At 62.2% G+C, this 461,373-nt stretch carries 376 protein-coding genes, 5 tRNA genes, 3 rRNA genes and 5 pseudogenes (2 of these 389 cut by a window edge); 250 read left to right on the plus strand and 139 right to left on the minus strand.

Features of this window, described 5'->3' with window-relative positions:
- Positions 1-348 carry the final stretch of an L-threonine 3-dehydrogenase gene (gene tdh, locus FA94_RS35100; protein ID WP_035560633.1) on the plus strand. It extends 684 nt beyond the left edge of the window, so 348 of the gene's 1,032 nt are visible here — the last part of the coding sequence; its start codon lies beyond the left edge, outside the window; its stop codon occupies positions 346-348.
- A 43-nt stretch (positions 349-391) separates the two neighbouring features.
- On the opposite strand, the gene FA94_RS35105 is transcribed toward tdh, so the two are convergent.
- Positions 392-1,054: a YceI family protein gene (locus FA94_RS35105; RefSeq protein WP_035560636.1), complete on the minus strand. Its 663-nt coding sequence runs from the start codon at positions 1,052-1,054 to the stop codon at positions 392-394.
- 108 nt (positions 1,055-1,162) lie between these two features.
- Here FA94_RS35105 and FA94_RS35110 point away from each other — a divergent pair, with 108 nt between their 5' ends.
- From FA94_RS35110 to FA94_RS35170, 13 genes are all read left to right on the plus strand, one after another.
- Complete coding sequence (locus tag FA94_RS35110) at positions 1,163-1,855, plus strand: TetR/AcrR family transcriptional regulator (protein WP_035560639.1); 693 nt, start codon at positions 1,163-1,165, stop codon at positions 1,853-1,855.
- A gap of 18 nt (positions 1,856-1,873) precedes the next feature.
- Complete coding sequence (locus tag FA94_RS35115; RefSeq protein WP_035560642.1) at positions 1,874-2,353, plus strand: nuclear transport factor 2 family protein; 480 nt, start codon at positions 1,874-1,876, stop codon at positions 2,351-2,353.
- A gap of 214 nt (positions 2,354-2,567) precedes the next feature.
- A complete protein-coding gene (locus FA94_RS35120; RefSeq protein ID WP_035560646.1) occupies positions 2,568-3,086 on the plus strand; it encodes a hypothetical protein in 519 nt (172 codons plus the stop codon).
- A 589-nt stretch (positions 3,087-3,675) separates the two neighbouring features.
- The gene (locus FA94_RS35125; protein WP_156126774.1) at positions 3,676-12,147 is read left to right on the plus strand and encodes a non-ribosomal peptide synthetase; all 8,472 of its coding nucleotides are present in this window, start codon (positions 3,676-3,678) and stop codon (positions 12,145-12,147) included.
- 769 nt (positions 12,148-12,916) lie between these two features.
- Positions 12,917-13,612, plus strand: coding sequence for a DNA alkylation repair protein (locus FA94_RS35130; protein ID WP_035560653.1), 696 nt, complete (start codon positions 12,917-12,919; stop codon positions 13,610-13,612).
- A 158-nt stretch (positions 13,613-13,770) separates the two neighbouring features.
- On the plus strand, positions 13,771-14,694 hold the full coding sequence (locus FA94_RS35135) for a DNA/RNA non-specific endonuclease (RefSeq protein ID WP_035560657.1): 924 nt from the start codon (positions 13,771-13,773) through the stop codon (positions 14,692-14,694).
- A gap of 254 nt (positions 14,695-14,948) precedes the next feature.
- Positions 14,949-17,339, plus strand: a complete 2,391-nt coding sequence (locus tag FA94_RS35140) for an ATP-binding protein (protein ID WP_035560660.1) — start codon at positions 14,949-14,951, stop codon at positions 17,337-17,339.
- Positions 17,340-17,383: 44 nt separating this feature from the next.
- Positions 17,384-18,121: a methyl-accepting chemotaxis protein gene (locus FA94_RS35145; protein ID WP_035560662.1), complete on the plus strand. Its 738-nt coding sequence runs from the start codon at positions 17,384-17,386 to the stop codon at positions 18,119-18,121.
- Complete coding sequence (locus tag FA94_RS35150; RefSeq protein ID WP_035560665.1) at positions 18,118-18,657, plus strand: hypothetical protein; 540 nt, start codon at positions 18,118-18,120, stop codon at positions 18,655-18,657. The genes FA94_RS35145 and FA94_RS35150 overlap by 4 nt, the downstream gene beginning before the upstream one ends.
- 37 nt (positions 18,658-18,694) lie before the next feature.
- Entirely contained in the window at positions 18,695-19,666 is a 972-nt protein-coding gene (locus tag FA94_RS35155; RefSeq protein ID WP_035560668.1) for a chemotaxis protein CheX, read from the plus strand.
- Positions 19,667-19,686: 20 nt separating this feature from the next.
- Complete coding sequence (locus FA94_RS35160; protein ID WP_035560669.1) at positions 19,687-20,052, plus strand: response regulator; 366 nt, start codon at positions 19,687-19,689, stop codon at positions 20,050-20,052.
- 313 nt (positions 20,053-20,365) lie between these two features.
- Positions 20,366-21,241 (plus strand): class II glutamine amidotransferase, encoded by an 876-nt coding sequence (locus FA94_RS35165; RefSeq protein WP_035560672.1) that lies wholly within the window; start codon positions 20,366-20,368, stop codon positions 21,239-21,241.
- A 156-nt stretch (positions 21,242-21,397) separates the two neighbouring features.
- Positions 21,398-22,564, plus strand: a complete 1,167-nt coding sequence (locus FA94_RS35170; protein WP_035560675.1) for a porin — start codon at positions 21,398-21,400, stop codon at positions 22,562-22,564.
- Positions 22,565-22,685: 121 nt separating this feature from the next.
- On the opposite strand, the gene FA94_RS35175 is transcribed toward FA94_RS35170, so the two are convergent.
- Positions 22,686-23,651 (minus strand): LysR family transcriptional regulator, encoded by a 966-nt coding sequence (locus FA94_RS35175; protein WP_408306612.1) that lies wholly within the window; start codon positions 23,649-23,651, stop codon positions 22,686-22,688.
- A gap of 236 nt (positions 23,652-23,887) precedes the next feature.
- Between FA94_RS35175 and FA94_RS35180 the strand changes: the two genes are divergently transcribed.
- The 6 genes from FA94_RS35180 to FA94_RS35205 all read left to right on the plus strand — a co-directional run bounded on the left by FA94_RS35180 (position 23,888) and on the right by FA94_RS35205 (position 31,331).
- Entirely contained in the window at positions 23,888-25,234 is a 1,347-nt protein-coding gene (locus tag FA94_RS35180; protein WP_035560682.1) for an MFS transporter, read from the plus strand.
- Between the two features lie 10 nt (positions 25,235-25,244).
- Positions 25,245-26,024 (plus strand): SDR family NAD(P)-dependent oxidoreductase, encoded by a 780-nt coding sequence (locus FA94_RS35185; RefSeq protein ID WP_035560685.1) that lies wholly within the window; start codon positions 25,245-25,247, stop codon positions 26,022-26,024.
- Between the two features lie 65 nt (positions 26,025-26,089).
- Positions 26,090-27,817, plus strand: a complete 1,728-nt coding sequence (gene ilvD, locus FA94_RS35190) for a dihydroxy-acid dehydratase (protein WP_035560687.1) — start codon at positions 26,090-26,092, stop codon at positions 27,815-27,817.
- Positions 27,814-28,722, plus strand: coding sequence for an NAD(P)-dependent oxidoreductase (locus FA94_RS35195; protein WP_035560688.1), 909 nt, complete (start codon positions 27,814-27,816; stop codon positions 28,720-28,722). The genes ilvD and FA94_RS35195 overlap by 4 nt, the downstream gene beginning before the upstream one ends.
- A gap of 82 nt (positions 28,723-28,804) precedes the next feature.
- Positions 28,805-30,118: an MFS transporter gene (locus tag FA94_RS35200; protein ID WP_035560691.1), complete on the plus strand. Its 1,314-nt coding sequence runs from the start codon at positions 28,805-28,807 to the stop codon at positions 30,116-30,118.
- A gap of 466 nt (positions 30,119-30,584) precedes the next feature.
- Positions 30,585-31,331 carry a winged helix-turn-helix domain-containing protein gene (locus FA94_RS35205; RefSeq protein ID WP_035560694.1) on the plus strand — a complete coding sequence of 249 codons (747 nt, stop codon included), beginning with the start codon at positions 30,585-30,587 and terminating at the stop codon, positions 31,329-31,331.
- Positions 31,332-31,416: 85 nt separating this feature from the next.
- Here the strand turns inward: FA94_RS35205 and FA94_RS35210 are convergent, their stop codons facing one another.
- Positions 31,417-32,175 carry an SDR family oxidoreductase gene (locus tag FA94_RS35210; RefSeq protein WP_035560697.1) on the minus strand — a complete coding sequence of 253 codons (759 nt, stop codon included), beginning with the start codon at positions 32,173-32,175 and terminating at the stop codon, positions 31,417-31,419.
- Positions 32,176-32,277: 102 nt separating this feature from the next.
- Positions 32,278-33,240 carry a GlxA family transcriptional regulator gene (locus FA94_RS35215; protein ID WP_035560699.1) on the minus strand — a complete coding sequence of 321 codons (963 nt, stop codon included), beginning with the start codon at positions 33,238-33,240 and terminating at the stop codon, positions 32,278-32,280.
- 224 nt (positions 33,241-33,464) lie between these two features.
- Here FA94_RS35215 and FA94_RS35220 point away from each other — a divergent pair, with 224 nt between their 5' ends.
- The 5 genes from FA94_RS35220 to FA94_RS35240 all read left to right on the plus strand — a co-directional run bounded on the left by FA94_RS35220 (position 33,465) and on the right by FA94_RS35240 (position 38,599).
- Complete coding sequence (locus FA94_RS35220) at positions 33,465-34,427, plus strand: LysR family transcriptional regulator (protein WP_035560702.1); 963 nt, start codon at positions 33,465-33,467, stop codon at positions 34,425-34,427.
- A gap of 111 nt (positions 34,428-34,538) precedes the next feature.
- Positions 34,539-35,732: a CaiB/BaiF CoA transferase family protein gene (locus tag FA94_RS35225; protein ID WP_035560705.1), complete on the plus strand. Its 1,194-nt coding sequence runs from the start codon at positions 34,539-34,541 to the stop codon at positions 35,730-35,732.
- Complete coding sequence (locus tag FA94_RS35230) at positions 35,729-36,670, plus strand: hydroxymethylglutaryl-CoA lyase (protein WP_035560708.1); 942 nt, start codon at positions 35,729-35,731, stop codon at positions 36,668-36,670. The genes FA94_RS35225 and FA94_RS35230 overlap by 4 nt, the downstream gene beginning before the upstream one ends.
- Before the next feature lie 59 nt (positions 36,671-36,729).
- The gene (locus FA94_RS35235; RefSeq protein WP_035560711.1) at positions 36,730-38,061 is read left to right on the plus strand and encodes an MFS transporter; all 1,332 of its coding nucleotides are present in this window, start codon (positions 36,730-36,732) and stop codon (positions 38,059-38,061) included.
- Between the two features lie 244 nt (positions 38,062-38,305).
- Positions 38,306-38,599 (plus strand): hypothetical protein, encoded by a 294-nt coding sequence (locus FA94_RS35240; RefSeq protein ID WP_035560715.1) that lies wholly within the window; start codon positions 38,306-38,308, stop codon positions 38,597-38,599.
- 55 nt (positions 38,600-38,654) lie between these two features.
- On the opposite strand, the gene FA94_RS35245 is transcribed toward FA94_RS35240, so the two are convergent.
- Complete coding sequence (locus tag FA94_RS35245; protein WP_035560718.1) at positions 38,655-40,241, minus strand: Na+/H+ antiporter; 1,587 nt, start codon at positions 40,239-40,241, stop codon at positions 38,655-38,657.
- 405 nt (positions 40,242-40,646) lie between these two features.
- Between FA94_RS35245 and FA94_RS39695 the strand changes: the two genes are divergently transcribed.
- The 3 genes from FA94_RS39695 to FA94_RS35260 are packed head-to-tail and all read left to right on the plus strand — an operon-like array spanning position 40,647 to position 42,756.
- Positions 40,647-41,363: a DUF6531 domain-containing protein gene (locus FA94_RS39695; protein ID WP_231585102.1), complete on the plus strand. Its 717-nt coding sequence runs from the start codon at positions 40,647-40,649 to the stop codon at positions 41,361-41,363.
- Entirely contained in the window at positions 41,348-42,238 is an 891-nt protein-coding gene (locus FA94_RS39700) for a hypothetical protein (protein ID WP_035560724.1), read from the plus strand. The genes FA94_RS39695 and FA94_RS39700 overlap by 16 nt, the downstream gene beginning before the upstream one ends.
- Positions 42,235-42,756 (plus strand): hypothetical protein, encoded by a 522-nt coding sequence (locus FA94_RS35260; protein WP_035560728.1) that lies wholly within the window; start codon positions 42,235-42,237, stop codon positions 42,754-42,756. Before FA94_RS39700 ends, FA94_RS35260 begins: the two co-directional genes overlap by 4 nt.
- Before the next feature lie 376 nt (positions 42,757-43,132).
- On the opposite strand, the gene FA94_RS35265 is transcribed toward FA94_RS35260, so the two are convergent.
- Complete coding sequence (locus FA94_RS35265; RefSeq protein WP_035560730.1) at positions 43,133-43,858, minus strand: GntR family transcriptional regulator; 726 nt, start codon at positions 43,856-43,858, stop codon at positions 43,133-43,135.
- A gap of 161 nt (positions 43,859-44,019) precedes the next feature.
- Between FA94_RS35265 and FA94_RS35270 the strand changes: the two genes are divergently transcribed.
- The 4 genes from FA94_RS35270 (at position 44,020) to FA94_RS35285 (ending at position 50,632) form a co-directional block, all read left to right on the plus strand.
- The gene (locus tag FA94_RS35270; protein WP_035560733.1) at positions 44,020-45,240 is read left to right on the plus strand and encodes a pyridoxal-phosphate-dependent aminotransferase family protein; all 1,221 of its coding nucleotides are present in this window, start codon (positions 44,020-44,022) and stop codon (positions 45,238-45,240) included.
- Between the two features lie 259 nt (positions 45,241-45,499).
- Positions 45,500-46,786 carry an MFS transporter gene (locus tag FA94_RS35275; RefSeq protein ID WP_035560736.1) on the plus strand — a complete coding sequence of 429 codons (1,287 nt, stop codon included), beginning with the start codon at positions 45,500-45,502 and terminating at the stop codon, positions 46,784-46,786.
- Between the two features lie 47 nt (positions 46,787-46,833).
- Positions 46,834-47,583 carry a 2-keto-4-pentenoate hydratase gene (locus tag FA94_RS35280; RefSeq protein ID WP_035560739.1) on the plus strand — a complete coding sequence of 250 codons (750 nt, stop codon included), beginning with the start codon at positions 46,834-46,836 and terminating at the stop codon, positions 47,581-47,583.
- Between the two features lie 28 nt (positions 47,584-47,611).
- A complete protein-coding gene (locus tag FA94_RS35285; RefSeq protein ID WP_035560743.1) occupies positions 47,612-50,632 on the plus strand; it encodes an FAD-binding and (Fe-S)-binding domain-containing protein in 3,021 nt (1,006 codons plus the stop codon).
- Positions 50,633-50,676: 44 nt separating this feature from the next.
- On the opposite strand, the gene FA94_RS35290 is transcribed toward FA94_RS35285, so the two are convergent.
- Positions 50,677-51,594, minus strand: a complete 918-nt coding sequence (locus tag FA94_RS35290) for an AraC family transcriptional regulator (RefSeq protein WP_035560746.1) — start codon at positions 51,592-51,594, stop codon at positions 50,677-50,679.
- 156 nt (positions 51,595-51,750) lie between these two features.
- On the opposite strand from FA94_RS35290, the gene FA94_RS35295 reads away from it, so the two are divergent.
- Positions 51,751-52,650, plus strand: a complete 900-nt coding sequence (locus tag FA94_RS35295) for a DMT family transporter (protein ID WP_035560749.1) — start codon at positions 51,751-51,753, stop codon at positions 52,648-52,650.
- 27 nt (positions 52,651-52,677) lie between these two features.
- On the opposite strand, the gene FA94_RS35300 is transcribed toward FA94_RS35295, so the two are convergent.
- Entirely contained in the window at positions 52,678-53,595 is a 918-nt protein-coding gene (locus tag FA94_RS35300; RefSeq protein ID WP_035560752.1) for a LysR substrate-binding domain-containing protein, read from the minus strand.
- A 154-nt stretch (positions 53,596-53,749) separates the two neighbouring features.
- Here FA94_RS35300 and FA94_RS35305 point away from each other — a divergent pair, with 154 nt between their 5' ends.
- The 7 genes from FA94_RS35305 to FA94_RS35335 all read left to right on the plus strand — a co-directional run bounded on the left by FA94_RS35305 (position 53,750) and on the right by FA94_RS35335 (position 61,499).
- Positions 53,750-55,078 (plus strand): MFS transporter, encoded by a 1,329-nt coding sequence (locus tag FA94_RS35305; protein WP_035560754.1) that lies wholly within the window; start codon positions 53,750-53,752, stop codon positions 55,076-55,078.
- Between the two features lie 42 nt (positions 55,079-55,120).
- The gene (locus FA94_RS35310; protein ID WP_035560757.1) at positions 55,121-56,380 is read left to right on the plus strand and encodes a CaiB/BaiF CoA transferase family protein; all 1,260 of its coding nucleotides are present in this window, start codon (positions 55,121-55,123) and stop codon (positions 56,378-56,380) included.
- Positions 56,377-57,177 carry a methylmalonyl-CoA decarboxylase gene (gene scpB, locus FA94_RS35315; RefSeq protein ID WP_035560760.1) on the plus strand — a complete coding sequence of 267 codons (801 nt, stop codon included), beginning with the start codon at positions 56,377-56,379 and terminating at the stop codon, positions 57,175-57,177. Before FA94_RS35310 ends, scpB begins: the two co-directional genes overlap by 4 nt.
- A gap of 829 nt (positions 57,178-58,006) precedes the next feature.
- Positions 58,007-58,723: an ABC transporter permease gene (locus tag FA94_RS35320; protein ID WP_035560763.1), complete on the plus strand. Its 717-nt coding sequence runs from the start codon at positions 58,007-58,009 to the stop codon at positions 58,721-58,723.
- The gene (locus tag FA94_RS35325; protein ID WP_051981090.1) at positions 58,720-59,631 is read left to right on the plus strand and encodes a glycine betaine ABC transporter substrate-binding protein; all 912 of its coding nucleotides are present in this window, start codon (positions 58,720-58,722) and stop codon (positions 59,629-59,631) included. Before FA94_RS35320 ends, FA94_RS35325 begins: the two co-directional genes overlap by 4 nt.
- Positions 59,632-59,646: 15 nt before the next feature.
- The gene (locus FA94_RS35330; protein ID WP_035560766.1) at positions 59,647-60,300 is read left to right on the plus strand and encodes an ABC transporter permease; all 654 of its coding nucleotides are present in this window, start codon (positions 59,647-59,649) and stop codon (positions 60,298-60,300) included.
- Positions 60,297-61,499 (plus strand): osmoprotectant ABC transporter ATP-binding protein OsmV, encoded by a 1,203-nt coding sequence (locus FA94_RS35335; protein WP_035560771.1) that lies wholly within the window; start codon positions 60,297-60,299, stop codon positions 61,497-61,499. The genes FA94_RS35330 and FA94_RS35335 overlap by 4 nt, the downstream gene beginning before the upstream one ends.
- Before the next feature lie 117 nt (positions 61,500-61,616).
- Here the strand turns inward: FA94_RS35335 and FA94_RS35340 are convergent, their stop codons facing one another.
- Together FA94_RS35340 and FA94_RS35345 are read right to left on the minus strand one after the other, a co-directional pair.
- Positions 61,617-62,612 (minus strand): LysR family transcriptional regulator, encoded by a 996-nt coding sequence (locus FA94_RS35340; protein ID WP_081936299.1) that lies wholly within the window; start codon positions 62,610-62,612, stop codon positions 61,617-61,619.
- Positions 62,609-64,042, minus strand: coding sequence for an MFS transporter (locus FA94_RS35345; RefSeq protein ID WP_035560774.1), 1,434 nt, complete (start codon positions 64,040-64,042; stop codon positions 62,609-62,611). The genes FA94_RS35340 and FA94_RS35345 overlap by 4 nt, the downstream gene beginning before the upstream one ends.
- Before the next feature lie 86 nt (positions 64,043-64,128).
- Between FA94_RS35345 and FA94_RS35350 the strand changes: the two genes are divergently transcribed.
- Positions 64,129-64,794: a helix-turn-helix transcriptional regulator gene (locus FA94_RS35350; RefSeq protein ID WP_408306659.1), complete on the plus strand. Its 666-nt coding sequence runs from the start codon at positions 64,129-64,131 to the stop codon at positions 64,792-64,794.
- A gap of 128 nt (positions 64,795-64,922) precedes the next feature.
- Positions 64,923-65,180 (plus strand): hypothetical protein, encoded by a 258-nt coding sequence (locus FA94_RS35355; RefSeq protein WP_035560779.1) that lies wholly within the window; start codon positions 64,923-64,925, stop codon positions 65,178-65,180.
- An 88-nt stretch (positions 65,181-65,268) separates the two neighbouring features.
- Here the strand turns inward: FA94_RS35355 and FA94_RS35360 are convergent, their stop codons facing one another.
- The 5 genes from FA94_RS35360 to FA94_RS35380 all read right to left on the minus strand — a co-directional run bounded on the left by FA94_RS35360 (position 65,269) and on the right by FA94_RS35380 (position 72,215).
- Entirely contained in the window at positions 65,269-66,492 is a 1,224-nt protein-coding gene (locus FA94_RS35360; protein ID WP_035560782.1) for a winged helix-turn-helix domain-containing protein, read from the minus strand.
- Between the two features lie 116 nt (positions 66,493-66,608).
- Positions 66,609-68,339, minus strand: a complete 1,731-nt coding sequence (locus tag FA94_RS35365; RefSeq protein ID WP_035560785.1) for an FAD-dependent oxidoreductase — start codon at positions 68,337-68,339, stop codon at positions 66,609-66,611.
- Positions 68,340-68,427: 88 nt separating this feature from the next.
- On the minus strand, positions 68,428-69,420 hold the full coding sequence (locus FA94_RS35370; RefSeq protein ID WP_035560788.1) for a DedA family protein/thiosulfate sulfurtransferase GlpE: 993 nt from the start codon (positions 69,418-69,420) through the stop codon (positions 68,428-68,430).
- Positions 69,421-69,786: 366 nt separating this feature from the next.
- Positions 69,787-70,038 carry a hypothetical protein gene (locus FA94_RS35375; protein ID WP_035560791.1) on the minus strand — a complete coding sequence of 84 codons (252 nt, stop codon included), beginning with the start codon at positions 70,036-70,038 and terminating at the stop codon, positions 69,787-69,789.
- Positions 70,039-70,538: 500 nt separating this feature from the next.
- The gene (locus FA94_RS35380) at positions 70,539-72,215 is read right to left on the minus strand and encodes a methyl-accepting chemotaxis protein (RefSeq protein WP_035560794.1); all 1,677 of its coding nucleotides are present in this window, start codon (positions 72,213-72,215) and stop codon (positions 70,539-70,541) included.
- A gap of 299 nt (positions 72,216-72,514) precedes the next feature.
- Here FA94_RS35380 and FA94_RS35385 point away from each other — a divergent pair, with 299 nt between their 5' ends.
- The 4 genes from FA94_RS35385 (at position 72,515) to FA94_RS39960 (ending at position 78,347) form a co-directional block, all read left to right on the plus strand.
- Positions 72,515-74,503 (plus strand): sensor histidine kinase, encoded by a 1,989-nt coding sequence (locus FA94_RS35385; RefSeq protein WP_051981094.1) that lies wholly within the window; start codon positions 72,515-72,517, stop codon positions 74,501-74,503.
- Positions 74,504-74,977: 474 nt separating this feature from the next.
- Entirely contained in the window at positions 74,978-76,723 is a 1,746-nt protein-coding gene (locus FA94_RS35390; protein ID WP_081936300.1) for an ATP-binding protein, read from the plus strand.
- A 116-nt stretch (positions 76,724-76,839) separates the two neighbouring features.
- Positions 76,840-78,054, plus strand: a complete 1,215-nt coding sequence (locus FA94_RS38380) for a TniQ family protein (protein ID WP_081936301.1) — start codon at positions 76,840-76,842, stop codon at positions 78,052-78,054.
- A 2-nt stretch (positions 78,055-78,056) separates the two neighbouring features.
- The gene (locus FA94_RS39960) at positions 78,057-78,347 is read left to right on the plus strand and encodes a DUF3732 domain-containing protein (protein WP_081936302.1); all 291 of its coding nucleotides are present in this window, start codon (positions 78,057-78,059) and stop codon (positions 78,345-78,347) included.
- 138 nt (positions 78,348-78,485) lie between these two features.
- On the opposite strand, the gene FA94_RS35405 is transcribed toward FA94_RS39960, so the two are convergent.
- The 6 genes from FA94_RS35405 to FA94_RS35430 form a co-directional block, all read right to left on the minus strand.
- Positions 78,486-79,484, minus strand: a complete 999-nt coding sequence (locus FA94_RS35405; RefSeq protein ID WP_035560805.1) for a PoNe immunity protein domain-containing protein — start codon at positions 79,482-79,484, stop codon at positions 78,486-78,488.
- Between the two features lie 11 nt (positions 79,485-79,495).
- Positions 79,496-81,004 (minus strand): hypothetical protein, encoded by a 1,509-nt coding sequence (locus FA94_RS35410; RefSeq protein ID WP_035560807.1) that lies wholly within the window; start codon positions 81,002-81,004, stop codon positions 79,496-79,498.
- Positions 81,001-83,835 (minus strand): type VI secretion system Vgr family protein, encoded by a 2,835-nt coding sequence (locus FA94_RS35415; protein ID WP_035560810.1) that lies wholly within the window; start codon positions 83,833-83,835, stop codon positions 81,001-81,003. Before FA94_RS35415 ends, FA94_RS35410 begins: the two co-directional genes overlap by 4 nt.
- A 1,360-nt stretch (positions 83,836-85,195) precedes the next feature.
- Complete coding sequence (locus tag FA94_RS38970) at positions 85,196-86,014, minus strand: hypothetical protein (RefSeq protein ID WP_156126775.1); 819 nt, start codon at positions 86,012-86,014, stop codon at positions 85,196-85,198.
- Between the two features lie 409 nt (positions 86,015-86,423).
- Positions 86,424-86,675, minus strand: coding sequence for a BPSL0761 family protein (locus FA94_RS39965; RefSeq protein WP_035560815.1), 252 nt, complete (start codon positions 86,673-86,675; stop codon positions 86,424-86,426).
- Between the two features lie 480 nt (positions 86,676-87,155).
- Positions 87,156-87,761: an HAD domain-containing protein gene (locus FA94_RS35430; RefSeq protein WP_156126776.1), complete on the minus strand. Its 606-nt coding sequence runs from the start codon at positions 87,759-87,761 to the stop codon at positions 87,156-87,158.
- 371 nt (positions 87,762-88,132) lie between these two features.
- Here FA94_RS35430 and FA94_RS35435 point away from each other — a divergent pair, with 371 nt between their 5' ends.
- The 7 genes from FA94_RS35435 (at position 88,133) to FA94_RS35460 (ending at position 96,235) form a co-directional block, all read left to right on the plus strand.
- Positions 88,133-88,609: a helix-turn-helix domain-containing protein gene (locus FA94_RS35435; RefSeq protein ID WP_035560818.1), complete on the plus strand. Its 477-nt coding sequence runs from the start codon at positions 88,133-88,135 to the stop codon at positions 88,607-88,609.
- A gap of 539 nt (positions 88,610-89,148) precedes the next feature.
- A complete protein-coding gene (locus FA94_RS35440) occupies positions 89,149-90,129 on the plus strand; it encodes a hypothetical protein (protein WP_156126777.1) in 981 nt (326 codons plus the stop codon).
- A gap of 13 nt (positions 90,130-90,142) precedes the next feature.
- Complete coding sequence (locus tag FA94_RS38975; protein ID WP_156126778.1) at positions 90,143-90,304, plus strand: hypothetical protein; 162 nt, start codon at positions 90,143-90,145, stop codon at positions 90,302-90,304.
- Between the two features lie 357 nt (positions 90,305-90,661).
- The gene (locus FA94_RS35445; protein ID WP_035560824.1) at positions 90,662-92,173 is read left to right on the plus strand and encodes a hypothetical protein; all 1,512 of its coding nucleotides are present in this window, start codon (positions 90,662-90,664) and stop codon (positions 92,171-92,173) included.
- Positions 92,174-92,519: 346 nt separating this feature from the next.
- Entirely contained in the window at positions 92,520-94,127 is a 1,608-nt protein-coding gene (locus tag FA94_RS38980; RefSeq protein WP_156126779.1) for a hypothetical protein, read from the plus strand.
- Between the two features lie 133 nt (positions 94,128-94,260).
- A complete protein-coding gene (locus FA94_RS35455) occupies positions 94,261-94,467 on the plus strand; it encodes a YodC family protein (protein WP_035560827.1) in 207 nt (68 codons plus the stop codon).
- 253 nt (positions 94,468-94,720) lie between these two features.
- Positions 94,721-96,235, plus strand: a complete 1,515-nt coding sequence (locus FA94_RS35460; protein WP_081936303.1) for an ATP-binding protein — start codon at positions 94,721-94,723, stop codon at positions 96,233-96,235.
- Positions 96,236-96,327: 92 nt separating this feature from the next.
- Here FA94_RS35460 and FA94_RS35465 read toward each other — a convergent pair whose 3' ends face one another.
- Complete coding sequence (locus FA94_RS35465) at positions 96,328-96,759, minus strand: RidA family protein (protein ID WP_035560829.1); 432 nt, start codon at positions 96,757-96,759, stop codon at positions 96,328-96,330.
- Positions 96,760-96,869: 110 nt separating this feature from the next.
- The gene (locus tag FA94_RS35470; RefSeq protein ID WP_035560832.1) at positions 96,870-98,270 is read right to left on the minus strand and encodes a GntP family permease; all 1,401 of its coding nucleotides are present in this window, start codon (positions 98,268-98,270) and stop codon (positions 96,870-96,872) included.
- Between the two features lie 313 nt (positions 98,271-98,583).
- On the opposite strand from FA94_RS35470, the gene FA94_RS35475 reads away from it, so the two are divergent.
- From FA94_RS35475 to FA94_RS35535, 13 genes are all read left to right on the plus strand, one after another.
- Positions 98,584-100,059 (plus strand): sigma-54 interaction domain-containing protein, encoded by a 1,476-nt coding sequence (locus FA94_RS35475; RefSeq protein ID WP_035560835.1) that lies wholly within the window; start codon positions 98,584-98,586, stop codon positions 100,057-100,059.
- Between the two features lie 87 nt (positions 100,060-100,146).
- Positions 100,147-100,407 carry a hypothetical protein gene (locus FA94_RS35480; protein WP_035560837.1) on the plus strand — a complete coding sequence of 87 codons (261 nt, stop codon included), beginning with the start codon at positions 100,147-100,149 and terminating at the stop codon, positions 100,405-100,407.
- A 542-nt stretch (positions 100,408-100,949) separates the two neighbouring features.
- Entirely contained in the window at positions 100,950-101,153 is a 204-nt protein-coding gene (locus tag FA94_RS35485) for a hypothetical protein (RefSeq protein ID WP_035560839.1), read from the plus strand.
- Between the two features lie 235 nt (positions 101,154-101,388).
- On the plus strand, positions 101,389-102,588 hold the full coding sequence (locus FA94_RS35490) for a serine hydrolase domain-containing protein (RefSeq protein ID WP_035560842.1): 1,200 nt from the start codon (positions 101,389-101,391) through the stop codon (positions 102,586-102,588).
- Positions 102,589-102,749: 161 nt separating this feature from the next.
- On the plus strand, positions 102,750-103,040 hold the full coding sequence (locus FA94_RS35495; protein ID WP_035560845.1) for an H-NS histone family protein: 291 nt from the start codon (positions 102,750-102,752) through the stop codon (positions 103,038-103,040).
- Between the two features lie 586 nt (positions 103,041-103,626).
- Positions 103,627-104,151, plus strand: coding sequence for a formaldehyde-activating enzyme (gene fae / locus FA94_RS35500; protein WP_035560848.1), 525 nt, complete (start codon positions 103,627-103,629; stop codon positions 104,149-104,151).
- A gap of 50 nt (positions 104,152-104,201) precedes the next feature.
- On the plus strand, positions 104,202-105,239 hold the full coding sequence (locus FA94_RS35505; RefSeq protein WP_035560851.1) for an aldo/keto reductase: 1,038 nt from the start codon (positions 104,202-104,204) through the stop codon (positions 105,237-105,239).
- A complete protein-coding gene (locus FA94_RS35510) occupies positions 105,236-106,675 on the plus strand; it encodes an NAD-dependent succinate-semialdehyde dehydrogenase (RefSeq protein ID WP_035560853.1) in 1,440 nt (479 codons plus the stop codon). Before FA94_RS35505 ends, FA94_RS35510 begins: the two co-directional genes overlap by 4 nt.
- A 95-nt stretch (positions 106,676-106,770) precedes the next feature.
- Positions 106,771-108,153: an MFS transporter gene (locus tag FA94_RS35515; RefSeq protein WP_035560856.1), complete on the plus strand. Its 1,383-nt coding sequence runs from the start codon at positions 106,771-106,773 to the stop codon at positions 108,151-108,153.
- A gap of 292 nt (positions 108,154-108,445) precedes the next feature.
- A complete protein-coding gene (locus FA94_RS35520; protein ID WP_035560859.1) occupies positions 108,446-109,003 on the plus strand; it encodes a fimbrial protein in 558 nt (185 codons plus the stop codon).
- A 78-nt stretch (positions 109,004-109,081) separates the two neighbouring features.
- Positions 109,082-109,825, plus strand: a complete 744-nt coding sequence (locus FA94_RS35525) for a fimbria/pilus periplasmic chaperone (RefSeq protein ID WP_035560862.1) — start codon at positions 109,082-109,084, stop codon at positions 109,823-109,825.
- A 130-nt stretch (positions 109,826-109,955) separates the two neighbouring features.
- Positions 109,956-112,574, plus strand: coding sequence for a fimbria/pilus outer membrane usher protein (locus tag FA94_RS35530; protein ID WP_051981104.1), 2,619 nt, complete (start codon positions 109,956-109,958; stop codon positions 112,572-112,574).
- Positions 112,575-112,841: 267 nt separating this feature from the next.
- The gene (locus FA94_RS35535) at positions 112,842-114,443 is read left to right on the plus strand and encodes a peptide chain release factor 3 (protein ID WP_035560865.1); all 1,602 of its coding nucleotides are present in this window, start codon (positions 112,842-112,844) and stop codon (positions 114,441-114,443) included.
- A gap of 104 nt (positions 114,444-114,547) precedes the next feature.
- On the opposite strand, the gene FA94_RS38385 is transcribed toward FA94_RS35535, so the two are convergent.
- Positions 114,548-115,519: a fimbrial protein gene (locus tag FA94_RS38385; protein ID WP_081936304.1), complete on the minus strand. Its 972-nt coding sequence runs from the start codon at positions 115,517-115,519 to the stop codon at positions 114,548-114,550.
- Between the two features lie 224 nt (positions 115,520-115,743).
- Positions 115,744-116,613 carry a LysR family transcriptional regulator gene (locus tag FA94_RS35545; RefSeq protein WP_035560871.1) on the minus strand — a complete coding sequence of 290 codons (870 nt, stop codon included), beginning with the start codon at positions 116,611-116,613 and terminating at the stop codon, positions 115,744-115,746.
- A gap of 367 nt (positions 116,614-116,980) precedes the next feature.
- Between FA94_RS35545 and FA94_RS35550 the strand changes: the two genes are divergently transcribed.
- Positions 116,981-119,410: a bifunctional acetate--CoA ligase family protein/GNAT family N-acetyltransferase gene (locus FA94_RS35550; RefSeq protein WP_035560874.1), complete on the plus strand. Its 2,430-nt coding sequence runs from the start codon at positions 116,981-116,983 to the stop codon at positions 119,408-119,410.
- 55 nt (positions 119,411-119,465) lie between these two features.
- Here FA94_RS35550 and FA94_RS35555 read toward each other — a convergent pair whose 3' ends face one another.
- On the minus strand, positions 119,466-120,011 hold the full coding sequence (locus FA94_RS35555; protein WP_035560877.1) for a hypothetical protein: 546 nt from the start codon (positions 120,009-120,011) through the stop codon (positions 119,466-119,468).
- A gap of 142 nt (positions 120,012-120,153) precedes the next feature.
- Entirely contained in the window at positions 120,154-120,942 is a 789-nt protein-coding gene (locus FA94_RS35560) for an IclR family transcriptional regulator (protein WP_035560879.1), read from the minus strand.
- Between the two features lie 312 nt (positions 120,943-121,254).
- Here FA94_RS35560 and FA94_RS35565 point away from each other — a divergent pair, with 312 nt between their 5' ends.
- From FA94_RS35565 to FA94_RS35605, 9 genes are all read left to right on the plus strand, one after another.
- Positions 121,255-122,301 (plus strand): sugar ABC transporter substrate-binding protein, encoded by a 1,047-nt coding sequence (locus FA94_RS35565; RefSeq protein WP_035560882.1) that lies wholly within the window; start codon positions 121,255-121,257, stop codon positions 122,299-122,301.
- Between the two features lie 8 nt (positions 122,302-122,309).
- Positions 122,310-123,830 carry a sugar ABC transporter ATP-binding protein gene (locus FA94_RS35570; RefSeq protein WP_156126780.1) on the plus strand — a complete coding sequence of 507 codons (1,521 nt, stop codon included), beginning with the start codon at positions 122,310-122,312 and terminating at the stop codon, positions 123,828-123,830.
- Positions 123,820-124,875: an ABC transporter permease gene (locus FA94_RS35575; RefSeq protein WP_035560888.1), complete on the plus strand. Its 1,056-nt coding sequence runs from the start codon at positions 123,820-123,822 to the stop codon at positions 124,873-124,875. Before FA94_RS35570 ends, FA94_RS35575 begins: the two co-directional genes overlap by 11 nt.
- A 25-nt stretch (positions 124,876-124,900) precedes the next feature.
- A complete protein-coding gene (locus FA94_RS35580; RefSeq protein ID WP_035560891.1) occupies positions 124,901-125,227 on the plus strand; it encodes a UxaA family hydrolase in 327 nt (108 codons plus the stop codon).
- A gap of 42 nt (positions 125,228-125,269) precedes the next feature.
- On the plus strand, positions 125,270-126,580 hold the full coding sequence (locus FA94_RS35585; RefSeq protein ID WP_051981107.1) for a UxaA family hydrolase: 1,311 nt from the start codon (positions 125,270-125,272) through the stop codon (positions 126,578-126,580).
- Positions 126,581-126,714: 134 nt separating this feature from the next.
- A complete protein-coding gene (locus FA94_RS35590; protein ID WP_035560896.1) occupies positions 126,715-127,755 on the plus strand; it encodes an aldo/keto reductase in 1,041 nt (346 codons plus the stop codon).
- Positions 127,756-127,762: 7 nt separating this feature from the next.
- Positions 127,763-128,593: an amidohydrolase family protein gene (locus FA94_RS35595; RefSeq protein ID WP_035560899.1), complete on the plus strand. Its 831-nt coding sequence runs from the start codon at positions 127,763-127,765 to the stop codon at positions 128,591-128,593.
- A 45-nt stretch (positions 128,594-128,638) separates the two neighbouring features.
- Positions 128,639-129,382, plus strand: a complete 744-nt coding sequence (locus FA94_RS35600; protein WP_035560902.1) for an SDR family oxidoreductase — start codon at positions 128,639-128,641, stop codon at positions 129,380-129,382.
- Positions 129,383-129,433: 51 nt separating this feature from the next.
- Positions 129,434-130,282: an ureidoglycolate lyase gene (locus FA94_RS35605; protein ID WP_035560905.1), complete on the plus strand. Its 849-nt coding sequence runs from the start codon at positions 129,434-129,436 to the stop codon at positions 130,280-130,282.
- Between the two features lie 145 nt (positions 130,283-130,427).
- Here FA94_RS35605 and FA94_RS35610 read toward each other — a convergent pair whose 3' ends face one another.
- Positions 130,428-130,862: a PaaI family thioesterase gene (locus FA94_RS35610; RefSeq protein ID WP_035560908.1), complete on the minus strand. Its 435-nt coding sequence runs from the start codon at positions 130,860-130,862 to the stop codon at positions 130,428-130,430.
- A 268-nt stretch (positions 130,863-131,130) separates the two neighbouring features.
- Here FA94_RS35610 and FA94_RS35615 point away from each other — a divergent pair, with 268 nt between their 5' ends.
- Positions 131,131-132,753 (plus strand): methyl-accepting chemotaxis protein, encoded by a 1,623-nt coding sequence (locus tag FA94_RS35615; protein ID WP_035560911.1) that lies wholly within the window; start codon positions 131,131-131,133, stop codon positions 132,751-132,753.
- 121 nt (positions 132,754-132,874) lie between these two features.
- Here the strand turns inward: FA94_RS35615 and FA94_RS35620 are convergent, their stop codons facing one another.
- Positions 132,875-133,078: a cold-shock protein gene (locus tag FA94_RS35620; RefSeq protein WP_007178724.1), complete on the minus strand. Its 204-nt coding sequence runs from the start codon at positions 133,076-133,078 to the stop codon at positions 132,875-132,877.
- Positions 133,079-133,296: 218 nt separating this feature from the next.
- Here FA94_RS35620 and FA94_RS38390 point away from each other — a divergent pair, with 218 nt between their 5' ends.
- Complete coding sequence (locus FA94_RS38390; protein ID WP_081936305.1) at positions 133,297-133,572, plus strand: hypothetical protein; 276 nt, start codon at positions 133,297-133,299, stop codon at positions 133,570-133,572.
- A 53-nt stretch (positions 133,573-133,625) separates the two neighbouring features.
- Here the strand turns inward: FA94_RS38390 and FA94_RS35625 are convergent, their stop codons facing one another.
- Entirely contained in the window at positions 133,626-134,735 is a 1,110-nt protein-coding gene (locus FA94_RS35625; protein ID WP_035560914.1) for an AGE family epimerase/isomerase, read from the minus strand.
- A 308-nt stretch (positions 134,736-135,043) separates the two neighbouring features.
- Between FA94_RS35625 and FA94_RS35630 the strand changes: the two genes are divergently transcribed.
- The 5 genes from FA94_RS35630 to FA94_RS35645 all read left to right on the plus strand — a co-directional run bounded on the left by FA94_RS35630 (position 135,044) and on the right by FA94_RS35645 (position 139,653).
- Positions 135,044-135,730, plus strand: coding sequence for an MgtC/SapB family protein (locus FA94_RS35630; RefSeq protein ID WP_035560916.1), 687 nt, complete (start codon positions 135,044-135,046; stop codon positions 135,728-135,730).
- Between the two features lie 132 nt (positions 135,731-135,862).
- Complete coding sequence (locus tag FA94_RS35635; RefSeq protein WP_035564019.1) at positions 135,863-137,386, plus strand: hypothetical protein; 1,524 nt, start codon at positions 135,863-135,865, stop codon at positions 137,384-137,386.
- A gap of 278 nt (positions 137,387-137,664) precedes the next feature.
- Positions 137,665-137,823 (plus strand): hypothetical protein, encoded by a 159-nt coding sequence (locus tag FA94_RS39305; protein ID WP_167444630.1) that lies wholly within the window; start codon positions 137,665-137,667, stop codon positions 137,821-137,823.
- A 437-nt stretch (positions 137,824-138,260) separates the two neighbouring features.
- Positions 138,261-138,563, plus strand: a complete 303-nt coding sequence (locus tag FA94_RS35640; RefSeq protein WP_035560919.1) for a hypothetical protein — start codon at positions 138,261-138,263, stop codon at positions 138,561-138,563.
- Between the two features lie 178 nt (positions 138,564-138,741).
- Positions 138,742-139,653, plus strand: a complete 912-nt coding sequence (locus FA94_RS35645) for a 3-hydroxyacyl-CoA dehydrogenase family protein (RefSeq protein WP_176060997.1) — start codon at positions 138,742-138,744, stop codon at positions 139,651-139,653.
- Positions 139,654-139,809: 156 nt separating this feature from the next.
- Here FA94_RS35645 and FA94_RS35650 read toward each other — a convergent pair whose 3' ends face one another.
- Both FA94_RS35650 and FA94_RS35655 read right to left on the minus strand, forming a co-directional pair.
- On the minus strand, positions 139,810-141,153 hold the full coding sequence (locus FA94_RS35650; RefSeq protein WP_197070315.1) for a type II toxin-antitoxin system HipA family toxin: 1,344 nt from the start codon (positions 141,151-141,153) through the stop codon (positions 139,810-139,812).
- Complete coding sequence (locus FA94_RS35655; RefSeq protein ID WP_035560925.1) at positions 141,153-141,482, minus strand: helix-turn-helix transcriptional regulator; 330 nt, start codon at positions 141,480-141,482, stop codon at positions 141,153-141,155. The genes FA94_RS35650 and FA94_RS35655 overlap by 1 nt, the downstream gene beginning before the upstream one ends.
- Positions 141,483-141,708: 226 nt before the next feature.
- On the opposite strand from FA94_RS35655, the gene FA94_RS35660 reads away from it, so the two are divergent.
- The gene (locus FA94_RS35660; RefSeq protein ID WP_035560928.1) at positions 141,709-142,320 is read left to right on the plus strand and encodes a flavin reductase family protein; all 612 of its coding nucleotides are present in this window, start codon (positions 141,709-141,711) and stop codon (positions 142,318-142,320) included.
- 190 nt (positions 142,321-142,510) lie between these two features.
- Positions 142,511-142,945, plus strand: a complete 435-nt coding sequence (locus FA94_RS35665; RefSeq protein ID WP_035560930.1) for a cupin domain-containing protein — start codon at positions 142,511-142,513, stop codon at positions 142,943-142,945.
- 22 nt (positions 142,946-142,967) lie between these two features.
- On the opposite strand, the gene FA94_RS35670 is transcribed toward FA94_RS35665, so the two are convergent.
- Positions 142,968-144,353 (minus strand): polyhydroxyalkanoate depolymerase, encoded by a 1,386-nt coding sequence (locus FA94_RS35670; RefSeq protein WP_035560932.1) that lies wholly within the window; start codon positions 144,351-144,353, stop codon positions 142,968-142,970.
- A 219-nt stretch (positions 144,354-144,572) separates the two neighbouring features.
- On the opposite strand from FA94_RS35670, the gene FA94_RS35675 reads away from it, so the two are divergent.
- On the plus strand, positions 144,573-145,226 hold the full coding sequence (locus tag FA94_RS35675) for a glutathione S-transferase family protein (RefSeq protein ID WP_035560933.1): 654 nt from the start codon (positions 144,573-144,575) through the stop codon (positions 145,224-145,226).
- A 13-nt stretch (positions 145,227-145,239) separates the two neighbouring features.
- Here the strand turns inward: FA94_RS35675 and FA94_RS35680 are convergent, their stop codons facing one another.
- The 3 genes from FA94_RS35680 to FA94_RS35690 all read right to left on the minus strand — a co-directional run bounded on the left by FA94_RS35680 (position 145,240) and on the right by FA94_RS35690 (position 150,768).
- Positions 145,240-147,213: a methyl-accepting chemotaxis protein gene (locus FA94_RS35680; RefSeq protein WP_035560936.1), complete on the minus strand. Its 1,974-nt coding sequence runs from the start codon at positions 147,211-147,213 to the stop codon at positions 145,240-145,242.
- Between the two features lie 165 nt (positions 147,214-147,378).
- Complete coding sequence (locus tag FA94_RS35685) at positions 147,379-150,018, minus strand: heavy metal translocating P-type ATPase (protein ID WP_035560939.1); 2,640 nt, start codon at positions 150,016-150,018, stop codon at positions 147,379-147,381.
- Between the two features lie 108 nt (positions 150,019-150,126).
- The gene (locus FA94_RS35690) at positions 150,127-150,768 is read right to left on the minus strand and encodes an FMN-binding negative transcriptional regulator (protein WP_035560944.1); all 642 of its coding nucleotides are present in this window, start codon (positions 150,766-150,768) and stop codon (positions 150,127-150,129) included.
- 289 nt (positions 150,769-151,057) lie between these two features.
- Here FA94_RS35690 and FA94_RS35695 point away from each other — a divergent pair, with 289 nt between their 5' ends.
- Both FA94_RS35695 and FA94_RS35700 read left to right on the plus strand, forming a co-directional pair.
- Entirely contained in the window at positions 151,058-152,476 is a 1,419-nt protein-coding gene (locus FA94_RS35695; RefSeq protein WP_035560947.1) for a DUF1254 domain-containing protein, read from the plus strand.
- A gap of 214 nt (positions 152,477-152,690) precedes the next feature.
- Positions 152,691-156,485, plus strand: a complete 3,795-nt coding sequence (locus FA94_RS35700; protein ID WP_035560949.1) for a DUF748 domain-containing protein — start codon at positions 152,691-152,693, stop codon at positions 156,483-156,485.
- A gap of 80 nt (positions 156,486-156,565) precedes the next feature.
- Here the strand turns inward: FA94_RS35700 and pdxR are convergent, their stop codons facing one another.
- Positions 156,566-158,119, minus strand: coding sequence for a MocR-like pyridoxine biosynthesis transcription factor PdxR (gene pdxR, locus FA94_RS35705; RefSeq protein ID WP_035560952.1), 1,554 nt, complete (start codon positions 158,117-158,119; stop codon positions 156,566-156,568).
- A 130-nt stretch (positions 158,120-158,249) separates the two neighbouring features.
- On the opposite strand from pdxR, the gene FA94_RS35710 reads away from it, so the two are divergent.
- From FA94_RS35710 to FA94_RS35745, 8 genes are all read left to right on the plus strand, one after another.
- Positions 158,250-159,359: an ABC transporter ATP-binding protein gene (locus FA94_RS35710; RefSeq protein WP_035560954.1), complete on the plus strand. Its 1,110-nt coding sequence runs from the start codon at positions 158,250-158,252 to the stop codon at positions 159,357-159,359.
- 137 nt (positions 159,360-159,496) lie between these two features.
- A complete protein-coding gene (locus FA94_RS35715; protein WP_035560957.1) occupies positions 159,497-160,546 on the plus strand; it encodes an ABC transporter substrate-binding protein in 1,050 nt (349 codons plus the stop codon).
- Between the two features lie 114 nt (positions 160,547-160,660).
- Positions 160,661-161,938: an ABC transporter permease gene (locus tag FA94_RS35720; RefSeq protein ID WP_035564025.1), complete on the plus strand. Its 1,278-nt coding sequence runs from the start codon at positions 160,661-160,663 to the stop codon at positions 161,936-161,938.
- Between the two features lie 15 nt (positions 161,939-161,953).
- The gene (locus FA94_RS35725; RefSeq protein ID WP_035560960.1) at positions 161,954-162,793 is read left to right on the plus strand and encodes an ABC transporter permease; all 840 of its coding nucleotides are present in this window, start codon (positions 161,954-161,956) and stop codon (positions 162,791-162,793) included.
- Positions 162,794-162,947: 154 nt separating this feature from the next.
- Positions 162,948-164,006, plus strand: coding sequence for an OmpA family protein (locus FA94_RS35730; RefSeq protein WP_035560964.1), 1,059 nt, complete (start codon positions 162,948-162,950; stop codon positions 164,004-164,006).
- Between the two features lie 236 nt (positions 164,007-164,242).
- Entirely contained in the window at positions 164,243-164,878 is a 636-nt protein-coding gene (locus FA94_RS35735) for a response regulator transcription factor (RefSeq protein WP_035560966.1), read from the plus strand.
- 224 nt (positions 164,879-165,102) lie between these two features.
- Positions 165,103-165,771, plus strand: coding sequence for a hypothetical protein (locus FA94_RS35740; protein ID WP_156126781.1), 669 nt, complete (start codon positions 165,103-165,105; stop codon positions 165,769-165,771).
- A gap of 80 nt (positions 165,772-165,851) precedes the next feature.
- Positions 165,852-166,838: a hypothetical protein gene (locus FA94_RS35745; protein ID WP_231585103.1), complete on the plus strand. Its 987-nt coding sequence runs from the start codon at positions 165,852-165,854 to the stop codon at positions 166,836-166,838.
- Positions 166,839-166,978: 140 nt separating this feature from the next.
- Here the strand turns inward: FA94_RS35745 and acnA are convergent, their stop codons facing one another.
- The 6 genes from acnA to FA94_RS35775 all read right to left on the minus strand — a co-directional run bounded on the left by acnA (position 166,979) and on the right by FA94_RS35775 (position 175,397).
- Positions 166,979-169,696 (minus strand): aconitate hydratase AcnA, encoded by a 2,718-nt coding sequence (gene acnA / locus FA94_RS35750; protein WP_035560970.1) that lies wholly within the window; start codon positions 169,694-169,696, stop codon positions 166,979-166,981.
- A 48-nt stretch (positions 169,697-169,744) separates the two neighbouring features.
- Positions 169,745-171,196 carry a bifunctional 2-methylcitrate dehydratase/aconitate hydratase gene (locus tag FA94_RS35755; protein WP_035560971.1) on the minus strand — a complete coding sequence of 484 codons (1,452 nt, stop codon included), beginning with the start codon at positions 171,194-171,196 and terminating at the stop codon, positions 169,745-169,747.
- A 25-nt stretch (positions 171,197-171,221) separates the two neighbouring features.
- Positions 171,222-171,731 (minus strand): hypothetical protein, encoded by a 510-nt coding sequence (locus FA94_RS35760; protein WP_035560972.1) that lies wholly within the window; start codon positions 171,729-171,731, stop codon positions 171,222-171,224.
- A gap of 108 nt (positions 171,732-171,839) precedes the next feature.
- Positions 171,840-173,027, minus strand: coding sequence for a bifunctional 2-methylcitrate synthase/citrate synthase (prpC, locus tag FA94_RS35765; protein WP_035560974.1), 1,188 nt, complete (start codon positions 173,025-173,027; stop codon positions 171,840-171,842).
- A 160-nt stretch (positions 173,028-173,187) separates the two neighbouring features.
- Entirely contained in the window at positions 173,188-174,204 is a 1,017-nt protein-coding gene (locus tag FA94_RS35770; RefSeq protein WP_035560976.1) for an HpcH/HpaI aldolase/citrate lyase family protein, read from the minus strand.
- Between the two features lie 209 nt (positions 174,205-174,413).
- Complete coding sequence (locus FA94_RS35775) at positions 174,414-175,397, minus strand: malate dehydrogenase (RefSeq protein ID WP_035560978.1); 984 nt, start codon at positions 175,395-175,397, stop codon at positions 174,414-174,416.
- Positions 175,398-175,901: 504 nt separating this feature from the next.
- On the opposite strand from FA94_RS35775, the gene FA94_RS35780 reads away from it, so the two are divergent.
- The 10 genes from FA94_RS35780 (at position 175,902) to FA94_RS38395 (ending at position 185,292) form a co-directional block, all read left to right on the plus strand.
- The gene (locus tag FA94_RS35780; protein WP_035560980.1) at positions 175,902-176,702 is read left to right on the plus strand and encodes a GntR family transcriptional regulator; all 801 of its coding nucleotides are present in this window, start codon (positions 175,902-175,904) and stop codon (positions 176,700-176,702) included.
- 156 nt (positions 176,703-176,858) lie between these two features.
- Positions 176,859-177,275, plus strand: a complete 417-nt coding sequence (sdhC, locus tag FA94_RS35785; protein WP_035560982.1) for a succinate dehydrogenase, cytochrome b556 subunit — start codon at positions 176,859-176,861, stop codon at positions 177,273-177,275.
- 4 nt (positions 177,276-177,279) lie between these two features.
- Entirely contained in the window at positions 177,280-177,648 is a 369-nt protein-coding gene (sdhD, locus tag FA94_RS35790) for a succinate dehydrogenase, hydrophobic membrane anchor protein (protein ID WP_035560984.1), read from the plus strand.
- A gap of 4 nt (positions 177,649-177,652) precedes the next feature.
- Positions 177,653-179,428, plus strand: coding sequence for a succinate dehydrogenase flavoprotein subunit (sdhA, locus tag FA94_RS35795; protein WP_035560987.1), 1,776 nt, complete (start codon positions 177,653-177,655; stop codon positions 179,426-179,428).
- 24 nt (positions 179,429-179,452) lie between these two features.
- Positions 179,453-180,157: a succinate dehydrogenase iron-sulfur subunit gene (locus FA94_RS35800; protein ID WP_035560990.1), complete on the plus strand. Its 705-nt coding sequence runs from the start codon at positions 179,453-179,455 to the stop codon at positions 180,155-180,157.
- 4 nt (positions 180,158-180,161) lie between these two features.
- On the plus strand, positions 180,162-180,437 hold the full coding sequence (locus FA94_RS35805; protein ID WP_035564031.1) for an FAD assembly factor SdhE: 276 nt from the start codon (positions 180,162-180,164) through the stop codon (positions 180,435-180,437).
- A gap of 72 nt (positions 180,438-180,509) precedes the next feature.
- Positions 180,510-181,811 (plus strand): citrate synthase, encoded by a 1,302-nt coding sequence (gltA, locus tag FA94_RS35810; protein ID WP_035560993.1) that lies wholly within the window; start codon positions 180,510-180,512, stop codon positions 181,809-181,811.
- Positions 181,812-182,069: 258 nt separating this feature from the next.
- Positions 182,070-182,777: a hypothetical protein gene (locus FA94_RS38985; RefSeq protein WP_156126782.1), complete on the plus strand. Its 708-nt coding sequence runs from the start codon at positions 182,070-182,072 to the stop codon at positions 182,775-182,777.
- A gap of 50 nt (positions 182,778-182,827) precedes the next feature.
- Positions 182,828-183,457 (plus strand): hypothetical protein, encoded by a 630-nt coding sequence (locus FA94_RS35815; RefSeq protein ID WP_035560996.1) that lies wholly within the window; start codon positions 182,828-182,830, stop codon positions 183,455-183,457.
- Between the two features lie 32 nt (positions 183,458-183,489).
- Positions 183,490-185,292 carry an enterotoxin A family protein gene (locus FA94_RS38395; RefSeq protein ID WP_197070276.1) on the plus strand — a complete coding sequence of 601 codons (1,803 nt, stop codon included), beginning with the start codon at positions 183,490-183,492 and terminating at the stop codon, positions 185,290-185,292.
- 22 nt (positions 185,293-185,314) lie between these two features.
- On the opposite strand, the gene FA94_RS35820 is transcribed toward FA94_RS38395, so the two are convergent.
- A complete protein-coding gene (locus FA94_RS35820) occupies positions 185,315-186,409 on the minus strand; it encodes a helix-turn-helix domain-containing protein (protein WP_035564033.1) in 1,095 nt (364 codons plus the stop codon).
- A gap of 153 nt (positions 186,410-186,562) precedes the next feature.
- Between FA94_RS35820 and FA94_RS35825 the strand changes: the two genes are divergently transcribed.
- The 18 genes from FA94_RS35825 to FA94_RS35910 all read left to right on the plus strand — a co-directional run bounded on the left by FA94_RS35825 (position 186,563) and on the right by FA94_RS35910 (position 207,460).
- The gene (locus FA94_RS35825) at positions 186,563-187,813 is read left to right on the plus strand and encodes a DUF1479 domain-containing protein (protein ID WP_035560999.1); all 1,251 of its coding nucleotides are present in this window, start codon (positions 186,563-186,565) and stop codon (positions 187,811-187,813) included.
- Between the two features lie 174 nt (positions 187,814-187,987).
- Positions 187,988-189,397 (plus strand): 3-isopropylmalate dehydratase large subunit, encoded by a 1,410-nt coding sequence (gene leuC, locus FA94_RS35830; protein ID WP_035561001.1) that lies wholly within the window; start codon positions 187,988-187,990, stop codon positions 189,395-189,397.
- A gap of 8 nt (positions 189,398-189,405) precedes the next feature.
- Complete coding sequence (locus FA94_RS35835) at positions 189,406-189,561, plus strand: entericidin A/B family lipoprotein (RefSeq protein WP_035561004.1); 156 nt, start codon at positions 189,406-189,408, stop codon at positions 189,559-189,561.
- A gap of 86 nt (positions 189,562-189,647) precedes the next feature.
- Positions 189,648-190,301, plus strand: coding sequence for a 3-isopropylmalate dehydratase small subunit (gene leuD, locus FA94_RS35840; RefSeq protein WP_035561007.1), 654 nt, complete (start codon positions 189,648-189,650; stop codon positions 190,299-190,301).
- A gap of 43 nt (positions 190,302-190,344) precedes the next feature.
- Entirely contained in the window at positions 190,345-191,412 is a 1,068-nt protein-coding gene (leuB, locus tag FA94_RS35845) for a 3-isopropylmalate dehydrogenase (RefSeq protein ID WP_035561011.1), read from the plus strand.
- 364 nt (positions 191,413-191,776) lie between these two features.
- Entirely contained in the window at positions 191,777-192,898 is a 1,122-nt protein-coding gene (gene asd, locus FA94_RS35850; RefSeq protein ID WP_035561014.1) for an aspartate-semialdehyde dehydrogenase, read from the plus strand.
- Positions 192,899-193,037: 139 nt separating this feature from the next.
- Complete coding sequence (locus tag FA94_RS35855) at positions 193,038-195,776, plus strand: motility hub landmark protein FimV (RefSeq protein ID WP_035561016.1); 2,739 nt, start codon at positions 193,038-193,040, stop codon at positions 195,774-195,776.
- Positions 195,773-196,585: a tRNA pseudouridine(38-40) synthase TruA gene (gene truA / locus FA94_RS35860; protein WP_035561019.1), complete on the plus strand. Its 813-nt coding sequence runs from the start codon at positions 195,773-195,775 to the stop codon at positions 196,583-196,585. The genes FA94_RS35855 and truA overlap by 4 nt, the downstream gene beginning before the upstream one ends.
- Positions 196,582-197,295 carry a phosphoribosylanthranilate isomerase gene (locus FA94_RS35865; RefSeq protein ID WP_035561022.1) on the plus strand — a complete coding sequence of 238 codons (714 nt, stop codon included), beginning with the start codon at positions 196,582-196,584 and terminating at the stop codon, positions 197,293-197,295. The genes truA and FA94_RS35865 overlap by 4 nt, the downstream gene beginning before the upstream one ends.
- A gap of 60 nt (positions 197,296-197,355) precedes the next feature.
- On the plus strand, positions 197,356-198,549 hold the full coding sequence (gene trpB / locus FA94_RS35870) for a tryptophan synthase subunit beta (protein ID WP_035561023.1): 1,194 nt from the start codon (positions 197,356-197,358) through the stop codon (positions 198,547-198,549).
- Between the two features lie 11 nt (positions 198,550-198,560).
- Positions 198,561-199,475, plus strand: coding sequence for a DNA-methyltransferase (locus FA94_RS35875; protein ID WP_035561026.1), 915 nt, complete (start codon positions 198,561-198,563; stop codon positions 199,473-199,475).
- Positions 199,476-199,544: 69 nt separating this feature from the next.
- Positions 199,545-200,357 (plus strand): tryptophan synthase subunit alpha, encoded by an 813-nt coding sequence (trpA, locus tag FA94_RS35880; protein WP_035561029.1) that lies wholly within the window; start codon positions 199,545-199,547, stop codon positions 200,355-200,357.
- A gap of 80 nt (positions 200,358-200,437) precedes the next feature.
- Positions 200,438-201,310 carry an acetyl-CoA carboxylase, carboxyltransferase subunit beta gene (gene accD, locus FA94_RS35885; RefSeq protein WP_035561032.1) on the plus strand — a complete coding sequence of 291 codons (873 nt, stop codon included), beginning with the start codon at positions 200,438-200,440 and terminating at the stop codon, positions 201,308-201,310.
- A gap of 173 nt (positions 201,311-201,483) precedes the next feature.
- Positions 201,484-202,794: a bifunctional tetrahydrofolate synthase/dihydrofolate synthase gene (folC, locus tag FA94_RS35890; protein WP_035561034.1), complete on the plus strand. Its 1,311-nt coding sequence runs from the start codon at positions 201,484-201,486 to the stop codon at positions 202,792-202,794.
- Positions 202,795-202,823: 29 nt separating this feature from the next.
- Positions 202,824-203,759 (plus strand): SPOR domain-containing protein, encoded by a 936-nt coding sequence (locus FA94_RS35895; RefSeq protein WP_035561037.1) that lies wholly within the window; start codon positions 202,824-202,826, stop codon positions 203,757-203,759.
- A 7-nt stretch (positions 203,760-203,766) separates the two neighbouring features.
- The gene (locus FA94_RS35900) at positions 203,767-204,261 is read left to right on the plus strand and encodes a CvpA family protein (protein ID WP_035561040.1); all 495 of its coding nucleotides are present in this window, start codon (positions 203,767-203,769) and stop codon (positions 204,259-204,261) included.
- A 132-nt stretch (positions 204,262-204,393) separates the two neighbouring features.
- Positions 204,394-205,944, plus strand: coding sequence for an amidophosphoribosyltransferase (purF, locus tag FA94_RS35905; RefSeq protein WP_035561042.1), 1,551 nt, complete (start codon positions 204,394-204,396; stop codon positions 205,942-205,944).
- Positions 205,945-206,269: 325 nt separating this feature from the next.
- Positions 206,270-207,460 carry an O-succinylhomoserine sulfhydrylase gene (locus tag FA94_RS35910; protein WP_035564035.1) on the plus strand — a complete coding sequence of 397 codons (1,191 nt, stop codon included), beginning with the start codon at positions 206,270-206,272 and terminating at the stop codon, positions 207,458-207,460.
- A gap of 58 nt (positions 207,461-207,518) precedes the next feature.
- Here the strand turns inward: FA94_RS35910 and FA94_RS35915 are convergent, their stop codons facing one another.
- Both FA94_RS35915 and FA94_RS35920 read right to left on the minus strand, forming a co-directional pair.
- Positions 207,519-208,298 (minus strand): AraC family transcriptional regulator, encoded by a 780-nt coding sequence (locus FA94_RS35915; protein ID WP_035561045.1) that lies wholly within the window; start codon positions 208,296-208,298, stop codon positions 207,519-207,521.
- A 52-nt stretch (positions 208,299-208,350) separates the two neighbouring features.
- Positions 208,351-208,692: an FKBP-type peptidyl-prolyl cis-trans isomerase gene (locus FA94_RS35920; RefSeq protein ID WP_035561048.1), complete on the minus strand. Its 342-nt coding sequence runs from the start codon at positions 208,690-208,692 to the stop codon at positions 208,351-208,353.
- A 188-nt stretch (positions 208,693-208,880) separates the two neighbouring features.
- Between FA94_RS35920 and FA94_RS35925 the strand changes: the two genes are divergently transcribed.
- From FA94_RS35925 to FA94_RS35935, 3 genes are all read left to right on the plus strand, one after another.
- A complete protein-coding gene (locus FA94_RS35925) occupies positions 208,881-209,687 on the plus strand; it encodes a sensor histidine kinase (protein WP_035561051.1) in 807 nt (268 codons plus the stop codon).
- A gap of 113 nt (positions 209,688-209,800) precedes the next feature.
- Positions 209,801-211,147 (plus strand): hemolysin family protein, encoded by a 1,347-nt coding sequence (locus FA94_RS35930; protein ID WP_035564037.1) that lies wholly within the window; start codon positions 209,801-209,803, stop codon positions 211,145-211,147.
- Between the two features lie 78 nt (positions 211,148-211,225).
- Complete coding sequence (locus FA94_RS35935) at positions 211,226-211,948, plus strand: sulfite exporter TauE/SafE family protein (protein WP_035561053.1); 723 nt, start codon at positions 211,226-211,228, stop codon at positions 211,946-211,948.
- A 10-nt stretch (positions 211,949-211,958) separates the two neighbouring features.
- On the opposite strand, the gene FA94_RS38400 is transcribed toward FA94_RS35935, so the two are convergent.
- Both FA94_RS38400 and FA94_RS37505 read right to left on the minus strand, forming a co-directional pair.
- A complete protein-coding gene (locus FA94_RS38400; RefSeq protein WP_081936307.1) occupies positions 211,959-213,425 on the minus strand; it encodes a dipeptidase in 1,467 nt (488 codons plus the stop codon).
- A 35-nt stretch (positions 213,426-213,460) separates the two neighbouring features.
- Complete coding sequence (locus tag FA94_RS37505; protein ID WP_197070277.1) at positions 213,461-214,096, minus strand: TetR/AcrR family transcriptional regulator; 636 nt, start codon at positions 214,094-214,096, stop codon at positions 213,461-213,463.
- Between the two features lie 160 nt (positions 214,097-214,256).
- On the opposite strand from FA94_RS37505, the gene FA94_RS35950 reads away from it, so the two are divergent.
- Positions 214,257-214,709 carry a nuclear transport factor 2 family protein gene (locus FA94_RS35950; RefSeq protein WP_035561056.1) on the plus strand — a complete coding sequence of 151 codons (453 nt, stop codon included), beginning with the start codon at positions 214,257-214,259 and terminating at the stop codon, positions 214,707-214,709.
- A 115-nt stretch (positions 214,710-214,824) separates the two neighbouring features.
- Here FA94_RS35950 and treY read toward each other — a convergent pair whose 3' ends face one another.
- The 8 genes from treY to FA94_RS35990 all read right to left on the minus strand — a co-directional run bounded on the left by treY (position 214,825) and on the right by FA94_RS35990 (position 234,510).
- On the minus strand, positions 214,825-217,695 hold the full coding sequence (treY, locus tag FA94_RS35955; RefSeq protein WP_035561058.1) for a malto-oligosyltrehalose synthase: 2,871 nt from the start codon (positions 217,693-217,695) through the stop codon (positions 214,825-214,827).
- Entirely contained in the window at positions 217,692-219,920 is a 2,229-nt protein-coding gene (gene malQ, locus FA94_RS35960; RefSeq protein WP_035561061.1) for a 4-alpha-glucanotransferase, read from the minus strand. The genes treY and malQ overlap by 4 nt, the downstream gene beginning before the upstream one ends.
- Positions 219,917-221,842, minus strand: a complete 1,926-nt coding sequence (gene treZ / locus FA94_RS35965) for a malto-oligosyltrehalose trehalohydrolase (RefSeq protein ID WP_035561063.1) — start codon at positions 221,840-221,842, stop codon at positions 219,917-219,919. Before treZ ends, malQ begins: the two co-directional genes overlap by 4 nt.
- A gap of 119 nt (positions 221,843-221,961) precedes the next feature.
- Positions 221,962-224,181, minus strand: a complete 2,220-nt coding sequence (gene glgX, locus FA94_RS35970) for a glycogen debranching protein GlgX (protein WP_035561066.1) — start codon at positions 224,179-224,181, stop codon at positions 221,962-221,964.
- A gap of 100 nt (positions 224,182-224,281) precedes the next feature.
- Positions 224,282-226,492: a 1,4-alpha-glucan branching protein GlgB gene (gene glgB / locus FA94_RS35975; protein WP_035561069.1), complete on the minus strand. Its 2,211-nt coding sequence runs from the start codon at positions 226,490-226,492 to the stop codon at positions 224,282-224,284.
- Positions 226,485-229,949 (minus strand): maltose alpha-D-glucosyltransferase, encoded by a 3,465-nt coding sequence (treS, locus tag FA94_RS35980; RefSeq protein WP_035561072.1) that lies wholly within the window; start codon positions 229,947-229,949, stop codon positions 226,485-226,487. The genes glgB and treS overlap by 8 nt, the downstream gene beginning before the upstream one ends.
- Positions 229,946-233,398 (minus strand): maltotransferase domain-containing protein, encoded by a 3,453-nt coding sequence (locus FA94_RS35985; RefSeq protein WP_063771816.1) that lies wholly within the window; start codon positions 233,396-233,398, stop codon positions 229,946-229,948. The genes treS and FA94_RS35985 overlap by 4 nt, the downstream gene beginning before the upstream one ends.
- Before the next feature lie 449 nt (positions 233,399-233,847).
- Entirely contained in the window at positions 233,848-234,510 is a 663-nt protein-coding gene (locus FA94_RS35990) for a DUF1345 domain-containing protein (RefSeq protein WP_035561076.1), read from the minus strand.
- A 279-nt stretch (positions 234,511-234,789) separates the two neighbouring features.
- Between FA94_RS35990 and FA94_RS35995 the strand changes: the two genes are divergently transcribed.
- The 4 genes from FA94_RS35995 to FA94_RS36010 all read left to right on the plus strand — a co-directional run bounded on the left by FA94_RS35995 (position 234,790) and on the right by FA94_RS36010 (position 239,400).
- A complete protein-coding gene (locus FA94_RS35995; RefSeq protein WP_035561078.1) occupies positions 234,790-235,407 on the plus strand; it encodes a sugar dehydrogenase complex small subunit in 618 nt (205 codons plus the stop codon).
- A gap of 39 nt (positions 235,408-235,446) precedes the next feature.
- The gene (locus FA94_RS36000) at positions 235,447-237,048 is read left to right on the plus strand and encodes a GMC family oxidoreductase (RefSeq protein WP_035561081.1); all 1,602 of its coding nucleotides are present in this window, start codon (positions 235,447-235,449) and stop codon (positions 237,046-237,048) included.
- A 20-nt stretch (positions 237,049-237,068) separates the two neighbouring features.
- On the plus strand, positions 237,069-238,517 hold the full coding sequence (locus FA94_RS36005; RefSeq protein ID WP_035561086.1) for a c-type cytochrome: 1,449 nt from the start codon (positions 237,069-237,071) through the stop codon (positions 238,515-238,517).
- Positions 238,518-238,662: 145 nt separating this feature from the next.
- A complete protein-coding gene (locus FA94_RS36010; RefSeq protein ID WP_035561088.1) occupies positions 238,663-239,400 on the plus strand; it encodes a metallophosphoesterase in 738 nt (245 codons plus the stop codon).
- 74 nt (positions 239,401-239,474) lie between these two features.
- Here FA94_RS36010 and FA94_RS36015 read toward each other — a convergent pair whose 3' ends face one another.
- Both FA94_RS36015 and FA94_RS36020 read right to left on the minus strand, forming a co-directional pair.
- On the minus strand, positions 239,475-240,176 hold the full coding sequence (locus FA94_RS36015; protein WP_035561091.1) for an RES family NAD+ phosphorylase: 702 nt from the start codon (positions 240,174-240,176) through the stop codon (positions 239,475-239,477).
- The gene (locus FA94_RS36020) at positions 240,173-240,610 is read right to left on the minus strand and encodes an MbcA/ParS/Xre antitoxin family protein (protein WP_035561093.1); all 438 of its coding nucleotides are present in this window, start codon (positions 240,608-240,610) and stop codon (positions 240,173-240,175) included. The genes FA94_RS36015 and FA94_RS36020 overlap by 4 nt, the downstream gene beginning before the upstream one ends.
- A gap of 113 nt (positions 240,611-240,723) precedes the next feature.
- On the opposite strand from FA94_RS36020, the gene FA94_RS36025 reads away from it, so the two are divergent.
- Positions 240,724-241,410, plus strand: coding sequence for a hypothetical protein (locus tag FA94_RS36025; RefSeq protein ID WP_035561096.1), 687 nt, complete (start codon positions 240,724-240,726; stop codon positions 241,408-241,410).
- Between the two features lie 8 nt (positions 241,411-241,418).
- Here the strand turns inward: FA94_RS36025 and FA94_RS36030 are convergent, their stop codons facing one another.
- Both FA94_RS36030 and FA94_RS36035 read right to left on the minus strand, forming a co-directional pair.
- Complete coding sequence (locus FA94_RS36030) at positions 241,419-242,342, minus strand: HTH-type transcriptional regulator ArgP (RefSeq protein ID WP_051981117.1); 924 nt, start codon at positions 242,340-242,342, stop codon at positions 241,419-241,421.
- Between the two features lie 85 nt (positions 242,343-242,427).
- A complete protein-coding gene (locus tag FA94_RS36035) occupies positions 242,428-243,279 on the minus strand; it encodes a LysR family transcriptional regulator (protein ID WP_035561098.1) in 852 nt (283 codons plus the stop codon).
- Between the two features lie 100 nt (positions 243,280-243,379).
- On the opposite strand from FA94_RS36035, the gene FA94_RS36040 reads away from it, so the two are divergent.
- Entirely contained in the window at positions 243,380-243,763 is a 384-nt protein-coding gene (locus FA94_RS36040) for a tautomerase family protein (protein ID WP_035561100.1), read from the plus strand.
- Between the two features lie 140 nt (positions 243,764-243,903).
- On the opposite strand, the gene FA94_RS36045 is transcribed toward FA94_RS36040, so the two are convergent.
- Positions 243,904-244,698, minus strand: coding sequence for an SDR family NAD(P)-dependent oxidoreductase (locus FA94_RS36045; RefSeq protein WP_035561103.1), 795 nt, complete (start codon positions 244,696-244,698; stop codon positions 243,904-243,906).
- Positions 244,699-244,916: 218 nt separating this feature from the next.
- On the opposite strand from FA94_RS36045, the gene FA94_RS36050 reads away from it, so the two are divergent.
- Positions 244,917-245,753 carry a TOBE domain-containing protein gene (locus FA94_RS36050; protein WP_035561106.1) on the plus strand — a complete coding sequence of 279 codons (837 nt, stop codon included), beginning with the start codon at positions 244,917-244,919 and terminating at the stop codon, positions 245,751-245,753.
- 33 nt (positions 245,754-245,786) lie between these two features.
- On the opposite strand, the gene FA94_RS36055 is transcribed toward FA94_RS36050, so the two are convergent.
- The 4 genes from FA94_RS36055 to FA94_RS36070 form a co-directional block, all read right to left on the minus strand.
- A complete protein-coding gene (locus FA94_RS36055) occupies positions 245,787-246,488 on the minus strand; it encodes a sulfate/molybdate ABC transporter ATP-binding protein (protein WP_035561109.1) in 702 nt (233 codons plus the stop codon).
- A 1-nt stretch (position 246,489) separates the two neighbouring features.
- Positions 246,490-247,164: a molybdate ABC transporter permease subunit gene (gene modB, locus FA94_RS36060; protein WP_035561113.1), complete on the minus strand. Its 675-nt coding sequence runs from the start codon at positions 247,162-247,164 to the stop codon at positions 246,490-246,492.
- A gap of 30 nt (positions 247,165-247,194) precedes the next feature.
- Entirely contained in the window at positions 247,195-247,968 is a 774-nt protein-coding gene (gene modA / locus FA94_RS36065; RefSeq protein WP_035561115.1) for a molybdate ABC transporter substrate-binding protein, read from the minus strand.
- 138 nt (positions 247,969-248,106) lie between these two features.
- Positions 248,107-248,808, minus strand: a complete 702-nt coding sequence (locus tag FA94_RS36070) for a phosphatase PAP2 family protein (protein WP_035561117.1) — start codon at positions 248,806-248,808, stop codon at positions 248,107-248,109.
- Positions 248,809-249,174: 366 nt separating this feature from the next.
- On the opposite strand from FA94_RS36070, the gene FA94_RS36075 reads away from it, so the two are divergent.
- Positions 249,175-250,368, plus strand: a complete 1,194-nt coding sequence (locus FA94_RS36075; RefSeq protein WP_035561119.1) for an extracellular catalytic domain type 1 short-chain-length polyhydroxyalkanoate depolymerase — start codon at positions 249,175-249,177, stop codon at positions 250,366-250,368.
- Positions 250,369-250,474: 106 nt separating this feature from the next.
- A complete protein-coding gene (locus FA94_RS38405) occupies positions 250,475-250,651 on the plus strand; it encodes a DUF3563 family protein (protein ID WP_081936309.1) in 177 nt (58 codons plus the stop codon).
- 97 nt (positions 250,652-250,748) lie between these two features.
- Here the strand turns inward: FA94_RS38405 and FA94_RS36080 are convergent, their stop codons facing one another.
- The 7 genes from FA94_RS36080 to FA94_RS36110 all read right to left on the minus strand — a co-directional run bounded on the left by FA94_RS36080 (position 250,749) and on the right by FA94_RS36110 (position 256,691).
- Positions 250,749-251,207 (minus strand): TspO/MBR family protein, encoded by a 459-nt coding sequence (locus tag FA94_RS36080; RefSeq protein ID WP_035561122.1) that lies wholly within the window; start codon positions 251,205-251,207, stop codon positions 250,749-250,751.
- A gap of 57 nt (positions 251,208-251,264) precedes the next feature.
- Positions 251,265-252,764: a cryptochrome/photolyase family protein gene (locus tag FA94_RS36085; RefSeq protein ID WP_035561124.1), complete on the minus strand. Its 1,500-nt coding sequence runs from the start codon at positions 252,762-252,764 to the stop codon at positions 251,265-251,267.
- Positions 252,765-252,998: 234 nt separating this feature from the next.
- Positions 252,999-253,418 (minus strand): organic hydroperoxide resistance protein, encoded by a 420-nt coding sequence (locus FA94_RS36090; protein WP_035561127.1) that lies wholly within the window; start codon positions 253,416-253,418, stop codon positions 252,999-253,001.
- Between the two features lie 169 nt (positions 253,419-253,587).
- The gene (locus tag FA94_RS36095; RefSeq protein ID WP_035561131.1) at positions 253,588-254,040 is read right to left on the minus strand and encodes a MarR family winged helix-turn-helix transcriptional regulator; all 453 of its coding nucleotides are present in this window, start codon (positions 254,038-254,040) and stop codon (positions 253,588-253,590) included.
- Between the two features lie 160 nt (positions 254,041-254,200).
- Positions 254,201-255,007, minus strand: coding sequence for a BPSS1780 family membrane protein (locus FA94_RS36100; protein WP_035561134.1), 807 nt, complete (start codon positions 255,005-255,007; stop codon positions 254,201-254,203).
- Positions 254,998-255,993 carry a homoserine kinase gene (locus tag FA94_RS36105; RefSeq protein WP_035561137.1) on the minus strand — a complete coding sequence of 332 codons (996 nt, stop codon included), beginning with the start codon at positions 255,991-255,993 and terminating at the stop codon, positions 254,998-255,000. The genes FA94_RS36100 and FA94_RS36105 overlap by 10 nt, the downstream gene beginning before the upstream one ends.
- A 302-nt stretch (positions 255,994-256,295) precedes the next feature.
- Positions 256,296-256,691: a hypothetical protein gene (locus tag FA94_RS36110; RefSeq protein ID WP_035561139.1), complete on the minus strand. Its 396-nt coding sequence runs from the start codon at positions 256,689-256,691 to the stop codon at positions 256,296-256,298.
- 200 nt (positions 256,692-256,891) lie between these two features.
- On the opposite strand from FA94_RS36110, the gene FA94_RS36115 reads away from it, so the two are divergent.
- Complete coding sequence (locus tag FA94_RS36115; protein ID WP_035564047.1) at positions 256,892-258,418, plus strand: AMP nucleosidase; 1,527 nt, start codon at positions 256,892-256,894, stop codon at positions 258,416-258,418.
- Between the two features lie 34 nt (positions 258,419-258,452).
- Here the strand turns inward: FA94_RS36115 and FA94_RS36120 are convergent, their stop codons facing one another.
- Together FA94_RS36120 and FA94_RS36125 are read right to left on the minus strand one after the other, a co-directional pair.
- Positions 258,453-258,983, minus strand: a complete 531-nt coding sequence (locus tag FA94_RS36120; RefSeq protein WP_035561141.1) for a chromate transporter — start codon at positions 258,981-258,983, stop codon at positions 258,453-258,455.
- A pseudogene (locus FA94_RS36125) lies at positions 258,980-259,548 on the minus strand (chromate transporter). Before FA94_RS36125 ends, FA94_RS36120 begins: the two are co-directional and overlap by 4 nt.
- A 97-nt stretch (positions 259,549-259,645) precedes the next feature.
- On the opposite strand from FA94_RS36125, the gene FA94_RS36130 reads away from it, so the two are divergent.
- Complete coding sequence (locus FA94_RS36130) at positions 259,646-260,563, plus strand: transcriptional regulator GcvA (RefSeq protein WP_035561144.1); 918 nt, start codon at positions 259,646-259,648, stop codon at positions 260,561-260,563.
- A gap of 91 nt (positions 260,564-260,654) precedes the next feature.
- Here the strand turns inward: FA94_RS36130 and FA94_RS36135 are convergent, their stop codons facing one another.
- Complete coding sequence (locus tag FA94_RS36135; protein ID WP_035561148.1) at positions 260,655-261,398, minus strand: LOG family protein; 744 nt, start codon at positions 261,396-261,398, stop codon at positions 260,655-260,657.
- Position 261,399: 1 nt separating this feature from the next.
- Between FA94_RS36135 and polA the strand changes: the two genes are divergently transcribed.
- From polA to FA94_RS36150, 3 genes are all read left to right on the plus strand, one after another.
- Positions 261,400-264,141, plus strand: a complete 2,742-nt coding sequence (gene polA, locus FA94_RS36140) for a DNA polymerase I (protein WP_035561159.1) — start codon at positions 261,400-261,402, stop codon at positions 264,139-264,141.
- 155 nt (positions 264,142-264,296) lie between these two features.
- Positions 264,297-265,646 carry an NAD(P)/FAD-dependent oxidoreductase gene (locus FA94_RS36145; protein ID WP_035561161.1) on the plus strand — a complete coding sequence of 450 codons (1,350 nt, stop codon included), beginning with the start codon at positions 264,297-264,299 and terminating at the stop codon, positions 265,644-265,646.
- A gap of 158 nt (positions 265,647-265,804) precedes the next feature.
- Complete coding sequence (locus FA94_RS36150) at positions 265,805-266,677, plus strand: dienelactone hydrolase family protein (protein ID WP_035561163.1); 873 nt, start codon at positions 265,805-265,807, stop codon at positions 266,675-266,677.
- A gap of 100 nt (positions 266,678-266,777) precedes the next feature.
- On the opposite strand, the gene FA94_RS36155 is transcribed toward FA94_RS36150, so the two are convergent.
- On the minus strand, positions 266,778-267,647 hold the full coding sequence (locus FA94_RS36155; protein ID WP_035561164.1) for a sulfurtransferase: 870 nt from the start codon (positions 267,645-267,647) through the stop codon (positions 266,778-266,780).
- A gap of 192 nt (positions 267,648-267,839) precedes the next feature.
- Positions 267,840-268,946: an aromatic ring-hydroxylating oxygenase subunit alpha gene (locus FA94_RS36160; protein WP_035561168.1), complete on the minus strand. Its 1,107-nt coding sequence runs from the start codon at positions 268,944-268,946 to the stop codon at positions 267,840-267,842.
- Between the two features lie 308 nt (positions 268,947-269,254).
- On the opposite strand from FA94_RS36160, the gene FA94_RS36165 reads away from it, so the two are divergent.
- The 4 genes from FA94_RS36165 to folE2 all read left to right on the plus strand — a co-directional run bounded on the left by FA94_RS36165 (position 269,255) and on the right by folE2 (position 273,504).
- Positions 269,255-269,563, plus strand: a complete 309-nt coding sequence (locus FA94_RS36165; RefSeq protein ID WP_035561172.1) for an exodeoxyribonuclease VII small subunit — start codon at positions 269,255-269,257, stop codon at positions 269,561-269,563.
- Positions 269,560-270,441 (plus strand): polyprenyl synthetase family protein, encoded by an 882-nt coding sequence (locus FA94_RS36170; RefSeq protein WP_035561174.1) that lies wholly within the window; start codon positions 269,560-269,562, stop codon positions 270,439-270,441. Before FA94_RS36165 ends, FA94_RS36170 begins: the two co-directional genes overlap by 4 nt.
- Positions 270,442-270,526: 85 nt before the next feature.
- Positions 270,527-272,434 carry a 1-deoxy-D-xylulose-5-phosphate synthase gene (gene dxs / locus FA94_RS36175; protein WP_035561177.1) on the plus strand — a complete coding sequence of 636 codons (1,908 nt, stop codon included), beginning with the start codon at positions 270,527-270,529 and terminating at the stop codon, positions 272,432-272,434.
- 263 nt (positions 272,435-272,697) lie between these two features.
- The gene (gene folE2 / locus FA94_RS36180) at positions 272,698-273,504 is read left to right on the plus strand and encodes a GTP cyclohydrolase FolE2 (protein ID WP_035561179.1); all 807 of its coding nucleotides are present in this window, start codon (positions 272,698-272,700) and stop codon (positions 273,502-273,504) included.
- 90 nt (positions 273,505-273,594) lie between these two features.
- On the opposite strand, the gene tsaD is transcribed toward folE2, so the two are convergent.
- Positions 273,595-274,623, minus strand: a complete 1,029-nt coding sequence (tsaD, locus tag FA94_RS36185) for a tRNA (adenosine(37)-N6)-threonylcarbamoyltransferase complex transferase subunit TsaD (protein ID WP_035561182.1) — start codon at positions 274,621-274,623, stop codon at positions 273,595-273,597.
- Between the two features lie 156 nt (positions 274,624-274,779).
- Here tsaD and FA94_RS36190 point away from each other — a divergent pair, with 156 nt between their 5' ends.
- The 4 genes and pseudogenes from FA94_RS36190 to dnaG all read left to right on the plus strand — a co-directional run bounded on the left by FA94_RS36190 (position 274,780) and on the right by dnaG (position 278,890).
- The gene (locus FA94_RS36190) at positions 274,780-275,997 is read left to right on the plus strand and encodes a BaiN/RdsA family NAD(P)/FAD-dependent oxidoreductase (protein WP_035561185.1); all 1,218 of its coding nucleotides are present in this window, start codon (positions 274,780-274,782) and stop codon (positions 275,995-275,997) included.
- A gap of 68 nt (positions 275,998-276,065) precedes the next feature.
- Positions 276,066-276,271: pseudogene (gene rpsU, locus FA94_RS36195) on the plus strand (30S ribosomal protein S21).
- 224 nt (positions 276,272-276,495) lie between these two features.
- Positions 276,496-276,942 carry a GatB/YqeY domain-containing protein gene (locus tag FA94_RS36200; RefSeq protein WP_035561192.1) on the plus strand — a complete coding sequence of 149 codons (447 nt, stop codon included), beginning with the start codon at positions 276,496-276,498 and terminating at the stop codon, positions 276,940-276,942.
- 82 nt (positions 276,943-277,024) lie between these two features.
- Entirely contained in the window at positions 277,025-278,890 is a 1,866-nt protein-coding gene (gene dnaG, locus FA94_RS36205) for a DNA primase (protein ID WP_035561195.1), read from the plus strand.
- Here dnaG and FA94_RS40045 read toward each other — a convergent pair.
- A complete protein-coding gene (locus FA94_RS40045; RefSeq protein ID WP_502690846.1) occupies positions 278,887-279,195 on the minus strand; it encodes a hypothetical protein in 309 nt (102 codons plus the stop codon). The genes dnaG and FA94_RS40045 overlap by 4 nt on opposite strands.
- On the opposite strand from FA94_RS40045, the gene rpoD (FA94_RS36210) reads away from it, so the two are divergent.
- The 4 genes from rpoD (FA94_RS36210) to FA94_RS36225 all read left to right on the plus strand — a co-directional run bounded on the left by rpoD (FA94_RS36210) (position 279,176) and on the right by FA94_RS36225 (position 284,233).
- Complete coding sequence (gene rpoD, locus FA94_RS36210) at positions 279,176-281,383, plus strand: RNA polymerase sigma factor RpoD (protein WP_408305756.1); 2,208 nt, start codon at positions 279,176-279,178, stop codon at positions 281,381-281,383. The two genes, FA94_RS40045 and rpoD (FA94_RS36210), sit on opposite strands and share 20 nt — an antisense overlap.
- A gap of 153 nt (positions 281,384-281,536) precedes the next feature.
- Positions 281,537-281,624 (plus strand) — tRNA-Ile (locus tag FA94_RS36215).
- A gap of 305 nt (positions 281,625-281,929) precedes the next feature.
- Complete coding sequence (locus FA94_RS36220; RefSeq protein ID WP_035561200.1) at positions 281,930-282,136, plus strand: hypothetical protein; 207 nt, start codon at positions 281,930-281,932, stop codon at positions 282,134-282,136.
- A gap of 963 nt (positions 282,137-283,099) precedes the next feature.
- Positions 283,100-284,233, plus strand: coding sequence for a porin (locus FA94_RS36225; protein ID WP_035561201.1), 1,134 nt, complete (start codon positions 283,100-283,102; stop codon positions 284,231-284,233).
- Between the two features lie 158 nt (positions 284,234-284,391).
- Here FA94_RS36225 and FA94_RS36230 read toward each other — a convergent pair whose 3' ends face one another.
- Positions 284,392-285,474: a porin gene (locus FA94_RS36230; RefSeq protein WP_051981119.1), complete on the minus strand. Its 1,083-nt coding sequence runs from the start codon at positions 285,472-285,474 to the stop codon at positions 284,392-284,394.
- Between the two features lie 329 nt (positions 285,475-285,803).
- Between FA94_RS36230 and FA94_RS36235 the strand changes: the two genes are divergently transcribed.
- Positions 285,804-286,154, plus strand: a complete 351-nt coding sequence (locus FA94_RS36235; protein WP_035564050.1) for a transposase — start codon at positions 285,804-285,806, stop codon at positions 286,152-286,154.
- Between the two features lie 123 nt (positions 286,155-286,277).
- On the opposite strand, the gene FA94_RS36240 is transcribed toward FA94_RS36235, so the two are convergent.
- Both FA94_RS36240 and FA94_RS36245 read right to left on the minus strand, forming a co-directional pair.
- Positions 286,278-287,837, minus strand: coding sequence for a methyl-accepting chemotaxis protein (locus tag FA94_RS36240; RefSeq protein WP_035561207.1), 1,560 nt, complete (start codon positions 287,835-287,837; stop codon positions 286,278-286,280).
- Positions 287,838-288,028: 191 nt separating this feature from the next.
- Positions 288,029-288,775 (minus strand): Crp/Fnr family transcriptional regulator, encoded by a 747-nt coding sequence (locus FA94_RS36245; protein ID WP_035561209.1) that lies wholly within the window; start codon positions 288,773-288,775, stop codon positions 288,029-288,031.
- Positions 288,776-288,933: 158 nt separating this feature from the next.
- On the opposite strand from FA94_RS36245, the gene FA94_RS36250 reads away from it, so the two are divergent.
- A complete protein-coding gene (locus FA94_RS36250) occupies positions 288,934-290,565 on the plus strand; it encodes an acyl-CoA synthetase (RefSeq protein WP_035561212.1) in 1,632 nt (543 codons plus the stop codon).
- Between the two features lie 28 nt (positions 290,566-290,593).
- Here FA94_RS36250 and FA94_RS36255 read toward each other — a convergent pair whose 3' ends face one another.
- From FA94_RS36255 to FA94_RS36265, 3 genes are all read right to left on the minus strand, one after another.
- Positions 290,594-290,818 (minus strand): hypothetical protein, encoded by a 225-nt coding sequence (locus FA94_RS36255; protein ID WP_035561215.1) that lies wholly within the window; start codon positions 290,816-290,818, stop codon positions 290,594-290,596.
- Between the two features lie 289 nt (positions 290,819-291,107).
- Positions 291,108-291,311, minus strand: coding sequence for a cold-shock protein (locus tag FA94_RS36260; protein WP_006047703.1), 204 nt, complete (start codon positions 291,309-291,311; stop codon positions 291,108-291,110).
- Positions 291,312-291,608: 297 nt separating this feature from the next.
- Positions 291,609-292,244 carry a LysE family translocator gene (locus tag FA94_RS36265; protein ID WP_035561219.1) on the minus strand — a complete coding sequence of 212 codons (636 nt, stop codon included), beginning with the start codon at positions 292,242-292,244 and terminating at the stop codon, positions 291,609-291,611.
- A gap of 496 nt (positions 292,245-292,740) precedes the next feature.
- On the opposite strand from FA94_RS36265, the gene FA94_RS36270 reads away from it, so the two are divergent.
- Positions 292,741-293,004: an H-NS family nucleoid-associated regulatory protein gene (locus tag FA94_RS36270; protein ID WP_035561222.1), complete on the plus strand. Its 264-nt coding sequence runs from the start codon at positions 292,741-292,743 to the stop codon at positions 293,002-293,004.
- Between the two features lie 220 nt (positions 293,005-293,224).
- Complete coding sequence (locus FA94_RS36275) at positions 293,225-294,463, plus strand: serine hydrolase (protein ID WP_035561225.1); 1,239 nt, start codon at positions 293,225-293,227, stop codon at positions 294,461-294,463.
- A gap of 167 nt (positions 294,464-294,630) precedes the next feature.
- On the opposite strand, the gene pcaG is transcribed toward FA94_RS36275, so the two are convergent.
- Both pcaG and pcaH read right to left on the minus strand, forming a co-directional pair.
- Positions 294,631-295,218: a protocatechuate 3,4-dioxygenase subunit alpha gene (pcaG, locus tag FA94_RS36280; RefSeq protein ID WP_035561228.1), complete on the minus strand. Its 588-nt coding sequence runs from the start codon at positions 295,216-295,218 to the stop codon at positions 294,631-294,633.
- Between the two features lie 3 nt (positions 295,219-295,221).
- On the minus strand, positions 295,222-295,926 hold the full coding sequence (gene pcaH, locus FA94_RS36285) for a protocatechuate 3,4-dioxygenase subunit beta (RefSeq protein WP_035561231.1): 705 nt from the start codon (positions 295,924-295,926) through the stop codon (positions 295,222-295,224).
- 108 nt (positions 295,927-296,034) lie between these two features.
- Between pcaH and pcaQ the strand changes: the two genes are divergently transcribed.
- Complete coding sequence (pcaQ, locus tag FA94_RS36290; protein WP_035561235.1) at positions 296,035-297,036, plus strand: pca operon transcription factor PcaQ; 1,002 nt, start codon at positions 296,035-296,037, stop codon at positions 297,034-297,036.
- A 286-nt stretch (positions 297,037-297,322) separates the two neighbouring features.
- Entirely contained in the window at positions 297,323-298,459 is a 1,137-nt protein-coding gene (locus FA94_RS36295; protein WP_035561240.1) for a 4-hydroxyphenylpyruvate dioxygenase family protein, read from the plus strand.
- A gap of 92 nt (positions 298,460-298,551) precedes the next feature.
- Here the strand turns inward: FA94_RS36295 and FA94_RS36300 are convergent, their stop codons facing one another.
- The gene (locus FA94_RS36300; RefSeq protein WP_035561242.1) at positions 298,552-299,496 is read right to left on the minus strand and encodes a LysR substrate-binding domain-containing protein; all 945 of its coding nucleotides are present in this window, start codon (positions 299,494-299,496) and stop codon (positions 298,552-298,554) included.
- 175 nt (positions 299,497-299,671) lie between these two features.
- On the opposite strand from FA94_RS36300, the gene FA94_RS36305 reads away from it, so the two are divergent.
- Together FA94_RS36305 and FA94_RS36310 are read left to right on the plus strand one after the other, a co-directional pair.
- A complete protein-coding gene (locus FA94_RS36305; protein ID WP_035561245.1) occupies positions 299,672-300,709 on the plus strand; it encodes a DUF1338 domain-containing protein in 1,038 nt (345 codons plus the stop codon).
- A 51-nt stretch (positions 300,710-300,760) separates the two neighbouring features.
- A complete protein-coding gene (locus FA94_RS36310; protein WP_051981121.1) occupies positions 300,761-303,817 on the plus strand; it encodes an FAD-binding and (Fe-S)-binding domain-containing protein in 3,057 nt (1,018 codons plus the stop codon).
- A 33-nt stretch (positions 303,818-303,850) separates the two neighbouring features.
- Here FA94_RS36310 and FA94_RS36315 read toward each other — a convergent pair whose 3' ends face one another.
- On the minus strand, positions 303,851-304,483 hold the full coding sequence (locus FA94_RS36315; protein ID WP_035561248.1) for a helix-turn-helix domain-containing protein: 633 nt from the start codon (positions 304,481-304,483) through the stop codon (positions 303,851-303,853).
- A gap of 532 nt (positions 304,484-305,015) precedes the next feature.
- Here FA94_RS36315 and FA94_RS36320 point away from each other — a divergent pair.
- Positions 305,016-305,465 carry a hypothetical protein gene (locus FA94_RS36320; RefSeq protein ID WP_035561250.1) on the plus strand — a complete coding sequence of 150 codons (450 nt, stop codon included), beginning with the start codon at positions 305,016-305,018 and terminating at the stop codon, positions 305,463-305,465.
- 64 nt (positions 305,466-305,529) lie between these two features.
- Here FA94_RS36320 and FA94_RS36325 read toward each other — a convergent pair whose 3' ends face one another.
- Both FA94_RS36325 and FA94_RS36330 read right to left on the minus strand, forming a co-directional pair.
- Positions 305,530-306,108, minus strand: a complete 579-nt coding sequence (locus tag FA94_RS36325; RefSeq protein ID WP_051981123.1) for a GNAT family N-acetyltransferase — start codon at positions 306,106-306,108, stop codon at positions 305,530-305,532.
- Positions 306,109-306,220: 112 nt separating this feature from the next.
- Positions 306,221-306,865: a glutathione S-transferase C-terminal domain-containing protein gene (locus FA94_RS36330; protein WP_035561253.1), complete on the minus strand. Its 645-nt coding sequence runs from the start codon at positions 306,863-306,865 to the stop codon at positions 306,221-306,223.
- Between the two features lie 72 nt (positions 306,866-306,937).
- Here FA94_RS36330 and FA94_RS36335 point away from each other — a divergent pair, with 72 nt between their 5' ends.
- A complete protein-coding gene (locus FA94_RS36335; RefSeq protein ID WP_081936311.1) occupies positions 306,938-307,672 on the plus strand; it encodes a TetR/AcrR family transcriptional regulator in 735 nt (244 codons plus the stop codon).
- Positions 307,673-307,738: 66 nt separating this feature from the next.
- Positions 307,739-308,443 (plus strand): hypothetical protein, encoded by a 705-nt coding sequence (locus FA94_RS36340; protein WP_051981125.1) that lies wholly within the window; start codon positions 307,739-307,741, stop codon positions 308,441-308,443.
- Positions 308,444-308,452: 9 nt separating this feature from the next.
- Here the strand turns inward: FA94_RS36340 and FA94_RS36345 are convergent, their stop codons facing one another.
- Positions 308,453-309,130 (minus strand): DJ-1/PfpI family protein, encoded by a 678-nt coding sequence (locus tag FA94_RS36345; RefSeq protein WP_035561259.1) that lies wholly within the window; start codon positions 309,128-309,130, stop codon positions 308,453-308,455.
- 132 nt (positions 309,131-309,262) lie between these two features.
- Between FA94_RS36345 and FA94_RS36350 the strand changes: the two genes are divergently transcribed.
- Positions 309,263-310,258, plus strand: a complete 996-nt coding sequence (locus FA94_RS36350; RefSeq protein ID WP_035561262.1) for a GlxA family transcriptional regulator — start codon at positions 309,263-309,265, stop codon at positions 310,256-310,258.
- Between the two features lie 115 nt (positions 310,259-310,373).
- Positions 310,374-311,678 carry a hypothetical protein gene (locus FA94_RS36355; RefSeq protein ID WP_156126783.1) on the plus strand — a complete coding sequence of 435 codons (1,305 nt, stop codon included), beginning with the start codon at positions 310,374-310,376 and terminating at the stop codon, positions 311,676-311,678.
- A 70-nt stretch (positions 311,679-311,748) separates the two neighbouring features.
- Here the strand turns inward: FA94_RS36355 and FA94_RS36360 are convergent, their stop codons facing one another.
- The 5 genes from FA94_RS36360 to FA94_RS36380 form a co-directional block, all read right to left on the minus strand.
- Positions 311,749-312,234: a cupin domain-containing protein gene (locus tag FA94_RS36360; RefSeq protein WP_231585105.1), complete on the minus strand. Its 486-nt coding sequence runs from the start codon at positions 312,232-312,234 to the stop codon at positions 311,749-311,751.
- Between the two features lie 10 nt (positions 312,235-312,244).
- Complete coding sequence (locus FA94_RS36365) at positions 312,245-313,300, minus strand: polyamine ABC transporter substrate-binding protein (protein ID WP_231585164.1); 1,056 nt, start codon at positions 313,298-313,300, stop codon at positions 312,245-312,247.
- Positions 313,301-314,055: 755 nt separating this feature from the next.
- Positions 314,056-314,370, minus strand: coding sequence for a DUF4148 domain-containing protein (locus FA94_RS36370; protein ID WP_035561272.1), 315 nt, complete (start codon positions 314,368-314,370; stop codon positions 314,056-314,058).
- 171 nt (positions 314,371-314,541) lie between these two features.
- Positions 314,542-315,615, minus strand: coding sequence for an aldose epimerase family protein (locus FA94_RS36375; RefSeq protein ID WP_035561275.1), 1,074 nt, complete (start codon positions 315,613-315,615; stop codon positions 314,542-314,544).
- Positions 315,616-315,648: 33 nt separating this feature from the next.
- Complete coding sequence (locus FA94_RS36380; RefSeq protein WP_035561277.1) at positions 315,649-316,878, minus strand: XylR family transcriptional regulator; 1,230 nt, start codon at positions 316,876-316,878, stop codon at positions 315,649-315,651.
- 273 nt (positions 316,879-317,151) lie between these two features.
- Between FA94_RS36380 and xylA the strand changes: the two genes are divergently transcribed.
- From xylA to FA94_RS36415, 7 genes are all read left to right on the plus strand, one after another.
- Positions 317,152-318,474: a xylose isomerase gene (xylA, locus tag FA94_RS36385; RefSeq protein ID WP_035561280.1), complete on the plus strand. Its 1,323-nt coding sequence runs from the start codon at positions 317,152-317,154 to the stop codon at positions 318,472-318,474.
- A 168-nt stretch (positions 318,475-318,642) separates the two neighbouring features.
- A complete protein-coding gene (xylF, locus tag FA94_RS36390; protein ID WP_035561282.1) occupies positions 318,643-319,671 on the plus strand; it encodes a D-xylose ABC transporter substrate-binding protein in 1,029 nt (342 codons plus the stop codon).
- Between the two features lie 79 nt (positions 319,672-319,750).
- Positions 319,751-321,310, plus strand: a complete 1,560-nt coding sequence (xylG, locus tag FA94_RS36395; protein ID WP_035561285.1) for a D-xylose ABC transporter ATP-binding protein — start codon at positions 319,751-319,753, stop codon at positions 321,308-321,310.
- A complete protein-coding gene (locus FA94_RS36400; protein ID WP_035561288.1) occupies positions 321,307-322,506 on the plus strand; it encodes a sugar ABC transporter permease in 1,200 nt (399 codons plus the stop codon). The genes xylG and FA94_RS36400 overlap by 4 nt, the downstream gene beginning before the upstream one ends.
- Before the next feature lie 1,163 nt (positions 322,507-323,669).
- Positions 323,670-326,414, plus strand: a complete 2,745-nt coding sequence (locus FA94_RS36405; RefSeq protein ID WP_035561291.1) for a TonB-dependent receptor — start codon at positions 323,670-323,672, stop codon at positions 326,412-326,414.
- A gap of 285 nt (positions 326,415-326,699) precedes the next feature.
- On the plus strand, positions 326,700-328,970 hold the full coding sequence (locus FA94_RS36410; RefSeq protein ID WP_035561294.1) for a xanthine dehydrogenase family protein molybdopterin-binding subunit: 2,271 nt from the start codon (positions 326,700-326,702) through the stop codon (positions 328,968-328,970).
- Between the two features lie 50 nt (positions 328,971-329,020).
- Entirely contained in the window at positions 329,021-329,482 is a 462-nt protein-coding gene (locus FA94_RS36415) for a (2Fe-2S)-binding protein (protein WP_035561297.1), read from the plus strand.
- A 241-nt stretch (positions 329,483-329,723) separates the two neighbouring features.
- On the opposite strand, the gene FA94_RS36420 is transcribed toward FA94_RS36415, so the two are convergent.
- Both FA94_RS36420 and FA94_RS36425 read right to left on the minus strand, forming a co-directional pair.
- Positions 329,724-331,391, minus strand: coding sequence for an FAD-dependent oxidoreductase (locus tag FA94_RS36420; RefSeq protein ID WP_081936313.1), 1,668 nt, complete (start codon positions 331,389-331,391; stop codon positions 329,724-329,726).
- Positions 331,391-332,905: a polyamine aminopropyltransferase gene (locus FA94_RS36425; protein ID WP_081936395.1), complete on the minus strand. Its 1,515-nt coding sequence runs from the start codon at positions 332,903-332,905 to the stop codon at positions 331,391-331,393. Before FA94_RS36425 ends, FA94_RS36420 begins: the two co-directional genes overlap by 1 nt.
- Positions 332,906-332,991: 86 nt before the next feature.
- On the opposite strand from FA94_RS36425, the gene FA94_RS36430 reads away from it, so the two are divergent.
- The 5 genes from FA94_RS36430 (at position 332,992) to speD (ending at position 336,582) form a co-directional block, all read left to right on the plus strand.
- Positions 332,992-333,378 (plus strand): DUF350 domain-containing protein, encoded by a 387-nt coding sequence (locus tag FA94_RS36430; protein ID WP_035561303.1) that lies wholly within the window; start codon positions 332,992-332,994, stop codon positions 333,376-333,378.
- Positions 333,379-333,443: 65 nt separating this feature from the next.
- Positions 333,444-334,451 carry an SPFH domain-containing protein gene (locus FA94_RS36435; protein ID WP_035561306.1) on the plus strand — a complete coding sequence of 336 codons (1,008 nt, stop codon included), beginning with the start codon at positions 333,444-333,446 and terminating at the stop codon, positions 334,449-334,451.
- 9 nt (positions 334,452-334,460) lie between these two features.
- Entirely contained in the window at positions 334,461-336,008 is a 1,548-nt protein-coding gene (locus tag FA94_RS36440; protein ID WP_035561309.1) for a DUF4178 domain-containing protein, read from the plus strand.
- Positions 336,005-336,154, plus strand: coding sequence for a hypothetical protein (locus FA94_RS39310; RefSeq protein ID WP_176061102.1), 150 nt, complete (start codon positions 336,005-336,007; stop codon positions 336,152-336,154). Before FA94_RS36440 ends, FA94_RS39310 begins: the two co-directional genes overlap by 4 nt.
- Before the next feature lie 14 nt (positions 336,155-336,168).
- On the plus strand, positions 336,169-336,582 hold the full coding sequence (gene speD, locus FA94_RS36445; protein ID WP_286166120.1) for an adenosylmethionine decarboxylase: 414 nt from the start codon (positions 336,169-336,171) through the stop codon (positions 336,580-336,582).
- Between the two features lie 12 nt (positions 336,583-336,594).
- On the opposite strand, the pseudogene FA94_RS36450 reads toward speD, so the two are convergent.
- Positions 336,595-338,099 (minus strand): annotated as a pseudogene (locus tag FA94_RS36450) (HD domain-containing phosphohydrolase).
- A 138-nt stretch (positions 338,100-338,237) separates the two neighbouring features.
- Here FA94_RS36450 and FA94_RS36455 point away from each other — a divergent pair.
- Positions 338,238-339,026: an alpha/beta fold hydrolase gene (locus tag FA94_RS36455; RefSeq protein WP_035561313.1), complete on the plus strand. Its 789-nt coding sequence runs from the start codon at positions 338,238-338,240 to the stop codon at positions 339,024-339,026.
- A gap of 113 nt (positions 339,027-339,139) precedes the next feature.
- On the opposite strand, the gene FA94_RS36460 is transcribed toward FA94_RS36455, so the two are convergent.
- The 8 genes from FA94_RS36460 to FA94_RS36495 all read right to left on the minus strand — a co-directional run bounded on the left by FA94_RS36460 (position 339,140) and on the right by FA94_RS36495 (position 348,903).
- Complete coding sequence (locus FA94_RS36460; protein ID WP_035561315.1) at positions 339,140-340,660, minus strand: efflux transporter outer membrane subunit; 1,521 nt, start codon at positions 340,658-340,660, stop codon at positions 339,140-339,142.
- The gene (locus FA94_RS36465) at positions 340,657-341,694 is read right to left on the minus strand and encodes an efflux RND transporter periplasmic adaptor subunit (protein WP_035561319.1); all 1,038 of its coding nucleotides are present in this window, start codon (positions 341,692-341,694) and stop codon (positions 340,657-340,659) included. The genes FA94_RS36460 and FA94_RS36465 overlap by 4 nt, the downstream gene beginning before the upstream one ends.
- Positions 341,691-341,900, minus strand: coding sequence for a DUF1656 domain-containing protein (locus FA94_RS36470; protein WP_035561322.1), 210 nt, complete (start codon positions 341,898-341,900; stop codon positions 341,691-341,693). Before FA94_RS36470 ends, FA94_RS36465 begins: the two co-directional genes overlap by 4 nt.
- 46 nt (positions 341,901-341,946) lie before the next feature.
- Complete coding sequence (locus FA94_RS36475; RefSeq protein WP_035561325.1) at positions 341,947-344,049, minus strand: FUSC family protein; 2,103 nt, start codon at positions 344,047-344,049, stop codon at positions 341,947-341,949.
- Between the two features lie 6 nt (positions 344,050-344,055).
- Positions 344,056-344,574: a MarR family winged helix-turn-helix transcriptional regulator gene (locus tag FA94_RS36480; protein ID WP_051981130.1), complete on the minus strand. Its 519-nt coding sequence runs from the start codon at positions 344,572-344,574 to the stop codon at positions 344,056-344,058.
- A 126-nt stretch (positions 344,575-344,700) separates the two neighbouring features.
- On the minus strand, positions 344,701-346,359 hold the full coding sequence (locus tag FA94_RS36485) for a response regulator (RefSeq protein WP_035561327.1): 1,659 nt from the start codon (positions 346,357-346,359) through the stop codon (positions 344,701-344,703).
- 7 nt (positions 346,360-346,366) lie between these two features.
- Positions 346,367-347,881: an ATPase domain-containing protein gene (locus FA94_RS36490; RefSeq protein WP_035561329.1), complete on the minus strand. Its 1,515-nt coding sequence runs from the start codon at positions 347,879-347,881 to the stop codon at positions 346,367-346,369.
- A gap of 113 nt (positions 347,882-347,994) precedes the next feature.
- Positions 347,995-348,903: a LysR family transcriptional regulator gene (locus tag FA94_RS36495; protein ID WP_035561332.1), complete on the minus strand. Its 909-nt coding sequence runs from the start codon at positions 348,901-348,903 to the stop codon at positions 347,995-347,997.
- 200 nt (positions 348,904-349,103) lie between these two features.
- Here FA94_RS36495 and FA94_RS36500 point away from each other — a divergent pair, with 200 nt between their 5' ends.
- The 5 genes from FA94_RS36500 to FA94_RS36520 all read left to right on the plus strand — a co-directional run bounded on the left by FA94_RS36500 (position 349,104) and on the right by FA94_RS36520 (position 354,253).
- Positions 349,104-350,153, plus strand: a complete 1,050-nt coding sequence (locus FA94_RS36500; RefSeq protein WP_035561335.1) for a porin — start codon at positions 349,104-349,106, stop codon at positions 350,151-350,153.
- 82 nt (positions 350,154-350,235) lie between these two features.
- A complete protein-coding gene (locus tag FA94_RS36505; protein ID WP_051981132.1) occupies positions 350,236-351,312 on the plus strand; it encodes a hypothetical protein in 1,077 nt (358 codons plus the stop codon).
- Positions 351,309-352,667 carry an MFS transporter gene (locus tag FA94_RS36510; protein ID WP_035561339.1) on the plus strand — a complete coding sequence of 453 codons (1,359 nt, stop codon included), beginning with the start codon at positions 351,309-351,311 and terminating at the stop codon, positions 352,665-352,667. Before FA94_RS36505 ends, FA94_RS36510 begins: the two co-directional genes overlap by 4 nt.
- Positions 352,668-352,687: 20 nt before the next feature.
- Positions 352,688-353,704, plus strand: a complete 1,017-nt coding sequence (locus FA94_RS36515) for an alpha/beta fold hydrolase (RefSeq protein WP_035561342.1) — start codon at positions 352,688-352,690, stop codon at positions 353,702-353,704.
- A 93-nt stretch (positions 353,705-353,797) separates the two neighbouring features.
- Positions 353,798-354,253 carry a hypothetical protein gene (locus FA94_RS36520; RefSeq protein ID WP_035561345.1) on the plus strand — a complete coding sequence of 152 codons (456 nt, stop codon included), beginning with the start codon at positions 353,798-353,800 and terminating at the stop codon, positions 354,251-354,253.
- A 47-nt stretch (positions 354,254-354,300) separates the two neighbouring features.
- Here the strand turns inward: FA94_RS36520 and FA94_RS36525 are convergent, their stop codons facing one another.
- Complete coding sequence (locus FA94_RS36525; protein ID WP_035561347.1) at positions 354,301-354,903, minus strand: histidine phosphatase family protein; 603 nt, start codon at positions 354,901-354,903, stop codon at positions 354,301-354,303.
- Positions 354,904-355,154: 251 nt separating this feature from the next.
- Between FA94_RS36525 and FA94_RS36530 the strand changes: the two genes are divergently transcribed.
- The 10 genes from FA94_RS36530 to FA94_RS36575 all read left to right on the plus strand — a co-directional run bounded on the left by FA94_RS36530 (position 355,155) and on the right by FA94_RS36575 (position 361,580).
- Positions 355,155-355,376 carry a CbtB domain-containing protein gene (locus FA94_RS36530; RefSeq protein ID WP_035561350.1) on the plus strand — a complete coding sequence of 74 codons (222 nt, stop codon included), beginning with the start codon at positions 355,155-355,157 and terminating at the stop codon, positions 355,374-355,376.
- A gap of 13 nt (positions 355,377-355,389) precedes the next feature.
- On the plus strand, positions 355,390-356,121 hold the full coding sequence (locus FA94_RS36535) for a CbtA family protein (RefSeq protein ID WP_035561353.1): 732 nt from the start codon (positions 355,390-355,392) through the stop codon (positions 356,119-356,121).
- A gap of 68 nt (positions 356,122-356,189) precedes the next feature.
- Positions 356,190-356,351, plus strand: coding sequence for a hypothetical protein (locus tag FA94_RS38990; RefSeq protein ID WP_156126784.1), 162 nt, complete (start codon positions 356,190-356,192; stop codon positions 356,349-356,351).
- Between the two features lie 128 nt (positions 356,352-356,479).
- Entirely contained in the window at positions 356,480-357,871 is a 1,392-nt protein-coding gene (locus tag FA94_RS39705) for a DUF6531 domain-containing protein (protein WP_035561356.1), read from the plus strand.
- Complete coding sequence (locus FA94_RS39710; RefSeq protein ID WP_035561359.1) at positions 357,838-358,908, plus strand: hypothetical protein; 1,071 nt, start codon at positions 357,838-357,840, stop codon at positions 358,906-358,908. Before FA94_RS39705 ends, FA94_RS39710 begins: the two co-directional genes overlap by 34 nt.
- Positions 358,909-358,928: 20 nt before the next feature.
- A complete protein-coding gene (locus tag FA94_RS36550; protein WP_156126785.1) occupies positions 358,929-359,354 on the plus strand; it encodes a hypothetical protein in 426 nt (141 codons plus the stop codon).
- Between the two features lie 105 nt (positions 359,355-359,459).
- A complete protein-coding gene (locus FA94_RS38995; protein ID WP_156126786.1) occupies positions 359,460-359,900 on the plus strand; it encodes a hypothetical protein in 441 nt (146 codons plus the stop codon).
- A 180-nt stretch (positions 359,901-360,080) separates the two neighbouring features.
- A complete protein-coding gene (locus FA94_RS36560; protein WP_197070278.1) occupies positions 360,081-360,503 on the plus strand; it encodes a hypothetical protein in 423 nt (140 codons plus the stop codon).
- Positions 360,504-361,030: 527 nt separating this feature from the next.
- Positions 361,031-361,321 (plus strand): hypothetical protein, encoded by a 291-nt coding sequence (locus tag FA94_RS36570; RefSeq protein WP_035564067.1) that lies wholly within the window; start codon positions 361,031-361,033, stop codon positions 361,319-361,321.
- Positions 361,314-361,580, plus strand: a complete 267-nt coding sequence (locus FA94_RS36575) for a hypothetical protein (RefSeq protein ID WP_035561376.1) — start codon at positions 361,314-361,316, stop codon at positions 361,578-361,580. The genes FA94_RS36570 and FA94_RS36575 overlap by 8 nt, the downstream gene beginning before the upstream one ends.
- A 189-nt stretch (positions 361,581-361,769) precedes the next feature.
- Here FA94_RS36575 and FA94_RS36580 read toward each other — a convergent pair whose 3' ends face one another.
- Both FA94_RS36580 and FA94_RS36585 read right to left on the minus strand, forming a co-directional pair.
- Entirely contained in the window at positions 361,770-363,731 is a 1,962-nt protein-coding gene (locus tag FA94_RS36580; RefSeq protein WP_035561379.1) for an FUSC family protein, read from the minus strand.
- 279 nt (positions 363,732-364,010) lie between these two features.
- Complete coding sequence (locus FA94_RS36585; protein WP_035561382.1) at positions 364,011-364,742, minus strand: 2OG-Fe(II) oxygenase; 732 nt, start codon at positions 364,740-364,742, stop codon at positions 364,011-364,013.
- A gap of 172 nt (positions 364,743-364,914) precedes the next feature.
- On the opposite strand from FA94_RS36585, the gene FA94_RS36590 reads away from it, so the two are divergent.
- The 12 genes from FA94_RS36590 to FA94_RS36645 all read left to right on the plus strand — a co-directional run bounded on the left by FA94_RS36590 (position 364,915) and on the right by FA94_RS36645 (position 383,659).
- Positions 364,915-365,763, plus strand: a complete 849-nt coding sequence (locus tag FA94_RS36590; protein WP_035561385.1) for an HTD2 family dehydratase — start codon at positions 364,915-364,917, stop codon at positions 365,761-365,763.
- Between the two features lie 252 nt (positions 365,764-366,015).
- The gene (amaB, locus tag FA94_RS36595) at positions 366,016-367,515 is read left to right on the plus strand and encodes an L-piperidine-6-carboxylate dehydrogenase (RefSeq protein ID WP_035561388.1); all 1,500 of its coding nucleotides are present in this window, start codon (positions 366,016-366,018) and stop codon (positions 367,513-367,515) included.
- Positions 367,516-367,665: 150 nt separating this feature from the next.
- A complete protein-coding gene (locus FA94_RS36600) occupies positions 367,666-368,838 on the plus strand; it encodes an NAD(P)/FAD-dependent oxidoreductase (protein WP_035561391.1) in 1,173 nt (390 codons plus the stop codon).
- A 174-nt stretch (positions 368,839-369,012) separates the two neighbouring features.
- A complete protein-coding gene (locus tag FA94_RS36605) occupies positions 369,013-370,209 on the plus strand; it encodes an aminotransferase-like domain-containing protein (RefSeq protein WP_035561393.1) in 1,197 nt (398 codons plus the stop codon).
- Positions 370,210-370,572: 363 nt separating this feature from the next.
- A complete protein-coding gene (locus FA94_RS36610; RefSeq protein WP_035561395.1) occupies positions 370,573-372,363 on the plus strand; it encodes a DUF2138 domain-containing protein in 1,791 nt (596 codons plus the stop codon).
- Positions 372,364-373,071 carry a DUF1175 domain-containing protein gene (locus FA94_RS36615; protein ID WP_035561397.1) on the plus strand — a complete coding sequence of 236 codons (708 nt, stop codon included), beginning with the start codon at positions 372,364-372,366 and terminating at the stop codon, positions 373,069-373,071.
- Positions 373,068-377,879 carry an alpha-2-macroglobulin family protein gene (locus FA94_RS36620; protein ID WP_081936314.1) on the plus strand — a complete coding sequence of 1,604 codons (4,812 nt, stop codon included), beginning with the start codon at positions 373,068-373,070 and terminating at the stop codon, positions 377,877-377,879. The genes FA94_RS36615 and FA94_RS36620 overlap by 4 nt, the downstream gene beginning before the upstream one ends.
- A 13-nt stretch (positions 377,880-377,892) precedes the next feature.
- Complete coding sequence (locus FA94_RS36625; RefSeq protein WP_035561399.1) at positions 377,893-379,674, plus strand: DUF2300 domain-containing protein; 1,782 nt, start codon at positions 377,893-377,895, stop codon at positions 379,672-379,674.
- Between the two features lie 62 nt (positions 379,675-379,736).
- Positions 379,737-380,588 (plus strand): YfaP family protein, encoded by an 852-nt coding sequence (locus tag FA94_RS36630; protein WP_081936315.1) that lies wholly within the window; start codon positions 379,737-379,739, stop codon positions 380,586-380,588.
- Positions 380,589-380,610: 22 nt separating this feature from the next.
- Positions 380,611-381,408 (plus strand): YfaP family protein, encoded by a 798-nt coding sequence (locus tag FA94_RS36635; protein ID WP_035564076.1) that lies wholly within the window; start codon positions 380,611-380,613, stop codon positions 381,406-381,408.
- A gap of 75 nt (positions 381,409-381,483) precedes the next feature.
- Positions 381,484-382,590 carry a YjgN family protein gene (locus tag FA94_RS36640; protein WP_035561401.1) on the plus strand — a complete coding sequence of 369 codons (1,107 nt, stop codon included), beginning with the start codon at positions 381,484-381,486 and terminating at the stop codon, positions 382,588-382,590.
- A gap of 10 nt (positions 382,591-382,600) precedes the next feature.
- Positions 382,601-383,659: a M48 family metallopeptidase gene (locus tag FA94_RS36645; protein WP_035561403.1), complete on the plus strand. Its 1,059-nt coding sequence runs from the start codon at positions 382,601-382,603 to the stop codon at positions 383,657-383,659.
- A 286-nt stretch (positions 383,660-383,945) separates the two neighbouring features.
- Here FA94_RS36645 and FA94_RS36650 read toward each other — a convergent pair whose 3' ends face one another.
- A complete protein-coding gene (locus FA94_RS36650) occupies positions 383,946-384,452 on the minus strand; it encodes a PRC-barrel domain-containing protein (protein ID WP_051981133.1) in 507 nt (168 codons plus the stop codon).
- Positions 384,453-384,870: 418 nt separating this feature from the next.
- Here FA94_RS36650 and FA94_RS36655 point away from each other — a divergent pair, with 418 nt between their 5' ends.
- Complete coding sequence (locus FA94_RS36655) at positions 384,871-385,251, plus strand: hypothetical protein (protein WP_035561405.1); 381 nt, start codon at positions 384,871-384,873, stop codon at positions 385,249-385,251.
- Positions 385,252-385,365: 114 nt separating this feature from the next.
- Here FA94_RS36655 and rpoD (FA94_RS36660) read toward each other — a convergent pair whose 3' ends face one another.
- Entirely contained in the window at positions 385,366-387,360 is a 1,995-nt protein-coding gene (rpoD, locus tag FA94_RS36660; RefSeq protein WP_035561408.1) for an RNA polymerase sigma factor RpoD, read from the minus strand.
- Positions 387,361-388,154: 794 nt separating this feature from the next.
- On the opposite strand from rpoD (FA94_RS36660), the gene FA94_RS36665 reads away from it, so the two are divergent.
- The 5 genes from FA94_RS36665 (at position 388,155) to rrf (ending at position 393,478) form a co-directional block, all read left to right on the plus strand.
- Positions 388,155-389,685, plus strand: a 16S ribosomal RNA gene (locus FA94_RS36665).
- A 65-nt stretch (positions 389,686-389,750) separates the two neighbouring features.
- A tRNA-Ile gene (locus tag FA94_RS36670) sits at positions 389,751-389,827 on the plus strand.
- A 58-nt stretch (positions 389,828-389,885) separates the two neighbouring features.
- Positions 389,886-389,961: transfer RNA gene (locus FA94_RS36675), tRNA-Ala, on the plus strand.
- Between the two features lie 323 nt (positions 389,962-390,284).
- Positions 390,285-393,165, plus strand: a 23S ribosomal RNA gene (locus FA94_RS36680).
- Between the two features lie 199 nt (positions 393,166-393,364).
- Positions 393,365-393,478 (plus strand): 5S ribosomal RNA (gene rrf / locus FA94_RS36685).
- Together the 16S, 23S and 5S rRNA genes with 2 tRNA genes alongside form the textbook arrangement of a ribosomal RNA operon.
- Before the next feature lie 290 nt (positions 393,479-393,768).
- Here rrf and FA94_RS36690 read toward each other — a convergent pair.
- Together FA94_RS36690 and FA94_RS36695 are read right to left on the minus strand one after the other, a co-directional pair.
- Positions 393,769-394,233, minus strand: coding sequence for a hypothetical protein (locus tag FA94_RS36690; RefSeq protein ID WP_035561410.1), 465 nt, complete (start codon positions 394,231-394,233; stop codon positions 393,769-393,771).
- A gap of 1,061 nt (positions 394,234-395,294) precedes the next feature.
- On the minus strand, positions 395,295-396,140 hold the full coding sequence (locus FA94_RS36695) for a FadR/GntR family transcriptional regulator (RefSeq protein ID WP_035561413.1): 846 nt from the start codon (positions 396,138-396,140) through the stop codon (positions 395,295-395,297).
- Between the two features lie 285 nt (positions 396,141-396,425).
- Between FA94_RS36695 and FA94_RS36700 the strand changes: the two genes are divergently transcribed.
- The 9 genes from FA94_RS36700 to dhaK all read left to right on the plus strand — a co-directional run bounded on the left by FA94_RS36700 (position 396,426) and on the right by dhaK (position 406,068).
- Complete coding sequence (locus tag FA94_RS36700) at positions 396,426-397,634, plus strand: ABC transporter substrate-binding protein (protein WP_035561418.1); 1,209 nt, start codon at positions 396,426-396,428, stop codon at positions 397,632-397,634.
- Between the two features lie 77 nt (positions 397,635-397,711).
- On the plus strand, positions 397,712-398,572 hold the full coding sequence (locus FA94_RS36705; RefSeq protein ID WP_035561421.1) for a branched-chain amino acid ABC transporter permease: 861 nt from the start codon (positions 397,712-397,714) through the stop codon (positions 398,570-398,572).
- The gene (locus FA94_RS36710) at positions 398,569-399,648 is read left to right on the plus strand and encodes a branched-chain amino acid ABC transporter permease (RefSeq protein WP_035561424.1); all 1,080 of its coding nucleotides are present in this window, start codon (positions 398,569-398,571) and stop codon (positions 399,646-399,648) included. Before FA94_RS36705 ends, FA94_RS36710 begins: the two co-directional genes overlap by 4 nt.
- Complete coding sequence (locus FA94_RS36715; RefSeq protein WP_035561427.1) at positions 399,645-400,412, plus strand: ABC transporter ATP-binding protein; 768 nt, start codon at positions 399,645-399,647, stop codon at positions 400,410-400,412. Before FA94_RS36710 ends, FA94_RS36715 begins: the two co-directional genes overlap by 4 nt.
- A complete protein-coding gene (locus FA94_RS36720) occupies positions 400,409-401,110 on the plus strand; it encodes an ABC transporter ATP-binding protein (protein WP_035561430.1) in 702 nt (233 codons plus the stop codon). Before FA94_RS36715 ends, FA94_RS36720 begins: the two co-directional genes overlap by 4 nt.
- A 33-nt stretch (positions 401,111-401,143) precedes the next feature.
- Complete coding sequence (locus tag FA94_RS36725) at positions 401,144-402,436, plus strand: Zn-dependent hydrolase (RefSeq protein ID WP_035561432.1); 1,293 nt, start codon at positions 401,144-401,146, stop codon at positions 402,434-402,436.
- A complete protein-coding gene (locus FA94_RS36730) occupies positions 402,433-403,923 on the plus strand; it encodes a M81 family metallopeptidase (protein WP_035561435.1) in 1,491 nt (496 codons plus the stop codon). The genes FA94_RS36725 and FA94_RS36730 overlap by 4 nt, the downstream gene beginning before the upstream one ends.
- 79 nt (positions 403,924-404,002) lie before the next feature.
- Positions 404,003-404,079, plus strand: a tRNA-Val gene (locus FA94_RS36735).
- 261 nt (positions 404,080-404,340) lie between these two features.
- A complete protein-coding gene (dhaK, locus tag FA94_RS36740) occupies positions 404,341-406,068 on the plus strand; it encodes a dihydroxyacetone kinase subunit DhaK (RefSeq protein WP_035561438.1) in 1,728 nt (575 codons plus the stop codon).
- Here the strand turns inward: dhaK and FA94_RS36745 are convergent.
- The 7 genes from FA94_RS36745 to FA94_RS36775 all read right to left on the minus strand — a co-directional run bounded on the left by FA94_RS36745 (position 406,059) and on the right by FA94_RS36775 (position 411,662).
- A complete protein-coding gene (locus FA94_RS36745) occupies positions 406,059-406,358 on the minus strand; it encodes a YciI family protein (RefSeq protein ID WP_035561440.1) in 300 nt (99 codons plus the stop codon). The two genes, dhaK and FA94_RS36745, sit on opposite strands and share 10 nt — an antisense overlap.
- Before the next feature lie 12 nt (positions 406,359-406,370).
- A complete protein-coding gene (catC, locus tag FA94_RS36750) occupies positions 406,371-406,655 on the minus strand; it encodes a muconolactone Delta-isomerase (RefSeq protein WP_035561442.1) in 285 nt (94 codons plus the stop codon).
- 48 nt (positions 406,656-406,703) lie between these two features.
- A complete protein-coding gene (locus tag FA94_RS36755) occupies positions 406,704-408,032 on the minus strand; it encodes a short-chain fatty acid transporter (protein ID WP_035561445.1) in 1,329 nt (442 codons plus the stop codon).
- Positions 408,033-408,101: 69 nt separating this feature from the next.
- Complete coding sequence (locus FA94_RS36760) at positions 408,102-409,061, minus strand: 3-hydroxyacyl-CoA dehydrogenase (RefSeq protein WP_051981135.1); 960 nt, start codon at positions 409,059-409,061, stop codon at positions 408,102-408,104.
- A gap of 2 nt (positions 409,062-409,063) precedes the next feature.
- Entirely contained in the window at positions 409,064-409,765 is a 702-nt protein-coding gene (locus tag FA94_RS36765; RefSeq protein WP_035561452.1) for an SDR family oxidoreductase, read from the minus strand.
- A gap of 40 nt (positions 409,766-409,805) precedes the next feature.
- A complete protein-coding gene (locus tag FA94_RS36770; protein WP_035561455.1) occupies positions 409,806-410,858 on the minus strand; it encodes a cyclase family protein in 1,053 nt (350 codons plus the stop codon).
- 60 nt (positions 410,859-410,918) lie between these two features.
- Positions 410,919-411,662, minus strand: a complete 744-nt coding sequence (locus FA94_RS36775) for an IclR family transcriptional regulator (protein ID WP_035561458.1) — start codon at positions 411,660-411,662, stop codon at positions 410,919-410,921.
- Positions 411,663-411,923: 261 nt separating this feature from the next.
- Between FA94_RS36775 and FA94_RS36780 the strand changes: the two genes are divergently transcribed.
- A complete protein-coding gene (locus tag FA94_RS36780) occupies positions 411,924-413,246 on the plus strand; it encodes an MFS transporter (RefSeq protein ID WP_035561461.1) in 1,323 nt (440 codons plus the stop codon).
- A 57-nt stretch (positions 413,247-413,303) separates the two neighbouring features.
- Here the strand turns inward: FA94_RS36780 and FA94_RS39840 are convergent, their stop codons facing one another.
- The 4 genes from FA94_RS39840 to selD all read right to left on the minus strand — a co-directional run bounded on the left by FA94_RS39840 (position 413,304) and on the right by selD (position 416,859).
- On the minus strand, positions 413,304-413,438 hold the full coding sequence (locus tag FA94_RS39840; protein ID WP_035561465.1) for a hypothetical protein: 135 nt from the start codon (positions 413,436-413,438) through the stop codon (positions 413,304-413,306).
- A 3-nt stretch (positions 413,439-413,441) separates the two neighbouring features.
- On the minus strand, positions 413,442-414,497 hold the full coding sequence (locus tag FA94_RS36790; protein WP_035561468.1) for a permease: 1,056 nt from the start codon (positions 414,495-414,497) through the stop codon (positions 413,442-413,444).
- A 40-nt stretch (positions 414,498-414,537) separates the two neighbouring features.
- Positions 414,538-415,605 (minus strand): tRNA 2-selenouridine(34) synthase MnmH, encoded by a 1,068-nt coding sequence (gene mnmH / locus FA94_RS36795; protein ID WP_035561471.1) that lies wholly within the window; start codon positions 415,603-415,605, stop codon positions 414,538-414,540.
- 189 nt (positions 415,606-415,794) lie between these two features.
- Positions 415,795-416,859: a selenide, water dikinase SelD gene (gene selD / locus FA94_RS36800; RefSeq protein WP_035561474.1), complete on the minus strand. Its 1,065-nt coding sequence runs from the start codon at positions 416,857-416,859 to the stop codon at positions 415,795-415,797.
- A 207-nt stretch (positions 416,860-417,066) separates the two neighbouring features.
- Between selD and fdnG the strand changes: the two genes are divergently transcribed.
- The 7 genes from fdnG to FA94_RS36840 all read left to right on the plus strand — a co-directional run bounded on the left by fdnG (position 417,067) and on the right by FA94_RS36840 (position 426,336).
- The gene (gene fdnG / locus FA94_RS36810; RefSeq protein WP_156126789.1) at positions 417,067-420,135 is read left to right on the plus strand and encodes a formate dehydrogenase-N subunit alpha; all 3,069 of its coding nucleotides are present in this window, start codon (positions 417,067-417,069) and stop codon (positions 420,133-420,135) included.
- Between the two features lie 9 nt (positions 420,136-420,144).
- Entirely contained in the window at positions 420,145-421,077 is a 933-nt protein-coding gene (fdxH, locus tag FA94_RS36815) for a formate dehydrogenase subunit beta (protein WP_035561482.1), read from the plus strand.
- Positions 421,064-421,726: a formate dehydrogenase subunit gamma gene (locus tag FA94_RS36820; protein ID WP_035561486.1), complete on the plus strand. Its 663-nt coding sequence runs from the start codon at positions 421,064-421,066 to the stop codon at positions 421,724-421,726. Before fdxH ends, FA94_RS36820 begins: the two co-directional genes overlap by 14 nt.
- Before the next feature lie 94 nt (positions 421,727-421,820).
- Positions 421,821-422,816 (plus strand): formate dehydrogenase accessory protein FdhE, encoded by a 996-nt coding sequence (gene fdhE / locus FA94_RS36825; RefSeq protein ID WP_035561489.1) that lies wholly within the window; start codon positions 421,821-421,823, stop codon positions 422,814-422,816.
- Positions 422,817-422,839: 23 nt separating this feature from the next.
- Entirely contained in the window at positions 422,840-424,270 is a 1,431-nt protein-coding gene (gene selA, locus FA94_RS36830) for an L-seryl-tRNA(Sec) selenium transferase (RefSeq protein WP_035561492.1), read from the plus strand.
- Positions 424,267-426,186: a selenocysteine-specific translation elongation factor gene (gene selB, locus FA94_RS36835; RefSeq protein ID WP_035561495.1), complete on the plus strand. Its 1,920-nt coding sequence runs from the start codon at positions 424,267-424,269 to the stop codon at positions 426,184-426,186. The genes selA and selB overlap by 4 nt, the downstream gene beginning before the upstream one ends.
- Before the next feature lie 54 nt (positions 426,187-426,240).
- Positions 426,241-426,336: transfer RNA gene (locus FA94_RS36840), tRNA-Sec, on the plus strand.
- Positions 426,337-426,548: 212 nt separating this feature from the next.
- Here the strand turns inward: FA94_RS36840 and FA94_RS38430 are convergent.
- Positions 426,549-426,878 (minus strand): LacI family DNA-binding transcriptional regulator, encoded by a 330-nt coding sequence (locus FA94_RS38430; protein ID WP_081936318.1) that lies wholly within the window; start codon positions 426,876-426,878, stop codon positions 426,549-426,551.
- Positions 426,879-426,944: 66 nt separating this feature from the next.
- Complete coding sequence (locus FA94_RS39000) at positions 426,945-427,172, minus strand: hypothetical protein (RefSeq protein ID WP_156126790.1); 228 nt, start codon at positions 427,170-427,172, stop codon at positions 426,945-426,947.
- A gap of 35 nt (positions 427,173-427,207) precedes the next feature.
- Here FA94_RS39000 and poxB point away from each other — a divergent pair, with 35 nt between their 5' ends.
- The 7 genes from poxB (at position 427,208) to FA94_RS36875 (ending at position 436,193) form a co-directional block, all read left to right on the plus strand.
- Positions 427,208-428,929 (plus strand): ubiquinone-dependent pyruvate dehydrogenase, encoded by a 1,722-nt coding sequence (gene poxB / locus FA94_RS36850; RefSeq protein WP_035561501.1) that lies wholly within the window; start codon positions 427,208-427,210, stop codon positions 428,927-428,929.
- A 76-nt stretch (positions 428,930-429,005) separates the two neighbouring features.
- Entirely contained in the window at positions 429,006-429,323 is a 318-nt protein-coding gene (locus tag FA94_RS38435) for a YtcA family lipoprotein (RefSeq protein ID WP_081936319.1), read from the plus strand.
- A 25-nt stretch (positions 429,324-429,348) separates the two neighbouring features.
- Positions 429,349-430,440: a multidrug transporter subunit MdtN gene (gene mdtN, locus FA94_RS36855; RefSeq protein ID WP_035561504.1), complete on the plus strand. Its 1,092-nt coding sequence runs from the start codon at positions 429,349-429,351 to the stop codon at positions 430,438-430,440.
- Between the two features lie 5 nt (positions 430,441-430,445).
- Positions 430,446-432,602 (plus strand): FUSC family protein, encoded by a 2,157-nt coding sequence (locus FA94_RS36860; RefSeq protein WP_063771851.1) that lies wholly within the window; start codon positions 430,446-430,448, stop codon positions 432,600-432,602.
- Between the two features lie 4 nt (positions 432,603-432,606).
- A complete protein-coding gene (locus tag FA94_RS36865; RefSeq protein WP_353611447.1) occupies positions 432,607-434,151 on the plus strand; it encodes an MdtP family multidrug efflux transporter outer membrane subunit in 1,545 nt (514 codons plus the stop codon).
- Positions 434,152-435,624, plus strand: a complete 1,473-nt coding sequence (locus tag FA94_RS36870; RefSeq protein ID WP_035561507.1) for a mechanosensitive ion channel domain-containing protein — start codon at positions 434,152-434,154, stop codon at positions 435,622-435,624.
- Between the two features lie 170 nt (positions 435,625-435,794).
- A complete protein-coding gene (locus FA94_RS36875; protein ID WP_035561510.1) occupies positions 435,795-436,193 on the plus strand; it encodes a Ros/MucR family transcriptional regulator in 399 nt (132 codons plus the stop codon).
- A gap of 167 nt (positions 436,194-436,360) precedes the next feature.
- Here the strand turns inward: FA94_RS36875 and FA94_RS39715 are convergent, their stop codons facing one another.
- Positions 436,361-436,984, minus strand: coding sequence for a hypothetical protein (locus FA94_RS39715; protein ID WP_231585168.1), 624 nt, complete (start codon positions 436,982-436,984; stop codon positions 436,361-436,363).
- Here FA94_RS39715 and FA94_RS36885 point away from each other — a divergent pair.
- The 4 genes from FA94_RS36885 (at position 436,916) to FA94_RS36900 (ending at position 441,831) form a co-directional block, all read left to right on the plus strand.
- Positions 436,916-437,989 carry a helix-turn-helix transcriptional regulator gene (locus FA94_RS36885; protein ID WP_231585165.1) on the plus strand — a complete coding sequence of 358 codons (1,074 nt, stop codon included), beginning with the start codon at positions 436,916-436,918 and terminating at the stop codon, positions 437,987-437,989. The two genes, FA94_RS39715 and FA94_RS36885, sit on opposite strands and share 69 nt — an antisense overlap.
- Positions 437,990-438,239: 250 nt before the next feature.
- The gene (locus FA94_RS36890) at positions 438,240-439,628 is read left to right on the plus strand and encodes a cytochrome ubiquinol oxidase subunit I (protein WP_035561519.1); all 1,389 of its coding nucleotides are present in this window, start codon (positions 438,240-438,242) and stop codon (positions 439,626-439,628) included.
- 4 nt (positions 439,629-439,632) lie between these two features.
- The gene (cydB, locus tag FA94_RS36895) at positions 439,633-440,640 is read left to right on the plus strand and encodes a cytochrome d ubiquinol oxidase subunit II (protein WP_035561522.1); all 1,008 of its coding nucleotides are present in this window, start codon (positions 439,633-439,635) and stop codon (positions 440,638-440,640) included.
- Between the two features lie 192 nt (positions 440,641-440,832).
- Entirely contained in the window at positions 440,833-441,831 is a 999-nt protein-coding gene (locus FA94_RS36900) for a catalase family protein (RefSeq protein WP_156126791.1), read from the plus strand.
- Between the two features lie 51 nt (positions 441,832-441,882).
- Here the strand turns inward: FA94_RS36900 and FA94_RS36905 are convergent, their stop codons facing one another.
- Entirely contained in the window at positions 441,883-443,535 is a 1,653-nt protein-coding gene (locus FA94_RS36905) for an ATP-binding protein (RefSeq protein WP_156126792.1), read from the minus strand.
- Between the two features lie 315 nt (positions 443,536-443,850).
- Between FA94_RS36905 and FA94_RS36910 the strand changes: the two genes are divergently transcribed.
- Positions 443,851-444,777, plus strand: a complete 927-nt coding sequence (locus FA94_RS36910) for a LysR family transcriptional regulator (protein WP_347880830.1) — start codon at positions 443,851-443,853, stop codon at positions 444,775-444,777.
- A 124-nt stretch (positions 444,778-444,901) separates the two neighbouring features.
- On the opposite strand, the gene FA94_RS36915 is transcribed toward FA94_RS36910, so the two are convergent.
- Positions 444,902-446,611 (minus strand): thiamine pyrophosphate-dependent enzyme, encoded by a 1,710-nt coding sequence (locus FA94_RS36915; protein ID WP_035561524.1) that lies wholly within the window; start codon positions 446,609-446,611, stop codon positions 444,902-444,904.
- A gap of 424 nt (positions 446,612-447,035) precedes the next feature.
- Here FA94_RS36915 and FA94_RS36920 point away from each other — a divergent pair, with 424 nt between their 5' ends.
- Together FA94_RS36920 and FA94_RS36925 are read left to right on the plus strand one after the other, a co-directional pair.
- Complete coding sequence (locus FA94_RS36920; RefSeq protein ID WP_035561527.1) at positions 447,036-447,836, plus strand: acetoacetate decarboxylase family protein; 801 nt, start codon at positions 447,036-447,038, stop codon at positions 447,834-447,836.
- A gap of 148 nt (positions 447,837-447,984) precedes the next feature.
- The gene (locus FA94_RS36925; protein WP_035561531.1) at positions 447,985-451,089 is read left to right on the plus strand and encodes an ATP-binding protein; all 3,105 of its coding nucleotides are present in this window, start codon (positions 447,985-447,987) and stop codon (positions 451,087-451,089) included.
- 268 nt (positions 451,090-451,357) lie between these two features.
- Here FA94_RS36925 and FA94_RS36930 read toward each other — a convergent pair whose 3' ends face one another.
- From FA94_RS36930 to FA94_RS36945, 4 genes are read right to left on the minus strand one after another with little or no spacing between them, the layout of a single operon-like run.
- Positions 451,358-452,908 (minus strand): acetolactate synthase large subunit, encoded by a 1,551-nt coding sequence (locus FA94_RS36930; RefSeq protein ID WP_035561534.1) that lies wholly within the window; start codon positions 452,906-452,908, stop codon positions 451,358-451,360.
- Positions 452,905-453,270, minus strand: a complete 366-nt coding sequence (locus tag FA94_RS39320) for a hypothetical protein (protein WP_035561537.1) — start codon at positions 453,268-453,270, stop codon at positions 452,905-452,907. Before FA94_RS39320 ends, FA94_RS36930 begins: the two co-directional genes overlap by 4 nt.
- An 18-nt stretch (positions 453,271-453,288) precedes the next feature.
- Positions 453,289-453,675, minus strand: coding sequence for a DUF3331 domain-containing protein (locus FA94_RS36940; RefSeq protein ID WP_231585106.1), 387 nt, complete (start codon positions 453,673-453,675; stop codon positions 453,289-453,291).
- Positions 453,676-453,686: 11 nt separating this feature from the next.
- Entirely contained in the window at positions 453,687-454,220 is a 534-nt protein-coding gene (locus FA94_RS36945) for a response regulator transcription factor (RefSeq protein ID WP_051981150.1), read from the minus strand.
- Between the two features lie 975 nt (positions 454,221-455,195).
- Between FA94_RS36945 and FA94_RS36950 the strand changes: the two are divergent.
- A pseudogene (locus FA94_RS36950) lies at positions 455,196-455,936 on the plus strand (PDDEXK nuclease domain-containing protein); the annotation flags it as partial.
- A 381-nt stretch (positions 455,937-456,317) separates the two neighbouring features.
- Here FA94_RS36950 and FA94_RS36955 read toward each other — a convergent pair.
- On the minus strand, positions 456,318-456,632 hold the full coding sequence (locus FA94_RS36955) for a hypothetical protein (RefSeq protein WP_035561540.1): 315 nt from the start codon (positions 456,630-456,632) through the stop codon (positions 456,318-456,320).
- An 82-nt stretch (positions 456,633-456,714) separates the two neighbouring features.
- Here FA94_RS36955 and FA94_RS39850 point away from each other — a divergent pair.
- The 4 genes and pseudogenes from FA94_RS39850 to FA94_RS38440 all read left to right on the plus strand — a co-directional run bounded on the left by FA94_RS39850 (position 456,715) and on the right by FA94_RS38440 (position 458,399).
- Positions 456,715-457,164: pseudogene (locus tag FA94_RS39850) on the plus strand (porin).
- Positions 457,165-457,270: 106 nt separating this feature from the next.
- Positions 457,271-457,738 (plus strand): hypothetical protein, encoded by a 468-nt coding sequence (locus FA94_RS36965; protein ID WP_051981153.1) that lies wholly within the window; start codon positions 457,271-457,273, stop codon positions 457,736-457,738.
- Positions 457,731-458,108, plus strand: coding sequence for a LysM peptidoglycan-binding domain-containing protein (locus FA94_RS36970; RefSeq protein ID WP_035561546.1), 378 nt, complete (start codon positions 457,731-457,733; stop codon positions 458,106-458,108). Before FA94_RS36965 ends, FA94_RS36970 begins: the two co-directional genes overlap by 8 nt.
- A 129-nt stretch (positions 458,109-458,237) precedes the next feature.
- Entirely contained in the window at positions 458,238-458,399 is a 162-nt protein-coding gene (locus FA94_RS38440) for an ATP-binding cassette domain-containing protein (protein WP_408307192.1), read from the plus strand.
- A gap of 52 nt (positions 458,400-458,451) precedes the next feature.
- On the opposite strand, the gene FA94_RS36980 is transcribed toward FA94_RS38440, so the two are convergent.
- Positions 458,452-459,039 (minus strand): TetR/AcrR family transcriptional regulator, encoded by a 588-nt coding sequence (locus FA94_RS36980; RefSeq protein WP_035561551.1) that lies wholly within the window; start codon positions 459,037-459,039, stop codon positions 458,452-458,454.
- Positions 459,040-459,152: 113 nt separating this feature from the next.
- The gene (locus tag FA94_RS36985; protein ID WP_035561556.1) at positions 459,153-459,899 is read right to left on the minus strand and encodes an SDR family oxidoreductase; all 747 of its coding nucleotides are present in this window, start codon (positions 459,897-459,899) and stop codon (positions 459,153-459,155) included.
- Positions 459,900-460,209: 310 nt separating this feature from the next.
- Between FA94_RS36985 and FA94_RS36990 the strand changes: the two genes are divergently transcribed.
- Positions 460,210-460,824: a 2-hydroxychromene-2-carboxylate isomerase gene (locus FA94_RS36990; protein ID WP_035561559.1), complete on the plus strand. Its 615-nt coding sequence runs from the start codon at positions 460,210-460,212 to the stop codon at positions 460,822-460,824.
- 70 nt (positions 460,825-460,894) lie between these two features.
- On the opposite strand, the gene FA94_RS36995 is transcribed toward FA94_RS36990, so the two are convergent.
- Positions 460,895-461,373, minus strand: the 3' portion of a protein-coding gene (locus tag FA94_RS36995; RefSeq protein WP_035561563.1) for an NAD(P)-dependent oxidoreductase. 400 nt of this gene lie beyond the right edge of the window; the window shows 479 of its 879 coding nt (coding positions 401-879); its start codon lies off the right edge, out of view; the stop codon is at positions 460,895-460,897.

A 461,373-nucleotide genomic window follows, 5' to 3' on the forward strand; every position in this document is an offset into this window, starting at 1 on the left:
ATGGCCGAAGGTTTCGACGTCGGCCTCGAAATGTCCGGCGTGCCGAGCGCGTTCACCAGCATGCTCGAAGCGATGAACCACGGCGGCAAGATTGCGTTGCTCGGCATTCCGCCGGCGCAGACCGCGATCGACTGGACGCAGGTGATCTTCAAAGGCCTCGAAATCAAGGGCATTTATGGCCGCGAGATGTTCGAGACCTGGTACAAGATGGTCGCGATGTTGCAGAGCGGGTTGGATCTGTCGCCGATCCTGACGCACCATTTCAAAGTGGACGACTATCAGGAAGCGTTTGCCACGATGCTTTCAGGCGAGAGCGGCAAGGTGATTCTCGATTGGACGGCTGCTTGAACTAACGCAACAGCAACACAACACTAAAACGCCCGCAGCGCGCTCACCCGCCTGCGGGCGTTTTCACGAACTCCGCCTGAATGCGCACATGAATGTCGTCGCCGACGGCCGGATACCACGTCGCCAAACCGAATTTCGCGCGGCTGAAATGCCCCTCCGCTGAAAAACCCAGCGTGTCCTGTTTCGTCAGCGGATCGGGGGCGAAGCCGTTGAACGTGACGTCGAGCGTGACCGGTTGCGTCACGCCGTGAATTGTCAGATCGCCCGTCAATGTGCCGCGCGATTCACCCGTGCGCTCAAAACGCGTGCTCACGAAGCGAATCTCCGGATAACGCTCAACGTCGAGCAGGCTGGCGCTTTTCACCATCTTGTCCAGCAGTGGCACGTTCGTATCGATGCTCGCGGCGTCGATCGTGATCGACGCCGTGCTCTTATCCAGACCACCTTCGTTCCAGTCGAGTTGCCCCTTCTTGCGATCGAAGCGGATCTGAAAGCGCGTGTACTTGAAATGATCGATGTCGAAAGTCACGCTGGTGTGGTTCGGGTCGACCTCGTAACGACCGACCGGCACGCGGGCCTCGTTCTGGCTGACCGAATGCGTGAGTACCTGAATCGGCGTGCAGGCCGCCGCGCCTAGCAGCGTTGCGCTGAGCAAGCCTCGCATTAAGGCGCGCGCAAGGCCGGCGCGGGCAGTTGATGAGCTCATGTCGTTCGTTCCGGTTGACCGATCATGAGCAAGATAGCAGGTCGCGTCCTTCATCCGCAAAACACATCAACACTTGACGAAGGAGAATGATCGTTCTACTCTTCGCACATGGCTAACGACACTCAAACAGAATCAGAATCAGAATCGCCGATGCCCGGCAGCGCGCGCGAGCGGCTGCTCGAAGCGGCCGAGGCGTTGATCTACGCCGGCGGCATCCATGCCACCGGTGTGGACGCGATCGTCAAGCAGTCCGGCACCGCACGCAAAAGTTTCTACACACACTTCGAATCGAAGGATGCGTTGGTGGCGGCCGCACTCGAACGGCGTGATGAACGCTGGATGAACGGGTTTATCGCCGGCACGCAGCAACGCGGCAAGACGGCTCGAAAACGTCTGCTCGGCATGTTCGACGTGTTGCGCGAATGGTTTGAGTCGGCGGATTTTCATGGCTGCGCGTTCCTGAACGCGGCCGGCGAAATTGCCTCGGCGGACGATCCGATCCGGATCGTCGCGCGTGAACATAAGGAACGCCTGCTCGCTTTCGTGCGAACGCAGTGCGACGAGTTCGCGGCGGAGTCGGGCATGGAGGGCCGCCGTGCCGCGCGCCTGTCGCGTCAGTGGCTGGTGCTGCTCGATGGCGCGATTGCCGTGGCACTGGTGAGCGGCGAGTCCGATGTGGCACTCGACGCACAGGCCGTGGCGCACACCGTATTGGAAGCGGAGTCCGCCAGCGAGGCCGACGCGTCTTCGAGCAAGAGCAAACCGAACAAACGACCGCCATCCCGGCGCACCGCAACCTGACTGAAGTGAGGAAACATCATGGCCGATCCAACCGAAACCCGTCCGCCGCTGCCACCGTTCACACGCGAAACCGCGATCCAGAAAGTGCGTGCCGCTGAAGACGGCTGGAACACCCGCGACCCGGAACGCGTGTCGCTCGCGTACACCGCCGATAGCATCTGGCGCAACCGCGCCGAGTTTACGAACGGCCGCGCGGAGATTGTCGGCTTGTTGCGTCGCAAATGGGCGAAGGAACTCGACTACCGTCTGATCAAGGAACTCTGGGCATTTACCGATAACCGTATCGCCGTCCGCTTTGCCTACGAATGGCATGACGATTCGAACAACTGGTTCCGCTCCTACGGCAATGAGAATTGGGAGTTTGACGAGCATGGCTTGATGGCGCGCCGTCACGCGAGCATCAACGACATGCCGATCCGCGAAGCCGACCGGTTGTATCACTGGCCGCTCGGGCGTCGTCCGGACGACCATGCGAGTTTGTCCGACCTCGGTCTTTAAGCGCTTCTTCGAAAAAGCCGCCTCGTCTTCACGGCTCTGCCATCGGTTCTCCGTTATTGTTCTGCTTCCAGGTTGCGGGGCACGACTTGTGCCCGCGCGTCCGAGCGTGTCCTCCACATCGCCCGTGCGGGTTGAGGTACAGTGCGCGACGGGCGGCAAGCACGACTATCCAGAACATAGATGACGCCGGCGCTCGACCGGTGACGGAGAAGACATGTATTTTCGGCAGATCAGAAAGACCATCCGACATACCGCGGTTGCACTCGTCGCGAGTCTGGCCGCGGCCTCCGCGGCGCATGCGGGAAGCTGGTGCGACGGCGGCGTATGGGTCGACGCGATGCTCGGCTCGTATCACATCGATCCCGATCCCGGCACTCACTTCGAGCAATTCAACCCAGGCCTTGGCGTCGAATGCTGGTTGAACAATCAATGGGCGCTGACGGCGGGCGGCTTTCGCAACTCGTTGCGCCGGCCTTCCTACTATGGCGGCGGTGTCTGGGCGCCGGAGTTCGCGCACTGGGGCATCGTGCGGCTCGCGGCAATGGGCGGGATCATCTCCGGCTATAACTACGGCAACTGGGGGCTGGGTCGCGACCATACGATCGGGCCGGTGCTCGCGCCGATCGTGATGGTCGAGTACAAACGCGTGGGCGCGAACTTCATCGTGATTCCGCCGATCCCGTCGGATCACCTGCCGTTTACGATCGGGTTTCAGGTGAAGGTTAAGTTCTGATTGATCCGCCGCTGGATTCGTCCGGCGCAATGCCTGACTGACCGGCAACATCATCTCCGTCCCATGCAGCGGAACGCGTCAGATCGACTGGCGCCTTCGTCCTGTCATTGCCGCAAGCCGCTTCGATTCGCCTCCCAATCTGGGGAGTTACGGTCGCCCTCTCAATCCACGACACTCAAGACCTCGTACAGAGTGGCCGGATATCTCCAGTCTGGGCTATCGACATAGTGGGTGTGCGGCCGTATTGAACGCAGTGCTCGACATCGCGCGCCATCTCGTCGTGAAGCCGTTCAAGCCTTTCCTTCCGTCGATGTGAATGGACTCGCAGGAGGGGATGCGGCGTACTCGTTAAATCCCGGTATTCAAATCGATAAAAAATCGCATTTGAAACATTGTGCCGCAGCGCTTTCGGCCGGCACATGGCGGTGCGAATTCAAAGAGGAGTAACGCTCGAGGCGTGGAGCGGCAAACGCACGCATTAATCGTCACGGACCTCGTGAACTTGCGGGCTATTTCCGGAAAGCCGGCATCGGTCGATAACGCGTCGTTGTTTCAGTAGCCATCCCCTTTCCAGAAGGAAATCGCTGTTGTGAACAGATCCAGTCACACCGAATTGCAAGCATTGACCGCACCCCAACTTGAGATGTGGTTTGCGCAACAACTCGCTCCGGAAAACCCTCGATTCGACGTTTGTTTTTATCTGGAGATTCATGGGCCGGTCGATACCGTTGTCTTCGGGCAGGCTTTACAGCAATTCCTTTCTGAAGCCGAGGCGCTGCACCTACGTTTCGTCGATACGGCTGGCGGCCCGATGCGGAAACTCATCGGGCCGCCCCTGTTGTCATTCGATTGTGTCGATCTGTCCGGCGACGCCGCTCCGTTCCAGGCGGCGCTTCACGCAATGCGGGTCGACGCCTCGACTGTTTTCGACCTCGCCGAAGGACCACTCTTCAAGTACGCCCTGTTCAAGCTGGATAGCCAGCATTTTCTCTGGTATCAGCGCTACCACCACATTGCACTCGACGGCGCCAGCATTCCGCTTGCGACGCACCGGGTCGGAGCGATCTATTCGGCGTTAATGCGGGAGCGTCCGATTGCGGCGGCGAACTTTGCGACGCTCGACGTGTTGCTGCAGAACGATGCCGCGTACCGGCGCTCTGCCCGCTACGCAAGTGATCGCGGCTATTGGCGTGATTACGTCGCTGAATTGGCCGGCGCAACGACGATGACAGGCGGCCCGCCTGATACGGGCGGTCTGTTCCGGCGACGTTCGATCGAGTTGTCGCAGTCTTTGACGGCGGCGCTGGCGGCCGCTGAAACACCGTTCTGCAAATGGCCACAGTTATTCACCGCGATCGTGGCCGCCTACATGTTGCGAATGGCTAATCTTGGGAGCGGTGTTTTCGACTTCCCGATTGCCGCGCGGGCGAAGGACACGCGCGCAACGCCCGGGATGTTCGCCAACGTGGTGCCGCTGAAGGTGTCGATGTCGACTGACGACACACTGGCCACGCTGACCCAGCGTGTCGATAGCGAGATATTCAGACACCTGAAGCACCAGTATTTCCGTGGCAAGGACATCCGGCACATGCTGGGCGCAGCCGCGGCGCCGATTTTCGGCCCTCGGATCAATATCGTCCCGCTCGACGATTCGTGGCGTTTCGACGGCTATCCGGCCACATTGCATGCGCTGTCGAACGGCCTCGTCAACGATTTCGCGGTGACGGTAATGGGGCGGCCGGGCTCTCCCGGCTTCGTGTTGCATGTCGACGCCAATACGAATCTGTATGACGACGCCAGCGTCGCGGCGCATGGTCGACGATTGCGGCAATTCATCGAGAGCGTGCTCGCCGATCCGCAACAACCCCTCAGCCGCATCGGTCTGCTCGGGCACGATGAAAGGCGTCTTCTGCTCGACACCTGGAATGCCACATCGCGGCCCTATCCGGACCAGCTTTGCATTCATCAACTCGTCCAGCGCCAGGCTGACCGTCATCCCGATGCCGTTGCGATCAGAGTCGGCAACGAGTCGCTCAGCTATGCCACCCTCGACGCACACGCCAACCAGCTAGCCCGTCACCTGCTCGACCTGGGCGTCGCGCCCGAGACCCGCGTTGCCCTTTGCGCGCAGCGCACGCCCGCGCTCGTTGTTGCGATGCTCGCCATTGTCAAAGCCGGCGGTGCGTACGTCCCACTGGATCCCGTCTCTCCCGGATCGCGCCTCGTCCACATCGTCCAAGACGCCGCGCCTGCAATGCTGATTGCCGACCGGGCCGGATGTTCCGCCTTCGGCGACCTATTGCCCAGCACGCTCCCGCTCATCAATCTCGACGCCGAAACGCCCTGCTGGGCCGAGCAGTCGAAGTCCCCGCTCAGGTTGGATGGCCGTGAAGCCACCGGGCTCGCCTACGTGATCTATACCTCGGGTTCCACCGGTCTGCCGAAGGGAGTCATGGTCGAGCATCGGCAGCTCGTCAATCTGGTCTGCTGGCATATTGGGCGCTTCGGTCTGCGGCCCGGATGCGCCAGCACCGCCACGGCGGGCCTGGCCTTCGACGCCACCGCCTGGGAGATCTGGCCTGTTCTCGCCAGCGGCGCCACCTTGCTGCTGCCGCCGCCGGGCCTGGCCGATCCTGCCGCGATGCTCCACTGGTGGCGGGATCAACCGGTCGATACCGCGTTCCTCGTTACGCCGCTGGCACTGCTCGCGATCGACGCCGGTCTGCCTCGCAGGCTGCGCCGCTTGCTGGTCGGTGGCGACCGCCTTGCGCAGCGTCCCGCCGCGCTGCCCGAGGCCGTCGAACTGGTCAACAACTACGGCCCCACCGAAACGACCGTGGTCGCCACATCGGGCATTGTCAGCTCGGGCGACACCGTGCCGACCATCGGCAAGCCGATCGCGAACACCCGCATCTATCTGCTGGATGCACAGTACGAACCGGTGCCACTGGGGGCCGTGGGTGAGCTATACATCGGTGGCGCGGGCGTGGCGCGCGGCTATCTGAACCAGCCGGAATTAACCGCGCAACGCTTCCTGCGCGATCCGTTCGCCGGTGCGCCCGACGCCCGGATGTACCGCACCGGCGATCTCGCCCGCTATCTGCCGGACGGCAACCTGGTGTTCCTTGGGCGCAATGACGAGCAGATGAAGATCCGGGGTTTCCGGATCGAACCGGGCGAGATCGAGGTCCAGCTTGCGACTCATCCCGAGGTGCGGGAGGCGGTCGTGCTCGCGCGGGTCGATCAACCCGGCGAAGCGCGCCTCGTCGGCTACGTCACGCTGCACGATGGCGCGACAGCCGGCACCGGACTGCCGGGCGTGCTGCGTGCCCACCTCGAGCGCCGGCTGCCGGACTACATGGTCCCTTCCGCCTTCGTTCACCTCGAGCGCTTGCCGCTCACGCCGAACGGCAAGCTCGACCGCAAGGCGCTGCCTGCGCCGCTGGACGACGCGTTCAGCCTGGAGCAGTACGCCGCGCCGCAAGGCGAGATCGAAACCATGCTGGCCACTCTCTGGCAGGCATTCCTCGGCATTGAACGTGTCGGCCGGCACGACAACTTCTTTGCGCTGGGCGGGCACTCCATTCTCGCGGCACGTCTGGTGGCGCGTCTCGGCGCGGCGTTCGACAAGGAATTACCTTTGCGCTGCGTCTTCGATGGCCCGACCATCGCGCAGCTTGCGGCCGCCGCGGCCGCGAGTTCCGCGTCGGTGAGCCGCGCGCCCATCGTGGCGGTGGATCGTCACGGCGAGCTACCACTCTCGTTTGCCGAAGAGCGGGCGGTGGCGCTCGAAACGTCGTCGACGAGCACCGGGATTCTCAATTCTTCGTGCATCTTCCGGTTGTCTGGCAGGCTACGTCGTGACTGGCTTGAGCAGGCAATAGCATCGGTTGTCGCACGGCATGAAATTCTTCGCACCCGCTACGCTGCGGATCCAGACAGCGGCGCATTCTGCCCGGTGATCGACGCGCCGACGAACTTCCGGCTGGCTATCCGGCCGGTCGACGCGCTCGAACCGGACGGTCTGCGCGCCGCGCAGACGGAGGCCGCCGTGATGCCCGACTGTTTCCGCGGGCCGCTATTTCGCGCGACGTTGTTCGTCGAACAGGACGTAGACGGCGAACACGGCGAACACGTCGACCGCGCGCTTCTCGTGATCGGCGTCCATCACATCGCGATCGATGCGATCTCGTGGACGATTGTCTGGCGCGACATCGCGCGCGCCTATCAGGCTCTGCGTGCTGGCCATCTGCCGAATCATGCGCCCGAGCCGATCCAGTACCGCGACTACGCGGCCTGGCAACGACGACAATTGAGCACGGAACGGCTGGCGCAACTGCGGCGGCACTGGCGCGACAAGCTGACCGGCGCGCCGGTCTGCCTGAACCTGCCGTTCGACCGCGCGCGTCCTGCCGTCGTGACGGACCGCGCCGGGCGAATCGGTCTTGAGCTACCGGCCGAGCTGAGCCGAAGCGTCCGCCGAACCGCGTCGTCGTTGCGGCTGACACCGTTCGTCGTGCTCGAGACCCTGCTGGCGATTCTGTGCAGCCGCCTCGCGCACAGCCGCGACGTCGTGATCGGCACCGTGACCGAGGGCCGCAACGCACTCTCTACCGAGAACGTCGTGGGGCTGTTCGTCAATACGATCCCGCTGCGCCATACGATCCAACCGTCCGCTTCGATCCAGAGCCATTTGCTGCGAGCGTCGGAGGAACTGCTGATTGCGCTGGAGCACGACGCACTTCCTTTCCCGGAGATCGTCTCCGCCGTCAATCCGGTGCGGCTGGCTTCTCACGATCCGCTGTTTCAGGTGTTCTGCCAGTTACAGCCGGGCGCTGGCGAAACCGAGGCGACGCTCGCGGGCGTGTCGGTCGACGCAGTGCCACGCGAGAATCCCGGCCGCGGCGCGGATCTCGCCATCGTGTTCCAGCACGCGGACGATGTCTTGAAAGCGGAAGTCGCCTACAGCGTCGATCTGTTCGATCACGCGAGCGTGGAAGCCATCGTCGCGCTCTATCTGACGTTGATTTCACAGGCGATGCGCGATCCGGCGGCATCGGTCGATCGGCTCTGGGATGCGTGCGTCGCATTGACCCGCGCGTCTGCGCACCGTGTGGCGCTGAACAGGCTGATCGACCGCCCGCCGTCCGCCACGGGTGCATGGTATGGACTGTCGCCGGCCCAGCAGGCTGTCTGGATGCAGGAACAGGCGTCGCCGCCGGGCTCGTCGTATTTCTCGCTGGCGGTGATGCGCTGCGCACCCAAGGTCGACCGCGGCCGGCTGGAAGCCTCTGCGCGCGGGCTGATCACGCAAATCCAATCGCTCCGGCTGGAATGGACCGATAGCGGATTGCAGCGGGAGACCCCGGTGCCCACCACCCGCTTTGCGAGCTTCGCCGACAGGGCGGCACTCGCGCCGGATGCGCAATTGCAGGCGGTGTACGACTGGCACCATGAACTGAACGACCGGCGTGGCGATCAATCGAGCGACATCGCGGTGTTTCACTGGTCCGATTGCGCCGTGGTCGCGCTCCGCTCACACCATATGCTGAACGACGGGTGGTCCGCACTGCGCGCATTCGAGCGCGTCGCGAAGAACTATGGACAACTCGAACGCGATCCTGCGCATGCATTCGAACCGGATCGCGGATTTCTCGACACGCTGACACTGGAGCGCGGCTACCTGGATTCGCCCGAACATGCGCGTGACGCGGCGTTCTGGCAGAGCGCCTGCCGCGCCTTCGAGCGCCCGGCGCTGGTGACGTTACTGGCCGACCGGCCGTATGCGACGCATGCGCCACGTCGCATCGCGTCGCTGCGCCGGCCACTGCCGGCGACGCTGCAAGTCGCGCTGGCGCGGGCCGCGGATACCTTGTCGCTGACGCTGTCGGAATGCCTGACTGCATTGACCGCGCTGTACCTTGCCCGCGTCGGCGGCGAAAACGAGGTCGCGTTCGGCGTGCCGCTTCTGAATCGGCCCCGGGAAGCGCTCGATATTCCTGGTCAGTTCGCCAAGGTGATGGTGGTTGGCGCATCGTTCGATCCCGCCGCCGATACGCTAGCGGATGCAATCCAGCGCGTCTGCCGCGCGCACCGGAAAGTGCTGCGGCACGGCCGCTATCCGCTCAGCGAACTGGTGCGGCGCCATGGGTTCGATCCGCGCCACGCCGAGGTCAGCATCAACACGTTGTTTCTGCGGCGAAGCGTCGAGGTTGCCGGGGCGCCGACCCAGGTACGATGGCTGAGCGGGCCAGAAAGCGGCCTGTCGTTTCTCTACACGCAGTTCGGCCGCGCCGCGCCGATCGATCTTGAACTGCGCTTCAACGACGCGCTGTTCGACACCGCGACGATCTCGCATCACGCGAACCGGCTAATGCACTATCTCGGCAACGCGTGCGCCGGCCTGATGTTCCCCGTCGGTGACATCGCACTTTTAGCGGCGGACGAGCGCCGGCTGTTACTCCAGACATGGAACGCGACGGAAGCCCCTTATCCTGACGAGCTATGCCTGCACCGGTTGTTCGAGCAACTGGTCGAGTTCACCCCGGATGTCACTGCGCTCGTAGGCGACGATGCGACGCTCAGCTACGCAGCGCTCAATGCACGTGCCAACCAGCTCGCGCACCAGCTGATCGCGCAAGGCGTGCGGCCCGATAGCCGCGTCGCGATCTGTGTTGAGCGCGGCGTGATGATGATCGTCGGCCTGCTCGCGATCCTGAAGGCCGGCGGAGCTTATGTGCCGCTCGACCCGGACTATCCGCGCGAACGGATCGGGCACATCCTCGCCAACGCCGAGCCGACGCTGCTGTTGATCGACCGCGCGGGCCGGCGCGCGCTCGACGATCTGCTGCCGCCCGCCGTTGCGCACATCGATCTCGATGCGTCGCAGCCCGCCTGGTCGGCTCGCCCCGACACCGATCCGGTCGTGCCGGGTCTCACCTCGCGCCATCTGGCCTACGTGATCTATACCTCGGGTTCCACCGGTCTGCCGAAGGGAGTCATGGTCGAGCATCGGCAGCTCGTCAATCTGGTCTGCTGGCATATCGGGCGCTTCGGTCTGCGGCCCGGATGCGCCAGCACCGCCACGGCGGGCCTGGCCTTCGACGCCACCGCCTGGGAGATCTGGCCTGTTCTCGCCAGCGGCGCCACCTTGCTGCTGCCGCCGCCGGGCCTGGCCGCCGATCCTGCCGCGATGCTCCACTGGTGGCGCGATCAACCGGTCGATACCGCGTTCCTCGTTACGCCGCTGGCACTGCTCGCGATCGACGCCGGTCTGCCTCGCAGTCTGCGCCGCTTGCTGATCGGTGGCGACCGCCTTGCGCAGCGTCCCGCCGCACTGTCCGAGTCGGTCGAACTGGTCAACAACTACGGCCCCACCGAAACGACCGTGGTCGCCACATCGGGCATTGTCAGCTCGGGCGACACCGTGCCGACCATCGGCAAGCCGATCGCGAACACCCGCATCTATCTGCTGGATGCACAGTACGAACCGGTGCCGCTGGGGGCCGTGGGCGAGCTATACATCGGTGGCGCGGGCGTGGCGCGGGGCTATCTGAACCAGCCGGAATTAACCGCGCAACGCTTCCTGCGCGATCCGTTCGCCGGTGCGCCCGACGCCCGGATATACCGCACCGGCGATCTCGCCCGCTATCTGCCCGATGGCAACCTGGTGTTCCTTGGGCGCAATGACGAGCAGGTGAAGATCCGGGGTTTCCGGATCGAACCCGGGGAGATCGAGGTCCAGCTTGCGACTCATCCCGAGGTGCGGGAGGCGGTCGTGCTCGCGCGGGTCGATCAACCCGGCGAAGCGCGCCTCGTCGGCTACGTCACGCTGCACGATGGCGCGACAGCCGACGCCGGACTGCCGGGCGTGCTGCGTGCCCACCTCGAGCGCCGGCTGCCGGACTACATGGTCCCTTCCGCCTTCGTTCACCTCGAGCGCTTGCCGCTCACGCCGAACGGCAAGCTCGACCGCAAGGCGCTACCTGCGCCGCTGGACGACGCGTTCAGCCTGGAGCAGTACGCCGCGCCGCAAGGTGAGATCGAAACCATGCTGGCCACTCTCTGGCAGGCATTCCTCGGCATTGAACGTGTCGGCCGGCACGACAACTTCTTTGCGCTCGGCGGGCACTCGCTGATGGCCGCTCGTCTGCTGAACCAGGTGCGCGTGACATTCGGTAGGGACGTCTCGCTGGGTGCGTTATTCGAGGCGCCGTCCATCGCCCTGTTCGCTGAAAGACTCGAGGCCCACGCAGTCCCACGGCAAGATTTTGGGGCGCTGAATGTTCTGCTGCCGTTGCGCACCCAAGGACAGCATCCACCGTTGTTCTGCATCCACCCAGGCGGCGGGTTCGGCTGGCCTTATGCGGGATTGCTGCGCTTTCTACCCGATCGTCCGCTATATGCGCTGCAGGCGCGCAGGTTAAGCGAGCCGACTCGCCGCTTCGACACGATCGAAACGATTGCTGCTGACTATCTCGAACAGATCCGCTCGGTGCAGCCCACTGGCCCTTACCGCCTGTTGGGTTGGTCGCTCGGTTGTCACATCGCGCATGCGGTCGCCACCTTGCTGCAGCATCAGAATGAGCGGGTCGAGCAACTCATCATGTTCGACAGCTATCCGATCCCTCCCGCAGTCGAGATGCCTCTCCCGCCGACCGACCTGCAAATCGCGAAGGTGCTGTTTCAGTCGCTGTCCGATACACCGTGGGAGGATGCTGACATGCCGTCGTCGCCCGATGCGATCCGGCAACAGCTCAGTCGCGGAAGGGAGAGTGTCCACGGGCTGGGTGACGAAGTCTTCAATGCGATCTTCGACGAGTTAAAGGCCACGCCGGCGCTGATCTGCCAGTTCAGACCGGGCGTATTCGACGGCGATTTGCTGTTCTTCCGTGCCACCCGCACCGAACCGGACAATGCCTTGCTGGGCGAGTCAACCGCGTGGCAACCGTACATCGGTGGACATATCGTGACCCACGACATTGCGTGTCTGCACGAGAAGATGTTGCACCCGGAAGCCCTGGCGCTAATCGGCCCGCTAGTGGCCGCCGCGCTGCGATAGGGTCGATCGTCGAGACAACGGTGAGGAATTCCAGGAGACGAGGCCGCTGCCGTCAATGGTGAGGAATTCCAGGAGACGAGGCCGCTGCGTCAACGGTGAGGAATTCCAGGAGGTGAGGCCGCTGCCGTCAATGGTGAGGAATTCCAGGAGGTGAGGTCACTGCCATTAACGGTGAGAATTTCCAGGAGGCGACGCCAGTGGGATCAGAGGTGAGCTGTTCCAGGAGATCGTGCGCAGGTCGCTGATCGGTGAGTCGATGCGAGAACGGAACAGCACCTATGACGTCTGGAAAAGCCTCCGAAGGTGGGGCGTTCCAGGAGATCGACTGCAAAGGTGAGCGATTCCAGGAGGTGAGAAAGTGTCGTGTCGAATCCGCACCGTCGATATGGTGAGGATTTCCAGGGAGTACTTTGGCGACGTGCAGAACGACTTGCCGGGGCGATTGCGCAGACAACCGTCAGCTAAAAACGCCAAAGGTGAGGATATTCGGGAGCGGTCGAGGTGAGAATATCGCTACCTGTCCCCGCACTTTAAATTCAAAGGTGAGGGAATTCGGGAGCCTGGATCGGTGCCCGCATCCGCCGGTTTTCCGTCACGCCTGACGTTGGTTTACTGGGAAACTAATGTTCGCTTCGGCTCACTTCGAAACCTGTACGCTCGCATCAGCGCCCTGCAGAAAAGACAGCGTCACCCTACCCGCCTGCAAAAAAACCGGCTGGCGCGAATCGAAACTCGTCCCCGAACTCGTTTATGTGGAACGCTTCCCCCAATGACGCCCAAGACTTTCGCCAAAGAGATCAAGGCCGCGCTCGCACCGCACGCCGACGCGCAGCGCGCGCCCGCCATGCGCGCCTACATGCGCGATCAGTTCGACTTTATCGGTGTGCCCACCCCGCTGCGGCGGCAAGCGGTGCTGCCGGTGTTCAAGCGGCTGGAGGTGGAGAACGCCGAGCATTTGTTGGCTTGCGCGAACGCCGTGTGGACGATGCCGGCACGCGAATACCAGTACATTGCGACCGACCTGCTGGCGCGCAAGTGGAAGACGCTGGCAGTAGCAGACATCGCGCATCTGCTGGAGATCGTGCAGCGCGCTTGCTGGTGGGATTGCGTCGACCCGCTCGCGGGCGTGGTCGGCGACGTGCTGAAGGCGGCGCGAACGCACACGCCGCAAGCCCAGGCCACCATGGATACGGCGCTTCAACATGACTCGCTGTGGGTGCGACGTGTGGCGATGATTCATCAGCTCGGCTGGCGCGATCACACTGACGAAACGCGTCTGTTCGGCTATGCACGCTCACTGGCCAACGAAAGCGATTTCTTTATCCGCAAAGCGATCGGCTGGGCGTTGCGGGATTACGCTTGGCACGCGCCTCAAGCGGTGAGCGGTTTTCTATCGGCTTCCGGCGACATCATGTCGCCGCTCACCGTGCGAGAAGCGTCGAAGCATTTGCCGCCGATCCGCTAACCATCGCAATCGTTTATCTCGCGCCGGAGCAACTAGCACCTGTGCGATTGCGTCGCCTGACTCACATCAATCTGCAGGGAAGTAATCGCCGCCTCGTCGCCCTCGACCATTGATGATGGGTACTCAGATCGACCCGTACCTCATCAAGGAGTCCGACGATGCCCGTCACGCTTACCCGGAAAGCCACCCTCGCCGACAAGGTTCGCCTCGGCCGGAACCTGTCGGATTCGCTCGACAAGGCGGGCAGGGAACCCACTACATCGCCCGACGAATTGAGCGGGCGTCATGGCTACAACGCCGACTTCCTGGCAGGCTGGCGCATCGCCTTCCCCCAACCCGCCGGCGACATTCGCCCGCTTCGCCGGGGAGGGCCGGGCGCCGAACTCAGGTATCAAAACTTCTCGGTGATCATGTCGGCCTCGCGACGGCTTCCGCTCATTACCGCGGTCAATATCGACGGTGCGCATTCGCGGCAAGTGCCGCGCACCGACGTGTGGTGTTTCGACGGACGGCTCGACAAAGACGATCAATGGGGAGACGCGCTTTACGACGGCAATGCACTGGACCGAGGTCACATGGTGCGTCGAGAAGACCCTGTCTGGGGCACGCCGGAGGAAGCGCGCACGGCTAATGCCGACACGTTCCATTTCACGAACTGTTGCCCGCAAATGGCGAGTGTCAATCAGAAGGTCTGGCTGGGACTCGAAGACTACGTTTTGCGGCACGCCAGGGTGGATCGGATGCGCGTGTCGGTCTTCACCGGCCCGTACTTCGGCGCGAACGATCTGGCCTATCGCGATGCGCTGATTCCGAAAGCGTTCTGGAAAGTCGTCGCGATCGTGACCGAAGACGGCCGTCCTTCCGCGACCGCCTATAAGGTCGATCAGGTGCAGGCGCTCGAGCACCTCAGGTTTGTCTACGCCGGGTATAAGACGTTCCAGATCAGCATCCGCAATGTGATGCAAAGCACGCATATCGATTTCAGCGCGCTCATTCCCTACGACGGGTTTTCTCAACATGAAGTAGCGCAAGGAACCGAACTGGTCGAGCTACTCGATTCCTTCGAAAGCATTCGAGTCTAAAGACGCCGGGCGCTATGCGCGCAGCTTGTATCAGCGGTGACAGCAGAAAAATTGGCCGATAAAGATTAACGGCTTTTCATTCGAAAACTTTAGCGATTTATTTACGGATTTTTATACGCGCCAGAACAGTGTAGTCATCGCTTAGTAACAAACCTCGGCAATACTCGGCAGCGCTGCAAGTGAGACCATATTTCGTACAAAACGCGCTGCTCCGATCGAGGGTTGACGCGAAGGCCAGACCCCGGGGGGTTCAAATGACTATCCGTCATCGCATCACGCTATTGGTTGTTTTGATGTTCGTCGCCTTGTCGGCGATCGGCGGCTACGCCGTTTATCAGACGCGCGGCAGCGCGGCCGAAGTACGCAAGGTAACGGAAGGTGTGGTGCCCAGCGCGCTCGCCTCCGCCGACCTCGTCTCGCAAGTCAAGGACGTGCAACTGGCCACGATGACGCTGGTCTACGCGCCCGATGCCAACATGGTGACGCAGGCGCAGGACGAGCTGAAGAAGAAAAAAGCCTCGCTGCAACAGGCGCTCGCCTTGCAGGCTAAAGACGCCGCGAGCCACGCGCAGCAAGGTCTCGTTTCGCAGGCCAACGACAGCCTCGAGAACTATTTCTCCGCGATTACCGAAACGGCGAAGATGAAGGCCGACGGCAAGAACGAACTCGCCCAGGCCTATCTGTTCGCCAACGTCGCGCAATACCGCGACGAACTCGAAGGCATTGTCGAGACCTTGCGCGTCGAGAAGAATCGCCAGAAAGACGACGCGATCACGGCGTTGAACGCCACGCTGTCGACCACCACCACGGCGATTGCCATCGTCACCGGCATCGCGATCATTCTGCTGACGTCGATCGGTTCGCTGCTGTACCGCCAGATCACACGCCCGCTGAGCCGCATGCAGGCCATGATGAGCGAGATCGCGTCGAGCCAGGACTTCACGCGCCGTGTGCCGGTGGGTCGACTCGACGAGATCGGTCATTCGATCGTCGCGTTCAACGGCATGATCGAGAAGATTCAGGAAAGCTCGGCGCAACTGAAGCAGAAAACCGCCGACATTCAGGCGATGTTGCAGAACATGCAGCAAGGTATTCTGACCGTGGTCGACGGCGCGGTGATCCACTCGGAGTACTCCGCGTATCTGGAAGACATCTTCGAAACGAAGGACATTGCCGGCCGCGACCTGATGGACCTCGTATTCGCCGACACCGATCTCGGTTCGGACGCGCTCTCGCAAGTCGACGCCGCCACGCACGCGTGCCTTGGCGAAGACTGCATGAACTTCGTGTTCAATCAGCATCTGCTGCTCGGCGAGATTTCGAAGCGCATGCCCGACGGCCGCGCGAAAATCCTCGACCTGAGCTGGTCGGCGATTACCGACGAAAACGACGTGATCGTGCGCTTGATGCTGTGCGTGCGCGACGTCACCGAATTGCGCAAGCTCGCGGCGGAAGCCAGCGAACAGCGTCGCCGTCTCGACATGATCGGCGAGATTCTCGCGGTCAGCGAAGAGAAGTTCCATCACTTCATCGAAAGTTCGGCCGGCTTTGTCAGCGAAAACGAGCGCATTATCCGCAAGCATTCGGAAGCGGATCACGCGGCAATCGCCGAACTGTTCCGCAACATGCACACCATCAAGGGCAATGCGCGCACGTATAACCTGCAGCATCTGACCAACGTCGTCCACGAAACCGAGCAGAGCTATCACGAACTGCGCCAGCCGGACGCGGACCGCCCGTGGGATCAGGATCACCTGATGCAGGAACTGACGCGCGTGCGCGAAGCGATCGAAAGCTACGCGAAGATCAACGAACATAGCCTCGGCCGCAAGGGTAAGGGGCCGGCCAACGAAGCGGGCAACGCCGGCCGTTTCGTGATGGTCGAGAAAGACGACATTCAACGCACGCTGAGCATGCTGGATCAGACCAACGCCGGCGAACTGCACGAACTGCAATCCATGCGCGACGCGATGCGCCGCACGCTGCGGGCGCTGGGCAGCGAGAGCGTGGCCGACGCGTTGTCGGGCGTGCTGGATTCGCTGCCGTCGCTCGCAAGCGAATTGGGCAAGCCGGCGCCGGACGTGCGGATCGACGACAACGGCTACCGTCTGCGCGGTCAGGCGGGCGGCACGCTGAACGACGTGTTCATGCATCTGCTGCGCAATTCGATGGACCACGGCATTGAAACCGCCGACGTGCGCGGCGCGCACGGCAAGACGCCGGCCGGTACGATCGATATCGAAGTGGGCGTGGACAGCGGCGCATTGCAGATCACGCTGAGCGACGACGGCCGCGGCCTCGCGCTCGAACGGATTCGCGGTATCGCGGCGGAACGCGGCTGGATCAACGGCGACGAAACGCTCAGCGACGAAGCGATTGCCGACTTCATTTTCCGGCCGGGCTTCTCGACCGCGGAAACGGTCACGGAAGTGTCGGGCCGCGGTGTCGGCATGGACGCGGTGCGTGCTTTCCTCAAGCGCGAGCACGGCAGCATCGAACTGCGTTTCACCGACGATCACAAGGGCGCGGCATTCCGTCAGTTTCAGACGATCGTCTGCCTGCCGGACAGCTTCGCGGTGGATACGCTCGGCGTGAACGCGCGCGGTGAAACCGGCGAGCTGCAACTCGACGCGATGGCGGACTGAGCGCGGGTCGATGCGCGTCGCGATGAACTTCGCAAGGAATGGTTGTGATTCAACAGTATGGTTTAGCGGCAGCAGCAGCCGGCAGCGCGATCACCGCGCTGCTGGCGTTTGCCCTCCACAAGCTGCATAGCGCGAAGCTGGCTGCACGTTTGCGTGCCGAAGCGGAAGCCCGGATCAACACGCTGATGGCCGAGAAGGTCGACCATGGCGACGTGCTGCGTCAACGCGAGCAAGCCGAGCAGGAACTGCTCGCGCTGACCGAGCAGTTGCGCGACGAGCTGCGGCAGCAATCGGCCAGCGCCGACGAACTGCGCGCAACGCTCGACGCCCTCACCGGCGACAAGGACCAGTGGACCCAGCAGGCTCAGCGGATCGCCGGCGAAGCCGCGCGTCTGAAGGGGCTGGGCGCGACCTTCGAGCGCTGGCACGAGCAGATGATTTCGCTGATGACGCAGAACCACGACATGCACGCGAAGAACCAGGAGCTGTCGTCGATCGTGCGGCATGTGGTGATCGTGTCGCTGAACGCGTCGATCGAAGCGGCGCGCGCGGGCCCGGCGGGCCGCGGTTTCGCGGTGGTGGCCAGCGAAGTGCGCGCACTCGCGGCGCGCTCCGAAGAGTTGTCGAAGAGCTATCGCGACAGTCTGCATCGCAACGACCTGACCACCACGTCCACGTTCCAGGACATTCAGGCGGGCGGCAAGATGATCTCGGCGTCGCTGGCGAGCGTCGAGTCGCTCGCCAATCAGTTTTACGCGAAGCTGCATCAGGTGCCGGCGTGATTTCCGACCACGCCAAAGACAGCTTCGAACGCATTTTTCGCAAGGCGGCGCAGGCGCGCTTGCCGCTGGATTCGAGCGACCTGTTCGAGATCGTACCGATCGACGACGCGAGCGCCGGCACGACCAAAGACACGCAGGTGGTCGTGCTGACCATTTCGTCGATCGTGTACCGGCTGTTGCTGATTCTCCATTTCGACGAGAACGACAGCGCGCGCCAGTACTACCTGAAAGAGGCCGACGAGCGCTCATTCAAGGAAGTCTTTCTGGAAATCTGCAATCTCTGCTGCGGGGCGATGAATCAGGAATTGCTGAATCACTTTCCCGATCTCGGCATGTCGACGCCGTATGTGCTGAACGCGCGTTGCCTGCCGCATTTGCATGAATTGAAGCCGGGGCTGCTGTCGTCGTATGCGATCACGCTTAACGGCGACGTGCGCCTCGCCGCGACGGTGTGCGTGTGCGCGCATGCACCGATCGACTTCGTTGCGGACACCAGCGCGATTGAAGAAACCAGCGGCGAGCTGGAATTGTTTTAACGACCCGGCGATTCGCCGCAGTGAGCAGGAACGCGACATGAACATGAACAAGCCGGTCAGCAAGGTGCTGGTGCTAGACGACTCGCCGCTGCACAAGGAAGCGCTGAAGCAGTTTTGCGACGAGAACAATCTGGTCGGCGTGAAAGTCGGCAAGAACCGGTTGCAGTCGGTGCTGCGCTCGAATATCGATCTGGGCGCGGTGCTATTCGCCGAGAGCTATGGCGGCTCGCTCGAAGCCAGCGCCGAGATCGCGATCCGGATCAACGCGGTGCGGCCCGAGTTGCCGATCATCATGCGGCGCGATAGCGAGGCCAGTGTGGACAGCCTGCCCGAGAGTCTGCGCCGTGTGATCTGCGCCGCCTATGTCGGGCACGACATGGCGCCGCTGCGCCAGGTGATCGACGAATACATTTTCAGCCTGGACTATCCGAACGCGTTGGTGCGCGGTATCGCCGACATGACGCAGGCGATTCTCGGCGACGTGTTCAAGGACCTCGTCATTACGTGCGACACGCCGTATATCGTGCGCGACCGCATTATCTTCGGCGAAGTGTTCAGCCTGATTCCGCTGGAAAGCGCGTGGTGCCGCGGCTACATGATGATGCAAGCCGAAGAGGCGCCGATCCTCGACCTGCTCGATCGTTACCGGATGGTCGACCACGCGCCGGACGGCGAAGCGGACTTCCGCGATCTGAACGGCGTGCTCGGCGAGGTGACGAACCTGATCTGGGGTTCGTTCAAGAACCGCTATGTCGGCGACGCGGACGCCTGGCAGCGCAGCCAGGTGCAGGTGCCGCTGCTGGTGAATCACAAGCACCGGTACATCTCGTTCGGCAGCGGCAATCCGCAACTGTGCTTCATGTATTGGCTGAAGGACCCGCAGTCGGGTCGCTCGGTCAAGCTGCATCAACGTTTTGTGTTCAGCCTGAGCTGGTCGCCGGAAGACTTCAAGGAAGTCACGGACGACGTCGGCGCGATGGTCGAAGCGGGCGAACTGGATCTGTTCTGATTGTTGTCATAGGAAAAATCATGTCGAAAATTCTGGTGGTGGATGACTCGAGCACGGTGCGTGACGAAGTGGCCGGCTTTCTGAAAAAGAACGGCCTGGACGTCGATACGGCCGTGGACGGCAAGGACGGCCTCGCCAAGCTGAAGGCCAGCCCCGGCATCAAGCTGGTGATCAGCGACGTCAACATGCCGAACATGGACGGTCTGACGATGGTCGAAAAGATTCGCGGCGAGCTGGCGAACACGAGCGTCAACGTGATCATGCTGACGACGGAAAGCAGCCCGGCCATGAAGGAGCGTGGTAAGGCGGCGGGCGTCAAAGGCTGGATCGTCAAGCCGTTCAAGGGCGACGCGGTGCTGGAAACGTTCCGCAAGCTGGCAAGCTGAAGTCGGTAAGAGCGGCGGTAAAAGCTCGGCCAATGCCGTGAGATTGGCCAAAGGTGAGGTTTTTCGGGAGCCGCTCGCCCGTGATTTGCAAAGCACGATTCGCTATAACGGCGGCGGTTGAAACACGCTAGTCTCCCAATGACTGTGAACGACCCGGGATGACGAGTGATGGCCGCGATAACTTCAGGCAGTGCTGGCGCCGTAATGGCGGATGCCGTCGGCTTGTTCGTGCCTGGGTCTCTTCTGCGTATGCCGGTGTTTATGCCTGTGCCTGTGCGTTGGCTGGCGCAGGCCGCTTAAGGCGAGGCCGGACATGTGCCAACTGCTCGCCCTTAGCTGCGCCGAACCCACCGACGTCAGTTTCTCGCTGACAGGTTTCGCCGCGCGCGGTGGTCTCACGGATCATCACGTCGACGGCTGGGGCGTCGCGTTCTACGAAGACCGCGCGTGCCGCGTGTTCGTCGACGAAAAGCCGGCGTATCAGTCGCCGGTCGCGGCCTTTCTGAAAAGCTATCCGATCAAGTCACGCAATGTCGTCGCGCATATTCGCAAGGCGACGCAGGGTGGCGCGCGCGTCGAGAACTGCCATCCGTTCATGCGCGAGTTGCGCGGCCAGCAATGGGTGTTCGCGCATAACGGCGACTTGCGGCCGCTCGGTGAACCGGAGCCCGGTCCGTATGCGCCGGTCGGCACGACCGATAGCGAAGCCGCGTTCTGCTTCATCATGAATCGCCTGTACGCGCATTTCGCCGCGAACACGAACGCAAGCGCGGACGCAAACGTCGACGACATCGACGACATCGACGCCGTATTCAACGTCATCGAACAGGCGACGCGCACGCTGAACACCTTCGGCATTTTCAACTTCGTGTTGTCGAACGGCCAGGCGCAATTCGCCTATTGCTCGACGCGGCTCTCGTACGTGATTCGCCATTGGCCGTTTTCGCGCGCACGTCTGGTCGACGGCGATCTGAGCGTGGATTTTGCCGAGCGCGGCACGCCGGCCGATCGCACCGCGGTGATCGCCACCACGCCGCTGACCGACGAAGCGTGGACCGCGTGCCAGCCGGGCGATCTGCTGATGTTCCGCAGCGGCGCGCTGTTGCGCCGCGCCCACGTCGCCGTTCCCGCCGACGTGCTCGCCACGTCGAAATACGCGCTCTCCGAGCAGTCCGCCGTACCGGCGTGACGTCACATCGAAACGGGATTAGCGCGGCCGAAATCAAGGCCGCGCCACTGTCGCTTTCATATTCTTCGAAGATTTAGTTAGTTTGCCGACGCCCGCTCGTCTCGTATCGTTTCGCCAGTTTTAAACAAATACAACATCGATACGGGAACACGAATCATGAAGCGTCTTTCTCTCCTCGCATTGCCCGCCGGTCTCCTTCTGGCAGCCGGCGCTCAGGCGCAAAGCAGCGTCACGCTGTACGGTATCGCCGATGCCGGCATCGCTTACGTCCACAACGCACAAGGTGCGAACGGCCAGAATCAGTCGTCGCTGGTGAAGTTCAGTAGCGGCAACGTCTCCGGCAGCCGCTGGGGCCTCAAGGGCACCGAAGACCTGGGCGGCGGTCTCGCCGCGGTATTCCAGATCGAGAACGGCTACAACCTCGGCACGGGCACGCTGGGTCAGGGCAGCCGCGAATTCGGCCGCAAGTCGGTGGTCGGTCTGTCGAGCAGCACGTGGGGCACGGTCACGCTGGGACGCCAATACGATCCGATCGTCGATCTGGTTCAAGGCCTCACGGAAGACAACTACTTCGGCGGCACCTTCGCCTCGCCGGGTGACCTCGATAACTACGACAACAGCCTGCGCGTGAGCAACTCGGTCAAGTACGTGAGCCCGCTGTTCGCCGGCTTCCAGGTCGAGGCACTGTATGGCGTGGGCGGCGTGGCCGGCGCAAGCGGCAACGGTCAGACCTACAGCTTCGGCGCGGCCTATGCGAACGGTCCGCTGTCGCTGGGCGCCGGTTACTTCTATGCCAACGGCGGCAATACGACGACGGGCAACGTGCGGACGTGGACCAGCAGCTCCGACACGCTGTTCAACACGGTCATCAACTCGGGCTTTGCGAGCGCGAAGTCGATTCAGATCGTGCGGGTGGGTGGACAGTACGTGATCGGCGCGGCAACGGTCGGTCTTGCGTATTCGAACACGCAGTACGCGACCGACGCGTTCTCCGCGTACCACAGCACGGCGAAGTTCAACAACGGCTCGGTGTTCTTCAACTATCAGATCACGCCGGCGTTGCGCACGGGTGTCGGCTACAACTACACGTCGCTGACGGGTCCAAGCTCGGCGCATTACAACCAGGTCAACCTCGGTGCGGATTACGCGCTGTCCAAGCGCACCGATCTGTATGCGCTGGCGGGCTACCAGAAGGCGAGCGGCAACACGTTGAATGCGAGCGGCAAGGTGGTGAACGCACAGGCGTCGATCGGCAGTTTCGGTGTCAACTCGGGGACCAACAGCCAGGAGTTGGCGGTGATCGGCATCCGTCACAAGTTCTGATTGTTTGCATGAACGCACCGGCCGTCGTGATGGCGGCCGGGCTGCCGAATGTCTTCATCGCGGTCAAAGGTGAGGATATTCGGGAGCCGACGCGCGTCGGGCTATCCGTGAGTCCATCACGTCATTCCGCCTCACCTGTCAGCAATTCCGACGACGATTCCCGCAAGCAGTCGCTGAACAGATCCGCTGCCGGCGCCGACGTATCCGCGCGCCACACCAGCACCACTTCACCCAGCGGTTCGAGGGGCGCGAGCGGCAGCACGCGCATCCGTCCACGGCTCACGTGATGACGCGCGACCGAGAGCGGCAGGATCGACACGAAGTCGCCGCGAATCAGCAGCGATAGATTCAACGTTAGCGAACTGGATTCGAGCGCGCCGCGATCGAGCGCGATGCCCTGCGCGGCGAGCGCTTCGACGAGCGTCGCAAAGGCCGGCGAGCCGCGCAACGGCGTGATCCAGCGCAGCGGGCGCAGGTCGTTCCAGCTCACCGGCAGGTCGACCTTGCCGAGCGGATGGCTCGCGCCCACCACGAACACGAACGGCTCGCGATGCAGCGTCTGCTGGCTCAGCACGTCCTGATTGTCGGCGATGCGATTGCGTCCTAAGGCGAGATCGAGCTCGCCTTCGTCGAGCATTTTGACCAGCTTGTCGAGCGTCGTTTCGACGAACGACAGGGTCGCGGTCGGCGCACGCCGCATGAATAGTTCGACCGCGTGTGCGATCAGCGGCTGCGGAATTGTCGTGACGGCGCCGAAGCGTACGTGACCGGCCGTACCCGTGGTCAACGCGCTGACGTCGCGGCGCGCCAGTTCGATATGCCGCAGAATCTCGCGCCCGCGCGCGGCCATCACCTTGCCGATGCCGGTCAGCTCGACCGCATTGCCCACGCGCCTCGCGACGGGCACGCCGAGCGCTTCCTCGATTTCGCCGATCTGCTTCGAGATGGCCGGTTGCGTCACGTGAAACGCGGCCGCCACGCGCGTGACCTGACCGAGGTCGGCGAGACTCACCAGTATGCGCAGATGCGGCAGTTTCAGACCGCTGCGAAAGAAGCGGTCGATTGCGTCGTTTTCAGGGGTTGCCACCCAGATTGCCTCATGAACATAACTAAACGGTAATAACCCGCGCCGAAACGGTGATTTGCAGCGCGGTGCGCAACCCGGCTACGCTTCACTATCGGCGGGACGGTTGGGCGTGAAACGGGTGAGACGAGCATAGCAGCTACGCGTCGGCCACCTGACTCAGGGTATAACCGGAGTCGCTTCATGCACCGCACGCCGCGACCACAGCGCGCCACCAAGCGTGCGGAAGGAGACATTGCATGAGCACCCCCCTTTACGGCGGCGCCGCGCGGCCCGCCTTGCCAACAGAAACCGGCGGAACCGGCGAACCCGTCGAATCCGCGGAACGCGCGGCGCTCTATCGCAAGCTCGCGTGGCGCATCGTGCCGTTTCTGTTTCTCGCGTTCATCGTCGCGTATATCGATCGTGTGAACGTCAGCTTCGCTAAATTGCAGATGCTCACCGATCTCTCGTTAAGCGAGACCGTGTATGGCGCGGGCGCGGGCATTTTCTTCCTCGGCTATTTCATCTTCGAAGTGCCGAGCAATCTGATCCTGCATCGCGTCGGCGCGCGGCTCTGGATCGCGCGAATCATGGTGACGTGGTCGATCGTGTCGTGTCTGACGATGTTCGCGAGCGGCGCCACCTCGTTCTATGTGCTGCGCTTCCTGCTCGGCGTGGCCGAAGCCGGTTTCTTTCCGGGCATCGTGCTGTATCTGTCCACCTGGTTCCCGTCGAACCGGCGCTCGCAGATCATTGCGCTCTTCATGGCGGCGATTCCGGTGTCGGGTGCGATTGGCGGTCCGGTGTCGGGCTGGATCATGCAGCACCTTGCGGGCGTGCAGGGATTGGCCGGCTGGAAGTGGCTGTTCCTGATAGAAGGGATCGCCTCGCTCGTGGTCGGCGTCGTGGCGTTCTTCGTGCTGCACGACCGTATCGAGTCGGTGAGCTGGCTCTCCAAAGACGAGAAAGCGCTTCTTGCGCGCGATCTCGACGCCGATGCGCAGACCCGTGCGCATCAAACGGTGCGCGGCGCGTTTACCAATCCGAAAGTGTGGCTGCTCGGGCTGTTGTACTTCTGCATTGCGATGGGCAACTACGGCCTCGTGTTCTGGCTACCGACGATGATCCGCGCCAGCGGCGTCGTCAGCGTGGCGAACATCGGCCTGTTGTCGGCGGTGCCGTCGCTGATCAGCGCGGTCGCGATGATCCTGATCGCGCGTCACGCCGATCAACACGACGAGCGGCGCATCCACGTCGCGGTGTGCGCGGTGCTCGGCGCGGCCGGCATGCTGGCGTCGGTGCTGCTCGGCCAGCACGTGTGGCTTTCCATGGTGGCGCTGGTGGTCGCGGCCATCGGCATCAATTCGATTGCGCCGGTGTTCTGGGGCATTCCGACCGCGCTGATGGGCGGCGTGGGCGCGGCGGCGGCGATCGCGGTGATCAACTGCACCGGCAATCTGGCGGGTTTCGTGAGCCCGTATGTGATTGGATTTCTGAAAGACGCGACCGGCACCTTGCTGCCCGGCATGATCGTGCTCGCCTGCGCGCTGGTGCTGGCTGCGGTGATCGTGCTGGCCATGCCGGCCACGCGCAGGACAGCATGAGGAGAGCAGGATGACGCATCAGGTTTGTATGGTCACGGGTGCCGCGACCGGTATCGGCGCGGCGACCGCGCTGCGCTTCGCGGGCGCCGGCTGGGCGGTGGCGCTCGGCAATTTCGACGACAGTACGCGTGAAGCGGCCTTGGCCGTCGAAGCACAATGCCGGCGGCTCGGCGCCGAGACGCTGATCTTCGACGCCGACGTCGGCTCCGACGCTGCGTGTGTGAAGGCCGTGAATAAGGTGGCGAAGCAATGGCAGCGTATCGACGCGCTGATCAACTGCGCGGGGACGACGCGCTTTATCCCGCACGGCGATCTCGCTTCCGTCGACGATATGGAGTTCGAGCGGGTGTATCGCGTGAACCTGATCGGCATGTTTCAGATGACGCGCGCCGCGGTGCCCGTGCTGCGTGAATCGTCGACACCGTCGCACAGCAGTTCGGTGATCAATATCTCGTCGCTGGCCTCGTTGAACGGCACGGGGTCTTCCATCGCCTATGCGGCTTCGAAGGGCGCCGTCAACACGCTGACGCTCTCGTTGGCCCGCAATCTGGCGCCGCATATTCGCGTGAATGCGCTGGCCCCAGGCATGGTGGACGACGGCTTGCCGCGCCGCGTGCTCGGTGAAGCGGCGTACGCGAAAATTGTCGACAGCATGACCGAGGTCGCACCGCTCAAGCGCGTGTCGCAGCCCGGCGAGATCGCGGACCTTGCGTGGTTCATCGCCGCGCATGCGCCGGCGATGACCGGCCAGGTGATCGCCGCGGAGAACGGCTTGCTGTTGAACGGTTGAAGCGACGACGCCACTCGCCCAACGCACCGCCCAACGCACCGCCCCATACATGCACAGGACCCACCATGAGCAATCTCCACAAACACCGCTCGCGTACCGTGACCGAAGGCATCACGCGCACGCCGCATCGCGCGTTCCTGCGCGCGACCGGCATGGACGACGCCGCAATCGATAAACCGTTCGTCGCGATCGTCGATACGTTCGGCGAAAACACACCGTGCTCGATGTCGCTCGCGGCGGTCTCCGACAACGTGCGGCTCGGCGTGGCGGCGGGCGGCGGCGTGCCGATTCGCGGCTCGGCGATTTCGGTGTCGGACGGGACGTCGATGAATCACTCCGGCATGCGCTTTAGCCTTGTGTCGCGCGAGATCATTGCGGACAGCGTCGAGGTGTTCGTGCGCGCGCATTGCTATGACGCGTTCGTCGGCGTGGCCGGTTGCGACAAGACGCTGCCCGGCATTTTGATGGGCATGGTGCGGGTGAACGTGCCGGGTGTGTTTCTGTTCGGCGGCGCGATGTTGCCGGGCATTGCGCCGGACGGCACACAGGCCACGATCCTGACCGCGATCGAAGCCGTCGGCGCCGCGCAACGCGGCGACATGTCGCTCGAGACGCTACGCGGTATTGAAAAGCGCTGCACGCCGGGCGCGGGTTCGTGTCCTGGCCAGTTCACCGCGAACACGATGGCGATGGTGGCCGAAACGCTCGGTCTCGCGCCGCTCGGTTCGGCAATGGTCCCGGCCGTGTATAGCGAGCGCATTGCGATTGCGCGCCGCGCCGGCGAAACGGTGATGAACATGCTGAAGCACGGCGGTCCGCTGCCGCGCGATCTGGTCACGCGTAAGAGTCTGGAGAACGCGTGCGCCGCGGTCGCGGCGACCGGCGGCTCGACCAACGCCGCGCTGCATATTCCGGCGATCGCGCATGAGGCGGGCATCCGCTTCACGCTCGACGACGTCTCCGAGGTGCTCGCGCGCACGCCGTTGATCGGCGATCTCCAGCCGGGCGGGCAGTATCTGGCGCTCGATCTCTACCACGTGGGCGGCGTGCCGGCTGTGTTGAATGCGTTGCTTGCCGGCGGTTATCTGCACGGCGATACGCTGACGCAAACCGGCGAAACGCTCGAAGTCGCGTTGCAAGCGTTCGCGGGTCCGGATGGTCGCGTCGTGCGCGCGCATAACGAGCCGTTGAGTGAGAACGCGGGGCTGGTTGTCCTGCGCGGCAACCTCGCGCCTGATGGTGCCTGTCTGAAGACCGCGGGGTTGAAGTCGCTGGTCTTCAGCGGCACCGCGCGCGTGTTCGAAACCGAAGAAGCGTGCATGTCGGTCGTCTCGAAGCGCACCTATCAGGAAGGCGACGTCCTGGTGATCCGCAACGAAGGGCCGAAGGGCGGTCCCGGCATGCGCGAGATGCTCAGCGTGACGGCAGCCCTCTACGGGCAAGGCATGGGCGAGAAAGTCGCGTTGCTGACCGACGGTCGTTTTTCCGGCGCGACACGCGGCATGTGTATCGGCTATGTCGGACCGGAGGCCGCGGCGGGCGGCCCGATTCGTTTGCTGAAAGACGGCGACCGGATTCATATCGATGCCCACAAGGGCACGCTCGACGTCGAGCTGAGCGAAGCGGAACTCGCGCGCCGTGGCGCGGAGGCGGTGCCGTTCACGCGGGGGCGTCTGGGCGGTGTGCTGGAGAAATACGAAGCGCTGGTGCGGCCGGCGAATCTCGGCGCGGTGACCCATTCGGGCGCGGTCGAGTGGCCGTATGAGGCGTCGATCGGCGAGGAGGAGGCATGAGTCATGGCGATTTGCCTGCGACGCCGCGCGTCGGCTTCTGCGGAATCGGCAAGATGGGCGAGCCGATGGCCTGGCGGCTGCTTGCGGCCGGCCATGCGTTGCGGGTGTGGAACCGTTCGTCGGCGAAGTTGGCGCAGCTTGAGGCGCATGGCGCGGTAGTCGATGAATCGCCCAGGCAGTTGGCCGCGCACAGCGACGTCGTGATGCTGTGCCTCGGCGACGCCGACGCTGTCGAAGACGTCGTGTTCGGCGCTGAAGGACTCGCGCGGGCGGTCAACGCGCCGCGCTTTCTGATCGACCACTCGACCCTCGCACCCAGGCAGGCGCGCCACTTCGCGCAGCGCTGGCATGAGATGAGCGGCGGTGCGTGGATCGACGCGCCCGTGTCGGGCGGCACGGCAGGCGCCGCGGCGGGCACGCTCGCGATCTTCTGCGGTGGCGGCGCGCCGGAGATCGCTGCGGTCGAACCGCTGTTGCGTGCTTATGCGTCGCGTGTGACGCGCATGGGCGCGAGCGGTGCCGGACAAGCGACCAAACTCGCCAATCAGGCGATCGTCGTGACGACCATTGCGGGGATTGCCGAAGCCTGCGTGCTCGCACAACGCACGGGTATCGACGCCGCGTCGATGCCCGCCGCGTTGGGCGGCGGTTGGGCCGATTCGGTGCTGCTGCAAACCTTGCTGCCGCGCATGCTCACGCCGCCGTCGAATCCGTCGGGCACGATCAGGACCATGTTGAAGGATCTCGACGCGGTCGCCGAGTTGGCGCGCGAGTCGCATGCGCCGCTGCGGGCAGTCGGCGAAGTGCGCAAGCTATTGCAGGAAGCCATGGAGCAAGGACTCGGCGACGAGGACATTTCGCAGATCGTCCGCGTTCTGCTCAAGCAGTCCATGGGAGAAGGGTGAGCGGGCGCGGGTCGAAAAAATAACTCAACGCCAAAGCGGCGAACAGGGCGGCACGCCCTGCAAAGCTGCCCAGGAGACAAGCATGTCCAGTTTTGAATCGTCCAGTCTGTCGCACGATATGCCGGTGCGGCTCACGCGCTCGCAGTGGCGCATGATCCTGCTCGCGAGTCTCGGCGGCGCGCTTGAGTTCTACGATTTCGTCGTCTACGGCATCTTCGCGCAGTTCATCGGCCGCGCTTTTTTTCCGATGCAGAACCCGATCGTCGGCTTGATGCTGTCGTTCGCGGTGTTTGCAATCGGCTATCTGGCACGGCCCGTCGGCGGCATCGTGCTCAGCTATTTCGGCGACCGGTACGGACGCCGGCGCGTGTTCATCGTGTCGGTGATCGTCGTGTCGATGTGCACGATCGGCATGGGTATCGTGCCGACTTACGCGACCTGGGGCATCGGCGCCACCCTGCTGATGATCCTGCTGCGACTGGTGCAGGGCTTCTGTCTGGGCGGCGAGCTGCCTGGCTCGATCACCTATGTGGTCGAAACGGTGCCGCGGCGCGCGGGCTTTGTCTGCGGCGTCGTGTTTTTCTGCGTGAATTCCGGCGTGCTGCTGGCGGCGGCCGTCAATCTGTCGGTGCATAGCCTGCTCACCGGCGACGATGTCGCAGCCTACGGTTGGCGCATCGCGTTTCTGTTCGGCGGCGCGATCGGCCTGTTGAGTTTCTGGCTGCGTCGCAAGCTCGAAGAAACCCCTGCGTTTGCAGAGATGAAGCATCTGGCGGCCAAACATCCGCTGTCGGAACTGTTGCGTGAGCATTGGCAGCCGGTGCTGCTCGGCATCGGCACGACGGCGGTGGTGGCCGCGTTCAACGGCTTGCTGTTCGCGCACATGCCAGCCTATCTCGACCGGGTGCTGCACTACGATCCGCGGCGCGTGGCGATCGGCCAGAACGTCGGGCTTGCGGTGGTGTCGACGGGCATTCTGTTGTCCGGCTGGCTCGGCGATAAATTGCCGAGGCGCTATGTGCTGCGCGTGGGCTCGTTGCTGCTGATGGTGTTGAGCTACCCCTTCTATCTCGCGGCAAGCCGCCATAGTGTCGACGTCGTGCTGCTGCTCGCGCTGGCGGGCGTGGCCGCGTGCCTCGCCAACGGAACGTTCGCCTGCATCATCGCCGACATGTTCCCGACGCGCGTGCGGTTCAGCGGCGTCGCGTTAACCTTCAACATCAGCTTCACAGTGTTTAGCGGCACGGCGCCGTTGATCGCGACGTGGCTGATTTCGTCGACGGGCAACGTCGTCGCGCCCGCGTATTTCATGGCGGCATGCGCGGCGCTCTCGCTGGCCGCAAGCTTTGGATTGAAAGCGGTGAGCGGCAAGATCGAACCGCGCTCACCGGCCTGACAAGGCGCGGCCCCACTTTCGTCAGGTCCACTGCCGTCGTGGTTTCTTACCTGGGTATGCAAATTACCCCAGCACCGCTAAAGGTGAGGGTTTGCGGGAGTAGTCGGTTTGACACCTCCCGCGCCACGCCCAGCATGCCTTTGCGCCCTGCCCCTAAGCTCGAAAGGTGAGGGTTTTCGGGAGTTGGGCAAACCGCACCTTGCGCCTAACCCCGACCGCTCCGAATCAAAGGTGAGTATTTGCGGGAGCGTGTCCCGCCCGTCGGTGCGCGGCACGCGCGCAATCCCATATCACGTTCCAGATTGAAAGAGTTGGAAAGAAATTGCCAACCTTGGGGGCTGTTCCGCGTTTTGAGATGAGCCGCATACAGGGAAGATGGCGACGCGGACGACAAAGTCTGCGGCTTCGCTATACCTGCAAGCCGGACCCTGTCTCTGAAAAACGATCGTCTCCTGGAATCAGTTGGATGAGTCAGCATATTCTTTTCGTTGGCGCCGATGCCGGCTTGACAGCCGTGGTAGGCGCATCGTTGCGCGGGCAAGGCTGCGGGGTGTCCGCACGTCCACCGGTCGTCGGTCTCAAGCACGTGGTCGAGATGGAGCGGCCGGCGTTGCTGGTGCTCGACATCTCCGCGCCGCATGGCGATGGGTTGGCGGTGTTGCGCGACCTGCGCCTGAGCGGTAACGACGTGCCGGTGATTCTGCTGTCGGCGGGCAGCAAGGCGATCGATCGGGTGATCGGTCTCGAACTGGGCGCCGACGATTTCATGAGCAAGCCCGCCGATCCCGCCGAACTGCTCGCCCGCATCCGCGTGCTACTAAGACGGCGCGGCGCGCTCGCGCCAGGCGCGCCGGAAACGCGGCCGCCTTATCGCTTCGGCCGCTGCGAGCTGAACTTCTCCGCGCGCGAGTTGCATCGCGATAACGAGCGCTTCGCGCTGCGTAGTTCCGAGTTCGCGTTGCTGAAAATCTTCGTCAATCACGCGATGACCGTGCTCACACGCGTGCAGCTCAACGAGCAGCTACGCGGCAGTAGTGTGGTGCATCAAGGGCGCAGTCTCGATGTGTCGATCTGGCGATTGCGTCGGCTGATCGAGATGGATCCTTCCGAACCGCGTTACGTGCAGACGGTGTGGGGACGCGGCTATGTGTTCGTGCCGCACGGCGAGATCGGTGCGGCCGAGCGCGGCGCAATGGTCGCGCCCGGCGTGTGACGCGTGTATCTGGCCCGCGATCTGGCGTTAGCGGCGCCCGAATCCGCTCAAAGGTGAGTGTTTTCGGGAGCGCTGACGGCGCGCGTTAAACCGGCTTCGCGATCTCGCGAATGTCGGCCACCGGCGTTTCGCCGAAGCTGTCGCCGAGTGCGTAATCCAGCAACTGGGTCGCGCACTGTTCCGGCGTGGCAAGCTGACCGTTGCGCTTGAGGTCTTCGAATTTTTCGCGCAGCGGGAACTGCTCGGTGCCGCTGCCGCGAATCTCCGCCTGCATATTCGTATCGATCACGCCCGGCGCCAGGCTGCAGATGCGCAACGCGCGATTCGCGTCGAGCGCGACGGCGCGCGCGTGATGATCGAGTGCGGCCTTGGTCGCGCAGTAGATGCTCCAGCCAGGATACGCATTGCGTGCCGCGCCGCTCGAGATATGGACGATGCGCCGGTCGGCGGCGTCGGGGCTGGCGGCGGCGAGCGCGCTCGCCAGCATCAACGGCGTGGCGACGTTCAGGCTCACTGCGGTGGCAATCGCCGCGGGGTCCTGTCCTTCGATCGGTCCGATGGGCTGCACCATGCCCGCGTTGTTGATCAGCAGCACCGTTTGCGCGCCCTTGAGAAACGCATGCAGCGCGTCGGTCGCGATCCATTGCGCGACGCGCGCGGGGTCGTCCAACGTCAATTCGATTTCTTCGAGCTGCGTGGGAAAGCGCGCCTTGAGCGTGGCATGACGCGAGCGGGACAGGCCCAGCACCGCGACGTCGCGCGCGAGCAGTTGCTCGGCGAGCGCGGCGCCCAGACCGCGCGTGTGGCCGGTGACGATCGCGCGAATCGGAGAAGAGGGAGTCATGTCGTTCCTTGAGATCGGTGGCTTGGGGAGGCGGCTATTTTCTCACGCGGGTTTCATGCGTGCTGAGCGGCGCGGCTTCGGCGCCGGGTTCGACCGAGGCGCTCAACTGGAACGGAAGCGCTCGCGATACTGCATCGGCGTCGCGCCGATTCGTTTGGTGAAGACGATCCGCATCCGGTCGGCCGTGCCGAAACCGCAGTCGTAGGCGATCGCCTTCAGCGCCACGCCGCTGCTTTCGAGCAGTTTGCGCGCCGCATCCACACGTGCACGTTCGACGAATTCGTGCGGTGTCACCTGCGTCTCCTGTACGAACACGCGCGCGAAGTTTCGTGCGCTCATGCCCGCGACATCCGCCAGTTGCTTCACCGTGAAGCTCTCGCGAATCCGCTCCATGACGTGCGCCTGGACCTTGGCGACCGGCGAGGTTTCGTCGGCCGGCGCGGTGAGATACGGACTGAATTGCGACTGGCCGCCCTGGCGCTGGGCGAACACGACCAGACGTTTGGCGACGGCCAGCGCGGTGTGCGGACCATGATCTTCGGCGACCAACGCGAGCGACAGATCGATGCCGGCCGTTACGCCTGCGGACGTGACGAGCGGTCCATCGCGCAGATAGATGCGATCGAGGTCGACGCGCGCCTTCGGAAACTGCGCCGCCAGTTGCGCGGCGTGCTGCCAGTGCGTGGTGACGTTGCATTCGTCGAGCAAGCCGGCATGGCCTAGCGCGAATGCGCCGGTGCAGATCGAGCCGTAACGGTCGCATTGCGCGGCGACAGTCGTCAGCCATTCCAGCAAGCGTTCATCTAGCGCCTCGCTGTCCGGCAGCGCCGGGCCGCCAGCGATCAACGCCAGATCGAACGGGCGGCGCGCTTTGCCGAAGGTTGTATCGGCAACGAGCGTCATGCCGTTGGACGCGCGCAGCGGCGCCGCCTCGGCACTGATCAGCTTGACCTCGTAGCGCGCGGCCGGCGCAATGAAGCGGTTGGCTTCGGAAAACACGTCGACGGGTCCGGCGACGTCGAGCGCCTGGACGCCGGGAAAGATCGCGATCGCGACGGTAGACATCGAAAGACTTCCTTTGACGATGGACGGCATCCGCTAGTCGCGGCGGTCAGCGCTGTGCGGTGGGCACTGCGCGTGTGGCAGAGTGTAATTCGACTGATGCCCCGAGGTCACGCGCAGGCACGCACACGCGCATCCGCGTGGCGCGTGTTTCAGGAGGGACATCGCACCTGTTTCCGCATCTGGCGTCAGAATAGCCGGATCGCACAACCACGCGGCGCCCCGTTATGGCCATCAAAAATCTTCTGCGAAGGCTCGACCTCACCACGCTCCACCTCTTTCTCGCGGTCTACGAGGAAGGCACGCTCACGCGCGCGGCCGAGCGGGAAGCGATCGCCGTCTCGGCCGCCAGCAAGCGTCTGCTCGAACTGGAACAGACGATCGGCGCGACGCTGTTTCAACGCAACGCGCGCGGCATGACGCTGACGCCGGCGGGTGAAACGCTGCTGCACCACGCGCGTCGCGTGATGCGCGACATCGAGAATATCGGCATCGAACTGGCCGGGCATGCAAGCGGCGTGCGCGGTTATGTGCGGATGATGGCCAACCTGTCGGCGATCGTCGAATTTCTGCCTGAAGACTTGCGCGCGTTCCAGTTGCAGCATGAGCGCGTCAAACTCGACCTGGAAGAGCGGCCGAGCGGCGGCGTGGTCGAAGCCGTCGACGACAGCCTCGCGGATCTCGGCATCTGTTCCGGCGAGGCCGATACGCGCGATCTGCACGTCGCGCACTATCGGCACGACTCGCTGATCCTCGTGATGCGCGACGATCATCCGCTGGCGGGACGCGCCAGTGTGGCCTTCGCCGAAACGCTGGACGGCGATCACGTCGGCCTGCACGCCGCGAGTTCGATCAACGCGCGCACCCATCTGGCCGCGCGTCAGGCGGGCAAGGCGTTGCGGCTGCGCATCCACGTGCCGGGCTTCGACGCGGTCTGCCGCATGGTGCAAGCGGGCATGGGCGTGGGCGTTTTGCCGCTCAAGGTGTATCAACTGATGGGCCGCCCGCTCGGTCTGATCGGCGCGCCGCTCGAAGACGACTGGTCCGAACGCAGCCTGATCCTGGTGGTGCGCGACGTCGAGGCGTTGTCGCCGGTGAGCCGCCTGCTGTTCGACCATCTGCGTTCGGTCGAAGCCGCCGAGGCTTCGACTAGCCAGTCCCCCCCCAACACCCCGCCAGCCGCCGTCTGACGCCGAGCGTTCGCCGTTCGCGAACGGTCGTTGGCGAATTGCGGTTGGACGCCGCCGTCGCGCCGCTTCTAAGCTCTCTTCCAATACGAAACCCGCTTGGGAGACAGCAACATGGGTGGACCTCTTCAGGGTATCCGCGTCGTCGAGATCGGAACCCTCATCGCCGCGCCGTTCGCCGCGCGCCTCATGGCGGAATTCGGCGCCGACGTCATCAAGATCGAAGCGCCCGACACCGGCGACCCACTTCGCAAATGGCGCAAGCTGCACGAGGGCACCTCGCTCTGGTGGTATCTGCAGTCGCGCAACAAAAAGTCGATCTGCGTGAATCTGAAGTCGGCTGACGGTGTCGAGATCGTCAAACGGCTCGCCGCCGACGCCGACGTCGTGATCGAAAACCTCCGCCCCGGCGCGCTCGAAAAGCTCGGCCTCGGCTGGGACGTGCTGCACGCAATCAACCCAAAACTGACGATGGTCCGCATTTCCGGCTACGGCCAGTCCGGTCCTTATCGCGACCGGCCGGGCTTCGGCGCGATCGGCGAAGCGATGGGCGGCATTCGCTACACGACCGGCGAAGTGGACGGCGCGCCGGCGCGCGTTGGCGTCAGTCTTGGCGATTCGCTCGCTTCGCTGCACGGCGTGATCGGCGCGTTGATGTCGCTGCTGCGCGTGAAGACGGGGCAAGGCGAAGGTCAGGTGGTGGATGTGTCGCTGGTCGAGAGTGTGTTCAATCTGATGGAAAGCCTCGTGCCCGAATACGATCTGCTCGGACACGTGCGCGAGCGCAGCGGTGGCGCGTTGCCGGGCATTGCGCCGTCGAACACTTATCGCACGGAAGACGAAGGCTATGTGGTGATCGCCGGCAACAGCGATCCGATTTTCAAGCGCCTGATGCAATTGATCGGCCGCGCCGATCTCGCCGACGATCCCGCTCTGGCACATAACGACGGCCGCGCGAAACACAGCGCGATGCTCGATCAGGTCATCACCGCGTGGACCTCGTGCCACGCCACCGAGGACGTGCTGGCCGCGCTCGAACGTGCCGAAGTGCCGGCGGGCCGCATCTATTCCGTGGCAGACATCGTCGCCGATCCGCACTACCAGGCGCGCGAGATGTTGTTGCCGGCGCAACTACCCGGCGGTGTCACGGTGAAGATGCCGGGGATCGTGCCGAAGCTGTCGGATACGCCCGGCGAAGTGCGCTGGCAAGGGCCGGCGCTCGGCGAGCATACCGGCAGCGTCCTGAATCAGCTTGGATTCAGCAACGAAGATATCGCGCGTTTGCGCGGCGAAGGAGTCGTGCAATGAGTGCCATCCCATTCGACACGCTGATCGTGCAGGAAGTGGCGCCGCGCGACGGCTTGCAGATCGAGCCCACCTGGGTCGAGACCGCCGACAAGATCGCGTTGATCGACGCGCTGTCCACCACGGGCTTCACGCGTATCGAAGCGGGTTCGTTCGTCTCGCCGAAAGCGATTCCGGCGTTGCGCGACGGCGAGGCCGTGTTCCAGCAGATCGCGCGGCAGCCCGGCGTGATCTACGTCGCGCTGGTGCCGAATCTGAAGGGCGCCGAACGCGCGCTGGCTTCGCGCGCCGACGAGTTGAACCTGGTGATGTCGGCGAGTCAGACGCACAACCGCGCCAATATGCGCATGAGTTGCGAATCGTCGCTCGCGGCGTTCGGCGACATCGTGCGGCAGGTGAAGGGCTCGGGCGTGTTGCTGAATGCGTCGGTGGCGACGGCGTTCGGTTGTCCGTTCGAAGGCAAGATCGACGAAGACCGCGTGATCGCGATTGTCGACGCGTATCGCGAGATGGGCATCGAAGGCGTCACGCTGGCGGATACGACCGGGATGGCGAATCCACGCCAGGTGGCGCGGATCGTCACGCGCGTCCTCGAGCGTTTGCCGGCCGCCGCGCTCACGCTGCACTTTCACAACACACGTGGTCTCGGTCTCGCCAATGTGCTGGCGGCATACGAAGCCGGCGCGCGCCGCTTCGACGCCGCGTTAGGCGGCCTGGGCGGCTGTCCGTTCGCGCCGGGCGCGTCCGGCAATATCTGCACGGAAGATCTCGTGAACCTGTGCGACGAAATGGGCATTCCCACCGGGATCGATCTGGAGAAGTTGCTGACCTTGTCGCGCGGATTGCCTGCGTTGCTCGGCCACGATATGCCGGGACAACTGGCAAAGGCCGGCCGCAATCGCGACCTGCATCCCGTGCCGGACTACGTTCTACACATCTGATATTCCCTAACCGACTACACGACCGGACGGCATCGCTGAATCCGGCATTGGAGACACGCATGAGCGACCTGGGCGCAGTGGCTGCCGGCAGCCGTGAGCACAACGCGGACGACGCCGCGGCGATCATCCGCAAAGTGGCCTGGCGGCTGATGCCGCTGATCATGATCTGCTATCTGTTTGCGTTCTTCGACCGCATCAATATCAGTTTCGCGAAGTTCCAGTTGCAAAGCGATCTCGGTTTGTCCGACACCGCGTACGGTCTCGGTGCGAGTCTGTTCGTGATCGGCTATGTGCTGTTCGAAGTGCCGAGCAATCTGTTTCTGTACAAGGTCGGCGCACGGCGCTGGATCGCGCGGATCATGATCTCGTGGGGCCTCGCGACGGCCGCGATGGTGTTCGTCAATAACGAATGGCAGTTCTACGGACTGCGGTTTGTGATCGGCGCGATGGAAGCGGGTTTTGCGCCGGGCGTGCTGTATTACCTGACGCTGTGGTTTCCGCCGAGTCATCGCGGGCGCATTACGTCGATGCTGTTTCTGGCGTCCGCGTTTTCGGGTCTGGTCGGCGCGCCGTTGGCGGGTCTGGTGATCGGGCATATGAACGGCGTGCTCGGTATGCCGGGCTGGCACTGGTTGTTTCTGCTCGGCGGCTTGCCGTGCATCGTGCTGGGGTATCTCGTGTTGAAGGTGCTGAAAGACCGGATCGACGACGCCGACTGGCTGTCGTCGACGGAGAAGTCTTTTCTGACGGCGCAGATCGCGCAGCAAAGCCGTCATCCCGAGACCGGACATTCTTTTCTCGGTGCGATCAGAACGCCGGGCTTTCTGACGCTGGGTCTGGTCTATTTCCTGATTCAGGTGGCGTCGTACGGATTGAACTTCTGGGCGCCGCATTTGATTCGCGTGGCGGGGACCCACAACCCCACCGTGATTGGCTTGCTGACGGCGGTGCCCTATGTGTGCGGCGCCATCTGCATGGTGGTCGTCGGACGCCTGTCCGATACGAGCGGCGAGCGGCGCAAGTTCGTTTGCGGCTTGCTGGTGATGTCGGCGATCGGCTTTTTTGCGGCGGGGTACTTCGATAAGCAGACCGCTTTGCTGGTCGTTGCGTTGGCGGTGATGGGCGCGGGGGTGGTGGCGTCGATCCCGGCGTTCTGGGCGCTGCCGCCCAAGCTCGTGACCGGCGCCGGCGCGGCCGGCGGGATCGCGCTGATCAATACGCTCGGACAGCTTGGCGGCATCGTGAGTCCGGTGATGGTGGGACGAGTGCGGGATCTGACCGGCAGCACGACGCCGGCGCTCTACGTGATCGGTGCAATGAGTCTGGTTTGCGCGCTGATCGTGTTGTACGGCTTGCCGGAGTCGTTGCGACAGAAGGATGCCGCGAGATGAGCGGCATCGCGTAGCTGAAGCATCCTTCGAATAATTTTTTGCGAGGTACGTCATTTCCAGTCAGCGGCGGCGACTAAGTCCACGAAACATCCGGACGATCGTACATGGCGGCCAGCCCCGGATGTTGCATTGCCGGGTACGGCATGGGCAGTGGATCGACCGCTGCCCGGTACGTCCAGGCGTTTGAACGTCGCTGCGTGGCCCGCTATCGAAGCGCGGTCACCGGCCTGAAACTGGAGATGACATGAAATCGATCCGAGCCGCCATGATGTGCTGCCTGTTGCCGCTTGCGTTTGCCGCGGGTTCCGCGCAGGCGCAGGGAATCGGGCACGCCGGCATGTATCTGATGCCGCCGAACTACAGCATGATGATGGACAAGCTGACGCCTGAGCAGCGCACGCAAGCCATCGGCATTCAGCAAAAAATGATGCAGATGGAAATGGAGTATCAGGACAACGTGGCCCAGATGGAAATGAAGCACACCCACGACATGATGCAGATGCAAAGCCAATTGCTCGACATCTTCAAGGGTCACTGAACGTCGACGCAGTGCTTCCGGGGCGCGCGCGGTGAAGGTGCCGCGCGCGCAACCGTCATCCTTTGCCGTGTGTCGCGGCAATTTCCTGCAGATCCAGATCGTGTTCCAGAACGCTCAGGAGTTCGTCGTGAATCAAACCCGTGCGGTGCAAGCGTAGCAATTCGACGCGCGCTGCGGCGACCGCGGCCAGTACCACGTCGTAGTGCGCAGCGCGGACGCCCGACGGATAAGCCGCTTCGCTTTGATACGCCTCGGTCATGCTCGCACGATAGGTGTACTGCTCCAGCAGCCGTGGATGAATCACGCTGCCATCCGCCCCATGCGCGAGCGGTAGAACCGCGGCGAGTTGCGCCGCTTCGAGCCTGGCCCAAGCTTGCGGTTCGCTCAGATGGCGGGCGTTCTGCTCGTCCGCGTGATCCGGATTGATCCAGTGAATCAGCGGTCCGATCGTCGTGCCTTGACCTAACACCGTCACGAGAATGACCGCGAAGGACGCGACCAGAATCAGATCGCGGCCGGGCATGGCTTCGGGCAGCGACAGCGCGATAGCCAGCGTGACCACGCCCCGCATGCCGGCCCAGCTGGTGACGGTGGCCGAACGCCAGTCGGGCGTGCCGCCTTCGCGCCGTGCCCACTTGCAGATCCGCGCCTTCAACCATTCCGTCGTGAAGACCCACGCGAAGCGCGACAGCACGACCGCCGCCAGCACCGCGCCGACCGCCGGCGCCAGCGCGGCGAGCGTGTCGCCGACGCCGCCCAGCCGCGCGATCACGCCGCGCAGCGAGAGGCCGATCAGAATGAAGACCAGCGCTTCCATCAGAAAGATCACGACCTGCCAGAAGGCCGTGCCGCGCATCCGGACGGCGGCCGAGAAGACCTCGTGCTGATACCAGCCGAGCATCATCCCGCAACTCACGGTCGCGATGACACCGGACACGCCCAGCATGTCGCCGGCGATGTAGCTGATCCATGGCGAGAGTATCGATGCGGTGATGATCAGGTAGCCGTCGTCGAGAAGCCGCAGCAGCCTGACGACGACCAAGCCGATCACCACGCCGACGGCGACGCCGCCAAGCGCCAGCACGGCGAAGTGCCCCGCCGCTTCTTGCGCGCTGAACGCGCCGGTCAATGCGGCGGTTACGGCAATGCGGAATAGCACGATGCCGGCGGCGTCGTTGAGGAGGCTTTCGCCTTCGAGCAGCACCATCAGGCGGCGCGGCAGCGCGACGCGTTCCAGCACGGCTTTCGCGGCGACGGCGTCGGGCGGCGAGACGACCGCGCCCAGCGCGAAGCAGGCGCCCCATGGCAACGCGGGCACGACCCAATGCACCACCAGGCCCACTACGAGCGTGGTGAAGGCGACTGCGCCGATTGCGAGCAGCAGGATGCCGCCGAGGTTGCGTTTGAACTCGTCCCACACCGAGAAGTACGCGCCATCCATGAGAAGCGGCGGCAGGAACACGATCAGGATGAGTTCGGGATCGAGATTGAAGGTCGGCAGCCCGGGCACGAAGGCCATCGCGGCGCCGCCGACCAGCAGCGCGGCGGCGGGCGGGAGACGCAGCCGCTTGGCGAGCAGTTCGAGACCGATGATCGCGACGAGCGACAGCAGGACGAGTTTGAAGCCCATGACGGAAGACATGCGCGGCCTCGGTAGATGGCGGGGAGTTACTTTTTATCACAGGGGCGGGCGGATCCCGTTGCCTGTGGGCGAGCGGTGGGGGATTGGTTTGTTGCTTCAATGACTTGGGTGGGATGTGCTCAGGTTGTCCACAGGCTTATGGACAAAATGTGGGGATAAGGTTGGGGGAGGCAGAAGCGGCGCACGGTGCGTCGACAAGATGTGTCTGTACGACGAAGAGGATGGGTATTTCGTCAGGGGATGACAGGCCGATGAGTGATTTCCTGGGGCCGATGTAGGCGCCGCGGGAGGCGCTCGGTCATAGATGAAATGACAGCAAGGGTTGGAGAATTTTCGGGGTTTTTCGTCGCTCGGTTCCTTATCGCGTGCTTGTTCTTCGAGCAAGTACAACGGATGAGGACGACGGTGAAAAACGATAGCGTGACTGAGAGGCCGGTCGGCATAGTGGTTCGACTGCTTGCCGCATTCATGTTGCTAACGGTGGCCTTCGGCGCGAATGCCTTCGACTGTCTCACGCCTTACGCGCAGTCCGGTGCGACGCCGGGATCGAAGACGTGCCGTCTCGATGTAGTGAGCAACACGCCCGGCGGGATGGGCAACTATGCGTGCATCAACGACCTCGCACTGATTGACCAATGGTGCGCGGCGCCGAAGGCAAACGAGCCGGAGGCCAGTTGTCCGATTGCTGATCCGGTGTATCCGGGTAATGGCGCTGTCACGCTAACAGAGGCCGATTTCGTCAGCGGTGACGATCTGCCGATGCAGTTCACGCGGACTTATCGGTCGAAGTCGTTGAGCGCTTCGTCTGCGGCGATGGGGCCGGTGTGGTTTCACAGCTGGCAACGCGGTCTGGGATTGACCAACGCGAATAGCGGCAGTTCGTCGACGGTGCTTGCTTATCGTGAGAACGGCGAACCGGTCACGTTCAAATGGGCGAGTGGCAGTTGGCGTTCGGCCGGCTTCACGGGGCTCGCGCTTGCACAGAATGGATCGGGCTGGACGCTAACCGACCTTCGCTCCGAGACCGTCGAATCGTATTCGTTCAGCAACTGGCGGACGGCAAGGTCGCGGGTCAATGGAGAGTCACGCGCGATGCGACCGGGAACGTGTTTGCGATCGTGATCCAGCAGAGGATTCCGGACGCGACCGAGATGATCATGCGGGACGCCGCACACCGCGTTCTGAATGGCTACAACCCGACGGGTGATTTCTATCTGCATTACGACCGACGCGGACGCATTGATCTCTTCAAGTTCAGTGAGTACGCGAGTGCGGCGAATGGCGGTGTTCGACGGGTATTCAAGGCCCGGTGGGGTTACTCGCCGGATGGTCAGGTTGTTTCGCGAGTTGGGACGGTTGCAAGGAATGGCAGCGTTCTCAATCTGAATGACGGTACGGACATTCCGATCAGTAGCGATGAGACTGACCAGTGGATCGATAACTACAACTATGGCGATTCGCCGGTTGGGCCGCCTGCGAATCTGCAGGGCGTGCGGCAGATGCTGCGGGCTGGAGGTTTTGCGGGGACGGGGACGGTTTGCGGCGATTGCCATTTCTCCGCGGGATTGATCGACGGGGCGGCGCGTGGGATTGCGTTTGTCTGGCGGCTCGCGCAGAACCCGGCGGTTAGATACGGGATCGGACAGGGTGCGAGGAAGGCGGCGGAGAACTGGGAGCGCATCAAGGCGTTGTGCAAGCCCGCCGCGGAGACGGAGGTCGATGGGATTCCGCCGGGCAGGATTACGTCGGAATACGTTGATATTACGGTGGGCTTCAGCAGGCGCAACATTAAGACGGATGTTGGCAAAGCTGAGTTTGAGGCAAACCTTGTCGAGAGCGGCTATGTACAGACGTTGAGTAAAGATGGTAAGGCAGACATCTTCACTAAGGGGGAGAGCCAGTACACTGTCCGCGATAATTCCACATCCGGCTATATCACCGCAGACGTGAAACGTAGTGGTTCAAACATAGCGAAAATCAGACTGGGGGGACAGTGAGTAAAAGTGAATACCTGACCGACCATGCAACCTTCGACCGTTTGCGGAGACAGGCCGACGAGGGCAAGAGGCTGGTTGCCGACGCGGTCCGGGACGGTACCGCGCTTTACTTTGACTCGTCCGATATTTGCACATTTCAGTATCACGCTTTCTTGCGGTCGCTTGTCGCGAAGACCGGCGAGACCGCGTTCGCGGCACTCGTGTTGCGACCCGCGCCGGAAGAATATTTCTACCACCACTTTGCAAAATATTCTGCGTTGATCTTCCTGCCGGAACATTCGGATCAGGATTTTGTGGCATCGCTCAATGCTGATCCGGGTGGGAGCCTGGCGGACGCGTTCGATGCTAACTCTGAGCGGTATGCCATTTTTCCACTCCGTGGAAAGTGGGCGATTTACGCGGACCGACAACAGGAGCTAGCTGCAATGGCAGGACCGCGTGATGTCCTCGCGTTTACGCGCCTGCATTATCCGTTCGCGGTCCTTGAGGAGAGTCCCGGGTTTGCAATTGTGGACTAGGTCGCTGGGCATCGCAGATCACCAAGGGCCAACCGACGCATCGATTTGCACAAGCGTATTTGCGTCAATGGCTTGGCGCTGTTTCAAGGGTGTTGTCCACAGCCTTGCCAACAAATTCTGTGGACAACTGGAGGATGATGTTCGGAGTCTTGGACAAGATACCCGCGAGGCGCCTATTTGAGCGTCGTCGAGCCTGCAATGACGCGTGATGCTTACGCATGAGCCGCGAGGCGATATCTCTGCCGCATCAACCACTTGCCTGCGATGTCAGAACCTTATCCACAGCCTTGCGAACAATTTACGTGGAAAAGTTTCAAGTCCAGCGCAAGCGCCAGCGCACCCCACCAACGCCGACCCCCAACACCGCTTCACCGCCCTAAGCCTTAAACGTCGAAGCCGACACATCTTCCCGCGACTGCACCTGCAAAACCGCATCCCGCTTATCAAGCAAGTGCTGCCGAAGAATCGCGCTGAGCTTCTTGCCGTCGCGTGCTTCAAGCGCCTTCAGCATCTCGTCATGGTCGTGAATCGCGCTATCCCACTTCGGGATCTGGAAATTCGACCGGAACCGGAGCGCCTGCAAACGACGATTCACCGCGACATAAGTCTGTCGCAGCGCTGAATTTCTGGCCGCCTCATTGATCTTGTCGTGAATCGCCTGATTGCGGCTGTAGTACCCGGCCAGATCGTTTTGCGTGCGGCACGCGAGCATCGCGTAATGCAGCGCCTTGATCTCGGCCAGCTCGGCCGCCGTCATGCGCTCCGCCGCCAGCTCGCCGGAAAACGCTTCGAGACCGCTCATCAATTCGAAGGTCTCGCGCAACTCCGCTTCCGACATCTTCGATACCGAGGCGCCCCGGTTCGGCTCGATCTCGATCAAGCCCTCCGCCGCCAGCACCTTCAGCGCCTCGCGCAACGGCGTGCGCGAAATCCCGAGCGTCTCGCACAACTCGCGCTCATTCAGTTTCTTGCCCGGCTCGAGCACCCCTTCGACGATAAACCGGCGAATGTGCTCAACCACCGTGTCGTGCAAACGCTGCCGCTCGACCTTCGGCATCAGCGGGGAAGCGCCCACACCCGCATCGAAATCCGAATTTTGCATACAAAAGCCCTCACATCGTGTTACGTCGGATTTTATCGGAAGCGCGCCGATTAGTTAAGAGCGGGGGTAAACACCGGTCCGAAAAGGCAATTTTCGCCTTGGGGGCGTCACGGATCGTCTGATATAGTTTTTTGCATGCAAAATTCAATCGGAGGAGCCCAATGCTCAAATTAGACTTTCACCCCGCTGGCCGTCACTTTCTGCAGATCCCGGGTCCGAGCCCGGTGCCCGACCGTATCCTCCGGGCGATGAGCTACCCGACCATCGATCACCGCGGCCCCGAATTCGGTGAACTAGGTCTGCAGGTGCTCGAGGGCATCAAGAAGATCTTCAAGACGCAGCAACCCGTGGTGATTTACCCGGCGTCGGGCACGGGCGCCTGGGAAGCGGCGCTGTCCAACACGTTGAGCCCCGGCGACCACGTGCTGATGTTCGAAACCGGCCACTTCGCGACGCTGTGGAAAAAGATGGCCGAAAGCCTCGGCCTGAAGCCGGAGTTTCTCGGGCTGCCGGGTATCGAAGGCTGGCGACGCGGGGTTCAGCCGCAGATGATCGAAGAGCGTCTGCGCGCCGACACCCAGCACACCATCAAGGCGGTGTGCGTGGTGCACAACGAAACGTCGACGGGCGTCACGTCGGATATCGCCGCGGTGCGCCGCGCGATCGATGCCGCGGGTCACCCGGCGCTGCTGCTGGTCGACACGATCTCGGGCCTCGCGTGCGCCGATTACCGTCACGACGAATGGGGCGTCGACGTCACCGTGTCCGGTTCGCAAAAGGGGTTGATGCTGCCGCCGGGCATCAGCTTCAACGCGATTTCGCCGAAAGCGATCGCCGCCAGCAAGCAGGCGAAGCTGCCGCGCAGCTTCTGGGACTGGGCCGACATCGTCGAGATGAACAAGACGGGCTACTGGCCGTACACGCCGAACACGAACCTGCTTTACGGGCTCTCCGAAGCGCTCGACATGATTCTCGGCGAAGGGCTCGACAACGTGTTCGCCCGTCACGAGCGTCTCGCCGAAGCGACCCGTCGCGCGGTGCGTGCGTGGGGCCTGGAGATTCAGTGCGCCGATCCGTCGGTGTATAGCCCGGTGCTGACCGGCGTGATGATGCCCGACGGCATCGATGCCGATGTGGTGCGCAAGGTTATCTACGAACGCTTCGACATGTCGCTCGGCACGGGTCTCGGCAAGATGAAAGGCCGCATGTTCCGCATCGGCCATCTGGGCGACTGCAACGATCTGATGTTGCTGGCCACGTTGGCCGGCTGCGAGATGGGTCTGCGGCTCGCGGGCGTACCGCTCAAGGAGAGCGGCCTGCCTGCCGCTATGGAGTGGTTGAGCCAGCCGACGAAGGCGTCGGGTTTGAAGGCGGCAGCCTAACCCGCCCCAGACGCGCGGCCGCCCTGCTATTCGCCCAGCGGCCGCGCAGAAAAAAGCAACAAGCAAGCAACAGGCAATCGACAACACCAGCACCAGGCAACTCGCAGCCAGGGAAGGCGGGAGCACTTCCCTCACCAAGCCGCGCTGAGACGCGGCCCGAACAACATGCGATGGCCCCGCCTCAGCCTATGCCGCTGACGGGCAACGACGCAGCGCGCCATTTCAGGCGTGCCGTCGACACATGCAATGGAGAGAGACGATGAAGCGGTTTCGTGTGACCAGTGCGAGCAGTATCGTTCTAGTGATGCTATGCATCATGTACTTCATCACCTACCTCGACCGCGTGAACGTCAGCACGGCGGCTGCGGGTTTCGGCAAGGAATTCAACCTTTCGCATACGGAAGTCGGCCTCGTGTTCTCGGCCTTCGCGTATCCGTATCTGATCTTTCAAATTATCGGCGGGTGGGTCAGCGATCGTTTCGGCGCGAAACGCACGCTGCTGTTTTGCGGCGCCGTGTGGGGCGTCGCGACTTTGCTGACCGGCTTTGCCGGCGGTCTGGTCTCGCTGCTGGCCGCGCGCGTGCTGCTCGGTTTCGGTGAAGGCGCAACCTTTCCCGCCGCAACGTCCGCCATGGCGCGTTGGGTCGCGAAAGAGAAACGCGGCTTCGCGCAAGGCATCACGCATGCGGCGTCGCGGATCGGCAATGCGGTGGCGCCCGGCCTGATCGTGCTCGTGATGGCAACGTGGGGCTGGCGTGAATCGTTCTATATCTGCGGTGTGTTCAGCCTGTTGTGGGTCGCCGTGTGGGCCTTCACGTTCACCGAGCATCCGAAAGATCATCCGCGTATCACGACCGAAGAACTCGACATTCTGCCCGCGCCGAAGCCGAAAGCCGCCAGCGTGCCGTGGGGCAAACTGTTCCGCCGCATGTGGCCGGTCACGATCGTGTACTTCTGCTACGGCTGGACCTTGTGGCTGTTCCTGAGCTGGATTCCGCAGTACTTCCTGCATAGCTATCACCTGCAATTGTCGAAGTCGGCGATCTTCGCTTCGGTGGTGTTTTTCGCCGGTGTGCTCGGCGACACGCTCGGCGGCATCGTGACCGACTGGATTTTCGCGCGCACAGGTAGCCTGAAGCGCGCCCGTAGCTGGATGGTGTCGGTCTGCATGTTCTTCTGCCTGCTCTCGCTGATCCCGCTGATGTTCACGCACGACCTGTATCTGTCGATGGCTTGTCTCGCGTCCGGCTTCTTCTTCGCCGAAATGACGATCGGTCCGATGTGGGCGATCCCGATGGACATCGCCCCGGAATTCTCCGGCACCGCGAGCGGCATGATGAACACCGGCTCGGCACTGGCCGCGATCATCTCGCCGGTGGCGGGCGGTTTTCTGATCGACTACTTCGGAAGCTGGGAGTTGCCGTTCGTCGGCAGCATGCTGTTGATGGCGATCGGCGTGGTGCTCGCGTTCCGCATGCAGCCCGAGAGCAAATTCGCAGTCAATCCGGCGGACAACGGGCAGGTGCCCACCCGTCTGGGCGCGTAACCAGCCGACGACACGACGCCGTTCTCTCTCCTCGCTTCAAGCACGCTATGACGACATCACTTAGCCGGCGTCTTGCCGACGCACGCCGGAACCACACCACGCTCGACGCGCTGTCGCCAGAGCTTATTCCCGCCGACGCCGATGCGGCCTACGCGATCCAGCACGAGATGCTGGACGCAAGCGGCGCACGGATCGGCGGCTGGAAGATCGGCGCGAAGTCGGATAGCGGTCCGATCCAGGGCGCGCCGCTGCCCGCCGTCGATATGCATGCCGACGGCGCGCGGCTGGCGCGTGCGGATTTCACGCCGTTGGGCCTCGAACTGGAAGTGGCGTTTCGCTTCGGTCGTCGCTTCGACGCTTCAACTACGCCGTATAGCGAAGCGGAAGTGCGTGCGGGCATCGGCTCGATCGGCGCGACCATCGAAATCGTGTCGAGCCGCTACGCGGCGTGGCCCGACGTCGACAAGCTCGCGCAACTCGCGGACCTGCAGAACAACGGCGCGTTGCTCGTCGGCGAGTTCACGCCGTATCGCGAGGACTTTCCGTTCGTGGCGCCGTCGCTGCGGTTCAGTTTCGACGGTCACGACGTGGTTCAGACAACACCCGCCAACCCCGCCGGCGATCCGCGGCGTCTGCTGACGTGGCTCGTCAATCATGCGACGTCGCGTGGTATTGCCGTGACGCCGGACATGGTCATCACCGCCGGCTCCTACACCGGTATGTTTTTTCCGCAGAACGCGGGCACCGCGAGCGGACGCATTGAAGGCCTCGCGCCGGTCAGCCTGACGCTGTACTAGCTAGCCCGTTTTTCCAAAGGCAGACGATATGACGAACCCCACCTCCGCTTTGCTCGTCAAGCCGATTCATCTGGTGCCCTCCGCCGCACGCCTGACGACGCCGCTCGCGCAGCACCTGCGCAAGTCGTTGCGCGGCGACGTGTTGTTCGACCTGGCGAGCCGCGGCCGTTACGCAACCGATGCGTCGATCTACCAGATCACGCCGATCGGCGTGGTCGTGCCGCGCGATCAGGACGATCTGCGCATCGCGCTGGAAATCGCCCGTAGCGAGAAAGTGCCGCTGCTCGCGCGCGGCGCGGGGACGAGCCAATGCGGCCAGACCGTCGGCGATGCGCTCGTGATCGACACGACCAAGTGGCTCAACAACATTGTCGATTTCGATGCCGACGCGCGCACGGTCACCGTCGAACCGGGCGTCGTGCTGGACCATCTGAATGCGTGGCTCAAGCCGCACGGTCTATGGTTTCCGGTCGACGTCTCGACGGCCGCGCAATGCACGATCGGCGGCATGGCCGGCAATAACTCGTGCGGCTCGCGCTCGATCGAATACGGCAACATGGTGCACAACGTCGAGGCGATCGACGCGATTCTCGCCGACGGCGCCGAAGCGCATTTCGCGTCGTTGCGCGACGCACCACAAGGCGCGCGCTTGCAGCAGATACTCGACGGCGTGACGCGGATCGCCCAGCGCGAACGCAACGAAATCGTCGCGCAGGTGCCGAAGGTATTGCGCCGCGTGGCGGGCTACAACATCGATCTGTTCGATTGCCAGAACCCGCGCGCCTATACCGACGACGGTTTCGCGAACCTCGCGCATCTGCTGGTCGGCTCGGAAGGCACGCTCGCGTTCAGCCGGCAGTTGACGCTCAAGCTCGTGCCGCTGCCCGTGCATAAGATGCTCGGCGTGGTTAACTTTCCGACGTTCTGGCAGGCCATGGACCTGACCCAGCACATCGTCAAGCTGAAGCCGGTGGCGGTGGAACTGGTCGATCGCACCATGATCGATCTGGCGATGAGCAACCCCGCATTCCAGCCGGTGATCGGCAAGGCGCTGGTCGGCGAGCCGCAGGCGATCCTGCTGGTGGAATTCGCGGGCGAGGATCGCGACGCGCAACGCGCGTCGCTCAAACAGCTCACGGAACTGATGGCCGATCTGGGCTTGCCCGATTCGGTCGTGGAGATGCCGGACGCGAACGAGCAGAAAGCGCTGTGGGAGGTCCGCAAAGCCGGGCTGAACATCATGATGAGCATGAAGGGCGACGGCAAGCCGGTGTCGTTCATCGAAGATTGCGCGGTGCCGCTCGAGCATCTGGCCGAGTACACGAGCCGTTTGACGGAAGTGTTTCATCGTTACGGCACGGAGGGCACCTGGTACGCGCACGCGAGCGTCGGCACGCTACACGTGCGGCCGATTCTCGACATGCGGCGCGACGGCGCGGTGAAAATGCGCGCGATCGCCGAAGAAGCGGCGGCGCTGGTGCGCGAATACAAAGGCGCCTATTCGGGCGAACACGGCGACGGTCTGTGCCGCGGCGAATGGGTGGCGTGGCAATACGGACCGCGTCTTAACCAGGCGTTCAGCGAGATCAAGACGCTGTTCGATCCGGAGAACCGCTTCAATCCCGACAAGATCGTGCGTCCGCCGAAGATGGACGACACGCGCAATTTTCGCTTTGCGCCTGGCTACCAGGAACAGCGGATCGATACCGCGCTCGACTGGTCGGCGTGGAATGTCGAACGCGATCCGCTCACGGGGCAGGAGACCTCGCCGGGCACCGGCAACGATCTGTCCGGCGGTCTCGCGAAAGCCGTGGAGATGTGCAACAACAACGGCCATTGTCGCAAGTTCGACGCGGGCACCATGTGCCCGAGTTATCGCGTGACGAAAGACGAACAGCACGTCACGCGTGGACGCGCGAACACCTTGCGTCTCGCGATTTCGGGGCAACTCGGCGAAGCGGGTTTGGCGAGCGACGAGGTCAAGGACACACTCGATCTCTGCGTGTCGTGCAAGGGCTGCAAGCGCGATTGCCCGACCGGCGTCGACATGGCGAAGTTCAAGATCGAAGCGCGGGCGGCGCGCGTCAAACGGCACGGGCTCCGACTGCGCGACAAGCTGGTCGCGTTCATGCCGCACTATGCCGGAGCGGCGAGCCGCATGCCGGGTTTGATGGCCTTGGCCGACAACGTGCCGGTGCTATCGGCGTGGTTCAAGCGCGCTGTGGGTTTTGCGCCCGAGCGGAGTTTGCCGCGCTTCAGGAAATCGTTTCTGTCGAACGCAGTGGCGGCCAAACCGCCCCAAGGCGGCGCGTTGAAAGAGGTGCTGTTGTTCGTCGATACGTTCAACAACAACATGGAGCCGGACAACGCGCGCGCCGCGCAGCAAGTGCTGGAAGCCGCCGGCTACACGGTGCATTTCAATATGCGCCAGGGCGAACGACCGGTGTGTTGCGGCCGCACCTTCCTTGCGGCGGGTCTGGTCGATCAGGCGAAGCAGGAAGCGCGGCGCATGCTCGATCTGTTCAAGCCGTTCGTGGAGCGGGGCGTGCCGATTGTCGGTCTGGAGCCGTCGTGTTTGCTGTCGTTGCGCGACGAGTTTCTGCACTACGGTTTCGGCGAAGAGGCGCGGCAGTTGTCGAAGCAGGCGTTTCTATTCGAAGAGTTTCTGGTGCGCGAGGAAAAGGCCGGGCGTTTGCAACTCGCGTTGAAGCCGTTGGCCACGTCGCAGGCGCTGGTGCATGGCCACTGCCATCAGAAGGCTTTCGACGCGTTCACGCCGGTGCAAACCGTGCTGAAGTGGATTCCCGAGCTGAAGGTATCGACGGTGGAATCGTCGTGCTGCGGGATGGCGGGCAGCTTCGGCTATGAAGTCGAGCACTACGCGACCTCGCTGGCCATGGCGGAATTGTCGTTGCTGCCGGCGGTGCGCAAGATCGACGCCAATACGGTGATGGTCGCCGACGGCACGAGCTGCCGTCATCAGATCCACGACGGCGCGGGCGTCGACGCGATCCATGTGGCGCGCGTGCTGGCAATGGCGTTGAAATAACGCTGAAGCTAACGCTAGATCGAGGAGGCAAGCCGCCTCGCGTTTCAGGCGGCGACAGCCAGCCGATACGCGGACGGCGCCACGCCGACGCTCTCGCGAAAGCGATGGCTGAAATGGCTGGCGTTCGCGTAGCCGCATTGTTCGGCGACTTGCGCGAGCGGCAGCGCGGTGGTGCGCAGCAGCGTGCGGGCGCGTTCGAGCCGCTGTTGCGCAATCCATGCGGCGGGCGGCAAACCGAACGAAGTCCGGAACATCCGCGCGAGATGGAATTCGGAAAGCGCCGCGACGCCGGCGAGTTCGCCGAGCGTGAGCGTCTGCGCGAGATGACTTTCGATGTAGTCGCGCAAGCGCCGGCGAGTCGCCACCGACAAACCGCCTTTAAGCGCCGTGTCGGTACGACGCACGCCTTGCGCACGCAGCAGCAGACTCAGCACCTGATGCGCGGTTTCGTTGGTGCGCAGCAGGCCGTCGGGGTCTTGCCAGTCTTCATTGGCGAGTGCCTGACACAGACTGGCGATACGCGCGTCTTCGAAATAGGTGCGGTCGGCGAGCGTCAGTTCGCGCGGCTCGCGATCGAGCTCCTGAACGGCGCGCTGCGTGAAGTGTTCCGGCAGGAAATACAGATGCATGAAGTGCATGTGGCCACGCACCCACCAACGCGATTCGTGATCGCCGGGCAGCGTGCAGAGCCGCGACGGCGCGCCGTAATGCCCCGGCATTTTCTGCCGCTCGGTGCGGTAGCCGCCATCCAGATAGCAGGACAACGTGTGATGGCCGGGCTGGTCGTAGACGGTCTCGGCCTCTTTCGTTTCGCGTGTCCAGATGGCGACGGCGAGCCGGTCGCCGAGCCACGCGAAGCGATCCAGATTGGCGTTGGAGCTGCCCAGCGTGTGACACACCGATTGAAGGCCGAACGGCGTTTCGATGGGATTCAACTCGGCGGCGGGCGGTCTGGCGTTCACGGAACAGGCGGAATACTTCTAAAAGCGGGCTGAGCGCCAGTATACGGGGATGCTTGCGCCGCCGCCGACCACCACGAAAAAGTGCGCAATCCTGGACAAGTGCGGCGCGCCGCGCAGGGGCATAGTCGGGCTTCCGACATTGCTGCAGGCTTGACCATGAATCTGGCGCTTTATGCCGCTACCGTATTGATCTGGGGCACCACCTGGATCGCCATCAAATGGCAACTGGGATCGGTGCCGCCGCCGGTTTCGATCGCGTGGCGTTTCTGGATTGCCGCGCTGGTGCTGTTCGCGTTGCTCCGCATCATGCGCCGGCCGATCTGGCCGCCGCGCGCCGCGTGGCGATTCCTCGTCGCGCAAGGGCTGGCGCTGTTCTGCGTCAACTTTCTGTGCTTCTACTACGCCGAACAGGTCGTGCCGAGCGGGCTCGTGGCCGTGGTGTTTTCCACCGCGCCGCTGTTGAACTCGATCAATGGCCGCCTGTTCATGGGCCGGCCGCTGCAACCCACGGCGATTGCGGGGGCGATGCTGGGGCTCGTCGGCATCGTGTGTCTGTTCGTTCAGCAGATGGCGGGGCACCTCGGCGATCACACCGCCTGGTTGGGACTCGGTATCGCGTTCCTCGGCACCGTGTGTTTTTCCGCCGGCAATCTGCTGTCGAGCCGCATGCAATCGATGGGTCTGCATCCGTTCGCCACCAATAGCTGGGCGATGATGATCGGCGCCGGTGTGTTGACCGTGGGCAGCGCGCTGGGCGGCTTGTCGTTTGCCGTCGACCCGTCCGTGCGTTATCTCGGCGCACTCGGTTATCTGGCGATCTTCGGCTCCGTGATCGGCTTTACCGCTTATCTGATGCTCGTTGGCCGCATGGGCCCCGAACGGGCGGCCTACTGCACGGTGTTGTTTCCGATCGTGGCGCTGGCGGTGTCGACGGTATTCGAGGGCTACCAATGGTCCGCGCTCGCCGTGGTCGGACTGCTGCTCGTGGTGGCCGGCAATCTGGTGGCGTTCGATCTGACGCGGCGCGTCTTCATGCGACGGGCGCGCGCTTCCTGAGCGCAGTGTTTCACAGATGGCGGCGAATTAATCCGCCGCCGCCCACTCCGGCCGTCTTCCCAACGTGTCGAACACTTCGAGGATCGTCGCCTTGACCTTCTGCACGGCGTTGCTCAACAACGCCGTGTCGTGCCAGCACAGCGACAGGTCGCGCGAAAACAGCCGGTGATCCACCTTGGCGAGCTTCAATTTGTGTTCGTCGAGTTCGACGTGTGCCGCGGTCCACGGCAGGATCGTGACGCCGAGCCTGGCCATGACCGCCGCGAACAGCAGCGCGGTCGAACTGGCCTCGAACAGAATCTCGCACGGTTGGCCGGCCTCGCGCAGCGCCCACTCCACGCGGCTGCGTATCGTATTCGGTGCGCTCGGCAGGATCAGCGGCATGCGCGCCAGTTCCGTGATCGGCACGGGCTCGTCCGGCATCTGAAATTCCGGCCACGCGATCAGATATAGCGCCTCGCTGAGCAGCTTTTGCGACGCGACGCCGCGTGTTTCGACCGCATCGACCACCACCGCCAATTCCACCCGTCCGCCGCCGATCAGGTTGGCGAGGTCCGCGCTGGGCGCTTCGATCAATTCCAGCGCGATGCCCGGATAGCGGTCGCGAATCGTTCGCGCGAGCGGAATCGCGACCATGCGCGCCGTGCTCGACGGCATCGCCACCGATACCTTGCCTTGCGGTAGCTCGGCGTCCTGACGCAGCAGTTCGCGGGTGCTGTCGGCTTGCCGCAGCAATTCGATCGCGTGGCGATAGAGCGTCTGCCCCGCCGCGGTCGGCGCGACGCCTTGCACGCTGCGTTCGAGCAGCTGCATGCCGAGATCGGCTTCGAGGTTGCGCATCTGCTGGCTGATCGCCGGCTGCGCGATATGCAGCGCCTCGCCGGCACGCGTGACGTTGCCGCATTCCACCACCTTGACGAAATACCTTAGCTGCCGCAGATCCATGCGCGTCGCTCGCTCCCTCATGCCATAAGAAAATCCTATCGAACAAGAGAAATATCATATTTTTCGATTATCGGATGCATTCTTATACTCGAACCACAAAAAACCGAAGCGTGTCCGTCCCCATGGCGCGATGCCGCTTCAAACGGAGACGAGCATGTCCAAAGTGATCCCTGCATCGACGCCGGCGCTCAAGCCTCGGCGTACGCCCCTAAGCCGCGAGCAGATCGGCGGTTTCTGGGCCGTTTACTCGGGATGGGTGCTGGATGGCGTGGATTCCGTCATCTACGCGCTGGTCCTGATCCCGGCGCTGACCGAATTGCTGCCCGTCTCGGGCATTGCCGCTACGCCGGGCAACCTCGGCATGTATGGCTCGATTCTGTTCGCGCTGTTTCTGATCGGCTGGGGGCTGTCGTTCATCTGGGGGCCACTCGCCGACCGCTTCGGACGCGTCAAGACACTCGCCGCGAGCATCCTCATTTATTCGGTATTCACCGGCGCGGCTGCGTTCGCACACAACGTCTGGGAACTGGCCGCGTTCCGGCTGATTGCCGGCATCGGCGTGGGCGGCGAATGGGCGTTGGCCGGCACCTATGTGGCCGAGAGCTGGCCGGAGGATCGCCGCAAGATGGGCGCGGGGTATCTGCAGACCGGTTACTACGTGGGCTTCTTTCTCGCCGCGTTGCTGAACTACACGGTCGGCGCGACGTACGGCTGGCGCGCGATGTTTCTGTGTGGTCTCGCGCCCGCGTTGCTCGCGATTTTCACGGTGCTCAGGGTCAAGGAGCCGGGACAGTGGCGCAAGGCCGCGCACGGTGTCGGTCAGACGAGCGCGCCGTCGATGCCGGTTCGCCGTCCGCTGCTGGAGATTTTCGCGCCGGCGTATCTGCGTCGAACGCTGACCAGCGCGAGTCTGGTGGGCGTTGCGATCATCGGGCTGTGGGCGGGCTCGGTCTACGAGGCGAGCGCCGTCGTGACGCTCGCGACGCGTGCCGGCATCGACCGGATCGGCGCGGTGCATCTCGCGTCGATTGGCGCGGCGGTGCTGGCGGTGGGGACGATCCTCGGTTGTCTGGTAGCGCCGTGGCTCGCCGAACGAGTTGGACGACGGCTCGCGCTTGGCGCGTATTTCGTCGGCATGGCGGTGTCGATCGTGTTCGCGTTCGGCTGGGTCTTCTATCTGCCGAATGGTCTCAACCTGTTCATGGGCTCGTTGCTGTTCCTCGGATTTTTCGGCGGCAACTTCGCGATCTTCTCGCTGTGGCTACCCGAGCAATACCCGACGCGGATTCGCGCCACGGCGTTCGCGTTCAACGCGTCGGTGGGTCGCCTGCTCGGCGCGGGCGTCAACTTCCTGCTGGCCGCCGCGATTCACTGGCAAGGCTCGCTCGGTTTGCCGATCGCGTGGACTGCGGCGGCCTTCGTGATCGGTTTGTTGATCTTGCCGTTCGCGGTTGAAACGCGTCATCAGACGTTGCCGGAATAGCGCATTCGTTTAACTGTCATCGTCGATTAGCTGGAGAACTGGATGCAAGCATTACAAGGAATCAAGGTCGTCGAATTGAGCCGCGCGTTGTCGGGGCCGTTCTGCTCGATGGTGCTGGCCGATCTCGGCGCGGACGTGATCAAGGTCGAGCCTGGCCCGAGCGGCGACATGAGCCGTACGTGGGGACCGTTCGATCGTGGCGTGAGCACCTACTATCTGTCCTGCAACCGCAACAAGCGCGGCGTGTGCATCGACTTCCGGCAGCCGGAAGGGCTGGCCGCGATTCATCGGCTGATCGACGGTGCCGACGTGGTGATCGAGAACTTCAAGCCTGGCACCATCGAGAGCATGGGGTTGGGATACGACGTGCTGAGCGCGCGTAATCCGCGCCTCGTGATGGGCAGCATCAACGCGTTCGGCGCGGATGGCCCGATGAGTAGCTGGCCCGGTTTCGATCAGATCGCGCAGGGCTATTCCGGCCTGATGAGCCTGACCGGTTTCGCCGATGGCGACCCGACGCGCACCGGCACCGCCATCGGCGACTTGAGCTCCGGCATGTGGCTCGCGATGGCGATTCTGTCTGCGCTGCTGGAACGAGAACGAACCGGTCGCGGCCAGCACGTGAGCACGTCGTTGCTGGCGAGTCTGGTGGGATTGCTGAGTGTTCATGGCCAGCGTTATTTGAGTCTCGGCGACATTCCACGCCGAACCGGCAACGCCCATTCGGTGATCGCGCCATATGGCGTATTCGAAACCGCCGATGGCCCGTTGAACCTCGCGCCGATCACCTCCGACATGTGGCTGCGTCTGTGCCAACTGCTCGACCTGCCCGCACTGCCGGACGACGCGCGATTCGCGACGAACGAAGCGCGCGTCGCGCATCGCGACGAATTGAAGTCGATGCTGGAAGCGCGCCTGAAGACGCGTGGCAAACGCGAGTGGACGGAGCTGTTCATTGGCGCGGGTTTACCGGCCGGCCCGATCAACACGTTGGACGAAGTGTTCGCCGACCCGCAGGTCCAGCATTGCGGGCTGGTTGAAACGCTTGAGCACCCGACGCTCGGTGTGTTGCGCCAGGTGGTGACACCCGTGACGAGTTCCACCGAGGCAGGCGAACTGGCGAAGCACACGAGCCGCCACGCACCGCCGGCGTTGGGCGAGCATACCGTCGACGTATTGCGCGAAGCCGGTTTCGACACGGCCGCGATCGACGCGCTGCTCGCTACCAAAACCGTGCATCAAACCGGCGACTATTATTCGCAGCAGAGGGCATTGGAACGCGCTGCGGGGGTGACGCAATGAGCACGACGGAAGCGGGAGCATTTTCGGTGACGACCGACATAGTGGACGAGCGAATCGCCCGCCTGAAGTTCAGTTATCCGACACGAAGAAACGCGCTCAGCGCGGGGCTGTTGGAGGAGATGGACGCGAGGCTAGTCGACCTGGCCGCGCAGCGAATCCCGGTGGTGATCTTAGGCACGGACGTTGGCCAGGACGTCTGGAGCGCGGGTCACGACTTGGGCGAATTGGCGCACGACCGCGACCCGATTGCCTATGGCAAGCCGCTTGAGAAGGTTTTGCGTCGCGTGCGAGCGTACCCGGGCGTGGTGATCGCGATGGTTTCGGGTTCCGCGTGGGGCGGCGCGGTGGATTTGGCGATGAGTTGCGACATGGTGATTGCCGACGGGAGTGCGCGTTTTGCGATGACGCCGGCGAACATAGGATTGCCGTACACGACGAGTGGATTGCTGCGTTTTTTCAACAACGTGCCGATTCACGTATTGAAGGAAATGTTCTTCACGGCACAGCCGCTCGACGCTATGCGAGCGGAGCGATTTGGCGTGATCAACCGCTTGGTAGACGGCGACAAACTGGAGTCGACGGCACTTGAAATAGCGCGCGGCATAGCGACCAAAGCGCCGTTAGCGATTCAGGCGGTGAAGGAGCAATTGCGAATCCTTGAAGACATGCAGCCGATGCCAGTTCAGGCGATGGAGCAGATCGCGGAGTTGCGTCGACGGGCGTGTGATAGCACGGATTTCAGCGAGGGGCTGGCAGCGTTTTCGGAGAGACGCGCACCGGTGTTTGAGGGGAAGTGAGGGCGCAGGTGAGACTTTTCGGGAGCGAGTAGAGCAACCAGATGTGAAGCGGTGAGCTTTTACGGGAGCACGCCGTCAGGAGAGACCCGGCAAGTTTCGACAAAAGACAATGACGACGGTTGCTAGAAAGACCGGACGGCGCGCGAAGCGCTGCTGGAAGAATGACTGCCTTGTCACGAACGCGGAGTGCGCGAGAGCACGGATTCCAGATGAGCCACTACCGTGGCTGTGCGGGGGCCCCACTTAAGAGTTAGCGGTGTGAGCCGCTTTCTTTTGCCTACTTTGCTTTGCGGCAGGCAAAGAAAAGTAGGTGCCGCCCCGCACAGGGGCAACGCTTGCAGACCACGAACAAACCAAGGAAAGGCCAACGGTTTGCAAAGAGCGTATGGATTAACCACATGGGTAGACGCGACGACGCAATCGAGTCTATAATCCCCACACCCTAACCGAGAAATGGCAGTAGCTTAAGCAAAGTTAGAAGTTTTTACCTGCAAACTAGCAGAAAATAGCACGCACGCAATTGCCGGATAAAACCCTGGCACTCACCCGGGGACCCCAACCCCACCAGGAAAAAACCTGCCCAACCGGGCAACAAAAATCCTGATCGAAGGATCTGGCACCAGTATTGCTACCAAGCTAACTGGCATCAGCCACCGAGAGCGAAAAAACCCGCCCTCGCGCCGGAGGCACCAAACAAAAACCTCCCGGCACCCTCGGTTCACCTCGCGGCCCCAAGCCTCGTCCCGAACTTCCATTCGCAGCGTCAACCACGACGCCTGTGCAGCGTGGCGCATTCCCGCACGCTGCTCGAACAAGGAGGCGCATCTTCATGATCGAACGTCCTGCCAGACTGATTGGCAGTCTTGTCGCCATCGGCATTGTCATCGCGTTGTTATGCCGCGCGATCGACCCCAACGCACTGCACCAGTACGCCCCCGACCTCGTCTACTACACGAAACGGCACCTACTGCTAGTCGGCTATTCAATGGCGCTGGCGCTGCTAGTCGGCATCCCGTCCGGAATACTGCTAAGCCGTCCCGCTTTCGCGCGCCACGCCGAACGCTTCATGCAGATCTTCAACATCGGCAACACGATCCCATCGTTAGCCGTGCTGGCGATCGCACTCGGCATCTTCGGCATCGGCGACATTCCCGCGCTGGTCGCGCTATTTCTCGCGTCGTTGCTGCCGATTACACGCAACGCCTACGAAGGCATGAAAAACGTCTCCCCCGCGCTGCGTGAAGCCGCGCGCGGCCTCGGCATGACAGGCTGGCAGTCGCTGTTGCGCGTCGAGTTGCCGAACGCGATGCCGATCATCATCGGCGGCGTGCGGACGGCGCTTGCGATCAACGTCGGCAGCGCACCGCTCGCGTATCTGATCGGCGCGGACAGCCTCGGCACGCTGATTTTCCCCGGCATTTATCTGAACAATCAGCAACAGCTTCTACTCGGCGCAGCGGCCACGGCGATTCTCGCGTTGGTGCTGGACGGCATTGTCTCGGCCGGCAGCCGCTATCTGCTTGCACGACGCGGGGTGACGGCATGATCGCTTTGTTCAAACGCGGCACGGCGCGAACCAGCCGCCTGATCGCCGCCAGCGTCATCCTGTTCACGAGCCTGCACGTAAGCGCAGCCACCCTGGTTCTCGGTGGAAAAAATTTCACTGAGCAATACGTTCTTACCGAGATCACCTCGCAGTACCTGCGCTCGAAGGGCTATACGATCGACGCACGCACCGGCCTCGGCAGCACGTTGCTGCGCAGCGCGCAGGAGAACGGCCAGGTCGACATCACGTGGGAATACACCGGCACGGCGGCGATCGTCTACAACAAGATCACCGAGAAGCTCGATCCGAAGACCATGTACGAACGCGTGAAAGCGCTCGACGCGAAACGCGGTCTCGTGTGGCTCGACTGCTCGCCGCTGAATAACACGTACGCGCTCGGCTTGCCGCAGCAGGTGGCGCAGCAAACCGGCATCCGCACGATCTCGCAACTCGCCGCGAAGCTCGCGGCCGAGCCGAACAAGAAGCACGTGTTCGCGATGGATGCCGAGTTCGCCAATCGTCCAGACGGTTTGAAGCCGCTCGAAGCCGCGTACGACATGCATTTCAGCCGCGCGGAAACCCGTCAGATGGATCCGGGCCTCGTCTACACCGCGTTGCATAACAACCAGGTGCCGATCGGTCTGATCTACACGACGGATGGCCGCGTGAAGGGCTTCAATATCGTGCCGCTCGAAGACGACCGCCACTACTTCCCCGCGTACAACGCGACGCCGGTGGTGCGCAAGACGACGCTCGACCAGAACCCGCAACTCGCGACGCAGCTCAACGCGCTCTCCGACGCACTGAACAACGACACCATGCTGGAGATGAACAAGCAGGTCGACATCGACGGCAAGTCGGTGCGTGAAGTCGCGGCGGAATTTCTGCGCACGCACAAGCTGCCCTGAGCGGAGACCTTTGATATGACTGTATTCGACTATCTATCGGCCAACTGGCCTGAATTGCTGCAGCTCACTGCGCAGCACGTGTGGCTCGTTGGCATTGCCGTGGGTTGCGCGATCGTGGTCGGCGTGCCGCTCGGCATCCTGATCAATCGTCACGAGTGGCTCGCTGCGCCGTTGCTGAGCGTCGCCACCGTGGTGCTGACCTTGCCGTCGATCGCGCTGTTCGGCCTGATGATTCCGGTGTTCTCGCGCTTCGGCCAGGGCATCGGCGCGGTGCCGGCGATCACCGCCGTGTTCCTCTATTCGCTGCTGCCGATCATGCGCAACACCTACCTCGCGCTGCGCAACGTCGACGCCGGCATCAAGGAAGCGGGCATCGGCATCGGCATGACCGTTTGGCAGCGGCTGCGGCTCGTCGATTTGCCGCTTGCCGTGCCGGTGATTCTCGGCGGCGTACGCACGGCCGTGGTGATGAACATCGGCGTGATGACGATCGCCGCGGTGATCGGCGCGGGCGGCCTCGGCACGCTGATCATCCGCGCGATCGGCCAAAGCAACATGATGAAACTGTTGGTGGGCGCGGTGCTCGTGAGCTTGCTCGCGATCGTCGCCGACTTGCTGCTGCAGGCGTTGCAACGCCTGCTGACACCGAAGGGAGTGCAAAAGACATGATCGAACTCGATAAACTGACCAAGACGTTTACGCAGAAGGACGGCCAGCAGGTCAAGGCCGTCGACTCGGTCAGCCTCACGGTGGGCGAAGGCGAAATCTGCGTCTTTCTCGGCCCGTCGGGATGCGGCAAGACCACCACGCTCAAGATGATCAACCGTCTGATTGCGCCGACGTCGGGCCGCGTGCTGATCAACGGCGAGGACACCTCGGGCCTGAACGAAGTCGAACTGCGCCGGCATATCGGCTATGTGATCCAGCAGATCGGCCTGTTCCCGAACATGACGATCGAAGAGAACATCACGGTCGTGCCGCGTCTGCTCGGCTGGGACAAGAAGCGTTGTCGCGAACGCGCCACCGAGTTGATGTCGATGGTGGCGCTCGATCCGAAGCAGTATCTGAAGCGCTATCCGCGTGAACTGTCGGGCGGGCAGCAGCAGCGTATCGGCGTGATTCGCGCATTGGCCGCCGATCCGCCGGTGCTGTTGATGGACGAGCCGTTCGGCGCGGTCGATCCGATCAATCGCGAATCGATCCAGAACGAGTTCTTCCAGATGCAACGTCAGTTGAACAAGACGGTGATCATGGTGAGCCACGACATCGATGAAGCGATCAAGCTCGGCGATCGTGTCGCCGTGTTCCGGCGCGGTCAGCTGGTGCAATACGATCATCCGGATACGTTGCTGGCGCATCCGCACGATGAGTTCGTCGGCGCGTTCGTGGGGCAGGACAGCACGTTGAAGCGTCTGTTGCTGGTGAAAGCCGGCGACGCCGCGACGCAACCGGAAACCGCGCGCGCCGAGTTGCCGATTGCCAGCGCGTTCCAGATGATGGACGACAGCGACAGCCGCTATCTGACTATCGTCGACGATCAGCAGCAGGCGCTCGGCTACGTGACGCGTCGTGCGGCGCGCGCGGGGCAGGGCGTGTGCGGCGATCATCTGACGGCGTTCAAGGCGACGGTCCATGCGGACGAGCATCTGCGCATCGTGCTGTCGAAGATGTACCAGTTCAATTCGTCGTGGATGCCGGTGCTGGATGCGGACGGTCGTTATGTCGGCGAAGTCACACAAGACTCGATCGCGGATTATCTGAGCTCGGGGCGCTCGCGTCGGCAGACGGGGCAGCCGGCGATCGTGTCGCCGGCGGTGGCCGCGGCGGAAGCGGCTGCAGGGTATGCGGTGACGGGGGCGCAGGGTTAAAGCCGGGAGCCCGGTCAGTTGCTCGACATCTGGTTCGTCGCCCACGCCGATCTCTACAGGATCGCGTGGGCGTCGCGCCGATTTCTGTCACAGCGCCCAAGCACTCAACCCCAAAAATTAACCCACCACCCTCTCGCATTGCCCACCCTGCGTCGAATCAACCACCGGCCACGGCGGCGAATCAACCAACCGCGTCGCAACCGTCCTAACCACGCCCGGCGCCTTTTCAAACACTTCCGCAAGCCAGTCGACAAACGCACGCACGCGCGGCGAAATCTGCCGGCTTTTCACATACGTCACCGACACCGCCACCGGCGCAGGTCTGCACTTAGGCAAGACTTCGATCAGCTGACCCGAGGCGAGATACGGCGCAGCGGTCGCGCGTCCCGGCTGAATCAACCCCAAGCCTTCGAGCCCGCACGTGAGATAGGTGTGCTCGTCGTCCACCTGAATGAAGCCGCTCACTTTCGCCTTGCTCGCGCGCGCCGCCACGCAGAAATCGAAGTCCATGCGCCGACCGGATTGGGCCGACAACCAGTTCACCGCGACATGGCTCGACAGATCGTCGAGATGACGCGGCTCGCCGAAGCGCGCCAGATACGCCGGGCTTGCACAGGTCACGCGATCGAGCCAGCCGAGGCGACGCACGAGCAGACGTGAATCCGGCAAGTCGCCCAACTCGATACTGCAATCCACGCTCTCGCCGGTCAGATCCAGCGCGCGATGATTCACGCCAAGCGCCAGTTCCACATGCGGATGCAGCGCATGAAACGAGGCCAGTTCGGGCACCACGACCGACGCCGCAATCACACCCGGCATCGCCACGCGCAACCGGCCTCGCAAGTTTTCCGGCTGGTTGAATAAACCCGACTCGACCTCTTCGATCGCCGCGAGAATCTGCGCGCAGCGTTCGTAGTACGCGGCGCCTTCGGTGGTCAGCGTGACCTTGCGGGTCGTGCGCACCAACAGTTGCACGCCGAGCAGCGACTCGAGCGCCTGCACGGTCGTGGTCGCGGTGGCGCGCGGAATTTCGAGCGATTCGGCAGCGCGCGTGAAGCTGCTCGTATCGACGATGCGCACGAAAATGCGCATGGCTTGCACGCGATCTATCACGATGCTTCTCCAGTTAAATGCGGCTCGGGACGCTGACGCGTCAGACCGACCGCGAGCAGCGGCGCGACGGCAAAGATGGCGAACAGCCACACGGCAGTGTGCTGAGCGCCAGGCAGCGGGGCTAATGTCGTGAGTCCCGCGCCGTTCGCGACGAGCCCCGCGAGCGCCGAGCCGACCGCCATCGCGAAGAGTTGAATCGTGGTGATCGACAGCGACGCGAGGTTTTCCTCGCCGGGCCGCGCGGCGGTGAACACGCGTGTCAGCAGATGCGGCCAGCCGATGCCCACGCCGAGTCCAACGCTCGTCAGCGCCGCGCACAGCGCCAGGGTTCCGCCGGTGCTGTCGAACAGGTCGGGCATCGGCATCAGCCAGGCGAGCGCGCCGAGTCCCAGCGCCTCGACGAGCGGCCCCGCGCGGCTCATGCGCTGCGCGACCGAAGGGGAATGTCCGGCGCTGAACATCGAACCGACCGACCAGCCCGCCGCCATCAACGCGGTTAGATAACCGGCCGCGAGCGGCGAGCGGCCGTGAATCGTCTGCAGGAAATACGGCACGAAGATCTCGCAAGTCACGCCGATGCCGAGCAGGCTCATGCATGCATAAATGCTGCCGATGCGCGTACGAATCGAGTACGAACCGCTCGGCAGCAGACGCGGGGTGTCGTCGTGACGTTCGAGTCTTGCGAGCAGCCACACGAGCCCAAGACCCGCGATCACGCCGAGCGCATTCCACACCATCTGCTCAGTCAATGCAGCGAGCGAAATCACTAGCACGGACGCGCCGAGCAACGTGGCCTTGAGCAAAGGAATCGGCGCGGCGGCTGCGCTCGACGCGCGCTTACCGTCCACCTCGCGATGCACGATCACGGCGAGCAACAGGACGGCCGGCAACAGCACCCAGAACGCGAGACGCCAATCGCCGAGTTGCGCGAAGACGCCGCCGAGCGCCGGCCCGCACAACGTGGCGACGCCCCACATGCCTGACACCAGACCCATCGCGCGAGGCCATAGACGCTCCTCGAACACGACGCGAATCAGCGCATAGCTGAGCGCGAGCAGAACCCCGCCGCCGAGCCCTTGCAGCGTGCGGCCGGCGAGCATCCACGGCATGGACGGCGCGCTCGCGCAGACCACGGTGCCCAGCGTGAAGACGGCCAGCGCGCTGAAATACGCGGAACGTGCGCCGAGTACGGCAAGCAGACGCATCGACAGCACCGACCCCAGGATCGATGCGACGACGAACAGCGTGGTGTTCCACGCATACAGTTCGAGCCCGCCGATGTCATGCACGACCGACGGCAGAATCGTCGTCGCGACATGCACGTTGGTGGCATGCAGCGCGACGCCGCCTGCGAGTCCCAAGGCCCGCCAACCATTACTCCCGGTGAGCAGATCGCTCCATGCCGGCGCGTTCGATTGCGGATTTTTCATATCGTGGACAGCCGTTCGTGGTTGACTTATTATGCAAGGATTGACTTGGATAATAATGTGGCCCGATGAGATATGCAAATGAAAGCTTGGATAATTCGCCTGGCGCTGCGGCCACTGTGACGAACGCGGCGCCGGTGGATCGCATCCTCAATCTGTTGAAGACGCAGGGGCCGTTGTCTACTGCGTCGATTGCAGGCGAGCTCGGCATTACCGTCGAGGCGGCGCGTCAGCAGATTCAGAAGCTGCTGGGTGGCGGGCTGATCGAAGGGCGTCAGGCGTCGCAGGCGGGACCGGGGCGGCCGAGTCAAAGCTGGGCGCTGACCGAGGTGGGCCACGCGCGCTTTCCGGATACGCATCCGCAATTGACGGTGCAATTGCTCGGTTCGATTCGCCAGTTGTTCGGCGAAGCCGGGCTCGACAAGCTGATCGATCAGCGTTCGGTCGAAACGCGCGCGAATTATCTGGCGGCGTTGAAGCCCATGAAAGGACTCAAGGCGCGACTCACGAAGCTGGCGGAAATTCGCAGCGCCGAAGGCTACATGGCCGAGTTGCAGAAAGACGGACGCGACTGGCTGCTGCTTGAAAACCACTGCCCGATCTGCGCGGCGGCGCGGACTTGCCAGGGCTTCTGTCGTGCCGAGTTGCAGCTCTTCGCGGAGATCGTCGGCGAGGAGGGCGTGATTGCACGCGAGGAGCATGTGCTGGCCGGCGCGCGGCGATGTGCGTATCGCATTACGCCGGGCAGGCAATGAGCTAGATCGGGTTCGCCCCGATCACGAATAGACGCGAACGCGCGATCGGTATATAACAAGGTGCAAGGATGGCTTGTTCACCGAGGCATCAACAAACAGTTACCCGTCAACAGGAGCGAAGTTTCATCATGACGCAAGACGTTTCGCCAAAGCCGCCCATGGGCGATCGGCCCGACCTGGAACACCTCGACGCAGCGCTCAGTCACGTGGATCAGCAGGTCTCTTCCGGCAGCATTGCATCGGGCGCCGCGAAAGGCATTCTGTATAGCCTGATCGAAACGCTCGGCGCGTTTGTCGGCGATCCGGATCTGCCGGAACACGCGCGTTCGGGTTACGAAGGGCTGCTGGAAACCGCGCGCGAATTACGCGCCAGGCTGGATCACTGAAACGAACGCGTCGCTGGATCTCGGCGACTCATCGGCCCACGAAAAAAGGCGCACTGTAAAAAACAGTGCGCCTTTTTTTCTGCTCTCGTCACGCTTCCACGCTATCGCCGACGTCTAACGCCGCAAGCCATTCCGGCGGCGCCGACGTGAACGCCAATTGCGGCGTGCCATGCCACTCCGCGCAACGTTGCAACGCACGGCGCAGATCGCCGGCAAGCCGGGCGCTCAATCGCACGCCGGGTTCGATATGCAGCGACTTCAGTTCGAACACACCCTGGGTACGGTGCGCTTTCGCATCCACGCGGCCGACCAGACGGCCACGGCTCAGCAGCGGCAACACGAAATAGCCGTATTTGCGCTTCGCCGCCGGCGTATAGCACTCGATCGCGTAGTCGAAATCGAATAGCGCAGCGGCGCGCTTGCGGTCCCACACCACCGGATCGAACGGCGACAGCACGGTCGTCACGGTCGACGCGAGCTTGCCGTTTGCCGCGTCGTCAAGCATCGCCGCGTAGTCGCGATGAACGAACGTGTCCTGTTTCCAGCCTTCCACTTGCACCGGAATCAGCTCGCCCTGATCGGCGAGCGCATGCAGTTCGTCGCGATACGGGCGGCGCGGCAGACGGTAGTAATCGGCGACCCAATCGGCGCGCGCGATGCCCAGCGCGCGGCAGGTGCGGCGTAACACCTGGTCGGTGACCGTGTGGGCGGGCGGCAGATCGCGGGCGTCGTCCCAGTCGGGCAGCACGCGTTCGGTCAGATCGTAGACGCGGTGAAAATTGCGCCGCTCGGCCACCATCAACTGCCCGATCGCGAACAGCACTTCCAGGTGGCGTTTCTCCGGTTTCCAGTCCCACCAGCCGTTGCCCTTGCCGGCTTCACGCGCGAAATCCGCGGAACGTACCGGACCCGTCGCGCGGATGTGCGTGAGCAGCGCGTCGATCGCCTTGCGATGTTTTTTGTGCCACTCGGCCGCGTATTTCCAGCCCATTCCGCTCGGATCGAGCATGCGATGGCGCAGCAGGCCGTAGTCTTCGGTCGGCACGAAACAGGCCTCATGCGACCAGTATTCGAACAGCTTGCCTTCGGCGAGATGCTCGTCGAGCCATTGTTGCGGATAGGTGCCGAGCCGGCTGAACAACACGAGATAAGGGCTGCGCGCGACCACGTGGATCGTGTCGATCTGCAATTGCGCCATGCGGCGAATCGTGTCGAGCACGTCGGCTTTGACGGCCTTGCGGCGCGGCGGGGTCAGCAGGCCTTGTGCGGCCAGATGCAGCGTACGGACGGTGGAGAGCGGCAGAGTCTTCACGCGGGCGTCGATCAGTGAGTGACTGCGAAGAGAACGGACGCGAGGTCCGGCCAGGATCAGCAGTCACTACTGTAGCGTGAATACGGCAGACGAATCGGCGCGAGCGGCAGTGCTCCTCAAGCGCCCAACGCGACCGCTTCCTCCGCCGAAGCGGCCAGCAGTTGATGAATCTGCGCGACCACCGCCGCGCCTTCGCCAACCGCCGCCGCGACCCGCTTGGTCGATCCGGCGCGGGCATCGCCGATCGCATACACGCCTTCGACTGTGGTGGCGAGATCGCAGACGGATGCTCCGTCGATGTTGGTGCCGGTGAGCACGAAGCCCTTCTCGTCGAGTTCCACGCCGCAGGTGCGCAGCCAGTCGGTATTCGGATCCGCGCCGGTGAAGAGGAACAGATGCCGCGTGTCGAAGTGATCGGTGCCGTCGGGTAAAGGCTTTTTCAGGCCGACGCGCGCGAGACCGCTGTCGTCCGCATCGAGCTGCCCGATTTCCGAATGCGGATGCACGAACACGTTCGGCAGCGAGCGAATACGGTCGATCAGATAGCGCGACATGGTCGCCTCAAAGCCGCTGCGCCGGATCAGCACGTGGACCTTGGCCGCGTGCGTCGCCAGATAGACGATCGCCTGGCCGGCCGAATTGCCGCCGCCCACCAGCACGATTTCCTGGCGCTTGCACAGCTTGGCTTCGACCGGCGACGCCCAGTAGTACACGCCGCGCCCATCGAAGCGATCGAGGCCCTCCAGCGCCGGCCGCCGGTACACCGCGCCGCTGGCAATCACGATGGTGCGCGAGGTGATATGGCCGCCGCACTTGAGCTCCAGCCGATACGGCGATTCCGCGCAGTTCAGCGCCTTCACGTTGACCGGAATCGCGACGTGCGCGCCGAATTTCTGCGCCTGCACGAACGCGCGTCCCGCCAGCGCCTGCCCGGAAATCCCGGTCGGAAAACCGAGGTAGTTTTCGATCCGCGAGCTCGCGCCCGCCTGGCCGCCGGGCGCCCGGCTGTCGAGCACGATCACGGAGAGACCTTCGGAGGCCGCGTACACCGCGGTCGCGAGGCCAGCGGGCCCAGCGCCGACGATCGCCACGTCGTACACATGCGAGTCGTCGAGATCGGGCAGCAAGCCGAGGCAGGTGGCCAGTTCCGGCATGCTCGGATGACGCAGCACCGAGCCGTCCGGGCAGATCACCAGCGGCATGTCTTCTTTCTGCGCGGCGAATTGCTCGATCAGACGCAGCGCGTCTTCATCGCGTTCGTCGATCACCGAATGAGGATGGCCGTTGCGCGACAGGAAACCCTGCAACATGACGAGCCGCGCGTCGCTGCTGTTGCCGATCAGAATCGGCCCGCCCGCGCCCTTTTCGATCAGCGACACGCGCCGCAAAATCAGCGCGCGCATGATGCGCTCGCCCAGTTCGGCTTCGGCGACGATCAGCGCGCGCAACTGGTCCGGCGGAATCAGCAGCGCTTGCACCGGGCTGAGCGCCATGCCGTTGACCAGCGCCGGCCGGCCCGACAATTGACCGACTTCCGCCAGAAAATGCCCGGCGCCATGATCGGCGATCACCACTTCGCGGCCAATGCCGTCGCGCTGATACACCTTCACGCGCCCTTCCAGCACCACGAACATGCCCGGACCGGTGCGGCCGGTTTCGAACAGCAGCTCACCGGCTTCCCAGTTGCCGATCTCGCCGAAGCGGCGCAGGCGTTCGATTTCCGCGCCGGTCAGCGAGGGAAACATCTGGTGCATGCGCGTCGCCAGATTCGAAAACGGCGCGTCGGCGACGATCGCCTGCGGTTGTCCTTCAGTTTCTTGAGTCGAAACGTCTTGAGTCGAAAGCATTGAACCGCTCCTTCGGTGTTCATTGATAGATCGAACGGAGGCGAGCGGCGCGGCGCGCCCACGGCGCCTGGACGGATGCGCTGCCGCGCTACACGGCCTTCGGCGCGATGTCGTCGACCGTGATCTCGGGCGGCGGCGTGTCGGGCAGCGCCTCGACCGGCTTACCCGAGTCGCGCCAGGCTTCCATGCCGCCGCGCAACGGCAGCACGTCGGAAAAGCCGGCCTCGTTCAATTGTTTGGCCATCCATGCAGCCGAAATCTCGTTCGGGCAGGAACAGTAAATCACCAGCTTCTGATCGCGCGGATACGTGGCGACGATCTCGTCGAGTTGCCGTTCGTCCGCGAATTGCGAACCCGGAATCACGAACGGATCGAGCTTGCGCTTCTCTTGCGAACGGATGTCGAACATGACCGGTGTTTGGCCCGCCGCGACGAGCTTGGCCAGCTCATCGACCTCTATACGTGCGGACGCAAGCTTGGAAATCAACTGGCGACGGCGAATCCACCGGTAAGCCGCGTACAGCAACAGCAGCCCCACGGCCACCAGCGCGGCCGTGCGGCCGAGGCGCCCGGCCATGGCGAACAGCATGTCGATCTGCTTCGCGAACAACGCGCCGATGATCAGGCCCGTGCCCGACCACAGCGCGGCGCCGATGCTGTCGTAGGTGAGAAACGTGCGGTAGCGCGTGCCCATTGCGCCGGCCATTGGAATCGACACGATCGACAGGCCCGGCACGAATTTGGCCACCGCCAGCACGCGCACGCCCCAGCGACCGAAAAAGCGTTCGGTCTTTTTCACGCAGGTATCACGCGACAGCGACAGGCGGCAGATCGTTTTCAGCGTGTTGCCGCCGTACATACGCCCGGCGAGATACCAGACGCTGTCGCCGATCAGCGTGGCGAAGATCGACAGAATCAGAACCGGCGCCAATTGCGTCCCCACCGAACCCGGGTGCATGGCCGCCATGGCTCCGAACAGAACGAGCGACGGCATCGCCGGAACCGGCAGCCCGATGGAGGCGGCCAGCACGTTGACGAAGACGAGCGCCGGCCCATATTGCTCGACGAGATCATGTAGCATCGGCTTACATCCGCAGCCCTTTCGGGAGCGGCGCAGGTAGGGAAAGCAAAGGAGAATGCAAGGATTATGGACGTATTTTCAAGACGTGCAAACGTCAGGAAACGATGTCCTTAAATTCGTAGTTGAAAGCGGAGCGGTGATGCGCCGAAAGCTTGAAAGCGCGAATCGCCAATGCGCTGTGAACCATCTGGAAAGGGGTATCGCGCGCTCGCGTGCTTCACGCAGATACGGAAATAATGCCCGATTAACGTGAGCTGCCGTCACGCTCGAATTACATTACCGGAAAGCTTGGCCAACTTGCCATTGCGACAGGCGACAAACAACACGCGGCAGGGCGTTTTACCGCCGCTGCCGCGTGCTTGAACTTCATTGACGATGATTGTGCTGTTCGCCCGGCAGTTCGGCACCGTGCGCGCGGATCGCGGCAATCAGTTCGGCCGGCGTGATTTCGTAGCGCACTTCGCGGTGTATGCCTGGCTTGCGCTCGTCGACTTCGACCAGAAGAATGCCTTTGCCGTCTTCGGTCGATTCGAGGCGCAGCGAGCGGAGTTCGCGCGCCGTTGCGTCGTCGTATTCGGTGAGCAGGGCCATTGACCCGGAGGACCCGGTAGTGCGCATCGAAGTTGTCCTTGTTCCGTTGTGTTGATGAACCATTGTACGGGCAGGATAGCGTGCCGTCTGTCACGCCATTTCACGCCTCGCCGTTTTACCCGCCCATCTGCCAGCTTACCCGGACACCGCCGCGCGCGTTGCCTGGTGCGGCTCGCCGGGCAGTGCGTGTTGCGACGCACAGCTTGCGCAACCAGTTTAACGCGACTCTTCACTACGACGGCTGCATTTTTCGTGCCCCTGGACGGTGCAATCGTTCTCCCTCGCTGTCACGCGGGTGACGTGCGCGCCGGTTATACGGGCGGCTCCCGTATCTCCTCACCGTTCGCGATGGTTGCGCCACGGAAAGGTCGGGGCGCATCGCCAAAAAAATAGCCCGTCCATAAATGGACGGGCTGCTAAACGCCGTTGTTACTCGGGTCAGCCGGCCCGTGCAACTAGTTGGGCGCTGACGAACACATCGTGCCCCTTCAATAGTGGGCTGTCGAGGTGGGAGTAACGCCGATCTATCAGAACAATGTCGCTTCTTCCTGCGCAGCGTTGCGCTTCGGTGCGGGCGTCGAAGCAGTCGCCGCGTCCTGCGTGCGTGGCTGATGGCCGGGCGTCGCGGCGCGTTGCGCGGGCGTGGCTTCGGCGACGGTGAAGAGCCGCACGGCTTCATCCAGCACGTCGGCCTGTTCGGCGAGACGTTGTGCGGTGGCCGCCGCCTGCTCGACGAGCGCGGCGTTCTGCTGGGTCGCGCCGTCCAGATGCGAGACCGCCTGATTGACCTGGCGAATTCCTTCCGCCTGTTCGCTGCTCGCATTCGCGACTTCGACGATGATCGACGACACGCGGCTCACCGCCTCATCAATCACTCGCATCTGCGAGGTCGTGCGGGCAACGAGCTCAGTGCCCACGGCGACTTCGCTGGCGCTCGCCTCGACCACGGATTTGATTTCCTTCGACGACGCCGCGCAGCGCTGCGCCAGCATCCGCACTTCGCCCGCGACGACCGCGAACGAGCGGCCCGATTCGCCGGCGCGCGCCGCTTCGACGGCGGCATTCAGCGCGAGGATGTTGGTCTGGAACGCGATGCCGTCGATCACGCCGGTAATGTCCGCAATCCGTCGCGACGCCGCCGTGATGCCGGCCATGGTCTGCTCGACCTGGCCCGCGATCTGGCCGCCGACCGCAGCCGCCGCCTGGGCGTCCTTGGCGAGATCGAGCGCGCGCACGCTGGCGTCGGCGTTCGCTTGCACGGTGGTGGTCAGTTCTTCCATGGTGGCCGCGGTCTCTTCGAGCGAAGCCGCCTGCAATTCCGTGCGACGCGCGAGATCGACATTGCCGCTGGAGATTTCGCGCGCGTTGTCGAGCATGCCGGTGATTTGTGCGCGCACGTCGAAGACGATCGCCGCGAGATTCGCCTTCAGTTGATTCAAGGCCTGCAGCACGTCGCCGAGATCGTCGTGGCGCGCGATCTCCAGATCGGCGGTCAGGTCGCCCGCGGCGAGACGCGTCGCGAAGCCCGACATGTCGCGGATCGGCGTGGCGAGCTGGTGCGTCAGCACTTGCCACAACATCACGCTGAGCGCGGCGGTGACGCCGAACGCAATCCAGAACGGCACGGGCGGCACGCCTTGCCATGCAGCGAAACCGGTCGCCAGCAGCGCGAGCGGCGTCAGCGCATAGCCGATCGCCGCGCGCGTCGCGACCGGCAGACGCATCAGCGCCTGAATCCGGCCGAGCACGCCGGTGCGTACCACCACGCCGCGGCGCAGCTTCAGGCCGCGCGACTCGCCCGCGTTCATGCGGGCGTAGAGCGCGTCGGCGTCGCGCACGGCTTCGCGTTCCGGTTTCACGCGCACGCTCAGATAGCCGACGATCGCCCCTTTCTCGACCACCGGCGTGACGTTGGCATGGACCCAGTAATGGTCGCCGTTCTTGCGGCGGTTCTTGACGAGCGCGGTCCAGGGACGGCCGTCGCGAACGGTCGTCCACAGATCGGCGAACGCCTCGCGCGGCATGTCCGGATGGCGGATCAGGTTATGCGGCTGGCCGATCAGTTCTTCGCGGGTGAAACCCGAGACGGCGATAAAAGCCGGATTGCAGTACTGGATACGGCCGGTCAGATCGGTCGCGGAAACCAGCATTTGCGACGAAGGGAATTCGTACTCGTGCCCGGTAACAGGCTGATTGTTGCGCATGGCGTTCCTTGCTCGTGCTACCCGCAGACAGGTTGCGGTGCTTACGTGGTTGCAAGGTTTAACGGCAATTTAACGGGTTTCCTTGAGGGTTTTCCCAGTAAACCGCTCAGGTTTATGCCACCTGCAGCCGTTATTGCAGGGTTGTTCATGCATTTCGCGTAGCTGTCGATACTGTCGGACGAATGTGGCGAGCTGCTGCAAAAGCGCTACACTTCGGCCGTATAAGGCTTGCAAAACCCTGTGTCCGCCTCGTTATCGTGGCGGCCTGCCGGCTTGATTCACGCTACCTAAGCGAGTCGATGCAGAAGATCCTCGATCGTACTCAGGCGTCTCTGGCGCACGCGTTTGCTTCGCTCGAGAAAAGCGCGAAGCGTCAACAACGGGTGTACCTGGCGACGATCGCCTCGCTGATGCTGATCGTGGTCGTCTTCGCGCTCGCCCTCGCGGTGATCGGCGCGAGCAAACAACTGGACTACCTGCATACCTACGCCGCGCAGAATGCGGCGGAGTTTTCGCTGGTGCTGCATCGCGAGGAATCGTTTCTGCGCCGCACCGAGTTCACGCTCGATTTCTACCAGACCACCCCCAACGTATTGCGCGTACCTGATGCGGTCGAAGACTCGATCCGCCAGACGGGCGTGGCGCGCGGCGATGTCGAGCGGATCAACGCCGGCTTCGACGTGCTGACCGGCGAGGCGACGCGAGCCGCGTGGGGCGACGAACTGGGCACGAAACTCTGGCGCCTTTACGAAGCCGCGCAATCGACGCTGGTCACGCAGCAGGCGTTCGAACTTCGTCAACGCGCGGTGTTGCTCGGGCTGAGCGAAGACTACGCCGCGATTTTGCCTTCCGTCGTTCAGCTGTCCGCGAACGGTTCACCCGCTACGCCGCCGTTGCAAGCGGCGGCCGTGGGCACGTTGCGCGCGACCCTCCTGCACGAACTCCAGACGCGGACCGGCAAGCGGCTGCCGGGCAAGGGCGAGCGGGTCTGGCTGGGTCCGTATCGCGACCCGCTGCAAGGCATACCGGTGATCTCGGTGGTCAGTGCCTACTATGATGCGGACGGCAAGCCGGTCACGCTGATCGCGATCAGCATCCCGGTCGAGACGCTGCCGGCGCGGCTGAAGTGGCCCAACCGCGAAGGCGCGATGCTGTTGACGATGGCGGATTACCGCCTGATCGTGTCCTCGCCGCCGCTCGACGCACAGCGTGTGGCCATGCTGCAGGGCGTCGTGGCGCACACGCCGCCCGACACCAACCGCTATACCCGCGACGGGGTTATTTTCTACGAGCCGCTGACGCCCGGCTTCGGCGCGCTGGTCGGCTATGTGACGTGGCGCGGGCTGGCTTCGGCGCTTGGCTGGCAACTGGCGGTGCTCGCCGTACTCACACTGCTGATCTTGCTGGCAATCGCGCTGACCGCTCGTTTCTGGGGCTTGCGACTGTTGCGCGTCAGCTTTGTCGAGACATCGCGCGCATTGGAAAGCGAGACCATCAATCACATTCTGGTCAGCGCGACGCCGATCGGTCTGTGCATCGTCCGGCAGAGCGATCATTCGATTCTGACCGCGAATGCGTTGGCCAGAGAACTGCTGCATATCGAACCGGGCGGCGAGCGCTTGCCGTCGCATATCGTCGACGAGTTTCACGCGCCGGCGCCGGATACGCCCTCTGCCAACGCGTTTGCGGAAATCGCCGCGTTCGTCGTGCCGGCCTTGCCCACGCAGGCCGCGCAGGCCGCGCAAACGCCGCCGTTGCCGGCCGCGCATCCGGACGATCGCGCCGCCGCGCCCGGCCGGTTCCTCCAGGTCACGTATGCGCTGGCCCGCTACGACGAGCAGGACGTGCTGTTCTGCGCGATTCTCGATGTCACCGCGCAATATGAGCTCGAACAGCAATTGCGGCTCGCGCAGCAGACCTCGGAAAACATGATGCGGGCGCGCTCGAATTTCTTCGCGTCGATGAGCCACGAAATCCGTACGCCGTTGAATGCGCTGCTCGGCAATCTCGAACTCTTCGCGCGGACGCCGGGACTCGACGCCCATACCCAGCGACTCGCGACACTGGGCGTGGCGGCTAATGCGTTGCGTGGCATCGTCAACGACATCCTCGATTTTTCGAAGATCGATGCCGGCGAGATGCGGCTCGCCGCCGAGTTGTTCCGGCCCGTGGACGACCTCGAAAACATCGCGCTTTCCTATGCGCCGATGAAGGCGGACCGGCCGATCCGCTTCTACTCGCATCTGTCGCCAACCCTCGACCAGCCGCTGCGCGGCGATCGCACGTGAACTGACTAAAAACTCTCTGCAAAAACCATTCAAAGTCTATGCAAAAACTTCCTCAAAGACCAATATCCTCGCGGGTTTGATGCGCTATCGATTTGTCGAGCAAGGTGTCAAATTTTCGCTAAAGATTTGATGTTCCGATGTGGTCAATGTAAGAAATACTCAACGCAAAAAAGTCCCGAAAAGCCGGTGCCGACGTGCTTTGCCCGTCAAAAAGCAAACCAGTGTGTGTTTCTCAATCTCATGTGCTAACATCTTGGTCGAGGTCTATTGACTTCTGTTTGCCGCCGGGACCCACCCGGCAAACGGGTTGGCTGCTCGTTTAAACGGAAGGTGCGCAGTAACTATCGTTGTAACCCGTCACAGCCGCTACCAAACTCCCCCTGACCTCATCGGGCAACTCGTCCGAGCACATTCATTTCTTTCGACTTGTGGATATCGCCGCAGCTTCACTGCGTTCGCGTTATTGGGGATTCAATGCACCAGCAAAATTTTAAGGACCTTCCGTCTGCGGGAGACGCTGACCACGCTCGCACTTCAAGCGCGCTCTCGTCGCTCCAGAGCAACAGTTTTGAATCGATATCCTCCACCGATGTCGTCCATCAAAGCTCAGCACCTGACGCCGGTACCTTTATCGAGAATGGCTGCATCTTTAAGTGGGCGACATACCGACCGGAGGTAGGACCGTTTTCGGGCAACCCATTCGTCGAAGCGTTGCCTCCATTGATTGATAGCGAGGCCACTTGGAAAGTGCTTCGTCATTTGCCAAAAATGCGCAATCGCGAATTTTTCGCATCACAACTCCATCACCGCATCGAGGCTCTTCACGACATTGAGGATATTTTCGTCCCCACTGACAACCACGCGGAAGAGTTGTCGTCGGTGATGACATTGGTTCGGCGCGGATACAAATACCGAAACCCAACCGCGCCTGAGGTAATGGCACATATCTATAGAATCGCGCAGTGCACCGAACACGAGTGGAGAACCGGGTCGGCACAAAGGATGCTGCAGGCCCGCAGTCCCTCGGGAGGCGCTGCTATGGGTCGTCTGCTTTTCGGACCCACCGGCGCGGGAAAAACAACGCTTGTAAATCGGATTACACGTTACATCGGAACGATACCGCTTGTGCATACACACATCGGGGGACGCAAAACGAAGGTCGTGCAACTGCCGTTCATCTCCGTCCAATGTGAGCAGGCGTCCGACCTTAAGGCAATGGTCCGAAAAATACTGGAAAAGTTTGACGCTGTACTCGGAACCGACTATGCCCGGCTGACGCGCAGCGCTCAAACTCCTCTTTGGGCGCATTTGTCCCAACTCTACCGAGCAGCGACGTCAAACTATCTTGGGTTGTTGGTTGTTGACGACCTACAGCGTCTGAAAGCATTTGACGAAAGAACCGAGGCGACACTCCAAGCGTTCTCCACGTTCATGCAGGCTACTGGCATTCCGATTCTTAGCGTCGCCACAAATGGAGTCGAGTCGCTCCTCACCTCGCACATGCAAGAGGGGCGCAAGTTAGCCGCGCGCGGGCATCGCGAATTGTCGCTGCTTCCACTTGGCGCCGAATTTCACAAGCTTTGTTTGATGATGTGGGAATACAGGGTGAGCCACTCGAAACTGCAGATGCCCGCGTTTTTTCCCTTGGCGATTCATCACCACACGCAAGGCTTCCTACATGCTGTCTGTTTGCTCATTAGCAACGTTTTTGAGCTGATGGCGAAATTGAGCGACGAAGCCGAGATGTCGGCTGCGATGATTGATACATGTGCGGCCACCCTCATTGGATACAACCCTTCAATCAGCATCCTGCGCGAAATGGCCGCAGGTAAGAATCCAACTCAGGAACAGTACAAGCGATTTGAACATTTATTGCCGTATCGGCGAGAGAAGATTCAAGCGCTCCACGAAGCGCAGGAACTGCAGAGACTTGAGGAGCAACGGGCTGCCGGAGCTGCCCAACGGAAGGCAAAAGCCGAGGCTGCGCTCGCGAAAGTAAAAGAAGATGCAGATGCAAAAGCCAAAGGCGGCCCCGGAACTGCGAACAAGCCGAAAAAAAATATCGCTCAGAAGCACCCCCTATCGGGACCGAAGCAGAGAAAAAAAGATGTAGCACCTAAAGAAGCGCGAAAAAAGAGGGCGACGTCGAATACGACCGAATCATATTCGTACGAAGCGGCAGTCAAACGGGGGCTCGTGCGAGAGTCACTCGACGACTGAGCTGGTCGACTTCCGCTCGGCGTCGAGATTTCAGCACCCGTTTAAGCAGGTGTTCGAGGCGTCCTTCAAAGTTGACCACGAGCGACCTTCAATGTTGAATTTCTCCCGTTATAAAAATGGCCAGACAACCTCGCAAAGTAACCATTCTGAATCTTCCGCCATTTCTCCCAGGCGAAACGATTCTTGGACACTTCATTCGTATCTGCATCGAGAACTGTGTGCTGCCGCTTGATGCAGGTCGAGCGCTTTTCGGGCGTAGCATCATCACCTACCCCTGGACTTTATCCAGAGGACTAGAGCACTTTTTTGAGAAAACCGGGGGGATTCTCGGCGATTCGCAATCTATCATCGAAAATCAAACTATCTTCCCCGTAATCGCCCCTTTTCTCCCGGAGCAGCATCGGAATCGATGCATAACAGACATGAGGACTGTACCCGAGGGTAGAAGCTCAAACAACGTTTGGCGCGGAAAAACGCGCGAAGAGATGAAGTGGTGCTTCCAGTGCATCGAAGAAGATACGCGGTGCTTCGGTCACTCATATTGGCATCGAGAACATCAGTTCGCTCTAGCCACCAGATGTCTGAAACACAAGACACAGTTGTACACCGTTTGCGGAGAATGTTCGGGCTTCCTGCACAAAAGCGTCAAAACCAAGCTGCCAACGGTGGAATGCACTTGCGGAAAACCAGCAAAGCGTTATCACATCCCGGGAGCCGACGACCTTGAGGGTACTTTATCTGAGCGGATTCATGAGGTTTTTCACAATCTTCTTGCAGACCCTGTATCCGAACGTGAGTACCCCTTCATCGCGGCTGCAATGCAGGAGCGCGCGATTGAGATGGGATTGATGAACGACAAAGGGCTTCAGATGGCGGAGATGAAGCAGCACATCGATAGCCTCAACGCCCCGAATTTCTTTCGTACGTTCGCTTGGCGTCGAGAGCGTCGCTTTACCGCTATCCGCCGCCACCTTTACCACGGAACCCTCTCTCCTGAGCTGGAATTTAACGTAATCATGATATCCGTGCTGTTCGAAACGGCAGAAAATTTCCGCGATACTGTCAGGCGAAAGTCTGAAGCGTCACAGCTTTCTATCAACCTTTGGGAAAAAGTCGATGGTTGGGGCCGGGAAACGGCTGAGCTTGATACTCGCCCTAACATTCATATTGGCGCGAAAAAAGTAAGAAGCGTCCAAGCTCAAGAGCGTGACATCCGTTCTAGTGAAATAATCCAGAGAAATTACGAAAGAGAAATGCTTTCTTCGGAAAAACCGAGACGGTTGACGTATCTCATCCCTCGCGCGAGCATCTCCCTGTCTTCAATTTTCTAGTCATAGACCAGCCAAGTCAGGTTTATTTTCCGAGTGCGGCTACTGGAGCGAATCAACTCGATGCCAACAAGGCAGGATTGGCTGAGCTGCGCCGGAGTCGCGATGCGGACTTTTTGGCAACGAAGCGAATCTTCGAGACTCTGTCTGAAGGGCTGCATGCAACCGACCATAAGTGCCAAATCATCGTGCTGGAACATGCAGACGACACCATTTGGGGAACAGTGCCCAACACAGTCGAAGTCGCCAACTGGAAGGCTCGTGATGCCGGTCTAATCCCGACGTCGTGGAAGTAAGCTTCCGGAGTTCAATTTTGATACACGTCACATATCGGCGCGGTCGGCAAATCCTTGAAGGGACGTGTATCTTCACCGAAGAACGCTCGTACGGGGACAAGCGCTACATCGTGCAGCACTGCAACGACTGACCGATTTTTAGGCCTTGCGTTCGAATTCCCAGAGAGCGGATTGCTGACGGTATATCCCGTTTTTGTCCGGCGCGAAGATGTCTGGCATACGTTCCCCTTCGGTCACCATCACGCCAGGGACATTGTGTCCAAATGCTTTCCAGATGCCGGTTTCAGGGCACGTTTGCCCGGTGCGTACAGCCAGCGCCCCTGCGTCAGGCGAAACAGGCGGTATCGACGTGCGGTTTCCGCCCTCGCGCGCAAAATCGACCAGGTCTTTCGGGTAGACGATGTGGTGGCGAAGGGACGTGTCGTCCAGTTCGCGCAAGTACGCAACGGCCGCAGCCTCAATTGCCCAATAACCAAAATAGGCTCCGCCGCGTTCCGATAAGTCGAGGTGCGCGTCATGCCAAGGAACCTCCTTCATCGACGCATACCACTGCTCAAGATATGCGTTGAGGTCAGCGAGGCTCTCTTCGTCGGTATCCCCGTAAATACTGTTGATGCAATCCCTGTATGACTCGTGATACCACTGGTCGACGTCTACCCGCCCTTCCAAGCCATAAGCAAGCAGGTCTTCATACAGCGCATCCTGTGCCCGAAAGATACCGTCTTCAAGCGCGGCAATGCGTGGCAGCAGGTCGCGTCGATGGAGCAGGTGGCATAGGCCAATCAATTGCATCGCCCTTTCGTAATCGGCAAGTTCGTTGAGGAGAAACGCGGGCCACTGCCCGTCTTCGCGCGCGATGCGCTGGAGCACCGCGTACTCTTCGTAAGTCGCGACTACACTTTCCAGCTCGGGAGGCATGGACTCGATGGGCTCGCCAGCCGTGTAGCGGAGCAGCATGAGCTCAAATTGCTCCTTCGCGCGCCACGACGCCGCTATCGCCCGCTTTGTCTCTTCCGTACCATTGGCCGGGAGCGTGTGCTTCCACTCCTCGATTGATTTGATGTGGAAATCCGAGAGCCATTTGAAATACTGCTCGCTGATAAAGCGTTGTCGTTTGCGAGTCGAAAAATCTGCCATTGGTTGTGTTCCTATAACGCTTTATGCAACGACGTTTCTTTACGCCTCACTGCTTCCGCCACTTCCAATTCACGATAGTGATGCGTTGGCGGAATATCGTGTTCACCATGGTCCTGCTCCTTGCCGGTAAGCAACGCTTCTTCGTGCTTCACCGCACATGGCAGGTAAAAGGGGACATAGACGATATGTCGGGCATATCCGCCTTTCAGAATATGTATTGCCAGGCCGGTACCAACTGCTCCTTCCAGGTTCTGTGAAATCCAGTCTTCACTCATCTGGGCAACCTTTTTACCTACAGGCCTGCTTGCTGTGTTCGCCGGCGCGTTGGCCGGCGTGGTGGTTCCAGTCTTGACTGGTCCGTTGCCGCCCTTCTTCTTCCCCCCTGAAACAGGGGGCGGCGCAACGCCAGCAGCATCCACCGGCGGCTCAAGCAACTCGTCCGCTCTAGGGCGCACTGCGTCCTTGATGCGTGACGCCAGGCCAAGCTTCGGCGTCATATTCCGCTTTCCTTCCGGGTCCTTCATCGGCTTGTCGACCTTCGACGACTTCGCCTCCACGATAGCAAACGGCTTCCCTTCGTTCGTTCCCGGGTTCGCGCGCCAGACGCCATCAATACCGTGACCTCGTGGCCGCAAATCGAACAGCTTGTTCAGCTTGCCGTGGTCATTCAGCTTCCCCGGCACCTCAGCGCCCGGCTCATGCGACCATTTGCCGAGCAGCCCCTGGTCGTGCGCGTCCCACCCCTTTCCCCAACCAAGCGTCTCATAGCAATAATAGTCGGCGATGTGCTCGCCGAGGATGCCGGTGATTCCGTTTGTGATGTCGGCCACCGCGAGCTTTGCATTCACGACACCCGGACTCGACGATGCAGACGGCCGGTTGTGCCCCTCTTCGGCCTCGACACCCACCTTGCCCGGCTTCTCCGTTTCTTTACGGCGCTCGAGCGTCGTCTCTGCCGACGAGTTCGGCTGCTTTTTCTTCCAGTGAAGGAGCTTGCGCTCCAGAAACTGCGTCAGCCAGTACGGAAGGTTAGTCTCCACCCACACAAGCGCCTGCCTGAACGTAGCCTGCGCGGCGACCGGCATTTCCTTGAACAACCATGACTTCTCGATGTGCTCACGGGCACCAGTCAGCACGGTCTTGAGACCCGACGCGTCGAACAGCTTGTCGACCAGTTCCTCGGGGCTCGTGTGGACCCCTGCACGCTGCAGAACCAGCCGAAGGATGTCGAAGAGGAGCGGACCGTAGATGTCGGACTTGTGATTGACGAGACGGAACGTGCGCTTCACGCCGGCGCCAACTACCGGCACCCATCCGACCACGGCAAACACGAGGTCAATGCCTGCCTCGACTTTGACCATCTCGTCGGTACTGTCCCGACAGTTCCACACCGTCCAGACACTCTCGCTAGTGTCGTACACGTTCTGTGCGACGTAGAAAAGCGGGAACGCATTCGAAGCCATCGACAGGCCAATCTGCTCAACCGCGTCCTCAATCGCCTGTTGGTCGTTATCGCTCATTGCACGTCCGGCCGGCCAGAGAAACGGTTAAAAAGACTTGCGAGATTGTCGTGAGTGATTCCGTCATGACCCGCTGCGTGGAGTTCCTTCAGAACGTCGTCCGGCGCAAGGTCCGTTGCCGCTGGAAGCGGTGCCCGGGTGAAGGGACGTGCATCTTCACCGAAGAATGCTTTCACGGGACCAGGCGGTACATCGTGCAGCACCGCATAGCCATTCGCATCGAGCTTGCCGGACATCACCCCGCCGTTTTCGAACATCACCTTGTACGGCGCATTCGGCACAGGCTTCAGCGAATCGTCGGCGAGATTCAGTTCAAGCTTGTTGTGCAGGTCCCCCTTCGGCAACACCGGGAGGTCATAGTTACCCTGCGTAGGGCCATTGAACGAATGCTGGCTGCCTTTGACGTCAATTTTTCCAGGGGCGTGAATTTCGATGTTTCCGCCTGAGATGCGGATATAAGCACCGCCCGAAGTCAGCAGGATGTCCTGCTTCGCCGCCATTTCGATTTTCTCGGTCGCGGACAACAGCTTGACCGTTTTCTGCGTGGTCAACTCAACATTGTCATCATGGGCCCGAATCTCGACCTTGCCCTTTGCGGCAAAGAACTTCATTCCGGCATTCTGCGCAAAGAGACTGATGCTCTGCGCGACGCTCGCGATGAGCGACTTGCCGGTCGCAATATGGGCACTCTGGCCGCTCACGATATTCAATTGCTCGTCAGCGGCGATGTGGGCGGTTTGCTGCGTTGACAGCCCGATGCCGGTTGGACTGGCGAATAGCATGACGGGTTGCTTGAACGCATTCGCATTACCGCTGCCGCCACCTGCTGTCCGACCGCCCGACGTCGCACCTGAGACGCTGTCTTGCGTGGCCTTGGAAAATGTCTGCAGTGCATCGTGCCCATCCTTCAGGCTCGCAGCCTGATGCGTGGCACTGGCGTTCGACAACGCGTCGAGCACGCTATCTGCATTAGCGAGCTGTTGTTGCGCCTGCTGCACTTCGAGCTGCTGGACCGCACTTCCTGTGGCGGGGTAAGTCGAGACATACAGTCCTTTCCCAGCCCTGATGGCGCCGTAAGCATCGGACTTCAGGTCGAAGCCGCTGCCAAGATAGTTGCCTCGGGTGTTGCCCGTCTGCTCGATGAGATAGCCCAGATGCAAACACGCGTTGGTGCTCGACGAATACAGGCGGACGCGATTCTGACCGGTCGCATCGTCCATTACCATCTCGTTAAAACCGCTGCCCTGGTATTCTTTCGACCGGTAGCCTGAGAGCAGCCCATTTGAGTGCCATTGCGGCCTTGTCGCACCGTTGTATACGCGACCCGTCACAATCGGGCGGTCGCAGTCGCCCCCGACCCAGTCAATGATGACCTCTTCGCCAATGCGCGGAGTATGAACAGCACCGTATCCGCCACCGGTGTCTGAATAGGCTGCCCGCACCCAGCATGATGCTTTCTCGTCGCCATCGTTCAGCCGGTCCCAGTGCATTCGCACCTTGATGCGATTGAGCACGTCGGTGTAGACCTCCTCATTTGCCGGCCCGACCACGGTCGCCGTCTGCAGGTACATGGCAGGTCTGTGGTGCTCGAGGGGACTGTGAAACGGCACGGCGCGGCGCTGAGCTTCGATTTCGACCAGAAAGAATCCTTCGCTGCCGTCGGCATGAGGCACGACGTGCATCGTACCTGTCACGGCGTGCGCGGCGCGCTTCGCCCCAAGCTCGTGCTTTAGGCTATGCGGAAAATCCGGCGCGCGGCTGGACACCGGAAGATTGTTCTCGATGAACCAGGCCGTATCGATAATCGCGAACTGCCGGTCCTCCTCGCTACCCCGGTCGTGCTCCGGATGGTCGACCAGTTCGAACCAGCGGCCGGCATCCATCCGCCGCACCGCACCGACGCCGTAGAAACGCTTCGCGCGCGATTCCCATTCTTCCATGCGGACTTTGGAGAGCTGGTCGCCACGCTGCTGCTCGCCATATGTGTATGCGCCGGTGTATTCATACACCTCCGCCTGCTGGGGCAGGTTGCCCTGACTGTCCAGCGTGGGAACGCTCGTCCCCTTTGGATTGCCGGTAGTTGGTGGTGACTTGTAATCGAACGTACGGGTCGTCAGCGTCGTACTCTGCAGGGTGCGCGTGCCGCTCCACTGCACCAACGCGTCAGCCTCGCTGCCTGTGCCTGCACGATAGAACGACACGGTCTGCGGCGATAACGCCGGCAGCGAAACCACGCTGTCCGTGATGACAAGCCTATGAGACTTGCCATCCGTCGCCTGTTCGAAATAGCCGTACAACCCCTCGGCCTCCGTCAGACGATGAACGAAATTCCAGTCATCTTCGTACTGGACACAAAAGGAGCGCGAAGCAAGCCGCGCTTGCAGGTCAAAGCGAAAAGCGCCTTGCGCCTGCGGATGCATATTGAATACATCGGTCAGAATCTCGTCGACCGGTTTATCCTGCCAGATTCGCGCATCTTTACGGAAACGCAGGAAATGCATCCATGACGCAAATACAATTTGATAGCTGGTCAGGCCACTCTCTGAGCCCAGACGGCGTGCTGTATGGACATATCCGTGATGCGGCAAATAAGATGCATCACTCTGCTGGACCCATAAAGTGACGGGCTGCGCAATCAGCTTCTTGAGTTCAATACCATTGGATGTTGAAACGATATCGACTGTGAACTCGTATTGACGACCGAGCCGCGAGCGGGCCACAACACGCTGCGGCAACAATACATTGTTGCCAAGCGGGGTGTCCAGCTTCAAAAGCCGGTTCTGCTGAACCAGCCTGCCAGATATTGCTTTGATTATGTCCTGCGCGCCCATACCGCCTCATCTTATGGATTTACAGCGCAGACGCGCTCCGCACGATTTTACAAAACATCAGATGAAATTCACAGCGTCAAAATGTTAAACATCATGGCAGGCGACATTCGTTATCCGGAGAGACTGCCAGTCATGAATTTAACGACACCTTCCATCATTTTTCTGTCACGAAATAAATTTCGAGATTGCCGGTTTCATATAAAAAGCGCGCTAAGAGCTTGGACCCTTCGTTCTATGCAACATGAATAGAAGGCAGTCGAACTGGAACGCGTCCGAAGTACAGACTGCCGGGGAAAACGCGATTCGATATTGAACCGGTTCGTGCGGGGCGTAGTCGTGTCGCTGGAAAGATAATCACCGCAACGTCGCACGGTGCCGTGTCGGAACTCAGGCGACATCTCTCCTTCGTCTTTGATTGCGGCAAGCTCGCTGTAAAAATCTTACGGACAACGGCTACGACGTCATCACCATCATTCATAGGAATTGGTGCATGCTTGATGCGCGGGACGTTGCCGACAACAAGCCATGCAATCGCGCAACGCCAAGTCGCGTTCGCATCAAAGCGAGTGGCCGGGCGCCCATATTCGAACACAAACACCGTCAGAGTGTCGCACCCGGGTAGGGGATAGTCGCGGTACAGGTCGCACGCATTCGCGTGTGAATGGATACCGCCTGCAAGTACTAGAACGTCAACGCCGTCAGCGAGCGCAATCGGTTCACTGCGGCCGGCCCGGAGCGATGAACTCGTGATGCAGGTCCGAGGCTATTTGCAAGCGCATTTGCTCTGCCTATTAAGTCACAAATCTTACGGCGGGCCCGCTCTACATACACCCTGTCTAGTCGTAGCCAGCTATTACCTTCGCGAGCCGTCGAGCAGTGTAAGTTGCTGATTTGAAAGAATTGGCCGTATAAACCTCAAATTTTCGATTTACACGGCCAATTGGGGCCAAATCATCATCTGCTCAGCGTAGAGGTAGTCCCTCTAGCTCCGCGCCGTAAAGACCCATGCGCCGCGTTGCTTCCATCATCCTATCTAGCCCCGCCCGTTGCCGGACCTTGCTCCCTTCTTCATATGCTAGCAAGGCCGCCATTGAGAACCACCGACGGCCATCTCGCGTGCGCCGTATTGCCACCAACTTGCCGTCCGGGCCAGACCATCAAAACACTCGCGCGACACACGCAATACGAGCGCCGCTTCGTCGCTAGATAAGTATGTGGAGCCAAACGTAACGCGGCCCCGCGCACGCTTCATCTTGCGCCCTTTCATCTGACTTCCCGTTAGTCGACGTTGCTGAGTCTCGCGTCGTTGCATAGACGTGGCGCACACGTACCGCATCAAATCTACGCGGCAAATCGATGCTCATAGTAGGGCCGGTCGGCGCGTATGCGTATTGTCATCCGCATGTCGCAAAATTTTCCGGACAACGGTAACGACGTCATCACCTTTGTCGACGCGTACCTGCATCAGGTCAACCCTAGGAGAGTTGCTGGTAACCACCCCAGTATGTGCCAGCCCCCTGACAACAATCACGTCGAGCCTCGCCTCAATCATCTCGTCAGGTTTCCCTGCAGTGCTTCGGGAAACGAAAACGGTCGCAGTCTTAGCTTGACAATATGGACCGTCTGGTCGCAAATATTCTCCCCCTTGGAGTGCCTCAAGTGCTCGACGCCATACGCATTTGCGAGGGTCAATCTCGGTTACGCCGGTGCAAACAATAGGCAACTCAATCCCATGAGCGAATTCACCCGCACATATTTTCACGATAGTCCGGGAATATTCTGATGCCCAGCCTCTGGCAACAATCAGCAATTCCCGATAGCTGTCGTCGTTTGCCAGAGCCTGCAGCGGTGTAATGGCGCCCAGCGCGCCATTTGCAGAGGTCAGAAAGTGGAAGCGTGAGTTCGGTGGAGCAGGCCATAGAATTCGACTCACGTACGCCAGTCGGCGCACATTGTGTTCGGCGGCGACGTGCAACCTGGGGTAGTAAGCCTTTCCATCAACTTCAATGAAAAACACACTGCCGCTCGCGTTCAGACGCGCCAGTTGATTTGACGTGACTCCCCGCTGTCGACGAAATTCATCCTCGGGCAGGAGTTCGCCGTCGCGTATCATCTGTCGACGCGCTTGCAGTGCATCGCGCAGCATTTTTTCCAACCAGTGCGGTGTCGCGTTACGCATGATAAGGCGTGTCCTATCTCGCTGCTACGACGTAAATCTGTGATTCGTTGGGCCAGCGGACAGGACGACCATCCGTTCGCTTACATACACTACGTTTGCATAACCTTCTTCGCGAAGCTCCGGCTCGTCGGGATATCGAACTTCATATGCACGGCCCGCATAGCAGCCCCGCTGGTACGTCCACGCGGAGGTGCGTATATACACTTCCCGCACCTCATCGGATTCGTCGCTCTCTGCATATCTGTCGATAAACAAGACGATGCCGCCTGGGTCAGCATCGCGCACCATTGCAACCAGTTCGCGCTCCCTCATTGCCCTTCCAGTTCGATTATCACCATTTCGCAACGCAGCCCGACACCTCATTTGACGCCGAAAGTCTGTCTCGGCTGATTGTTGCGGTGTCAAGCGTTCAGCATGGCCACTCGAGCCAGCGCCCACCTTTCGCAATTAGCTCAATTTCGCCCCGGTCAGCATAGTGCCTGAGCGCGGTCACTGCCTTATCACGGAACGTCGGTAGTTGTTCCGGCGACTCGGCTAACGACAGCTCAATCAATAAATCGCGAGCACGCAACAGTGCGCGAGTTCTTTCCTCAGCCGTGGTCAATTCGCTCTCCTCGGATACGTCCGCCGCACCGTTCTCCCTCGCGTCGCGAAGGACCAAATGCCAAATCGCTGCTACAAACTATCGACGGAACATCGCTCAGTCGTCTTGAGGCGGCTCATCAATCGCTAGTGCTTGCCGCCAGTCAGGCACAAGGTCTGGAGTGACGTCTTTCCACCTCTTTATTTCCCAAATCCTCACCACCCGAGACCACACATATTCACCATCTCTATCATGGCCAGCGCGTCCGACAAGCTGGTAAGTGCTTCCGGTAGCAGTGGACCCAGTGCGGGTGACCGGGTCAAACACGCGAATAGGAGTGCTAACTCGACCGTCGTTGTTAACGATATCGAAGCCCACAAAATGCCGTTCACCCGTGTCGTCTCGTTCGCGAATAGACCATCTTTCGAGCACGACATGACAAGGGGCTAAGAAGTAAAGCGACATGAACGCTCCTGGTTGCGCGACACACTGATGACTTTCGACGGGTCGAACTTGGGATGGCGAGTTCGTGACGCAAATCCAACGTAAGCTGAAACTTCACCTCATTGCCTCCTCGCTCACGAGATAGCGGAGCTTGCGCTGAAACGCCACATCATCGCCAGCACGAATGGGTGATATGTATTTCCGCGCGCGTTTCAAGTCGCGGCTGCCGACTGTGGCCCGCAGCATGTCATCTTCTGTAAGCGGATTTGTCGCTTGCTCGCCTAACAAACGCAGATGCTCGAGAAGACTCACTTGAGCTTCTTCGTCAAACCCTTGTTCGATGCCGACGTCGATGCGCCTGGTTTCCGTCAGGTAAGTAAACTCAAAGTCCGGTGAGGCAATGACGATAAATGGTTCGGCGCGGCCCGACATGAAATCGAGCACTGCCGATTCTTTCGTGCTTCCCAGCGTTCTGACTACATTGACGATGCGTCGCCCGAATTCACGCGAAGAGCGCAACTCCTCGAGGTCATAGTAAAAGGGCCAATCGTTCGCTATGACAATCACAGCCCCGGAATATGATTCGAGCGTTCGCGCAAGCAGTAGTGCATCGGTTTCAAGCGTGCGAGTTGCTTGCGGCGCGCCGTCTCGCGTGGCGAGCGATGGGTGCCGACGCATTGGCGGTAAAACACCACCCACGCAGAAAAAAACGAAGACCATGCTCCCTCCGGGCTGTGCCGACTACCACGGGCTAATCCGCCGTACCTGTCAGCAAGGTTGTCTATTTAACGTGTGCGGCTACGGCACGCTCCAACTGTCCCTGCTTCACGACCCTCTCGACACCTATCGTTTTTCACGTCCGCCAAGGCAAACGGCCGCCCGCCCAACGTACGACAGACGTGACTTTTCAATTGCCGACCTGGCCGACAAGTAAGCGTTATCAATCTTTCGGAGGCGGCGGCCGCATACAATCGCTACGTTAGACAGCAAGGGCACGGATTGAGACTATTGTATCTTTATATGAGTGATACTTTCAAGCGTGCTTTTTCGAAGTAGTAGAAAAGAAATGTGAGGCAGGCCAAAGTTCGAGCATGCCAACACTCGACGAAGCAGTCGCGCTCGGACTTTCCGAGAGACTTCAGAAAATTCGAAAACGCAAAGGCCTATCGCAAGACCAACTGGCCGCGAAGGCGTCGGTATCCCGGCCCAATCTTGCCGCGCTGGAGCAAAAGCGCCGCGCTAACCTGCGCCTGACTACGTTGGTCCGCTTTGCTCAGGAACTGGACGTCGATGTTTTGGATTTCCTGTCTGACCGCCCGGAGGACGAGCAGCGTCCCGAAAAACCGGAGCCGCTTGCGCGTGTCATTGCCAACGTAAAAATCTTTCGTGCAGCGCAAGGGCTCAGCCAAGAATCGCTGTCAGTTAGAGCGAACAGGTTTCGCACGTACGTCGGACGGCTAGAAAACGGGGCGGCAAATCCCATGGTGGTGGACTTGCAGGACCTCGCCAATGTGCTCGGCGTTGCCATTCCCGAGTTGCTTCGCCCCGCTTCTCCGGAGACCCGCTAAGAACTTTTGTTCGTTTTGTCTTCACTCCAAGGCGGAAGCTGTCTCACGGTTGCCGCGTCACAATCGACAAGAATCAAGCATGTCGCAATTCACATGGCACCTAGTCGCGAATTCTAGCGAGATAAAAGCATTAATCGAAGCGAACGTCCCGCGATACCTTCCCGACAGAATTCTGACTTGGCATGACCGGCTATCGACAGATATTCGCTCCATAATGCTAGAAAGGCCCTGCCCGGATGAGGACTTGGCCGAAGCTACGTAGCTCCGGAATCGCTATCAGACAGCAAGCACCTCGAGTGCGTGCGAATTCACTTCTTCGCCGATGGTGTCGATTATGATATTGAATCTGGACGGTTCTCTACATCCGAGGAAGAAGTCGCTGCACGGTATCGCGGGTTCACTACCTTGCGACCCCTGACCGAATTCGCCGCAGGTAGCACGGTTATCGACCCACGCGCGCTTGGTGTACACGGGTATCTGAACGTCGCATCCCACCAAATAAGAGTCAACGGTCTTTCACTACAAGTCGCTGGCTTTGCTTGGATGAACCAGTTACCAATGGTGGCTACGTGTGCGTACAAGGGAGCTGGTCGATTTTTCGCCACTGTCATGCCGTGGGCTGGAGCGACAGGATTTTGAGCCTGAGGGAAATCAACGACACAGTGTTGAGATTATCGCCCGATTCCGCGCCATCGTACGATGGCATGAACCTCCATGCCGCTGCAAAAGCGCTCGAAACTGTCATTCCAAGTTGCAGACTTACGTGGATACAGGACGACGATGAGGCGACGTTCCTTGACACTCTCGTAGCAAATGTAGATTCTGGGTTTCCGATATTGGCCGAAGTCCGCGAGAGAGAACATGCAGTCGCCGTGGTCGGATACAAACTAGCCTCCGAACGCGCGATGCCGAGCTTAACCGAAAGGGTAACCTTGCGCGGCGTTATCACCGGTCTCTACGTATCAGACGACCATCATTTCCCGTATCGCTACGTCCCCTGCATCGTTTCAGAAACTGAGAAAAACGGCACCCGGCAATATCAGGTTCAACACATACGCGGTTTCGCGACGGTCTTTCCCCGAAAAAATGTCATCGACTTCGACCGCGCGAAGACCGTGCTGTCCAAGCTTGTTGTCCAATACGGGCCGTCACTTTGGACGCCGCCACGCAACGAGTCCGTCACACGCATCTTTGCCAGGTCTTGGGAAGTAATGAAGCGCCACGTGTGCTCGTCAGTCAATGGACTTCAAGTCGAGGAGCAGGAGAGGCTCAACGTCATAAGCTGGCCGCCGCACGTCTGGGTCGCCGAGATATCAAATCCGAAAAACGCTCTTGGCGGCGTAGCGGCAACATTCATCAGCGCCGCAGGAACTTACGACGTAAGTTTTTCGCTCTGCTTCAGCAGTCACTCAGTCATTGTAAATAGCGCTGGCGTAAACTTTATCCTCGGTCGCAATGGTCTCGGTAAGCCTCATACAACGGTCCTGACTGCGGTAACTACACTAACCGCATACAGCTAACCGGAGACAAAAAATGGAACCCGAAAACGCCTCAGAGAACGTTCTCGACGAAAGAAATATGCGGGCGTTTTTTGAGGAACTCGAGCGCCTGCGCCACCAGTTGGTGGCGCAGCAGAAGGCTGACGAGAAAGCAGCGGAAGAGCATGGGTTGCACTCTCCAAAAATGTGGCGGTAGGCGGCGTTTGAGGGGCGCCGAGACTATCCGATGAGTTCGGGGCGCGACAGTCTCGACAAGTCCACCGCAACCGGCCTCCCGGCGCTGGCTATACGGGTTAGCGTCGTCTCACGACGCGCTCCGCGCAAGTACGAAAATTCTGCCTACTTGACGAACGTGAATGTTTTTGCGTATTCTAAAAAACAGGTAGGGACTCCCTGCCCGGGTAAGTTGGCACCCGTCACGCGCACGCAACGCACCAGGCAAAGCCAGACCGCCTCACCCCCCCACATTGAGTGTTGACTCCTGAACCAGGAGGGCGCTCAGGTAACGCGTGCCGCCTGACCATGCAAGCCCTCCATTGGTCAAGGACGTCTCATGTCTGACTTCGCCATCCCCTCTCTGGCCGAACAGGCCGCTATCCTCCACGCGTTTGTGGGTCGTTCCAGCTTTTCCTCTGACTCGGCACGTGCAATCGTCGAAGCGCTCGTTGACGTGCACGAGGCCCAGCTGACTTCAGCGCTTCGTCAGCGATTGCAGCTGCAACGGGTCAAGCTTGGTCACATGCAGGCTTCACAGGTCGCCGCGCAGCTCCGTGGACGTCGCGGCATGAATGACCGCCAGCAAACTCTTGCGTTCGGCGTTCAGTTCGCAGCGGTCGGTCAAGAAGGTGTGCAAGGGCAGTGTGTTGAATTCGCCGACGCCGCCCATGCTTTCTTGAACGGGGTAGCGACGTTTGCGTCGCAGCTTCATCAACCTTTTACCGCCACGCTGACGCGCAATCACCGGGCGGTGATGTGCACTTTCGGTGAAGTAATGCAGCCTGGCTACGCCATCGCACTGCTGATGCTCTCCGACGAAAGCCGTGTGTCCGAATGGATTGAGGAAATGCCGACCTTTCTCGAGGCATTGCGCCGCACTGTTGAAGAGGCGGGAAGCCCAGGCATCCTCGTTGGTTATGCGTGCGCGCGGTACGGGAATGTCGGCCACAAAAACAGCGGCGAACTCGAGATATGGCGCGGTGGTTTGCGCGTCGCCGTCGGACACGAACTTGAGGCGTACTCCGCGCTGCTCGAACGTTGGACGCCTGAGCAGGTGGGACAGGCCGTAGCGGATGGCTCAGCGATTCGGATTGGAGAAGAGTCGCTGCCAATCGTCTATGCGTTACGCGAGACCGAGCCGCTCCTTCGCGTTACCAACTACATTTCCCAGCATCCCGTGACCGAATCGCTGCTGAAGCGTGCTCAACGCTTTGCAAGGCGTGACCTCATGCATTCTCTGGTGAAGCCGGCTGCCACAATTCGCTACCCTGCCGGGAGCGGATTGCCCGAATCCGTGGTGCTCAATGAAGATGCATTGGACCGTGTGCTAGCCGAGAGGGGGATGTCTAGGGCTGGCCTAGCCGAAAAACTCGAGGTTGAGGAAGGAGAGCTGGAGTGGCGTGTGCCCATCGGGCTGTTCATCAAGGTCGCGACCTTCCTGGAGGTTGCCGACTACAACGAACTGGTCGGACGTATTCCGCAGAACGCATGGGTCGATGCGCAGTCTTCCGAGGTCCTCCAGGGACTACTGGACGCAACAGATGTCGTGAGCTTCGCACTGTCTTCCACGCTCGCCCCTGAGGACCGTGAGACGGTCGAGCAGGCCACAGAGGACCTCACGGCTGCACGTTGGACGCAACAACAGAATCGGGCGGGTGGTATTGAGGGTCTGGATGGCGCAATTCACTCCGTTGATGCCGAGGAGTTTCTGGCTCAACTGCAACATGTCGACTGCCTCGTACGCGCAGGTGTGAAGCCGTTCTTTACGCCGGTGCCCGACTATGAGGTTCCAGCCATCGGTAAGCGCCTCGTCATCGCCGTGCTTCCAACAACGCGTGTCGCTACGTAGTATTGCTGCAGACGGCCGTCTGCGATAGGCGGCCGCTTAACCACCGTGACTACTGTCGTATGCAATGAAAATGAGACTGCCGATTCGACCCGGCAGCCTCAAGCCGAATGGAACACTAGCCGGCTGTTGACTTCAACGGCAGTTTTCGCAACAACAATCGACTGAAACCCATCGCGGCGAGAACTCAGTGACGATGTGAAAAACGCTGCTCTATGCTTTGCAGCGACACGCCCGCTGGTGTCTTTCAGGAAATCAGTGACTCTGGCGACGGCTGCGTCTATTGGGCGGAAAAAACAAGTATTGAGCAGGCCACCTGAAAAGTGGCTAACGACGGGGACTCTGTGTCATGAACCAAGTGAGCGATTCAGCATCGGCGGCGGATACATCTGCGAGGCCCTTGCCGGCGTCTACAAACGCGGGCATTTTTGACATCTCCGAAGCGGACGGGGTGAACGCCTCCGAGCGGCTCTTGATGCGGCTCTGTCGACGGTCATTTCTTAGTCTTTGGTCATTCGCGAACCTGCATACCGACGAAGACATGCGTGACGGCCGTGGCAGCGCGAAGGAATTCGCTGATGTCCTGGTGGTATTCGGCAACGATGTCATTATCTTCTCTGATAAGCATGTCCCGTTTCAGGACGACAAGCCACTCGACGTCGCTTGGAAGCGCTGGTATAGACGTGCGGTGGACGCGTCTGTTCGACAGCTTTATGGTGCAATGAACTGGCTGAAGCGCTATCCAGAAAGAATCTTTCTCGACAGCAAATGTCAACGTCCGCTCCCAGTCTCGATACCTGGCATCGAAAACGCAAGATTTCATCTGATAGCGGTTACCCGTGGAAGCTTCGATGCGTGTAGCCGATATTTCCACGGAAGTCGCGGTACGCTGCAAGTTCGAACGGATGTTCATGGTCAGGACCACGGTGATAACCCATTCACAGTTGGCTTGGTGACGCCCGGGAAAACATTCGTTCATGTACTCGACGAGTTCGCGCTCGAGGTCGTGCTTCGTGAGATGGATACAGCATCGGATTTCATCTCTTACCTATGCGACCGGGAAACCTTCCTTACCTCGAATATACGCGTCGTCGCCGCTGGGGAGGAACAGCTAGTCGCCTCATATCTGCAAAATGGGAACGAGCTTGGGCGGGGCTTTCTACCTCCCTCGGCGAAGGGCAAATCACTGGATATAGCTATTTTCGATGAGTCTCACTTCGACGGGCTCATTCGACGACCTGAGTACATCGCAAAAAAGCGACTCGACCGACCCAGCTACGAATGGGATAGGTTAATCGAACAGTTCATTCAGCTCGGAGACCCAGCGCTTGTCGCGCCGCCGGGCCACACACAGGATAATCGCGAAACGGAAGAGGCTCTTCGTGTAATCGCGAGCGAATCTCGTTTCCAGAGGCGCATCCTTATAGATGTCATTCGAGGACTGCTCCTTAGGGCGCGAGAAGAAGATGGGCGCGCAGCACGTCTTTTCACGACCGAGCAAAACCCCGAACGTGTATATGTATTTCTGTCTGTGCCCAAGCGAGGTCACGAAACCTACGAGGAGTATCGACGCTACCGTATGGCGGTACTGCATGCCTACTGCAGGTGCGCCAAATTGAAGTGCCCTGACGGCAAACTCTTCATCGGCATTGCGTTCGACCATCCGAACAAAGACTATCCCGGTTCATCAGAAGACCTGTTTGTCTACGAGTGCATTGACCTCGATGACGAGACCCGTACGGAGCTAGAGCATTTCCGTGCGGAACTCGGAATTCTTGCGGATAGCTCAGAATTGAAGCGCATGCGGGCATCTGAATATCCCTATTTTGCAACGCCAAGTCGTGACTTGCAGAGCGCTGTGGCAGACCACGCTCGGCAACGCCAGGAGAAGAAGAAGAGGAACCGTGCAAAGGCGGCAAAGGCATCCCGCAGCATAAATCGGAAGCGAGGTAGGTGATATCGACTCGTCTCAGCGTAATTGGACGATGCTGCCCCTTCCAACAGACTTCCGGAAAGCTATCTGCTAGGTCAGTAACTGAGTTGCTACACGAGAAGTAGCACTCACTCAACCTTGTTCGGAGAAATGTTTCATGGCATCTGCAAAACTGGTCGTCGGAGACGTGGTCAAGCTCAAATCGGGCGGCCCGTGGCTCACTGTGACGGAAGATAAATTTAAAGCTGGCTCGAAGACCGTTGCTTGTAGCTGGTTTTCCGGCGACGACCTTCGTACGGAGGTTTTCCTTCGCGAAGCCCTAGAGTCGAAAAACTCGCCGGAGGCCGCGCCGTCTGTTGCGTAACTTGAGCACACAAGAGCTATCTGCAGGAGCTTACGACCTCACAGCTTCTGCGATGTCACTAAGTCGCGAGTTCTGTGGTCGAAGTTGCTGCTAAAACTGGGCGAGCAAACGCACGGGGCATCCCGCAAAAAATGCGAAAAGTACCAGCCGATTCAATCTGTTACGTGATTCAAATACGGCACGATTTTCCTGCAAAATTGCGATTTCTTTTTGGAGTAAATTTGCAGCGAATATTTAGAACGTTCACACGCGTATCGCGCAGATCGTGAACAACCTGCTGAGCAATGCATTCAAGTTCACGTCGTGCGGCAAGATCACGTTGAGTGGGGAGATCAACGACGACCCGCAGGGCAACCCCGTTCTCATCTGCCGGGTCGTTGATTCGGGGATCGGCATGGATCAGGCGCTGGTGGCGCGCGTTTTCAATCCGTTCGTGCAAGGCGAGGCGAGCACGTCGAGCCGCTACGGCGGCACGGGCCTCGGGCTATCGATCTGCGCGCGGCTGTGCGAGTTGATGGGCGGCCATATTTCGGTCGAAAGCGTGGCGGGCGTCGGTAGCGCATTCAGTGTCGCGATTCCGCTCGCGCTGCCGTCGGAAGAGCCGCGCGCGGGCGTCGAGCCGCCGCGCCGTGGCCATGCGCTGGTGTTGTGTCAGGAGCGCGAGTCGGGACAATTGCTTGAAACCGGCTTGCAACGGAAGGGCTGGAGCGTGCATACCGAAACGTCGATGCGCGGCGCGCAAGTGTGGCTGCGAGTGAATCGTCCGGATGTGCTGGTGGTGACCGGCGAATACGATCTCGACGCGGTGGCTGAATTGCGTGAGGCGCAGGCAATTGGGACGGTGTGGATCACGTATAGCGGGCCGCATACGCCGGCTTCGCGCGGCGACGGTATCTTCGAAGTCAGCGAATTCAGCCGCAAGGCGGTGCTGTCCGCGATCGATCTCGCGACTGGCGCCGTAAATGCGCGCGACGCCGCTGCGGCGCATCCCGTCGAGCCCGACGTCGCGTTGCCTCAGCACGTTCCTGCCGCGTTGCAGGGGCTGAGCGTACTGGTCGCTGAAGACAATCCGTTGATTCAAAGCCTGATCGTCGAGCAACTCACCACGCTGGGTTGTTTGCCGACCATCGCCGGGGACGGTCGGCAAGCGCTGGCAGCGGTTCATCAGGCTCGCTTCGACGTGCTGCTGAGCGACATTCATATGCCGGTGATGGACGGATACGCGTTGCTGGCGCGCGTGCGCAACTCGCATCCGGATCTGCCGGTGCTGGCGTTCAGCGCCGTGACCGACACACAGGACGACGCCGCGTGGCGCGAGCGCGGCTTCGCGGGGCATGTCGCCAAACCGGCGTCATTGGGTGAGCTGGAGGCGGCGTTGCTGGAGGTCGCGTCCGCGCGTCCGCAAGGAGTCGAGGAGCCGGCGGCGGAGACTGGCGCGGTCGGTGCGCCGCTGTCTTCCCTCAGTACCCTTAGTGCGGACGATAAAGCGCGCTACAACGCCATGCTCAGAACGCATCTGCAGAGCGAACTGCCGAGGCTGATGGCGATGGTCGAAGGAGAGGATCGGGAGGCGCTGGGCGGCTGGGCGCATAGCGCCGGCGGCGCGCTCCTGATCGTGCAGGAGGCGGTCTTCGCGCAGCAATGCCGCGAGCTGCAGCAGCTATGCCGCGGCAGCGAACGGTGGACGATCGAAATGGACGAGCGCGCCATCTCGTTGCACGACGAGTTGATCGACCACTTCGGCCTGGATGAACAGTCGATGCATTGAAATGGCGGCTGGCGTGGTGATGCGATGCGTTGGCCTGCGTTGGCCTGCATCGCTCCGCGTGCTTGTCTGCCGCGCGGCCTGCCCGCTGCGATTCAGCCCGGCCCCGGCCCCGGCCCCGGCCCCGGCCCCGGCCGTCTGGCGATGAAATCGATCTCGACCAGCGCGTCGCGCGCAAGCGCGGTGACGCCGATGCAGGTTCGGGCCGGCAGCGCCGTCGCGGGAAAGTAGGCACGGTAGACGGCGTTCATCGACGCATAGTCGCGCTTGAACTCGGTCAGAAAGATGCGCGCGGCGACGACGTGTTGCAGGCCGATGCCCGTACCTTGCAAAACCAGCACCAGGTTGTCCATGACGCGCTGCGTTTGCGCGACGACGCCCTCGGGTAAGGGCGCGTTGTCGTCGGTGGGCGAGGTCGGCATCTGGCCGGTCACGAAGACCCAGCCGTCGGCTTCGGTCGCGTGAGAGAAAGGGCCGACCGGCGTGGGTGCGGTCGGGATCATCCAGAAGGTAGGGGCGGAGGTCATGGGCGAGGCGGCGGTTCCGGTTGTCGACACGCTACGCTAACCGAACAAAACGTTATGCGCCGATCAAGTCGAGTCGGCCGCCGTTGCCCACGACAGGAAAGCCTTCTCCCTCAAACCAGGCCAGTCGCGTAATACACGCCAATCACGAAGAACACCGCCATCGTCTTGATCACCGTCACCGCGAAAATGTCGCGATACGACTGACGGTGCGTCAAACCCGTCACTGCCAGTAGCGTAATCACCGCGCCGTTATGCGGCAGCGTGTCCATGCCGCCGCTCGCCATGGCGACGACCCGGTGCAGCACTTCCATCGGAATATGCGCGGCCTCCGCGCCTTTGATGAACGTGTCCGACATGGCCGCCAGCGCGATGCTCATGCCGCCCGATGCCGATCCCGTGATACCCGCCAGCGAGCTCACCGACACGGCGGCATTGACGAGCGGATTAGGAATGCTCTTCAGCGCGTTGCTGACCACCAGAAAGCCCGGCAACGCGGCGATCACGCCACCAAAGCCATATTCCGACGCGGTATTCAACGAAGCCAGTAACGCGCCCGCCACCGCAGCCTTGGTGCCGATCGCAAAACGCTCGCGCACACGGCCGAACGCCGTGATCACGACCATGACGATACCAAGCAGCAGCGCGCCTTCCACGGCCCAGATCGCGACCACGCTCTTGATCGTCGTGGTGACCGGTGCATGGATGCCCGGCAGAATGTCCGGTGCCACCGTGTAAGTCGCGCCGTACCAGTTCGGAATCCAGCGGGTCAGCAGAAAGTTCGCAACGCCCACCAGCACCAGCGGCGCCACGGCCAGCAGCGGATGCGGCAGTTGTTTCGATTCGACGCGTTCCGGCTCGTTGACGAGATTCGTGCCGTAGCCTTCGCCGGTAGCCATTGCCGCGCGACGGCGCCATTCCAGATACGTCAGGCCGACCACGATGATGAACAGCGAACCGATCACGCCGAGCGCGGGCGCGGCCCACGAAGTCGTCTTGAAGAATGTGGTCGGGATGATGTTCTGGATCTGCGGCGTACCGGGCAGCGAGTCCATGGTGAACGAGAACGCGCCGAGCGCAATGGCGCCGGGCATCAAGCGCTTCGGAATATTGCTTTGACGGTACAACTCGGCGGCGAACGGATAGACCGCGAACACCACCACGAACAGCGACACGCCGCCGTAGGTGAGCAGCGCACATACCGCGACGATCACCGCATTGGCGCGCGAGCGGCCGATATAGCGAATGGCCGCGGCCACGATCGACTCCGAGAAACCGGACAGCTCGATCACCTTGCCGAACACGGCGCCGAGCAGAAAAACCGGGAAGTAGAGCTTCACGAAGCCGACCATCTTCTCCATGAAGATGCCGGTGAAGACCGGCGCGACCGCGGACGGATCGGTCAGCAGCACGGCGCCGAGCGCGGCGATCGGCGCAAACAATATGACGCTGTAGCCGCGATACGCGGCAAACATCAGGAACGCCAATGCGGCGAGGACGATGACAAAGGACATTGAGTCTCCAAAGCTTGGTTGTTCTACGTGGTCGCCGTCCCGACGACGCGACGGCACGGCCGCCCGCAAGCGCAGGTTCCGTGCCATCCGCGGCATAACGGCTAGCCCATTGATTTCGCAGGCCGAAGTTCGAAACGTGATGCGGCGGATTGTACCCAAACGTCTCTAAATCGGGACGCAATTCAGCAGAAGATACGTCAAACCGAGGTTAAACCCCTATCTGGCAGGCTTGCTGGCGATCTCTTCGATGAGATATGCTTGTCTACGAAACGAGACAAGCATAATTAGAACGATAGCCGGAGACAGCGACAACATGATGAACGACTGGGCGGGCCTTCCTGCCACGTACGGCGACGTACTTCGCCGGGCGATGGACTCGCTTTTCCGCACCTTCGAAAATTTCAGCGAAGGCACGTTCATCGTCGACGCCGAGGCGCGCGTCGTCTGGATCAACAAGCGCTACGCGGCGCGGTTCGGTTTCTCGGACCCGCAGCAGGCGATTGGCCGCGATTGCGAAGCGGTGATTCCCAATAGCCTGATGCGCGAGGTCGTGAAGACCGGCAAACCGATTCTGCTCGATATTCTGGAAACGGACCGCGAGCCGCTCGTCGTCACGCGTTTACCGCTCAAGGACGACGCCGGGAACACGGTCGGCGCCGTGGGTTTTGCGCTGTTCGACGAGTTGAAGGCGCTGACGCCGCTCTTTTCTCACTACTCGCGCGTGCAGCAGGAATTGATCGCGACGCGTCAATCGCTGGCGCAGGCGCGGCGCGCCAAATATACGTTCGGCAGTTTTGTCGGCACCAGCGCGGCCAGTCTCGAGGTGAAACGCCAGGCGCGTCGCGCGGCGCAACTCGAGTCGCCGGTGCTGTTGCTCGGTGAAACCGGCACCGGCAAGGAGTTGCTCGCGCATGCCATTCATGGCGGCTCGGCGCGCGCGAATCAGCCGCTCGTCACGGTCAACGTCGCGGCGATTCCCGATACCTTGCTCGAGGTCGAGTTCTTCGGCGCCGCGCCGGGCGCGTACACCGGCGCGGACCGTAAAGGGCGGGTCGGCAAGTTCGAACTGGCGAACGGCGGCACGCTGTTTCTCGATGAAATCGGCGATATGCCGTTGCCCTTGCAGGGCAAGCTGCTTCGCGTGTTGCAGGACAAGGAGTTCGAACCGCTGGGCTCGAACCGGATTGTTCGCGCCGACGTGCGGATCATCGCCGCGACGTCGGCCGACTTGCCCGCCCAGGTCGCGGCGGGACGCTTTCGCGCCGACCTGTTCTACCGGCTGAACGTGCTGACGATCCAGGCGCCGCCGTTGCGCGAACGCGCGTCCGACATCGAAGCGTTGGCCTACGCGATGCTCGAGGATCTGTCGACGCAAGCGCGCGGCAGCAATCACTTCGAATTGCAGGACGACGCGTTGCGGCTGCTGTGTTCCTATGGATGGCCGGGCAATGTGCGCGAGTTGCGCAATACGCTGGAGCGGGCCGTGATGCTGTCCGATAGCGAGCGGATCGATGCGCGGGCGCTCGCGCCGTTGATCGGCATGGCGCACGGCGTCGGGGTGGGCGTGGGCACGGCCGTCGGCGCGGCTTCAGCCACTCACGCGTCAGGGACGCCAGCCGGTGTCCCTGAACCCGCGTCATGGAGCGACGCGATGGCGGCGTTCGAGAAGCGCTTTCTGAGCGATGCGTTGCGTGCCAACGGTGGGCGCGTGATCGACACGGCCGCGCAAATCGGCATGGGCCGCGCCACGCTCTACAAGAAGATCGCGGCGTACGGTATCGACGCGTAACGAAACCCGCTCATATCGGGCGACGCAGCGTAATAGTCGCGTGGCACAATCGCGTGATCGAAAAACAAGACGTGATCGGGGTTTCAAATGAAACGCAGTCTCTCCTTCTTTGCGCGCCGGGCCTGCGCCATCGCGGCAGTCGGCGCCGTCGCCGTGTTGAGCGGTTGCAGCAGCAGCGCGCCGCTGTTCTTGCCGGACGGCCGCGCCACTACGCTGGTTCAATGTCCGGCCGGCTCCGACTCTTGCGCGCAGCAAGCCAACGCAAGCTGCGGCGGCGCGTTCGACGTGGTGCGCCAGTCCAGCGACAACGGCACGCTTAGCCTGATCTACGCCTGCCGCCCCAAATGACGTAGCGCCAGCGCAAAGCTGGCGCGGTCCGATCGATCCGTTGCCCGGATGCTCCGTTTGCCGACGTTCCACGAAGGCGGAGCCTCTGTCTCACAGCTTTCATTTTCGCTCGTCACACTCAACCGGCCGGGGAGTCAATTTCTCGGCATCTCGGCACCTCTGCATTAAATGCATGGTGGTCGGTAATGTTCAATCCGCGACAGGTAATCGTTTCTGCGGTCAATAATCATACGAAAACGTTAAACGCCATTTTTTCTGATTATTTTTCTTTCCACTATCGTCGTGTAATTGCAAACACCTATTTTCTCGTCTATGAACCGAGTCGGTGCGGCACCTAACGGAACGCGAAGTTTGTCGGCAGTACGCTTTTCCGTGCGCTTTGTTATTAACGCGCTACGCAGATTTTGCTGTTTTTTCTAATCACGCCGGAGTGAGTACAGAATAATTTTCCGTCAGGGTTAAGGTGGTAAGACATCAGCGGCACGCTTTATGCTTTGATGGTTGCTTCGAAATGAGTTCAATGAGTATTCCGGGGAAAAGCAATGGATCATCACCAACTCGAAAAAGATATTGAGCATCTTGAGCACGTCATCTCACACATCTCCGCCGAAGACCGCATTCCGCTGTCCTACTGGCGTGGCCGCATCGATTCGGTGTCCGGCGCGGTGCGCATGCCCGCCCAGGCCAGCCGCGTCAAACGTCTCAATGCCGTGCTCTCGGAGCTCGAGCAGCGGCAAAAAGTCTGACGCGTCACCACAGTGGACGAACGGTGTGTCACCCCCAAATCGGGTAACGTTTTCTGAAAAACGCGGTAACGGTCATTATTTCCGAATCAGTCGACGCGTTATCTTTTACCCGACTTGCGTCATGTCCGGCGTTACGATTGCACGGGTTTTCCTGTGTCGATCGTCGACGGTCGGACGACGCACGGGCGGGTGAAACATAAATGGGCGAATGCGTCCCCACTGATTCAGGATAAACATGCAACCAGCAGGACTTTCAGCGACGCGACTGACGGCGCTGACGAATGCCATGCAAGGCTACGTGGAACGCGGCGAAGTGGCGGGCGTCGTGTCGATGGTTTGGCGGCGTGGTGAAATCGGTTATTTCGAGCCATTGGGCTGGCGCGATGAAGCCGCGCAATTGCCAATGGAACGCGACACGTTATTTCGCATTGCGTCGATGACCAAGCCGGTCACAAGCGCCGCGATTCTGATGCTGATCGAAGAAGACCGCCTCGCGCTGGACACACCGATCTCGCTGTGGCTGCCCGAACTCGGCGCACCGCGCGTATTGCGCGATCTCGCCGGCCCGCTCGACGAAACCGATCCGGCCAAGGCGCCGCTCACCGTGCTCGATCTGTTGACGCATCGCGCCGGCTTCGCCTATCACTTCACCGCGACCGGGCCGCTGGCGGAAGCTTATGCAGCTGCGTTCAACGGCTTCGAAGCGCACGGCGACGCCAGCGCGTGGCTGACCCGCATCGCGGCCTTGCCGTTGATGTTCCAGCCGGGCTCGCGCTGGCACTACGGCATCGCGACGGATGTCCTCGGCGTGCTGATCGAGCGTGTGAGCGGCATGTCGCTCGGCGAGTTCTTTCGCACGCGGATTTTCGAGCCGCTCGGCATGCGCGACACCGCGTTCTGGGTGCCCGACTCGCAGCTCGCCCGACTGGCGACCGCCTATAGCGTCGAGCCGGGCACGCGGCAGCGCGTGGTCGAAGATCATCCGTCGGCAAGCCGTTGGGCGAATCCTGGACGTTTCCAGAGCGGTGGCGGCGGTCTCGTGTCGACGGCCGCCGATTATCTGCAGTTCGCGCAACTACTGCTCGGCCGCGGACGAGTCGGCGCGACGCGCTTGCTGTCGCATCGCTCGGTCGATCTGATGCGCTCGAACTTTCTCACGCGCGACCAGCGCCGCGTGCCCGCGTTCGGCCATGTGTTGTGGGCGGGGCAGGGGTTCGGGCTGGGCTTGTCGATCGTCGACGATCCGGCGCAGCAATTGCCGCTCGGCTATCGCTCGCTCGGCTCGTTCGGCTGGCCGGGCGCGTATGGCACGAGCTGGTTTGCCGATCCCGTGGAAGACCTGATCGGCCTGATGCTGATTCAGCGGCGCGGGATCGAACCGTTCCCAATGGCACTCGACTTCGAACGCCGCGTGTACGATGCGATTGACGATTGAATACGGCGGGTGCGCTCGCCAAGCCGTCAGCCCGGAAGCCTCCCTGAGCGGCCTCCCTAAGCGGGCCTCCCTATCCGGCACTTTATTCGTCTGATAGTGTCCCCGAGGGGACTTCCTCAGGGGCGTCCTGCAGTTCGTCCACCCGAAACGGAGCATCCGCCATGGCCACGTACAAGCAGTTGACTGCCCAGCTCGAAAAACTCCACAAGGAAGTTGCCGTGGCCCGCGAGAAGGAAATTGCGCAGGCCATCGTCGACATCAAGCAGCAAATCGCCGACTACGATCTGACCGCCGAAGAGCTCGGTTTTTCGAGCAAGCGTGTGCCGGGACGTAAAACGACATCGGTCGCCAAATATCGCAACCCGAAAACCGGCGAGACCTGGAGTGGCCGTGGCCGTTCTCCGGGCTGGCTGGCGGGCAAGAATCGCGAGCGCTTTCTGATCGAAAGCTGACGCCTGGCGTGCCGTGGCGCGTGCAGGGACAGCGCATCGCGCTGTCTGAAGTGATGTCGCGCGCGGTTTTTTCCGCACCGCTGGGCCGGTCCCGAAAACACTCACCTTTGACCTCGACCCGCACCGCGGACCCCGGCATTTTCCGCATGATGCATGTCGAGTTGCGTTGTTTCGGTGGGCCTGGTTTTGTCGGTTGGCGCACCTTCCAACCTGCTTGCGGCCACGCTCCCGAACTTGCCGCCAATCCTGTCGAAACCCACGCCAGCCTTGGCTGACGGGCGTTACCAGGCGATCCGAAGAATCGGTTTCCGCCGGGTTCAGCGCGGTTCGTCTCTCTTTTCAGCTTCGTGTTGCCAGTGCGTGAGCGTCGTCTCGCGCGATCACCTTTCACGGTGATTCGGGCTTCACCGTCGCAGGTCCCGAAAACACTCACCTTTGCGTTCGCCTCCGGCTGCCGCCCTTCATCGTGCTCCGCACAAACCCGGAGTTGAGTTCGCCTCATACCCCGCATCAAAACTCATCGTTACAGGGGCGAGGTTGCCGAACAGCACAATCGGTCATCTCTTTACCCCCCAACGGAATGACCATGAGCGTATCGACGGACACACAACTCTTTATCGGCGAAGGATTCGAGGGCCCGGGCGTCAACCTCGCTCACATCAACGTGCTGGTCGGCCCGCGCAACGGTCCGGCAGGACAGGCCTTCGCCACCGCATTGGCGACGCCTTCGGCGGGCCACGCGCCGTTCGTCGTGATCGTGCGTCCGGGCGTGCCGACCAAACCTCTGACGCTGTATGTGAACAAGGCGCAGATCGGCAGCGACTTCCACGGCAACGCGACATGGGGTGCTTCGCAAGCGGGCATCGCGAAGGCGGTTGCCGAGTCGCTGGAAAACGGCACGCTGCCGCCCGAAGCGGAAAACGATTGGGTGGTGGTGTCGGCGAACTGGGTCAACCCGAGCACCGACGATCTCGACGCCGTTTTCGAGAACAACTACCGCGCGTGCAAGAACGCAATCCTCGCCGCGATGAAGGGCCTGCCGCATCGCGATGAAGTTTTCGCCGCGGCGCGCGAAGTGTCGAATCCGCTTTACACGCCCAAACAACGTTGATCGTGTGGCGCGCCTCGTAGCGCAGCCTCGTACGACAGGAGACAAGCATCATGGAATACATTCGCCTCGGCCATTCCGGCCTCAAGGTTTCGCGCTTGTGCCTCGGCACGATGAACATGGGCACGCCGCAATGGAAGCCCTGGATTTTCGACGAAGCGCAAAGCGAGCCGATCGTTCGTCACGCGCTCGAAGCGGGCGTGAACTTCATCGACCTGGCAGATTTCTATTCGACCGGCGTCGGCGAAGAAGTGGTGGGCCGCATTCTGAAACGGATCGCGCGTCGCGAGGAAATCGTCGTGACGACCAAAGTCGGCTATGACATGGGCGTGTATCAGAACGCCGGCGGCCATTCGCGCAAGCACATCATGGACGGCATCGACGGTTCATTGACACGCCTCGGCATGGACTACGTCGATCTCTACATGCTGCATTTCTTCGACGTCAACACGCCGGTCGAGGAAAGCATGAGCGCGATGAACGATATCGTGCGCGCCGGCAAGGCTCGCTATATCGGCGTGTCGACCATGTACACGTGGCAGTTCGCGAAGATCATGCAGGTCTGCGAGCGCAACGGCTGGCACAAGCCGATCAACATGCAATTGCAGTTGAATCTGGCGTATCGCGAGGAAGAGCGCGAAATGATTCCGTATTGCCAGGATCAGGGCGTCGGCGTGTCGGTGTTCAGTCCGCTGGCGCGCGGGCTGCTGACCTGCGATCCGAACTCGACACGCAATCAGACCGACTTCTTCACCGCGCAGATGTATGGCGACGACGCTTCGCGCGAGATCGCCGCATCGGTGGCGCGGGTGGCCGCACGGCGTGGCGTGTCCGCCGCGCAAATCGCGCAGGCGTGGGTGCTGAATCATCACGGCGTCGCGAGCATGCTGGTCGGCGCGGATACGCCGGCGCAGTTCGATAGCGCCGTGGCCGCACTCGGCACCACGCTCTCGGCGGATGAGCTGTTCGAACTCGAACGCAATTACACGCCGTGCGACCTGATCAACGATTACACCTCGGGACGGCGTATCGCGCGTGAGCCTCGGCTCGCGCAAGGTACGTTCGTCGAGAATCTGGAGAAGGCGGCATGAACGAATTTCTGCGCACGGCGCATTACATTGGCGGCGAGTGGTACGAGAGTACCAGCACCTATGCCGTGCTGAATCCCGCGACCGGCGAGGTCGTCGCTCAGGTCGCGAAAGGCGGTGCGGAAGAAGCTGCGCAGGCGATTGCCGCGGCCGAGCGTGCGTTTCCCGCGTGGCGTGCATTGACCGCCAAAGAGCGCAGCGCGCGCGTCAAAAGCTGGGGCGAGTTGATGCTCAAAAATCGCGACGCGCTCGCCGAACTGCTGACGCTCGAGCAGGGCAAACCGCTCGCCGAAGCGCGCGGTGAAGTCGGCTACGCGGCCAGCTTCTTCGAATGGTTCGCGGAAGAAGCCAAGCGCGCCTATGGCGACGTGATCCCGAGTCCCAATCCGAACGCGAAGATCATCGTCACGCGCGAACCGGTGGGCGTGGTCGCGGCCATCACGCCGTGGAATTTCCCGCTTGCGATGATTACGCGCAAGGCAGGTCCCGCACTGGCGGCCGGTTGCACGATGGTGCTCAAGCCGTCGGAGGAAACGCCGTTGTCCGCGTTGGCGCTCGCGGTGCTGGCGCAGAAAGCCGGCATTCCGCCGGGCGTGTTCAACGTCGTTTCCGGCGACGCGGTGGCGATCGGTGGCGCGCTCACCGAATCCGACGTGGTGCGCAAGCTCTCATTCACCGGCTCGACGCGCGTCGGCAAACTGCTCGCGAAGCAGTCGGCGGATACGCTGAAGAAGCTGTCGCTCGAACTCGGCGGCAACGCGCCGTTCATCGTATTCGACGACGCCGATCTCGACGCCGCCGTGCAAGGCGCGATGGCGTCGAAATTCCGTAACACCGGGCAGACCTGCGTGTGCGTGAATCGCTTCTACGTGCAGGACGGCATTTACGACGCGTTCACGCAGGCGCTGACGAACGCGGTGCGCAAGATGCGCGTCGGGAACGCGTTGCAAGGCGAGGTCGAACAAGGTCCGCTGATCAATCAGGCGGCGTTGAGGAAGGTCGAAACGCACGTCGCCGATGCGTTGCAAAAGGGCGCGAAGATTTTGACCGGCGGCAAACCGCATGCGCTCGGCGGCACGTTCTACGAGCCGACCGTTCTCGCCGACGCCTCCAGCGCGATGCTGATCGCCGCCGAAGAAACCTTCGGTCCGGTAGCGGCGTGCTTCCGCTTCAAGACTGAAGAAGAAGCCATCCACGCGGCCAACGACACACCGTTCGGCCTGTCGGCGTATTTCTATACGCGCGACCTGGCGCGGGCGTGGCGCGTCGGCGAAGCGCTGGAAAGCGGCATGGTCGGCATCAACGAGGGGATTCTGTCGACGGAAGTCGCGCCGTTCGGTGGCGTCAAACAATCGGGCCTCGGCCGCGAAGGTTCGAAGTACGGGCTCGAGGAATACACCGAGCTGAAATACATGATGATGGGCGGCCTAGGGCGCTGAGCGGCAAATCTGCGCGTCTCGCCACGCGCCTGCCGGAAAAATGTCGCGGAAAACACGCGGCGTGACCGGTCATTCATAAACACGAAGGAGACAGCGTGAGCAATCAGGATATCCAGACGGCCACTCTCGGCCTTGCCCCTACCTTGCCGGCCGCGCCGACCCCCGCGCGCGGCCCCATTTCGCTCGACGACGTTCCGCTGAACGCCTTTCACGTCAAGATCGCCGGTTTGACGTTCGGCGCGCATTTCACGGAAGGATTCGCGCTCGGCACGATCGGCTACGCGCTGGCCGCGATGAATCGCCAGATGCCGCTCGACGCGTTCTGGATGGGCATGATCGGTAGCTCCGCGCTGATGGGGATTTTCTTCGGCAGCCTGGTATTCGGCTGGTTGTCGGACCGGCTCGGGCGCCAGAAAATTTTCCTGCTGAGTTTCCTGATCATCACCGCGGCCGCGTTTGCACAGTTCTACGTGCGCTCGCCGGCCGAATTGTGTTTGCTGCGCGTGCTGATCGGCTTCGGCATGGGCGGCGATTTCGCGGTGGGGCATGCGATTCTCGCGGAATTCTCGCCGCGCAAACATCGGGGCACCTTGCTCGGCTCATTCAGTGTGGTGTGGACGATCGGCTATGTGGTGGCGAACGTGCTCGGCATGCATTACGCCGACGCATCGCCCGATGCCTGGCGGTGGTTGCTTGCCTCCGCGGGGGTTCCCGCGCTGATCGTGCTGGTGTTGCGCTTGGGCACGCCTGAATCGCCGCGCTGGTTGCATGGCAAAGGCCGCGTCGCGGAAGCCCGCGCGGTGCTGCTCAAGCATTTCGGCGCCCACGTCACGCTCGACGGCGGCCACGACGAACACGGTCAGACGACTGGCGGCTTCGCGCGTCTGTTCAGAAAAGACCTGATTCGCCGGACGATTTTCAATTGCGCGTTTTTTGTGTGCCTCGTCATTCCATATTTCGCGATCTATACATTCCTGCCGACCATCCTGAAAGCGATCCATTTGAACAACGACTCGAGCGCGGATTTTCTGCTGAACGGATTTCTCGTGCTCGGTGCGCTGATCGGTATCTGGCTGACGATCAAATTGCCGCGCCGGGTGTTCCTGATTGGATCGTTCGCGGTGACGTGTTTGTCGCTGATCGCGCTGAGCGTGCTGCCGGAGTCGGCGACGATGGGCATGATCGTCGCGTTCGCGATCTTTACGCTGACGATGTCGGCGTTCTCCAATCTCGTCGGTGTGTTTCCACCGGAATGCTTTCCCACCGAGGTGCGCGCCTGCGGCGTGGGCCTCGCGATCGCTTGCAGCCGGCTGGGGTCGGCAGTCGGCACATTTTTGCTGCCGCTGGGCATCGTCCACCTGGGTTTTCACGCGACGATGACCGTGTTGGCGACGGTCCTGCTGATCGGCATGGTGGTGTCGATCGCGTGGGCGCCTGAGACGAAACATCTCACGCTGAACGAAGCTAGCGGCGCTTAACTCGCAGCAACGCTGAAAAAAAACCCGCCGCATCGGTAACGATGCAGCGGGTTTTTTATTTGTGGCTCGAATTCTGGCCCGAACATCCGATTCGGGCTTTTTTATCGTCGAGATTTTAGGAGAAATCTTATTTTTTCCCTTATCGAAAAACATATCAGCGAAATGCCTCAAATCCCGCGCCTTACCTATCCCAATTAATAAGAATCGTCCTAGATATTTAAGCGGCGCGAAATTTTAATATTTCTTTGCGCCTGAACGACAGGCCACTTCTTAACTCACCGGAGTAGCAAACATGAAAGCAACCCTTCCCGCCATCGCGATCGCAACCAGCAGTCTGTTGGGGCTCGCATCGTTCAGCGCGCAGGCCGCGGACGGCACGATCACCATTACCGGCACGGTGTCGGATACCACGTGCTCGATCAACGGCAAGGCATCGGGCACCTCGGCTGACAAGTCGATCACGTTGCCGTCTGTGTCGGCTGGTTCGCTGTCGACGGCGGGCAACGTTGCCGGTACGTCGAGCCCGAGCGACGTCGTGCTGACCCTGAGCGGCTGCACGGGCACCGCCACGAAGGCGATCTCCCGCTTCGAAAATGGTCCTACCGTCGACCAGACCAGCGGTTACCTCAACAACTCCGGAACGGCGACGAAAGTGCAAGTGCGTTTGCTGAACGCGCAGATGCAACCGATCAACATCACGACGAACGCGAACAACGACATCTCGACGAACGCGGCGACGATCAGCACTGGTGGCGCGAGCCTGAAGTATTTCGCGCAGTACTACGCAACGGGTAAGGCGACTGCCGGCACCGTCAGCACGTCGGTTCAATACACGATGCAGTATCAGTAAGCGAAGGCCAAAGGCGTTCGTTGACGCGAACGCCTTTTTTGACGGCTATTTTCGAGATTATTTGTTAAAGGTGATGTGATGAAGTTGCTCGGAAAAATGACGATGGGAATCGGTTTGGCCTGCGCGCTGCTCGCGGTTAGCGCACAGGCCAGCGTGACGATCGGTGGCACGCGCGTGGTGTATCCGCTGGAGCAACGCGAAGTCACGGTCAAGCTGGAAAACGACAGCCGCGGCCCGTCGCTGGTTCAGGTATGGATGGACGACGGCAATCCGGACGCAAAACCCGGTGAAATCAAGGTGCCGTTTGTGATCACGCCGCCGATCTTCCGCATGGATCCGAAGAAAGCGCAGACGCTGCGCGTGATGTATAGCGGCGAAGCGGTGCCGCAGGATCGCGAATCGATCTATTGGCTCAACGTACTCGACATTCCGCCGAAGGCCGACAGTGCGCCGGACGTCAACTCGCTGCAACTGGCGTATCGCACGCGTATCAAGGTCTTCGTGCGTCCGGCCAGGTTGCCGGGCAATCCCGAGGACGCCCCGGCGCAGTTGACCTGGAAGATCGCCACGTCGCCGGATGGCAAAAGCCAGGCGATCAGCGTCACGAATCCGACGCCGTACTACGTGTCGTTCAGCGAAGTCGATGTGGAAAGCAACGGGCATGTCTTCAAGAACGAACAGGGCGGCATGGTTGCGCCGCGCGCATCGGTGGTTCTGCCGATCGCAAAGATGAATGCTGTTGGCGCAGGCGCCAAGGTTCACTACACCGCAATCAACGACTACGGCGGCGCGCTCGACGGCGACGCGTCGCTCGGCCAATAGGCCGCAGCAGTTTGCCGGCCGGGCGGCCGCCTCCGTCCGAATTCAACCTTTTTCAAGCACGGCGTGCGTTGCATCCGCAACGCACTGGGACAACGCACGTCTGTTGCGGATATTGGAAGTCAGTCAGAACATGAAACGCTCACCGGATCATCAGTCGCAAGTTCGCGCCAGTGCGGTCACGGGTCCATTCGGCCTGAGCCCCGTCGCTACCGTCGTTATGTCGGTTTTTGCGGCGTTGGGCGGGGTCCCGTCGACGAGCGTGCAGGCATCTGAAACCAATGACGCGGACGCGGCCGTCCAGTTCGATACGACGTTTCTGCGGACCGATTCGACTCAGGGCATGGACCTCGCGCGATTCGCACGCGGCAATACGGTGTCGGCAGGCGTGTATTCGGTCGACATCTGGGTCAACGATATTCGGGTGGCGCGTCAGGACCTGCGCTTTGTCGCGGCCCGTGAAGGACAGAGCGCTCGCGCTTGCTTGAGCCGTCAAATGCTGGAAACGCTGGGTGTCGATTTTGCCAAGGTCGGCGTGAATCAGGATGCGAAGGCCGCCGACGAATGCGTCGATCTCGCGGCACTCGTGCCGGAGTCGTCGGTTGACTTTGATTTTTCGGAGCAGAAGTTGACCCTGAGCGTGCCGCAGAAATACATGCGTAACGCCGCGCGCGGCTACGTGCCGCCTGACATGTGGCAAACCGGCGTCAATGCGGGCTTCGTCAGCTACAACGCGAATACGTACCACACCGCCGGCTCGGGCATGGATTCGACGCAGAGCTATCTCGGTCTGAATGCCGGCGTGAACATTGGCGCCTGGCATGTGCGTCATCAATCTTCCGTCTCGCAGCAAAGTGGCCAGGCCACGCGTTTCGACAACATCGCGACCTACGTGCAGCACGACGTTGCCGCGCTGAAATCGCAGGTGACGCTGGGCGAGGGCTACACCACGGGCGATGTATTCGACAGCGTGCAGTTTCGCGGCGTGCAGATCGCCACCGACGATCGCATGTTGCCCGAATCGCTGCGTGGCTATGCACCGGACGTGCGCGGCACGGCGGAAACGAATGCGCGCGTGTCGATCCGGCAGAACGGCCAGGTGATCTATGAAACGAGCGTGTCGCCTGGCCCGTTCGAAATCAATGACCTGTATGCGACCGGTTATGGCGGCAACCTCGACGTGACGGTGACCGAGGCCGACGGTCGCACGAAGAGTTTCACCGTACCGTATGCGGCGGTTGCGCAGTCTTTGCGGCCGGGTACGACGCGTTTCTCGGTGACGGCCGGCCAGTTGCGCAACGCGACACTCGACACGAAGCCGAACTTTGCGCAGTTCACCCTGCAACGCGGCCTGACGAACTCGGTGACGGCGTATGGCGGCGGCGTCGCGGCAAACGGTTATGTGGCGGCCGATATCGGCGCGGCCCTTAACACGAAGTTCGGCGCATTTTCGGCGGACGTGACTGCAGCGCAGACGCAGGTGCCGAACCAGAGCAGCCAGCGCGGCGCAAGCTTGCGTATCGGCTACAGCAAGTTCATCGATCCGACCAACACGAACATTTCGGTGGCGGCTTATCGATATTCGACAGCGGGTTTCATGAATTTGTCGGATGCCTCGTCGGTGCGCGACCTCGCCACGCACGGCGGCGATATTAATTCGGTTTATCGGCAGCGCAACCGCTTTCAGCTCACCATGAACCAGAGCTTCAAGAACTACGGCACGGTGTTCCTGAGCGCATCGGCGCAGCAATACTGGAATCACGACGGCAGCGACACGTTCTATCAGGCTGGCTACACGAACAGCTACAAATACGGGACCTACAGCGTGACCGCCGGACGCACACGCAGCGCCAACGGCTCGATGTCGAACCAGTACATGGTCAGCACCACCATTCCGCTTGGCCACAGCCAGCATGCGCCGTTGCTGTCGACCAATCTGTCGAGCGGGTCGGGCAGCACGAATCTGCAGGCCAACGTCAGCGGCTCGCTGGGCGATGCCAACCAGTATTCGTATAACGCGTACGGCACGTATGGCAGCGGTAACGGCAGCAGCTCCGCCAATGCCGGCGCGAGCGGCACATACCGCGCGCCGTATGCGCAGATGACGGCGTCCGTGAGTTCGGGTTCACAGTCGAGCCAGGTGTCGGCGGGTATCAATGGTTCGGTCGTCTTGCATCCGGGCGGCGTGACGCTGTCGCAGACCGTGGGCGACACCTTCGGCATCGTCGAAGCGCCGGGTGCCGCGGGTGCGAATGTGACCAGCGCGCCGGGCGTCAAGCTCGATCGCCGTGGTTACGCAGTAGTGCCGTATCTCACGCCGTACGGCATGAATACCGTCGATATCGACCCGAAGGGCACGTCGACGGATGTCGAGTTCGAATCGACGTCGGAGCAGGCCGTGCCGCGCCTTGGGTCGGTTGTGATGCTCAAGTACAAGACCGTGACCGGCCGCGCCGCGCTGATTCGCGCGCCGCAACTGGGCGACAAGGCACTGCCGTTCGGCGCCGATGTGGTGGATGGCAAGGGGCGCACCGTGGGCGTGGTGGCGCAGGACAGCCGGATTTTCGCGCGTGGCCTCGACGATAAGGGTGCGCTGTTTGTGAAATGGGGCGCGGCAGCGTCGGAAGCGTGCCGGATCGAGTACGTGTTGCCGAAGAAGACGGGTCAGGCGGCCACCGCTTATACGTCGGTGGAAGCGCACTGTATTTCCGACGTGCAAACGAGTCAGCGCGCTGCAATTTCCGCCGACTAGCCGGCAGCGCGCACTTGGCGCGGCACGTCCTTTCCCTCCTTCCGCCCCCATGACGTGTATCATTCGTTCCCTGCGCTGTTCTGCGCTGGCGATTCCCGGATTGTCGAACGCTCGTTCGTGACCTGTTTCCGACGCGCTCGGGTTGCCACTGTGACGCGGGCCCCGGCCCAACTCCCGCAGCTCGACGCCGCCGCGCAAGGCGTGGCACGCCGGTAGCCACAAGCCGCCGGCAACCGCCCGAACCCCTATCCGTGACCGCCAGACCCGATGTCAGTCTCCGAACTCAAACGCCGCCGCACGTTCGCGGTCATTTCCCACCCGGACGCGGGTAAAACCACGCTCACCGAAAAACTGCTGCTGTTCTCGGGCGCGATTCAGATCGCCGGCACCGTGAAGGGCCGTAAGAGCAACCGCTACGCGACGTCCGATTGGATGGAAATCGAAAAGCAGCGGGGCATTTCGGTGGCCAGTTCGGTGATGCAGTTCGAGTACGGCGATGCCGTCATCAACCTGCTCGACACGCCGGGCCACGAAGACTTCTCCGAAGATACCTACCGCGTGTTGACCGCGGTCGATGCCGCCGTGATGGTGATTGACGGTGCGAACGGTGTCGAAGCGCAAACGCTGAAGCTGCTCGAAGTCTGCCGCAGCCGCAAGACGCCGATCGTCACCTTCATCAACAAGCTCGACCGCGAAGTGCGCGAGCCGCTCGAACTGCTCGACGAAATCGAGCAGCATCTGGGTGTGGCCGCCGTGCCGTTCACCTGGCCGATCGGCATGGGCAAGGAATTCCAGGGCGTCTACGACATCCAGCGCGATCAGGTCCGTTTGTTCCGCGCGGGACAGGACAAGGCGGGCGGCGAGGTTGAAACGCTGCAGGCGCTGAGCAACGAAGAAGGCGAACGCCGCTTCGGCCATAGCTGGGTCAAGGCGAAAGAAGAAATCGACCTGATCACCGGCGCATCGCCTGATTTCGACCGCGAGAAGTTTCTCGCCGGTCAGCAGTCGCCGGTACTGTTCGGCTCGGCGATCAACAACTTTGGCGTGAAGGAAATTCTCGACGCGCTGGTCGATCTGGCGCCGCCGCCGTCCATGCGCATGACGGTGCAGCGTCCGGTGCTGCCGGACGAGCCGAAGTTCACCGGCGTCGTGTTCAAGGTGCAGGCGAACATGGATCTGGCGCACCGCGACCGCGTGGCGTTTATCCGCGTGTGTTCGGGTCACTTCGAACGCGGCATGGCCGTGAAGGTGACGCGCACCAACAAGACGTTCCGCGCCAACAACGTGGTGACGTTCCTGTCGCAACGTCGTGAGACGGTGAGCGAGGCGTATCCGGGCGACATCATCGGTATTCCGAATCACGGCACGCTGAGTCTCGGCGATACGTTGACCGAAGGCGAAATGCTGCAATTCGTCGGCCTGCCGTTCTTCGCGCCGGAAATTTTCCAGACGGTGGAAGTGGTCGATCCGATGCGCGCCAAGCAGCTCGGCGAGGCGCTGAAGCAGCTCGGCGAGGAAGGCGCGATTCAGGTGTTCCGTCCGGAAGTCGGCGGCTTGATGATTCTCGGCGCGGTCGGGCAACTGCAGTTCGAAGTGGTGGCGCATCGCTTGTCGACCGAATACAAGGTCGATGTGCGGATGGCGCCGGCGCGCTACCGGATGTCACGCTGGGTGACCTGCGACGACGCCGCCGAATTGCGTCGCTTCACCGATTCGTACGCGGCGCGGATCGCCCTCGACGCGTCGGATGCGCCGACGTATCTGGCGTCGCACGTGTCGGAGATTGAAGTTGCGCAGAAGGCGTGGCCGAAGATCGTGTTCAACGAGTTGCGCGAGCATTCGGGCGCGCCGTTCAAGAAGACGATGTAAATCTATTGAAGTTAGTGCCCGGTTTCGGCTCGTGCCGGCGCCTCACCGCAAAGCAAAAGGCCCCGTCTTCTTGACGGGGCCTTTTGCTTTATTGGCTAATGTGACTATTGATAGGTCATCGTGAATATAGCCGCGGCATTGACGGTGCCTGGCGCCACGGATGCGGCACCCAAACGATAGTACTGCGCGAAAAACTGGAACGATGCATTGCCTGTGGTGCCGGAAGTCAATTGGAGTGGGCTATCCAACTTAATTGCCGAATGAGAGGCATTGAGCAATTGCACGCCTATGCCAGTCGCCGTGCCGTTCGACGCGATGACGTTCGGCAGGCTTGATGAGCCGGACGCTGACGAAAAGGTGACGGCAACTGAGACGCCAGCCTGGCAGCTTAGACCGATCGAGAACGGCGCATTTGCTGCCGTAGAACCTGCGGCTGGGAATGCGGACGCGCTCACGGGACGTAGCGCGACGGTTTGGGTGGCTGTATCGGCCGTGACCGAACAAGTGACGGGACGAATCGCGCCTGTCGTAAGGGTGAGTCTGTTCGAGCCATTGTTGAGCGGGATATTGGTGTTCAGGACACCACTGACGTACTGCGCCGACGTGATTGTGCCGCCAGTAATGCTGCCGGTCTTCACCAGTTCAACGGTGCCGGAGACATTGAAACTCCCATTGGAGGTGGTATTACCTAACGACGAATCGGCACCACAGGTCCCTGACGGATTGAGCGCGACTCCCTGGCTGTTTCGCATGCGCATACCCACTCCGGTTAGCCCTGTCGTGAAGACCCCGGGCATCCCCGGCACCGGTGTTTGGCCGGAGGCGCAGACAACGACCGGTATGTTGAATGTTGTAGAACTCGTGCATTGCCCTGACAGCGTGAAACTCTTAACGGTGCCTGGGATCGTATCGCCAGCGACAAGCGAATTGGACACGGCCACAGTCCCATAAGTAAAGGTTGCCGGCAGGCCGGTGGTGGGGCAATCCGCGTGAGCACTGGCGGTCCAGCCAAGCGCAAAAATGGCAAGCACAATAAAGCGCGCGGTGGCGCGTGTTCTACTTGCAAGAGAGAGCATCTTCGGTACCTACAGATCGGGGCTGTTGTGCGAGAAGACTTGCCCTCGTGCCTCACGTCGTGACCGATACGCGCGACAACTTTGGTCCTTGATGCCCTCTCGGCCTCACCACGGCGAGTGCCGTGACTACCCAGAATTTTGGTCCGTCCGCATCTCAAACTAAATCGGAGCATTCTTAGGTTTTTGAGAAATCGCCGCAAATATCGTGCGGAATTCTGGCCCCTTCACCCCACCTTCAACCCCTCTTCCCGCATCCACCCCGCAAACGCCTGCACATGCTCAAGCTCCGCATGACGTTGCGCCACATCTAACCAATACCCAAACGGCCCCGCCACTTCGATATCGGAAAACTGCGCGAGACTTCCATCCGCGAGTTCTTCGACGATCATGTTCCGATCGACGATCGCCAAACCCGCGCCTTTGCGCGCGGCACGAATCGCCTGTTCCAACGTCGAGAACTCGATACCGTTTTCCGCGTAATGCGCGGGCAAACCGGCCATGGCCAGCCAGTTCGGCCACAGATCCAACCGGGCATCGTTATGCAGCACATGCAGCGCGGGCATCTGTTCGAGCAGTTGATCGAGCGGTTGTCCCAGCAGGCGCGGCGCGCCGACCAGCACGTGACGCTCGATCATCAGCAATTCGGAATGGGCGTCGGGCAGCGCATGGCGGCCGAAGCGGATGTTGCAATGACAGTCGTTGGTCGGATCGGTACGGATCGACAGTTCCACGTCAGGCAGTTCCACCGCGAGCGACCCGAGCCGCGGCGAAAACCATTGCGTCGCGAACGTGGGCGGCACGGCGACCACCAGGCGGCGCCGTCCCTTCGCCGCGGTAATCTGCCGGAAACCACGCTCGATGGTGTCGAACGCTTCGGACAGGCACGGCAGGAACTGCAACCCGGCCGGCGTCAACCGAATGCCCTTGTGATCGCGCTCGAACAGTTTCGCGCCCAGCGATTCCTCGAGCAGTTTGATCTGCCGGCTCACCGCGCCTTGCGTCACGCACAGTGCCGTCGCCGCGCGATTGAAGCTCATATGGCGGGCCGTTTCTTCGAAGAAGCGCAACGCGATCAACGAGGGCAAGCGTCGCATACATCACCTTCTATTTCTTTAGTCATGCGGTGCGGGCGGGTCAGGGTGCGAGCCGCACTGCGGAATGGATGGCCGTACTGCGTACTGACCGCGCGTTGTCTCCCACGCGCCGCGCGAGCCGTGATCGGCTAGCGTCTTTTTTCAGGCGATGCCGCTTGGCATCGCTTGGGATTGTCGCATTGGCGCTGGATATTGTGCTTGGGGCGTCGGAAAAAATTCCGTGGCATGAAGATGAACATCAAGCGGAAACCGCAACTTGTCACGCGAGCGCTCGCGAAGCACCGCGCAAGCGCCCGACTTCGCCTATCCTGACGAAACGCGCGTCCGGCGATCAGGCCGCCGCGCCTTCCCACTCTACGGAGCGCCCGTGACCGTCCGCAACCTTGACGCCTTATTCCGACCCAAATCCGTCGCCGTGATCGGCGCTTCCGAGCGGCCGGGCAGCACCGGCGCGATGGTGTGGGCGCGCGTGCTGGAAGGCGGCTTCGACGGTCCGCTGTGGCCGGTCAATCCGAATCACGCGACCTTGGGCGGCCACAAGGTGATCGGCGACGTCGGCGATCTGCCGCAGGCGCCGAGCGTCGCGGTGATCTGCACGCCGCCGGCCACGTGGCCCGGCATCATCCACAAACTCGGCGGGCTGGGCACGCGGGCGGCGATTATCGTCGGCGAGGCGCGCAGCGATGACGACCGGCTCGCGTTGCGCCACGCGCTTTCGGCTGCGCGGCCGCATCTGCTGCGGATCGTCGGACCTGGCAGCCTCGGCGTGGTGTCGCCGGCGCTGCGTGCGCATCTTGGCGCGCCGTCGTGCACGGTCAAGGCGGGCGGCGTCGCGTGGGTCTCGCAGTCGAACGCGCTGACCAATGCCGTGCTCGGCTGGGCGCATGCGCGAGGGCTCGGGTTTTCGCACGCGGTCGCGCTGGGCGGCGAGGCCGATGTGGATGCGGGCGACGTCCTCGATTATCTGGCGAGCGATCCCGGCACGCGCGCCATTCTGCTCGAACTCGACAGTGTGCGGGCGGCACGCAAGTTCATGTCGGCGGCGCGCGCGGCGGCGCGCAACAAGCCGGTGCTGGCGTTGCGTTCAGGACGCGCCGATCCCGCCGATGCGCTCTACACGGCCGCGTTTCGCCGGGCCGGCATGGTGCGCGTCGACGCGCTCGACGATCTGCTCGACGAAATCGAAACGCTCGGCGTGGGCCGCGTCGCGGCAGGCGCGACGGCGACGCTGATCACCAGCGACCGGGGCCTCGCCACGCTCGCTTGCGACGCCTTCGCGGCCGCCGGCGACACGCTCGCGCCGTGGCCCGACGAAGCGTCGGAGGCGCTGCGCCAGGTGTTGCCGCACGCGGTGGGCGGCAACCCGCTGCAACTGGGCGACGACGCCCGGCCGGAGCACTTCGGCACCGCGCTCAAGTTGCTCGCGGACCATCGCAGCACCGGCACGGCATTCGTCGTGCATGCATCGACGCATGGCGCGCCGGTCGGCGAAGTCGCGCAGGCGCTGATCGCAAGCCAGCGGTTCGCGTACCGTGGCTTGCTGGCGTGCTTCTTCGGCGGCGTGGATGCCGCCACGCGCGACGCCTTGCACGCGCAGGGCATTCCGGTTCATACGACGCCGCAGCGGCTCGCCCGCGCCTTCGCTCGTCTGATCGATTACCGGATGGGACGCGAATTGCTGATGCAGACACCGGAAGGTTTGCCGGCGCAGATTCCGGCGGCGATCGACGCCGCGCAGGCGCAAGCGCGCGCGGCGCTGACGGCCGGTGAGCGCCAACTCACCGGCGCGGCGGCGATGACCTTTCTCCGGCGTTTCGGCTTGCGGGTCGAGGCGCAACCCGATTTCGCCGAAAGCGACGCCGCACCGTCCACGCGGCCCGTCGTCGACATTGCCGTTGAACTTCACGACGACGACAACTTCGGCCCGGTCTTCCGCTTCGTCGCGCCGTCGGTGGATGGCGTATCCGAAGCGCTGCGCGTCTACGGCCTGCCACCGCTGAATCCGATGCTGGCGCGCGACATCGTCACACGTTCGCGCTATGCGCGGCTGGTGTCGCCCGAGCCGGCGCTGGCCGCGTTGACGGCGCTTTCGCAGGCAGTGTGCGACGTCAAGGAAATCGTGGGTCTGGCATTGACGCTGCGGGTTTTCAAGGAACACGTGGTGGTCGTCAACCCCACGCTAAGCATTGCCACCACGCGCAGCCGGCTCGCGATCGTGCCGTATCCGCGCCGCTTCGAAGAGACGCTCGACTGGCAAGGTTTGCAGGTGACGGTGCGGCCGATCCGTCCCGAAGACGAGGCCGCGCATCATGACTTCGTCGAAGCGATGACGCCGGAAGATTTGCGCCTGCGGTTTTTCGGCGCAGTGGGCAGTTTCGACCACTCGCAACTCGCGCGCATGACGCAGATCGACTATGACCGCGAGATGGCGCTGATCGCTACCGTCACGAGCGACGAAGGTTTCACACGCACGCTCGGCGTGGTGCGTGCGGTGGCCGATCCCGACAACGAAACGGCTGAATTCGCGGTAGCGGTGCGCTCGGACCAGAAAGGCCGGCGGCTCGGTCAGTTGCTGATGGACCGTATCATCAAATACGCGCGGGCGCGCGGTACTCACTGGCTGGTGGGCGAGGCGTTGCGGGAAAACGGTCCGATGATCGCGCTCGCCAAAGCCTGCGGTTTCACCGTCACGCCGACGGAAGACCCGAGCGTGGTCGGCTTCCGCATGGCGCTAGACGAAGTGGCCGACGCGACCGAAGCGACCAACGTCACCGCCAAGTCGGCGCAAAAAAAATAGCGTCGAGTGAGACTTGCACAGCCTCACTCGACGCTAAATCCACGACACAACCTGCTTAAGCCGGCAGCTTGGCCACGGCCTCATCGACCTGCGCACGCGTCACCGACAACTCTTCCAGCCACGCATCCGCATACACGGCGCCGGTCTCGCGCTCCAGACGCGCAATCGTCGCCGCGCAACGGTTCGCATCCTTCAGCGTGGCGATGAACGACTTCACCGATTCACCGGCCTTGAACGCGTCGAACAGGGGCACGCGAATATCGTCCGGCAGCGTACGGTTGGTCCACTGATATGGCTTGCCGTTGAACGTGAACTGCGGCGGCAGCACGCGTTCCTTCTTGGCGGCCGGAATCAGACCGAACATGCGCGCGGCGTCGCCGATCTGCTCGGCCGAAAACAGCTCGTCCGGGCTGATGTCGAATTGCTGAATAAACGTCTCGATGCTTTGCATCGCCGCAGCGCGGTCGTCGCGGCGCTTTTGCGCATGCGCGACGATGTCGCGCAGTTCGTCGGCTTCTTCGGGCGTGATCGTGAAGCTCGACTGCTTCTGCTGGAGTTCGGAAAAACGCTGGAATTCGGAATCGGTCAGAAGTTTCGCCATTGCTTATCGATGCGCGCGCATGAGCGAACCCATGCGGCTTAAATTTGAGAGGGTCGCCATTCTAAACCATGTGCGCGAGCGACCGATTTTCGACGAAGTTTCGACGCGGCACGGTTCGACGACGCCCTCTCCGGACGTCGCGCTAGCCGACGTCCTCGCGAAACATCGACAACGCTTGCACCGTCTCGCGTAGCAGTGTGGTCGCGGCTTCCAGCGTCGGCGCGACGTATTCGTCGATACGTCGCAGGTACGGGCAGGTGAGCACCGCGATCGCCTGGCCAGCCGGCCCCTGGATCGGAAACGTGACGTCGGTCACGCCGAAGGTCTGCTGGCTGTCCTTCTGCGAGAAGCCGGCCGTGCGAATCCGCTCGCAGGCCTGTTCGAGCGCGTCGCGATCAATCGTGACCTCGCCCTTCACGCGGGTGTGTTCGGCCAGCATCTGCTGACGCTGTTCGATGCTTTGAAACGCGAGCATTACGCGTCCTGAACCGGTGTCGATCAAGCCGACCCGCGAGCCGAGCCGCACCGACATGCCCCACGTGCCGGGTCCATCCACCTGGGCGATCACCAGCAGATTGCCGCGGTCGTACACCACGAGGTGACACGATTGTTCGGCAGCATCGGCGAAGCGCTGCATCAGCGGCAAGGCTTCGGCGATCAGACGGTTCATCGGCGGATGACGGTGTGCGAGTGCATACAGCTTCAGGCTCAGCGAATAGCGATCGCCGGCGGCCGAGCGCACCACGTACTGGCGCGCAACCAGACGTTCGAGCATCCGGTACATCTCGCTGGCATTGCGTCCCAGCGACTTGGTGATTTCGGCGCGCGTCAGTCCGTCTTTCTGCTCGGCGAGCAATTCCAGAATATCGAGGCCCTTGTCGAGCGCGGGGGCGCGGTATCGGTCGGCGTCGTCTTTGTCGTCTGCGTCCATGGTGAGCGAGGTTCCGTGGCTTTTTCTCATTATCTGGCGCGTGAGTGTAAGTGCGTGGTGAATCTCTAGCGAGCGGACCGATGTCCAGGGAAAACACGGGGGCATGCTGCAGTGCACTTTCCTTGACTTCGAAAAGTCCGTATATGAATAATACGTTCATTGGTGAATAGACGCACACCAATACACGATAAGAAAGCGCAGGACGAAGTGCCGGCCGCCAAGGTCCGGTCCACGCCGTTCCCACAACGCAGTGCCTTGGGGCTGGCGTCAGTGCACACGCACTAACTCCGTGCTCCGACATAGGAGACAACCATGTCGTTCGCCAAAGGGCCGCACGCGGTCCGCCGTTCGTTCCGCAGTTCGCTCTTCGCCATAGCCGCCGCGGCGTGCATCGCCAGCCTCGGCGCTGCCGGTACAGCCCAGGCCGATACCGGCAAGATCGGCCTCGATCTGCCGCTGCTCACGTCGCCGTTCTGGCAGTCGTACAACAACTATCTGCCCAAGTACGCGAAGGACTCGGGCCTCGATATCCTCGCGCCGGTCAACTCGAACGGCGATCCCGCGCAGCAGATCACCGACATGAACAACCTGCTGAACCTCGGTGCGAAGGGCATCGTGGTCGGCCCGCTGGATTCGGCGGCGATCAGCCGCGCGCTCGACGCCGCTGCGGCGAAAAACGTCCCCGTAGTGGCCGTGGACGTCGCGCCGACGCAAGGCAAAGTCGCGATGGTGGTGCGCGCCGACAATCGCGCGTATGGCGAGAAGGCGTGCAAATACATCGGCGATCACGTGAAGTCGGGCAAGGTCGTGCAGATCATGGGCGATCTGGCGTCGGTGAATGGGCGCGACCGGTCGGAAGCATTCCGCTCGTGCATGAAGGGCTATCCGGGCCTGACGGTGCTGGAAATTCCGGCGGCCTGGAAGGGCGACGTGGCGGCCACCGCGCTCGACAGTCTGCTGACCGCGAATCCCGACGTGAAGGGGATCTACATGCAAGCGGGCGGCGTGTATCTGTCGCCGACGCTGCAAACACTGCGCCGCAAACAGATGCTGTTTCCCGTGGGCGATCCGAAGCACGTCGTGATCGTCAGCAACGACGGCATCCCGCAGGAGTTTGATGCGATCCGCCGCGGCGACATCGACGCGACCGTGTCCCAGCCCGCCGATTCGTACGCGAAATACGGCCTGTTCTATATCAAGGCCGCGTTGGCGGGACAAACCTTCAAGCCGGGACCGACCGATCACGGCAGCAACATCATCCAGTTGGCGCCGGGGATTCTCGAAGACCAACTGCCCGCGCCGCTCGTGACGAAGGCGAATGTCGACGATAAAGCCTTGTGGGGCAATACCGTCAAATGAGCGGTCACATGAGCGAGCCGACAGCCTCCGTGCCGGTGGTCGAAGCGTTTGGCGTCACCAAACGCTACGGCTCGACGGCCGCGCTGAACGACGTGAGCATTCGCGTGATGCCTGGCGAGTCGCATGCACTCGTCGGGCGCAACGGCGCGGGGAAATCGACACTGGTGTCGATTCTCACCGGCCTGCGCAAGCCCGATACCGGCGAGGTACGTTTCGGCGGCGCGGCGGCGCCGTCGATTGCGGATCGCGACGCGTGGCGTGAACGCGTGGCCTGCGTCTATCAGCATTCGACGATCATCCGCGATCTGAGCGTCGCGGAGAATCTGTTCATCAACCGGCAGCCGTCGCGCGGCGGTGTGATCGACTGGCGCGCGATGCATCGCGACGCGCGCGAACTGCTCGACCACTGGAAGATCGACGTGCGCGAAGATGCGCGCGCCGGCGATCTAAGCGTGGAAGCGCGGCAACTGGTGGAAATCGCACGCGCACTGTCGTACGGCGCACGTTTCATCATTCTCGACGAACCGACCGCGCAGCTCGACGGCGACGAAATCAAGCGCCTGTTCCGGCGTATCAGCGAATTGCAGCGCGAAGGCGTGACCTTCCTGTTCATCTCTCACCATCTGCAAGAGGTGTACGAGATTTGCCAGGCCGTGACGGTGCTGCGCGACGCGCGGCATATCGTCAGCGCGCCGGTGTCCGCGTTGCCGCGCGAACAGTTGATCGAAGCGATGACGGGCGAACGCGGCGGCCTCGCCGTCGCCGATGCGGCCGCGCGCGACGCGTTGCCCGCCGATACGGCAATTGCATTGCAAGTCAAAGACCTTGCCGGTTCCGATTACGACAAGGTGTCGTTCACCGTGAAGCGCGGCGAAGTGGTCGGCCTGACCGGCGCGACGAGCAGCGGCCGCACGAGCGTCGCCGAAGCGATTGCCGGTTTGCGCGCGGCCAAACGCGGCACGATCAGCGTCGACGGCGCGGTCTTGCCGCCCGGCGATGTGCCCGCTGCGCTCGCGCATGGCATCGGCTGCGTGCCGAAGGATCGCCATCACGAAGGCCTGGTGTTGACGCAATCGGTTGCGGAAAACGCGTCGATGACGATCGCGCGTCTGCTCGGCAAATTCGGCATCGCGCCGCCCGCGAAGAAGAACGCGTTCGGCCAGAAAATGATCGACGCGCTCGGCATCGTCGCGCAAGGTCCGGAGCACATCGTGTCTGGGCTATCCGGCGGCAATCAGCAGAAAGTGGTGATGGCGCGCGCGCTTGCCACCAACCCGAACGTGCTCGTGCTGATCGACCCCACCGCGGGCGTCGACGTCAAATCGAAAGAAGCGTTGCTCTCCGTCGTGGATCGCGTGCGCGAAGAGGGCAAGGCCGTGCTGGTCGTGTCCGGCGAACTCGACGATCTGCGTACCTGTGACCGTGTGCTGGTCATGTTCCGTGGCCGTGTCGCGGCCGAATTTCCCGCGGGTTGGCAGGACCACGACCTGATCGCATCCGTTGAAGGAGTCAGTCTCCATGAAGAATAGTGTGCCCAGTCCCGCATTCAGCACCGCGCCAGCCTCAGGGTCGACGCAGGCTGTTGCCGCCGCGACGCGCGGCAAACGCGCGCGCGCCGAACTCGCGCGGCTGCGTGAACTGGCCTTGCTGCCCGCGCTCGCGTTGCTGCTCGTGATCGGCGCGTTCGTCAGCCCCAGCTTTCTGACGAAGGCGAATCTGATCAGCGTGCTGGGCGCGTCGGCGGCGCTCGCGCTGGTGGTGCTCGCGGAATCGTTGATCGTGTTGACCGGCAAATTCGATCTGTCGCTCGAGTCGACCGTGGGGATCGCGCCCGCCGTCGGCGCAATGCTGGTGATGCCGGCCGCGTCCGCGGGCTTCGGCACGCAGTGGCCGGCGGCAGTCGGCCTGCTCGCCATCGTAGCGGTGGGCGCGGTGATTGGCTTGATCAACGGCTTCCTGGTGGTGCGCTTGCGGCTGAATGCCTTCATCGTCACGCTGGCCATGCTGATCGTGCTGCGCGGCATGCTGGTCGGTGCGACCAAAGGCGGCACGCTGTTCGATATGCCGCCGTCGTTCTTCTCGCTCGCCACCACCATCGTGTTCGGCTTGCCGTTGTCCGTCTGGCTCGCGGCGGTGGCCTTCGCGATCGCCGCGTTCGTGTTGCGCTATCACCGGTTGGGCCGTGCGTTGTACGCGATCGGCGGCAATCCGGAGGCGGCGCGCGCGGCGGGGATTCGCGTGGAGCGCATCACGTGGGGCGTATTCGTGCTCGGCAGTATGCTGGCCTCGGTAGGCGGCTTGATCGTGACCGGCTACGTCGGCGCGATCAACGCGAACCAGGGCAACGGCATGATCTTCACCGTGTTCGCTGCGGCGGTGATCGGCGGTATTTCACTCGACGGCGGCAAGGGCACGATGTTCGGCGCGCTCACCGGCGTGCTGCTGCTCGGCGTCGTGCAGAACCTGCTGACGCTCGCGCAGGTGCCGTCGTTCTGGATTCAGGCCATTTACGGCGCGATCATTCTGGGCTCGCTGATGGTGGCGCGGCTCGCTAGCGGCGAAGGTCAGAACTGATGCGCACGTTATCCGGAGAACTCATTTGACCCGCCAACCCGTGCAAACCGATCCTCGTCTGATCCTGCTCAGTCCCGCCGACAACTGCCTGATCGCGGCGGCGCGTCTCGACGCAGGCACGCCGGTCGAAATAGAAGGCGAACGCGTGACGCTCGCCAAAACCATTGAACTCGGTCACAAGGTCGCACGTCATCCCCTCGCGAAAGACGACAAGGTGCTGCGCTACGGCGCGGTGATCGGTCACGTGACGGACGCGGTGGCGCGTGGCGCGCATCTGCATACGCACAACCTCGAAAGCGATTATCTGCCGACCTATACGCACGACGCGGGCCACGAGTTCGTCCATCACTGAAACGGGCACAACGACGTGGCCTTGCGCCGCGCTGGAACGATCATGACTGACATTTCCGTAGCACCTGCCGGCGCGCCGCCAATGCTGCAAGGCTATCCGCGCAATGACGGCCGTAAAGGCATCCGCAACGTGGTTGCGGTAGCGTATCTGGTTGAATGCGCGCATCACGTGGCGCGTGAAATCGTCACGCAGTTCCGCGAGCCGCTCGACGCATTCGACGATCCTTCCGCCGAGCGCGAACCGCCGGTGCATCTGATCGGCTTTCCCGGCTGCTATCCAAATAGTTACGCCGAGACGATGCTCGAACGGTTGACCACGCATCCGAACGTGGGCGCCGTGCTGTTCGTGTCGCTCGGGTGCGAGAGCATGAACAAGCATTATCTGGTGGACGCGGTGCGCGCAAGCGGCCGTCCGGTCGAAGTGCTGACGATCCAGGAAAAGGGCGGCACGCGCAGCACGATTCAATATGGCGTCGACTGGATTCGCGGCGTGCGCGAACAACTCGCCGCGCAACCGAAAGTGCCGATGGCGCTGAGCGAACTGGTGATCGGCACGATTTGCGGCGGCTCGGACGGCACCAGCGGCATCACCGCGAACCCGGCGGTAGGCCGCGCGTTCGATCATCTGATCGATGCGGGCGCAACCTGTATCTTCGAAGAAACCGGCGAACTGGTGGGCTGCGAATTTCATATGAAGACGCGCGCGGCGCGGCCGGAACTCGGCGATGAAATCGTGGCTTGCGTGGCAAAGGCGGCGCGCTATTACTCGATACTCGGCCATGGCAGTTTCGCGGTCGGCAATGCGGACGGCGGCCTCACCACACAGGAAGAGAAGTCGCTCGGCGCGTACGCGAAAAGCGGCGCGTCGCCGATTGTCGGCATTATCAAACCCGGCGATATTCCGCCGACCGGCGGCCTCTATCTGCTCGACGTGGTGCCGGACGGCGAGCCGCGCTTCGGCTTTCCCAACATTAGCGACAACGCGGAAATCGGCGAGCTGATCGCGTGCGGTGCGCATGTGATTCTGTTCACTACCGGGCGCGGCTCGGTGGTCGGCTCGGCCATCTCGCCGGTGATCAAGGTGTGCGCGAATCCCGCAACCTATCGCAATCTCGCGGGCGACATGGACGTCGACGCGGGCCGGATTCTCGAAGGCCGCGGCACGCTCGACGAAGTGGGCCGCGAAGTGTTCGAGCAAACGGTCGCGGTGTCGCGCGGCACGGCGTCGAAATCGGAGACGCTCGGGCACCAGGAGTTCATCCTGACTTACAAGACGTTCGAGCCGGTTGGGCCGGCGTGCTTGCCGTCGGGCGCCGCGCCGGCGCATCGGGTCGTCGCGATCGAATCACACTGAGCTTCCGGCAAGCCGCCATGCGCCGCGTTACACCGCGCGGCGCATGGGGCTTTGTCACTCGTAGCCGGCCAGGCAAGCTGCGGGCAAATCTCGCCCGCCCATGTTAAAACGTAAAAAAACAGGAGACGCGCTCCATGACGGCAACGATCGGTTCGAAGATCGGGCAGCGGCGCCGCATCGGTCGCGGTGCGCTGCAAGTGAGTGGATTGGGACTCGGCACGGCGCCGCTCGGCGGCCTTTACCGCGATCTATCCGACGAAGAAGCCCACGCCACCATTGCTGCCGCGTGGGACGCCGGCGTGCGCTATTTCGACACCGCACCGCACTACGGCAACACGAAGGCCGAGCATCGTCTGGGTGACGTGTTGCGCCGCTATCCACGCAGCGAATACGTGTTGTCGACCAAGGTCGGGCGCCGCTTCGTGCCGCGCACCACGCCGTTCGACGACAAGGAAGGCTGGCAAAACCCGCTACCCTTCGAAGCGATTTACGACTACACCTACGACGGTATTCTGCGGTCGTTCGAAGATAGCCAGCAGCGTCTCGGCATCGTCGAGATCGATATGCTGCTGGTGCACGACATTGGCCGCATGACGCATGGCGACAATCATCCGCATTACTGGCGGCAATTGACTGAAGGCGGCGGCTTCCGCGCGTTGGACACGCTGCGCTCGTCGGGCGCGATCAAGGCCGTCGGGCTCGGCGTCAACGAAGGCGCGGTAATACTCGATGCGATGGCCGAGTTCGATATCGATTGCGCGCTGCTCGCGGGCCGTTATACGCTGCTTGAGCAGACCACACTCGACGACCTGTTGCCGGCATGTGAAACGCGCGGCGTCAGCATCCTGTTAGGCGGCGCGTTCAACTCGGGCATTCTGGCGCGCGGCGTCGAGGGCGATCTGAAATTCAACTACGGCACAGCGCCGCGCGAAGTGATCGAGCGCGTCGCGCGGCTGGAAGCCGTGTGCCGCGCCCATGGCGTGCCGCTTGCTGCCGCAGCCTTGCAGTTTCCGTATGCGCACCCGGCGGTCGCCACTGTGTTGACCGGCGCGCGCAGTGCCGACGAATTGCGCGAGAACGTCGCGTCGTTCGGGCAGCCGATTCCCGCCGCGTTGTGGTCCGCGTTGCGCGGCGAAGGCTTGCTCGACAGCCGCGCGCCCGCGCCCGAGGACTAATCTGACAATGGCAATCGATGCCCACCAGCACTATTGGGACCCCGCTCGCGGCGACTACGAGTGGCTGACGCCGGAACTGAAGCTGTTGTACCGGCCGTTCGGACCGGCGGATCTCAAACCGTTGCGCCAACGCGCGGGCATCGAGCGAACGGTGGTGGTGCAGGCCGCGCCGACCATCGACGAAACACGCTATTTGCTGGACGTCGCGCGGCATGAGCCGTCCATTGCCGGTGTGGTCGGCTGGGTGCCCTTGCTATTGCCCACCGCGCCGGCGCTGATCGGGGCGCTCGCGCACGAGCCGAAGTTCAAAGGCGTGCGGCCGATGCTGCAGGATTTGCCGGACGACACGTGGATCGCGAATCCCGATCTCGCCCCGGCGATCGAAGCACTGATTGCGCACGACCTGACGTTCGACGCGTTGATTTACGCCCGCCATGTCGAGCATTTCGACACCTTCGCGACGCGTTTTCCCGCGCTGCGCATCGTGGTCGATCATGGCGCGAAGCCGCCGATCCGCTACGGCCGCGCGGGCTTCGCAGGTTGGGCTGAAGCGATCACGCGGCTGGCGGCATTGCCGAACGTGCACTGCAAGCTGTCGGGCCTCGTCACCGAAGCGTCGCTTGGGTGGACGGAAGACACGCTGCGGCCCTATGTCGAGCATCTGCTGAAGTCGTTCGGCCCGGCGCGCCTGATGTGGGGCAGCGACTGGCCGGTGCTCGATCTGAACGGCGATTATTTGCTGTGGCATTCGGTGGCGACCACCTTGCTCGCGTCGTTGAGCGACGACGAACGCGAAGCGGTGTTCGGCGGCAATGCCACGGCGTTTTACCGGTTGTGAACTGACGCAGCGAAACGAGACAAGCCCATTCAACTGGAGTCGTAGATGACACAAAGACTGGCTGGCAAGACGGCCCTGATTACCGCGGCGGGACAAGGCATCGGCCTCGCGACCGCCGAACTCTTCGCACGCGAAGGCGCACGCGTGATCGCGACGGATATCCGCATCGACGGGCTCGCCGGCAAGCCGGTCGAGGCACGCCGGCTCGACGTGCTCGACTGCGCGGCGATCAAGGCACTGGCCGCCGAACTCGGCCCGATCGACGTGCTGTTCAACTGTGCGGGCTTCGTGCATGCGGGCAATATTCTCGACTGCAGCGAAGAGGATTGGGACTTCGCGTTCGACCTCAACGCCAAAGCCATGTACCGGATGATCCGTGCGTTCCTGCCGGCCATGCTGGAGAAAGGCGGCGGGTCGATCATCAATATGTCGTCGGCGGCGTCGAGCGTGAAGGGCGTGCCGAACCGCTTTGCGTACAGCGCGTCGAAGGCGGCGGTGATCGGTTTGACCAAGTCGGTCGCTGCGGACTTCATCACACGTGGTGTACGCTGTAACGCGATTTGCCCGGGCACGGTGGCTTCGCCGTCGCTCGAACAGCGAATCGTCGCGCAGGCCCAGGCGCAGGGCGCGACGCTGGACGCCGTGCAGGCCGCCTTCGTCGCGCGTCAGCCAATGGGCCGCATCGGCAAGCCGGAAGAAATCGCCGCGTTGGCGCTGTATCTGGCGTCCGACGAATCGTCGTTCACCACGGGCCACGCGCACGTGATCGACGGCGGCTGGTCGAACTGACACGCACGGATTGACGAACCGAACACCCTTGAACGATAGGAAAGTGCAACGATGAAACTGCTTCGTTATGGGCCGAAAGGCCAGGAAAAGCCGGGCTTGCTCGACGCGCAAGGCAAGATTCGCGATCTGTCCGGCGTGGTTGCCGATATCGACGGCGCGGCGTTGACCGATGAAGGTCTCGCAAAACTGCGCGCGCTCGATCCGGCTTCGCTGCCGGTGGTGGAAGGCAATCCGCGCATGGGGCCGTGCGTCGGCAAGATCGGCAAGTTCATCTGCATCGGGCTGAATTACGCGGATCACGCGGCGGAATCGAATCTGCCGGTGCCGGCCGAGCCGGTCATCTTCAACAAGTGGACGAGCGCGATCAGCGGTCCGGACGACGACGTCGAGATTCCGCGCGGTTCGAAGAAGACCGATTGGGAAGTGGAACTGGGCGTGGTGATCGGCCAGGCGGCGAAATACGTCGACGAAGCCAACGCGCTCGACTACGTCGCCGGTTATTGCGTGATCAACGACGTGTCGGAACGCGAATGGCAGATCGAACGCGGCGGCACGTGGGACAAGGGCAAGGGCTTCGACACGTTCGGCCCGATCGGTCCGTGGGTCGTCACGCGCGACGAAGTGGCCGATCCGCAGAATCTGAGCCTGTGGCTCGAGGTGGACGGTCACCGTTATCAGAACGGCAGCACGAAGACGATGGTGTTCGGCGTCGCCAAGCTGGTTTCGTACGTGTCGCAGTGCATGAGCCTGCAACCGGGCGACGTGATCTCGACCGGTACGCCGCCGGGCGTCGGCATGGGCGTGAAGCCGAATCCGGTGTATCTGAAGCCGGGGCAGACGATTCGCCTGGGTATCGAAGGTCTCGGCGAGCAGACGCAGAAGACTTACGCGGCGGAGTAAGTCGCGCGGGTTTTGGGGCCGCGCTGCGGGCACGACTCAAAGCGCGACCGGCAGTGTAACCAGAAAGTACAAAGGCCGTTCCGGCGTCAAACCGGAACGGCCTTTGTTTTTGTTTTTGTCATCTTGGCGCGGAGGGCCGGTGTTCTTACGCCGCCGGCTCGTGCTCGCCCGACTCGCCGATGCGGTTGATCGTGCCCTGCGCCACGGCGACCAGCTTCTCGCGGTCGCCGTCCATCACATAGATGTTGCATTGGCAGGTCGCCTGGGAGCGCCCCGCGAACACCACCTTGGCCCGCGCGATCAGCGTGCCGTTCATCACCGGACGCAGATAGTTGATCTTGAACTCGCCGGTGACCACCCTCGGCCCCAGCGACAGCGCGCCGGCAAACGTCAGCGCGTTATCGGCAAGGTAGCTGATGACCCCGCCATGCACGAAGCCGTGCTGTTGCCGCAATTCGTCGCGGATCGGCAGGCACAGCGTCAGCTCGTTGCTGGCGGTGTGCATCAACTCGGCGCCAAGGAGCATGCTGAACGGCTGGGCATGCAGCGCGCCGCGCGCCCGGTCGAGGAGGTCGGTCATCGTGATTCCTTGGGGCGAGGCCCGCAGTGAGATCCGCACGGGAGTGCGCTGTGCAGTCCCTACCCACTCTAGGAAGCGCTGATGTGTCACGTCAAGGTGAATCGGAAAGATATGCGCGGCATTGTTGTGCAAAATGACCGGAATTGCGAAGTTGGACGATGAAAAGGGGTGGTAAGACGATCTTTGCCGACATTGATCTCAAGCAAAGCTCAGCCTTGCCGTTAACCCTGACGTAACTCCCGTCATTCTTTGCTTTCAGGTGTCCACGATGTTCAGCAAGATCAAGGTCGCATCCGGCCTGTTGTGTGTTCTGGCCGCGTTCTGCGGTTTTCAGCTGGTTACGGTGGGATTGGGGTTCTGGTCGCTCACGCGTACTCATGACGACGTCGGCGATTTGTCGAATATCGCGTTGAAGCAGGTCGACGCGGTCAATGAAACGACCCAGCATCTGATGGATGCGCGAATCAACCTGTCGCGCGCCGGTACGCGCATGGTGCGCGGCGGCGGCGAGCCGGCCGACATCGTGCAGCACGCCCGCGAACAGCTCACGGTCGCCGATCAGTCTTTCGCCGCTTTCATGAGCGCCGAAAAGACCAGCGACGAGAACAGCGCGCGCGCCGCCGCGCTCGCCGACCGGTATAAAAAGCTCCACGACGCGCTCGCGGAGCTCGTGCAGTTCCTCGATGGCAACAACATTCAGGCGTTCCTCGATCAGCCGACCCAGTCGTTCCAGGACGCTTACCTCGTCGAGTCGCATAACTTCGTGCAATTCGGCAATGCCGCCAGCCGTGCATCGCTCGATTCGATCGACACGCGCATGGCCATGTTTCGCGGCGTGAGCATCGCGATTCTGGTGCTGCTGGTGGTCGGCACCGCCGCCGTCTATGCGGCGCTGCGCCGGGGCGTGGTGGCGCCGCTGGAAGAAGCGGGCCGTCACTTCGACCGTATTGCGCTGGGTCGCCTCGACCAGCCGATCGCGTCGCGCGGCACCAACGAAATCGGCCGTCTGTTCTCGGGCCTCGCGAAGATGCAGGCGAGCGTCGCGCGCACCGTGCAGACCGTGCGCGAATCCGCCGACTCGATTCACCTCGGCGCCGACGAAATCGCGACCGGCAACGCCGATCTGTCGGCGCGCACTGAAAACCAGGCCGCCTCGCTGGAAGAAACCGCGTCGAGCATGGAAGAGCTGACGGCTACGGTTCGCCAGAATGCCGATCACGCCCGCGAAGCGAACTCGCTGGCCGAAACCGCGCTGGAGGCGACCTCGCGCGGCAGCGAAGTGGTCAACCAGGTGGTCGACAAGATGCGCGGCATTGCGCAGAGCTCGGACAAGATCGCGGAAATCATTTCGGTGATCGACGGCATTGCGTTCCAGACCAACATCCTCGCGCTGAATGCGGCCGTGGAAGCGGCGCGCGCGGGCGAGCAGGGCCGTGGTTTTGCGGTGGTGGCCGGCGAAGTGCGTGGCCTCGCTCAGCGCAGCGCGCAGTCGGCGAAGGAAATCAAGACGCTGATCAGCGAATCGGTCGCCGAGATTCAGGGCGGGTCGACGCTGGTCGAGCATGCCGGCGAGGCAATGAGCAACGTGTCCGCGTCGATCTCGCGTGTTACGCAGATGATGGCGGAAATCAGTGCGTCGTCGCTCGAGCAGAGCACGGGGATTGAGCAGGTCAACCAGGCGGTCGTGCAGATGGATGAGATGACGCAGCAGAACGCGGCGCTGGTCGAACAGGCTGCGGCAGCAGCAGCTTCGCTGCATCAGCAGACGCAGCAATTGAAGCAGGCCGTTTCTGTGTTCGAAATTTCGGAAACTGTGTTGCGCACGCAACATTTCGACGACGTGCGCGGGCAAACCGGCGGAATGGCGTTGTCTGGCATGCGCGCAATTTAAGCGTCGCAGCGCTCAGAAGCGCTTAAAAAGAAAGCATCAGACAAAAGAAAATGGCCCGCCGAAGCGGGCCATTTTGCATCAGACGCAAGCGCCTAAGGGTGCCTCAAGTACCTGAAGGTACTTAGGCCGGCTGGATGTTCGCAGCCTGCTTGCCCTTCGGGCCTTGCTTAACTTCAAACGTCACTTTCTGGTTTTCCTGCAGGGACTTGAAGCCGCTGCCTTGAACTTCCGAAAAGTGAGCAAACAGGTCTTCGCCGCCGTCGTCCGGCGTGATGAAGCCAAAGCCCTTTGCATCGTTAAACCACTTCACAGTACCTGTTGCCATTTTTGATCCAATAAATGTTGTGTGTTGCATTCGCGACCGCTATTTCTCAACGTGAGATCGAGCGCGAAGTACGAGTTGTATCACGTCTTTATGATGGACGCCAATCAACCAGTATTCGGGTATTCCCCCGCTCGGGCCCTTTTGAGGCCTGAAAAGCATTTTTAAGAGGGCTCCGCCCGGTAGGGTAAACTGTTTGTATTACTCTTCCAGGAAAAACATTGACACATTATTTGCAGGAAGAACTTACGTCGTTCTGGAGTCGTTTGACCCCCTATCTGGCGATATTGGAGTCTAAATCCCCTCAAGAAGACGCTCCGGACCCGATCGGTCGCATCACCGTGGATGCCGAAGACCGTCAGGCTTTCGCCCTCCACACGACTGATAAAAAGCCGCTCGGCGACACGTCGGATACCCCCACCGGACACAGCGCAACTTATATGCGTTTCAAATCAGCCGACAGCGGCTGGGGTCCTTGGGAACGCGAAGAGTATTGATCGACCGGGCGGTCGGCTCATGGGCCGATGCCCGGCAAGACGCTAACCGCCGCTCAGGCCGGCAACGCGTCGTAGGCGGTGGCGAGGTGGTAGGGCGTGGTCGACGGCATGTCGGCGCGCGCCACGTCGCCAGCCGCCGTTTTGCACTCGAACCAGCCTTGCGGACGCAGAAAGCGTTGCTGGAACAGCGTGATTTGCCGTGGCAGCGCGGCGCGCACCGCCGGGTCATCGTGACTCGCGAGCGCACGCAGATATTCCGTTTGAGCCCAGATCCGTTGGGTGGCGTCCTTGATGCCGCCGGTTTCGTCGAGCGAGGCGCACACGCCGCCGGTTTCCTCGTCCACACCGTTTTGCTGCGCAAACGCGAACGCGCGCGGCAACGCTTCGGCAAGACTCGAACCTTCGAACAGCCCTCCCGCCTGCTTGACCAGCCAGAACCATTCGAACTGGTGGCCGGGTTCCAGACGGTTGTCTGCCGTGCCGATCGGCAATTCGGCGACGCAACCGGTGGGCTCGTGCACGAAGTGCCGCGCGATCCCGCCGGCGAGGCGTCGCAATGCGGCGTCGAACGCGTTGTCACGGGTTGCTTCGCGGGCGGCGAGCCAGGCTTCGGTCAAATGCATCAGCGGATTCTGGATCGGCGTGCCCGTCACGCTTGCGAAGTCGGCGGTGAGCGCGGCGTTGAACAGATCGCCCTCAGCGGCGAAGTTCGACTGGATCAGCGCCGACGTGCGATGCACGGCTTCCAGCGCGTCACGATTGCCCGAACGTCGGCCGAATTCGGCGCAGGCGAACACGACGAACGCGTGCGTGTACAGGTCTTTGGTCGTGTCGAGCGGCGCGCCTTGCGCGTCGACGCTGTAGAACCATCCACCGTGGCGCGTGTCCTGAAAGGTGTGCATCAGCGAGTCGAACAGCACTTGCGCATGAGCCGCGTCGCCGGCTTGCGAGAACACGAACAGTTGTCGCGCGCATGCCATTGCCCGGTAGCGTTCGGCGGGCATGGGCTGGTGATGCTCGGCGCTGACCGCTTCGTACGGCAGTTTCAGCGCGGTGTTGAAACCCGCTCCGCGCCACAGGGGCAGCACCACGCTTGTGAAGTGATCGCGTAGCGCGGTGGCGAGGGCGCTCGTCGAAGCGGCGGAAGGGTTCATGCTCTGCATAGTCGTTCGGTTGGTCAAACACGGTATGTCGAAGCGTCTGCGGACTCCGGCCACTGTCTGGAATGCGCCGCAGTGCGACGCACTGCGGCGGCGTGGCGGCCGGCAAACCGGCGGGTGAGCGCGGATGCTACCCGGTTTCCTGATCTGCGGTTCGAAATCGGCATGGCCTCGGTCGACGCGCTCCACTCCGTTCCGCACGACGGCGGCCGCCGCAACGTGCGGCTTAGGATAAAGCAAACGGGTCGCGTTTGGCACTGCGACCCAGGAGCTGACATCACTCCAAATATTTCCGATAAGGAGGAAAAATCATGTTGGGGAATCTCGAACTCATCTTGCGTCTGGTGCTCGCCGCTGCGCTCGGCAGCGTGATCGGCTTTGAGCGTGAACGGCTTTCATGGGCCGCCGGGCTGCGTACGCACATGCTGGTCTGCGTCGGGTCGACGCTCATCATGATCGTGTCGGCCTATGGGTTTGCCGAAGTGCTCACTGGCGATCACGTCGTACTCGATCCTTCGCGGATGGCCGCTCAGGTGGTGTCGGGCATTGGCTTTCTCGGCGCGGGCTCGATCCTGTTGCGCGGCGAGATCGTGCGCGGGTTGACCACGGCGGCGAGCTTGTGGTCGGTCGCGGCGATCGGGTTGGCGGTCGGCGGCGGGCTGTACACGGCGTCGATCGCGGCGACCATCATCATTCTGATCATCCTCGCGGGCATCAAGCCGCTCGAGCGCCGTTTCATCACGGTCAAACAACGGCGCCAACTGACGATGATCGTCGAGCGCGGCGCCATGACGTTCCATTCGCTGCACGACGAACTGGGCGCCGCGAGCCCGCGCGTCAAGCAGTTCGTGATGCAGCAAAGCGACGACGCGCCCGAGTGCGACGAGGTCATGATCACGCTGCATCGGGTGTCGAATGTGGAATACGAGGCGATCTGCGCGCGCTTGCGTCAACTGCATGGCGTCAAGCAGTTCCGGCAGGACGAGGCATCGTCTTAAAAAGCCGAAAATCGTCGGCGAATGGCTTCGGCTGGGGCGGGCGGCCATGCGACAATGCGGTCTCAAAAATTCCAACGGCATTGACGAGCGGTGCTCGGCGCCCGCTTTCCGGCGACGACCGCTTTTTTCTCTATGGCAGATTCCGTAGCATCCACGCAGTCCCGGCCTTCGCGCGCCGCTTCGAAGAAGCGACGCCAGGCCACCGTCTCGACCGAAACCGAAAACAAGCTGGCGCGCGCCGCGCGCTCGGCACAACGGCTCGCGCAACTGAGCGATGCCGCCCGCGACGACAGCACGCTTGACCTGTTCCCCGACGATCCCACCCGCGCGACGCTGGAAGCGATGAATATCGACGTCCGGCAAGGCACGCTGCATGGTTTCGAATTACCCGATGTGGTGTTGGCCGCGGTCGGCGTGATCGATGCCGGCGACGGCGCGCTGCCGGACGCGCGGTCGGCGCGTCGTGCGCCGCGCGCCGCGAAGGCCGACGAGCCGACGCCGGTCAACGCGGTGTTGAGCGGGCTGGATATGGAGCCTTGGGACGCGGCGAGTTCGTCGGCGGCTGATCTGGCGTTCGGGGACGTGACGCCGAAGGAGCGGACTGCCGCGGATGAGACGTTGGCGACGTCGACATCGACATCGTCGCGCGATACGGCGACGCCGCTGACGCCTGCGATGGCGGCGGCGACGGTGGCGCGCAGCGTGACCGCGCTGCGCCAGGCGAGTGCGACGGGTGCCACGTCGATGGATGATTCGGCGACGGCATCGACCTCTGGTGGCGTGAAGACGCCGCCGCGATTCGCTGCGACGTTTGCCAAGGCGACGACGGCTTCGCGGGACGTGGAACGTGCGGCGGGTGTGGCCGCTGATGCGAATACTCGCGCCGCGAGCGCAGCTTCCGATGCGACCATGCGCGCGAGCGACGGCGTCGCGGCAGATGCGAACACGGGCGTGGTTGCAGGCACGGACATCGGCGCCACTGCCGGCGCGAACACGGGCAAAACCACCGACACGAATGCCGCCGCGACCATCGGCGCGAACGAGTCGAACGAGTCGAACGAGCCAAGCGATCGACTCACACCACAATCGGTTGCAGCGTCCGCCGGGCCGAAACCAGGCGTCAATCCGTCGCTGACCGTCGCTGGCTCCGCCAACGCCGCGTTCGCCGAGCCCTGGCGGGAAGCGCGCCGCGCCGAAGCTGCCGCAGCTGCGCTGCGCGCCGCGCCGGAGCTCGATCGCGCACGAGCGACCGCCTTCGCCGATACCGTCGATGCGCTATACGGCGTGATCGCCGATCAGCGCCGCGCGGCAAGCGATCACTCGCGTCGCATGAAATGGCTGCTGCCGATCGTGGTGGGCGCCTTGCTGGTGACTGTGGCCATCGGCATTACGCAGACTTTGCTGTTGATGCGCCTCACGCGCGAAACCACCGCCCAACAGCATCGCATCGAACAGTTGATGCAGAACCAGCAGGCGGCCATGACCAGCCTGCTCGATACGCACATGGCGATGGCCGACGCAGCTGCGGCGAATGCCAATGCCGCCGCTGCGGCCGCGTCCACCACGCCTCAGCAAGCTGCCGCTACACCGCCGCACAGCAAGCGTGCTGCGCGCGCGCAGCACGCGCACAAGCCGAAAGCCTCCAACTCGCACTGAAACTGAGACTGAGACTGAACGAACACCGCGCCGCGCCAACGTTTCATTGGTCGCGGCGCGGGCCGTTTCGACAGCTTGGTCTGGATTTGCGTCTGCTCTTTCCCCCAAATCTCAAAAAAAGGGACGTTGTCATGATGCGACGCACCATGCCGATCAGATAGGTGACAACGCACCACACCCGAAAAAATGCTGCATCGCACTAGATTTTGCATAGGGAAAACCCTATAATCATTCTTAAGGGAAAACCCTAGTCAACGCAGCATCAACCGGGAGTCGCCATGAGCTTCATTTTTGCTTTGTTCCAAAAGGTCAGCGACCTCTTCGCGTCGCCCCATCTGCCGCTGGATTCGGACTACTCGTACGAAGCGCGCAGCCGCGAAGCGGACCGCGTGCGCCGTGCACAGTCCACGTTGTTCGGCGTCAAGCTGAGCGACTAAGAGAATCAGGTCGTACCAGCCTGAGCGTGGATTACCGCGCGCGGGCGCGCACTTCGAGTGCGCTGCATCTTTAGAGCCACTGTTCGCGAAACGCGTACCGTGGCTTTTGTTTTTTGGAGCGACGCCGCAGCGGCTTGCCCGCGTCACCGAATATTTCTGCGCCGAAATGAATGTAACGGGGGCTGACAGTCTGCTGACGCGTCGCCTGCACGATTCGTCGCGCATGGCTTTGCAGGTGGGAGTCCCACGCGAAATCGCGACCCTTTCATCGGTCCCTTTCATTGAAATGTGCGCTTACAAGTCCTCACGTCTTCATGCGGTTTGCGCCGCTAAAGTTGGTCTCAAGCGTACGGCGTCTGGTTGGAGCCTGAAACCTCAGGTCGCGGTTGACCGCACACGGACGCTGGCTTGATACCAAACTTTGATGGGAGGTCACTATGAAAACCTTTAACAAGACATCGCGTTCGATTATTGCGACTCTTCTGGCCGGCGGCGCATTGCTGGCAGCCGGCAGCGCTTTTGCGCAGGAGCGGGTCGTGGTCGAGGGCGGCCCGGGCCCGGTGGTCTACGGTCAGCCGCACATGATGCCGGTGGGCGTGTCGATCAACATCGGCTGGCACGGCGATCGTTACTACGACGGCCATCGTTACTGGGCGCACGACGACTGGATGCGTCATCATCCGCACGACTTCGATCCGCATCACCACGACGACCATCGTCCGCCGCCCCCGCGTTATTAATGCGCTAGCAACGGGCGCGTGACAGCGCCGCAGACGCGGCGCGAAATCGACAAAGCCGTTCCTTCCTCGCGGAAGACCGGCTTTGTTGCGTTCGGGGCGGCGAACGGACGCGCTGCGCTGCGCTATGCTTCAAAGCTTTCATCGACGGTAGCGGGAGAGCGGCGTGGAGAAGGACGTGATGAAGGCAGTGATAGGCGTAGTCGGCACGGGATTGATGGGCGTCGGTATTGCGACGCAAAGCGCGTTGCATGGACACAGGACGATCGTTCACGACGTCGATCCGGCGCGTCTCGCGAGCGTGGCGCCGAAAGCGGAAGCGGTGCTCGACGAACTGATCGACGCCGGGCGTATCGATTCGGCCGCTAAACAGGCGGCGCTCGCGCGCATCGAGACGCATGCGCAACTCGACGTGATGGCATCGGCGCAATTCGTGATCGAGGCCATTCCCGAGGTGCTCGAACTGAAGCATCGGCTGTATGCGGCGCTGGCTCCTTTGCTGGCAAGCGACGCGATTCTTGCGAGCAACACGAGCGGTTTTCCGCCCGATCAACTGGTCGCGCCATTGCGGGCGAAAGAGCGCTTTCTGATCGCGCATTTCTGGAATCCGCCGCACATGATTCCGTTGGTCGAAGTCGTGCCGGGCACCGCGACCGCGCCGGACGTGACGCAGCAGACCGCCGCGTTGATGAGCGCGATCGGCATGGAGCCCGTGGTGCTGGCGAAGGCGATTCCCGGTTTCGTCGGCAATCGCTTGCAGTTCGCGGTGTTGCGCGAGGCGTTGAATATCGTCCGTTCAGGCGCGGCCACGGCGGATGTGGTCGATCGCGTGATGAAGGCGTCGCTCGGCCGACGTTGGGGAATCGTCGGGCCACTGGAGGGCGCGGACATGGGTGGGCTCGACACGTTCCTCGATATCGCCTCGCATCTGATGCCGGAGCTGGCCAAAGACGAAGACGTGCTGGATCTGCTGCGGCAACAGGTGGACGCCGGCCGAGTCGGTGTGCGCAGCGGCGCGGGGTTTTATGAGTGGGACGAGGCGCATTTGGCGCACGTTAAGGCGGGGCGCAAGCGGTTGATTAGCCGCGGGTAGTGCCGCGGTAAATGGTCGGCGGGTGGGTGGCGTCGCCGACCACGACGACGTAACGGACCTCAATGGAAATTTGACTGCGGTGGAAGCCAGGTATGGCGTCTCGTTTCCGCTCTCCGATTGCAAAGTTGACAATCGAGGGTGGAACAAGCTTCGCAACTACCGAGCCCCCGCCGCCCGCAACCTGTCCCGCTGCTTTCCAATCCCCTTCAGAATCGATTCCGCCAGTCCGCCCGGAAAGTCCGGGGGCACTTGCGCGTTCACCGCACTGATCGCCCCATCAGTCGCATCAACCACTTCCTCGATGATCTCCTGCGCAGCCACTCTCCCCAACCCAACTTGCCGAGCCTGCTCAATCCAATGCCGATGTTGAATCCGGTCGATCAGATAGTGATTTGTGCTGCCACGAACCGCCATTGCCATCTTGGCCTTCTGACGGGCAATCTGATTCCTTCCCGAACCGATGATCGGATGCGCGGAAAGGACATCGTAAAGCGGCGTGGACCGATACCGCCCTCCCGGCAAATGAAAAATGCTGAAGTTCTTCGCGTGCCCGTCGGTCGCCGCGAGTAGCCAGAACACCAGTTGAGTCTTGAAGAATTGCAGCCGATCCTGATCCGCATTCTCTGAACCGAGCAATACGTCCATGATCTCGGCGATGCCAGGGCCGCCATCGGCCTGATACTTCAGATGCGACGGTCGCCCGGTAGCCTGGCACATGTCCTCCTGCGGAAGACGAACGATCCAGCGAGCGTCGCTCGACAGTCTTCGATCAAAGCGTTCGACGACGAGTGCTTTCTGATCCTCGAATGTCGCCACCTCGCAATTCGCCACAGGCAGTCCATAAGCCGCGACGATTCTGGCGCACAACCACTCGTTCTCAATCGATGTGCGCATGTCCGCTTGCATATTCCCAACCAGCCCGAGCGGGAGCTTGAAGATATGCGTGGTCGGCGTGCTACCTGTCGGATAGATCCATTCCCCGTCACGGCGAAGCAATGCGGTTTTCTCCTGTGCGCCTGCAATCGATAAGCGCAGATCCGCACCATCATCGTATTGGCCGAGTGGGGCCGCAGCGGTTGCATTGCGCAAAAGCTGTGCGATCTCCGGTTCGGAGAGCGGCGCGCCGGAAATGTTGTAGAGATCGGTGGGTCTTTCGTCCGCGGGCAGTAACTGGATTGCGCCGACGCAATCGCGGCCAAGCGCGACCAGCAGATCGAACGCATTCGTGCTGCCTGTACGGTGTCGCTGAGCTAGCCGCCGCCGAATGGCGTCGCTATCGGGGAGCAGATTGTCGAAGAAGGCGCTCACCAGGTTGCCCCGATAAGGCTGATTGCCGGGCGTGAATGGCATCGACAAAGACAGCGGTCGCCCTTGTTCATCGCTGATCCACGTGTCGAAATAACTCAAACGCTCCCCGTCACGCGCTTTTTCCCAATAGCCGACGGGGATACCGTTCATCCAGATGTCGAGTCGTTGCGTCTGAGCGCGCCGCGCCATGATTACCAGTTTTCCTTTTTCTTTTTGGCCGTGACTGGCCGTACCTTCTTGACCGCAGGGGCGGACCGTTGACGTTTCGGTGTGGCAACCGACGCAGATTCGCCGCTCGCTGCGGCTAACGTTTGACTCAGCCGCAGATCGACATTGAGCAGACGCATGACCTTAAAAATGCGTTCAACGCTGGCCGCGGCAGGATTGGCCTCCAGTTGCGCGTAGCTTTGCTGGGTGATGCCTAATAGGTCCGCGACCGCCGCTTGAGTGAGTCCCGCGGACTTGCGAAAGCCCTGCAAGATGGGCCGGAGCTGAGCTAGCGTTTTGATAGCGTAATCCATGGGATTATCTTCGATCTCATACAGGCTTTAAACTGTATCACACAAATACAGCTTTAAAGCTGTTATTAATATAAACAGTCTATAGGCTGTATTTTTATTTAACAGCCCATAGACTGTTAAATGCAAGGCGCCAGCAGGGCTGCTCGCCCGCGCCGCTCCCAGCAGCCTCAAAGACTCTGCGGTATAAATACCCCTCCGCGCCCCCGCAAAACCTCCAGCCCAACCCATGTCCCACTACTTCTACAACCCTGCCACCGGCCACGGCCTCCCGCACGACCCGTTCAAAGCCATCGTCGCGCCGCGCCTGATCGGCTGGATCGCTTCACGCGACACAGAAGGCACCCTGAACCTCGCCCCGTACAGCTTCTTCGGCGCGTTCGCCACCTTCCCGCCGATCATCGGTTTCTGCAGCGAAGGCCGCAAAGACAGCATCGCCAACATCGAAGCCACCGGCGAATTCGTCTGGAACCTCGCGAGCAAACCGCTCGCCGAACAGATGAACCGCTCATCCGCTCCGGTCGCGCCGCATATCGACGAGTTCGAACTCGCTGGGCTCACTGCCGCGCCGGGCCGCAATGTGAGCGTGCCGCACGTCGCCGAATCGCCGGCCGCGCTCGAATGCAAGTTGCTGCAAGTGGTGCGTCTGCATACGCTCGACGGCACGCCGATGGACAACTATCTGTCGCTCGGCCAGGTGGTCGGTGTCCACATCAACGAGGCTTATCTGAAAGACGGTCTGTTCGACACGCACGCCGCGCAGCCGATCATGCGCGCGGGCTATCGCGCGGACTACGCGGAAATCGGCGACATGTTCCAGATGTTCCGCCCGACCGCATAAAACCGCCAAAGCGTTTTCACGCAGACCGCGCCGCGCAGCACATCGAAAGTCAAAAGCAAAAAGCGCGGCGCTCACCCCATCGCCTCAACCCAACGCAAACCCATCCGCGCAAACTGGCCCGCTTGATGCTTGCAACCGACGCTCCAACGCGTCGTTTTCAACTGCCGGCTCACTCTCCAGGAGCGCGATCATGTCCACCGAATTCGCCACGCAGTTCAGCCACATCCGTCCGCAAGACACGTCCTACGAGGATCAGGGTCTTCGCGACTTTTTTCTCTACCGAGATTTAGGCATTGCACAGGCGACCGGCGGCAAGGTCCTCGCGCAACTCGTCAAGGCGAATCACGCACCAGAGCAAGGCACCGGCTGGCACCGTCATGAGGCCGATTTCCACATTGTGATCATGCTGAAGGGCTGGGCGCGCTTCATGTACGGTGACAAGGAGACGCTCGTCGCCGCCGGCGATTGCGTGCATCAGGCGCCGGGGATCGTCCACTATCTGTTCGATTACTCGGAGGATATGGAGTACATCGAGATCGTGTCGCCGGCGGATTTCAAATCGATCGACGCCGACGGTCCGTGCGAGGTGCCGGCCGTCAAGCCATGGAAGAGCGTCGCGGCTTAAGCCGCGACGTTTTAGCTTTAAGTTAAGCCGAGCCGCCGCCGCCCACGCGGCCGGCCGCCACCGACACATCCACCACCGCCGCCGCAACCGGCGCCGCCGCCGTCACCTCGGCCGCTGTGGCCGCCGGCACTGACACCGGCTGAATCGTTCGCGCCTTCGAACTCACCAGCACCGCGCGCGGCTCGTTGTCGTAAATCACGGCCCGCACGCGCGGATAAATCTGCCGCTCCCAGCGATGCCCGTTGAACACGCCGTAATGCCCCACGCCGGTCTGCACATGATGCGTCTTCAGATAAGGCCGTAACTTGTCGCACATATCCTGCGCGGCGAGCGTTTGCCCGACCGCGCAGATATCGTCCTTTTCCCCCTCAACGGTCAGCAACGCGGTGCGACGAATCTTCGACGGCTCCACGAGACGTCCCGCCACCTCGAGCTCATGCAACGGCAACGCATGCCGCTGAAAAACCGTATCGACGGTCTCCAGATAGAAATCGGCGGTGAGGTCCATCGTCGCGAAATACTCTTCGTAGAAGGTGTGAATCGTGTCGGCCTTCGTTGGATCGCCTTTCGCGCGCTCGTAATACATCGTCTCGAACGAGTCGAGATGACGGCCGAGGTTCATCGACATGAACGCGGTCAACTGCATGAAGCCCGGATACACGCGCCGCTGCGCGCCCGCGAAACCGAACGGCACCGCGCTGATCAGGTTCTTCTCGAACCATTCGAGCGGTTTGCTTTTGGCCAGCTCGTTGACGCGCGTCGGGTTGATGCGCGTATCGAGCGGACCGGCCATCAGCGTCATGCTGGCCGGCTGCGCGGGATGATCGTCGGCGGCCATCAGCGCGACCGCCGACAGCGCGGCAACGGTCGGCTGGCACACCGCCAGCAGATGCGCGCCGGGGCCGATCGTCTCCGTAAAGTCGATCACGTGCTGCACGTATTCGTCGAAGCCGAAGCGGCCTTCGCTCAGCGGCACATCGCGCGGGTTGTGCCAGTCGGTGATATAGACGTCGTGTTCTGCCAGCATGGTGCGCACGGTGCCGCGCAACAGCGTCGCGAAGTGGCCCGACATCGGCGCGATCACCAGCACGCGCGGTTGCGGCGTCGAGAGCGTGGTGTCCTTGCGGAAATGCAGCAGCGAACAGAACGGCGTGTGCGCGGCAACCTCTTCGACGATCGCCACCGGTTTGCCTTCCGTCACCACACTGTCAATGCCGAACGGCGGCCGCACGGGAGTCAGCCCGGCTAGCGTCACCAACTCGCAGGCCGCTCGCATCGAACGTCCGTGCGGCGTTTCACCGAACGCGGGCCATGCGTCGAGCGAATGACTCATCAGGGCCGCGCTATGCCGCATCGGCAGCATCATGTCGGCGAAGGCCTGGTATGTGGGATATGCGAACAGGTTCATAACCTTCGCACGAGTGCTGAAGAGGATGGAACCCACATAGAGGCAAGTCATGTGCCAATCATGCAAGCGCACACGTGCAACCGCCGCTGCACATTGGCATAGCATTTGCGCTGTTCAGGGCAACGGGCCGAAATTGCCGCGCTTTGGTGCGCGCGCGCACGGCAACGTGCATACAGCGCGTCAAGCGCCAGCCGAACGCGTCATCTGGAGGAGAATCGTATGGCGAATACCACGCTCACCATCAGCAGCAAGAACTATTCGTCGTGGTCGTTGCGCGGCTGGCTGCTGACGCGCTTCAGCGGTCTGCCGTTCGACGAGATCGTGATGCCGATCGACGACCCCGCGGCGCGCGCCGAATTGCTGCTGCTGTCGCCGTCGATTCTGGTGCCGTGCCTCGTTCACGACGGCATCAAGGTGTGGGACACACTGGCTATCGCGGAGTATCTGAACGAGTTGAAACCGGAAGCGGCGTTGTTGCCGAAAGACATTCGCGCGCGTGCACATTGCCGTTCGATTTGCGGCGAGATGCATTCGGGTTTCGGTTCGCTGCGCTCGGCGCTGCCGATGAACCTGAAAGCGCATTTTCCGGGCTTCAAGGTGTGGGCGCGCGCGCAGTCGGATATCGACCGGATCGTGACGATCTGGAGCGACTGCCTGAAGCAGTATGGCGGCCCGTTTCTGTTCGGCGAGCGCAGCGCGGCGGACGCGATGTACGCGCCCGTCGTGACGCGCTTCGTGACCTACGACGTCAAGCTCGATCCGGAGATCGTCGACTACGGGCAGCGGATCATGGCGCTGCCCGAGATGCAGGCGTGGATTGCCGACGCGCAGCAGGAAGTGGAAGAGATCGACGAACTGGACGTCGAGTTTTAACGACCGCTAGTGCTCAATCGCGTCCGCTTTCCAGCTTGAACACACTCACCACCTGCGCAAGCCGCGCGGCCTGATCGCGCAATTCGGCCGCCGCGAGTTCCGCTTCGCCGACGATCGTCGCATTCTGCTGGGTCGCCTCGCCGATCTGCGTCACGGCGAGATTGACCTGCTCGATGCCACCCGATTGCTCGCGCGACGCGACGCTGATTTCGCCCATGATCGCGCGCACCTGGCCGACTTGTTGGACGATGCCCTGCATCGTCGAGCTGGCTTCCTCGGCGATCTTGAACCCGCCGCGCACGGTCGCCGATGAAGTCGCAATCAAACTCTCGATCTCCTTCACCGAGGCCGCGCTGCGTTGCGCCAGCGCGCGCACTTCCGACGCCACCACCGCGAAGCCCTTGCCGTGTTCGCCCGCCCGCGCGGCTTCCACGGCGGCGTTCAACGCGAGGATATTGGTCTGGAACGCGATGCCTTCGATCACCGTGGTGATTTCGGCGATTTTCTGCGACGAGCGGCTGATCTCGCCCATAGTCGACACCACGCGTTCCACGGCGCGGCCGCCTTCGAGCGCCGCCTCGGCCGCGCGCGTAACGAGCGTGTTGGCTTGCGCCGCGTGGTCGGCGTTCTGCTGCACGGTCGACGTGATCTGCTCCATGCTGGCCGCCGTTTCTTCGAGGCTGCTCGCCTGGGTGGCGATCCGCGCGGCGATATTGCCGCTGCCGGTGGCGATCTTTTCCGTGCCCTGCGACATACCTGCCGACGCGTTGCGTACTTGCGAAACGATGCGCGCGAGCCCTTCGCCGATGCCGTCGATCGATTGCATCAGACGGCCGATTTCGTCGGCGCGGGCGTTGCCGCCCTGGGCTACGCGCACACTCAGATCGCCTGAGGCGAAGCGTTCGGACGCTTTGGCCGCTTCGGCGAGCGGACGGCTCACCATGCGCCGCACCGCGATCAGGAAGACCACCGCGAACGCGCCGACCAGCACGAAGCCGAGCGCCAGGAACGTGTTGCGGGTCGCGGTGACGTCGGCCATCACTTCGTCACGCGGCGCGACGCCGCCGACCAGCCATTGCCATTCCGGCACCGTGACGAACGAGACGAACTTGTCGCGTGCGTCGCGCTCGCCGAGCGTGGCGTCGGCCGAACGGTACTCGAGCTGGCCTTCCTTCATGTCGAGCATCTGCTGATACGGCGCGTTCGCGTTGTCCGCGCTCTGGCCGGCCGCGGCCGGATGCACGATCAGTTTGCCGCGATCCGCGCCCTTCGACGCGTTCAGCACGAAGTAGTAACCGCTGTCGCCGATCTTCAGGTTGCGGATATCGTCTTCGACCGACTGGATCTGTTTGTCCACGTTCACGCCCACGAACAACGCGCCGATCACGCGGCCGGTTGCGTCGGTGATCGGCCGGTATTGCGTGATCAAACGTTTGCCGAACAGCGCGGCGAGTCCCGTATAGGACTTGTTCGCCAGGATCAGCGCATACGCCGGCGCTTTGCGGTCGAGCAACGTGCCGATGGCGCGCGAACCGTCCTGTTTCTTCAGCGACGTCGTCACGCGTACGAAGTCGTCGCCGCTGCGTGCGAACACGGTGGCCACGGCGCCGCTGCGTTCGAGAAACTGGTCGGGGATCGTGAAGTCCATGTTGAGGACCTTGTCGCCGGCCTTGATGGTCGGGGTCGCGACGCCGCCAATGTCGATTTTCTGGGTGTCGTCGAGCGTATAGCCGGGTGGCAGGAAGCTCGCGAACAGCGACATCGAGCGGTCGACTTCGGCCGACAGCGCCTTGTCGAACAGCGTGATCATCGCGGCGATCGAGCGGTCCCGATCGGCGATACGGTCGAGCACCTGATCGCTGACCTGTTTGCCGGCCGTGCGGGTGAGCGCCCAGGTGAAGGCGGCGAATATCAGCGCCACCAGTACGCACGAGAGAACGGCAAGCCGGGCGCCGACGCTGGCGCGGCGCAAAGAGAGGAATTCCATTGACGATTACGCAGTGAGGAGGACAAGCGAAAGCGCGGGCCCTGCCTAAGCGGGGTCCGCGCGTTGATGTCAGGGTTAACGGCAATGCCGTCCGCTTTCTTTAGGGTTTTTGAAAGCTTTGCGTAATCGATGAGGTGTCCGAGGGACGACCGGCGCGTTTTGCGGTCAGCGTCCCGCAGATCCCGCAGATCCAGGTGCACCGCGCCAGGTGCGCAGCAACAGCGCGTTAGTAACAACGCTGACGCTCGAAAACGCCATCGCCGCGCCGGCCAGCATCGGGTTCAGCAAGCCGAACGCGGCCAGCGGAACCCCGATCAGGTTGTAGACGAACGCCCAGAACAGGTTCTGCTGGATCTTGCGCCAGGTCTTGCGCGAAATGTCGATCGCGTCGGCCACCAGCGCCGGATCGCCGCGCATCAGCGTGATGCCGGCCGCGTGCATGGCGACGTCGGTGCCGGTCGCCATGGCGATGCCGATGTCGGCGGCGGCCAGCGCGGGGGCGTCGTTGATGCCGTCGCCCGCCATCGCCACGATGCCGGCACTGCGGATTTTCAGGTCGCGGATCACGCGGGCTTTGTCGTCGGGCAGGACTTCGGCGTGGAATTCGTCGATGCCCAGCGCTTTGGCGACACTGGCGGCACTGCCACGGTTGTCGCCCGTTACAAGCACGCTTTTGATGCCCATCCCGGCCAGCCGCTCGATGGCCGCGCGCGCCGTCGGTTTGACGGTGTCGCCGAAAGCGATCAGGGCGAGCGCCGCGGGCGCCTGCTCGTCGCGCTGCATCAGCCAGGAGACCGTGTTGCCGGCGGCTTCGAGTTCATGGGCGCGTTCCGTCAACGCCGGCGGTAACGCGATGCCGAGTTCGGTGAGCCAGCGCGTGCTGCCCAGCGCCAAGGTGCGGCCGTCGACATCCGCTTCGACGCCACGACCCGCCACGGCGCTCGCGGCGCTCGCCGTTATTGCCGTACTTGCTGTACTTGCGTTGGGTCGGCTTGCCGACACCGCCTCATACGCCTTGATCACCGCCCGCGCCAGCGGGTGATCGCTATGCCGCTGCACCGCTGCGGCCAGCGCTAACGCTTCGTCATGGCCGATCTCGCCGATCGGCTCGAACGCCGTCACCGATGGTTGGCCTAGCGTCAGCGTGCCGGTTTTATCGAACGCGACGATCGTCACGCGATGCGCGGTTTCCAGCGCTTCGGCGTCTTTGATCAGCACGCCGTGCCGCGCGGCGACGCCGGTGCCGGCCATGATGGCGGCCGGCGTAGCGAGCCCCAGCGCGCACGGGCAGGCGATCACCAGCACGGCGACCGCGTTCAGGATGGCGGTCTCGCCGCCCGCGCCCGCGATCAGCCAGCCCACCAGCGTGAGCGCGGCAATCGCCAGAATCGCCGGCACGAAGATTTCGCTGACCCGGTCCACCAGCCGCTGGATCGGCGCTTTTTCGGCCTGCGCGCTTTCCACCAAGCGGATGATTCGCGCGAGCGTGGTTTCCGCGCCGATCGCGGTGGTGGTCACGGCAATCGCGCCTTCGCCGTTGATCGAGCCGGCGGTGACTTTGTCGGCGGCCTGTTTCGGTACCGGCAGGCTTTCGCCCGTAATCAGCGATTCGTCGATGTGCGTGCGGCCTTCGAGCACCGCGCCGTCCACCGGCACGCGTTCGCCGGGACGCACGATCACGACCGTGCCGACCCGCACTTGCGCGAGCGGCACCTCGCGCTCGTCGGCGCCGACGCGAATGCGCGCGCGATCGGGGCGCAGGGCGTTGAGCGCGCGGATCGCGTCCGTGGTCTGGCGCTTGGCGCGTGCTTCGAGCCACTTGCCGAAGCGCACCAGCGTAATCACGACCGCCGACGCTTCGAAATACAGATGCATCATGTCGCCCGGATGCGTTGCCAGTTCGTAGACGCTGATGCCATACGCGGCCGATGTGCCGAGCGCCACCAGCAAATCCATATTGCCCGCGCCGGCGCGCACGGCGCGAAAGGCGGCGCGATAGAAGCGCGCGCCGAACACGAATTGCACGATCGACGCGAGCGCGAACTGCAGCCACGGCGACAGCATGGCTTGCACGCCGAACCATTCGGCGACCATTGGCACGACGAGCGGCAGGGTCAGCACGGCGGAAACGAGGACGGCGGCCAGTTCTCGGCGGCTTTGGTCGCGTTTGCGGTCGGCGGCGGTGGTGGAGGCGGCAGGGGCTGCGTGATGGCCGTGATCGCCGTAATCCAGACTGCCAGCCTGGCCTGCCTCGGCTGCAAAAGACGGCGCTTCCGGCGGCGCGATCAAGGTGGCCTCGTAGCCGGCTTTCTTGACGGCCGCGATCAGTGCCTCCGCGGCTGGGTCGGACTCAGCGCCGCTCAGGCCGACGGTGGCCGTTTCGGTGGCCAGATTCACCGACGCGCCCGTCACGCCCGCCACCTTCGCCAGTGCTTTCTCGACCCGCATTGCGCAGGAAGCGCAGGTCATGCCGCCGATCGCCAGTTCCGTGGCTTGCGGCGGCCGAGTGACCAACGCGGCGTCCGAGGGCGCGGCATCCTCGGACGGCACCAGCGTCGCTTCGTAGCCCGCTTTGCGCACGGCATTGGCGAGCGTGTCGGGTTCGACGCTGGCGTCGCTCTCGATACGCGCTTTTTCCGTGGCGAGATTCACGGACGCGCGCGTGACGCCCGGCACTTTGGCCAGCGCCTTCTCGACACGCGTGGCGCATGACGCGCACGTCATCCCGCCAATGTCGAGTTCGGCGGTTCGGGCTGGAAAGACGGCGGTGTCCGTGGGGCGCTGCGGATTGGCGAGTTCGGTCATGGTAGGCAAGGCTCATGGCGGCAGGGGGCCGCGTAATGAACCCAGTATCTTCCTTCCCATGATGGGAAGGTCAAGGACGGTTTGCGCGGTGCGGCCGAAAGTCGCCGCTCAAAACGCCGGCGGTGCATCCAGCATGGCTTGCCCGACTGCCTGCTGTTCATCGCTGGAACGCGCCAGCAGCGTTTCGGCCGCGCCGCGGCGGTCGGCGGCGGCCTTGTTCTGGCCGAGTTTCCATTTGCCGACCAGCCGCGTCACTTCGATTTCGATCCCGACGATCGCGCCGAGCATCTGCGCGATAAAGTCGGCGGGCGCGTCGCCCATCTTCCACGGCACCGGCTCGCCGGCTTCCATCTTGCGCGTCAGACGCGCGACCAGACCGCGGACGAACGTTTCGTCGTCGCGTACGACGATCCGGCCGTGCGCATGCACGACCATGTAGTTGTAAGTCGGCACCTGCCGATGCGCGTCGTGCTTGCTCGGATACCAGTTCGGCGAAATATAGGCCGTCGGCCCCTGGAAAATGACGAGCGCGTCGGGATGGCTGGCCACTTCCTGCCAGACCGGATTGGCCCGGGCGACATGCGCCCGCAGGATGGCGCCGCCAGCGGGAGCGACGTCCAGTTCGAACGGCACATGATTCGCATCGAGCCCATTGGGCCCGTTCGTAATCAGCGCGCCGAGCGGCTGCTCGCCAATCAGGCGATGCAGCACCTCGGGTCGGTTCTCTTCGAAATGCGCGGGCATGTACATAAACCACTCCGGATCCACATGGGCGAAAACACCGCCAGACTTCGACACGTGCGACCCGGCAGACAGCGTAAAACAGGCCGAATTTGACGCAATCGCACATGGCGTGTGCATGACAACGCGCTATTCATACCTTTGCGCTTGCCTGGTGAGCAAGGATACGATACAACCCGGTGTTGTCGGCATCGCGCACGGCGGACTGGCTGCGCGGGGTTTGGGGAGACCCCGCCAAAGCAGATCTCGCTGCGCGCCGACGTCTCCCTTAGGACCGCACGTTCCGCCACCTGAACGAATGATAAAAAATCGCCGAGAACTGTTTTCGCTTCACTGGACCTGCGCATCGTTCGCAGGCCTCGCATTTCTGGCCGGTTGCGCGTCGCCGCCTGCCGCAACGCAGAAACCCACGGGCTGGATCAAGGACGAAGTCGCCGACTCGTACGTATTCGGCTACCCGCTGGTGCTGATGGGCGTCGCGCGCGACGCGGCGGTCGGCACCGATCCGGGCCAGGCGCCGCTCAATACGCTGCGCCACGCGCAGGCGTTGCCGCCGGTCGGCGCATCGAACCCGCCGCAGCCGAGCCTCGACACGCTCGACTCGACCGGCTGGCTGGACGTCGGCAGCGAGCCGGTGATCGTTTCGCTGCCCGATTCGCATGGCCGTTACGTCGACGCCCGCGTGCTGGACATGTGGACCAACGTCGTCTGGTCGACCAGTGCGCAATTCACCACCCGCGCGGCCGGCATCAAATCGCAAACGATTGCCTTTGTCGGCCCAGGTTGGCAGGGCGATCTGCCCAAGGGCGTGAAGCGCGTCGACGTGCCGACCCGCAACGCGTGGGTGAGCGTGCGGATTCAGTCGAACGGCACGCGCGACCTGACGGCGGTCCGCAAGTTGCAGCGCGCCATTCGCGTCGCGCCGCTTAGCGTCTATGTGGGCGACACACGCACGGCGACCATTACGCCGCCGCGCAGCAATGCCGCCGACGCGGCCGCGAGCGCATCCGGCACGCCGGCCGCGCAAGTCGCCGCGCTCGACGCCAACGGCTTTTTCACGCGACTCGCGCAAGCCTTGCCCGACAATCCGCCGACTCCGGCCGATCCGCATGCGCTGAAATTCCTCACCGACCTGGGCGTCACGCCGGGCGAGCCGGTCAAGCTGCCGAAGGCGGCCGATGCGATTGCCGCCGGCCTCACCGAAGGTCATGAGCGGGTTGTCACGGCGCCGAGCAATCTCCTGAACGGCAACGGCTGGAACTGGTTCGGCGACGGCGTCGGCAATTACGGTCCCGACTACGCGTTGCGCGCTTATGCCGCGTCCATGCAACCGGGCATCGGCACGAAAGACGACGAAGTGCGCGCGGTCGTCACGCAAGACAGCGACGGCCACGCGCTGAACGGCGCCAATCGCTACGTGATTCACTTTGCGCCGAACCAGTTGCCGCCGGTGCGCGGTTTCTGGTCGATCACCGCCTACACAAAAGACGGTGCGTTGGGTGAAAGCGCGCCGGCCCGTCTGGCGGTCGGTGATCGTAACGGCGCACGCCGCAATCGCGACGGTTCGCTCGACGTGACCGTCTCGTCGGCGCGTAGCAAGAGCGGCAACTGGTTGCCGGCGCCGCGCGCCGATCTGCAACTGGTGCTGCGTTTGTATGCGCCGAAGCCGCAAGCCACCGACGGTAGCTGGCAACCGCCGGCGGTCGTGCGTCAGTGAAATGCGTCGCTGATATGACAGTCGCGCGCGCTTGATGCATCGATTAATTTATGCCCGCCGTTTTACAACGGCGGGCATAAACTTTTAATAGCGTCAGCGATTGTGTAAGCCCCGGCTTACATTTCTATCCCATCCCTGATTCACGACTTATACTGCCGCTTGCGGGATTTTCGTTTTCGCGGCGGGCTTGCCGCCGCACTACCCAAGACCGAGCATGGCAAGCCTCAACAAAGCATCATTAGCCTCCTCCATGCAGACCGTGCGCGACGTCGCGCAGTCGCGCCGTACCCGGCGTGTCCTGACCGGTCTGCTGATCTTCGTCGTATTGTTCGGTCTGCTGGGCTTCTTCGCGGCGCCGCCGCTGATTCGCCATATCGCCGAGCAACAACTCAGCAAGCAGCTCGATCGTCCGGCCACCATCGGCCGGATTGCGCTGAATCCCTATACGCTGCGACTCGAAGCCGACCGCGTGCATATCGGCGATAAAGACGGCGCGGGTGATTTCGTCGATATTTCGCGGCTTATCGTGCAGGCGTCGTGGAGTTCGCTGTTTCGCGCGGCGCCGATCGTCGACGAAGTGCAACTCGATTCGCCGCGTTTTCATATTGTTCGTTATGACGCGCAGCGTTTCAATTTCACCGACCTGATCGAGAAGTTCTCGAAACAGCCGGCCAAACCCGACAGCAAGCCGACGCTGTTCTCCGTGTCGAACATTCGCCTCGAAAACGGCCAGATCACGTTCGACGACAAGCTGCTCGGCGTGACTCATGTGATCGATCAATGGAAGCTCGGCATTCCGTTTATCGCCACGTTGCCTTCGAAAACCGACATCTTCGTCGAGCCGTTGCTGCGCGCGCGGATCGACGGTAGTCCGCTGGCGATCGACGGCAAGACCAAGCCGTTCGCCACGTCGCGTGAATCGGAAGTGTCGCTGCGCTTCGACGGGCTCGATGTGCCGCGGCTCATGTCGTATGTGCCGACCAAACTGCCGGTGATCGTGCAGTCCGGCAAGCTGTCCACCGACCTCAAGCTCAACTTCGTGATCTCGAACGACGCGCCTTCGCTGCGCGTAGCCGGCACCGTCGATATGAACGACGTGGACGTGCGGGATCAAAGCAAGGCGCCGTTCTTCGCGGCCCACGCCGTGCATGTGGCCGCCGCGACACTCGAGCCGTTGAAGAGCCTCTATCACTTCGACGAGATCCGCATCGACGCGCCGAGCGCCGATCTGGCGCGCGATAGAGACGGCGTGTTGAGTGTCGAGCGCATGTTCGCGCCGGCGCCGGCGGCGTCTGGCACGGCCGCTGCGTCCGCACCGGCGATGGCATCGGCTGCTGCATCGGCGGCCAGAACTGCTAGCGCACCGGCCGCCGCATCTGGCGCCGCCGCGACGGAAACGGCTGCGGCTCCGCCGCTGGATCTGGCGATCAAACGCTTCGTGCTGAATGACGGCACCGTGAATGTTCACGACGAAGCGGCTTCGCGGCCCGTCGACGTCGGTCTGCAAAAACTGGCTGTGACGCTGACCGATTTCTCGACACTCGCCACCGCGCCGGCGCATTACACGCTGAATACCGATTTCAAGGACGGCGCCGGTTCGCTCGGCGCGGCAGGCGCGTTCGGCCTCGTCGCGAAGACCGCGAGCGCGAAGCTCGATCTCAAGTCGCTGAAGCTGCCGCTGCTGCAGCCCTATATCGACACCGCAACCGCCGCGCAAGTGACCGACGGCGCGCTGTCCGCCACGGTGAATATCGGCGCGAACTGGTCGAAGGAGCCGGTCGCTGTGATGGTCGCCGACACGCAGCTCGATCTGCAATCGCTGAAGCTGGCGGCGCGCGGCAGCAAGCAGCCGCTCATCGTGCTCGCGCAGGCGCACGTGACGGTCAAGCAGGTGGATGTGGCGGCACGCACCGCCGACATCACGAGCGTCGAGACGACCGGCCTCTCGGTCGACGCGCAACGCCTGAAAGACGGCAGCATCAATCTCACGTCGCTGGCCGGTCCGCATGAAGTCGAGCAGCAGCGCACGGCGATTCACGCGGTCAAGAAGGCGCAGGCGCAAGGGCCCGCGTGGCACTACAAGATCGGCGAACTGAACCTGAAAGACGCGACCGCCAATTTCACCGACAACACCACGCCGCAACCGGTGCGCCTGAGCATCACGCCATTGCAACTCAAGGTGCAGCAGATCAGCGACGACCTGAGCCGTCCGCTGCCGATCGACCTACAGGCCACGCTGAACAAGAGAGGCACGCTCGGCGTGAAGGGCGACGTCACGGCCACGCCGCTCAAGGTCGCGGTCAAGGTGAACGCGAACCGGCTCGACGCGGCGGCGTTCGAACCGTACTTCGGCAGCAAGCTCAATGCGGTGATCGCGAGCGCGTTGCTCAACGCGAACGGCGAACTGGCGCTGAGCCAGACGAAGTCGTTGAAGGCGAACTATCACGGCGACATGGCGCTGGTCGACGTGCGGATGCTCGACAAGGCGACCTCCGACCCGTTCGCGGGCTGGGGCTCGCTCGCGCTGACCAACCTCAAAGCCGATTACGACGAGCGCGGCACGGAAGTGGACGCGGGCAAAGTCACGTTCACGAAGTTCTACGGACGCGTGCTGCTCGACGCGCAAGGCAAGCTCAACCTCAAGGATGTGGTCGCGCATGAAAGCGGCGCGCCCCAGTCGCTGACGCGCGACGAGAGCGGCGCCGAACCGGTGCCGCTGACACCGCAAGCGCCTGCGGTGGCGGCAGCACCGGCGCCGGTTTCGTCGACTACACCCGCCACACCCGCTACCGTGACGGCCGCTACGCCGCCGCAGAGCCCCGTCAAGCTGCACTTCGGTCAACTGGTGCTGCAGCAAGGCCGCGTGACCTATACGGACAATTTCATCAAGCCGAATTTCACGGCGAATCTGGTCGGCATTACAGGCACGATCGGCGCGTTCGGCACACAATCCACGACGGCCGCGCCGGTCGACGTCGCCGCAAAACTGGCGGCCAACGGTCCGCTATCGATTCGCGGGACGGTCAATCCGCTGATCGAGAAACCGGCGCTCGATCTGACGGCGAGCGCGCACGATATCGAGCTGACCAACCTCACGCCATATTCGGCGAAATATGCCGGCTATCCGATCACCAAGGGCAAGCTGAACGTCGATCTGCACTACCAGCTCGCTAACGATCAGTTGAACGCGAACAATCACCTGTTCATCGATCAGCTCACGTTCGGCGACCACGTGCAGAACGATACGGCGACCAAGTTGCCGGTGCGTCTCGCGATCTCGCTGCTGAAGAATTCGCGCGGTGAAATCGACGTGAACCTGCCAGTCTCGGGCTCGTTGTCGAATCCGGAGTTCAGCATTGGCGGCCTGATCTGGCATGCGGTGCTCAATCTGCTGCAGAAGGCGGTGACCGCGCCGTTCTCGCTGATCGCCAACGCGTTCGGCGGCAGCGGCGAGGAATTGGGCTATGTCGAATTCGAGCCGGGCTCCGCGAAACTCACGGACGCCGACAACAAGAAGCTCGACACGATCGTCAAGGCACTGGCCGACAAGACGTCGATCAAGATGGACCTGATCGGCCGCGTCGACCCGGCTGTCGACGAACCCGCGTTGCGCACGCAATACGTGGACCGTCTGGTCAAGCAGCAGAAGATCAAGGACGTGGTGGGCAATGGTGAGAGCGTCGATCTGTCGACGGTCACGGTCGATCCAAAGGATTACGACAAGTATTTGACCCAGGCCTACAAGTCCGCCGACTTCAAGAAGCCGCGCAATTTTGTCGGCCTGACCAAGAGCCTGCCGAACGATGAAATGAAGAGCGCGATTGCCGCCAACGCGCCGATCGACGACGCCAGCCTGCGTCAGCTCGCGCAGCAGCGGGCGCAGAGCGTGCAGCAGTATCTGGACGGCAAGATCGACAGCAGCCGCGTGTTTATCGTTGCGCCGAAGCTGAACGCCGACGGTATCAAGGACAAAGGCGCGACCACACGGGTCGACTTTGGCTTGAAGTAACGTTATCGGGGCGGCGAACGTGGCGTGCAGCACGGGCGCGTGAAGCTACGTGAAGCCGCGCAAAACCACGCGCCGCGCAATCAGGCGGCGCGCGTCGGCTTCTTCAACGCGGTCTGCTCGATCACGCGCGCGAGTGTGTCGAACGCGGGGCCGATCTTCTCGTTCGGCACGCACGCGTAGCCCAGCAGCAAACCGCGCCGCGCGGGCGTATCGCTGCTGTAGTAGCTCGCGAGCGGACGCACGATCACGCCGGCATCGTAAGCGGCGGCGGTCACCGCGCGATCGTTCGCGTGATCCGGCAAACCGAGCACCAGATGCAGACCGGCCTCGTCGCCCATGACCGGCAGTTCGCTGCCGAAACGCGCGGTGATCGCGTCGATCAGAATCTGCCTCCGCTCGCCGTACAACGCACGCATGCGCCGAACGTGCGACGTGAGATGGCCGTCCATGATGAAGTCTGTCATCACCGCCTGCTGCATCAACTGCCCCTCGCGGTACAACTCCGCGACGCCGGTCCGGAACGTCTCCACCAGATGCTCCGGCGCGATCATGTAGCCGATCCGCAAGCCGGGAAACAGCATCTTCCCGAGGCTGCCCACGTAGATCACCTGCCCGGCCTCGTCGAGTCCTTGCAGCGACGCGAGCGGCCGGCTGCCGTAGCGGAACTCGCTGTCGTAGTCGTCCTCGATGATCCAGACGTTGTGCTGACGCGCGTATTCGAGCAGCGTGCGGCGGCGCGCGAGGCTCATCACCATACCGAGCGGATATTGATGCGATGGTGTGACGAGCGCGAGACGCGGCGGCTGTTGCAGATCCTGTTCGCGCGGATTCAGACCTTCGGCGTCCACGGGCACCGGCACCAGCGTGATCCCCGACGATTGCAGCACGCTGCGCGCCCCCCAATAACACGGCTCCTCGACCCACGCGCGATCGCCGACGTCGGTCAATAAACGCACCGCCAGATCGATCGATTGGTGAATACCCGTGGTGATGATGATCTGATCGGGCGTGCAATTCACCGAGCGCGCCACGCGCAGGTAGTCGGACAGCGCACGCCGCAATGGCCGATAACCGCCGCCCGGTGCGTAGGTGAGCAGATCGGGATTAGCCTCTTTCCATAACCTGGCCTGCAAGCGGCTCCACGTACGCGCCGGAAACTCCGCGACGTCGGGCACGCCCGGCATGAATGCACCCCATTGCTTGGCGGATACGCCGGCTTTGTCGATCAGCCGACGCCCCCGCGTCGACAGGTCGCCGAGATCGCGTTTGGGCGGCGGTGGCGGCGGCTCCGCAGCGGGGCTCGCTTGCGTGTCGACACTGATGACCACCACGGGCTGCTTGCGCGCATTCATCGCGGCTGTGTCCGGCCTCGTGTCCGCGACGTAGGTGCCGCTGCCGGTGGTCGAGATCACGTAGCCTTCGGCGGTCAACTGATCGTAGACGTGCAGCACCGTATTGCGTGCAATGCCGAGGTCTTCGGCGAGCGTGCGTGAGCTCGGCAGCTTGGCGCCGGGCGGCAACTGGCCGGTGAGAATGGCCTGCTGCATCAGTCGCAAGGTCTGTCTGTAGACCGGTTCGGCGGCCGTGCGGTCGAGCCTCGCGGCGAGCCAATCCGACAAGATCACGGTGTCCAAGTGGTTCTATCCGGAATAATGAAATGGTTCCATATTGTAGAACCGTAACGGTCTATAGTGAGCCACGCAATTGACACAATCCCGCTGTTTTGCAGGGGGAGCCAGATGGATCGCAGAGGAGACTGGAGCGATGAAAACCGATGACGTGATCGTCAGCTTTCGCGGCGTGCGCAAGACCTACGACGGCGAAACGCTGGTCGTCAAACAGCTCGATCTGGACATCTATCAGGGCGAATTCCTGACGTTGCTCGGGCCGTCGGGTTCGGGCAAAACCACTTGCCTGATGATGCTGGCGGGTTTCGAATTTCCCACCGGCGGCGAGATCTGGCTCGACGGCACGTTGCTCAATACGGTGCCGCCGCACAAGCGCAACATCGGCATGGTGTTTCAGAACTACGCGCTGTTTCCGCACCTCACAGTCGAGCAGAATGTGGCGTATCCGTTGACCGTGCGCAAGGTTTCGGCGCAGGAGCGTGCGGAGCGCACGCATAACGCGCTGAAAATGGTACGCATGGAGAGCTTCGCGAAGCGTTATCCGGCGCAGTTGTCGGGCGGCCAGCAACAACGTATCGCGCTCGCCCGCGCCCTGGTGTTCGAGCCGAAGCTCGTGCTGATGGACGAACCGCTCGGCGCGCTGGACAAACAGTTGCGCGAACACATGCAGTACGAACTCAAGTCATTGCACGAGAAGCTCGGCGTCACCTTCGTGTACGTCACGCACGATCAGGGTGAAGCGCTGACCATGTCCGATCGCGTCGCCGTGTTCGATAAAGGCATCGTGCAACAACTCGATACCGTGGACCGTCTGTACGAATCGCCGTGCAACGAGTTCGTCGCCAACTTTATCGGCGACAGCAACAAGCTGCGCGGCACGATCGCGAATGTCGACGGCGAGTTCTGCGAGTTTCATCTGAGCGACGGTACGCGTCTCACCGGCCGCAATATCGGCGGGGCGCGGGCGGGCACGTCGGCCGTGGCGTGCATTCGGCCTGAGCGCATGAAGCTGGCCAATCGCGCCGTGAACGGCGAGCGGCGCGCCGGCGCCAATGCGCTCAGCGGCGAAGCGCGCGGGCTGATCTATTTCGGCGACCACGTGCGGATGCGCTGCGGTCTGCCGCAGCAGGACGAGTGCTTCGTCAAGGTGCCGCTCGGCACGGCAGCGCTCGATACCTTTGCACCCGGCGCGCCGGTCGCGTTGGAATTCGCGCCGGAGCATCTGCGGGTTTTCGCCGAAGCATAAACAGGTTGAGCGTATTGGTTGCAGTGAACACGCCGGACGTGCAACGCGCCCGACGTGGGTAAGTCTTTTCAGCAGCACATAACAAAACCGCGTCGTACATAGATTTGAAGCACATCACCCAAGGAGAGCAACACACCATGAGCAAGATCGTGAAATCGCGCTGCGCCATCGCTGTCGGTGCTGTCGCGCTCGCGCTGGGCGCCGCGCAAGTCAATGCCGCCGAACTGACGGTCGTTAATTTCGGCGGCGCGAATGGCGACGCGCAGAAAGCGGCATTCAACCAGCCGTTCGAAACGCAGACCAGCAATAAAGTGACCGCCGTCGAATACAACGGCGAGCAGGCCAAAGTGAAGGCCATGGTCGAAGCCAAGCACGTGAATTGGGACGTGGTGGAAGTCGAATCGGGCGACATTGGCCGCGGCTGCGATGAAGGTCTGTACGAAAAGCTCGACTGGTCGAAGCTCGGCAAGAAGTCGGATCTGATTCCTGAAGCGCCGCAAACGTGCGGCGTCGGCTTTTTCGTGTGGTCGACGGCGCTCGCGTATAACGCCGACAAGCTGAAAACGGCGCCGACCGGCTGGGCCGACTTCTGGGACGTGAAGAAATTCCCGGGCAAACGGGCTATGCGCAAGGGCGCGCGCTACAACCTCGAATTCGCGCTAATGGCCGACGGCGTGGCGCCGAAAGACGTCTACAAGGTTCTCGCCACGAAGGAAGGCCAGGACCGCGCATTCAAGAAGCTCGACGAGCTGAAACCGAATATTCAATGGTGGGAAGCGGGCGCACAGCCGCCGCAATTCCTCGTGGCGGGCGACGTGGTGATGTCCACCGCGTACAACGGCCGGATCGACGCCGCGCAACGCGAAGGCAAGAACCTCAAGGTGGTCTGGAACGGCAGCATTTACGACCTCGACTATTGGGCGATTCCGAAGGGCACGCCGAACAAGGCGCTGGCCGAGAAGTACATCGCCTATTCGATCTCGTCGAAGCCGCAACAGGACTACGCGCATAACATCGCCTACGGTCCGGTGAATGTGACGGCAATCAAGGCGCTCGACGCGAAGACGCTCGCCAATCTGCCGAACTCGCCGGCCAACGGCAAGAACGCCGTGCTGCAGAACCTCGCGTTCTGGACCGACCATGGCGATGAACTGGAGCAGCGCTTCTCGTCGTGGGCTTCGAAGTAAGCGGTTGGGTTTGAGAAGGCGCGGTTCGATCGATAGTGAGCCGCGCCGTATCGATGCAATGAAACATTCGCGCTTATCCGATGGATGCGCGCGAACGTTCAGATGGAGACGGGTGTGACTACGATGACGATCGCCGCCGATTCGACGCCTGAAGCAAGTGGCCGACTCAAGCGTGAACTGAAGGCCGCGGAATCGAAAAAACGGGCCATGGCCTTGCTGTTGATCGCGCCGCTCGCCATTTTTCTGCTGTTGATTTTCGTCGTGCCGATCGGCGCGCTGTTGACGCGCGCGGCGCAGAATCCGGAAGTGGTCGGCGCGCTGCCGCATACGCTGAATGCGCTGAGCGCCTGGGACCGCAAGACGCCGCCGCCGGACGCCGCTTATGCCGCGCTAGCTACCGACCTCACCGCAGTCGCCGACGGCGACGGCATGGGCGCGCTCGCACGCCGCCTCAACGTGGAGATTCCCGGTTATCGCTCGCTGGTTGCAAAGTCCGCGCGCGCCATGCCGTTCGTCGACGACAACAACAAGCCGCTGCAACTGACGCCCGCGCAGGTTCACGCCAAATTCGTCGAACTGGACGAACGCTGGAACGACGTCACTTACTGGCAAGCCATCGCCAAGAACTCGGGCGTGTATTCGGCGTTCTACCTGCTCGCTTCGCTGGATCATAAACAGGACGCGTTCGGTCACATCATACCGACCGATCCCGATCAGCAGATCTACCTCACCGTGTTCGGCCGCACCTTCGTGATCGGCGCGGTCGTCACGTTCTTCGCGTTGTTGCTCGGCTATCCGCTCGCGTACTGGATTTCGACGCTGTCCGAGCGGCGCGCGAATCTGGTGATGATCCTCGTGCTGATTCCGTTCTGGACTTCGATCCTCGTGCGCGTGGCCGCATGGATCGTGATTCTGCAAGGCGAAGGGCTGGTGAATAAAGCGCTGATCGCGAGCGGCCTGATTCACGATCCGCTCGCGCTGCTGTTCAACCGCACCGGCGTCTACATTTCGATGACGCACATTCTGTTGCCGTTCATGATTTTGCCGCTGTACAGCGTGATGAAATCGATCCCGCCCACGTATCAGCGCGCCGCGGTGTCGCTCGGCAGCCATCCGTTCGCCGCGTTCTGGCGCGTCTATGTGCCGCAGACCTATCCGGGCATCGGCGCGGGCGCCTTGCTGGTGTTCATTCTCGCGATCGGCTACTACATCACGCCAGCTTTGCTCGGCGGCCCGGGCGATCAGATGGTCAGCTACTACGTCGCGTACTTCACCAACGTCACGATCAACTGGGGCATGGCGTGTGCGCTCGGCGGTCTGCTGCTCGCCGCGACGCTCGTGCTGTACGTGATCTATGGACGCTTCACGCGTTCGTCATTGAGCCTTGGCTGAACGGAGTCAATTGCGATGAAACTTGCCAAGCCTTTGTTCGCACCGCATACGTCGATGGTGGAGCGCGTGTGGTATTTCGCGCTGCGCGCACTGGCCGTGCTGACGCTGCTGTATCTCATTCTGCCGGTGCTGGCGATCGTACCGCTGTCGTTTTCGTCGAGCACGTTTCTGGTGTATCCGATCCCGGGCTGGTCGCTGCGCTGGTATCAGAACCTGCTCGCCTCCGATGAATGGCGCACGGCCGCCAAAAACAGTTTCATCGTGGCGCCGTCGGCAACAATCGTCGCGACGGTGCTCGGCACGCTGGCGGCGATCGGCTTGACCAAAGCGAACTTCCGCGGCAAAGGGCTGCTAATGGCGATCCTGATCTCGCCGATGATCGTGCCGGTGGTGGTGGTCGGCGTCGGCATGTATCTGTTCTTTGCGCCGCTTGGGTTGGCCAATACGTATATCGGGTTGATTCTCGCGCACGCGTCGCTCGGCGTGCCCTTCGTCGTCACGACGGTCGCGGCCACGCTGCAGGGGTTCAATTACAACCTGGTGCGCGCCAGTTTGTCGCTGGGTGCGAATCCGGTCAAAACGTTCTTTCGCATTACGTTGCCGGTGATCGCACCGGGCGTTATCTCGGGTGCGCTGTTCGCGTTCGCGACATCGTTCGATGAAGTGGTCGTCACGCTGTTCCTTGCCGGCGCGGATCAGACTACGCTGCCGCGCCAGATGTTCACCGGCATCCGCGAGAACATCAGCCCGACCATTGCGGCGCTCGCAACGATTCTGATCGTGTTCTCCACGGGCCTACTGTTGGCGCTCGAATGGTTGCGAGGCCGCAATGCCGCGCGCGCGGTCAAGGCCTGAGGTTCATGATCGAGACTGCGACGTTGGATATTTAAGGTTCCTTACATTCTGCAAAGTTCCGAACCGTTTCTAAGATTGTTCCCATTCCCCGTGTGTCTGCGTCTGTTCATACTCTGAGCCCTCTTCAGCAAGATGCGCTCGACGCAGACAGTCAATGAAACTCCAGCTAACCCTGCTTGTCTGCGTGCTGACCTTAACGGGCTGCGCGGACCGTGCTGCGCGTGAGCGGCTAGGTATCGAAGACGCCTCCGTGTTGAGAACAGGCATTGGCGCCACGCAGGACGAACCTGCGGGCGCGGCCAACTCGCAATGGGTGAATGCTTACGCGCCGATCGCGAACAGCCGCGCTGCGATGACGTCGTTACAGGAACGCCTCGATCGCGCGCCCGGTAGCCGCAACGACTATTTTCGAGCGAAGGCGCAATGCTGGCTGGACGCTGCCCAGCAGGCGCGACAAGCGCATGACCAATGGGGCTTCGTCGAGGAGGCGATCGGCCAGGCCGCGACGATCACGGTCGGCGTTGAGCGCGGCACACCGTTATCGGCTGCGAATGCCGCGTTGCGCACTGTGTCCACGGTACGTCCTGATCTGTGGGGGATCGTCAACGCAATCAAGGCAGATCCCGCCCTCGCTCAATGTCCGCCAGCGCAGCCGCCGCTTGCCTGCGCCGAAGTCGAACTGATGCAGGCGGGGCATGACGCATGGATACGAAGTTTCGCCGATGCCGAGAAGCACTTGCCTGACGTCAAAGACAAGCTGCGCAAATCGGCCGAAACAGCGATGCAATGCAAGCAGGCCATGTCGGCATCGGTGCCCGTGTCGGCGTTGCCGGTAAAAGCGCCGCAAACAATGACGCTGCGGGCGGACTCGCTGTTCCGTTTCAACGACGCCTCGATATTGCCGGCTGGACAGCGCCAACTCGATGACGTGGTGAGCGCGCTAAAAAACGCGCCTGCCGTTCACGCCTTGCAGGTCACCGGCTATGCGGACCGTCTTGGCGGCGCGGCCCGCAATCAGTGGTTGTCGACGCAACGTGCGCAAACCGTCGAGCAGTATTTGCGCGCGCGTAGCGTGACATTGCCGATTACCGCGCGAGGTCGAGGCAGTGCGAATCAGCGGGTTGAATGCCATCAGAGCAGGCAGGACGCTTTGGTGCGATGTCTCGCACCGAACCGTCGTGTCGAGATAGAGCTGGTGGGCGCGGCGGCTTAGCGGGTTCTTCTGTCGAGCGTGTCTCTGTGCGAAACGGAGCCACTAACCTGAAACGCGGCACATTCTCGTCGCCATGCGACAACCGCCACTAGCGTGCAGGGGTGCGGCAGTACTTGCCGGTCCTCTGTCTTCCATGCTCGGAACGAGCGAAAGCGCCGCACGAATTAATGCATCGTCAGACCAGATGGCGTCGACGATTTGTGCGGCAAAGGATTTTTTAAAAAGGAAAGTAAACCATGTCAACTATTCTGGTTATCGATGATCATCCGGCATTCCGGATGGTTATCAAAATGCAACTCATGCAATTACTCGGTATCGAAGAAGTCATCGAAGCCGACAATGGACAAACCGCTGTCGAGCTTGCCCGGCAATACACGCCGAAACTCGCCATATTGGACCTCGACATTCCGCGCATCAGCGGGCTCGATGTGATCCCGCGTCTGAAGCTTGCGCATCCGGCGATTCGTGTGCTGGTTTTGTCTGGACACGACCCCGCCATTTTTGCGCCGCGCGCGATGCGCTCCGGCGTCCACGGCTTCGTAGGCAAGTCGCAGGAAATGAAGGAGATCTTGCGCGGCGTGGAGGCGGTATTAGCGGGCTACACGGTCTTCCCGGTGACCGCCAACGGCGCCGGCATCGCGCCTGCCGTCGGCATGGGTGGCGAGGAAGACAGGATCGGTCTGCTGTCGGACAAGGAACTGGTGATTCTTCAAATGCTCGCAAAGGGTCTGTCGAATAAAGCGATCGGCGACGCGCTATTTATGAGCGACAAAACCGTCAGCACGTACAAGAGCCGCATTCAGGAAAAACTTGGGCTCTCATCATTGGCGGCACTCATCGAGTTCGCTTCGTTGCACAGACTGATCGATTGAGTTTCGCCGCTATGAATAAGATTAGCCCGTCGCATTCTTCTGCGGGTGTGCATTGTCGTACGCGGTGCCTGGTTCGCCATGTTTCTGCTGGTCATGCTTGCCCTGTTGGGTTGACTTCGATCCGTCTCGCGTCGGTATTGGGGTGTTTTTGTGCATTTGCATTGCTGTGGGCGCTGTCAATGCGCGCGAACGCGCTACCGTTGAGCGACAGCAGGGCGAACGCCGTGCAGATCGATATTTCACGGCCGGGCGCGCACGGTGCGGCAGGTCAGCAATCGTGGATATTGATGCTCGTGGCGCCAGTTGTTGCCGCCCTCGCCGGCGCCTGTCTATTCCGGATCGCGCAGCGGCGTGCTGCTCAGAAGGCAAAAAATGCTGCCCATAAACGGAGTACCCATCGAGAACTAGCGGCGCCGCGCGGCCGTGCGAGCTTGAGCGCGTCGTTTGCCGTCGAGTCATGGTGCGAGGAGTCGAGATCGGCTTACGCCGGTCCGCAAGCGCAAGTTCCTTCCACTGGGGAGGTCGAGGCGGACATCGCCGGGAACGCGTCTTTCGAGCCATTCGAAGCACGCTATCTTCAGGCGCTGTCCGAAGAGGGCATCGATCTCCAGACGTTTCTGGCCGGTTGGCGCGATGCAATGGACGAAGACCTCGCCCATCTCAATGCGTTGCGTCGCGACGGCGAGTTCGACCGTTTGCGCGGCGTGCTGCATCGGTTGAGCGGGGCGGTTGGACTCGTCGGCGCGTGCAGCCTGATGGAAGCGTTGCGGCACACGAGTGCCGCGCCACCGGCGCATAACGCTGGTTCCATCGACGTGCTGACAACCCGCGTAAGGACTTTGGTCATGCAACTTGACACTGCGGCCCACACCTATCGGAGCACCCCGCGATGACTCGACCATGGGCCTTGATTCAAGGCGATCTTGCGTTGCCGAATGCGCGACTGCTCAGCGGCCTGCCGGCGCCTTTCGGTTTGAAACCGCAGCCGGTGCGGACCGGCGCGCAGCAAGAACCGCTGTCCGCAGTGCGCGACGAGACGCAACAGGCCAATCGGCGCGGGGTGCAGGCCCGAGTGCCTGCAACACCGCGGGATCCCGTTACGCCGGGGTCAAAGTTTGTTTTTTTCTACAAGTTGCCGCCGCAGCGCGAATATTCGGATCGTTTCGACGCTCAGTTGGCCGAAGCGCGGCGTTACCTTGAAATGGGCAAGGCGCGACCGCGTTCGTCGCGCTCGGACCATGTAGTCGGAGCGGCCATTTTTCTGAGCTGCAGCATTGCGCTGGCCTGGCTGCTGTCGACCTGTGCAACGCGCGACGCCAACAAGACAACGTCCGTAGCGGTGACGCGTCCAGTCGTGCCATTGCAGGGCGGCCCAGGCGTGGCTTTGCCAAAAGCGCACGCCGAAGCTCGTTCGGCGGACGCGCTCACGGACCGTTCGCAAACGCTGGGCTCTGAGGTGTCTACAGCGCTCGATGCAAGCCGGCATCAAACGGGCAACGCGTCGCCTGCCACCGATACGGCGCCGAAAATCGCGTTCAAAGCCGAGCCAACGCAAATGTCGCCCCGCGCCGAGTCGCATTTGGCCACGCGAGGTTCTCGCCGCAATCCCGAAACGACGCTCGCCGCCGCCAAACCTGCCGGGCGTGTCGCTATGGCGCGCCTGACTCAGGCGCAGGTCGAAGCGCGTGTTGCTCTGATCCGTGTCACTTCTTCGGCCACCAAGCCGTCCCTATCGCATCAGACCGAATGGACCGCGCAGGCCTCGTCTACCCACGACACGGCTGAGCGCGCCGCGTTACTCGATTGGGCGGCGCGACAGCGGCGCGCGAGCGTCACGCTGCGTGCCACAGTGCCCGCGCCCGGCGAAACCGAGATCGAGACCGACTGGAATGCCCGCATGACGCAGCGAAGGATCACCGATAACCCCGCCGCCTTCCAGGTCAACCGAGGCCAACCGTAAGGGCGCGCCGAAAAAAGCGCGCAAAAAAAAGCCCGACCAACGGTCGGGCTTCTAAAGTCGGCTGCGTCCTTCCACAGAACGCAGCCCCTGCAAAACAGCATGGCTGTTTGCGTTGCCGCTAACTCAGCTAAACAGGCAGCTTAAGCAGCCAGCAGCGAACGCAGCACGAACGGCAGAATCCCGCCGTGCTTGTAGTAGTCGACTTCGATCGGCGTGTCGATACGCAGCAGCACCTGAACGCGCTTTTCCTTGCCGTCCTTGCCACGAATCACCAGCGTCACTTCCTGTTGCGGCTTGAAGTCCGAACCCAGGCCTTCGATGTCGTACGTTTCTTCGCCGGTAATACCGAGCGATTGCACGCTATCCGAGCCCTTGAACTGCAGCGGCAGAACGCCCATGCCGACCAGGTTCGAACGGTGAATCCGTTCGAAGCTGCGTGCGACCACGGCCTTCACGCCCAGCAGTTGCGTACCCTTCGCAGCCCAGTCACGCGACGAGCCCGTGCCGTACTCTTCGCCCGCGAACACGATGGTCGGCGTGCCGGCGTCGATGTACTTCATCGCTGCGTCGTAGATCGATTCCTGTTCGCCGCTCGGCTGGTGAATCGTCAGGCCGCCTTCCACGCGCGTGCCGTCTGCCTTCGCCGGGATCAGCAGGTTCTTGATCCGGACGTTCGCGAACGTACCGCGCATCATCACGTCGTGGTTGCCGCGGCGCGAGCCGTAGCTGTTGAAGTCGGCTTTCTGCACGCCGTTTGCCTTCAGCCACTTGCCTGCCGGCGAGTCTTCCTTGATCGAGCCAGCCGGGCTGATGTGGTCGGTCGTGACCGAGTCACCGAAGATGCCCAGTGCGCGTGCGTTCGTGACTGCGGCGATGCTGTCGGCCGGCGTCATCGAGAAGTCCTTGCCGAAGAACGGCGGCTCAGCGATGTAGGTCGACTTCGGCCAGTCGTAGACTTGACCTTCTTCGCCTTCGATCTTGCTCCACAGGTCGCCCTTCTTGGTCAGCGACGCGTAGTTCTTGCGGAACGCGTCGGCGTCGAGTGCGAACTTGAGCAGCTCGTTGACTTCTTCGCTGGTCGGCCAGATGTCGCCCAGGTAGATGTCCTTGCCGCCCTTGCCCTTACCGACCGGTTCCGTCATCAGGTCGCGCGTGATGTTGCCGGCGATCGCGTAAGCGACGACCAGCGGCGGCGAGGCCAGGAAGTTCGCGCGGATGTTCGGGTGAATCCGCGCTTCGAAGTTACGGTTGCCCGACAGCACCGCAGCCGCGACGATGTCGTTCTTCGTGATCGCTTCGTTCAGTTCCGGCGTCAGGTCGCCCGCGTTACCGATACAGGTCGTGCAACCGTAAGCGGCCAGCGTGAAGCCCAGCTTGTCGAGGTACTTCAGCAGATCGGTCTTCGTCAGGTACTCGGTGACGATACGCGATCCCGGTGCGAGCGACGTCTTGATGTGCGGCGCGACCGTCAGGCCGGCTTCCACCGCCTTCTTCGCCAGCAGGCCGGCGGCCAGCAGCACGCTCGGGTTCGACGTGTTCGTGCACGACGTAATCGCCGCGATCAGGATGTCGCCGTTCTTCACGTCGACGCCGTTGGTCGTGGTGTATTGCGCGTCCAGATCGGCTTCCTTCTTCGCGAAGCCGTTTTCTGCCACCGGCTTCGAGAACAGGTCGCTGAAGGTCGACTTCACGTGACCGATTTCGATACGGTCTTGCGGGCGCTTCGGACCTGCCAGCGACGGCGTGACCGTGCCGAGATCCAGCGTGACGACCTTGGTGTAGTCGATCTGGCCAGCCTTCGGAATACCGAACAGGCCTTGTGCCTTGAAGTAGTTTTCGAAGGCCGAGATTTCCGCGTCCGTGCGGCCCGTGCCCTTGAAGTAGTCGATGGTTTTTTCGTCGACCGGGAAGAAGCCCATGGTTGCGCCGTATTCCGGCGCCATGTTGCCGATCGTTGCACGATCCGGCAGCGACAGCGACTTCGTGCCTTCGCCAAAGAACTCGACGAACTTGCCGACCACTTTCTCTTTACGCAGCAGTTCGGTCACGGTCAGGACCAGATCGGTCGCCGTCAGACCTTCGCGCAGCTTGCCCTTCAGTTCGACGCCAACCACGTCAGGCGTCAGGAAGTACACCGGCTGGCCGAGCATGCCGGCTTCCGCTTCGATACCGCCCACGCCCCAGCCCACCACGCCGATACCGTTGATCATCGTGGTGTGGCTGTCGGTGCCGACCAGCGAATCCGGGTAGTACACCGTATCCGTGCCTTCAGCCTTCTTGTGCACGCCGCGTGCGAGGTATTCCAGGTTCACCTGGTGGACGATACCGACGCCCGGCGGCACGACCTTGAACGTGTCGAATGCCTGCATGCCCCACTTCATGAACTGGTAGCGCTCGTTATTGCGCTGGAATTCCAGTTTCATGTTCAGATCGAGCGCGTTCTTTTCGCGGAAGTGATCGATCTGCACCGAGTGATCGACGACCAGATCGACCGGGACCAGCGGTTCGATCGACTTCGGATCCTTGCCCATGTGCTTGGCGACACCGCGCATGGCAGCGATGTCGGCGAGCAGCGGCACGCCGGTAAAGTCTTGCAGCACCACGCGCGACACGACGAACGGGATTTCGTCGACGCGCGATGCGGTCGGCTTCCAGTTGGCCAGTTGCGTGATGTGTTCTTCGGCGATCTTCTTGCCGTCGTAGTTACGCAGCACCGATTCCAGCACGATTCGGATCGAAACCGGCAGGCGGTCGATCTTGATGTTCAGTGCCTTGCCGAGTTGCGGCAGGGAGTAGAACTTGCCTTTGCCGGAACCGCTGTCGAATTCCTTGAGCGTTTTGTGGAGGTTGTGGGCCATGGTGTTTTCCTTGGTTTGATCGCGGAACTACAGTACTTATTAACTTGACTAGATGACGTACAGATCGACGTACTCATTGACCGGCATGGCTTCGAGCCGTGCCTGATCCAGCGACACGTCGAGAATCGCCAGTTGTTGCCTGACCGGAAAGCGGCGCGCGAGGTTGGTCTTGAACTTCTCGACCAGCAACGGAATCCCGTCTTCGCGACGACGCTTATGACCGATCGGGTATTCGACTACGACTTCGTCGAATGACGACCCATCGTTGAATTCGATCGTCAGTGCATTGGCGATCGAACGCTTCTCCGGATCGTGGTAATCCTTCGTGAACTGCGCGTCTTCGACACAAGCCATTCTGGCGCGCAGCACATCGATTCGCGCGTCCTGCGCGATCGAATCTTCATAGTCCGCGGCCGTCAGGCGGCCGTGGATCAGCGGCACGGCGATCATGTACTGAATGCAATGATCGCGGTCGGCCGGGTTATTCAGTGGGCCCTTCTTGTCGATGATGCGCAACGCGGCTTCATGCGTGCGAATCGTGATCCGGCTGATGTCTTCAATGCGTTTGCCGTGCGCCACCAGTTGCGCATGCAACGTCATCGCCGCTTCCACCGCGGTCTGCGCATGGAATTCTGCCGGAAAAGAAATCTTGAAGAGCACGTTTTCCATCACGTACGACGCGTACGGCCGTTGGAACCTGAACGCGTTGCCTTTGAACAGGACGTCGTAGAAGCCCCACGTCGGCGCCGTCAGCACCGACGGATAGCCCATCTCGCCGGTCCTCGCGATCAGCGCGAGGCGCACCGCGCGCGACGTCGCGTCGCCGGCGGCCCACGATTTGCGCGAGCCCGTATTCGGCGCATGTCGGTAAGTGCGCAGCGCCTGTCCATCGACCAGCGCCAGCGACACCGCATTGATCAGCTCGTCGCGCGAGAGGCCGAGCAGTTGCCCGACTACCGCCGTGGACGCCAGCTTGACCAGCAGGACATGATCGAGCCCGACCTTGTTGAAGGAGTTTTCGAGCGCGATACAGCCTTGAATTTCGTGCGCCTTGATCATCGCGATCAACACGTCTTTCATCGGCAGCGGCGGCTTGCCCGCTGCGATGGCGCTGCGCGACAGCCAGTCGGCCGTGGCCAGAATGCCGCCGAGGTTATCCGACGGATGACCCCATTCGGCGGCTAGCCAGGTGTCGTTGAAGTCCAGCCAGCGGATCATGGCGCCGATGTTGAAGGCGGCCTGAACCGGGTCCAGCTGGAACGACGTGCCCGGCACCTTTGCGCCGTTGGGGACGACCGTGCCCGGCACGATCGGTCCCATCAGCTTGGTGCAGGCCGGGTAGGTCAACGCCTCGAGTCCGCAGCCGAGCGTGTCGATCAGACAGTGACGCGCGGTTTCCAGCGCGAGCGCGCTGTCGATCGGATAGTCCAGAACGTAATCGACAATATCAACCAGGACCTGGTCCGGGTTGGGTCGCACGTTGGAAATCGGAGCGGACATCGGGGAGCGTTCCTGACGACGATATTTAGTTCGAGTTGTTGATCGCGTTCGATTGCGTCGGCGCCGGTGCGCCCTGGATCATGGCTGCCGTCTTGCATTCGTCGGCCAGACGCGAGCTGTCCTTATCCGAGAACAGCATGGCCTTCGTCGGGATCACGACCAGATCCATACCCGATGCGGCGTCGTGGAAACGGTCTGCGCCCGTGGTGGTCGCTTCGCGCGGCAGGTTGTAGTTCTTGTTCGCCCAGTGAACCGTGACGATCTGGTCACGCTTCATGTCGCCCTTCAGTTCGAAAGCCAGGCCTTCGTTGCACGACCACTTTTCCGCGCCGTCCGGTACCGGATCGACCTTCGCTTCCTTGGCCGGATTGACCTTGCGCTTGATCAGGCGTTTCGGTTGCGGGCGCTTTGCCACGGCCTTCGTGGCGGGCTTCGCGGTCGTGGTGGTCGTCGTTTGCGCGGCGGCGTCAGTCGCGACGGTCAGCATCGTCGTGGACAGTGCGCCAATCACGGCGGCGATCATCAGCTTTTTCATGGAGAAAACCTTTCTATCTAATTTCATTCAGTTGAACAGTGCGCGGGCTGCCGGTCCAGGCGACCGCGTCGGTGGAACTGCACGCGCCTTAAAAACGCACAGCGGCCGCTATTTTCTCCTATTTAGCGGCAGGTACTTCAAATTCTCCGGACCGGTGTAATTCGCGCTCGGGCGGATGATCTTGTTATCGATCCGCTGCTCGATGATGTGCGCGCTCCAGCCGGCCGTACGGGCGATCACGAACAGCGGCGTGAACATCGCCGTCGGCACGCCCATCATGTGATACGACACCGCGCTGAACCAGTCGAGATTCGGGAACATCTTCTTCGCTTCCCACATGACCGATTCGAGCCGCTCGGCGATGCTGAACAGCTTGTTGTTGCCCGCTTCTTTCGAGAGCTTTTTCGCGATTTCCTTGATGACCTTGTTGCGCGGGTCCGAAATCGTGTACACCGGGTGGCCGAAACCGATCACCACTTCCTTGTTTTCCACGCGACGGCGGATGTCCGCTTCGGCTTCGTCCGGCGTCTGATAGCGCGACTGGATTTCGAACGCGACTTCGTTGGCGCCACCGTGTTTCGGGCCGCGCAGCGCGCCGATCGCGCCGGTGATCGCCGAATAGATGTCGGAACCCGTGCCCGCGATCACGCGGCCGGTAAAGGTCGACGCGTTGAATTCGTGCTCGGCGTACAGGTTCAGCGACACATGCATCGCGTCGACCCACGACTTCGACGGCTCCACGCCATGCAGCAGATGCAGGAAATGGCCGCCGATCGAATCGTCGTCGGTTTCCACTTCGATGCGCTTGCCGTTGTGCGAGTAGTGATACCAGTAGAGCAGCATCGAACCGAGCGAGGCCATCAGCTTATCGGCGATGTCGCGTGCGCCCGGCAGGCTGTGATCGTCCTTCTCCGGCAGCACGGTGCCGAGCACCGAGACGCCGGTGCGCATCACGTCCATCGGGTGGGCGGCGGCCGGAATCCATTCGAGCGCGGCTTTCACGTTCGCGGGCAGGCCGCGCATGCCTTTGAGTTTCGCTTTGTAAGCGGTCAGTTCGGCCTGGGTCGGCAGCTTTTCGTGGACCAGCAGATAGGCGATCTCTTCGAATTCGCACGCGCCGGCAATGTCGAGAATGTCGTAGCCGCGGTAATGCAGGTCGTTGCCGGTCTTGCCGACCGTGCACAGGGCGGTGTTGCCCGCCGTCACGCCCGACAGCGCAACGGATTTCTTCGGCTTGAAGCCGCTCTTGGGTTCGTCGCCGCTTTGTGCACCGGCGTTTTGCGTTGTCTCGCTCATCTCCCGCAATCTCCTTTGTGCCTGCTCGTTGCTTCAGGTTGAACCGCGTGTTCGACGTGTGCTGCGTGCTGCCTGATCTGATCTTGCGAGCCGCTTGCCCGGCGCCACATGCCAGCGTGGTTCCGCGACGCGAGGCCGACGGTATGACGTGGCGTCAAGCTCATGATGCGGCGTGCGCGTTAGCGCCCACTTCCGCGAAGAGCGGCGCGGCGTCTTGTGCGATCGCGCGGCCCGTGGCTCGCGCATGGCGCAGCACCGACCAGTAGTAGCGGTAGCTGGCGCGATCGTGCAGCGTGTCGTGATGGCGCGTCGGCCCCCACTGGGCGGACTGCGCGGCGAGCAGGATCTCGGTGGCCGTGGCGATTTCTTCGTCGCGCGGGGCGAACGCGGCGACGATCGCCTCGATCTGCGCCGGATGGATGCTCCACATGCGCGTGTAGCCGAATTCGTTGCGAGCGCGCGCGGCGTCGTTCGCCACCACGCTCATATCGCGCACTTCCGTACTGACGTTATGCGACGGCACCTTGCCGTAAGCGTGACACGCGGCCGATATCTCCAGCTTGGCGCGCCGCACCAGCGGATGATCGAACTGACCGGGCGAGCGCATCGCGGTATCGGGAATCGCGCCGTTGTGCGCGGACACGAAATCCATCAGGCCGAAGCTCAGGGCTTCGACGCCCGGCAGCGCGGCCAGATCGAACACGCGCGTGAGCGCGCCGTGCGTCTCGACCAGCAATTGCACCGGCACCGGTTGCGCGATGCCCAGCTCGCGGCGCATCGCCTCGATGTACGCGACCATTTCGGCGGCGTCGGCGACGTGACGGATCTTGGGCAGCGTGATGTAAGCAGGCGCTCGCTTCGCGGCCCGCAGAATGAGACGGACGTCGTCGCGCCAGTGCGCGTGATCGAAGTCGTGAATCCGCACGCCGACGCGGCCAAAGTGGTCATGCTCGCTGCCCAGCAGCGACGCGACCAGCTCCGCGTGTTCCGCTTCGCGACCCACCTGAGCGCCGTCTTCGCAATCGAGCGTGATGTCGAACACCGGCCCGAGTTGCTGCTGCAACGCGAGCGATTTCAGCATCAGCTTTTCGCTGCCGGCGTAGTGATCGCAGGCAGGCAGCACAGCGGGCGGCACTTCGCCGTCAAACAGCACTTCGGCGGGTGTGAGGGCGCGCATCTTCGGCGTCAGGAGCGTGGGAAATGTTGAGAGAAAGCTGATTCGGACGCGCTCTGCTCGCTGTACAGCTTGTCATGCCGTGAAGCAGCGGCGCAAAACGCGTTCGAATCAGGTGCGAACCGCCGTGTCGGCATCATCATTCGCACGTAAAAAACCGGAACCCGCCGCGGTGTTACTACGGAGGAGTTCCGGCTCATCTGCATGGGCGCTTAGCCGAGCAGGTGTTGAACGCCTTCGCGCTCTTCCAGCAGTTCGTTCAGCGTGCCGTCCATCTTCTCGCGCGAGAACGCGTCGATTTCCAGGCCTTCCACACGCTTGTATTCGCCGTTTTCGCACGTAACCGGCACACCGTAGACAATGTCTTCCGGAATGCCGTACGAACCGTCCGACGGGATACCCATGGTGACCCACTTGCCGTTCGTGCCGAGCACCCAGTCACGCACGTGGTCGATCGCAGCGTTAGCCGCCGACGCTGCCGACGACAGGCCGCGCGCTTCGATGATCGCCGCGCCGCGCTTGCCGACGGTCGGGATGAACGTGTTGCGGTTCCATTCTTCGTCGTTGATCAGCTTGGTCAGGTCTTGACCTTCTGCCGTTGCAACGCGGAAGTCCGGGTACATGGTCGGCGAGTGATTGCCCCACACGGCCAGCTTTTCGATCGACGCGACCGGCTTGCCCGACTTGGCGGCCAGTTGCGACAGCGCGCGGTTGTGGTCCAGGCGCAGCATGGCGGTGAAGTTCTTCTTCGGCAGATCCGGCGCCGACTTCATGGCGATGTAGGCGTTCGTGTTGGCCGGGTTGCCGACCACCAGCACCTTCACGTCGCGGCTCGCGACTTCGTTCAGCGCCTTGCCCTGAACCGTGAAGATTTCAGCGTTAGCCGACAGCAGGTCTTTACGCTCCATGCCTTTCGAACGCGGGCGGGCGCCGACCAGCAGGGCCACGTCTGCATCCTTGAATGCGACCTTCGGGTCGTCCGTGATCACGACGCCCGACAGCAGCGGGAATGCGCAATCATCCAGTTCCATCACGACGCCTTTGACGGCGCCTTGCGCTTGCGGCAGGTCGAGCAGTTGCAGGACAACCGGTTGGTCCTTGCCGAGCAGGTCGCCATTGGCGATGCGGAACAGCAGGGAGTAAGCGATTTGACCTGCGGCGCCGGTGACGGCAACGCGCTTTGCGGGCTTAGCCATTGAGAAATCTCCAGGACGATGCGTTAGACGCTAGGGAAAACGCCATTCTATATGTGCGTTCAGCGAAGCGTTGTGAAACACGGCGGAATTCACTGTTCGCGGACGACCTCGTAATCGTGACGAGGCCGGGTGGCGCGCTGCGACAAGACCGCCATGCCGGAAACCTGACTCTGTTACACCGAGCGGGGGAGCGGAATAATGAGGCGCCGAGTAGCCGCTGCACGGTGCGGGCTCCTGCAAACAGCGCGTTTCGGCAAGCGTCTGACCAACGAATGGCGGGCGGATCGAAACCTGAACTGCGAGGGAACAGCATGGTGCAGAGTGGCTGCCGGTGCGTCGCGGCGCTGCCTTCAGCAGCCTCCGAAAAACCCGCAAACCCTTGCTCGACAAGGAGTGTAGGAGTCGTCAGACACAAAGTCAACATTATCTTATGTCTTATATAAGACATATCTGTTGCGGGGAAAACCCTAGACGCGGCCTAGGCCTTTATGATGAAATGCGCGCATGAATTCGAACCCGGCGAACACAACGAATCCGAGCGGCCAGGCGGCCGCGGGCGAAGGTGTGCCCGCTGCCGTTCCCGCCACGTCGCCGACTTTCAGCCCCTTGTATCAGCAGATCAAGGGCTTGATTACGCAGAGCCTGGAAAGCGGCGAATGGAAGCCGGGCGAGATCATTCCTAGTGAAGTCGAATTGGCGGCCAGATACAAGGTCAGTCAGGGCACGGTGCGCAAGGCGATCGACGAACTTGCCGCGGACAACCTGCTGGTCCGTCGCCAGGGCAAAGGTACGTTTGTTGCAACGCACAACGAAGACCGCGCCCAGTTTCGCTTCCTCAGATTACTGGCCGATGACGGCGCGGAGCATCCGCACGTCAGCCGCCTGCTGGAGTGCCGGCGTTTGCGCGCTTCGGCGGACATCGCGCGGCAACTCGATCTCAAGCCCGCCGATCCGGTGGTGTTGATCAAACGTCTGCTGCAGTTCGACGGCGAAGTCACCGTGCTCGACGAAATCTGGCTGCCCGGTGCGGTGTTTCGCGGCCTCACGCTCGAACGGCTGTCGGAGTATAAAGGTCCCCTCTACGCGATGTTCGAGACGGAATTCGGCACGCGCATGATCCGCGCCACGGAGAAGATCCGTGCGGTGGCGGCGGAACCCGCCGTGGCCGATCTGCTGAATGTGCCCGCCGGTTTTCCGCTGCTATCGGTCGAGCGCGTGTCCTATACATATGGTGACCGGCCGGTTGAGGTACGCCGTGGTTGGTATGTCACAACCGGGTATTACTATCAGAACGATCTAAGCTGAACAGGCTGGAAAAAGGCGCGGCGTCCCACACCCGCGCCTGTTTGAAGGCGTCTTTATCGCGTGTGCTGTAACGGACCTGTCGTGGTTTTCGCTGCAGCGCGATATAAAAAGGCGCTAAAATTGCGGATTAGTGTGACTACATAGTAGGGGTCTAGCATGGCTGAAGCCGTAAAAAAACCGAGGCCGGAATTCCGGAACATCGGTATCGGGCAGATTTTGACGGCATACCGTCTCCCGCTAGCGGGGCGAGTGTCGATCTTGCACCGCTTGAGCGGTGGTCTGCTTTTTGTTTTTCTTCCGTTCCTGCTGTACCTCTTTGATCAGAGCCTGACGTCCGAACTCAGTTTCGATGTCTTCAAGGGCTTCCTCTCCAACATCATCGTCAAGCTCATCACGCTCGTTCTCGCGTGGGCCTTCCTGTTCCATTTCTGCGCGGGTGTGCGTCACCTGATCATGGACACGAGCCACGGCCTCACGACCAAAGAGAAGGGCAAGCAAACCTCCATCGTCGTACTGGTCGTTTCGTCGCTCCTGACGATTGTCTTCGCGCTCAAACTCTTCGGAGCATTCTAAAAAAATGGCAAGTAATAACCGAATTGGTCCGAAGCGTCTCGTCGTCGGCGCGCATTACGGTCTGCGCGACTGGCTCGCGCAACGCATCACCGCTGCCATCATGGCGGTCTATACGGTCATCCTGCTCGCCTGGTTCTTCGGCGCGCACGATTTCTCGTACGACGGCTGGGCGTCGATCTTCGCGACGCAATGGATGAAGCTCGCCACGTTTGTCACGCTGCTCTCGCTGTTCTATCACGCGTGGGTTGGTATCCGCGACATCTGGATGGACTATGTGAAGCCCGTTGGCACGCGCCTGCTGCTTCAAGCGCTGACGATCGTCTGGCTGCTCGCGTGTGCGGGCTACGCTGCGCAGATTCTCTGGAGAGTGTAAAAGAATGGCTGCAATCAAGAATTCTCTGCCGCGTCGCCGTTTCGACGTGGTTATCGTCGGTGCAGGCGGCTCGGGAATGCGCGCCTCGCTGCAACTCGCGCGCGCCGGTCTGTCGGTTTGCGTGCTGTCCAAAGTGTTCCCGACGCGTTCGCACACGGTGGCTGCTCAAGGCGGCATCGGCGCTTCGCTCGGCAACATGAGCGAAGACAACTGGCACTATCACTTCTACGACACGATCAAGGGTTCCGACTGGCTCGGCGACCAGGACGCGATCGAGTTCATGTGCCGCGAAGCACCGAACGCTGTCTACGAACTCGAACATTTCGGCATGCCGTTCGACCGTAACGCCGACGGCACGATTTACCAACGCCCGTTCGGCGGCCACACCGCGAACTACGGCGAAAAGCCGGTGCAACGCGCTTGCGCGGCCGCCGACCGTACCGGTCACGCGCTGCTGCACACGCTGTATCAGAAGAACGTCGAAGCCAAGACGCAGTTCTTCGTCGAATGGATGGCGCTGGATCTGATCCGCGACGCCGAAGGCGACGTGCTCGGCGTGACCGCGCTGGAAATGGAAACCGGCGACGTCTACATTCTCGAAGGCAAGACCACGCTGTTCGCTACGGGCGGCGCGGGCCGGATTTTCGCGGCTTCCACGAACGCGTTCATCAACACGGGTGACGGCCTGGGCATGGCCGCGCGTTCGGGCATCGCACTGCAAGACATGGAATTCTGGCAATTCCACCCGACCGGCGTGGCCGGCGCGGGCGTGCTGATTACCGAAGGCGTGCGCGGCGAAGGCGGCATTCTGCGTAACTCGAACGGCGAGCGTTTCATGGAACGCTACGCACCGACGCTGAAGGATCTGGCGCCGCGTGACTTCGTGTCGCGTTCGATGGACCAGGAAATCAAGGAAGGCCGCGGCGTGGGTCCGAACAAGGACCACGTGCTGCTCGACCTGTCGCACATCGGCGCCGAGACGATCATGAAGCGTCTGCCGTCGATCCGCGAAATCGCAATGAAGTTCGCGAACGTCGATTGTATTAAAGAGCCGATCCCGGTCGTGCCGACCATCCACTATCAGATGGGTGGCATTCCTACGAATATTCACGGCCAGGTCGTGGGTACGTCGAAGGGCGCGGAAGATCCGGTCAACGGTTTCTACGCCGTGGGCGAATGCTCGTGCGTGTCGGTGCACGGTGCGAACCGTCTCGGCACGAACTCGCTGCTCGACCTGGTGGTGTTCGGTCGCGCGGCCGGCAACCACATCGTCAAGCACGTGAAGGAAATCAAGGAGCACAAGCCGCTGCCGGCCGACGCTGCCGATTTCGCGCTGTCGCGTCTGGCCAAGCTGGATAGCTCGTCGTCGGGTGAGTACGCGCAATCGGTCGCGAACGACATTCGCGGCACGATGCAGAAGCACGCTGGCGTGTTCCGTACGTCGGCTCTGCTGTCGGAAGGTGTGGAGCGCATTCGCGAAGTGGCTGAACGCGTCGACAACATCCATCTGAAGGACAAGTCGAAGGTGTTCAACACGGCGCGTATCGAAGCGCTGGAAGTGGCGAACCTGATCGAAGTGGCCCGCGCCACGATGGTTTCCGCCGACGCTCGCAAAGAAAGCCGTGGCGCGCACGCGCAGAACGACTTCGAACATCGCGACGACGAAAACTGGCTGCGCCATACGCTGTGGTTCAGCGAAGGCGATCGCCTCGACTACAAGCCGGTTCACATGCAACCGCTGACGGTCGAATCGGTCCCGCCGAAAGCGCGGACCTTCTAAGGCACAAGCTAAAGGAATTCAGAAATGGCAAAGCGTACATTTGAAATTTATCGCTACGACCCGGACAAGGACGCAGCGCCGCGCATGCAGTCGTACGAGATCGAAATCGACTCGCACGAACGCATGCTGCTCGACGCGCTCCTGAAGCTCAAGGAAGTCGACGAGACGTTGTCGTTCCGCCGTTCGTGCCGTGAAGGCGTGTGCGGTTCGGACGCAATGAACATCAACGGCAAGAACGGTCTGGCTTGTCTGACGAACCTGAACGATCTGCCGCAAAAGATCGTGCTGCGTCCGCTGCCGGGTCTGCCGGTGGTGCGCGACCTGATCTGCGACTTCACGCAGTTCTTCAACCAGTACCACTCGATCAAGCCGTACCTGATCAACGACACGCCGCCGCCGGAAAAGGAACGTCTGCAGTCGCCGGAAGAGCGCGACGAGCTCGACGGCCTGTACGAATGTATTCTGTGCGCTAGCTGCTCGACGTCGTGCCCGAGCTTCTGGTGGAATCCGGACAAGTTCGTCGGCCCGGCTGGCCTGTTGCAAGCCTATCGTTTCATCGCGGACAGCCGCGACGAAGCAACGGGCGAGCGCCTCGACAACCTGGAAGATCCGTACCGTCTGTTCCGTTGCCATACCATCATGAATTGCGTCGACGTGTGCCCGAAGGGCCTGAACCCGACCAAGGCGATTGGCAAGATCAAGGAATTGATGGTGCGTCGCGCTGTCTAGGATGATGAACCCAGAAACACCGCATCAGTCCGACCCTCTTCGCCGCGCGCGCCTTCGCTGGCGCGCGCGGCGCGGCCTGCTGGAAAACGATCTGATCTTTGAACGTTTTTTCGGCCGATATGAGCATGACCTCAGTGATGCCGACGTGGGCGCCCTTACGCGCCTGCTCGAGCTGAGCGATAACGACCTGATGGACTTGCTGCTGGCTCGCAAGGAACCGGAAGGCGACCTCGCGGACCCGGATGTGATCCGGGTGCTGGAGCTGCTGCGCAACGCTTGAGCGCCGCTAGTCCGTTGTTCCAGGCGTGCAATTATCGAAACCCTGTTTCCATACTTCGATTGAGGATGTGCTATGACCCCGTCAGATGTTAAAGCCACGCTATCGTTCAGCGACAATTCGCCGAGCGTTGAAATGCCGATTTACAAGGGCACTCTCGGCCCGGACGTGATCGACATCCGCAAGCTGTACGGCCAGACCGGCAAGTTCACGTACGACCCGGGCTTCATGTCGACGGCGGCTTGCAATTCGGCGATCACCTACATCGACGGCGACAAGGGCGAGCTCCTGTATCGCGGCTACCCGATCGACAACCTCGCGCAAAACGCGGACTTCCTCGAAACCTGCTATCTGCTGCTGAAAGGCGAACTGCCGAACGAACAGCAGAAAGAAGAGTTCGTGAACACCGTCACGAAGCACACGATGGTGCACGAGCAAATGCACTTCTTCTTCCGTGGCTTCCGTCGCGACGCACACCCGATGGCGATTCTGGTCGCGGCTGTCGGCGCGCTGTCGGCGTTCTATCACGACTCGCTCGACATCAACAATCCGCGTCACCGTGAAGTGTCGGCCATTCGCATGATCGCGAAGCTGCCGACGCTGGTCGCGATGGCGTACAAGTACAGCATCGGCCAGCCGTTTGCGTACCCGAAGAACGACCTGTCGTACAGCGCGAACTTCATGCACATGATGTTCTCGAACCCGTGCGAAGAGTACCAGGTCAACGACGTGCTGGTGCGCGCGCTCGACCGTATCCTGATTCTGCACGCGGATCACGAACAGAATGCGTCGACCTCGACCGTGCGTCTCGCCGGTTCGTCGGGCGCGAACCCGTTCGCGTGTATCGCGGCGGGTATCGCCTGTCTGTGGGGCCCGGCGCACGGTGGTGCGAACGAAGCCGCACTGAACATGCTGGAAGAAATCGGCTCGGTCGACAACATTCCTGAGTTCATCAAGCAGGTGAAGGACAAGAACTCGGGCGTGAAGCTGATGGGCTTCGGTCACCGCGTGTACAAGAATTACGATCCGCGTGCGAAGCTGATGCGCGAAACCTGCCACGAAGTGCTGGAAGAGCTGGGCCTGCACGACGACCCGCTGTTCAAGCTGGCCATGGCGCTGGAAAAGATCGCACTGGAAGACGAATACTTCGTGTCGCGCAAGCTGTACCCGAACGTCGACTTCTACTCGGGCATCGTGCAACGCGCGCTGGGCATCCCGACGTCCATGTTCACGTGTATCTTCGCGATGGCACGTACGGTGGGCTGGATTGCGCAGTGGAACGAAATGATCGCCGATCCGGAACAGAAGATTGGCCGTCCGCGTCAACTGTTTGTTGGCGATACGGAACGCGAAGCCAAGCCGATCACGCAACGTTGATCGACTGGTTTTAGCAGGATCGAAGCCCCGGCAATTGCCGGGGCTTTTTTGTTTGTGCGTCGGAAAAGACGCGTTTTTATTTGCCTGCGGTGCAATGCCTCAGGATGGTCCCGTTATTCAACGACTCGTTGAAACCGCGCTCTTCGCGCTTCCCGTAAAGAAGCATCTCCGGAACATGATGAAAATGTCATCGGCAGATCACGGGAAAGTAGACGGGACGTACGTACTATCAATTCACGAACCGACCTCGAGGCCGGAATGAGTTGGCAAGCCGGACTTAATCGGTTTCTGACGCGTCGTGACCTGAGGCGAGCAATTGCCTGCACCAAGGAGGGCAAGATGACGACAAAAGAAAAGTTCGGATTCGCAACCATACTCAATGCGGCCCTATGCGTTCTTCTTTTCTTGATGGTTGCGCGGAATGCGAGAGCGGAAGCGCCTACCCTTAGTACGATTATCGATTTTTCGGAATATTTTGCGAAAAAGTATGATTTATCTTACTACGACGGAAATGCATGGATTCCGTTGAGAAATTCGGCAACCACGGTGTCTTCAAGGCCGCGCTTCTCGTTCGAACAATCTCCGCCTCACGTATCTTCATACAAGTATGCAATTTACGTGAAGGAAAAGAATAATACGAACGCGGACTTTTATTTATTTATTTCGACAAACAAAGACCCGTGCATCGTGCAGATGGCAAGGTCCGGCAACCTGGCAGGCGAAGTGTTAGGGGTTGTCTACAACGTGACGACCCAATATACGGACCTCTCGATCGGTCATGTTTTCAATTCCAATGTTTCGACGTCTTATTCTGTTTGCAGTCGCGATAATACGCTTGCGGTACGGTTTTTCGATCCACTGACTAGCGGTGTACCGATTGCAATAGGATCGTACGCGAATATGAATGAGCGGATTTCAGAAACCTATATTTTTTTAAACACCGAGGGCATCCTGTATCCACGATAGTGGTCTGATTCAATGCCAACCAGAATTGAACGTTCATTGAGGAGGGCAAGGTGAGGCTGAGACGAAAGCTGAGATTCGCGGCTGCAACACTTGTGATTCTGTCAGTGCTCGGTTTCGCGACGTCGCCGATTGCAATTGCCGCGAACGGACCCGTGCTTTACATAAACGTCAGTTTCACGCCGATCTTTGCGCAGCGATACGGGCTATCTTATTACAAGGATAGCAACTGGTCTTCATTGGCGAATTCAGGGGGCACAGTACAACTGAATCCGCGCTTTTCGTTCGAGAAACCGATCCCGGAGAAATCCATCTACAAATATGCGATTAGTCTGGCCGACAAGAATAACTCGAATATCGACCTCTATCTGTTTATTTCCACCAGCAAGAAGCCCTGCATCGTCCAGAAAACAACCGCCAGTCAATTGAATGACAGTACGTTAGGATTTTATTGCGATGTGGTCGCGCAATACGTCAATTTATCGATTGAGAGAAATTTTAATTCAAATGTTTCGGTTAGCTATTCCGTTTGTAGCCGTGAAAATTCGCTTTCTCTGAGATTTTTCGACCCGATCGCCGGCGGGATACCGATCGGCATAGGATCTTATGTGATGGGCGAGCCGGACGAGCGGGTTTCTGAAACCTATATTATTTTCAATACAGAAGGAATCCTGTATCCCTAATGCTTCAGGGGCGACTCAAAATAGGTGGATATATGAGGATATCGGCGAGCGTTGGCGCTTTATGCGTGCTGCTATTTTGTGCAATCGGAAATGTCGTTGCGCAGCCAGCGCAAATACCGGATCTGGTTTATCGGGCTGACACGCGCACGCCAAACGAAGTAAGACGCGCAGGCGGATTCGTTGCGAGGGGCGTCGACACATCGCGTCCCGGAACGATTGCCAACATGAGTCTCTTCAATCACGCAACCGGACATGCCGGGCCGGACAATGACTATTCAGGTTACGTTGCCACGAGCAGTGATTTTATTCGGGCTTACCGCTGGTTGTGGGACCACGGGGGAGGTTTTCGGACCGGTTATGTCTACACGATCCGGCCGACGGCCAATTTCATCGACGTCAACGCCAGTCTTGGAAGGTTTCTAGACCCTGTGCTGCGTGCGGAGAATGAATGGGCCGCAATGGGACGAATCCATTGGTATCAGGTTGTCGGTTGGCGGTCCGCGGCCGAAGCTCCTTCCACGCCGATGACACCCAATCCTCAATACAATCCCAATCATATTGCTTTCACGTTACCGCCCCCAGGATCGCAACCGCAGCTTGCCCATTTCCCCGTGGGGCATGCAGCGTGGAATGAAATACCGTGGACGGAATACACCAGTTGCGGAAGGCTATCCACACCCGCTGCGCGGGAAGCTGCAAGATCCGCGGCGGATCAATGTATCCCGTTCGAAAATGGAGCAATGGACCACGATTACTACACGGGATATCTGGCGGCTTTAAGTTCGACCGCCTGTGGCGGCCCATGCCTGGAAGGGGAGCGCAGCGCAAATCAGGAAGCGGATTTTTACGCGACGGTGAATATTATTGTGGATGGTGCGGGGCACGGATACTGTAACGGAAGTTGGGAGGAGATGCCGGAGAGCATCGCGGACATCTATAAAGAATCGCTATGCACGCGCATGGACGTGGGCGACAAATTTCGCACCCGTGGAGGCTACTTGCTAAAAAGTGCCGATTCAAGCTGCATGATTATATATAACCGGGATACGGAGTTAACCAACGGCGAAATATGCACAACCTCGAAGCATCCGATACACATGACAAATAGCCCGGTTCCCGGATGTCCCACCGGCTATCAACTCGTGACGGCAGAAGACATTGAGAAAGATTCGAGTATCTGTTCGACGCATCTCGAGTTGCATTCCTTTGCCAGACTTGCCGGAAAAAACGTAGTGTCGGGAAGCGAGAACGTACCCTGTGTAATAACAAAAAGCACTAACCAAACCGAAACGTCTTTATGCAAGAAAATCTCTCGCGTAACGTCTGAAGTGGTGGTTTCCTCTGAATCGCCACAAGGCTCGGCGTGCTGGGGAAATTATTCGCCGGTCAACGTGAGGCAGGCAATGGCGCATCAATCGGAGTTGTGCTCCATGCTGTCTCATTCGGCGGGCGGCGTTAGAGAAATCGGCCTGGCTGACGGCTGGTTCAGCACGGTGACCTGCAATGTTTGGCACGGAACGCTTCAGCGAAAACCGGCGCTCACGTTTTGCAATAACGGTATCGGTCAAGGGAACAAGTTTCTTTCAACCACTAAAGTGGCGAAAGGTGGAGAAACCTGTCCCGCCGGGTTCGAATTAATGCCGGAATGGGAACTGCTGGCAGATCCCCGCATCTGCTGGGAAGCTTTGCCGCCCGGATCGACGGCACGTCTGGCTAACGCCGCCTCCGTGACGGTGCCGGGTCCTAACGAAACTAATCAGAGGTGCACGACAAAAGAGTCCGACCCGTCAACGTTGACAATGGCCGTCTGCAAAGCGGTTCGGCCTGTTCACTAGACGATCCACCCGCAACCTGACCTCATTGACGAGGCATGCGCTGCGATCGACGTCCTGATCGCTCCAGCGAAGTGGGGCGCGTGTCCAGCTCAGCCGAGGTGGCATCTATTGGCGCATGCCCGTGTGCTTCGAAGAATTGCCGATAAGCACTGGGCGTCGTGCCGCGCGACGCAAGAAATTGCCGGTTGAAATGGGCGAGGCTTGGAAATCCCGCTTTCGTTGCGATCAATGAGATCGGCCACGCCGTGGCGGTTAATTGCCGCGCGGCGTAACCAATGCGCAGCCGGTTCAGATATCGTCCGACGCTTTCGCCCACATGCCGCACGAAGTACCGATGCAACGAGCGCTCCGAGAGGTTTGCCACGGAACACAGTTCGGCGATCCGCAGCGGTTCGTGAAACCGCCGGTCCAACAGATCGAGCACCCGATTCAGGCGCTCCGCTTCTGATGCACTGCCGCCGGGCGCGACAGCGGGCGTGAGGCTGGAACGTTGCCCGCTTGACGCGAGCGGAGGTGGTTGCGTTGTTTGCGCCCCGTCCATCGGCCATTGCCCCTGATTCGACCGCGCACCGCGAACGCTCGAAGGCTGCGCCGCCTGTCGATGTATCACGGGTGACGCCAGCGGCTCGGCCTCCGCATCCGAGAGGTCAGCCAGCACCTCCAGCACCGCGCCGAGCCGCACACGCGGCGACTGATCGTCCAACAACGCATCCATGCGGCCGCGCATCAGGGCGGCGGCTTCGCTCGCGAATCGCAGCCCTGGCGCGCCACGCCTGAGCAGCGTGCGCAATGCCGCGAACTCCGGGCAGCAATCGGCGATACGCCGCACCCAATCGCCACTGAACCAGATCACGATCGCCACCTGCGGCTCGCGCGGGTCGATCGGTTCGACGGAGGCCCACGTGTGTGGCATATCCGGCGGCACCAGCACGAGATCGTCGCCGTCATATTCGGCGCTGTGATCGCCGATAAAGCGGCGGCCACGGCTATTCATGGTCAGCGTCAGTTCGTATTCCGGGTGGTGATGCCATTCGAACGGAATCTGCGCGAGTTGGCGATGATAAACGCGCACAGAACAGCCGTCGGGAATGGTGACGCGTTCGTATTGAGGTTTCACGTGACGCAACCTGGCCGCGAGAGGGAAAACACGGCGAATGTCCAAATTGTATCGATACTTGGCCGGATAAGATGCATGCGGGCTGGTAAAGGTCCTTAATCTGGCAGCGAGTCAACACACAAAAACCGATCCAGCGATTCAAGGAGACACGCCATGCCGCTCGTTATCGACAATCTTCCCGAGGCGATTCGCGCCACGAAACGCGCTTTGCGCGCCGCGTTGCCCAACTACAAGCAGGTGTTCAACGAAGTGGAAGGTGCGATCCGTCAGCAGGTCGACGCCATTCGACGCGACTGCGAGCAGGGGCGCGAAGCGATTCCGGTGTTCGACTATGCGTCGATCGTTTCCGGCGACGTCGATCCGCGCACGATCGCCAGTATCAAGACCCGCGGCGCCTGCGTGGTGCGGCGCGTGTTCGACCCGCAGCAAGCGGGCGACTGGAACGACGAAATCGCCGATTACGTTGAGCGCAACAACCTCGACGGCAAACTCGCGCATCGCGCCGAAGACAAATACTTCGGCAACCTGTCCTCCAGCAAGCCGCAGATTTACGGCGTGTACTGGTCGAAGCCGCAAACGGCCGCGCGGCAGTCCGAACAACTGACTCACACGCGGGTGTTTCTGAACCGCCTGTGGACCTCGGAAAGCGAGGGCAAGACCCACTTCGACCCTGAGCGAGTGCCGGTCTACGCGGACCGGATTCGCCGTCGCCCGCCGGGATCGGAATCGCTGGGTTTGTCGCCGCACGTCGACGGCGGGTCGGTCGAGCGCTGGCTCGATCCGAATTTTCAAAAGGTCTACCGGCACGTGCTGTCGGGCAACTGGCGCGCCTACGATCCGTTCGACGCCGCGTTTCGCCCCGATGTGCAGGAGATTGCTTCGCCGGCGGTGTGTTCGATGTTCCGCACGTTTCAAGGCTGGACCGCGCTCACGCCGCAAGGCCCCGGCGACGGCACGCTGCAACTGATCCCGATCGCCAGCGCGATGGCCTACGTGGTCCTGCGCGCGTTGCAGGACGACGTGCCCGACGACGAACTGTGCGGCGCGCAACCGGCCCGCGCGCTGTCGATCCAGCCGGCGTGGCACAGCCTGCTGCTCGAGGCGGTCACGCCGATCCCTCACATGCAACCCGGCGACGCCGTGTTCTGGCACAGCGACGTCGTGCATTCCGTTGAAGACACGCATCGGGGCAGCGGCTACAGCAACGTGATGTACATCGCGTCCGCGCCGTGGTGCGCAAAAAACGACGCGTATCTTAAGCGGCAACTGCCGAGCTTCCTGCGCGGCGACAGCCCGCCGGACTTCCCCGCCGATCACTTCGAAACCGACTTCACGGGACGCGCGCAGGAGAGCGATCTGACGCCGCTGGGACGCGCGCAACTCGGATTCGACCTCGAACGCTGAGGCGAGCCGGGACGCGGCCCCGGCTGCCGGGTGGCGTCGATACAGGTATTGCCACTACCACCCAACTCCCTGTTTTTTATCGGTTTTCTCCGTGGATGTGCGGCCCAAAGGGAAGCGCTGCGTGGCATAATCGACCGACACAGTCAGCCCGCAGTCAACTATCCCGCATACACCATGGCACAGACTCTCTACGACAAATTGTGGAACACGCACGTGATCCACACGGAAGAAGACGGTACGACGATTCTTTATATCGACCGTCATCTGCTGCACGAAGTGACCAGCCCGCAGGCATTCGAAGGCCTGAAGCTGGCTGAGCGTCCGGTGTGGCGCATCAGCGCGAATCTGGCGGTCTCCGACCACAACGTGCCCACCACCGACCGCAGCCACGGCATCGCCGATCCGGTTTCGAAGCTGCAAGTCGACACGCTGGATACGAACTGCGACGCCTACGGCATCACGCAGTTCAAGATGAACGACCTGCGTCAAGGCATCGTGCACATCATCGGGCCGGAGCAGGGTGCCACGCTGCCGGGCATGACGATCGTCTGCGGCGACTCGCACACGTCCACGCACGGTGCGTTCGGCGCGCTCGCGCACGGCATCGGCACGTCCGAAGTCGAGCACGTGCTGGCCACGCAAACGCTCTTGCAGAAGAAGAGCAAGAACATGCTGGTGAAGGTCGAAGGTCCGCTGCCGCGCGGCTGCACCGCGAAAGACATCGTGCTCGCGATCATCGGCAAGATCGGCACCGCGGGCGGCACCGGTTACGCGATCGAATTCGGCGGTTCGACGATTCGCGCGCTGTCCATGGAAGGCCGCATGACGGTCTGCAACATGGCGATCGAAGCCGGCGCGCGCGCCGGCATGGTCGCGGTAGATAACACCACGGTCGAGTACCTGAAAGGCCGTCCGTTCTCGCCGGAAGGCGTGGAATGGGATCACGCGGTCGAATACTGGAAGCAGTTCAAGACGGACGACGGCGCGCAATTCGACCGCGTGGTCGAGCTGAATGCTGCCGAGATCGTGCCGCAGGTCACCTGGGGCACGTCGCCGGAAATGGTCACGGCCGTGGACGGCCGCGTGCCGGACCCGGAACGTGAAAAAGACCCGGTCAAGCGCGACGCGATGGAACGTGCGTTGAAATACATGGCGCTCGAACCGAACGCGCCGATCGAGTCGATCAAGCCGGATAAAATCTTCATCGGGTCGTGCACCAACGCGCGCATTGAAGACATTCGCGCCGCGGCTTACGTCGTCAAGAAACTCGGCCGCCGCGTCGCACCGAACATCCGCCTTGCCATGGTCGTGCCGGGTTCGGGTCTGGTGAAGGCGCAAGCGGAACGCGAAGGCCTCGACAAGGTCTTTACCGATGCCGGTTTCGAATGGCGTGAACCCGGTTGCTCGATGTGCCTCGCCATGAACGCCGACCGGCTGGATCCGGGCGAGCGTTGCGCGTCCACGTCGAATCGTAATTTTGAAGGTCGTCAGGGTGCCGGTGGCCGTACCCACCTGGTCAGCCCCGCGATGGCTGCGGCTGCGGCCATCGAAGGGCATTTCGTCGATATTCGCAAGCTTGGATAAACCGCAAGATGAAGAACATGAATCGCACCACTCTATTGCGCCGTTTCGCGCTCGGTACTCTGGCTGGGCTATTGCTCGGTCTGGCCGGCTGCAACACGGTGCACGGATTCGGCGAGGACATGTCACACCTCGGCAATTCGATCAGCAATCACGCTGATAAATGAGCGGTTTTTGATTGTTGCCGGCTTTGCGGCGAGCGGCATTCCAGCCGCCGCGCGCATTGCCCGCTTTTGAAACAGGCGCAAGCGTCATGGATAAATTCATCGTACACACCGGCGTCGTGGCGCCGCTCGATCGCGAGAACGTCGACACGGACGCGATCATTCCGAAGCAATTCCTGAAGTCGATCAAGCGCACGGGTTTCGGCCCGAACGCGTTCGACGAATGGCGTTACCTCGATCACGGCGAACCGGGCCAGGACAATTCGAAGCGTCCGTTGAATCCGGATTTCGTGCTGAACCAGGCGCGTTATCAAGGCGCGTCGGTGCTGTTGGCGCGCAAAAACTTCGGCTGCGGCAGCTCGCGTGAGCATGCGCCGTGGGCGCTGCAGCAATACGGCTTCCGCGCGATCATCGCGCCGAGCTTCGCCGATATTTTCTATAACAACTGCTTCAAGAACGGCGTGCTGCCGATCGTGCTGACGGAGCAGGAAGTCGATCATCTGTTCAACGAGACCTACGCGTTTAACGGGTTCGAGCTGACCGTCGACCTGGAGGCGCAAGTTGTGCGCACGTCGGACGGCGGCGCCGCGTATCCGTTCGAAGTCGCCGGTTTCCGCAAGTACTGCCTGCTGAACGGTTTCGACGATATCGGCCTCACGCTGCGTCACGCGGACAAGATTCGCCAGTTCGAAGCGGAACGCCTGACCAAGCAGCCGTGGCTGAATCACCGCATCGTCGGCTAACGCACGCGTTCCACTTTCTCGAAGCAAACCTCAAGGAATTCGCATGAAGATCGCAGTCTTGCCGGGCGACGGCATCGGTCCCGAAATCGTCAAGGAGGCCGTCAAGGTCCTGAACGTACTCGGCGAAAAGTTCGAACTCGAAGAAGCGCCGGTTGGCGGCGCGGGCTACGAAGCGAAGGGCCACCCGCTGCCCGATTCGACGCTGGCGCTGGCGAAGGAAGCCGACGCGATCCTGTTCGGCGCCGTCGGCGACTGGAAGTACGACAGTCTCGAACGCGCGCTGCGTCCGGAGCAGGCCATTCTGGGTCTGCGCAAGCACCTGCAACTGTTCGCGAACTTCCGTCCGGCGATCTGCTATCCGCAACTCACCGGCGCTTCGTCGTTGAAGGAAGAGATCGTGTCGGGGCTCGACATCCTGATCGTGCGCGAGCTGAACGGCGACATCTACTTCGGCGCGCCGCGCGGCGTGCGTTCGTCGCCGGATGGTTTGTTCGAAGGCGCGAAGGAAGGCTTCGACACCATGCGTTATTCGGAACCCGAAGTGCGCCGTATTGCGCACGTCGCGTTTCAGGCCGCGCAAAAGCGCCAGAAAAAGCTGACGAGCGTGGACAAGGCGAACGTGCTGGAAACGTCGCAATTCTGGCGTGACGTGATGATCGACGTCTCGAAGGAATACGCGGACGTCGAGCTGTCGCACATGTACGTCGACAACGCGGCCATGCAACTCGTGAAGGCGCCGAAAGCGTTCGACGTGGTTGTCACCGGCAACATGTTCGGCGACATTCTGTCCGACGAAGCGGCCATGCTCACGGGCTCGATCGGCATGCTGCCGTCGGCTTCGCTCGACAAGAGCAACAAGGGCTTGTACGAGCCGTCGCACGGTTCCGCGCCGGACATCGCCGGCAAGGGCGTGGCCAATCCGCTGGCGACCATTCTGTCGGCCGCCATGATGCTGCGCTATTCGCTGAACAAGGCGGAGCAGGCGGATCGCATTGAAACCGCGGTGAAGAAGGTGCTTGAGCAGGGCTATCGCACGGGCGATATTCTGACGCCGGGTTGCAAGCAGGTCGGCACGGTTGAGATGGGCGACGCAGTGGTCGCGGCGCTGTAAAGCAGGCGCGGTTCAGGCAGAGATCAGGCGCGTTCAAACGCGGCCTTTAAAACGCGAATCGGCCTTGAAACAGGCCGATTCGCGCGTAATACGGACGATAGCGGCGGACTTTAGCGTCGCCGGATTCAGGTTTTCGTGTATATTGTAGCGATGGCACAAGTAGCTCAAATCTCCTCGATTTCGAAATCGCACGGCACAACGGCCCGTGTGGTTAAGCTCGCCATTACCACCAAAGCAATCACCAAAACGATTACCCCGAAAACGATCACGAAACGCTGATCGTCCGTCGTGCCCGCTCATCTTCCCCGCGCGGTCACTGCGGGCAAAGATGCGGGGAAGTTTCCAATTCGAAGGGTATGAAGTCATGAACGTAGGTCTCGTAGGTTGGCGCGGTATGGTCGGCAGCGTCCTGATGCAACGTATGCAACAGGAAGGCGATTTCGACTTGATCGAACCGGTGTTTTTCAGCACCAGCAACGCGGGCGGCAACGCGCCGTCGTTCGCCAAAAACGAGACCAAGCTCAAAGATGCGACAAGCATCGAAGACCTGAAGAAGTGCGAAGCGATCATCTCGTGCCAGGGCGGCGACTACACGAACGAAGTGTTCCCGAAGCTGCGTGCGGCGGGTTGGAACGGCTACTGGATCGACGCGGCTTCGTCGCTGCGCATGAAGGACGACGCGGTCATCATTCTCGATCCGGTCAATCTCGACGTGATCAAGAACGCGCTGGTTAAAGGCCAGAAGAATTTCATCGGCGGCAACTGCACGGTCAGCCTGATGCTGATGGCGCTGGGCGGCCTGTTCCGCGAAAACCTCGTCGACTGGATCACGGCCATGACGTATCAGGCCGCTTCGGGCGCGGGCGCGCAAAACATGCGCGAACTGCTGCAGCAAATGGGCACGCTGTACGGCGCCGCGAAGGAAGATCTGGCGGATCCGTCGTCGGCGATTCTGGACATCGACCGTCGCGTGTTGTCGGCCATGAACAGCGACCGCATGCCGACCGACAACTTCGGCGTGCCGCTCGCCGGCTCGCTGATTCCGTGGATCGACAAGGATCTCGGCAACGGTATGTCGAAAGAAGAATGGAAGGGCGGCGCCGAAACCAACAAGATTCTCGGCAAGCCGGCCATGGGCACGCCGGGTTCGATCCCGGTAGACGGCCTGTGCGTGCGGATCGGTGCAATGCGCTGCCATTCGCAGGCGTTGACCATCAAGCTGAACAAAGACGTGCCGCTGGACGAAGTGAACAGCATCCTCGCGTCGGGCAACGACTGGGTCAAGGTCGTGCCGAACGAGCGCGAGGCATCCATGCGCGATCTGTCCCCGGCGGTGGTCACGGGTACGCTGACGGTTCCGGTCGGCCGAGTGCGCAAGCTTGCGATGGGCGGCGAATATCTGTCGGCTTTCACGGTCGGCGATCAGTTGCTGTGGGGCGCGGCGGAACCGCTGCGTCGCATGCTTCGCATTGTGCTCGACAAGTAAAGTAAACTACGCGCTCACGACGCGTAGAAAACTCAAGAAGCGTCGCGCTTGCGCGGCGCTTTTTTCATTGTGTGCTCCGATTATCTTGTCTCTTTCCAACCGCAAAAAAGGGCTGCGCGCTGACGCGCCAGGGGTCCCGATGAACCTTCGACTCTCATCCCTTCGGGCTATGTTCATTCATCAGGGCAGTGGCCGCTTGTCGGCTTCGGCGGCTGTGGCCGCAGTCGCCGCGGTTACGTTCGCGCTGGCTGGCGTCGGCATGAGCAGCGCGCTCGCCGCGCCCGGCGCCGCCGCGAGTGCGCCGGATGCCGCGTCCGTTTCGTATGCGAACGGCGGGCAACTCACGGTGAAGCCCGGACAGTCGTTGAACGACGTGGCGATCGCCGTCACGCAGTCGCACGATCGGGCGACGCTCGCACGCGCGTCCCGAGCGCTGTTCGATGCGAACCCGAACGCGTTCATGAGTCACGATCCGAGTCGGATGCGCCTTGGGGCGGTGCTGACGGTCCCGGCGCTGGATGCGTCGGGAGTGTTGGCGGCTTCGGCTACGGTTTCGGGGGCTTCGGGTTCATCCTCGGCTTCGGCGGCGGCTGCTTCCGCGCCGGTTGCGACGATGGCTCCGACCACTGCCACAGGTGCGGCTGCAGCGACTGGCGCGGCAAGCGCAGTCGCGCAGGTCAATGCCGCGGCGGCCGCAGCGGCCAGCGCGGCCAGTGCTGCGGCGCACGCTGCAGCTCCAGCTATGGCCGTGCCGGGGACCGCCAGTGCGGTCACAGAGGCCGGCTCGGCAACGCCGGGTAGTGGCGCCACGACGGCAGGCGGCGCGGTTGCGTCCGCGCCCGTGGCGGGCTCGCAGACGGCATCGCCGGCCAGCGGCGCGCATGAGTGGTCAGGGTCGATTCAGCCGTCGGCTAGCGAGTCCGCTGCGGGCGCTTCCGCGTCTGCGGCCGGTAGCGCGGCGACGGCTGCGCAAGCGGCGTCGCAGCCTCGCGCGCAGGTCTCCAGCTTGCAGCAGCTGCTCGCGCTGAAAAATCGCGTGCTGATGGAATTGCAGAAGCACGGCATCGGCGGCTCTCCTGCTGCGACGCGCGCCGCTTCCACGGGCGTTGTGGCGCCGGCGGGTGCGTCGTCCGCGGCAGCCGTGTCGGGGCATGGCGGCGTGGCGACTACCGTGTCGAATGACGGCGGTATTTCGCAGGTCGGCTTGAGCATCGCGGCAGCAGTCGGTGCAGCGCTGGTGGTCCTGCTGGCGGCTTTGCGCATGCGTCGACGTAAGCGCGATGCGAACGCTGCGGCCGAGGTCAGCGCAGCGGATGGCGACACAGTGGCGTCGGCTCAAGCTAATGATCCGCACGACGTTGCATCGGCACGCGAGCTGGGTTCGGCGCGAGATACATCTGACGATAGCGCCGATGTGTCGCTGTCGCATGCGGCCGCGTTGGCCGCTGCTGAACATGAGGCGGCGGAAGGCGCGGCGGCTGCGCGCGAACAGGCTGAACGCGAGGCTGCGGAACGTGACGCGGAGATTCGCCAGGCGGCGGCACGGGAAGCGGAGCGCAAGGCAGCGGAAAGTGCCGCCGCGGAGCGCGCTGAGTCGGAGCGCGTAGCGAAGGAACAGGCAGAGACAGAGCGTGCGGCAGCGGGACAGGCTGCGGAGCGAGCCGCAGCGGATGAGCGCGTAACGGCAGAACGAGCAGCGGCCGAACTCGCAGCGGCCGAACACGCAGCGGCCGAACACGCAGCGGCCGAACACGCAGCGGCCGAACACGCAGCATCAGAACACGCAGTATCAGAACAAGCCGCTGCCGAGCGCGCGGCAGCAGAACACGCCGCAACAGAACGCGAAAACTTCAACAGCGCGACCACCGCCGCGAGTCTCGCCGCTGCGGCCGAGCTCGGTGCCGAAGCTTTGCCGCTGACACCGCTCGAACCGCTCGAACCGCTCGAACCGGTCGACGAATCCTTCCAGCACGAGCCGCCCGCCCATCGTCTGCAATGGGATGACGAACCCGCGCCGAGCGCACCGGCCGCGCCGCAAACGGCATCGGCCGAAATCCAAAGCCCGCTGAACGTCCCGCCACCGGCCATCGACTTCACTCAGCAACTCGCCGAGCCGCGCGACACGCCGACGCCATTCGGCCAGCCTTACACCGACGCATCGGCGCATCCGCTCCCCGACACAACGTTGCCCCCCGTGCCGCTGACGCATCTGGACCGGGCACACGACGAAGCAACCTATCAACCGTCCTACGAACTGCACCAACCGACCCAGGCCGCAACGCCTGACGGCGCATCAACCTTCTCAGAGCCAACACCGTTGTCGCAAGCGCAGCACACCCTCACCGCACCGACCGAATTCCCGCGCGACGCCGTCGACGCTTTCAGCGCTCTCGACATGCCGCTCCCGCCGCGTATCGAATCGCCGTTCGACGGCCTGCATGCCCCCGCGTCGTTGACCGCGCAGCCGGTTGCATCGCCGGAATCGACCGCGCAGCAAGCCCTCGCGCCGCACGATCCCGACGACGTCCCGCATATCGCCGATGAAATCACCGTCGGCACTGCGGGGCACGCGGCTGTCGCGGGCTTGGGCGCCTCGGGCTTCGGCTCGATGGGTGGTCTGGGCGCCGCAGGCTTCGGCGCGCTGAAGCTCGACTTCGACCTCGAATTGCCGCCGAGCCCGGCCCAGCCGTTGCCGGCATTTACGCCGGCGGATCTGACTCGAATCGCGCGCAACAAGCTCGATCTGGCCGCCGAGTACATCGACCTCGGCGATCTGTCCGGCGCGCGCTCGCTGATCAACGAAGTGATCGAAGCGAACGATCCCGCCACGCGCACCGAGGCTCGCGCGTTGCTGTCGACGCTCGCGCCGTTGTCGTGAAGCGGATTGCTTTAGGGGTTCAGTACGACGGCTCGGCGTTTTGCGGCTGGCAGTCGCAACCGCACGGCAATACCGTGCAAGACGAGCTCGAACGGGCATTGAGCGAATTCGCGCGGACGCGGGTGCATATCACCGTCGCGGGCCGCACGGATACGGGCGTGCATGGGCTCGGCCAGGTCGCGCATTTCGACACCGAACTCGATCGCGCGGAAGTTTCATGGGTGCGCGGCACGAATGCGTTCTTGCCGAAAACCATCTCCGTGCAGTGGGCCAAGCCGATGCCGGACGAGTTTCACGCACGTTTTGCCGCGTTCGAACGGACCTATCACTACGTGCTTTACGTCCATCCGGTCCGTTCGCCGATGCTGGCGGCGCGCGTCGGCTGGGTTCACACGCCGCTCGACGTCGACGCCATGCGTGCCGGTGCCGCGCATCTGATCGGCGAGCACGACTTTTCGGCCTTCCGTTCGTCGCAATGTCAGGCGAAAACGCCGGTCAAGCACCTGTATCAGATCGACATCCGGCAGCAGGGCGATTTCGTCCACTTCCGCTTCCGGGCCAACGCGTTCCTGCATCACATGGTGCGTAACCTGATGGGTTGCCTCGTGTATATCGGCCGTGGTCGTCATCCGGCCGAATGGATGGCGGAGGTGCTGGCAAGCCGCGACCGCGACGTTGCCGCGCCGACCTTCATGCCGGACGGTTTGTATCTGGCGCAGGTGGGCTATCCTGAGCAATTCGCGGTGCCCGCGCCGCACACCGGCAGCGTGCCGTGGAGTACCGTATGGACCGAGCAAACGGAATCATGAACAGCACCGAAAACCTCGTAACCGAAGCCCAGGCCGGCGCGCCGCAAACCGCCGCGCCGCATCGCACGCGCATCAAGCTGTGCGGCCTGTCGAAACCGGAAGACGTGAGCCACGCGATCGACCTCGGCGCCGACGCGATCGGCCTCGTGTTTTATCCGCCGAGCCCGCGCTCGGTCAGCATCGCGCAAGCGGTCGACCTGGTGCACGACGTGCCACCATTCGTGTCGGTCGTGGGCCTGTTCGTCAACCCCACGCCGGACTGGATCCGCGAGGTCGTCAGCAATGTCGGTCTGACGTTGCTGCAGTTCCACGGCGACGAGACTGCGGCGCAGTCCGAAACGCTTGCTGGCGTTGCGGGTTTGCCTTGGTTGCGCGCGTTGCGAGTTGCAGCCGATACTCAACCGGCTGATTTGGTAAAATCAGCGCTTAACTATTCAGCCGCCAGCGGCCTTCTGTTCGACACCCATGTCGAAGGCTATGGCGGCGGCGGGAAGGTTTTCGATTGGTCACTTATTCCAGCAGAGCTCGCGCGTCGGGCCGTTTTGAGTGGTGGGTTGAACGCGCAAAACGTCAGTGATGCGATCCATCGCGTGCGCCCGTACGCGGTCGATGTCTCGAGCGGCATCGAAGTCGCGGGCGCCCGGGGCGTGAAAGATCACGCCCGGATGGCGGCATTCGTCCGCGCCGTGCGCGCGGCGGACGCCGAATGATTCCGGCCACGCGGTTTTCTCCTACGGAAATCGCGGGCCACACTGAGAAGAGTGATCACCATGTATAACTTGCCAGACGAAAGAGGCCATTTCGGCCAATATGGCGGCGTGTTCGTCGCTGAAACGCTGGTTCACGCACTTAACGAGCTGCGTGAAGCGTACGAAAAATATCAGAAAGACCCTGAATTCGTCGCCGAATATGAGCACGAACTGAAGTATTTCGTCGGTCGTCCGTCGCCGATTTATCACGCGAAGCGCTGGAGCGAAATGCTTGGCGGCGCGCAGGTTTTCCTCAAGCGTGAAGACCTGAATCACACCGGCGCGCACAAGATCAACAACGTGATCGGCCAGGCGCTGCTGGCCAAGCGTATGGGCAAACCGCGCGTGATCGCCGAAACCGGCGCAGGCCAGCACGGCGTGGCGACGGCAACCATCGCGGCGCGCTTCGGCATGGAATGTGTGGTCTATATGGGCGAGGAAGACGTGCGCCGCCAGGCCGCCAACGTCTACCGCATGAAGCTGCTCGGCGCGACGGTCGTGCCCGTCCAATCGGGCTCGCGCACGTTGAAGGACGCGCTGAACGAAGCCATGCGCGACTGGGTCACCAACGTCGAAAACACGTTCTACATTATCGGCACGGTTGCGGGTCCGCATCCTTACCCGATGATGGTGCGCGATTTCCAGCGCGTGATCGGCGACGAATGCAAGGTGCAGATGCCTGAGCTGGTCGGTCGCCAGCCGGATTCCGTGATTGCGTGCATTGGCGGCGGTTCGAATGCGATGGGTATCTTTTATCCGTACATTGACGACACTTCGGTGCAGTTGATCGGCGTAGAAGCAGCCGGCGACGGGCTCGAATCCGGTCGCCACGCAGCTTCGCTGATCGGCGGCAGCCCCGGCGTTCTGCACGGCAACCGTACGTACCTGCTGCAGGACGAAAACGGCCAGATCATCGAGACGCATTCGATCTCGGCCGGCCTCGACTACCCGGGCGTCGGTCCCGAGCATGCGTGGCTAAAAGACAGCAATCGCGCGCAATACGTCAGCATCACCGACGAAGAAGCGCTGAAAGCGTTCCACGATTGCTGTCGCATCGAAGGCATCATTCCGGCGCTGGAGTCCAGTCATGCACTGGCCTACGCCGCGAAGCTCGCGCCGACGCTGCCGAAGGACAAAGTCCTTCTGGTCAACCTGTCGGGCCGTGGCGACAAGGACATGCATACGGTCGCCGAGCGATCGGGCATTCAGTTCTGAGCGCCGCGACGATGCGTGACGAGTTCGACGAGCCGCAGCCGGCGATTGAAACCCTTGATCCGGCCGCCAAAGTAGCGGCCGCCGCGGTGCCTGAGGCGTCACTGCCGCAGGTGCCGGCCGGCATCCAGCTGTTGAACCGCGATTTTCTGACCGATGTGGCGAACATTCCCGACGGGTCGATCGACCTGATCGTGTGCGATCCGCCTTATGGGCTCGGCAAAGATTATGGCAACGACTCCGACATGCGGACCGGCGACGATTTTCTCGCCTGGACGCGTAGCTGGCTCGAGCTGGCTGTTCCCAAGCTCAAGCCGTCGGGTTCGCTGTATATCTTCTGCACGTGGCAGTACTCGCCGGAAATCTTCAGCTTCCTGAAGACAAAACTCACGATGATCAACGAAATCATCTGGGACCGGCGCGTACCGAGCATGGGCGGCACCGTGCGGCGATTTACTTCGGTGCACGACAACATCGGCTTTTTCGCGGTGTCGAAGGATTACTTCTTCGATCTCGATCCCGTCCGCATCCCGTACGATGAAGTCACGAAGAAGGCGCGTTCGCGTAAGTTGTTCGAAGGCAGTAAGTGGCTGGAGGTTGGCTATAATCCGAAGGATGTCTGGTCGGTGTCGCGACTGCATCGGCAGCATGCCGAACGCGTCGCGCATCCCACCCAGAAGCCTCTGGAAATTGTCGAGCGAATGGTGCTGGCGAGTTGTCCGAAGGGCGGGCGCGTGCTCGACCCGTTCATGGGCAGCGGCACCACCGCAGTCGCTTGCGCCCGACAGCAGCGCGAATTCGTCGGCTATGAGATCAATGAAAGTTACTGTGCGATAGCGCGTGAACGCGTCAGCATCGCTGCGAATCCGGTGCCTGTGAAGGCGCGGCCGGTTAAGGCCAAGGCCAAACGGCAGACCGAAACGCAGTGAGTTGCAGTGAGTGTCACGCAGCACGCGCCGCGTAAGCCGCGCGCAGTTGCTTAAATTCGAGAAATTTCCATGTCCCGTATCAAGAACACGTTTGCCGCGTTGTCCGCCCAAGGTAAGAAAGGCCTGATTCCTTTCATGACGGCCGGCGACCCGGACCCGGCCCGCACGGTCGAATTCATGCACGCGCTCGCTGCCGGCGGCGCGGATGTGATCGAACTCGGTGTGCCGTTTTCCGACCCGATGGCCGACGGCCCCGTGATCCAGCAATCGTCCGAGCGCGCGTTGGCGCACGGCGTGTCGCTGCGCCACGTGATCGCGGACGTCAAGCGCTTCCGCGAAACCGACGACAAGACGCCCGTCGTGCTGATGGGCTACGCCAATCCGATCGAACGTATGGGTATCGAAGCGTTCGCTAAAGCCGCGCAGGACGCCGGCGTGGACGGCGTGCTGGTGGTCGATTACCCGCCGGAAGAGTGCGCTAACTTCGCTGAAAAAATGCGATCCGCTGCGATCGATCCGATCTTTTTGCTGGCGCCCACGTCCACGGACGAGCGCATCGCTGAGGTCGGCAAAATTGCCAGCGGCTACGTCTATTATGTGTCGTTGAAAGGGGTGACCGGCTCCGCGAATCTGGACGTTTCCAGCATCGCGGGTAAAATCCCGGCCATCAAGTCGCGCGTACCCCTGCCGGTGGGCGTCGGTTTCGGTATCCGCGACGCGCAAACCGCGCGTTCGGTGGCCGAAGTGTCCGATGCCGTCGTGATCGGCAGCCGTATCGTGCAATTGCTCGAACAGGCGCCGCCGGAGACCGCGGCTGAAACGCTCACGCGTTTCATCGCCGAAGTGCGCGAGGCGCTAGATAGCGTCGCGACTGCCCGATAACAGTTATTTTTGTCGTCTGTAGTGTGAGCGGCGGGTTTATCCCGCCGTTTGCGCAACCGCCGACCCCAGAAGGATTCAATATGAGCTGGCTCGATAAGCTGCTGCCGCCGAAAATCAAACAAACCGACCCGAAGAACCGTAAGGGGATTCCGGAAGGCCTGTGGATCAAGTGCCCGTCGTGCGAAGCCGTGCTGTACCGCAACGACGTCGAGGCCAATCTGCACGTTTGCCCGAAGTGCGACCATCACATGCGCATCGGCGCGCGTGAGCGGCTCGACGGCCTGCTCGATCCGGAAGGCCGCTACGAAATCGGTCAGGAAATCGTTCCGGTCGACGCGTTGAAGTTCAAGGACAGCCGCAAGTACCCGGATCGCCTTAAAGAGGCGATGGACGACACCGACGAAACCGACGCCATGGTCGTGATGGGCGGCGCGATCCACACGCTGCCGGTGGTCGTGGCCTGCTTCGAGTTCTCGTTCATGGGCGGCTCGATGGGTTCGGTGGTCGGCGAGCGCTTTGCGCGCGGCGCGCAGAACGCGCTCGAACAGAAAGTGCCGTTCATCTGCTTCACCGCTTCGGGCGGCGCGCGCATGCAGGAAAGCCTGCTGTCGCTGATGCAAATGGCGAAGACCACGGCCATGCTGACCAGGCTGGCCGAAGCCAAGCTGCCGTTCATTTCCGTGCTGACCGATCCGACCATGGGCGGGGTGTCGGCGAGTTTCGCGTTCCTCGGCGACGTGGTGATCGCCGAGCCGAAGGCGCTGATCGGCTTTGCCGGCCCGCGCGTGATCGAACAGACAGTGCGCGAAAAGCTGCCGGAAGGCTTCCAGCGTGCTGAGTTCCTGCTGACGAAGGGCGCGGTGGACATGATCGTCGACCGTCGCAAGCTGCGTGAGGAAATCGCCCAGTTGATGGCGCTGTTGAGCCACCAGCCGGCGGATGCCGTCGCGTAAGCAGACGTTAAGCAGTAGACAAGACAGCCCGCGCTACATTGAACGCAGCGCCGGTAGCCGTCAAAAAAAGCAGGCAAAAATAACGCGCCGCGTGAGTGATCAAGCGGCGCGTTGTCATTTCCAGGATAATCACGGCGCACCACCGCCTAACCGATTCACTCGCGATTCATTCGATGACGACATTCCCCACCCTCGACGCGTGGCTCACGCACCTTGAATCCGCGCATCCGGTCGGCATCGACATGGGTTTAGACCGCATCTCGCAGGTACGCGACGCGATGCAACTGTCGTTTGCGTGCCCGATCATCACGGTCGGCGGCACGAACGGCAAGGGCTCCACATGCGCGATCCTCGAATCGATTCTGCTGCGCGCCGGCTTCACGGTGGGCTGTCACACGTCGCCGCATCTGCTGACGTTCAACGAGCGCGCGCGCCTGAACGGCGAAATGGCGACCGACGCCGACCTGCTGGCGCACTTCGAAGTCGTCGAAACCGCGCGGCTGAGTCTCGCCGAACCGGTCACGCTGACCTACTTCGAATTCACGACGCTGGCGATCATGAGCCTGTTCGCCTCGCGCGGTTTTGACGCGGTGATCTTCGAAGTCGGCCTGGGCGGTCGTCTCGACGCGGTGAATATTCTCGATACCGACTGCGCGATCATCACCAGCATCGACATTGATCACACGGAATATCTCGGCGATACACGCGAGAAAATCGGCTTCGAAAAGGCCGGCATTTTCCGTCCGGGCAAGCCGGCGATTTGCGCCGACCCGGTGCCGCCGCAGTCGCTGATCGATCATGCCGAGAAGATCGGCGCGGAACTGTGGCTCTTCGGCCGCGATTTCCGCTACGAAGGGCAGGCGGGCAGCGAGCGCCAGCAGTGGAGTTACGTGGGTCCGACCATGCGGCGTTCGTCGCTCGCCTATCCGGCGTTGCGCGGCGCGAACCAGTTGATCAATACGTCGGCGGCGCTCGCCGGACTCGAAGCGCTGCGTGACCGTTTGCCGGTGTCGGCGCAGGATATCCGCCTGGGTCTCGCCAACGTCGAGCTGCCGGGTCGTTTCCAGGTGCTGCCTGGCAAGCCGGCTATCGTGCTGGATGTCGGCCACAATCCGCACGCGGCCGCCGTGCTGACGCAGAACCTCGGCAATATGGGCTTCTTCCCGTACACGTACGCGGTGTTCGGCGCGATGCGCGACAAGGATATTGCCGGCGTATTGGCGCATCTGAAGGGCGAAATCGACCATTGGTGCGTGACCGATTTGCCGCTCGCGCGGGCCGCCACGGCGGAACAGCTCGAAGCGGCGCTACGCGAGCAGGGCGTGGACGAAGCCGCCGACAGCAGCGTCACGCGCTACGCTACACCGGCCGAGGCTTACCAAGACGCGCTAAAACGGGCGTCAGAGAATGATAGAATCGTGGTTTTCGGCAGTTTCTATACGGTAGCCGGAGTTATGGCCTACCGTAAATCGCAGCAACACTGAACGGGCGCCAGGCTCGAACCAAGCGATTCATGGGAATTTTCTCGTTCGGCAAGAAAGACGACGCGCCCACTCGGCGCGGCGCAAATACCAGTTCCACCCGGGCCGCCCGTGGCGAGCGCGTGGAGCGGCGAACCCGCCGCACGGAGCGCCCCGTCGACGCCGACGCCATGCTGCTCGACCCTACGCTGCCGGAAAAGCAGCGTGCGCGGCGCCGCCTCGTCGGCGCGATCGCGCTGGTCGTCGCGGCGGTCGTCATCCTGCCCATGGTGCTGGACTCGCATCCCAAGCCCGTCACCGACGACATCGCGATCGACATCCCCAACCGTCCCGCGCCGAAGCTCGCCAAGGCTGACGAAGACACGCAGGCCGGCGTAGCACCCGACAACCCCACGCCTGACGCGGCACTTGCCGCTTCGAGTCTTGCGCCGACAACGGCCGCGAAGCCAGGCCAGTCCGGCAGCACGCAAGCACAAAGCACGAGCACTGGCACCAGCACGACGACAGGCGCCGCAACGCCCGCAGCCAAACCGGCGGCGAAACCGCAGGCGCCGGCCGTCGCGATGAACACCGCGCCAGCCACGGCGCCGACAGCGCCTGCAAAACCCGCCAAACCGCCGGTCACGCACAACGCCGCGGCCACCGCCGCGCCGAGCGCAACCGACGACACGAACACCACCGCCGCCAGCGCGGACGCGAATTCCGGCACGCCGGCATCGCCGCCGGGCAGCCGCTTCGCGGTTCAACTGGGCGCATTCGCCAACGACGCCAACGCGCGAAATTGGGCGGCCAAGTTGAAAGCGGCGGGAGTGCCCGCATATACCGAACATCGGAAGCAGGCTGACGGTTCCACGCTCACGTTGCTGCGAGCTGGCCCGTTTGCCGATCGTGCCGCGGCCAGCGCCGCGATTGCGAAAGTTCGCGAGGCCGGCTTGACGTCGGGCGCGAACAGCAGCGCCGCACAGTAAGCGAGCGATGTTCACCGCCTTCGACTACGCTGTAATGGCGGTGATCGGTTTGTCGGCCTTGCGCGGCACATGGCGCGGGTTTTTGTCTGAGATATTCGGGTTGATCGGCTGGATCGCGGCGTTTTTCATTGCGTGCCGCTTTGTCGGTTATGTCGTGCCGTTTATCCCGTCCACGTGGCCGGGTGGTGCGTTGACCCAGTGGCTGCTGGCCTTTGCGCTGGTGGTGATCGGTGTGGTGCTGGTGGCGAGCGTGCTGAATGCCCTCCTGAGCCGCATCGTGCAGGCAACCGGCTTGAGCGGCGTGGACCGCTCGCTCGGTTTGATGTTCGGCCTCGTGCGCGGGGTCATTCTGGTGCTGATTCTGGTCGCCCTCGCTGGCTTGACCGAACTGCCCCAACAGGAATTCTGGCGCAACGCCTTGCTTCGGCCCTACGCGGTCGAGGGCGTGCACGTAATGAAACCGCTGCTTCCCGAGACACTTGCTGCCTACGTCCGCGTGTGACGATCAGGCGAGTGTTTCAAGGGACGCGGCAGGACTCCGGCGCAAACCGGTTGCCGCTACGTACCAGCAGGTCACAGCGCGTACGCAGTCACCGGCCGCCACGACGAATTTCGTACCTTTGAAGGACATGCCATGTGCGGCATCGTAGGCGTAGTTTCCCATTCCCCGGTCAATCAGCTGATCTATGACAGCCTGCTGCTTCTGCAGCATCGCGGTCAGGACGCCGCCGGCATCGCAACCGCGAACGGCAGCAATTTCCACATGCACAAGGCCAACGGCATGGTGCGCGACGTGTTCCGCACGCGCAACATGCGCAGCCTGCCCGGCACGACCGGTATCGGCCAGGTGCGTTACCCGACGGCCGGTTCCGCGTCGAGCGAAGAAGAAGCCCAGCCGTTCTACGTGAACGCGCCGTTCGGCATCATCCTCGCGCACAACGGCAACCTGACCAACTGGCAGCAACTGAAAGACGAGATGTTCCGCGTCGATCGCCGCCACATCAATACGAATTCCGACACCGAGGTCATGCTCAACGTGCTCGCGCACGAATTGCAGCTGTCCAGCTCGGGCCTGCAACTCGATCCGGCCGCGCTGTTCAAGGCGGTGTCGGGCGTGCATCGCCGGGTGCGGGGTTCGTACGCGATCGTGTCGCTGATCGCCGGTTACGGGCTGCTGGGTTTCCGCGACCCGTTCGGCATCCGCCCGCTGTGCCTCGGCAAGCAGGAAACGCCGGAAGGCGTCGAATGGATCCTGGCGTCGGAGTCGGTGGCGATTGAAGGTATCGGCTTCGAATTCGTGCGCGATATCGCACCGGGCGAGGCGATTTTCATCGATATCGAAGGCAATCTGCATTCGCAGCAATGCGCGACGAATCCGAGCCTGAATCCGTGCATTTTCGAACTCGTGTATCTCGCGCGTCCGGACTCGGTGCTCGACGGCGTGCCGGTCTACAACGTGCGTCTGCGCATGGGCGACTACCTCGCCGAGAAGATCAAGCGCGAACTGCCCGACGTGCCGATCGACGTGGTGATGCCGATTCCTGATTCGTCGCGTCCGGCTGCCATGCAGGTCGCGAAGAAACTGGGCGTGGAATATCGCGAAGGCTTCTTCAAGAACCGTTACGTCGGCCGCACCTTCATCATGCCGGGCCAGGCGGTGCGCAAGAAGTCGGTGCGCCAGAAGCTGAACGCCATGGGTATCGAGTTCAAGGGCAAGAACGTGCTGATCGTCGACGATTCGATCGTGCGCGGCACCACCTCGCACGAAATCGTGCAGATGGCGCGCGACGCCGGCGCGAACAAGGTGATCTTCGCTTCGGCGGCACCGCCGGTGAAATTCCCGAACGTCTACGGTATCGATATGCCGACGCGCGGTGAGCTCGTCGCTCACGGCCGCACGGACGACGAAGTCGCGCGCATGATCGGCGCGGACCACCTCGTGTATCAGGACGTCGACGCACTGAAGCAGGCCGTGCGCGACATCAACCCGGCACTGCGGGAATTCGAAGCGTCGTGCTTCGACGGCAACTACGTGACCGGCGACATCACGACCGAGTATCTGGACCGCATCGAAAGAGCGCGTCTCGCGCCGTCCTCGCAATCGGATCGCGACGCCGCGAGCGACGCGATCGACGGCGGCGCGCCGGCGCGTTCGCAATTGCATCTGCAGTTGTCGGTGGGCTAAAGGTAGCCCGCGAGCCCGACATGAACATGAAACTGAACGACAGCGCTCATGGCGTGGCGCGCTGCACGCCACGCCGCGAGCGTGTTAGGATCATGGCTTGCGTCGATTTGATCTCAGCTTGCGGACGCGGGGTAACCCGAAACAGCTAAAGCGAAAGGTGGGAAACGCCGCATTCATCCGCCTCCGCTCCAGCTTTCCCCGCACATGAAGCCCGCTTATGCCGACGCAAAAGCGGGCTTTTTTGTTGCTGCCGTTTGGCGTTGCGCTCTCCTTTCACACGAAGCGCGCCGAACGCAGCCATGGAACATTGGAAACCAGAACCAACATGGACGACTCCTTGAACTTCGACACGCTGGCAGTCCGCTCGGGCACGGCGCGCAGCGACTTCAACGAACATTCGGAAGCGATTTTCCTGACCTCGAGCTTTGTGTTCGCGAGCGCCGCGGACGCCGCCGAGAAATTCAGGAATTCCGAAGACAACTACACCTATTCGCGCTTCACGAACCCGACCGTCACGATGTTCCAGGACCGCCTGGCCGCGCTCGAAGGCGGCGAAGCGTGCATGGCCACAGCGTCCGGCATGGCCGCGATCATGTCCGTCGTGATGTGCGCGCTGCAGGCCGGCGACCACCTCGTGAGCTCGCAGGCGTTGTTCGGCTCGACACTCGGCATGTTCTCGCAGATTTTCACCAAGTTCGGCATTACGACCACGTTCGTCGATTCGACCGATCTGGACGCGTGGAAAAACGCCGTGCGTCCCGAGACGAAGATGTTCTTCCTCGAAACGCCGTCGAATCCGCTGACGGAAGTGTCCGACATCGAAGCGATCAGCAAGATCGCCAAGGCCGCGAACGCGCTATTCGTGGTGGACAACTGCTTCTGCAGCCCGGCGTTGCAACAGCCGCTGAAGCTCGGCGCGGATGTGGTGATGCATTCGGCCACCAAGTTCCTTGACGGTCAGGGGCGCGTGTTGGGCGGCGCGCTGGTCGGCTCGAAGCAGTTCATCATGGAAAAGGTGTTCCCGTTCGTGCGTAGCACCGGGCCGACGCTGTCCGCGTTCAACGCGTGGGTGCTGCTCAAGGGCATGGAAACGCTGTCGCTGCGCGTCGACAAGCAGTCGGCGAATGCGCTGGAAATCGCGCGCTGGCTGGAGACGCATCCGGCCGTGAATCGCGTGTTCTATCCGGGGCTGGAATCGCACCCGCAGCACGCGCTGGCCATGCGTCAACAGAAGGCGGGCGGCGCGATTCTGTCGTTCGAACTGAAGGGCGACACGCCGGAGCAGATGCGCGCGAATGCATGGCGTGTGATCGATAGCACGAAGATCTGTTCGATCACCGGCAATCTTGGCGATACACGGACCACGATCACGCATCCGGCGACCACCACGCATGGTCGCGTGACGCCGGAAGCGCGCGCGGCAGCAGGCATTAGCGAAGGCTTGATCCGGCTGGCGGTGGGTCTGGAAAACGCTGCGGATATTCGCGGCGACCTGGAACGCGGTCTGGCGGGTTAAACGGGATTTAAAGCAGGCAATGCGGGCCGCTAACTCAACGCGGCTCGCGCGGCAATGCTCAGTGGCGCAGCGCGCGCCATTGGCCAGGCGCTAGTCCGAAACGCCGCGTGAATGCGTGCGTGAAAGCGCTCTGATCGCCGAAGCCGATATCCAATGCGATATCGGTCAATGAACGGCGCGGATCCGCGAGCAACGTGAGCGACGTATCGAGCCGCAAGCGCTGCAAATAGCGATGCGGCGTCTCACCGAACGCGTCGATAAAAAGCTGATGAAAGCGCCGCATGCCAAAACCGCAATGCGCGGCGAGGTCGGCAATGCGCAGCGGTTCCGACAAATGCGCGCGCAACCAACGGTCGATACGCGTGAAGTCGAGACCCGCGCCAGGCGCGAGCGCACCTGCCGTGGTGCCGGAGTCGGCCACCAACGCAGCGCCCAGACGGGCCGCTGCATCCCAATGAAAACGACGGGCGTCCAGATCGTCGCTCTGAGCGCCGCCGGTAGCGTGCGCTGCAATCCGATGCACGAGCTGCGTTAGCGACGCATCGACCGTCACGGCCCGCGCGCGGTCGAACAAGCGCTCCGGCACGGCCAGCGATGTAGCCGGCAGATCCAGCACCAACTGCCGGTTCTCGCCGATACCCGCGTAGTCGTGCCGCGCACCCGCCGGAATGAGCCACGCGGAGCCGGCGTCGATCTGTTGCGCGACGCCGTTCACCGCCATCACCATCGCGCCGTCCAGGCCGAGCACGACCTGATGAAAGTCATGCACGTCCGACGCTTCGACCGCGCCGTAACGGCGCAGCGAAACGCAAGGGATGGTGGCGGTAGCGTGGTTCATCGTTAAAGCGCGGTCACCGGCAAACAGGCCGGCAACTTGAAACGCAAAAAACTTAGACGCCGAGCAATTCGACTTCGAACACGAGCGTCGCGTTCGGCGGAATCACGCCGCCCGCGCCACGCACGCCGTAGCCGAGTTGCGGCGGAATCGTCAGCTTGCGCGTGCCGCCGACCTTCATGCCTTGCACGCCTTCGTCCCAACCCTTGATGACCATGCCGCCGCCCAGCACGAATGCGAACGGGTCGTTGCGGTCCTTGCTCGAGTCGAACTTCTGACCATCGGTCAGCCAGCCGGTGTAGTGCACGCTGACGCTCTTGCCGGCAACCGCTTCGGCGCCGGTGCCTTCCACGATGTCTTCGTACTTCAGGCCGGACTCGGTAGTGACAGTCGACATGTAACGCTCCTCAGTTCAAAAACGTAAAAACCGACATTGTAGGCGTGTTGGCGATGCATCGCCGAGGATTGCCGCGTGGCACGCGGATTGCGTGGAAATTGGCCGTCCGGCCAGGCGGGTCGCGCCGGATGCCATGCCTATAATGGGGCTTCTTTCAATCATCATGCACTGCCTGAGAGGGCTCGATCGTGACAACGTCTTCAACCGGAACCACCGGCGCGCAGCCGGCGCCTTCCGGCTTCGCCGTCTCCGAGCGTACCGCGCATCTTTGCGCCGAAACCGCGCTGTTCATGCGTGACCACGTGCTGTCGCTGGTGTCGCACGATTTGCGCGGTCCGCTGAACGCGATCCATAGCTGGGCCTACGTGCTCGAGCGCAAGCTCGACGCGAACGACCCCAACGCGCAGCGCGCCGTCACCGGCATTCGCAATGGCGTGGACCAGCAGGTGAAGCTGCTCGAAACGATCGTGGATGCCACGCGCGCCGAAACCAGGTCGCTGGCGCTCGCGTATGCGTCGTTCCCGCTGCATCCGTTGCTCGACGAAACTGTCGAAGACGTGCGCACGGGTTTGGCTCGCTCGCGCCAGGTCGAGATCGCGCTCGACTCGCAACTCGGCACCGAGCAACTCAACGGCGACCGCGCACGCCTCGTCGCCGCGCTGTGGCTGATGCTGACGTTCACCGTCGAAGCCAGCGCCGAAGGCGCTACCGTCACGCTGGCCACGCGTGCGGACGCGACCGCATGGCATGCCACCGTCACCTACGACAGCAACCTCGCCGCGTTGAGCGATCCGGCCGTGCCGCATCTGCTCGAAGCGTTCGCTCGCAAGCAGGCCGGCGAGCCGCGCGAAGCCAAACGCATTGCGTGGGTGTTCGCACTGTGCAAGCGCGTCGCGGAAGCGCATGGCGGCAGTTTCGAGCAGATCGACGCCAGCGAGAGCGAAGCGGCCAGACTTGCACTACGCATACCGCTGAGTGCGACCGTGCCGAAGTGAGCGCTTCACATCGGTACACGGTTGCGCGCGCTTAACGGCGATCAACGGCGTTTGACTTTTCACCGAGCTTTCACCCTCTATACTGACAACTTTTGTTGCCGGAGCCCTTCGCTTTGATCCAGGTTGTCGCCCTCATTGGCGCGTTGTTTCTCGTTGCGCTCAACGGTTTCTTTGTTGCGGCTGAATTCGGTCTGGTCAAACTGCGGGCCACGCGCGTGCAGAGTCTCGCCGCGAAACACGGCATGCGCGGCCGTTTGCTGGCCAAGGTGCACGGACGTCTCGACGCTTACCTCTCCGCCTGTCAGCTCGGCATTACGCTAGCGTCGCTCGGTCTCGGCTGGATCGGCGAGCCCGCGTTCGCGCAACTGCTCACGCCGGTCTTCAACCTGCTCGGCGTGGAGTCTGAGAAACTGATTCACGGCGTTTCGCTGTTCTTCGCGTTTTCGTGTATTTCGTTCCTGCATATCGTGGTGGGCGAACTGGCGCCGAAGTCGCTGGCTATTCGCGAGGCGGAGAAGGTGTCGCTGTGGGCCGCCACGCCGCTGTACGGCTTCTACTGGGCCATGTATCCGGCCATCTGGGTGCTCAACTCGAGCGCCAACGCGGTGCTGAAGCTGGCCGGCCTCGACGCCGACCATGGTCACGACTCGCACTATTCGACCGACGAACTCAAGCTGATCCTGCGTGGCCGCCGCGCCAATGTGGCGAGCGAGTTGGGCGCGGCGGACGGCGGCGCGTACAGCCAGGACGAATGGAACACGATCGCGCATTCGCTGGATTTTTCGCGCATGACGGTGTCGGACCTCATGCGTCCTGCTTATGAAATGGTTGGCTTGCGGCGCGATCTGCCGTTGCGCGACAACATGCAGGTGGTGGCGCGGCATCGCTTCAGCCGCTACCCGCTGTTCGAAGACGCAGCCGGTGAACGCGTGGCCGGCATGATCCACTTGAAGGATCTGCTGCTGGCGCGTCACGCGGGCAGCACGCTCGAGGATCTGTCGAAATACGCGCGACCCGTGCAATACGTGAAGCCGGACATGCCCGCGCTGGAACTGTTCCGCCGCTTCCGCAAAGGCGCGCCGCATTTCGCGCTGGTCGGCCATAAAAATGCGAAGCCGATCGGCTTCCTGACGCTCGACAATCTGCTCGGCGCGTTGGTCGGTCAGATTCATGACGAATTCCGTCAGGGCGACGCCGACTGGACGCGCATGGACGACGGCACGTTAATGGGCAAGGGCAGCTTGCCGGTGGTGTCGCTGGAGCGGGCGTTGGGTATCGATATCGACGAGGGCAAGGCCGAATCGGTCGGCGGTCTCGTGATTCAGGCGCTCAACGATCTGCCCACAGAAGGCCAGCGCGTGGAATTCGACCGCTTCGACGTGGTCGTCAAGAAGATGAAAGGGCCGCGCATCGTGCTCGTGCGCGTGTACCCGAAGACCTTCGACGATGAAGGTGGCTGAAAGCCTTTTCCACTGAATCCGGCAAAGCGCATGGCCTCACTGCTCGCGTAGAATTGTCGTCCACATCGAGGGGGCGACATGGGGTATCTGCTGGTTCTGTGCGTGGGCTTGCTGGCAGGCTTGCTGAGCGGCGTGATCGGCACCGGTTCATCCATGCTGCTAATGCCCGTGCTCGTGATGCTCTACGGTCCGCAACAGGCGGTGCCGATCATGGCGATCGCCGCGATCATGGGCAACTTCGGCAAGGTGCTCGCGTGGTGGCGCGAGATCGATTGGCGCGCTTGCGGGGCCTACTGCGTGACCGCCGTGCCGGGCGCGGCGCTTGGTGTGCGGACGCTGCTGGCACTGCCGCCGCACGCGGTTGAAATCGCGCTGGGGCTGTTCTTTGTCGCGATGGTGCCCACGCGCCGCTGGCTCGCGCGGCGGGCCGTCAGATTCTCTCTGTGGCACCTTTCGCTGATCGGCGGCGTGGTGGGTTTTCTCACCGGCATCGTGGTGTCGACCGGGCCGATTACCGTGCCCGTGTTCATGTCTTACGGCCTCGTCAAAGGCGCGTTTCTCGCAACGGAAGCCGCCGGCTCATTAACCGTGTATGCCGCAAAAGTCGTGGTGTTCAATCACTTCGGCGCGTTGCCTTTGCGTGTGGTGATCGACGGCCTGATCACCGGTTCCGCGTTGATGACCGGCTCGTTCGCGGCGCGGAGCATCGTGGTGCGGATGAGTCCCGCCACCTTCAAGCTGGTGGTCGACGGTTTGATGTTGTCCTCGGGGTTGTCGTTGCTGTGGGCGGCAGGGCGTTAGGCCACACCGATTATCCAACCGAAGCCTCAAACACTCGCCGGTAATTCCCACCCAGAATCGCGCTCACTTCTTCCTGCGTGAACCCCGCGACAAGCAACGCGCCTGCCAGATCGGGCAACTGTTCGTAGCTGCGAAACACCGGCGGCGAGATAAACCCGAGCATGTCGCTTCCCAATCCAACATGCTCCACGCCGACCACATCCGCCATGCGCTTGATGCCTTCGGCCATTGCGTGGATATCCTTGAACGACCCTGAGCTCGGCCACACGCCGATCACGCCACCCGTGCCCGCGATCACGCGTGCGTGATCCGGCGTGATAAGCCGGCTGCGCGACGAAGGGTGCGTGGCCAACGCCGAATGCGACAGCACGAGCGGCTTGGTGGACGTAGCGGCGGCGCGCTTGACGAGGTCGTAAGTGCCGTGCGCGACATCCACGACGATGCCCAGCGCATTGCAACGCCGTACCACTTCCGCGCCGGCATCGGTCAGGCCGCCATGCACCGGCGGCTCGGTCTGAATATCGCCCAGCTCGTTCACGCGATAGTGCGTAAGTTGCAAATGCCGCAACTGATGCTGCGCATACGCCTCGTCGACGCGATCCACCTGGCCTTCGAGAAAATCCCCACCCTCGGCGGAAATGATCGCGCACGGCCCGAGCGAACCCTTCGCCGCGAGCGACGCCGCATTCGTCACCACCTGCATCTGCTCACGCTCGATCAATTGATGCGCGCGCTGAAATTCGGCTTGACCGAGCGCATACAACTCGCCCGGCTGCGGATCGCGCCACGCCTCGAAACGCTTGCGGTTTTCCGCGACGCGCGTGACGGTCGTATCCGTGACGATCGCGAGGCAGATCACGTTCATGCCGCCTTTGCGCATCGGCGCGGCGAGCGGCAGAAACGGCCGACGCGCACCGATCGCCGGATCGCGCGACACGGTCACGCGTCCGGCGTGGCTGTGCATGTCGATGGTGAGCGTGCCGGACGGCGCTTGCCATGAAGGCGCGCGGTGACTGCCGCTGTCGGCCTGCGTGACCGGGTCGTCTTGCGCGTGCTGGGGATCGGTATAGCCCGCGAAACGGCCAGGCGCGCACGCTGCGAGTCCGAGCGCCGCGCCGGAGGAAAGAAACGCGCGCCGGCTGAAGGTGCGCGGCACAGAAGGTAGACGATCAAGCGCGGCCGCTTCCACCAATCGATAGCGCCAACCCGCGGGGTCGTCGACCAGACGCAGCAGCCGGCCGCGTAACGTCAGCGCTTCGGCTTGCGGCGCGAGCGGCGCTGCCGTGTAGACCTCGATCGACGCCGCCGGATTGCGCGGCACACAACCCCCGCAGCAGGGTTCATCGGCGCAGAGCAGAAAGTAATCGACCGATTCGGCTTGCGGATCCAGCGGAATCATCCAACCCGTAATGTCGACGGTCGTGTCATGCAGCGTGTCGGCATTGCCATCGCGAATCGTCGGCCAGTCGAGGGTCATTGGCATTCCTTCATCGGCATTCCTGTTGGGGCGATTTACTTGCGAGCCGACGCGCTCCGGCTTTTATCGGGTGTCAGCGTACCGACCATGCTTTCAACGAGCTTCAACGCTTCGGCCTTCAGCGCGACGGGATCGTCCGCGTTGTCGAGCAACTGCGCCGCCTCGCACACCATGCTGCCGATCATGCGCGCGGCAAGGTAAGCATTGGCGCGGGCTTTTTCATTATGACCCGCCGGACCGACCAGCGCGTCGATCAGCAGCCCATAGACGTGCGCTTCTTCGATCTCGCGGCAGCGCGTCGTGCCGAGCACGGCGGGCGCGGTTTCGATAACGAGCTGCCGGTAAGCGGGCTCGCAACAGACTTCCAGAAACTCGCGAATACCCGCGCTAATACGCTTCGCCTTAGGCGCGGCTCCGGCAGCGGCCTGTACTTTGGACGCGGCCTGTTCCTGCAACGCGCCCACCAGCGCATCGAAGAGTTCGGCTTTATCGGCGAAGTGGTGATAGAACGCGCCGCGAGTTACGCGTGCGCTGCGCGCGATGGCCTCGATACCCACCTGCTGATAGCCCTGCGACGCGAATAGCTCGCCGGCGGCGCTAATCAACGCTTGACGTGTGGCGTCCGCGTATTCCTCGCGGCGGGATTTGGGAGGGACACCTGCGCTCGGCATAGGACGGATTTTTATCCCTTGATTTTTCACATTCTGATTGTAGTATACATACACGTTGTATGTGAAAGTCTTGATGTATGTCGAGTTTGACTTTGCTTGCAGCGTGGAACGACGGACGCACAACCCGTAGGTAGGCAATCCCATCAGGAGCAGACCCGAAATGACTCAGGCAGAGCAGCAATATCTTTTACCCACTGAAGAGCAGCTTTCCAATGCGCGCATCGCCGTGCAACGGTTCGCGGCGGAATGGCAAAACCCGGTCGCGGATAACTTGAGAAGTTTGATGCACGAGGACACGCGTAACCTGATTCCGCCCATGACGGAACCGGCCGATCGGGAAGGCGTGGTCGAGCATTTTCGCCAGGTGCTGACGCAACTGCCGGACTTGAAAGTCGACGTCCTGCAGTGGGCGCCGACCGGCGATGCTGTGATGATCGAATGGCAGGCGTCGGCCACCGTCGCAGGCCAGCCGCTGAGTTGGCAGGGCGTCGATCGCTTCAACCTGCGCGGCGACCGGATGTACAAGGGGCAGGTGTATTGGGACACGCGACGTGTCGCCGAGCAGGTGGCCGAAGCGGTCAAGCGCGCTCAGCAGAATGGCTCGGCGGGTTAAGAAGGCATCGCGCTGAATAACGCCAGTAAGTCACTGAATCAGCCAGCCAGTGAAAAAGGCGGTTAAAGCTCGCGTGCTTTAACCGCCTTTCATTCGCCAGGAGAAAGAGACGCGATCAACTGCGTGGCACGCCATCCTCCACCAGCACCGCTATCGGCATTGCACCGAGCGCGTCGCGCATATACAGCAAGCCGTGCTCATCGACCTTTGGCGCTGCGGGGCTCAGCCAATCGAACAGCGCGCGCGCCAACAGATCGGACGGCATTTCAATCGCCGTGTCCGCCCATTTCTGCGGATCGACCATCGGCAGATCGCTGGCGTCATCGTCATCGTTATCGAGCAAGCCGGAGGCCAACCGGCTCGCGATCACCACCGCCCACGCATTGCCATGCCGTCGCGCGAACGCAATCACATTCGCGGCATGCGCGCCGCGCACGGTAAGCGGCAGGTACTCGCTCTGACTCAGCAACTCCGGCAAATGCGTGCGCAACGCCAGCACGCGTTGCACGACCGCGAGCTTCACGCGTCCGTCGCGCCAGGTCGGCAGGAAATCCGACGGCGGCGTCTGCACGAGCCACGCTTCACGCTGAGCGAAATCCACCGGCCGGCGATTGTCCGGATCGACCAGACTGAAGTCCCACAACTCGGTGCCCTGGTACAGATCGGGAATCCCCGGCGACGCCAGCCGCAACACCGTCTGTTGCAGACTATTGAGTGCACCGGCGCGGCCAATTCGCGCGACGAACGTCGATAGTTCTTTCAGAAAGTCGTCGCGTCGCTGCGGCGCGAGGATATCGAACAGGAAATCGCGGCAGCGGGCTTCATACGCTTCGTCGGGTGCGAGCCAGTTGGTTTGCAGCTTCGCTTCGCGCAACGCCTTTAATTGCCATTGCGCGACACGTTCGGCCAGTTCCTTGACGCCCGCTGCGTCGTCCGGTTTCAACTCCGGCGACCAGCAGCCCACCAACGTCTGATACAGCATCGCTTCGGCGGCAGGGCCCGGCGACCAGTCGTCGTGCGTGTCCTGAGCGACGCTGCCGATCGGCTTGCCGTCGAGCGTACGGCGATGCGGCGCGTTCAACGTCGACCACGCGCGCAACGTCGCGCTCCAGTCCGCCGCGATTTCGCTCAACACCGCGAGACGGGCGCGCACGTCTTCGCCGCGTTTGTGATCGTGCGTGGCGGTGGCGAGCAACGCGTGAGGAAAGCGCTGCGCGCGTTCCAGATTGGCGGCATGGAACTGCTCGACCGACAGCGCGAATTCACCCGGGTCCGCGCCGACTTCGTTACGCGATAACAACCGGCCGTAGCGATAGCACGCCGTATCTTCGACCGCCTTCGCGGCGACCGGCGCGGTCAGTTGCGAAAACAGCGTTTGCGCGGTGCGCCGCGACGAACCGGCGTGGCTGGGCGGCGCGTTGTTCTGACCTGGCTGCGGCGGCGCGCTGGGGCGTCCGCTCGGCGCTTCTTCCGCGCTACCGCCGAGCCACGCGTTCACGCGATCGAGTACGACGAGGTCCGCGCGCGACAGCGATTGTTTTGCGCCTTCGAGCGCCTGGTCGAAATAGACGTTGTCGGCGGCGCTGCGCAAGCCGTTCTGCGGATAGACGCGATACACCGGAAAATGCACGACCAGTTCGGTCAGCACGCGCCGCAGCGAGGTGAACGTGAAATCACGCGTGGTCAGCGAATCGCGCGCAATACGATGCAACGCGCGCGCTGCCCGATCCAGTTCCGCGGACAGGTTCTCCGCGAGAATCTTGCGGCGCGCGATCAACGCTTCGTCCGCGAAACGCGGGCTGCGGCCGGTGAGTTCGGCCCATGTCTGCGCGAGCGGTTCCGCGCCGGCGGGATCGTGCAGCAACGCGCCCACGTCGTTCATGAAGTCGTAGCCGGTCGTGCCATCCACGGGCCAATCGTCGCGCAGCGGTTCGCCACGGGCGAGAATTTTTTCGACCACCACATACGGCGCGGTGTCGCGCAATTCCGTGAGCCGCTGCCGCAATCGCTGCGCGTATTCGCGTGGCTCGGCGAGCCCGTCCACGTGATCGATCCGCAGTCCGTCCACCACGCCTTCCTGGTAGAGACGGAAAATCAGCGCATGCACCGCGTCGAACACTTCGGGCCGCTCCACGCGTACGCCGGCGAGTGTGGAGATGTCGAAGAAGCGCCGCCAGTTGACTTCGTCGGATGCGGTGCGCCACCACGCAAGCCGAAAATGCTGCCGCTCGATCAGCCGATGCAAACGGTCACGCGTCACCGGATCGCCAGGCGCGTACGCTTCCAGCGCGGCATCGATCGCCGAACTGCCTTGTCGCGCGACGAACTCGCGCAACATCTCGCGCCCTTCGGCGGCACGCGGATGATCGGTGGGTTGCGTCGTCAGCCCGTTGAAGCGTTCGGCGAGCGCGTTAAGATCGGCCCGCTCCGCGCCTTGCAGGATCGACGCGTAATCGATCGGGCACACGGGGAACACATGCGGACCGTAGCCGATATAAAAACGCCCGTTCTCCGCGTCAAAATGCAGCGCGATGCGACCTGCCGCGAGTTCTTCGCCATACGGCGCGCCGAGCGTCGGCGCCAGCACCTTGCCGCGCAATGCCGGATCCGGCGAATGCCAGTCGACGTCGAAATGACGCGCGTAAGCGCTGTGCCGGCCCCATTCGAGAATATCGAGCCACCACGCGTTACTGGCGCCGCCCACGCCCATATGGTTCGGCACCATATCGACGAGCAACCCCATGTCGTGCGCGCGGAGCTTCTCGACGAGACGTTTGAGGCCCGCCTCGCCGCCGCATTCGGCGCTGACCTGGGTGTAGTCGACGGTGTCGTAGCCGTGCATCGATCCGGGTTCGGCGGTGGTGATCGGCGACGCGTACACGTGGCTGATGCCGAGCGCGGCGAAATAGTCGACGTGCTTCGCGGCGTCGTCGAAGGTGAAGCCTCGGTGAAACTGGAGGCGAAGCGTGGAGCGCGGGACGGTCATGGCGTATCAGGCTCCGCGGAAGCGTTGGAAGAAGGAACGGCGGCGCGCGCGGCGCGGCGTTCGCGATCGACGGCAAGCAGGCGGTCGCAGAAAGCGTCGTCCCTGAACAGTTCGTCGATCGGCAGATTCACGCGACGACGCCAGTTCGGGTGTTCGTCGATCGAGCCGGGCAGATTCGGCTGCTCGACTTGCCCGAGCAGGTCTTCGAGCGGAAACGTCACCAGCGGACCCGGTGTGGCGCAGACGAAAGCCAGCGCTTCGTCCACCGGGGCATCGTCGGGCGGCGGCGCTTCCACACCCCGCGCGGCCACGCCGGCCGACTGGAACGCGCGCCACATGTCGGCGCGATCGTTCGCGCGTTCTTCCTGCGCGAGCTGTACCGGATCGCGGCCGTCGGCGCGCGCCATCGTCTGGCCGATCTGGTTGCGCCACACAATGTCACTGCCGCGCCACCAGCCGGCCACGGTGGGCAGATCGTGCGTGGTGGTGGTGCCGACGGCGTTGCGGTCCCACTCGTGCGGCGGCTTGAACCCTTTGCCGCCGTGCGCGCCCTCGAACCACAACACGCGAATGCCCGCGAGACCATGTTCGTCGAGCCGCTCGCGAAAACCGGGCGGCACGGTGCCGAGGTCTTCACCGATCACGATCGAGCGAAACCGCCACGATTCGAGCGCGATCAGGCGCAGCAGGTCTTCGAGCGGGTAGCGCAGATACGCGCCGTTGCGCGCGCTTTCGCCTTCGGGCACGAGCCACAGCCGACGCAAGCCGAGAATGTGATCGATCCGGATGCCGCCCGCATGCGCGAACGCTGCGCGCAACATGTCGATGAACGCGGAGAAGCCCTGCGTGCGCATGGCGCGCGGCGAGAAGGTAGTGAGTCCCCATGCCTGGCCGGCCTGGTTGAACAGGTCCGGCGGCGCGCCGACCGACACGCCTTGCAGCATGTCGTCGCGATACGACCAGGCGTGACTGCCGGCGCTATCGCAGCCCACCGCGAGATCGGCGATCAGGCCGACGGCCATGCCGGCATCGCGCGCGGCGTGTTGGGCGTGCGATAAACCTTTTGCGGCCAGCCATTGCAGAAACAGATGGAAATCGACTTCGTGGCGATTCGCTTCGGCGAAGGCTTCGACCTCGGCGCTGCGCGGATCGCGCAACGCTTCCGGCCAGTGGCGCCAATGACCGTTGCCGCCTTCCTGCGAGAGCTGCGCGGCTTGCAGCGCTTCGAAACGCGCATGGTCTTCGAGCGCGCGACCGGCGCGTTCGCAGAAGCCGTGGAATTCCGACGCGCGCGGCGTTTCGTGCGCGCGGTCCTGCTCGCAGAAATGCTCGTACAGTGAGCGCAACACCTTCAGCTTCAGGACGACCGCGTTCGGCCAGTCGATCAGCGGTAAGTCTTCCAATGCCGACCAGCTTTGGGTGCCGTGCGCGGCTTCTAGCGCGCTGCGTGCCGCGTCCGCGCCGAATACGGCGGCGGGATCGATATGCGTGACGTTCAACCACAAGCGCGACGACGGCGAATACGGACTGAAGCGATCCGGCTCCGCGCTGAACATCGCGTGAGTCGGGCTGACGGCGAGCGCATGCGCGCCGCGCCGCGCGCTTTCGATGGCGAGTTGCGCGAGTGCCGAATAATCGCCGATGCCGCCGTCGCCGACGCGTCGCAAGCCGTACAGTTGCGCGGCGATGCCCCACAACGGCGGCGCGTGCGCGGCGCTGTCTTTCGCTTTGTCGCTGTCGCTGTCGGCGCTGTCGTTCAGCGTGCGCCACGCATCCGCCACCGTGTAGCTGCGTGCCGGCGCCACCGCCAGCGTCATGCGTTGCTCGTTGAGCACGAGCGTGTGATAGCCGGGTTCGTCGATGGGCGCGAGCAGCGCTTCTTCGCCTTTAGGCGCCGTAAAGCGCCCGTCGATGATCGAACCGCTTTCGAGTTCGATCCGATAATGACTGCCCGAGCGGATCGCCGCGGCGGGCAACGCGATGCCGCGTCCCACTTCGGCGGTCATCAGCGGCGGCAGCTTGCGGCCCGACAATTCGGCCTCCAGCGCGGCGGCGCTCTGGCGGATTTGCGTCGCGTTGCCGCACGGCAAACCCATGCGTTCGAGCAGCACGGCCAACGTGCTTTCGGGCACATGCTGGGTTGTGTGGTGCGCGTCCTGCCACTCCACCTCGAAACCGGCGCGCGTGGCGAGGGTGACGATCGTATCGTTGCGTCGAGTGCTCACGCGTGGCGCTCCTGTTGGCTGGCAATGCGGGCGTCGTGGCCGGTTGCATAGTCGCAGACGTCGCCGGTCAGCCACGCGACAAACGCGTTCGACGGCAACACCTGGGTGTCGATCTGCTCGCGCACGCGCGGCGGCGTTTCGAAAACGATCTTGCCGGCGGGCACCTCGCTGAGCGCCACGCTTTCCTTCGACAAATTCAACGCGATCGACAAGGTCTCGCCATCGCACAGTTTCCAGCGCGCCACGAGCGCGTTGGCGTCGCCGCCGTTCGCGCCGCTCAGCACGGTCGCGCCGAGCGCCTTGCCATGCTTCAGGCGCGGCGTGATCAGCTTGGCGCGCACGGCCAGCGCGGATTTGTAGAAGTGCATCCAGTCGAGCCGGTCTTTCGCATCGTCGCTACTCGACGCGGAAACCGACGCATCAAGCGCGGGCGGCGAAGAGGCCGCGAACGTCTTCGCGTCGTTCGGATCGGGAATCTGCGCACGCCGCTTTTCGTCGCTGAAGGCGGAAAAGCGCGCGAATTCGCGGCGGCGTCCTTCGCGGACAGCATCGGCGAGGTCGCCGGTGTAGTCGGTGAAAAACAGGAACGGTTGCGTCGAGCCGTATTCCTCGTCCATGAACAGCAGCGGGATTTGCGGCGACAGCAGCAGCAAACCGGTGGCGGCGCGCAATGCGTCGTCCGAGGTTAGTTTGCGCAGCCGCTCGCCGAATGCGCGGTTGCCGACCTGATCGTGGTTCTGCAGAAACATCACGAACGACGTGGGCGGCAAATGCCCGCTCGATTCGCCGCGCGGCTTGCCGTCGTGAATCGGCGAAGGATCGCCCTGATACGCGAAGCCTTCCGACAACACCCGCGACAGACGGCGAATCGGCTGATCTTCATACGCGTGGTAATAGCCTTCCGTTTCGCCGGTCAGCAGCACATGAAGCGTGTTGTGCGCGTCGTCGTTCCACTGCGCGTCGAAGTGCGCTTCGAGCAGCGTCGCGCTGTTGTGCTCGTTCTCCAGCACCAGATGCACATAGCGGCCGTGCTGCACTTTGGCGCGGATATGGTCGGACAATTCGCGCAGCCATGCGTGGTTGTCGATCGCATGGACCGCGTCGAAACGCAGCCCGTCGATGCGATATTCGTTGAGCCAGTAGACGGCGTTGTCGGTAAAGAAGTCGCTCACTTCGCTGCGCTCGAAGTCGATAGCGGGGCCCCACGGCGTATGCGTGCCCTCGCGGAAAAACGGGCGCGCGTATTGGTGCAGATAATTGCCGTCCGGGCCGAAGTGGTTGTAGACCACGTCGAGAAATACCATCAGGCCGAGACCATGCGCGGCGTCCACCAGCGCCTTGAGTTCTTCGGGACGGCCGTACGCGGAATCGGGGGCATACGGCAGTACGCCGTCATAGCCCCAGTTGTGCCGCCCGGGAAAGTCGTTCAACGGCATCAACTCGATAGCCGTCACGCCGAGCGCGGCCAGCGCCGGCAGACGCTGCTGCACGCCCGCATAGCCGCCCATCGCGCCCACATGCAGTTCGTACAGCACGGTCTCTTCCCAGGGCCGTCCATGCCAATGCGTGTGTTCCCAACGGTAGGCGCGCGGGTCGATGACTTCGCTCGGGCCATGCACGTCTTGCGGCTGAAAGCGCGACGCCGGATCGGGCACGGCGTGCTCATCGTCGAGCCGGAAACGGTACAGCGTGCCCGCGCCGCTCTCGACGGTCGCTTCGAACCAGCCGTTGCCGGTGGCCGTCATGGCGTGCGCGCCTTGCGCGGGGCCGTTTTCGACGTCGACCTGAACGTGCTGGCACGACGGCGCCCAGAACCGGAAGCGCGTGCGCGGTTTGGCCCCTGCCGCGCCCAGCAACTGGGCGCCGAACGGCAGGCAATGCGCGTGATGATGCGCGTGAGGATCAATCGGACTTTGAGACATGATTCTTCCTCATTCGAATGTGCTGTCGAGCCGCGTTTTACGCGTGAATCGCGTTGGCGATCTCACGCGCTACAACCCGGCCGCTCTGCATGCGGTTCATCCCGTGACGCCGTTTCCGCCTACGTGGTCGGCGACGTATCGCTACGCGGCGGATGCGCGCCCGGATCGGGCGGCAGCGCCGTCAACAGCCGCGGCCCGTGTTGCGCGCCGGCTTTCCAGCCGGCTTGCCAATCGGCTTCGCCCACCGGTTGCGCGGCCAGCATCACGAGGCTATGCGCGCCGACTTCGACCTCCGGCGCTGCCAGCCGGTACGGCCCGCTTTCAGGCTCGGCTGTGTCTAGCAGCACGTGCCATTCCAGATGCGGTGCGGGCGGCGTAAAGCGCAGCGTCTCCTGATTCGCGTTGAGCATCATCAACAATACTTCGGTTTCGCCATTCAGGCCTGGACCGGCGCGTCGCAGCGTGAATGCGCGGCCTTCAGGGTCCTGCCACGCTTCGATGGTGAGCGGATCGCCGTGCTCGTCGAACCAGCCGACGTCGAACAGACCCGGCAACACTTCGCGGTCGCCGAACAGAAAGCGCGTCTCGCGCAGCAACGGATGCTGTTTCCGTAACGCGATCACGCGCGCGACGAACTCGGCCATCTGCTGCCCGTCGGGCGTTTGCGCGCGCTCCCAGTCGATCCACGAGATCTCGTTGTCCTGGCAGTACGCGTTGTTGTTGCCGTTCTGGGTGCGCAGCGATTCGTCGCCGGCCAGCAGCATCGGCGTGCCGAGGGCGATCAGCAGCGTGGCGACCAGCGAGCGGGTCACGCGTTTGCGCGTAGCGAGTATCGCGGCGTCGTCGCTCGGACCTTCCACGCCCCAGTTGCGGCTGCAATTTTCGTTGTGGCCGTCGTTATTGCCTTCGCGATTGACTTCGTTGTGCTTCTGCTCGTAAGCGGTGACGTCGGCTAACGTAAAACCGTCATGCGACGTGACGAAATTGACCGATGCCCACGGCTTGCGGAAGCGCCGGTTGAACAGATCGGCCGAGCCGGTCAGGCGCGCGGCGAGATCGGGACGCAAGCCGGCGTCGCCGCGCCAGAAACGGCGCACGGTGTCGCGGAAACGATCGTTCCATTCGGCGAAACCCGGCGGATGATTGCCCAGCTGATAGCCGCCAGGACCAATGTCCCACGGCTCGGAAATCAGCTTGCGTTGCGACAGGATCGGGTCCTGGCGCAACGCGTCGAAGAAACCGGAACCGGGATCGAAACCGTGCTGCTCACGCCCGAGCGTGACGCCGAGATCGAAACGGAAACCGTCGATATTGAACGCCGTGGACCAGTAGCGCAGCGAATCCATCACCATCTGCAGCACACGCGGATGCGGCAGATTCAAGGTGTTGCCGCAACCGGTGTCGTTGATGTGGTGACGTTCGTCGCCGGGAATCAGGCGGTAGTAGCTGGCGTTGTCGAGGCCGCGCCACGACACGGTGGGGCCCGCCTCGTTGCCTTCGCAGGTGTGGTTATAGACCACGTCGAGAATCACTTCGATGCCGGCCGCGTGCAACTGGCGCACGGCAATGCGCATTTCGTCGAGCCGGTGCGTGCTCAGATACGAGGGCTCCGGCGCGAAAAACGCCGCCGTGTTGTAGCCCCAGTAGTTGCGCAGCCCGCGCTCCACCAGAAAGCGATCGTTGAGAAACGCGTGCACGGGCAGCAGTTCGACCGCAGTCACGCCGAGCTTCAGCAGATGCTCGATAAACTCCGGCGACGCCAGCGCGGCGAACGTGCCGCGCTCATGCTGACGCAGATCGGCGCGCAGCATCGACGCGCCGCGCACATGCGTTTCGTAGATCACGGTCTCGCCCCACGGCACGTTGGGGCGCTTGTCGTGCGACCAGTCGAACGCTTCGTCGATCACCACGCACTTGGGCATGGCCGGCGCCGAATCGCGCCGGTCGATGGAAAGGTCCGCGCGATTCGAATGCACGCGATAGCTGAACAGCGCGTCCGACCAGCGAAACTGGCCGACCAGCTTGCGCGCGTACGGATCGAGCAGCAGCTTGTGCGGATTGAAGCGGTGCCCGTGCTGCGGCTGATACGGCCCATGCGCGCGAAATCCATAGGCCGTACCGGGATGCGCGTTCGGCAGGTAGCCGTGCCAGACCTCGTCGGTGCATTCGGGCAGCGTGAAGCGGCGGATTTCCTTGCGGCCGGTTGGATCGAACAGGCAAAGCTCGATTTTTTGCGCGTTCGCCGAGAACACCGCAAAGTTGACGCCGAGACCGTCCCAGCTAGCGCCGAGCGGGTAGGGCGAGCCGGGCAGAAGCCGGTCGGGCATTGCATGCGACATGATTCCCCTTCCTTTGTTCTGATTGTTGAACGCTCGCTTGGGTCTTCATGCAACGAGCGCGCGGTTTGTCACGCCGCGCGCTCGCTCTACAACAACTTCGTCAATCCGCGCGCAGCACGATCGTCGCGAGCGGCGGCAGCGTGAGCGCCGCCGAATGCGGCCAGCCGTGGCTCGACACGGCGTCGGTTTGAATCAGGCCACCGTTGCCCATGTTCGAGCCGCCGTACACGGCGGCATCCGTATTAAGCACTTCGACCCAGCGTCCGCCGCGCGGCATGCCGAGCCGGTAGCCGACGCGCGGCACCGGCGTCATGTTGCAGACCACGACCACTTCGCGGCCCGCGCCATCGGTGCGGCGATAGGCGTACACGCTGTTGCCGTTGTCGTCGCCGACCAGCCATTCGAAGCCGCCCGGTTCGCAGTCGAGCAGGTAAAGCGCGGGTTCGTCGTGGTACAGCCGGTTCAGATCGCGCACCAGCATCTGCACGCCGTGGTGGTTCGAATCGTCGAGCAGATGCCAATGCGGCGACGTGTCGTGATTGAACTCCGCCATCTGGCCGAATTCGCCGCCCATGAACAGCAGCTTCTTGCCCGGATGCGTCCACATGAAACCGAAATACGCGCGCAGGTTGGCGAACTTCTGCCAGGTGTCGCCGGGCATCTTGCCGAGCAGCGAGCCTTTGCCGTGCACCACCTCGTCGTGCGACAGCGGCAGCACGAAGCGCTCCGAATACGCGTACACCATGCCGAACGTCATCATGTGATGATGGTATTGGCGGTAGACAGGGTTTTCTTCCACGTAGTGCAGCGTGTCGTGCATCCAGCCCATGTTCCATTTGAACTGGAAGCCAAGGCCGCCGTCTTCGACCTTGGCCGTGACGCCCGGCCATGCGGTCGATTCCTCGGCGATCGTGATCGCGCCCGGCACACCCGGCACATAGCCGACTTCGTGGTTCAGCCGCTTCAGGAACGCGATCGATTCGAGGTTTTCGCGGCCGCCGTAAATGTTCGGCACCCACTGGTCGGCGGCGCGCGAATAGTCGCGATACAGCATCGAGGCGACCGCATCCACACGCAGAGCGTCGACGTGATAGCGCTTCAGCCACGCCAGCCCCGAGGCGATCAGGAACGCGCTCACCTCGTTGCGGCCGAGGTTGTAGATCATCGTGTTCCAGTCCTGGTGATAGCCTTCGCGCGGATCGGCGTGCTCGTAGAGCGGCGTGCCGTCGAAGTCGACCAGACCGTGCGCGTCGTTCGGAAAGTGCGCGGGCACCCAGTCGAGAATCACGCCGAGACCGGCCTCGTGCGCCTTGTCGACGAAGCCGGCGAATTGCTCCGGCTTGCCGAAGCGCGCCGACGGCGCGAACTGCCCGAGCGGTTGATAGCCCCACGATCCGCCGAACGGATGCTCGGCAATCGGCATGAACTCGACGTGCGTGAAGCCCATGCTTTTCACGTACGGGATCAGCCGGTCGGCGAGTTCTTCCCAGGTGAGGCCGCGTTGGCCTTCTTCGGCGACACGCAGCCAGGATTCGGCGTGCACTTCGTAGATCGAGATCGGCGCGCGCGGCGTTTGCTTCGCGGCGCGCGACTGAATCCACTCGTGATCGCTCCACGGAAACTGTTCGATCTCGTCGACATGCGCGACCACCGACGCCGTGCCCGGCGGCTTCTCGGTTTGCATCGCGCACGGGTCGGCCTTCAAGGGCAGCGGGTGCCCATCGCGCGACAAAAGCTCGTACTTGTAGCGTGTTCCGGCTCCGACGCGCGGCACGAACAGCTCCCACACGCCGGCCTGATGACGCAGCCGCATCGGGTGACGTCGGCCGTCCCACGCATTGAAGTCGCCCACTACGGAGACGCGCCGCGCGTTCGGCGCCCACACGGCAAAACGCACGCCGGGCACGCCGTCCACTTCCATGGGACGCGAGCCGAGCAGTTCGAGCACCGCGTACGGATCGCCGCCGGCGAGACGGCCGAGCGGTTCATCGCCGAGCACGGCGCCGAACGAATACGTGTCCTCGATTTCCTGCACGACGCCATGCCAGTCGATCCGCAAGCGGTACGGCGCCGCGGACGTGACGCGGCCGGCGAACAGCCCCGGCCTCAGTTGTTCGAGCTCGCCGAGCGTCGCGCCGTCGGCGCGCGCGATTACGGTGACGTGCGATGCGTTCGGCAACAGCGCGCGCACCACCGGACCCGCGTCCGTCTGATGCAGCCCGAGCTGCGAGAAAGGATCGGGGTGACGCGCTTCGACGAGCGCGTCGATGTCGAGCGGTTGGAGGCCTGCGGCCGGATCATGCTCACTCATAGTCGCCCTCGGCCGGGTTAGGCGGTGTGGCGGCGCCGGGCGCCTGGGTTGAGGAATCGTGTGACGGTGCGCCAGTATCGCCGAGTAGACGATTGGCGAGCGCGGCGAGGCCGCGCACCGGCAGACCGAGCCACGTGGGGCGGTTGGCCGCTTCGTAGCGGATCTCGTAAGCGGCCTTTTCGATCAGGAACAGATCGAGCAGCGCCTGTTCGGCTTCGGGCGCGACCAGCGGTGTCGCGGCATCCGCCGCGGCGGCGCGATACGCCGTCAGGAACGTGTCGGTGGCATGCGCGCGGAAGCGGTCGAACAGCGCCAGCTTGCGATCGGCGGTTTGCTGCGGCGCGCTCTCCATCGTGGACTGCGCGGCCGCGCTCGCATATGACAACGAACGCATCAAGCCGGCCACGTCGCGCAACGGGCTCGACTTCTGCCGACGCTCGTCGAGCGAACGTGCCGGTTCGCCTTCGAAGTCGATCAGAAACGCGTCGCCCTGCGCCACCAGCACCTGGCCTAAGTGGAAGTCGCCGTGAATGCGGGTGCGCAGCGCGCCCGTTTCGACGGAAACCAGTTTGTCGACGACCTCGACGAGTGCAGCGCGACGGTCAACCAGGCTTTGGGCGAGCGCATGGGTTTCCGGGTCGCTCATCTGCTCGATGCGCGGCACGAGCAAGTCGAGCGCGCCGGCGAGCATCGCCTGCGTGCCGTCGACCCAGGCCTTCACCTGTTCGGCGCTCGCGGGTTCGGGCGAGAACGCGGGGTCGTCGGTCGGCGAGGCGAGCGCGACATGCAACTCCCCGAGCCGCTTGCCGATAATGCCTGCCAACGCGCTATAGCCTTCCATCAGATTGATTTCGTTGCCGCGGTCCGGCGTGGACTGCGCGTCGGTATCCACGGCGATCGCGAGCTCGTCGACCGAACGGCGCAGGAAGTCGAGCGACCAGTTCCACGCGTCGCCCTGATTGTCGATAAAGCCTTGCAGGATCGCCAACGTATGCGGCACGCCTTCGGGATCGACGCGCACCACTTCACCATACAGCGGCGCGGTGTTCGCGTAGCCGAGCTGGGTCAAGTAACGGCTGATTTCCGCTTCCGGATGAATGCCGCTGACAAGCCGACGCACCAGCTTCAGCACCACGGCGTCGGCGATGATCAGCGAACTGTTGCTCTGTTCGGCCGCGAGCCAGCGAATGTCCGGCCGCTCGCCGAGCCCTGAGAGTTCGTCGAAACGCTCGGTCGGCAGAAACTTGATTTCGCTCTTCTGCACGGTCGGCACCACTGCACGTTCGCGCAGCTTGCGCATCACGCCATGCGCGAAGATCGGCAGCGCGAATGCGTCGGTCAAATGGCCGACGTTGCGGCCACGCCGCACGCGTGCCAACGCCAACTGCATGAACAGCGGTGTCGTCGTCTCGCCGCCCCAGGTGATCGCGATCGGCACGACGTAGCGTTCGGTGTGATCGCCCACGTCCGCTTCGATTTCGGTGAACGCGAAGCCGCCGTTCGGAATCGTCGTCAACGCGGCAAGCCGCACCGCATGCATCTTCTGATCCTTCGACGCAAACCAGCGGCGCCGGCTCAGCCACGACGGCAGCACTTCGGATTCGAGCAGGCGTACATTTTCCGGCGTCGGGCCGGCCTGGCCTTCGCGGATCACGATCGTCACGAATTCCGGCAGCGGTTCCGAATGCGCTTGCGCCCAGGTCGGACGCTGGCCACCCGGACACAGCATGAACCACAGGAAGCCGTACGGCGGGAACGTCAGCAGATAGGTGAGCTGGCCGATGGCGGGGAACACCGAATCGGCGGTCATTTCTATCGGCACGGAGCCGTTGAACTCGGACAGGTCGAGTTCCACCGCTTGCGGCGCGCGCGACAGATTCGCCACGCACAAGATCGGCGGCTCGCCCGGCGTTTCACGCAGATACGCAAGGATCTTGCGATTCTCCGGCTTGAGAAAGCGGATCGTGCCGCGCCCGAAGGTTTGCTTCGCGCGCCGCGTGGCCAGCATGCGGCGCGTCCAGTTCAGCAGCGAATGCGGGTCGCGGCTTTGCGCTTCGACGTTGACCGCGTCGAAGCCGTACAGCGAACCCATGACCGGCGGCAGCACCAGTTGTTCGGGATCGGCGCGCGAGAAACCGCCGTTACGATCCGACGACCACTGCATCGGCGTGCGCACGCCGTCGCGGTCGCCGAGGTGGATGTTGTCGCCCATGCCGAGTTCGTCGCCGTAATAGATCACGGGCGTGCCAGGCATGGACAGCAGTAGCGAATTGATCAACTCGATACGACGGCGGTCCCGCTCCATCAGCGGCGCGAGACGGCGGCGAATGCCGAGATTCAGCCGCGCACGGCGGTCGCTCGCGTAGGTGTTCCACAAGTAATCGCGCTCGGAGTCCGTGACCATTTCGAGCGTCAGTTCGTCGTGATTGCGCAGGAAAATCGCCCACTGGTTCGTCTCGGCAAGGTCCGGCGTTTGCCGCATGATGTCGGTGATCGGGAAGCGGTCTTCGCTCGCAATCGACATGTAGATGCGCGGCATCAGCGGGAAGTGGAACGCCATGTGGCATTCGTCTTCGTCGCCGAAATATTCCTTCACGTCTTCCGGCCACTGATTCGCTTCGGCGAGCAGCATCCGGTTCGGATACTCGGCGTCGATGGTGGCGCGGATCTTCTTCAGAATCGCGTGCGTTTCCGGCAGGTTTTCGTTGTTGGTGCCTTCGCGTTCGACCAGATACGGCACCGCGTCGAGCCGCAGCCCGTCGATCCCCATGTCGAGCCAGAAGCGCATGACCTGCAACACCTCTTTCAGCACGGCCGGATTGTCGAAATTCAGATCCGGCTGGTGCGAGTAGAAACGGTGCCAGTAATACGCGCCGGCTACCGGATCATGCGACCAGTTGGACGGCTCCGAGTCGATGAAGATGATGCGCGTTTCCTGATACTTCTGATCGGTATCGGACCACACGTAGTAGTTGCGATGATTCGAGCCCGGCTTCGCGCGGCGCGCGCGCTGAAACCAGGGGTGTTGATCCGACGTGTGGTTGATCACCAGTTCGGTAATCACGCGAATGCCGCGTGCGTGCGCTTCCTGAATGAAGCGCTTCACGTCGGAGAGCTGGCCGTAGTCCGGATGCACATTGCGGTAATCGGCAATGTCGTAGCCGTCGTCGCGCCGTGGCGACGGATAGAACGGCAGCAGCCAGATCGCGTTCACGCCGAGTTCGGCGATGTAGTCGAGCTTGGCGATCAGGCCGGGGAAATCGCCCACGCCGTCGTTGTTCGCGTCGAAGAACGACTTGATGTGTACCTGATAAATGATCGCGTCTTTGTACCAGAGCGGATCGTCGCTCAACGCGGCGGGTTTGCCGCGCCGATGCGAACGGGCTTTCGCCGCGCTGCCGGCGGCGGCGTTGCCATGAGCTTGCGATGTGGCTTGGGCTGAATCGTCACGCTTCATATCGCACCTTCCGTTTGGGTTGGATTGCCAGCGTCTGCGTGATGGGCGCTGTCGGAGTCGCTGTCGGCTTCATCGGGGCGTTCGGCGGGCAGGCCGCCGAGCGGCGCGATCCGCCAGATCGAGAACGGCTGACCGGAGCCGAGCTGAACGTGCTGCCAGCGGCCATGCCATTCGAAGCGCGCGCCGGTCATCTGATCGGTGACTTCAAGCGCGCCGTGGTCGTGCAGATGCCAGTGCTGGAACGTCTCCCACGACAACTCGACGTCCGCGCCCTGTTCGTTGAACGGATCGAGATTGATCGCGACGACGATCACGTTGTCGCGCGCCTCGGTGGCTTTCTCGAAGAACAGAATGTTGTCGTTGTGGGCGGTGAGGAACGTGAGGCCGAGATGCGTTTGCAGCGCCGGGTTCGCGCGGCGAATCCGGTTCAGCGCACTGATCTCGCCGACAATATTGCCGGGCCGGTTCCAGTCCCATGCGCGCAACTGGTACTTCTCGGAGTCGAGATATTCCTCGCTGTTCGGCAAGGCGGCGGCCTCGCACAACTCGAAACCGCTGTACACGCCCCACAAACCGGCCAGCGTCGCGGCCAACGCCGCGCGAATCAGAAAACCCGTGCGACCTTGCGACTGCAAATGCCGTGGGTTGATATCCGGCGTGTTGACGAAGAAGTTCGGCCGGTAGAAATCGCGCGCATCGGTTCGCGTGAGTTCGTTCAAGTACTCGATGAAATCGCGCTTCGATTCGCGCCACGTGAAATACGTGTACGACTGCGAGAAGCCGATCTTGCCGAGCCGGTTCATCATGCGCGGCCGCGTGAACGCTTCGGCAAGAAAGATCGTGTCCGGAAAGCGCGCGCGGATATCGCCGATAACCCATTCCCAGAACGGCAGCGGTTTGGTGTGCGGATTGTCGATACGGAAAATATGCACGCCCGCATCGATCCAGAACAGGAACACGTCGCGCAACGCGAGCCAGAGATCGGGCTTGGCGTCGTGCGCATAGAAGTCGGGGTTGACGATGTCCTGATATTTCTTTGGCGGATTCTCCGCGTAACGCAGCGTGCCGTCGGGACGCCATGCGAACCAGGTCGGATGCTCCTTCAACCACGGGTGATCCGGCGAGCACTGCACGGCAAAGTCGAGCGCGATTTCGAGGCCGTGCGCGTGCGCGGCGGCGAGCATCGCCTTGAAGTCGTCGAGCGTGCCGAGTTGCGGATGCACGGCGGTGTGACCGCCTTCCGCGCCGCCGATCGCATACGGGCTGCCGACATCGCCCGGTTGCGCATTCAACGTGTTGTTGCGGCCTTTGCGATTCGCGCCGCCGATCGGGTGGATCGGCGGGAAGTACAGCACATCGAAGCCCATGTCGCGAATGCGCGGCAGTTTCGTCGTGACGTCGGCGAAGGTGCCGTGGCGCGCTTCGTCGTCGCTCATGGAACGCGGGAAGATCTCGTACCAGCTTGCGAAGCGCGCGGCGGTGCGGTCCGCGTCGATCTTGTAGATGATCGGGTCGCGGCTCAGGAACGGCCGGTGGCGCGCGGCGCTCATCGCCTTCGCGGTGGTCGGCGCGAGCAGCAAGGCGAGTTTGGTGTCCGGGTCGGACTTCGTGAAGACCTTGACGATGTGTTCCAGCGGTTCCGTTATCGCGCCTTCCACGGTTTCGACCTCCGCGAGCACCAGCGCGAACAGATGCGAGGCTTCGTCAAGTTCCAGTTCGACGGTTTGGCCCGCCTTCAGCTTCTTCTGGATATGCTCGACCAGCGACGCGAAGTCGTCGCGCCAGGCGATCACCGTGAATTCGTGGCGGCCGAGGCGTTCGAGCGGAATGCGCGCGGTCCAGATGTCGAGGCCGGCGGGTTGCGCGGGGGACATGGGGACTTCGTGCCACGCGGTTTCGTCGGCGGCACGCCAGAGCACGGCGGCGGCGATCTTGTCGTGACCTTCGGCAAAGATCGCGGCGCGGATCTCGGCGCGTTCGCCGACGCTGCGCTTGGCCGGGAATCGGCCGTTGTCGACGGAAGGCGTCACGTTTTCTATCGCCACACGCGGCGCGCTGAGCGCCTCGATCACCGTTTTGCGGCCGCTGCGTTTGCTGTTGGCTTTGTCGATCGGCGGCGCGAGGCGGATCGGTTTTTCCGTCACCGCGCGGAACAGGCGGACCGCGCCGGGGGCGAGTGTGAACGGTGTCAACGTGACCGGCGTGGTGTGACCGGGCGCGTCGAGCGGCACGAAACGCGTGAAGTTGCCGGGTACGCCCACCAAAAAGCGCGCAGGGTCGACGCGCACCGGCGCGCCGAGTTCGGGATTGATGGCGATCAGGATCGCCTCGTTGGCGTCGCGCAGGTCGGGCTGATCGGCGCGCAGCAGCACGGCGGCGGGCGCGCCTGGCCCGCTTAGCGGGCGCAATTCACCGTTGGCGTGCAGGGTTGCCGTGTTGCATGCAACGTCGTTCACATGCGCAATGCGCTCGGAGAGATCGAACTGCTTCGCCTGAGCCGCGAGCGCGAATTGCGCGGCGTCGCCGCGCGTTTGCGACATCGGCTCGGCGATGCCGTATTCGAAACCCATCGGCATCATCCAGCCGGTGCCGGTCGACGCCGACGCGAACAGCGCGCGCCGATAAGCACGCTCGACGATACCGGCGCCGTGCGCGTCGCTCAGGTCGGCGACGAGGCGTGTGCCGTAGGGTGCTTCGGGGAACGCGATCGGCGAGCCGAGGCGCGCCAGTGCGGCGTGCTCCTCGACCATCCAGCTTGAACGGAAGTCCCACCAGCGCACCGACGTGAACACGCTGTCGAAGCCCGCGCCTTCCAGCGCGGGCAGGTCGCCGCGTGACAGACCGGGCGTCGCGGCGAGAAAGCGCACGTGCGGATGCCGGGCGCGCACCGCTTCGCCGAGCTGCCGCCAGACGGCAGCGGGCACGCGATGGGGCGAGTCGAAGCGGAAGCCGCCCACGCCAGCCTCGGCGAGCGACAGCAATTGCTGCGTCCACCAGAGCGTTAGCGCGGCGCGACTGCCGGCCTCGTTGAAATTCGCATACGCGACGTTGTCCTCGCGATGCACATGGCGCGGATCGAGTCGCGCTTCCTCCGACTCGAACGGATGGAACCAGTCGGCATGTTCGGCGTAGAGCGCGCCATCGGCGGCCATCCGGTCGATCACCAGATCGGCCAGCAAGGTCACGCCATGCTGATGGGCCGTGGTCGCAAGCGTGCGAATCGACTCGACAGCGGACGCTTGCGCCTCGAATACCGGATGCAGCCTGGCGTGATTGCCGACCACTTGCCCGTGGCCTGCCTGTCCCGGCTCAAAGAGACTGCCGATCAACGCATGATCGAAGCCCAGCGCGGCGGCGTGCGCGAACTGCGCGGGCCACGCGGCGAGCGGTCCAACCAGAAGTGAATGAAAAAAGTAAATCCGTGGCGCGTACCCGTTTGGAGATTCCATCGGTCGTTTCCAGATTCGTCCTGCTGCGGTGTGGATGCAATTGGCATGCGATCACAGCGCTCATTGGGCTTCCAGAGCCGGATACCGCTACCGCGCGATTGCGTCGAGCGAAGGCGCGTACTGGTCAATGTAGTGCAAAGATCGTCACGCCGCTGGCCAGTAAGGGAGTGCTTTGACGCCACGCACGGTGACGCCGGGCTGGCCGGAACTGTTCGCAAGACGCAGCAATCGGTGTGCCAGTATGGTCTGGAAACACGGCGAACGGGGGGCGAGCGTGCGCCCCGCAGGAGGATGCGGGGGACGCTGGAAGGTGGGATGGCGACGGGCTAAGGTCTGGCTGAAGTGGCGGCCCGCGTGTAAATCGGGCGGCGTCGTCCGGGTTTTACACGGGGCGTGGGGCGAGCCGAGCAGGTCGCACGGTCACCCGAAAAACTGGAGCAGCAGTGCGCTTACGAACCGACGAGGCCCGCTGCGATGTTCACGCACAAGCCCAGCACCGCGACGTTGAAGTAGAACGACAGGATCGACTGCGCGAGCGCCGCGCGGCGAATCGTGCGCGAGCGCAACACCACGTCGGAAGTTTGCGAGGCCACCGCGATGGTGAACGAGAAGTACAGGAAGTCCCAGTAATTCGGCTGGAGCTTGTGATCCGGAAACAGCAACGGCGTCTCGTCGACGTCCGGGTCGTAGTACAGCCGCGCATAGTGAGACGTGAAGATGGTCGGAATCATGAACCATGCGCCGACCATCGTCAGGCCGGTCAGCGCGTAGTGCCACGCGGTCGAAGCGCCCGCAGTGCCCTTCGCCGAGGCCAGTTCGAGCACGATCGCGGCCAGGCTGGCGACCGTCGCCACGCAGATGATGGCGAGCACCACGCCCGCGTTTTCATCGTCGCGGCGGGCGTATTCGCGCACGTCGCCTTCGTCGGCGAGCGCCATGTGTACCCAGATCAGCACCAGATAGGTCCAGACGGCGGCGTCCCAGCCGGCCAGGCCGAGCACCATGGGACGCGTGTGGGCGGGCAACAGAAACGCGGCGACGACGCCGACGGCCAGACCGATCAGCATGCGTGGCCGATTGCGAAGCACCTGCGGAAGAAATCGTGTGAGCATGGAATATAGGAGGGTGGGCATCGGTGTCGCGGATTCTACCCGCGCTTCGAGCACCATTTGTCGAATGGGCGAGTCACAGGCTATAGTCTTTCGCAACGGCCTTGCGTGCCGCTTTCAGTTGAAAGGCGATTGGCAGGCTGAGGTTTGTTGCACCGAGAAGACCGCTGAAGCGGCACCAGGTTTGGGGTAGAGCATCGAGGCAGCGCGCAAAGGGCATTCATGCCGCGCCGTGTTGCCCGTTGAGTATGACTCACGATCGACTCACCATCTGGAGTCCCCATGACAGATGTTCCTGAGAAAAATAATGCGCACCACGAAGTGACGCATTCAGCCGGGTTGTCGTCGTCAGCTTCGTTGTCGAAATCGTTTCCAACGTCATTTTCCGCGTCACGCAGAGCGTGGGTGCTCGGTGCCTGCGCCGGCGCCGTGGCGCTCGCGTTTGCCGGCGCCGGCCGCTCGCTCTCGTGGATCGCCCCCGCTTTCGCCGATGCGCCCGCGGGCGGCGGCCTCGACGCTTTCGTCGCGCTCTCGCAGCGCCTCACTGCCCACACGAGCTTCGACCCGATTCTCAGCAAGCGTTACTACGACGCCCTCGCTAAATCCGACAGCCAGTTCACCCAGAACGTCGCCGCGCTCAATACGTGGCTGCAAGGCCATGGCGGTGTGCCGTCCGATACGGTCACGCAGGCCTTGCAGGCCGAGCAACCGGCGCTCGCGAAAACCGTGGGCGCGATCATGCGCGCGTGGTATCTGGGCCTGGTCGGCGAGATGCCGCATGTGGACGTGATCGCCTATGAAAAAGCGCTGATGTTCGAGCCCGTGAAAGACGTGCTGACCATTCCGTCGTATTGCCGCGACGTGCCGTTCTACTGGACGCAGAAACCGGTCAGCGCCTGACGCAACGACGTTCCCCGGTCGATATAAAAGAGGGCAACAATGGCAAACTCAACTTCCGCCGACATCGTCGTAGTCGGTTCGGGCGTGGCGGGTGGACTGGTCGCGCATCAGATGGCGCTGGCCGGTGCCTCGGTGATCCTGCTCGAAGCCGGGCCGCGCATTCCGCGCTGGCAGATCGTCGAGAACTTCCGCAACTCGCCGGCCAAGTCCGACTTCGCGACGCCGTATCCGTCCACGCCCTACGCGCCGCATCCCGAGTACGCGCCGGCCAACAATTATCTGATCCAGAAGGGCGACTATCCGTACAACTCGCAGTACGTGCGGCTGGTGGGCGGCACCACCTGGCACTGGGCGGCGGCCGCGTGGCGCCTGCTGCCGTCGGACTTCCAGTTGCACAAGCTGTACGGCGTGGGGCGCGACTGGCCGTATCCGTACGAAACGCTCGAACCGTGGTATTCCGCGGCGGAAGCGCAGTTGGGCGTGTCGGGCCCGGATAACTCGATCGATCTCGGCTCGCCGCGTTCGAAGCCTTACCCGATGAGCGCACTACCGCTGTCGTACATGGATCAACGGTTTAGCGACGTGCTGAATGCGCAGGGCTTCAAGGTGGTGCCCGAGCCGGTGGCGCGCAACAGCCGTCCGTACGACGCGCGACCCACCTGCTGCGGCAACAACAATTGCATGCCGATCTGCCCGATCGCCGCGATGTACAACGGCGTGGTACACGCGGAAAAGGCCGAGCAGGCCGGCGCGAAACTGATTCCCGAGGCGGTGGTGTACCGCGTCGAAGCGGACAACAAAGGGCTCATCACGGCGGTCCACTACAAGGACCCGAACGGCAACAGCACACGCGTGACCGGCAAGCTGTTCGTGCTCGCCGCCAACGGCATTGAAACGCCGAAGCTGATGCTGATGTCGACCTCCGACAAATTCCCGCACGGCGTGGGCAACAGTTCCGACCAGGTGGGCCGCAACCTGATGGATCATCCGGGCACGGGCGTGACCTTTCTCGCCAATGAACCGTTGTGGCCCGGACGCGGGCCGATGGAAATGACCTCGATCGTCAACTTCCGCGACGGCGCGTTCCGCTCCGATTACGCGGCCAAGAAGCTGCATCTGTCGAACGGCGTGCCGACCATGAGCGTGACCGCCGATCTGCTGGGCAAAGGCCTCACCGGCGCCGAGCTCGACCGGCAGATTCGCGACCGCGCGGCGCGCACGCTGAACATCAACAGCTTTCACGAGCATCTGGCCGAGCCGCAGAACCGGGTGGTGCCGTCGGCGGATCACAAGGACGCGCTCGGCATTCCGCAGCCGGAGATCTACTACTCGATCAACGACTACGTGAAGAAAAGCGCGGCCAATACGCATGAACTCTACGCGCAGATCGCCAACCTGTTCGGCGGCGCCGAGGTCTCGTTCGACGACACCTTCGCCCCCAACAATCACATCATGGGCACCACGATCATGGGCAGCGACCCGGCGGATTCGGTCGTCGATGCGGATTGCCGCACGCACGATCACTCCAATCTGTTCATCGCCAGCAGCGGCGTGATGCCCACCGCGGCCTCGGTAAATTGCACGCTGACGATCGCAGCCTTGTCGCTGAAACTGGCCGACAAGCTCAAGCGTGAAATCTGAGCCCTGAACGGAGCGCCACCATGACGAAGAACTTCTCTCGCGGGCAGCCGGCTCAGGCGCTCGTTCAGCACAAGCGGCGGCGTTTCCGGGTCGCGACGCTGGCGGCGGCGTTCTCGCTGTTCGCGCTGTATGTGGCGTGGTACGAAGCGCATGGGCCCAACGCGCGGCATAACGACGAATTGCCGATCATGCAGGCGCATGCTGACGACGCGTCGCAAGCGCCCGGTGGTGCGGCCAACGGTGTGGCCAACAGCGCGCCCACGCCCGCCGCCGCAGCCGGTAGCAGCGATCTGGTGAAACGCGGCGAATACCTCGCGCGCGCCGGCGATTGCGTCGCGTGTCACACGGCGGACAAAGCCCGTCCGTTTGCGGGCGGCCTGCCGATCAACACGCCGTTCGGCACCATCGTGACGCCCAACATCACGCCCGATCCGGACACCGGCATCGGCCAATTGAGCGACGCCGATTTTCTGCGCGCGATGCATGAAGGTATCGGCAAGAGCGGCGAGCGGCTTTATCCCGCGTTCCCTTATGCGGAATACACCAAGGTCACCGATCAGGACGTGCTGGCGATTCGCGCGTATCTGAACACGCTCACGCCGATCCACTATGCGCCGCCGAGCAACAGCCTGAAATTCCCCTTCAACCAGCGCTGGTTGATGGTGTTCTGGAACATGTTCAATTTCACCGAGGGGCGTTTCGTCCCCGATCCGAAGCAAAGCGCCGAGTGGAATCGCGGCGCGTATCTGGTGGAAGGTCTCGCGCATTGCGAGGAGTGCCATACGCCGCGTAATTTCACCCAGGGTTTGAAGACGAGTTCGCGCTTCTCCGGCGCGCTGCAGGCCGGCTGGCATGCGTACAACATCACGCCGGACAAGAACAGCGGCGTGGGCAACTGGAGCGACGACGAGCTCGTTTCGTATCTGTCGACCGGCGCGGCGCCGGGACGCGCCAACGCGGCCGGCCCGATGGCCGAAGTGGTGACCGACAGCACGCAATATCTGACGCGTGAAGACCTCGGGTCGATCGTCGCGTATTTGCACTCCGTGCCGCCGATCAGCGGCGGCGAAGCGCGTCCGCGCGACCAGTGGGGCAATCCCGCCAACGACGTCACGGCAATGCGCGGCACCACCGTCAACGCGGTGAACGGCGCGCAGCTGTTCGTGGCCAATTGCGCGACCTGTCATAGCTGGACGGGCCAAGGCGTGGGCGCGAGCGCGCCGGGGGCGTATCCGTCGCTGATCCATAACTCGGCGGTCGGCGCGAGCGACGCCAACAATCTGGCGATGGTGATCCTGCACGGCGTCAGACGGACGACGAAGCAGGCGGACGTGCTGATGCCCGCCTTCGGCACCGAACTCACCGACGATCAGGTCGCCGCCATCACCAACTATGTGACCAAACAGTTCGGCAATCCTCAGTCGACAGTGACCGTCGATCAGGTCGCCAAGCTGCGCACTCAGCAATAGCGGCCGCGCGGAGCGCGTGTTTCCGGAGAGGGCTTCCGGAAACACGCGGTTTTCGCGTCGATTTGCATCAATTTCGCCGTTCGGCGCGCCGGGATACGATGGGCAACGCGCATACGTCGCGTATCTGTCGCATTATCATGGGCCCATGGCTTCCGTACTCGTCAATCCCGTTCAGCATCATTCGGCCAATGCGAGCGGCCGCGATTTCGTGGTCGGCGATCTGCATGGCTGCGTCGATGCATTGCGCTATCTGCTGCGCACCATCGCGTTCGATCCCGCGCGCGACCGGCTGTTCTCGGTCGGCGATCTGGTGGATCGCGGCGAGCATTCCGAACAGGCGCTCGCGCTACTCGACAAGGCGTGGTTTTTCCCCGTGCTCGGCAATCACGAAGACACGTTGTGCGGTGTTGCGGACGGTCGTATGCGGCGTCAGTGGTGGTATGGCATTGGCGGCGCGTGGGCGGCGGATTTGCCCGACGAACGCTTGCAGCACTATGCGGAGCAATTGCGGACGTTGCCGCTCGTGCGGGTGGTGGGCAGCGGCAAGGAGCGCTTCAATATTCTGCATGCCGAATTCTTCGGCTCGGACGCTGAACTCGATGCAGGGAATTTTTCCGCCGACACCCGTCAGCATTTGCTGTGGGGTCGTGGCCTCGCTTTGGGCAATAGCGATCCCGGCCGTCAACGCGGTCTTTCGCTGACGTATTGCGGCCACACGCCGATGCGCGATATTCAGCAGATTGGCTCGCAGGTGTTCATCGACACCGGCGCGTTCGGGCCGAGCGGCAAGCTGACGATCGTGGAGCCGCAGGCATTGCGCCGCTGGTCGGTCTCGACCGAAGACGCGCGTGCCGATGGCGCGGCGGCGTTGGCGTTGCCTTGACGCAGTTTGCTCGGCGTTCGCTGACGCTTTTACGCGCGCCTTAGGGCATCTTTTGCGATTCAACCGTCAGCGTATCAACCCACCTGGTTGAGTTCGAACACCATATCCACGCTCGTGCCGTTCCAGTTGTATTCCAGATACGCGGCGTGATGACAGGCGCGCAGCAGTGTCGTTTTGAACCCGGCGAGACATTCGCCGTCCGGGTCTCGCACCGATGGATACGCAATGCCCGGCGCCCCCGCTTCGCGCACCGCGCGACCGAGCGATTGCCCCGCCAGATAATCGTGCGGCGACAGCACCGCGAGATCCAGCGACGCATCGCCGCGAAGATCCACCACGTTGCCTTGCGCGATAACCGTGTAGAGACGCATTTGCTGGCGCATGGGCGCCTCGGCGGTGGCCTCCAGAAATTTGCCCGTGTGATACCGCGTTTCGGCGATCGCGGTGGCGCGCGAGCGGGCGCAATAAAACACGCCGTAGCTGCCGTCCGAAAAGCGACTGCCTAGCGGATTCAGATGCGTCAACGCGGCCATGATCGGTCCGTAGCCGGGCCCGAATTGGCGCTCTTCGTACGGCACCAGATCGAGATCGCCGACCTCGGTGCGCAGACGGTCGTTGGTCATCGCCTCGAGCGCGTACAACGCGTCGAAATCTTGCGGCGATGCCACCCGGTCGAACAGATTGACGGCCGGAAAGCGTGTGGGAATCACCCGATAGGCGGGCGACCAGTCGAGCCGCGCCGTGCGCCAGCGGTCCTGCCATTGCGGTTGTGTCACGCCCAGCCGCCTCGCATTGCGTCGAGATACTGGCGTACGGCCACGAGATCGCTGATGTTGCCGGCCAGCATGCGGTCTAGCGCGCGACGGCCGCCGAATGGCGGCGCGCTGTTGGGGCGCTTGATCCAGGAGTCCGCGGCGCCGGCTTGCGGCAGCAGGATTTGCAGCGCCTTGTAGATGCCGAGCAGCAGCGACAGGCGTTCGAGCGTATCGCGCCCGACGCGCGCCGTTTCAGGCGCCGCTTTCCATTTGAAGAAAGTGGAGCGGCCAGGTGAGCCGAGCAGCACGATCTGCTCCTCGGCGCTCAAGTCCCAGTCGCGTGCGATGTTGAAGAAAGCGCGCAAACCCGCCGCGGACATTTCCGTTAACGAGGGGGCCGAAGCGGGCCGTCGAATCGGCGCGTCGGGCTGTGAGGCACGGGCGGCGTGAGCCATGAGCGGGTAAGTCCTTTTATGTACTTAAGATAAATAATAGTCTAGATGTGGATTTTTGCAAGGGAATATAATCCCGGGCTCATTGGGCAGTGGCAGATCAGGAGAAGCGGGAGATGTGGGTTCGAGTAGTAGCAGCGGCGCTGGCCGTGTGGTGTGTGTCGGGTGCGGCGATGGCTGCGGGTTATGCGGAAACGTGGAATCCGCCGGAAGCGACGGGGCATGCGGCCAAACAGGCCGGGAAGACGAAGAAGGTTGGGAAGGTTAAGGCTTCGGGCGGTTCGAAGGCGGGTTCAAAAGCGGGGGCGAAGGTTGCCTCGTCGAAGACGGCGTCAAAAACCGCTTCCAGGCATACGGCGAGCGGTCAGCACGGGGCGCAGCGTGTGGCGTCGGCGTCGGTGACGGGCAAAGGTGGCAAGCCAGCGACGCGTGGCGCGGTAAAGAAAGTGACGGCCAGGAATGGGAGTGCAAAAGGAACCGTCAAAGCGCTGGGCACTACAGGCGGCAAGCCCAGGAAGCCGAAAGCAGCCGTGATGGCGCAGGGTAAGAAGCCACATGCGCAACTGGTGACGGCGAAATCAGGACAGGGCAAGGTCACGCACGCCAACCTGGTTCAAGGACATGCGACGCGTCCGCACGCGGCCAAGGTTGCGGCGAAATCGGCTGCAACGAAACCGGCAGTAGCTCAAGCCAATGCGCCGGCTCAAAACGCAAACGTTAGCGCCAGTCCGGCGGCGATGGCCGCCACGTCCAGCAATCCGGCGACCGCCGGTAGCGGCTCGTTGCCGCCAATTCTTCACTGAGCTCGATTTCAGCCGGCGCGTTTGCGTTTGGCCTTGGTCTCGGGCGGCCCCAACGCCGTGCGGCCCAGTTCCACGATCCGCGCCGACAGCTTTTCCAGGCGCGGCGACTGCACCTTCCACGCGTGCCAGTACAACTCGACGTCGGTGGGCTGTTTCGGCGCGAGGTCGACCAGCTCGCCGCGCGCCACGGCGTCGCCGAATTCCAGCTCCGGCACCATTCCATACGCGAGGCCGCGCTGGATCGCCATGTAACGCGGGACCGGCGCGGGCACGTAATGGCACGGATACGCCTCCGGCGGCAAGCCGAGGCGCGTCTCGAGAAAGCGCGCCTGCAACGCGTCCTTGCGTGAGGACAGGATCACCGGCGCGCGCCGCGCGCTGTCACGCGTCAACCCATTCGGAAACCAGCGTTCGACAAACGCCGCCGATGCCACCATCCGGTAGCGCATCGCTCCGAGCCGTTCGGCGAAGCAGCCGCGCATCGGCGCGGGTTCAGTGGTGATGCAGCCGATCGCAAGACCCGACGCGAGCAGCGCATGCGTATGGTCCTGATCGTCGACGGTTAGGTCCAGCAGCACGTTTTCCTGCAGCAGGATGTCCGAGAGAGCGGGGAAAAACCACGTGGATAGCGTGTCCGCGTTGACGGCGGCGGCGACGCTCAGCAGCGCCTCGTTGGCGCCGGCCAGGTCGCTGGCGAAGTCGTCTTCGAGCAGCGCGGCGCGCCGCAGATATTGCAGCAGGCGCTGGCCCATCTGCGTGGCGCGACATGGTCGCGTGCGCACGATCAGCGGATTGCCGATGCGCGTTTCGAGCGCCCGCACCCGCTGCGATACCGCCGACGACGTGAGATTCAGCCGCACGGCGGCCTGCTCGAAACTGCCGGTTTCGATGACCGCGCGCACGGCGGCGGTTTGTCGGGGGTCGAGGTCCACGGTTCGTCTTTTGAATGGGTTAATTTTCTAGCTTAAGCGAAAGGCGAGGGAGTTCATCCGCGCGTTGCGGCGCCGAGTCGTTTTGTCACTGTGCCGCCAACCCATGCGTCACCAGCCGCAACGTCTCCACCGAGCGCTGATCCCGCACCCGCGAGTGCAGCGTCACCCGCGACTCCGGCAGCAGTGGCAAACCCAGCCGCTCGCCGACATCGACCAGACCGCGCGGCGCAACCCGGCGTGCGAGCGGCGACACCGCCAGTCCCGCCGCGACCGCCGCGCCGACCGCCGCGACTCCGCCACCGACGAACACCTCCTGCCACGCGATCCCCGCCTCCGCCAACGCGCGTAGCGCCACTTCGCGCACGTTGCACGGCGGGCTGAGCAAGGCCAGCGCCAACGGCTCGCCGACGCGCGGCAGCCATTCCGGCGTGGCCAGCCAGCCGAGCGGTTCGCTGAAAAGCACCTGCGTATCGTCGCGCGGCGGCTCGTCCGGACCATAACGGACGATCACCGCGTCGAGCCGGCGTTCGTCGAATTGCGCGAGCAGCGCGGTCGACGTCCCCATATGCAGTTCCACCACCAGTCCCGGATCCTGCGCATTGAGCCTGCCGAGCAACTGCGGCAACTCGGGCCCCGCGACATGCTCGCTCAGCCCCAGCACCAACCGGCGACGTTCCACCGACAGCGAACCCAGCGCCCGTTCATGCGCGTTCAACAGGTCGCGTGCCGCGCCGAGAAACGCGTTGCCGTCGCCGGAAAGGCGCACCACGCGAGGCGTGCGCTCCAGCAACTGCTTGCCCAGATGCGCTTCCAGCCGCTTGAGCTTGAGGCTCACGGCCGATTGCGTGGTGCCGAGCGAATCCGCCGCGCGCGTGAAGCTGCGCAGATCGGCGACCAGAACGAATGCGCGGACCGCGTCGAGATCAAGTACTTTCATTTCAAATGAATATAGATGAAATCATCAATGATGTCTGTTTATTATGACTGAGCGCGCCTAAGCTGTGTTTACCCAATCACTGCAACCGAGGAGATTCATCATGCCGCTCACACGAATCGCATTGCGCGCCGGCAAGCCGGCTGAATACCGGAAGGCGCTGACGCAGAGCATCCAGCGTTCGCTGGTGGAGACCTGCAACGTGCCGAAGGACGACATTTTCATGTTGATCACCGAGCACGACGCCGACAATTTTGTGTACGACAGCCAGTATCTGAACGTCGAGCGCAGCGACGATCTGGTGATCGTTCAGATCACGTTCAACAACACGCGAACGATCGAGCAGAAAAAGGCGCTGTACAAGCGCATGGCGGATGAACTGGCGGAGTCGCCGGGGCTGCGACGGGAAGATGTGTTCATCAATCTCGTCGAGGTGCTGAAGGAGAATTGGTCGTTCGGCAACGGGATCGCGCAGTACGCGCTTTAAGCGTTGCGCGCCGCGGAGCGCGTGTCGTAGCGGGAAGCTTCGCGACGCGAAACGGGCGGTAGGGTCGATTCGGCTCGCTTTACGGAGCCGTGTTCGACCCTATCGCCCGTTCGTTGTTTAGCCGCGCAAAAGCGCCGCCGTTAAGCAATCGTATCGATGACCCCACCGTCCACACGCAGCGCCGCGCCGGTAGTCGCCGAAGCCTGCGGCGAGCACACGTACACGACCATGTTGGCCACTTCCTCGGTGCTGGCCGCGCGTTGGATGATCGAACTGCTGCGGTGCGCGCGCACGAATTCGGTGGCGACCTGTTCGACGGTTTTGCCTTGCTCGCGCGCGGTGTCTTCCACCATCGAACGGAATCCGTCCGACAGCGTCGGTCCGGGCAGCACGGAGTTCACCGTCACGCCGCTGCCGGCCGCCTGCTTGGCGATGCCGCGCGCAATGCTCAGTTGTGCGGTCTTCGAGAAGCCATAGGCCAGCATATCCGGCGGAATGTTCAACCCCGATTCCGACGAGATGAAGACTACGCGTCCCCATTTGCGCTCCATCATGCCCTTCAGATAGTGCCGCGTGAGTCGCACGCCGGACATCACGTTGACTTCGAAGTAGCGCGCCCAATCGTCGTCTGGCGTGGAGAAAATGTCGCCGGGTCCGAAAACGCCAAGGTTGTTCACCAGAATGTCCGCCTGCGGCACGGCTTTCGCCAGCGCGTCGCTGCCGGCCTGACTGGAGAGGTCGCCGGCAAAGCCTTGCAACTGCGCGTGCGGCGCCGTCTTGAGGATGGCTTCGATGGCGCGGTCCACGGCGTCCTGCTTGCGTCCGTTGACGACCGTCCGCGCGCCCGCCGCGGCGATGCCGGTGGCGATAGCCAGGCCGATCCCCGCAGTGGAGGCGCTGACGATAGCGGTCTTGCCCGATAGATCGATGTTCACTGTGTGCTCCTTGTCGACGTTGCAACGCGTGAGCCGGAAGTGGCCGCGCAGGAAATAGGAAGAACGGTGCCCGAGGCATCGAGCAGAAAGTATTCCACGGTTCCGTTTTCGAGGCCGGCTGCGTGCCAGGCTGGCGGACGGCGGTGCGCGGTGGCGTCGTTATAATGATTCGCTGTCCTTGTTGCTGTCCTTTTCGCTCTCCACCACCGTTCCTCGCCATGACAACCGACCACTCCGATCCTTCCCACGAGCCCCTCGAACTCGGCGGTTCCGTCTGGTTTCAGGCGGGCGCGCAAACGCTCGGCGGCGCGTCGCGGATCGCGTTGCTCGCGGCGATCGGCGAAACCGGCTCGATCACCAGCGCGGCGAAAGCCGTCGGCATGAGCTACAAAGGCGCGTGGGACGCTATCGACACGATGAACAACCTCGCCGGCGAGCCGCTCGTCGTGCGTCTGACCGGCGGCAAGGGCGGCGGCGGCACCACGCTCACGCCGCGCGCCGTTAAGCTGATCGAGACGTTTCGCGCGGTCGAGCGCGAGCATCGGCGCTTTCTGGAGCGGGCCGGCGCGGCGATTGAAGGATTCGCCACGGATTGGGATCTGATCGGCCGCATCGGCGTGAAAACGAGCGCGCGCAATCAGCTTTACGGCACGGTGTCGGCGGTGACGCGCGGCACCGTCAACGACGAAGTGGCGCTGGCATTGGCCGGCGGGCACGAAATCGTCGCCGTGGTCACGCACGAAAGTACGGAGACGCTGGGGCTTGCGGTGGGTTCGGCCGCGTTCGCGCTGATCAAGGCGTCGTGGGTCGTGCTGCTGGTCGAGCGCGACAGCGGCGCGCCGCTCAAGCTGTCGGCGCGCAATCAGTTGCGCTGCACGGTGCTGAGTGTGAAACGCGGGGCGGTGAGCGCCGAGGTGTCGCTCGGGTTGGAAGGCGGCGCGGTGATCACGGCGGTGGTGACCAATGAGAGCGTCGACACGTTGGGCCTGGCGGAAGGTTCGGTCGCCGTCGCGGCATTCAAGGCGTCGAGCGTGATACTTGGGGTGAAGGACTGAGCTGGCGGGCAGTGCGACGGCGTTTGCTCGGATTCAAGGCTCGCTGCGCACGTACCCCGCGAACACCTGATGCTCGCGCACGCAGCCGTCGCTGACTTGCACGACCTGATCGCCGAATGCGGCGACGTCGTCCGGATCGTGCGTGATCAACACCATCGGAATATCGAGCCGCGTTTGCAGGTCGGATAACTCGCGCCGCATACGCTGACGCAGCGCGCTATCCAGCGCGGAAAACGGCTCGTCCAGCAGCAACAACCGCGGTTGCGCGACGAGCGCACGCGCCAGTGCGACCCGCTGCTTTTGTCCACCGGAAAGCTGCGCCGGATGATTCCCGGCAACACTCTTCAATTCCAACGCATCAAGCCAGTAATCGACCTGCGGATGCGCGAGCCGCGCGCGCGGATTGAGCCAACCCTGCTGCAAACCGAAACCGATGTTCTGCCGCACGTTGAGATGCGGAAACAGCGCGTAGTCCTGAAACAGATACGCGATCTCGCGCGCCTGCGGTTTCAGATCGATGCCGCGCGCGCTGTCGAACAGCGCGTCGCCATGCAGCGTGATCGCGCCCTCGTCCGGGTGCAGCAGGCCGGCAATCGCCTGCAACGTCAGACTCTTGCCCGCGCCGGACGGCCCGAACAGCACGACGCGCGGCGTGGTCGCCTGGAATGCGACGTCGAGCGTAAAACGGCGCTCGGCGCTCTGGAATGTCTTGCGGATGTCGACGGCGAGCGGCATGTCAGCGGGACGTCAACAGGGTGTGCTGCGGCACGAGACGCCCCGCCAGCAACAGGATCACGACGCACGTCACCGAAGTCACGAGCACGAGGAAATTCGCGGTGCTGTCGTCGCCCGCTTGCACCGCCGAATAGACCGCCACCGACAACGTCTGCGTGCGGCCCGGCAAGTTGCCCGCGATCATCAGCGTCGCGCCGAATTCGCCGAGCGCGCGGGCGAACGCCAGCAGCCCGCCCGCCAGAATGCCGCGCGACGCCAGCGGCAAGGTCACGCGAAAGAACACGGCAGTCTCGCTGACGCCGAGCGTGCGCGCGGCTCGTTCGAGTTGCGGATCGACGGCTTCAAACGCGGCGCGCGCCGATTTCAGCACGAGCGGAAATGCCACGACGGTCGACGCGATCACCGCGCCTTGCCAGGTGAACACCAACTGGATATCGAAACGATCGAGCCAACTGCCGATCACGCCGCGCCGCCCGAGCAGCACGAGCAGGTAGTAGCCGAGCACGGTGGGCGGCATCACGAGCGGCAGCGTCAGCAGCGAGTCGACCAGATCGCGCGCGCCGGAACGCCAGCGCGACAGGCCGAAGCCCGCCGCGACGCCGAACACCAGATTGAGCGCGGTGGCCCAGCCCGCTACTTTGAGCGACAGCAAGAGCGGAATCCAGGCCTGTTGCATGGGCGTGCGATGCCTCGGTGATTTCGTTGATCAGTGCGCGGGCTTGAAGCCGTACTTCGCCAGCACGGCCTGGCCGGCTGGCGACAGCACGAAGCTGATGAAGGCTTGCGCGTCTGCCGCGTGACGGCTGCCTTCGACTTGCGCGATCGGATAGGTGATCGGCGTTTGCGTCGGCACGTTCAGCGCGACCTTGACCTTGTCCGGCATGACGGCGGCGTCGGTGCTGAAGACGAAGCCGGCGTCGACTTCGCCGCGCGACACGTAATCGAGACTTTGACGCACGTTAGCTGCGAGCACGGCCTTCGCGCTGACGGCGTCCCACACGCCGGCAGCCTGCAGCGCGCCTTGCGCATAACGGCCGATCGGCACGGACGCCGGATCGCCATACGCGACACGTTTCACGTTCGCCGATGCCAGATCGTTGATGGCGGTCGGCGCGAAGTGGCTGTCCGTCGGCACGATCAGCACCAGCGAATTCGCGGCGAAGTCTTTGCGCGTGGCCGGCACGATCACTTTTTCGGCGGCGGCCTTGTCCATGGCTTTCTGATCCGCGGAGGAGAACACGTCGGCGGGCGCGCCCTTGGCGATCTGCTGCATCAGCACGTCGGAGGCGCCGAAGTTGAGCAGAACCTTGGTGCCGGGATGCTGCTGCTCGAACACGTCGCTGACGGCCTTGAACGCGTTGGTCAGGCTGGCGGCGGCGGAGACCACCAGTTCATCGGCGCGCGCATTGACGCTGACGACCAGAGAGAAGGCGCTGGCGATGAACAGCGCGTGTTTCAGAAAGCGGCGGGACAGTGTCATGGAGGCTTGGGCGTCCGGCGCAGACCGGAGCGGCAGGTTAAAACGCTATCGTAATATATGAAAGGTTATAACGGTAACCATGACGATTATTCAACGGTGCGCATAACCCGATGCGTGATGCGGCAACGGGCCGGCGTGTTAAACGTGGGATGAACGCGGCGGGGTGAGGGTATTGAGCGTTTGCGACAGCGGCGTAGTGGCCGGGCGGACATCGCGCACGGCCCGCCACTTGGCGCGGATGAACGGCCGCTCATGGCCGGACACCTTCAACGCGATATGCGTGACCCAACGTTGCGTGGGCACATGGACGCCGTGCATCAGCAGCGCGAGGACCATCAGACTCACGGTGACGGGCAGCGCCGACAGACGGCCGGGTTCGGCATGCCACGCCATACGCACGAACAGCAGCGCGGCGAGCGCGCCGACCAGACAGCCGGTAATGGCTTCGGAGGGCGAGTGAGCGCTCAGCACGACGCGCGACAAGCCCACCGCGATACCGGCGGCCAGGCCGAGCAACACGCCGAGCAAACGGATGGCCGGCCGCGACGGCAGCAGCATCAGGAACAGCGCGACCGGGTAGACCGCGGTGGACAGCATGGCGTGACCGCTGACGCCGGTGAAGTCCAGTTCGCGCACGCCCACGCCCCAGCCGAGGAAGGCCAGCTTGGTCACGGTCGTCACGCCGATGGCCGCGCCCAGCACCAGCAGCCAGCCCGCTGCCATGCGCCACGAGTAGCCGACGGCCAACCACAGCGCGATGGCGAACGCGAGCGGCAGCGTCATGCCGGCGCCGCCGAGGCTGGTAATCGCGTACCACAGATGAACGGGTAAATCGGGCATGGCAAGAAGCGCGACCCAGGCCGCGTAGAATCGGTTGGTATTGAATGGTTAACGCGCGAACGGCACGAATCGCCGACCTGGCGCTGCCTCACACGTCAAAGAATTAACCGCCAGTATAGACGGGTGCTGCGGGGCGGTCCCGCCGCGCGCGACGCTTTCCGGCGCCGGACGTTGGCTGGCGAACAAGCCCTGACGCGGTTTGACGCCGAGTTCGCGACAAGGTTCGCCGGGCGGAAATTTCGCGGATTGAACGTGGTCCATGCCTCCAGCATCGCGTGAGGAATGGTGTTATTGTGCATTGCACAACGAAACACTATTCCCGTTCTATCGGACGGATCCTGTCCCTTTTTGCGAGGTTATCCGCCGATGGCAAAAAGTCTATCGAAGATCTGGCTGCGCGGTCTCAAGCGATTGCTGGCCATTCAGGCCGAGCCCCTTCACAAAGCTGCCAAACGCACGCCCGCACGGCCGACCCGGGCCGCCACGAGCAAGGCTTCGGCGAAGGTTCGTCCGCTCAAGGCCGCCGCGGTGCGCGCGCCGGCAAAGCGGGAGACGTCGCGACCTGCCGCGCGGGAATCGCGGGTGCGGCCGCGCGCTTCGGCGTGGGCGAGCGGTGCATGGACGCGCTCGTTCCATTCGGCGCCCGCCGCGCCTGGACGGCTGGTCAACCATCTTCAGTACGGCTTGTACATTCCGTCGGGGCATGCGCTCGAATCCATGCCGCTGGTCGTGATGCTGCACGGCTGCACCCAGTCGATCGATGAATTCGCCGAGGGCACGCGCATGAACGTGCTGGCCGACCGCTTCGGCTTTGCCGTGGTGTATCCCGAACAGTCGAAGCATGTGCATTCGCATCGCTGCTGGCATTGGTACGATGCCAGCGAAAGCGCCGGCGGGGCGGAGGCGCGCGCCGTGGTGTCGTTGGTGGATGCGTTGATCGTGCAGCATGGTTTCGACAGCGAACGGGTGTATGTCGCGGGTATTTCGGCCGGAGCAGGGCTGACCGCGTTGCTGGCGCTCAATTATCCGGAGCATTTCGCGGCCGTGGCGCTGCATTCCGGCCCCGCTTTCGGTGAAGCCCGCTCAGGTATCGCCGCCATGGATGTGATGCGGCGCGGCGCGCGGGGTGAACCGGCCGAGCTGGTCGATGCGCTGGTCGACGTGGCGAACTATCCCGGCATGCCGGCGATTATCGTTCACGGCGACGCCGACCATGTGGTGTCGCCGGTCAACGCGGACCAACTGGCGGAGCAGTTCCTCCGCCTGAACCGTATCGTCGACGCGAACGGCGCGCGCAAATCCGGCGAAGTGCGCGAAGAACGCAAAGGCGGCGTCGTGATGCGCGACTACATTCGCAGCGGACGGCGGGTGGTGCGGCTGTGTCGTGTGCAAGGGCTTGCTCATGCGTGGAGCGGCGGCGACGACGTTATCCCGTTTCATTCGGCCAAAGGCCCTGATGCCAGCGCCATGGTGTGGGAATTTTTCAAGCATCAGCGCCGCGTGGGCGCCGGCCGATCGTCGGAAAGCCCTGTCGCAGCGATGTCCGCTGGTGTGCGGTGACGTTGGATCAACATTTTTGAAATGAGTGGCGCGGCTTTAGGGTTTTCCCTATAATAGGGGTTATCCCTTAGGCGTTAACGCCTAACACTCATTGTCGAGGTTGACCATGTACCTGCTTAGCCGCCTGTTCCTGTTTCTGACCAAATCGCCCGATCAGCTCGCGAAAGAACGCGCCGACGCTTTCCTCGCCGAAGCCACCGATCTGTACGATCTGGAATTCCGTATGCGCAAGCTGGACCGCGAAGCGAATCCGCGTCAGCCGTCGTGGATGAGCCAGCACTAAGCTGCGCAAAGTTGAAGCATCGGCGGGAATTGAAACGCCGGTGTTCGGGGTGAAGCGCCCAAGCTGTTACGTGCACTCAGCCAAGCCGAGACACACGCTACACGGCCGGATTCAATTGCCACAACGCGTGATTTAACACCGCGGCGAACGCCACCCAAGCTACATAAGGCACGAGCAGTCCGCCTGCCCAGCGATCTCGTCGCCAGAACGCGAATGTCAGCACGGCGATCAAGACCAGTAGTATCGCGATATCGATCAGCGCCATGTCCGGTCGGTGCAGGCCGAAGAAGAGCCACATCCATGCTGCGTTGAACAGCAGTTGAACGGCCCATAAGACGATCGCGGCGCTCAGCCCATCGCGTTTCCACACGCGCCACGCGGCAATCGCCATGAGCACATAAAGCACCGACCACGCCGGCGGAAACACCCAGTTCGGCGGATTGAACGCAGGCTTTTGCAGCGCTGCGTACCAGGCGTCGGGTAGAAACTGGCTCGCGACTAATGCGGCGGCCAGCGTCAACAGCAAAAATACGATCAGCGACGGCAGACGACGCATTCCGATTGCCTCCATGTCAGGCATTTTCAATTCAGTCCCAATGATGTAAGCGGGCACTCACTTGCCGAAACGAGCCAGCGTACGCGCTCGCGCTTCCGCGTGATCGACGATCGGCGCGGGATAATCTTTGCCCAATACCACCCCGAATTCCGCCAGCCGTTCTGTGCCAGCTAGCCACGGTGCATGAATCCATTTGGGCGGCAGCTTCGCCAGTTCCGGTAAATAGCGTTTGATGAAACGCCCCTCGGCGTCGAATTTTTCGGACTGCGTGATCGGGTTGAAGATCCGGAAGTACGGTTGGGCATCGCATCCCGTCGACGCCGCCCACTGCCAGCCGCCGTTATTCGCCGAAAAATCGAAGTCGTTCAGTTGCTCGGCGAAATAACGCTCGCCGAGCCGCCAGTCCACACCCAGATCCTTCACCAGAAAACTCGCCGTCACCATCCGCAAGCGGTTGTGCATGTAGCCGGTGCGGTTCAGTTGCAGCATTGCGGCATCGACCAGCGGATAACCGGTGCGGCCGTCGCACCAGGCGGCGAATGCCTCGTCCGCTTCCGGACCTTGCTCCCACCGCAGGCGCTCGTACTCTTCTTTGAACGACGCGCCGCTCGCCAGCCGCGGGTGATGCGCCAGGATCATGAAGTAGAAATCCCGCCAGATCAGTTCCGATAACCACGTGGCCGAGCCTTGGCCGTCGGGTTGCAGCGACATCTCGTGGGCGAGGCGCGCGAGCGTGCGAATCGAGACGGTGCCGAAGCGCAGGTGCATCGACAGATAGCTTGGGCCCTTGGACGCGGGAAAGTCGCGCCGATCGGCGTAGCTGTCGATGCGGGTCATGAAATCGTCGAGGAGCTGCTGCGCGCCGCTCACGCCGGTGGGCAGCGCCAGTTCCGCGAGATTGCTCGGCGCGAAACCAAGCTGCTTGAGTGTCGGCAATTGCCGATCCAGCGCAGCCGGCGGCGTGGCCAGATGTTCCGCGTAGGTTTCCACCGGATACGGCTTCAGATCGAACGCCGTCAATTGCTTGAGCCACGCGTTCTTGTACGGCGTGAACACGGTGAACGGCTTCTTCTGGCCAGTCAGCACCTCGTCGCGCTCAAAGATCACCTGATCCTTGAAGGTCAGCAATTGGCGTCCGGCGTCGGCGAGACGTTCCTGCACCGTTTCGTCGCGCGCGATCGCCACAGGCTCGTAGTCGTGATTCGCGAACACCGCGTCCACGCCGAGCTGGTCGGCAAGCTTCGGCACCAGGTCGGCCGGATCGCCGTACAGCACGATCAGGCCGCCACCTTCTGCGCGCAGCGCCTCGTCCAGTTCGCCCAGCGCCGCCAGAATGAACTCGATGCGGCGGTCCTGCACAGGCGTATCCGGATGACGCGCCTGCCAGGCGTCGATTAGCGGCTGAAGGATGGTCGTGTCGAACACGAACACGCACCACACGCGCTCACAATGTTTGAGCGCGTAGTAAAGCGCGGCGTTGTCCGTGCCGCGCAGGTCGCGGCGGAACCAGACCAGACCGGTTTCGAAGGAGTCGTTCAGTCGTCGGACGCGTGTCATCGGGTGCGGAAAGAGTCGGGTGAAGGTTGTGGTGGCTGGCGTCCAAAGCGCGGTATGGGGCGCCAGCGCCAGCACCAGCGCATTAAGGGATCGGATTGTCGTCGCACATTGCGTGCCGCGTCCAGAAACGACAAAACGCCCGCCCCTATTGTGCCGGGAGCGGGCGCCGTTTGCGGCGGCGCGGTTTGCCGCGCCATATCGCGTGATGCTTCAGCAATTCACCGAGGTCGCAGCTTACGCGACTTGCAGGCGAACCGCGACGTTGTTGCGCGTGGCGTTCGAGTACGGGCAAACCTGGTGAGCGGCGTCGACCAGTTCCTTCGCGGCGGCTGCCTCGAGACCCGGCAGCGAGACGCGCAGTTCGATGTCGAGTGCGAAACCGCCCTGGTCGTTCGGGCCGATACCGACTTCCGCGGTGACTTGTGTGTCAGCCGGCAGCGTCTGCTTGTGCTGACCGGCGACGAACTTCATCGCGCTCAGGAAACACGCCGAGTAGCCGGCGGCAAACAGTTGTTCCGGATTCGTGCCCGCTGTACCGTTGCCGCCCAGTTCGCGCGGCGCCGCCAGCTTAACGTCCAATGCGTTGTCCGCCGATACGGCGCGACCGTCGCGGCCACCGGTGCTCGTTGCGCTGGTCTTGTACAGAATGTTCATGGTGCTGCTCCTTTGTCTCGGTTGTCAGGATCTGCATGGTTGCCGCCGTTTGCCCGCCGTCCGGGCGAAGCGCTTTGGAAGCGGCATGTGACTAAGATAGTACACTAATCATTAGTGTGCAAATTAAATTTCACATGGCACCGATGGCCGACCCGATGTGCCAGGCGGGCTAGTGGTCCATGTAATCGTTGAGGGTAGCCCGCAAACGTGTCAAATCGTCGCGCAGACGCAGCAGGAATTCCGGCGTCTGCTGGGTCGCGCAGAAAATTTCGGCGGGCACTTCGCGCGCCTGGCGCTTCAGCGCGATGCCGGCTTTGGTCAGGCGGATGTACACCAGTCGTTCATCGTCGACGCCGCGTACCCGCTCCAGCAGGCCTTGCGACTCAAGACGCTTGAGCAGCGGCGTGACCGTCGCGGAATCGAGATTCAGGCGCGCGGCCATGTCCTTGACCGTGACGTCGTCGCTCTCCCACAGCGCCAGCATGGCCAGGTATTGCGGATAGGTGAGCCCTAGCTTGTCGAGCAGCGGCTTGTAGGCTTTCGTCATGGCAAGCGAAGTCGAATAGAGCGCAAAGCAAAGTTGCTCGTCGAGCGTGAAGGGCAAAGCGGGGCGCTGGGTCATGATGCATCTCGTCTGGAATAGCGCACAAATAGATTGCGCACAAACTATTGTGCCGCAAATCACTGTACGTTGACGAGTGTTGGGGAACGACGGGGGAACGGAAGGAAGGGCGGGCGCCAGAACGGCGCCCGCGTCTGAACAGCTTTCAGTCAGGCTTGAATCAAGCCGCCGGCGTGGTCGGCAGATCCGGCGTTTCGGGCGTTTGCACGCCGAAACAGCCGCGGTACGTCGCGTAAAACGAGCAATACAGCATGGTCGTGACGATCATCGTGGCGGGCATGAGCACCGCGAACGCGAAGTCGGCTGCGCCCAGCGCCTGCATCAGTGCCGACAAACCGAGCGAGACTGTGGTCGCCGCAGCGAACCACAACGCGCCGAACACGATAAACGCGCCACGATTGCGCCAGCAGCTGACCACGCTGAAGAACATCGCCTTCATGGGCGGCACGTCGTGCCAGGCGGCGAGAATCGGCGAGAACCAGAAAATCATCGCCACCGGAATGTAGAGCGCAAAGGCGGCGACGATCGCGAGCGGGATATTGCTGTTGGCGATCGCTTCCTGGTCCATGGCGGCGGCGCCGAGCATGACCTTCAGCAGCATGCCGCCGTCGGCGAGCGCCGAACCGGCCAGCACCAGCGCCATCGCGACCACATACAGCACGCCAAGCACCAGCAGCCGTTTGGCGACCACCTGACCGTACGAGTGAAAGCCATCTACCAGAATGGTCGGGAACACCGGCTTGCCCGCGATCGTATTACGGCACGCGGCCATGAAGCCGACCGCGACGCCCGGGATGAACGCCAGCGGCAATACGCCGCCGATCACCGGAATCTGCGCCACGAGCGTCATGACCAGCAGATAGGTGAAGAACAGCGTCAGGAAAGCGAGCGGGTTCTTGCGGAACAGCCAGATACCCTGCCGGAACCATACGTAGCCGGTTTTCGCGGGGACTTCGATCAGTTGCATGAGGTATGAATGCCTGGGAGTGCAACGCCGGAAAGGCGTTCGCGCAGAATGCGCTCGAAATGGCCGGGGTCGTGCGGTTTGAGTAGTTCAGCCGCGCGTGGCAAATGAAAATCATACAGGCGCGAGACCCAGAAACGGTACGCACCCGCGCGCAGCATGTCGCCCCAGTGGCGGTTTTCTTCGGCGGTGAACGGTCGCACGGTCTGATAGGCGCGCAGCATGGCCTCGGTGCGCTCGTCGTTCAGCGTGCCGGTGGCGAGGTCAACGCACCAGTCGTTGACGGCGACCGCGATGTCGAACAGCCACTTGTCGCAGCCGGCGAAATAGAAGTCGAAGAAGCCGCCGAGGCGCACCTCATGTCCCGTGTCCGGCGCGGCGTGCGCGAACATGGCGTTGTCGCGGAACAGGTCGGCGTGGCAGGGGCCTTCGGGCAGCGCGGCGTAATCGGCCGAGGCGAAGAACGCTTCCTGATGCGCCAGTTCGGACACCAGCAGGTCGCGCTGCTCGCCTTCCAGAAACGGCAGGACGGTCGGCACGGTTTCCTGCCACCACGGCAGGCTACGCAAATTCGGCTGGTAGCGCGGATAGTCGCGGCCCGCGAGGTGCATACGCGCCATCATCTGTCCGACTTCGACGCAGTGTTCGATGCCTGGCGACAATTCCGGCGCGCCTTCCAGCTTGGTGACGATCGCCGCGGGCTTGCCGCTCAGCGTGCCGAACAGCGTGCCGTCTTCGCGCGGCAGCGGATCAGGCACGGGCACGCGATGCGCGGCCAGATGCTGCATGAGGTCGAGATAGAACGGCAGTTGGTCGGCCGTCAGCTTTTCGAAAATCGTGAGGACGTATTCGCCGCGCGTCGTCGTCAGAAAGAAATTGCTGTTCTCGATGCCGGACGAGATGCCACGCAACTCGACGACGTCGCCGAGATCGTAGTGGCACATCCATTCAGCTAGTTGGGATTCGGTGACAGCGGTGAAGACAGCCATGCGGGAAACGTCGGATCAGGTTGGTCGGGCTGGCTCGGTGCGGCCAGTGCGAGGTGTGGCAAAAGCGGTGACAAAAAACGGTGGTGAAATGGCGACAACAGCAAAGACACGAAACGCTGACGGATGCGGTGTCGAACACACGGTCCGTCAGGGCCGTCGAGCGAGCGCGGTATCACCACGCCGTATCGCTTAAGTTAAGTCCGTTCGGCAAGCGGGCTGAAAGCCCGGGAGACGTTGCGCAACGTAGGCGCATCCGGCTCGGCGGTCCGCACAGGACCGTCGCGCCGCGACGTCTCAAACCATCAATAGCTCAAATGCACGGACGGCAAACGCGTGCTGGCCTGGCCGTTGTCGCGCACCTTCGGCGATGTGTCGAGCGGCGCGCTCATCTGATAGCGCGTGCCGAGGTTCGAATGCACATTGATTTCGACGGGCTTGCCTTTGTCGCGGTATTCGGTGATTTCGGTGCCGTTGCCGCTTTTTTCGTAGAAGCTCGGTGTACGCGGGACATTGATTTCGACCTTCGAACTGACCTCGGCGGCCGGACGATTGATCTTCTCCAAATCGGGCAAGCCGGCGCGTTCATTGGCCGACTGGGGTGCACCGGGGGCCGGAGTGTCATCGACAGGCTGGGCAGCCATCGCGGCGTTGCCAAAGGCGAGAGCCAGTGCAACGGCGACGGGAAGGAGCGGCTTCATGGTGATTCTCCAATATGGTGGCCCGATTCTAGCAAATCCAGCCAGGCCTACGGGCGCGATCGCCTTATTTTGCGCCGCTTTCGCGCGGCGCGCGCGCAATCTTGCCGGGCCTGCGGAGGCAGAGGTTGCACGCGCTGCAAGGTCATTTGGCGATCGCGGGTTCCGTGGTAATGTCGTTGCATCAATCGAGGCGAATGAAGATGAACAACGATACCAATCAACGCGCGGTGCAGACTCCCGCCAACAGCTTCCCAACCGAATCCTTCGACGACGCCACCGAGGCCGTCACCTACCTCTCGGCGATTTACGAAGCAAACACCTCGTTCCTGCGCGACGCTTTTGCGCGCTACCGCCGCAACGAATTGTTCGAACGCCGGGTGCGCGCCTGCTACCCGTTCGTACGCGTGCGGACCGAGGTCAATACGCACATCGACTCGCGTCGCTCGTATGGTTTCGTCGCGGGTCCGGGCATGTTCGAGACGACCGTGACGCGGCCGGATCTGTTCGGCGACTACTATCGCGAGCAACTGCGTTTGCTTGCCAAGAATCACCATGTGAAGATCGAAGTGGGCGTGTCGGAGCAACCGATTCCAATTCACTTCGCGTTCGCCGAGGGCATTCACCTTGAGGGCGATCTGGATCGCGAACGCCTGTTCCTGATGCGCGACGTGTTCGACGTGCCCGACCTCGCGCTGCTCGACGATCGTATCGTCAACGGCACGTATGAGCCGCTGCCGGGCGAGCCGCATCCGCTCGCGCTGTTCACGGCGGCGCGGGTGGATTTCTCGCTGCATCGGCTGAAGCACTATACGGCGACGTCGCCCACGCATTGCCAGAACTACGTGCTGTACACGAACTACCAGTTCTATATCGACGAGTTCGTCAAACTCGGCCGCACGATGATGGCCCATACCGACGACGAAGAACTGCGCGCCTATCGCAGCGAATACACCTCGTTTGTCGAACCCGGCGACGTGATCACGTACAACGAGAATCTCGGCGAAGAGACGCAGGAAGGCACCCCGCCGCCGCGTCTGCCGCAGATGCCCGCGTATCACTTGAAGCGCGCGGACGGCAGCGGCATCACGATGGTCAACATCGGCGTCGGGCCGTCGAACGCGAAGACGATCACCGATCACATTGCCGTGCTGCGTCCGCATGCGTGGATCATGCTCGGCCACTGCGCGGGTCTGCGCAATACGCAGCGTCTTGGTGACTACGTGCTGGCGCACGGCTATGTGCGCGAGGATCACGTGCTCGACGACGACTTGCCGCTGTGGGTGCCGATTCCGGCGCTCGCCGAAGTGCAGGTGGCGCTGGAGCGCGCGGTCGCGCAGATCACCCAGCTGGACGGCGTCGAACTTAAGCGCGTGATGCGGACCGGCACCGTTGCGAGCGTGGATAACCGGAACTGGGAGTTGCGGGATCATCGCGAGCCGGTGCAGCGCTTGTCGCAAAGCCGCGCGGTCGCGCTCGATATGGAAAGCGCGACGATCGCCGCGAACGGCTTCCGTTTCCGGGTGCCTTACGGGACCTTGCTTTGCGTTTCCGATAAGCCGCTGCACGGCGAGTTGAAGCTGCCGGGCATGGCCGATCAGTTTTATCGCGCGCAGGTCGATCAGCATCTGCAGATCGGCGTGAAAGCGATGGAGCTATTGCGGATGAACGGGTTGCATCGCTTGCATAGCCGGAAGCTGCGGAGTTTTGCGGAAGTTGCGTTTCAGTAAGTCAGCCTCAGCAAGCTTCAAGCGGGTTCGGGCCTCACATCTGCCCGAACCCCGTCAACCCGATCAAACTCCCCGCCGCCAGCAGCCACAGCGGATGAATCCGCGTCTTCAACGACAACGCCGCCGTAAACGCAGTAATCCCCCAGGCAATCGCCGTCGGGTCGGACGCCTTGGCGATCAGCACCGCGCTCGCCGCGACAATTCCGGCTGTTACCGGCACCAGCCCCAGTTGCGCGTAACTCCGCCACGGACGGTCCTTAAACCGTTCCCACGCATGCAACGCCAGTATCGTCACAATCGACGACGGCCCGAACTTCGCCACGGAAGTCACCAGCATTCCCGCCCAACCGGCCACGTGCCAGCCGACCAGCGTGACGATCATCAGATTCGGCCCCGGCGCGGCCTGCGCGAGCGCGAACAGGGCGCTGAATTCGCTGGCCGGCATCCAGTGATGCACGTCCACCACCTGGCGCTGCATCTCCGGGAGAATCGTATTGCCGCCGCCGAACGCGAGCAGCGAAAGCTGACTGAAAATGACTGCGAGGGCAATGAGCGTGTCGTTCATCGTGCGCTCCTCGACGCGATGTAGATGCTGAGCGGCGTCAGGACCAGCATGGTCGGCAGCAGCGGCAGCCGCAAGATAGCAATCGCGATGAAACCGAGCACGGCAATCAGCGCGGCCAGTGGTTTCCCACGCAACGGCAGCACGATCTTCACGGCCATCGCGATCAACAGCCCGGCCGCCGCCGCGGCAAGTCCCGCAAACAGATGACGAACATGCGGGTCGTTCTGCGTATGTTCGTACAGCACGCCGAGCCCGATCACCACCAGCGAAGGCCCGCGATCAGCCCAAGCAGGCCGGCCAGCGCGCCCGGCACGCCGCGAAAGCGCATGCCCATGGCCACCGACAGATTGATGACGTTGCCGCCAGGGAGAAATTGGCACAGACCCAGCAGGTCGGTGAATTCTTCGCCGCTCAGCCAGCGGCGTTGTTCGACCAGCGCGCGCCGCGCCAACGGCAGCGCGCCGCCGAAAGAGATCAGCCCGAGGCCGAGAAAACCGCCGAAAATTTCCCGCAGCGTGGGCGTCGGCGCCAGGCCGGTCCCGGACGAGGTGAGGTCGTGATCCATATCGCTAAGCTTCCAGTTCAAGCTCAGCAGGTTAACGCCGAACTGAGTGTATGCAAAACGATTTTTCGGCGCGGCTTTGTGACTTAGAATCACAAGCATGGCCCGTAACCTCCCTCCCTTTCCGGCGCTGCGCGCCTTCGAAGCCGCCGCGCGGCATGAAAGTTTCACCGCCGCAGCGAGCGAATTGCATGTGACGCACGGTGCAATCAGCCGCCAAGTCGCGGCTTTCGAAACGTGGCTCGGTGTGCAGGTGTTCCACCGTCGCGGCAAGCGCGTGCGTCTTACCGACGACGGTCGTCGCTATCTGTCCACCGTGCAGGCCGCGTTCGACAGCATCGCGCTCGCCACCGATCAACTGCGCGACACCGGCGTCGTGCAGGTGCTGCGCGTGAACGCGCTGCCCACCTTCGCGATGAAGTGGCTGCTGCCGCGCCTGCATCAGTTCCAGCGCAAGGTGCCGAATGTGGAGCTGCGGCTATCCACGTCGAACGCACCGGTGGACTCTCTGGAGAGCTTCGACGTCGCGGTGCGGCGCGGTCCGGCACATTGGCCGAATTGCGTGAGCGGTCATTTCCTGGGCGAAAGCGAGATTCCCGTCTGCAGTCCCGCGCTGTTGCAGCGCTCGCCGATCAAGGTCGCGGACGATCTCGCGCGACACGTGCTGCTGCATTCCGACACGCGGCCGGATGCGTGGAGCAACTGGTTATCGGCGGCTGGGGTGACGGTGAAATGCCGCAAGAAGCAGTCGTTCGACCACTTCTATCTGGCCTTGCAGGCCGCGGTGGATGGTCTCGGCGTGGCGCTCGGCCCGCTGCCGCTGCTCGCGGACGAGTTGGTATCGGGGCGGCTCGTGGTGCCGCTAGCCGGTCCGCGTATCGACGCGCGCGGCTACTGGTGGGTGGCGAGGCGGGAGGTTGCGCAAGCGCCGCTGGTGGCGCTGTTCTGCGAATGGCTGCAGGCGCAGGGCGATCAGACCGATATAACGGAAACGGGCAGCCTGGAGGCTGCCCGTTAGCGTTCACGAATGCATGGCATCGCGTTGTGTCGCATCAAACGGCGTTCACCTTGCACCAAAGCGCGAAGCAAACACCGAACAACCCAACGTCTTACAGATAGAACATCCGGTCTTCGTCCGACTTCGCCGGATGCGGCTCCGTCTCTTCACGGTCTTCATAAAACTTCAGCACCGCTTCGAGCACCTGGTCCGGATCGTCGATCACCTGCATCAGATCCATGTCGGCCGGATTGATCAGGCCCATGGGCGTGAGCGAATTCTTGAACCACGCGAGCAAGCCTTCCCAGAACTCGGCGCCCACCAGAATGATCGGCACGTGGCGCGACTTCTTGGTTTGAATCAGCGTGAGCACTTCGGCCAGTTCGTCCAGCGTGCCGAAGCCGCCCGGCATCACGATGACCGCGTCCGAGTTCTTCACGAACGTCACTTTGCGCGTGAAGAAATGACGGAAGCGCAGCGAGATGTCTTGCCACTGATTGCCCGATTGCTCGTGCGGCAGTTCGATGTTCAGGCCGACCGATGGCGCCTTGCCGGCATGCGCGCCCTTGTTGGCCGCTTCCATGATGCCGGGGCCGCCGCCCGAGATCACCGCGAAGCCTGCGTCCGACAGCTTGCGCGCGATTTGCGTGGCGAGTTTGTAGTAGGGAGAGTTCGGTTTCAGACGCGCTGAACCGTAGATGCTGACAGCCGGGCGAATCTCCGAGAGGTACTCGGTCGCCTCGATAAACTCTGCCATAATCGTGAACATCTGCCACGATGCGCGGGCCTTCTTAGCCGTAGCGCGCTCTTGATCTGCGAGTGATCGCAGACTCGGAATCACTTTTCTCTTAGTCATAATGCCTGAAGAACGAAGCCTTGAAGGTAAGACCCTGCTATTGGTCGACGGTTCGAGTTATCTGTACCGGGCCTACCATGCGATGCCTGATCTGCGCGGACCCGAGGGCGGTCCCACGGGTGCGCTCTACGGGATGATCAACATGCTGCGGCGCATGCGCAAGGAAGTCACAGCAGAGTATAGCGCGTGCGTGTTCGACGCCAAGGGCAAAACGTTTCGCGACGACTGGTATCCGGACTACAAGGCGAATCGTCCGTCCATGCCGGACGATCTGTCACGTCAGATCGAGCCGATTCATGTGGCGGTGCGCGCGCTCGGCTGGCCGCTGCTGATGATCGAAGGCGTCGAAGCCGACGACGTGATCGGCACGCTCAGCACCGCCGCGGAACAGCGTGGCATGAACGTGATCGTGTCGACTGGGGACAAGGATCTGGCGCAGCTCGTGTCGGATCATGTCACCCTCATCAATACGATGACGAACGAAAAGCTCGATCGTGCCGGCGTAATCGCCAAGTTCGGCGTGCCGCCGGAACGCATCATCGACTATCTGTCGCTGATCGGCGATACGGTCGACAACGTGCCGGGCGTCGAGAAATGCGGGCCGAAAACCGCGCTCAAATGGCTCACGCAGTTCGATTCGCTGGATGGCATCGTCGCACACGCGGACGAAATCAAAGGTGCGGTAGGAGACAATCTGCGCCGTGCGCTCGATTTCCTGCCGATGGCGCGCAAACTCGTCACCGTCGATCGCCATTGCAATCTGACCGAGCACATCGTGTCGATCGAGGAAAGCCTGCAAAGCCGGCCGGAGTCGCGTGAGGAACTGCGCGACGTATTCGCGCGCCACGGCTTCAAGACCTGGCTGCGCGAAGTGGAAATCGCCGAGGTCGTGGAGGGTCCGCAAGTCGACGCGGAGCCGGCGTTGTCGGTGGATCACGAGCGGCATTACGACACCGTGCAGACGTGGGAACAATTCGACGCGTGGTTCGAGACGATCAACGCGGCCGGACTGACCTCGTTCGATACCGAAACCACGTCGCTCGATCCCATGACCGCGCAGATCGTGGGTTTGTCGTTGTCGGTCGAGGCGGGGCGCGCGGCGTATGTGCCGCTCGCGCATCGCGGCCCGGACGCGCCCGTGCAATTGCCGCGCGACGAAGTGCTCGCGAAGCTCAAGCCGTGGCTCGAAAGCGCCGATCACAAGAAGGTCGGCCAGCATCTGAAGTACGACGAACAGGTGCTCGCCAATTACGGCATCGAAATGCGCGGCATCGAACACGACACGCTGCTGCAATCGTACGTGGTCGAATCGCACCGCACGCACGACATGGACAGCCTCGCGCTGCGTCATCTCGGCATCAAGACGATCAAGTACGAAGAAGTCGCGGGCAAGGGCGCGGGCCAGATCGGTTTCGACGAAGTCGCGTTGGAGCAGGCCGCGGAATACGCGGCGGAAGACGCCGATATCACGTTGCGTCTGCATCAGGCTTTGTATCCGCAAGTAGCCGCGGAGAAAGCGCTCGAGTACGTGTACCGCGATATCGAACTGCCCACCTCGCGCGTATTGCGCAAGATGGAACGCACCGGTGTGCTGATCGACGCGGAAAAACTGCGGCTGCAAAGCAGCGAAATCGCCGCGCGTCTGATTCAACTGGAAGCCGAAGCGTACGTGCTGGCCGGCGGCGAATTCAATCTCGGCTCGCCGAAACAGATCGGCCAGATCTTCTTCGAGAAGCTCGAGTTGCCGATCGTCAAGAAGACCCCGAGCGGCGCACCGTCCACCGACGAAGAAGTGCTGCAAAAGCTCGCCGAAGACTATCCGCTGCCGAAGATTCTGCTCGAACATCGTGGTTTGTCGAAGCTCAAATCGACCTACACCGATAAGTTGCCGCGCATGGTCAACACCACCACGGGCCGCGTGCATACGAACTACGCGCAGGCCGTGGCGGTCACCGGGCGTCTCGCATCGAACGATCCGAACCTGCAGAACATTCCCGTGCGAACCGGCGAAGGCCGCCGCATTCGCGAGGCGTTCATCGCGCCGCCGGGCCACAAGCTGGTGTCGGCGGATTATTCGCAGATCGAATTGCGCATCATGGCGCACATTTCCGGCGACGAATCGCTGCTGCGCGCGTTCTCGCAAGGGGAAGACATTCACCGCGCCACCGCAGCGGAAATCTTCAGCGTGACGCCGCTCGAAGTGTCTAACGATCAGCGGCGCGTGGCCAAGGTCATCAACTTCGGCCTGATCTACGGCATGAGTTCGTTCGGCCTCGCGTCGAACCTCGGCATTACGCGCGACGCGGCCAAGCTTTATATCGACCGCTATTTCGCGCGTTATCCGGGCGTGGCGCGTTATATGGACGAAACGCGCGTCAGCGCGAAGGCCAAGGGTTATGTGGAGACCGTCTTCGGTCGCCGCCTGTGGCTGCCGGAAATCAACGGTGGCAACGGTCCGCGCCGCCAGGCCGCCGAGCGCGCCGCGATTAACGCGCCGATGCAGGGCACGGCCGCCGACCTGATCAAGCTCTCCATGATCGCGGTGCAAAATTGGATCGAAGAGTCGAAGATCGGCACGCGCATGATCATGCAGGTCCACGACGAACTGATCCTCGAAGTGCCGGACGCCGAATTATCCGAAGTACGCAAGCGCTTGCCCGAATTGATGTGCGGTGTCGCCGACCTGAAAGTGCCGTTGGTCGCCGAGGTAGGCGCCGGCCTGAATTGGGAAGAGGCGCATTGACGCAGGTGTGACGGGATGCGATATCGTCGTGCGCATGTCACATATGCGCATTGATAGCTTGTGACAACCCGTGCTGCTCGCGGACAATCGCTGAAAGACGGCGCGTTGCGATGCGCCGTGCGACGCATAACCGATCAGCAAACACGGAGAGTTCAATGCATCGATTTATCGTCGTTGGCGGGGGAGCGGGCGGGCTGGAATTAGCCACGCGTCTGGGCGATCGCTATGCGCCTCACAAGAACAAAGGCGGCGTGCGCGCGCAAGTCACGCTCGTCGACCGCAATCCCACACATATCTGGAAGCCGCTGCTGCATGAAGTGGCGGCCGGCAGCATGGACCCGTTCACGCAGGAACTCGAATATGCAGCGCAAGCGCGCTGGCATGGCTTCGAGTTTCAGCAGGGCGAACTGGCCGGTCTGGACCGCGCCAATAAGCGTCTCACGCTCAGCACCGTGCTCGACGACGACGGCGCTGAGTTGCTGCCCGAACGCGAACTCGAATACGACACGCTGGTCATCGCGATCGGCAGCACCACGGCGTTCTTCGGCGTGAAAGGCGCGCCGGAGTTTTCGCTGGCGCTCGATACGGTCAGCCAGGCCGAGCGGTTCCGCAAACGTCTGATCGCGGCGTGCATGCGCGCGGAGCATCAGGTGCATGAGCCTGTTGAAGCGGTGCCGGACGTGGGCGTGCCCACCGAGCCGCGCATTCAGGTGGCGATTGTCGGCGGCGGCGCGACCGGCGTCGAACTGTCGGCGGAATTGCGCAACACCGCGCAGGTGTTGTCCGCGTACGGCTTGCATAAGCTCGATCCGCGGCATGACGTCGGCATTGTGCTGATCGAAGCGGGGCCGCGTATTTTGCCGGCGCTGCAGGAACGTGTTTCGACGGCGACCGCTGAACTGCTGACCAAGCTCGGCGTGAAGCTGATGATCGGCGAGACCGTGGCCGAAGTCGCGCCCGGCATGATTCGCACCGCGAGTGGCAAAACCGTGCGCGCCGATCTGACGGTGTGGGCGGCGGGCATCAAGGCGCCGGCGATTCTGAGCCAGCTCGACAGTCTGCCGGTCAATCGTCTGGGGCAACTCATCGTGCGCCGTACGCTGCAAACCGAGATCGACGACAACGTCTTCGCGCTCGGCGATTGCGCCGCGTGTCCGTGGCCGGGCAACGAGCGGAACGTGCCGCCGCGCGCGCAGGCCGCTCACCAGCAGGCGAGTTTTCTGATGAAAGCGCTCGCCGCGCGGCTCGACAACAAGCCGCTGCCGGAATTCACCTATCGCGACTTCGGCTCGCTGGTGTCGCTCGGGCATTTCAGCGCGGTCGGCAATCTGATGGGCGGCGTGATCGGCGGCAACATGCTGATCGAAGGGCTGTTCGCGCGGTTCATGTACATGTCGCTGTACCGGCTGCATATCGCCGCGCTGCACGGCTACGCGCGAATGGTGCTCGATACGTTCGCGCACTGGTTGCGGCGTACTACGCTGCCGCGAGTCAAGCTGCACTAAAGGCAACGGCGGGTCAGGGCAAGGGTGATTGCGAGGGCGAGGGTGGGGCGATGGGTGCCACGACCTTCGCTTCGCGAAGGTTGCATCTGCAACGGGATGCGCGGCAGGCGTATCCTGTTGCCTCCCTTACGCAACCTTTTGCAACCGAGGAGCGCCGCATGCTGAAACCTGAGATCGACAGCCTCGTCCCGCACGTTCCCTTCAATCGACGCACCTTCATCAAAGCCGCGCTCGGCACCGGATTCGCAGCCGCCGTGATGCCGGTGTCGGCACAAACCATCCATACCGATAGCGACGGCCTCGAAGCCGGCGAAGTGGCCGTGCGTTCCGGCGACACGCTGGTGCCCGCGTACCGCGCGCAGCCGAAGGGCAAGACGCATCTGCCGGTGATCATCGTCGTGCATGAGATTTTCGGCGTGCACGAGCATATCGCCGACGTGTGCCGGCGCTTTGCAAAGCAGGGTTATCTGGCGATTGCGCCGAATCTGTATGAACGGCAGGGCGATCCCACCGTTTATACGAGCATGCAGCAGCTCAACGAACAACTGGTCAGCAAAGTGCCCGACGATCAGGTCATGGGCGATCTGGATGCGACCGTCGCCTGGGCGGGCGAGCATGGCGGCGATCTGAACCGGCTCGGCGTGAATGGCTTCTGCTGGGGTGGGCGGATTGCGTGGCTGTACGCCGAGCACAATCCGCGATTGAAGGCGGGTGTGGCCTGGTATGGCCGCGTGACGGGGCAGAAAACCGCGATGAACCCCGCGAATCCGCTCGATGAAGTGGCGCAGTTGCATGCGCCGATGCTTGGCCTATACGGGCGCCAGGATCAGAGCATTCCGCAGGACACGCTCGAGCAGATGAAGCGGGCTATCGCGCAGGGTCCGGAGGCGGGGCGTGGGTCGCAGTTCGTGGTGTACGACGACGCAGGGCATGCGTTTTTCGCGGATTATCGGCCGAGTTATAAGAAGGCCGATGCCGAGGATGGCTGGCGGCGGGCGTTGGTGTGGTTCAGGCAGCATGGCGTGGCGTGAGGCGCAGAGTTCGACGACACGATTAAAAAAGCCGTTGCCGCTTTACAGCGGCAACGGCTTTTTGTTGCCAAACTAATCGGTAGTTCACGGCTACTTTCGCTTAAGCATTCGCCCCGGTGCCAATCGGCCGCTTCGAGTCCGCACTCCATTCGCTCCACGAGCCCGCGTACAACGCTGCGCCATGCAGACCGGCGACTTCCATCGCCACCGCATTGACGCATGCCGTCACGCCCGAGCCGCATTGCAGCACCACATGTTCCGGCGACGTATCGCCCAGCAGCGCGTGGAACTCTTCACGCAACGTGTGCGCGGGCTTGAAGCGGCCGTCGGCGGTGAAGTTGTCCTTGAAGAAACGGTTGAGCGCGCCCGGGATGTGGCCGCCGACGCGATCCAGCGTCTCGTTCTCGCCGCGATAGCGATCGGCCGCACGGGCGTCGACCACCACGCGTTCCTTCGAGGCGAGGTTGCGCTCGACCGTTTGCACATCGACGGTGACGGCCAGCGGCGCGGCCGCCTTGAAGTCGCCGGTATTCTGCGCCGGCACGTCTTGCGTCAGCGGCAAACCGGCGGCCTCCCAGGCCTGCAAACCACCGTCGAGCAGCGCGACCGCGTCATGGCCGAGCCAGCGCAGCAGCCACCACGCGCGAGCGGCGTACATGCCGCCCTGCGAGTCATAGGCGACAACCTGCTGCCCCTGCTTCAGTCCGCGCGACTCCAGCGTCTCCACGAGACGCGCCCGATCCGGCAACGGATGACGCCCGTTCGTGCCCGTCTTCGGCCCCGACAGATCGCGATCGAGGTTCAGGTAATGCGCGCCCGGCAGATGCCCGGCCAGATAGGCTTTTTCGCCCGCTTCCGTGTCGGCCAGATCGAACCGGCAATCGATGACGAACACGCTGCCCGGCGCAGCGGTGAGCCGTTCCGCGAGATTCGTCGCGGAGATCAGCGTGGTGTAGTGAGTGTGCGGCATGACGTCTCCTTCATACAGGCGATGGCGGCTCAGTTCAGCGGCATGACGCCACGAGCGGATGGCCGAGCTATCCCGTTAGTCTAAACAAAAAAAGACGGACCGAAGTCCGTCTTTCCTTGTGTTGGCGCTGCCTGCCGGCGCTGCCCGGGCGTGAAGCGGATCACATTCCGCTCAAACGCTGATCAGATCACATCAGATCGTGCCAAGTTCGCGCCGCAAGAACTCGTGGAAGTGCTGCATGCCGTCTTCCATTGGGCTCTGGTACGGACCAACCTGCGACTCGCCGCGATCCATCAACGCGCGGCGGCCGGCGTCCATGCGTTCGGCGATCTCGTCGTCTTCGCTGGCGGTTTCCATATAGGCGGCGCGCTCGGCTTCGACGAACTCGCGTTCGAACAGCGCGATTTCTTCAGGGTAATAGAACTCCACCACGTTGGTGGTTTTCTGCGGCCCGCGCGGAATCAGCCACGACACCACCAGCACGTGCGGATACCACTCGATCATGATGCCGGGGTAGTACACCATCCAGATCGCGCCGAATTCGGGCGGGTTGCCGCCGCGGAAGCGCAGCACCTCGTCGTGCCACTTGCGGTACGTCGGACTGCCCGGCTGCTCCAGATCCTTGTGCACGCCGACCGTCTGAACGCTGTACCACTCGCCGAATTCCCACGTCAGGTCGTCGCAATTGACGAAGCTGCCGAGGCCCGGATGGAACGGCGCGACGTGGTAATCCTCCAGATAGACCTCGATAAAGGTCTTCCAGTTGTAGTTGCACTCGTGCACTTCGACGTGATCGAACATGAAGCCCGAAAAATCGAAATGTTGGCTGGGGCCAAGGCGTGCCAGATCGCGCGCGACGTCACGCCCCTGCGCTTCGAACAACAGGCCTTGCCAGTTCTGCAGCGGCGTGGCGCCCAGATTCAGACACGGGTTGTCCGCGAAATGCGGCGCGCCGAGGAGCCGACCGTTCAGGTCGTACGTCCAGCGATGCAGCGGGCAGACGATATTCTCCGTCTGGCCGCGGCCGTTGAGCATGATGGCTTGCCGGTGGCGGCACACGTTCGACAGCAGCTCGACCTGCGACTGCTGGTTACGGACGAGCACACGCCCCTCGCTCTCGCTGGGCAAGGCAAAATAATTCCCCGCTTCGGGCACCATGAGATCGTGGCCGATGTAACGAGGACCTTTCTTGAAAAGGGTTTCGATTTCGCGCGTTAGAAGCGCTTCGTCAAAGTAAGCCGTGACTGGCAGCTGGCTGTGGACAGACCGCAACTGCAATGCATTGCTCAGATTGGACATTCCCACTCCCGTGAAGACGTGAAAGCAGTGAACAACCCAACCATCGAAGATTCGATTTAGGGAGCCCGCGATTATACCCGTTTCCCTTGGTCCGGGGCACGTAAGTAGTTCATTTGGATCAAAAATGTCGGGGAAGTTCGTGGTTTTTTTGCGCTGACCCAAGGATTCTTTTCTGAGACACTCAGCGGGCACGCACAGGGCAAATCGGGGATAAACGTAGGGGAAAGGCTCCGCGCAGGGCGGCGAGCGGATCGGAAATGTCGCTTTTGCCGTAGAATGTCCGACTTGTTTTAATTTTGCGACTATTCATGGCGAAGACCGCATCGAAAGAGGCTGCTGCCGCGCCAGCAGAAGGCGTCGACACCACGCCGCTGCCCGAGAACTACGAGGCCGCCCAGGCGGAACTGGAGGGGCTGGTGGCGCGCATGGAAAGCGGCAATCTCAGCCTCGAGGAGTCGCTGACCGCCTACCGGCGCGGCGCCGCGCTCGTGGCGTTTTGTCAGCAGCAGCTCGAAAAGGTCGAGCAGCAGGTGCGCGTGCTCGACGGTGAGACGCTCAAACCGCTGCCCATGAATAACGCAGGCACAGCCGCTACTGAGAGCGGGGACGACCTATGACATTCGAACCATGGATGCGCTCGGTACTCGAGCGCGTCGAAACGGCACTAGAACATTACCTGCCGACCGAGACCACCGAGCCGGCCCAACTGCATGAAGCCATGCGCTATGCGGTATTGGGCGGCGGCAAGCGGGTTCGCCCGCTGCTGTGCCACGCGGCCGGCGAGCTGACCGGCGCGCGCGCCGAATGCCTCGACGCGGCGGCGGCGGCACTGGAAATGATTCACGTGTATTCGCTCGTGCACGACGACATGCCCTGCATGGACGACGACGCGCTGCGGCGCGGCAAGCCTACGGTACACGTCCAGTATGACGAAGCCACGGCATTGCTGGTCGGCGACGCGCTGCAGGCACAGGCGTTCGTCGCGTTGACGTCGGAGGTTCTGGCGCCGGCACAGCAGGCTTCGCTCGTGCGTGAACTGGCGTTGGCGAGCGGCTCGATCGGCATGTGCGGCGGTCAGGCGATCGACCTGGCCAGCGTCGGCCATACGCTGACGCGCACCCAGCTCGAAACCATGCACCGCATGAAAACCGGCGCCTTGCTGCGCGCCGCGGTGCGCATGGGCGCGCTGGCAGGCGAGACGCCGGACGCGGACGCGATGCGTTCGCTGGACGCGTATTCGGCCGCTGTCGGCCTCGCGTTCCAGGTCGTCGACGATATTCTCGACGTCACGACCGACTCCGCGACGCTCGGCAAAACCGCAGGTAAAGACGCGAAGGACGGCAAGCCGACCTACGTGTCGATTATTGGGCTCGACGCCTCGCGTACGCTCGCAGCACAGCTGCGTAGCGACGCTCATGCTGCACTGGCGCCGTTTGGCGCACGCGCGCAGCGTCTTGCCGAATTGGCCGACCTGGTGGTGAACCGGGTTAGCTGAACGCGAAAGCCCGCCGCCGCGCATCTTCCCCACGAGGTGCATGTATGAAGTGCGGGCGCGTAAGTTTTCCTACAATGGAACGACGATGTACGACTTGCTGAAAACCATCGACGACCCGGCAGCCTTGCGCCGCCTCGATCGCCGCCAACTGCAACCGCTTGCCGACGAGTTGCGCGCCTTTGTGCTCGACAGCGTATCGCAGACGGGCGGCCATCTTTCGTCCAACCTCGGCACGGTCGAGTTGACCATTGCGCTGCACTATGTGTTCGACACGCCGCGTGACCGGATCGTCTGGGACGTCGGCCATCAAACCTATCCGCACAAGATCCTGACCGGCCGCCGCGACCAGATGCACTCGCTGCGTCAGCTCGGCGGCATCTCGGGCTTCCCGAAGCGTGACGAGTCGGAATACGACACTTTCGGCACCGCGCACTCCAGCACGTCGATCTCGGCTGCGCTCGGCATGGCGATCGCGAGCAAGCTGAAGGGCGAGCACCGTACGGGCATCGCCGTGATCGGCGACGGCGCGATGACGGCCGGCATGGCCTTCGAGGCGATGAACAACGCCGGCGTCGAAGACGACGTGCCGCTGCTGGTGATCCTGAACGACAACGACATGTCGATTTCGCCGCCGGTCGGCGCGCTGAATCGCCATCTGGCGCGTCTGATGTCGGGGCGCTTCTACGCCGCCGCGCGCGCCGGTGTCGAACGCGTTCTGCGCGTTGCGCCGCCCATGCTCGATCTGGCCCGCAAGCTCGAAGAGCACGCGAAGGGCATGATCGTGCCGGCCACGCTGTTCGAAGAGTTCGGTTTCAACTACATCGGCCCGATCGACGGTCACGACCTCGATTCGCTGATCCCGACGCTGCAGAACATCAAGGAACTGCGCGGTCCGCAATTCCTGCACGTCGTGACAAAGAAGGGTCAAGGCTACAAGCTGGCTGAGGCCGATCCGGTGCTGTATCACGGCCCGGGCAAGTTCAATCCGGCGGAAGGCATCAAGCCGGCTACCACGCCGTCGAAGAAAACCTACACGCAGGTGTTCGGCGAATGGCTGTGCGACGCGGCCGAGCTCGATCCGCGCGTGGTGGGCATCACGCCGGCCATGCGCGAAGGCTCGGGCATGGTCGAGTTCGAGAAGCGCTTCCCGGATCGTTATTTCGACGTCGGCATCGCCGAGCAGCACGCGGTGACGTTCGCCGGCGGCCTCGCCGCCGACGGCATGAAGCCGGTGGTCGCGATTTACTCGACCTTCCTGCAACGTGCCTACGATCAGTTGATCCACGACGTCGCGCTGCAAAATCTGCCGGTGGTGTTCGCTATCGACCGCGCGGGTCTGGTCGGTGCCGACGGCGCCACGCACGCAGGTGCTTACGACCTGGCGTTCCTGCGCTGCATCCCGAACATGACGGTGATGGCCGCGTCGGACGAAAACGAATGCCGTCAGATGCTGTACACGGCGTTGCAGCAGCCGAACCCGACGGCCGTGCGCTATCCACGCGGCGCCGGTACGGGTGTCGCAACCGTCAAGCAGATGGCTGTGCTGCCGATCGGCAAGGGTGAAATCCGTCGCGAGACTTCGCAACCCGCGGGCAAGCGGATCGCGATTCTGGCGTTCGGCACGATGGTCGCGCCGTCGCTGGCCGCCGCCGAGCAACTGGACGCCACGGTCGCGAACATGCGCTTCGTGAAGCCGCTGGACACGGATCTGGTCCGCCAGCTCGCCGAAACGCACGACGCCATCGTCACGGTCGAAGAAGGCTGCGTGATGGGCGGTGCGGGTTCGGCCTGCGTCGAAGCCCTGCTTGAAAGCGGCGTGTTGCGGCCGGTGCTGCAACTGGGCCTGCCCGATCAGTTCATCGATCATGGCGATCCGGGCAAGCTGCTCGCCGCGTGCGGTCTCGACGCCGTCGGCATCGCCAAGTCGATTCGCGAACGCTTTCTGTCGAGCGGCGCGGTCGGCGGTCAGTCGTCGGTGAAGCGCGTCGCTTAAAGCGTCGCATCAGGCGGCGCGGCTCGTCGCCCGAGCCGCGTTGCTATCGCGGTCATAGCAATCTCCAACTTGAATCGATGGGCCTTCTGGCCCATCATCCAACGCCGGCCGGGGCCGGCGTTCGCCGTTGCGCGACCTGATCCGCACGGCCGCCGAGCGCCCCCGAACTGTCGGTTCGCGACAGTCCGCGGCAGCCTTCCAAGGTGACTTCCTGCGGAGCGAAAAGCCTGCGCGGCCCGGCGTTTTCTGGAAAGGACAAGACAATGAATCAGATGAATCCCGCCTTTGTGATGCCCGACGTGCAAAGCACGCCCGATACGCGTCAGATCCCGATTCAGCGCGTCGGCGTGAAGGCCGTGCGTCATCCGTTGACGGTGCGTACGCAAAGCGGCGACGTCCAGCCGACAATCGGCACGTGGAATCTCGACGTGCATCTGCCCGCTGACCAGAAGGGCACGCATATGTCGCGATTCGTTGCGTTGCTTGAAGAGAACAAGGCGCCGCTGGAGTCGGCAACGTTCCGCACGATGCTCGCCGCGATGCTGGAAAAGCTCGAGGCCGAGGCCGGCCGTATTGAAGTGTCTTTCCCGTATTTCGTGAACAAGACCGCGCCGGTGTCGGGCGTGCAAAGCCTGCTGGACTACGAAGTCACGTTGACCGGCGAGACCCGTAACGGCGCGACGCGTCTGTTTCTGAAGGTGCTGGTGCCGGTCACGAGCCTGTGCCCGTGCTCGAAGAAGATCTCGCAGTACGGCGCGCACAACCAGCGCTCGCACGTCACGATCAACGCGGAATTGGCCGGCGACGTGGCCGTCGAAGAACTGGTTCGTATCGCTGAGGAAGAAGCGTCGTGCGAGCTGTGGGGCCTGCTGAAGCGCCCGGACGAGAAGTTCGTCACCGAGCGTGCCTACGAGAATCCGAAATTCGTCGAAGATCTGGTGCGCGACGTCGCGCAGCGTCTGAATGCGGACGAGCGGATCGTCGCGTATGTGCTTGAAGCGGAGAACTTCGAGTCGATTCACAATCACAGCGCGTACGCGGTGATCGAGCGCGATAAGCGGGCGGTTTGATACGTTCATTGCCCCACGCTGGTCGCCAATAAAAAAGCCGCTCTAAAAGAGCGGCTTTTTTACGCGCGCCGAACTACTGAGCTTTCGAGCTTAGCGTGCGAGCGAAGTCAGGTCCCAGCGCGGCTTCACCGTGAACGCGTAATCTTTGCCCGACTGATCCGGCCAGCGCTGCAAGCGCAACGCGCCGGCCAGCGCGATCATCGCGCCGTTGTCCGTGCACAGCGACAAATCCGGATAATGCACATAGAAATTGCGTTTCTTCGCTGCGGCGGAAAGCGCCTCGCGCAGTTGCCGGTTCGCGCCCACGCCGCCGGCCACCACCAACCGGTTCAGCTTGGTTTTTTTCAGCGCGGCCAGCGACTTCACCGCCAGCACGTCGACCGCTGCGTCCACGAAACCGCGGGCCAGATCGGCTTTCGCCTGCTCGCAGATATTCGCGCCGCCGAGCTTTTTTGCATGCGTGAGCACAGCGGTTTTCAAGCCGCTGAAGCTGAAGTCGAGGTCGCCGGAATGCAGCATGGGACGCGGCAGCACCACCGCGCCGGGCGTGCCGAATTCGGCCATGCGCGACACTTCGGGGCCGCCGGGATAACCGAGGCCGAGCAGCTTGGCGGTTTTGTCGAAGGCTTCGCCGGCTGCGTCGTCCAGTGTTTCGCCGAGCGTTTCGTACTCGCCGACGTCCGTTACGCGCATCAATTGCGTATGTCCGCCGGACACCAGCAGCGCGACAAACGGAAACGGCGGCGGCTCGTCCACCAGCAGCGGCGACAGCAAATGCCCTTCGAGATGGTGGATGCCGATAGTCGGCTTGTCCCACGCCATGGCCAGCGAATTGGCCACGCTCGCGCCGACCAGCAGCGCGCCCGCGAGCCCTGGCCCTTGCGTGTAGGCGATCGCGTCGATGTCGCTGCGCGCCGCACCGGCGCGCTCCATCACTTCTTCGAGCAACGGCAGCGCACGCCGGATATGGTCGCGCGACGCCAGTTCAGGCACCACGCCGCCGTATTCCCGATGCATCGCGATTTGCGAATGCAGCGCGTGCGCGAGCAGGCCGCGCTCTGTGTCGTAGAGCGCGAGACCGGTTTCGTCGCAGGAGCTTTCGATGCCGAGAACGAGCATGATGGATGGTTGGGTTCGAACGACCACGGCCGTGCGTGACACTGCGGATACGACGCGCAGGGACTGTCAGGACGCGGCCGAGAAAATGAAAAGGCAAGCCTGAAAGTATAGCAGTGCCGACAAGCCGCCGCAGACGCGCAGGTACAATGCGGCCCCATGGAATCCTTCGATATCGCGGTAATCGGCGCAGGCGCGGCCGGCATGATGTGCGCGGCCGTGGCCGGGCAACTCGGCCGTCGCGTGGTGCTGATCGACCACTCGCAGCGTCTCGCGGAAAAAATCCGCATCTCCGGCGGCGGCCGGTGCAACTTCACCAATCTGTACGCCGGCCCGGCTAATTACCTGTCTGCCAATCCGCATTTTTGCCGCTCGGCGCTGGCGCGCTATACGCCGCGCGACTTCATGGCGCTGCTCAAGCGGCATCACGTGACGTGGCACGAGAAGCACAAGGGGCAACTCTTCTGCGATCAGTCGAGCGACGCCGTCATCAATGTTTTGAAGGCCGAGTGCGACGCGGGCCGTGTCGCGTGGCGCACGCCGCTGTCGGTCGAGCAGGTGCGGCAGGACGCGGAAGGCCGCTACACGCTGGACACCCAGTCGGGTCCGATCACGGCGCGCGCGCTGGTGATCGCGACCGGCGGTCTGTCGATCCCCAAGATCGGCGCGACGGATTTCGCCTACCGCGTCGCGAAGCAATTCGGCCACAAGCTGATCGACACGCGCCCGGCGCTCGTCCCGCTGACCTTCGCCGCGGCCGACTGGGAGCCGTTCGCGGCGCTGTCGGGCGTATCGCTGGAAGTGCAACTCGCGACCGGCAACAAGAAGACCGGCGCGGAATTCAACGAAGATCTGCTGCTGACCCATCGAGGCCTGTCCGGCCCGGGCGTGCTGCAGATTTCGAGCTACTGGCAGCCCGGCGAGCCGATTCACATCAATCTGCTGCCGGAAAAGGACGCCACCACCGCGTTGCTGGAGGCCAAAACCGGCACGAAGCGCCAGATCGCCAATCTGCTGTCCGAATGGGTGCCGCAGCGGCTTGCGCACGTCTGGCTGGAAACCCACCAGATTCCCGCCGACGCACGCGTCGCCGATCTGCCGGACAAGACCCTGCGACGCGTCGGCGAGGCCTTGTCGCGCTGGACGCTCACGCCCAACGGCACCGAAGGCTATCGCAAGGCCGAAGTGACGCGCGGCGGGGTGGACACGCGCGACCTGTCGTCGGCGACGATGATGAGCGCGCGTGCGCCAGGTTTGTACTTCATCGGCGAGGCGGTCGACGTGACCGGCTGGCTCGGCGGCTACAATTTTCAGTGGGCGTGGGCGTCGGGCGTGGCGGCTGGACAGGCGGCTGCGGAGTACGCTCTGGGGGCTTGACGGCGCATTAGCTTTGTGAGAGAGCTCTGCTATACTCCTGAACCTTTACAAAGTGCCGTTATTGAAAAATGACGACCATCCGCGTAAAAGACAACGAGCCGTTTGAGTTGCCATGCGCCGTTTCAAGCGCAGCATGGAGAAAACCGGCTGGTTGACGGAACTTCGCGCTCGCGAGTTTTACGAAAAGCCTACGGCTGAGCGCAAGAAAGCGGCTGCGGTGAAGCGTCATTTCAAGCATCTGCGTGGCCAGATGCTGCCAAAAAAGTTCTACTGATTCTGGCGTTGCCGCGGTTCCCGTCGAACGGAGCGGCGACATCCAACCGGTGAGGGCGCTGCAGGCGCCGTCACGGAAAACACGGTCCCTTCGGGCCAGCCGGCAGGGTCGCACACATTACGCATATCGCGCCAACCCGTTTGAGGAAGCAGTCCCAAGCGGGTATTCGTGTTGATGCGGTCGGCCCGGCCGGATTTTCAAATTCCAACGCATTCAGGTGAGTGATGAGTCTCAAGGACCAGATCAACGACGACATGAAAGCCGCCATGCGGGCGCGTGAAACCGAGCGTCTCGGCACGATCCGCCTGTTGCTCGCCGCGATCAAGCAACGCGAAGTCGACGAGCGCATCACGCTCGACGACACGGCGATCACCGCGGTCATCGACAAGATGATCAAGCAGCGCAAAGACTCGATCAGCCAGTTCGAAGCGGCCAGCCGCACGGATCTCGCCGACAAGGAAAAGGCCGAAATGGCGATCCTGTCCGCGTATATGCCGGAGCAGATGTCCGAGGCGGAGATCGTTGCCGAAGTTCAGGCCGCGGTCGCGCAAACCGGCGCTGCCGGCCCGCAGGACATGGGCAAGGTGATGGGCGTGCTGAAGCCGAAGCTGGCCGGCCGCGCCGACATGACCGCCGTCTCGGCGCAAGTCAAAGCCGCGCTCGCGAAGTAATTTCCGTCTATCGGGTCTGCGCGCACCGTCGCTCGACGGGCGGCGCGCGCAGCCTTGAGCTTTTCAGGTAGCGTCATTTACTGTGATTCCTCCGTCATTTCTGCAGGACCTGCTCAACCGCGTCGATATCGTCGACGTGGTCGGCCGGTATGTGCAGCTGAAAAAGGGCGGCGCGAACTTCATGGGGCTGTGCCCGTTTCACAACGAAAAAAGCCCCTCGTTTACGGTTAGTCCGACTAAACAGTTCTATCACTGCTTCGGCTGTGGTGCGCACGGCACGGCGATCGGGTTCCTGATGGAACACGTTGGCTCGTCGTTCCCCGAGGCCGTCAACGATCTCGCGCAGTCGGTCGGCTTGACCGTGCCGAACGAGCCGTCGCCGGGGTATGGCGGCGGGGGCGGCGGCTATGCGCCAGCGGCGTCCAAAGCGGTCACCACGGCGCTTTCCGACGTCATGCAAACCGCCTGCGATTTTTACCGCAAGCAACTGCGTGGCGCGCCCACCGCGATTCAGTATCTGAAGAAACGCGGCTTGACCGGCGAGATCGCTGCCCGCTTCGGACTCGGCTACGCCCCAGACGGCTGGCAGAACCTCGAGCCGGCATTTCCTAACTATCGGGACGATTCGCTGGTCGAGTCGGGGCTGGTGATTGTCAGCGAAAAGTCGGACGCGCAGGGTCAGAACCGCCGTTACGACCGCTTTCGCGAGCGGATCATGTTCCCAATACGCAATGTGAAGGGGCAGGTGATCGGCTTCGGCGGCCGGGTACTGGACAGCGGCGAGCCGAAATATTTGAATTCGCCCGAAACGCCGCTATTTAACAAAGGCAGCGAGTTGTACGGGCTGTTCGAGGCGCGTCTGGCGATTCGCGAACAGCACTACGTGCTGGTGGTCGAAGGCTATATGGACGTGGTCGCGCTGGCCCAATTGGGGTTTCAGAACGCGGTCGCGACGCTCGGCACGGCCTGCACGCCAATTCATGTGCAGAAACTGATGCGTCAGACCGATACGGTCATTTTCAGTTTCGACGGCGACTCGGCGGGGCGGCGCGCCGCGCGCCGCGCGCTGGACGCCTGTCTGCCGCACGCGGCCGACAATCGCACCATCCGCTTCCTGTTTCTGCCGTCCGAGCACGATCCGGACAGCTACGTGCGTGAATTCGGCACCGAGGGCTTCGCCGAGCAGGTCGAGCGCGCCATGCCGCTGTCGCAGTTCATGCTCAATGAGGTGCTGACCGGCAAGGAGCTGGATCAGCCCGAAGGCCGGGCCCGCGCGCTGTTCGACGCCAAGCCCTTGCTGCAGGCGCTGCCGGCCAATGCGCTGCGCGCCCAGATCATGCATATGTTCGCCGACCGGCTCGACGTGCCGTTCGACGAAGTGGCGGCCCTCTGCGAGGTCGATTCGCGGATCGCGGTGGCCGCCCGCTCGGCGCCGGCCCGCAAAGACCGGCGCAGCGTGACCGGGATCGAAGAGAAAACGCTGCGCAATCTGGTGATGTATCCGCGCACGGTGGCGGTGCTCGACGAAGACGCCGAGCAGGCGCTTCTGACGGTGACGCGGCACGGCGAGCTGTTCGAAGAAGTGACGACGCACGCGCGTGCGCTGGGCGATTCGGCGGAGTTTCAGTTGCTGTCCGATCTATTGCGAAACGGCGCGAACGCCCCAACTTTCGAGGAAATCTTTCGCAAAATTCTAGACTATGATGAAAACGTCCGGGATTTGTTGCTGAAGGACCCGGAGGATGCGACCGTCATCGAGGAACGGCGCGAGCAGGAGCGAATTGTCGGCGAGGAATTGAAAGCCGCGATTCTGAAGATGCGGTACGACGCTTATTGCGATCGTCTCGAGCAACTTTCGCGGCAATCCCGGCACACGCCGGAGGAGTTTGCGGAGCTGTCGGAGTTGAACCGGAAGCGGGCCGACATGAAGCGCCAGCTGGGGCTCTAGGCCGGTTGCGAAGGGTCGAAGTGGTATAATAAAAGGTTTCCAGCGGTTTGTTTTTCAAAGGGTTTTCCTAGCAAAGGCCAACAGGCGAAGGGCGATGCGATGGCAAAGACTACAGGCGGAAATAAAGCGGCAGGCACAGGCTCGAAGGAGCCGACCAGAAAGGTCACCGAGGCCAGGCTAGATTCTTCCGCCAGAAAAACGTCTACCGTCAGTGTTGCACCGGTTGCGGGGAAGAAATCCTTGACCAGTTCCGCTGCACGAGCGGAGCAGGTTGAGGCAGCGAGAGTGGTATCACCACCGGTCACGAAGCGGCCGGGTGTCAGAAGCGCAAGGGAAGCGGTTGTCGCGCAGGACGATGCGGCAGTCCGCGAGGTTCCAGTATCCACGGTTCAACCGGCTGGCGTCCACCAGCCGCGAGTCGAGACTACAGCCGGTACGGCGAACTCCATGACGAAAAAGCTGAATGAAGTACCCGTCGATGACGAAGCAACCCAAAGCGAAGAAACCCCTGCCGCCGCGGCTCCGGCCAAAGTGGAAAAGGTCAAGGCTCGCGACCGTCGTGCAAAGGAAAAAGCGCTGCTGAAAGACGCGTTCGCGTCGTCACAGCCGGGCACGGTCGAGGAACTCGAGGAGCGCCGTTCCAAACTGCGCACGCTGATCAAGCTCGGCAAGGAGCGCGGCTTCCTCACGTACGCCGAAATCAACGACCACCTGCCGGACAACTTCACCGAGACCGAGGCGATCGAAGGCATCATCAGCACGTTCAACGACATGGGCGTGGCGGTGTATGAACAGGCCCCGGACGCTGAAACGCTGCTGCTGAACGACAACGCACCCGCCGCTTCGTCGGACGACGAAGTGGAAGAGGAAGCCGAAGTCGCGCTGTCCACCGTCGACTCCGAATTCGGCCGCACCACCGACCCGGTCCGCATGTACATGCGCGAAATGGGCACGGTCGAGCTGCTCACGCGCGAAGGCGAAATCGAAATCGCCAAGCGGATCGAAGACGGTCTGAAGCACATGGTGATGGCAATCTCCGCGTGCCCGACCACGATCGCCGACATCCTCGCCATGGCTGAGCGGGTCGCGAACGAGGAAATCCGGATCGACGAACTGGTGGACGGCCTGATCGACGCCAACGCGGAAGACGCGGACGGCTTCTCCGCGCAAGAGGCGGAAGCGATCGAGAGCGACGAAGAAGAAGTCGAAGAAGAGTCCGAGGAAGACGAGGAAGAAGACGACGGCACGGCGCAAGCCACGGCCAACGCAGCGCAGATGGAAGCGCTCAAGCGTGCGTCGCTCGAAAAGTTTGCCCTGATCAGCGAATGGTTCGACAAGATGCGTCGCGCGTTCGAGAAAGAAGGCTACAAGTCCAAGTCGTATCTGAAGGCTCAGGAAACGATCCAGAACGAACTGATGACGATCCGCTTCACCGCGCGCACGGTCGAGCGTCTGTGCGATACGTTGCGCGCGCAAGTGGACGAAGTGCGTCAGGTCGAGCGTCAGATTCTGCACACGGTGGTCGACAAGTGCGGCATGCCGCGCGCGGAGTTCATCGCGCGTTTTCCGGGCAGCGAAACGGATCTCGAATGGGCCGACCGGATTGTCGGCGAGGGTCACGCCTACAGCGCGATCCTCACGCGGAACATTCCGGCTATCCGCGAACAGCAGCAACGTCTGCTGGACCTGCAGGCGCGTGTCGTATTGCCGCTGAAGGACCTGAAGGAAACCAACCGTCAGATGGCGGCCGGTGAACTGAAGGCGCGGCAAGCCAAGCGCGAAATGACCGAGGCGAATTTGCGTCTCGTGATCTCGATCGCGAAGAAGTACACGAACCGTGGTCTGCAGTTCCTCGACCTGATTCAGGAAGGCAATATCGGCCTGATGAAGGCGGTGGACAAATTCGAATATCGCCGCGGCTACAAGTTCTCCACGTACGCCACGTGGTGGATTCGCCAGGCCATTACGCGTTCGATCGCCGACCAGGCGCGTACGATCCGGATTCCGGTTCACATGATCGAAACGATCAACAAGATGAACCGTATTTCGCGTCAGATTCTGCAGGAAACCGGTCTCGAACCGGATCCGGCAACGCTGGCCGAGAAGATGGAAATGCCGGAAGACAAGATCCGCAAGATCATGAAGATCGCGAAAGAGCCGATCTCCATGGAAACGCCGATCGGTGACGACGACGATTCGCATCTGGGCGACTTCATCGAAGATACGAACACGGTGGCGCCGGCGGATGCGGCCTTGCATGCCAGCATGCGCGACGTCGTGAAAGATGTGCTCGACTCGTTGACGCCGCGCGAAGCGAAGGTGCTGCGCATGCGTTTCGGTATCGAGATGAGCACCGATCACACGCTCGAAGAAGTCGGCAAGCAGTTCGACGTGACGCGTGAGCGGATCCGTCAGATCGAGGCGAAGGCGCTGCGCAAGCTGCGTCATCCGAGCCGTTCGGACAAGCTGAAGTCGTTCCTTGAAGGGAATTGATCGACGCTTGTAGCGTGTAGTAATCGATGTAGCGGTTTGAAGGGGCTTCCCGGTTGTTTCGCGATAGCGAAGCGGTTGCGGAGGCCCCTTTTTCGTGTAGTATGTCGGCCAATCAAGGAATCGGCCCGGCCTTCAAGACCGGGTCTTTTTCTTGGGCCGGACGCCGTGCTGGTTGCAGGCAGCGGACTCATAATCCGCCTCCGAAAGGACATCGTCGGTTCGAATCCGACCCGGCCCACCATCAATGTAAAAAGGGTTTCGAGACTTCGAAACCCTTTTTCGTTTTACGGCTTGAAATCGGTAATGGCGTGCGGCGATATAGCGCGTCCACCGCGCGATTAATTCGGATTCGGATTTCGGGTGTGTGGATTCCAGCCGGGTTTTGCGGGTATGCCGGAGCTGGATTTCTCGTTGGCGGTCAAGCGCACAGACTGATCCGCAACGTGCCGCTAGTCTGCCTAAGTACGACCCTGAATTCCGTCCCTGCCTGTGGCACATGGTTTGCTCAATGTCGGCGTCAAGACCGTACCCATAACGAGAACTATCATGCGACCCGACCACACCGTTACCGAATTCGTTCCGCCTCAACCTTTGTTGGCTTCATCCGTGGAAGACGGCGGGGAAGCCATGCCGCGCAGGCAAATCTCCGCGCTGGCACGTGCGACATTCTGCTTTGCGTGGCTATTCGGACTGGAGGCGTTCCTGAGCGCATCGGCCGACGAGGTGCCGCGCGCCCGGCTCGATCACCACTGAAATGGTTGAGAAGGTCGGTGCGGTCGCTCGACGAAGTCGATCAGGCCACCCTTGGCCCCCCGGACGCGACACGCCATAGGGTAAGGCTTGCCGGTAATTAGGGAAACTCCGTGTAAAAATTGGAACCGCTTCGCCGTTAAATAAAGACGGAAGGCTGTTCGATGTTTGCCGTCCGCTTTCAGCACGGGTTTTTGTCACGCGGCGGCCGGCGCCGCAACTCACCTCCGGGCAATGCCCGTGCCGAAAGCTTCACTTTCGACACTTGCGCTGTTACAGCGTACAGCGCGAACGAGCATGAGCGACCCAAGCAGGATTTCATAAGACCGCCCTAAGGGCGGTTTTTTCTTGGGCTGTCTTCTGGCTGCGCCAGCGCGCGACCTAGCCGCATTGGCGCCGCGCGAATTGAGTTCGCAACCACTTCGCCGTTGTAAAACCTTTATGACCTGCATCAAATATTGCGGGATAACTGGCATTTAAATGCACGACCGCATTTTCCAGATTAAGTTCCCGTCTTTCTAAAATAAATCTACTCCCCTCCGTAATACCCTTTTTGTCATTGCCTCAATTTCGAGCAATATGCCGGCTTTCATCATTCTTGGGTCCGACCCGATTACGTCACGCGTATTAAACACTGTTGCATGCGCACAACTTTTAATATTGAGAGATTGCAAATGACTTATGTCTGGAGCAGGCGCCAGACGTCTGCGATGTTGCGATAAATGCAGGAAAAACAACGACTTAAGGCCTGGCAGGTCCGGATTATTGCGGATTCTGAAAAATCATGTTGTGTAAATTGCGGGCGTTACCACCAGGGTCGCCCCCTACACTCACGCTTCGTTTCAAGGGTGCCCAGATGCCGACCGGAAAACGGTTCGGCGAACACGGGCAGCAGCGGATGTCATGCATGCGCAGCTGAGGCAAGTCCCGCTCCCCGCGTAAATTTATCGAACAGGAGTCCCACGCATGAAAAAGAGTCTCATCGTTGTTGCGGTTGCCGCATCGTTCGCTTCCGTCGCTCACGCTCAAAGCAGCGTGACCCTGTATGGTTTGCTCGACGCAGGCCTGACGTACACCAGCAACGTCAACCACAACGCAAAGTACTCGGCAGGTAGCGGTGGCATCAACCAAAGCATGTTCGGTCTGCGTGGTTCGGAAGATCTGGGCGGCGGTCTGAAGGCAATCTTCACGTTGGAAAGCGGCTTCAACATCAACAACGGCAAGTTCGCTAACAACAACGGCATGTTCAACCGTCAGTCGTTCGTCGGTCTGTCGAGCGCGCAATTCGGTACGGTCACGCTGGGTCGTCAATACGACGCAGCGCAAGACTACCTGGCACCGCTGACCGCAACGGGCAGCTGGGGCGGTACGTACTTCGCTCACCCGTTCAACAACGACAACCTGAGCACGAACGGCGGCTACTCGGTCAACAACTCGATCAAGTACTCGAGCGCTAACTACGCTGGCTTCACGTTCGGCGGCACGTACGGCTTCTCGAACCAGGCTGGCGCATTCGCAAACAACCGCGAATACAGCGTTGGTGCTGCATACCAGTGGCAAGGTCTGCACCTCGGTGCTGCTTACGCACAGCAGAACAACCCGGGCGCAGGTAACGGCGGCGCGTCGGACGGTTCGTACGTCAACGCACTGGCAGGCAACGTCGGCAGCTTCCGTCAGCGTGAATTCGGCTTTGCTGGTTCGTACGCATTCGGCCCGGCTACCCTGGGTCTGGCATGGACGCAATCGCGTTCGGACAACTTCGTCGGTGGTGCACAGTCGCTGCGCGCTAACAACTACGAAGTCAACGGCAAGTACAACCTGACGCCGGCTATGAGCCTGGGCGTTGCGTACACGTTCACCGACGGCAAGGGCTACGGCGTTGCTGCCAACGGTGGTTCGGAATCGGTTCGCTACCACCAGATCGGCGTGCAAGCTGACTACTCGCTGTCGCGTCGTACGGACGTCTACGCTCAAGCCGTGTACCAGCACGCAATGGGCGACGGCGGTGTCGCTTCGATCTACAGCGGCGACAACTCGCAACTGCCGTCGTCGTCGAAGAACCAGACGGCTGCTACGGTCGGTCTGCGTCACCGCTTCTAAGCTTCCGCAGAAGCTAGTTGTTGTGGAAAAGGTGCCGTTCGCGGCACCTTTTTTTATGGGCGCGCGATATGCGCAAGCCGCCACATCCGCATGCCAGACGCCGCCGCGCCCAGCAAAGCCCGAGTAGGCCCGCCGGGCCCACCCCTGATCCAGACGCTTTAGAAAATCGTCCGCAGACCTAGCGCAACGCCGGTCTGATTGTTTTTGCCCGGCAACTCAACCGACGCGGCGCCCGACACCTTGTCGAAATCGACCGTGCCGTACACCTCGGTGCGCTTCGACAGCGCGTATTCCGCCAGCGCCACGAACGTATAGCGATTGCCGCTGCCCAGCAGACTGTTGCCGATCGCCGCATTCGACATGTGGTCGTAGTACGCCGCACCGGTCAGCGTCAGCGCGTGGGTAGCCTGCCAGGTCATGCCGGCAAACGGGCCGTTGTCGACCCGACCCGAACCCTTCAGGATGTCGACGCCTTGCACGAGCGGTTGCTGCGCCAATGCGCTATCGACGAAACCCGTGTCGTCCTTCGAATGCAGATAGCCGATGTACACCTTCGCCGTGCTGAAGGCATAGACCGCGTCCGCGTTGAAGAGGGTTTGCTTGTGATTGCTGTTGTCGCTGTTCTGCTGCACCCCGGCCGCGACGCTCAACGGACCGGCCACGTACGACAACATGAAGCCGACCATATTGCCGGCGCCGAGATGGCCCGGAACCTGCCCGGAGAAGCCGCCCACGCCGGTCGATTCCGCGTTGGTGCCGAACGAGTACATCGCGGCCATGGTCAGGCCTTTGTACGTGCCGGTGTATTTGACGGCGTTGTCGGCATAGAGCCCGGCGCCGAGCGCGCCCGGCAGCCACGAGTTTTCCGCGTAGTTACCGACGGTCAGCGGATCATAGGTATCGCTGAGCAGATCGAACAACGGCGTCTTCTGACGACCGAGCGTGACCGTGCCGTATTGGCTACTAAGGCCGACATACGCGTTGCGGTTGAAGAGTCGCTGGCTGTCCGAGGCCGAGCCGTCCTGCAGATTGATGCCGCTTTCCAGATCGAAAATCGCCTTCAGACCGCCGCCCAGGTCTTCCGAACCGCGCAGACCCCAGCGACTATTGGTGATCGCGCCGTTGGTCATGAACAGGCGCCCGTCGTTCTTCGCGTTGGAATGGCTCAGGTAGCGCAAGCTCACATCGGCCACGCCGTATAGCGTGATCGAACTTTGTGCCGAAGCCTGCTCGGATGTCATGGCGACGATCGCGCCGCCTATAACTGCGGCGGTCTTGAGGAGCCTTACTTGTCTCACTGGTTTTCCTGCTTGTCGGTTATGGATTTTTCATTGAGGCGCGCGGTGTAGCGTGGCCACGCCGCGGGCGCGCCGATAATAAATCACCACCTTCGTCACGCCAAAAATTCTTCGACGCAATAAATCGTTGCGTTTATTGACATTTGTCCACATGCATCTGACAAGAATTAACTTTCGTGAATGCGTGCTTGCGTTAGTCTGAAATTCATTTATCGATCGACCTTATTTTCGCGGCGACGCTAGCACGTGTGCTGCAGGCGCGTTTCTACTGCATGAATACTCTCGCTTCAAATCTGACTCACACACCGGCCGTTCACGATCTCACGGACGAGCAATGGCACCGCATCGTGCCGCTGCTGCCCGAAATGAAAGAGCACGGGCCTCGGCGCGGCCGTCCCAGCATCGACATTCGCCGCGTGATGAATAGCGTGATGTGGGTGCTGCGCACGCGCGCGCCGTGGAGCGCGATGCCCGAGCGCTATGCGCCGTATCAGACCGCGCATCGTTATTACCTGCGCTGGAAGAAGTCAGGCGTGCTGGCCGATATCGCCTTCACGCTATTTGGCAGCGACGCCATGCTCGAGCGGCCACTCACGCGACGCAGCGACGTGCGAGCCGCGTAAATCGCAACGGAAGTCGACTATCTGGTTGGGTAGTCGAACCTTCAAAAGAAAAAGCCGTCACCGGGCATTCCCTGTGACGGCTTTTTCATTAAAGCTTCTCGCGCCCGACGCGGCGCCATCCGGCTACGCGCGCTGCTCGACCTTGAACACCGCAACGGCATGCTGCAGGCGCTCCGTCTGCTCATCGAGCGAGCCCGCGGCGGCTGCGGCCTGCTCGACGAGCGCGGCGTTGCGTTGCGTGACGTCGTCCATCTGACGGATGGCGAGGTTGACTTCGCCGATGCCCGAACTCTGCTCCTTCGAAGCCGCGGAGATCTCATTGATGATGGCCGTCACGCGGCGCACTGCGTCGACCACTTCGCCGATCGTGCTGCCGGCCCGGCCGGCCAGCGACGAGCCTTCGCCGACTTGCGCGACCGACTGATCGATCAACACCTTGATCTCCTTAGCCGCCGTCGCGCTGCGTTGCGCGAGATTGCGCACTTCGCCCGCGACCACCGCAAAACCGCGGCCTTCTTCGCCGGCGCGGGCGGCTTCGACCGCCGCGTTCAGCGCGAGAATATTGGTCTGAAACGCAATGCCCTCGATCACGCTGATGATCTCGCCGATCTTGCGTGAACTATCGGTGATGCCGGCCATTTTCTGCACCACGTCGTTGACCACCTGACCGCCGCGCGCGGCGATGCTTGACGCGTCCGTCGCCAATTCCGATGCGGTGGCCGCGTTGTCGGCATTCTGCGTGACGGTCTTGGTGAGTTCGTCCATGCTGGCCGCGGTTTGCTGCAACGACGCGGCCTGTTCCTCGGTGCGGCTCGACAGATCCAGGTTGCCCGCGGCGATTTCCTTCGACGCGATCGTGATCGTCTCCGCGGACGTCTTGATGCGCGTGATGGTAGCCGCCAGTTGATCGCGCATCTCGCGCAGCGAGAACAGCAGGCTCGACGTGTCGTCGCGGCGCAGGTCGATGCGGGTGGCAAGATCGCCGCGCGCGATCTGCATGGCGATCGCGGCGGCAGTGGCCGGTTCGCCGCCGATCGAGCGCGACACGTTGCGCACTACGCGCGACGCGACGAATGAGACGAGCACGCCCAGCACCACGAGCATGCCGGCCGAGCGGGCTAGCGTCGCGTAGAACTGCGCCTGGATGTCGTCCATGTAAGCGCCGGCGATGAAATCCCAGCCCCAGGGCGCAAAACGCTTCACGTAGCCGATCTTTTCGCTCGGCGTCGTTTCGCCGGGTTTCGGCCACCAGTAGCGCAAGTAGCCCGAACCGCCCGCCGAGCCGCCCGCTTGCGCGATGTCGTGATAGAGCGCGTTGCCCTTCGCGTCGCGGAAGCCGCTCATGTCCTTGCCGTTCAACTTTGGGCTCATCGGATGATCGATCATCACCGAATCGCTGCGCACGATCGTCACGTAGCCGGACGCGCCGTAACGCTGCGCGTTGATGCGGGCGATGGCCTGCTGTTTAGCGACGTCGACGGAGAGCTTGCCGGCGTCGGCCTGCTTCGCGTAATCCGCGACGATCGACGCCGCCATGTCGGTGACGTCGGCCAGATCGGCCTGGCGTGCGTCCATTTGAGCGTTACGTGCATCGAACGCGTTCACAACGGTCACGATCAGGAGCGCGACCCAGCACAACAGCAACGGCACCCACAGTTTCTGTTTCAGTGTCAGACGGTTCATTATCGGTTTCGACGAGACGTTGAGCTCGGAATAGAGCGAGGCTGCAATCTGCGTTGCATAGTCCGCATAACGGCTGCGGTAGCGCTTTCTTTATCCGTCTGCTGAAAATTTAGGCGCGGATAAGCAAAACGGCCGCGCTCGGGCGGCCGTTGCAATGAGAGGGCGATGAAACGCGGTGCGGCGCGTGAGCGCTAGATCTGTTCGCGACCGAATGCGCCCAGACGCTCGAGATCGAGCACGTCGATCTGGTTGTACGAGAGGCGCAAAATCTGCAGCTTTTCGAGGTTTTGCAGCGCCTGATTGATCCGTTGACGTGATACGCCCGCTAACAGGCCGACTTCTTCCTGCGAAATAGCGAGTGTGCGGCCGGTGTCGGGATACAGATCGGGATTGAACAATTGCGCGAGCGATTGCGCGACGCGTGCATCCACATCGAGCAGCCGGCTATTCTGGATCGACGCGATGAACTCGCCCATCCGGTTGTTCAGTTGCCGGATCACGAAACCGGTGAACGGCAGGCTGCTCTCCAGCAGCGCATGGAACGTCGCCGATGGCACGAACATGACGAGCGAGGGCTGAATCGCGGCCACGTCGTACTTGCGTAGTTCGCGCTTGATCACGCTGCCTTCGCCGAACCAGCCGCCGGGCGGCACGCCCGACAGCGTGCAACTGCGCCCCGACGCGTTGTAGATGGCGAGCTTGATGAGGCCGGTGTGCACGCCGATCCAGTAGTCCGACGGCTCCTGGCGGCGGGCGATCCACGCGCCGCCGTCGAGCCGTTCCGCATGAGCGCTCGCGAGGACCATCGCCTGATGGTCGGCGGCGAGCGCGCGAAACCACGCGCAGGTGGCAAACAGGCGCGGCAGATCGTCGCGCGCGACCCGTTCGGTGCGGTGCGGCTGGGTGTCCGCGAGGACGGGGAGCGGAGCGTCGTTCATAAGCGGCTTGAGTGGCGGATTCGGCTGAAGTCGGGTGGCCCACGCTGGGGCGAACCACTCTGTCATTTGAATGACAGACAGTTCACCATGTCACTTGCTAGGCTAGCTTACCCACCAGAATAAGCGACGGCGCGGCCAGCGCCTCAGGAGACGAAGCGATGAAGCACATGTTCGAAGAAGGCCTCGAGCGGCGTGAGGCCAATTATGTCCCGCTGACGCCGATCGATTTCATCGCGCGCGCGGCCGAAGTCTACGGTGAGCGGCTGGCGGTCGTCCATGGGGAGATTCGCCGCACCTGGCGCGAGACGTACGAGCGCGCGCGGCGTCTGGCCAGTGCGCTGCGGCAGGCCGGCATCGAGCGCGGCGACACGGTGGCCGCCTTGCTGCCCAACATTCCTCCGATGATAGAAGCGCACTTCGGCGTGCCGATGGCCGGCGCTGTGCTCAACACGCTGAATACGCGGCTCGACGTGTCGTCGCTGCTATTCATGCTGCGCCATGGTGAGGCGAAGGCGTTGATCGTCGATACGGAATACGGCGAATTCGCGCATCGCGCCGCGCTGGAGTTTCCTGAGTTGCGTGTGATCAGTGTGGCCGACGCGATGCCCGCGGACCCCGCGAAGTTCATCCGCGCGACCGACTATGAAACGTTCCTGCAAGCCGGTGACCCCGCTTTCGCGTGGACGATGCCCGTCGACGAATGGGACGCCATCGCGCTGAACTATACGTCGGGCACGACCGGCGATCCGAAGGGCGTGGTCTATCACCATCGCGGCGCTTATCTGAATGCGCTCAGCAATATCCTCGAATGGGATATGCCCAGGCACGCGGTCTACTTATGGACGCTGCCGCTTTTCCACTGCAACGGCTGGTGTTTTCCATGGACCGTTGCCGCGCGCGCCGGCGTGAATGTCTGTCTGCGCCGATTCGACGCGAAGACGGTGTTCGACCTGATTCGCCGCGAGGGCATCACGCATTATTGCGGCGCGCCGATCGTGCAGAGCGCGCTCGCCAATGCGCCGGCTGAGTGGCGCGAGGGGATCACGCATCGCGTATCGACGATGGTGGCGGGCGCGGCCCCAGCGCCGGCCGTAATCGCGAAGATGAAGGAGATCGGTTTCGATCTGACGCACGTGTACGGGCTCACTGAAACTTATGGGCCGGCGGCCGTCTGCGCAAAACAGGAAGCGTGGGATGCCCTCGACGACAGCGCGCGCGCCGAAATGAATGCGCGGCAAGGCGTGCGCTACCACCTGCAATCGGCGGTGACGGTACTCGATCCGGACACGCACGAGCTTGTGCCCGCCGACGGCGAAACGCTCGGCGAGATCATGTTCCGCGGCAATATCTGCATGAAAGGGTATCTGAAGAACGAGCGCGCCACGGAGGCAAGCTTCCGCGGCGGTTGGTTCCATACCGGCGATCTCGGTGTGCGGATGCCTGACGGCTATATCCGCATTCGCGATCGCAGTAAGGACATCATCATTTCGGGCGGCGAGAACATCTCGAGTATCGAGGTCGAAGACACGCTGTATCGCCACCCTGCGGTATCGGTTGCCGCCGTGGTGGCGATGGCCGATCCGAAATGGGGGGAAGTGCCGTGCGCCTTCGTCGAACTCAAGGAAGGCGCGCAGGTGACCGAAGAAGAGATCATCGCGCACTGCCGGCTGTTTCTTGCGGGATTCAAATTGCCGAAAGCGGTGCGCTTCGGCGAATTACCGAAGACGTCGACGGGGAAAATCCAGAAGTTCGAACTGCGCGCGCGGATCAAGGCCGAAGGCCATGAATAGCGCGCGTGACCACGCTTATTGAGCGCGTTCAACCGCGCGTGTCGACCCAGTGGTGTGCCCAGCGTGCCGAGTGCTGCAAAGCCTGTTCTTCGTTCGTGAAGTAGTCGAGCGAATAGAACTGGTAGCGCCCTTCGGTGCGCGCGCTGTCAGCGCGTTCGAGCAGCAGGTTGGACGAAAACGAGCCATCGGGTAAACGGTGCGTCGAGGGTTTGACGGCATAGCCGTTGTAATGATGAATATGTTTGATTTGCATTTTATTTCTAATAATGTGCGAGTGCGCGCCGGCCGTGCGGACGCTAATGCGAGTCACGCGGACGAACTGATTCGAGCCATTGCGAGCCGAATTCTGACGCAGTCGGAAAGCGAAAAATGGGCGTTGAAGCCAGAGGGGAGAATGAGGTGCAACGAGGCGTTTGGCGCTTATGCAAGCTGCTGAAATGATTCGCAGCTAAAAAGCGATCGCGCCAGCTGTGGGAGACGAAGCTCCGCGAGGATGTCGCTGCAACCCGGTGTCCGTTGCCGGACACCGAGCCCTTCAAACTTTACAGCGGCGTGATGTTAGCCGCTTGCAGACCCTTCGGGCCTTGCTTCGTTTCGAAGCTCACCTTTTGGTTCTCAGCCAGCGTCTTGAAGCCATTGCCGCTGATTTCCGAGAAATGCGCGAACAGGTCGTCGCCGCCCTTGTCCGGGGTGATGAAGCCAAAGCCTTTGCTGTCGTTGAACCACTTAACGGTACCGGTATCCATGAGGAATCCTTGAGTAAAAATAGAGAAAGATGTGCTCGGTTGATTGAGCGGATGAAGCGTCAAGGAGGGAGAGGACAACGAATACCGCTTGGGAGCGAGACATTGATGAACAGCAATCGAACTTCTTGAACTTCGGGTGGCAGAGTAACCGCTTAGGTGTGTCAGCGTCAACCCCTATCTCGTAACTATTTTGCCTGGCAAGTCGGATCGCCGACGCGACGCGCCTGGTGATGCGGCCCTGGTTCGTGGTTTGCCGTGTCGCGCGACACGGCAAACGGTTCGATCAACGGCGCGGCTTCAGATCCCCACTTTATGAGCGGTGAGGATCAGACGCAGACCCAGCGCGGTGACGGCGCTCGCGGCGACGCGATCGATCCACGCTTTCCATTGCAGATAGATTTCGCGCGGACGTTTGCTCGAAAAGCACAACGCGACGATCGTGTACCAGCCGGCTTCGATCGCGAAGATCGCGGGCGGCAATGCGAAGTAGCACCACAGCGGCGGATGCTGCGGGAGCAGGGCCGCGAAGATGCTGCCGTAGTAGACGGCGGTCTTCGGATTGCTGAGTTGTGTGCTCAAGCCGATCCAGAACGATTTGCGCGGATTGGTGACGGCAGCTTGCGAAGCGTCGAAGGCGAGCGGTTTAGCCGCGCCGCGCCAGATTTTCGACGCCAGATAGATCAGATAAAGCCCGCCCGCCACTTTCAGACCCACGTAGAGCCATTCGACGGTAGCGAGCAGCGTATAGAGCCCGAGCAACGCGATGCCGCTAAAGAACACACCGCCGATACCCATGCCGAGCGCAGTAGCAAGACCGTCGCCGCGAGAAAGTCCAATCGCATTGCGTGCCACGATAACGAAGCTCGGTCCTGGACTCATTGCGCCGAGCAGGAGCGCGGCAAGAATCGTGATGACGGCGGTTGAGGCATGCATGATGGTGTCTCCTTGGCGTGGACGGTCGAACGGCTATCGGTTGAACTTTGCCTGCTGGATGGAGCGACTCCCTTTGTTGCCGGCTATTGTAGCTTCGGCGCGTAAGTCGGCGAATTCGTCGGCGAGTTCGTCAGTGTGTGAGAGTGGATTGCCCAATACGTGAAAAAGAAATGAATTGCCGACGTCGCACGCAAACCATCCGTTGCTGCAAGCAGAAGAAATTGGATGCTAGAATTCCTGCCCATACGCAGAAGCAACCCCCGAATGGTGGGTGAGACACCGATCCCCTTCGAACCTATCGAACCGATTACCGGCAAATTCCCTGGAATCCAGGATTTGTTGGGCATGATTTCCCGGTGCAATTCGACTCGAACAGGACGTCATTGTGAATTCGAATTGCGCTCGGCCGATTCGAACCGCACCCAGGCTTCGCGTTGTTTAGCGAAGCCTTTTGTTTATCCAATGCGAGCAATACTAGCCTCGACACCACTACGTTATGAAAGAGCGAGAAGGACAAATGCAGCTCGACCTCGACGGGAATGCGCGTGAGCGCCTGATCGTCTGGATCCGCCGGCGCATGGACGACTACGGTATCACGTTGGAAGTGCTCGCCGAATCGATCGAGGCCGACGCGAATGCGGTTCGCGCGGTGCTGTACCGCGACGCTTTCGGCAATAGCTGGGACGGTTATGGCGATAAGCCGGATTGGCTCGCGCGCGCCATTCACGCTGGGCAGAACATCGATCACTTCCGTTGTTAATGGTGGGAACGCTTCGCTCGATTCGAACGATTCGCTTGGCGTAGTGAGCGCTGCGCATCGCTACGCCCTGTACGCGGCACACCCGCCCGTCTGCGGCGAATCGGCTGGCATGCGCCTTTACCGTTGATCGTCGGCACGATCTGTCTTAACATCGCCCGGGTCGTTGCCGGCTTCGTGTCCACTCCATTTCGGGCACACACGGCACAGAACTGGAAGCTGAATGCCGTACGGTCGTCGAAGTCCCTCGTTTGAATTCCCTGCCTGTCGTTTTCCTGCATGGCTCCGCTGTTTCGCGGCAATCGGCCTGTTATGGCTGAATATCGGCGCGTCGTTCGGTGCGGCTCATGAGCCTGTGCGGCATTCGTCCGCTCGCGTGAGCCGACATGTTGTGCCGTCGACGAAACATGCGTCGAAAGCGAAAGTCAACTCGTCCAATCAAGCGAAAAAGCCCACTGCCGGCAAAGCGCGGCGTCGCGTCGCGCACAAGCGCAAGCAGTTGACGAACGGCGAGCTGCCCATGCATGCCAGTCAGCACGCGACCAGGCATCGCAGGCAGGCCGCGCGCAATGCGCGCGAGCCGCGAGGCGTACGGCGTCCCACGGCGGTGACTGCGCAGCGCAACGCGACGTCCACTGCAGCATCGCGTACGGCCGCGCATGCGTCGTCTCGTTCACCTCATCTGCTGGCGCGCTGCGGCTATACGCCCAGGTCGCGCGCCTTGCTTCGCGCGAAAGCCGTTTATGTCGTGGACGAACGCACGCATACCGTACTGACCGAAAAGCAGGCCGACCGGATCATGCCGATCGCTTCGGTATCCAAACTGATGACGGCGGTCGTGTCGCTCGATGCCAAACACGCGCTGAATGCGCCGCTCGACGTCACCGTCCAGGATCAGGACTTCGACAAGTTCACCGGCTCGCGCCTGAGTGTGGGGTCGCGATTGTCGCGTCACGACATGCTGCATATCGCGCTGATGTCGTCGGAGAATCGTGCCGCCGCCGCGCTGAGTCGCGATTACACGGGCGGGCGACCGGGCTTCGTCGCTGCGATGAATGCGAAGGCGCGCGCGCTCGGCATGCGGCATACGTCGTTCGTCAACGGGACGGGTTTGTCGCCGCATAACGTTTCCACGGCGCGGGATTTGTCGCTACTGGTCGCGGCGGCGAGCCGCTATCCGTTGATTCGCGCGTATTCGACCGATCGCTCGCAAGTGGTTTTGCCGGGCGGCGGGCGGGCACGTTTGAGTTACGTGAACTCGAATGCGCTGGTGCGTGGCGGCGACCGCTCGATCGTTTTGCAGAAGACTGGCTTCATCAACGAGGCGGGTCACTGTGTCGTCGTGCGAATGAGGGTGCACGGTCGGCCCATCGATATCGTCGTGCTCGGCGCGCCAGGCGCACACGATCACATTGCCGACGTGGAGCGCATCAGCCGCTGGCTGCACTGTTCGCTTCGATAGCCGTTTGCGGTTTTCAGTTTGCAGTTTTCAGCAGCCACATCAAACCCGTCAGGCCAAAAAAAAGCCCGCGCGGGGCGGGCTTAACTACTCGGAGTTTCGCGATCCAGTCGCTAGACGGATCATGCTCAGTGTATGTGAAAGCTATATGAAAGTGTAGAAAAACCGTATCAAAGGTCGAAAAACACGGTTTCCTGATCGCCTTGCATGCGGATGTCGAACCGGTACACGTTGGCCGTGTCCGGCTCGCGGTGTGCGATCAGCGTGCCGCGCCGGTCCGCTGGGACTGCTGCCAGCACGGCGTCTTGCGCGTTCGCTTCGGCTTCGTCTTCGAAATAGATGCGTGTGAAGGTGTGCAGCAGCATGCCGCGCATCGTCACGATTACGTTCAGATGCGGCGCTTCGTCCGGGCTCACGCGGCCGGGTTTGACCGTTTCCACGACAAAACGCTTGTGCGGATCCGTGCCGGTGCCGACGCGCGCAAAACCGCGAAATCCCGTCTTCAGAATGTCTTCGCGCGATTCCGGGAAGTGGCCGTTCGCGTCGACTTGCGACACTTCGAGCATCGCGTCGCCGATCACTTTGCCGTCACCGTCGAACAACTGGCCGACGATCGTGATGTGCTCGCCGGCCGCTTCGCGGTCGGCCACCACGGGCGAGAACAGGCTCTTGAAATCGAAATCGTATTGCTGCGGGCACAGACCATAGGCGAAGTACGGTCCCACGGTCTGCGAAGGCGTTTGCTTAAGGGTGGTCATGGCTTAGCGCTCCATCGGCGTTTGATTGCGGCCGCGCAGCACGATGTCGAAGTCGTAGCCGAGCGCATAGGCTTCTTGCGTGGTGTCGAGCGAGAAGTTCGCGATCAGCAGGTCGCGGGCGTGTTCCGGCGTGCCCTGGAAAATCGGATCGAATGCGAGCAGCGGGTCGCCGGGGAAATACATCTGCGTCACGAGGCGCGAGCCGAAATGGTCGCCGAACAGCGAAAAGTGAATATGGTTCGGACGCCACGCGTTCGGGTGATTGCCCCACGGATACGCGCCCGGCTTGATGGTCAGAAAGCGGTAACGGCCGTCGTTGTCGGTAATGCAGCGGCCCGCGCCAAGAAAGTTCGGATCGAGCGGCGCGTCGTGCTGGTCGGCCTTGTGCACATAGCGGCCGGCAGCGTTGGCTTGCCAGATTTCGACCAGCGTATTGCGCACCGGTCGGCCGCCTTCGTCGAGCACGCGGCCTGTCACGATGATGCGTTCGCCGAGCGGCTCGCCGTTACGCACGGCATTGCGCGTCAGGTCGTGATCGAGCGCGCCGAGATCTTCCGTGCCGTACACCGGCACGCGCTGGTCGCGCAGCTTTTCCTTCAGCGGAATCAGCGGACGCGTCGGGCCGCGTTTGACCGATGAACCGTAGCCGGGATGGATGTAGGCGGGGTGGGACGCGAAGTCGCGCGGGGTGAGAGAGGACTCGTCCATCAGTGTCTCCTTCGGACAATTGTGGGATACGGCTTTATGAAGCGACTGTATCTAACCGGAGCGGTTATGAAAAATGACGTTTTCGACCGTTTCGTATAACCTGTCGTTATGCAACGCAGTCTCGCGGATAGCCGCGTCAAATTCCGTCATCTCCAGTGCTTTCTGGCCGTTGCGCAGTTCGGCAGTGTCCAGCGGGCCGCCGACAGCCTGTCGATCACCCAACCCGCCGTCTCCAAGACGATTGCCGAACTCGAGGCGATTCTCGGCGTGAAGCTATTCGAGCGCGGTCGCCATGGCGCGGTGCCGACCCGCGAAGGGCAGCTCTTCATGCCGCACGCCAGTGCCTGCGTCAGCGCGTTGCGGCAGGGCGTCGACCTGTTGGCGCGCGCGGAAGGCGCGGCGGCGGCCACGCTGGAAGTCGGTGTGCTGCCGACCGTGGCGGCGGCGCTGATGCCGCCGGTGCTGGAGCGGATCGGCGCGCTGTGGCCGCGCGTGATCGTGCGCCTCGCGACCGGCGCAAACCCGGAATTGCTCGAGCGGCTGAAAGCGGGCACGATCGAACTGGCGATCGGGCGCCTGGCCGATCCGGAGCGGATGGTGGGGCTCAGCTTCGAGCAGTTGTTCAGCGAGCCGTTGATCGCGGTGGTGCGAGCCGGGCATCCGCTGGCGTCGGGGCCGGGTTTGCCGGCCAGTGCGCTGGAAGATTATCCGGTGGTGTTGCCGCCGTTCGGCACGCTGATCCGGCAGTCGGCGGAAAGTTTGTTGAGCGCGTGGGGCGTGCCGCCGTTGTCGGCATTCGTTGAGGTGCTGTCGGTGTCCACGGGGCGGGCGCTCACGCTGGAGAACGGCGCGGTGTGGTTCGTGCCGCAGAGCGCGGTGGAATATGAGCTGGCGCACGGCATGCTGACGCGTTTGCCGTTGCCGTTTGCCGGCACCGACGAGCCGGTCGGTTTAATCCGGCGTTCGGATACGCAGCCGTCGCCGGTGGGGCGCGCGTTTATCGACGCGGTGCGCGAGGTCGCGCGGCAGCGGATGGTGGCGATGGCGGATAAGGCCGTGGACAAGGGCTCGCGTAAAGGCACGCGCGCGAAGAAGACGCCGAAGCATTGACGCTGGCCGGTGCGAACCACGAACCACGAACCACAACCGGCAACCGGCAACCGGCAACCGGCAACCGGCAACCGGCGCCTCTGTTCAAATGTGAACCATTTAGTACAAAATGTAGGTTGCGAACGCCCCGCGACCCGGTGTACAAACACGGTGCATATGCGCGTCGCGTACCGCATTGCCGCAGCGCACCACGCATCCGGCTTGAGCCCGCTGGAAAAAACAGGGTGCGCAGTCAACCGCAGCAACATCGAACACAGCAGTCGAACGACCGCACAAGGAGATTGCCATGCCCAGCGACCTGCCCACTCCCGACGCCGCGCTGCGCGCCGTGTCGGTGCCTGAGCACAACCCGCTCGGCACAGCCGGCCTCGAATTCGTGGAGTTCGCCGCGCGCGACCCGCAAGCGCTTGGCGAGACCTTCAGGCAGCTCGGCTTCAAGGCGATCGCCCGTCATATCAGTAAGGACGTCACGCTGTATCGCCAGGGCGAGATGCAATTCCTGATCAACGCCGAGCCCGATTCGTTCGCCGCCCGCTACGCCGAGGAATACGGCGCGGGCATCTGCGCGATCGGCATTCGCGTGGCCGACGCGCAGCGCGCATTCGACCGCGCGATCGACCTCGGCGCATGGGCGTTCGAAGGCGAGCGGCTCGGCAAGGGCGAATTGCTGATCCCGGCGATTCAGGGCATTGGCGACTCGCACATCTATTTCATCGACCGTTGGCGCGGACGCGGCGGGCAGCGCGGTGGCCTCGGCGACATCTCGATCTTCGACAGCGACTTCCGGCCCGTCGAGATCGACACGGCGCACGCCGATCTGAGTCACGCGGGAACCGGGCTCGTGGCCGTGGATCATCTGACGCAAACGGTCGGCGAGGGCCGCATGCAGGAATGGCTCGACTTCTATCGCGACCTGCTGAATTTCCGCGAGATTCACGAGTTGCACGCGAACTGGCACATCGCGGCGGAATCGCGGGTCATGGTGTCGCCGTGCGGCGCGATCCGCGTGCCGTTGTACGAAGAAGGCACGCGCCGGACCAACCTGATGCACGACTATTTGCCGGACCATCCGGGCGAGGGCGTGCAGCACATCGCGCTCGCCACCGACGACATTTTCGCGTGCGTCGAGCAACTGCTCGCGAACGGTGTCGAATTCGTCGAGCCGCCGCCGCGCTACTACGCGCAACTCGATACGCGTTTGCCCGGTCACGGGCTCGACGTCGAGCGGCTCAAACGCACGCATGTACTCGTGGATGGCGAAATCGGCGCCGACGGCGTGCCGTTACTGTTTTTTCAGACCTTCGTGCGCCGCCGTGTCGGCGAGATCTTCTTCGAGATCGTCCAGCGTCAGGGGCATCACGGTTTTGGCGAAGGCAATCTGAGCGCGCTGGCGCAGGCCCGAGATCAGCAAGCGGGCGGTTGAAGCGATTCAGCGGTTCAACGCGTCAAGGCTTCAAAGCGTCAAGGCTCCAACGCTTCAAGCCCCGAACGGCCGCCCGCTGCCGCCGGCCGCGCTCAATCACCGCCCGGATTACCCGCCAACGCCGGATTCACCGCCCCATAATCCGCCGCCTCATGCAGCAGCCACTCACGAAAGCTCGCGAGCGGCTTACCGTGACTCAACTCCGTCGGATAAACGAGGTAGTACGCCGAGTCGGCAACCGCCGGCGCGGCGAGCGGCACCGCGAGCGGAATCACAAGCCCGAGCTGTTCGAGCTGCGCATCCACAAAGAAGCGCGGCACCAGCGCGATGCCGAGGCCGGCCGCGGCGGCGCTGATCAGCATGGTGTGGAGTTCATAGCGCACGCCCTGCATGGTCCGGTTGTCGTCGACGCCCAGATTCGCGAACCACGCTGCCCAGCCGTCGGGCCGGGTGGTGGAGTGCAGCAGCGGATAGTCCAGCAGATCGGCCGGCTGTTCAACCGGCCGCGTCAGCAAACTCGCCGCGCACACCGGCACGACCTCTTCGCTAAACAGAAAATCCGCCGACGTGCCCGGCCACGTTGGTTTGCCGTAGTGAATCGCCGCTTCGAAATGCGTGTCGGCGAACGGGAACGTGCCGGTGCGCACGCCCATGTTCACGCGAACATCCGGATACCGCGCATTGAATGCCGCGAGCCGCGGAATCAGCCATTGCGACGCAAAGGTTGGCAGCACCGCCAGTTCCAGATAACCGCCGCCGCTGCCATGCGCGATGATCGACAGCGTGTCGCGGTCGAGCTGTTCCAGCGAGCGCCGCACCTGCGCGCTATACACCTTGCCCGCCTTGGTCAGCACCACACGCTGTTTGACGCGCACGAACAGCCGCACGCCGAGATTGGTTTCGAGCGTATTGATCTGCCGCGACACCGCGCTTTCGGTGAGAAACAGTTCGCGCGCCGCATGCGTGAAGCTCTCGTGCCGGGCGGCGGCTTCGAAAGCGAGCAGCGCGCCCATGTTGGGGATCTTGAATTTTCGCATGTTGATTCCGAAAACGCATCAAGTGTCGATTTTATCTCGCTTTACGGCGGCGCTGAGAATTTGAATAATGTTGCCTTCAAACTTGCCGTATCGCGCGTTGCGCGGCCACCGGCGGTCCCCGACAGCGCGTCGGCGAGCGCGCCAGGCATCACGTAAAGCCCCGTAGAGAACCCATATGCGAAACATCAAGAATGCGAATGTCGAACAACTGCTGCAGAAACTGCTAGGCGCCGACACCACCGCGCGGCTCTTCGCCACGCTGAACCATCCGCAGATTCTGAACGAGTGGGAAACGGGCACCGTCACGCGCGCGGAACTGGCGCAGGCGATGAACATGGCGCTGTTCGAAGACCTGCTGGCACGTTCGCCGAACGGCCGCCAGTACACGGACGAAACGATCGCCGCCGGCGGCAGCGTGTATTTCGATCACGGCGCGCTGCGCACGGTGCGCTGGCCGCACGGCGGCGCGCTGCCGATGGGCGAGGCCGCGTTCGCGCGCATTCTGCGTCCGCTCGGCTTCAGCATCAACGGTCGCTATCCGCTCGACCGCTTGGGTATGACCGGCCGCGCGTGGGCACACGACGACGCGCCGGATGAAATCTCGCAATTCTTCGTCAGCGAATTGCATCCCGAGCGTTTTTCCGAGGCTTTCCAGCAGGCCGTGACGAACGTGATCGGCGCCTCGCGCGATCCGTTGACGCCGCGCGCCGTCGGCCAGTTGTGGGAGCTCGAACGCGACGGCGTGCTGCCGCTCGACGCGGCGCACGAATTGCTGCCCGTGATCGTCGGCGCGTTCGCGCGTCAGCACGAGACACCACGTGAAGCCGATTACGAAGTATTGTTGAAGGAGTCGGCGGAAATGGCGTGGATCGCCACGGAAGGCAACGCGTTCAATCACGCCACCGATCGCGTCGCGGACGTCTTCCAGCTCTCCGACGACGAGAAGGCCAAGGGTCGTCCGATGAAGCCGGAAGTCGAGCGCTCGCGTTCGGGCCGCGTGTTCCAGACCGCGTATCGCGCGGACAGGGTGCGTCGCGAATTCGTTACGGCCGACGGCGGTGTCGTGACGCGTGACGTGCCGGGCTCGTTCTACGAGTTCATCACGCGCAAGCGCACGTTCGATCAGGACGCGCGCCGCTGGGAAACCGACCTGCGTTTCGACGCGGGCAACGCTCAAGGCATCTTCAAGATGACGGCGAGCCAGGCGGCATGAGCGTCGAGCAACGGCGCTCGAACGTTGAACAGAACACGTGAGGGCGCGGCAGTGGGAACATCAACATCATTCGATGAAGCGCAAGCGAATACGCCGCACGATACCGAGCGGGGCACGCTAAACGCCGCACGCGTGGCCACGCCGTTCAAAGGCACCGCCGCCGTGCTGCAGGCACTCGAAGCGGACCTGCGCCGCCATGTGCGCGGCGAAGTGCGCTTCGATCAGGGCTCGAAAGCGCTGTATGCGGCGGATGCGTCGAACTATCGTCAGGTTCCGCTCGGCGTTGTCGTCCCCGCCGATGTCGACGATCTGCTGGCCACGCTCGCCGCCTGCCGCCGCAACGACGTACCGTTTTTGCCGCGCGGCGGCGGCACGTCGCAGAACGGCCAATGCGTGAACGTCGCGGTGGTGGCCGACGCGAGCAGGTACGTGAACCGCGTCGTGTCGGTCGATCCGGTCGCGCGCGTGGCGATCGTCGAACCGGGCGTGGTGTGCGACACCTTGCGTGACGCCGCCGAACAACACGGCCTCACCTTCGCCCCCGATCCGGCCACGCATAGCCGCTGCACGCTCGGCGGCATGATCGCCAACAACTCGTGCGGCGCACATTCGGTGATGGCGGGCAAGACGGTGGAAAACGTCGAAGCGCTGGAAATCGCGACCTTCGACGGTGCGCGTTTCTGGGTCGGCCCGACTTCCGACGCGGAGCTCGAAAGCATCATCGCGGCCGGCGGCCGTCAGGGCGAAATCTACGCCGCGCTCCGGCAATTGCGCGACACCTACGCCGAGCAGATTCGCGCGAAATTCCCGCGTATCAAACGGCGCGTGTCGGGCTTCAATCTCGATCAACTGTTGCCGGAAAACGGCTTCAACGTGGCGCGCGCGCTAGTCGGCACCGAGGGCACCTGCGCGGTGACCTTGCAGGCGAAAGTGCGCCTCGTGAAGAGTCCGGCGAAGCGCGTGATCGTCGTGGTCGGCTTCACTGATATCTACATCGCGGCGGATGCCGTGCCGAATTTCATGCGCTGGGAGCCGATTGCGATCGAAGGACTCGACCGCGCGATCATTCGCGGCTTGCAGGCGCGCGGGTTGAAGAAGGACGAGATCGCGCTGCTGCCGCAGGGCGACGCATGGGTCGTGCTCGAATTCGGCGCGGACACGCAAGAAGCGGTGATGCAGCGGGCACAAGCCGCCGCGGCGTATTTTTCGTCCGGCGAGGCGGGGCCGAACGTGTCGGCGATGCTCGTCGAAGATCGCGTGTTGCAGGCGAAGGTGTGGTCGATTCGCGAGACGGGGGCGTCGGCGGTGGCGTTGTCGGTTGAGGACGGCGCGCCGGATCCGGTGGTTGGCTGGGAAGACGCCGCCGTCGATCCGATGCGGCTCGGCGACTACCTGCGCGCGTTTCAGGCGCTGGTGGACCGCTATGGCTACGAGACGAGCCTGTACGGCCATTTCGGCGACGGCTGCGTGCACGCTCGTATTACGTTCGATCTGCGCAGTGCGGCGGGCGTCGCGACGTGGCGCAAGTTTCTGCGCGAAGCGGCGGAACTGGTGGTCGAATTCGGCGGCTCGCTGTCGGGCGAACATGGCGACGGCCAGGCCAAGGCCGAGTTCCTGCCGATCATGTACGGCCCGGAATTGATGCACGCCATGGAGCAATTCAAGGCGATCTGGGATCCGGCCAATCGTCTGAATCCCGGCAAGGTCGTGCATGCGTATCGTGCCGACGAAAATCTGCGGATGGGTCCGGCCTACAAGCCGGTGACGCTGCAAACGAAGCTCACGTTCGCCAGCCCGGAAGGCGACGGTTTCCAGCGCGAGATCGAGCGCTGCATCGGGATGGGCAAGTGTCGTTCGCTCGAAGGCGGCACGATGTGCCCGAGCTATCGCGCCACGCGTGAAGAGCGCTATTCGACCCGTGGCCGCGCGCATCTGTTCTGGGAAATGCTGCAAGGCGACGTGATCGCCGACGGCTGGCAAAGCCGCGAAGTGAAAGAGGCACTCGATACTTGTCTTGCCTGCAAGGGCTGCAAATCCGATTGCCCGACGCATACGGATATGGCTTCGTACAAGGCCGAGTTTCTCTCGCATTACTACGAGACGAAGCGTCGGCCACGGCAGGCGCTGTTCATGGGGCGCATCGGCGAATGGGCGCCATGGGCGGCGCGCTTTCCGCGTTTGACGAACTTCATGACGTCGGCGCCGGGCCTGGCTTCGCTCGGCAAGTGGGTGGCGGGCGTGGCGCAGACGCGTGAGTTGCCGCGCTTCGCCGGGACGACGTATCGGGAGATCGCGCGGCGTTCTTCATCCAACTCGTCCAACTCTCGTGGGGCTGAGGGTAACGTTGGCAACGTGGGGAAGAAAGTCATTCTCTGGGTCGACACGTTCAACGATCACTTCACGCCCGAAATCGCCGAAGCCGCCGCGGATGTTTTAAAGCAACTCGGCTGGCACGTCGTGCTGCCGAAGAATCGCCTGTGCTGCGGGCGTCCGCTGTATGACTTCGGCCTGCTCGAACGCGCGCGTGAACTGCTCATGCACATTCTCGACGACCTCGCGGACGATATCGCCGCTGGTGTGCCGCTGGTCGGTCTCGAACCCGGTTGTTTATCCGTCTTCAAGGACGAACTGCTGAAGCAATTGCCCGGTCACGCGTTGGCGAAGCAGTTGTCCGCGCAAACATTTCTGTTCTCGGATTTCGTCGCGCGTCAGCCGTTCGACTGGCCGACGCTCTCCGCGGATGTGATCGTGCACGGGCATTGTCATCAGAAGGCGCTGTTCGGCATGCAAGGCGACACGGCGTTGCTGAACAAACTCGGCGTGACCTGGAAACTGCTCGACACGGGATGCTGCGGCATGGCGGGATCGTTCGGCTTTAACGCCGAGCATCACGCGTTGTCGGAGAAGATCGGCGAAGACACGCTGTTTCCGGCCGTGCGTGAAGCGACGGCGGCGAATGCGGAAACGATCGTGCTGACCAATGGTTTTAGTTGCCGCGAGCAGATCGAACAGGGAACGGGCCGCCACGCAATGCATATTGCGCAACTCGCGCAGCGGGCATTGGCGGCGGCGCGCGTGGACGTGGTTGCTGACGTTACGGTCGGTTAAGACGCTACGCGCGGATTGCAGCGTGCGCGCGTGTTATTTCTTCGGTGAATCGGTGGCGGTCGGCACGGTCGGGATGTCGGCGCTGGTCGCCATCCACAACACTTCGGCGTCTTCGTCGCTCGTCGAAACCGCCGCGTGGCCGGTGCGGCTGTCGAAGTACAAACTGTCGCCGGCGTTCAGATGCGTTGGCGCGTACAACTCGGAATACAGGCACACGCTGCCGCTGATCACGTACAGGAATTCTTCGCCTTCATGACGACCCCAGTCGTCGAAGGCGTCGAGCGTGTGCGCGGAAATGCGGATGCGGAACGGCAGCATCGCTTTGTGCGCGAGGTCGGTGGCGAGTAACTCCATCTGATAGCCGCGATACGCGTGGCGCTGGCCTTCATTTTTGCGGGTCAACGCGCGACGTCCGCTCGCGCTGACTTTCGGCGTGGAGCCGAACAACTCGCCGATTTCGATCTTCAGACCCAGCACGATTTTCTGCAGCACGTCGAATGTGGGCGACATCAGGCCGTTTTCGACTTTGGAGAGCGTCGAGCGGGACACGCCGCACAGGCGGCTCGCGGTTTCCAGCGTCAGATCCTGGGCCTGACGGGCGGCGCGCACGCGTCGGCCGAGGTCCGTAGTGGAGGGATCGGCGGGTTTGGTGAGATGGGTATCCATGGGGTCCGACAGCTTGAAAGCTCGCCTTCGTGGGCGCGTGGTGTTTCCGATAATAACATTCGGTGCGGCGGCCCCGGTCGGCGAGCACGGTCGGGGATTGCCCGCAGGACGATGATCGGCGCTCATTGGGCGGATGTGCGCAGCTGACCGTACGCGCCAGTTTTCTCATCGGAAACGTCATGCTTCGGGATGGCGTGTGAGCCTTGCATCGCTGTGGTTGGCTTCGTCAATTAAGGCGACGTATGCGTGTGGATTGGCAATCGGCATTATTTGCTGAATGCATATTTGAATGCGGTAATTGTTAAAGACAAAGATCAAGGGTCATTGCGCATTTGCAATCCGCTATAGGTGCTTTGATGCGCTCTGATGGATAAGTCAAAGATCGTTGAAGGATTTTATTTTGTGTGACAAAAATATGCCTATAGCATAGTGATTATTTTTTGTTAAATGGCCTCGTTGACGGTTATTTTTATCTGCCATATCGATTACGATGCTGGGATTAAAAACAGCATCACTCAGATAAAAACGATCCATGTCGCAGAATCGTAAAAAACGACCAACGGGGAATCAGGGGCGTCGAAAACCGCTTGGAAAGACCAAGCTCCTGCCGCATACCACCTCTTACGTGCGTGAGCAATCGCTTTACTGGCATCTGGCTTTGGCCGCATTTCAGACGGGCAAGGGTAATGGCGATCTGCTGGTCAAACTGGTCAAGGCGCTTTATCTCGCCTGGTATCTTCAGCAGGCCGGTTTCGGCGACGTTGAACGCGAGCTTTATCTCGAAGCAGAGCGCATTCTGGACGCCGCCGCTCACAGCGCGAACAAAGATATCTGGTCGATCGCCGCCGCCGACTGTCCGCCGATTATCCGGATTCTCGATTTTCATGAGCAGCAATTGCTGTGCGCACCGGTGTTTGCGGTTGATGAAGCCGAATCGCGTGTCGTGCGTTTTGGAAAGAGTGAGAGGCGATCGCCTTGGTGAGGGCGAGTGGGGGCGCCGCATAGCACCGGCGGCGGTTAAGGGCCGTTTATTATCCGACGCCGTTTTAATTTACCCAACGGGCGTTCCATTTGACGCAGTTCGCCTGCGCGGTACTCGCTTCAACCGTTGCGTCGCCGAGATGACGCTCAAAATGCACCAGGTCGTACCACACCCCATGCATCCGTATGCTGCGTGTTGCTCTACCGTAAGCGACAAAACCATTGCGTTCTAACACGCGGCTGGAAGCCCGGTTTTCATGCCGCACCGTCGCCTCGACTCGCCATAGTTTCAAATCGGCACGCGCAGTTTGTAGGGCGAGCTCGACAGCCTGCGAAGCATAACCTCGTCCCGCGAATTGCTCGCCGATGCGATATCCGAGCATTGCTTTGTTGTAGTAACGCCGCTCCACGCCCGTCAGATTAATTCGGCCAACAATCTCTTCGTCTTGTTTGACGAGAAATTGATAAGCCTTGTCTTCCCGTTTCTCTCTTTGCGCCGTTTCTATCGCTGCTTTGACAGCATCGATGCTGTAGTAGTCCGCATCGCGAGCATTGATCCAGTGCTCGAAATAGGCGCGATTTTGCAGTTCAAACTGAAGGAGCGGCTCGGCGTCGTTGAGGGTCAACGGGTGGATTTGTACCATTCTATTTTTTAACCTGCAGGCAAGTGTCGACGTTCTTTGCGCGCAGTTTATCGGAACGGTGGATTCTCCGTTTCGGCACGTGCAGCGCCCGGAGGCGCTGCTACGTACGCACTCACGAAGCGCTTGCTTGCCGCCTCGCCTGCTCCTCGCCAAACAGCGCGATCTCTTCTTTCAATGCCTTGGCGACAGGCGGTCGAAGCGTCGTCCGTTTGTAGTACGCCGCGACGGCAGGCCACCCGGCGAGATCGACGCCACTGTACTGCGCCCAGTTCAGCACGGTGACGAGGTAAGCGTCTGCCACCGTAAAGCGATCCAGCAAAAACTCGTGGTCGCCGAAATGCTGTTCGAGCACCTGAAGGCGCAGCGCGACTTTCTTCTGCGTGTAGGCCCGAACATCGGCGGATGCATGCGGATCGAGCAGCGGCACGAACACGCCCTTATGTAGTTCCGTGCTGATAAAACCCAGCCACTCCTGCAACTTCGCGCGCTCCGCCGTGCCGACCGCCGGCGCAAGCGCAGCCGCTGGAAATGCATCGGCCACATACGGCAGGATCGCGGTGTTTTCCTTCAGCAGCCAGCCCTCATCCGTACGCAGCACGGGCACCTGTCCCAACGGGTTGATCGGATAAAAATCGGAGCCGTCACGCAATTGCTTTGACTTCGTGTCGACTTCAATGAACTGCGCGTCCGCGTTGGCTTCATAAAGCGCAATGCGGGTTGCGAGTGAACAGGCAAGTGGCGAAAAGTAAAGCTCCATGCTCGTGACTCCGGGTCGTTGTGATTGTTTTTGTACTATAGTGTATAAAAATCAACGCTGGCAACTATTTATATGCACACCGGTACAAAAAACGAAAAGCGCTCGCGTGGACGGCCTCGCAGCTACGATCCCGAGCAGGCGCTGAGCGACGCGCGAGACGCGTTCTGGGACGGTGGCTATTCCGGCACCTCGCTCGACGCGCTGAGCGAGTCGACGGGAATGAACCGCCCAAGCCTGTACGGCGCGTTCGGCGATAAACACGCCCTCTATCTGAGCACGCTGGACCGATACATCGAACTCGGGCTTCAGGGTATGGAAGCGGCGCTCGGCGGAGATCGACCTTTAGCCGATGCCTTGATGTCGGTGTACGACGGTGCACTAGCGATCTATTTGCCGGTTGGCGTGGCGCCGCGTGGCTGTTTTCTGATCGGCACGGCGTTGGCAGAATCGAGAGTCGATCAGGAAGTTCGGGACAAGCTCGCAGCGGGGCTGAATACGTTCGACGCGTCGTTTGAGCGGCGCCTCGAACGTGCGAAGGCAGTCGGTGAACTCGATAGCGCCGCGAATCCGGCCGTGTTGGCGAAGGTCGCTTCCGCGATTTTGCACAGTCTGGCGCTGCGCTCGCGCGCGGGTGATTCACACGCGTCGCTGCGCGCAACGGCCAAGGCGGGCGTTGCGTTGATCTGCGGCATGCAGGCGGAGCCGCCGCGCAAGACTGTTAGAAAACCTCGTGGCGGTGGCGGTGGCGGCGTGCCGGCCACTAGTGCGCTTGATGAAGCTCCCGTGCGACGCAAGTCGAACCGATAACGAGCGCATCATGCCGAGAACAATCATCTCAATGAGTTACGACTGCCATTGCATCGAGTGGGACAAGTGCTGACTTCTTACTTCTCGAGTGGCGACGTTATCCGCAGTCGCTACGTCAGCGACATCGTGCTATCCGGTGCGCTCGACATACCCATGCCTTCGCCACGTCTGCTGGCGGATTGGCAACGCGAAATTGCGACCAACATGGTTCTCGAAACCGGCGACGTCGAAGTCATGCCGTTGGCGCGCGCGCGGGCGCGTTGGCCGGACTACGGCCGCTGCGTGCAGGCCGTGTCCGACTGGACGCGCACGCTGGGATTGCCCGACGTGCTCGCATCCAGCGACGTCGCCCTGATGGTCTGCCGAGGCGCGAGGTATCACCACGACGCCGAGCAATATGGCGGCGCGGCGTTCTGCAATCTCTTCCTGAGCGAAGACCGCGGACTCGACGTGCATTTTCCGTCTGCCGGCCAACGCATTCCCCTGAAGCGGGGCACGGCGTTGATATTCGACACGGGCCAGCCTCACGGCGTCGTTCAACGCGGCAGCAGCGGCTTCAATGCCGCCGATTTCGCACCGGAAGAAGACTACGTGCAACTCTTCCTGACGTGGGAGCTGCCGATTGAAGACGCTCACGTAGCGCGAGCGCTCAAGGTCGAATTCGACGTCGCGCCTTCCAGCGCATTGCAACTGGATGAAGAGCAAGTCCGGCTCGACGGCGAAAAAGTCATGGTGTGCCCGGAGACGGGACGTTGGCGTCCCGCCGACTGAGCCTCCGCATCAAAGCGATGCAGCCACCCGCATAACGATCTCGCGGCGTCGCGCCAGCGAATCCGCTGACCGCTGACGCACCGACTTCACAACGGCCGGCGGCGCGGTCTCCGGGCTGCCGGCGTCGAATGGCGGAGCGGGCGCGTATTCGAGTTGCAGTTGAACCGCCTGCGCTTGCTGCTCACCGACCAACTCACTCGCCAGCGTCAGCGCGAAATCGATCCCCGCCGTTACGCCGCCGCCGGTGATCAGATTGCCGTCGCGAACTACGCGATCGCGCACGGGAATCGCGCCCAACGGCGCGAGCAATTCGTGAAACGCCCAATGCGTCGTGGCCTTGCGTCCACGCAGCAGGCCGGCCGCGCCCAGTACGAGTGCGCCGGTACAGACGGAGGTGACGAAACGCGCCTGGCTCGCCTGTCGCCGGATGAAGTCGAGGGTGTCCGGATCTTCCATCAGGTCGCCGATACCGGCGCCGCCCGGCACGCAGATCACGTCGAGCGGCGGGCAGTCGTCAAACGTGGTGTCCGGTACGAGCGTCAGTCCGCTGCTGGATTTCAGCGGTGCCAGGTCTTTCCAGAGAAGATGAACGGTCGTATCGGGCAGTGAGGAAAAGACGTCATGCGGCCCGGTCAGGTCGAGTTGCTGCACGCGTGGGAACACGAGCAAGCCAATGTGAAGCGTCATTGCAGTACCTCGTTGTTTGAACGTCGTGGCCTGCTCCACGTTCGGCAGGCAATCTGGGGATGGACAGACGAACTGTACGCAAGTACTGTCTGGCGGGAATGCCATATTCCCAACATTTCCCGCCAGGCTGCCATGCGTAAAGCGCTTCGATCGATCAACGTCCTCGCCTTCCCAGACGTGCAACTCCTCGACGTTTCGGGGCCGCTGCAGGTATTTGCGTCCGCGAACGAACTCGCGCGCGGACGCGGTCTCGCTCCGTGCTACGAGCCGCGCGTGATCGCCGCTCAGGCGGGCACGGTCGTGTCGTCGGCCGGCCTGGGACTCGTCGCGCATGCGCTGCCGTCGGCGCGCACGCCGTCCGACACGTTCATCGTCGCGGGCGGAAGAGGGGTTCACGCGGCATCGCGCGACGCTGTGCTGACCCGCTGGGTGCGTCAGCATGCGGCCATATCGCGGCGGGTCGCGTCTGTTTGCACCGGCGCTTTTCTACTCGCGGCCGCGGGGCTGCTGGATGAACGTCGTGTCGTGACGCACTGGGCGCACTGCAATGAACTCTTGCAGCAATACCCCGCGTTACGGGTGGAACCGGATCGGATTTTCGTTCAGGACGGCACGGTGTGGACTTCGGCAGGTGTCACGGCGGGGATCGATCTGGCGCTGGCGCTCGTTGAAGAAGATCTCGGCCGTTCAATGGCGCTCGACGTCGCACGAGAACTGGTGGTGTTTCTCAAGCGACCAGGCGGGCAGTCGCAGTTCAGCAAGGCTTTATCGCTGCAACAGGACGACGATCAATTCGGCGAGCTTCACGCGTGGATCGTGGAGCATCTGACCGTCGATCTTTCGGTCGCCGTGTTGGCCGATCGTGTCGGCATGAGCGAACGCAGTTTCATGCGCCACTACCGCGCGAGGACCGGCAAAACGCCGGCGCGCGCCATCGAACAGATTCGTACCGAGGCCGCGTTAGGCCTGCTCGTGGATACGTCGTTGCCGATCAAACGGATCGCGGCGCGATGCGGATTCGGCAGCGAGGAGACCATGCGGCGTAGTTTGATGCGAACAATCGCGGTCACGCCACAGGCGTATCGCGAACGGTTTACGTCGAGAGATAGCGAATTGATGAGGTCGTAGTGCTATCGGGCAACACTCGGTCGCGGAAAAGCCAGGTGCTTTATATCCGTAGCACATCGCCTCCGAATGAGCATGCTTCAATGATCGCTCACCTAGCACCTTCAGAGGCTATCAAATGGCGACGTCAATCTCAGGCACGCCCCTGCGTGCTGCGACACCGATAACGATACCGATTTATCCCGATCTGATTGGTGATGGTGGCAACAAGGCGAACAGAGGTCGAGAAGATCGGCAAGCTCTTCCGGCAATCTATCGCCATCTTCACCAGCAAGATGAACCTTGCTCGCCGATTCAGGCAAATCGTTTTGGATACGCGGGCGATGGCGCGGCGGCCAATGTATTGCGAGGTCTCGGCGCGTTAGGACAGATGGGCGTTTCCCACAGCCGACAAACCGGCGCAGCGCCTTTGCTGCGGATCGTCAAAGCGCGCTCGAACGATTTCGTGCGCGGCGCGTGCGACTTGCTCGGCACCGGCAATCTCGGCGGTAAGGAAGTGCTGGGTCTGGCATCGAAAGCGCTGTCGGATGGCGCGACTGAGTTGGGCATCATGCCGGCAGTTCAAAGCCTGTCCAACAACGTCCAGGATCTGATTGCGGATCCGAAGAGTGAGCAGGCCAAATGGGACGTGGGCAATGCGGCGGCGCATCTTGCTGGTGGACTCGCTGCCACGGCCGCATCGTTTGTCTTTCCTCCCGCCGCGCTGGCGCCGCTGCTTCTGCCGAATTTTTCCGAAATCCATCATGCCGAGGATCTCCGGCACGAAGTGAACCGGTTGCGTGCGCAAGGGCGCAATACGGAGGCCGATGCAATGCACATTATTTATCAGGAGGCTGCGCTAAACGCAACGCCGATCATTAACTGGTTCGGCTCGATCTATAAGTCGGCCATGCAACCCGCCATCGAGACATTCGAGCTATCGCAAGGCAACAAGCCGGATGCTCCGCCAGCGGGCGGCGTACCGCCCGGCTTGGCCGAAAACGCGGGAGACGTTGGCAACCGCTACTACGCGAGCGCTTTGTCCGAGCGTGCACAGAGTTTTGCGAGCAACGCCAGATCACACCTGAAGGAGCTGAGTGAAAAGTCAGGCGCGGACACGGTAACGATTCTGTCGCGTGCACCGCAAGTATTCGCCTGGCCGTCGACGGGGCAGCCAATGCGGACGTTCGACAAGGCGATCGCGATCACCTATTCGAAGCGATCCGATTCTGTCTCGGCCCAGTTTCTCTCTCCAGGGACGCACGGACAATTCCACGTTCCGATCATGGACGGCGTGACAGCGGACCGCCGGATGAAGAACCTCATCGTGGTGGGCAACATGCTGGATCCGCACAAAACGAACGTTAAGTTCGATCTCTCAATGTATCGGGATGGCAGAGTCGGCAACCTCGCTATTGCCGATCCGCGGCATTACGCGGTTTAACGTGGCGCCGCTGCGACGCGGCGAAGAGGTGCGCAATGAGGCGAACCTCTTCAATGGACTCTGCTGTCGTTTATCCCTTGAACTCCACCGAAACAAAAATTTTCCTGCAGGGCTCAAGTACTTCCCACGTCCCTTTGAATCCGGCCGGAATCAGAAAACGATCGCCCGTTCGTACGGTTTTACTCGTTCCGTCAGCGTCACGAATGACGGACACGCCTTCGAGAATTTCACAGTACTCACTCTCGGTGAAGTTCACGCTCCACTGTCCACATGCGCCTTCCCACATGCCCGCCGCGAGTTGACCGCAAGGGCTGGTGAAATGCGTATGAACGGCCTGTGACGGATTGCCGGCGAGTACCGCTTCGGTCTTTGGCATGTACTCGATGCTTTCTTTCGCCGGCTGCGCGAAATCTACGATGTTCGAAATGCTCATGATGTCCCAGTTAAAACGCGAAAAAACGGCAAGATCAAAAAAAGCGTGGCACACGCACCCACTGCGCACGCCACGCCGGAAAGACTCATCTGAAAACCCGTCATCCAGCTCACTACCACTCAACGTGCGTTGCTCAACTGCCCGATTTCAACTGCGCCCAAAGCCGGTTTTCGAGCCGCATGATCGGCGCCGGTTGCGGCCGCATCAACGTCATCTTGTTCAGCACGTCTGCGGGCGGATAGACGTTCGCATCCTGTTCGATGGTGGGCGTTACGAATTGCCGCGCGGCCCGGTTCGCGGTCGGATAGAACACTTCGTTGGTAATGGCGGCGCTGACCTTCGGGTCTTCGATGTAGTTCATCCATTTCATTGCCGCTTCCGGATGTGGGGCATCTTTCGGAATGACCATCACATCCATCCACACCAGTCCCGCATCCTTGATATTCGAGAACCGAACTTCGTAAGAGCGTTTGGCCTCCGACGCGCGACGCCGGGCAATCCCCACATCACCTGAAAAGCCGAACGCGACGCAGATATCGTTGTTCGCGAGATCGTTGATGTAGCCGGACGAATTGAACTGCGTGATGTACGGACGGATCTTCTTCAATACTTCGTACGCGGCCTGGTAGTCGCCGGGATTGGTGCTGTTCGGGTCTTTGTGCATGTACTGAAGCACGGCAGGGAAAACATCCGATGCCGAATCGAGGAAGGAGACGCCGCAACTTTTTACTTTCGACAGATTCGCTGCATCGAACAGCAGCGACCAGCTATCCACCGGTGCTTCACCACCCAGCGCTTTCTTCACGGCTTGCACGTTATAGCCAATGCCGTCCGTGCCCCATGCCCAGGGCACGCCGTATTGATTGCCGGGGTCCGCGTCGGAGATCAGTTTCATGAGGCCGGGATCGAGATTCGCGAGATTCGGCATCTTCGATTTGTCGATCTTCTGATAGACGCCGGCTTCGATCTGCCGCGCCATGTAGCTCGATGTCGGCACCACGATGTCATAGCCCGAACTGCCTGCGAGCAGTTTGGCCTGCAAAGTGTCGTCGCTGTCGTAACTGTCGTACTTCACGTTGATGCCGGATTGCTTTTCGAAGTTGGCGATCGTGTCCTTCGCTATGTAGTCCGACCAGTTGTAGACGTTCAGCGACGTATCCGCGGCACACGCGGCGCTCATCGTGGTCATAGCGGTCAGCGAGCACAGCAGCGTGCCGGTGAGCGAAAGCAGCGTGTTATGACGGGTCTTCATTCTGCAATCTCCTTGGGTTCATCTTCGGTTTTTTGCCGAAACGACGAGGCGTGACGCCGCCTGCCGCGGCGCAAGCGCACAGCAAAGCAAAAAGGGAGGCGTATGGGCGAACGCTGACAGCGCGTTTCGCGCGGGCAAGCGAACTTGCACGGCACGACCAGGGCAAACGCATGGCAGACGATCGGCCGCTAGCTAAACGAGCGGTCTACCGCATGCAACGCAGGCTCGCGAAAAGAGAGGGGGGCTAAGGCAGAAGCGACGCGATTTCGTCGGTGCGAACGGGAATAGCAGAGGGCGCTGCGATGACGTTATGCCGGCGCACGGAGCGGCGCGACAAGACGGTATCGATGGACAGGGGGCGGGATGGCGAAGCGCAGTTGCTCCCCTGATGAGCGATCGGACAGCCGGACAGGAATGTTCTTTCCCGACCAGGCTGGTATCTCACCAATGGACCACGGACTTTCACAATTGAACCCGAAGCGACGTTGAGTAGAAGTTCTCATTGACGTGAACAACGACGCTGCGAGAACCACCAGACTGCCGCCTTAGGATAGCCGAGCCATTATTTTCGTCAAAGGACTTTCTGACATGAGGTCGTCATGGTCACGCGCGTGCACTCGCCATTGCGTGTCGCGACGCATGCCAATGCGAGCGCGACATGCACTCGCATCGAATGAACGGGACGTAATGCGTTATTGGCTGTTGGTCATCGGCGCTTGCTGCGCCGGATTCGCCATCGGTGCTTCGGAACCCGTTTGCGATGTGCCACCCGCCGGACTGCCGTAGCCCGTTGCGTTTTGCGCTGCAACGCGTGCTTCGGCTGCCTGAATATCGGCGGGATAAGTGGCGTCGGTCGCAACAGCCGGGTTGTAGCCGGCGTCTTCGAGTTGCTTCAACTGAGCCTTGACCTGTGCACGCGTGAGCGGCTGCTGGTCGGATTGCGCGAGCGCCACTACTGGCGCAGTCAGCACGACCACCAGCGCAACGGCTTTGATTAGCGATTTCATGATGCTTCCCTCCGGAATTGTTTTATCCGGCACCGCAGCAATTTACGGCGCCCATTGAAGGAGTCTAGGAAGCCCGCGGTCCTGGGGAAACACCTGGCACGTTAATTCAGTATTGCCGCAAACAGTAAGTCGGCGCGCTGTAAGCCACGTCGTAAGATAGGATGAATCGCTTCATACGCCTTGGCGTACATCGACTCTATAAGTCGTGACTTGCCGGTACGTATCGCCGGCTCGCACGATTCCCCGTTCCTGCCCGGCCATATTGACCTGGTTCGGAAAACCGCCCGCTTCGAGACACAACCCGGCATGCGCCTGGTAGGTGATGCCGCCGCGCCCCTTCTCGCCATTCAGCCAGTTGCCGGTATAAAACTGTAAGCCGCATTGATCGGTCGAGACGGTCAATTCGCGTCCGCTGCCCGGGTCATACGCACAGGCAACCGGGCGTAACGGCAATGTACCGGCGTCTGCGGCGTCGTGCAGTACGTAGCAATGATCGAATCCATGCGCCCGTGCCAGTTGCGCATGGGGCCAGTCCAGACGTGCGCCAATCGGCGCGCTTTGCCGGAAGTCGAATGCATTGCCCGCGACTTCCGCGAGCTGGCACGGAATCATCGCCGCGTCGACTTCGAAGAAACGCTCGGCGTCGATCGACAACACATGACCGCGAATATCCGTGCCAGGGCGGCCAGTCAGATTGAAGTACGCATGGCTCGTCAGATTGAGCGGCGTCGCAGCGTCGGTGATCGCTTCATAGGCAATGGTCAGTGTGCCGTCGTCGTCGAGCGTATAGCGCACTTGCGTGGTCACGTTGCCCGGGAAACCGGCATCGCCTTCGGGCGACTCCAGGCGCATGAGCAGCGCGCCGTTGTCCTCGCTCACGTCCCACAGCGCGCGATGAAAACCCACGGTGCCGCCATGCAACAGGTTCGCGCCTTCGTTGCGGTCGAGTGTGTACTCGATGCCGTCGAGCGTGAAGCGCGCATCCGCAATGCGGTTCGCCCAGCGGCCGATCAAGCCGCCCATGTAAGTGGTGGCCGCCACGTAGTCGGCCGGCGTGTCATGACCCAGCAGAATATCGCCGAGACGCCCCGCGCGATCCGGCGCATGCCACGACACCAGCGTCGCGCCCAGGTCGCTGATGGCAACTTTCATGCCGTGCGCGTTGCGCAGCGTGAAGAGCCGGACGGGATCGCCGCCGTGCAACGTGCCCCACGGCTCGGAAGAAAGGTGTGCGATGCTGATCATGTCGTCGGTCGAAATAAGAGAGTAAAGGTGCGCTCAGTCGGGCATGGGCGTCGACGTCTGCGCCGCATTCGCGCGGTCCTGGTACTCGCGCGGCGTGCAGCCGAGCTCACGCCGAAATACCGCATACATGTACTGCAGCGACGTGAAGCCGCAGCGGATTGCGACCTCCGCGCTGGACGCGTCGCGTTTGGCTAGCAGTGCTTTCGCGACGTCGAGTTTATGGCGCAGGATTTCCTGGTGCACCGTGCATTGCCGTTCGCGCCGGAAGTATTCTTCGAGCGACGAACGCGACACGCCCACGTAATCGGCCACCTGCTCGGTGCGAATGCCCTGGCATGCGTATTGGCGAATAAAGTGCCGCGCGCGCATCACATACGGACTCGCAAGCGGTTGATGTTTGGTCGACTCAAGCACGTTAATACCGACGGGCGGCACGAGAATTCGCCGCCCCGGGAAACGTGCGCCGTGCAGCATCTGATGCAACAAATGGGCGGCGGTACGGCCCATTTCGTCGGTACCCTGAATGACCGACGAAAGCGGAATTCGCGTCAACGTGCGCGTGAGCGGATCGTTGTCGATGCCGATAATCGCCACTTCCTCCGGCACGGGAATGCCCGCGATCAGGCAAGCCTGCAGCAAGTGCCGCGCGCGTGCGTCGGTCACGGCAATGATACCGACCGGCTTCGGCAATTCGCGTAGCCACGCGGTGAGTTGTTCGGTCGCCTGGTTCCATGACGGCGCGCTGGTGGACAGCCCGCGATAGATCTCGCTGTCGATCTGCTCCTCGCTGTGGCCGTCCGCACGCCGCAAATGCGCGAACGCCAGTTCCCGCTGTTGCGCCCAGCGGTTTTCCTGCGCCTGCGGCAGGCTGTACAGCGCGAAGTGCTCGAGGCCGGCGCCGATCAGATGCGTGTAGGCCAGCGAGACGAGCTTGCTGTTGTCTGTGGCGATATAGGGTAAGTCCGGAGGGTAGTGCGCCGGCTCTTCGAACGACGACCCCACCGCCACCACCGGCAGCGGACAATCGCGCAGCGCTTCGCCGACGGCCGGATCGTCGAAATCCGCAATGATCCCGTCGCCGTCGAAGCGCTCGATCCCCGTGAGCCGGCAGCGAAAATCTTCTTCGAGAAACAGATCCCACGCCACGCGCGTCGACAGCAGGTAATTGCCGATGCCGGAAATGATCTCGCGGTCGTAGACCTTGTTCGCGTTGAAAAGCAGCGCGATCCGATGGGTCGTCTGTGGTGTTTGCGGACGGGTCATGGGTGGGCGGCGTGCGGGTCGTGAATCGGACGCCACGCGCCTTCGTCTCCGGTTGAGTGCAGGTTTGTACCGCATCGTTTTTAAGCGTCTGGTTATTCTAGGCCCCGAATCGCGAAGCCGTGCGAATCAAACGCGCAGGCGGTAAGAAACATCAAGCACGCTGCGCAATTTCGCAATTGCCGATGCCTCGTCCAGGCGTCAGCATGGCGTCACCTTGTCGACCGCTACGGCAACACCGGGCGAGTTGCATTGCAACATAAACAGGAGACGCCGATGTCCTATTTCGAACACATTCCCGAGATCCGTTATGAAGGCCCGCAATCAGACAATCCGCTTGCGTACCACCATTACGATAAAAGTAAAAAAGTACTCGGTAAAACCCTCGAAGAACATCTGCGTATTGCGGTGTGCTACTGGCATACGTTCGTGTGGCCAGGCACGGACATCTTCGGGCATGGGACGTTCCGGCGCCCGTGGCAGCAGGCCGGCGACGCAATGGAGCGGGCGCAGCAAAAAGCCGACGCCGCCTTCGACTTCTTCTCGAAGCTTGCCACGCCGTACTACACGTTTCACGACACCGATGTCGCGCCCGAAGGCGCAAGCCTGAAGGAATACAGCGAAAACTTCTCGCGTATGGCCGACTATCTGGCGCGCAAGCAGCAAGACACCGGCGTCAAATTGCTATGGGGCACGGCCAATCTGTTCTCGCATCCGCGTTACGCAGCCGGTGCCGCGACCAGTCCCGATCCGGATGTGTTCGCGTTTGCCGCGACGCAAGTGCGTCATGCGCTCGACGCGACGCACCGGCTTGGCGGTGAGAACTATGTGTTGTGGGGCGGCCGCGAAGGCTACGACACGCTGCTCAATACCGACCTCGTGCGCGAACGCGATCAGCTTGTGCGCTTCCTGCATATGGTGGTCGACCACAAGCATCAGCTCGGTTTCAAGGGTGCGTTGCTGATCGAACCCAAGCCGCAGGAGCCGACCAAACATCAATACGACTACGACGTCGCGACGGTTCACGGCTTTCTGTTGCAACACGGACTCGAGAAAGAGATTCGCGTGAACATCGAGGCCAATCACGCGACACTCGCCGGCCATTCGTTTCATCACGAGATCGCCACGGCTTACGCGCTCGGTATTTTCGGCAGCGTCGACGCGAATCGCGGCGATCCGCAGAACGGCTGGGATACCGATCAATTCCCAAATAGTGTCGAAGAGCTGACGTTGGCCCTTTACGAAATTCTCAAGCATGGTGGGTTCACGACTGGCGGCATGAACTTCGATTCGAAAGTGCGGCGGCAGAGCGTCGATCCGGAAGATCTGTTCTACGGCCATATCGGCGCGATCGACAACCTCGCGATCGCCGTCGAGCGGGCGGCGGTACTGATCGAAAACGATCGCCTCGAACAATTCAAACGTCAGCGTTACGCGGGCTGGGAGGCGGAGTTCGGCCGCAAGATTCTCTCGGGCGATTATTCGCTGTCGACGTTGGCGTCGGACGCGCTGACGCGTGGATTGAATCCGCAGCACGCCAGTGGGCATCAGGAGTTGATGGAAAGTATCGTGAATCAGGCGATTTACAGCGGGCGTTGAGCGCGCTTCGCAGCATACGCACCAGGCAACAGCAGCATTACATAAAAATCGCGCGGCCACGTCGACCGCGCGAAACAGGAAGCTTTGGGTTGTCGCTTGTCCGGTCTTGCGGCTCGCAGCGCAGACCGTCCAATCCGGTATTCCGACTATCAGAAGATGGAGACAGACATGAAATTCGCAACGCGTCGTACCGTACTGAGTTCGCTCGTGTGTGGAGCGGTACTCGCCAGCCTGTCGCTTGCCGCGCCGCTCGCGCATGCAAGCAAGGATCACCCTGAAATCGGTTTCTGTATCGACGATCTGCGTGTGGAACGCTGGTCGCGCGATCGCGACTATTTCGTCGCCGCCGCGGAAAAGCTCGGCGCGAAAGTGTCGGTGCAATCGGCCGATGCGAGCGAGGAGCGGCAGATCTCGCAGATCGAGAACCTGATTTCGCGCGGCGTGGATGTGATCGTGATCGTGCCGTTCAATTCGAAGACACTCGGCAATGTGGTTGCCGAAGCGAAGAAAGCCGGCATCAAGGTCGTTTCGTATGACCGCCTGATTCTCGACGCCGACGTCGACGCCTACATTTCGTTCGACAACGAAAAGGTCGGCGAATTGCAGGCGCAAGGCGTCTACAACGCACAACCTAAGGGCAACTACTTCCTGCTCGGCGGCGCGCCGACCGACAACAACGCCAAGATGCTGCGCGAAGGCCAGCTCAAGATCCTGAAACCGGCCATGGACAAGGGTGACATCAAGATTGTCGGTCAGCAGTGGGTGCCGGAATGGAGCGCCTCCACGGCATTGCGTATTACCGAGGATGCGTTGACGGCGAACAACAATAAGATCGACGCGATCGTCGCATCGAACGATGGCACCGCCGGCGGCGCGATCCAGGCGCTTGCCGCGCAACACATGGCGGGCAAAGTGCCGGTGTCGGGCCAGGACGCGGACCTCGCCGCAGTGAAGCGGGTGATTGCCGGCACGCAGACCATGACGGTGTACAAGCCTTTGAAGCTGATCGCGAGCGAAGCGGCGAAACTCTCCGTGGCGCTGGCCAGAGGCGAGAAGCCGGCCTTCAACGCGCAATACGACAACGGCAAGAAGAAGGTCGACACGGTGTTGCTGCAGCCTACGTTGCTAACCAGGAGCAACGTCGACGTGGTGATCAAGGACGGCTTCTATACCCAGGCCCAGCTCGCGAGCCAATGAGCGTAACGTGTGCGCGGCGGATCTCGACACGCTCCAGCGGTGTCGCCGCCGCCGCGCGCCTTGCAGCGAGGCATAGCGAATGACTCAACCCTTGCTGACGATGCGGGGCATCGTCAAGGCATTTTCCGGCGTGAAAGCGCTCGACGGCATCGACCTGACGGTCGCGCCGGGCGAGTGCGTCGGCCTGTGCGGCGAGAACGGCGCGGGCAAATCGACGCTGATGAAAGTGCTGTCGGGCGTCTATCCGTACGGCACCTGGGACGGCGACATCACGTGGGAAGGCGAGCCGCTGAAGGCCGCCAGCGTGCGCGACACCGAACGCGCCGGCATCATCATCATTCACCAGGAGTTGATGCTGGTGCCGCAGCTCTCCGTGGCGGAGAACATCTTTCTCGGCAATGAAATCACGCTGCCCGGCGGCCGCATGAATTACGCGGCCATGTATCAGCGCGCCGACGAACTCATGCGCGAACTCGGCATTAGCGGTATCAATGCCGCGCAGCCGGTGATGAACTACGGCGGCGGTCATCAGCAATTGATCGAGATCGCGAAGGCGTTGAACAAGCGCGCGAAATTGTTGATTCTCGATGAGCCGTCGTCGTCGCTGACTGCGTCGGAGATCCGCATTCTGTTGGACATTGTGCGCGATCTGAAACGACGCGGTGTGGCGTGCGTGTACATCTCGCACAAGCTCGACGAAGTCGCGGCGGTCTGCGACACGATCAGCGTGATTCGCGACGGACGCCATGTCGCCACCGAGCCGATGCGTTCGCTCACCACCGACCGCATCATTTCGCTGATGGTCGGCCGTGAGATCAAGAATCTGTTTCCGCGCGAGCCGCATCCGATCGGCGACGTGATCTTCGAAGCGCGCAATGTAACCTGCTTCGACGTCACCAATCCGCGCCGCAAGCGGGTCAACGACGTGTCGTTCGCGCTGCGGCGCGGCGAGATTCTTGGCGTGGCCGGTCTGGTCGGCGCGGGGCGCACCGAATTGATGGAGGCGGTATTCGGCGCATACGCCGGGGTGAGCGAAGCGACGGTCATGCTGGAAGGCAAGCCGCTGAAGATTCGCGCACCCGTGGATGCGATTCGCGCGGGCATCGGCATGGTGCCGGAAGATCGCAAACGACACGGCATCGTGCCGGGTTTGAGTGTCGGCCACAACATCACGCTCGCGGTGTTGCAACGTTTCACCAAAGGCGGACGGATCGATTCGGCCGCCGAACTCGACACGATCAACACGGAGATGAAGCGGCTTTCGGTGCGCGCGGCGCATCCGATGCTGTCGATTGCGAGCCTGTCCGGCGGCAATCAGCAGAAGGCCGTGCTCACACGCATGCTGCTGACCGATCCCAAGGTACTGATTCTCGACGAGCCCACGCGAGGCGTCGACGTCGGCGCGAAATACGAAATCTACAAGCTGATTTTTCAACTGGCGCAGCGCGGTATGTCGATCGTGATGGTGTCGTCCGAATTGCCCGAGGTACTCGGCATTAGCGATCGCGTACTGGTGATCGGCGAGGGTGAACTACGGGGCGATTTCGTCAACGACGGCCTCACCCAGGAGGACATTCTCAGCGCCGCGATCCGCCCCGTGCAGCGATCCCCGAACCCAACCGCAGCGAGTGCCGCATGACGCCCGACGTTACTTCCCAACGCGCCGACGGCGCCGCGCCACGCGGTGCTTTCGGCGGCCCGCAGCGCATTCAGCAATTGTTCGCACGCTACAAGATTCTCGCGTTGCTGATTGCGGTGGCCGCGATCTGGATTTTCTTCTCGTTCCTCACGCACGGCGCATTCGTCACACCGCGCAATCTGTCGAATCTGCTGCGGCAAATGTCGATTACCGGCATGCTCGCGTGCGGCATGGTGTTCGTGATCATCGCGGGCGAGATCGATCTGTCGGTCGGTTCGCTGCTCGGTTTACTCGGCGGCGTCGCCGCGATACTCGACGTCAACCGTCATTGGCCGATCGGCGTGACCGTGCCCGTGGTGATGCTGCTCGGCGTCGTGGTCGGCATGTTCAATGGATGGTGGTCAACCTATCGCCGCGTGCCTTCGTTCATTGTCGGCCTGGGTGGCATGCTCGCGTATCGCGGCATTCTGCTCGGCGTCACGGGTGGTTCGACGATTGCACCGGTCTCCGACGGTTTCGTGTTTCTCGGTCAAGGCTATTTGCCGCGGCTCGTGGGTGACGCGCTCGCCGTCGTGCTATTCGTGCTGCTCGCGTTTCTCACACTGCGGCAGCGGCGCAATCGCGAGCGCTATCAATTGCGCGTGGTGCCGGTGTGGCAGGACGTCGTCAAGGTGGTCGGTGCGGGCGTGATTCTGGCAGGCTTTGTCGCCACGCTCGATCGTTACGGCGGCATTCCGGTGCCGGTGCTGTTACTGCTCGCGCTGCTCGGCATCTTCACGTGGATCGCGACGCAGACCGTGTTCGGACGGCGCATTTACGCAGTTGGTTCGAACCTGGAAGCGACGCGCCTTTCCGGCGTCAATACGAACCGCGTGAAGCTCGCGATCTTCGCGCTGATGGGGCTGATGTGTGCGTTCGGCGGCATTGTCAACACGGCGCGGCTGGCGGCCGGCTCGCCGTCGGCGGGCTCGATGGGTGAACTCGATGCGATCGCCGCGTGCCTTATCGGCGGGACGTCGATGCGGGGTGGTTCCGGCACTGTGTACGGCGCATTGATCGGCGCGCTGGTGATGGCGAGCCTCGATAACGGCATGTCGATGCTCGACGTCGACGCTTACTGGCAGATGATCGTGAAGGGCAGCATTCTGGTGCTCGCGGTTTGGATCGACGTTGTATCCGGCTCGAACCGGCGGTGAGATAGCCCAACGCGATCGCGGCGACACGCATGCAGCATTCGGAAACGGATTGCTGCATGTTTTACTTGACCGATCACAACGTTAGGCATCCGTACAAATATAACGTTGGTCTCTACGCAACCAGCCAGTTCTCCGCAAGCGGAGCATGTCTCTGCGGACCTCAGAGAGTGTCGCCGGCTTAACGACGTTCTCTCGTCGTTATCCTCTATTCGTCGCTTATCGCCATTTACATATTATTTTCAATGTGATTACAATGCCTGCACCTTATCGCTGAGATAAGTGCACTCGTCAGTGCTCTCAACCTGCCGCCTTCCCCTAGGTGCGCAGGTTTTTTTTTGTCAGATTTCTTGCATTGAAAGAATTCGTATGGCGCTGACTTCAATTGGTGCAAGCCATAACCGTTATGGGATAGCGGCACCGGCGTGGTGCAAATAGGCGCCAGCGTCGTAAGGTGGGGTGTTACGCACGTCGCACAATTTTTTTACGCCGATCAAACAAATTTTGACTGAGCGATTCTGTCCTGATATGTTTGCGTCCACCAAATGAAAGAAAAGCTCAGCCTGGTGTCAGGCAGAAGTCATGACGTGGCTCGCAAGCGGGCGCGGGTAGCCTTTCACGGCTCACCCATGAAGTAAGCTAAATGAAGGTTTTAAATTGATGGATCGCGCCTCGCGATCAATGCCGTTGATTGCGCGATCCTGTCGTATTTGATTGATGCGCGGTTGTATGCGCCGTCGTTCGTTATCTAAGAGAAATTGCCGCTATTGAATCTTTTTGTCCGTGCAAAGAAATTAGTCATGCTGATAAAAATGCGGGGTAAACACCGATAGCTCGAAATCGAATCTAAAGATTGCGAGTGGTTGCGCGGCAATTGAAAGCACATCAATCGACGAATAAGCCGAGCGGCATTGACTGGCCGCCATGGTGCGCCGTTGTTATCAACGTTCTACCGATGTTGAAGCACCCGAGGCCCGCGCAGCAGAATGAATAATTAGTATCACTACGGACAAAAAGCAGCGTTCAGGTTCGCTGATCGGGTGGGTCGTTGTTGAAGTTTCGAAGGAAAACAGGGCGTTCGAAGCGTGGCGGTGGGGTGCCGCAAACGAAGAGGCTTGCCAGGCCTCTTCGAATAACAACTGGCGTTTATGGCGAGAGAGAGGAACATGAAACAGAGGGATCTAGCATCGGCCATTCGGAAGATAATCTGGGCTGAAATGGCGATAACCGCGATGGTGGGGACGTCCGCATTCGCGCAGAGCCAGCCGTCGGCGGCAGGCGCGGCGGTTGCGTCGCCCATTACCGTCGCGCAGGCCGGCACGCCGGACGGCACGGCGGCGGCTGAGGCTGCATCGGGCGCGGCAGCCACCGCGCCCGTTAAACAGCTTAAGAAATTCGAAGTGACGGGTTCGCTTATCCGCACGTCGGACAAGGTCGGCAATACCGAAGTCCAGACCATTACGCAAAAGGACATCGCGCAAAGCGGCTACACCACGGTGTCCGACTTCCTGCGCGGTACGGCGGCGAACTCGGCCAGCAGTTGGTCCCAGTCGACGATGAACAGCGCCGCCCCCGGTGGCGCCGGTATCGCGCTGCGCGGCTTGAGCGAGAAGTACACGCTCGTGCTGGTGGACGGCCAGCGTGTCGCCAACTACGCGCAAGCGGTGAACTTCACCGACACGTTCTTCGACGTCAACAGTATCCCGCTGAACATCGTCGACCACATCGACATCGTGAAGACGGGCGCGGTATCGATTTACGGCTCCGATGCAATTGCCGGTGTCGTCAACATCATCACCAAAAAGAACTTTCAGGGCCTGCAGCTCGATACGCAATTGGGCAAAGCGCAGCATCCCGGCAACGGTCAGGGAAGCTTCAGCGCCCTCGGCGGTTTCGGCGACCTGAACTCGGATCGCTTCAACGTGACCGCTGCGGCGAGCTACTACCGCGACAGCGGATCGACGCTGGCGGATCGCGACATGACGTCGGGCCAGGATTTCACGCAGTACGCCGGTGGTCTCGCGGCGCCGCTGGGTCCGAACCAGCAGTCGTACTGGACCACGCCGGCCGGCAACACGGCGTTGAATCCGTGCCCGCCCGGCAGCACGTCGGCGAAGACGGGCGGTGCGGCGTGCGCGTACAACGTCGCGGCCGGTACTTCCCTGACGCCGGCCGTCACGCGTTTGAACGCGAAAGTGCGCGGCACCTTCAAGATCGACGAAGACAAGGAAGCGTACGCGGGCTTCTGGGTGAGCCGCGACGAAAACGTGCAATTGCAGGGCCCTGCATCGCTAACCGCCAATTCGAACGTGTTCACGCCGTCGACCGGCTCCGTCGCGCCGCTTTCGCGCACGGTGTCGGCGTCGAATCCGTTCAATCCGTTCGGCGTGGCGACACCGATCAATCTGACGTTCCCCGGCAACGTTAGTGTTGCGGATACCGTGTCGACTTTCTGGATGGCATCGACCGGCATCAAGGGTTCGTACAACTCGGCGGCGCTGGGTAGCTGGGACTGGTCCGCCGATTACGGCCATTCGCAGAGCACGGTCGATACGAGCTACTCCAACCGCCTGAACGTGGCGGGCGTGGAGAACATGCTGGCGAACGGCTCGTATAACTTCGCGAACCCGGGCTCGACGCCCAACGGTCTGAACGGCGTGTTCAGCGACGACTATCAGCAAGCGATTTCGAAGGTCGACAGCGTCACGGCCAAGACCTCGACGTCGAGCCTGTTCAGCCTGCCGGCCGGCAATGTCGGCTTGGGCTTTGGTACGGAGTTCCGCCACGAGTCGTCGGTGATCAACCCGCAGACGCTCGCGTCGACAGGCATTAGCGCGCCGGCGAATGTGCAGACCGTGGACAGCTCGCGCAACGTGGCGGCGTTGTTCTATCAGATCGACATTCCGATCATCCACAACCTGACGTTCACGCAAGCGTCCCGCTACGACCACTACAGCGACTTCGGCGGTGCTTTTTCGCCGAGCTTCGCGCTGCGTTATCAGCCGGTGCGTATGCTGACGACGTTCGCCTCGTTTAGCCGCGGTTTCCGCGCGCCGACCGGTGTCGAGAATTCGCAGGCGGTTTATCTCGGTCACCAGAACCTGGTGGATCCGAACGATCCGAGCGGCGTGCCGACCAAGCATTTCACGACCGAGCAGACCACGGGTAATCCGAATCTGCAGCCTGAGCATACGAAGAACTACAACATCGGCTTCCAGTTGTCGCCGGACGCGATGACCGACATCGGTGCGGCGTTCTACAAAGTGCGCATCGACGGGGTGATCGGGACGGCAGATCCAAACGCCGTGCTTCAGCAAAACAATCCGTCGACGGTGGTACGCAATCCCGACGGCACGATCCGCTATATCGTGCAGCCGTTCGTCAACCTGGGCGCGCTCGATACCGACGGCTTCGACATGAACTTCCGCAAGGCGGTTCGTACGACCTACGGTACGTTTACGCTGTCGGGCGACTGGGCGTACGTGTGGCATTTCAAGCTGCACAGCCCGGGTTCGGCGCCGCAGGACTTCGCGGGTAACAATCTCGCCCTGCTGCAACCGTTCGGCGCAAGTAATCCGCGCTGGAAGGGCAATACCACGTTGACGTGGGATTTCCACAACCTGACGACGTCGTTGACGTGGCAATACACGGGTCCTTATACGAACGGCGTGTCGGCAGAGTTCGGCGACGGCGGAACCGGGTCCGTGGCGTCATATAGTCAGTTCAATCTGGTGGCGAGCTATCGCGGCTTCAAGCATTGGACGATCTACGGCGGCATTACGAATCTGTTCGACAAGCGGCCGCCGTTCGACGTCGAGTGGCAAGCGACGCCGGACATTACGGGTTACGACCAGTCGCTCTACACGGATCTCGGCCGTTTCTTCCAGGTCGGCGCGACGTACCGGTTCTAATGAGTTGATCGCAGTGTTACCGACTGGCTAGCCAGCCCAACAAAGCGCCGCTTCTTGCCCATGTTTATGGGTGAAAGCGGCGCTGACCATTTCAGGCCTCGCATCTCGCCTTGGCCGCAGCTTCGCGTTAACCCTTCCGCTTCACCAACATTGACTTAAATTCCCGAATTTAAGTCCCGCAATCGCTCCCTCGTCTTACTACTATCCGAACACCCGCCACGCAAAACCCGCGCTCCCGCGCGCATTCCCAACGTCCGCCACCATGCAAGCTCACCGAGCCCTGCCATGTTGAAGCGCAGAACCTTCCTGCTCGGCGGGGCCGGCGCAATGGGCGCGCTGCTGGTCGGCTGGTCGGTGCTCCCGCCGGCTCAACGCCTCACGACTTCCACGCCGTTACCCGCGGAAGGCACGCAATTGCCGTTGAATGGCTGGGTCAAGATCGCCGCCGACAACAGCGTGACCATCATCATGTGCAAGGCGGAAATGGGGCAGGGCATCCACACCGGCCTCGCGATGCTCCTCGCCGAAGAGCTCGACGCGGAGTGGTCGCAGGTGCGCGTGGAGGATGCGCCGATCGACAGGATCTACAACAGCGTGCAGAACATCGTCGACGATCTGCCGTTTCGTCCCGATGACGACAGCGCCGTGAAGCGCGCGACGGTCTGGATGACCCGCAAGCTGGTGCGCGACGCCGGCACGATGATGACGGGCGGTTCGTCGAGCATCAACGATCTGTGGACGCCGATGCGCGAAGCCGGCGCCTCGGCGCGCGCGATGCTGATCGGCGCGGCGGCCGCGCAATGGCAGGTGCCGGCCGCCGAATGCCGCGCGGAAAGCGGCGAGGTGTTGCATCCGTCGGGGCATCGGGCGAGCTTCGGCGAGTTGTCTTCGCTAGCGGCGCAGCAGCCGCTGCCGCGCAACGTGGCATTAAAAGATCCGGCCAACTTCAAGCTGATCGGCAAACCGGTCCATCGCATCGAGGCCGCGTCGAAGATCAACGGCACGGCGCGTTTCGGCATCGACGCACTGCCCGACGGACTGCTCTATGCGAGCGTCGTCATGTGTCCCACGCTGGGTGGAACGGTCGCGCATTTCGACGCCGGGCCTGCGGAGAAATTGCCGGGCTTCATCAAGGCGTTCGCCGTCGCGCCGTACAACGGCGGAACCGGCGGCGTCGCGGTGATCGCCGACAACCCGTTCCGCGCGATGAACGCCGTCACCGCCGTCACCGTCGATTGGAACGACGGCGACGCGGCGCACATCTCGAGCGCGGATGTGCAGAGCCGTCTCATGCAAGCGCTGGACGACGGCGACGGCCACGCCTACTACCGCCTCGGCGATGTCGACGCCGCGCTGAGCGGCGCCACGCGCACGGTCAGCGCCGACTATCACGCGCCGTATCTCGCGCACGGCGCGGTCGAACCGCTCAATTGCACGGTACAGGTCGCGGACGGTGTGGCGACAGTGTGGGTGTCCACGCAAGTCCCCGCGCTCGCGCGTCATCACGTGGCCAAGGTGCTGAACCTCGACGCCGATAAGGTCGACGTGCAAACGCAGTTGATCGGTGGCGCATTCGGCCGGCGTCTCGAACTCGATTTCATCGCGCAGGCCGCGGTGATTGCGCGCCAGGGCGGCGGGCGTCCGGTGCAGACCATCTGGTCGCGCGCGCAGGATTTCACGCATGATTTCTATCGGCCCGCCTGCGTATCGCGGCTCAAGGCCGGTCTCGATACACACGGCAAGCTGGTCGCGTGGGACAGCCTGTCCGCGGGTCAGGCGATCGTGCCGGAATCGCTCGCGCGCTACTACGGCGTGCCGCGTATTCCGATCGACAAGACCACTTGCGAGGGCGCGTTCGATCAACCCTACGAGTGGCCCGCCGCGCGTGTCGCGCACAAGATCGTCGAATTGCCGGTGCCGGTCGGCTTCTGGCGGTCGGTTGGTCATTCGCATCAGGCGTTTTTCACGGAGAGTTTCACCGACGAACTCGCTGCCGCCGCCGGCCGCGATCCGATTGCGTTTCGCGCCGAACTGCTCGCGCGGCATCCGCGTCATCTGGCCGTGTTGAAGCGGGTGGCTGCGTTGTCGGAATGGGGGCGTCCGTTGAGTCATACCGCCGACGGCGCGCCGCGCTCGCGCGGCGTCGCGCTGCACGAGGCGTTCGGCAGCGTCGTCGCGCAGGTGGCGGAAGTGTCGCTCGGGCCGGGCAAGCAGATTCGCGTGCATCGCGTGGTTTGCGTGATCGATTGCGGCTTGCCAGTGAATCCGAATCTGATCCGCCAGCAAATGGAGAGCGCGATCGTGTTCGGCCTCTCGACCGCGTTGCAGGACGAAATCACGATCGTCGACGGTCAGGTGCAGCAGAAGAACTTCGTGGATTTTCCGGTGGTGCGGATGAACGATTGTCCCGCGATCGAAACCGAGATCATGCCGAGTCAACTGCATCCGCAAGGCGTCGGCGAACCGGGCGTGCCGCCGGTCGCGCCGGCGGTGGCGAACGCAGTGTTCGCGCTGACGGGCCAGCGTCTGCGCGCGTTGCCGCTGAAGCTGACGTAACGCGCGGCAAACTCAAGCACACCAAGGTCAGGCATGACGAGGAGACCCGCATGGGATCGCTAAACATCAACGGCCGCGCGGTAGCGGTACAGGCCGAGCCGGATATGCCGCTGCTGTGGGTGCTGCGTGCCGAACTCGGCATGACCGGCACCAAGTTCGGCTGCGGCGTGGGCATTTGCGGCGCGTGTACGGTTCATCTGGACGGTAAGGCGAGCCTGTCATGCCAGACGCTGATGTCGAGCCTGCATACGCAGAAGATCACGACGATAGAAGGCGTGCAGGGCGCAGAAGCGCAAGCGTTAAAAGCGGCGTGGATCGATCTCGACGTGGTGCAGTGCGGCTATTGCCAAAGCGCGCAACTCATGGCGGCCTGCGCGCTGCTCAAACAGAAACCCAATCCCACGGATGCCGATATCGACGCGGCCATGTCCAACATCGTTTGCCGTTGCGGCACGTATCCGCGCGTGCGGGCGGCGATTCATCAGGCGGCGGCGAAGCGTCGGCCGGCATAGCGCCAGCGACGTGTTGACGCGTTCGCGTCCGGGTTCGCCGCCGTGTCCGCTCAGTTAGCGAACATTTCCACCACGGCGACCACGGCCGTAAAAATGCCGATACATCCGCCCAATGTGACTGCGCCTTGCATGAATTGCGACATACGTGACCCTGTAGCGTGAGTGGTTGACCGAGAACATTTAACCCGAAATGAAAGCTTAAAGAAAGCTTATCAAAAATAAAACGTAAGCGAATTCGGGCTTATCCCAGGGCGCGGTTTGCCGCGAGCACACCCCAATAGGACGCTTCTTCGAACAGCGACATCCCCGACAGATCCGCATGCGCGAACAGCACCGGTCCGTCCGCGTCACGCAACGCGAGCAGGCCAGGACGGCTGAGGAAGCCGACGTCCGGCGTCGCCATGGCGTGGCCGCGCACGGTGATTTCCAGCGCGGTGGCGTGACGCCATAAGTCGCGGCCATAAGCGGGCAGCAGATCGATCGCCGCTTGCGTGCGCAGGTCGTCGGGATGCGCGGCGGCGAGCCAGCGGCGGGTGTCGTCGGGCGTCTTCAGATCAAGCGCCTGATACGCCGAGAACACCGAGCGCTGCGGCGGCGACAGACGAATCAGTTGATGCGTCGAGACCACATAGCCGAGACCTTCGCCGCGATAGACCACGTTGTCCCACGCGAGCGGCACGCCTTGCGCTTCACGCGGCATGCCTTCCATCAGGAAGTTGGAGACCAGCCACGGCGCACGCGGCGGCAGGTCGCGCGAGGCGTCGAAACCGTACGCGGACAGATGCGGCATGACGTGCTGCGCGACAAAAAGCGGCATGGCCGACACCACGCGGCGCGCTTTCAGCACGAAGGTACTGAGCACGTTATGACTGTCGATGCGCACGCACAGCACTTCCACGCCACCCGGTTTTTCATCGACACGCGCGGCAAAGCCTGGTAATGACCACGTCGATTTGCCCACGCGCTGCGTGATCGACGCACTCAGCTTGGTCACCATGCTATGCAAGCCATCGGGCCAGGTCAGTACCGCGCCGTCTTCCGCATTGCGCGCATGGCCGCCGCGCGACGAGAAGTAGTGCAAGCCGGCCCACGCGGAGACGTGTTCATAACCGGCGCCGAAATCGTCGCGGCACGCGTAGTTCAGATACCAGTGCAGCGACGGCGCGGTATAGCCGTCGTCGAGCAACCACTGTTTGAACGAGCGTTTATCCAATGCGCGCCAGCGCGGCTCCTGCGACGACTGCGCGAGCGGAATGCAGAACACCTTGCGGCCGTCGCTGCCCACGGCGGTGCGCAGCGCGTCGGTGTAAGCGAAAAAGCGCTGCTGCTGCGCGATTTCCGCGTGATTCACGCCGAGCGTCGGCACCAAGCCGTCCTGCCATTGACCGTCGATCAGCAAGCGTTCGTCGGGTGCATGCACCAGCACGCGTTCGTCGAACACCGGCCGTGCGGTGAACGGATCGGCTTCGATCACACCGAAGTCGGCGAGCATGTCGCGCAGGTGCGTCGATTCCATCGACGGTAACGGCAGATAGTGCGCACCCTTCGGATAGCCTAGCTCGCCATAGCGGCCGCCGGCCGCATTGCCGCCGAATTCGGGCCCGGCGAGCACGACGAAATCCTTGTGCCCCGCTCGCGCAAGTTGCCATGCGCACGACAAACCCGCCGCGCCCGCGCCGAGAATCGCGATGTCGGTTTCGAGCATGCCGGACGGTGCCGGCAAGCTGCGATGATCGCGCAGCGCATGACCTTCGCGCATGCCGGGACTGTCGATCACCGGCGTGGTCTCGATCCAGCCGGTGCGGCTGAGATCAGTCAACGAGCCGAACGCGCCCAACGCGCTCGCTCCCAACGCGCCCGCGCCCACTGCGCCGGCCGCGCCCGCAAAGAGAAAAGTGCGGCGGTCCATCAGCGCAGCACGTGCTTCCAGTCGTCGTCGAAAAGGCGGACGAGCGGCTGGTCGTTCATCTGGTTCGGCGCCATCGGCAACGCGGGCATGTCGGCGGGAAAGTGAAACATTTCAACCGCGGTTTGCGCGTCGAGCCAGCGCATCGGCTCCGAGTAATGCGTCGGGATCGTATAGTCGCGACGCTTGCCGGCAATCACGAAACCCCAGTCGCCGAATGACGGCACATAGCAGTGATACGGCCACGTGTTGAAGCCCGCCTCGCGCAACGTGTCGACGATCGTCCAGTAAGCGTGCGGCGCGAAATACGGCGAGGTGGATTGAATCACCGCATAGCCGTTCTCGGACAAATGCCGCGACAGCATGCGATACACCGGCACCGAGTACAGCCGGCCTAAACCGAAGTTGGTCGGATCGGGAAAGTCCACGACGATCGCGTCGAAGACCTCGGCGTTGGATTCGAGCCAGCGCACGGCGTCGTCGTTGATCACGTGCACGCGCGGGTCTTTCAGCGAGCCTTGATTGAGTTTGACGAGCGGCGCCGAGGTGGAAAACATCCGCGTCATGGCCGGGTCGAGATCGACCAGCGTCACCGTTTCGATGTTGCGGTGCTTGAGGATTTCGCGCACCGCGAGCCCGTCGCCGCCGCCGAGCACGAGCACATGCTTCGCCCACGGCAACGCTTCGAGCGTCGGATGAATCAGCGCCTCGTGATAACGGTGTTCGTCGCGCGACGAGAATTGCAGATTGCCGTTCAGGTACAGCCGCATGTCGTCGTGCCATTGCGTGAGCACGATGCGCTGATAGGGCGTGGTTTCGGAGAAGATCGTCTCGTCGCCATACAAGCCGTGTTCGGCCCAATGCGTGAGGCGCTCCGACAGCGCGAAACCCGCGCCGAGCAGGCTGATCACGAGTGCGGCGCGCATCAGCTTGCCCGGCACGTTGCTGATTTCGGCGCGGAACGTGTGGGTGGTCCACAGCGCCACCAGCGCGTTGAGAATGCCGAACAGAAAGCTGGTGCGCAACAGGCCGAGACGCGGCGCGAGCACCAGCGGAAACAGCAGCGAGACTGCGAGCGAGCCGAGATAGTCGAAGGTCAGCACGTCGCTGACGGTGTGGCGGAACGCCTGGCGGCGCTGCTGGAACGCGCGCATCACCAGCGGAATCTCCATGCCGATCAACGCGCCGAGCACCAGCACCACCGCGTAGAGCGCCGCGCGAAACGGCGTGGACAACCACGCGAACACGCCGAACAGCATGGCCGCCGACAAACCGCCAAGTAGGCCCACCAGCAATTCGATATCGACGAAGCGGTCGAGCACGTCGTCGTCGTCGACGAACCTGGCGAGCCACGAGCCCACGCCCATTGCAAACAGATAACAGCCGATCACCGACGAGAACTGCAATACCGAATCGCCGAGCAAATAGCTGGACAAGGTACTGCTGATCAGCTCATAACCCAATCCGCACGAGGCCAGCACCAGTACCGACAGTATCAGCATGCGATTATGTTTAATCTTCATGCTGGGCACTCCGGTCCGATCTGGATATACTGGCGGCGATTTGCGCGCGCCGTCGCGACACACAAAATCCGGGAGATTAAATGGGTGATGCCTTTTCTTATGGGATTCATTTACTGTCGGCGTTTGTGCTGATCCTCGGATTCGCGGCAGTTTACCTCAAGGTCACGCCGTTCGACGAACTTGCGTTGATCCGCGAAGGCAACGTGGCGGCGCTGCTGTCCTTTGCCGGCGCGCTGATCGGCTTCTGCCTGACGCTCGCGTCGAGCATTGCGCACAACTCCACGCTGATGCTGGTGCTGATCTGGGCATTCGGTGCGATGATCGTGCAGGTCGCCACTTATGCCGTACTCACGCGCTTATTGCCCGGCATGAACCATGCGATTGAAACGCGTAATAACGCAATGGGTGGATTGATGGGCGCGGCTTCGCTGGTGGTCGGCATTATCAACGCGGCCTGCTTAACGTAAATTCACGTTTAACGCATTTTCATCTTAATGCCTGATTGGCGGGCGCCTCGCGCGAGGAGTACACGATGAGTCTCGGTTCGTTTATTCGCAAGCAGTTTGTCGACGTTCTGCAATGGACGGAAGACGGTGACGGCGTATTGGCCTGGCGTTATCCGATGGAAGACCAGGAAATCCAGTACGGCGGCCAATTGACGGTGCGCGAGTCGCAAATGGCGCTGTTCGTCAACGAAGGCCGCATTGCCGACGTATTCGGCCCCGGCCTGTACACGCTGACCACGCGCACGCTGCCGCTGCTGACCAGTCTGCGCAATTGGGACAAGCTGTTCGAGTCGCCGTTCAAGTCCGACGTGTACTTCTTCAGCACGCGTTTGCAACTCGGCCGCCGTTGGGGCACACCGCAACCCGTCACGATCCGCGACAGCGAATTCGGCCTCGTGCAGGTACGCGCATTCGGCATCTATTCGTACCGGGTGGTCGACGTGCCGGCGTTTCATCGCGAGATCAGCGGCACGCGCGGCGTTTATACCGTCGACGATCTCGAACAGCAATTGCGCAATCTCGTCGTGACGGCCATGAGCGTGGCGTTTGGTTCGGCCGACGTCGCGTTCGTGGACATGGCGGCGAATCAGGAGGTGCTGTCGCAACGTATCGGCCAGGCGCTCGCGCCGGTGTTCGCGCGTTACGGCGTGGCGCTCGATTCGTTCACGGTGCAAAGCGTATCGCTGCCGGACGCGCTGCAAAAGGCGCTCGACGCCCGCATCAGCGTCGGCGTGAGCGGCGATCTGAACAAGTTCGCGCAGTACCAGGTCGCGCAATCCATTCCGCTCGCCGCGCAAAACGCGGGTGGCGTGGCGGGTGTCGGCGCGGGACTCGCGGCCGGCGCGGCGATCGCGCAGACCATGACGGGCGCGCTGAATCAGACACAGTCGCCGACTCCCGCCCAACCCGCGGCCGCCGCGAACGACTACGTCGACCGCCTGCAGCAACTCAAGACCTTGCTCGACAAAGGCCTCGTCACCGAAGACGACTATGCGAAGGCGAAAGCCGAGATTCTCGCGAAGCTGACGAAATAAGCGCACCCGATGTTCAGTACTTCGTGTCCACAATGCGGCGCACCGCTCGAATTCCGTTCCGCCGCGGCCGTAATGGCCGTATGCGGATCATGCCGCAGCACCTTGCTCAAACACGGCGAAGCCGTTGAACGCCTCGGCGAAATGGCCTCGGTGTTCGAGGACTATTCGCCGCTGCAACTCGGCGCGACGGGACGGTATCAAACGCGCTCGTTCACGCTGCTCGGCCGAATCCAGTTGCGCTACGAGGCGGGCTACTGGAGCGAGTGGTACGCCACTTTCGACGACGGCACGTTCGGCTGGTTGTCCGACGCATCGGGCCAATACGCGGTCACCACGCAGCGAGCGCTCGACGACACCGAGACCGCCACGCTGCCGTCTTTCGATTCGCTGAGCCCAGGCGTGCCCTTCGAATTCGACGGCAAGCGTTATCTCGCGTCGGACATCCGCACCGCGCAATGCGTGGGCGGCGAGGGCGAGTTGCCGTTGCGTGTCGGCGACGGTTGGCAGGCGCGAGTCGCGGACTTCCGCTACGAAGACCATTTCATCACGCTCGACTACGCCGACGCCGATCAGCAACACGGCAAGCCGGTGCTGTATTCGGGCGAGTCGGTGGAACTCGCCGAACTCGCGTGTCAGGGCTTGCGCGACGAGGCGGAGATTCGCGAGTCGGCGGGACGCTATCGCGGCGACCTGGCGGCGTTCACCTGCCCGAGTTGCGGCGCGTCGCTCGATTGCCCGGTCGGCGTCGCGGATTATGTGATCTGCGGCTCGTGCCATGCGGGCGTGGATTGCAGCGCGCCGCAGGCCACGCTGTTTTCGAAGAAGCGCACGCTCGAAGCGATCGACACCGCGTTGCCGCTCGGTGCGAGCGCAACGTTCGACGGCGCCAAATACACGGTGCTCGGCCTGATGCGTTGCCGCACGCCGGACGGCGAATCCAGTTGGGACGAGTATCTGCTGCACAACCTTGAACGCGGGTTCCTGTGGCAAGTGCATAGCGAAGGCCGCTGGGAGCGCGTGGAAGTGTTGAATCACTGGCCGATGATCAGCCAGAGCGGCCAGGTGCTCGACGACGGCAAGACCTATCGCGAGAGCGAGCACTACGTCTCCGAAGTGATTTATGTGGCCGGCGCGTTCAACTGGCGCGTGCAGGTGGGCGACAAGACGTCGATCACGGATTTCGCGTGGCGCGACTTCAAGATGACCCGCGAAATTGCCGCCGACGAAATCGTCTGGTCGCGCGCGAGGCCGTTGACCAACGGCAAGGTCGCGGAACGGTTCGGCATGCCGGAACTGGCGGCGGCCGGTGCGGCGGCGAGCCGCCGTGCGACCCAGCCCAAGACCAGCCAAAGCGACCTCAAACAGGTCAAGGAAGGTTTCACGACCGTCGGCTTCGGACCGTGGCCGTGGATCGGCACGGGCGTGATGGTGTTTGTCAATTTCGGCAAGCTGTTCGAATTCGATGGCTCGACGGTGCTGGTGATTATCGGCATCCTGGCCTTGTGGGCGCCCGAGTGGATCTGGCGCGCCTTCCACGACGAGTCGAGGTCAGCGTGAGACAGTTTTTATATGCGCTCTACGCGTTCGTGGTGATCGTCATGTTCAGTTGCACGTCGATGACGGGAAGCGGTGGGAGTGGCGGCGGCGGTTATGGCGGCACGTCGGCGCGTAGCGGTTATTCGTCGTATGGGGCGCACAAGTGAGCGGGACGCTGCCGGTGTCGGAATTCGCGCCTACGGCCACGGCCACGGCTACGACCACACCTGCACCGCGTGACGCGTATGGCGCGCATGTGCTGGCCGATCTGGGCGGCATCGCGGCGGACCTGTTACGCGACGCCCATGCGCTCGAATCGATTCTGGTGACTGCGGCGAAAGAGGCCGGTGCGCGCGTGTTGTCGGCGCATTTCCATCACTTCGGCGGCGAGCACGGCGTGACGGGTGTCGTGTTGCTCGCCGAGTCGCATATCACGATCCACACGTGGCCCGAACATCGCTTCGCCGCTCTCGATATTTTCATGTGCGGCAACGCTCGACCCGAGCAGGCGGTCGAGCGGATCGCGCTTGATTTGCGGGCTGACGTGAAAAACCTGCGCACCTGCGAGCGAGGCATCGCGGCGCCGCCACGTTAGTGCTAATTCGCCTCAGATCAACCGCAGTGTCGACGCTTTCAACGTAGCCGCCGCGCGCGTCGAACATTCAAGCTTGCGGAACACGCTTTCCACATGCGTGCGCACGGTGCTCGGACTCATCTGCAGTGTCTTGGCGACTTCCTTGTTGCTCGCGCCTTGACTGATGTGGCGCAATACCTCCGCTTCGCGCGGCGACAGCAACGCGGCCCGCGCGGGCTTGGCGCGCTCGGCGCCCGACTCATGCCCGTCGTTCTCGTCACTCAGCAGCGCATGCACCGCGTCGGCATCGAAGCGGCCCGCCGCTGCTTCTTCATTGAGTAACGCCGCCGCTTGATCCGCCGACAGCGCCGCGCGCCACGGACGCGGCGAGCGCAACGCCACCCAGCTCGCCGCCGCGGCCAGCACGCGCGCTTCGCGGCCGAGCATGCCGCCTGTCGCGCCGCGGAAATAGCCCGAACCGTCGAGCCGTTCATAAGCCTGCGACGCGATCTCCGATTCACGCGAGAGCGCACCGATCTGCTTGCCGGCGCGCGCTGTCCAGTAAGGCACGAGGCGGACCTTTTCCCACGCGGCCGGTGAAAGCCGCCCCGGCGAATTCCAGATGGCGTTCGAGACCGCCATGCGCCCCATGCCGTGAATCAGACCGGCGAGATAGGTGGCGTCACGAACGTCGTCGTCGAAACCGAGGCGCGCGCAACAGGCTGCCGCCGCTTCGGCCACGCGGCGCGAGTAGCCGGCCATCCACGGTAATTTCAGGTCGATCACGTCGGCGATGATTTCGGGCGCGGTGCCTTGTTGCATCGGCAACGCGTCGAGCGGTTCGTCGCGCCCCGCTGCACCTTGCTCGTCGAGTTCGGCGAGCCAGTCGGCGGCTTGCGCAAACGCGACTTGAGCGAGCGCGTCCGGATATTTGTGGCCCGCCTTCTGCGCGATCAGTTTTTGCGCCGCGTCCAGGCCATATACGCGGCTCAGAATTTCGAGGTCGCCCGCGAGCCCAACGAGAAATACGGCGTCAGGCACCCGCGCGCCGTCGAGTTTTTGCGGCAGACCGCCGCCGTCCCAGGCTTCGAAAATGTGCCGCAAAGCGGCTTGAGTGGCGCCCTCCAGGCCGAGCATGCGCGCAATTTCCCCGGATACCTCGCAGTGAATCTGCGCGAGCGGCGTGATCGTCGCTTCGAGCTGCCCTGAGCTTCGGCCGCGCCACCCCAGCCTGGCCGCATGGCGAGCATCGCCTCGCGGCCGCCGATGTCGTCGCCGAGCATCTCCGAGAAGCCCGACGCGTTGGCCGTGCAACCCGACCAGCGCAGCAGCGAAACTTCCTGCACGACGCCGCATTGCGCGTCGTCATGACCCGCCGCGGCCGCCAGTCGCGCGGCCAGCCAACTGGTGCGCAGCGAGTGGTCCGTGGGCTGACCCATGCTGAGATCGCCGATAAACGCCAGCGCCTTCACGGCGTCGAGCGCGCGGATTGTTGAAACGTCTGCCATAGGTATCGACCTGTTTGTCCTGTCTTTCATTTGCCGCGCCTCGGGTGAGCGCCGCAGCGGCTTTTCCGCGCCTCGGTCATTCGACCGATACAGCCGGCGGACGGATCGGCGCATCCTGCAATCCACACTCTGACCGCTGATTTTCTCTTCCCCACAAGGACCGATAGTATGAATACCCTGCTCAAAAAATGCCTGGCCGCCGCGGTGATGTTCGGCAGCCTCCTGTCGATCAGCGCGTTGACGCCGGCCAGCGCCGCGCCCAACGACGACCTCAAAGGCAAGAACGTCGTGCTGGTGCACGGCGCGTTCGCCGACGGTTCGAGCTGGCAGAAGGTCATACCGCTCCTCGAAGCCAAGGGCCTGCACGTCGTCGCGGTCCAGAATCCGCTCAGTTCGCTCGACGCCGACGTCGCCGCCACGCGCCGCGTGATCGATCAGCAGAACGGTCCGGTGATTCTGGTCGGCCATTCCTGGGCCGGCGCGGTGATCACGCAAGCCGGTAACGACGACAAGGTCAAGTCGCTGGTCTACGTGGCCGCGTTCGCGCCGCAGAAGGACCAGTCGATCAACGACATCCTGAAGGGCAAGCCCGCGCCTGCATGGGCCTCCGCGTTGCAGAAGGACTCGGGCGGCTACCTGACGCTGTCGACCGACGCCATCATTCACGACTTCGCGCAGGATCTGCCGGTCGCTCAGGCGCGCCTCGTGGCCGCGACGCAAGGTCCGTGGTTCGCCGGTTGCACCGACGACAAAGTGACACAGCCCGCATGGCAAAACAAGCCGTCGTGGTTCGTGGAAACGGAGAAGGATCGCATGATTCCGGCTGCGCTGCAGGATGCGATGGCGCAGCAGATCGGCGCGACGGTGATCAAGGTCGACGCAAGCCATGTGGCGATGTTGTCGAAGCCGACGGAAGTCGCGGCCGCGATCATCGAAGCGGCACGTGCGACGAAGTGAGTGGGTTGTCTGCTTGACGCATGATGCCTCGCTCGCGTGAGTGAGGTAGTTGCCGGATAAAAAAGGCGTTGCCGGGATGTCCCGGCAACGCCTTTTGTCTTTTCAGCACACGCTCAAGGTGCTTTCGTGGTTGTCGCGGCGTTCGGCGCCGCATTCGCCGAGGGTGCTGCCCCCACCGCACCAGGCGCAGCCGACGCCGGCATTTCCCAGCCACCGCCCAGCGCAAGAAACAGATTGACCTGATCGACCGCCACCTGGCCTTCCGCCGCCGCTACCTGCGATTTCGTCGACGTCAGCGTGCGCGTCGCATCCAGATCCGAAATGAACGACTCGCGCCCGGCGAGATACAGCCGGTGCGTTTCATCCGCCGACTCGGCCGCCGACTTCAACGCGGCGCGCAACGCATCGGCGCGTGCGTAATCGGAAGCGTAAGTGGCGAGGCTGGTTTCCGTCTCGCGCAGCGCGGTCAGCACCACGCCGTCGAACTTCGCGAGCGCCACCTGGCTCGAGGCTTCGGCTTCTCGCACACGGCCGCGCGCGCCGTTCGCGGGGAAGGTCCAACTGATCAGCGGACCGAAGCCCCAGCGCGCGGTAGGCGACGTGCCCAGGTCTTCGAGAATCCCGGTCAGTCCCGCCGACGCGCCGATGCTCACCGTCGGATACAACGCGCCGGTCGCCACGCCGATGCGCGCCGTGGACGCCGCCAGTTGACGCTCGGCCTCGCGCACGTCGGGGCGGCGTTTGAGTAGCGCGGCGCCGTCGCCGACCGGAATCGGCTGGCGAATCTGCGGGAGCCGGTCGCACGCGAGCACGGCCGGCGGCAGGTCGGACGGCGCGCGGGCGAGCAGCGCGGCGAGCCGGTACTGCGCGATTTTGCGGCGTGCCGTATAGCGCGGAATATCCGCTGCCAGCGTTTCGACCTGCGTTTGTCCGCGCGTCACGTCCGGCTGATTGCCGCGTCCCGCGTCGCGCAGACGGCGCGATACGTCCACGCGCTGCTTCTGCAACGCGAGCGATTGCTGTGCGATGCGGAGTTCTTCCGCCGCCGAACATTGGTCGACGTACGAGCGCACCACGTCGGCGACCACGCTGATCCGGGCGAGATCGCCGGCGGCCTGCACGGACTCGGTGTCCGCTTGCGCCGCTTCGACGCCGCGCCGCAGTTTGCCGAACAGATCGATTTCGTACGACACGCTGATGCCGATATCGCCTTCATTGACGACCGGCAGTTTCTCCGTGAGCAGGTATTGCTCGGCTGATTCCTGCGCGCGTTCGAGCAGCACCGAGCTTTTGCCGGAGAAGCCGCCTTGCGCCTGCGCGACGCCGAGTGCTTCACGCGAACGCGCCAGGTTGGCCGCCGCGACACGCAAGTCGGTGTTCGATTGCAGCGCCTGATCGACCAGGCTGTTCAGCACGGGATCGTCGTACAGTTGCCACCACACGGCGGGCACATTCTGGCGCGACGTGAGCGCGGTGTCGGCGCCTTCGATCGGCGCATTGGCAAGCGGCGCGTTGACGAGTGCCTGCTTCGGCAGTGCGTAGTTGGGGCCGACGTTGATGCAGCCGCTGAGCGCGACGGCCAGCGGCAAAAGCGGCAGCAGCGGCAGTAGCGGAAGAGAGCGCGACAGCTTCATTGCGACGCGCCCGAGATCACGGCGGCGGATGCCGGCTGTGCGGCCGAACCGGCGGACGTAGCGGAAGCACTGCTCAACGAAGCGCCTGAAGCCGTACCTGAAGCCGCTGTTGCGGACGCATCCACCGCCCCCGCCGCATGCGTATCAGGATGCTTCTTGCCGATCGGCGACAGATCGCGCACCGATACAGTCGCCGTGCGTCCCGCGATCATGCGGAAGTCAGCGGGCACTTCGTCGAGCGCGACACGCACGGGAATCCGTTGCGCGAGCCGCACCCAGCTAAATGCCGGATTCACGTTCGGCAGCAGATTCGAGCCTTGCGTGCGGTCACGGTCTTCAATGGCGGCGACGATGCTTTGCACGTGACCGCGCAGCACGTTCGGCTCGCCCATCACCGTGATATCGACCGGCTGGCCGATGTCGATGCCGCGCAGCTTGGTTTCCTCGAAATACCCGTCGACGCGGAACGAATGCATATCGACCACCGCGAGTACGGCGCGCCCCGCCGCGACGAATTCGCCGGCACGGGGTGCGCGATCGTTCAGATAACCGTCCACGGGGCTCACGATTGTGGAGCGTTGCAGGTTCAGTTTCGCGGTGTCGATCGCGACGGTCGCGTCAGCAAGCGCGGCTTCGCCCTGTTCGACGCGCGAGCGGCTTTCCTCATAAACCTCCGCGGCGACCAGGTTGCCGAGCTTGCGGTTACGCGCGTCTTCGCGGCGCGCCTGGTCGAGCGTGGCGCGGCGCTGTTGCGCGGTGGCTTCCGCCTGACGTAACGCGAGCGTGTAGCGCGCCTGGTCGATCACGAACAGCACCTGGCCTTTGCTGACCTGCTGGTTGTCCACCACGTCGACCGACGAGATGAGCCCCGAGATATCCGGCGCGACCTGGATCACGTCCGCGCGCACGTGTCCGTCGCGAGTCCAGGGCGCGAACATGTAATAGCCGACCAGTTTCCACAGCACGAAGGCGGCGGCCACGACGACGATCAGGGTCAGCAGAATTTGACCGACGGAGAACCAGGTTTTTTTCACGTTATTAGTCTGTGCGAAACGACAACGACAAGGCCCAGCACCAGCACATAGATGCCGAGATCGAAGATGGAGCGATGCCAGACGAAGCGGTAGAAGCCGACGCGCGCGAGCACGGTGCGCAAGGCCAGGTTGATCAGATAGGCGATCAACATCAGCACGAGCACGGCCGGCACGAACACGCCGAAAATATCGATTTCACCGATCATCGCGGGAAGAAGAAAAAGGTGGAGGACGGTTCACGAGCTGCGCGCATCAGACAGCGGCCTCCGGTTCGGGCGGCGTGGGTGTCATCAGCGTGGCCGGAAACAGCGAAAGACGCAAGCCGACCAGCGCATGCAGCGCGTCGCGCAGGCGGCGCGCCGAACTTTGCGAGGTCGGGCTCGGTGCGCCGGCATTGGCGAGTCCTTGCGCGATGACGCGCGCGATGGCGGCGTCGATCGACGACATCAGGCTGTCGGGCACCGGCTCGCGCTTGCGGCGGTCGACGCAGTTTTCGTAATACGCGCGTACGTCGTCGAGTACGTGATCGATCGCGGCCGGCGCTTCGCCGGCGAGCTTGCGGGTCACGCGGCGCAAATCGAGCGCGTTGAACGCAATGCGCAGATCGCGGAAGCTTTCGATCGACGGGTGGCGATGGTCGTCGGTGGCGGCCAGACGCGGGATCAACTGCATCAGGCGGTCGAGCATGCGCGCGGCGAGATTGCGCGGATCGTCGATCGGCCGTGTCGACGCCGTGAGCGCCACGTCGGCCCAGCTCGAACGCAACAGGCGCGAGGCCGCGAGTTCGGCGCCGAACGGGCGCGTGACGCGAGTCCACAGATACGCGTACAGCAGACCGGCCAGACCCGCGAGATTGCTGTTCATGAAGATCAGGAAGTCGGCGTCGTAAGCGTCCTGAATGCTGATGAACGTGGCGGTGTTCACGGCGACCAGCACGGTCGCCAGGTTGAACTGCGGACGCGGAATCAGCGTGCCGACAAAGATGAACGGCGCGGCGAACATGATCACCAGCAACGGGAAATCATGCACATGCGGCAGCACGACGAACAGATAGACGCCGGCCGCCACCACGCTGATCGCGGTGGCCACGAAGAAGCGGAACACCATGGGCGCGGGTTCGTCGAGCGCGGCGAAGAAACAGCACGCCACCGCCGCGAGCGTCACCGCGCCGGCGCCGTCGTTCCAGCCCGAACCGATCCACAGACTGCACGCGAGAATCACCGCCGCCGCCGCCGAACCGGTCGAGAACAGCATGATGCCGCGATCGTAGAATCGCTCGGTGCCGCCCAGCCGCCAATGGCGAAAACGCGGCCGCCACGAGCCTTCTTCGCGGGTAATGATGATGCGCAGCGAGCGGCAGTCCTGCCACACGTCGATCACCTGTTTCATGCGCCACAGTGCGTTCGAGAGCAGCGCGCCGTCCCAGTTCGCCAGCGCGGCGGGCGGTGGCTGCATGGCCGCGATGCGCACGCGCAGCGCATCGGCAGCCGTATCGGGGTGATAGCCCGCGCTGACTACAGGCATCGGCGCGTTGAACCATTTGATGACGTCGTTCAGCAGCGCTTCGAGCCCCTCGGGCCACGTCTGGCGGCCGGAGTTGTACAGCGCGATCAGCGGATCGGCGAGCGACGACATGATCGGCAGGAGAAGCTGCATGCGTCCGCGTAGTTCATGCGCGCGCGCCAGCACGTCGGGCCGGGTGTGGTCGTAGGCCAGTTGGCTCAGCAACAATTCCAGCGCGTTGATGATGGACGCGAGCCGCTGCCGCGCGCCCGAAATCGCGGACCCGGCAATGCGGCCGGACAGCGTTTCGGTGGCATAGAACGCGGCGTCGCGAAACCACGCGTCGGTACGTTCGATGATGGTCGGCGCGAGCCGGCTTGGAAACAATGCGCTGCCCACGATGCTCGCGCAGACGATACCGAGCGTGATTTCTTCGGTGCGGCTCACCGCCAGATCGAACACGCCGCCGGGATTCGTGACCGACGGCAGCGCGATGATCGGCATCGTGTAGCCGGCCAGCAGGAACACATAGCTGCGCGCGGTGCGGTCGGACACCGCGAGATACAGCAGCGTGCCGGTCCATAACGCGACGATCACGCTGAACAGATACGGCGATTCGACGAAGGGCGGCACCAGCAGCACGGCGGCCGACGCGCCCAGCGCGGTGCCGAGCGCACGATAGAGCGCCTTGGAACGGGTCGCGCCGACAAACGGATTCGACACGATGTAGACGGTTGCCATCGCCCAGTAAGGTCGCGGCAGTTCGAGTGCAAGGCCGATGTAAAGCGCGATCATCGCCGCGGCGAAGGTCTTGACCGAGAACAGCCAGTCGCGAAGAGAGGGATAGACCATAAACCGTTATGCCGGATCGCCGGCGTCGTGCGCCGCTACGGAGGATGCTTTGCGTTTGGGGGATTTGCCGGCAGTCGTTTGATCCGCCCGTTCGGCCGCGTCTGATGTAAACGCTGCAAGCACGCGCAAGGTCGCCTCCAGATCGCTGCGCGACACGCCTTTCAATGCTTGCGCGCGCAACGTGACGAGTTCCTCTTCCATTTTCGCGGTGACCGCGCGGCCTTCTTCGGTCAGCACCACGGTTTTCGCACGGCGGTCTTCGGGATCCTCGTCACGGCGCATCAGGCCTGCCGCGCACAATTGATCGAGCAACCGCACGAGCGACGGACCTTCTATACCGATGTGATCGGCCAGCGTGACCTGACGCACCGCCGCGCCGAGCCGGCTGGCGGTGAGCAGCGGTGTGGCGCACGCCTCGGACACGTTGAAGGCCGCGAGTACTCCATGACTCGTGCGCCGCCATTTTCTGGCGGCCACGACCAGGGTGCTGCTAACGGTGCGGCGCAATTTATCGAGATTCGACATGGCCGGTATTGTATTTCTAAAAAATTCGTTAGCAAACTATTGAATTGCGATTTTTTTGTGACGCGACGGTGGAGGCGGCGCCGGATTTAACTGCGTGCGGTGCGTGGCGTAACCGCGTCTGGCAAGTTACGCCGCCAGCCCGAGCCGTACCGTGCGCGCCAGATCGTCCAGTTGAAAGGGCTTGCGCAGAATCGTGCAACGTTTCACCGCCAGCCCGGAAATATCCACATCCGCGTAACCGGTGGCGAGGATCACCGGCAAGTCTTCGCGCATCTTGCGCGCCTCCGCGATCACGTCGATGCCGTTCATACCCGGCATCGCGAAGTCGACCATCAGCAGGTCCGGTTTATCCTCCTTCAGACGATTCAATCCGGCGCGACCGTCCGCGGCTTCGGTGACGGTGTAGCCGAGCATGCGCAGCGACTCGACCAGCATGGCGCGCACTTCGCTGTCGTCTTCCACCACCAACACCCGTTTTTCGCCGACGGCATTTTCTTCGACGTCGGAAGCCGCTTCGTTTTGCGGCGCCACGCGTTCGCGCAACGGCAGCCAGATCTCCACGGTGGTGCCGGCGCCTTCCTCGCTGAACAGGCGCGCCGTGCCGCCCGCCTGCCTCGCGATACCGTAGACCTGGCTCAAGCCGAGGCCGGTGCCCTTGCCGATCGGCTTGGTGGTGAAGAACGGATCGAACACGCGCGAGACCACGTCGGCGGGTACGCCCGAACCGGTGTCGATCACTTCGAGCACCACGTAACGGCCGGCCGCGAGGGTTTCATCGGGCGCGGTGCGCTGTCTGACGTGAATGCTGAGCTGACCGCCGCCCGGCATCGCGTCGCGCGCGTTGATTGCGAGATTGAGAATAGCGAGTTCGAGTTGATTGGCGTCGGCCTCGGTCCACATCTCTTCGCCTTCAATCTCGTTGGCGTAGCGGATGCTGGAGCCGAGCGAGACCGTGATGATGTCGCGCATGCCTTGCAGCAACGCGACCACGTCCACGGCTTTGAGATCGAGGTTGCTGTTGCGCGAGAAAGTCAGCAACTGCCCGGTCAGTTTCGCGCCGCGTTCGGTCGCGCGTTTGACCGTGGCCGCCATGCCGCGAATGCGTTCGTCGGCACTGACCCGCGCGATCAGTTCCGCGTTGACCATGATCACGTTCAGCAGATTGTTGAAGTCGTGCGCAATGCCGCCGGTGAGTTGCCCGAGCGCTTCCATCTTCTGCGATTGCACCAGCACCGCCTGCACCTTGGCGCGCTCGTGAATCTCCGTCATCAGCCGGTTGTTGGCGGAGGCGAGTTCGTGCGTGCGTTCGGCAATCCGGCTTTCCAGCGAATCGTTCAACTGCACCAGCGCGTTCTGCGCCTCGATCCGTTCGGCCAGATGGCGGCGCGATTCGTACTGCCGGGCCCGCGCCCGCAGCGACGACGCCACCGCGCGCCGCAGTGTCTCCGAATTCAGCGGACGTTCGAGCACCACCACATTGCCGAGTTGTTCCAGCACTTCAAGTCCGCGCGCGGACCGGTGTCCGACCCGCGACGCGGCGAGCAGGATAAACGGGAAATCGGACCAGGCGGGCTGCTGCTTGAGCCAGTCGAATAAACGCGATGCATGGTGATCCGCCAGCGCTTCTTCGGCGATCAGCGCGCTGCCCGCGCCGGCCTCCAGCGCTTCGGTCAGCGCGTCCGCGTTGCGAAAAGCGATGCACTGGCGTTGGTCTTTGTGCAGCACTTCGGCAATCACATCGGCGTCGCGGCCGAACGGCGCCAGGATAAGGACGCGTTGCTCCATGACCTGACTACCTCGACGAGTCGATGACGTTGGGCGTGGCGCCGAGTAGCGCCGTACCGCCGCGATACGACGGCAGGCCGGACAGCACGCCTTCGAAGTCGCGCAGCGCCTCGCCCACTTCCACGCCGCGACTGCTGAGCCGGAATTGACGGATCGAGCGTTCGTGCGCGTTGGCGCGGCTCTTCACGGCGGTCACCGCGGTCAGCACTTCGCCGTGGTGTTCGAAATAGCGGAACAGCACGACCACGTCGCTGAGATAGCTAATGTCGATATCGCTCTGCACTTCGCCGATGATGCCGTGCTGCCCCAGCACCAGCATCGTGACGACGCCCTGCTGATTCAGATAGCCGAGCAGCTCGTGCATTTGCAGCAGCAGATAGCGCTCGCCGGGCATGGCCTGCAAATAGGCGTTCAAACTGTCGATCGCGACGTATTTGACGCCCTTGTTTTCCACCGAGTTGCGCACGTCGCTCGCGAACTCGCCCGGCGAGATTTCCGCCGGATCGATCTGGCGCAGCGTCAGCAGGCCGCTTTCCACGTGCGGCGCGAGGTACATGCCGAGCGACGTGCAACGAACGATCAGCGTAGTCAGCGTTTCGTCGAACACGTAATAGACGCAACGTTGACCCCGCTCCAACGCGGCGATCAGGCACGACACCACCGTTGTGGTTTTGCCCACGCCCGAGGGGCCGATCATCAGCGCGTTGGTGCCCGGAATCAGGCCGCCGCCGAGCAACGCGTCGAGACCGGAGGTGCCGGTGCTGAGCACGTCGGTGAGGAAATCCGCGTGATGTTCGGCGGCAACCAGCCGCGGATATACCTGAATGCCGCCCGTGTCGAGCGTGAAGTCGTGATAGCCCTCGCGGAACTTGATGCCGCGCATCTTGGCGATGCGCATGCGCCGGCGGTTGCTGCCGTAGTCGTGCACGAGGTTGTCGAGCGTGATGACGCCGTGGGCGATGCTGTGCAGTTGCACGTCGCCGGGATCGGTCGCATTGTCGTCGAGCAGCAGCACCGTGCACTCGCGGGTCGCGAAATAGCGCTTGAGCGCCAGAATCTGCCGCCGGTAGCGCAATGAGTTCTGCGACAACAGTCGCAATTCCGACAGACTGTCCAGCACGATGCGCGCGGGTTTGAGTTCGTCGACCTGCTGGATGACGCTGCGCACGGTCTCGCCCAGTTCGACTTCGGCCGGGTGCAGCACGGTCTGTTCGTACTGCGGGTCGAGGCCTTCGTCGGAGAGCAGTTCGAGAATCGCAAATTGGCTGAGGTCCCAGCCGTGGCTCTGGGCGACCGAGATCAACTCGTCGCGGGTTTCGGACAGCGTGATGTAGAGCCCGACTTGCCCTTGTTTCACACCCTCAAGTAAGAATTGCAACGCCAGGGTAGTTTTACCTGTACCCGGCGCGCCCTCCACGAGGTACATGCGATGAGGCGTAAGACCGCCTCCGAGGATGTCGTCGATGCCTTCGATACCTGAGGAAAGGCGGTCCTTCTGATTGGCGGCGAGTTTGTTTGACATAGCGTGTGTTCGCGTCATTGAATGACCGGCAATTGCCCGGCCGGTACGGCGAGGGTGCAATTAATGTGCCTATGCGCCTCGCCAAAGCCGCTCCGGGCGCGAGTCGCCATGACCTACTTTTGTGCGCGCGCCATGACTAACTCAATGAAGCGCGTCGCCGCGCTGTTCTGCAGCGCCGCCGGGTAGGCCAGATGCAGGGGCGCACTCAGTCTTGATGGATTGGCGAGCGTGCAATACACGGTGCCCACCTGGTCGTAGCGCTGCATCGACGCGGGTACCAGCGTCACGCCCAAACCCGCCGCGACGAGGTTGATGCCGGACACCATGCGCGGCACTTCGCGCGCGATTCGCGGCACGAAGCCGGCTTGCCGGCATGCGGCGAGGATGTCGGCATACATGCCGGGTGCGCCCGGTCGGCGGACCAGGATGAAGTCTTCCTGAGCCAGCGCTTTCAACGACACCTGTGGACGCTTCTTGCCCGCGCCTTTCAGCAGCGGATGCCCGGCCGGCAATACCACGACCATCGGCTCATCGAGCAGGAGTTGGAACGCCACGCCCTCGCGCGCGTCGACCGGCTTGCGGAGAAACGCGGCCTGAATCTGACCTGCGGCCAGACGTTCGATGATTTCCGCCGCGTTGAGCTCAGCCAGTTCCACGGCCACCTCCGGGCAGACCGCCCGGAACGCGCGGATCGCCTCGGTCGTGAACGGATGAAACGCGGCCGAGCTGGTCAGCCCGATCGAAATCGTGCCGAGTTCGCCGCGCGCAATCCGGTTCGCTTTCTCCACCGACTGCTGAAGGTCGTGCAGCAGGCGTTGCGCGTCGTCCGCAAAGGCCTGACCCGCCGGTGTCAGCGTGACGCCGCGCGGCATACGCACGAACAGCTCGAAGCCGATCTCTTCTTCCAGCGCGCGAATCTGCTGCGATAGCGGCGGCTGCTGCATGGCCAGCCGTTCGGCGGCACGCGTGAATTGGCCTTCTTCGGCGACTGCCAGAAAGTAGCGCAGATGACGCAGTTCCATGATGTTCCGTCTCCCGGCCGTGCGATTCATGCCGCCCGCTGCCATATTCAATATATATGGATGATGCGTAAAACAGGTATTTTACATTTACCACGGCCAATCCTACGATCTCGTTCATCGCATCGACCGATGCCCGCGCTGCCCCAGACGAGCCGCGCCGGTCACGTTGCGACATAAAACAAAATCGACCGGAGACGTCAGTGAAAAAACAATATGCAGTGGCCGCGTTGGCCATGGCGGGTTGCGCGGGTGCGCATGCCCAGGCCTCGGTTACGTTGTACGGCCTGATCGACACCAACCTCGAATTTCTCAACCATGCGAGCGGCGGCTCGCTGGTGCGTGAGAATTCCGGCGGCCTGAGCAATTCGCGCTTCGGCTTTCGCGGCACGGAAGATCTCGGCGGCGGCAACAAGGCGTTCTTTATTCTCGAAGCCGGATTCAACGGTAACGACGGCACCAACGCGACCGCCGGTGTGCTGTTCAATCGCACCGCGGCGGTGGGGGTCGCGAACGACGCTTATGGCGCGTTGTCGGCGGGCTTGCAGTACACCGCGATGTACGACACGCTGATCAAGTACGACCCGATGGTGTTCGGCCAGCAGTACACGTGGATGCCCACCACCGGTTCCGCGGACAGCTTTTCGTTCAAGGCGCGCGTGAACAATTCGGTCAAGTACGTGGGCCACTTCGGCGGTTTGACGGCGACGGGGGTGTACAGCTTCGGCGGCACGGCGGATTCGTTTCAGAGCAGTGCGGCCTACGGCGGCGCGCTCGACTACGATAGCGGCAGCTTCGCCGCGGCACTCGCCTACGACTACCGCAATGGCGCGATCAATTCCACCGGCATGTGGACCAAATCGCGCAACTGGAGCGCGTCGGCGCGTGAACAGATCGGCGACCTTACCGTGTTGGGCGGCTATGAGCACTATCTGTACAACCCGACCAAGGGCCCGACGGTGTCGTCGGCATTGTGGTTCGGCGGGGTGCGCTATCTGATCGGGCCGCAATTCCGCGTGACGGTTGCCGAGTATTACCAGAGCAACAAGGCGGCCAACGTGTCGAACTCGTTGATGAGCGTGCTGGGTGCGGACTATATTCTGTCGAAGCGAACCGATGTGTACGCAACCGTCGCCTACGCCGCGTCCACACGCTACGCCAACGATAAATACACGCCGGTCGGTTTGACGAGCGACACCGCATTCGGTCCGAATCAGACCGGCGTGACGCTCGGTATTCGCCACCGGTTCTGAGCATTTGGCTTTTCAACGACGGATTCGACGATGCGCCGCGTTCAAGACTCAAGACAGCGCACGGTAATCAGGAGCTAGCGGCATGACCTTTTCTCTCTCTCGACGCAACGCGACGATATGCGCCGCAGCAGGCGTGGCCGTTTTGGCGGCGCTCGCGCAACCGGCGTTGGCGGCCCACGCGTACAAGGCGCATCTGAGGCCGGTCGCGGTGATCTCCGACACGCGGTTCACGATCGACACGCCGCAAGGGCATGCCGAATTTCCGCTGTATCTGTCGAAGGACTGGAGCGTCGCGCAGCCCCAGGTGACGCGTGCGGTGATCGTGATACACGGCAAACTGCGCAACGCGGACGTGTACTACCGCACCGCGCAAAATGCCCGCGACGCCGCGCACGCCGATCCCGACACCACGCTGCTGATCGCGCCGCAATTCCTCGCCAACCTCGACCTGCGCGTGCACGACGAACCCGCCGACATGCTGCGCTGGACCGGCGATGCATGGATGGGCGGCGAAGCGGCACGCGCGCCGCTGCCGATCGGTTCCTACGAAGTGCTGGACGCGATCGTCGCGCGTCTCGCCGATCGCAAGCTGTTTCCGAATCTGCGGCATGTGGTGTTCGCCGGCCATTCGGGCGGCGGCCAGGTGGTGCAGCGCTACGCGGTCGCGGGACGCAACATTGCCACGCTGACCGGCGAGGGCATCGACGTGCGATACGTGGTGGCGAGCCCGTCCACCTACGCTTACTTCGACGCGTCAAGGCCCAACGCCCAAGGTGTCGCCGCGCCGTTCGATGCCGCGCAATGCCCCGACTTCAATCAATGGAAGTACGGCATGGATAACCGGCCGCCGTATCTCGACGATCGTTCGCCCGCACAACTCGAAGCGGGTTATGCAGCGCGCCGGATCGACTATCTCGTCGGCGGCGCGGACGACGATCCCCAGCAAAGCGCACTCGACAAATCCTGCGCGGCGGAAGCGCAAGGGCCGCAGCGCGTGGCGCGCGCGACCGCGTATTACGCGTATATGCAGTCGCGTCATCCGCAGGGCTTGAATCAGAGTTTTCATATCGTGCCGGGCGTCGGTCACGACGGCGCGCGAATGCTGACGTCGGTGTGCGCGTTGTCGGCCATGTTCGGTACGCAGGGGTGCGAGCCATGAGCGAGGCAGCCTTCAATCGGCCTGACGACGCAATGGCCGGCGCCGACCCTTCGAGCGCGCTGAGCCCGGCCATGGTGCGGCGCGCGATCTTCGCGTCCGTGCTCGGCAACGGCCTCGAATGGTTCGACTTTCTGATCTACGGCTACTTCGCGAAGATCATCGCGCAAGTGTTCTTTCCGGGCGGCAGCGGGTTCGTGTCGATCATGCTGACGCTCGCCACGTTCGCCGTGGGCTTCATCGTGCGGCCGATCGGCGGCATTCTGCTGGGCATCTACGCGGACCGGGCGGGGCGTCGCAAGGCACTCTCGCTGCTGATCATTTCGATGGCGGCCAGCACGCTGCTGATGGGACTCACGCCGAGCTATGCGCGGATCGGCATCGCGGCGCCGCTGCTGGTGGTGCTTGCGCGTTTGCTGCAAGGGCTCTCGGTGGGCGGGCAGTTCGCGACCGCGTCGGCGATGCTGGTGGAGTATGCGCCGCCGCACAAGAAGATGTTCTATGGCAGCTTCAACATGTCGGCGCAGGCGTTTGCGTTGCTGTTGTCGTCCGGTGTCGGCTATCTGCTGACCACGCAGTTGACGCACGAACAACTGGTGGCGTGGGGTTGGCGTCTGCCGTTTCTGTTCGGCGCATTGGCTGGTCCGTTCGGCTTTTATATCCGGCATCGCGTGGCCGAGTCGCCTGAGTTCGAGCAGTTGCTCGAACATCAGGAGAGGCCGCCGCGCGTCACGATCCGGCAGTTCTTCCGCGATAACGGCGATGCGGCGATCTGCGCGATGGGCGTGATCATCGTCGGGGCGGCGACGAATTACGTGTGGCACTCGTATCTGTCGGTGTATGTCGAGCGGCAATTGCATTTGCCGCTGTCTACCGCGTTGCTCGGGGCGTTCGTGTCGGGCGCGTTGAATCTGTTTCTGTTTCCGCTGTCGGGCAAGCTCGCCGATCGTTACGGCGCGTACCGCTTGTTCTATCCGATCGTGATTGCGTGGATGGTGTGCGTGTATCCGCTCTATCACTTCGTCGTAACCAACCCGACGCCGGGGCATCTGTTCATCGCGCAGATGGTCGCCACGGTGTTTCTCGCGGCGATGTCCGGCGCGCATCCGGGCATGCTCGCGACGCTTTTCCCGGTGCGTAGCCGTTCGGCTGGCGTGGCGCTGTCGTACAACATTGCAGTGACGCTGTTCGGCGGCATGGCGCCGTTGACGATCACCGGTTTGACGCGCGTCACGGGCAGCAGTCTCACACCGGCGTTCTACCTGATTTTTGCCGGTTTCGTGTCGCTGGCGATGGTGTATTTCACGCGCGCCGGGCGAGCGCACGGCAGCTTGGCGGCGAGGGCCGCCACTCATTAGATTAACCACGAGCTCATTGCATGACCCAGCCTTTAAACACGGACGACGAACGCGCGCCGAATGAACGCCCGGTCGCGGTGGTGGCGAGCCGCCATCTGAACGTCACGACGCCGGCCGGCAGCGGCACGGTGCCGGTCTTCACGAACGGCGACTGGCTTGCGCCGACGCGCGATGTGCGGCGCGCGGTGATTCTGATTCACGGACGTTTGCGCAACGGCGATACGTACTTCGATCTGGCGCAGCGCGCCTGCGAACTGGCCGGCGGCAGCGCGGACGACACGCTGCTGATCGTGCCGCAGTTTCTCGCCAGCGCCGACGTGGAGGCGCATGCCGTGCCGCCTTCCACGTTGCATTGGGACTGGATCGGCTGGATGGGCGGCGACAACGCAGTGGGGCCGGCACCGCTCAGTTCGTTCGATGTGCTCGACGCCATTCTGCACACGCTCGCCGCGCGCGAGCAGTTTGCGTCGCTGACCGAGGTGGTGATCGCGGGGCATTCGGGCGGCGGCCAGGTCGTGCAACGTTACGCGGTGGTCGCGCGCGGCGATGCGCCGCTCACGGCGCGTGGCATTGCGCTGCGCTATGTGGTGGCGAATCCTTCGTCGTATGTGTATTTCGATGCGATGCGGCCGGGGGCGTCGGGAGAGTTCGCGACGTTCGATGCGACGGCGTGCCCGTCGTTTAATCGCTGGAAGTATGGGCTTGAGGATTTGCCCGCGTATGCAAATGGAGAGGGCGATGAGGGGGACGCGGCGGCGCTTCTCGAAGCGCGTTATGCGCAGCGTGATGTGACGGTGCTGCTGGGCGGCGCGGATTGCGATCCGCAGCATCCGGCGCTCGATCGGTCCTGTGCGGCGTTGACGCAAGGGGAGCACCGGTTGGGGCGTGGACTCGCTTACGCGCGGTATATGGCGTCGCGGCATCCGCAAGGGTTGGCGACGCATCGCACGTTGGTGATCGACGGCGTCGGGCATGACGCCAAGGGAATTTTTGCGTCGCCGCAAGGGCGCGCGGCGTTGTTCGGTGACGGAGCGTGAAGAGGTAGTGGGGTTTTGATCGGGCCTGGATAGGCATGCGCCGTGCTACTTCTGATCGCGTTAGTGCTCCCACTTCTTGAAGGACCACGCGACATGAACAGACCCCGACACTTCCCAGCCGCGCTCGCGGCTGCCTCGTTATCTGCATGGCTGGGCATCGTTTTGCCGTGCAGTAACGCCTATGCCGACGATGCCCCCAGCCCCTGCGCGGCGCTCAAACGCATCGTGGCCGCTGCGCCGGGCGGCTTGTCCTCGCTGACGCCCGACGACGGCAAAGGCGTCGCCCAGCCCTACAGCGACGACGCCCAATGTTCAGCCGGTCACGGCAGCTATCAATGCATGTGGACGCCGCACCACGACGCGGGCTCGAACGCGGATGCGTTGCAAGCCGTCGCAGCCGACGTCGCCTCCTGTTTGCCCGAGGCGACGCACGATCAGAATTCGCCTGCACGTCAGCACTTTTATGTCGGCGCGCCGGGCAAACGGGCCGAGATCACGCTCGCGCCGACGGGCTCGAACAAGCTGCGGCTGGTTGTGTCGGGCAAATAATCGGCTTGGGTAGACGGCGCGTTTCCGCTTGAGCGGACGCGCGGTGGCTAGCGCGACGCCGGCCACCAGGTCCAGCCACGTCGCGAGTAGCGCAATTCGATCACCGAAAGCGGCGCGATCTCGATCTGTGGAAACACCGCGGGCGCAGCGCCGAGCACAGATATGATCGATGCCCGCAGCACCGGCGCATGCGTGACGGCGACCACGTTGCGTGTCTCGTTCGCCTGGGATGCGGGGCTTGCCTGTTCATTCAACGCTTCCAGCCATTCCCCGGTTTGCTTCACGAGTTGGCTGAACGACTCGCCCCCGTGCGGCGCGGCGTCCGGGTCGCGGGTCCAGGCGGCGAGTGCTTGCGGCGCTTCGGTCATGAGATCGGCGAGGCGCCGACCGTGCCAATTGCCGTAGTTCATGTCCGCCAGATGCGCGTCGACCGTCGCCGTCAGGCCCAAGGCCAAAGCCGTTTCGCGCGCACAGGAGGCGGGGCTGACGAAGGCAGCGGCATCGTCGGGGATCGGCAGAGACGCTCGCGCGGCCTGGATTTCGGCGAGACCGCGTGGGTCGAGTGGAGCAAGTGAGTCGGCGGCGGGAAAGCGGCCTGCACGCATCGCGGCGGTCGAGGCGTGGCTAATCAGTAATAGCCGAATGTCCATACCGTGGGTTTCCTTGCGTTTCCTTGCACCTGGCGCCCGCACCGAAGCCATGCACTCGCGCGTTAGTTTTGCGTTGCCGAAGGCCGGAGTTTAACGCGTAGAATAGCGGCATTGCGAAGCTCGGAAGCCGGTGAAAGCCCGGCGCGGTCGCGCCACTGTAATTGGCATCTCCTGCCAAAAGCCAGACCTGAGCTTTGCGCACTTCCTCTGTAATCGACTATCGGGGCGCGTTACCCCAGGAGATGTCCGTCATGACTGAAGCTGTTCTCAATTCCGGCAATCCGGCTGTTGCTCAGCCCACGCCGATTCCCTTGCGCGAGTTGCTGCCGTGGATCGTATTCGGCGGTTTGCTGTTGCTGCTCGCTATTTACTTCGTTGGTGCGGAAGAGGGTGCCACCTCGCTGGTGCCCGGCATGTACGTGCATGAGTTCGTGCACGACGGCCGCCATCTGCTCGGCTTTCCTTGCCACTAACGGAGCATTGAACATGGTCGGTAAATTGTTGGTGCGCGGGATGCTTGCAGGCATCGCCGCGGGATTACTCACGTTCAGCTTCGCCAAAGTGGTGGGCGAGCCGCAGGTCGATCAGGCGATTTCCTTCGAAGAAAAAGCCGATGCCGCGAAGGGCGAAGCCCCTGAGCCGGAAATCGTCAGCCGTGAGACGCAGGCGGGCCTGGGTTTGCTGACGGGCGTGGTGACGTATGGCGCGGCGATTGGCGGGTTGTTTTCGCTGGTGTTTGCGTTCGCTTATGGGCGTGTCGGCGTGGTGAGCGCGCGGGCGTTGTCCGCATGGCTCGCACTCGGCGCGTTCATTACGATTGTGATCGTGCCGAATATCAAGTACCCGGCGAATCCGCCGTCGGTCGGCGATCCTGAAACGATCGGCGCGCGGACCGGGTTGTTCTTTTTGATGATCGCGATTTCGCTGGCGGCGATGGTGTTTTCGTTGAAGGTGCGGCGTCGGTTGGCCGTGCAACTCGGCGCGTGGAATGGCTCGATCGTGGCGGCCGTGGTGTTCGTCGTGATTATTGCCGCTGTGCAGCTTTCCATGCCGGTGATCAATGAAGTGCCGGCGGCTTTCCCGGCGGTGCTGCTGTGGAAGTTCCGCGTTGCCGCGATCGGGATGCAGGTCATTATGTGGACCACGATTGGGCTGCTGTTCGGCGCATTGGTCGAACGGAGTGCGTTTGTGCGGCCGATTGGGCGGGCGGCGGTTTAGTCGTTCCCGGTTGGTGGTGTGCCGCGCGCAACGCTTGAGAAGGTAGTCCGATCAAGGAGTTGCGGCGGTTGCAGGAAGGTTATCCACAGGCTTCTGAACAAAATCTGGGGATAAGTTTTAAAGGCGAGGCGTTGGGCACGGTCAGGATGACGGTGCGCGGCGGCCTCGCTTTTTTGCGTTTGGGGGTTTCGGATGACTTGCCGTTTCTTGATTTCCTACGCTTCGTGTAGGCGCTGATAGAAGCGCGCTGTAGCTGATGAAAATAGAAATACACGGTTGAGAATTTTCGGATCCTCTCGTCGATGAGTTCCTTATAGCGTGCTTGTGCTTCATACAAGTACAACCAATAAGGATGACGATGAAAGACTACCGCGTGGTCGCGGGGCCGGTCGGAATGGCCGTTCGCCTGCTAGCCGCATTCATGCTGCTCATGGTGGCGTTCGGTGCAAACGCCACCGACTGTCTCACGCTCTACTCGCAGTCCGGTGCAACGCCGGGTTCAAAGACGTGTCGCCTCGATGTCGTGGGCAATACGCCGGGTGGGATGGGCAACTACGCGTGTATCAACGACCTCGCGCTAATTGATCAATGGTGCGCGGCGCCGGCGGCAAATGAGCCCGAGGCCAGTTGTCCCGTCGCTGACCCGGTGTACCCGGGCAATGGCGCTGTCACGTTGACGGAGACTGATTTCGTCAGCGGCGACGATCTGCCGATGCGGTTCACGCGGACGTATCGGTCGAAGTCGTTGAGTGCTTCGTCTGCTGCGATGGGACCGGTGTGGTTTCACAGTTGGCAGCGCAATCTTGGGTTGGCCAATGCGAACAGCGGTAGTGCGTCGAAGGTTCTTGCGTATCGCGAGAACGGCGAGCCCGTCACTTTTAACTGGTTTTCCGGGAGTTGGCGTACGGCGGGATTTACGGGTCTCGCGCTCGTTCAATCCGGTTCGGGGTGGACGCTTACCGATCTGAAGACGGATACCACCGAGTCGTACTCCGCGCAGGGCTTGCTGCTGTCCGAAAGTACGAAGACGGGTTTTGTCCGGACGTTGACCTACGACAGCTCGGGTCTGTTGACGACGATCACGCAGCATGCGGCAGGCACCGACGCGAAACAGGACATCACGCTTCGCCTCGACTATGACGACAGGCGCCGTCTGTCGCGTCTGAATGATCCGTTAGGCAGGCTGACGCAATACGCGTACGACGCGAGTGGCAACCTTGTTTCGGTGACCTGGCCTGACGGCAACGTGCACCGCTATGTCTATGACGATACCCGCTTTCGTAACGCGCTCACTGGCGAAATCGACGAAACCGGCAGTCGCATTGCGACGTGGAGCTACGACACGCAGGGTCGTGCGACGGCGGTTAGTCACGCGGATTCGTCGCTCAACGCGCAGTTCGCCTACGGCGCGGGGACGACTGCCGTCACCGACAGCAAACGTACGACGACGCTGAGTTTTTCCTCCGTTGGCGGCGTGCTGCGACCCACTTCCTCCCGCTCGGCTGATGGCGCTAAAAGCTTCGCGTGGGACGCATCAGGCAGTTTGCTGAAGGACAGCGACGAAGGCGGCAATGCCGAATACAGCTACGACGTCGCCGGCCGGCACGGATCACAAGTAAAGATGCTTCCGGGACGTCCATCACGACGATCCGTTACGCGGACGGTACGAGTCTGCGTCCTGCGGCGATTGCGTCGCCTGGCGTCATCCAGTCGTTCATGTACGACGGGCAGGGCAATGCGACCGGGCTGAGCGAGACACCCACGACTGACAGCACGGGAGCGAGCGGCTTCGACGCGGCGAAATCGAACGACGCGACGCGTGCTTACGGCATGGTGTACGACGCGTTCAACCGGATCACCTTCGCGCAGTTCTACGAGGCGGGGACGTTGGTTGGGCAGTGGAAGATCACGCGCGACGCGACCGGCAACGTGTTCGGCGTCATCGTCCAGCAGGCGTTGCCGGACGGCACGGAAATGATCATGCGCGATGCCGCCCATCGCGTTCTCAACGGCTACAACCCGACCGGCGATTTCTACCTGCGCTATGACCTGCGAGGGCGGATCAGCCGGTTCAAGTTCAATGAGTATGCGAGTCCGGCCAACGGCGGTCTCAGACGCGTATTCAAGGTCAGTTTCGACTATGCGCCTGACGGTCGCGTTGTGTCGCGCAGCGGGACTGTCGCAAGGAATGGCAGTGTTCTCGATCTGAATGACGGGACAGATGTTCCGATCAGTAGCGATGAAGTCGATCAGTGGATCGACAACTACAACTTTGGGGAATCGCCGGTAGGGCCGCCGGCGAATCTCCAGGGCTCGCGTCAGAGGCTGAAGGCGGCGGTGCCTGGGACATCGACGGTTTGCGGCGGGTGTCATTTTTCGGCTGGCTTGCCCGACAACCTGGCGCGCGGCGCGCTGTTTATCTGGCGGTTGGTGCATAACCCGGCGGTCAGGTATGGCATCGGGCAGGGGGCGAGAAAAGCGGCTGAAACGGTCGAGCGCATCAAGGAGATGTGCAAGCCGACGGTGAAGGATACGTCGGAGATAAACTGGGGACAAAATCCTAATCAGCTTTATCACACGTTTCGGCATCTGGATGAGGCCGGTATCCCGCATCAGCCGGTCATGGACGCCATTATCAAAGACGTGGCGGAGAATAGCGGCTTGCAGTTAGCTGTAGGTGACGGAGACACGTTTGTCGTCACTGTCAATGGTATGGCGATCGAATATTCAGCCCACCGACAGTCTGTGGACATGGTTCGCGTCGGCTCAATTCGTCTACCACGATGATCGAAACGTTCGAGGTATTCATGCAACGAATTCTAAGTTTTCAGGAGCGTCAACTCATCGAGTACATGATCTCTGTCAATGCGGCCCTATACGAAGCTGACGTACCCCGTTGGATGGCCCAACTTCGAGACTGTACGGTTCATGAGGTCAACGTTCCGTATTGCCTTTCGATCAGCCACGCGGAGCAGCGCTATAGCGGACCGGAGAGCTCCCACACGCTTGCGCGAGAATTGATCGCCGTGGACGAGGGTGTCGCGGTGCTGATCTATGCAATTGTTCACGAAACCGCAGTCGGCCCGGTTCTGGATTCTTTTAACATTGATCGGCTGGATGGCAACCCACTCGTCGTCTATCCGGAGCCCGGGGCTGGCTTGATGATCGTGGAGCGAAACAAATGGATTGGCGGTGCCGACCTGCGGCACGTCTATGGCAGACGGAGATTATGATTTTTATGTGTTCTGGAACGATGGATATCAGGTTCGGTGGTTACTGTTTGCCCGTCTGCGCGTGATTCTATCGGGATCTATATCGCGTTCTGGAGTCGGTGAACTATGCAACGACCTTTAGCAAATCACGAGCTTAAGCTACTTGAATTTCTTCTCTCCGTGAACGAATCTTTCTATGAAGACTACGTACCCCGCTGGAGAGCTCAAGTAGAAACATGTACGGTTCATGAGGTCAATGTGCCTTACTGTCTGGCGATCTGCCATGAAGATCGATTGGCCTGCGGTGGCTACACACAGTTGGCTCGCATTCTGGTTGGAATCGATGAGGGCGTGTCCGTGCTCATCTATGCTTGCGTCGTGGAAACGCGTGCCGGTTATGTCTTGCACTCCCTCGACATCGATCGTCTCGACGGAGAGGCGCTTGTTAAGTACCCGGAACCGGGTGACGGTCTCATGATCATGGAAGGAGGAAAACGTATTGGTGGAGCGGATTTGAGACACGTCTTCGGGGAGTCGGACCTTCCTCCCCACCGTAAGCTTCCCTAGACTTCGTCCCCTACCCGGATGTCGCTCTGTGGATCCTGAACAACATCACTCGCGTCGACTTCATCCACCTGAGGCAGTCGTTGCAGCGTTTAAGGTACCCATGCGACGAACTCAAAACTCTCAAGATGGCCAACCTATTGAGTTCCTGACTTCGATTCGTTTGAAAGCGTGGAGTAACGATTGTCAAGACCACTTTTCTTGCAGGAAATCGCGTTGCTTACGTTTCTGATTGAAACATGCGAGCCAATTTACGGCGATCGAATCAATCAATGGAAGGCGCAAATTCGCCAGTGTCTGGTGCGCGAGATTGGTTCTCCGTTTTACCTTGCCGTATGTCACGACGACAGCACTGAGAAAGCCGGGTGCGACGCGCTTACTCTCACCCGAGAGCTGGTGGGTGTCGATCACGGCGTGCCTGTACTCATCTATGCGGTGGCGATGAAGACGCCAACGGATCTTGTCATTGATATGTTCAATGTAGATAGATTGGATGGTGAACCGCTTGTTGACTATCCCGAGCCCGGCGCCGGATTGATGATTATCGAGGACGGTAGGTGGGTCGGTGGCGCTGATTTACGTCATCTAGTTCGCCTTCCGGGATAGACGAACTGTGCAACGGCCTTTAGCAGCCCACGAACGCGAGCTACTTCATTTTCTTCTTACGGTGAATGAATCGCTTTACAGCGCATACGTTTCGCAGTGGCGGGCACAGTTAGAAACGTGCACGGTTCGTGAAGTCAATGTGCCCTACTGCTTGGCCTTCAATCACTCCGAGGAGAGATTGCCCGGCGGAGCATTTGTCCTGCTCGCGCGTGACCTGATCGGGATCGACGAGGGTTATCTATGCGTATGTCGTGGAGACACATACTGGGCACATACTGGGTACGTTCTGGACACGTTCGACATTGATCGTCTCGATGGTGAACCACTTGTTGTCTATCCGCAGCCGAGCGACGGTCTCATGATCATGGAAGCGGGAAAACGCATCGGCGGGGCAGACTTGAGACACGTCTTTAAGGAATCGGATCTTCCGCCTCGCCGTAAGCTTCCCTAAGCGCAGCCGTTCATTCGGGCGTCGTTTTGTGCAAAACAGATGCCTTAAAAATTTATGCATCGTACAGAGGATGTCGATGAGCCACATGCCGCTGTGTTCGGTCGTCATAAGTTACGAAGAAGATATTCAACAGCTGATTTTGCAAGTGGTTGAACCGGCCAAATTGGCATCGGGCCTGGCTAAAACTTTGAGGGTGCCGATCCTGCTGGACGAATTCGATTTCAACCTTGACGACGAATTCGTCCGTCGATTTGGCTGTGGCGTGCTCACCTTGCTTGCATTGGGACAACCAGCGTTGAATGAATTCTTGACTGCTACGCGACACCCACTCGAAAGGCCGAATAGTTCGGGGGATATCGATGGTTAACCAACCACCTTATTCCCTGGTTCTTACGTACACCGACGATCCGCAGAACTTGATCATGCGAGTTGTGGATTCAGCCCGGCTGGCCGCGCTTGTGACCAAGGACATGGAAGTGTCCTTCTTCCTGGACGGAGACGAATTCAAGTTTGACGACGAGCTCGCGCGACAACTCGGAGTCGCCGTACTCAACGTGATCGCAAAGGGTCGACCTGCCATCAAGGCGTGCCTGAGCGTCACGCAGCACCCAATCGGCAGGCTATAACGCCTCAACCCACCGGCGCCTGCGTGGGCGCTGGTCAACTGGATGGAACCCCGGGCCCACCACCGCACCTCCGCCACAAAACCCAACCCCATCAACGACTTGCCCCTGTTGCCGGAACGTTATCCACAGCCTTGCAAACATTTTCTGTGGACAACTTTCTTGCAGGACTCCGACGCTAGCCAGCCGCCCTCAAACGCTCCGACTTCTAAATGCCCAATTGAACATCCGCCGAGTTTGCTGAACCGGCTGGGTCAACCGATCAAACAACTGCGCGACCGCGCCATCGAGTTGAGCCAGCGCTGGCGCCGCATCCGGAGCGACATCGAGCGCGGCAACCGACGCTTCACGCTTTTCCAACCTGTCCAGCGCAGAACCCTCACCGCTATACCGCGCAATCAACGAATCCAGCCGCGCCACGATCGATGCCATATGCGCCGCTCCAACTTCCGCCGCATTAAGCGCAGCACCTTCCGACACCGCGTCGCCGCGCCGCGACGCATCACTTAACACCCGCGCCCAATGCAGGCAGCAAAGCAGCGAACCGATAGCCAGCTCAACATCGGGATTCCACACCACAACGCGTTGCGTTTGCAGCGGTTTCAACGCAATCCGCAGATCATGCCAACTACGATCGAGCTTGCGCATCGCCGAAGTCGCATCCGACGTCGCATCCACAGCCCCATCCGCAGCACGGTGACCATGAGCCCGCGAATAACCCGCTACCCGCACGACCTCCCGCAAAGCCGCAAGCACCGCCCCAAGTCTCGCTTCCACATGCCGCGTCGCCGCAAGCGGCATCATCAACATCGCGACCGCGAACGACACGAGACACCCCACCAGTACCTCTTCGATCCGCAGCTCGGCCAACGGCCCCATCGCGAAGCCCAGCTCGCCATAAACCAGCCCAACGAGCACGGTGATAAAAAACACGCCCGGCGCGTACGCATTCAGAATGAAGTAAGCCCAGCCGAAAACGCACACCACCATCGCCGCCACCAGCAACCCAGGCGAGCCATGCAACGGCGCAACCAGCAGCACGCTGACCAACGCACCGGCCAGCGTTCCCACGAGCCGCTGTGCGCCGCGATATACCGTGTCGGCGCGCGACCGTGTGCCGAGGAACACGACGAACGTCGTGATCACCGCCCAGAACCATCGCTCGGGCGACAGCGAGTGGCCGATCAGCATCGCGAGAAACGCGGCGGTCGTCGCGCGCGTGGCGGGCAGCCAGCAGAGCTTGGCGCGCAAATCGGCGAAACGCTGCGCTGCGGACGCAGCAAAGCGAACATCAACATCAACGCGTGAAGGCAACCCCGCCGCCCTTCCCGCACGACCTCGCTGCGCCATCTCCCTAAGCCGCCCAATCGCGTGCCGCAGCACCTCCGCGCTCGCCTGCATGCCACCCGAAGCCGGCCCCGCAGCAAACGCATGCTGCCCAGCCGCGACTTCCACTTCGACGATCCTCTCGCGAACCGTCTCGGCATCCGGCGGATTCAGCAACGCCAGTTGCTCCTCAAGCGACAGCGCCGCTTCATTCAACGACGAAAGATTCGCCGCCCCCGGCGCATGCAGCAGACGCGCCGCGCGCAACATAACCGTGTGCACGGCCAGCCGGAAATTCGCCGTGACCCGCGTCGGCACCAGCACGCGGCCGACCAGCGTCACCATCACCGGCCCCAACGCGGACAACAACAGCGACATCACAAGATGCTGCATCGAAGGATGCAGATACAAGCCCAGGTAAAAACACACCACGCCCAGCATCGCGCAGCCCAACGCGCGCGGACCGCACGCCTGGCACAGCATGCCGACGAACATCACGACGAGAAAACCCGCATCGCCGGCGAGCGGATAGCGGCTCAGCACGCTCGACGCGGCGAAACACGCGCACGAGCACAGATAAAGGTAGAAAAGGGTGCCGAACCACGCGGACCGTCGCGCGTCGCGCACGAACAGCGGCGCGACCATCGCGAAGAGGATGCCGGGCGCAGCGAGGGTGATGGGCTGGTGGTAAGACACGGTCCACGCGATGCTGGCCACGCCGGTCAGCAGGCAGGCAAGCGCAACGCGCAACGCGTTATGGAGGCGGACGAGTCCCGGGTCCGCGGCTAGCAGACGGTCGGCGACGCGCGAAAATGCGGCAGCAATCATGATCGATGATATCCAGGCTAAGTGGCCGCCTTCGGCTTTTGGCCGATTGCGACAGGGCGGGCACGCGGGCCGCCACCTACGTATCGCCGAACTGGGCCGTCATGCCGGGATCACCGGCCAACAGCCCCGTCCGACGACGGGCGATAACACCCGAACAGGCACACCAAAACACGCTGCAAAGGGTGGCGCAGCGCATCCGGTGGGTTCGGGTTTTCCCGGATGATACCTGGACAAAATGACGCTTGTCGAATTTTTGCGGCAGCGCAGCACCGCGCCACGTCAGGTGGCGTCGTGGAAAATCACCCCAAGCGTATGCCGCTGGCCCGAGCGCAGGCGGCTCACGCCATGCCGCAGATTCACCCGGTACGGGCCGCGCGTGCCTTGCACCGGCCGGTGCTGCACCGCGAACACGACCGCGTCGCCCTTGCGCAGCGGCACGACTTCCGCGCGCGACTGCATCCGCGGACGCTGCTCCGTCATCACGAATTCGCCGCCGGTGAAGTCCACGCCCGGCTCGGACAGCAGAATCGCCGCCTGGAGCGGGAACACGTGCTCGCCGTAGAGATCCTGGTGCAGGCAGTTGTAGTCGTCCGGCGCGTATTGAAGCATCAACGGGGTCGGACGCGTCTGGCCGGCGGCGTGGCAGCGCTCGATAAACGCCGCGTGCGCGGCCGGATAGCGGGCGTCGATCCCCATCGCCTCGTTCCAGCGATTCGCCACCGGCGCGAGACGCGGATAAAGCTCGCCGCGCAGACCGGCGATCAGCGACGGCAGCGGATACGCAAAGTACTTATATTCACCACGGCCGAAACCATGCCGCGCCATCACGACGCGGCTGCGGTACAACCTGTCGTGCGGATAAAGCGCGGTCAGCGCATCGCATTCTTCCGCGCTGAGCAGATTGCGCAACATCGCGCAGCCGTGCCCATTCAGTTCTTCTTCCACGTCGAACCAGTCGACCGCATCGACGCGTTGCGCCAGCGAGTCCGCCTCTCTCACAATCGTATTCATCAGCCATCTCCATCCAGCATTTTTCGAGCGATGACCGAGTGTAAGCACGCGTCATCGGCCACACACTCCGGCTCTTGCTCTTTCATTCCCGTCCCGGCTTGGCTCGCCCTGCCGCATCGGTCATAGTAGGGCCCTCGTTAAGCGCCAATGCGGCTACCCGGAGACTCATCGCATGTCCGACTCCCCACAGAAACTCGACGACTGGCTGTTCAAGGAAGTCGTCGTCAAAGACGACATCACCGCCTTTCCGCTCACGGCGATGGCCGCCACGCTCGACCGCGAGGAGAGCGGCATCACGGTGCCGCCGCTGTGGCATTGGCTGTACTTTCTGGAAGCCGCGCCGCTTTCCAGGGTCGGGCCGGACGGTCATCCCGAGCGCGGCGGTTTTCTGCCGCCGGTGCCGTTGCAGCGTCGCATGTGGGCCGGTGGGCGTCTGACGTTTCATGCGCCGCTCAACGTGGGGGAGCGCGCCACGCGCACATCGACCATTGCCAATATCGAAGACAAGACCGGCCGTTCCGGCCGGCTCGTGTTCGTCACGGTGCAGCACACGATCGAAGTCGGCGGCGAACTGAAGCTGGAAGAGGAACACGACATCGTCTATCGCGACGCGCCCGAGGCGGGCGGGCATCCGCCCAAGGCGGCGCTCGCGCCGGAGGGCGAAACGTGGCGCCGCACGATCGACGCCGACGCGGTCCTGCTGTTCCGCTACTCGGCGCTGACCTTCAACGGCCATCGCATTCACTACGATTATCCGTATGCGACGGAGGTGGAAGGCTACCCCGGCCTGATCGTGCATGGCCCGTTGATCGCGACGCTGCTGGTGGATCTGGTGCGCCGCGAAGTGCCGGACGCGGATACGGCGTTGCAAAGCTTTGCCTTCAAGGCGCTGCGCCCGGCTTTCGCCGGCCAACCCTTGACGGTATGCGGCAAGCTCGCCGCGGATGGCAAGACGATCGAGCTGTGGGCCAAAGACCACGAAGGCTATCTGATCATGCGCGCGATGGCCGCGCTCGCCTGAAATCCTGGCATATTTCCAATAAGAAACGAATGTGGCGGCGACGGTGCCTTTCCTTAACGCGGGCGCCCACGGCCGCGCGCTCACCGCACGCCCAGCAAGCGGTACGCGAATTATGCGTGCCATTCATGCCTGGCAAGCCTGACCGGGTTTTTCCACGGTCCGCCCCGGGCAAATACGCTTGCCGCCATAAAATCCCCCGTGTATAGTTTCCGAACTTACTCTTGTTTCGCATCGGAAATTAAAGGGATTCTCATGGACGCTTCCACCATCCTCGCCGACCTCGGCATTGCCCAAGCGGCGCAAGCCGGCGACATCGCGGTTCATTCGCCGATTACCGGCGAACTCATCGGCCGCGTGGCCAGTAACACGGTGGCGGAAGTCGACACGGCCCTCGCCCGCGCGCAAGAGGCGTACACCGCCTGGCGCAACGTGCCGGCGCCGCGCCGCGGCGAACTGGTGCGTCTGCTCGGCAACCGTCTGCGCGAAAAGAAGCACGCGCTCGGCAGCATCATCACGCTCGAAACCGGCAAGATCCTCCAGGAAGGCATGGGCGAAGTGCAGGAAATGATCGACATCTGCGATTTCGCGGTCGGTCTGTCGCGCCAGTTGTACGGCCTGACGATTGCGTCGGAGCGTCCGGGCCATCGCATGGCGGAAACGTGGCATCCCATGGGCACCTGCGTGGTGATCTCGGCGTTCAATTTCCCGGCCGCCGTGTGGTCGTGGAATGCGGCGCTCGCGCTGGTCTGCGGCAACGCGGTGATCTGGAAGCCGTCGGAAAAGACGCCGCTCACCGCGCTCGCCGTCAATCAGATTCTGATCGAAGCGTTGCAGGAATTCGGCGACGCGCCGGCCGGCCTGACCGCGTTGATCAACGGTGGCCGCGACGTCGGGGCGAAGCTGGTGGCGGACCCGCGCGCGTCGATCGTCAGCGCGACGGGCAGCACGGAAATGGGTCGCACGGTCGGCGTGGAAGTGGCCAAGCGCTTCGGCCGCTCGCTGCTCGAACTTGGCGGCAATAACGCGGGCATCGTCACGCAAACGGCAGATCACGAACTCGCCATGCGCGGCATTCTGTTCTCGGCGGTGGGCACGGCGGGGCAGCGTTGCACGTCGCTGCGCCGTCTGTTCGTGCACGAAAGCGTGTACGACAAGACTATCGAACGTCTGCAGCAGTTGTACAGCAAGGTGCCGCTCGGCAATCCGCTCGAAAAGGGCACGCTGATGGGTCCGCTGATCGACAAGCAGTCGTACGCGCGCATGCAGGAAGCGTTGCAGCAGGCCACGGCTGAAGGCGGCAAGGTGTTCGGCGGCGAGCGCGTCGAGGTGAAGGGTTACGAAGGCGGCTACTACGTGCGTCCGGCAATTGTCGAAATGCCGTCGCAAACGTCGGTGGTGCTGAAGGAAACCTTCGCGCCGATTCTGTACGTGCTGCGCTACTCCGATTTCGCGGAGGCGGTCGAAGCGAATAACGCGGCCGTGCATGGTTTGTCGTCGTGCGTGTTCACGACCGATCTGCGCGAAGCGGAACGTTTCCTGTCGGACGCGGGCAGCGACTGCGGTATCGCCAACGTCAATATCGGACCGAGCGGCGCGGAAATCGGCGGCGCGTTCGGCGGCGAGAAGGAAACCGGCGGCGGCCGCGAATCGGGTTCGGATTCGTGGAAGGCCTACATGCGCCGCGCGACCAACACGGTCAACTACTCGTCGGCATTGCCGCTCGCGCAGGGCATCGATTTCAATATCGACTGATTCGGCTTGATTCAGTATTACCGAGCGCAGTCAGTGAAAGCAGCGGCGCATTCGCGCGCCGCTGCCGCTTTATCTTTGTACGACCTCATTCAGCAATCCGTTTGCGCCGCCCGGCGTTGCAGAGCGGCCACGTTATTCGTGGAGTAAGACGTGAGTTCCAAAGTCGTTATCGTCGGCGGTGGGGTAATCGGCAGCTCGATTGCGTATTTCTTGCGGCTGTCCGATCCGACAGTCAGCGTGACGGTGATCGAACGCGATCCGACTTACGCGCGCTCTTCGTCGGCGCTCTCCGCGGCGTCGATCCGTCAGCAATTCTCCACACCGCTTTCTATTCAGATGTCGCTGTTCGGCATTGAGTTTCTGCGCGCTATCGGCGAGCGACTCGAGATCGACGGCGCGAAACCGTCTATCGATCTGCACGAAGGCGGCTATCTGTTTCTTGCGACGTCGGCTGGTGACGCGACGCTGCGTGAAAACCACACGCTGCAAAAAAGTCTCGGCGCCGATATCAGTCTGCTCGACCGGATCGAGTTACAAGCGCGCTTTCCTTGGCTCAATACAGAAGACCTCGTGGCCGGCGCGTATGGCGAAAGCGGCGAGGGCTGGTTCGACGGCTACGGTCTCGTGCAGGCGCTGCGTAAAAAAGCCCAATCGCTCGGCGCGCGCTACGTGGCGGCCGACGTCACCGCGATTCATCGCGACGGCAAACGCGTCACGCAAGTGCAAACCGCGAACGGCGAAACCTATCCGTGCGACGTGGTCGTGAACGCCGCCGGCGCCTGGTCGCGGCGCGTGGCGGAAATGGTCGGCATCGACATTCCGGTGTATGCGCGCCGGCGCAGTATTTTCAACGTCACGTCGCCGGGGCAACTGGAACGGTGTCCGTTGCTGATCGATCCGAGTGGCGTGTATTTCCGCCCCGAAGGCAAATCGTTTATCTGCGGCACGTCGCCTTCGCCCGAAAACGATCCGGACGATCTGCCGCTCGACGAAGTCGATCACGCGCTATTCGACGACGTAATCTGGCCGACGCTCGCGCACCGCGTGCCGCAATTCGAAGCCCTGCGTGTGCAGAATTGCTGGTCCGGTTACTACGAATACAACGTGCTCGATCAGAACGCGATTATTGGCTATCACCCCGACGTCGATAACTGTATTTTCGCCAATGGCTTTAGCGGTCATGGTTTGCAACAAGGTCCGGCAACCGGGCGCGGCATTAGCGAACTGATTTTGCATGGCCGTTATACGTCGCTGGATCTGGGTTCGCTGAGTTTCACGCGGGTGCTTGAAAATCGCCCGATTGTGGAAAAGAACGTGGTGTAACGCCATGCATGGATGACGCAGCCGGATAATACGGCGACGAGTTGATGCGAAAAGCGCAATACATGGTGCGTAGAACTCGTTTGCCGCTCACGCGGACGACGGCCACAATCGACGCCGTTCTTTCCCCGGCAACTGAGTCGGCAAACCAGCCGCCAAACCCAACGGCCCGTCACCATGTTCGCATTCACTCCCGCCTTCGAAGCGCCCACCGGTTCGCCGATCCGCGAGCTGTTCAAGTATCTGGCGCAGCCCGGCATGATCTCGTTTGCCGGCGGCTATCCGGCCGGCGATCTGTTCGATCGTGAAGGGCTCGACGCCGCGGCGGCGCGCGCGTCGCAACAGACCACGCTGTGCCTGCAATACGGCCCGACCGACGGGCTGCCGGTCCTCAAGGAACAACTCGCCAGCCTGATGACGCGCCGCGGCACGCCGTGCGCGCCGCAGGACCTGCTCGTGACGACCGGTTCGCAGCAAGGCTTCGATCTGTTGCTGCGCGTGATGGTCGCGCCCGGCGATGTGGTGCTGGTCGAACAGCCCGCTTATCCGGCGACCTTGCAGGCGTTGAAACTGCAAGAGGCCGACGTGGTGACGGTGCCCGTCGATCACGACGGCCTCGACGTCGCCGCGCTCGCCGCACTGCTCAAAGCCGGCACGCTGCGCCGCGCGCCGAAGCTGCTGTACACGGTGCCGACCTTCGCCAATCCGACCGGCGCGACCTTGTCGCTCGAGCGCCGCACGGCGTTGTTGAAACTGGCGGTGCGCTACCGCTTCCTGATCGTCGAGGACGACCCCTATGGCGACCTGCGTTTCAGCGGCGCCGCATTGCCCTCGCTGCTGGCCTTGAGCGCTCAGGTGCCGGGTTCACGCGACTGGGTGGTCCATTTTTCCAGCCTGTCGAAAATCGTCGCGCCGGGTTTGCGGGTGGGCTGGATGATCGCGCACGCGGAGATCTTGCGACGCTGCGTGGTGGCCAAACAGACCGTCGATCTCTGCAGCTCGCCATGGACCCAGGCCATCGCGGCGGATTATCTCGCGCAGGGTGCGCTGGAACGTCATCTGCCGCGAATCGTCGACGCTTATGCCGTGAAATGCCGCACGTTGTGCGATGCGCTGGACACGCATCTGTCGGAGCATATCGCCTTGCATCGTCCTGCAGGCGGCATGTTCGTGTGGGCGCGATTAAAGGCCGGCCAGAATGCGACGGATTATCTGCATGCCTGTATCGAACGGAACGTGATGTTCGTGCCGGGCGTCGCGTTCTATAAAGACAATATCGATCAGGCCGCACTGCGTCTGTCATTCGCCGCGCCGGGCGTCGCCGATATCGAAACCGGCGTGCAGAGAATGAAGCAGGCGCTGGATCTCGTTTGACGGCGACCCACGCGGTATTCACAGAAAAGCAGTCAGGTCAATACTTGAAATAACCCGGCGCGCAGCGTATGCGAAGCCGGGTTTTTTTATGTGGGACCTAAATCTCAGCGAATTAGCATGGAAACCGATTCCCCGTCACGCCTGTATGCGCGTTCGAATATCTTAATGAATTGCACGCGCCTTTTCGTCAAACTCCTGAAACATGGCGAACTCATGGCGAACTGTTAAATAGAAAGATACAAAGCACCACTGGTTTTCTGCAAAAAATATCGGTTATGATCGCTGCCTTCGGCGATTGATCCGGTTGGCTTAATTCGCCGGGCATCCAAGTTAATACCGTCGCATCGAACCAGAAGAAATCAGATGAAGATGTCGCGCAAAAAGATTGCAATCCTGGTAGTCGGTCTTCTGATCGTGGCCGGCGTGATCATTCAGGCGGTGTGGCGTCCATTCGGGCATCGCAAAGCCACCGGGGCCGAAAATAGCGAAGTCGTTCTCGACATTCATCATCCCGATGCGGTGATCGATAGCGAAGCATTGTCCCGCTTGCCGCGCGATATTTTGCGCGTGCCGTTATTGCATGACGTGCTGACGCAAGACTTCGTCGACTACTACGAATCGAATAACACGCGGCTGTCCGCCGAGGGCGCGCTGCGGCGTCTCGCGTTCGAGCATCAACTGGATTGGCGCGACGAACTGATCCGCCGCGTGTTCGACGAGCCCGCGCATGTGCTGCTGTGGCGCTCGCCCGACGGCCGCCTCGGCTACTGGGTGATGTCGATGCATCGCAACGGGCTCGCCAAGCTGCTGCAAGGCTACGCGAACGTCGCCGCGAGCGACGCGCAACTGAGCCAGGTCTCCAAGCTCTCCGGCGACGTGCCGGTCTACGCGTTGAAACTGGCGGTGGGCCGCACGCTGCTGTTCGCGACCAAAGGCGATCGCCTCGTGGTGATCTCCGCGCCCGGCGTGCTGCTCGACCAGAAGGGCGGCGTGCTCGGTGAGCGCGGCGACGCGGTGTCCGAGATGCTGTCGTCGGGTCGCGACGACGCGGCGAGCGCGTACCGGCTCGACGCCCCGGGCGACGCGCCGAAGGGCCACCGGCTGGTGGTGTCGGCGAATTATCTGTCGTTCGGTTATCAGGCGTTTTTCTCGGGCATCGACGCGCTGCGTTTCGATTTCTCGCCGAACGGCAATGCGGCCGCGAGCTGGCAAACCTCGGCGCTGATCGAGCCGGGCAAGTTGCCGCAACAGTGGAACAGCACCGACTTGTGGCGCGCGCTGCCGGCCAATGCCGCGGCGTGTACGAGTTTGCCGGCGGACTGGAAGGAAGCATCGGGTCTGTTGGGTAAGGTTGCCGACGGCGGCGAGGACAACGCGGCCGCGATCGGCGATCAGCTCGCCGGTCCCGCAGCGGTGTGCTGGTACGCGAAGTCGACGCTGGTGGCGCCGGTGTTCGTCGCGCGGGTGAAGACGCAGGACGCGGCCAGCATCGCCGCTCTGAAGACCGCGCTCGGCAAGACCTTCGGCAATGTGATCGGCGCTTATGAAGCGAAGGCGGCCAAAGCGGACGGCAGCGACACCGGCTATCGGCGCCTGCCGGTCACCACGCACGATCAGGGCGCCGACGTCACCGTGTGGCAACGTCCGGTGAGCGCGAACGCGGGGACGGCGTTGACGAGCAAGGCGTCGTTCGCGTCGCAATTGTCGGCGGAACGCTATTTCCCGGTGACGCTCGCGCTTGCGCACGGCTATCTGATCTTCTCGCCGGACGGCCGTCTCGTCGACGATACGCTCGCGGTGCTCGACAAGCGCTACCCGGCACTTGCCGACACGCTCGCACCGCAACGTCTGCCGCGCACGATTCTGACGCTGACGCCTTCGTCCGCCGCCGCGCTGATCGAGCGCGAAGCCGGCGCCGCGTTGCCGGCCGATCAGGAAGCGGTGTTCCGCAATGCGTCGCGCACGCATCTCGTGCCGAAGCTGCATGCGCTCGCGCATTACCCGCCGGTTTCGTTGAGCCTGCCGCAGAATCTGCCGGGTTCGACAGGCTGGGTGCCGGTCGAATGGTGGTTCGATCGTGCGAAGGGCGGCGCAGGGGCGGACACGAGCGCAACGGATGCGCCGGCGGATCAGCCCGGCACCGAGGGCGATTAAGTGCGCTCACTTCGCGTCCCCAGCGCGTCGCGTCGCGCGTGGTTCGCGCACGCGGCCTCGGCGTTCGTGCTGAGCGGCCTCGCGCCCTATGCGCACGCCCTCAGCAGCACCACCGCCTCGCCCGATCCCGACGCGCTTTCGCCGCAACAATCCGCCGCCTTCCGCGCGTGGTTCGTGCGGATCGTCGACCAGCAGATGCGGCGCGGCCCTACGCCGCGCTGGACGCAACGCGACTGCGCGGGCCTCGTGCGCTTCGCGGTCGGCGAGACGCTTAAATCGCACGACACCCGCTGGCTGCGGGCCAACGGCATGACCAGTCTCGCGGACACCGGCAGCCTGCCGCCGGAGCTGCAACTGTCGGCGTCGCAGCGCACGCTCGCGAATCGCTGGACGCAACTCGACGGCTCGACCAGCGCGTACGCGTCGGCGATTGCACTGATTCAACGCAACAGCCGTTTTGTCTCGAAGGACGTCAACCAGGCGCTGCCCGGCGACCTGCTGTTCTTCGACCAGGGCGACGACCAGCATCTGATGATCTGGCTGGATCGCTACATCGCTTATCACACAGGCACCGTCACGCCGACCGATACCGGTCTGCGCGCCGTCGCCGTTTCCGACCTGATGCAATGGAAAGATTCCCGCTGGCAGCCGCTCGACGGCAATCCGAATTTCGTTGGCGTGTTTCGTTTGGACTTTTTGACACCATGAACCGAATGAACTCCGTCATGCCATCGAATGGTTGGTTGGCTCGCGTGCGCAGTGGCGCGCGCAACCGCGCGGCCGTCACGCTGGCCGCACTGTTTGCCGCCATGACCCTGGCGCTCGCACCGTCCGCTTATGCCGACGACAGCGCGTCGGCAGCCAGCGCCGCCGATACCAGCATTGCCGCGAATCCGACCCTGCAGGCCGCGCCGAGCAGCAACTTCAGTTCGCAGAAGGTCGACGGCCAGCCGTTCTTCCTGCTCTCGGACGCGAGCTTCGGCAGCGATCAACTGGCGCAGGTGCGGCTGGAAGCGCCCGGCCGCGAGTACAAGGACGCGCTGCAGGCGTATGGCGGCGCGGACATCGTGGTGTATCGCGTGGCCAAGCCGCTGGACTTTCTGAAGGCGCAAAAGAATCTACATCGGCTGAACGTCGCGCCGAATTACCAGGGCGAAGGGCTCGCGAATACGCTCGCGTATCTGTGGGACCGCTGGTTCACCGAAGCGCGCCGCGCGTGGCAGCGGGTGTTGTCGTTCGCGACGCGCAGCAAGGCGACCGAAGCGGCGCCGCAATTCAAGCTCGGCGAGCAGACCGGTCGCGCGACGCAGTTCGAGCCAAACGCGCAATTCGCGCCGCTGAAGGGCTATGACATCGTCGCGCGCTTCCGCTATCCGATCTGGGACGCGAAAGTGATCGAACCGCCCAAGGGCGTGAATCTGGAAGGCAGTAGCAGCAACTTTATCGAAGCCAGTTCGGGCAACGTGATGATTCCGGTCGGCAAGCTGCCGCCGGGGCTGTATATCGTCGAGGCCGTGATCGGCAACTATTGCGCGCATACGCTGCTGTTCGTGTCGGACACCGTGGCGGTCGTCAAAGCGGCGTCGAGCGGCATGCTGGTGTGGACCACGCGGCGCGATAACGGCAAGCCGGTGGCGAATACGGACGTGAGCTGGACCGACGGCGTCGGCGTTTTGCAAAGCGGCACGACCGGCAACGACGGCGCGCTGATGCTGCAACACGTGAGCCCCGAGCGCAGTTATGTGCTCGGCGCCGATCCGCAGGGCGGCGTGTTCGTCTCCGAGAATTTCTATTACGACAGCGAGATCTACAACACGAAGATCTACGCCGTGACCGATCGGCCGATGTACCGGCCCGGCGATCCGGTGCATGTGAAGTTTATCGGCCGTACGTTCCAGAACGCGACGCAATCCACCGCGCCCGTCGAAGCCGACATCAAGCTCGACGTGCTCGATCCGAACGGCGCGCCGGTCGCGACCAGCAAGGTGCATTTCGCGTCGGATACCGGCGCGGACACCGCGTTCACGCTGCCCGCCGACGCCACCGCCGGCGGCTACACGTTGCGTTTCGATTACAACGGCGACGTGTACGGCAGCGCGTTCCGCGTCGCCGAATACGTGAAGCCGCATTTCGACGTGAACCTGTCGATGGACAAGGCCGACTACGCGACCGGCGAGCCGCTGAAGGGCAAGATCCAGTTGCGTTACCCGGACGGCAAGCCGGTGCGCGACAGCAAGATCTCGGTCACGTTGCGCGCGCAGAAGGTCACGATCGTCGACGGTGAATTGCGTTATGCGGGGCTCTTTCCGGTCAAGCTCGAACAGCAGGAGTTGAAGACCGATAGCGACGGCAATGCGAGTCTCACGCTGCCGGCCGCGAAGGAACCGAGCCGCTACGCGTTGACGCTGTTCGCGCAGGACGGTGCGGCGTACAAGGTGCGCGTGACGCGCGAAGTGCTGATTGCGCGTGGCGCCACGCCGTATCGGCTGACGTCCGCGAAGTCGTTCTCGCAGCCGAAAGAAGCGGTCAACTTCGACCTGCAGGCGCTCGGTACGCTCGACCCCGCGTCGCATGCGCCGTCCAAGTGGGAATGGACCCGCCTCGAATCGCAGACGCATGGCGAAGGCGCGCTCAAGGGCACCGCCGCGAACGGCACGCTGTCGTTCCCGGTGCAGTTCGACGAACCCGGTTCGTACATGCTGTCGGTCAAGGACGACCAGGGCAATCTGCTCGCCGCCGCGAGCCATTGGGTGGCAGGCGACGGGTTGAAAGCGATTCCGGGCAGCGTCGAAATCGTGTTCGATCGCGACCGGTACAAGATCGGCGATACCGCCGAGGCGCTGATCACGTTCCCGATGCCGGTCGACGACGCGTTGCTGACGCTCGAACGCGACAACGTCGAACATCGCGCGCTGCTGTCGGCGGGCGGCGACTGGTTGCAACTGCAACGTGTCGCGCCGTCGCAATGGAAGGCGCGCATCAAGGTCGGCGCAGAGTTCGCGCCGAACATGACGTTCTCGGTGCTGTACGTGCATGCCGGCGAATTCGTGTTCCAGAACGCGGGCATTGTCGTCGCGCAGCCGCAGATCGAATTGAACGTGAAGAGCGACAAGCCGGTGTACGGCCCGGGCGACACGGTCACGCTGAACTTCGACAGCACGTTGAACGGCAAGCCGGAAGCGGCGAACCTGACGGTCAGCGTGGTCGATGAAATGGTCTACGTGTTGCAGCCGGAAATCGCGCCGAATATCGTCGACTTTTTCTATCACCCGCGCCGCAATAACGTGCGGACCTCGTCGAGCCTGTCGTTCATTACGTACGACCTCGCGCGTGCGCCGCTGAAGGGCGCGCCGGGCGGCCCGCAACGCGCGAACTACAACGAGCGCGGCGTGAAGGTGCTCGAACGGCCGCGTCGCGACGATCAGGACACAGCCGCGTGGGAAGGCAACCTGAAAACCGACGCGAACGGTCACGCCACGATGACCTTCAAGATGCCGGACTCGCTCGCGCGCTGGCGCATTACGGTGCGCGCGGCGGCGCCGGACGGCATGGTCGGTCAGCGCACCGCATACGTGCGTTCGGACAAGGCGCTGTATCTGAAGTGGAGCGGGCCGTCGCATTTCCGCCTGAACGATCAGCCGACCGTCGACATGATCGCCTTCAACCAGACGGATGCGGACATGGACGCGCAGTGGCTGGTGGACGGCGGCGGTCTGTCGCTGAACCAGAAGGTCACGCTCAAGCGCGGCGCGAACTATCTGCGCTTGCCGAGCGGCGCGCTGAAGGCCGGCGTGATCAACTCGACCTTGCGGCGCGACGGTAAAGACGTGGACCGTTTGCAGACCACGATCCATCTCGACGCAAGCGGCTGGCTCGACCTGCATCAAAACACGGTCGCGCTGGACGGTTCGAACAAGCCGCTCGATCTGCCGCAAGACGCGCAAGACATTAACGTGCGCTTTATCGGCAGCGCGGCGAGCCAGTTCATGCGCGTCGCCGACGATCTGATCAACTATCCGTACGGTTGTGCCGAACAGACCTCGAGCCGCTTGATTCCGCTGGCGCTCGCGCATGATGCGATCGGTCACGGCGATAACGCGAGTTCGACGCAAGGGCTCGAAGCGCTGCTGCGCAATCAGCGGCAGCGTCTGGCGATGCTGGCGGGTGTCGGCGGTACGTTCGGCTGGTGGGGAGACACCACTGGCGGCAGCGCGCTGATCACCGCCTACGCGTATTACGCGGACTGGCTCGCGAGCCGCAGCCTCGGCATCAGCCTGCCCGCCGACAACTGGCAGCACGCGATGGACGTGTATCGCGATGCAGGCGCGAAGGAACCGCTGCTGCATCGTGCGCTGGCGTTGTGGTTCATGCAGCAGATGGGCTTGCCGGTCGCTACGCCGGTCTCGGGCGTCGCGTCGGATCTGTTGAGCGATGCAGCGGCGACCGCCAATGCGCCGGCCACCGCAAACAAAGGCCCGACGTATGGCGCATCGGACAGCATCGTATTCGCGCAAGCCGATTCGCCGCGCGGCAAGCAGATGGCGATGCTGCTGATCGCTTCGATGGCGCGCGGCACAAACGCGCAACTGCCGGATGGTTTCGACGCCGCCGCGAACGCCGCACGTACCGCGTTGACGAACGATCAGACGCCGCTGGTGCAAAGCCTGCTCGTGATGACCGGTGGCGATAGCGGCGCGGCGGCGGATACATCGGCGTTGCTGGCGAAGAGCAGCGCCGATTACCCGACGCTCGACCGCGCGCTGACGTTGTCGTGGCTGCGCAAGGGCCTCGGCGGCGATGCGCCGGTGGGCACGTTGCCGTCGCTGCAAGGCGCGGGCTGGACGCGCGCCACGACGCCGACCGGCACGCCGCTGTGGAAGTGGAACGGCGTCAGTGCGCCGACCACGCTCGACGCCGGCGCGGCGCGGACCGACGTCAACGCGCTGGTCTCGTTCCGCAGTCACGCGAGCGAGGACAGCCGTCTGAACATCACGATCGAGCGTCATTTCTACAAGCTCGAACCGCTGGAAGTGAAGGCCGATCCGAAGAAGGGCGAAAGCGCCGAGAGCCAGTTGGGCCGCGCGACGTTCACCGCGAAGCGCGTGAAGTCGGGCGACGCGATCGACAGCAACGCGCTGTACGTCGACGAAGTCACGCTCACGCCGCGCTCGGGCAATGCCTACCACTATGGTTTGCTGGACGTGCCGCTGCCGCCGGGTGGCGATGTCGAAGCAACGAGCTGGGGCGTGTCGATCGACGGTCTGCCTGGCGAGAAGGAAGGCGTGAGCGGTCCGCAGCCATTCGCGCGCGCCGCGTCGTACGAGATGGGTGAGCTGGCGTATCACCAGCCGGTGCCCCTGCTCGACCGTCCGGTCACGTTGCGGCAACTGGTGCGCTTCGCGTTGCCGGGCACGTTCGCGTTGCCGCCCGCGCGCTACTTCCGCATGTATCAGCCGGACGCGAAGGCGTTCGAAGGCGGCAAGAGCGATCGCGTGAATACGCTGCGCATCGAGTAAGCGAGTGAGCGCCATGGTCCGCACGCTTCGGCATACCTGTCATCGTCTGGCGACTGCGCTGCGGGTCGCGCTCGTCGTCGGCGTGGGGTGCGGGAGCGGCGGCACGGTCGCGGTTGCGGCTGTGCCGGGGTCGACCGCTGCGATGCCGGCCGCGTCCCAGGCGCCGTTGCTGCGCTTTGCCTGGTTGCGTGACGGGCAGAGCCAGCTCTGGCAGGTCAGCACCGACGGCCCGGCAACCGGCATTGCGCCGCAAGCCGCGCAAGCGCTGCCGGCCACGCTGGAAACGCCGCTCGGCAGCGTGTGGAAGCTGTTCGTCTACGCGTATCTGGTCGGCCGCAACATCGCCGCGCCGGATTACACCTGCAGCGGCGGCGATCGCGAGGAAGTGTATTGCTGCATGACGGGCGGTCACATCGACCGTGAACATGCGCTGGTGCAATCGTGTGGACTGTTCTTCGAGCCCGCGCGCCTGCAACTCGATCCCGCCGACTGGCGCAAATATTGGAGCGCCGCTCACGCGCCCGCCTGGCTGCGCGATCTTCACGCGATGACGCCGGCGCGCCGCGTGCCGGTGAGCGATCTGCTCGCCGCGTTGCAGGCAGTGCCCGCACGGCCGCGCGAGGCGGCGTCGAGCACGCTGGTGTCGGTGCTAACGAGCGGACGCGGCGAAGGCACGGTGGCGCTCTACGGCAGCGTGCTGCGCGCCAAAACCTGGACGATACCGGATCCGGCGCGGCCGGGTGCGTCGATCGGCGGCGCGGCGGGCTGGCTCGCCGACGGCACGCCGGTGTGGCTCGGCGGCCCGGGCGGCAGTCCGCGCGTGCTCGCGGCTGCCGCGCCGCGCATCGCGCCGCTGCTGACGCAAGTCACTATTCCCGACGACGGCGCGTGCGTGCTGGTTGATTTTTTCAGCCGCTATCCGATTCGCGAGGTGCTCGGCGACAGCGGGCCGGCTGCTGCGCCGGATGGGGTGTTGCGTGGCGATTTCCGCGTTGGGTTCGTCAACGGCAATTGGGCGCGGGTGACGAGTCGCGGCGAGCTGCGACTCGATCGCGACGCAAGCGGCGCGCTGCAAGTGGTCGGCCGTTTCGGCATGAACGACTACGTGGCGCGGGTGGTCGAGCGGGAAGGCGACACGAGCCAGCCGGAAGCGGCCAAGGCGCTGGCGGTGGCCGCGCGTACTTACGCCGTGCAGCACGGCAATCACGATCACGGCTGTTACCGGATCGACGACAGCAGCAACACGCAGCGTGTTCTGCCGCGTGCGCCGACCGCCGCCGCGCGCCGCGCCGCGGATCTGACCGACGCGCTCGTGCTGACCGGCGTGCCGGTGCAGTATCACCACGACAAAGCCGCGCCGGGGCAGATGAGCTGGCTGGCCGCGAAGGCGTCCGCGCAAAGCGGCCAGACCTTCGACGCGATCCTCGCCCGCACCTGGCCGCAAGCGACGCTGACGTCGTTCCTGAGCCCGCTGTCCGGCGACTGCATCGCGGTGGCCGGCGCGCAGGACTGGCTGCGACGCAACGCGCAATTGTGGGCACGGCGTCTGGACGGCGCGGCCGGTTACGAGACGCCCGATCTGCCGGCCGTGTGCGAGGTGCGCGAAGGGCGGCCGTATGAGGATGCGCAGCGCAATCGCATCTACATCTATCGGCTGCAGACCGAAGAGGACCGCATCGCGCTGACGCATGAATATATTCACCTCGCGTTTCAGCATCATCCGCGTGGCGTCGATGAAGAGTTCGTCGAACGTACTGCGCGCACGCTGATTCGTACCGACAATCCGATCCAATGAACTTCGTTTCACGTTCGCTTTCCTGTCTGCCCGGGCGGCCGTTTCTGGCGCGTCGCTTTCGGATGCGCGCTGCCCCGGCGGTGGCGGTATCGTTTGCGGTTTCGTTCGCGTTTGTGTTGAGCTCGGCCGGGTTGCTGGCCGGCACGACGACTGAGGCGCAGGCCGCCGACGCCGACGGCGCCATCGCGGATCTGACCGGCGCCTTCGGCGGCTGGCGGCATAGCGGGCTGACGAACGAAGGCGAGCATTTCGTTGCGGCGTATCCGCGGCCGCCGGTCGATCGTGGCGCGCAGCGCTACCGCACGCTGATCGAAGGGCGCCTGAAGCACATCGACAAGCACGCGCGCAGACCGCCTACGTTAGTCGTCAACGGCAACCCGACGCCGCTCTATACCGACGACGAAGGTGCGTTCGCGCGGCCGTGGGCGTTCGGCGCGGGGTCGAACAGCATCGAGCTGATTTCCGCCGACGGCAAGCAGCATCAGCGCATGCAGTTTTACGAAGCCGACCACAGCAAGCCGCAGGCGAAACTGCGCGCGATCGTCACGTGGGACGATCCGCATGCCCAGGTCGATCTGCACGTGATCACGCCCGACGGCCTGCATGCGTTCTTCGCCAATCCGACACTCGACGACGGCAGCGGCTTCGACGTCGATTCGGTGGACGGCGCGGGGCCGGGGATTTTTTCGTCGGCGGCGCCGGAGCATGGCACGTGGCTGTTCTTTCTGAATTACTGGGGCAACTTCGATTCGACCGGCTATAACTTCGACGCCACCGCGCATGATCGCGACGTGATTACGGCGACGCTGACGCTGGTCTTCAACGAAAATACGCCGAACGAACGGCGTGAAACGAAGATCGTGCCGCTGCGCAAAATCGGCGACCTGATGCTCGTGAAAAGCGAGCGACTTTGACAGCGGGATGGGAGCGGTGAAGATGACGTCCAGAACGACACGGTGGATGAAGGCGGCTTGCGGTGTGCTCGTCGTGGCTGGCTTGCAGGCGGCGAGCGTGGCGCGCGCGAGCGATATCGACTTCGCCGCGCCGTTGAACGGCTGGCGCAACACCAGCGGCGACACCGAGCGCTATACACAGGATGTGCATTACCCAGCGGTCGCAGTGCAGACGCCGGAAGGCCAGTCGAAGTTCGCGCTGATCGAAGGGCAGATTCGCAACACGCCCAAGAAGAAGGGCACCTCGGTCGGCACGCTGGTGGTCAACGGCACGCCGCTGCCGCAGCGCGTGGAAGAGGACGGCAAGTTCTCGCGCCCTTACGCGTTTCCTTCGGGCAGCAACGGCATCGAACTGCGTGCGCCGGACGGCACCCGCAAGCGCGTGCAGTTCTATGACGCGTACAGCGGCAAGACCCAGCCGAAGCTGCGCGTGCTGCTCGCGTGGGACACCGACGGCACCGACCTGGACCTGCACATCGTATCGCCCGATGGCGTGCATACCTGGTACGGCGACCGCGTGGCGCCGAACGGCGGCTCGCTCGACGTGGACGTGACGACCGGCTATGGGCCGGAGATTTATTCGTCGGCCGCGCCGTTGAAGGGCACTTATCTCGTCTATGTGAATTACTACGGCAACGGCAATAGCGGCGCGGATATCACGGTCGCGCAGATCACCATCATCACCAACGAAAATACGCCGGACGAAAAGAGCGAAACGATTCGTGTGCCGATGCGTAAGCCCGGTGAGTTGACGCTAGTAAAAACCTTTGTGCTGCCGTGAGAAGAGCGTAAGCCCGCCAGATCCGCGCGCATGCGGATCACAAAAACGTCAATAAATCAGAAGGGGGAAGCAAAAATGAATTCACTCGACCAGAAGCAGCCGCTATTGACCTACGACGGCAAGATTGGAGAGCTGTACGGGATTTTCATCAAAAATCTGCTGTTGCAGATCATCACCCTGGGGATTTATCGTTTTTGGGCGACCACCAATACCCGCCGCTATATCTGGTCGAGAATGCGGTTTCAAGGTGAACGGTTTGAATACACCGGCACCGGTGGTGAGTTGTTCAAAGGTTTTCTGCTGGCGATCGCGATTGTGATCGGCGCGGCTGTCGGCGCGGTCGTTCTCAGCGCCATTCTGCACGCCGTGACCGGCAGTGCGTTGCTGGCCGCGTTGCCGGTGATTGCTTTCTACATCCTGATCGCGGTCGTCGCGGCGGGCGCGTATTTCAGCGCGCAACGCTACCGGCTGAGCCGCACGCAATGGTGCGGGATTCGTGGCGGCATGACGGGTTCGTCGCTGGTCTACGGCGGCTATGCGTTGCTGTACGGCCTGCTGTGCATCGTCACGCTGTGGCAGATGCTGCCCTGGGTATCCATGCGCCTTGCCGAGCGCCGCATCAACGCGAGCAGCTTCGGCAGTCAGCAGTTTCATTTTCAGGGTCGTGCCGGCGCGCTGTATGGCGCGTTCGTCGGGACGTTCGTTGGCGTGGTTGCGTTGCTTGCCGTACTCGTGATGATCTTCCTCAAGAGCTTCATGCTGCTGCTGCCGTTCGGCCATGCGCCGCTGAAGGCGGGCGATCCCGGTGCGGCCATGGCGTTTGGCTCGGTGTTCCTGTTTTATGTGCTGTTCATCGTCGGCGCGCTGCTGATTCAGTGCGCTTATCTGGCGCTCGTGACGCGCCACGTGATGGGCAATACCACGCTCGGCTCGCAACTGCGCTTCGGCAGCAGCATTACCGGGAAGCGCCTGCTCGGCATGATGCTGGGCAATCTGGCGATCGTCGTCTTTACGCTTGGGTTGGGGCTGCCTATCGTGCTGCATCGCGTGATGCGGGTGGTGGCGGATACGCTTCAGGTATCCGGCCAGCTCGATCCGCAGACGCTCGGTCAGAGCGACCAGGCGCCGCCGCGTACCGGCGAAGGCATGTTGAACCTGCTCGATCATGGTGGCGCGTTCTGAGCGCGGAGTGATGGAGGTGGGTTCCGACGCGGCGCGCTCGCTTGAGGCGCGCTATTTCGATGGGCGCAGCGCGGCCGCGCATAGCGCTACGCTGCGTTGGAGCGACGCGTTTCTATCGATCGACGGTGTCGCCGGTGAACTGGCGGTTTGGCCGCGTGCGCGGCTGATCGTCGGCGGGCCCGATCCGGACGGCAGAGTTACGGTGTCGTGTGAGGGCGAGTTGGGCCGTGTGTCGATCGGTATCGACGCTTTGCCGCCTCAGATCGCGGCGCAGGTCATGACGCCACGCAGGCGGCGTCGACAGTACCTGGGCTGGGCGCTGGTCGGCGCGGCCACGCTGGCGGTGGCGTTTGCGCTGGTCACGACATTGCCGGCGGTCGGCGCGGCGCTGATGCCGCGCAGTGCTGAAAACCAGCTCGGTGAGATGGTGGAAACGGTTGTGGTCGGCAAGCATCGGGTGTGCGTCGGCGCTGAAGGGCAACGCGCGCTCGAGCAACTCGAAGCGCGGCTGGCTCGCGCGGCAGGCATCGCGGAACCGGTGCGACTGGTGGTGATCGACAGCAAAACGGCGAATGCGCTGACGCTGCCAGGCGGGCGCATGGTGATCATGCAAGGACTGGTTCAGCGGGTCGGCAGTGCGGATCAACTGGCCGGCGTGATGGCGCATGAAACGGGGCATATCGCGCGACGCGATCCGGTGGTCGCGCTGTTTCGCGGCGCTGGGATCGGCTTGATCAGCGCCACGCTGGGCGTCAATCTCGGTTTCGTGGATGTGTCGTCGCTGGCGGGGCGATTGGTCGGCCTGTCGTATAGCCGCGATATGGAACGCCTCGCCGATGCTAACGGCGTCGCCTATCTGCAGGCGAGCGGTTTGCGCAGCGACGGGCTGGCGGGCTTTTTCGCGTTGACGGAAAAGCGTGAGGGCAGCGCGGGCGCGGCGATTGAGTTTTTGTCGGATCATCCGCGGACGGCTGATCGTGAGAAGCGTAGCCAGGGGTCGCCGCTCGGCGAGAGTGCGTTGACGGCCCAGCAATGGGCGGCTGTTCGGGGCATGTGCGCAAAGCCGTGACGGCGCGGGACTCGTCGGGTCTCGCTGGGTCTCGCTGGGTCTCATTGGGTCTCATTGCGTTATTGCGCTATTGCGAGCGCGGTCGTGCAAGTCAATGCGATCAATGCGTTACGTAAGTCATGCTCAGGTTGTCCACAGGCTTGCGAACAATTTCTGTGGACAAATTGAGTGATGGTCGGCGAGGCCGCTTTGTTTTGCTTTATTTTGCTTTGCCCCGGGCCGTTTGGATCGTTCTGATCTCCTGACCATGGCCTGGTAGGTGCTGGCGTTGCCAGCCCTTCCTTCTTCAGAAGTTCGAGTCCGCTTCCCGGTTCTCTACGACGTCGCGCGTCGCCGCCCAATACGGTTGACGGTCGTAGTACGCGTGCACCGTCTCGCCCCATTGCATGTCCGCCATCGACGGCCAGTGATCCTTATCGAAACCCGGCGCGCTTTTGATTCGCTCGGCAGGGGCGTCGAGCACGAAGCATTTGTCATCGGTGTCGAGTGTCAGCGCGCTCCACGGTATCGCGTGCAGCGTGTCGCCCATGCCGAGAAAACCGCCGCTCGATAACACCGCGTAGGCGATTCGTCCGCCGCGAACGTCGAGCATGATGGCCGAGATCTTGCCGACGTGTTCGCCGTCGGAAGAGATTACCTTGTTGCCGTCGAGCGACGAGGCGGCCATGACGTCCGGACCGGGGCCGTCGCCGACGCCAAGGCCGACGATGGCGGCGCCTTGGGTGATGGCGCCTTGGGTGGAGGTGTTGGCTGTGCCGGTGGTTTCCGGGTTTTGAGGGGTGAGCGAGGTCATGATGGACTCCCTGTGAAAAGCTTGTGTAGGGAGCGCGCAATGGGCGTGCCTGTGGGGGATGGTTGATGCCATGGTTGAACTCGTCAACCGCATCGCGCCCATTCCCTGAAACCAGGCGCCATGCGATAAATCGCGCGCGGCCGAATTTCCGGTCCAAGCGGGTGGAGGTGCGGTGTGGGGTGATTGGGTGATTGGGTGGTGGCGGGTTGCCGGCGTTGGCAGGGCGTTGGTTTAAACAGCGCTTACCCTTTCTTACCAACGCTCAAGTTTTGATCCGCTCGCGTCGATAGGTGTTGTAACCGGGCGTGCGCTTACCGCCGTTTGCCGTGTCCATGCGTGAGATCGCGCATCGTCGCGGCGGATGGCGAGTCGCGCGTGCCTCGAACCCGAACCTCGAACGAATTGAACGGAGGTCGCCATGCAAATCGACAGTGCGTTGTCGCCGACACTGCCGGGTCCGGATCGCGCGATGAACAAAGGCGCGTCCGCTGAAGACGACGCTGCCACGCAATCCGCGTCGACAGAAACATCGACACAGGACGATGCCGTGCGAATTTCCGCGGAAGGCGCCGCAGCGGCAGCGCAGGAGGGAAGCTCGACTCAGGACCCGACGGTCACCGATTCCACTCCGGCGGGTGCATTGACCGACGATGTCTCGGCGGTCAAGTCTTTCGCCTATGGCACGTTGGGTCTCGAACGACCGGATCAGCCGCAGCAGGATCGCAACGCGTTCTACACGGCTGGACGCTGGTTGGCCGCGGGCTTCACCGTGGGCGGGATTATTTCGTTGCTGGTGTGAGGCGGAGAGTGCTGCGGAGATGATGCAGGAGGGGCTTACGGCAGGGTCTTGCGAGGGTCTTGCAGGGGAAGCCGCTTGCCGTGCAAAGCGCACGGCAAGCGTAAAACAGCTAGCTTAACGGTCGAGGAACGACTTCAGACGATCAGCGCGGCTCGGGTGCATCAGCTTGCGCATTGCCTTGCTTTCGATCTGACGAATCCGCTCGCGCGTGACGTCGAACTGCTTGCCGACTTCTTCGAGCGTGTGGTCCGACTTCGTGTTGATGCCGTAGCGCATACGCAGCACCTTCGCCTCACGCGGCGACAGCGAGTCGAGCGCGTCGTCGATGGCGGCACGCAAGTCGGCTTGCATCGCGGCGTCGGCCGGCGACGAAGCGCCCGCATCTTCGATCATGTCGCCGAGCGTGGCGTCGCCGTCGTCGCCGACCGGCGTTTCCATCGACACCGGCTGCTTGGCGATCTTCAGAATGCCGCGCACTTTCTCTTCCGACAGTTCCATGCGTTCCGCCAGCACCGACGGATGCGCTTCCTGACCGGTCTGCTGCAGGATCTCGCGCGAAATGCGGTTGAGCTTGTTGATCGTTTCGATCATGTGCACCGGCACGCGAATCGTACGAGCCTGGTCGGCGAGCGAACGCGTCACGGCCTGGCGAACCCACCACGTTGCGTACGTGGAGAACTTCCAGCCGCGACGGTATTCGAACTTGTCCACCGCCTTCATCAGGCCGATGTTGCCTTCCTGGATCAGATCGAGGAACAGCATGCCGCGGTTCACGTACTTCTTCGCGATCGAGATCACGAGACGCAGATTCGCCTCGATCATCTCGCTCTTGGCCTTGCGCATCTTCGATTCGGCCGCAACCATCTGACGATTGATTTCTTTCAGATGCTTGAGCGGCAGCGAAACCGTGGCTTCGATTTCGATCAGCTTTTGCTGTTCGGACTGAATGGCCGGCAGATTGCGCTCCAGCGCCGCGCCGTACGACGTAGCGCCACGGGCTGCGCGTTCCGTCCAGCCGAGGTCGGCTTCATGGCCGCCGAACGACTCGATGAACTTCTCGCGCGGCATGCCGCTCTTCGCGACGACGATTTGCAGGATGTTGCGTTCGATCGCGCGAACCTGCGCGACTTGATGCTGCACATCGCCGCACAGACGGTCGATGGTGCGTGCCGTGAAGCGGATCTTCGCAAGATGCTGCTGGATCTCTTCGCGTGCGCGCAGATAGGCCTTCGAGCTGACGTCGCCGCGCGTGTGCGAAGCGTTCATCTGGTCGGACAACATGCCAACCTGGGCGAAGATTTCGAGGCAGTCGCTCGTGAGTTGCTTCAGACGTGCTTCGTCCGCTGCGGACGAATCGGCCGGGCCGACGTCTTCGCTGTCGTCTTCTTCGTCGCTTTCCGTGTCCGTGTCGACGTCTGCTGCGGCTTCGGCGCTCGGGGTTTCTTCTTCGGCTGCGACCGTCTCTTCATTCAGACCGTCGACCATTTCGTCGATGCGCAGTTCGCCGTCCGCGACCTGCTGGGCGCTCGCGAGAATGGCGGAGATTGCCAGCGGGCAAGCGGCGATCGCCTGCACCATTTCGTGCAGGCCGTCTTCGATACGCTTGGCGATGGCGATTTCACCGGCGCGGGTCAGCAGCTCGGTTGCACCCATTTCGCGCATGTACATGCGCACCGGGTCGGTCGTACGGCCGAACTCGGAATCGACGGTCGACAAGGCGACTTCGGTTTCCTCGTCCGCCTGATCGTCCGACACCACGGCGGGGGCGTTCGAGTTGAGCAGCAGCGTTTCAGCGTCCGGAGCCTGCTCGTAGACTTGCACGCCCATGTCGTTGAACGCGCTGACGATGCTGTCGATCGCCGCCGTCTGCGCGAAGTTGTCGGGCAGGTGGTCGTTGATCTGCGCGTGGGTCAGGTAGCCTTGCTCCTTACCCAGCTGGATCAGCGCGCGCATCTGGCGCTGACGTTCTTCTGCCTGCTGCGGCGGCAGTTCGGCCGCCACGGGGATCGCTTTGCCGGCGCCCTTGCCCTTGGCCGTGCGGCCCGAAGGAGCTTTTGGGGTGTAGCTGGCGTTTTCGTGTTGCGAATCTTCGCGATCAAAAGGGTTCACGTATTCTCCTCTAGAGGCTTCGCTATGAGACGCAAGACGCGACCGTCAGGCGTTTCGAGCATGGCTCAACATCACCTGAGTGACTCAACGCGGTTGTTTGGCTGTTGCTCTGGGGAGCAAAAAAGATGAGCCCGCTCGAAGCGGGCCGATAGAAATGTGCGAAATTCGCGCGGCTCGCATTATAGCTGAGCTTGCGCGTTCGCGCTCATCGTGTGCACAAGAAATTGTCATGCACGTTGTCAACAGGTCCGTTCGCAGCCCGCCGGTCACACGCGGTGGGGCGTGTTGAGGTCGATGCACCAAGGTGTGTGCGGATTGGTCGATTACAAGCTCTTCACTATAGAGGAACTTGTTCGTTCGCACACGACGCAATCGGTTCCCTCTGACCCCCTCTGTATGGTGGGAGGATGTTTCTGGCGTCGATTCGTGCTTCGTCAAAAGAAAATTCACGCAAGGGGGTTGACGACACGTCAGTCGTTCTCCATAATCTCGTTTCTCTGCTGCAGATGCAGCGACGCAGAACGAAGCGGTGCCGGGTAGTTGTGAGGTTGACGACGCGTGGTGCTGGTTTGGTAGTGAATGCGTAATCGATCTTTAAAAATTAACAGCCGATAAGTGTGGGCGCTTGATGCGAGACGCGAGGTGGATCTTTCGGGGTCTGCCGCAAAGCGAAAGTATCAAGTCTCACACAGTAATGAAAGGAAGGTTTGACTGTCGAAAGACGATCGAACAATTCGTCAGTACGTTGAGTGAGCGACCGGTTCTTAACGGAACCGAAAAACAGTAACAGGTTTGAACTGAAGAGTTTGATCCTGGCTCAGATTGAACGCTGGCGGCATGCCTTACACATGCAAGTCGAACGGCAGCACGGGGGTAACCCTGGTGGCGAGTGGCGAACGGGTGAGTAATACATCGGAACGTGTCCTGTAGTGGGGGATAGCCCGGCGAAAGCCGGATTAATACCGCATACGCTCTACGGAGGAAAGGGGGGGATCTTAGGACCTCTCGCTACAGGGGCGGCCGATGGCAGATTAGCTAGTTGGTGGGGTAAAGGCCTACCAAGGCGACGATCTGTAGCTGGTCTGAGAGGACGACCAGCCACACTGGGACTGAGACACGGCCCAGACTCCTACGGGAGGCAGCAGTGGGGAATTTTGGACAATGGGCGAAAGCCTGATCCAGCAATGCCGCGTGTGTGAAGAAGGCCTTCGGGTTGTAAAGCACTTTTGTCCGGAAAGAAAACTTCTGTCCTAATACGGCGGGAGGATGACGGTACCGGAAGAATAAGCACCGGCTAACTACGTGCCAGCAGCCGCGGTAATACGTAGGGTGCAAGCGTTAATCGGAATTACTGGGCGTAAAGCGTGCGCAGGCGGTCCGCTAAGACAGATGTGAAATCCCCGGGCTTAACCTGGGAACTGCATTTGTGACTGGCGGGCTAGAGTATGGCAGAGGGGGGTAGAATTCCACGTGTAGCAGTGAAATGCGTAGAGATGTGGAGGAATACCGATGGCGAAGGCAGCCCCCTGGGCCAATACTGACGCTCATGCACGAAAGCGTGGGGAGCAAACAGGATTAGATACCCTGGTAGTCCACGCCCTAAACGATGTCAACTAGTTGTTGGGTCTTCATTGACTTAGTAACGTAGCTAACGCGTGAAGTTGACCGCCTGGGGAGTACGGTCGCAAGATTAAAACTCAAAGGAATTGACGGGGACCCGCACAAGCGGTGGATGATGTGGATTAATTCGATGCAACGCGAAAAACCTTACCTACCCTTGACATGTATGGAAGTCTGCCGAGAGGTGGATGTGCCCGAAAGGGAGCCATAACACAGGTGCTGCATGGCTGTCGTCAGCTCGTGTCGTGAGATGTTGGGTTAAGTCCCGCAACGAGCGCAACCCTTGTCCCTAGTTGCTACGCAAGAGCACTCCAGGGAGACTGCCGGTGACAAACCGGAGGAAGGTGGGGATGACGTCAAGTCCTCATGGCCCTTATGGGTAGGGCTTCACACGTCATACAATGGTCGGAACAGAGGGTTGCCAAGCCGCGAGGTGGAGCCAATCCCAGAAAACCGATCGTAGTCCGGATCGCACTCTGCAACTCGAGTGCGTGAAGCTGGAATCGCTAGTAATCGCGGATCAGCATGCCGCGGTGAATACGTTCCCGGGTCTTGTACACACCGCCCGTCACACCATGGGAGTGGGTTTCACCAGAAGTAGGTAGCCTAACCGCAAGGAGGGCGCTTACCACGGTGGGATTCATGACTGGGGTGAAGTCGTAACAAGGTAGCCGTATCGGAAGGTGCGGCTGGATCACCTCCTTTCTAGAGCTGAACGTGTCGAACGTTGAGCGCTCACGCTTATCGGCTGTAAATTCAGACAGACTCAGGGGTCTGTAGCTCAGTCGGTTAGAGCACCGTCTTGATAAGGCGGGGGTCGATGGTTCGAATCCATCCAGACCCACCACTGTTTCTGCGGTGGCTGTGCTAACCGGTTGAAGGCACCCTGAAGTTCATGTGTGACTGGGGGATTAGCTCAGCTGGGAGAGCACCTGCTTTGCAAGCAGGGGGTCGTCGGTTCGATCCCGTCATCCTCCACCAATCATCAATGCATAGCGTTCTGCGGCAGGTCGGGCAGAGGGTTGTGCATTGGCGATTGAGCCAGTCAGAGTGATACGTGGTTATAGCAACCGCGATATCGGCTGTCGTTCTTTAACAATCAGGAAGAAGTAGTAAAGAGATTCACGAAAGCATATCTAGAGATGGGTGTGTGAGTAGGTGAATCAGGGTTGTGATTGTATCAATGTATGAAAAGGTAATCGAAAGATTGCCTTGGAATACGGCGCAACACGAATACTCAACCTGTAACGATGTGACCCGCGCTGCGTTCCCAGTGAACGCGGTATGAGACACACCCGTTATAGGGTCAAGCGAACAAGTGCATGTGGTGGATGCCTTGGCGATCACAGGCGATGAAGGACGCGGTAGCCTGCGAAAAGCTACGGGGAGCTGGCAAACGAGCTTTGATCCGTAGATGTCCGAATGGGGAAACCCACTCCGAATGGAGTATCCATGACTGAATACATAGGTCATGCGAAGCGAACGCGGTGAACTGAAACATCTAAGTAACCGCAGGAAAAGAAATCAACCGAGATTCCCAGAGTAGTGGCGAGCGAAATGGGATCAGCCTGTACTCTTTATCTTCATTGTTAGTCGAAGGCTCTGGAAAGTGCCGCCATAGCAGGTGATAGCCCTGTAGACGAAAACAGCGAGGAAGAACTAGGTGTACGACAAGTAGGGCGGGACACGTGAAATCCTGTCTGAAGATGGGGGGACCATCCTCCAAGGCTAAATACTCGTGATCGACCGATAGTGAACCAGTACCGTGAGGGAAAGGCGAAAAGAACCCCGGGAGGGGAGTGAAATAGATCCTGAAACCGCATGCATACAAACAGTAGGAGCCTCCTTGAGGGGTGACTGCGTACCTTTTGTATAATGGGTCAGCGACTTACATTCAGTGGCAAGCTTAACCGATTAGGGCAGGCGTAGCGAAAGCGAGTCCGAACAGGGCGATTCAGTCGCTGGGTGTAGACCCGAAACCAGGTGATCTATCCATGGCCAGGATGAAGGTGCGGTAACACGTACTGGAGGTCCGAACCCACTAACGTTGAAAAGTTAGGGGATGAGCTGTGGATAGGGGTGAAAGGCTAAACAAACCTGGAAATAGCTGGTTCTCTCCGAAAACTATTTAGGTAGTGCCTCGTGTATCACCTTCGGGGGTAGAGCACTGTCATGGTTGTGGGGTCCATTGCGGATTACTACGCCATAGCAAACTCCGAATACCGAAGAGTGCAATCACGGGAGACAGACATCGGGTGCTAACGTCCGGTGTCAAGAGGGAAACAACCCAGACCGCCAGCTAAGGTCCCCAAATATTGCTAAGTGGGAAACGAAGTGGGAAGGCTAAAACAGTCAGGAGGTTGGCTTAGAAGCAGCCATCCTTTAAAGAAAGCGTAATAGCTCACTGATCGAGTCGTCCTGCGCGGAAGATGTAACGGGGCTAAGCAATATACCGAAGCTGCGGATGCACATTTATGTGCATGGTAGGAGAGCGTTCCGTAAGCCTGCGAAGGTGCATTGAAAAGTGCGCTGGAGGTATCGGAAGTGCGAATGCTGACATGAGTAGCGATAAAGGGGGTGAAAAGCCCCCTCGCCGTAAGCCCAAGGTTTCCTACGCAACGTTCATCGGCGTAGGGTGAGTCGGCCCCTAAGGCGAGGCAGAAATGCGTAGCTGATGGGAAGCAGGTTAATATTCCTGCACCATTGTTAAATGCGATGGGGGGACGGATCGCGGAAGGTTGTCCGGGTGTTGGAAGTCCCGGTCCTTGCATTGGAGAAGGCGCTTAGGCAAATCCGGGCGCGGAATTCAAGGGTGCGAGGCCATTCACCTAGGTGAAGAAGCAATCGGAAGTGGTTCCAAGAAAAGCCTCTAAGCTTCAGTTTAACAAGACCGTACCGCAAACCGACACAGGTGGGCGAGATGAGTATTCTAAGGCGCTTGAGAGAACTCGGGAGAAGGAACTCGGCAAATTGGTACCGTAACTTCGGGATAAGGTACGCCCCTGTAGCCTGATGCGCCTGCGCGCGTAGGGTGAAGGGGTTGCAATAAACTGGTGGCTGCGACTGTTTAATAAAAACACAGCACTCTGCAAACACGAAAGTGGACGTATAGGGTGTGACGCCTGCCCGGTGCCGGAAGATTAAATGATGGGGTGCAAGCTCTTGATTGAAGTCCCGGTAAACGGCGGCCGTAACTATAACGGTCCTAAGGTAGCGAAATTCCTTGTCGGGTAAGTTCCGACCTGCACGAATGGCGTAACGATGGCCACACTGTCTCCTCCCGAGACTCAGCGAAGTTGAAGTGTTTGTGATGATGCAATCTCCCCGCGGCTAGACGGAAAGACCCCATGAACCTTTACTGTAGCTTTGCATTGGACTTTGAACCGATCTGTGTAGGATAGGTGGGAGGCTATGAAGCGTGGACGCCAGTCTGCGTGGAGCCATCCTTGAAATACCACCCTGGTTTGTTTGAGGTTCTAACCTTGGTCCGTAATCCGGATCGGGGACAGTGCATGGTAGGCAGTTTGACTGGGGCGGTCTCCTCCCAAAGTGTAACGGAGGAGTACGAAGGTACGCTAGGTACGGTCGGAAATCGTGCTGATAGTGCAATGGCATAAGCGTGCTTAACTGCGAGACCGACAAGTCGAGCAGGTGCGAAAGCAGGTCATAGTGATCCGGTGGTTCTGTATGGAAGGGCCATCGCTCAACGGATAAAAGGTACTCTGGGGATAACAGGCTGATACCGCCCAAGAGTTCATATCGACGGCGGTGTTTGGCACCTCGATGTCGGCTCATCTCATCCTGGGGCTGTAGCCGGTCCCAAGGGTATGGCTGTTCGCCATTTAAAGAGGTACGTGAGCTGGGTTTAAAACGTCGTGAGACAGTTTGGTCCCTATCTGCCGTGGGCGCTGGATATTTGAAGGGGGCTGCTCCTAGTACGAGAGGACCGGAGTGGACGAACCTCTGGTGTACCGGTTGTCACGCCAGTGGCATCGCCGGGTAGCTATGTTCGGAAGAGATAACCGCTGAAAGCATCTAAGCGGGAAACTCGCCTTAAGATGAGATATCCCCGGGGCTTCGAGCCCCTTGAAGGGTCGTTCAAGACCAGGACGTTGATAGGTCAGGTGTGGAAGCGCAGTAATGCGTTAAGCTAACTGATACTAATTGCCCGTAAGGCTTGATCCTATAACAGGTGTGTCTCTCTCTCGACCCGCGTTAGCGCTTTAGCGCTTACACGGGTCCGATCCCCGAAGGGGAAGACACACGGTTGAGATCAGTGTTGTGCAATACAGGCACAACCCAAAGTAACACCGAGAGGCATCCTCTCAACTACTTCTTCCAGATTGGCTGTATTGCCCCAAAGGCAGTGCGGCAACAAGTCATGCCTGATGACCATAGCGAGTCGGTACCACCCCTTCCCATCCCGAACAGGACCGTGAAACGACTCCACGCCGATGATAGTGCGGATTGCCCGTGTGAAAGTAGGTAATCGTCAGGCTCCCTAGCAGAAAACAGAAACCCCACCCAAAAAGGTGGGGTTTCTGTCGTTTACGGCCACGGAAAATCGCAGATATACCTGCCGTCAACGCGTAGCGCGGGCAGGTAATCCGTCACATTGTCTCCTGACAGGCTCGAACGGCGCCTCAATCCCCGCCGGTTCGTTACGTGTCCACATCGCTCGCCCGCTCCAGGCGGCGCCAACTCCGACGTCCCCGTCTGCGCCCACGTGCACCTTCCCGATACGCTGCGTCACCCGGGCGCAGCGGACCAGTTTCCCTTCCAGTCCGCTCAGGCGCGCTTTCGCGCTGGCGTCTGATAGGTCATGCCTGCTGTAAAGCGATCCAGCCGTTCGCTCGCCTCGGTGATCGCCCACAGTGGGGCACGGTGCAACTGCTGGTCGTAATTCGTCGCAATTGCGGCAAAAAGTGCGACTCCGGCACTATCCAATCTCCATTCACCGGTGTCTCTGCCGATATCGAACACCATCGATACCGCACGTTCCGCAGCGCCAAGTTCCTCGCCGGATGCTGAGCCGAAGCCGGACTCGGCCAGAAAACCGGTCAGTAGCATGGTCTGCGTAAGGGTTTGCGCGTCGATCATGCTGCCTGCGCCGCGGCGCAGGGCGTCGAGCGCCAGATGTACCCGCAACGCAAGGTCATCGGCGGTTTGCCGGGCGATCGGCAACAGCATGACCTTGGCATGCCGCGCACGCGCAGCGCCAGTGTGGCGGGATAAAGGGATAGGTTGTGCCATGAAGATCCAATGTTTATGCCTGTGCAGATGCAATAACGGCGCGGCCCGCAAAAGGTTGAGCCCTCACTGATCATGCAGCAGGTCGATTGGTTGGAATGCCGGTCGATGGCCGCGCTCACGCCACTCAGCGCTATCCTTGCTGCGCGCATCCTTTAATCCGCGTGACCTGAATCTTTCGGCTGGCCTTCATGTTGCGGTGAATCTCGTCGACTGCATCGTCTGAATCGTCGATGTCTTAATAACGCCGTGAAACGATCCGCGCTTGCGGCTATGTGTCCTCACCAGGCGTATGGCGTTGGCCGGAAAGATGCTCACAGCGATTCTGCAAACGGCGGCGTCTGAAGCGACACACGGCGCGGATTCATCCACGTGTCGCTCACCTGATCGTTGCGTTTCCGTGAAGAGAGAAGGGAGGCGTCCGCTGCAGCGACGCGCTGCGCCGTAAATTTCGCCGACCGCCGACCGCCGACCGCCGACCGCCGACCGCCGACCGCCGACCGCCGACCGCCGACCGCCGACCGCCGACCGCCGAAGCGCCATGTCCCAAGCACCAAGCACCAAGCACCAAGCACCAAGCACCAAGCACCAAGCACCAAGCACCAAGCACCAAGCACCAAGCACCAAGCACCAAGCACAAAGTGCCAGACGGCAGCATGAGCTTCGATACCTGGTGGCCCCACATTCTCCGACCAGGCCGGACGATATCCTCGTGGCGTATGTCCGGCATTTCCGGCACATCGAGTACCCACCAGTTAACACAGCCCACGTGTTCCGGCGCACTGCCTCCCACATCCACCCGGACGAGCCCCTTTCCCACCCCAGCGCTCGACTATCGTCCTACCCGCACCCGCACCCCGCACCCCGCACCCCGCACCCCGCACCCCGCACCCGCACCCCGCACCCCGCACCCCGCACCCCGCACCCCGCACCCCGCACCCCGCACCCCGCACCCCGCACCCGCACCCCGCACCCGCACCCCGCACCCCGCACCCCGCACCCGCACCCCGCACCCCGCACCCGCACCCGCACCCCGCACCCCGCACCCCGCACCCCGCACCCCATCACCCTTCACCATCGCTATCAGCCGGCGCCACGCTACGTGCGCGAACACGTCGGCGAATCTCCGAATCCAGAATCAGCCGCCCACGTAGCTTCCCCTTCATCCGCTTCACGTAGCGCGGCGCTTCGGTCATGTGGATCACCATCAACTCGCGCACCTTCTCCACGTCACGCTCACGCGCCGCTTTAGTAATTGCCTTGTGAATTTTCACGTTCGCCTGGCCGAACCGCTCGTGCTCGGACTGCGGCGTGTCGTTCCGAAACTCGATCAACTGCCGGATCATTTCGTTGATCAACTCGCAACTGAAGCGCAAAAACGGGTTCGGATTTGCCGCGGCCAGAATGTCATGAAAGTTCACGTCTTCCTGACGCTGCCGCACGATATCTTTCCCACCGTGCGAAGAAGCCGGCCGATCACAGCACGCAATGCTCGCTTCCAGCGCATCGAAATCCTGTTCCGTGAGATGCGGCACTGCCCCCGCCGCCAGTTCCGGCTCCAGCAATTTGCGCACGGTGTAAATGTCGTCGATGGAAACGTCTTTGAAGAACAGATAGTTTTGCAATAGCTGCAACGTGCGATCCAGCGGCACCTCCACCACCATTCCGCCGCCGCTCGGGCCCGTGGTCACCTTGATGAGCCCCTGCACCTCAAGCGACTTCAGCGCTTCGCGGATCGTACTTTTGCTCACCGCAAAAAGCTGCTGCAACTCCACCTCGCGCGGCAGCCGATCACCCGGCTTCAGGTCCTTCTCGGTGATGAGCCGTTTGATTTCCTCCGCGACCAGATCGCCGCGCTTCTGCTGTTTGATCTCAATCGCGGCGCCAGCCTTGGCGCGGTCCATGGCCATATTCGATGCTCCCAGTTTGTCCTGCGCGATCCCCGATCGGTCCACCGGACTCTCAACGACCAGCAAGGCCGCTTCGATGCTGCCAGGAATTTTGCCTTATTGACACTCGAATTTATTGTACCTACGATCAAGTCCAACCTATTTATCATGATAAATAGAACAAAACCGATGCGGTGGAAAACTTCGCGGCGGGCAGTAAATTCAAGCAGTCTCAAGCAGTCGTTCGCGCAATGCGTGCAGTTTCGTAGTCGGTCAGTGCGTGTCTCTTTCCTAAGGAGCGTCATTTTGAATCGCCGAAATATGTTGAAGCTGGCCGCGTTGTCGGCCGTTCCGGGGACGTTGGGCTCGCTGGTCGCGCGTAGCGCGTTCGCGCAGGCCACGACCTTGCAATTTGCCTGTCCGGTGCCGATGTCGGGGCCGTTCGCCGCGAATGGCAAATACGCCGACCTCGGCATGAAGCTCGCGATCGAGCAATACGGCAAGGTACTCGGCGAGCCGCTCGCTTACACGGTGCTCGACACGGAAGGCAAGCCTGCAACAGCGGTGCGTCGCGTACAGGAAATCGCGCAGCAGAAAAATGCACGTTTCTTTGCAGGCGGTATTCTGTCATCCGAAGCATTGGCGATGGGCAAGGAAGTGCAGAAGGCCGGCGGCGTTTTCATCACCACGGCTGGCGCGGACGAAATCACCGGCAAAGACTGCAATGACGCCACATTCCGCTGGTCGGTGCCGACCTACGGCGCGATCGAGCAAACGGTACGTCCGCTGATCCAGACGCTGCCGAAAGCAAAACGCTGGTACACGATTACGCCGCAATACGTGTTCGGCGATGGTTTGCTGTCGGCGGCGAAAGCGATTTTCAAAGAGAAGGGCATCGAGCATGTGGGTAACAGTTATCACTCGCTCAACGAGAAAGAATTCAGTGGCTATCTGACGAACGCGGTCGCGGCGAAGCCCGACGTATTGCTGATTCTGAACTTCGGCTCGCAATCGTCCGACACGCTGCGCCAGGCCGTGAGCTTCGGCATGAAGAACAATTGCACGATTCTGATGGCGTGGGCGTCGGGTCTCGAGCAATTCGAATCGCTCGGCGCGGACCTGTGCGAAGGCGTCTATTTCGGCGCGCAGTACTGGCACGGCATCGATTCGCCGCTCAATCGCGACCTCGTCAAACGCGCCAATGCCGCATTCAAAGCGAACCCCAACTATAGCCTCGCGGGCTCGTACATTTGTACGAAGATTCTGCTCGACGGCATCGTGAAAGCGGGCAATGTCGATCCGAAGAAAGTGGTCGCCGCGCTCGAAGGCATGAAATACGACGGCTTGACCGGTCCTGAAGAAATCCGCAAAGGCGACCATCAGGTACTGAAGAACTATTATCTGTTGAAAGGCAAGGCGAAGAACAAGATGAAAAACGCCGACGATTACGCCGATATCGTGAGCTCAGGCCAGTCGTTCCTGCCGCTCGACAAAACCGGCTGCAAGATGACCTGATGCCGCCGTGCGGTGCTGTCGGGCGCCGCAAGTGTGCCCGCAACGGTCTCCTTTCGCCCATCCTATAGACGGACGCCATGAACGTTTATCTTCTGCAGATCGTCAACGGCATCGGAGTGGGAATGCTGTATTTCCTGCTCGCGGTCGGCTTGTCGATCGTGTTCGGCCTGCTGCGCTTCGTGAACTTCGCGCACGGCGCGTTCTATCTGCTCGGCGCCTACTTCTGCTATCAGGCGATGCAATGGTCGATGAGTTTCTGGACCGCGCTGGTGGTCGTGCCGATCGTGGTCGGTGCGCTTGCGTGGGTCGTCGAGAAACTGATTCTGCGGCACGTCTACGCGCAGCAGCACGAGTTTCATATTCTCGTGACGGTCGGCCTTGCGCTCGTCGTGCAGGAATGCGCGATCCTGATCTGGGGGCCGATCGGCGACAACGTGCCGGTGCCGGACATGCTGAACGGCGTGGTGATATGGGGCAGTTTCGTCTATCCGAAGTACCGGCTGTTCGTGATCGGTTTCACCGCCGTGCTGGCGGCGTTGCTGTGGTGGGTGCTGGAAGGTACGCGGCTTGGCAGCGCGGTGCGGGCGGGTAGCGAATCGACGGAGATGGTGTCGCTGCTGGGTATCAACGTGTTGCGTGTTTTCAGTTTGGTGTTCGCGCTTGGCGCAGCAACGGCCGCGTTGGCGGGGGTACTTGCCGCGCCGATTCGCGGCGTCGATCCGTTCATGGGCATCGAGGCACTCAGTGTTGCGTTCGTGGTGGTCGTGGTCGGCGGCATGGGTAATTTCCTTGGCGCGCTCGTCGGCGGGTTGCTGGTGGGCATCGTGCAGAGCGTAATGAGCACGTTGTGGCCGGAAGGCGCGAGATTGATGATCTACGTCGCAATGGCCGCCGTTCTATTGCTGCGTCCGAACGGCTTGCTTGGGAGGGCGGCATGATCGATACCTCGAAACCCGGTGAGCAAAACGTTTCGTCCGCAACGACCCAGCGCGGTGTAAAACGGGCACTGTACCGCTATCGTTTCCTGCTGCTCGCGCTTTTAGTGGTGTGCGTATTGCCGCTAACACTGCGTTCCGGATCGCTGGCCACGGAGGTGCTGGTGTTCGCACTCGCCGCGCTCGGCTGCAATCTGTTACTCGGCCACACCGGCTTGCTTTCATTTGGTCAGGGCATTTTCTTCGGGCTTGGCAGTTATTGCGCCGGTCTGGTTCTCACTAAAACAGCATTGCCTGTTCCCGTCGCGTTGCTGACATCGATTGTGGTTGGCGCGGCGGCCGCTGTATTGGTCGGCTGGTTTTCGATTCGCCAGCGCGGCACGTATTTCGTGATGTTGACGCTCGCGTTCGGGCAACTGTTCTATTTTCTGGCCTACACCACGCCTGATCTGACCGGTGGCGATAACGGCTTGCTCGACATTCCGCGCCCGGCGCTCGGACTGTTTGGAAAAACACTCGTGCCGTTGACATCGCCGTGGCAATACTACGGTTTCGTCGCCGTGCTTTTCCTCGTGGTGTTCTGGCTTTTGATGCGCGTGTCTCATTCGGTGTTCGGCCGCACGCTACTCGCGATTCGCGACAACGAGGCGCGTGCCGCGGCGGTTGGCTACGACGTCAAACGCTTCAAGCTGATGGCGTTCGTGATCTCCGGGGCAGTCACCGGTCTCGCTGGGGCGCTGCACGCGCTGATGACCGGTATCGCGCCGCTGTCCAACATCGACTATCACACGAGCGAGATGATCCTCGTGATGACGGTGATCGGCGGGACGGGTAATCTGTTCGCGTCGGTATTAGGCGCAGCGTTTTACGTGCTGTTTGCCGACTGGCTGTCGACTCTGTGGCCGCGCTGGTTGTTATTGCTAGGCATTGTGCTGATCGCGGTCAGCCTGTTCATGCAGCGCGGCTTGTGGGGGCTGGGTGAACGCATCTGGCAAGCGCTGCGCGACAAGGCTGAGCAAAGGGACAACAAAGACAACAAAGACCAGAAAGACAACGACGCCACCCAGGAGCCCGTATGAGCGAAGCCATTCTACGAGCCAGCGGCATCGTAAAACGCTACGGCAAATTCACCGCGCTCTCCGACGTCAACCTGAACATCCTGCCGCGCACCGTGCATTCGGTAATCGGGCCGAACGGAGCAGGCAAAACCACGCTGTTCCATGTCTTGACCGGCACGTTGCCCATCACGGAAGGCAAGATCATTTTCGACGGTCACGACGTTACGCGTGAGCCGGATCATAAGCGGGTGCGCCGCGGTGTCGCGCGCTCGTTTCAGGTGACGAGCCTGTTCGCCAATCTCAGCGTACGAGAAAATCTGCGCCTCGCCGCGCAAGGCGTCGACGCCATCCGCGCATTAAATGCGTGGACCCCGCCGCACGGCGCGCTCACGCATGCGGAGACGGTCGACGGTGTACTCGAACGGCTCGCATTGCAGCGTTTCAGCGAGGTGCCGGCGAGCGCGCTGTCGCACGGTCAGCAGCGCCGGCTCGAAGTCGGCATGGCGCTCGCCGCGCGGCCCAAGGCGATCTTTCTCGACGAGCCGACATCGGGCATGGGCATCGACGATCTCGACGATATGAAGCAGTTGATTCGCGGCCTGCGCGATGACTACACGGTGGTGCTGATCGAGCACAACATGGGGATCGTGATGGATATCTCTGACACGATCACCGTCATGCAGCAAGGGCGTGTGCTGGTTGAAGGCCGTCCCGACGAAATTCGCGGCGACGAGCGCGTGCGCAGCGCCTATCTCGGCAATATGATCACCGGAGGCCGCGCATGATTCTCGACGTGCAGGACATTCACGGTTTCTACGGCAAGAGTCACATTCTGCAAGGCGTCACGCTGCAGATCAACGAAGGCGAAACCGTCACGCTGTTAGGCCGCAACGGCGCGGGCAAATCGACCACGCTCAAAGCAATTGCGGGCGTCGTCACGCCGCAGCGCGGCACCGTGACCTTCAACGGCGCGAAGATCGGCGGCCTGCCTTCGCACAAGATCGCCTCGCACGGCGTGTGCTTCGTGCCCGAGCATCGCGGCATCTTCCGTTTGCTGACTGTCGAAGAGAACCTGAGGCTCGGCGCACGCAAAGGTTCTCCGTGGCAACTCGACGACATCTACCGCATTTTCCCGCGTCTGAAAGAGCGGCGTACGAACGGAGGCGCGCAACTGTCCGGCGGCGAACAGCAGATGCTCGCGATCGGCCGCGCGCTAATGAATCACCCGAGGCTGCTCATGCTCGATGAACCGGTGGAGGGACTCGCGCCGGTGATCGTCGAAGAAATCGTCGCACAGCTCAAACTGATTCGCGAGGCCGGCGTGGCGATTCTGCTGGTCGAGCAGAACCTCGAAGTCTGCACGCAACTCGCGGACCGCCATTACATCATCGAACAGGGCGTGATCGTCTATTCGGGCGACAACGCGTCGTTCGCCGCGGACGAGTCGATCAAGGACCGTTATCTCGGCGTTGGCGTCGTCTAACGCGCAATCTGTCTTCAACACGAGGAAGCATTGATGCAAGTTCACGAATCAACATCCGTCGCGACGTCTGCCGATTTGCGAGTCGACGGCGCGCGGCTCTGGGACAGTCTCATGCAACTCGCGCAGCTCGGCGCGACCGACAAAGGCGGTGTATGCCGGCTCGCGTTGACGGAGCTGGACCGCGAGGCTCGCGACCTGTTCATCGCGTGGGTGAAGGAGATCGGCTGCACGGTGCGGATCGACGCGATCGGCAATATCTTCGCGCGGCGCGCGGGCTTGCGTGACGACTTGCCGCCGGTGATGACCGGCAGCCATATCGACACGCAGCCGACCGGCGGCAAGTTCGACGGTAATTACGGCGTGCTGGCGGGACTTGAAGTGTTGCGCACGCTCGCCGACGCCGGTGTGCGGACTCAGGCGCCGCTGGAAGTCGCGGTGTGGACCAACGAGGAGGGCTCGCGTTTCGTGCCCGTGATGATGGGCTCCGGCGTGTTTGCCGGCGCGTTCACGCTGGAGCACGCACTCGAACAACGCGACCGCGAAGGCATCTCGGTGCGCGACGCGTTGGCGGCAATCGGCTATGCGGGCGAAGATAAAACCCCGCATGCGGTCGGCGCGTACTTCGAAGCCCACATCGAACAAGGCCCCGTTCTGGAGGCACACGACAAAACCATCGGCATCGTGCAAGGCGCGCTCGGTCAACGGTGGTACGACGTGACGGTGCACGGCATGGAAGCCCACGCGGGCCCGACGCCGATGGAACTGCGCCGCGACGCATTGCTCGTTGCGGCGGATCTGATTCACGCGGTCAACCGCATCGCGCTCGATCACGCGCCGCACGGACGCGGCACCGTGGGCTGGCTGGACGTGCATCCGAACTCGCGCAACGTGATTCCGGGCCGCGTGACGCTCACGGTCGATCTGCGCGCGGCCGACGACACCACGCTGACCGCAATGGACGACGCCTTAAGAGCTGCATGCGCGCAGGCAGATGCCAAGACCGGCATCGCGATAGACGTCGAACAGGTCGTCTATTTCCCACCTCAGCCTTTCGCCGCGGAACTGGTCGTCGCCGTGAAGCAAGGTGCGGAACGACTGGGATTTTCATCGATGGACGTGATCAGCGGCGCCGGTCACGACGCGGTCTATTTGGCGCGAGTCGCACCGGCCGCGATGATCTTCGTGCCGTGCAAGGACGGTATCAGTCACAACGAAATCGAAGACGCGCGCGCGGACCATCTGGAAGCCGGTTGCAATGTGCTGTTGCAGGCCATGCTAAATGCGGCGCAACGAGTGCCAAGCGAACCGGGGAGCGTCGGCGCATGAAAATCCTGATCGCCCGGATGAACCACGAGACCAATACCTTCTCGCCGGTCGCTACACCGCTGGCCGCATTCGGCCGCAGCGGCCCCAGCTACGGCATGGACGCATTCAAGGAAAACAAGGGCATGCAGACGGCGATGGCCGCCTTCATCGACGCCGCCGAGCGCGAGCAGGCGGAGATCGTCACCCCGGTATCCGCGTCGGCGAATCCGAGCGGACCGGTCGAGGCCGCCGCGTACGACGCGATTTGCGACGCGATCGTTGCGGGCGCAACCGGCTGCGACGCCGTGATGCTCGATCTGCACGGCGCGATGGTCGCTGAAGATTCGAACGATGGCGAAGGCGATCTGCTCGAACGCGTGCGCGCCGCGTTACCGCATGCGCCGATCGCGGTAGCGCTCGACCTGCACGGCAACGTCACGCAAAAGATGATCGACAACGCCGACGTGATCGTCAGTTTCAAAACCTATCCGCACGTCGACATGTACGAGACCGGCGCGCACGCGGCGCGGCTGATGTTCGACCTGGTACACGGCAACGCGAAACCGGTGATCGCCTGGCGGCAGCCGCCGTTGCTCACGCACACGCTGCGTAGCGCGACCGCCGAGGGCGCGATGAAGCGCGCCGTGGACGCCGCGCGCGCGGCCGAAGCCGACGGCCTGCTCGCGGTCTCGGTGTTGTCGGGCTTCTCGCTGGCCGATATCGCCGCGCCTTGCATCAGCGTGATCGTCGTGAGCAACGGCGACCGCGCGCTTGCTGAAGCAACCGCGGAACGCATCGCCCGGCAGATCTGGGCGGAGCGCGACGATTTCGTTTATCGCAGCGCGCCGCTTGCCGATTCGGTCGCACAGGCGGCCGCGCTCGCGCAGGGCGCCGATAAACCCGTGCTGCTGCTCGATCACGGCGACAACTGCATGTCGGGCGGCACGTGCGACACCATGGATCTGTTCGAGGAAGCGCTGAAGCAGAAGCTCGACGGCATCGTCAGTGGACCGCTGTGCGATCCGCAAGCGGTCGCGGCGCTGATGGCGGCCGGCGTTGGCAGCACGGTGACCGTGACTATCGGCAATAAGGTGGCGGGCAGCGCGGTGACGCCACGGCCGCCGGTCGCCGTCACGGGTGTGGTGCGTGCGCTGACTGATGGCGAGTATGTGATCAGTGGGCCGACCTACACGGGCCAGCGCGCGTTCATGGGACGCGCCGCGGTACTCGACACGGGCACGGTAAAGCTCGTGCTCACCGAGCGCACGCACGAGCCGTGGGATCTTGGCGTGTTCGAAAGCGTCGGCATCGATCCGCGCCGCGCGCGTTTCCTGCTGCTCAAATCGCGCATGTACTGCCGGCCGGTTTTCGTGCCGATCGGCGCGGCGCTGGTGGAATGCGACAGTCGCGGCGTGACGAGTTCGGATTACGGCCTGTTCGAGTTCAAGCACGTGAATCGACCTGTTTATCCACTGGATGTCGACGCCGAATGGACGTCCACTCACTGAATCGATTCACAGGTCAGCCACTTCGTGCAATCCGGGGCTTGTGCAACGCGCGCCGAGTCTCTATAATTCGCGCCTCTAAAGGCTCGTAGCTCAGTTGGTTAGAGCACCACCTTGACATGGTGGGGGTCGTTGGTTCGAATCCAATCGAGCCTACCAACGCATCAGTGACGTAGACGAAAGCGGCTCCGCTTTCGTCTACGGTCCTGTAAAACGTCTCACCCAGACGTTCAGTCTGTCGCAGTCACTCCCTCCGTTATACCCAATCCATCGCAGCGTCATGCTCTCGCGCAGACCAAGCTCGTGTATCACGTCGTCTATCGCCAATGCGCGGTACAGTTAAGCCTCTCCGTTTCGCCACTGAATAAACTGCCGTGCTCGCCACGCAGCGCCGGCAGCTTTAAAAAGGAAGCTGACGCAATGAAGAAGCTGATCAACGACGTCTCCGCGGTCGTCCCGGACATGCTCGACGGACTCGCGGCGCTCAATCCCAATCTCTCCCTGTTGCAAGGCGGTTCGATCGTCGTGCGTGCCGATGCGGAATCCGCTGCGGCGCGCGGCGAAGTCGCGTTGATCTCGGGCGGCGGCTCGGGCCACGAACCGGCACACGGCGGCTATGTGGGCGCAGGCATGTTGAGCGCGGCGGTGGCGGGCGAAGTCTTCACGTCGCCTTCCACCGACGCCGTGCTCGACGCGATACGCGCGGTAGCCGGCGCCGCAGGCGTCCTGCTGATCGTGAAGAACTACACGGGAGACCGCTTCAATTTCGGCCTTGCTGCCGAGATCGCACGCGCCGAGGGCATTCCCACCGAGATGGTGATCGTCGCCGACGACGTCGCGCTGACGGCGAGCGGCGACCACGCGGGCCGTCGCGGACTCGCGGGGACCGTGCTGGTCCACAAGATCGCGGGCGCGGCGGCAGCAGCGGGGCGGAGCTTGCCGGAAGTGGCGCGGATCGCACGCGAGGTGGCCGGCGCGCTCGGCACCATGGGTGTTGCGCTGACGCCGTGTACGGTGCCGGCCGCCGGCAAACCTGGCTTCGAACTGGCCGACAATGAGATCGAATGGGGACTCGGCATTCACGGCGAACCCGGCGTGGAGCGCGGCGCGATGGAGTCGGCGGACGTTATCGTCGGCAAGCTGCTGGCGAAGATCGTCGGCGACCTGTCGTTGCAGGCCGGTGAGCGCGTGGCTTTGCTGGTGAATAACCTGGGCGGTACGCCGTCGAGCGAATTGAGTGTCGTGGCGGGGTCCGCGCTGCGTTATCTGGCGGGCAAAAGTATCAAGGTCGAGTGCGCGTGGGCCGGCACGTTCCTCAGCGCACTGGAAATGGCGGGCATTTCGCTGTCGCTGCTGCGCGTGGACGACGAGCGCCTGCGTTGGCTCGATGCCGCGTCGCATACCAGCGCATGGCCTGCATTGAGTGGGCGCGTTGCACAGGTTTCTGTACGGCCAGCGCCGGTTAAACCCGAGAGCGTGAATGGTCCGACGCTTTCGCGCGAAGCGCCGTTGCGCCTCGCGATCGAAGCCGTTTGCGCATGCCTGCTGGAAGCCGAACCGACGTTGACCGACATGGATCAACGCGTCGGCGACGGCGATCTCGGCATCAGTCTGTCACGCGGTGCGCGCGCGATTCTTGGCGAGATCGATACCTATCCCACCGAATCGACGCCGGGCGCCGTGTTGCGCAGTATCTCCGCGACAGTAAGGCGTGTGGTCGGCGGGACATCGGGGCCGCTCTATGCGGTGATGCTGGTGCGTGCCGCGGTCACGCTGGAACAGTCGAGCGGAACCACTGCAACCCCAGCGACCGCTACCGCTACCGCGCAGAATTGGGCCGCCGCGTTCAGCTCGGGCGTAACAGGATTGATGGAACTGGGCGGGGCGCATCCCGGCGATCGCACGATGGTCGATGCGCTCAAACCCGCCGCCGATGCATTGCAATCCGCACTCGCCAACTCGAATGAGACCAGCGCGGCATTGAAGGCCGCCGTCGATGCGGCCACCGAAGGCGCCGCGCAAACCGCGTCGATGCATCCACGGCGAGGGCGGTCGAGTTATGTCGGCGACCGCGCGCTCGGCCATGTCGATCCGGGCGCGCATGCCGTGGCGTTATGGCTCGCGGCGATCGCAAGCGCTTACAGGTAACACTCGCCGTCGAAGTAGGCTTTGCGCCAGTTGGTGATCGTCACACGCTCGAACAGGTCGACCTGTGAAAACGGGTCGGCTGCAATAAACCGTTCGGCTTCTTCACGTGTGTTCAGATCGACCACGTACACGCCGCCGCCCGCGCCGCTGCCGTCGTCGTCGTTCAGCTTCGCGCCGCAGGCGAGCAGCAGCGCCCTGTTCTGCTCGAGAAACGCCAGGTGCGTTTCGCGCTCACGCACGCGGACGTGCGCGTGGCCGGGTTTGTCGAATGTTTCGATGATGTAGGGCATGCGCGCTCCGCGTCAGTTCGGCACAATCGCCGACGGATGTTGCGCGAGCGGCGTGACGTTCAACACCATGTACGGAAACAGCGGCAACGAACTGAGCAACGTGTGAAGCTCGTCGTTCGATTCGACGTCGAGCACGCTGTAATTCGCGTACTGTCCGGCCACGCGCCACAGATGCCGCCATTTCCCTTCATGCTGCAGCTTTTGCGAGAACGCCTTTTCTTCCGCCTTCAGGCGATCGATCAGCGCCGTGTCGGCGTCGGCAGGAATCTGAACCTGCATATGGACCATATACAACATGTCATTCCCTCCATCGAATAGGCCGCGCGTGGCGGCCGAAGTGTCTATTTAACCCCAGGCGAGAATCGCCACGGTGTACACAATGCCGATCCAGAACATCATGATGACCGTATAGCCCATGATGTCCTTCAGTTTCAGCTTCGACAGCGCGAGCGCCGGCAGAATCCAGAACGGTTGGACCAGATCGTTCCATGCGTTGCCGAGCATCACGGCGGTCGCGGTGTGTCCGACCGACGCGCCGATCGACTTGGCCGCTTCGATCATGAAGGGGCCTTGAATCACCCAGTGACCGCCGCCCGAAGGTGCGAAGAAGTTGATGAAGAACGAACTCACCAGACCCCAGAACGGCAACGTGGCGGGCGTGGCGATCTTGACGAAGAAATGCGAGAACGTGTTGACCAGTCCCGACGACGCCATGATCGCCATAATGCCCGCGTAGAACGGATACTGCAGGATGATGCCGCTGATCGTGCGAATGCCTTCATTCAGTTTTTCGACGTAGCGAATCGGCGTGCCGAGCAGAATGATGCCGAGAAACAGAATGATGAAGTTGATCAGGTTCAGGTCCATCGAACCGCCGCCGCGGAAATACAGCACCACGTAAACCACGCCGATCGCGCCGATCAGGTAGCTCAGCAAGCGGCTGTTATTCAGGCGATTCGCGAGCGTGTTGCTCTCGTCGGTATCCACGGCGGGCGTCGTGCTTTTGGGCGCTGCGTTCAACGCACGGTCGATCTCCGTGACCGCCTGGCCCGGCTTCGGATGCAGCCACGCATTCAGCAGCGGCAGCGTGATGATGACGACCAGACTCGTCATCAGCATGGTCGGCGAGAAGATCGTTTCCGACAGCGGAATCACGCCCATTTGCGCTTCCATCGGATGTCCCTTGGTGGAGATCAGCACCGGAATGCTGGCCGACAGACCGAGGCCGTACAGCGTGAAGCCGCTATACGCCGACGCGATAATCAACGGGTAGTGCACGCCCTTGATACTCATCGCGAGTTTGCGTGCGACGATCCCGCCGATCACCAGACCGAAGCCCCAATTCAGATAGCTGCCGATTCCGCCCACCAGTGTCGCGACGATCACTGCCATGCGCGGATCGTGCACGCGTGCGACGAGCCGGTCCAGGAACCGCTCGGTCAGCGGTGCGGTGGCGAGCACATAGCCCATGGCCAGAATCACCGCCATTTGCGTCGTGAACGCGAGCAGCGCCCAGAAGCCCTTGCCCCAACTCAGCGTGAGCGCGCTGACCGCCTGGCCTTGCACGAGCACGGCGAGAATCATCGTGAGTAACGTGAGGCCGATGGCGAACACGAACGGGTCCGGCAGATACTTGCGCATCAGCTCGGTAAAGAAGGCGGTGACTTTCTGCATGTGACGGTCTCTGGATTGGTCGAATAATAGTTATCGGGTCATGCGGCGAGATACGACGAACGGTGTTGCTTATGAATCGTTGGCGGCGGATTCCTTGCGATAGCGAGCGAGGCTCATCAACGCGCGATCGCGCCACGCAACGCGCGCTTCCCATTGATCGAGCGGCAACGCGCTGCGGCGCGCGGTATCGACGGCGGCGACGAGTTCGCTGGTCCACGGATCGTGCTGACCGCGTTCGGCGCCCATGCGCGCATACGAAGGGCCCATTTTTTGCGCGTGCGATGCAATGCCGCCGCGGGTATTCAGATCGACGGTTTCGAACGGGCCGATCACCGACCAGCGCAAACCGAGACCTTCGCGCACGACGGTATCGACGTCGTCCACTGAGGCAACGCCGTCGCGCACGAGGCAATACGCCTCGCGCAACAACGCGCCTTGCAGCCGGTTGAAAACGAAGCCTTCCACTTCTCTGGCGACGCGTATGGGCTTGAGTCCGGCTTCCGTGAACAGTTTCATGGCGCGCGTCACCGCATCGGCGTCCGTGAACGGCGCGGGCACGATCTCGACGACCGGTATCAGATAAGGCGGATTGCCCGGATGCGCGACGAGGCATCGGCCGCGGCCAGGCAAGGTTTCGTCGACAAAGCGCGACGCCGCGAGAAACGATGAGGCGCTCGCGAGAATCGCATGCGCGGGCGCGGCGCGATCGAGTTGCGCAAACAGGTCGCGCTTGATGGCTTCACGCTCGGGCGCGCATTCCTGCACGAGATCGGCGTCCGCGGCGGCAGCTTCGAGCGTCGTGACGATGGCCACGCGCGCGGCGATCTCGCTAGCCGCTTCATCGAGCAAGCCGAAACGGGTCAGCTCGTCGAGCCGTTGCATGATTTCCGCCGCCGCCAACTCGCGTCGTTCGGCCGCCGGATCGTACAAACGCACTTGCCAGCCGGCCCGCGCGAACACCACGGCAAACGCAATGCCGATACTCCCGCCGCCGACAATCCCCGCACGCCGCGTCACCTGAGCCCGCATGCTCACACTCCCGCGACGCCGACGGTCATGCCGCCGCACACGTACAACACCTGACCGGTGACGAAGCCGCTGCGCGCGTCGAGCAGATACGACGCAGCGTGCGCGATGTCGTCCGGCGTGCCGACGCGCTTCACCGGCACGCTGTCGATGATCGCGCGCGTGCGCGGCGCATCCGGCGGATTCGCGCGGTCGAACAGTTCGGTCCGAATCGGGCCGGGACCGATCGCGTTCGCGGTCACACCGAACGCGCCGAGTTCGAGCGCCCAGACCCGTGTCATGCCGATCAGGGCCGCTTTAGTCGCGGAGTAAGCGGTGCGCAATTCTTTGCCGAGCGCTGCGCGCGACGACATGTTGACGATCCGTCCGAAGCCCGCCGCTTTCATGCCGGGCAGCAGCGCCTGCATGCATTGCAACGAGCAGCGCACGTTGAGCGCCCACGCGCGTTCGAGTTCTTCGAGCGATTGCTGATCGGCGCTAGCCGGCATCACGACGCCGACGTTGTTGATGAGGCGCGTGATCGGGCCGCCTTCCAACGCGCGTTCGAGTGCCACCGCGGTCGCCTGCGGGTCCGACAGATCGGCGATCAAGCCGTCGCCCACGCGGTCGATCACGACCACGTCATAACCGTCTTCCTGGCAACGCTGCGCGCACGCGGCGCCGATGCCGGCAGCGCCGCCGGTGATCAATACTCGTTCTTTGGCCATGTTTCTGAATCAGAAGATGAAAAAGGAGAAGCTCAAGCGGTCACACGGTCGCGATCGGCGTGACAGGCGAACCCATCGCACCCGGCAAGCGCAGCGGTGGCGCGGTCAGCATGAAATGCGAGCGGCCGTTCGCGCGCAACCACGTGGCGAGGTCGCGCAAGTACCAGAGTTCGCCGAGCGGCAAACCGAGTTTGAACAGACAGTGATGATGCAGCGGCAGCAACGGATGCTCGCCTTCAGTGGTCGGCGGCCGAGCCGGATAGCGCTCCACCGCGTAGTTGTCGGCGGCGAGCGCGGCGATGCCGGAATCGGTGATCCATTGCAGCAGGCGTTCGTCGCGGCCGTCGAGTGCGCAGCAATGGCTGTCGAGCACGCTCTCGTCGGGGTGGCGATTCATCTCCAGCACCATCTCGGCGAAACCGGTGCGCAGCACGAGCAGGTCGCCGCGTTCTATTTGCACGCCGTCGGTCTCGATCGCGAACATCAGGTCGTCGTAACCGACCGTGCGATGCTCGCGGCCATAGTGCGCCACCAGATCGATCAGCACGCCGCGTCCTTGCATGCCTTTGACCGCGAGATTTTCGATGCCGAGCACGTCCGCGTGACTGTGTTCGCCGCCGCAGGCGTGCGGCGCGAAATCGTCGTCGGCGCGATAGTCGATCGGTCCGACGATGTCCGTCTGCGCGCGATAACCGTTGTAGTAGACGCTTTCGGCCACGCCGTCGCCGTCCGCGTCGAAGCGCGCGCCCACGTGCGCGAGCGAATCCCATTGCGTCGAGTACTGCAGGCTGAGCAGCACCTGATCGTCGCTGATCACGTCCGTCGCGCCGGGTGCGTTGCGTGCGAAGGGGAAGTTCACATAGGGCAGGCCGTCCTTGAAAGTCGGCCGCAATACCGGCGGATGACGGCGCGCGTTCAGCTTGCTGTCGCCCGGAAAATCGAGCGGTAAAGACAGGCAGAAGCTCAACCCCGCGCGGATCTCGCGGGCGCCTTTGAGCACCTGTTCCGTGCCGATCAGATTCGGCCTGCCGAGTTGATCGTCGGCGCCGAAGTCGCCCCAGTTCGATCCTTCAGGTTTGTTCTTCCAGCGCATTGCCACTTCCTCTACTGATCTGGCCTGCGCGCTTCACGATGCGAGCCGTGAAGCGCGCCGTCACGCGAGCAAGGCGGGCGGGATCTGGCCGTAAATGTCGAGCAGCGCTTCGATTGCGCGTTGTTCGTTCTTGAGAAGCCGCGCCTTCGGGCCGCCGATCACCAGCGCAAACGCCTCGCCGTGAATCAGGAAGCCGCGCGCGAGCCCGGCGACGTCTTCGACGTTTTCGCCGGTCGAGCGATGCCAGCCGTTTGTCACGCCTTGCTCGACTTCGATCTCGAGCGTCTTGCGCTCGATCACCGTTCCGTCGGTCGACGCGGTCCACGGTTCGCAACTGTCCAGCAGCTTGCGGCGCGCCTCCACCGACAGCGCGCCAAGCAGCGCCTTGCCGGCCGCGCTCGCATGCACGTACATGAAGCCGCCGGGTTCGTCGCTGTAGCGAATCTTCTGGCGCGACTCCATCACGTCGAGATAGACGACGCGATTGCCGGCCAGTGTGGCGAGCGCCGCGGTCTCGCCGGTGGCGTCGCGCAACGCGGTGAGCAGCGGCTGGAACAGCAGCGTCAACGGGTCTTCGCTGCAGATGTCGCGCGCCACGTGCAGGAGCCGCTGGGTCGGGTAGTAACCGGCCTTGACGCCCGGCGCGTACAGGTAGCCCTTGGCGACCATGGTCTGCAAAAGCGCATGGCAACTCGACAGCGGGATCTCGGTTCGACGCGCGATCTCGCTGTAGATCATGGGTTGCCGCACTTCGGCAAAGAGGTTTATCACGTCGAAGACGCGTACTGCTGTTTTCACATCCATGAGAACATTATCGACATACCGATAACTGGATGGCAATAGCGGACGGGGTATACACCTAGTTCGTGCGGGCGTGGCTGTTGGTGCCGCAGGGTAATTCCTTAGTTGACGCTAGTTGTGGGGGCTACCTATAGTCGCGCTTTCTGTTCGTTTACGGAAGTTAAGTTCATCAGTCGAACATTCATCGACATGAAAACGGACAGAAGCGGAGGCGTTTCAGGTTCCTCCGACGCATTCGCGATACCAACATGGAGACGTACCCCGATGGCGCTCACCCTCGACACACAACGCCGTAACGCCCGCAAGGCGGGCATCGCATCATTCGTTGGGACAACCATCGAGTGGTATGACTTCTACGCGTACAGCACGGCGGCGGCGCTCGTGCTCGGCAAGATCTTCTTTCCGACCACCTCCGCGCTGGCCGGCACGCTCGCCGCGTTTGCGACGTTCTGGGTGGGCTTTCTGGCGCGGCCGATTGGCGGCATCATCTTCGGCCACCTCGGCGATCGGGTGGGCCGCAAGAAAACGCTGATCATCACGCTGATGCTGATGGGCTGCTGCACGACCGGCATGGGACTGCTGCCCACCTACAACCAGGTTGGCCTGCTGGCGCCCGCGTTGCTGATTCTGTTCCGCCTGATGCAGGGCATTGCGATGGGCGGCGAGTGGGGCGGTGCGGTGGTGCTGTCGTCGGAACATGCGCCGAAGGGCAAGGAAATTCTCTATTCCGCGTTCGCGCAGCAGGGGTCGCCGGCGGGCAATCTGCTCGCCACGGTGGCGTTTCTGCTGACGTCGATGCTGCCCGATCACGAGTTCCTGACGTGGGGCTGGCGCGTGCCGTTCCTGTTTTCGGCGCTGCTGGTGGCGGTCGGCATGTTCATCCGGATGAGCGTCGAGGAATCGCCGGCCATGCAGGAGTTGAAGGACAAGAACAAGGTCGCCAAACTGCCTATCGCCGAAGTCTTCCGCAACCACAAGGGCCTCGTTGCGATGGGCGTGGGCGCGTGCGTGATCGGTTTGTCGGCGACTTACTTCAAGACGACGTTCGCGTTGTCGTGGGCGGTGACGAGCATTGGTTTCGACCGCACGCAGTTTCTCACCGTGATTACGGGCGCGATCATCGTGCAGTTGATCGTGCAACCATTCGGCGCGGTGCTGGCGACCAAAATGGACCTGAAAAAAGCGGTCATTTATATGCTGGTGCCAGAAATCGTCGCACTGCCGCTGATGTTCTCATTGATCGCCACCGGCTCGACGAAACTCGCGATGCTCGGCATGGCGCTCGCGTCGATTCCGCACTCGCTGTACTACGCGGCAATGGCGGGCATTCTCGCGAAGTCGTTTCCGGTGCAGGTGCGCTACACGGGCATTTCGCTTTCTTATCAGATTTGCGGCATGGTGTTCGCCGGCACGACGCCGATTCTCGGTCAGTACCTGCTCAGCGCGACCGGTTCGATTCTGTCGGTCGTCGCGCTTGGCGTGCTGCATGTGCTGATCACGCTGTTCTGCGCGCTCGGTTTGATCACACGCATGCATCAGGAAGGCGCGCGCGACGCGGCGCGTGAGGCCGCGCTCGTACAAGGCTAAGGCTGCCGCACGATCGTTGCCTTGAAGAAAGACGTCCTCGGTGGACGTCTTTTGCCATCAAGGGCGAAACAGATCGAACCCGGCCAACGCGACCACGCCGCTGACCATGATCATCGCGACCGAGTGCTGTCCGAAGTAAAGCAGGCCCGCAGCGGACCAGCTCGTCAGAGCGAATGCGGCGATATGTTTCATAAGTTAAAACCCCAAAGCGACGGCGAGTAAGCCGCTTACGACACCACACACCACGACCGCCAGCGCAACCACCGTCAGCACGCGACGCGGGAACGAGCGTCCGAGCATCGCCATGGACGGCACACTGATCAGCGGCAGCGTCATCAGCAGCGCGCCGGCGGGACCGGCCGCCATGCCGAAGGACAGCATGGCCTGGATAATCGGCACTTCGCCCGCGGTCGGGATCACGAACAAGGTGCCGGCAATCGCCAGCGCGACGATCCACAGCAGACTGTTGTCGATATTCGGGCCGATGTGCGGGAACAGCCACGCGCGCGCCGCGCCGAGAATCAGCACGAGCACGATGTATTCGGGAATCAGTCGCAGCGTCATCGTGCCGAGAATTTTGACCCAGCGCGTGAAGGCGGTACCGGGTTCGTCGAGCGTGATCAGTTGGGCCATGGCTTCGCGCGACGCTTCGGCTTCCTTCGGCGTGACCATGCGGTTCACCAGATAGCCGAGGCCGAACACCATCACGATGCCGAGGGCGAGCCGCAGGCCCATCCACTGCCAGCCGAGCACGAAGCCCATGAAAATCAGCGTGGCCGGATTCAACGCGGTATTGCCGAGCCAGAATGCGATCGCCGCGCCGGGCGCGGCCTGACGCGCGCGCAAACCGGCGACGACCGGCGCCGCGCAACAGGTACACATCATGCCGGGCAACGACATCAGGCCGCCCTTCACGACGCTGCTGAAATCGCTGCGGCCGAGCGCACGCGCGACCCATTGCGGCGGGATCAACGCCTGCACCGCCGATCCCAGCAGCAGGCCGAGCACCATGGCTTGCCAGATCGCCTTGCCGTAGGCGAGGGCGTAGTCGACGGCGGCTTGCCACGATGCCGCAGGCGCACTGGCCGAGGCGCCCATCAGGATCGACTTGCCGATCGAATGCTGGCTCGCCGCGACGAACGCGCGGTTGTAGTACGGGAACCACTTCACATAGAAGAGGCCGACGACGGCGATCAGCAGAAACACGATCCAGCCCAGTGCGACGCGCGGCTGACGAAGAGTTGATTGCATGATGGTGTTAAACGCAAGTTTTAATCGGGTGATCAGGTGATCAGGTAACCACGAGCGTGTGGTTGTCGAGTTGCGCCAGCAGCGCCTTCGCCTGGTCGACGACATCCGTGTCGTTGGGACGGAAAAGCAGCGGCAACGCGCGCGGCAACTGCACGAAATGCTGGTGGCTGCTGCGCGCATACGCCGGATCATAGTGCCGCTCGATCAGCTCGCGGGCGAGTTCGGCGCGCGCATTGCCGTCCACCAGGTGTTGCCAGCCGGCGATGCGTTCGCGGCTGTGTAAGCCGATCATTCTTTGCAACTGCCCTTTCAGCGACTCGGGGTCGTCGAACAGATGCGCGTAGTCGTGCAGCAGAAACGCCGCGCGATCTTCACGGCTCGACTGCACTTCGACGCAGGCGCCCTGATGAAACGTATCGAGCAGTGCAAGCGGCAGCGTAATGGAACCGATGCGGCGGCTCTCCGCTTCGACGAACACCGGCCGCGTGGGATCGAAGGCGCGCAGGGCGCTGGCGAGCAGCGTGTCGAAACGCTTTTGCGACGGCTGCGGCACGCCCGCCCATGCGCCGAGCAGCGAGCCGCGATGCGACGCCAGCGCTTCGAGATCCAGCGTTTGCGCGCCCGCCTGGTTCAGCGCGGCGAGCAGGCGTGTTTTGCCGCTGCCGGTGGGACCCACCAGCGCAATATAAATGAAGCGGGTCGGCAACGTACCGAGCGTGTCGAGCGTGGCCCGCCGGTAGCTCTTGTAGCCGCCGTCGAGCTGGCGTGCCTGCCAGCCGATCATGTTGAACAGCGTCGTGACCGAGCCCGAGCGTTTGCCGCCGCGCCAGCAATAGATCAGCGGCCGCCAGTTACGCGGCCGGTCCGCGAAGGTCGTTTCCAGATGATGCGCGATGTTGCGCGCAACCAGCGCGGCACCGATCCGCGTGCCTTCGAACGGCGACACCTGTTTGTAAGTCGTGCCGACCAGTACGCGTTCCTCGTTGCTCAGCACGGGGGCGTTGGTCGCGCCCGGAATATGGTCTTCCGCGAACTCGAGGGGCGTGCGTACATCGATGATTTCGTCGAAATCACCGGCTTTTTCGAGGCTGACGAGAAGATTTTTCAAGGGGAACGGACAGGGCGGCGCAGCGGAAGGGTGAAATTATCGCATGCGCCGCCAAACCCGGCAGGCGGGGCAATCAGGACTGCTTTTAGGGCTGCTCTTAGGGTTGCTCTTAGCGCTCGTGCGGCGGATCGTCAGTTGATTGACTCGTCTGTCGTTCCACCGCTGCGCCGCGCGTGCCGGGCGCTGCCCTTAAACGATTTCGACACGGCCTTCGCCGCCCACCATCTCGCCGATCACGCGCGCGTCGCTGAAACCATCGGCGCGGAACAATGCGAGCACGTCGTCGACGCATTCCGGTGCGCACGACACCAGCAGGCCGCCCGAGGTCTGCGGATCGGTGAGCAGCGTGCGTGCCGTCGCGGGCAACGAGGACGGCAACACGATGTCCTTGCCATACGCGTCCCAGTTGCGGCCCGATGCGCCGGTGAAAATGCCGGCTTCCGCGAGACTGAGCACGTCCGGCAGCCACGGCAGATCGGCGTAGCGTACGCGGGCGGTCAACTGCGAGCCGCGCGCCAATTCCAGCGTATGGCCGAGCAGGCCGAAGCCGGTAATGTCCGTCAGCGCATGCACACCGTCCAGCTTCGCCAGTTCGGCGCCCGGGCGATTGAGTTGGGTGGTCGCGCCGATCATCGCGGCGTAACCGGCGGCATCGAGCCGGTCTTTTTTCAGCGCGGCCGAGAGAATGCCGACGCCCAATGGTTTGCCCAGAATCAGCACGTCGCCGGCCCGCGCGCCGGCATTGCGTTTGACGCGCTTCGGATCAACCACGCCCAACGCGACGAGTCCGTAGATCGGTTCGACCGAATCGATCGAATGGCCGCCGGCGAGCGGAATGCCGGCCTCGGCGCAGACCGACTCGCCGCCCTTCAGCACGGCCGCGATCACCTCATGCGGCAACACGTTGATCGGCATGCCGACGATCGCCAGCGCCATGATCGGCTTGCCGCCCATCGCGTAGACGTCGGACAGCGCGTTGGTCGCGGCAATACGGCCGAAGTCGAACGGGTCGTCGACGATCGGCATGAAGAAGTCGGTGGTCGCGACGATCGCCTGCTCGTCGTTGAGCTTGTAGACGGCGGCGTCGTCGGCGGTATCGTTGCCGACCAGCAGGTCGGGGAAGAACGGCAGCGGTGCGCTGCGCTTGAGCAGATCGGCAAGCAGGCCGGGGGCGATCTTGCAGCCGCAACCGCCGCCGTGCGACAGACTGGTCAAGCGGGGCGACTGCGTTGCGTGCGTGGCGTTATCGGTCATGGTGGTGCTGAAGCGCGGACTGGAAATGTCCGCATTATGCGGGTAGTTCGGGCGGCACGCCCTGGAGCGTGCCAATGTTAGCGTTTCATTGAATCGGTTATGCCGCTTCATATTTGACAATGTACTCAAGATGGCAAGATATGAAGCACGACACTATTTCCGCCCCTATAATCAACTCAGCATCCCAAAAAGAGCCGAGGCCGATACATGCCCCACATGTCCCGGCGACAATTCCTGAAGGTGTCCGCCACCACGCTAGCCGGATCGAGTCTTGCCCTGCTGGGCTTCTCGCCGGCGCCCGCGTTAGCGGAAGTCCGTCAGTACAAGTTGTCGCGTACCACTGAAACCCGCAACACCTGTCCGTATTGCTCGGTCGGTTGCGGCATCCTGATGTACGGACTCGGCGACGGCGCCAAGAACGCCAGGTCCAGCATCATCCATATCGAAGGCGATCCCGATCATCCGGTCAATCGCGGCACGCTGTGCCCGAAGGGCGCGAGTCTGATCGACTTCATTCATAGTCCGAGCCGTCTGAAGTATCCCGAGCATCGTGCGGCCGGCGCGAATGAATGGACGCGTATTTCCTGGGAAGACGCGCTCGACCGCATTGCGAAGCTGATGAAGGAAGACCGCGACGCCAACTTCGTCGAGACGACCGAAGACGGCAAGAAGGTCAACCGATGGCTGACCACCGGCATGCTTGCGGCATCTGCCGGTAGCAACGAAGTGGGTTATCTGACGCACAAGACGGCCCGCAGTCTTGGCATGCTGGCATTCGACAATCAGGCGCGTGTTTGACACGGTCCGACGGTGGCAGGTCTTGCCCCGACGTTTGGCCGTGGAGCGATGACGAACCATTGGGTCGACATCAAGAACGCGGACGTGATTCTCGTGATGGGCGGCAATGCGGCCGAGGCGCACCCGTGCGGTTTCAAGTGGGTCACTGAAGCGAAGGCGCACCGCAAGGCCCGACTGATCGTGGTCGATCCGCGCTTTACGCGCACGGCTTCGGTCGCAGACTATTACGCGCAGATTCGAACCGGCTCGGACATAGTGTTCCTCGGCGGGGTGATCAACTATCTGCTCACGAACGACAAGATCCAGCACGAGTACGTGAAGAACTACACGGACATGTCGTTTATCGTTCGTGCGGATTTCTCGTTTGCCGATGGACTGTATTCCGGCTACGACGCCGACCAGCGCAAGTACGATCAGAGTTCGTGGGACTACGAACTCGGCGACGACGGCTTCGCCAAAGTCGATCCGACCTTGCAGCACCCGCGCTGCGTTTATCAGTTGTTGAAGCAGCATTACGCGCGCTACACGCCCGAGCAGGTCGAGAGTACCTGCGGAACGCCGAAGGACAAGTTCCTCAAGGTGTGCGAGATGCTGGCCTCGACAGCGGTGCCGGGGCGCGCCGGCACCGTACTGTATGCGCTCGGCTGGACGCATCATTCGGTCGGCGCGCAGATCATCCGCACCGGCGCAATGGTGCAATTGCTGCTGGGCAACATCGGCATTGCGGGCGGCGGCATGAACGCGCTGCGCGGTCATTCGAACATTCAGGGGTTGACCGACCTCGGCCTGATGTCGAACCTGTTGCCGGGCTATATGACGTTGCCGATGGAAGACGAGCAGGACTTCGACGCGTTCATCACCAAGCGCGCAACGCAGCCGTTGCGGCCGAATCAGTTGAGCTACTGGCGCAACTATCGTGCGTTTCACGTGAGCTTCATGAAGTCCTGGTGGGGCGATAACGCGAGCGCCGAGAACCACTTCGGCTATGACTATCTGCCGAAGCTCGACAAATCGTACGACCTGTTGCAAGCCTTCGAACTGATGAATCAAGGCAAGATGAACGGCTACCTCGCGCAGGGCTTCAACCCCCTCGCCGCAGCGCCGAACAAGGCGAAGATCGGCGCGAGTCTGGCCAAACTGAAGTGGCTCGTCGTCATGGACCCGCTCGCCACCGAAACCTCGGAGTTCTGGAAGAACTTCGGCGAATTCAACGACGTCAATCCGGCAGCGATTCAAACCGAAGTATTCCGTTTGCCGACCACCTGTTTCGCGGAAGAGCGCGGTTCGCTGGTCAGTTCCAGCCGCGTGCTGCAATGGCACTGGCAAGGTGCGGACGGGCCGGGCGAAGCGAAGAGCGACCTCGAGATCATGTCGGGGCTGTGGCTGCGCATGCGCGAGGCTTATCGAAAAGACGGCGGCAAGTATCCCGATCCGATCCTGAAGATGAGCTGGCCGTACGCCGATCCGGAAAGCCCCACACCCGATGAACTCGCGATGGAGTTCAGCGGCAAAGCGCTCGCCGACCTCACGGATCCCAAAGACGCCACCAAAGTACTCGTCAAAAAGGGCGAGCAACTGTCGGGCTTCGCGCAGTTGCGCGACGACGGCAGCACCGCGAGCGGTTGCTGGATTTTCTGTGGCGCCTGGACCGAAGCGGGCAATCAGATGGGCCGGCGCGACAACTCGGACCCTACCGGGATCGGCAATACGTTGAACTGGGCGTGGGCGTGGCCGGCCAACCGGCGGATTCTGTACAACCGCGCTTCGTGCGACGTCAGCGGCAAACCGTTCGACCCTACGCGCAAGCTGATCGCGTGGAACGGCACGGCGTGGACGGGGCCCGATATTCCCGACTTCAAGGCGGACGAACCGCCGGAAAACGGCATGAACCCGTTCATCATGAATCCGGAAGGCGTGGCGCGTTTCTTCGCGTGCGATGGTCTCGTGGAAGGTCCGTTCCCCGAGCACTACGAGCCGTTCGAAACGCCGCTCGGCTACAACCCGCTGCATCCGCAGAACAAAGCGGTGGTCAGCAATCCGGCGGCGCGCGTGTTCCCGGACGATCGCGCCGCATTCGGCACGCACGAGAACTTCCCGCATACGGCGACCACCTATCGTCTGACGGAGCATTTCCACTACTGGACCAAGCACGCGCGTTTGAATGCGATCGTGCAGCCGCAGCAGTTCGTGGAGATCGGTGAGGATCTGGCGAAAGAGGTTGGCGTGGTCGCGGGCGATCGCGTGAAGGTGTCGTCCAATCGCGGCTACATCATTGCGGTGGCGCTCGTCACCAAGCGGATCAAACCGCTGATGATCGAAGGCAAGAAAGTCCAGACCGTCGGCTTGCCGCTGCATTGGGGTTTCAAGGGGCTCGCGAAACCGGGCTATCTCGTCAATACGCTGACGCCTTCCGTAGGCGATGCGAATTCACAAACACCGGAATTCAAGTCGTTCCTCGTCAAGGTCGAAAAGGCATAAGGAACAGAGATGGCACTGCAATCACTGGATATCAAACGCCTGTCGGCCACGACCTTGCCTGAACCGCAAGTGCGTGTGCCGGTCACGGGCACTGTCGCCAAGCTCATCGACGTGTCGAAGTGCATTGGCTGCAAGGCGTGTCAGACCGCCTGCATGGAATGGAACGATCTGCGCGACGAGATCGGCATTACGACCGGCGTCTATGACAACCCGCGCGATCTGAGCGAGCATTCGTGGACCGTCATGCGGTTTTCCGAATACGAGAACGAGGAAGGCGATCTCTCGTGGTTGATCCGCAAGGATGGCTGCATGCACTGCGAGGATCCGGGCTGCCTGAAGGCGTGTCCGTCACCGGGTGCGATCGTGCAGTACACGAACGGCATTGTGGATTTCCACGAGGAAAACTGCATTGGCTGCGGATATTGCGTGACCGGTTGCCCGTTCAACGTGCCGCGCATTTCGAAGCAGGACAATCGTGCTTACAAGTGCACGCTGTGTTCGGATCGCGTGGCGGTCGGTCAGGAACCGGCGTGCGTGAAGACCTGCCCGACCGGCGCGATTATGTTCGGCACCAAAGAGGACATGAAACAGCAGGCCTCGGACCGTATCGAGGATCTGAAGGAGCGCGGTTTTCAGAACGCCGGTCTGTACGATCCCGCCGGTGTGGGCGGTACGCATGTGATGTACGTGCTGCATCATGCCGACAAACCGACGCTGTATCACGGCTTGCCGCTGAACCCGAAGATCAGCGTGATGGTTTACTTGTGGAAGGGACTCGCGAAGCCGCTGGCGCTGGCCGGCATCGCGTTCGCGGCGCTGGCCGGCTTCTTCCACTACACGCGGATCGGTCCGAACGAGGTGTCCGAGGCGGACGAAGCCGAGGCCCAGCACGAAGCCGACGAGGTACGCCGTTCTCAGGAGGCCCCCGATGAAACACGGTGAGCAAGGCGAGTTGAAGGACGTCAAAGGCCACAGCCTGATCGAGCGTTACACGCCGAATGAGCGGACGAATCACTGGATCACCGCGATCAGCTTCGTGCTGCTCGCGCTCTCCGGGCTGGCGATGTTTCATCCGGCCATGTCGTGGCTTTATGCGATCTTCGGCGGCGGGCAGTGGACGCGGATTCTGCATCCGTTCGTGGGCTGCGTCATGTTTCTGTCGTTCCTGATTCTTGCGCTGCGCTTCTGGCACCACAACTATCTCGACCGCGCCGACATTCAGTGGATGAAGCAGATCGGCGACGTGCTGAACAATCGCGAAGAAAAGCTTCCCGCCATCGGCAAATACAACGCGGGTCAAAAGCTGCTATTTTTCACCATGGTGATGTGCCTGCTGCTGTTGCTGGCAAGCGGCATCGTGATCTGGCGGCGCTATTTCTCGTTCTACTTCCCGATCGAGATCATCCGCCTCGCGGCGCTAGTGCACGCGGCCGCGGCGTTCGTGCTGATCGTCGGGATCGTCGTGCATATCTACGCGGCGCTGTGGATCAAAGGATCGATCGGTGCGATGACGCGCGGCACGGTCACGTATGGCTGGGCGAGAAAGCATCATCCGAACTGGTTCAAGGAAATCATCGGTAAATCGGATTGAAGCAAGCCGCGCGGTTTGTTGCGCGCCGCACTCCGGGCCGCCGCTTGGGTTCCTATGAACGGCGGCGGCTTTTCAGTTTTTAGAGGTCGACACTGTGGTCCAACGTATTCTCGAAGCCGGCGACATCGAAGCGCTCGATCACACCGCGATTCCGCGTATTCGCACGCCGGAACGGCTCGCGGTGTTTGCAACGCGCGCCGCGCGGCTGCGCCAGCTGGCGGCGCAGAGCAATCCGATTGCCGGCTATTTGCGCCTGATGGCCGTGCTGGCCGACGCGCAGCAGGCCGTGATGACGGGCTTCAAGGCGCGGCCGCCGAGCGCCGAGTTGATCGCGAGCGCGCAGCAGCATTCCATGCCGCTGATTCCGGCGCTCTCCGGCGTGCGCGATCCGGCGTGGCAAGACGTGCTGCGCCAGTTGCTCGACAAGGTGGAAGCCGCGGGTCCGCTGACGCCGCCGCTCGTGGCGCTGATCGGCAAGCTGCGCACGCTCGAACCCGCCACGCTCGAAGCGCAAGCGGATGCGATCTTCGCGCAGCGCTTCGGCGAAGTCGATCCGGCGAGCGCACCGTTCATCATGGCCGCGCTGCAAGTGGTATGGACCGATCTCGCCGCCGATATCGACAGGCGCGCGGTGCCGTACATCGAGATATTGGGTCTATGCCCCGTTTGCGGATCGCATCCGGTGGCGAGCCTCGTGCGCGTGGGCGGCGCGTATGACAATTACCGCTACCTGCAATGCGGCCTGTGCGCGACCGAGTGGCACATGGTCCGCACGAAATGTTCGAATTGCGATTCGACCAAGGGCATTGCCTATCACGCCGTCGGTTCGCCCGACGCCGACGAAACCGAACGCGAAGCCGCGACCCGAAATGCCGCCCTGAAGGCGGAATCCTGCGACGAATGCCATACTTACCGCAAGATCGGCATTCAGTCGAAAGACTACGATTTCGAACCGTTCGCGGACGATCTCGCCAGCCTCACGCTGGATCTGCTAATGGGCGCGGAGGGCTACCGGCGCGCGTCGCCGCATCCGTGGCTGTGGCCCGAACAGGCCGACCACGCGGACGAGTCTTCCAGCGAGTCGGATTAGAACGACGAGAAGGGGATTGCTTCGTGAGTGATGTCAGCGGCTCCGAATTGCGGGCGCTCATGGCGCGCGTGCCGTCGGTCGACAAGGTCATGGCGTCGCCGGAGTTCGCGGCGCTGGTGGACGCGTATGGCCGCAGCCAGGTGCTAGCGGTGTTGCGCGACGCACTCGACCGTTGGCGTGCGAGCGCACAGTCGGGCGATGCGTCGGTGAGCGCGCTCGACGTCGCGCGTTTGCAGGCCGTGGTCGATAGCGCGCTGCGCCGGCGCAACCGCTCGCGTTTGCAGAGTGTGTTCAATCTGACCGGCACGGTGCTGCATACGAATCTCGGCCGCGCCCTGCTGCCGGATGAAGCGGTGCAATCCGTAATGAAAGCACTCACGCAGCCCGCCAACCTCGAATTCGATCTCGACTCGGGCAAACGTGGCGATCGCGACGATCTGGTCGACGAACTCATCGGCGAACTGACCGGCGCGGAGGCCGCGACCGTGGTCAATAACAATGCCGCTGCGGTGTTGCTCACGCTCTCTGCGTTGGCGTCGAAGAAAGAAGTCATCGTGTCGCGCGGCGAGCTCGTCGAGATTGGCGGCGCGTTCCGGATTCCCGACATCATGAGTCGCGCGGGCGCCAGGCTGCGCGAAGTCGGCACGACGAATCGCACGCACCTGAAGGATTACGAGGACGCCATCGGCCCGCGTACCGCGCTGCTGATGAAAGTCCACGCGAGCAATTACGCGATCAGCGGATTCACCCAAGAGGTCGGCGTCGACGCGATCGCGTCGCTGGCGCATGCGCGCGGCCTGCCGGTCGCGGTGGATCTGGGCAGCGGCACGCTGGTCGATCTGATGCAATGGGGCTTGCCGCGCGAGACGACCGTGCGCGAAACCGTCGAAGCGGGCGCGGATCTCGTCACGTTCAGCGGAGACAAATTGCTGGGTGGGCCGCAGGCGGGGCTGATCGTCGGCCGGCGCGATCTGATTGCGAAGATCAAGAAGCATCCGCTCAAGCGTGCGCTGCGTGTCGGCAAACTGACGCTTGCGGCGTTGGAGCCGGTTTTGCAGCTTTATCGCGCGCCGGAGAAACTCGCCGAGCGGTTGACCACGCTGCGCTTACTCACGCGTGCTGCCGACGATATCCGGCTCGTCGCCGAACGTGTGCAGCCCGTCTTGCAGCGCGCGATCGGCGAGCGTTATGCGGTGGTGGCCGAGCCGATGTTCAGCCAGATCGGCAGCGGTGCTTTGCCGGTGGACGTGCTGCCGAGCTACGGCCTCGTGATCAGAACCGCTGATGGCAAGCGCGGCGGCCGTCAGTTGCTCGCGTTGGAAAAGCTGCTGCGCGAGATGGCGCGGCCGGTGATCGGCCGTATCGCGGATGACGCACTGCGTCTCGATCTGCGCTGTCTCGAAGCCGCCGACGAACTGGAACTGATCGAGCAACTGAAGAGCGCACCGGCATGATCGTCGGTACGGCAGGGCATATCGACCACGGCAAGACGAGTCTGGTGAAAGCGCTGTCGGGCGTGGATACCGATCGTCTGAAGGAAGAGAAAGCGCGCGGCATTTCAATCGAGTTGGGCTACGCCTATGTGCCGCTTGAGAACGGTGAGGTACTCGGTCTGATCGACGTGCCGGGTCACGAGAAGCTGGTGCATACCATGGCCGCCGGGGCGAGCGGTATCGACTTTGCGCTGCTCGTGATCGCCGCCGACGACGGCGTCATGCCGCAAACGCGCGAGCATCTGGCGATTATCGAATTGCTGGGCATTCAGCGCGGTGCGGTTGCGTTAACCAAGATCGATCGGGTGGATGAGCCGCGTCTACGCGAAGTGCGCGATGAAGTGGCCGCGTTGCTGAGCGATAGCGTACTGCGGGATGCGCCTGTGTTCGAAACCTGCGCGACGCGGCCCGACGATGCCGGTGTGGCCGCGTTGAAGGCGCATTTACATGTAGCCGCCGCAGCGTGGCAGATGAAACGCGACGACGGTCTGTTTCGTCTCGCGGTGGATCGCGTCTTCACGTTGGTCGGGCAAGGCACGATCGTGACGGGGACGGTGGTGTCGGGCAGCGTGAGCGTCGGCGATACGATGCTGCTGGCGCCGAAGAATCAGCCTGTGCGGGTGCGGAGTATCCACGCGCAGAATCGTCCGGCGCAGCGCGGACGAGCGGGCGAACGCTGCGCATTGAATCTCGCTGGCATCGAGAAGAGTGCGATAGAACGGGGTGACTGGATTGTCGATCCGCGTCTGTCGCAAGCGTCGGAACGTATCGACGTCATGTTGAATCTGCTCGCCGATGCGTCGCTCAAGCTGGAGCATTGGGCGCCGCTGCATGTTCATCTGGGCACGCAGCATCAGGTGGCGCGTGTGGCGTTGCTCGATGGCGAAGCACTCGGCGCCGGTCAACAGGCGCGCGTGCAACTCGTGTTCGAGCGGCCGGTGTGTGCGCTGCCGGGTGATCGGTTTGTGGTGCGCAACGCGCAGGCTAGTCGCACGGTGGGCGGTGGACGGGTGCTCGATCCGTTTGCGCCGTCGCGTAAGCGTCGCTCGGTTGAGCGGCTGGCGTGGCTCGATGCAATTCAAAACATGCTCGATACCGGCACGCTCGATGCGTTGTTTGCAAGAGCGCCGTATGGGTTGTCGCGCTCTCTGCTGGAGCGGTTGACGGGCCGGCCAGCGGACGCGTTTGCGGCTGCGTTGCCGCACGATACTCGCGCGGTCGAGCTTCATGGCGACGATGCCTTGCTGGTCGCGGAGGCGTCATGGCTGGCGCTGGCGAACCGGTTGATCACATCGCTCGGTCAGTACCATGAGCGTTCGCCGGATGAATTCGGTCCGGACGTGTCGCGTTTGCGGCGTATCGCTGCACCGTTGGTTGACGATGCGCTGTGGCGCGCCTTGGTCGACGATGCAGTTGCGAGTGGGCACATTGTCAAACGCGGGCCATGGTTGCATCTGCCGGATCATGCAGTGACGCTCGACGACGCCGATCGAACGCTCGCCGCAGCGTTGCTGCCTGTAGTGAAAGCGGGGCGCTTCGATCCTCCGTGGGTGCGCGATCTGGCAACCGCACATGGTGTTTCAGAAGAACGCATGCGGCTATTGATGCGCAAACTCGCGCGGCAAGGCGAGTTGTTTCAGGTCGTGCGTGATCTCTTTTATCACCAGGATGTGATTCGCGAACTGGCTGCGATTGCGGCCGATGAAGCTGAAAAAAATAGCGGTACGGTAGCCGCGGCGCCGTTTCGCGATGTCACCGGGCTGGGGCGAAAACGCGCGATCCAGCTTTTGGAGTTCTTTGATCGCGTTGGCTATACTCGCTTCCACCGTGGCCTGCATCTCATGCGCGCGGAAAGTCGTTGGCTCGATCTGCTTTGACACGCAATGTGTCGCTTACGTAGTTCAAGTCGCTGAAGTAGTTCAATCACCGTAGGAAGGCATTCGCATCCGGTGGTGCGGCTGGGCTTCAAACCCAGTTGAGCGTGTCAGACACGCTCAGGTCGGTTCGACTCCGGCTGCCTTCCGCCAAGTAAGCCTTCCGGGGCATTCCGATATCTTTTCGGTTAGCCGCGGGCCGCTGCGGGCGCGACAGCAGTTCTCCGGCAGCGCTGGCGCTTCCCGTTTCGTCGAAGCTCTTATGCACTGCAACGTCGGGTTCGAAGCCGGCTTCGTGCATCGCGTGCCTGTATCCGTCGACTCGTCCCTGCATGCCCCACTACAGGAAGTGCCGTTCGCGATCTTCACTGAAGTGGGTGTTCAGCACGATGACATCGTAACCCTAATCCCGCAGCAGCCCGGACGCCGCTGAAGAGCGCCGGATAATAGGGATTGCCAACGTCCGGCACCACGCATGCCAAGGTCTTTGTGCGACTCGTCTTGAGCGCCTGCGCAAGAACGTTCGGCGTATAGCCCAATTCTTTTACCGCATTGAACACGCGTTCGAGCGTCTCAGCGGGGAAGAGCGGTTGGGCGCAATCTCCAGGAATCAACGAAACCGTCGACTGCGACACATGGGCTCGCTGTGTGACTTCCCGCTGGGTGACGCGCCCTGGAAGCGACTTCTGGTGCATGGCAACCGCAGTACCAATTCGTATTGGTTCCCACTTAGCGTAACTTAAGTGAAAGAACGCTAAAAGTTAAACTTGTTTATCAAAATCCGGCGCTGCGTTTGAAACAAAACGTCTGCACTTCGAGGCGGTTGCGTAATCAGTTTGAATTAAAAAGTCGGAAATATGAAAGCAATCGACCGCCCGCACTTTATCCCCCGTCAGGGGGATTTCTTCGAGGTGGCAGGTAAAGGCAAACTTCGCTGGTGCCAAACGAGCCTCGTGACAACGCTCGCTCAGCTTATCGATCAGCGACAAGCGCGTTTCGGTCCTTCCCATTCTTAGGAGGCGATATGACTACAGCGGCGGACTATCTCGTCGATACCCTTGCGCATGTCGGGGTAAAACGGATCTATGGTGTGGTCGGTGACTCGCTCAATGGGATATCCGACTCGTTGCGACGGACCGGCAAGATCGATTGGGTTCACATGCGCCATGAAGAGGGCGCTGCATTCGCAGCGGCCGCCGAAGCGCATCTGACGGGTGAGCTTGCCGTGTGCGCGGGTAGTTGCGGGCCGGGCAATCTGCATCTGATCAACGGTTTGTTCGACGCGCACCGTAGTGGCGTGCCGGTACTGGCGATCGCCGCGCACATTCCGAGCACAGAAATCGGCATCGACTACTTTCAGGCCACGCACCCGGAAAGCCTGTTTCGCGAATGCAGCCACTATGTCGAGCTAGTGTCGGATGTCGGCCAGTTGCCTCAAATCCTGACACGCGCCATGCGGGTCGCGGTCGGCAGAAGAGGCGTCGCCGTGGTGGTGATTCCGGGTGACGTGGCACTCTCGCCAACGATTGCACAAGTCGCTCCCTGGGTGGTTCCCACCAGTGCCCCGGTGTTGCGCCCGTCCGATGACGAACTCGCCTGTCTCGCCGACATGCTGCACGATGCGTCACGGGTGACCTTCATGTGCGGCGCGGGATGCGCGGGAGCGCGCGACGAAGTGATCGAGCTGGCGAGGCGCGTGAAAGCGCCGATTGTCCACTCGCTGCGCGGCAAGGAATATATCGAACACGACAATCCCTACGACGTCGGAATGACCGGCAATGTCGGGTTTGCTTCCGGCTTTGCCGCCATGAAGGCCTGTGACCTGCTGTTGCTGCTCGGAACTGACTTCCCCTATCGTCAGTTCTACCCGGAGAACGCGAAGATCGTACAGATCGACGTTCGTCCTGAAGCATTAGGTAACCGCTGTTCGCTGGATCTCGGTCTAGTCGGCACGGTGAAGGATACGCTGGCCGCACTGTTGCCGTCGGTCAACGACAAGCCGGATTCGGACCACCTCGACAGTGCACTCGCGCACTACAAAAAGGCGCGCAAAGATCTGGACGAGCTGGCCGAAAGTGGTCCGTCGAGCACCGCGATTCACCCGCAATACGTGACGCGACTCGTGAGCGAACTTGCCTCTGACGACGCCATCTTCACCTGCGACGTCGGCACGCCGATCGCGTGGACGGCGCGCTATCTAAAGCTGAACGGTAAGCGCCGATTGGTCGGTTCGTTCAATCACGGCTCGATGGCCAATGCCATGCTGCACGCGATCGGAGCGCAGTGCGCGTTTCCGGATCAGCAGGTGATTTCGATGTCAGGCGATGGCGGCTTCACCATGATGATGGGCGATTTCATCACGCTCGTGCAGGCCAAGCTCCCAGTGAAGCTGATCGTGCTGAATAACGGAACGCTGGGTTTCGTCGAAATTGAAATGCGGGCGTCCGGTTTTATCGACACCGGCTGCGATCTCGTCAATCCGAACTTTGCGAACATGGCCGAGGCGATGGGCGTCAAGGGCATCCGCGTCGAGAAGCCTCAGGAACTCGAAGGTGCGATTGCAACGGCGCTTGCGCACGACGGCCCGGTACTCGTCGACGTAGTCAGTGCCCGCCAGGAACTGATCATGCCGCCCAAGACTACCGTGGACGAAGCGTGGAAGTTCGGCATCTTCATGATGCAGGCGGTGCTGGACGGCCGGGGCAGTCAATTGATCGACATCGCGAAGGTCAATCTGACGCGCTGAATCGGACAGAACCATGCAGAGTCGAAACCGGGCGCGGCCTCCGGCGAAGAATGTGGCTCGTTTCTCGGGTCAAGCCATGTCCGAAACACGACAGCGCAGCGCGCCGACCCGGCTCAATTGGCTCAATTGGCTCAGGCGGATTCGCGGAGGCTTCGTTTTGTCGCTGTGCGTCCTGACGGCAGGGTGCAGTGGTTCGCCCACGATCGCGATACTCGGTGCCTATTTTCCTGACTGGCTGTTTTGCATCGCGGGCGCCGTGCTGGCCGTCGCCTGCGTGCATGTGCTGTTGTCGCGCAGTGGACGAGGTGCGCTACTCGAACCTCCTGCACTCGTCTACCCCGCGCTGACAGTGTTATTCGCAGTCGCGCTCTGGACTGCCGGGTTCAATTTATGATCGACATGCGAGCGACGGTGTGAACATGACAGCTTCGAACCGCGCGAATGCAGACCAGCGTCGTCCCCGACCCTGGTTGGCCATCCTTCTGATCCTGCTTGCCGTGCTCGCGGTGTGCGCAGTGATCTGGCGCGTTGACACGACACCGCGCACCGACGACGCGTACGCCTACGCGGACACCATCGGCGTAGTGCCGGAGGTGAGCGGCAAGATCGTCACGCTCGCTGTGCGAGACAATCAGCGAGTGAAGCGAGGCGATCTGCTGCTTCAGATCGACCCAAGGCCCTATCAATATGCTCTTCAACGGGCGCAAGCCGAACTCGCTCAACTGGACGCGCAGATTCCGCTCACTCAACGCAGTGTGAACGCACAAGTGTTTGGCGCGGCGGGCGCCAAGGCGGCAGTGATCCGTGCGCAAGCGGCGGCGAAGCAGACCGCCGACACCCTGGCCAGAACCAGGCCGCTGATCACGATGGGCTACGTTTCCGCAGATGAACTGGAGCGGGCTCGAACCGCACAACGTTCCGCACAGGCTGAACTCGATGCTGCCGAGCAGCAGGAGCGCGGAGCCCGGGCGGCCGTCAGCGGTGTCGACGCGCTCGTCGCGCAGCGCTCGGTCTTGCAGGCTCAGATCCAGACAGCCCGGCTCAACCTTGAATATGCAACCGTGCGTGCACCGTTCGATGGCCTTGTGGTTGAACTACGGACGTCGATCGGGCAATACGTATCGGCGCAAAAACCGGTGTTCACGCTGATCGACACGCGGCACTGGTATGTGATTGCAAATCTCCGCGAAAACGAACTGAGTCACATCCGCCCTGGCACGCCGGCCACCGTCTACCTGATGAGCGACACCGGGATCCGTTTCAACGGAGTGGTGGATTCGATCGGCTTCGGCGTCGATCCTCAGGATGGCGCCAGTACGGCCAATGGCTTGCCGTCCATCGAACGTAGCATCAACTGGGTGCACGTCGCGCAACGTTTTCCTGTGAAGATCCTGGTCGATCAGCCCAATCCACGGCTGTTCCGGATCGGCACCTCGGCTGTTGCGGTGTTGCGTCCGACCCGTGACGACGCACGGCAGGCGCAGGCCGCACGCGACGGAGCGCCGTCGTGAGCAATATGGAAAGCACCCGGTCGATGCTGGATTGGCCCGCGCCGCTGACCCGTTTCGCGGCTTTCCTGCGCACGGAACTCGCGCCTTATCCGGGGCGCGGCAATGTCACCCTGCGTTGCGTACTGGGCGGCGCGTTCGTCATCATCGTGTCGATGACTTTGCGGGTGCCCGAACTGCCGTTGTCGTTGCTGGTGATCTTTTACGTTACGCAGTCGAACATCGTACTGACACGTGTCATTGCGGCCAATCTGGTGATCGGCGTCACCTTTGCGGTGGCTTGCGTGGTCGCTTTATATGCGATCGCCTTTGGCTATCCGATGTTGCGCATCCTGATCGCGAGCGCGATTTTTTTCTGTGGCGTCTATCTGATGCGCGCGGTGACCCGGTTCGGGCTCGTCTTTTTTCTGGTCTCGCTGATCGTGATCTATGCGCAGAGTTTCGGCGACCTGACCGATAACACCGAAATGCTCGTGCGAAGCTGCCTGTGGGTGTGGGCGGCGGTCAACTATCCTGTCGTGACCGCGCTGATCCTCAACACACTGCTGTTGCCGGCGGAACCGGAGCGCCAATTGCGCGCCGCAATGCAACGGCTGCTGACCGTGACGCAAGCAAGGCTCGCGGCGCTGGCCGATGCACGCGGTCCGCTCGAATCAGTCAGTGCGCTGGCGCTGCAAGTCGATACGATGACGCTGCAGAAGCTGCTGCGCTTTACGACGATGCGCCGCCATTTGAGCGAAGCGGAGGCGTCTGCGATGCTGGCGAGCGTAGCGGCCGTGTCGCGCATCGTGGAGGCGGCAGCCTATCTGCCGGAGCGCATTCCTGTGTCCGGGGCGAACCGGACCGAAACCCTGCGCATCGTGCAGGGCGAACTCGCTTCAATGTCGCTGGCGATCGGCGACGATGCACAGTGGCCACGCTGGAACGCGCCGGCCCGAGCGCCGCAGCCCACTTCGATTGCGGGCGTCGACATGATGGAGCGCACCCTCAGCGCTTTGGCGGATGCAGCGCGTAGCGAGCCGAGCGACGCGCGATCGACACGAACGGGCGCGCCCGGCGATCTCGCCCAAAATGCGCCGACCCGTGCCGCGTTCTTCCAGCCGGACGCCCTGACCAATCCACGCTATGCACGCTTCGCGCTGCGCACGTTGCTATCGGTGATGATCTGTTACGTGTTCTATAACGCGGTGAAATGGCCGGGTATTCACACGATCATGTTGACGAGCCTCATCGTGGCGTTGCCGAGTCTCGGCGCATCCGCGCGTCAAGGCATCCTGCGCGCGTGTGGTGCGCTGACCGGCAGCGGGCTCGCGCTGTTCATGGTCGCATTCGTGATTCCCCATCTTGAGAGCATTACCGGGCTCCTGCTGATGGCACTCCCCGTGATTGCGCTTGGCGCGTGGCTATCGGCCGGCTCGGAGCGGATTGGCTATGCCGGCACGCAGATCATGTTCACTTTCTCGCTGGCCTTGCTCGTATCGTTTTCGCCGCCGTCCGACCTCACGGAGATTCGCGACCGGATCGTGGGCATTCTGCTGGGTGTCGGCGTGGCGATTTTCATTCAAACGTGGGTGTGGCCGGAAGGCGAAGGTGACGCGCTGCGCTCACAACTTGCCTCGGTGCTACGCGAGATCGCGGCGGTAGCACGGGCGAATGCAACGAAGCTCCTGCGCGGCGCTGCAGCTTCTCAGGCGCAGGCCGAACCGGCGCCGTCGACGCTATGGGGCAAACTCGCGGACTGTTCGGCCATGCTTGCGCGCGTCGCGCTCGAACCCGACTGGCGCGAAGGTGACATTCCAGACGTGACCATTCTGTCGCAAGCGGTGCTCGCACAAGGCCGCGCATTGCTGCTCGCGATCAACGCCTTCAATGCCGAGGCGACACTCGGCTCGGTGACGGAATCGATCGTGCCGCACGCTGCACAATTTCAAGCCAACGTCGCCGACGCATTGGACCATTACGCGGACGGTCTGGTCATGCAGATTCCCGACGCGATGCCGCCATTGCCGATCGACTTCAGTGCGTTGGGTCCGTTCGCGCCATCGCTAGACGCAAAGGCGCGCACGCTCGTCTGGCATACGCGAAGAATCGACGGCGCGCTAGCCGGGTTACCGCGCTGGACGGCCAATCCGCGTGAGATTGCGGAACAACCGGTGCTCGGGTGACGCCATGATCTGCGTCATTCGGGAATCGCGTTTTCGCTCCAGCGCCGTCATCGGCAAAGGGAAGCACTATTTCGCGCGATGGATCGTGCCGTCGATCATGCCGCTGCTGGCGTCGTGCGCGATCATCCACCACGATCGACCGCCGGCCGCGATGATCACGCCGCAGCAGGTGCGCATCGACGACGGCATTCGTCTGCCGAGCGAAGCGTGGCCCTCGGCGCATTGGTGGACCCAGTACGGCGATCCTCAACTCAACACGCTGATCGAGCTCTCGCTGGCTCACGCACCAACGCTCGCGATTGCCGAGGAGCATGTATCCCAGGCGCGGGCGCAGGTGGAACTGACTCGCGCAGCCACCGATCTGCAAATCTCCGCACATGCGGAGATCGATCAGCAGCACGTGTCGGATCATGGCTTCCTGAGCGCCTACGCCGATCACAATCCGCCGATTGGCGCATACGGCCCGTGGTACACCTCAGGATTAGTCGGTCTCGACGGGCACTACGATATCGACATTTGGGGCAAGCAGCGCGATCAGGTTCGCGCTGCGCTAGGCGAACAGAACGCGCAGCGCGAAGAGGCGGCGCAGGCCGAGCTTGAAGTCGCGGCAGGCGTCGCCGAGCTGTACTTCACGATTCAGACTGCTTATGCGAGCCTCGATCTTTTGCAGCAGCTTCGCGCGACCCGCGCGTTCGACTACGACGCTCACGCGGCGCGCAGCGGGCGCGGCCTCGAAGCGCTGACGCCGTCCAACGAGGCCCGCGCGCAACTGCTTGCGATCGACCAGCAGATCGAATCGACCAGAGAGCAGATCGTGCATGCACGAGAGGCGCTGCGTGCGCTGTCAGGCGCCGGCCCCGACAACCTGCCCGCAATCGTGCCGGTGCCATTGCCGACGCCGTCCGTGTCGTTGCCCGCCTCGCTCTCGTACGAATTGCTGGCACGTCGCCCGGACCTCCAGGCAATGCGGTGGTTGATCGAGGCGTCGCTTGACCGGATTGATGCGGCCAAGGCCGCTTTCTATCCCAGCTTCGACATCGCCGCATTTTTTGGTCTGGACGCGCTACGCCTGCGCGATCTGTTCACGCACTCGGCCCAGCAGATCAATATCATTCCTGGGCTCACATTGCCGATCTTCGACGGTGGCCGTCTGAACGCCAATCTGCACGGTGCGCGTACGGTGAGTAATACGCTGATCGAGCAATACAACCAGGCGGTGCTGAACGCGGTGCGCGACGTCGCGCAAAGCGGGAGCGCGATCGAAGACATCGACCATCGCATGCAGTTGCAGCGCGAGCGAATCGGCGCACTCAGTTTCGCCAGTGACAGCGCCAAGGCGAGTTATCAAACCGGCCTGTCGGATCAGGTGAGCGCGATGGACGCGAAGGCGCCCGTTATCGAAGCGCGCCTCGCTCTCGTCAAGCTCTCTGGCGACGAGTTGCAGACAGCAATCGGGTTGACCATGGCATTGGGAGGCGGTTATCGAAGCGGCGATCTCCCTGCGGATCGCGAGACCAAAGTAGGCGTTGCCGATCTGGAGAGCCCTTAGATGCCGGGCAGCTTCGAACAATTGATGATGCCGCTGGGCGCCGTCGCGCTCAACGGCGTGCTGCTGCTGTGGTGCGGGCGGCGCCGTCTCACCGCGCTGCGTGCGGCTTTGCGCTGTGCCGCGTTTCTGCTTCTCACCGTTGCGATCTTCCGCGCGCACATTACCCCGACCCAGACGCCCGATCTGAGCGCGGCGGCCGAATACCGGCTCGTGCGCGGCGCGGTGCAGATCGTCTGGTGGCTGCTGGCGGCATCGACTGCGAGCCTGCTGGCGCGTCTGTACTTCGCGTTCGACGACCGGACCCGCCAGGAACGCTTTACGCTAGATGTCGTCGAGACGCTGCTCTATCTGACGGCGGCGGTCGCGATAGTCGCAGACGTATTCGACATTCCCCTCAAAGGCGTGCTGGCGACTTCCGGTGCCGTCGCCATCGTGCTCGGTCTCGCGCTGCAGAGCACACTGGCCGATCTGTTTTCGGGCTTCGTCATCAACGCGACGGCACCTTACCGGGTGGGCGATCACATCTCGCTCGACGACAGCACGGAAGGCGTGGTGCTCGAAATCACCTGGCGCGCGACGCATGTTCTCAAGCGCAATCAGGACCTGATCGTCGTGCCCAATTCGACGATCGCGAAAACGCGCGTGACCAATACGAGTGTGCCGGGCGGCGTGCACGCGACCATCGTGAACTTTCAGGCGGTGCCGACTCTGCGGCCGTCGACGGTCATTACCGCGCTGCGGTTGGCCGTCGAGTCGTGTGTCGATATCGACGAGGCAAAGCCGGTGGATATCGTGACGAAGTCGGTAGGCTGGCAGGCGGTGGACTACGAGATTACTTTTTTCGTCTCCGGAGAAGGCGATTCCAACAAAACGAAGAATGTCTTCTTCGACGCGGCGCACCGCCATCTTGAGGCGCTTGCAACGCTCACCGACGCGCGTGACGCTCTCAAGGAGACCGGAGACCATCCACTCGCGCGGAAACTGATCGACGGTATCGACGTGTTCGGTTTGCTGTCGACGCTCGAGAAAACCCAGCTTGCCGGGGCCATGACGGTGCGTGAACTCGCCCCGGGCGATGTTCTGCTGCACACCGGCGAGGTGCCTGCGGCAATTAGCATCGTGGGTTACGGCGTGGTCAGCGCGTCGACGCAACGCGATGGCAAGATCGTCGAAGTGATGCGCTTCTCGCCGAGCGAGTACTTCGGCGAGAGCGGGCCGGTCGCGGGGGTCGCGGTCGACGCCGATCTTTTCGCGAGAACACACGTCATCGTGTTCGATCTGCCCGCCAGCGCCGTCGCGGGCCTGTTGCGCGTGCACCCGGGGATGTCGCAGGCGCTGGCCGCGAAACTCGCCGAGCGTGAACGGCGAGGGCAGGCGTTGATGCAGGTCAGCCACGACCAGCCCACGACACATCACGGTCTGTTGGCGTGGCTTGAGCGCACCATGCAAACGCTGCACGGCTTGCGGGTATAACGCAGCCCCCATGTGGGGGATTGTGTGCGTCGCGATCCGTATTCATAGTGAACTTCGGCCTGCCTGAGGAGACGTCACGATGTCGCGAAGAAACGTGTCTTGCCGTGTGTGGGTTATTCGTCGTTGGTCCGGCGGTCACGCATCCATCGTTTGACTGATTCCAATCACCTGTGCCACGCGAAGCCAACCTTATCGAGCTCACAGTAGAGATTGTGGCGAGTTACGTTGCCAGCAATTCGCTGCCAACGGGCGAACTGCCGGCGCTCATCTCCAGCACACACGCCGCACTCGTGGCGCTCTACGAGTCCGCAACCGAACGCATCAGGCAACGCGCCGCTGTGCCGATCGAAGAATCGGTACACGATGATTATCTGGTCTGTCTGGAAGACGGACGAAAGCTGAAATCGCTCAAGCGTTACCTGCAACGCCAGTTTGGCATGACCCCGGACGAATATCGTGCGAAGTGGTCGCTTCCCGCAGATTACCCGATGGTGGCCCCTGCTTACTCCGCGTTGCGCTCTTCGATTGCCAGGCGCAATCCGGTCAGGCCGGACAAACCGCGCGAGTGAGCGCACCGCCTTACATTCCCTCCAATAAATCTTTCATTTCCGTTTAGTCATAAGTTAGACGGTTAATGACGCGACCTTTACCAAAATAAAACCTCATCTTCACGCTCTTTAGCGGATCTGAGTTTAGTCTTGACTCAGATATTCGCCGACTGGTGTAGGCCATCCGGTTACCGACGGAGCGTGACATGAATGAAGCGCCGATCTGCAAATTCACTCCAGACAGGACCCAACGTGAGCGACGTGTCGTTCGGCCACGCCCGGGCATTTTTGCCAGCGAACATGCCTTGACGCTGCCTTTCAATGAAGTGCCGGGTGGCAGACCCGGTCATTTGCAGCGCGGCCTTGCCCGCGGCTGGCACCACCTCGCCAAATTCGATATCGACGCCGCGCTTCGTTCGGCGCAACGCGTCGACCTGCAAGCTGCGACCTTGCCAGGATCGGCCGCCGCCGCAGTCCGAGGCGAAACGGCCGCGTTGTGCGCGGCGGCTTTCGTCCTTCAGGACGACGTTGCGCACGCATTGTCCGCCGTGGAATTTGCCTTGCGTTCGGGCGTCACATCGCCGGTCGCGTTGACGGCGTGTCGTTGGGTCTACTGGCGGCTCGGCGATATCGAGAAGCTCTATGCCGTGAAGCGCCGGCAGCCCGGTTCCCAGCCCAGCGCGTTGCACGCGATAACCGGGATATTCGACCTGGCGATCGACGCGGCGATTGCGCTCAGTCAAATGCATTTCCGGGCCGCACGCGTTCTTGCGCAGGATGCACTCGATTTCGCACGCCGTCATATGGGTCATACGTTGATCGACGCGTTTCCTGCCTGTGTCGCCGCACAAGTGCTTTACGAAGCCGGTCGCATCGACGACGCAGAGGCGCTGCTCGCGCCACGCCTGCGGCATATCTCACAGGGCGCAGCGCCTGAAATCGCCGTGCGCAGTTATGGCCTGCTCGCCCGCATCGCCTTGCAACGGGGGCAGGTGGGCCGCGCGATCACGCTCCTCGAGGAAGCCGAAACGCTCGCGATCCGGCGTGGCTGGCCGCGGCTCCAGGCCGCAAGTCTTGCAGGGCAGATCGAAGCGCACCTGATACGACACTGCGCCGACGAGGCTGAAATTCGCGTTAGGCGGCTGGCGCGTTTGGACGAGCAACAAGAGGTATCTGACAGTAGCGTCAACTTCGAGATCCTGCGTTATCGTGTACTCGGCGAGGCGCGCCTTGCGCTGGTTCGTGCGCCGGACACGGTCGACACGGATGCGCTGCATCGGCTCTACGAGGTGAGCCGCGTACGACGGGATCGTTACGGCGCCGCGATGATCGGGCTATTGCTGGTGGAAGCAATACTCGCTACCAACCGGCGTGACGAAGCGATGCTGTTGCTCGTGACACTGATCGAATCGGCTGCGCAGTCCGGCCTGCATCAGACGCTAGTGGATTGCAGCGAACCGGTCTGCGGACTCATCGAAGTCATCGTTCGCGGGGAGAGTGAACTCGTTGAAGATCAACGCGAATTGCTGCCCTATCTGGGCGCGTTGATGATGCGCCGCCGCGTCGAGATCCAATCGCGAACGGTGCGCGCGGCGTCCGTCAGGCTCGGCAAACTGACGCCGCCGATGGGTCTGAGCGAGCGCGAACACACGATCGTCCGGCTGATGGGCTCGGGCCTCACGAATAAGCAGATCGCCGCGCATTTGCGCATCGCACCGGAAACCGTCAAGTCACACGCAAAGCATCTCTATGAAAAGCTGTCGGTCAAAAATAGAACCGAAGCAGTCACACTGGCAAGCCGCTACGGTCTTGTTTAGCGGTATGGGGCGCCGGTCATTGGAGGTGATCGGCCCGCTGGCCAATCTAGCGTAAGCATACGCCCACCCAAAGCACACCCACGTTCGCTCGCAGCACATCCCTCTGTCAGGTGAGCCCCCACCAGGGGGATAGGAACACGTTTGCGGCCGCAGCACACTGTAGCTAGTGCCGAGGTCCGAAGTTCCACCCGGCCGTCTGGATGCCGTGTGCCGGATTCGTCCGCAATCAGCCGGAGAGGGAGTGACGCTTATGGACATGTTCGATGCTTTCCACCTCGCAAGGCTGCAGTTCGCCTTCACGGTGTCGTTCCATATCGTGTTTCCGGCGATCAGTATCGGCATGGCCAGCTTTCTCGCCGTGCTCGAAGCGCTCTGGCTGTTCACAGGCGACCGCGCCTACCGTGAAATGTTTGCCTTCTGGTCGCGGATATTCGCCGTGGGTTTCGGCATGGGCGTCGTGTCAGGCGTGGTGATGGCTTACGAGTTCGGCACCAACTGGAGCGGATTTTCGAACGTGGCGGGTAATGTCACTGGGCCATTGCTGACTTATGAGGTGCTCACCGCGTTCTTTCTGGAAGCCGGCTTTCTCGGTGTGATGCTGTTCGGTTGGCAGCGTGTGAGTCCGCGAGCGCATTTCTTTGCGACCCTCATGGTCGCGCTCGGCACATTGATCTCGACGTTCTGGATTCTGGCATCGAACAGCTTCATGCAGACGCCGCAGGGATACGCCATCGAAAATGGCCGGATCGTGCCAGTCGACTGGCTCAAGATCATTTTCAATCCGTCCTTTCCTTACCGGCTCGCGCATATGACCATCGCGGCGTTCATCGTTGCGGGCTTCATCGTCGCCGCGTGTGGCGCGTGGCATCTGCTCCACGGCAGACGCGACACCCCCGTGGCCCGCAGCTTCTCGATGGCGCTCTGGATTCTGCTACTGCTCACGCCGATTCAGATTTTTGTCGGCGATGCGCACGGTCTCAACACACGCAAGTATCAACCGGCAAAGATCGCGGCGATAGAAGGGCTCTGGGAGACGGAAAAGGGCGGAACCGCGCTGAACCTGGTCGGCCTGCCGGACATGAACGCGGAAGTAACGCGTTACACCCTCCAGATACCGCATCTGGGCAGTCTGATTCTGACCCATAGCTGGACGGGCGAGATTCGCGGCCTGAAAGAATTTGCACCGGAAAACAGGCCATTTTCTCCAATCATCTTCTGGACCTTCCGCATCATGGCCGGGCTCGGTATGTTGATGCTTCTGACCGTGCTGCTTGGACTAATGCTCCGAATACGCGGCCGACTTTACGAAACCCGCTGGTATCAGTGGCTCGTGCTGTGCATGGGACCGTCTGGACTCGTTGCGTTGCTGGCCGGCTGGGTGACGACCGAAGTCGGCCGGCAGCCCTGGACCGTCTATGGCGTGTTGCGAACCGTCGACTCGCTCGCTCCGATCGACGCGCAGCAGGCAGGCGTCTCGCTGCTGATTTTGGTGATCGTCTATTTCACGGTGTTCGGCACCGGCATCTATTACATGCTGCGGATGATGAAACGCGGGCCGGAAGAATATATCGAGGGAGAAGGGCAGCGCAAACATCCGGTGCTGCACAATCGCGCGCTCGACGCGCTGGAAACGGAGTAACGTCATGCAGATTGATCTTCCCGTGATTTGGGCGGCCATCATCGGACTCGGCGTGTTCATCTATGTCATGCTGGACGGTTTCGATCTGGGTATCGGACTGCTGTTTCCTTTCTTCGAGGCGAAACGTGACCGCGATGTCATGATCGAGACGATTGCGCCCGTGTGGGACGGCAACGAAACTTTTCTCGTGCTCGGCGGCGCGGGGCTCTACGGCGCCTTTCCCGTGGTTTATTCGACGTTGCTGCCTGCCAACTATCTGCCTCTCATCCTGATGCTGGTCGGCCTGATATTCCGCGGCGCGGCGTTCGAGTTGCGTGCGAAGGCAACGCGTACGCGGCATGCGTGGGATCTGGCTTTTACCTGTGGATCGGCACTGGCAGCGCTGTGCCAGGGAATCGTGCTGGGTTCACTGCTGCAAGGTATCCGGATCGTCGACCATCGGTTTGCCGGCGGTCCGTTCGACTGGCTTTCGCCGTTCAGCCTCTTTTGCGGTATCGGTGTGCTCGTCACCTATGCGACACTCGGTTGTGGCTGGCTCATCCTCAAGACCGAGGGTGATCTGCAACGGAGCATGCGCTCAGTGATGCGCGTACTCGTGTGGCTGCTGCTCGGCATGATCGGCGCGATCAGTCTGTGGACGACGATGGGTCTGCCTGCCGTTGCACATCGCTGGTTCGGCGCTGGAGATCTTCGATGGTTTCTGCCGGTGCCCGTTCTGGTACTGGCGTGTGCATGGGGCATTCTGCGCTCCATCAAGCTGCGCCACGAAGCGACGCCTTTCGTGTTGGCGCTGGTCGTGTGTTTTCTCGGCTATAGCGGTTTGCTGATCAGCATCTGGCCGAATATCGTGCCGCCTTCGCTGACGATCTGGGAAGCATCGTCGAGTCACGCGAGCCAGCTGTTCGCGCTGGTGGGCACTGCGATCGTGCTGCCAATCATCCTGGTGTACAACGCGATGCAGTACCGGGTGTTCAAAGGCAAGCTGAGGGGCGGTGAGTCGGGCTATCACTAAAGCGCCGATCGATTCTTCGACATCGACACAACCATGCAGAAAACTGCAATCCAAAGGCTTGTCTCGTCCGGCAAAGGTGCTGGATGGTTTGTGCTCTTATGGTTGGCTGGGGTTGCGGGCACGGCGCTGCTGGTGCTTCCCTTTCACGTTCTGATTGCCTTGGCGATGCGTCACTGATCGTAGTTCTGGAAAATGGAGGTTCTCATGCAAGTGTGGAGAGAGGTGTACGACGGCGGATCCCCGGAAGCGGAAAAACAGATCTTTCTCGATCTGGCGGCGAAGATGCTCGAGATTCAACAGAACAACATGGTCAGGTCTGGAAAGACTCGGTACGACCGCACGCTTCATTCGAAGATGGTGGTCGGCGTCACCAATGCCTCGTTGATCGTAGACGACATCATTCCCGAAGCGTTCCGTGTGTTGCATTTTCAGCCGGGTGCGACGATTCCGGTGGCGGTGCGCTTCTCCAACGCCAGTGCGATTCCACAACCGGACTCGGCTCCCGATATGCGCGGGATCGCCTTGAAGATGACGCTCAATGAAACCGCGATCCATGATTTCCTTCTGACAAGCTTTCCAGTCTCGCACGCACGCAATGCGCGGCAATTCGTCGATTTCGCTTCGCTCGCGCAAGGTCCGCGGGAGACGTTCAAGGAGCGTCTGTTATCGAGTTTCGGAGAAGCCGAGACAAAACGCATGCTCGACAACATTCAGCAAGGGGCGCGTCCCTGCACGAGCCTCGCGATGCAACGTTTCTGGAGCCGGGGAGCGATTCTGTGGGGCGAAGAGGCGGTCCGGTTCGATCTTCGGCCGGCGTGGTCCCACAGCGCCGTCGCTGCCGCAGACGAGGTGTCGGATGATCTGCATAAAGAGTTGTCGAATCGCCTTGTTGTCGCTCCGGTTAGTTTTCGCCTCGCGGTTCAGCGTTTCGTCGATGAAGAGAAGACACCGATCGAGGATGCCGGCGTGCAATGGCGAGAAGAGATATCTGCGCCGATTGAGATCGCAACATTGCATATTCCTTGCCAGAACATCTATGACGAAGAAGGCGTAAGGGCCGCGCAAGAAGTCGACGCAATGGCGTTCAATCCATGGAATGCACCGCCGCTGTTCCGTCCGCTTGGTAACCTGAATCGGGTGCGCGGCGTCGTCTATGGCATGAGTGCGCAGCGCTGGCAGCATCAGTCGTGAAGGGCGTCTGGCTGTCTATATGCGCTGGATGCAAGGCGCGAGACCGCGTCGTTAGTGAAGGTCCCGGTTGAGCCAATGCGCCGCTTCGATGCGCAAGCCGGGCTTTGGGTCGATCTCACTGAACTCATCGATCGGTATGGGCGCTTCGGGTGTTTCGGTCATGCGGGTTTGCAGGCTCGCTACGCGGAGCAGTCCGAGCCTTTCGTACAACGCTTGCCGGTACATCACATGGCGAAACCGGTAGCTGCCGGAATCGAGGTGATGTGCCGACGACGAATGGGCGTCACGTCGGATAAAGCTTTCCTGTGCACACAGAACCTCGCAGACATGCTCGACCTCCGTGTGCGACATATCGGCGGCAGCTGCGACACTCGCCGCGCTGAAGGTCTGTCCTGCGACGCTGGCGATCTCGAGAATATGTTGCTGTACGGCGCTCAGGCGTCGGATGCGATGCTCGATGACCTGGCCCAACGCGGTCGGGACCGCAAGCAGCGCGTTGTGCGGCAGGGAATCGAAGCGCCAGCCATCGGGTGCGAGCCGCGCCATCCCTAGCGCGGCAAGCTGATCCAATGTAGCGGCCAGGAAAAGCGGATTGCCACCGGTTCTATCGCGTAGGAGTGTGGCAACGTCTTGCGCCGTAGCGCCGTCAGGCGCTTGCCCACCAACGCTCAGATAGTCGGCGACGGCGGTTTCGCTCAACGGCTCCAGTACGATGTCGTGACACAGACCTTTCAGTCGCAATTCCATGTTGAGGACGGGCAACGGATGCCTGAGCATGGCCGCCTCTTCGGCGCAGTACGTCGCGACGACCATTAGAGGCGACTCGCCACGCTGACGCGCCAGCGCAGAGAGCATGTCGACACTCAGGTAATCGGATTGATGCAGGTCCTCGAGTACCAACACCAGTGGACGCTGCCGGGTCAACTCGTCGAGAAACCCGCAGATTTCGCGCAGCATGCGCGCGCTCGCACCGGCCCCGGTTTGATAAGTGGGGTCCCGCTGGTATTCTCGCGGCAGCGCGCCGGCCATGTGGAAAGCCCAGGTCGGCGCAACCGCGGCAAGGGTTTGTGCGACGAGCGGCCCGGCTGGCCCACGGACGAGTTTCGTCAGCGCGCCGAGCACGGGGTAGTAGTTCTCCATTCCGCCGTAGCCCTCGATGCAACGACCGATCGACGTCAGAACCGTTGTGTCGTCGGCCAGCGTATTCAGGAAGCGTGTGACCAGTTCCGTCTTGCCGATTCCCTGTTCACCGGAAACAAACACGATGCGGGTTGCACCTTGACGAACTTCGTCGAGCACGCCAGTCAGGCGTTCTAATTGCGAGGTCCTGCCAACGAACGTGTTCTGCGCGCCTGGCGTAGCAGGCAGAGCGCCGCGCGCCGGCGTGGCTCGAAGGGGGGCAATGAAACGGTAGCCACGCCCGCGATGGGTTTCGATGAAACGGGGCGAACGGGGATCGTCGCCTAACGTTGTGCGGATGGACAGGACATGGGTCTTCAGCACTTCCGGTTGTACAGCCCGGCCCTGCCACAAGGCATCCAGCAGTTCATCGTGCGTGACGAGCCGTCCGGGCCGATCCGCCAGATATTGCAGCATATCGAATGCACGCGGGGTGAGCGGCAACCGGCAATCGGGGCCGTCATCGGAGAAACGCCAGACGCATCGGTTTTCGCTATCCAGACGGAAGGTGGCGAAGGCTATCACTCAGGTTCTCCGATCCAGGACATTTTGAATTGACGGGCGGACTGATTGGCGTCGTATGTTTCGTCGGGACGAGACAACGCCAGGCCGGGTTTTCGAGTGCAAAGGCCGGCGAAAAACGGCGATAGAATGCCGGTTGCGGAGTGCCCGATCGAGCGTTGTATCTCCATTGTAATCGTGCTAATTGCCCTCGATGCTACAGAGTGCTTTGCTGTTTTTTAAGTAGCGCAATCGTGCAGCAGTTTCATCGGATCAACGAAGATCAGCCTTCGCGAAAGGTTTCTGTAATTGACACGCAACCGAGGCGGGACCGCAATAATGCGCTTTGACGATCTCACTGCTTTTGTCCGCTCGGCGACGACCGGAAGCTTTTCGAATGCGGCCCGCGAGATAGATGTCCTTCCGGCGCAAATCAGCGCGAGTATCAAGCGGCTGGAGATGGAGCTAGGCATTCGGCTGTTTGCTCGATCGACACGCAGCCTGCGGCTAACAGCGGATGGCGAACGATATCTGCCTTTTGCAGAGCGCGCGCTATCGGCATTGCGCGAAGGTCAGGAGAATCTTCGTCTACAGGACGTCGACCTCAGCGGCGTGCTCCAGATCACGGCGCCGTCCGATCTAGGAAGAAACGTTCTTCTCAAGCCGTTCACCGACTTTCGGCTCGAACACCCAGGGCTTGAGCTGCGACTCTTTCTATCGGATCAGCTCACGGATGTTTTTCGGGAGCCCGCCGATATCGCCTTACGTTACGGAATTCTCGAAGACGCCAGTTTCGTTTCGCTACCCATTGTGCCTCGAAACCGGCGCGTACTGTTCGCGTCGCCGGCGTATCTCGACGCACACGGCAGGCCAGGCTCGCTTAAAGAACTCTGCGAGCATGACTGCCTGATCTATATGCTGAGCGGCCGCCCCTACGATCGCTGGGAATTCCCCGACGGCGAGGGACGCAAATGGATCGATGTATCGGGCCCGCTGGTGGCGAACGATGCGGACGTCGTGCGGCGTTGGGCCGTTGCAGGGCAGGGGATAGGATACAAATCGGAATTGGACGTCGCAGACGACGTCTTTGCCGGGCGACTCGAAGTTGTTCTCCCCGAAATAGAGGGGAAGTTGTCGCCGCTGAGTCTCATCTGTCCGCATTGGCGGCAATTGACGCCCTCGGTGCAGAAGCTCTGCGCATATCTGCGCGAGTACTTTCTCGCACTCGATCATAGCCGGTCGCCTAAACTCAGGACCGGCGCCTGATTCGATCGATCCAGTCATGTGGAGCCGCGCCCCACGATTTCAAAGGGCATTTCTCGAGACCGACCCGGCGGGTCCACGCGCGCAAAAAAGCCCGTGGACACGAGGGTTTTATCTCGCTTTAGCGCTAGATATTTTCGCGGATCATTTCGAGTACGTCGGCGCCCCGGCCGTTAAGAAAGGCACGCGCGGAATACAAAGCCATGCCGAGCGCCGGCTTGAATTCGATTTTCGGCGGCGTGACCAGTTCCAGCGGATTGACCAGCACGTTGAGAAGCGCCGGCCCTGGCTGTGCCAGCCAGTCTTCGACGGCGCCTTCAAGTTCCGAGGCGTTGCGTACTGTCCGGCCCCACAAACCCATCGCCTCGGCCACCTTGCCAAAGTCGGGATTCGTCAGCTTGGTGAACGTATCGAGCATGCCCTCCGACTTCTGTTCGATCTCGACGAAACCGAGTTTGCTGTTGTCGTACACGCAGATCTTGACCGGCACCTTCTCCTGAATCGTCGTCATCAGTTCGCCGAACAGCATGGACAGGCCACCGTCTCCGCACAAGGCAATCACCTGACGGTCCGGTGCGGCCTTCGCGAGCCCTAATGCACTGGGCAGGGCACTCGCCATCGTGCCGTGCAGCAGACTGCCGAACAGACGCCGCTTGCCATTCGAATGGGAGAATCGCAACGCCCAGACGATGGGTGAGCCGTCGTCGGCGGCGATCAGCGCGTCGTTGTCCGCGTGAGTGTCGATCACGGAGGTCAGCCATGAGGCCGGGATGCTGTCGCCGTGACCCGGATGAAGCTGCCTGGCCCATTTGTCCATCGACTCTCTATAGAGCGCGAGCGACGAGTTGAGGAACGACGCGTCGGATTTCTGTTCGAGGTGCGGGAGTAACGCCTGCAGCGTGGGCCGGATATCACCGACCGCGCCGAGCGTGACCGGGTGGCGTCTACCGAGATGGGTCGGGTCGACGTCGATCTGGATGATCCGTGCGTGGTCAGGATAGAACTGTTTCCACGCGAAGTCGGCACCGAGCAGAAGCAGCGTATCGCAGTCCAGCACTGCGCGATAACCGGCCTCGCTGCCGAGAATCCCAGTCATGCCGACATTGAAGGGATTGTCGTATTCGAGAAAGCTCTTTGCACGCGACGTATGCGCCATCGGCGCGCAAAGTTTCCCGGCGACGGCCTTGATTTCTTCGAGTGCGTCCTGGCTGCCCGCGCCCGCGTAGATCGACACCTTCTCGCCGCTATTGAGCAGACGGGCGATTTCCGCGATCTCGTGATCGTTCGGGCGAATCGTCGGTCGACTGTGATGGACCCGATACGGCGGGTCGTCCTGCAACTCGCCATGCGAGATATCGACGGGCACGATCAGTACAGCGACACCGCGTTTGGCCAGTGCGGCCTGGCATGCCATGACGGCTTTGCGGCGCGCCTGATCCGGCGTGAGGATCATTTCGCAGAACACGGAGCATTCTTTGAATACATTCTGGAAATCGACTTCCTGAATGAACTCGAAGCCAATTTCGGTCATGGCCACCTGGCTTGCAATCACAACCACGGGAGAGCGATTACGGTTTGCTTCGTAGAGTCCGTTGATAAAGTGCAGACTGCCCGGTCCGCAACTGCCGGCGCAAGCGGTCAGTTGACCGGTCAGAAGGGACTCCGCACCGGCTGCAAATGCGGCGGCCTCCTCATGGCGAACGTGAACCCAGTCGATCGTGCTTTTATCGAGGTGTTCAGCAATGAGATTCAGGGTATCGCCGACGATTCCATAGCAGCGGCTAACACCGGCCTGCTCGAGAACCTCGACGATGACTTCCGCGACTTTCTTGCTCATGGTGACTCTATCCGGGGGAGGGTTTGGCGAATGCGCCGCTGTCGGTGGAGACATGGCGCTTGTTGGTGGCGAGCGGGCGCCGGCCATCTCGCGCCACTCACCGAGGGTTGCAGTGTGGAGTTTCGAAACAGGCAGCTCAATCCCTCGTTCGGGGCTCACCCGAACGGGGGAGTGCGCCAGAGTCGAATCTTGCAGAGACGCGACACGCAAGGTGGCGTTCGAAGCCGCTATTGGCCCCCTGATCGGGGGATAGGATGTATCAGGGCGTTCGCCAATAATGATTCATGGCGATGGACAGAAGGGGCAACGCGTCCCGCCAACGTGCACGTTCGAATGGTCGCCCTGAGGTGACTCGCTGCCGTTTTCCAAAAGCCGGCCCCGGTGAACGGCGACTTCCGGCAGCCTCGATCAAGGATGAACGACAATGGCTAAGGCTTTCTCAGTTCCTATCACTCCGCAGGGCAAGTCCGCATTGGCGACGATGCCGCCGTGGCACTATTCCAGCGACTGCCTCGTCATCGAATATTGGGCCGACAAACAGGCGCTCGCCGCGCTCCTGCCGCCGGGCGTCACGCTCGATGAGAAGTCGGATGGGCGCTGTTTCCTGTGGTTTCTGGACTGGCAGTTCACGGGCTCGAACGACGAGTTGACGGACCCCGCGCGCTACCAGTATCGCGAAGCCTTCGTCATGGTCGAAGCGCTCTTCGAGGGCACACCGATCAACTACTGCCCGTACATCTTCGTCGATAACGATGCGGCGATTGCCCGCGGTTGGGCGCAGGGGTTTCCGAAGAAACTGGCAAGCGTCTTTCAGACGCGCAGTTTTTCGGCACCCAGCGCGGCAGCGGCTCCGCTGGCCGCAGGCAGTCGCTTCGGCGCGAGTTGCACCGCACACGGAGAACGTCTGGTGACCGCTCGCGTCCAACTGGAGGAGCCCGTTGCCGATCCGGCGGCCGTTTTCAATCGGCCAACGACAATGCGCCGTTACTTTCCGCAGCTCGCTGCCGCCGGTCAAAACAAGCCGCCCGTGGATGAACTCACGATGTCGCTAACCGACGATCTCGCGATCGTGGATGTCTGGTCCGGGTCAGCCGAATTGAAGATTCCCGAGGTGGACGGTGAAGAGATGCACCTGATTGCCCCGCTGCGCGTCGGCAAGGGGTATCGGCTGGGCATGTCGTATACCGTGACGGATCTGCGCATTCTGAAGAACTACGCGGCCTGATCGCCGTTGCGGTCTTTTGACGAATGGGCGTAGCCGGGTCATCATCCGGACTACGCTCATTCGAATGATCGGAACCTTCGGCGCGGAACCGGGGCGCTGATCATCGCGGCCTGCCGGAAACCCGGTCAGCCACCCTGGAGTTTCTCGATTGAGTCACGCATTCCGGGCCCAGGCGGGCATCCGTTTCTCAGGCTTCCTGCTCGATGCCGTCAACGAGTGCCTTTGGTCTCTGGATGGCGCGGCCGCCGCGGCAGGTGCGCGTTCGCGCGTCGACTTGCCGCCGAAAACCTTCGACGTGCTGCGCTACCTCGCGGAACACGCCAACGAACTGGTTCGTCCCGCTCAAGTGCTCGACGCCGTCTGGCCCGACGCCTATGTGCAACCTGAAATCATCAAATCGCATATCGCGGCGATCCGTCGAGCGCTGGGCGATAGCGCGACGCATCCGCGTATCGTCGAGACCGTTCGCGGACGCGGCTATCGTCTCATCCTCGACGACCACGCCACGCAGGCAGTTGGGGGTTCACGCGCCTCCGAGGACAAGACGGACCCTTTCGTCGGCCGCACGCAGGAGCAGGATCTGCTACTTGACGCGCTGCGCCGCGCGCAGACGGGCGAGCGTCAGATCGTGTTCGTGGCGGGCGAGGCAGGCATTGGCAAGACCGCGCTCATAGGGCGTTGGCGCGATTCCTCTGCGCGGGAGGACCTGCGCAGTGCAGGAGGCGGTTGCGTCGAGGGCTATGGTGGCGCGGAACCGTTCTATCCGTTTTTCGAGGCGCTGGGCCGACTTTGCCGCGTTGCCGGGGGCGATGACGTGCTGGAAGCGATCATCACGATCGCGCCGACCTGGGCCGTAGTGATGCCGGCTCATGTTCCCACGCAACGGCGCCGTGCCCTGCAGGCCGATCTGATCGGCGCCGGTCCCGAACGCATGATGCGCGAGGGCTGCATGCTGTTCGAAACGTTGGCGGCCGAACGAACGCTCCTGCTCACTTTCGACGATCTGCAATGGTCCGATTTCGCCAGCATCGATCTACTCTCGATGCTGGTCCAACGCCACGCGAGAGCACGCCTGATGGTCATTTGCAGTTTCCGCGTCGAAGACGTGGAAGCCGCACCGTTCAAAATCCAGCAACTGGTGTCCGCGCTTGCAACGCATCGGGGCTGCACCGTACTGCGCCTCCCATCGCTTTCACATGAAGCGATCGGTCTATGGCTGACGGCAGGCGCTTCGGCGTCGCCCGTCGATCAGGAGTTCGCGCATCTGCTGGCCGAGTGCACTGATGGCAATCCTTTGTTCGTGCGCGCGCTGCTCGACCATCTGCTCGAACTTTCGCTCGTATGCCGGCATGGCGATGGTTGGCGCCCGCTTGCGAGCGCCGCTACGATTCGCTCGGCGCTGCCGCCGACCGTCATGCGGGCATTGGAAGCACGGATCCAGCGGCTGGACACAGACATGCGGCGTCTGCTTGAGGCAGCGAGCGTTGCGGGACAGGTGTTTTCCTCGGCCACGGTGGCAAGCGTGGTGTCCATGTCGCCATCGGCGTTCGACGAAGCGTGTGACGTGCTGCTGCGCAGCGGGCAGTTCATCCGCGATCTCGACGTCGAACAGTTTCCGGACGGTTCAACCGCGCGGCGGTTTGCTTTTCAGCATGCATTGATCAGGCAGGCGTTCTATGTGCGTCAAGGTATCGGACGTCGCTCGACCTCTCATCGCAGCATTGCATCGCAACTGGAACAGCGATTTCCACAGGATCAACGCAGCGATATTGCCGCTGAGCTTTGTCTTCATTTCAGCGACGCAAGGCTCTGGGAAAAAGCGCTCGACTACCTGCGTATTGCGCTGAAACTCGCGAGAGCACGCTATTCGCACCGCGACGCGTTGGCGTTGCTCGATCAGAGCGACAAACTCGTTGGTCAACTCAATCCCGATGCACAACGACCTTGGCGCATCGAGTTCGGAGAAGTGCGCGCCGCGCTGCTCACCGTTGCGCACGATCCGTTTGCCGTTCACGCATACGTGCGCCTGTTCGACGATGCAAGCCGCCATGGCGATCTCGACGTGCAGTTGCGGGCCCTCCTCGGGCTCTCACATGTATTCAGTTGGACCAGTCAGAGCCAGGCCGTAGCGAGCCTCGACGATGCCCTGCGTCTGAGCGCATCGCACCCGAACCTCAAGGTGAGGGCCTTGACGCGGATCAACTGCCACGTCAGGCGTATCTGGATACTCGGCTGGAGTAAGGGGGACGACGAAGCTTGCCATGCGGCGCTCGAGACGTTGCGCGAAAGCGGCGACACGCTGGCGCTAGCGCGGGGAGAACTCGAGTATGCGATGCCCGAAATCGTGTCGACGCGCTATGCTGCCGCGCTTGCGCACGTAGAGGCTGGTTTTGGCATCCTGCTCGCGCATGCTCATGAGTATCCGCAGGTCGACCTTGCGCGCGGTATGTGGATGATGCAGCTTGGCTCGGCGTGGGCGTCTCTGATGCTCGGCGAGTTCAGCCGCTCATTTCGTCAGTTCGAAGCGGGCATTCGTTTCTATCAGAACAACGGCAACTATCTGGCCGCTCGCACGCTCGAGGTGTATCGGGGCTGGTTGCTCGTCCACACGATGGACTACGAAACCATCCTGGCCGCCGATAAGCAGTTCCGCAGCGCGACAGAGGCGATCCTCGCGGATGAGTGCCGGCACCTCGGCAATCGCGATGCGTTGCTCGCGCCGCAACGGCGGGCCTGGAACGTGGTCGTCGGGCTTGCGCAGGCGGGGATCGGCAACGCCGCCGCCGCCGCGGCGCGCTTTGCCGAAGTCGAGCGCGACATGGAACGTGAGCCGGTGATGTTCGACTGGCACTGGCGCCTGGCACTCGCATGGGGAATCTCGGGCGAGGCGCTCGGCAAAGGCGCGCATGACGACAGCGCGCGGCATGCTCGACAGTTTCTCGATCTGGCGCTGGCGACCGACGAGCGGGTCTGGCATGGGCTGGCCTGGGAGCGCATGGCTCAGGCCGCGCTCGAAGCCGGCCGTCTGGGTGCTGCCATGACGCATTCAAGGGCGGCGTTTGCGGCAACCGACGGATTCGACACGCCGCTGGTGGACTGGCGGCTGCATCGCACAGCGGCGGCCGTTCATCGGGCGTGTGGCGACGAAGCTGCAAGTGCACGCGAAGCGCGGCTGTCCAGCGACTGTCGGCTGCGCCTGTATCGCTCGCTTGCTGCGAACCCGGGTGCCGGTCTGCGTCTGCGCGAACGCTAGCGAGCGTCGAAAGGCCACGCTGTCGTCCGCGAGCTAACCTTTCGAGGGACGGGGCGATGCGAGGCCGGTTGGACCGGATAGACAGCCGATGCGGTCACCACGCCGGTTATCAATACACCGCGCACATCACGACGCTGACCGATTCCAGCGCCAGCGCGAGCGCGCAGACCCGGCCCCGGCCGCTGCTTGCGCCGCTCACAAGTGCCCTTCAACCTTCGATGCCAAGGTTCATATCACGTGACCGGTATGGGTTGGCGGCGGATTGACGTTAGTTCACGATGGCTTCGATCACATGCGGGCCCGGCACGCTCATCGCAGCCGCGAACGCCTGATCGAAAGCTCGGCGCGTCTCGACCCGCGTGGCGCTCACGCCCATGCCGTGCGCAAGATCCGTCCAGCTCAGCGCGGGGGCGGCAATGTCGAGCATGCGCGATGCGCGCGGGCCGTCCGTCGCGGCGCCGACGCGTTTTAGTTCGTTGTTCAGGACCTTGTAGCCCCGGTTGGCAAAGACGACGGTAACGACATCGAGGTTTTCATGGGCCTGAGTCCACAGCGACTGGACTGTGTACATGGCGCTGCCGTCACCGACCAGTGTCACTACCTTCCGGTTCGGGCACGCCACTGCGGCGCCGGTCGAGACCGCCATCATGCTGCCGATGGCGCCGCCCGTGAGATTCAGGTGATCGTGCTGGGCTGCGTCTTCGAGCAGGTCGTAGAACAGTAGTGTTCCGCTCACGCCTTCGTCGGCCAGAATGGCGTTCTCCGGCAAATGGCGGGCAACCATCTGCACGATGCTTCGCCCGTCCAGATCGCCATCTAGCGAGAGTGTCGATTCTTTGCGTTCGTACAGACGCTCCTCGCTACCTTGCGCGTTCAATGCCGACGCGAGCGTGTCGAGCGCCGCGATGCCGTCCTCGTGCGGATGAGCCAGCGTCACGACCCGGCATCCGGCTGGCGTCAGCCAACTCGGCTTGTCGGGATACGCAAAGAAGCTGACGGGCGGTTGTGTGCCCACCAGAACGAGCAATTCCGTGCCTTCCAGAAAAGCGACGGCCATCTCGCCAAAGTACGGCAAGCGTTCGATGCTGACACGTCCTACCCCGCGTTCGACGCGCGGCGCGAAGGTATCGCAGACGAGGCGTGCTCCGGTCTTCGCCGCGATTTTTCCTGCCACCCTCAAGCCGCGGCCTCGCAGCACATCGCCACGCAAGAGGAACGTGGTTTTTGCGCCCGCGCGGATCAGGTCGGCGATCCGGCCGATGTTTGCCTCGCCGGCGTGGGCGCAGGGCGTGTCGGGCAGCGGCGGCGCGACCTCGTCGGCGCTGTCCCAGGCTGCGTCGGCGGGCAGGATGAGGGTGGCGACATAGCCCGGTTTCTGTTTCGCCGCGTGCACGGCGCGCGCGACGTCCGCGCCGACTGTCCGGGCGCTTTTCGACGCATAGACCCAGTTCGAAACCGGTCGTGCAAAGCCCTGAATATCAGAGGCAAGCGGCGCATCGTAAAGCGAATGCGACGACGCGTGATCGCCCACGATGTTGACAACCGGACTGGAGGCCCGGCGTGCGTTGTGAAGATTGCACAGACCATTGGCAAGCCCCGGGCCCAGGTGAAGCAGGGTGGCAGCCGGCTTTTCCGCCATCCGCGCGTAGCCGTCGGCCGAGCCCGTGACAACGTTCTCCTGCAAGCCCAGGATCGGCCGCATGCCGGGTACCGCGTCGAGCGCCGCGACAAAATGCATCTCCGACGTGCCAGGGTTGCCGAAGCAGACCGTAACGTCGCTGGCGACCAGTGACCGAAGGAGGCTTTCTGCTCCATTCATGGTAGTTCCTTTGATTGAGGGCCGGCCGCAGCCAGCGGTTTGCGCGCAGACTTCTGGTGCAACATCATTTGTGCGCATGGCAGGTCGAGGCTCCAAGCCGCGCTCAGCCGGATGATTTCGATGTTCACCGCCATCGCGGCCCAGATCGTGACCGCGAGAATCAACGTGACGACCTGCAAGCCGGTGTCCGCGCGCAGCAACTGCACTGCAAGTTGGAGTACGCAAAAGACCACGCTCAGTACGAGGCACATGTCGAAGACGCTGCCGTAGCTCGTTCGCGCCGGCGTGTTTCGTCGTTCGATTTCCCAGCCGACAAGCCGTTCATCCGCTGCGGGGAACTCGCTGTCGAGAGTAGATTTCATGGCAAGCCCGGATAAGCCTCAGGCCAATTCGCCGAGAGGCATGGCTTCCATCACCGACGCGAGAATCATGGCGTCGATGTTGGCGGGAGTCGGCGCGACGAGCCTGGGGCGAAAAACCTCGTCGCCCGCAACGATCGGGGTGCCGGTGAGTGCGCAAAAGCCGCGTTTGCGCGCGCGGCCGCGGCGCCACAACTGCTCCCAGTAACAGCACGCAGTCGAATCGGACCACGAGACGACGGCGCTCAACGGACCATGACGTTCGAGCACGGTAATTTTGATGCGCAGGCGGGATGCCGCGGTGAGCTTCGTGCGTGACCGGCTGGCATGGGGCAAAGGTTGAGCGTTCCCTGACAGGAGAGACGTAACGTAGGCCCAAGGGCGGTCGACGTGCATGGCTTCTGACATTGCGTCGCTCCTCATTTCACCTGGACGGTGTATTCGTTGATGCCCAACATGCCGGCCGCCTGTCTGTTCAGCAGCCCTTGTGCAAGCAGCGACAGCAGTTCCCGCTTGCGGGGCGTGAGCTTCCGGTACAGCGCCATCAGCGCTGCACTTTTGGCTGCCTCGCGCAGCAGCTTTCGGGTCTTGGCCAGCGCGGTCTCCACGGCCGCCATCAAGATGTTCTCTTCCACGGGTTTGATGAAGAAATCAATCGCGCCGCTCTTCATCGCCAGGACGGTAGAAGGCACATCGCTCCCTGCGTTGACGAATACGACCGAGATGTTTGCCTCGCGATTCACGAGGTTCTGGACCTCGAGTCCACTCATGTCAGGCATGCGCATGTCCAGTAACAGGCAGGATGCGCCGCCGCCTCGGCGGCACGCGAGAAACGCGTTGCGGGACGCAAAGGCGCGGACGTTCTTGCCGTTGACACGCAATACCGCGCACAGTGCTTCGCGAACGCGCGTGTCGTGATCCAGGACATAGACGACTTCGTCAACGGTCTCCATGACCTCCTCCATCAGAGTCAGCATTGCCGGAAAAGCGCGAGGTCTCGGGTGGCTGGACGTATAGCTAGGCTAGAGGCTGCATCCCCGACTTACAATCACCCGAATGGGTGCGTGTGCGGCGAGCGCGAAAAAAACCGTCAAGCGCCGGCTAACCCGTTGCGGTCATTTTCGATGGCGCAGGACGAGCAGAAAGCTCGCTGATCCGACTAGCGACGCGCTCACGAGCCGCGCCTTTGGCCGATGACTTGCCAACCGGCTTAGCGGCGTGAATGGCCGGCACCCTGAAAGACGCCGTGGAGGTGGCGCCCGCTTCTGTGTCCGTACGGGGTCGGGAGTGTGAGTTCGCTGATGAGGGAGGCTGACGTCCGGCGGCTCGATGTCGCGACCGTTAGCAATCCGCCACATTGCTGACGTAAAACTCAGCCCGTCCTAATGGCGGCTCTGGCCGATCTTGAGACGCTCGGCTTGGGCGAAGTCGGACCTTCGGTTGACGTCCGTTTGCGACAACGGAAGATTTATGGTTGAAACGTGTCGATCTCGGAAGTTATTTGCGTAACGGACCCGATGCTTGATCACGGCTTTGACTGCGGAATCGGGCAAAAACGGAAGATATTTGGTTAATTTTCCGGAAGGCATTCGAGTTCCTCCACAATCTTCCGAAAACGTCCTCTAGATTGCCGATTTCAATTCGGTTTATGGGTAACGGCGTGCTTGCTGATTCCCGTAAGGCTTCAGACGGTTTACGCATGAAGTATGGGCCAGCCACATGGTTTTTGTGGTTTCATCCGACACGGGCTGGTATGCCTCGGCACGAGGAAGCGCGATTTTTAATGAAACAAAGGATGGTATCGTTTCGACGTGATGCCATGGCCCGTCCGGACTGGACTATATGGTGAGTGACGGCGACATCGCCGCGTTTGGTGACGATGAAGTGAACAGCATCGAGGAGGAGTATGCCAACGGTGACGAGTAAAAAAACCTGCGAAGAAACTCGCACCACTGGTGCGAGAAATCGGCTGGAGCCATAACCTGGTCATCCTCGAACGCTGCAAGGATACACACGAGCGCGAATTCTACCTGCGCATGACGCGCAAATTCGGTTGGTCGAAGAACGTACTCGCGCACCAGATCGACAACCAGAGTGACGAGAAGTCGCTCCTCGGCCAGACCAATTTCGACAAAACGCTAACCCCGGCATTGCGTGCGCAGGCCAAGCTGGCGGTGAAGGACGACTACGCCTTCGACTTCCTTGAGCTCGGCGAGCAGCATAGCGAGCGCGAGCTGGAGCGTGCGCTGATTGCCCGAATCGAGGACTTCCTGCGTGCAATGGGTGGCATGTTCGCGTTCATGGGAAGTCAGTACCGGATGGAGGTGGAAGGCAAGGAATATTTCATCGACCTGCTGCTGTTCCATCGGCGTTTGCGAGCGCTGGTTGCCATCGAATTGAAGATTGGCGAGTTCGAGCCGGAGTTCGTCGGCAAGATGCAGTTTTACCTTGCCGCGCTGGATGCTCAGGTGAGGCAAGGGGACGAAACCCCCTCCATCGGCATCATTCTGTGCAAGGATAAGAAGCGCACCATCGTCGAGTACGCACTACGCGACGCGCGCAAGCCCATCGGTGTAGCGACCTACGAAATCACCAAGACGCTGCCGAAGAAGCTGAAGGATCAGTTGCCATCGCCTGAAGCCATCGCCCGCCTGCTGGAGAACATATGAAGTTCACCGATACCCGCGAAAGCGGGTTGGGCTGCTCGATTGCGCGGAGACCGGTGGGCGATAGCGAGCATCCATGCGTGCCTACACTATATTGTCGCACTGTCGCTCTAACTGATCTGGCATATTAAGTACATCACCCTACAAATCCCGACAGCCCTGATTTCCAGATACTCCTGGCCCAAGTGAGGACCTGCTTGCCCGAGTGTCGGGATGCCGCCCGGAGTCTCGCCGGCGACATCAAACGCAGGTACGGGCTGGGCGACGCTCAACTGTCAGCGATCGAAGCTGTCAGTTCTCTGCCCGATTCTTCAGCCAGTCAATTGACGCCACCGACCGTCTGGTTCGCATCTCCGGTTAGGTGCTGCCTTGATCAGGCCATTTTCACGCGTCTTTCAACCACGGCATTTCCACCGGCGACACCACCAGTTGCCGGAGCTCGCGTTTCAGTTCGAAGATGAACCCCACCAGGATCATCGAGTCGGCGTAGGGAATGGGGAATACAAGCGGATTTTCCGCCGCGCGCAAGGGGCGCGTGGGCGTGTCCGCCGTCGTCGCGGCGTTCGCGCGGACGCTCTCCAATTCGTCGACCATTGCTTGCCCGCTTACTTTCAGGACACGGTTACGCAGGTCGCCGAACGGTTCGATACGCGCTCCGTCTTCGTGGTATTCAGGCACTTCATAGATGAACCAGGACATTTGTTGCTCCTAAGAAAAGGTCCGTTATTCTAGCAGCGGGCATTGCATGAAAAGGTTTTGCACTCTCGCATCCGGCGCGGTCTTGTCCTGCGCGTACGCCACCCCCGCGTTCGCGCAGTCCACAGTCACACTGTATGGCGTGCTCGACAATGGATTCGTCTATCAAAGTTCGAGCGGCAGCAATTCGGCGATCCGCGCCGTACCCGGCGGACTTTTCGCGACACGCTACGGCTTCAAGGGCAGCGAGGATATCGGCGGCGGCCTGCACGTCAATTTCCAGTTGGAGCAGGCCTTCTCCGGTCAGACGGGAACGGCGACCAACCCGGCCGAAGCGTTCAATCGTCTGGCGTAAGTCGGGCTGTCGGGCGGTTTCGGCGAAGTCCGCTTCGGCTTGCAAAACTCGCCGCAATACGACGTGCTGCAAGCAGCAATGGATCCTTCGTGGGTTAAAAGCATTGCGTCGCCCATGAATAATTTCAACGGCCTGATCGTCCGCGCGAACAATGGTATTTCCTATTACACACACGTTTAACGGGCTGAATGCCAAATTCATGGCGGCTTGCGTGACTCGTCGACCGGGTCGGGTAAGGGCATTGGGTTCTACAACGTGGTCGTCCAGTACCTCAATGGGCCGTGGAATGTGGCGGCCGGCTACGAACGCGGAGACGAACCCCGCGTCGGAGCGGCACGCCGACGGCGGCGTGGTGCGTCACGCGTACAACGCGTTCGGCGATCGATATGACGCCGCCGGCCAACTCGTTCATATCGACGGCGCCGCCATCGGCCAGCAAACCGACTACGCCTACAACGCGTCCGGGGCTCGCGTGCTGGAGAGGACGACTCAGGGTGGCGTGATCTGTCAGGACAGCCATCTCGCCTACGATGCACTCGGGCGCTTGAGGGATGTGGCCGATACGCGCGTGCATCTGACGATCGACTACGACAACGCGGGCAACCGCGTGCATGAGCACACGCACGTTCTGACCATGCAGGACCCCGCGAAGGACAGCGACCTCTGGTATGCCTACGATGCGATGACCCGCCAGATGGTGGTCGACGGCACGACGCCCCAGGGCGGCATCGTGCAGGGGCAGCCTCGTGAATGATGCCGCGGGCCATGTGCTGTACCGCAACCAGGGCGGCAATCGCGAGTACTTCATCTGCGCGAACGGCCAGGAGATCGGCGCATCGGGGATGGGCATCGACGCGCAGAATCCGGCCAGCAACGGCAAGCCGAACTTTACCGACACGCAGCGCTTCAACATCGGCTATCGGCCGATCGATGTGAGCTATCCGTCGGCGGGCGTGGGCAGCTACCGGGTGATGACGGGCGACACGCTGCAGTCGATCGCGCGCAGTGCGTACGGCGACAACCCGTTGTGGTATCTGATCGCGGATGCCAACAACCTGCGCAGCGGCGCCGACCAAGGTCGGCCAGACGCTGACGATTCCGACGACGTCCGGCGGCGTCCATAACGACGGCAAAACGTTCAAACCGTACGACCCCAGCCACGCGGTAGGGGATACCACACCGAACCTGCCGGCGCGCCACTGCGCGAAGACGTGCTGACGGCAATGCGCGATCTTGCCGGACGAGGGATGACCATGCTGATCGTCACGCACGAGGTACGCTTTGCCCGCGACGTCGCCGGTCGAGTCGTCTTTATGGATGGCGGTGTAGTTCTGGAAGACACTACCTCGCAGCCGTTTTTCGGCGAGCAGAGCAGCGAACGCGTGCGTCAGTTTCTCAATCTCATCGAAATTTGATTGAGGTTGCGCGTTGGGATGTCGTCGACACCGAGGTTGCCAGGGCCCAGGCCTATTTCGCTCGTTGCAGCACGGTTGAAAACAGGATGTCCTTCAGATTGACGACCGGTGCGGGATCGCGCTGCGCTTTGGCCAGCAGAAACGCGCCCTGCATGGACGCCACGATGAACGAGGCGAGCTGCTGATTGCTGATCGCAGATCGCAATTCACCGGCTTCGACCGCGGCATCCAGGCAGTACACCACACACCGCTCGACCTCGGCGAAAATCTCGTTGATGCGCGCACGGATCGGCTCGCTGTCGTTCGAATCGAGCGCGAAGTTGCCGAGCAGGCAGCCGTTGCGAGCGTCGTTGCGGCTGATGAGTTTGATGTGCACGTCCAGATACTTGCGCAGCCGCAAGAGCGGCTTCATCCCGTCATTGCACAGCGTGTCGCGAAGGTCGCTTTGGGCCGCCGCGAAATACAACTCGATCACTTCGAGCCCGAACGCTTCTTTCGACGCGAAGTGATTGGTGAACGAGCCATGCGGTACGCCCGCCGCCTGGACGATATCGCGCACACTGGCGCCGTTGAAGCCGTATTCGTGAATGACACGCATGCCCTCGGTAATCAACGTGTCTTTATGGGAAGGTTTCGGCATCGTCAATTCCCTATTGAAAAAGATGGACGAGCGGATTATGTCATCCGCTCGCCCGAGCCGTGTGAGCTCGATTCAATCAGTTCGACATGCCGAGCCAGTTGATGAAAAGCGCGTCAGCCGGCAGCGAACATGTCGTTGAACTGCGTAACGAAGGCCGCTTCGTTCGGGCCGGCGTTGTTGCGCAGCGGCCGGGCGACTTCGACCAGCGCTTCCTCGGCATCCGTGCCGAGTTCGTGCATGGTTTGCTCGATGAACGGCGCGAGCGGCATGGCGCGCGGTTCGTCCTTGCTATTCAGCAGGTCGGTTTGAACCCACGGCGGCGCGATTTCGACCACGCGTACCGACGTGTCTTTCAGTTTGTAACGCAACGATTGCGTATACGAATGCATCGCGGCTTTCGTCGACGAGTACACGCCGGCCATCGCCATCGGTACGAAACCGAGTACCGACGACACGTTGATAATCGTCGCATCCCCCCGCTGTTTCAAATGTTCGACGAGTGCGCCCGTCAGCCGGATTGGACCCATCACGTTGGTGGTCAGCGTGGACACCAGCATCGCGTCATCGACCGGCTGGCTGAGATCGTCGATATGCATCACGCCGGCGTTGTTAATCAACACGTTCAGCGAAGGCCACCTGGCGACCAATTCACGGGCCGCCGCAGCAATGCTCTGAGGATCGCCGATATCGAGCTCAATGGCCTGCATGCCCGGATTGGCAGCGATGGTTTCGTCGAGATTCGCGCGACGCCGACCCGCGATGATGACCTGGTTGCCGAGCCGGTGGAACGCTTCAGCGAGACCGCGACCAATGCCTGAACCGCCGCCGGTGATAAGAATCGTGTTGCCAGTCGTTTTCATGATGTGTCTCTCAAAGGGGAGGGTGTCGATGCCTGTCGTTAGAGAGGCATCGGTGTGTGCGTAATATGTACGAACGTATTAAATCGATAAAGCACCTGGAAATGAATGCACCGTTTCACCAGGCTCAACAATCGCGGGGCTTTAAAAGTGGGGCGCCGAGGCGTAAGAGGCGTTCAAGCAGCCAGACTATAATTCGCGGACAAAGTCCGGCTCGCCGACTTCGAATCGCCAGGCCGGCACATGCTGCAGACGGAAATAAAAATAGCGAGGCGCGATGCCTCGCTACCAAACGACCGGTTTCGGAGAACCCATGACAAGCCCCGATTTCACGACGCGCCCTTCACTGCAGTTCTGGTTCGATTTCGGCAGCACTTACAGCTATCTGAGCATGATGCGCATCGAGGCGTTGGCGCAGCAAAGCGACGTCGCAATCGAATGGCGTCCGTTCTTATTGGGTGCGATCTTCAGGTCGTTTGGCTGGGACAACTCGCCGTTCGTGTTGCAGAAAGAGAAGGGCGCTTACGTATGGCGCGATATGGTTCGCCAGTGCGAGAAATACGACCTGCCCTGGACCCAGCCCAGCGAGTTTCCGCGCCGGGCACTGCTTCCGCTGCGCGTCGCGTTGGTTGGTGCGCAGCAGCATTGGATCGGGGCGTTCTGCAAGCGGATGATGCAGATCAACTTCGTCGACGACAGGCATATCGATGACCCGGACGTCGTTGCGCGAGCACTAAGCGAGCTCGATTTGCCGGCGGAAGAGATCATCGCCACCGCACTGTCCGAGCAAAACAAGCGCGATATGCGCGCACAAACGGACGAGGCGGTGCGGCGCGGTATTTTCGGCGCGCCTACGTTCTTTGTCGGTGACGAAATGTTCTGGGGCAACGATCGTTTAGAAGACGCGATATCGCTAGCTGCTCGATAAAGAGTGACGCAATGTCACACCGCGCGCACACCGCACACCGGCACCTATCACGCGCCAGCGAACAGCACGATCAGCTTAGCGAGCGGGTACGCGCTTCAAGCGCCCGGACCACTGCAATCATGTCGTCCTTGTCGTACCCCAATGCATGGGTTTCGCCGAATAACGCATAGCACGCGTCCAGTAGCGGTGACGCCACTTTGGCTTCTCGCGCGGCTTCGGCAATGAGCCGATTGTTCTTCAGAACGTCGGTGATCGATGCTTGAACCGTGAAGTCGCGATCCACCAGCTTGAGAGACTTGACGCGCGAGATACTGCTAGCCATTTGCCCCGCATCGACCACCGCGCGGAATTGCTGCATGTCCAGGCCATGATGGTCGGCAAAGTGAGCCGCCTCGACGAGCCCGGTCATCGAGGTAATCAGAAAGATGTTGACCGCCAGCTTCATCAGCAAGGCATTCGGCACCGGTCCACACACAAAAGTCTCGCGGCAGACGGGCTTGAGCAGCGCGCGGACTGCTTCGATCACGTCGGCGTCGCCGGCTAGCATGG

The organism is Burkholderia sp. 9120 (assembly GCF_000745015.1).
Lineage (GTDB): Bacteria > Pseudomonadota > Gammaproteobacteria > Burkholderiales > Burkholderiaceae > Paraburkholderia.

What these genes read in the sequence shown, in the direction of transcription:
- FA94_RS35105 (WP_035560636.1), bottom strand. Translation starts at nt 1,054, where the DNA reads ATGAGCTCATCAACTGCCCGCGCCGGCCTTGCGCGCGCCTTAATGCGA.
- FA94_RS35110 (WP_035560639.1), top strand. Translation starts at nt 1,163, where the DNA reads ATGGCTAACGACACTCAAACAGAATCAGAATCAGAATCGCCGATGCCC.
- FA94_RS35115 (WP_035560642.1), top strand. Translation starts at nt 1,874, where the DNA reads ATGGCCGATCCAACCGAAACCCGTCCGCCGCTGCCACCGTTCACACGC.
- FA94_RS35120 (WP_035560646.1), top strand. Translation starts at nt 2,568, where the DNA reads ATGTATTTTCGGCAGATCAGAAAGACCATCCGACATACCGCGGTTGCA.
- FA94_RS35130 (WP_035560653.1), top strand. Translation starts at nt 12,917, where the DNA reads ATGACGCCCAAGACTTTCGCCAAAGAGATCAAGGCCGCGCTCGCACCG.
- FA94_RS35135 (WP_035560657.1), top strand. Translation starts at nt 13,771, where the DNA reads ATGCCCGTCACGCTTACCCGGAAAGCCACCCTCGCCGACAAGGTTCGC.
- FA94_RS35140 (WP_035560660.1), top strand. Translation starts at nt 14,949, where the DNA reads ATGACTATCCGTCATCGCATCACGCTATTGGTTGTTTTGATGTTCGTC.
- FA94_RS35155 (WP_035560668.1), top strand. Translation starts at nt 18,695, where the DNA reads ATGAACATGAACAAGCCGGTCAGCAAGGTGCTGGTGCTAGACGACTCG.
- FA94_RS35160 (WP_035560669.1), top strand. Translation starts at nt 19,687, where the DNA reads ATGTCGAAAATTCTGGTGGTGGATGACTCGAGCACGGTGCGTGACGAA.
- FA94_RS35165 (WP_035560672.1), top strand. Translation starts at nt 20,366, where the DNA reads ATGTGCCAACTGCTCGCCCTTAGCTGCGCCGAACCCACCGACGTCAGT.
- FA94_RS35170 (WP_035560675.1), top strand. Translation starts at nt 21,398, where the DNA reads ATGAAGCGTCTTTCTCTCCTCGCATTGCCCGCCGGTCTCCTTCTGGCA.
- FA94_RS35180 (WP_035560682.1), top strand. Translation starts at nt 23,888, where the DNA reads ATGAGCACCCCCCTTTACGGCGGCGCCGCGCGGCCCGCCTTGCCAACA.
- FA94_RS35185 (WP_035560685.1), top strand. Translation starts at nt 25,245, where the DNA reads ATGACGCATCAGGTTTGTATGGTCACGGGTGCCGCGACCGGTATCGGC.
- ilvD (WP_035560687.1), top strand. Translation starts at nt 26,090, where the DNA reads ATGAGCAATCTCCACAAACACCGCTCGCGTACCGTGACCGAAGGCATC.
- FA94_RS35195 (WP_035560688.1), top strand. Translation starts at nt 27,814, where the DNA reads ATGAGTCATGGCGATTTGCCTGCGACGCCGCGCGTCGGCTTCTGCGGA.
- FA94_RS35200 (WP_035560691.1), top strand. Translation starts at nt 28,805, where the DNA reads ATGTCCAGTTTTGAATCGTCCAGTCTGTCGCACGATATGCCGGTGCGG.
- FA94_RS35205 (WP_035560694.1), top strand. Translation starts at nt 30,585, where the DNA reads ATGAGTCAGCATATTCTTTTCGTTGGCGCCGATGCCGGCTTGACAGCC.
- FA94_RS35210 (WP_035560697.1), bottom strand. Translation starts at nt 32,175, where the DNA reads ATGACTCCCTCTTCTCCGATTCGCGCGATCGTCACCGGCCACACGCGC.
- FA94_RS35215 (WP_035560699.1), bottom strand. Translation starts at nt 33,240, where the DNA reads ATGTCTACCGTCGCGATCGCGATCTTTCCCGGCGTCCAGGCGCTCGAC.
- FA94_RS35220 (WP_035560702.1), top strand. Translation starts at nt 33,465, where the DNA reads ATGGCCATCAAAAATCTTCTGCGAAGGCTCGACCTCACCACGCTCCAC.
- FA94_RS35225 (WP_035560705.1), top strand. Translation starts at nt 34,539, where the DNA reads ATGGGTGGACCTCTTCAGGGTATCCGCGTCGTCGAGATCGGAACCCTC.
- FA94_RS35230 (WP_035560708.1), top strand. Translation starts at nt 35,729, where the DNA reads ATGAGTGCCATCCCATTCGACACGCTGATCGTGCAGGAAGTGGCGCCG.
- FA94_RS35235 (WP_035560711.1), top strand. Translation starts at nt 36,730, where the DNA reads ATGAGCGACCTGGGCGCAGTGGCTGCCGGCAGCCGTGAGCACAACGCG.
- FA94_RS35240 (WP_035560715.1), top strand. Translation starts at nt 38,306, where the DNA reads ATGAAATCGATCCGAGCCGCCATGATGTGCTGCCTGTTGCCGCTTGCG.
- FA94_RS35245 (WP_035560718.1), bottom strand. Translation starts at nt 40,241, where the DNA reads ATGTCTTCCGTCATGGGCTTCAAACTCGTCCTGCTGTCGCTCGTCGCG.
- FA94_RS35265 (WP_035560730.1), bottom strand. Translation starts at nt 43,858, where the DNA reads ATGCAAAATTCGGATTTCGATGCGGGTGTGGGCGCTTCCCCGCTGATG.
- FA94_RS35270 (WP_035560733.1), top strand. Translation starts at nt 44,020, where the DNA reads ATGCTCAAATTAGACTTTCACCCCGCTGGCCGTCACTTTCTGCAGATC.
- FA94_RS35275 (WP_035560736.1), top strand. Translation starts at nt 45,500, where the DNA reads ATGAAGCGGTTTCGTGTGACCAGTGCGAGCAGTATCGTTCTAGTGATG.
- FA94_RS35280 (WP_035560739.1), top strand. Translation starts at nt 46,834, where the DNA reads ATGACGACATCACTTAGCCGGCGTCTTGCCGACGCACGCCGGAACCAC.
- FA94_RS35285 (WP_035560743.1), top strand. Translation starts at nt 47,612, where the DNA reads ATGACGAACCCCACCTCCGCTTTGCTCGTCAAGCCGATTCATCTGGTG.
- FA94_RS35295 (WP_035560749.1), top strand. Translation starts at nt 51,751, where the DNA reads ATGAATCTGGCGCTTTATGCCGCTACCGTATTGATCTGGGGCACCACC.
- FA94_RS35300 (WP_035560752.1), bottom strand. Translation starts at nt 53,595, where the DNA reads ATGGATCTGCGGCAGCTAAGGTATTTCGTCAAGGTGGTGGAATGCGGC.
- FA94_RS35305 (WP_035560754.1), top strand. Translation starts at nt 53,750, where the DNA reads ATGTCCAAAGTGATCCCTGCATCGACGCCGGCGCTCAAGCCTCGGCGT.
- FA94_RS35310 (WP_035560757.1), top strand. Translation starts at nt 55,121, where the DNA reads ATGCAAGCATTACAAGGAATCAAGGTCGTCGAATTGAGCCGCGCGTTG.
- scpB (WP_035560760.1), top strand. Translation starts at nt 56,377, where the DNA reads ATGAGCACGACGGAAGCGGGAGCATTTTCGGTGACGACCGACATAGTG.
- FA94_RS35320 (WP_035560763.1), top strand. Translation starts at nt 58,007, where the DNA reads ATGATCGAACGTCCTGCCAGACTGATTGGCAGTCTTGTCGCCATCGGC.
- FA94_RS35325 (WP_051981090.1), top strand. Translation starts at nt 58,720, where the DNA reads ATGATCGCTTTGTTCAAACGCGGCACGGCGCGAACCAGCCGCCTGATC.
- FA94_RS35330 (WP_035560766.1), top strand. Translation starts at nt 59,647, where the DNA reads ATGACTGTATTCGACTATCTATCGGCCAACTGGCCTGAATTGCTGCAG.
- FA94_RS35335 (WP_035560771.1), top strand. Translation starts at nt 60,297, where the DNA reads ATGATCGAACTCGATAAACTGACCAAGACGTTTACGCAGAAGGACGGC.
- FA94_RS35345 (WP_035560774.1), bottom strand. Translation starts at nt 64,042, where the DNA reads ATGAAAAATCCGCAATCGAACGCGCCGGCATGGAGCGATCTGCTCACC.
- FA94_RS35355 (WP_035560779.1), top strand. Translation starts at nt 64,923, where the DNA reads ATGACGCAAGACGTTTCGCCAAAGCCGCCCATGGGCGATCGGCCCGAC.
- FA94_RS35365 (WP_035560785.1), bottom strand. Translation starts at nt 68,339, where the DNA reads ATGCTTTCGACTCAAGACGTTTCGACTCAAGAAACTGAAGGACAACCG.
- FA94_RS35370 (WP_035560788.1), bottom strand. Translation starts at nt 69,420, where the DNA reads ATGCTACATGATCTCGTCGAGCAATATGGGCCGGCGCTCGTCTTCGTC.
- FA94_RS35375 (WP_035560791.1), bottom strand. Translation starts at nt 70,038, where the DNA reads ATGCGCACTACCGGGTCCTCCGGGTCAATGGCCCTGCTCACCGAATAC.
- FA94_RS35380 (WP_035560794.1), bottom strand. Translation starts at nt 72,215, where the DNA reads ATGCGCAACAATCAGCCTGTTACCGGGCACGAGTACGAATTCCCTTCG.
- FA94_RS35385 (WP_051981094.1), top strand. Translation starts at nt 72,515, where the DNA reads ATGCAGAAGATCCTCGATCGTACTCAGGCGTCTCTGGCGCACGCGTTT.
- FA94_RS35390 (WP_081936300.1), top strand. Translation starts at nt 74,978, where the DNA reads ATGCACCAGCAAAATTTTAAGGACCTTCCGTCTGCGGGAGACGCTGAC.
- FA94_RS38380 (WP_081936301.1), top strand. Translation starts at nt 76,840, where the DNA reads ATGGCCAGACAACCTCGCAAAGTAACCATTCTGAATCTTCCGCCATTT.
- FA94_RS35405 (WP_035560805.1), bottom strand. Translation starts at nt 79,484, where the DNA reads ATGGCAGATTTTTCGACTCGCAAACGACAACGCTTTATCAGCGAGCAG.
- FA94_RS35410 (WP_035560807.1), bottom strand. Translation starts at nt 81,004, where the DNA reads ATGAGCGATAACGACCAACAGGCGATTGAGGACGCGGTTGAGCAGATT.
- FA94_RS35415 (WP_035560810.1), bottom strand. Translation starts at nt 83,835, where the DNA reads ATGGGCGCGCAGGACATAATCAAAGCAATATCTGGCAGGCTGGTTCAG.
- FA94_RS38970 (WP_156126775.1), bottom strand. Translation starts at nt 86,014, where the DNA reads ATGCGTAACGCGACACCGCACTGGTTGGAAAAAATGCTGCGCGATGCA.
- FA94_RS35430 (WP_156126776.1), bottom strand. Translation starts at nt 87,761, where the DNA reads ATGGTCTTCGTTTTTTTCTGCGTGGGTGGTGTTTTACCGCCAATGCGT.
- FA94_RS35435 (WP_035560818.1), top strand. Translation starts at nt 88,133, where the DNA reads ATGCCAACACTCGACGAAGCAGTCGCGCTCGGACTTTCCGAGAGACTT.
- FA94_RS38975 (WP_156126778.1), top strand. Translation starts at nt 90,143, where the DNA reads ATGGAACCCGAAAACGCCTCAGAGAACGTTCTCGACGAAAGAAATATG.
- FA94_RS35445 (WP_035560824.1), top strand. Translation starts at nt 90,662, where the DNA reads ATGTCTGACTTCGCCATCCCCTCTCTGGCCGAACAGGCCGCTATCCTC.
- FA94_RS38980 (WP_156126779.1), top strand. Translation starts at nt 92,520, where the DNA reads ATGAACCAAGTGAGCGATTCAGCATCGGCGGCGGATACATCTGCGAGG.
- FA94_RS35455 (WP_035560827.1), top strand. Translation starts at nt 94,261, where the DNA reads ATGGCATCTGCAAAACTGGTCGTCGGAGACGTGGTCAAGCTCAAATCG.
- FA94_RS35465 (WP_035560829.1), bottom strand. Translation starts at nt 96,759, where the DNA reads ATGACCTCCGCCCCTACCTTCTGGATGATCCCGACCGCACCCACGCCG.
- FA94_RS35470 (WP_035560832.1), bottom strand. Translation starts at nt 98,270, where the DNA reads ATGTCCTTTGTCATCGTCCTCGCCGCATTGGCGTTCCTGATGTTTGCC.
- FA94_RS35475 (WP_035560835.1), top strand. Translation starts at nt 98,584, where the DNA reads ATGATGAACGACTGGGCGGGCCTTCCTGCCACGTACGGCGACGTACTT.
- FA94_RS35480 (WP_035560837.1), top strand. Translation starts at nt 100,147, where the DNA reads ATGAAACGCAGTCTCTCCTTCTTTGCGCGCCGGGCCTGCGCCATCGCG.
- FA94_RS35485 (WP_035560839.1), top strand. Translation starts at nt 100,950, where the DNA reads ATGGATCATCACCAACTCGAAAAAGATATTGAGCATCTTGAGCACGTC.
- FA94_RS35490 (WP_035560842.1), top strand. Translation starts at nt 101,389, where the DNA reads ATGCAACCAGCAGGACTTTCAGCGACGCGACTGACGGCGCTGACGAAT.
- FA94_RS35495 (WP_035560845.1), top strand. Translation starts at nt 102,750, where the DNA reads ATGGCCACGTACAAGCAGTTGACTGCCCAGCTCGAAAAACTCCACAAG.
- fae (WP_035560848.1), top strand. Translation starts at nt 103,627, where the DNA reads ATGAGCGTATCGACGGACACACAACTCTTTATCGGCGAAGGATTCGAG.
- FA94_RS35505 (WP_035560851.1), top strand. Translation starts at nt 104,202, where the DNA reads ATGGAATACATTCGCCTCGGCCATTCCGGCCTCAAGGTTTCGCGCTTG.
- FA94_RS35510 (WP_035560853.1), top strand. Translation starts at nt 105,236, where the DNA reads ATGAACGAATTTCTGCGCACGGCGCATTACATTGGCGGCGAGTGGTAC.
- FA94_RS35520 (WP_035560859.1), top strand. Translation starts at nt 108,446, where the DNA reads ATGAAAGCAACCCTTCCCGCCATCGCGATCGCAACCAGCAGTCTGTTG.
- FA94_RS35525 (WP_035560862.1), top strand. Translation starts at nt 109,082, where the DNA reads ATGAAGTTGCTCGGAAAAATGACGATGGGAATCGGTTTGGCCTGCGCG.
- FA94_RS35530 (WP_051981104.1), top strand. Translation starts at nt 109,956, where the DNA reads ATGAAACGCTCACCGGATCATCAGTCGCAAGTTCGCGCCAGTGCGGTC.
- FA94_RS35535 (WP_035560865.1), top strand. Translation starts at nt 112,842, where the DNA reads ATGTCAGTCTCCGAACTCAAACGCCGCCGCACGTTCGCGGTCATTTCC.
- FA94_RS38385 (WP_081936304.1), bottom strand. Translation starts at nt 115,519, where the DNA reads ATGCTCTCTCTTGCAAGTAGAACACGCGCCACCGCGCGCTTTATTGTG.
- FA94_RS35545 (WP_035560871.1), bottom strand. Translation starts at nt 116,613, where the DNA reads ATGCGACGCTTGCCCTCGTTGATCGCGTTGCGCTTCTTCGAAGAAACG.
- FA94_RS35555 (WP_035560877.1), bottom strand. Translation starts at nt 120,011, where the DNA reads ATGGCGAAACTTCTGACCGATTCCGAATTCCAGCGTTTTTCCGAACTC.
- FA94_RS35560 (WP_035560879.1), bottom strand. Translation starts at nt 120,942, where the DNA reads ATGGACGCAGACGACAAAGACGACGCCGACCGATACCGCGCCCCCGCG.
- FA94_RS35565 (WP_035560882.1), top strand. Translation starts at nt 121,255, where the DNA reads ATGTCGTTCGCCAAAGGGCCGCACGCGGTCCGCCGTTCGTTCCGCAGT.
- FA94_RS35570 (WP_156126780.1), top strand. Translation starts at nt 122,310, where the DNA reads ATGAGCGAGCCGACAGCCTCCGTGCCGGTGGTCGAAGCGTTTGGCGTC.
- FA94_RS35575 (WP_035560888.1), top strand. Translation starts at nt 123,820, where the DNA reads ATGAAGAATAGTGTGCCCAGTCCCGCATTCAGCACCGCGCCAGCCTCA.
- FA94_RS35585 (WP_051981107.1), top strand. Translation starts at nt 125,270, where the DNA reads ATGACTGACATTTCCGTAGCACCTGCCGGCGCGCCGCCAATGCTGCAA.
- FA94_RS35590 (WP_035560896.1), top strand. Translation starts at nt 126,715, where the DNA reads ATGACGGCAACGATCGGTTCGAAGATCGGGCAGCGGCGCCGCATCGGT.
- FA94_RS35595 (WP_035560899.1), top strand. Translation starts at nt 127,763, where the DNA reads ATGGCAATCGATGCCCACCAGCACTATTGGGACCCCGCTCGCGGCGAC.
- FA94_RS35600 (WP_035560902.1), top strand. Translation starts at nt 128,639, where the DNA reads ATGACACAAAGACTGGCTGGCAAGACGGCCCTGATTACCGCGGCGGGA.
- FA94_RS35605 (WP_035560905.1), top strand. Translation starts at nt 129,434, where the DNA reads ATGAAACTGCTTCGTTATGGGCCGAAAGGCCAGGAAAAGCCGGGCTTG.
- FA94_RS35610 (WP_035560908.1), bottom strand. Translation starts at nt 130,862, where the DNA reads ATGACCGACCTCCTCGACCGGGCGCGCGGCGCGCTGCATGCCCAGCCG.
- FA94_RS35615 (WP_035560911.1), top strand. Translation starts at nt 131,131, where the DNA reads ATGTTCAGCAAGATCAAGGTCGCATCCGGCCTGTTGTGTGTTCTGGCC.
- FA94_RS35620 (WP_007178724.1), bottom strand. Translation starts at nt 133,078, where the DNA reads ATGGCAACAGGTACTGTGAAGTGGTTTAACGATGCAAAGGGCTTTGGC.
- FA94_RS35625 (WP_035560914.1), bottom strand. Translation starts at nt 134,735, where the DNA reads ATGCAGAGCATGAACCCTTCCGCCGCTTCGACGAGCGCCCTCGCCACC.
- FA94_RS35630 (WP_035560916.1), top strand. Translation starts at nt 135,044, where the DNA reads ATGTTGGGGAATCTCGAACTCATCTTGCGTCTGGTGCTCGCCGCTGCG.
- FA94_RS35635 (WP_035564019.1), top strand. Translation starts at nt 135,863, where the DNA reads ATGGCAGATTCCGTAGCATCCACGCAGTCCCGGCCTTCGCGCGCCGCT.
- FA94_RS39305 (WP_167444630.1), top strand. Translation starts at nt 137,665, where the DNA reads ATGAGCTTCATTTTTGCTTTGTTCCAAAAGGTCAGCGACCTCTTCGCG.
- FA94_RS35640 (WP_035560919.1), top strand. Translation starts at nt 138,261, where the DNA reads ATGAAAACCTTTAACAAGACATCGCGTTCGATTATTGCGACTCTTCTG.
- FA94_RS35645 (WP_176060997.1), top strand. Translation starts at nt 138,742, where the DNA reads ATGAAGGCAGTGATAGGCGTAGTCGGCACGGGATTGATGGGCGTCGGT.
- FA94_RS35655 (WP_035560925.1), bottom strand. Translation starts at nt 141,482, where the DNA reads ATGGATTACGCTATCAAAACGCTAGCTCAGCTCCGGCCCATCTTGCAG.
- FA94_RS35660 (WP_035560928.1), top strand. Translation starts at nt 141,709, where the DNA reads ATGTCCCACTACTTCTACAACCCTGCCACCGGCCACGGCCTCCCGCAC.
- FA94_RS35665 (WP_035560930.1), top strand. Translation starts at nt 142,511, where the DNA reads ATGTCCACCGAATTCGCCACGCAGTTCAGCCACATCCGTCCGCAAGAC.
- FA94_RS35670 (WP_035560932.1), bottom strand. Translation starts at nt 144,353, where the DNA reads ATGAACCTGTTCGCATATCCCACATACCAGGCCTTCGCCGACATGATG.
- FA94_RS35675 (WP_035560933.1), top strand. Translation starts at nt 144,573, where the DNA reads ATGGCGAATACCACGCTCACCATCAGCAGCAAGAACTATTCGTCGTGG.
- FA94_RS35680 (WP_035560936.1), bottom strand. Translation starts at nt 147,213, where the DNA reads ATGGAATTCCTCTCTTTGCGCCGCGCCAGCGTCGGCGCCCGGCTTGCC.
- FA94_RS35685 (WP_035560939.1), bottom strand. Translation starts at nt 150,018, where the DNA reads ATGACCGAACTCGCCAATCCGCAGCGCCCCACGGACACCGCCGTCTTT.
- FA94_RS35690 (WP_035560944.1), bottom strand. Translation starts at nt 150,768, where the DNA reads ATGTACATGCCCGCGCATTTCGAAGAGAACCGACCCGAGGTGCTGCAT.
- FA94_RS35695 (WP_035560947.1), top strand. Translation starts at nt 151,058, where the DNA reads ATGATAAAAAATCGCCGAGAACTGTTTTCGCTTCACTGGACCTGCGCA.
- FA94_RS35700 (WP_035560949.1), top strand. Translation starts at nt 152,691, where the DNA reads ATGGCAAGCCTCAACAAAGCATCATTAGCCTCCTCCATGCAGACCGTG.
- FA94_RS35710 (WP_035560954.1), top strand. Translation starts at nt 158,250, where the DNA reads ATGAAAACCGATGACGTGATCGTCAGCTTTCGCGGCGTGCGCAAGACC.
- FA94_RS35715 (WP_035560957.1), top strand. Translation starts at nt 159,497, where the DNA reads ATGAGCAAGATCGTGAAATCGCGCTGCGCCATCGCTGTCGGTGCTGTC.
- FA94_RS35725 (WP_035560960.1), top strand. Translation starts at nt 161,954, where the DNA reads ATGAAACTTGCCAAGCCTTTGTTCGCACCGCATACGTCGATGGTGGAG.
- FA94_RS35730 (WP_035560964.1), top strand. Translation starts at nt 162,948, where the DNA reads ATGAAACTCCAGCTAACCCTGCTTGTCTGCGTGCTGACCTTAACGGGC.
- FA94_RS35735 (WP_035560966.1), top strand. Translation starts at nt 164,243, where the DNA reads ATGTCAACTATTCTGGTTATCGATGATCATCCGGCATTCCGGATGGTT.
- acnA (WP_035560970.1), bottom strand. Translation starts at nt 169,696, where the DNA reads ATGGCCCACAACCTCCACAAAACGCTCAAGGAATTCGACAGCGGTTCC.
- FA94_RS35755 (WP_035560971.1), bottom strand. Translation starts at nt 171,196, where the DNA reads ATGTCCGCTCCGATTTCCAACGTGCGACCCAACCCGGACCAGGTCCTG.
- FA94_RS35760 (WP_035560972.1), bottom strand. Translation starts at nt 171,731, where the DNA reads ATGAAAAAGCTGATGATCGCCGCCGTGATTGGCGCACTGTCCACGACG.
- prpC (WP_035560974.1), bottom strand. Translation starts at nt 173,027, where the DNA reads ATGAGCGAGACAACGCAAAACGCCGGTGCACAAAGCGGCGACGAACCC.
- FA94_RS35770 (WP_035560976.1), bottom strand. Translation starts at nt 174,204, where the DNA reads ATGCGCGCCCTCACACCCGCCGAAGTGCTGTTTGACGGCGAAGTGCCG.
- FA94_RS35775 (WP_035560978.1), bottom strand. Translation starts at nt 175,397, where the DNA reads ATGGCTAAGCCCGCAAAGCGCGTTGCCGTCACCGGCGCCGCAGGTCAA.
- FA94_RS35780 (WP_035560980.1), top strand. Translation starts at nt 175,902, where the DNA reads ATGAATTCGAACCCGGCGAACACAACGAATCCGAGCGGCCAGGCGGCC.
- sdhC (WP_035560982.1), top strand. Translation starts at nt 176,859, where the DNA reads ATGGCTGAAGCCGTAAAAAAACCGAGGCCGGAATTCCGGAACATCGGT.
- sdhD (WP_035560984.1), top strand. Translation starts at nt 177,280, where the DNA reads ATGGCAAGTAATAACCGAATTGGTCCGAAGCGTCTCGTCGTCGGCGCG.
- sdhA (WP_035560987.1), top strand. Translation starts at nt 177,653, where the DNA reads ATGGCTGCAATCAAGAATTCTCTGCCGCGTCGCCGTTTCGACGTGGTT.
- FA94_RS35800 (WP_035560990.1), top strand. Translation starts at nt 179,453, where the DNA reads ATGGCAAAGCGTACATTTGAAATTTATCGCTACGACCCGGACAAGGAC.
- FA94_RS35805 (WP_035564031.1), top strand. Translation starts at nt 180,162, where the DNA reads ATGAACCCAGAAACACCGCATCAGTCCGACCCTCTTCGCCGCGCGCGC.
- gltA (WP_035560993.1), top strand. Translation starts at nt 180,510, where the DNA reads ATGACCCCGTCAGATGTTAAAGCCACGCTATCGTTCAGCGACAATTCG.
- FA94_RS38985 (WP_156126782.1), top strand. Translation starts at nt 182,070, where the DNA reads ATGAGTTGGCAAGCCGGACTTAATCGGTTTCTGACGCGTCGTGACCTG.
- FA94_RS38395 (WP_197070276.1), top strand. Translation starts at nt 183,490, where the DNA reads ATGAGGATATCGGCGAGCGTTGGCGCTTTATGCGTGCTGCTATTTTGT.
- FA94_RS35825 (WP_035560999.1), top strand. Translation starts at nt 186,563, where the DNA reads ATGCCGCTCGTTATCGACAATCTTCCCGAGGCGATTCGCGCCACGAAA.
- leuC (WP_035561001.1), top strand. Translation starts at nt 187,988, where the DNA reads ATGGCACAGACTCTCTACGACAAATTGTGGAACACGCACGTGATCCAC.
- FA94_RS35835 (WP_035561004.1), top strand. Translation starts at nt 189,406, where the DNA reads ATGAAGAACATGAATCGCACCACTCTATTGCGCCGTTTCGCGCTCGGT.
- leuD (WP_035561007.1), top strand. Translation starts at nt 189,648, where the DNA reads ATGGATAAATTCATCGTACACACCGGCGTCGTGGCGCCGCTCGATCGC.
- leuB (WP_035561011.1), top strand. Translation starts at nt 190,345, where the DNA reads ATGAAGATCGCAGTCTTGCCGGGCGACGGCATCGGTCCCGAAATCGTC.
- asd (WP_035561014.1), top strand. Translation starts at nt 191,777, where the DNA reads ATGAACGTAGGTCTCGTAGGTTGGCGCGGTATGGTCGGCAGCGTCCTG.
- FA94_RS35855 (WP_035561016.1), top strand. Translation starts at nt 193,038, where the DNA reads ATGAACCTTCGACTCTCATCCCTTCGGGCTATGTTCATTCATCAGGGC.
- FA94_RS35865 (WP_035561022.1), top strand. Translation starts at nt 196,582, where the DNA reads ATGAACAGCACCGAAAACCTCGTAACCGAAGCCCAGGCCGGCGCGCCG.
- trpB (WP_035561023.1), top strand. Translation starts at nt 197,356, where the DNA reads ATGTATAACTTGCCAGACGAAAGAGGCCATTTCGGCCAATATGGCGGC.
- FA94_RS35875 (WP_035561026.1), top strand. Translation starts at nt 198,561, where the DNA reads ATGCGTGACGAGTTCGACGAGCCGCAGCCGGCGATTGAAACCCTTGAT.
- trpA (WP_035561029.1), top strand. Translation starts at nt 199,545, where the DNA reads ATGTCCCGTATCAAGAACACGTTTGCCGCGTTGTCCGCCCAAGGTAAG.
- accD (WP_035561032.1), top strand. Translation starts at nt 200,438, where the DNA reads ATGAGCTGGCTCGATAAGCTGCTGCCGCCGAAAATCAAACAAACCGAC.
- folC (WP_035561034.1), top strand. Translation starts at nt 201,484, where the DNA reads ATGACGACATTCCCCACCCTCGACGCGTGGCTCACGCACCTTGAATCC.
- FA94_RS35895 (WP_035561037.1), top strand. Translation starts at nt 202,824, where the DNA reads ATGGGAATTTTCTCGTTCGGCAAGAAAGACGACGCGCCCACTCGGCGC.
- FA94_RS35900 (WP_035561040.1), top strand. Translation starts at nt 203,767, where the DNA reads ATGTTCACCGCCTTCGACTACGCTGTAATGGCGGTGATCGGTTTGTCG.
- purF (WP_035561042.1), top strand. Translation starts at nt 204,394, where the DNA reads ATGTGCGGCATCGTAGGCGTAGTTTCCCATTCCCCGGTCAATCAGCTG.
- FA94_RS35910 (WP_035564035.1), top strand. Translation starts at nt 206,270, where the DNA reads ATGGACGACTCCTTGAACTTCGACACGCTGGCAGTCCGCTCGGGCACG.
- FA94_RS35915 (WP_035561045.1), bottom strand. Translation starts at nt 208,298, where the DNA reads ATGAACCACGCTACCGCCACCATCCCTTGCGTTTCGCTGCGCCGTTAC.
- FA94_RS35920 (WP_035561048.1), bottom strand. Translation starts at nt 208,692, where the DNA reads ATGTCGACTGTCACTACCGAGTCCGGCCTGAAGTACGAAGACATCGTG.
- FA94_RS35935 (WP_035561053.1), top strand. Translation starts at nt 211,226, where the DNA reads ATGGGGTATCTGCTGGTTCTGTGCGTGGGCTTGCTGGCAGGCTTGCTG.
- FA94_RS38400 (WP_081936307.1), bottom strand. Translation starts at nt 213,425, where the DNA reads ATGACCCTCGACTGGCCGACGATTCGCGATGGCAATGCCGACACGCTG.
- FA94_RS37505 (WP_197070277.1), bottom strand. Translation starts at nt 214,096, where the DNA reads ATGCCGAGCGCAGGTGTCCCTCCCAAATCCCGCCGCGAGGAATACGCG.
- FA94_RS35950 (WP_035561056.1), top strand. Translation starts at nt 214,257, where the DNA reads ATGACTCAGGCAGAGCAGCAATATCTTTTACCCACTGAAGAGCAGCTT.
- treY (WP_035561058.1), bottom strand. Translation starts at nt 217,695, where the DNA reads ATGACCGTCCCGCGCTCCACGCTTCGCCTCCAGTTTCACCGAGGCTTC.
- treZ (WP_035561063.1), bottom strand. Translation starts at nt 221,842, where the DNA reads ATGTCTCAAAGTCCGATTGATCCTCACGCGCATCATCACGCGCATTGC.
- glgX (WP_035561066.1), bottom strand. Translation starts at nt 224,181, where the DNA reads ATGTCGCATGCAATGCCCGACCGGCTTCTGCCCGGCTCGCCCTACCCG.
- glgB (WP_035561069.1), bottom strand. Translation starts at nt 226,492, where the DNA reads ATGAGTGAGCATGATCCGGCCGCAGGCCTCCAACCGCTCGACATCGAC.
- treS (WP_035561072.1), bottom strand. Translation starts at nt 229,949, where the DNA reads ATGAAGCGTGACGATTCAGCCCAAGCCACATCGCAAGCTCATGGCAAC.
- FA94_RS35985 (WP_063771816.1), bottom strand. Translation starts at nt 233,398, where the DNA reads ATGGAATCTCCAAACGGGTACGCGCCACGGATTTACTTTTTTCATTCA.
- FA94_RS35990 (WP_035561076.1), bottom strand. Translation starts at nt 234,510, where the DNA reads ATGCTCACACGATTTCTTCCGCAGGTGCTTCGCAATCGGCCACGCATG.
- FA94_RS35995 (WP_035561078.1), top strand. Translation starts at nt 234,790, where the DNA reads ATGACAGATGTTCCTGAGAAAAATAATGCGCACCACGAAGTGACGCAT.
- FA94_RS36000 (WP_035561081.1), top strand. Translation starts at nt 235,447, where the DNA reads ATGGCAAACTCAACTTCCGCCGACATCGTCGTAGTCGGTTCGGGCGTG.
- FA94_RS36005 (WP_035561086.1), top strand. Translation starts at nt 237,069, where the DNA reads ATGACGAAGAACTTCTCTCGCGGGCAGCCGGCTCAGGCGCTCGTTCAG.
- FA94_RS36010 (WP_035561088.1), top strand. Translation starts at nt 238,663, where the DNA reads ATGGCTTCCGTACTCGTCAATCCCGTTCAGCATCATTCGGCCAATGCG.
- FA94_RS36020 (WP_035561093.1), bottom strand. Translation starts at nt 240,610, where the DNA reads ATGGCTCACGCCGCCCGTGCCTCACAGCCCGACGCGCCGATTCGACGG.
- FA94_RS36025 (WP_035561096.1), top strand. Translation starts at nt 240,724, where the DNA reads ATGTGGGTTCGAGTAGTAGCAGCGGCGCTGGCCGTGTGGTGTGTGTCG.
- FA94_RS36035 (WP_035561098.1), bottom strand. Translation starts at nt 243,279, where the DNA reads ATGAAAGTACTTGATCTCGACGCGGTCCGCGCATTCGTTCTGGTCGCC.
- FA94_RS36040 (WP_035561100.1), top strand. Translation starts at nt 243,380, where the DNA reads ATGCCGCTCACACGAATCGCATTGCGCGCCGGCAAGCCGGCTGAATAC.
- FA94_RS36050 (WP_035561106.1), top strand. Translation starts at nt 244,917, where the DNA reads ATGACAACCGACCACTCCGATCCTTCCCACGAGCCCCTCGAACTCGGC.
- FA94_RS36055 (WP_035561109.1), bottom strand. Translation starts at nt 246,488, where the DNA reads ATGCCGCTCGCCGTCGACATCCGCAAGACATTCCAGAGCGCCGAGCGC.
- modB (WP_035561113.1), bottom strand. Translation starts at nt 247,164, where the DNA reads ATGCAACAGGCCTGGATTCCGCTCTTGCTGTCGCTCAAAGTAGCGGGC.
- modA (WP_035561115.1), bottom strand. Translation starts at nt 247,968, where the DNA reads ATGACACTGTCCCGCCGCTTTCTGAAACACGCGCTGTTCATCGCCAGC.
- FA94_RS36070 (WP_035561117.1), bottom strand. Translation starts at nt 248,808, where the DNA reads ATGCCCGATTTACCCGTTCATCTGTGGTACGCGATTACCAGCCTCGGC.
- FA94_RS36075 (WP_035561119.1), top strand. Translation starts at nt 249,175, where the DNA reads ATGGCAAAAAGTCTATCGAAGATCTGGCTGCGCGGTCTCAAGCGATTG.
- FA94_RS38405 (WP_081936309.1), top strand. Translation starts at nt 250,475, where the DNA reads ATGTACCTGCTTAGCCGCCTGTTCCTGTTTCTGACCAAATCGCCCGAT.
- FA94_RS36080 (WP_035561122.1), bottom strand. Translation starts at nt 251,207, where the DNA reads ATGCGTCGTCTGCCGTCGCTGATCGTATTTTTGCTGTTGACGCTGGCC.
- FA94_RS36085 (WP_035561124.1), bottom strand. Translation starts at nt 252,764, where the DNA reads ATGACACGCGTCCGACGACTGAACGACTCCTTCGAAACCGGTCTGGTC.
- FA94_RS36090 (WP_035561127.1), bottom strand. Translation starts at nt 253,418, where the DNA reads ATGAACATTCTGTACAAGACCAGCGCAACGAGCACCGGTGGCCGCGAC.
- FA94_RS36095 (WP_035561131.1), bottom strand. Translation starts at nt 254,040, where the DNA reads ATGACCCAGCGCCCCGCTTTGCCCTTCACGCTCGACGAGCAACTTTGC.
- FA94_RS36100 (WP_035561134.1), bottom strand. Translation starts at nt 255,007, where the DNA reads ATGCAACTGATCGAAGTCCCCGCGAAAACCGGCTACGTATGGTTCCGG.
- FA94_RS36105 (WP_035561137.1), bottom strand. Translation starts at nt 255,993, where the DNA reads ATGGCTGTCTTCACCGCTGTCACCGAATCCCAACTAGCTGAATGGATG.
- FA94_RS36110 (WP_035561139.1), bottom strand. Translation starts at nt 256,691, where the DNA reads ATGAAGCCGCTCCTTCCCGTCGCCGTTGCACTGGCTCTCGCCTTTGGC.
- FA94_RS36115 (WP_035564047.1), top strand. Translation starts at nt 256,892, where the DNA reads ATGAACAACGATACCAATCAACGCGCGGTGCAGACTCCCGCCAACAGC.
- FA94_RS36120 (WP_035561141.1), bottom strand. Translation starts at nt 258,983, where the DNA reads ATGAACGACACGCTCATTGCCCTCGCAGTCATTTTCAGTCAGCTTTCG.
- FA94_RS36130 (WP_035561144.1), top strand. Translation starts at nt 259,646, where the DNA reads ATGGCCCGTAACCTCCCTCCCTTTCCGGCGCTGCGCGCCTTCGAAGCC.
- FA94_RS36135 (WP_035561148.1), bottom strand. Translation starts at nt 261,398, where the DNA reads ATGACTAAGAGAAAAGTGATTCCGAGTCTGCGATCACTCGCAGATCAA.
- polA (WP_035561159.1), top strand. Translation starts at nt 261,400, where the DNA reads ATGCCTGAAGAACGAAGCCTTGAAGGTAAGACCCTGCTATTGGTCGAC.
- FA94_RS36145 (WP_035561161.1), top strand. Translation starts at nt 264,297, where the DNA reads ATGCATCGATTTATCGTCGTTGGCGGGGGAGCGGGCGGGCTGGAATTA.
- FA94_RS36150 (WP_035561163.1), top strand. Translation starts at nt 265,805, where the DNA reads ATGCTGAAACCTGAGATCGACAGCCTCGTCCCGCACGTTCCCTTCAAT.
- FA94_RS36155 (WP_035561164.1), bottom strand. Translation starts at nt 267,647, where the DNA reads ATGCCGCACACTCACTACACCACGCTGATCTCCGCGACGAATCTCGCG.
- FA94_RS36160 (WP_035561168.1), bottom strand. Translation starts at nt 268,946, where the DNA reads ATGTCCAATCTGAGCAATGCATTGCAGTTGCGGTCTGTCCACAGCCAG.
- FA94_RS36165 (WP_035561172.1), top strand. Translation starts at nt 269,255, where the DNA reads ATGGCGAAGACCGCATCGAAAGAGGCTGCTGCCGCGCCAGCAGAAGGC.
- FA94_RS36170 (WP_035561174.1), top strand. Translation starts at nt 269,560, where the DNA reads ATGACATTCGAACCATGGATGCGCTCGGTACTCGAGCGCGTCGAAACG.
- dxs (WP_035561177.1), top strand. Translation starts at nt 270,527, where the DNA reads ATGTACGACTTGCTGAAAACCATCGACGACCCGGCAGCCTTGCGCCGC.
- folE2 (WP_035561179.1), top strand. Translation starts at nt 272,698, where the DNA reads ATGAATCAGATGAATCCCGCCTTTGTGATGCCCGACGTGCAAAGCACG.
- tsaD (WP_035561182.1), bottom strand. Translation starts at nt 274,623, where the DNA reads ATGCTCGTTCTCGGCATCGAAAGCTCCTGCGACGAAACCGGTCTCGCG.
- FA94_RS36190 (WP_035561185.1), top strand. Translation starts at nt 274,780, where the DNA reads ATGGAATCCTTCGATATCGCGGTAATCGGCGCAGGCGCGGCCGGCATG.
- FA94_RS36200 (WP_035561192.1), top strand. Translation starts at nt 276,496, where the DNA reads ATGAGTCTCAAGGACCAGATCAACGACGACATGAAAGCCGCCATGCGG.
- FA94_RS36220 (WP_035561200.1), top strand. Translation starts at nt 281,930, where the DNA reads ATGCGACCCGACCACACCGTTACCGAATTCGTTCCGCCTCAACCTTTG.
- FA94_RS36225 (WP_035561201.1), top strand. Translation starts at nt 283,100, where the DNA reads ATGAAAAAGAGTCTCATCGTTGTTGCGGTTGCCGCATCGTTCGCTTCC.
- FA94_RS36230 (WP_051981119.1), bottom strand. Translation starts at nt 285,474, where the DNA reads ATGACATCCGAGCAGGCTTCGGCACAAAGTTCGATCACGCTATACGGC.
- FA94_RS36235 (WP_035564050.1), top strand. Translation starts at nt 285,804, where the DNA reads ATGAATACTCTCGCTTCAAATCTGACTCACACACCGGCCGTTCACGAT.
- FA94_RS36240 (WP_035561207.1), bottom strand. Translation starts at nt 287,837, where the DNA reads ATGAACCGTCTGACACTGAAACAGAAACTGTGGGTGCCGTTGCTGTTG.
- FA94_RS36245 (WP_035561209.1), bottom strand. Translation starts at nt 288,775, where the DNA reads ATGAACGACGCTCCGCTCCCCGTCCTCGCGGACACCCAGCCGCACCGC.
- FA94_RS36250 (WP_035561212.1), top strand. Translation starts at nt 288,934, where the DNA reads ATGAAGCACATGTTCGAAGAAGGCCTCGAGCGGCGTGAGGCCAATTAT.
- FA94_RS36255 (WP_035561215.1), bottom strand. Translation starts at nt 290,818, where the DNA reads ATGCAAATCAAACATATTCATCATTACAACGGCTATGCCGTCAAACCC.
- FA94_RS36260 (WP_006047703.1), bottom strand. Translation starts at nt 291,311, where the DNA reads ATGGATACCGGTACCGTTAAGTGGTTCAACGACAGCAAAGGCTTTGGC.
- FA94_RS36265 (WP_035561219.1), bottom strand. Translation starts at nt 292,244, where the DNA reads ATGCATGCCTCAACCGCCGTCATCACGATTCTTGCCGCGCTCCTGCTC.
- FA94_RS36270 (WP_035561222.1), top strand. Translation starts at nt 292,741, where the DNA reads ATGAAAGAGCGAGAAGGACAAATGCAGCTCGACCTCGACGGGAATGCG.
- FA94_RS36275 (WP_035561225.1), top strand. Translation starts at nt 293,225, where the DNA reads ATGCCGTACGGTCGTCGAAGTCCCTCGTTTGAATTCCCTGCCTGTCGT.
- pcaG (WP_035561228.1), bottom strand. Translation starts at nt 295,218, where the DNA reads ATGACCACCCTTAAGCAAACGCCTTCGCAGACCGTGGGACCGTACTTC.
- pcaH (WP_035561231.1), bottom strand. Translation starts at nt 295,926, where the DNA reads ATGGACGAGTCCTCTCTCACCCCGCGCGACTTCGCGTCCCACCCCGCC.
- pcaQ (WP_035561235.1), top strand. Translation starts at nt 296,035, where the DNA reads ATGCAACGCAGTCTCGCGGATAGCCGCGTCAAATTCCGTCATCTCCAG.
- FA94_RS36295 (WP_035561240.1), top strand. Translation starts at nt 297,323, where the DNA reads ATGCCCAGCGACCTGCCCACTCCCGACGCCGCGCTGCGCGCCGTGTCG.
- FA94_RS36300 (WP_035561242.1), bottom strand. Translation starts at nt 299,496, where the DNA reads ATGCGAAAATTCAAGATCCCCAACATGGGCGCGCTGCTCGCTTTCGAA.
- FA94_RS36305 (WP_035561245.1), top strand. Translation starts at nt 299,672, where the DNA reads ATGCGAAACATCAAGAATGCGAATGTCGAACAACTGCTGCAGAAACTG.
- FA94_RS36315 (WP_035561248.1), bottom strand. Translation starts at nt 304,483, where the DNA reads ATGGATACCCATCTCACCAAACCCGCCGATCCCTCCACTACGGACCTC.
- FA94_RS36320 (WP_035561250.1), top strand. Translation starts at nt 305,016, where the DNA reads ATGTCGCAGAATCGTAAAAAACGACCAACGGGGAATCAGGGGCGTCGA.
- FA94_RS36325 (WP_051981123.1), bottom strand. Translation starts at nt 306,108, where the DNA reads ATGGTACAAATCCACCCGTTGACCCTCAACGACGCCGAGCCGCTCCTT.
- FA94_RS36330 (WP_035561253.1), bottom strand. Translation starts at nt 306,865, where the DNA reads ATGGAGCTTTACTTTTCGCCACTTGCCTGTTCACTCGCAACCCGCATT.
- FA94_RS36335 (WP_081936311.1), top strand. Translation starts at nt 306,938, where the DNA reads ATGCACACCGGTACAAAAAACGAAAAGCGCTCGCGTGGACGGCCTCGC.
- FA94_RS36345 (WP_035561259.1), bottom strand. Translation starts at nt 309,130, where the DNA reads ATGACGCTTCACATTGGCTTGCTCGTGTTCCCACGCGTGCAGCAACTC.
- FA94_RS36350 (WP_035561262.1), top strand. Translation starts at nt 309,263, where the DNA reads ATGCGTAAAGCGCTTCGATCGATCAACGTCCTCGCCTTCCCAGACGTG.
- FA94_RS36355 (WP_156126783.1), top strand. Translation starts at nt 310,374, where the DNA reads ATGGCGACGTCAATCTCAGGCACGCCCCTGCGTGCTGCGACACCGATA.
- FA94_RS36365 (WP_231585164.1), bottom strand. Translation starts at nt 313,300, where the DNA reads ATGACCACGATGAGCGCCGCGTGTGCCGCGGATACGTCGCTGAACGTC.
- FA94_RS36370 (WP_035561272.1), bottom strand. Translation starts at nt 314,370, where the DNA reads ATGAAATCGCTAATCAAAGCCGTTGCGCTGGTGGTCGTGCTGACTGCG.
- FA94_RS36375 (WP_035561275.1), bottom strand. Translation starts at nt 315,615, where the DNA reads ATGATCAGCATCGCACACCTTTCTTCCGAGCCGTGGGGCACGTTGCAC.
- FA94_RS36380 (WP_035561277.1), bottom strand. Translation starts at nt 316,878, where the DNA reads ATGACCCGTCCGCAAACACCACAGACGACCCATCGGATCGCGCTGCTT.
- xylA (WP_035561280.1), top strand. Translation starts at nt 317,152, where the DNA reads ATGTCCTATTTCGAACACATTCCCGAGATCCGTTATGAAGGCCCGCAA.
- xylF (WP_035561282.1), top strand. Translation starts at nt 318,643, where the DNA reads ATGAAATTCGCAACGCGTCGTACCGTACTGAGTTCGCTCGTGTGTGGA.
- xylG (WP_035561285.1), top strand. Translation starts at nt 319,751, where the DNA reads ATGACTCAACCCTTGCTGACGATGCGGGGCATCGTCAAGGCATTTTCC.
- FA94_RS36400 (WP_035561288.1), top strand. Translation starts at nt 321,307, where the DNA reads ATGACGCCCGACGTTACTTCCCAACGCGCCGACGGCGCCGCGCCACGC.
- FA94_RS36405 (WP_035561291.1), top strand. Translation starts at nt 323,670, where the DNA reads ATGAAACAGAGGGATCTAGCATCGGCCATTCGGAAGATAATCTGGGCT.
- FA94_RS36410 (WP_035561294.1), top strand. Translation starts at nt 326,700, where the DNA reads ATGTTGAAGCGCAGAACCTTCCTGCTCGGCGGGGCCGGCGCAATGGGC.
- FA94_RS36415 (WP_035561297.1), top strand. Translation starts at nt 329,021, where the DNA reads ATGGGATCGCTAAACATCAACGGCCGCGCGGTAGCGGTACAGGCCGAG.
- FA94_RS36420 (WP_081936313.1), bottom strand. Translation starts at nt 331,391, where the DNA reads ATGGACCGCCGCACTTTTCTCTTTGCGGGCGCGGCCGGCGCAGTGGGC.
- FA94_RS36430 (WP_035561303.1), top strand. Translation starts at nt 332,992, where the DNA reads ATGGGTGATGCCTTTTCTTATGGGATTCATTTACTGTCGGCGTTTGTG.
- FA94_RS36435 (WP_035561306.1), top strand. Translation starts at nt 333,444, where the DNA reads ATGAGTCTCGGTTCGTTTATTCGCAAGCAGTTTGTCGACGTTCTGCAA.
- FA94_RS36440 (WP_035561309.1), top strand. Translation starts at nt 334,461, where the DNA reads ATGTTCAGTACTTCGTGTCCACAATGCGGCGCACCGCTCGAATTCCGT.
- FA94_RS36455 (WP_035561313.1), top strand. Translation starts at nt 338,238, where the DNA reads ATGAATACCCTGCTCAAAAAATGCCTGGCCGCCGCGGTGATGTTCGGC.
- FA94_RS36460 (WP_035561315.1), bottom strand. Translation starts at nt 340,660, where the DNA reads ATGAAGCTGTCGCGCTCTCTTCCGCTACTGCCGCTGCTGCCGCTTTTG.
- FA94_RS36470 (WP_035561322.1), bottom strand. Translation starts at nt 341,900, where the DNA reads ATGATCGGTGAAATCGATATTTTCGGCGTGTTCGTGCCGGCCGTGCTC.
- FA94_RS36475 (WP_035561325.1), bottom strand. Translation starts at nt 344,049, where the DNA reads ATGGTCTATCCCTCTCTTCGCGACTGGCTGTTCTCGGTCAAGACCTTC.
- FA94_RS36480 (WP_051981130.1), bottom strand. Translation starts at nt 344,574, where the DNA reads ATGTCGAATCTCGATAAATTGCGCCGCACCGTTAGCAGCACCCTGGTC.
- FA94_RS36485 (WP_035561327.1), bottom strand. Translation starts at nt 346,359, where the DNA reads ATGGAGCAACGCGTCCTTATCCTGGCGCCGTTCGGCCGCGACGCCGAT.
- FA94_RS36490 (WP_035561329.1), bottom strand. Translation starts at nt 347,881, where the DNA reads ATGTCAAACAAACTCGCCGCCAATCAGAAGGACCGCCTTTCCTCAGGT.
- FA94_RS36495 (WP_035561332.1), bottom strand. Translation starts at nt 348,903, where the DNA reads ATGGAACTGCGTCATCTGCGCTACTTTCTGGCAGTCGCCGAAGAAGGC.
- FA94_RS36505 (WP_051981132.1), top strand. Translation starts at nt 350,236, where the DNA reads ATGACCTTTTCTCTCTCTCGACGCAACGCGACGATATGCGCCGCAGCA.
- FA94_RS36510 (WP_035561339.1), top strand. Translation starts at nt 351,309, where the DNA reads ATGAGCGAGGCAGCCTTCAATCGGCCTGACGACGCAATGGCCGGCGCC.
- FA94_RS36515 (WP_035561342.1), top strand. Translation starts at nt 352,688, where the DNA reads ATGACCCAGCCTTTAAACACGGACGACGAACGCGCGCCGAATGAACGC.
- FA94_RS36520 (WP_035561345.1), top strand. Translation starts at nt 353,798, where the DNA reads ATGAACAGACCCCGACACTTCCCAGCCGCGCTCGCGGCTGCCTCGTTA.
- FA94_RS36525 (WP_035561347.1), bottom strand. Translation starts at nt 354,903, where the DNA reads ATGGACATTCGGCTATTACTGATTAGCCACGCCTCGACCGCCGCGATG.
- FA94_RS36530 (WP_035561350.1), top strand. Translation starts at nt 355,155, where the DNA reads ATGACTGAAGCTGTTCTCAATTCCGGCAATCCGGCTGTTGCTCAGCCC.
- FA94_RS36535 (WP_035561353.1), top strand. Translation starts at nt 355,390, where the DNA reads ATGGTCGGTAAATTGTTGGTGCGCGGGATGCTTGCAGGCATCGCCGCG.
- FA94_RS39705 (WP_035561356.1), top strand. Translation starts at nt 356,480, where the DNA reads ATGAAAGACTACCGCGTGGTCGCGGGGCCGGTCGGAATGGCCGTTCGC.
- FA94_RS39710 (WP_035561359.1), top strand. Translation starts at nt 357,838, where the DNA reads ATGTACGACGGGCAGGGCAATGCGACCGGGCTGAGCGAGACACCCACG.
- FA94_RS36550 (WP_156126785.1), top strand. Translation starts at nt 358,929, where the DNA reads ATGCAACGAATTCTAAGTTTTCAGGAGCGTCAACTCATCGAGTACATG.
- FA94_RS38995 (WP_156126786.1), top strand. Translation starts at nt 359,460, where the DNA reads ATGCAACGACCTTTAGCAAATCACGAGCTTAAGCTACTTGAATTTCTT.
- FA94_RS36570 (WP_035564067.1), top strand. Translation starts at nt 361,031, where the DNA reads ATGAGCCACATGCCGCTGTGTTCGGTCGTCATAAGTTACGAAGAAGAT.
- FA94_RS36575 (WP_035561376.1), top strand. Translation starts at nt 361,314, where the DNA reads ATGGTTAACCAACCACCTTATTCCCTGGTTCTTACGTACACCGACGAT.
- FA94_RS36580 (WP_035561379.1), bottom strand. Translation starts at nt 363,731, where the DNA reads ATGATTGCTGCCGCATTTTCGCGCGTCGCCGACCGTCTGCTAGCCGCG.
- FA94_RS36585 (WP_035561382.1), bottom strand. Translation starts at nt 364,742, where the DNA reads ATGAATACGATTGTGAGAGAGGCGGACTCGCTGGCGCAACGCGTCGAT.
- FA94_RS36590 (WP_035561385.1), top strand. Translation starts at nt 364,915, where the DNA reads ATGTCCGACTCCCCACAGAAACTCGACGACTGGCTGTTCAAGGAAGTC.
- amaB (WP_035561388.1), top strand. Translation starts at nt 366,016, where the DNA reads ATGGACGCTTCCACCATCCTCGCCGACCTCGGCATTGCCCAAGCGGCG.
- FA94_RS36605 (WP_035561393.1), top strand. Translation starts at nt 369,013, where the DNA reads ATGTTCGCATTCACTCCCGCCTTCGAAGCGCCCACCGGTTCGCCGATC.
- FA94_RS36610 (WP_035561395.1), top strand. Translation starts at nt 370,573, where the DNA reads ATGAAGATGTCGCGCAAAAAGATTGCAATCCTGGTAGTCGGTCTTCTG.
- FA94_RS36620 (WP_081936314.1), top strand. Translation starts at nt 373,068, where the DNA reads ATGAACCGAATGAACTCCGTCATGCCATCGAATGGTTGGTTGGCTCGC.
- FA94_RS36625 (WP_035561399.1), top strand. Translation starts at nt 377,893, where the DNA reads ATGGTCCGCACGCTTCGGCATACCTGTCATCGTCTGGCGACTGCGCTG.
- FA94_RS36630 (WP_081936315.1), top strand. Translation starts at nt 379,737, where the DNA reads ATGCGCGCTGCCCCGGCGGTGGCGGTATCGTTTGCGGTTTCGTTCGCG.
- FA94_RS36635 (WP_035564076.1), top strand. Translation starts at nt 380,611, where the DNA reads ATGACGTCCAGAACGACACGGTGGATGAAGGCGGCTTGCGGTGTGCTC.
- FA94_RS36640 (WP_035561401.1), top strand. Translation starts at nt 381,484, where the DNA reads ATGAATTCACTCGACCAGAAGCAGCCGCTATTGACCTACGACGGCAAG.
- FA94_RS36645 (WP_035561403.1), top strand. Translation starts at nt 382,601, where the DNA reads ATGGAGGTGGGTTCCGACGCGGCGCGCTCGCTTGAGGCGCGCTATTTC.
- FA94_RS36650 (WP_051981133.1), bottom strand. Translation starts at nt 384,452, where the DNA reads ATGACCTCGCTCACCCCTCAAAACCCGGAAACCACCGGCACAGCCAAC.
- FA94_RS36655 (WP_035561405.1), top strand. Translation starts at nt 384,871, where the DNA reads ATGCAAATCGACAGTGCGTTGTCGCCGACACTGCCGGGTCCGGATCGC.
- FA94_RS36690 (WP_035561410.1), bottom strand. Translation starts at nt 394,233, where the DNA reads ATGGCACAACCTATCCCTTTATCCCGCCACACTGGCGCTGCGCGTGCG.
- FA94_RS36695 (WP_035561413.1), bottom strand. Translation starts at nt 396,140, where the DNA reads ATGGCCATGGACCGCGCCAAGGCTGGCGCCGCGATTGAGATCAAACAG.
- FA94_RS36705 (WP_035561421.1), top strand. Translation starts at nt 397,712, where the DNA reads ATGAACGTTTATCTTCTGCAGATCGTCAACGGCATCGGAGTGGGAATG.
- FA94_RS36710 (WP_035561424.1), top strand. Translation starts at nt 398,569, where the DNA reads ATGATCGATACCTCGAAACCCGGTGAGCAAAACGTTTCGTCCGCAACG.
- FA94_RS36715 (WP_035561427.1), top strand. Translation starts at nt 399,645, where the DNA reads ATGAGCGAAGCCATTCTACGAGCCAGCGGCATCGTAAAACGCTACGGC.
- FA94_RS36720 (WP_035561430.1), top strand. Translation starts at nt 400,409, where the DNA reads ATGATTCTCGACGTGCAGGACATTCACGGTTTCTACGGCAAGAGTCAC.
- FA94_RS36725 (WP_035561432.1), top strand. Translation starts at nt 401,144, where the DNA reads ATGCAAGTTCACGAATCAACATCCGTCGCGACGTCTGCCGATTTGCGA.
- FA94_RS36730 (WP_035561435.1), top strand. Translation starts at nt 402,433, where the DNA reads ATGAAAATCCTGATCGCCCGGATGAACCACGAGACCAATACCTTCTCG.
- dhaK (WP_035561438.1), top strand. Translation starts at nt 404,341, where the DNA reads ATGAAGAAGCTGATCAACGACGTCTCCGCGGTCGTCCCGGACATGCTC.
- FA94_RS36745 (WP_035561440.1), bottom strand. Translation starts at nt 406,358, where the DNA reads ATGCCCTACATCATCGAAACATTCGACAAACCCGGCCACGCGCACGTC.
- catC (WP_035561442.1), bottom strand. Translation starts at nt 406,655, where the DNA reads ATGTTGTATATGGTCCATATGCAGGTTCAGATTCCTGCCGACGCCGAC.
- FA94_RS36755 (WP_035561445.1), bottom strand. Translation starts at nt 408,032, where the DNA reads ATGCAGAAAGTCACCGCCTTCTTTACCGAGCTGATGCGCAAGTATCTG.
- FA94_RS36760 (WP_051981135.1), bottom strand. Translation starts at nt 409,061, where the DNA reads ATGCGGGCTCAGGTGACGCGGCGTGCGGGGATTGTCGGCGGCGGGAGT.
- FA94_RS36765 (WP_035561452.1), bottom strand. Translation starts at nt 409,765, where the DNA reads ATGGCCAAAGAACGAGTATTGATCACCGGCGGCGCTGCCGGCATCGGC.
- FA94_RS36770 (WP_035561455.1), bottom strand. Translation starts at nt 410,858, where the DNA reads ATGCGCTGGAAGAACAAACCTGAAGGATCGAACTGGGGCGACTTCGGC.
- FA94_RS36775 (WP_035561458.1), bottom strand. Translation starts at nt 411,662, where the DNA reads ATGGATGTGAAAACAGCAGTACGCGTCTTCGACGTGATAAACCTCTTT.
- FA94_RS36780 (WP_035561461.1), top strand. Translation starts at nt 411,924, where the DNA reads ATGGCGCTCACCCTCGACACACAACGCCGTAACGCCCGCAAGGCGGGC.
- FA94_RS39840 (WP_035561465.1), bottom strand. Translation starts at nt 413,438, where the DNA reads ATGAAACATATCGCCGCATTCGCTCTGACGAGCTGGTCCGCTGCGGGC.
- FA94_RS36790 (WP_035561468.1), bottom strand. Translation starts at nt 414,497, where the DNA reads ATGCAATCAACTCTTCGTCAGCCGCGCGTCGCACTGGGCTGGATCGTG.
- selD (WP_035561474.1), bottom strand. Translation starts at nt 416,859, where the DNA reads ATGACCGATAACGCCACGCACGCAACGCAGTCGCCCCGCTTGACCAGT.
- fdxH (WP_035561482.1), top strand. Translation starts at nt 420,145, where the DNA reads ATGGCACTGCAATCACTGGATATCAAACGCCTGTCGGCCACGACCTTG.
- FA94_RS36820 (WP_035561486.1), top strand. Translation starts at nt 421,064, where the DNA reads ATGAAACACGGTGAGCAAGGCGAGTTGAAGGACGTCAAAGGCCACAGC.
- selB (WP_035561495.1), top strand. Translation starts at nt 424,267, where the DNA reads ATGATCGTCGGTACGGCAGGGCATATCGACCACGGCAAGACGAGTCTG.
- FA94_RS38430 (WP_081936318.1), bottom strand. Translation starts at nt 426,878, where the DNA reads ATGCACCAGAAGTCGCTTCCAGGGCGCGTCACCCAGCGGGAAGTCACA.
- poxB (WP_035561501.1), top strand. Translation starts at nt 427,208, where the DNA reads ATGACTACAGCGGCGGACTATCTCGTCGATACCCTTGCGCATGTCGGG.
- FA94_RS38435 (WP_081936319.1), top strand. Translation starts at nt 429,006, where the DNA reads ATGTCCGAAACACGACAGCGCAGCGCGCCGACCCGGCTCAATTGGCTC.
- mdtN (WP_035561504.1), top strand. Translation starts at nt 429,349, where the DNA reads ATGACAGCTTCGAACCGCGCGAATGCAGACCAGCGTCGTCCCCGACCC.
- FA94_RS36860 (WP_063771851.1), top strand. Translation starts at nt 430,446, where the DNA reads ATGGAAAGCACCCGGTCGATGCTGGATTGGCCCGCGCCGCTGACCCGT.
- FA94_RS36865 (WP_353611447.1), top strand. Translation starts at nt 432,607, where the DNA reads ATGATCTGCGTCATTCGGGAATCGCGTTTTCGCTCCAGCGCCGTCATC.
- FA94_RS36870 (WP_035561507.1), top strand. Translation starts at nt 434,152, where the DNA reads ATGCCGGGCAGCTTCGAACAATTGATGATGCCGCTGGGCGCCGTCGCG.
- FA94_RS36885 (WP_231585165.1), top strand. Translation starts at nt 436,916, where the DNA reads ATGCATTTCCGGGCCGCACGCGTTCTTGCGCAGGATGCACTCGATTTC.
- FA94_RS39715 (WP_231585168.1), bottom strand. Translation starts at nt 436,984, where the DNA reads ATGACCCATATGACGGCGTGCGAAATCGAGTGCATCCTGCGCAAGAAC.
- FA94_RS36890 (WP_035561519.1), top strand. Translation starts at nt 438,240, where the DNA reads ATGGACATGTTCGATGCTTTCCACCTCGCAAGGCTGCAGTTCGCCTTC.
- cydB (WP_035561522.1), top strand. Translation starts at nt 439,633, where the DNA reads ATGCAGATTGATCTTCCCGTGATTTGGGCGGCCATCATCGGACTCGGC.
- FA94_RS36900 (WP_156126791.1), top strand. Translation starts at nt 440,833, where the DNA reads ATGGAGGTTCTCATGCAAGTGTGGAGAGAGGTGTACGACGGCGGATCC.
- FA94_RS36910 (WP_347880830.1), top strand. Translation starts at nt 443,851, where the DNA reads ATGCGCTTTGACGATCTCACTGCTTTTGTCCGCTCGGCGACGACCGGA.
- FA94_RS36915 (WP_035561524.1), bottom strand. Translation starts at nt 446,611, where the DNA reads ATGAGCAAGAAAGTCGCGGAAGTCATCGTCGAGGTTCTCGAGCAGGCC.
- FA94_RS36920 (WP_035561527.1), top strand. Translation starts at nt 447,036, where the DNA reads ATGGCTAAGGCTTTCTCAGTTCCTATCACTCCGCAGGGCAAGTCCGCA.
- FA94_RS36930 (WP_035561534.1), bottom strand. Translation starts at nt 452,908, where the DNA reads ATGAATGGAGCAGAAAGCCTCCTTCGGTCACTGGTCGCCAGCGACGTT.
- FA94_RS39320 (WP_035561537.1), bottom strand. Translation starts at nt 453,270, where the DNA reads ATGAAATCTACTCTCGACAGCGAGTTCCCCGCAGCGGATGAACGGCTT.
- FA94_RS36940 (WP_231585106.1), bottom strand. Translation starts at nt 453,675, where the DNA reads ATGTCAGAAGCCATGCACGTCGACCGCCCTTGGGCCTACGTTACGTCT.
- FA94_RS36945 (WP_051981150.1), bottom strand. Translation starts at nt 454,220, where the DNA reads ATGGAGACCGTTGACGAAGTCGTCTATGTCCTGGATCACGACACGCGC.
- FA94_RS36955 (WP_035561540.1), bottom strand. Translation starts at nt 456,632, where the DNA reads ATGTCCTGGTTCATCTATGAAGTGCCTGAATACCACGAAGACGGAGCG.
- FA94_RS36965 (WP_051981153.1), top strand. Translation starts at nt 457,271, where the DNA reads ATGTGGCGGCCGGCTACGAACGCGGAGACGAACCCCGCGTCGGAGCGG.
- FA94_RS38440 (WP_408307192.1), top strand. Translation starts at nt 458,238, where the DNA reads ATGCTGATCGTCACGCACGAGGTACGCTTTGCCCGCGACGTCGCCGGT.
- FA94_RS36980 (WP_035561551.1), bottom strand. Translation starts at nt 459,039, where the DNA reads ATGCCGAAACCTTCCCATAAAGACACGTTGATTACCGAGGGCATGCGT.
- FA94_RS36985 (WP_035561556.1), bottom strand. Translation starts at nt 459,899, where the DNA reads ATGAAAACGACTGGCAACACGATTCTTATCACCGGCGGCGGTTCAGGC.
- FA94_RS36990 (WP_035561559.1), top strand. Translation starts at nt 460,210, where the DNA reads ATGACAAGCCCCGATTTCACGACGCGCCCTTCACTGCAGTTCTGGTTC.